This is a genomic window from Mesorhizobium sp. 131-2-1 (genome assembly GCF_016756535.1).
In the GTDB taxonomy this organism is placed as follows: domain Bacteria; phylum Pseudomonadota; class Alphaproteobacteria; order Rhizobiales; family Rhizobiaceae; genus Mesorhizobium.
In genome coordinates, this window is the sequence record NZ_AP023247.1 from 2289830 (window position 1) to 2751202 (window position 461373).

A 461373-nucleotide genomic window follows, 5' to 3' on the forward strand; every position below is an offset into this window, starting at 1 on the left:
AGCTGCAGCAGCTGCGGCGAGTTGATGGAGCCGCCCGACAGGATGACTTCGCGGCCAGCACGGACGCTCTTCGTCTCGCCGTTGTGCAGATATTCGACGCCGACGGCGCGCTTGCCTTCGAACAGGATTTTCGTCGCCAGCGCGTTGGTCTCGACGCGCACGTTCTTGCGCTTCATCGCCGGGCGCAGGAAGGCACGGGCGGTCGACATGCGCCGGCCGTTCCTTGTGGTGATCTGGTAGATGCCGACGCCTTCCTGGGAGGCGCCGTTGAAATCCGGGTTGAGCGGCAGGCCTGCCTGCTGGCCGGCCGCAAGGTAGCGTTTCGTCAGCGGGTGGACGGCGTTCGAGCAATCGGTGACGTGCAGCGGACCGCCGACGCCGCGCCATTGGTCGGCGCCGGCCTCATTGTCCTCCAGCGCCTTGAAGGCGGGGAGCAGGTCGTCGTAGCTCCAGCCTGGATTGCCGGCGTCCCGCCAGGCGTCGAAATCCTCGCGCGCGCCCCTGATGTACACCATGGCGTTGATCGAACTGGAACCGCCGAGCAGCTTGCCGCGCGGCCAGTGGTCGGCATTGCCGGCGAGGCCCGGATCGGGTTCGGCCTTGTAGTTCCAGTTGACGGCCGGGTCGAAGAAGGTCTTGCCGTAGCCGAGCGGCATCTGGACGTAGAAACGGCGGTCGGTGCCGCCGGCTTCCAGCACCAGGACCGAGAAACGGCCCGAGGCCGACAGTCTCTCCGCCAGGACCGAGCCGGCCGAGCCGGAGCCGACGATGATGAAATCATAGGTCTGCATGATGGATGTGGGCGGCTCCGGAAATCTGGCCGCAGCCTAGACGGGGTGGGTTCGCCAAGTCGCCGGGCCTTCCGGCATCGGTTGTGAAAAAAGCGACTGCGATACCTGGTCGAGTTGCGGGATAACCCGACAATCCCGCTTGAAATGCACTGGGTCGAGAGCTTATGCGATGGCATCGAGCAATCCGCGGAAGGCAGGAGATCCAATATGCGCACCCTCTCCGATGCCTTCATCCCGGAACTGCCCGGCTACTACAAGGGCAAGGTCCGCGAAAACTACGACCTGCCCGACGGCAGGCGCATCATCATCGCCACCGACCGCCTCAGTGCCTTCGACACCATCCTGGCCTCGATCCCGTTCAAGGGCGAGATCCTCACCCAGACCGCCCGCTACTGGTTCGAGGAAACGGCCGATATCTGCCCGAACCATGTTCTCGAATACCCCGACCCCAATGTCGTCGTTGGCACGCGGCTCGACATCCTGCCGGTCGAGATCGTCGTGCGCGGCTATCTGGCGGGAACCACCAGCACCTCGATCCTGACAAGGTATCGGAAGGGCGAGCGGGCCATGTATGGCATGACCCTGCCGGACGGCCTGCGCGACAACGAGAAGCTGGCCGAGCCGGTCATCACGCCGACGAGCAAGGCCATGGACGGCGGCCATGACGAGCCGCTGTCGAAAGCCGAGATCCTCGAACAGGGTCTTCTGACGCAGGCGCAGTGGGATACGGTGTCGGACTACGCCTTGCGGCTGTTCGCCCGCGGCCAGGCGCGCGCCGCCGAACGCGGCCTCATCCTCGCCGATACGAAATACGAATTCGGCACCGACAAGAGCGGAGCGATCATCCTGGCCGACGAGATCCATACGCCGGACAGCAGCCGCTACTGGATCGCGGCGAGCTATGAGCAGGCCTTCGCGAGCGGCAGCCGGCCCGATAGCTTCGACAAGGATTTCATCCGGTCGTGGGTCGCGGCGCGCTGCGATCCCTACAGGGATCCGATCCCGGCTATACCGGACGAAATCGTCGAACAAGCCTCTCGGGTCTATGCGCAGGCCTATGAGGCGATCACGGGCAAGAAATTCGTCCCCGACGTTTCAGGCGCCACCGTGCTCGATCGCATCCGCTCGAACCTCCAGCGTTATTTCTAGCGGTCAAGCGAGCCTGTTGCGTGACAGCTTTCCACTCATTGCGGCGCTGTCCGCGACGCGTTGACCTGCCGGCGCCGTGACGCTATGGGATCATGTCATCGATCTCGGGGAATTTTGGCATGGTGCACTACGCGGACGGACGGCCGATCGGCGACCTGACCTTGCGCACGCTCGCCATGCCATCCGACGCCAATGCCGCCGGCGACATTTTTGGTGGCTGGGTGATGGCGCAGATGGACCTTGCCTGCGGCATTCGCGCTGCCGAGCGCGCCAAGGGCCGTGTGGTGACGGCAGCAGTCAAGGAGATGTCCTTCGCCAAGCCGATGAAGATCGGCGACACGCTGTGCATCTACACGCATGTCGAGCGCGTCGGCCGTACCTCGATGATGCTCAAGGTCGAGGCCTGGGCGCAACGCTACCTTTCCGACCTGATGGAGAAGGTCACCCACGCCGATTTCGTCATGGTGGCGCTCGACGGCGAGGGCAAGCCGAAGGCAGTTCCAGCCGAAGGCTGACGCAACTCCGATTCTCAAAATCCGGGACTTTGTAACATCACCCACATGGGAGTTGCGTTGCGCGACATCCAACCGTTGCCTCCAAACCCAATTGTGCGGGCGTTGGAGGAAAGACAATGCGTCAACACATGCTGAACGGTTGGCTTGTGGCAGCCCTGTTCGCCCTGGTCTGTCTGCTTGGCACAACGGCGTATGTCGAAGTCAAAAAGGACCTCCCCAAAGCCACGTGTTTGCACGGCGAAAGAGCGCCCCCAGGGTTGGCGTTGGGGTGCGAAAGCTGCAACCCCGTATCATGCGATATGAACGCACCAAAGACCTGATTGGTGATCGCTCGAGCGTGATCCTCGATGCCAGAACCGATCGTCCATCGGCTCGGTGATGCAAGCTGGTCGGAGGTGCTCAGAGAAACTCGCAGAGCGACGTTCCTGCGCACTCTTGGAGCAGGCGACATGTTGCGTTGCGAAATCTGCGGCCCTTGCCGCGCAAGGGTTTCAGCCGTGCAGGCCGTCGAATTTTTCGCGCGCTGTCCTGACGCGGTCGGTGTTCCTGCGCGCCCATTCACCAAGCGCGCCGACGGGCACAAGCAGTTCGTGACCGAGTTCCGTCAGCTCGTAGTCGACACGTGGCGGGATGGTCGGAAACACCTTTCGCGTGACGAAGCCGTCGCGCTCCAGACCGCGCAAGGTGGTGGTCAGCATCTTCTGCGAGATGCCGCCGACAGCGCTGCGCAATTCGTTGAAGCGCATCGGTCCGCCGCCCAATTTTCCGACCACCAGAACGGTCCATTTGTCGCCGATCCGCTGCAGGATCTCAGACACCGCTCGGCAGTCCTCGGTGTTGTGGGGGTGCCTCAGTAACAAAAACGTGCCTCCTTGCGCGCTGGTTTGGCAGTATCACATATAGCGCCGGTATCCAAACGATACCAGAAATTCCCGTTAGGAGAGCCCCTTATGTCCAAGCCCAAAATCGCCATTGTCGTCGGTTCGACGCGCGCCGCCCGCTTCGCCGACGTGCCGACGGAGTGGATCGCCAAGATCGCCAAGCAGCATGCGGACATCGACGTCGAAGTCGTCGACCTGCGCGACTTCCCGCTGCCTTTCTTCGACGAGGTCGCGTCGTCCGCCTGGGCACCGTCGCAGAACGAAGTGGCGCAGCGCTGGCAGAAGAAGGTCGCCGGGTTCGACGGCTTCATCTTCACCGCCGCCGAGTACAACCACGGTCCGACGGCCGTGCTGAAGAACGCCATCGACTACGCTGCCAATGAATGGAACAAGAAGCCGGCCGGGTTCGTCGGCTATGGCAGCGTCGGTGGTGCGCGCGCCGTCGAACAGCTGCGCCTGCATGCCGTCGAGCTGCAGATGGCGCCGGTCAAGTCGGCCGTCCATATCGCCTGGGGCGATTTCCTGGCGGTCCGCCAGGGCGAGAAGAAGCTCGAGGATTTCGAGCATCTGAACCAGGCCGCCGCCGCGCTCGTCAACGACGTCGCCTGGTGGGCCAAGGTCCTGAAGGCGGCACGCGCGGCTGATGCCATCGCCGAGGAAGCCAAGGCGGCCTGAGCCGCATCGAGATTATCCTCCCAAGGGATATGGGGCGGCGCTTGCGCCGCCCTTTTCGTTTTCAGCCCTGCTCGTCACAGCCAACCGCCCGAAAAACCGGCGCGGCGGAGCCCTTTAGTGATGGCCGGCACGCGGCGCATCAGCCGCCACAGGAAGTCCGACCGGTAATTCTCGATCATCAGGGCGATCGGCCCCTGGTTGATGCCGACATGGTCCGGTGATACCCAGCCGCAGGAGCGGCCGTCGGCGGCGGCGATGGTCGGATTGAAGCTGGCGGTGAAGCCGTACGGGTTGCCCTGGTGCAGGTCGATCTCGTGGAAATGGCGCAGCGCCGGCAGAACGATCTCCGGCGCAAAGGGCAGTGAGGTGATCGCCGCCCATGGCGACAGCGTGCCGTCGTCCGGACCGAAAGGCGCGCCGCGCGCCAGATAACCGAAGAAGCGCCGGTCACCGATCGTCAGGTGGAGTTTCTTCAGGCCCGGGCCGTCACTGGCGGTGATGCCCCAGCAATCCTCGCCATAACCACTGAAGCCCTTTGGATTGCGGATGGCGTAGTCGCGTTGCAGGTAGGTCGCCTGGCGGCTGTTCTCGAAATAGTCGCTGCCGTGCCTGCGCATGAACGCATCGCGGATGCCCCGAAAATCGATCCAGACATGCGAGAACTGGTGGATGAAGAGCGGGCCGGCATAGACCAGTTCCCGGCCATAGATCTTCTTCCACTTGTAGGTGGAGAGCCAGGCCGCATAGCTCTCGGGCGGCAGCGAATAGGTCGGCGAGCCGAGGCCCAGTATGTATAGGATCACGGCCTCGTCGTAGCCTTGCCAGCGGTAACGCAGGAAGCCTTTTTCAGGCCGCCAGCCATGGGTGACGGTGGCGCCGCCGTTCTGTGCCCAGCGCCAGTCGGCGCGCCGGTAGAGCCCATCGGCAAGCCGGCGGATTTCCAGTTCGGATTCGTCGTCGGTGTCAAAATAGGCGCCGGCGGCCAGCACGCCGGCAAGCAGAAGCGCCGTGTCGACCGTGGACAGCTCACACTTCCAGACGCGGCGGCCGGTCTGCATGTCAAGGAAGTGATAGTAGAAGCCCTTGTAGCCGGTGGCGTCGGGTTCCGGCCCGTGCGGCGCGTTCCAGAAGAAGCGAAGTGTGGCGAGCGTCCGTTCAACGGCAGCGGCGCGCGTCATGAAACCGCGCTCGACACCAACAGGATAGGCCGACAGAGCGAGCCCGACGGCGGCTATGCTGGCGGGCGACGCTGCAGTGTTGCGGTCGGCGATCAGGCCATTTTCCGGATTAGCCTCCTTGAGAAAATACTCGAAGGACAGGCGCTGGATGTCCGAGAGAAGCTCTTCGTTCAGCTTGTGGTCGCTCGATGCATCCATGGGTTCCGATATAGAAGTTTTCGCTGCGCTTCCCAGCTTTTGGCTCCTCAATCATAAGTGAGGAAGGCGAGGGCCGATAGCGATAGCGCGTCTCGCCAAAATTCGAACCTGGACACCCAATCGGCAAAGCTTGCCGATCACTCGTCGATGTCAGCGCGCCAGCTCGCGATGGCCGCTCGACAAGCGGGTCGCGATCAGCTTGTCGATGCGGCGGCCGTCGAGGTCGACGACCTCGAAGCGCCAGCCCTGCGCGTCGACGCATTCGCCGGTCGCCGGCAAATGGTGCAGATGCGACAGCACGTAACCGGCCACGGTCTCGTAGTCGCGGTTCTCGGGCAGGTCGATGCCGAGCACTTCCGCCATCTCGTCAGCCTGCATGTAGCCTGCCAGAAGCCAGGAGCCGTCCTCGCGCTTGACGGCGTTTTCCTCCTCGCCGGCATCGAGATCCGCGCGGAAGACGCCGGTGATGGCTTCCAGAATGTCGGCCGGCGTGACGATGCCTTCGAAATGGCCGTATTCGTCATGGACGAGTGCCATCGGCACATCCGATTCCTTCAGCTTCGACAGCACGTCGAGCGCGTCGGCCTGGTCATGGACGATGGGCGCCGCGCGCACGTGCTTGCGCGGCTCGAGCACGCGGCCGCCGAGGATCGCCGCCAGCACGTCGCGGGTCTGGACGACGCCGATCATGGCGTCGACGCCACCGTCGCCAGCCGGCAGGCGCGAATGCTGGGTCTCCATCAAGAGCTTGCGGATCGCGGTCTCGTCAGACTGCAGGTTGATCCAGTCGACCTCGGTGCGCGGCGTCATCACCGCACGCACGGCGCGGTCGCCAAGCCGCATGACGCCGGCGATCATGCGCCGCTCGTCGGATTCGATGGTGCCGTGATGCTCGGCCTCGGCGACCAGCATCTTGATCTCTTCGTCAGTGACCTTCTCCTCGGCCTCGCCGCGCTGGCCGAGTAGCCAGAGGACGGCGCGGCCGGAAATGTCGAGCAGGAAGACGAGCGGCGCGGAGATCGTGGCGAGGACGGTCATCGCCGGAGCCGCCCGGGCGGCGACCCGCTCCGGATCGCGCAGCGCGATCTGCTTCGGCACCAGCTCGCCGACGATGAGCGAGGCATAGGTGATGATCGCGACGACGATGGCGACGCCGAGCGGGTCGGCGACGCTCTCGCGAATGCCATATGAGGCCAGGTACTGCGCCAGCCTCTCGCCGAGGGTGGCGCCCGAGAAGGCGCCGGACAGCACGCCCACCAGGGTGATGCCGATCTGCACCGACGACAGGAATTTGCCGGGGTTGGAGCCGAGCGCCAGCGCGCGGCCAGCGCCCTTGACGTTGCGATCGATCATCGTCTTGAGGCGGGCTGGCCGTGACGAGACGATGGCAAGCTCGGACATTGCCAGAAGGCCGTTCACGCAGATGAGGACGGCCACGATGGCGATTTCAACGTATAGCATGCGGCGTCAATAGCATTGCTGCAGTGCATTCGAAAATAGCGGGGCTATTGTTTTTCGGGACAGCGAGCCGGTGCGGGCAAACGTTTGGCGCGAATGCGCTAGGGCAAATGCTTCATCACGCCGATCACTGCCATGCCGTCGGTGAAATAGGGATCGCCGCCGCCATTCCTCCCGGCTTGCGTGGCGCCGATGCCGGTAATCTCGCTGGTCGAGATCAGCATGCCGGCGGCGCTGAGGTCAGCGATGAGGAAATTGCGCTCGGCGTCTATGTCGGGGCCGATATGATGCGTGATGGCGCCGGTGTCGTGGCTGAGGCCGACGCCGCGGTCGAAGCTGGCGGCGCCGAGCCAGAGCGGCCGGCCATCGTCGCCGATCGTGTTGGTCTGCCAGAAGCGGACGTGGTGGCGCCGGTCGGCACTGTCGCCGACTGGCTTTTCGAAAGCGAGATCCTGCGCGCGGCCTTCGAACAGCAGCCTGCTCATTGGCGCATCGGGGTAGGGGCGGGAAAACAGCACGCTTTCGCCGATGTCGATCGCCGTTCTCAGCGTCACGGCGTCGGCCGTGTCCCAACCGGCGACGGCGAAGGCGTGGACGATCTGCTTTTCGGTGCCGACGAGGCCGACATTGATGGGGTCGCCCGGAATGCCTTGCGGCGTATGCGTCACCATCTCGAAATGCTGGGTGCGGTAGCCGCGCTCCCGCCAGGTCCAGAACTCCGGCGCGGCAACGTAGGCCAAACCCAGATATCCGGCGCAAAGTGCCGCCAGCCAGATCGCCGCGCGCCGCCGAAGGCTTCGCTCACTCACGAGAGGCCACTCCCAAATGCATGCATCACTTTATGCGCCGTTGCATGGCTTGGGCAGAGGAAACCGCTCGTGGTCAGCGGCAGGCGCGATAGCCACTCTTGCGGTTCTTGATGTCGAAATGGAAATGGTTGCGGTGGTCGTAATTGTAGCCGGGGCCGAGTACCGTGGTGAAATACTGGCAGCCATCGGCGCGGACATTGTTGAGGAAGCCGCGGGTGCGGAAGGCGAACAGGCCGGGCTTGCGCACGTCGATGTCGTCGCCATTGTTGAGCTCGATGCTCATCACGTCGAGCGCATTGCCCTTGCCGTGCTCCGACAAGACACCTTCGCCGGCGATGTTGCGGCAGGAGTAGCTGGATCCCTGGTGGATGGTCTTCACGCCTGAAAAATACCGCCAGCGGGCGGCCGGCACGAGCTCGTTCCTGGTCCAGGTGGCGAAGGTGGCGGCCATGTTGCAGGTCAGCGTTGCGGCGGGCTTCATCTCGACGCTGCCGATGGCCGAGACCCTGACCGGATAGTCGATGCCGCACTGGCCCTCATGGATCGGCTGGACATCGGTGTAGACGACGCCGAGGCGTCGCAATTCGTTGCGGCAATCGACTTCGCTCTCCGGCATCTGCTCCGTCGGCGACATCGGCTCGTCCATGCGCGGATAGGCGGCGGTGATATAGGGGTTGGAGGGGACGAGGCGCTGCATGCCGGAATATTGGGGCGCCGAATACTGAGGTGCGGAATATTGGGGCGCCTCGGGCACGGCGGCGGTCTGGCTGCCGACGTCGACGGCCGGCTGCAGCGAAAATACGTCGCCGGTGTTGCAGGCCGAGAGGGCCGCGATGGCAAGCCCCGTCACCAGTCTGACAGCGGCCGAGCGCGCACGATTGTTCTGCCGCGCCATGGCAAGCATGGCGCCAAGTGTTCCGGCCATCGAAAGGCGTCCCGTCCCAGAGCTGATCCCGCAGGGATCATGCAGCCGATGGCACAAGGTTAATCGCCAAGGGTAAAGGAAAGATCAGCGCCGGCATTCACGCCTGGGGCCGAATTGCGGCGGTCACTGGCAGAAGGTGCCGCCGTGGCGGCGGGGCTCGAGGTCGAGGTGGAAATGCAGCGAATGGTCGGCGTCGCTGCCTGGACCAAGCACGGTCTTGAACGGCCCGCAGGCCGCCTTGCGCACCATGTCCAGGAATTGCGCGTCCGGGTCGGGCGGTGCCGGCCCGACCTCGATCTTCCTGCCGTCGGCCAGCGTGAAGCTGGCAATGTCGAGTGCATTGCCGAAAGCATGCTCCGACAGTTTTCCACCGGCGTGGCGCGGCCGGCAGACGAAGGCGGAGGCCTGGCCGACCGATTTCAGCTGCGTGCCGAACTTGGCCTTCACGGCAGGTTCGATGACGTCGGCGGCGAAGCGCGCCGCCGCCTCGGCCATGGCGCAGTTCATTTCGGCCTCTGGGCCGATGGCGACGGATTTGCCGAGCGTCTTCAGCGCGATCGGGTAGGGGATCGAACAGCCGATCGCCGGATCGTGCTCGGCCTTGTGTTCCTCGAAGTCGACGCCCATCGACTTCAGCCGCCGACGGCAAGCGAGTTCCTCCTCCGGCATTTTGGCCTCGGGGAGGGTAGCCGAGCGGGGATCGGGCAGTATTTTTCTCTCCGCAGCAGCCGGAGCTTTTTCGGGCGGTGTCGGCGCGCCGGCCGGGGGGGCTGCCTGTGCCGGCTTTTCGGCGGGCGTGGGAGGTGTTGCCGGTGGCTCGGATTGATCTGCCGGCAGGTCGACCGGGCGCGGCTCGGGTACCGGCACATCCGCTGGCGCGGCTTCGGATCCTGGCCCGGACCGATTGAGTTGCGGAACGGGCACGGTGTCGGGCAGTTCCGGCGCCTTGGCCAGGGCCGATCCGGCCAGCAGCGTCACCGCCGCCATGGACAGCGCCAATCCGCAAAGTCTCGTGAAGGTCAGCGCTGCCATCGCCGCCAAACGGCGGGCGCGTGCGGAAGTTGCCTTGGGAAGCGCATCCGACCGATCACAATCGGTTACCGGCACGTTACGCGCCGATCGCTTCCAGCCCTTCCTCCAGCCAATCGGCGAGCAGCGGCATGCCAAGCAGATATTTGGCCGTGCGCATGTTGGCGCGCTCGCGCGCGGCAGCTAGCGCGTCCGCCCACTCCGAGGCGTCGTAGTCGCCCCGGCCGACCCAGGCCAGCGCGACGAGTTCGGCCGCCTCGTCGACATTGAGGTCGTCGATCAGTTCGCGCAGTTCTTCCTCGGTCAGGTTTTCCGAGCTTTCTTCGACCAGCCCATCGTGATGATGGCTGTCATGCGTGTCGCCGTCGAACTCGATCTCGTGCTCGGCGCCGTCGGCATAATCCTCATTGACGGCAGCGCTGAGCGCCTTCGCCTTGAGAATGAACAGGCGCACGGTGTCGGGACCGATCGAAAGCTCCCACTCCCTTTCGAGGCGCTGCTGCACTGGCCTGCTCCGCATCCTCCGTTGGCCGTTGGCCGGATGATAGCGGATTTGTGGCGCGCGTCACGTCATGTTCGGCCTGTTTCAGGCAAAATGCCGGAAGCGCGGGTCTGAGGCGCAGGTTTTTTACGCGCTCCGCTTTTCCGGGATGAAAGAAGGTGGGCCTGGCGTTAGTATCCCATTGTCACCCTCTAGGAGGCTTCTATGCGCAGACGATTGCTGATTCAGGTCATGGCTGTTGTGGCTTTGCCGCTCTTTGTGGCGCCGGCCTTCACGGCCGGCGAAGGCGGTGGTGGAGGCGGCGGCGGTGGCGGCGGCAGCCCGACCGAGAAGTGCAAAAAGGGCGAGGTCTGGGACAAGAAGAAGCAGAAATGCGTGACGCCGAAGTACGGCATGCTGGATGACGACAACATCTACCAGGCAGGCCACGATCTCGCGATGGCCGGCCGCTATGACGAGGCGATTGCCGTGCTCAGCCTTGCCGCCAACAAGCAGGATCCGCGCATCCTCAACTATCTCGGCTATTCGCACCGCCATTCCGGCCGTATCACCGTCGGCCTCGGCTATTACGAGGAAGCGCTGCGCATCAATCCCGACTACACGCTGGTGCGTGAATATCTCGGCGAGGCGCATCTGCAGATCGGCGACCTTGCTGGCGCCCGCGAACAACTCAGCGAAATCGAAAAGCGCACCGGCAAGGGCTCGCGCGAATACGGCATGCTGGCCGAGCAGATCGATCATTTCATGAGAAGCTGATTCGACCTCGACATCCCTCCAGCCGGCTGCGAGCGATCGCAGCCGACTTTTTGTTGCCGGGTGCCGGCTAAGGATTGGCCTTGCCGCGATCGCCCTTGCAAAAGCAGCGGATGATTTTTTCGAAACGGATTTTTTGGCGTGAAAAACCCGCAAACATTGCTATATTCAGGCAAATTGCGGTGAAACGGTTCCGTTAGCCCAAGGCTGCCGGACCGTTTTCTTTTTGTACCCATCGACAAGGCCCATCCCCTAAAACGGGGGTGGTGGCAGGAAAGGTCAGGCATATGAACAAGGTCCCGATGACAGGCGAGGGGTTCGCGTCATTGAAGGAAGAACTGCGCTGGCGCCAGCAGGAAGAGCGGCCGCGCATCATCGAGGCGATCTCCGAAGCGCGCTCGCATGGCGACCTTTCCGAAAATGCCGAATATCACGCGGCCAAAGAGGCGCAGAGCCACAATGAGGGCCGCGTCAACGAGCTCGAGGACCTGATCGCGCGGGCCGAGGTGATCGACGTCACCAAGCTCAGCGGCGACAAGGTCAAGTTCGGTGCCACGGTGGTGCTGGTCGACGAGGACACCGAGGAGAAGAAGACCTACCAGATTGTCGGCGACCAGGAAGCGGACGTGAAGTCGGGCCGTATCTCGATCTCCTCGCCGATCGCGCGCGCGCTCATCGGCAAGGAAGTCGGCGATGCCATCGAAGTCAACGCGCCTGGCGGCGCGCGGGGGTATGAGATCGTCCAGGTGCAGTTCATCTAGGACCTTTTGATAATTCTACTCTGGCGGCCGACTAGAGCCTGATCCATCCCGATTGAATCGGGATGGGGCTCTATCTTCTTGTATGGCCATGATCTTTTCCGAAAACCGGTTCCCACTTTTCGGGATCATGGCCTGGCGCGGTTTTCTGCGCTTCCGGTGCTCACGTACTTTAAGTACGCTCCGCTCCGGTTCTCGAAACCCACGCTATTCGACTCGCCAGAACGAATTCTGAAAAGGTCCTACGCCGGTGCCTTTGAGCTGAGCACCAGCAGTCTCTCAGCTTCCGCCATCACCTCGGCTGGCGTGATTTTGTCGCCAGGAGCGGCGAGCAAGGTCGACGAGAACGGCCCGCGCGGGCCGGTGAGGCCGGGTTCGGTGGCCAGGAAGACGGCGACCGTCGGCAGGCCGAAGGCGCTGGCGAGGTGGGTGAGGCCGGTGTCGGCCCCGACGACCAGCGCCGAACGGCCGATGGCCGCGGCGATCACCGCCAGCGGCGATTTCGGCACCAGCGCCGCCTGCGGCACGGCCTTGGCGATCGCCTCGGCCACTGCTTTTTCAGGCCCGTTCGACCAGGTGACGACAGGCGTCATTCCCTTTTCAAGCAGCAGCCGGGCGGTCTCGATCCAGTCCTTGACCGGCCATTTCTTGTCCTCGCGGCTGGTGCCGTGCAGCAGGAAGGCGGTCTTGCCGCTTGTGCCGGCCAGACCGTCGGCCGGAGGCATGATGCCGGATTGGAGCCCGGAAAGATCGGGCTGGTAGCCGAGCGCCAGGCCGAACAGCCGCCGCGTCCGCTCGATGGCGTGCAGGTCGCGTGGCACTGCGTAGCGATGATCGTAGAACCATGTCGCCGACGGCTCGCGCGCGCTTTCCCGGTCGAAGCCGGCGATCGGCACCGCCGCCTGCTTCGCCACCAGAGCGGACTTCAGCAACCCTTGCGCATCGATGACGAGGTCGTACTTGGCGGCGCGCAGGGCGCGACGCAGGTTTTTCGCCTCACGCCATGTGTGGCTGTTGAAAAGCCGCTTGCGCCAGCGCCGGATTGCCACCATGTGGATGGCGCCGATCGCGGGGTGCAGGGCGACAATGCCGGCAAAGGCCTCTTCGACACACCAGTCGAAGGACACATCCGGCCGGTTGCGGCGCGCGTCCTCGACGGCCGGGAAGGTATGGATGACATCCCCCATCGAGGAGGTCTTGACGATCAGCACCTTCATGCGGCGGCCGGCATGTCCAGCAGCCGGTCCGCTGCCGCCGCGACCCGCGCGGCATCGAGCGTCTTCAGGCAGTTGAGATGGCCGAGCGGGCAGGTCTTCTGGTGGCAGGGCGAGCAGGACAGGCCAAGCCACACCAGCTCGGCGTGCGCGGAGAGCGGCGGCGTATTCTCAGGCGAGGTCGAGCCGTAGACGGCGACGATCGGCGTGCCGACGGCGGCGGCGACATGCATCAGCCCGCTGTCGTTCGAAACCGCGAGCTTTGCCGCTGATATCAGGTCGATGGCGTCCTCCAGCTTCGTCTTGCCGGCAAGGTCGACAGCGCCTGGCGCAAGTGCCGCGATCTCGGCCGTCACCTCGGCGTCGTTCTTGGAGCCGAGCAGCGCAACCTTGAGGCCCCTTGCCATCATCGCGCGCGCCAGTTCGGCGTAGCTTTCGCTCGGCCAGCGTTTCGCCGGACCGAATTCGGCGCCGGGCATCAGCGCCACGAAGTTTTTCGCACCGAGGCCCGACCGGTCGAGCAGCGCAGCCTGGTTGACAGCGTCGATGGTGAGCTTCGGAGCCTTGAAGGTGCCGCCGCGGGCGAGGCCGAAATAGGCGCGCGCGGTGCGCCGCTTCACCGCGCCGGGCAGCGGCACGATGTCGGTCAGCAGGCCGTAGCGCATTTCGCGCAAATTGCCGACGCGGCGCGGAATGCGGGCAAAGAACGGGATCAGCGCCGACTTCCAGCTGCCCGGCAGGACATAGGCCATGTCGTAGCGGCCGCGCAGCAGGCGGCCGAACCGTCTGCGGATGCGGAATTCGAGCGCGCCGGGCTTCAGCGGGAAATCGATTTGCTGGCGTACCTCCGGCATACGCTTGACCAGGGGGGCTGCCCAGGCCGGCGCCAGCACGTCGATCGCGGCGTTCGGATATTGCTCCTTCAGCGCCGAGAACAGGCACTGCGCCATGACCATGTCGCCCACCCAACGTGGGCCGATCACGAGGATCGCTGGGCTTTCAGCCATTCGACATAGTCTCTGACACCGGTTTCGACAGTCCGGAATTGGCCATTGTAACCGGCCGCGCGCAAGCGGGACATATCAGCTTGGGTGAAACTCTGGTAGCTGCCCTTGAGATGGTCGGGGAAGTCGATGAATTCGATCCTGCCCTTGCCAAGCGTGTCGATGACGGTGTCGGCGATGGCGCGGAACGGCTGGGCGCGGCCGGTGCCGCAGTTGAAGATGCCGCTCGAGCCACGTTTCCACAGCCATAGATTGACGTCGGCGACATCGCCGACATGGATGAAGTCTCGGCTCTGCTCGCCGGGCCCAAAGCCGTCATAGGCGCCGAACAGCTTCGGATTCTCGCCGCGCTCGACCTGGTTGAACAGATGGAAGGCGACCGAGGCCATGGCGCCCTTATGCGCCTCGCGCGGTCCGTAGACGTTGAAATAGCGCAGGCCCGCCACTTGCGAATGGTCGGTGTCGAAGACGTTGCGGCGGACATAGTCGTCGAACAGCTTCTTGGAATAGGCATAGACGTTGAGCGGCCGCTCGAACTCGGGTTCCTCGCGGAACTCGCTGCCGCCGCCATAGACCGACGCCGAGGAGGCGTAGAGGAAGGGCACGCGCAGCGCCAGGCAGGCATGCAGCAGTCGCTTCGAATACGCGTAGTTGACCTCCATCATGTATTTGCCGTTCCACTCGGTGGTGGTCGAGCAGGCGCCCTGGTGGAACACGGCCTCGATGCGGCCGAGCCCGCCGCCTTCCAGGCGCGCCAGGAAATCGTCCTTGTCGAGATAGTCGGCGATATGGAGGTCGGCGAGGTTGGCGATCTTGTGGCCGTCGGTGAGGTCGTCGACGACGAGGATGTCGCTGTGGCCCTCGGCATTGAGCGCGGCGACGATGTTGGAGCCGATCATGCCGGCGCCGCCCGTGACGATGATCATGAAGGCCTCTGGTCTTGTTTGGCGATTCCGGCCCTTATAGGGGAGGCTGGGGTGACTGTCGATAAAGCCGGCGAGAAGGCTTGGCGGGGTGTTGGCCACAGTGGCGCCGCAAAGCTTGGGCTTCAGTCGGCATGCGCCGCCCTCAAGGGCTGGCCGCGCTAGCGACCGGCCGGGATCGCGAGAGGAGCAAGGCATGCCGTCGACTGAATTGCTTATCGCCTTTTTCGCCACCACGGCGATCTTTGCCTACATTCCCGGTCCCGCTATGCTCTACGCTGCCGCGCAGACCATGGCGCGCGGGCGCTGGTCGGGGCTGACGGCGGCGCTCGGCATCCATCTCGGCGGCTATGTGCATGTCTTTGCTGCGGCAGCCGGCCTTTCGGTGCTGTTTCACGCCGTGCCGCCGCTCTACATGGCAGTCAAGCTCATCGGCGCGCTCTATCTTATCTGGCTCGGCGTCTCGCTGTTTCGCGCCAGGGCGCAAGGCGATGCGGCGCTGCCCACGATCGAGCGAAAATCGGCGCGCCGCGCCTTTTTCGAGAGCATCACCGTCGAGGTGCTCAATCCCAAGACGGCGATCTTCTTCATGGCGTTCCTGCCGCAGTTCATCGATGCCCAGGCGGCGTTCCCGGTCTGGCTGCAGTTCGTCATCCTTGGAACCATCGTCAACCTGATGTTCTCCTCGGCCGACATAGCGTGTGTCTTCCTGGCCGGCGCGATGATCGCGCGGCTGCGGCGTTCGAGCCGCGCGCAGCGGCTGATGCAGCGGGCCGGCGGCGCCGTGCTGGTTGGCCTCGGCGTCCATGTCGCCCTGCAGAAGAGCTGATCGGCCATCGCTCCTGCCCCAGGGCCGCCGTTGCGCTGGCTCGAATTGCGGTATATCGGCTTCGCCATGAACGACCGGCCCGCAAATTGAACCCTGAACCCATCCTCAAGATCGGCCTTTCCCGCGCGTTGCCAGTGACATGATCAAGCATCATCCGCCTTCTCCAGAGCCCCTGCACCGCGCCATCACGCGCTTTGGCGGCGTCACCGTGCTGGTGGTGGGCGACTTCATCCTCGACCGCTTCGTCAACGGCGTCATCGAGCGGATCTCACCCGAGGCGCCCATCCCGGTGCTGCACGGGCGCGGCGAGATGCTGGCAATGGGCGGCGCTGGAAACGTCGTCTCCAACATCGTCTCGCTGGGAGCCGCGGCAATTCCGGTTTCGGTCATCGGCGCCGACAAGGCGGGCGACGATCTGATGCGGATGCTTGGCGAGCTTGGCGTCGAGACCTTCGGCCTGTCGCAGCAGCGCGACCGCATGACCTCGTCGAAGAGCCGCTTCAGCGCGCTCAACCAGCAGGTGCTGCGCTTCGACGAGGAGGAGGTCAAGTCGCTCTCGGCCGCCGAGCGGTCGACGCTGGCCAAGCATTTCCGCGCCGCCCTCGCGCGCGCCGACATCGTCATCCTGTCCGACTACGGCAAGGGGATGCTGCTCGACGGCGTCGCCGGCGAGCTGATCGCGATCTGCCGCGAGGCGGGAAAGCCGGTGCTGGTCGACCCCAAGGGCCGCGACTATGCCCGCTACGCCGGCGCGACGGCGGTTACGCCAAACCGCAAGGAACTCGGCGAGGCCGTCGGCCGCGCGGTGTTTGCCGACGACGAGATCGTGGCGGCAGCGCGGGAACTGATCTCGGCGCATGGCTTCGACTTCGTCGTTGCGACACGCAGCGAAAAGGGCATCAGCGTCGTAGAGCCCGACGATGCCCGCCACATCGCCACCCAGGCGCGGGAAGTGTTCGACGTTTCGGGTGCCGGCGACACCGTCATCGCCACCTTCGCTCTCGCCCTGGGGGCGGGCGCCGACCCTGTCCAGGCCGCCTCCATAGCCAATGCCGCCGGCGGCGTGGTTGTGGGCAAGCGCGGCACGGCGCGGCTGACGGTCGAGGAACTGACCGGCGCGCTGTTCCGCTCGCATGGCCCGGTTGCGCACAAGGATGCCATCCTCGACGCCAGCGCGGCAGCCAGGATGGTGGCCGCCTGGAAGGAAGAGGGGCTCAGCGTCGGCTTCACCAATGGCTGTTTCGATATCCTGCATGCCGGCCATGTCAGCCTGCTGCACGCGGCGCGCAGCCAGTGCGATCGGCTGGTCCTCGGCCTCAACAGCGATGCTTCGGTGCGCCGGCTGAAGGGGCCCGGCCGCCCGGTCAACGACCAGCACGACCGGGCCTGCGTGCTGGCGGCCCTCGCCTCGGTCGACGCGGTCGTCGTCTTCGAGGAAGACACGCCGCTGGCGCTGATCGAGGCGCTGCTGCCCGACATTCTGGTCAAGGGCGCCGATTATACGATCGACACTGTGGTCGGCGCCGATGTGGTGCAGAAGGCCGGCGGACGCGTGGTGCTGGTTGACCTCGTCGCCGGCAAGAGCACGACCGGTACCATCGGCAAGCTCCGCGCTACCAATTGAGGGTTTCATGTCCGCTTTGAACGACTATCTGGCCCGCTCGGCGGCCGCGATCACGGCGACGGTCGAACGCGACCTCAGCGGCGAGATGGAACGCGCCGTGAGCACCGTCGTCGCCGCACTGTCGCAAGGCAAGGCTTTGCTGATCTGCGGCAATGGCGGCTCGGCCAGCGATGCCATCCATATCGCCGGCGAGCTGGTCGGCCGCTTCCTCAAGGAGCGCAAGGCCTACAATGTCATCGCGCTGCCGGCCAATGCGGCTGTTCTGACCGCCTGGGGCAACGACTATGGCTTCGACACGGTGTTTTCGCGCCAGGTCGAGGCGCATGGCTCGGCGGGTGCGGTGCTGCTCGCCATCTCGACCAGCGGCAATTCGCCGAGCATCCTGGCCGCCGCCGAGCAGGCACGCATGATGGGCATGACGGTGATCAGCCTGACCGGCGATACCGGCGGCAAGCTCAAGCCCCTCACCGACATCCTCCTCAACGTGCCGTCCACCTCGACGCCGATCATCCAGCAGGGGCATCTCTGCCTCTACCATTATCTGTGCGAGGCGGTCGAAGCGCGTCTCAGCAATGGCAATGGCTGACAAGGGGATCGCAACGACGCAGCCGCATCCCCTCGTGGATACGGGCCTGTGGATCGAGCGGATCGGGGCCGCTGTGTTCCCGGCCAAGACGCCAGCGCTGTTCCTCGACCGTGACGGCACCATCAATGTCGACACTGGTTATCCCGACGATCCTGCCGACATCGTGCTGCGTGACGATATCGCGCCCGCTATCGTCGCCGCCAACCGGGCCAACATCCCCGTCGTGGTGGTCACCAACCAGTCCGGCATCGCGCGCGGCTATTCCGGCTGGGATGAGTTCGCCCTGGTCAACGGCCGCGTGCTCGAGCTTTTGGCGGAGAGCGGCGCGTCCGTCGATATGGTGCTTGCCTGCGCCTATCACGATAGGGGCACCGGGCCGCTGACGGTCGCAAACCATCCGATGCGCAAGCCCAATCCGGGCATGCTGATCGAGGCGGCCGAACGGCTTGGTCTCGATCTGCGGCGTTCGCTGATCGTCGGCGACAAGCCGGCCGATATGGAGGCGGGGCAGCGCGCCGGCCTGGCGCGCGGCTGGCTGGTCGACGGCGAAGGCTCCGACCGGGCAGGCTTCAAAATCTCCCCGCTGCGCCACCGTGACGACATGGACGGACTGCTGGCCGCGATACGATCGCTCTAGGCATTTTCAGTCCGATTCAAGATCCGGCGTTATGCCGCTGTTTTCCGTTGTTTTTGGCCGGAGGCCGGGTGCGCCGCTGCTGCCGGTCAGGCCGGAAATGCGACCAGGCCTTCGTCCTTGACACGACGGATGGTGAGCGCGGTGCGGACCGTGTCGACATTCGGCGCCGAGGCCAGTTCCTCGATGACGAAAGTCTGGAAGGTGCCGAGGTCGCTGGCCACGCAATGCAGCAGGAAGTCGGACTCGCCAGAGACCATCCAGGCGTCGCGCACGATCGGCCAGCCGCGCGTGCGCTCGGCGAAGGTCTTCAATTCGGCGTCGGCCTGGTGATGCAGGCCAATCAGGCAGAAGGCGACGACGTCCATGCCGAGCGCCGGCGCGTTGAGCAGGGCGCGGTAGCCGCGAATGATGCCGGCCTCCTCCAGCCGCCGGACACGGCGCAGGCAAGGCGGCGCCGAAATGCCGACGCGGTTGGACAGCTCGACATTGGTCATGCGCCCGTCTTCCTGCAGCTCGCGCAGGATCTTCCAGTCGATGGCGTCGAGATCGGCTTTGAGCGGCATGGTCGACTTTCGTGCGCGCAAGAATCTTTCGTGATTTTGTAATTAGACTTTCCGATGCATGCCATCCCTCTGTCAGACGATTTTTGACGGAGGGCGAGAGATATTGCCGGATATGCCGCCGCAGCTTTCCGGGGACGAATGCCAAGTCGCCTTGCTGGCGCCGCGGGCAGCACTTACATTACGCGCGATATCGGGCGGGATTTCCTCAATCAAGATCCTTGGCTGCCCTCAGCAGAGAGCTTTCATGACCACCAAGCACGCGCCAGTCCTCATCATCGGCTCCGGCCCCGCCGGCTATACCGCGGCGATCTATGCTGCCCGCGCCATGCTGAAACCCATGCTGGTCGCCGGCCTGCAGCAGGGTGGCCAGCTGATGATCACCACGGATGTCGAAAACTATCCGGGCTTTGCCGATCCAATCCAGGGCCCCTGGCTGATGGAGCAGATGCTGAAGCAGGCCGAACATGTCGGCACCGACATCATCAACGACATCATCACCGAGGTCGACCTCAACGTGCGGCCGTTCCGGGCCAAGGGCGATTCCGGCACCACCTACACCGCCGACGCGCTGATTATCGCCACCGGCGCGCAGGCGAAATGGCTGGGCATTCCCTCCGAGCAGACCTTCATGGGCTTCGGCGTGTCGGCCTGCGCCACCTGTGACGGCTTCTTCTATCGCGGCAAGGACGTCGCGGTGGTCGGCGGCGGCAATTCGGCGGTGGAGGAGGCGCTGTATCTCTCGAACCTCGCCAAGAGCGTCACCGTCATTCACCGTCGCGGCGACTTCCGCGCCGAGCGCATCCTGCGTGAGCGGCTGCTCAAGAAGGAGAACGTGCGCGTCATCTGGGACACGGTGGTCGATGAGATCACCGGGCAACCCGGCAAGGCGCCGCTGCCGCCTTCGGTGGAAGGCCTGAAATTGCGCAATGTGTCGACCGGCGAGGTAACGCGGCTCAAGGTCGACGGCGTGTTCGTAGCGATCGGCCATGCGCCGGCGGTCGAGCTGTTCGTCGGCAAGCTCAAGCAGAAGCCGAACGGCTATCTGTGGACCGCGCCGGACTCGACCCGCACCGACGTGCCCGGCGTGTTCGCCGCCGGCGATGTCACCGACGACATCTACCGCCAGGCGGTGACGGCGGCCGGGCTCGGCTGCATGGCCGCGCTCGAGGCTGAAAAATATCTCGCCGGGATCGAGGTACATCGCGAGGCGGCGGAATAACGAAACGGCTGAGAAGAGCCGTTTAAAAGCCTGATTTTTCATTCAGACGCCAGAAAACGACACGAGGGGAAATCATGGCGCTGGACTGGGACAAGCTTCGCGTGTTTCACGCTGCGGCGGAGGCTGGGTCGTTCACCCATGCCGCCGAGACGCTGCATCTGTCACAGTCGGCGATCTCGCGGCAGGTCAGCGCGCTGGAGCATGATGTCGGCGTGCCGCTGTTCCATCGCCATGCGCGCGGCCTGGTGCTGACCGAGCAGGGCGAAATGCTGTTCCGCACGGCGCATGACGTGCTGATGAAGCTGGAGACGATAAAGTCGCGGCTGACCGAGACCAAGGACCGGCCCTCCGGCGTGCTGAGGGTGACGACCACGGTTGGGTTGGGTGCCGGCTGGCTGACCGAACGCGTGCAGGAATTCATCGAACTCTATCCCGAGATCAGCCTGCAGTTGATCCTCGCCAACGAAGAGCTCGACCTCACCATGCGCCAGGCCGACTGCGCCATCCGGCTGCGTCAGCCGCAGCAGCCGGACCTCATCCAGCGCCGCCTGTTCACCGTGCATTTCCACCTCTACGCGGCGCCGTCCTATATCAGCAAATACGGCAAGCCGGCCTCGATCGCCGAGCTTCGGAACCACCGGATCGTCACCTTCGGCGTGCCGGTGCCGTCGCACCTTTCTGAGCTGAACTGGCTGGAGACGGTCGGCGATTTCGAGAACGGGCAAAGGGTGCCGACGCTGCAGATCAACGACATCTTGTCGATCAAGCGCGCGGTGCAGGGCGGGGCAGGTATCGCCATGCTGCCCGACTATGTGATCTCCAAGGATTCAGGCCTGATCCAGCTCCTGCCGGAGACGGAGGTGCCGTCCTTCGACACCTACTTCGCCTATCCGGACGCGATGAAGAACCAGGCCAAGCTGCATGTCTTCCGCGACTTCATCATCGCCAAAGCGCGCAGCTGGTCTTACTGAACTCGCCCCTTCCGACAGGTTTCTGCGGTCACCCACGCCATGGTGTCAGCCGCGGCAGCCAACCCGGGACGGCGCGGCGGTAGGCCTCGTATTCGGCGCCGTAGCGGCGGGCGAGCGTCGGCTCTTCGTAGAGCCTGACGAACGAGACCATCGCGGCGCCGACGATGGCGCCGTAGGCGAGGAGCGCCCAACTCGAGAACAACAGTGCCTGGCCGAGGATGATCGACAGCACGGCCACATACATCGGGTTGCGCACGTGACGGTAGATGCCGCCGACGACCAGCCGTTCGGTCGGCGCCACCGGGGCCGGCGTGCCGAGGCCTTCGAGCGCGAAACGGGCGAAGGCATGCAGCAGCACGGCTGCGGCTCCCGCGACCAGCACCCAACCCACAGGGACGAAGCCCGGCACCATCGACAGCGGCAGGCGGTAGTGGTCCGTCAGGAGAAAGGGCGCCAGCCCCGCGACGACACCGGGCGCCGCGACGAGGAACAGTGCGCTGCCGGCGATTGCCGAAAATGTTCGCATCAAGCGCTCCTGCCGCAAAAATGGACTTAGGCTGCTCGAATCCACATCATCAGGCGTTTTCCCAGTTTTCACGAGACAATCGACACAGATTCGAAGCTTGGCAGCGACTTTGAGTTGGCGGCGCGGTCGATTCCGGTGATTTTCCTGGTCCTATCGAGCCTGCGCAGAGGTTGGACCACAGCCTCGGTCTTTTTGCATGCGTGTGTTGCAAAATAGATGCTTGTTTCTTGGGCATGATGAGCACATATATAGATCATCTCCTGGGCGCGTTCTCCTCCCATTAGCGCCCTCGAGTGTTCCCCTCTGGAGGTTAGCCTCAACAGGCACTTCCAATCAAACTCAGCCGGATCTTTATTGATCCGGCTTTTTTGTTGCCTGCAGTCCACAGACGCGGCGGAAAATCGATCGGCACTGCCACGTAACAGTGACATGTAACCTCTGGTAACATGGCGAAGACGCACTCCATCGATTAAGCAGATCATAGGACGCGGTTTGGTCGGTCCGGGAGATGGGGGCATCACTCGGACGGACCGGGCTCAGGCGGCTACCGCGTCCGAACCATTTTTCCTGCTGCGGCGGACCTGCCGTTTGCCTCCCAGGAAGACGGTCCGCAATAAGAAACGGCGTCCGGATCATCCGGGCGCCGTTTTTCGCGTCTGCCACAACAAGTCCCTTTCAGGCAGCCTTGCCGTTGGTGTTCATCGCCTCGTCGGCCAGCCGGCCGGTAAGCTCGGCCATGTGGTCGAAGGCTGCCCGGTAGCTGGCGACGCCGGCGGTTGCCGAGCGCAACTCGATGATCAGGTCGCCGATCTCGGCCTGCGGCATGGTCGCCTCGACGACATCCCATCCGGGCCAGTCGGGCCGCGCATCATAGCCGAGGATCTGGCCGCGCCGCTGCGGGATCAGCGCGATGATCCTCGACGTCGCGTCGGACGGCGTGACGATCTCGACCTTCATCACCGGTTCGAGCAGCACCGGCGAGCAGGCAGCCATGCCTTCCTTCATCGCCAGCTTCGCCGCCATCTGGAAGGCCATGTCGGAGGAGTCGACGGCATGATAGGAGCCGTCCGAAAGGTTGACGGCGACATCGACCACCGGGAAGCCGAGCGGCCCGGATTTCAGATAGTCGCGTACGCCTGTCTCCACCGACTGAATGTAGGTCTTCGGCACCACACCGCCGGTGATGGTGTCGGTGAACTGGAAGCCGGAGCCGCGCGGCAGGGGCTTGATCTCGATCACCACGTCGCCGAACTGGCCGTGGCCGCCGGACTGCTTCTTGTGGCGGCCGCGCTGCTGGGCCGGTTTGCGGATCGTCTCGCGATAAGGCACGGCCGGGGCGTGGCCCTCGACCGGGATCTGGTTCTTGCCCTCGAGCCGCTCGCGCACGACCCGCAGGTGCATTTCGCCATGTCCCGACAGCACGGTCTCGGCGGAGTCCTGGTTGTGGCGCAGGCTGAGCGAGGGATCTTCCTCGGCCAGGCGCTGGATGGCGGCCGACATCTTGACCTCGTCCTTGCGCTCCTTCGGCCGCAGCGCGAAGGCGAACACCGGCTGCGGCGGCTCCAGCGTGACCAGCGGCTTGCTGCCGCCTTTGACCGAACTCAGTGTCTGGCCGGTCTTGACGTTGTCGAGCTTGCCCAGTGCAACGGTGTCACCGGCCTTGGCGGAGGCGAGCTTCGACTGGTCCTTGCCGAGCATCTTGTAGATGCCTGAGACCTTCGCGGTTTCGCCGTTCGACAGGAAGAGCTCGGCCGCGTCGGCGACCTGCCCGGACAGCACGCGCGAGACCGACAGCTTGCCGCCGTGCGCGGTGTGGATGGTCTTCATCACCTGGACCACGGTCTGGTTGCCGTCGGGGGCGCCAAGGCGCTTGCGCGTCGCCTCGATGTCGGGCGCGTCGTGGCGGATCGCCTTCAGTAGGCGCAGCACGCCATTGCCCTTCTCGGCGGTGCCGATCAGCACCGGCGTCACCGCGCCGGCGCGCAGATCGGCGGCGAGGTCGTCGAAGATGGCATCCTTCGGCGGCTCGATCTCCTCGAGCAACTGCTCCATCAACTGGTCGTCATGGTCGGCGAGTGTCTCCAGCATGGAGAAGCGGGCTTCCAGCTCGCGCGCCTTGTCGTCGCTTGGGATGTCGGCGACCTGGCTTTCGGCATATTCGCGGTAGACATAGGCTCGCTCCAGCGCGAGATCGATCGAACCGATGACGACACCGTCCTTGCGCAGCGGAATCTGGCGCAGCAGCAGCGGCACCGAACTTGCCGGCTGCAGCATCTTCAGCGTGTCGCGCACGCCGGCGATCGCCTTGTCGACCTTGTTCAGGAACAGGATGCGCGGCACGCCGAGGTCGTCGAGCTTGCGCATGATGAGCTGCAGCGCGGGGATCTTCTTCTCGTCGGCTTCGGCAACGACCACGGCGGCATCGCAGGCGGCGAGCACCGGTTCGGCCTCGAAGGCGAACTCGATCGAGCCGGGGCAATCGACGAAGGTGAGCTGCTCGCCCATGAATTCCGTGGTGGCGAAGGTCGCCTCGACGCTCATGGCGTGGGCGCGGGCCTCGGGCGAATGATCGGAAACGGTGCTGCCCGATGAAACGGGATTCTGGCGGGGGATGGCGCCCGTTCGGGCGAGGATTGCTTCGAGAAGTGTCGTCTTACCGCTTGCGAAGGGACCGACTATGGCAATGCATTTCGGTCCCGTGCGTCGTCCTCCGGCGCGAGTACCCATGGCTGACCTCCACTCAGGCGTTTCCCTGGGAGCGGCGGCCGGCCTGTTCGGCCGTCGCGGGCGGGGCTTCTTTTCAATCGCCACCTGCCCAAAGCCATCGTCCCACGGGTTTGCGGGGAGGGCAAGGGAAATAGGAAATTCGCCGGCTTTGCACTCTCAGACGCTCAGGGCACGCGCCCTGGCGTCGGGCGGCAAAGAGGGCGTCCGCCTTGTCGCGCGGCGCCGGCCTGCCGAAGAAATAGCCTGGAAATGGTTGCGGTCGTCGATCGCGACGCCGGTGCCTCAACCGGCCCGGCGCCGGGCCGGTTGAACACGATCCGCATCCTGCGCCGCGACGTTTTCGGCGAAGCGCGACAGCATCGGATTGAACAGGTCCGGGCGCTCCCAGAAAGGCGCATGCCCGGCGCCCGGGACGACGTGGCATTGCTCCCACAGCGTGCCGCAGTCCAGCGTGTCGAAGTAGTTGAGCCGGATGAACGGGTCATCCTCGCCGTTGACGATCGCGACGGGGAAGGCGGCCGCTTCGACGACCTGCTTCTGGTCGGCGCCCTTGCCTGCCATCATGGAGCGCGCCACCACGACGCGCAGCCGGCCATCCGTGCGCAGGATGGCGTCGCGGAACGACGGGTCCGCGCTGTCGCCGAAGCACAGCTTCTCGAAGCGTTCGGCATCGCGTTCGGAATAGAGCTTCTTGGAAGCCAGCAGCATGTCCCAGTTGGCGTGGAAGCCGCGCAGCATGCCGAAGAAGCCTTTCGACACCGGCGGCGCGCCGGTCAGCATCAATCCGTGGACGGCCGGGTGGAAGCTGGCGAGCTCGATGGCGACATGGCCGCCGAGCGACCAGCCGTAGACGATGGCGCGGCCAATGCCCATGCTGTCGAGGAGCTCGGCCGCCGATCGCGCCAGGCCGGTCAGCGTATAGTCCGTCGCCGGGTCGGCGGCATCCGAGGACTCACCGTGGCCCGGGAGATCGAAAGCGATCAGCCGGTGGGCATCGGCAAGCGGGCTGTCGAACTGGCGGGCGAACACGGCGCGCGTGGCGCCGGACCCGTGGATCATCACGATGGGCATGCCGGGGCCCGCCGATTCGCTGACGCGCAAATCGGCCTGCGGGGTGCGGATCATACGCTCGGCAACGGCCATGGTGCATTGAACCTCAGGATTGTATGGCGGCCAATATCGCATTCCCGGGTCTACGCGGGCTTTAAGTTTCTGGTTAAGAAAGGATTTATCTGCGGCCACCGGTTATAGTGGCCCACGAATCTTTGGTGGCGGGCATGGAATTTTGACGATGGAACGCGGGCTCGACCTTCTTGTCTCGATCATCGGCATCGCCACGGTCGGTCAATATCTGTGGTCGATGCGCGCCCATTTCCAGTCGTCGGCCATGTCCTCGGGCGCGAAGATAATCTCGGTGGTCGTGGCCGCGACGGCACTGTTTTTCCTGGCGATCATCTGGATCCTGCCGCAGCCGCCATTAGCCAAGATCGTCGGGCTGATGATCCAGCTGGCGAGCTCAGCATTGTTCTGGTGGGCGATTTCGCGGTCGCGCAAGGCGCGGCTGCGCTTTGTTTTCGACGCCGACAATCCGCATGGCCTGGTGACCGACGGACCCTTCTCCTACATCCGCCACCCGTTCTACACGTCCTACATCATCTTCTGGGCCGGCTGGGGTATCGCGACCTGGTCGATCTGGGCTGTGGTGCCTGTCGCCGGGATCTTCGTCCTCTATCTGATCGCGGCACTGGACGAAGAGAAGAAATTCTCGCGCACGGATCTGGCCGGCGCCTATGATGCCCATCGAAATCAAGCGGGCCTGTTCTGGCCGCGGCTGCGATGGTGACGCCGCCGTCATCGATGCGTGGCTGACGCTCTTCGCGTGCGTCATCCGGCCACCCGTGAAGCGGTTGTGCCGGGAAGGGCATCGGAGGAAAGTGCTGCCACAATGGCGCACCATGGCGGTGTCGCCGCCGACGTGCCATCAGTTCGAGGGTTGAGACGATGAAGATCATTGCTTGCGGCAGCGTGCCGACAATCATCGCACCGGAAAAGTATTTCACCGGCCGGGTGCTGCAGACGCCGATCATCGAGAAGGAGGCGCCGGCGCGGCTCAGGGCCACCCTGGTCAGCTTCGAGCCGGGTGCGCGCACCAACTGGCACACGCATCCACTTGGCCAGACCCTCTATGTCACCTCGGGCGCCGGCCGCGCCCAGACATGGGGCGGACCGATCCAGGAGATCAAGGCTGGCGACGTCATCGCGTTCGCGCCCGGCGAAAAGCACTGGCACGGCGCCGGCGCGAACACGGCGATGACGCACATCGCCATGCAGGAAGCGCTCGACGGCGTTCATGCCGACTGGCTGGAGAAGGTCAGCGACGAGCAGTATGGCGGCTGAGCCCGCCCAAGAAAAACCCCGGCCTTAAGCCGGGTTTTTCGTCAATCAGGTCAGCGAGGCAGTGAAACGCTGGATGCGCGTGCAGGCCTCTTCCAGCAGCGTCTCCGACGTGGCGTAGGAGATGCGGAAGTTCGGGCCGAGGCCGAAAGCCGAGCCGAACACCACTGCCACGCCCTCGGCCTCGAGCAGTTCCGAGCAGAAGGTCTCGTCGCTGTCGATCGCTTTGCCGGCCTTGGTCTTCCTGCCGATCAGGTCGGCGCAGGACGGGTAGACGTAGAAGGCGCCCTCCGGCGAGGGGCAGGAAATGCCGCGCGCCTGGTTGAGCATCGACACGACAAGGTCGCGCCTGCCCTGAAAGATCGCCTTGTTCTTCGCGATGAAGTCCTGCGGGCCATTCAGCGCCTCGACCGAGGCCCATTGCGCGATGGTGCAGGCGCCGGAGGTCTGCTGGCCCTGGATCATGTCCATGGCCTTGATCAGCGGCACCGGGCCGGCGGCGTAACCGATGCGCCAGCCGGTCATGGCATATGCCTTCGACACGCCGTTCATGGTCAGCGTGCGTTCGTAGAGCTTGGGCTCGACCTCGGCGATGGTCCTGAAGACGAAGTCGCCATAGGTCAGGTGCTCGTACATGTCGTCGGTCAGTGTCCAGACATGCGGATGCTTGAGCAGCACGTCGGCCAGCGCCCTGAGCTCGGCCTCGGTATAGGCAGCGCCCGACGGGTTGGACGGCGAGTTCATCAAGAGCCATTTGGTGCGCGGCGTGATCGCCTTTTCCAGCACCGCCGGCGTCAGCTTGAAGCCGTTGTCGATCGAGGTGTCGGCAAACACCGAGGTGCCGCCGCAGATCGCCACCATCTCGGGATAGCTCACCCAATAGGGGCGCGGGATGATCACCTCGTCGCCTGGGTTCAGCGTCGCCATGAAGGCGTTGAACAGGATCTGCTTGCCACCGGTGCCGACGATGGTCTGCTCCGGCCGGTAGTCGAGATTGTTCTCGCGCTTGAACTTCCTGGCGATGGCCTCGCGCAGCGGCGCGATGCCGGATACCGGCGGATATTTGGTCTCGCCACGGCGGATCGCGTCGATCGCCGCGTTCTTGATGTTGTCGGGCGTGTCGAAGTCCGGCTCGCCGGCGCCGAGGCCGATAACGTCACGGCCGGCGTTTTTCAGCTCGCGCGCTTTCTGCGTCACCGCGATGGTCGCGGAAGGCTTCACGCGGGAAAGGGCGTCGGCAAGAAAGGCCATGACCTGATATCTCCAAGGGGCGGCGCGGCCAGGAGCGGCCGCGGCGCCTCTCATGTCGCATCATCCGGCCAAGCGCAAGCATTCTCGAATGAGTCAGGGGTCAAGCAGCCGTGACCGGCTTCGCCTCGGCAACAATAAATTCATCAACGGCCGCTAAAACCCCTGTTGGCAGGATCGCAAGCCAACTCCGCCAAGTCTTGCCGAGCGAGGAACCCTTGTCGCGTAGTATCGGGCTCGCCCACATCATCCGTCATGATGACGGCACCTCCAGCGGTGTCTGGGGCATCTATACGCTGCAGAGCGCCTTTCAGCCGATCTTCGCCTTCGGGCAAGGCAAGCTGTCGATCGTCGCGTTCGAGGGGCTGATCCGGCCGTTTCGCGACGGCGAGCCGCAGTCGCCGATGAGTTTCTTCAACACCTGCCCGGCGGGCGACCGCCTGCATATCGAGGCGCTGACGCGGACGCTGCACCTGCTCAACGCAGGCGCCTGCCTGCCGGAAGAGGCGTCGATCTTCATCAATTTCGACCCGTCGGTGTTCACCGACCGCGCCATCGCAGACAACGCGCTGCGCGACATGCGGCTGGTGCTGCACGAGGCCGGCATCGACCCGCGCCGGATGGTTTGCGAGGTGACCGAACAGAAATCGGCCTCGCAGGAAACGCTCTACAGCTTCGTCGAGGCGCTGAGAGCCAACGGCTTCCGCATCGCTGTCGACGACTACGGCGCCGACGAATCCGACATCAACCGGATCAAGGAACTCAAGCCCGACATCGTCAAGTTCGATGCGCACTGGATCACGCAACTGATGGAGTCCGGCGCCGGCTTTGCCCTGTTGACCACCATGGTGAAGAGCTTCGAGGAGCAAGGCATCCGCACTGTGTTCGAGGGCCTCGAGGAAGGCTGGCAGCTCGAGCTCGCCGAGAAATCGGGAGCCTCGATGGTGCAAGGCTTCGTGCTGGCGCGGCCGGAACTGGCGTCGACCAGCTTGCGCGTGTTCGGCAAGGGCGTAGAGGCGCCCTCGGCAGTGACAGGCAGTAGCGATGCGCCGGCCAGTTCGGGCGCCGCGCCGGCGCCGCGCCCGGCGCGGGTGTTCGGACGCAGGAACGCCTCGTGAGCGTTTGGCCGGACAGGCGGCGCAACGCCGCCGAGGCTATCTTTGCCGACGAGATCGGCATCGAGTACGGCGTCTATGGCGACTTCCGGCTGAAGAGCGCCTATCAGCCGATCTTCGCGCCACGCGGCCACTCGCTGGCGCCGGTCGCCGTCGAAGCGTTGATCGAGGCGCAGCGCGACGCAAGGCCGGTCGCGCCGCCGGTGTTCTTCGGCAGCCTGCCTGCGGCAGACCGCCTGTTCGTCGAGACGATGTGCCGGATGCTGCATCTGAGGAACTTCCGCAACATCGGCGTCGAGGGGCTCGACCTGTTCTTCAACTACAATCCGCTGATCAACGACCATCTCGGGCGGGCGCTTGCCGAGATCCGGCTGATGACCAGGCATCTCGCCGAACTCGACCTCTACCCAGGCATGCTGGTCTGCGAGATCACCGAGCAGGCGGCCAACGACAAGGTTCTGATCAGCCTCGTTCGCGAGATGCGGCGCGACGGCATCCGTATCGCAATCGACGATTTCGGCACCGGACATTCGACCGAGGAGCGCATCGCGCTGCTTGCGCCCGACATCGTCAAGATCGACGGCGCCTGGTTTGCCGAGTTCTGCCGGCATGCCGCCGCCGAGCGCTTCTTCCGGCCGCTGGTCTCGATGCTGCATGATCGGGGCGCGAAGGTGCTGGTCGAGGGCATCGAGCAGGCCGTGCATCTTCGCGTCGCGCTCGACGGCGGCGTCGACCTCGTGCAGGGCTACCATCTCGCCCGCCCGGCGCTGGCCGGCACGATCTTCAATGAGCAGCCACTCTCCACCGAGGCGCTGCTCGGCACGGAAAGCAAGGTCGTACCGTTGCATCAGCGGCGCTGATACTTCAGCCAAAACAAATCACTGGATGAGGCGGCTTCCGCCGCGCGATAATCGCGCGAGCCGGAAGGAGAAGCGATGATACTTTACAGCATGATCGACAGCGGCAATTGCTACAAGCCGCGCCTGTTGATGGCCAAGCTCGGCATTGCCTTCACCAATGTCGAGGTGAGTTCGCATACCGGCGACACCCGCAAGGCCGACTTCGTCGCCAAGAACCCCAACGCCATGGTGCCGCTGCTGGAACTCGACGACGGCAGGCGGATCGCGGAATCCAACGCTATCCTGCTCTATCTTGCCGAAGGCACGCGCTTCCTGCCGGCCGACAGATACGCGCGGGCGCTTGCCTACCAGTGGCTGTTTTTCGAGCAGTACAGCCACGAGCCCTATATCGCGGTGCGCAAGGCGTTGCTCACCTTCCCTGAGCGCGCCAGGGACGCGACGCCCGAGCGGCTGGCGCTGACGCTGGAGCGCGGCCACAAGGCGCTCGGCGTCATGAACAGGCATCTCGAAGCCAACGCCTTCTTCGCCGGCGATGGATACAGCGTCGCCGACATCGCGCTCTATGCCTATACGCACACCGCCGAGAAGGGTGGCTTCCAGCTCGACGCCTATCCGGCGGTGGCCGATTGGCTGAAGCGGGTGGAGGCCGATCCTGGGCATGTGCCGCTGGGTTGGTTGCCCTGAGTCAATTCCTTCGCGCGACGCTGGCGACTGGCGAAATCTTCGGCGTGGGCGTCCTTCTCCCGTTCACGGGGGAAGGAGGCGGCTTCATCGGTTTCGCCAATCGTCTGAAAGCAGGCAAATAAAAAGGCGGGATAAATCCCGCCTTCCCATTCCGGTAGCCTGATCGGGAGCGTTGGGCCGGGCTGGCAGCTATCTGCTGTTCCAGCTTGTCGGGTCTTTCCGCTCCGGCGCGCTTCTCGCGCGACCGTCAGTACATCCGTGACTTGCCGCGCGCCCCGAACCTTCGTCCGGCGCGCGCTATCGCCAAATCAGGCTGCCTTGCTCAGAGACCCAGCAGCGGACTTGCCGGTGCGGCGGTCCTGCTCGATCTCGAAGTTGATCTTCTGGCCCTCGACCAGGGTCGACAGGCCAGCGCGCTCGACAGCGGAGATGTGGACGAAAACGTCCGCGCCGCCCGCGTCAGGCTGGATGAAGCCGAAGCCCTTGGTGGCGTTGAACCACTTGACCGTACCAGTTGCCATTCGAAGTATCCTTCACATTTGCTTTAGTTTGACCGGACCAACGTCCGGCCGGTGGTATCGAAATTTTGGAGATAGACGTCAGCAAACGCGAAGATCGCGAGGCCCGATCGATCGGCCGAAATATCAATGCGATGCATATAGGCGGATTTTGCGCTGAAAACAAGACTGTGTGAGAAAGCGGGAACCGCGCCGCCGCCCAACGGCCGCCCCAATCGCGTGAAAAATTCGCAGCCGGCGCGCACCGCGAGGGAGGAACGAGTGGTTCTCGGGTGCCGGGTTTGGGAGAGGATCATGAAGACCATTCTGCTTGCCGCCCTGATGACGCTGATGGCCGCCGAGGCGCAGGCGATCTCGCGCTACGACCCGACCCGCATGAGCTGCGGCAGGGTGCAGGCGACGATCGCCAGCCAGGGCGCGGTCATCCTGCGCTACCAGTCGACGCGTGTTCCGGGACTGCCGCTTTACGACCGCTACGTCAAGGACGAACGCTTCTGCAATATGGGCGAGGTGAGGGCGCGGGCCTATGTGCCCAGCGCCGACGCGAAATCCTGCCCGGTCTTCATCTGCGAGCGGCCGGAATACAACCGGCACTTCCGCAGGCGTTTCCTGCAGAACTCAGATTAGCCATCCGTCACGTTTCGCGGGGGGTCTTCTCGCAGCCGGATTCAGTCCGCGTGCCTGGAACCAAAGCCGGGCCAGACAGTTCAGCTGTGACCTTGATGCGACGCTGGCGTGCCCGGCCGGCTGGGCAAGCGGCGATCTAGAGGAGTTCTCATCATGAAGATTTCGTCGGGATTTCGTTCAGTCGCGTTTGCCGTCATCGCCGCCGCGGGAGTCAGCCTTGCCGGCGCCGCGCATGCCGATAGCGGCACGATCCGCTTCGCCGTCTACAAGGCGGCCTTCTTCGTCGGCGGCTCCGGAGGCGAGGGCACGCTGACCTTCCATGGTCGCCGCTATCCCATCTCGGTCGGCGGCATCTCGGGCGGCCTCGCGTTCGGGGCTTCCAAGACCTACTTCCACGGCACCGTGCGCCACATTCGCCGCGCTCGCGATGTGGCTGGGGTGTATGGTGCGGCGGGCGGTGGCGGCGCGCTCGGCAAAGGCGCTCAGGTGATCGTCATGACCAATGACAAGGGCGCCCAGCTGGAGCTCTCCGGCAAGCAGGTGGGCCTGCAAATCAACGCCGATCTCAGCGGTATGAGCATCGGGTTGAAGTAAGGGCTCGGGCTCTTCAGAACCCGAACGAGGCCTGCGCCGACGGCGGCGGTCCGAGGCGCACGCCTTCCATGGCCAGCATCTTTTCCTTGGTGGCCGAGCCGCCGGGCGCCGAGAAGCCGCCGATCTTGCCGCCGGCAGCCAGGATGCGGTGGCAGGGGATGATCAGCGGCACCGGATTGGCGCCGAGTGCTGCCCCGGTCTCGCGGGCAAGCCCGTCATGGCCGGCGCGCCTGGCGAGCTCGCCATAGGTGGTGGTCTCGCCAAAGCCGAGCTTGCGCGCCGCATCGTAGATGGCGAGGCGGAAATCATCGATGCCGGCAAGATCGACCGGGACGCCGGAGAAATCGACGTCCTCGCCGGCGGCATAGGCCTTGATCGAGGCGATCAGGTCCACCACCCATTGCGGCTGGTCGGTCGAGCTTGACACGCCGCCATGGCGAAACAGCCGGCGCTCTACCGCCTCGCGGCTGCGCTCGGGCAGGCAGAGCCGGATCAGGCCCCTTTCGCTCCAGGCGATGCCCATGAATCCGATCACTGTTTCTAACACTGCGTGACCGGCTGTGATCGCGGATGTCTTTTCCATGCTGGGCTCCTTTCCGCAAACCGCGAAAAACGGCTACATGTACGGTACAGATAGGGAACAATATCGTAGCTTGCACCGGGTCCCGCCACCCGAAAACCATCGGATGGCCCAGATTGCCGGCCGAGAATCGCTGGTGTAAGGACTTCTTAACAACCGACAACCGGACCTGCAGGGCTTGGCAGCGAAAATCATACTCACCGCGATCGGCGTGCTCGTTGCAGCGGCCGGCCTGAGCGGCTGTACCTCGACTTCGCAGACGAAGCCCACGCCCGCTTTGGCGGCAGCCGCTACCCCTGTCGTCGAGGACGACACGCCGACTGTCGCGCTGCCGGAAACGGTCGCGGTGCTGCCGGAACCCTCCGGCCTTACCCCGGTGCAGGTTGCGGCGATGCCCGCCGATGCGACCGTGGCAACCGCGGGCATGGCGACGCCGGGCGAGCCCTTCCCGCCGCCCGCCCAGCCCGCCGCTTTCGCCGGATCGACGCCGCTTGCCGCGCAGCCCGCCGTGATGGCCGGCACCTCGCCGCTCAGCCCGGGATCGATCAAGCCGGCGCCTGCCTATGCGACCGCCGCGATGGCGATGCCCGTCACCGGCCAGTCGGTGAAGGCGGCGACGATGCCGGGCGTCCAGCAGGTCGCCTATGTCGTGCCGCAGAACCCGGCGCTGCTTGCCCCGCCCGGCGAGCCCGAGCCGCATGCCACCGGGCCGCGCGCCGAGATCGAGCGGCTGATCGAGAAATATTCCGTGCTCTATCAGGTGCCCATCGATCTGGTGCGCCATGTCGTCAACCGCGAGAGCACCTTCAACCCGAAGGCCTACAATCACGGCCATTGGGGGCTGATGCAGATCAAGCACGCGACGGCGCGCGGCATGGGCTATGACGGGCCGGCGAGCGGCTTGTTCGACGCCGAGACGAATCTCAAATACGCGGTCAAGTATTTGCGCGGCGCCTGGCTGGTGTCGGGGGGCGATGAAAAGCGCGCCGACCGGCTCTACCAGAGCGGCTACTACTACGACGCCAAGCGCAAGGGCCTGCTGGAGGCGACCGGCCTCGGCGTCGACCGCGCGCGCCGCCGCCTGCAGCCCGACGCCTGAGCGCGATGCCGCGTCCGCCGGCGCCTGACGACATCCGGCTGCGCAAGATCCTCGACGACGATCTGCCGCCGCCGCACTGGCCGGAAGGCTTTGTCATGCGCGGCTTCGAGCCCGCCGATGCGCGGGCCCTGCATGCGCTGCTCACCGAAGTGTTCGACGACGGCGCGGATGGTCCGTTCGAGGAATGGTGGCCGCGCATCTCCGATGACGCCGAGTTCGACCCGGCTTTGTGCTTCCTGGTCATCGACGCCAAGGGCTTGCTGGCGGGCGCGGCGCTCTGCTGGGCGACGGCGTTCGTCAAGGATCTCGCCGTGCATCCGCAAGCGCGTGGCCGCGGCATCGGCGAGGCGCTGATGCGGCAGGCCTTCATCGCCTTCCGCGATCGGGGTGCGGCCCATGTCGATCTCAAGACCAACACAGTCGAGAACGCCGCAGCCGTCCGGCTCTACGAGCGGCTGGGCATGATGCCGGTCGACTGGGAAGGCTAGGCGCCGGCTTCCGGTTTTCGCCGACGCCGTCCCGCTTTGGGTTGGGAAAGCAGGACGGCTCTGTGAAAAGCTTCACATTAGCCGCCGCTTGCAAATGCTAACCCAGCGTCATGTCACGCGGCCGATCGGGGTGTCGCACGTTGGCAAGGCGTTGGGGTGGGCTGCGCCGGCATGTGTCAGCCACTCCACGGCGGGTCCCGGGGCGGGTTCGGGGCCCGCTTCGCCGCGTCTCTCAGATGTCCGGCGCGTTGCCGATCCGGCGCTTGACCTCGAGCGCCCAGGCGCGACCCTCATCGCCGCCCCACAGCAGCCAGGCAATGTAGCCGGCCGACGGGTTCTGCTCGTTGCCGTAGTTCTTGCCGCGCTTGTCGACCTCGTGGCGGGCAAAATAGCTGACCATGCGCCTGATCGTCGATGGCGCCAGCTTCTGCCGGTTCTTCAACTCCGTCGCCCGCGCCACGCCGATCTCTGTGCCGCCGCGGCCGAACTGTTCGCGCAGCCTCAAGCCTTTGGTGGCGTTGTCGGCGACGATCTGCGGGCAGCGCAGGTCGATTTCGTCGGGTTCGTGCATGGTGTCTCCCCAAGTGTGTGTGCTTTTAGCCCGTGGATGGAATGCGGGGAAGCGGCGCGGATTCCAGCCCTTGCCTTCTCCCCTTGTGGGAGAAGGTGTCGCCGCAGGCGACGGATGAGGGGTGTTCCAGCGGAGTGAGACGCTTGTGTTCCCTGGAACACCCCTCATCCGTCTCGGCGCTGAGGCGCCGATCCACCTTCTCCCACAAGGGGAGAAGGCAAAGCCGCCGCTGGCGTTCCGCCGCTGCCGCGATAAGCTCGCTCCCAAACAAGGGAGATCGTCATGACCAAGGAAATCGTCGAAGTGCCGGTGCTGTCGGCGGCCGTGCGGGCGCTGGGCCTGCCGCTGTCGCTGGTGACCAAAGGCGCCGGGCTGGTCTTCGTGTCCGGCATGCCGCCGCTCGACATTGCAACCGGCAAGCTGGTCAAGGGTGACATCGAGGTGCAGACCGAGGCATCGCTGAAGGCGCTGAAACACTGCCTGGAAGCGGCGGGCACCTCGCTGGAGAGCGTGGTGATGGTGCGCATCTACGCCGCCAATTCCGGCTTCTACAGCGCCATCAACCGGGTCTATGCCAAGCATTTCCCCGAGAACCCGCCGTCGCGGACCTTCGTGCCGGTGGCGTCATGGCCGATGGAGTTCGATATCGAGATCGAGTGCGTGGCAGTGGGGTGAGGTTTTGCCCTAACCAATCACCGCCCATTTCTCTTCCCTCGTAAAATGATGTAAGAAATCACGGGCTTGGGAGGATGGAATGCTTCAGCGGATACGGATTCGAAATTTTCGGTCTGTCACTGACCTTACAATTGACTTGACGAAATTCAATATCTTTGTGGGAAGAAACGATACTGGAAAGAGTAACGTACTAAGAGCCTTAAATCTATTCTTCAATTCGCAAACAGATTTTCGACAGGATTTCGATTTCGCGCGTGACTTCCCAGTTAACGCCCGTGTTGGTCAAGGAAAGGCTCCTGAAACTCGTATAGATCTGACTTTAGCAATTCCTGAAGGATATTCGTATCCCGAGAGAGCTCGTGCTATCGAATGGACACGTAGATGGCGTAGAAACGAAGAAATTGAGGACGAACCTCAATTTCTTTTGACCGGCAATCAGCGCACCGAAATAAGTGGTCGTTCAAAAATTCACGCATACCTGGACAGCATCGACTATCACTACATACCTTCTTTAAAAGGCAAAGAATTTTTTACAGAACTGATGTCAGATATATATGATGTGCTTTCTGAGGTTTCAGAAGAAGACCTAAAGGTCGCTTCAAAACCTCTACAGGATGAGGTAGAAGTCATTCTGAACGAAGTGGCATCGGAACTAGAGGGTGTGCTGAAGGCTAGAAGCGACCCCAAACTCCCTACCAATCTCCGATCAGTCTTTCGTTTGATTCAATTCGAAGCCAAGGGAATCGACCTCGATCGCAGAGGTGACGGAATCAGAGTAAGGCACGTTCCTTCTCTAGTTAAATTCCTTTGTGATCTGAAGAGCCAGAGGTCGGGTCGATATAAATCCTTGCATATTTGGGGTTTGGAGGAGCCAGAGAACAGTGTTGATTTCATCTCTGCATTTGAGCTCCGAGATCAGCTATTAAGTATTACTGGAAATAGACAATTCCAGATTCTAATGGCGACGCACTCTCCGATTTTCTTTTCTCTAGAAGAAATGCCGGGTGTTTCAACCAGATTTTTTACGCAGAAAGAAGGCCAAACTGTTTTCTCCGAGTTGACAAATGACATCTCGGACGAGATGGGCGTGTTGCGCGTAGTTTATCCATACATAAGGAAGAGCAAAGACGAAATCGATATGATGAGAGCTACTCTCGATGAGATAAATAGTAAGATCGAGAGTGATATGGTTGATCCGTCTAAAAAAATCATTTTCGTCGAGGGCGATTCCGATGCGGCCGTCCTTAACTCCGTCAACGAAATTGTTGAATTGATCAAGGATGCGAAATTTGTCTCTGCAATAGGTGACAGTGGTGCGTGCGCAAACGCCGTTGCCGACAATGCAATTGCTTGGCACTTTTTGCAGAAAAATCGTCCACCGCACATGCGCGTAAAGGCAGTTGGTATCGTAGACGGGGACGAGGCAGGCCTGCAGGCCATAGAGCGGTTCCATTCGAGAATGGCTGGCGAGAGCAGCTATCACTCCAGAGTCGAAAAACTTAGACCTACGAAGGATATCGCGCAGGCCTATCGCAAATTGGGTTTTTCGCCGAACCTCGTTCTTGAGAGTCTATTTCCAATAACGTTGTGGGAGAAGGCTAAGGCTAAAGGTTGGTTGGAGCATAAAAGTAGCTCTCAAATATTTAAACTATGCAATGATGATATGAAAAATAAGATATTCCAAAACGGTTTGTCATCTGTTGAAGGTGAAGATTTGGCGATGTTGCCTATTTTATATGATATTAAGATTGAATATAAGAAGAAGTTTTCTGCATTTTTCGTAGAAAATTTGAAAGACGATTTTGATTTGGCCGAACCGTTCCGTGCGACGCTTTTGGAAATAAGAAGCGTGTTGAATAAGGGGCTTGTTTAGGACAATGTGTCAAACAGTTAAAGAAATATCTTTCCGAAATCCCCAGCGCTCAAGCGCTATATAGAGTCTAGATGGCTGGCGGCCAAAGTAATGGGATCCCTACAACGCGGGAAACGTTACCTGGTCACCCAAAATACTCCTGCAGCGGCGTGACCTCCAGGCTGCCCGCCCGCAGCGCCGCGATCGCCTCCGCCACCGCCGCCGCGCCCGACAGCGTCGTGTAATACGGCACCTTCTGCATCAGCGTGGCGCGACGCAGCGACTTCGAGTCCGATACCGCCTTCTGGCCGTCCGTGGTGTTGAAGACGATCTGGACCTGGCGGTTGCGGATGGCGTCCTCGATGTGCGGGCGGCCTTCCAGCACCTTGTTGATCTTTTCCGCCACCACGCCGTTCTCGGCGAGGAAGCGCGCTGTGCCGGAGGTGGCGAGCACCTTGAAACCCTGGCCGGCGAGGCGCTTCACGGCGGGCAATATGCCTTTCTTGTCCTCGTCGCGCACCGAGACGAACAGCGTGCCGGAGCGCGGCAGGTCGACGCCGGCGCCGAGCTGGCTCTTGGCGAAGGCGAGCGCAAAGTCGCGGTCGAGGCCCATGACCTCGCCGGTCGAGCGCATTTCCGGCCCGAGCAATATGTCGACGCCGGGGAAGCGGGCGAAGGGGAACACGGCTTCCTTGACCGCGATGTGGCCGGGATTGCGCGGGTCGGGCATCGGGCCGTAATGGGCGAAGGCATCTTCCAGCGTCTCGCCGGCCATGATGCGGGCCGCGATTTTCGCGATGGGACGGCCGATGGTCTTGGCGACGAAGGGCACGGTGCGCGACGCGCGAGGGTTGACCTCCAGCACATAGACGGTGCCGTCCTTGATCGCGTACTGCACGTTCATCAGGCCGCCGACATTGAGCGCGCGGGCCAAGGCAGCCGTCTGCCGCTCCAGCTCGTCGACGAGGTCTGAGGGCAGCGAATGCACCGGCAGCGAGCAGGCGCTGTCGCCCGAATGGATGCCGGCCTCCTCGATGTGCTCCAGGATGCCGGAGACGAAGGTCGCCTTGCCGTCGCAGAGGCAGTCGACATCGACCTCGATGGCGCCCGACAGATAGGTGTCGAACAAAAGCGGGTTCTTGCCGAGCAGCGTGTTGATCTGGCCGGTCTTGTCGTTCGGGTATTTCTGCTTGATATCCTCCGGCACCAGGCCGGGCACGGTGTCGAGCAGGTAGGTCTGCAGCATGCCCTCGTCATGGATGATCTGCATGGCGCGGCCGCCGAGTACATAGGAGGGGCGCACCACCAGCGGGAAGCCGAGCTCGCCGGCGACGAGGCGGGCCTGCTCGACCGAATAGGCGATGCCGTTCTTCGGCTGGGTGAGGTTCAGCTTGTGCAGCAGCTTCTGGAAGCGGTCGCGGTCCTCGGCGAGGTCGATCATGTCGGGCGAGGTGCCGAGGATCGGGATGCCGGCCTTCTCCAGCGCGTCGGCGAGCTTGAGCGGCGTCTGGCCGCCGAACTGGACGATGACGCCGACCAGCTCGCCGGACGCCTGCTCGGCGCGCAGGATCTCCAGCACGTCCTCCGCCGTCAGCGGGTCGAAATAGAGCCGGTCCGATGTGTCGTAGTCGGTCGACACGGTTTCCGGGTTGCAGTTGATCATGATCGCTTCGTAGCCGGCGTCGCGCAGCGCGAAGGCGGCGTGGCAGCAGCAATAGTCGAACTCGATGCCCTGGCCGATGCGGTTCGGGCCGCCGCCGAGGATGACGACCTTCTTGCGCGACGAGACCTGCGCCTCGTTGGCGAGGCTGCCTGCGAACGGCACCTCATAGGTCGAGTACATGTAGGCGGTGGGCGAGGCGAACTCGGCGGCGCAGGTGTCGATGCGCTTGTAGACCGGATGGACGTCGAGCTTTTCTCTGACCTTCTGAATCGCTTCCGCGTCGGTCTTCGTCAAGGACCCGAGGCGGGCGTCGGAGAAGCCCATCGCCTTCAGCATGCGCAGGTTCTCGGCATCCTGCGGCAGGCCGTGCTCGCGCACGCGCTCTTCCATGGCGATGATGCCGGCGATCTGCTCGAGGAACCACGGGTCGATCTTGCACATGGCGTGCACGTCTTCCAGCGAGGTGCCCATGCGGATCGCCTGCGCCACCATGCGCAGCCGGTCGGGCGTCGGCGTGCCGAGCGCGGCGCGGATGGCGTTGCGGTCGTCGACATGGCTGGCGGGCGCGGCGCCATGGCCAAGGCCGGGGATCTCGATCTCGTCCAGGCCAGTCAGGCCGGTCTCCAGTCCACGCAGCGCCTTCTGCAGCGATTCCTGGAAGGTGCGGCCGATCGCCATCACCTCGCCGACCGACTTCATGGCGGTGGTCAGCACCGGCTCGGCGCCGGGGAACTTCTCGAACGCAAAGCGCGGGATCTTCGTCACCACATAGTCGATCGATGGCTCGAAGGAGGCGGGCGTCGCGCCGCCGGTGATGTCGTTCTCCAGCTCGTCCAGCGTGTAGCCGACGGCGAGTTTGGCGGCGATCTTGGCGATCGGGAAGCCGGTCGCCTTGGAGGCGAGCGCGGACGAGCGCGAGACGCGCGGGTTCATCTCGATCACCACCAGGCGGCCGTCGGCCGGATTGACGGCGAACTGCACGTTGGAGCCGCCGGTCTCGACGCCGATCTCGCGCAGCACCGCGATCGAGGCGTTGCGCATCATCTGGTATTCCTTGTCGGTCAAGGTCAGCGCCGGCGCGACGGTAATGCTGTCGCCGGTGTGCACGCCCATCGGATCGATGTTCTCGATCGAGCAGACGATGATGCAATTGTCCGCCCGGTCGCGGACGACCTCCATCTCATATTCCTTCCAGCCGAGCACGCTCTCCTCGATCAGCACCTCTGTGGTCGGCGAGGCGTCGAGGCCGGACTGGACGATGTCGTAGAATTCGGCGCGGTTGTAGGCGATGCCGCCGCCGGTGCCGCCCATGGTGAAGGAGGGGCGGATGATGGCGGGCAGGCCGACATGGTCGAGCGCCTGCGCGGCGATCGCCATGCCATGGCTGATGTAGCGCTGCTTGCGGTCGCCTTCGCCAAGGTTCCAGCGGGTTTCCAGCGCATCGAGCGCGGCATCGAGGTTGTCGGGGTTCTCGGCCTTCAGCGCCGCGCGCTCGGCCTCATGCGTCTTGCGGTCGGCGTTCTTGACGTCTGTGGCGTTGGCCAGCATCGACTTCGGCGTTTCCAGGCCGATCTTGCTCATCGCCTCGCGAAACAGCGCCCGGTCCTCGGCCTTGTCGATGGCATGCGCATCGGCGCCGATCATCTCGACATTGTAGCGGTCGAGCACGCCCATGCGCCGCAGCGACAACGCCGTGTTGAGCGCGGTCTGGCCGCCCATGGTCGGCAGCAGGGCATCCGGGCGCTCCTTGGCGATGATCTTGGCCACAACTTCCGGCGTGATCGGCTCGATATAGGTGGCGTCGGCCAGCTCCGGGTCGGTCATGATGGTGGCCGGGTTGGAGTTGACCAGGATGACGCGGAACCCCTCTTCCTTCAGCGCCTTGCAGGCCTGGGTGCCGGAATAGTCGAACTCGCAGGCTTGGCCGATGACGATGGGGCCGGCCCCGATGATCAGGATCGACTTGATGTCGGTGCGTCTTGGCATGGTCTACGGGTTCCGTTCGGCGAGCGGCTTGCACGAAAAGCCGGGACGGGAGGACCCGGCCGGTTGTGCTTGCGATTCTGGTATCAGGCTAGGAGGGCCTTATAGGGAAGAGTTTTGCCGGATGTAACCCCGAAAATGAGGGAATAGGCAGTGTGGATTGGGCAGTAGAGTGCAGGGGGAGGTTCAGGCGCCTGCCGCCTATTCCCTACTGCCTACTGCCTAACACCTAGTCCCCAATTCCCCAGCGCTAGCTGGTCCGTGATCTCGAAGCGCTCGGAAACGCCGACACGGATCATGTTGAGGCTGCCCTCGCGGGTGAAGCGGAATTCGCCTGGCGAATCCGAGCCGGCCGGCAGGCCGCCATAGAAGGAGATGAGGCGCGTGCCGCCGTCGGGCCAGGTCACGGTGACATCGGCCTTGTCCGCGCCCTTGTGCTCGATCCTTGCCTTGCAGAGGGTCATCGGCTGGCCGACATAGCGGGCGCAGGGAATGCCGGTCCCGGCATCGTCGGGCGTTTGCGCCGGCTCGAGCCGCGCGACCGCCTGCGGCTCGGCCGGGGTCTCGCCGGGCCGTGGCGTCGGAAGCGGTATGCCCGGAGCAGGCGCCGCCCCCTCATCCGCGGCAGCGCCATTGTCGGCCGGCGCATCGGCCGCAGTCGATCCCGGGATTTCCCCGGTCGAAGCGTTTTCGCTCGCCGCGAAGGCAAGCCCATAGGCATCTTCCATCGCCGTCCACCCGATGGCGGCGGCGGATTTCGGTGCGCCCTGATCCACCTCGCCAAAGCGCGCCGTCAGGTCGGCTGGCGGCGCGGGAGCAACAGGCGCCTCCGTCGTTGCGGCGGCCTGCGACGGGTCCTCGGCCGGCACGTCGGCCACGGTGGCCGGATTGCCGGGGGTCAGATAGCGGGCCGGCGCCCATCCCTTCACCTGCGGGTTGTCGATTTGCTCGACCTTGCACCAGGGATTGCCGTTGACCTCGTTGCAACCGAAATTCTTCACGCTGGCGCCGCCGGGCAGGCGCCCTTGCACCCTGCCGATCGGCGACGCGGTGGCGCGGATGTTGAGAAGATCTTCCGGCGCGAGGCCGGTGACGATGGAGACGATGGTGGTGGACGGATCCTCGGCTCTCGCCGGCAAGGCCGTCGCCAGCAAAGCGGCGGCGGCCAGCGCGAGCAGTATCGTTCCTAGCGTATCCGTGCGGCTCATCACCTGGCCATGGCCGATAGGTTGCGTTTGGCGGACCGGCGCAATGGCACCGCCGCCTGCCGAGGCGGTCTTATAGGAGACGAGGCGGCGCCATGTCACCCTGAAAAATTCTCGGCTGGGTCAGCATGGGATGAGCAAGCTCAGCCCGCATGAGCAAGTTCAGCCTTGCATGAATCCGGTTCTGAGTGCGTGCGCCCATTCCGGCCGTCCCGCCTGTTCGGCCTGCCTTGCTGCCGCCTCGTGGTCGTAGTCGACGGCGATCGCCTCGAAGCGGTCGGGGCGGCCCTGCGCGCCGAGTTCGAGGATGCCGTAGCGCGCATGCGGGGTGCCCTGCTCGGAGACATGTGCCGGCGGCGTGTCGTCGTCATAGGCCGGGCAGCCGATGCTGCCGGGATTGAAGATCACCGGACCGCCTGGAATGCCGATCAGCTCGGTGCGGTGGCTGTGGCCGCACAGCACGATGCGGCACGCCGGGTCGAGCGGCTTCAGCCGCCGGCGGATCGCGGCCAGCGGCGCGCGCACCAGCTGGCCGTCGGTGATCGCATCGGCGAGGTATTTCTCGTCGTGGTAGGGGCGGGCGTGGAAGGCGACCACCCCGGGCGCTATCTCCAGCGTCAGCGGCAGGGCGAGCAGCGCCTCGCGCTGCGCGGCTGTCAGCCGCTCCTGGGCGTAGCGGTCGGACAGCCACATCGTGTCGTCGGCGGGGTCCTGCGCCACGCGGCGGTCATGGTTGCCGCGCACGGTCGGCAGGTTGAGCGCCTGCAGCCGTTCCATCGTCTCGCGCGGCCAGAGCGGTCCGGAGACGCAGTCGCCGAGATTGACGGTGAGATCGGCGCCGCCGCGGCGCTTCAGGTCGTCGAGCACGGCATCAAGGGCAAGTACGTTGCCATGGATATCGGCGAGGACGGCGATGCGCATGAAAGGCTCCGGGGATGAGACAGCGTTTCCTCGCCCCAGCAAAGCGCGGGAGAGGTGGCCGCGAAGCGGCCGCAGAGGGGGCTTTCGCACGCGATGCGGCGAGGGAAACGAAACTTCCTTGAACGGTAGGGAAGCGTCAAGGCCCCCCGCTCCGTCTCGGCTTCGCCGAGCCACCTCTCCCCCACTCTCGTGGGGGCGAGGAACCCGAGTTCCGGGAGGCCGCTTTACGGTTGGTGCCTAGGCGCCGATTTCGATGTCGCTGGCGCCGACCATAGGCAGCGCCTTGTCCTCGCCGGCGGCGGCAATGACGCTGTCGAGCAGGCCGGGGAAGCGGCGGTCGAGGTCGTCGCGGCGCAGCGTGATCATGCGGTTGGTGCCGACCGCTTCGGTGCGGGTGACGCCGGCCTCGCGCAGCTTGGCGAGATGGTAGCTGAGATTGGTCTTGGAGCCGAGATCGAGGAACTTGCTGCAGTTCATCGGCACGCCTTCCTTGCTGGCGAGAAAGCGCACGATGGCAAGCCTGGTCGGGTCGCCGAGCACGGCGAGCACGATCGGCAGGCTGATCTGGTCAGCATTGGGGTGGGGCAGTGTCATGCCCGAGAATTAAGCACAAACAGAGCCAACTTCAACGCGTCTCCTCCTGCGGCGGGTGCAAACGATCTGTTCATCACGGACCCTGTCCTGACACAGGGCTGTCAGCAGGGGTCAGCTATTTTCCCCTGGCTTCATTGACATCATGCCCTTCGATGTCCAATTGTTCAATAACTTTTGAACTAAAAGGACACTCCCAATGGACAAGCGGATCTTCTGGCTTGCGCTCGGATCGTTCGCGATCTCGACCGAGGGCTTCGTCATCTCCAGCCTTCTGCCCGACATCGCGGCCGATGCCGGCATCTCCGTTCCGCTCGCGGGCTCGCTGATCACCGCCTTCGCGCTCGCCTATGCGTTCGGCGCGCCGATCCTGGCGACCTTGACCGGCGAGTGGGACCGACGCCGCGTCATCCTGTGGACGCTGGTGTTCTTCGTGCTCGGCAATGTGGTGGCGGCGCTGAGCTCGTCCTTCGAACTGCTGTTGATCGCCCGCATCATCATGGCGCTGTCGTCCGGCCTGTTCGCCGCGACGGCGCAAGGCACGGCGGTGGCGCTGGTCGATGACCATCACCGGGCGCGCGCCATTGCCGTCGTCGTCGGCGGCACCACGGTGGCGGTTGCCGTCGGCGCCCCGCTCGGCGCGCTTGTGGCCGCTGTGGCCGGCTGGCGCGGCACCTTCTTCGCCATCGCCGGACTTGGCGCGCTGGCCGGCGCGATTCTCTGGTACCGGCTGCCGCGCGGCATCATCGGCACCAGGCTGCCGCTGAAGCGCAGGCTGGCGGCAGCTCTGCGCCCCGGCGTGATGCCGATCCTGGTGACGACAGCCCTGGCGCTGGTCGGCGCCTTCACCGTCTTCAGCTTCATCGCGCCGCTGGCCATCCAGAGCGGCGGCCTGAGCCCGCTGGCGCTGCCCGGAATGCTGCTCGCCTTCGGCGTCGGCGCCGTCATCGGCAACATTGCCGGCGGCCAGGCGGCTGACCGCTTCGGTGCGACGCGCACCGTCGCCTGGTCATTGGCGCTGAGCGCGGCGATGGTGGCCACCTTCTCGCTGATCCCGACCTTCCTGCCGCAGCATATCGCCGGACCGGCGATGATGGCCATGATGGTGCCCTGGGGCATCGTCGGCTGGGCGTTCCCGCCGGCGCAGGCGAGCCGCATCATCAAGCTGGCGCCGGACGCCGCCCCGATCGTGCTGTCGCTCAACGCCTCGGCGCTCTATCTCGGCGTGGCGCTGGGCGCAGTGGTTGGGGGCACGGTGCTGCGCTACGGCGTGCCGGCCGATCTCGGCCTTGTCGCGGCTATATTCCCGATCGTCGGCCTGGGCGTCGTGCTGGCCGGTCGCCTGGCGGCGCGCCCGGTGGCAATGCCGGCCGAGTAACTGCTTCAAAGCTGGATTTGGCGGCCGCTTCTTCAGAGCGAAGGAGCGGCCGCCGGCATTTCCAGATTGAGATCAGCCACCGCGTCCAGCGCCGCGCGCAGCTTCGCCGCCTGCTCGGCGCCGACCTTATCCTCAAACTGCTGCTGCGCCGCGCTCCACAGCCTGATCGCCTCGTCCAGTTTGACGTTGCCCTGCGGCGTCAGGCGCACGCGCTTGACGCGGCGGTCGTCCTTGTCGGCGAAGGTCTCGACATAGCCGTCGCGGATCAGCGGCTTCAGCGTGTGCCCGAGGGCCGAGAGGTCCATGATCAGCGCCTCGGCGATGGTGCCCATCGCTGGCTCGCTGCTGATCTGGATCTGAAAGAGCAGGCCGAACTGCGTGCCCTTCAAGCCCGACGGCGCCAGCGCGTCATCGTAGAAGCGGCCGAGGCTGCGCGCTGCGCGCCGCAGCGTCGCGTTGTTGCAGCGGCTAAATGCTGGCTTCTGGGCTCCGGTCATATTCGCTCCTTGCCGGCGAAAAGCTGCGCCGGCCTGTCAAAAAAATAGTTTTCGCCGTCGCCGTTGACAAGATGGTGGCATATACCTACTTCGACAAAAGTGGCATATGCCACTAAATTGAAATTGGATGACTTGGACCTGAGGCAAGGGCAGCCGCCCGTCTCGCTGGAGCAAAAAGGAACAGGACAATGAGCACGAAGGATAACAAGGGCACAGCCGTCATCACCGGGGCTTCCTCGGGCATCGGCGCGGTCTATGCCGACCGGCTGGCCGGGCAGGGCTACGATCTGGTGCTGGTGGCGCGGCGCGCCGACCGGCTGCAGGAGGTGGCGGGCAGGTTGCAATATGCCTACGGCCGCAAGGTCGAGACGATCGTCGCCGATCTCTCCGTTGATGCCGATCTTCGCCGTGTCGAGCAGGCGGTGTCGGCGGACGACAGCGTGACGCTGCTGATCAACAATGCCGGCATGGGCGGCCTGGAGACGATTGCCGACGCCGACGCCGATGCGGCCGAGCGTATGATCAAGGTCAATGTCGTTGCGCTGACCAGACTGACCCGCGCGGTGTTGCCGGGCCTGCTTGCGCGCAACCGCGGTGCGATCATCAACATCGCCTCGGTGGTCGCCTATGGCATCGCCGTCGGCGGCATCTACAGCGGCACCAAGGCCTATGTCGCCAACTTCACCGAAGCGCTGCAGAAGGAAGTCGCCGGCACCAATGTGAAGGTGCAGTCCGTGGTGCCCGGACCGATCCGCACCGAATTCTGGGATGCTTCCGGAATCAGCCTCGACAGGATCAACCAGGACTGGGTGATGAGCGCCGACGATCTGGTCGACGCAGCGCTTGCCGGTCTTGCCCAGGGTGAGACCGTGACTGTGCCCGGCCTTGCCGACCTCGCCGAACTGAACAACTATCTCGGCGCCAGGGATCACTTCTTCGGCAGCCTGTTCTCCGGCAAGCCAGCGGCGCGCTACGCCGTCTAGCCTCTCAGTCCCTCACGCTGGCCGCCACATCTGCAGGATCGAGGCGGCCAGCAGCAGACCGAGCACGATGTTGAGCACGCGCCATTGCCGCCTGGTTTTCAGCAAGCGGGCAAGCAGCGTGCCGGCCACGCACCACAGCGACAGCGAGAGCGCCGCGGCAAGCCCGAACACCGCGCCGAGCAGCAGCGCCAGCTGCAAGGGGCCGTCGGCGAGTGCTGCGAAGGAGGCGGCGGCGCCTAGCCCCATGGCCCAGCCCTTGGGGTTCATCCATTGAATGCCGGCGCCGCCGAAGAAGCTGTTCGGCCTGGCCATGGTGATGTCGAGATTGGGCGGGCCGCTGCGGCCGATCTTGACCGCCAGCCAGATCAGATAGAGCGAGCCTGAAATCTTCATCGCGAGCTGCAGGGAAGGCACGGCGGCGAGCAGGCCGGCAAGCCCCGCCGCGCCTGCCGCCGCCACCGAGGCCAGGCCGGCGGCGCTGCCGGCCATCAGCGGTACCGAGCGGCGAAAGCCGAACTGCGCGCCGGAGGCCGTCGACAGGGTGGTGGCGATGCCGGGCGTCGAAGTGGAGACCAGCGCGAACAGGACGAGGGGAAGAACGGTTTCGAACATGCAGGCTCCTTGCGCGGGAACCGACATGCTATGGCTTGCCGTATATCAGTAAATGCAATGTTTGATATGAGCGACATTAGCATCTATAATATGTCGATGATCCGCAATCTCGACACCGCCCTGATCCGCACCTTCGTCACCGTCGCCGAGAAGGCCAGCATGACGGCGGCGGCCAATGCGCTCAATCTGACGCAGGGCGCCGTCAGCCAGCAGGTCAAGCGGCTGGAGGATGTCCTCGGCTGCAATCTCTTCGAGCGCGACCGGCGGGGTTTGCGGCTGACCCGCTCCGGCGAGCGGCTGCTCGGCAAAGGCAAACGGCTGCTGTCGCTCAATGACGAGATCTGGGCCGAGATGGCTGGCGGCGCGGTCGCTGGGAAGGTTAGGCTCGGCGTGCCCTATGACCTTGTCGGCACATTGCTTGCGCCGGTGCTGAAGGCCTATGCCGAGGCCTATCCGCAGGTCGAGATATCGCTCCTTTGCGCCGCCTCGCCGGAGCTTGCGGCGGCGCTCGCCGCCGGCACCATCGATCTCGCCGTCATCGAGGAGCCGGTCGGTCCGTCCGCCGGCGAATGCCTGGCGGTCGACCGGCTGGTCTGGGTCGGCGCCAAGGGCGGCGTAGCGCACCGCAAACGCCCCTTGCCGGTGTCGATGGTGGCCGACACCTGCGCCTTCCGCCCGACGGTGCTTTCGGCGCTGAACGAACATGGGCTGGAATGGCGCACCGTGTTCGAGAACGGCAATATCGACGCGACGACGGCGACAGTGCGTTTCGATCTCGCCGTCACCACCTGGCTGGCGTCGACCGTGCCGGCAGACCTCGACATCCTGCCTTCCGGCCCAGACCTTCCAGCGCTGCCGAATTTCGCGATCAATTTGCATCTGCCGAAGCATGCCGTTGCGCCGGCGGCCCGGGAGTTTGCGGCGCATATCCGGGAAGGTCTGATGCGATGGTCGGTTGCGGCTTGAGGCCTGAAAGAACTTGGACACCTCTCCCCCCTCCGGAGGGAGAGGAAAGGTGCCAAGGCCGCCCCGCTACTTCCAGTTCTTGCGTCTCTCGAGCTCGGCCTGCGACGGCTCTTGCTGTGCGAAGGACCCGGTCTTGATCTCGCCGCCGCGTTCATAGGTCGCCATAATGACGCCCGTGCTCGAGGCCTGCGACTTGACAAGCTTGAAGGCGGCCGGCATCGCGCCATCGTCGAACAGCCGCTTGCCCTTGCCCAGCAACAGCGGGAAGATCATCAGCCTGATCTCATCGATCAGCCCGTTGGCGAGCAGGGTCTGGATCAGATTGCCCGATCCCTGGATGAGCAGGTCAGGTCCGTCTTCTTGCTTGAGGCGACGCAACGCCGCGACGATATCTTCCCCAAGCCATTGCGTGTTCTGCCAGGTGAGCGAATCCGGCCGATGCGTTGCCACATATTTGGTCGCAGGGTTGAAGGCATCCGCGATCGCATCTTGCTGATACGGCCAGTAGGCGGCGAAGATGTCGTAGGTTCTGCGGCCGAGCAGCAGGGCGAAGGGTTTGGAGAATAGTTCCTCCATCGCCACACCCGCCACCTCGTCGAAGTAGTGGAACGTCCAGCCGCCGAACTTGAAGCCGCCAACCGGATCCTCTTCCGGACCGCCCGGCGCCTGCATGACGCCGTCGAGGCTGACGAATGTGGCGGCGATGATCTTCCTCATTGGAACTCTCCCTTTTCGTGGTCCGCGCCATTGCGGCCGGATTTCGGCCTAAGGACGCATGGGCTTGCGACCGCCCGACAGCGGCCGCAAAATTCCTGCCGCTCCCCGCTCAGCGCGCTCATCCCCTGCCGCCGCCGACACCTCGCGACGAGAACCAGACCTCGCCGATGATGGCCGTGGCGGTGCGGTCCGGCGCCTTGTCGCTGATCGGCCAGATCGAGCGACTGCGCGCCGCCCTTTGGCGATCGGGGATTTTCGCCGAAGGGTCGGAGGCCGACGCGCCGACGCAAGGGATGAACCACGAGCCCATGAACGGATGGCAGGCAAAGCCCCGCTCGGTGCCGGTGACCAGCACGGCGAGGCCGACACGCTCGGCCGGACGCCACGGAAAGATCATGCGGCCGCCGGGTTTCAAAGCCTTCAGCCAGGCGGCGGGCGGCGCCACCACGCCGGCATTGACATAGATGATGTCGGACGCCGGCAGCGGGCTGGTGACGGCGTTGCCGTGGATGACGGTGACGTTGCCATAGGCCGCGAGGTTCCGCTCGGCCCGGGCGGCAAGTACCGCGTCCAGCTCGAAGGCGATGACCGCGCCGGGCGCGACCAGCTTCGCCAGCAGCGCGGTGTAGTAGCCGGTGCCGGCGCCGATATGGGTGACGGCCTCGCCGGGCCTCGGCGCGATCCGGCCGATCCACATGGCGTGCAGGCAGGGTTCGCCATTGTTGATGCCCTTGTCGGCGTCGAGCGCCACCAGCACGTTCTGATAGATGTGGGCGGGATCGGCGGTCGGCGTCGTAACCCTGCCTTCGCCAGCGATGATGGTCCACGGTCCGGGACCAAGGAAGGCCTCGCGCGGAACGGTGGCGAAGGCTTCCCCGAGGCGCGCATCAGCCGAGCCGGCATGAGCGGCCATCAGTCGGGCGTAGAATTCGCGGGCCTCAGCGGTTCCGGTCATGATGGTCTGAGAAGATAGCGCGGCCCGCGATTTTGTCGCGGTGCCGCGCGTCTAAGCGATATGCATGTCGTCGTCCCAAATCGCCGCGCGCTTTTGGCGACATGCATTGTTCTCAGCCGAAGCCGGCGATGGTGTCGTAGAGCAGCTTGAAATTGAGCACCAGGATGACGGCGGCAACCACCCAGGCGAGCAGGGCGACCGGGCGCGGGATGGCGAAATTGCCCATCTTCTTCTTGTCGGAGACGAACTGCACCAGCGGGATGACCGCGAAAGGCAGCTGCATCGACAGGATCACCTGGCTGAACACCAGCAACTGGCCGGTGCCCCTCTCGCCGTAGAGCGCGGTGACGAACACCACCGGAACGATGGCGATGCCGCGCGTCAGCAGGCGGCGCGCCCATTGCGGGATGCGCAGGCGCAAGAAGCCTTCCATCACGATCTGGCCGGCGAGCGTCGCGGTGACCGTGGAGTTGAGGCCGGAGGCGAGCAGCGCCACGGCGAACAGGATCGAGGCGATGCCGAGGCCGAGCAGCGGCGAGAGGAGCTCGAAGGCCTGGCCGATCTCGGCGACGTCCTGGTGGCCGGTGCCGTGGAAGGCCACCGCCGAGACGATCAGGATCGAGGCGTTGACGAACAGCGCCAGGATCAGCGCGATGGTCGAGTCCGTGGTTGCCCATTTGATGGCGTCGCGCTTGCCCCGGTCGGTGCGCTCATAGGCGCGGGTCTGCACGATCGAGGAATGCAAATAGAGATTGTGCGGCATCACGGTGGCGCCGATGATGCCGATGGCGATGTAGAGCATCGCCGGGTTGCTGACGATCTCGGTCGACGGCACGAACATCGAATGCAGGATCGAGCCGACCGGCGGCGCGGCGGCGAAGATCTGGATGGCGAAGCAGCCGAAGATGATGATCAGCAGCGCGATGACGAAGGCCTCGAGGTAGCGGAAGCCCTTGTTCATCAGGAGCAGGACCAGGAAGGCATCGAGCGCGGTGAGCATGGCGCCGCCGATCAGCGGAATGCCGAACAGCAGCTGCAGCGCGATCGCCGTGCCGATGACTTCGGCGAGATCGCAGGCGATGATGGCCAGTTCGCAAGCGATCCACAGCAGGAAATTCACCTCCCGCGGATAGTAGGCGCGGCAGGCCTGGGCGAGGTCGCGGCCGGTGGCGATGCCAAGCCGGGCGGCAAGCGCCTGCAGCAGGATCGCCATCAGGTTCGACAGCATGATGATGAACAGCAGCGTGTAGCCGAACTGGGCGCCGCCGGCGAGGTCTGTTGCCCAGTTGCCCGGGTCCATATAGCCGACGGAAACCATGTAGCCCGGGCCCATGAAGGCGAACAGGCGGCGGAACCAGATGCCGGTCTGCGGCACGGCGATCGAGGCATTGACCTCGCGCAGGCTGGGCTGCTCATCCTCGTCAGGCCGGGCAAAACGCCACGCGGATCTGGATATGGCTTCTGCGTCGGACATCGAGGATTTTCCGCTGGAAGGGGTCGAAAGGTACTCTTTATTTACGACATGGCTCAACATTATGCAATAGGCTATGTTTCATTGTTTATGCTTTTTGCGACGACGCCAATCGACAGGACGGACGGGGCGCAGACCCCGTTGCGCCCGCCGCGGAATGCAAATAAACGGCCAGATAGTCGGGGTCCGTGCTATGACTACGGACCCGATTCAACGTCGCGAGCACTTGGCTCGCGGTTAGCGTGGAGGAGCGCGCATTGGCGCTGAGGAACAGACCGGTTCGACGCGAAGAGCCGCTTCCGGACGCCGATGTCCATTCGGCGGGCTTCCGGCAGACGCGCGAAGCGCGCCGCAGCGCGCTTGTCGAGGACTATGTCGAGCTGATTGCCGACCTGATCGAGGACGGCAACGAGGCACGGCAGGTCGACATCGCCGCCAGGCTCGGCGTCGCGCAGCCGACAGTGGCGAAGATGCTGACCAGGCTGTGCGCCGACGGGCTGGTGTCACGAAAGCCCTATCGCGGCGTGTTCCTGACCGAGGCCGGCCGCAAGGTGGCGGAGGAAAGCCGCATTCGCCACCAGACGGTGGAAGCCTTCCTGCGCTCGCTCGGCGTCAGCGCCGAGACGGCGCGCATCGATGCCGAGGGCATCGAGCACCATGTCAGCGCCGAGACGCTCGAGGCCTTCCGCAAGGCGATGGTCGCGACGCGCTGAACCTCGCCAGCCGTCGACCTCCGCGGACGAAACTTCCGGAACCGTCATACGTCCAGAGCGTTGCTCTCCCGCGCGATCGCCGCGCCAAGGGAGGAAGTGATGGGCGTTGAACAGGCACCGACCGCAAAGGGCAAGCAGGCCGCAAAGGGACTGAGACAGGCGGCGGCAAAGGACGAGCGCAAGACGGAAGCGAAGACCGGCCGGCCACTGAAAAAGGGCGCCGCGCGGTTCGAAGAGCGCTCAAAAAGCTCCGACGGCAAGAGCGCCGGCACCAAGCAGAAGTCTTGATACTGTCTGCTGACAGCAAGTTCACTCTTCGGTGTCCTGCACCCAGCTGCGCGGATGGCCGTCGACGCGGAACTGGAAGATGAAATAGGGCGGAATGCAGGTGCCCTTGCCGGGCTTGGCCTCGGCCAGGTCTTCATAGCCGGCTGTGCAGATATAGTCCTCGCGGCAGGGATGCGCCTTGTCACAGGCGCGCAGGCCGGCGGTCTTGGTGAATTCCCTGGTGCAATATTTGTGATCCTTGCCGGAGCCGATGCAGTCGTTGAAGCCGGTCTTGGCGAGCCGCCCGCAACTCGCTTCCTCGGGGAGCTTGTCGCAGCTCGCCTTGCGCAGCATGCCGCCTGGGAAGCCGCCGGTCTTCTGCTCGGGATTGTCGTAGCGCTGGCGCGCCGCGCCGTAGCCGGCAAGCTTGATAGGCGGCTTCTTGTCCCTGGCCGGGTCGATGGCGCAGGCTTTGGCCGTCGCTGGTGAGAGGCTGCAATACTGGTCGCTGCCCCATGTCGACATCCGGATCTCGCCGAACTCGACGGGGTCGCCAACCGCGGTTCCGGCCTCGCTGACGCAGGTGCCGAAGCCCGGATGGATGGCGCTTTCGTGGACGCCGGCGCAGCGCAGGCCTTCGCCGCAAGTCCAGTCCTTGAAGCTTTGATCCGTGCCGCGATAGCAGATCGAGCCCCAGCCGTTGTAAAGGTCGGTGCCCTTCAGCGCGTCGGCGAATTTCGCGTCCGGGCGGGCTGCGAAACCTTTGCTGAAATCGGGATGCCGGCCGGCGGCGAACTGCTCGACAATGGCAAGGCGGCGCGGCAGGTCGGCGAAGAAGACCGCCGAGCCCGGCACGAAGACGGCGTTGCGCCGCGGCTCGCTGGCCGGGTCGGCGCCGGTATAGTGGAAGCCGGCGATGCCGTGCGTCTGGTGGCAGCCGGTGCAGCTCATCTCGTTGAGGCGCAGGTCGAAGCCGGCCACCGACTTCACGGTGCGCAGCGTGTTGCCCCTGGCGACATAGTCCCGCAACGCCTTGTCGACGGTGGCATCGTCGAGCAGGCCATAGGCGATGTTGTTCTGGGAGCGGGTCATGCCGCCAGGCGCCACGGAGATTGCGCTGGTCGCCAGGAATTTTTCGTCGATGACCAGCCGGCCGCGGTCGAGATCGTAGATGTTGCGGTCGGTGAGCAGCCATTTGGCGAAGGCCTGCCTGTCGGCGAGCACCGTCTTGCGGTCGATCTGGTTCTCCATCCGCGATTCCTGGAAGGTGGCGGTGGCCGGGTCCCATTTGAAGATCTTCAGCAGATATTCGGCATGGCCGCCGAAATCGCGGCGCGTCGAAGCCGACAGGCGCAGCACCTGCATGTTGAGCTCCAACCGCATGATCTGCGAGGAATTGAGCATCGCGCCCGACAGCGGGCCTTCGTCGGAGCGCAGCCAGGCCGCAAGCTGCTCGGGCGGAAGGTCTCTCCCGCCGGCGGCGAGCCAACGCTTGGCGACGTCAGCGCAGGAGACATCGGCGGCGCGCGGGCGATCCTTGGAGGCGCGGCCCGCTGCGACCGTCGGCTTGGCGTTGAACACCAGGCTCATCGTCAGCGGTAAGCGCGAGGAGACGCGCTCTCTGGGCTTCTCCTCGACCGAATAATGGAAGCGGTAGATCAGCCTGATCTCGCCGCATTCGGTGTGGCCGAGATAGCCGCGGTCCATGCGGTTGACGACCCCGGTGAGGTCCAGCGTCGAGCCGTTGTCGTCGATGTATTTCGGGTTGAACTTCTGGCTCGAGTCCTTCGACTTCGCCAGCGCCGCGACATAGGGGTCGGGACTTGCCGCGGGCTCGTCGGCGATCTCCTGCTTGACGGCGTTGCGCACCGGGGTCAGCGCGCGCACCGAAAACAGGCCGCGATTGTCGACATCGCGCGTCAAGCCGATCGCCGGGCCGAGCAGGCGGCTGATCGACAGACCGCCACGCTCGAGTGCCTGCAGGGTCTCGGCATCGGTGACGGCGACGCTGGAATCGAGCGTGACGGCATGCGCCGCTGCAACGCCGAAACCGGCGAACGCCAGCAAAAGCAGGAAACGGCAGATCGTCCGCAAGCGCCCCTCGCAACCCTTGTCCCGGTGGCATGCTACAGGCCTTGCCCTGTCTCGGCCAGAGCTGTGAAACCTTCATTCCAGCGCCATTCGTAAGGCGAAAAATACTGTGACTTGCCGCAACCATTGGGATAATTGTTTGTTGGGTCTGACGGGCACAAGTATGCCGTCCTGGCTGTTTGGAAATTTGCATCACGGGGAGTTGCCATGCTCTGGAGAGGCCGTCGTCAGAGTGACAATGTCGAGGACGAGCGCAGCGACACCGGCGGTGGCGGCGGGTTCGGCGGCGGCAGCCCCGGCCAGTTCCGCGTCCCGATCGGCGGCAGCGCCGGCGGCGGTACGAGCATCTTCATCGTCATCCTGGTCGTGCTCGCCGGATGGTATTTCGGCTTCGATCCGTCGCAGATACTGGGCGGCGGCGACAGCGGCGTGCCGGGCGGTGGCGGCCAGATCACCGACAACAGCGGCAGCGAAGGCGGCGGCAGCGGGGCTCCGGCTTCCGACGAGATGAAACAGTTCGTCTCGACCGTGCTTGCCGAAACCGAGGACACCTGGAAAGGCATCTTCCAGGCCAACGGCCTGACCTATGAGGATCCGAAGCTGGTGCTTTTCAGCGGCCAGATCCGCTCAGCCTGCGGCTTCGCATCCTCGGCGGCGGGACCGTTCTATTGTCCCAGCGACCACAAGGTCTACCTCGACATGACCTTCTTCCAGCAGCTCGACCAGCAGTTCGGCGCTTCGGGAGAATTTGCCCGCGCCTATGTGGTCGCCCATGAGGTCGGCCACCATGTACAGAACCTCACCGGCATCCTGCCCAAGTTCAACAAGATGCGGCAAGGCATGAGTGAGGCCGACGCCAACCATATGTCGATGCAGGTCGAGTTGCAGGCTGACTGCTTCGCCGGTGTGTGGGCGCATTTCACCGCGCAGAAGGGCATCCTCGAGCAGGGCGACATGGAATCGGCGCTCAACGCCGCCAAGCAGATCGGCGACGATACGCTGCAGAAGAAGATGCAGGGCTATGTGGTGCCGGAAAGCTTCAACCACGGCACCTCGCAGCAGCGGCAGACCTGGCTGGCGCGCGGCTACAAGAGCGGCAAGCTTTCGGACTGCGATACGTTCAACAACCCGATCTGAGCGATCCGTCCGCTTCGTTTGCTCCCACGGCGATCGGATCGGCCGTCGCGACAACTGATGTCAGGATGAGGCAGTTGCCGTCGTTCCCTTATTGTTCTTGGCGGCGGGCTCGCCTATAACGTGCACCCGCCTTCGCTCCAAGGCGGCCGAGGAGCTTGACGCCATCATGATCGACCCGAAAACCGCCAAGCGGGGCCTTGCGCTCGTTTTCACGACGCTGCTCCTCGACGTCATCGGCTTCGGCATCATCATGCCGGTGCTGCCGGCCTATCTGCAGGAACTGACTGGTGTCGGCGTCAGCGAGGCGGCGATCAAGGGCGGCTGGCTGTTCTTCGTCTATGCGGCGATGCAGTTCTTCTTCGCCCCCGTCATCGGCGGCTTGAGCGACCGGTTCGGGCGGCGGCCGATCCTGCTCGCCTCGGTGCTCACCTTCTCCATCGACAATCTGATCTGCGCCGTCGCCTGGTCCTACCCTATGCTGTTCATCGGGCGGGTGCTGGCCGGCATTTCCGGTGCCAGCTATTCGACGACGTCCGCCTTCATCGCCGACATCTCGACCGACGAGAACCGGGCGAAGAATTTCGGCCTGCTCGGCATCGCCTTCGGCGTCGGCTTCGTCATCGGGCCGGTGCTGGGCGGGCTGCTCGGCACGTTCGGGCCGCGCGTGCCGTTCTATTTCGCCGCCGGGCTGGCCTTGGTGAACTTCCTGATCGCGCTGTTCCTGCTGCCGGAGACGCTCGACGACAAGCACCGGCGCCGCTTCGAATGGAAACGCGCCAACCCGGTCGGCACGCTGATCCAGATGCGCAACTACCAGGGCATCGGCTGGATCGGCTTGGTCTTCTTCCTGATGACGCTCGGCCACATGATGTATCCGGCGGTCTGGTCGTTCGTGTCCAACTACCGCTATGGCTGGAGCGAACAGCAGATCGGCTTCTCGCTCGGCGCCTTCGGCCTGTGCGGGGCGATCGTCATGGCGACGGTCCTGCCGCGCGTCATTCCAAAGCTCGGCGAGTGGAAGACGGCGGCGATCGGCCTCACCTTCACCGCGCTAAGCGCCTTCGGCTATGCCTTCGCCACGCAGGGCTGGATGATCTATGCGGTGATTGTCGCCGGCTGCCTGGAGGCGCTGGCAGACCCGCCGCTAAGAAGCCTCGCCGCCGCCAAGGTGCCGCCTTCGGCCCAGGGCGAACTGCAGGGCGCGATGACCTCGATCTTCTCGATCACCTCGATCATCACGCCGCTGCTCTACACGGCGATCTTCTCCTGGTTCACCGGTCCGAACGCGCCGGTGGAGTTTGGTGGGGCACCTTATCTGCTTGGCGCCGTCTTCCTCACGCTGGCGGTTGTCGTCTTCGTCACGAAAGTGGCCAAGCCGACGCCGAAGGAGGTCGAGCGCATACATGCGCAGGACGCGGTGACAGAGACGGCCTGAGGAGCTTGACCTATCAGGCGCGCTCGGCCAGCAGTTCCTCGCCGCGCTTTTCGCGGATCAGATTGACGAAGCGGCGGAACAGATAGTGCGAATCCTGCGGGCCGGGCGAGGCCTCAGGATGGTGCTGGACCGAGAACACCGGCCGGCCGGTCAGCGCGATGCCGCAGTTCGAGCCGTCGAACAGCGAGACATGGGTCTCCTCGACGCCGTCGGGCAGCGAGTCGGCATCGACCGCGAAACCATGGTTCATCGAGACGATCTCGACCTTGCCCGTGGTGTGGTCCTTGACCGGGTGATTGGCGCCGTGATGGCCCTGGTGCATCTTGGCGGTCCTGCCGCCCAGCGCCAGCGCCAGCATCTGGTGGCCGAGGCAGATGCCGAACACCGGGATGTCGGTCCTGAGCAGGTCCTGGATGACGGGAACGGCGTATTCGCCGGTCGCTTCCGGATCGCCGGGACCGTTGGAGAGGAAGATGCCGTCCGGCTGCATGGCGAGGATTTCCTCGGCGCCAGTCTTGGCCGGCACGACGGTGACCTTGGCGCCGAGGCCGGCAAGCAGGCGCAATATGTTGCGCTTGACGCCATAGTCGATGGCGACGACGTGCAGCGACGGTTCATCCTGCTCGCCAAAGCCCTCGTTCCAGGCCCAGGGCGTCTCGCGCCAGACCGAAGACTGGCCCGAGGTGACATCCTTGGCGAGGTCGAGGCCGATCAGGCCCGACCAGGCGGCGGCACGCCGCTTCAGATCGTCAAGGTCGAAGACGCCGTCCGGCGCATGCGCGATAACAGCGTTCGGCATGCCCTTTTCGCGGATCAGCGCGGTGAGCGCGCGGGTGTCGATGCCCGAGAGCGCGACGATGCCCCGCTTCTTCAGCCACTGGTCGAGATGGCCGGCGGCGCGGTAGTTCGACGGATTGGTGACATCGGCCTTGAACACGGCGCCGACGGCGCCGGCGCGAGCGACCGGATTGAGGTCCTCGATATCCTCGTCATTGGTGCCGATGTTGCCGATATGAGGGAAGGTGAAGGTGACGATCTGGCCGGCATAGGATGGATCGGTGAGGATTTCCTGGTAGCCGGTGAGCGCGGTGTTGAAACAGACTTCGGCGACGGCCGATCCGGTGGCGCCGAGGCCGCGACCCTCGATGACGGTGCTGTCGGCAAGCACCAAAAGGGCGGTCGGCTTCTCGGTGGCCCAGGCGGGCGTCGTCTCGGCCATGGCGGCACTCCTGTCAGGCTGCGCGCTTCGGCCGGCCTGGCCAGCCATCTGCGCAGCATCCGGCGCGGCAGCGATTTCTCGAGCCTGCGCGCATCAATTCATTGTCTTATGCAAGGCCGAGTACATAGGGGAAGCCGCCAGAACGGTCAATGATGCCGTGCCAAAACGCTCAGGATTCGTTTCACCCAACAATATCAGTGGCTTGGCGAAATTTGCTTTGCGAGTTCGCCACGGTTATTGTCCGCGCCGTTTGAAGGAGAAGTACGATGCGCGAAAAAATCGCCGAATCCCTGAAGAGTGCGATGAAGGCGCAGGACAAGCACCGGCTGCCGACGCTGCGGCTGATCCAGGCCGCCATCCACGACCGCGACATCGCCAATCGTGGCGCCGGCAAGCCGGCCGCCAGCGAAGAAGAGATCCTGCAGATCCTGGCCAAGATGGTGAAGCAGCGCGAGGAATCGGCCAAGGCCTTCGAAGACGGCAAGCGGCCGGAACTTGCGGCACAGGAGCGTGGCGAGATGGAGATCATCCGCGGCTTCCTGCCGACGCAGCTCGACGATGCGGCGGTGACAGCGGCGGCGCGCGAGGCGATCGCGGCGACCGGCGCCGCCAGCCAGAAGGACATGGGCAAGGTGATCGGCGCGCTCAAGCAGAAATATGCCGGCCAGATGGATTTCGGCAAGGCGAGCGCGATCGTGAAGGGGCTGCTACAGTAGGGTCGGCGGCAGCCGACCCTTACGGGCCCGTGCAGATCGGCACCGGCTGCGGCGGCGGCGCCGGATGATCCTTCTTGTATTGGGCGATGATCGGCTCGAGGGTCTTCTTCGGCCAGAATTTCGGGGAACCGATCTCCTTCAGGCAGGATGCGTTCCAATAGAGGTTGATGCCGGTCAGCGAGTGGCCGCCTGCCTTGGCTTGCGCGACGGCGGCGATGTCGCGCGATTCCGGGTAGATGTAGAGCGTCGTCGGATTGTCCTTCACCATCGAGACGATCTGCTGCGCATCCGCCGGCGACCAGCTGGTGCAGCCATTGCTGCGGCCGCCGGCATAGTCCACCAGCTTGCCGAACGGCACCATGCCATCATGGTCGGCATATGAGCTGTTCGGGCTTTTGCGCATGCACATGCCGCGCAGCACCTGCGCTGCGTGCCCGCCGATTACCCGCTGTCTTGCATTCGCGGCTTCGCCTTCGCCGTCGAACTGTATGAAGGTGCGCAGGAGAGCCGCGTTCTGTCTGGCGCCGGTGCGATAATAGCCTTTGAACGACGTTTTCGCCTCGCGGGTCATATAGGCACCGCCGGCCGTCAGTTCCGAATCCATGGCATTGCCGAAGTTCTTCGAGCACCGCCTGCCATTTGAAAAATCGACGATGCCTTTCAGCTTGCGGCCGCCGCCATGACCCGATGAAATGGCGCGAAACGACTGGCTGGCCTCGCAAATGACATAGTACCGGCGGCCGAGCACCCCGTTGCCCATATCGCCGGGACGTGTCGCATCCATGGCGAAGTAGCAGGGGTTGCTGACGGCGCCGGCGGCCACCTTTTTCAGGTAAAGCGCCCGCGCCCGCTCAAGGACGACTGCTGCAATCTGGCCATCGCCTTCACCGACATGGGCCTGCAGCCAGGCCGGAACGTCGGATGGCTGCAGCGCCGCGAAGGATCGGGCCGATACCGTCAGGGCGACGGCAGCGGCCAGGAGGCCGAGGATGGCGACACCCAGCGGGACAGATCTCAACCGCACCAGCTCATTTTCCCCGTCGACGCATCGTCTCTTCTGGTGAATCACCCGACGGCGATCATAAAGGTCTCGCACCGATCGGCGAAACACTTCTAGTTTAGCTGCACACCCGAAAACCGGAATACGTCATGGTTGAGATCGTCAAACCCGCGCTTGAGCACCTGCCGTCCTACAAGGCGGCGCTGGAGCGCGGCTGGTCGCCGGATAATGTGCGGTTGCTGGAAGCGACGCGAGAGCAGCTCGGTGCGATAGAGGAGGATCCCGTTGCCTTCCTCGCCGGCCTCGACGACCCCGAGGGCAAGGGGCCGCCGATCACTTTGCCGGACGGCAGCAAGGTGCCGCGGCTGCCCGGCTTCCGGCGCTGGATCTGGGATGGCGAGGCCGCCGGTTCCATCGGCTTTCGCTGGCAACCCGGCACGGCGGCGCTGCCGCCGCATGTGCTCGGCCATATCGGCTATGCGGTGGTTCCATGGAAGCGTCGGCGCGGCTACGCGACCGAGGCGCTGCGGCTGATGCTCGGCGAGGCGAGGGCGGTCGGCCTGCCCTTCGTCGAGATCACTGCCGAGCCTGGCAATCCGGCCTCGCACAAGGTGATCCTGGCCAATGGCGGCAAGCTCGTCGGCCGCTTCTTCGAGGATGCCGCTTATGGCGGCGTCGAGAGCCTGCGCTTCCGGATCGACCTGTAGCGGCCGGACGAATTGATTCAGGACGGCGCTACAACGCGTTGTTTTGCTGGGCTTCCCGGCGCATCGTGACTTCGGGAATAGAGGCGATTGCTACTCCGCCGCCGCCGGCAGTGGCGGTGCCGCGCGGCTGCGTCCTTCCCAGACCTGCGATGCGACCGCCACGACGACAGCGACCAGCATGGCCAGCGCGCCGACCGCCGGCAGGCTGCGATAGCCGTAGCCGGCATTGAGCATGGCCGCACCGAGCGATGCTGCAAGTGCGATGCCGACATTGAAGCCGGAGGGGATGAGCGACGAGGCGAGGTTGGAAGCGTCCGCCGTCCAGGCCAGGATGCGGGTCTGGATCGGCGCGCCGATGGCGAAGTTGAGGCCGCCCCAGAGGACGATCGCGACGATCATCGGCACGGGGTAGGGGCTGACGGCATAGATGACGGCAAGCATCGCCGCTTGCAGGAACAGCATGGTGATCAGCGACGGCATCAGCTTCCAGTCGGCTAGCTTGCCGCCTAGGAAGACGCCGATGGTCGCGCCGACCCCGTTGAGCAGGAGCACCCAGGGCACCAGGCTCTCGTCGAGGCCGGTGACTTCGAGCAGGGTCGGGGTGATGTAGGTGAACAGGCCGAACTGGCCGATCATCAGCATCAGCATCAGGATGAGCGAGGTCCAGACCTGCTGGCGCCCCAGGACGCGGACCTCGTGCGACAGGCTCGTCGGGCGGTTCGACGATCCAGCCGTGCGCGGCAGCAGCGCAAGCATCGCGGCCGTCGCTGCCATGCCCAGCGCGCCCATCACCCAAAAGGTGGCGCGCCAGCCCCAGAGATTGCCGATCGCGGTGCCTGCCGGCACGCCGATGACGTTGGAGACGGTGAGGCCGGAGAGGATGACCGCCACCGCCATGCCGCGCTTGTCTTCCGGCACGAGGCCGACCGCGACCACCATGGCGACGCCGAAATAGGCCCCGTGCGCCACGGCGACGGCAATGCGCAAAAGCAGCATCGAGGTGAAATCGGGCGCCAGCGCGCAAGCCGCCTGGCCGATGGTGAAAGCGATGGCGAGGCCGATGAGCAGGATTTTGCGGGAGACGGTCTTGGTGGCGAGCGCCAGCAGCGGGCCGCCAATGGCGATGCCGCAGGCATAGCCGGAGACGAGATAGCCGGCGGTGGGAATGGAAACGCCGAGGCCATCCGCCACCTGCGGCAGCACGCCGGCAATGACGAATTCCGTGGTGCCGAAGGCAAAGGCGGCGATGAACAGGGCAATGAGGGGCAGCATGGCGCGGCGAGCGATCCCGAATGAGCTGGCCTCAAACCATGGATGGGGGCCGCCGGCAATGGAGAAAATGTCGATGCCGCTTTAGCTTTTCTTGACGGGTCCGGCCCGCGCGTCGGCACTGTTATGCGGCGGTCTTCCTGCCGTAGGGGATTTTGAGCCAGGCGCGCTCGTGAAGATAGTAGAGCAATGACTTGGTGACGACCTCGGTGGCGCCGATGGCGGCGGCCAGCTTGATGCTGCCTGTCACCACCAGCGAGATGATCATCGTATCGATGGTGCCGGTGGCACGCCAGGAAAGCGCCTTGGCGAAGCTGCGCGAATGGGTGTCCATCGACCGTTGTCCTCCCGGTTAGGCCTGACCCGATCTCTAGCCGACCGACAGCAGGATGAGCAAAGGCTAATTTTCTTGAGATGATGGGGCCGCGATTTCGTGCCAGCTCAGCCGGCCTTCAACCGCGAGCCGCCGAGCAGGCCGCGCTCCTCCAGCACCGGATAGGCCATGGAAGCGAGCAGCGAGTTGATCTGCTTCAGGTCGCGGATGGTGTCGAGATGGATCGAGCTGGTCTCGACGCTCTTGGCGGTGCCGTCGCGCAGCCGCACGAAATGGCTGGCGCTGGTTTCCTTCTCGCGGTCGCGCAGCCGGTCCTTTTCCAGCACCAGCTGGCGGGCGGCCTCGGGATCGCGCGAGACCAGGACGTTGAAGGCAAGGCGGGCATTGGCGAGCACCGAGGCATGGAAGGCGCTGAGCTCGCGCCAGCCCTCAGGGGTGAATTCCAGCCCGCGCTCGAGCTTCTTGCGGACATGCACCAGCATGTTGCGCACGATGATGTCGCCGACCTGTTCCAGCTTGACGCAGGCGCCGATCAGTTCCTGGCAGCGCAGCGCTTCATCCTCGGTGAGCGGGTTCTTGGTGACCTTGGCCAGATAGAGCTTTATCGCAACGTGCTTCTTGTCGACACGGTCGTCGAGCGCGGCCAGCGCCTTGATCTTGTCGGCGTCGGCGCTTTCGTAAAGCTCGATGATGCGTTTCAGCATGATCTCGACCATCTCGCAGACCCGCACCACCTCGCGGGTGGCGTTGGCCAGGGCCTGGCTCGGCGTATCAAGCGCGCCTTCGTTGAGTGCCGACAGTTCGACAATGTCGAGCGCCGAAGCCGGGTCCGGTTTTGTGCCGAGCGCTACGATCTTTTCCGAGGCGCGGTAGACAAGACCGGCGAGCGGCAGGCCGGCAAGCAGGATCACGACATTGAACAGGATGTGGGCGTTGACGATCTGGTCGGGGACGGTGGCGCCGAGAAAGCCGACCGGCGGCTTTACCGTCATGAATAGGATCAGCATGAGCAGCGAGCCCATGCCGCGCATCAGCAGGTTGCCGATCGGCACGACGCGCACGCCCGGATCGGCGTTGCGGGTGAGCAGCGGCGCTATGATCGAGGAGCCGAGATTGACGCCGAGCACCAGCACGATGCCGAGCTCGGGCGGGATGAAGCCGCGGCCGGCCAGCGTCACCAGTAACAGAACGGCGGCGATGGAGGAGTGGAACAGCCAGGTGACCAGCGCGGCGAGCAGGTAGGCGGTGACGAAATCGCCGGAGAAGTAGTTGACGATCAGCGGCATCAGCCTGCTTTGGCGTAGAGGCTCCGACGCCTGGCCGATCATCTCCAGCGACAACAGCAGCAGACCGATGCCGACCATGATGCGGCCGAACTGGCGCCAGTCGCGCCGCTCGGTGGCCATGAACATCACTGTGCCTGCGACCAGGCACACCGGCACGAGCAGGGACAGGTCGAAGGTGAGGAGCTTCACCACCAGCGCCGAGCCGATCTCGGCGCCGCGCACCGCCAATTGGCCGGACATGCCGGAGACGATGCCGGCGCCGGCGAAGGACCCGACCAGCAAGGTGACGGCGGTGGAGCTCTGCAGCGCGACCGACAGGCCACAACCTGCCAGAACCGCCATCAGCGGGTTGCGCATGGTGGCGCGCAGCCTGTGGCGCAGCGCATCGCCATAGGCGCGCTCGACGCCCGTCTTGACCATGCGGGTGGCAAACAGCATCAGCGCCACCGCACCGGCCAGATGCAGAAGGACGACCGAACCGCTCATGCCCGGCCTCGCGATCCGGACAAGGTGGCGACAAGTGACCAGATGAACGTGCGAATCATGGACATTGCAAGCGCCGAGAATACTCCGATTGCTTTTAGCCGGATAATAAAAATTGCCGCATCGGTGCAGGTTGGTGCGCGACAGGGCGTGTCGGAAATGGATGCAAGGCGGTGAAGCGCAGCCATTGGCCGCCGTCAGCGGCCGCCTTGCTTTTGCCCTGTGGAAACCGGGCATCGTCGGTATTTGGGGTCGTGCGGTCCGACAAGCGTGCTTATATGGACGGGAAAAGAGTTCCCCATGCGCTTTCCACCTGCCTTTCTCGACGAGATCCGCGACCGCGTGCCGATTTCCTCGGTCATCGGTCAGCGCGTCGCGTGGGACAGGAAGAAGACCAATGCGTCGCGTGGCGACTATTGGGCCTGCTGTCCGTTCCATGGCGAGAAGAGCCCGTCCTTCCATTGCGAGGACAAGAAGGGCCGCTACCATTGTTTCGGCTGCTCGGTGTCGGGTGACCACTTCAAGTTCCTGACCGAGCTCGACGGCATGAGCTTTCCCGAGGCGGTCGAGAAGATCGCCGGCATGGCCGGCGTGCCTATGCCGGTTCGCGACGAACAGGAGGAACGGCGTGAGAAGGAACGCGCCAGCCTGACGGATGTCATGGAGATGGCGACCGCCTTCTTTGAGCAACGGCTGCAGGGACCGGAGGGCGCAAAGGCCCGCGCGTATCTAAGGGACCGCGGGCTGACGCCGGCGACGCAGCAGTCCTTCCGGCTCGGCTATGCGCCGGACAGCCGCAACGCGCTGAAGGAGCATCTAGCGGCAAGAGGCGTGCCGAAGGCAGACATCGAGGCCTGCGGGCTGGTGCGGCATGGCGACGACATCCCGGTCTCCTACGACTGGTTCCGCGACCGCATCATGTTCCCGATCCCGGATTCGCGCGGCAGGATCATCGCCTTTGGCGGCCGCGCGCTAGCGCCGGACGCGCTCGCCAAATACATGAACTCGCCGGACACCGAGCTCTTCCACAAGGGCAACGTGCTCTACAATTTCGCCCGCGCCCGCAAGGCCCTGGCGAAAGGCGGCACGGTCATCGCCGTCGAAGGCTATATGGATGTGATCGCGCTGGCGCAGGCCGGCTTCGAGAATGCCGTGGCGCCGCTCGGCACCGCGCTCACCGAAAACCAGCTCGAGCTGTTGTGGCGCATGGCCGGCGAGCCGGTGCTCTGCTTCGATGGCGACAAGGCCGGGCTGAAGGCGGCCTGGCGGGCCGCGGATATGGCGCTGCCTGCGGTCCAACCCGGTCGCTCGGCGCGCTTTGCGCTACTGCCGGAAGGAAAGGATCCGGACGATCTGGTCAAGGCCGAGGGGCCGGACGCCTTCCGCGCAGTGCTCGCCGACGCGCGGCCGCTGGTCGACCTCTTGTGGATGCGCGAGACGGCGGGCGGCGTCTTCGACACGCCGGAGCGGCGCGCCGAACTTGGAAAAACGCTGCGCGAGCTAGCAAGCCGCATCCGTGACGAAAGCACGCGCTACGAATACCAACAGGAGATGCGTGAGCGAGTGCTGAGTTTCTTCGGCTCGCAGCGCGGAGCGCGCCAGGCTGGCGGACGGCCGGGTGAGCGCGGCCAGGGCAAGCCCGCGCCCGGCGGGCAGTTCGCCAAGGGTGGGGGCGGACGCACCGCGATCACCGAAAGCCTCGGCCGTTCGGCGCTGGTCAAGCGCGGCGAGGGCATGTCGGTGCGCGAGGCGACGATCATCGTGGCGCTGATCAACCATCCGGCGCTGATCGACGAGAATTTCGCGCATGTCGAATTCCTCGACCTTGCCAACAGCGATCTGAGGCGGCTGCATGCCGCCATCCTCGATGCGATGGCGCATGACATGGCCAATGACCGCGGCGCCGTGATCGCGACGATCGAGCGTGCTGGCTGCGGCGAGGTTTGGGAGCGCGCGGTGGCGCTGATCAAGCGCGCCCGGCAATGGCCGGCGCTGGAAACCGCCGCGCTCGAGGATGCCCGCGACGCCTTCAACCAGGCGCTGCACTTGCAGCGCAGCGCGCGCACCTTACATAGAGAGCTGAAACAGGCGCAGGCAGCGCTCGACGCGGATCCATCGGACGAAAATTTCCGGCATCTGGTCGAGATTCAGGCGCAATTCAACGATGTGCAGGCAACGGAAGCGCTGATCGAAGGGTTCGGCGTGTCCTCGGGCAGGGTCGGACGCGTATAGGGTCCAAACCTGCCCAAACAGCGAAATGGAAATGTCCCGCGTCGAAACGACGCCGCTAAGTCGGGTAATTGATTCGCTTTTTTCATGCGAATCATGCGAGAGGCGCTTGACCTTCTGGCAGAATGGCGGAATCAGGACGATTCGAAACGTTAACCCGTACCCGGCGTCGACGGGAAATGAGCGATGTGAGGTACTGGTCACTGGACAGGCGCAGCGCCTGCCACAGATATCAGGGTCAATCTGGACTTAACGAGAGATGCGGTTATTGGCCCGGTGAAGAGCGTTCTGGTGTGAGCGCATTCGATTTGACCGGCACGGCAGCTTACGCGGCTTCGCTAGAAAGCCGCTTGGAGACGACAAAGAATGGCGACAAAGGAAAAGGAAGAGGTCGAGACCGAACGTGAAGGCGCCACCGATGGCCCTCTGCTCGACCTTTCCGATGATGCTGTCAAGAAGATGATCAAGGCCGCCAAGAAGCGCGGCTACGTCACGATGGACGAACTGAACTCGGTGCTGCCTTCGGAGGAAGTGACCTCCGAGCAGATCGAGGACACGATGGCGATGCTGTCCGACATGGGCATCAACGTGGTCGAGGACGACGAGCAGGGCGAGGAACCGGAAGGCGGCGACTCTAGCGCCGACGCCGAGGAAGACGCCAATGAGCTCGCCGAGCAGACGGGCACCGCGGTCGCCACCACGACCACCAAGAAAGAGCCGACCGATCGCACCGACGATCCGGTCCGCATGTATCTGCGCGAGATGGGCTCGGTCGAGCTTCTGTCGCGCGAGGGCGAAATCGCCATTGCCAAGCGCATCGAGGCTGGCCGCGAGACGATGATCGCGGGCCTGTGCGAGAGCCCGCTGACCTTCCAGGCCATCATCATCTGGCGCGACGAGCTCAACGAATCGAAGATCCTGCTGCGCGAGATCATCGATCTGGAAGCCACCTATGCCGGGCCCGAGGCCAAGCAGGCGCCGGTGGTCGAGCGGATCGAGGAAGCCCCCAAGGCCGAGGAAAAGCCGCGCGGCCGCGGCGCCGCGCGCGAGGAAGAAGACGACATCACCAATGTCGGCAGCGACACGCGCGGGCTGGAAGAGGACGAGGACGACGAGGACGAGGCGAGCCTGTCGCTGGCGGCGATGGAAGCGGAACTGCGTCCGCAGGTGATGGAGACGCTCGACGTCATCGCCGACACCTACAAGAAGCTCCGCAAGCTGCAGGACCAGCAGGTCGAGAACAGGCTGGCCGCCGCCGGCACGCTGTCGCCCAGCCAGGACCGCCGGCTGAAGGAGCTGAAGGACCAGCTGATCAAGGCGGTGAAGTCGCTGTCGCTCAACACTGCGCGCATCGAGGCGCTGGTCGAGCAGCTCTACGACATCAATAAGCGCCTGGTGCAGAACGAGGGCAAGCTGCTCAGGCTCGCCGAAAGCTATGGCGTGCGCCGCGAGGAGTTCCTCAAGGAATACCAGGGTTCCGAGCTCGACCCGAACTGGACGCGCTCGATCGCCAATCTGACCTCGCGTGGCTGGAAGGAATTCACCAAGAACGAGAAGGACACGATCAAGGACCTGCGCGCCGAGATCCAGAACCTCGCCACCGAAACGGCGATCTCGATCCTGGAATTCCGCAAGATCGTCAACCAGGTGCAGAAGGGCGAGCGGGAAGCCGCGATCGCCAAGAAGGAAATGGTGGAGGCGAACCTGCGCCTCGTCATCTCCATCGCCAAGAAATACACCAACCGCGGCTTGCAGTTCCTCGACCTGATCCAGGAAGGCAATATCGGCCTGATGAAGGCGGTCGACAAATTCGAGTACCGCCGCGGCTACAAGTTCTCGACCTACGCGACATGGTGGATCCGGCAGGCGATCACCCGTTCGATCGCCGACCAGGCGCGCACCATCCGCATTCCGGTGCACATGATCGAGACGATCAACAAGATCGTGCGTACCTCGCGCCAGATGCTGCACGAGATCGGCCGCGAGCCGACGCCGGAGGAACTGGCCGAGAAGCTGGCCATGCCGCTGGAAAAGGTGCGCAAGGTGCTGAAGATCGCCAAGGAGCCGATCTCGCTCGAAACGCCTGTCGGCGATGAGGAGGATTCGCATCTTGGCGACTTCATCGAGGACAAGATGGCGATCCTGCCGATCGACGCGGCGATCCAGGCCAATCTGCGCGAGACGACGACCCGCGTGCTGGCGTCGCTGACGCCGCGCGAGGAACGTGTCCTGCGCATGCGCTTCGGCATCGGCATGAACACCGACCACACGCTGGAAGAGGTCGGTCAGCAGTTCTCGGTGACGCGCGAGCGCATCCGCCAGATCGAGGCCAAGGCGCTGCGCAAGCTCAAGCACCCGAGCCGGAGCAGGAAGCTGAGGAGCTTCCTGGACAGTTAGGCTAGGCTTCCGTGGGGGAGGCAACAGAGAGACGGTCATTGCGCCGCCTCCTCCCACCGATACTCGTTTTCTGCCTGGCCGGTCTTGCAATTCACCTATTGGCTCTACTTGGAGCCATGATTTTCGGTCATTCCTTCGTGCCGTCGCAAGCTTATGTGAGCGACCACGATATGATCGCGAAATCGATAGCCATACCGGCCGGCTGCTTAATATTCGTTCTTTGCTGCAGAAAGTTCTTAAAGGACTTCCGAGCGTTTCAGGCTTGGGACGTATCCTTCAAGACCCTCGTTCTTTCCGGGTTCGGCGTTCTTGTGTTGCCTTTCGTTTTTGGGGTTTTTGTCCGTGCAACTCTCCTGACTGCATACCCGCTTTTGTTGGCGGCACTGATGGGGGAGGATACGCAGCTCGAATTTTCTGTAGACCGCATAGGGGGTTCGTCATTCCGCTGTTCGAACAGAGTTGATCTGGCGGGCATGCCAATGATGACCGGCACTCTATGCGGTGTCCCGGACGACTTTCGTAAGACACTTCATCAGGGCACTCGCGTGATGTTGACCGGGCGCGGCACGGCGGACGGGCTTTTTGCGGCGACAATTGATGTTGTTCATTAGCTGTGTTTTCCTCAAGCAAGGCTCACGCACTTCAAAAGGGCGCCATCGGCGCCCTTTTTGTTCTCTGCACTGCTCTTGAAGATGGTGCCGGCCGGGAGGATACTTTCCATGTCGGATGCATTTTTCCGGGCGACAAACCGGATGCCCGCCCCGGTGGAGGTCAATGACCTGAGCCGTGCTCCGTGGCGCCGGAGGGAGGTATGCCATGACGACCTACATCATGCTGCTCAACTGGACGGAGCAGGGCGCCAGGAACGTGCGCGAGTCACCGAAGCGGCTCGATGCCGCCAAGAAACAGCTGGGCGAGATGGGCGGATCGTTCAAGGCGTTCTATCTGACCATGGGCGAATGCGACATGGTGGCGGTGGTCGAGGCGCCGGACGACGCGGTGCTCGCGCGCTTCGCGCTGATGCTGTCGGCGGGCGGCAGCGTCAGGACACGGACCCTGAAGGCATTCCCGGAATTCGCCTATCGCGAGATCATCACCTCGCTCGGGTAGCGCACGGCGCGGTACGGGTCCGCGTGGCGCTGCGTCATATTGCGGGGCCGTGCCGCCTCGCCGATAGTCGCGCCATGTCGAAGCCCCTGCTCACCATCTGGTACAACACGCGCTGCCCGGTCTGCGATGCTGGCATCACGAGACAGGAGCGGCGACTGGTCGAGGCGGTCAAGGCGGGCCGGATCGAGTTCCGCGACATCAATCTCGAGCCGGCGGCGCTCGCCGGATACGGCGCCTCGCTGGAGGATATCCGCCGCCGCCTGCACGCTACCGATACTGAAGGCAGGCTCCTGGTCGGTGCCGATGTCGCGATCGCTGTGTGGCGGAGAACGCCGGGCGAGGGCTGGCTGGCGGCGCTGTTCGGCAACCCCGTCCTGCTGCCGCTGACGCGTCTTGCCTATGATCGCTTCGCCGATCTTCTCTACGCCTGGAACCGGCGCAAGGGCCGCTGGTAGACGGCAGGCTCTCCGATGAGAGAAGGCCCGGATTCGCTCCGGGCCTTGTCAGCTATCTGGAAGCGGGTTCGCACAGCCAGCCGACGATGCGGCGCACCAACGGCAGCACCAGAAGCAGCGTCGGAAACGCCACCAGCCAGGAGAGGCCCCAGGCCGTCAGCCAGACGGCCGGCAGGCCGGGCTGGAGCCCGAGGCTCTTCAGCGTCGAGATGAACGAGACGATGAAGGTCATCAAGAGCGACAGAACCAGCGGATTGAGAAAAGCGGCATAGCGCGCGGGCAGCCTGCCGCGCTTTCGGGTCGTGGTCATTTGGGATTTTCCTGAAGTGTCCGGTCGATCGCATAGGCATCCTTTGGCCGCTTGCGGCGCAATTGCCCGGAAAGACCGGGGATGGATGCGTTGCTTGACGTCAGACGCTTACGGAGCGGTCGTCGACCCTCAAGCGCCTTCTAGCGGCGGGCCTCTGCGAAATCAATCCCGCTGGCGCCGGTTCTAGATACATCGTAAGATATATCTTGACTCGACGAGGTCAGGCACCTAATTGAGATATATCGTAAGACATAACTCAAGGAGCAATCCATGCACAGACATCATCCTTTCGGCGAGCGCGCCGAGCGCGCTTTCATGCACATGGCCGGCAAGTTCGGCGGCCGTGGCGGTTTCGGTCCGTTCGGCCATGGCATGCGGGGTGGCGGCCGCGGCGGCCCAGGCGACATGTTCCGCGCCGGGCGCATGCTGGCCGACGGCGACCTCAAGCTGATCACGCTGTCGCTGCTGGCCGAGGCGCCGCGCCACGGCTACGACATCATCAAGGCGCTGGAGGAACGCACCAGCGGCATCTACAGCCCGAGCCCGGGCGTGGTCTATCCGACGCTGACCTTCCTGGAAGAGGCGGGCTATGCCACCTCCTCGGCGGAGGGCAACAAGAAGGTGTTCTCGATCACCGAGGCCGGCAAGGCGCATCTCGACGAGAACCGCGAGATGATCGACCACGTGCTCGACCATCTCGAACGCTTCGGCCGCAAGATGGCCAAGGCGCGCGACTGGTTCGGCTGGAACGACGATAGCGAGGAGGGTGGCCGGCGTGGCCGCCATGAAAAGCGCGACGCCTTCCGCGCCGTTCGCCACCGGCTGCGCGCGGCGCTCAGCGAGATCGTCGATGCGCCGGAAGACAAGCAGGCCCAGGCGATGAGCATCCTGGAAGACGCCGCCGAGGCGCTCGAGGCGCTGTCGCGCCGTTGAATTCGCCATCAGCCAAGCAAAAGAGCCCGGGAGATCCGGGCTTTTTTGTTGCTGGAGCCGCGCGTATCCGGGACGCGTCTGCCGGCAGTCATTCCTGCTGGTGTGAACGCCGTTCAAAGTATTTTTGAACACTGTTCACGGGCATCGGATTATGGTAGACGTCAGCCGCTATCGCATTGCGGCGGCAGCTAGATTCACGGAGAGACAGGTTTGGCGCTGGACAGGGAAGAGATCAGCGAGCGGGTCATCGACATCGCCGAGGAGCTGATCGAAGCGGGCGGGGCGGAGAACCTGAAGGCCAGGACCGTCGCCACCGAGGCCGGCATCGCGGTCGGCTCCATCTACAACCTGTTCCGGGATATCGACGATCTGCATCGCGCCGTGAACATGCGGCTGCTCGATCGGCTGGGCGAGGCCGGTGCTGAGGCCATGGCCGAGCTTGACCGGGCGCGGGTGACCGACACACGGCAACGCCTGCTGGCGCTGGCGCGCGCCTACGTGAGGTTCGTGGAGGCGCATCCTATAAGCTGGCCGGCCCTGCTCGCCTTCAACCGCCGCCAGCCGGCCCATGCGGAGCCGGATGCCTATGAGGCGCGGCTCGGCGATCTGCTGCAGATCATCGCCCGCGTGCTCGCCGACGGTGGCTTCGGCCTCGAGGAAAGCCGGCTGCGGATCGCCGCCCGCACCTTGTGGTCAAGCGTGCATGGCATCGTCACCAGCGGCCATGCAAACTCTGTCGGGCGGCTGGCGGACGAGACATGGGAGCAGATCGAACTCCTGGTCGCCGTCTTCATCAAGGGGCTGGAACGGGGCGGAACATTGGATCATGCTGGCGCGGCATCGTCGTGAATTCCAATGCGATAGTGATAAGCGGCGCCGAAGACCGCGCGCCGAGGTGAAAGTGGAGATTTGAACCATGTCTTTTCTGAAAAGGCTTTTCGGGGGTGGCGGCGGCGACGCGGGCGAGCCGAAGAGCGCGGCGCCGGCAAAGCAGGTCGAGCACAAGGGATTCCTGATCAGCGCCACGCCCTACAAGGCCGAGGGCCAGTACCAGACCTGCGGCGTGGTCTCGAAGGAAATCGATGGCGTGCTGAAGGAGCACCGCTTCATCCGCGCCGATAGGTTCGCCGGCCTGGACGATGCCGTCGACATCTCGATCAAGAAGGGCATCCAACTGGTCGACGAGCAGGGCGAGAGGATCTTCGGCTGACACCGGCCGCTGCAGGTTTTTCCGAGGAGAAAAGGGCAAACGCTGAAAGGCGTCTGCCCTTTTCAATTCCGATGAGTAGCGACTGACGCTTACGCCGCAGCGGCGACGTTTCCAGTGCCCGCTGTCGCCGCCACCACCGCGTCGACCTTGGCCGTCGCCTTGGCCAGCGCGGCATTGACCGCATCCGGGCCCATGCCGACGCCTTCGATGCGAATGACCTCGACATCGGTCATGCCGATGAAGCCGAGCACCGAGCGCAGATACGGGATGGCGTGATCCATCTGCACGGCAGCACCCTCGGAGTAGATGCCGCCCGAAGCCAGCACGACATAGACCTTCTTGCCGGTGACGAGGCCCTTCGGGCCGCCCTCGCCATAGGAGAAGGTCTTGCCGGAGCGTGCGACGTGATCGACCCAGGACTTCAGCGTCGAGGAGATGCCGAAGTTGATGAAGCCGGTGGCCAGGATGATGGTGTCGGCGGCGAACAGTTCGTCGAGAGCAGCGTCGGAAACGCCGACGACTTCAGCCTGACGCGGGGTGCGCGATTCCGCGGGCGTATAGATGCCGGTCGAATAGTCGGCGTCGATATGCGGCAGCGGGTTGGCGACGAGGTCACGCACGACAAGCGTGTTCGACGGATCGGCGGCAAGCAACTTTTCGGCAAGCTCGGTGGCGATGCGGGTTGAGTGCGAGGCAGCGCCGCGCGGGCTCGAGGTGACAAGAAGAATGGACATGGGGCTCTCCAGTGGGTTGGAATAATCTGTCCCGCTTGATATGGGCCTTTCGATCCATTCGAAAAACTGGTATATTTTCTATACGATCCATCCATTTTGTGGATACAACGATGCAGCCGAATCCAACGCTCGACCAATTGCAGATCCTGGTGGCGGTTGCCGACACAGGCAGTTTCTCAGCCGCCGGCCGCAAGCTGAACCGTGCCCAATCCGTCATCAGTTACGGCATTGCCAATCTGGAAGCGCAGCTCGGGCTGAAACTGTTCGAGCGTGAGGGCACGCGCGAGCCGCAGCTAACCGAGATTGGCCGGGCGATGCTGGAGGATGCAAGGCGCATGATCGGCGTGCTGCAGCGCATGCGTTCGCGCGTCGATGGCCACCATCACGGGCTGGAGGCCGAAGTGGCGCTGTCGGTCGATGCGGCGCTGCCCTCGCCGGTGCTGGTGCGGGTGCTGAAGGCGTTCGAGGCGCAGTTTCCAACCGTGATGCTGCGCCTGCATATTGGCTCGCTGGGCGTCATTCCCGATCATGTCGTCAGCGGGCAGGCCGATCTTGGCATCGGCGGCCTGCTGGGCGAGGTTGACGTCCACCTCGTGCGCATCGGCTTCATGTCGATGGTGCTGGCAGCCGCGCCCAGCCACGCGCTGGCGCTGCTGCCGAAACCGTTGGCGATCGAAGATGTGCGCGAACACACGCAGCTTGTCGTCACGGACCAGTCCGAACGCACCAAGGGACGCGACTTTGGCGTCTTCGCCTACCGCACCTGGCGACTGACCGACATGCGCACCAAGCATATGCTGATGCGGGAGGGGCTGGGCTGGGGCGGACTGCCGCGCTGGCTGATCGCCGACGATCTGGCAAGCGGCCGGCTGGTGGAACTCGACCTGGAGGTGTTTAGGGAGGCGCGCTCACCGCTGTTTGCCATGCATCGCAACGACAGCAGCCCGAAGCCGGCAGCGGCCTGGCTGATCGATCGTTTCAAGCGAGGGCTCGGCTGTTTCAACGAGTTCGAGCCGGGCGAGGTGCCGGACGAAGAGCTGGAGACAACCCATCTATCAGCGCCATGAGCACGGCGCGGTAGTCCTCGGCTGAAGCGCCGGCCTCGACGGCGAGCGCGGCGCGGTCGAAGGCGGCAGCCAGCAATGCGGTCAGCGCCTCCACCGGCAATCGCGTCATCGATTGCTCACGCATCGCCGCGACGAGCCCTTCGCGCAGCGAGCGATTGCCATGCCGGTCGTCGATTTCATCCATCGCGGCACGGCCAAGCACGGCCGGTCCGTCGAGCAGCAGCAGCCGCGTGCGGCCGGGCGCGCGCATGGCGGCGAGATAAGCATCGGAACCGGCGATCAGGGCATCGCGGGCGCCAAGCGAGGGCGGCGAGGCGCGCTCGATCTCCTCGGCCACCGCGGCCGCCTCCTGCTCGACGACAGCGGCAAACAGCGCCTGCTTGTCGGCGAAGTGGTGATAGAGGGCGCCACGCGTGACACCGGCGGCGGCAACGATCTCCGGCGTGCCAGTCTCGGCATAGGATTTTTCGGTGAACAGCTTTCGCGCCGCGGCGATCAGGTCGGCGCGGGTCGCCTCGGTGCGGTCGCGGTTGGAACGACGCGTGGACTCTTGTTGCATACATGCAGCCTGTATGTTATTTCAATTTACATACAGACTGTATGTTATGTGACAGGAGAAGGAAAGATGAAGACGACGAGCTACTATCCGGTGCTCATGACAGGCGACGTTGGCGGCACGAAAGCCTTCTATATCAAGCATTTCGCCTTCAAGGCGCTGTTCGAGAGCGACTGGCACGTGCATCTGCAGTCGCCCGAGGATCGGCGCGTCAATCTCGGCATCGTCCAGGGCGACCATGAGAGCATCCCCAAGGAAGGGCGGGGCCGCACGTCAGGCCTGCTGATCAATTTCGAGGTTCGCGACCCCGATGCGATCTATGAGCGGATCGTGGCTGCCGGCTTGCCAATCCTGCGCTCGCTGCGCGACGAGGCCTTCGGCCAGCGCCATTTCATCACCAGCGACCCGAACGGCGTGCTGATCGACGTCATCAAGCCGATCCCGCCCAGCGAGGAGTTTTTGGGGCAATTCGCGGAGGGCGCGGCGGGCGTCTGAGCGATGGCAGCAAGTGTCGGCAGCGGCTCCGGCCTCTGTGGCCGTGGTCTGGCCATGCAGTCTATGCTCGATGGAGTTGAAGCTGGGCCTGTCGCATGCGCAACATCTGCCTCATCCGCGCGCCTTCCAATCTCGGTCTCCGGCCCTTGCGGCCGGGCCATGTGCCCGGCACCTGGCGCGCCCCGCAGGCGCTGAGCGAAGCCGGCCTTGTCGAGGTACTGGCGCCAGTGCGGGTGGTCGATCTCGAACGGCCCACTTACAGCACCGAACCGCAACCGGGCACAAAGCTGCGCAATGGTCCGGCGATCCGTCGCTTCAATCTCGAGCTTGCCGAGATCGTTGCCGACGCGCTTGCGCAGCGTGAGTTTCCGCTGATCATCGGCGGCGATTGTTCGATCCTGCTTGGCGCTCTGGCGGCGGCGCGACGCTCCGGTCCATTGGCGCTGGTCCATGTCGATGGCCACAGCGATTTCCGCCATCCCGGCAATTACAACGTCAATGCCGCGCTCGGCTCGGCCGCCGGCATGGACCTGGCGCTTGCCACCGGACGCGGAGAGGCCTTGTTGACGGAGTGGCCCGGCGTTGACGGTCCGCTCGTCGCCGACGAGGCAGTGGTGCAGATCGGCGAGCGCGAGAGCCGCGATGCCGATTTTGCCTGGCCCGACATCAATGCGACCGCGATCACGCGCATTGATGTCTTTGCCGCGCAGGAACTCGGCGTTGCAAAGGTGCTGGAGACAACGAGAGCGACGCTGGCGCGTGCCGACTGTCCTTACTGGCTGCATCTGGATGTCGACGTGCTCGACCAGACCGTGATGCCGGCGGTGGATTCACCCGGTAGTCCCGGCATCGATCCCGACGATCTCGTTGCGATCCTGTCGGCGCTGGCAGCGGACCGGCGCTGCATCGGCATGGACATGACGATCTACGATCCCGACCTCGACCCGAATGGCGATCTCGCCCGGCTGCTGGTGTCGTTGCTTGGGCAGGTGCTCAAGCAGCGATAGGGCTCAGCCGGCCCTTGCCACCGGCGTCACCGTCACCTGGCTGACGCCGGTGCGGCGCACCACGGTGCACAGCGTCTCGCGGCCGATGCGTTCGGCGTCCAGCATGCGCACGAGATCGTCGACGCCGGTCACCGGCCGGCCGTCGATGGCGGCTATGATGTCGCCCTCCTTCAGGCCGGCCTTCGCGGCCGGACTGTTCTTCTCGACGCCGCGCAGGCGAACGGCCGTGCTGGTCGAGACCTGCGACAGCAGGGCGGCGCGGCGGGGCAGGCTGGTGGTGTCGCCGGAGACGCCGATGAAGGCGCGGCGCACGCGGCCGAAGCGGATGATCTCGGAAATGACGAAGTTTGCGGTGTTGGAGGCAACCGCGAAGGCAATGCCCTGCGCGCCGTGGATCATGGCGGTGTTGACGCCGATCACCTCGCCCGCCGACGACACCAGCGGCCCACCGGAATTGCCGGGGTTGAGCGCCGCATCGGTCTGGATGACATCGTCGATGAGCCGCCCGGTCGAGGCGCGCATCGAGCGGCCGAGCGCGGAGACGACGCCGGCGGTGACCGTCCATTCGAAGCCGAGCGGATTGCCGATGGCGATCGCGATCTGGCCGCGCCTCAGCCGCTTGGAGTCGCCGAGTGGCGCGACGTCGGCGAAGCTGCCGTCGGCGCGCACCAGCGCGATGTCGGTGTCGGGGTCGCGGCCGAGCACGCGGCCTTCGCGCGAGGCGCCGTCCGGCATCGTGACGCGCACGGCGCGCGCATCGCCGACGACATGGAAATTGGTGACGATCAGCCCGTCCGGCGTGATGACGAAGCCGGAGCCATGACCGCCCGCGCCGCCGATGCGCTCGATGCGGCAGACGGCGGGACCGATGCGGTCGACCGCATCGGCGACGGTCGTCGAATAGGCGTCGAGCAGCGTGTCGTCGGTTTGGAGTTTGGCAGCGGCGAGGGCCATAAGCGGGCTCCGTGTTATCAGGCTTGGTCGTGACTATATGTGCGGAGCGGCCGCGACAGCCGCGACCTGACCAGATGGCCAGTCGTGCGGCCGACTGGCCATGAGGCGAGTACCGGCCGGCGTCTTGTCGAGCGATATCTGGGTAACTGCAAACCCAGGAGAACCATGATGAGCGACTTCAACCTGAGCGCCTTTTCGGATGCAATCGCCGATCTCGCGGCGGCGGCCGCGCCGGCGACGGCAAGCCTTGCCACGCATCACCATCGGACAGCGAGCGCCTTTCACTGGCGCGACGGCTATTTCGTCACCGCCGAGGAGGTGGTCGAGGCCGGCGAGGAGATCGAGCTGACCCTGGCTTCGGGTGAAACGGTCAAGGCCGAGCTTGTCGGCCGCGATCCGTCGACCGGGGTCGCCCTGCTTAAGCCGGCCGGCGCGGCAGGCGCGCCGTCGCTCGCCAGGGCGGATGCAGTGCGGCCGGGCCATGTCGCCATCGCCGTCGGCAACAGCGACGGCGCGGCGCTTGCCGTGTTCGGCTCGATCGGCGAGGTCGGTCCGGCCTGGCGCTCGATGCGCGGCGGCACGATCGACCGGCGCATCAATCTGGCCGTCAATGCGGGCTCGCGTTTCGAGGGCGGGCCGGTGATCGACGCCAAGGGCGGGCTGGTCGGCATGCTGCTGTTCGGGCCGCGCCGGCGGGCGCTGGTCATGCCCTACGAGACGATCGAGCGGGCGGTGGCGACGCTGCGCGAGAAGGGCCATGTCGCGCGCGGTTATCTCGGCGCCGGACTGCATCCGGTCCACAACAGCGATACCCACGGCGCGATGGTGATGAGCCTCGACGACAACGGTCCGGCCAAAGCCGCCGGCCTGCATCTTGGCGACATCGTCGTGGCATGGAACGGCGAGGCGGTGCAGGGTCCGCGCGACCTCATCCGCAAGCTCGGGCCGGATAGCGCCGGCGCATCCGTGACGCTCGGCGTCGTGCGCGGCGGCGAGGCGCGAGATGTCGCGGTAACCATTGGCGAGAAACCGCTGAGCTGAGGGCATCGATGGCAGTCGCGGCAATAGCAAATCACAGGATGCCGGATCGGGCCGCCGCCGAGCGGCGGCTGACCGTGCTGATCGCGCTTGGCGATGCCGCGCGGGCCGAGCAGCTGTCGGAGGCTTTGGGCGCGACCGGTGATCTGCTGCCGGTGATGGCCGGCAACAGCCTTGGCCAGGCGGTGGATGTCGCCATAGTCGACGAGGACCGTCTGGAGGGCAGGGCGATCGATCCCGCGCTTCCCAGGGTGCTGCTGTTCCGAGGCACCGGCCACGAACAGCCGCTGGGCGGCGTGCTTGCCGTGCTGCCGGCGGCGTCCGACGAGCTGCTGATCGCCGCCGCCGCGCGGCTTGCGGCCGCCGGCTACCGCATCTCAGGCGAAGGCCGGCCGGCCGGGCGGCACGAGGACCTGGCCTTCCATGACGGCGATGCGTTCGACGAGGAACGGGCCGACACGAATCTTGCCCGGCCGACGCTTTCGCCGCGCGAGGCGGAAGTGCTGGCGCTGCTCGCCGAGGGCGCGCCCAACAAGGTGATCGCCCGGCGGCTGAACATTTCCGTGCACACGGCGAAGTTCCACGTCGCGGCGATCCTGATCAAGCTTGGTGCCGCCAACCGCACGGACGCGATCGCCATAGCCATGCGCCAGGGGCTGGTTCTGGTCTAGGGGCCTATTGATTTTCAGGTGATGCCGGCCTGCGAACGGCGACTTCCCGCGCTTCCGGTGCTCACATACTTAAGTACGCTCCGCTCCGGTCCTCGGAAGCCACCATCCTCGGCTCGGCTGAATCTCAACAGACCCCGGTGCGGTTTCGCCATGGTTTCCCACCCTACGCAGCGTAACCGCCTAACACACTTTGGGCTCTTGCGCCACGCTTCCCAGCCGCGCAAAGGTTCGCGCGTGTGATGTTGCAGGGAGGCTCGAGAAAAATGTCGCTCAAGGGAAAGACGCTGTTCATCTCCGGCGGGTCGCGCGGCATCGGGCTGGCGATCGCGCTGCGCGCGGCGCGCGACGGCGCCAATGTGACGATCGCCGCCAAGACAGCAGAGCCGCATCCGAAGCTGCCAGGCACGATCTACACCGCGGCCGAGGAGATCGAGCAGGCCGGCGGCAAGGCGCTGCCGGTGCTCTGCGACATACGCGAGGAGGCTCAGGTGGCCGAGGCGGTCGCGAGAACCGTCGAGCGGTTCGGCGCCATCGACATCTGCGTCAACAATGCCAGCGCCATCCAGCTCACGGGCACGCTGGAGACCGACATGAAGCGCTACGACCTGATGCATCAGATCAACACGCGCGGCACTTTCCTGGTGTCCAAAATGTGCATTCCGCACCTGAAGTTGGCAAAGAACCCTCACATCCTGAATCTGGCGCCGCCGCTGGACATGAAAGCCAAGTGGTTCAAGAACCATGTCGCCTACACCATGGCCAAGTTCGGCATGTCGATGTGCACGCTGGGCATGAGCGCGGAATTCGCCAAGGACGGCATCGCCGTCAACTCGCTGTGGCCGATCTCGACCATCGACACCGCCGCGGTGCGCAATCTTCTGGGCGGCGCGACGGTGGCTGCGATGAGCCGCTCGCCCGACATCATGGCCGACGCCGCGCATGCGATCTTCCTGCGGCCCTCGCGCGAGGCGACCGGCAATTTCTATATCGACGAGGAGGTGCTGCGGGCCGAGGGCGTCAGCGACTTCTCCACCTATTCGCCCGGGGCGACCGGGCCGCTCGCCGGGGACTTCTTCGTGCCGGACGAAGTGTTTGCCCGCACGGAAAGCAAGATCAAAACCATCTACTGACGGGCAGCGGACAAGGGCTCAATCCTCGACCTTCTTGGCTTTGCCCAGGCCCATCAGCCGATCGATATAGGCCAGCATCAGCGCCGAGAGGACGAAGGCGAGGTGGATGATGGTCAGCCACATCAGCTGGTCGGTCGTGTAGGAGACGGAATTGAGGAAGACCTGAAGCAGGTGGATCGAGGAGATGGCGACAATGGTCGAGGCGACCTTGACCTTGAGCGAGCCGACATCGATCGTGCCCAGCCAGTGCACCTTGCCGTCATTCTCGTCGAAGCGGCTGACGAAATTTTCGTAGCCGGAGATGATCACCATCACCACCAGTGAAGCGACGAGGGCGGCGTCGATCAGGCCGAGCATCTTCAGGATGGTGTCGGTGTCGCCGAGCGACAGCGCGTTGAGGACGAACTCGTACAGCTTCTTGCCGAACGACACCGCATAGATGGCGAGCGCAAGGCCAAGCCCGATATAGAACGCGACCAGCAGCCACCGCGAAGCGAGGATGATCGATTCGATGGCGAGTTCGAGACGTTTCATGCGCTGGTTCCGCTTCCGGTTTCAGTGGCGTATTTCGGACAACCCGCGATTGTTTGCAAGACGAAAACAAAACCCCGCCGGAGAGGGGCCGGCGGGGCTCATGTGTCCCGCTGGAGTCGGGACGGGGCAGGGAACGCCCTGTCAAGAATCTGGGGACAGCAATCCGGCAATTCAATGATTTTGCTCGAACCGAAGCTCAATTCTTCTTGAGCCTCAAACCCTTGCGGGCGTTGCCCATCCCGGCAGGGCCGGGATGGGATCTGTGTTGTCGCTCCGAATCCAGAAGCCGCTCTATGCTTCTGGAACAGCGGGCTAATTCGCGCTCGCTACCGGCGCCACTAGCGAGGTGATGCGGCGGATGGCAACGCGACGGTTCTCGCGGTTCGGCCCTTGCGTGTCGACCTTGAGATACTGCTCGCCATAGCCCTGCGTCGTCAGGTTCTCCGGCGGGATGCCGAAGGCATTGGTGAGCGCCTCGGCGACCGCTTCGGCCCGCCGGTCGGACAGGGCAAGGTTTGCTTCCGGCGTACCGACCGCATCGGTATGGCCTTCGATCAGGAAGGTTTCGGCCGGGTTCTTCTTCAGCAGCTTCTCCATGGCGCTGGCGACACCGTCGAGCTTCTGCACCTCGGTGTCCGAGATCGACGCCGAGCCGAACTCGAAGTTCAGCGTGTCGAGATCGACGCGGCGGGCGATGTCGCGCACGCGGGCCGAGCGCTTGACCTCGTCGACCGAGTAGAGGCGCTGCACCCTCTCGACCGGAGGCTGTTCGAGGAAGGTGTAGTAGTCTTCCGGATCCTCGACATCCTCGGAATCCAGGATGTAATCCCGGCGCGAGATGTTGAGCCGCATCGGCGGCAGGTCGTCGCCGGGATCGCGCCAGTCGTCGACATCCCGGTAGTAGCGCTCGTCGACATAGCTCAGTACATATTCGCGCCCGTCGGGCGTGATGCGCGAACGTTGGATGACGTCGCCATAACGGTTGCGGATGGTGACGATCTGGACGCCGTTGTCGCGCTCGACGATTTCGCGAGTGCGGCCGCCGGACAGATCCTCATAGTAGACATTCCTGGCGCCGCGATGCATGCGCGGCGCATCGTTGCTTTCGACGATCGTCTGGTTGTTGAACTGGATGATGACGCGGTCGCCGAATTGCTTGAGGACGTCGGCGCCTTGCGGGCGCGGACGGCGGCGCACGTCTTCCTCTTCAGGCGCGCGCTCGACGCGCGTGCCCTTTTCCTCGGTCACCGGAATGATCTTTTCAGGCTTGATCTCCTGCTGGGCCGACTTGTCGTCGGTCGGCGGCGGTCCCTGATCGACCGGAGCCGGCTTCGGGGCTTGCGCCTGCTCGCCGTTCTGCTGGACGGGCTGGCCGGTCCCCTCGGCATTCTGGCCTTCGGTGGTCTGCCCGGCGTTCTGGCCGCCCTGATCCTTGCCGCCCCTGTGCTTGCGCCGGGCATCCTTCTGGCTGTCCAGAAGCGGCGCTTCGTCCGGGTTGGCCTTGGCTTCGCCCTGCGCCGGGGCTTCACCCTGCGCGGGCTGGGTCGCCTGTTCGCCAGCGGCAGGCTGCTCGCCGGTCGCGGGCTGTTCTCCCGTCACCGGCTGCTCGCCGATCAGTTTCTTGCCGTGCTTCTTCTTGTCCTGCTCACCCAGGGCAGGGGCTGCCTGCTGCTCGGTGGGAAGCGGCTCGGCCTGCGGGACAGGCTCGCCGGGTGCCGCCTGTTTGGCCGGCGCCTGCTCGGCGGGCGCGGCCTCGATCTGCTGATCCTGCTTGTGCTTCTTCTTCCTCAGCAGGTTGTCCTGCGGATTGTTGTCGTTCGCAGGCGCCGCCTGTTCGGCCGGCTGCTCGGCGGGCGCCGCTTCGATCTGCTGCTGGTCGCCTTTCTTCTTGCGCAGTTTGAGCGGCTGTTCGCCATTCGACGGCGCCGCCTGTTCGGCCGGCTGCTCGGCGGCAGGCGCCGCCTCGATCTGCTGCTGGTCGTGCTTCTTCTTGCGCGGCTTGAAAGTCTGCTCATCATTCGACGGCGCTGCCTGTTCGACCGGCTGCTCGGCGGGAGCGGCCTCGATCTGCTGCTGGTCGCGCTTCTTCTTGCGCGGCTTGAACGTCTGCTCGTCATTCGACGGCGCGACCTGCTCGGCCGGCTGATCAGCTGGAGCTTGCTCTGCCTGCTGCTCCCGATGCTTCTTCCTGCGCAGATTGCCCTGCTGCTCGTCATTCGACGGCGCTGCCTGTTCGACCGGCTGCTCGGCAGGCGCGGCTTCGATCTGCTGCTGTTCGACCTTGCGCTTGCGCGGCTTTTGCTCCTGCTCGACGGGAACGGCCTGCTCGGCCGGCGCTGATTCCGTTTGCTGCTGGTCGTGCTTCTTCCTCTTGGGCTGTTCCGGCTCAGCCTGCTGGTTCTGGGCGCAGGCCTCAGCCGATTCCCCCTCGGCGCAGCTCGCTTGCGCCAGAATCAATGGCGCGGCGGTGTGCTGCACGGGGCCGAAAACGGCACCGCCCTGCAGCGGGTACGCGCCCAACGGCGCGGATGCCATCAGCAGGCCGATCGCGGTGCCTGCCAGAATCCGTGGTTGGCGTTTCATCTCAAATTCTCCTTGTGGGGTCCCATCCCTGCCCAAACTTTCATTATCGGGATTTGGTTCCGACGCATGGGCATTAGCGGCAACGAAGGACGATTGGCCGGCGTTTTGAAGGCAACTTCGTGTTTTTCATATGATGCACGTCTTAATTGCGCCCATTGCGGCGCTTGACCTTGGCGGCGGCCGGGGCCACATCCCCACAATGGATGCGCCATTCTGGAAAACCAAGACGCTTGAGGCGATGACGCCGGCCGAGTGGGAATCGCTTTGCGACGGCTGTGGTAAGTGCTGCCTGTCGAAGCTCGAGGACGAGGACACCGGAGAGATCTACTGGACCAGTGTCGGCTGCAGGCTGTTCGACGCTGAAAGCTGCCGCTGCGCCGACTATGCCAACCGGTTGGCGCGGGTTCCGGACTGCGTCGGGCTGACGCCGCAGAATGTGCGCACAATCAGCTGGTTGCCAAAGACCTGCGCCTACCGGTTGATCGCGGAGGGGCATGACCTCTATTGGTGGCACAGGTTGGTCTCGGGGAGCGCGGAGACGGTGCACGAAGCCGGCATCTCGATCCGCGGGCGGGTCAAGGCCAAGGAAACCGACCTTGCCGAGCCGGACGACTATTTCGACTATATGCTCGATGACGAACCCTGACGGGTTCGCATTTTGACGACGAACGTTGTTCGCATGTTGACGACGAGCACTGAACCGATTTTCGCCGCAAACCGGTAGGAAATACCACGCGCCGGAGCGGCCTAGGCCGGAACCGGCGAGGCCGTGGGGCGTTTGGGGTCCGGCCGCCCGCAACCGATGGCTTGCCCGATGAACCGAAGATGAATGGACGGTTCGCGGAAGGTTCAGACAGGCAGGCGCATTCTCGCACCATCGGCTCACAAGGGGCGAGAGCCCTCAACAAGGAGAGAAGACGATGTTCAACACGATCAAGACCGCAGCCCTTTCGGCGCTTGTCGGCCTCGGCACGCTTACCGCCATCCCCGCCGCCCATGCCGACAGCCTCTATCTCGGTTTCGGCAACAACCAGGACCCCCGCTTCGGCGTCTACACTGGGGAAGATGACGGCTTCTACCGCCGCCGTCACCGCTCGGATGACGACGACTGGCGCGACGACCGTGGTTGGCGCCGGGGCTGCTCACCGGAGCGCGCGCTCGACAAGGCTGATCGCATGGGCTTGCACCGTGTCCGCATCGTCGACATCAACCGCCGCACGGTCAAGGTCGCAGGCCGACAGTTCGGTGACCGCGTCGTGGTGGTGTTCGCCAATGTTCGCGGCTGCCCGGTGATCTATCGCTAAGGAATACAGACCGGCCCCCCGGCCTGGACGGCTAGCAGAGCCCCTTTCCGCCAGGGTGGAAGGGTGCGGCTCAAAAAGAACCCCGGAGGACCAGTCCTCCGGGGTTTTTCATGCGCAACGATAAGGACCAGCGCGGTTCAGCGTTTCATGGAATCGCTGACCCGCCCAAGTATTTTGTTTTGACGCAATTCTGGACGAAAAACCGCTGCGCACTTTTCCTGGAATTGCTCTAGCCGGCCTGATCCAGAGCCGGCCGCCGGGGCGCATGCCGGCCGGGATGCACTCACTTCAGCTCGAAGGTCACGGTAACCTGCACGGCATAGGAATTCTCGCCGGCCTGAACCGGAACCGAGGCGCCCGCGGCATCGAAGGCCTTGGCGTTGATCGGCATCGGAGGCGGCGCGATGTTCTGGTCAGTGATCTCCAGCACCCGGCCGATGCTGACGCCCGCGGCTTCGGCAAGCGTCTTGGCCTTGGCCATGGCGTCGGCGACCGCTTTCTTGCGGGCCTCGGTGACGGCTGCGGACGGATCCTCGTTGGAGAAGGCGATGCCGCCGCCCTGGTTGACGCCGAGCGACACCGCCTTGTCGAGGATCTCACCGGTCTTGTCGATGTCGCGGATGCGCACCGAAAGCGTGTTGGTCACCTGGTAGGCGACGAGCTCGGCGTCCTGGCCGCCATCCGGCTTGTTGGTGTAGTTGTAGCGCGGGTTGATCTGGATGCCGGCCGTCTGCAGGTCGCGGTCCTTGATGCCGGCCGATTTCATCGCTGCGATCACAGCCGCCATGGCGTCGTTGTTGGCGTCGAGCGCGGCGCGCGCGGTCTTGGCCTCGCGCATGACGCTGAGCGTCAACAGCGCGAGATCGGGCGCGGCGGTCGCCTGGCCTTCGCCCGACACGACGATGCGGGGCGTGGCTTGCGAATCGGCGGCGCCGGCCACCGCCGGAAAAGCGATCGCGGCGGCGAGCGCCAAGGGCAAAAGATGTCTGGTCATGAAAAATCTCCTCAGTGTGCGATCCAGTCGCACCTGGCAACTAGAACGCGAATATGGGCTGATTTTGGCGATCGCGACCAGCCCGGCCCGAAAGCCTTGTGCCGAGGAAGGAAAAACACTAAGCCAGCCGCGTGGGGCCTGTAGCTCAATGGTTAGAGCCGGCGGCTCATAACCGCTTGGTTGGGGGTTCGAGTCCCTCCGGGCCCACCATTATCGTTGTTTATCAATAACTTAGCGCCTATTTCTTCCTTTGACAGCCAAGTCCATGGTGGCGAACCTCTGCACATCGCTTTGATTTTGTTGACTTACGATGGGCTGCTGAGAACCAAAGAGGCGGGTGAGAAAAACGTCGTGGCGCCCTGCAGACGCGACGCGCTGAAGCCAGGAGCAGTTCGAAGTATCCGGGTCAGACTACGCTCTCATGGTGGGCATCGGTCCATTGCGGCGGCAGGTCGTTGGACGCTTGGTTGCAGCAGTAGCAGGCCTCGCCAAAGGGTCTCTCGACGTCGTGTCCGGGCCGCGAATGGACTTTCAGCTTTGGGCAGCGAACCTTCAAGAGCGGACATTCAAGTTGGCGTGGGCAATCAACGCGGCCTGACCGATAGCGGACAACCAGCCAACGGGTTTTCGGTGTCGTTAAGGATTAGAGGCGGCCGTTTGCCGCCGCCCGAGTTGAGCGAAACCGGTTCATCTAGACTGAGATATGGGTGCTCCAAAGTGGAGTCCTCGCTGCGCATGAGGCCAGTATTTCATAAAGAGACGCAGAGCCGATCCATGGGATTCTCAGCTAATTTCTTCACGCGTCCGGCCGGATAAAGTGCTTTCGGGCGACAACTCGGTGCGTTGTAGGAACAGGACTCTGCGCGATGCGCTCACTCAAGCGTGCGCGGAAGCAGCTAGATTGGATTGTGGTGGAGCCACGTCTTTGGTCGCAATCATACTGTTGGTGGTGGAGTTCGTCTGCGGCGCCGCAAGCGGAATTGCGCTCGGCCGCTGGGTGCCGAGTTTCAGTCTTGGCAGGACGGCCAACGGCTTGATCGGCGGCGTCGGTGGCATGCTTTTTGTGTGGCCATCCGCGCGTATTCCGGGTGTTGGGCCCCTCGTCGGCCACCACGCCGCTGGCCTGACGTCGACGATGCTGGTCGGAGCCGGAATAGCAGGGCTACTAGGAGGTCTCATCCTGATTCTGCTGGCCGGTTTCGTCGGGGCTCTCATACGAGGCTGACAGCTCCGATGATGCGTGCGGATGCTTTCCGCCCTTCCATCCCCCCAAGATTGCTCGGTACCTGACGAGGAGAACATTATGAGGAAATTTGCTCTCGCGCTCGCAGTCGCCTCCGCTTTGGCGGGCTGCACCAACGCGGAAAAAGGCGCTGTGATAGGGGGTGTTGGCGGGGCTGCGCTCGGAACAGCAGCTGGCGGTAACGACGTGCGAAATGCGGTCGTTGGCGGTGCAATCGGGGCCGTCGCCGGTACCTTGATCGGAGCGGCGACCGACCGCCGCGGATATTGTCGATACCGGGATCGGCACGGGCGAATCTTCGAGGCGCGATGCAGGTGATCGCTTGCTCCGCCGTGGCGCTCGCTGAGCGCGAACGACTCCGCTCGCTCGGCTAGATGACAATGTCACCGCTAACAATTCCGTAGATACCGAAGAGGCATCCGATCACCGCGGCCGCCAGGACGATCCATTCAACGCCGACGAATACCGGCTTTTTCTGCTCACGCCTGACTTGAACGTAGAGCAGCGTGCCGGGGGCATACAGGATGGATGACAGCAGCAAAAATTTGAGACCGCCGGCATAGATCATGAACAGAACGTACAATGTCGCGATGCCTGCGACGACCAGATCGCGGGACCCCTGTGCCGCTTCGTCGTCATAGGTCTCCTCGCGATAGGCAAGAAGCAAACCGTAGCCGGCGACGAGCAAATAGGGAATCAACACCATGGCGCTGCTCAGCTTCACCATGAGCGCAAACGCGTCTTGCGAGAAAAGCGTGCTGACCACGAACAACTGTATGACCATATTGGTCAGCCAAAGAGCGGCGGCCGGGACGTTGTTGCTATTCTCACGTGCGAAGATCCTTGGCATGTCGCCGCTCTTGGCGGCTGCGAACAACACCTCGACACAAATCAAAGACCAGGCGAGGTAAGCGCCGAGCACCGATACGATCAATCCCACGCTGACGAAAACGGCACCCCAGTGACCAACGACGGCCTCCAGTACCGACGCCATTGAGGGTTGCCGCAATCCAGCGATTTCCGCCTGCGCAAGGACGGCATAGGGCAGGAGCGTCACCAGGACCAACAGGAACAGCACGCCGATGAAGCCAATGATCGTCGCCCTTCCGATGTCGGCGCGATCCTTCGCATAGCGTGAATAGACACTCGCGCCCTCAATTCCGATGAACACAAAGATCGTGACCAGCATGGTCGCCCGGATCTGCTCGAAGAGGCTGCTTTTAAGTGCCAGCTCTCCGCCCCAGAAGTTGGCGCGAAACAGGTCCAGCTTGAAGGCGCCAATCAGGATGACGATGAAGACAAGGATGGGAACGATCTTTGCAACCGTGACGATTGTATTCAAGACGGCCGCCTCCCTGATCCCGCGCAGGATCGTGAAGTGGAACAGCCAGAGTGCGATCGACGAGACCACTACCGCTGGGACCGTGTCGCCGTTGCCAAAGATCGGAAAGAAGGCGCCGAGCGTCGACTTGATCAAGACCCAATACGAGACATCGGCGATACAGGCGACCAGCCAATAGCCGAAAGCGGAGAGAAAACCTGCGTAGTCTCCGAAACCGGCTTTTGCATAGGCAAAGATGCCTGCGTCGAGGTCGGGCTTACGCTCAGCCAGCACCTGAAACACTCGAGCCAAGGTGTACATCCCCATCCCGGCAATACACCAGGCAATGACGGCGCCGCCCGGTCCCGTCGCGTTGCCGAAAGTGCGCGGGAGCGAAAATATCCCGGCACCGATCATCGATCCGACGACCATTGCAGTCAGTGCGGCCAGAGAAAGCTTCGGGTTAGTCCGGGATGCCATGGCCGAGCCTCAAAGCCGGTTGTCGAACTGCGAAGCGCAGAATCACCTGCAGAATGCCCGGCAGTTCGCTGCTCGTTCGCCGATGCTGCATTCAAGACTTCCACAAGTCCAGCAGATGCAATGCGTCCGCGGCACCGGATTTCCGAAATAGAGACGTAGTGCATAGCGGTGAGATTCTTAGCTAATTTCACCTGGTTCCCAAAAGCATAGGATTTGGTTCGCACAGAGGTTGCGGCCCAACTTGGACGGGTGATCTCAGATCGATCTGGAGAGGCACGTGACAAGTAAGTCCGAGCAGAAGCTGTCCTTGTTCGCGTTGATCGCAATGGTCGTCGGATCGATGATCGGGGCCGGCATCTTCAATCTGCCCGCCCGGTTCGCCACCGCTACAGGGCCGTTCGGTGCCATCATCGCCTGGGCGATAGCCGGAACCGGCATGTACATGCTGGCGCGCGTGTTCCAGGCGCTGGCCGAGAAGAAGCCCGATATCGACTCCGGCGTCTTCGCCTATGCCAAGGCGGGATTCGGCGACTATATGGGCTTCCTCTCGGCATTCGGCTATTGGCTCGGAAGCTGCCTCGGAAACGTCTTCTACTGGGTGCTGATCGGATCGACGCTCGGGCGCTTCTTCCCAGGTATTTTCGGGGATGGCAACACCGCGACCGCGATCATCGTCTCGCTGGTTGGCATCTGGGCCTTCCATTTCATGATCCTGCGCGGCGTCGAGCAGGCGACCTTCATCAATAGCGTCGTGACGGTTGCCAAGATCGTGCCGATCATCGTGGCGATCCTCGCCACGGCGTTCGCGTTCAACTACACGCAATTTTCCGAGAACTTCCTCGGCGGCTTGGACATGCCGGAAAAGACCCTGCTGGCGCAGGTGCGCGACACCATGCTGATCACCGTTTTCGTCTTCCTCGGCATCGAGGGAGCGAGCGTGTATTCGCGCTTCGCCGAAAAGCGTTCCGATGTCGGCACCGCCACCATTCTGGGTTTTGTCGGCGTCACCGGCCTAATGGTAGCCGTCACCCTTCTGCCCTACGCCACGGCTCCGCGTGCGGCCATTGCCGGAGTCCAGCAACCCTCGCTTGCCGGCGCGCTGGAACTGGTCGTCGGACATTGGGGGGCGGTGTTCATTTCCATCGGCGTGCTGGTGTCAGTGCTCGGCGCCTATCTTGCTTGGTCACTGATCTGCGCCGAGGTGCTGTTTGCCGCGGCGAAGTCGCAGGACATGCCGAAGCTTTTCGCGGCACAGAACGGCAACCGGGTTCCCGCCAACGCGCTTTGGCTGACCAATATCGTCGTCTCGCTCTTCGTCATCTCAACCTACTGGTCGCGTGACGCCTTCAACGTCATGCTCGACATGACAAGCGTGACAGCGCTGCTGCCCTACCTGCTGGTGGCGGGCTATGGCGTGCTGATCGCCCGCCGGGGCGAGGGGTACGAGACGACGCCCGGCGAGCGCGGGCGCGACCAGTTATTCGCCTGGATCGCCGTCGTCTACACGCTCATCATGTTTGTGGCCGCCGGCTTGAAATACGTACTGTTGGTGGCGGTGCTCTTCGTGCCGGGGACCATCCTCTACCTGTGGGCGCGGCGCGAACAGAACGCGCGGCTCTTCACATCGGTCGAACTTATCATCTTCGCCGTCACCCTGGTCGCCGGCCTCGCCGGTTTCGTTGGCCTACTGACCGGCGCCATCACACCTTGACGAGAAAGGCATAAGCCATGGCGATGGAAACGAAATTTGGCGTGCATTCCGAAGTCGGCCAGCTTCGCAAGGTCATGGTCTGCGCACCCGGCCGCGCCCATCAGCGCCTGACGCCCAGCAATTGCGACGCGCTTCTGTTTGATGACGTGCTCTGGGTCGACAACGCAAAACGCGATCATTTCGATTTCATGACCAAGATGCGCGACCGCGGTGTCGAGGTGGTGGAGATGCATAACCTCCTCGCCGAGACTGTCGCCGTCCACGACGCGAAGAAATGGATCCTCGACAATCAGGTGGTGCCGAACCAGATCGGCCTCGGCCTCGTCGACGAGGTGCGCTCCTATCTGGAGGGACTCTCCAACCGCGATTTGGCGGAGACGCTGATCGGTGGCCTCTCGACCCACGAGTTCCCCGAATCCATCGGCGGCGAACAGCTCGAACTGATCCGCGACGCGGCCGGGGTGAACGAGTATCTGCTGCCACCGCTTCCGAACACGCTCTACACCCGCGACACCACCTGCTGGATCTATGGCGGCGTCACGCAGAACCCACTCTACTGGCCGGCGCGGCATGAAGAGACAATCCTCACCACCTCGATCTACAAGTTCCACCCCGACTTCGCCGGCAAGGTGAATGTGTGGTGGGGCGACCGACCAGGGATTGGGGCCTCGCCACGCTGGAAGGCGGCGACGTCATGCCGATCGGCAAGGGCAATGTACTGATCGGCATGAGCGAGCGCACCTCGCGTCAGGCCATCAGCCAACTCGCGGCGACGCTGTTCGAGAAGGGCGCGGCGGAGCGCGTCATTGTCGCGGCGATGCCGAAGCTGCGCGCGGCGATGCATCTCGACACGGTGTTCACCTTCGCTGACCGCGACTGCGTGTTGCTCTACCCCGACATCGTCAACGGTATCGAGGCATTCTCCTACCGACCGGACGGCAAGGGCGGCGTCGAGTTGCACAAGGACAAGAGTAGCTTCGTCGAGACGGTGCGCGACTCGCTCGGCCTCAAGCAGATGCGCGTCGTAGAGACCGGCGGCAACGCCTATATGCGCGAGCGCACCCAGTGGGACAGCGGCGCCAATCTCGTCTGCGCCTCGCCGGGGGTCGTGTACGCCTATGACCGCAACACCTACACCAACACCCTGCTGCGCAAAGAGGGCATCGAGGTGATCACCATCATCGGTGCCGAACTGGGCCGCGGTCGTGGTGGCGGCCATTGCATGACCTGTCCGATAATCCGTGATCCGGTCGACTACTGACAAGAGAGCGTTTCCGGAGATCAGAGATGGGCGCCGCTCATGCAGGAATTCTGGTTAGGCGATCGACAATGAGCGGCGCATCCACGAGCGGAACCGATCACCAGCATCGAGCGGCTTCCCTACATTCCAAATGGGGATGGTTTTTGGCGTTGGGCATTGCCCTGGCGTCGGCTGGGGTGTTGGCCGTCGCGCTCCCCGTTGTGTCTACATTCGCGGCAAGCGTTGTCCTTGGGTTCATGCTTTCGCTCGCGGGCATCGTGAAGATGGTTCAATCCTTGCGAGTCAAGGAATGGAGTGGATTCATCTGGCAAGAGTTGACCGGCACGGTCGAACTGGTCGGCGGTATCCTGATATATTTCAACCCCTTCAAGGGCGCTCTGGCGATCACTCTGCTGATCGCCCTGGTGCTTCTGATGCAGGGCATTTTACAAGTCGCGCTCGCCTTCCAGGTGCGCGGTCAAAATGGTTGGCAGTGGTTCGGCGTTTCGGGCCTGGTCGCGCTGGCCGCTAGTGCGACGCTCGCATTGAAGTTGCCCTACACCAGCATTTACACGCCAGGCACGGTTGCCGGCATTTCTCTCCTTGTCGCCGGCGCCGCCTACATTGCTATTGCCCTCACGATGCGGAGGGCCCGGTCATGAAGACATCATGCAACACCTCTGAGCGACATCGTTCGATCGAGACGCGGCGGTGGATCAATCGTGTTTCCTGGGCATGCTTGATGATTGTCGCTTCGGTTGGCGCGATGCCCCCTTTCATCAGCTCGATTTCCTTTGCCCAGCAGCCTGGCGCAGGGCAGGCCCCGCCGCCTGCAGTTGCTGTCGAGAAGATCTTGGTGCAGCAGGTCAGCAGTCCGATGCGGTTTACTGCTCGGGTCGAGGCGATCGAAGCGGTTGATATCAGGGCACGCGTCACCGGCTTCCTGCACTCCATCGACTTCAAAGACGGGCAGACCGTGAAGATCGGGGACGCGCTGTTCGAGATCGAACCGGACCAGCTTGATGCGCTGGCCGCGTCGGCGCGGGCACAGGTTGCGCGTGCCGAGGCAACGCGGACATCTGCCGAGCGGACTTTGGCGCGCAATCGCGATCTGTTCGCTCGAAGAACGATCTCGCAGGCTGCTCTGGACGAGGTCCAGGCAGCCTTCGATGTCGCTGCCGCCGATGTACAGGTCGCGGAGGCAAGCCTGCGCACCGCCGAACTCAATCTGTCATACGCCCGCATCACGGCGCCGATTGCCGGCGACATCGGTCGGGCGACGTTCACGGCAGGCAATCTGGTCGGACCGGATTCCGGTTCGCTGGTGCGAATAGTCAGCCTGGATACGGTCCGCGTGGCTTTCGCCTTGACCGAAGGGCTGCTCGTGACGATCCGGCAGCAGCAGGCGAGCGGCAGCAACCTCGATCCGAATACGCTGAAGCTCTCGCTGCGTCTTGCCAATGGGACGGACTATGACGAGCGCGGTCGTATCGAGTTCGTCGAAACCGAGATAGACCCGCAGACAGGTACGGTCGCCGCCAGGGCGGTTTTCCCCAATCCTCGCCACATCCTTCTGCCCGGGCAATTCGTCACCCTCTATGTGCAGCAGAAAGACGCGCCTAGCTTGCCGGTGGTGCCTCAGACAGCGGTGCTGCAGGATCGCGAGGGGCGCTTCGTCTATCTGCTGGGCAAGAACAATATCGTCTCACAACAGCGTATCGACACGGGCGCGCGCGTCGGCAACGGGTGGGCGGTCACCAAGGGCCTGGAGGGCGGCGAGCAGGTCGTCGTCCAGGGCATCCAACGTCTCGCCCAAGGCATGACGGTTCAACCGAGCGAAGGCCAGCCAGTCGGCGGCGGCTCATGATTTCCGATCTCTTCATCACCCGCACCCGGCTGGCGATCGTGTTGTCGATCGTCATTTCGATTGCCGGCGCGATCGCCATCTTCTCGCTGCCGGTGCAGCAATATCCGGAGATCACGCCGCCCACCGTCAGCGTCTCGGCCACCTATCCCGGCGCGAGCGCGGAAGTCATTGCCGATGTAGTCGGCGGGCCCCTGGAGACCGCCATCAATGGCGTCCCCAACATGATGTACATGTCGTCAACGAGTTCGAATGCCGGGCAATACTCGCCAGCGATGCGCCGGTCAGGAACGGCTCCAGATAGCTGCCGATGGCAAATTGGATGGCATTCAGGCCGACGAACACGATCAGCGCCAACTGCCAGGACCCGGACTGAGCGATGGCGAACAGGGTCGGGAAGATCGTAGCGAGCAACGGTCCGACAAAAGGGATGTAGTTAAGCGCAAAGGCAATGGCTGCCCAGGCGCTGGCAAGTTCGAGCCCGGCAGCAAACGTGAACGCCCACACGACCAAGCCCGTCACAACGCATGCTATGCTGCGCACAACCATGAAGCGGCGAACCTTGGCGCCAATTTCGCGGCCGACGTTCAAGAGCAGGTCGCCTTGCGGCTGCGCCGCCGACGAATGCAAACGACGTTGCAGGCCGTCGGCTTCCAACAAGCCCAGCATCACAAAAATAAAGGTCAGCACGGTAAAGCCGGCGACGCCGTTCAGCCGCGTGACGAGACTGCGGGTCAGGCCGATCAGCCCAGATACGCTGAAAAGTTCTCTGAGCGGGCTGACGATCGCAATTCCGTGGCCTTCCAGCCAGTCCACCCAACGGGCGTAGATCGCCTGCAATCGGCTGGCATTGTAGAACAGCCATTGCGATAGTTCGCCGAGCCCCCAGACAATCGCGGAACCTACGACGACGATCACCAGAACGACAAGCAAAAGTGTAGCCAGCAAGGCTGCCAGCCGCGAGATCCGTCGTTGCAGAGCCGCCTGAATTGGCCATGCCAATGCGATCACGAACAGTGAGAATGCAAGGGGCATAAGAATTGATCTGGCGAAATACAGCGCGGCGAGAATAAGGATGCCGGTCGCAACCGGGTTGACCGCACGGCGATTGCTCGCTTCCGCTACGTTTGCCTTGTCCTTTATCGAGCGTGGCCGCCGCAATCTTTGCTCACTCACGCGTGGTGGGCTCTCGGGTTGAGGCTCATGCGCGGACTCATTGGAGGCTTCGTGACCGGAGAAAAGCGACCCTCAAATCCTATCGTAAGGCTCATCGGCAGCGGCCGGCATGAACCGGCCGAAAGCCGTCCGCACGGGCCAGACATGCATTGGAAAACGTGCGCAAGCGCCCGCTCCTGGTTGCGCAAACCGGAGCAAACTGGAGGGTGCAGGCCACTGGTTGCGTCGGTCGCGATATGCGGCATTCACCATTCCTGACGATTCGGTACCCTTGAGCACGGGCCATGCATGCGTTGCCAAATGTCCGCTGCCTTTCACCGCGTCGACCACAAACGGGTGCGTGTACCAAGCTGCAGGCTTGCGGCCGATGCGAAATCGGATGGGGCTGATCGACAGCCACGGTGCATGCCGACAACAATGCGGCGACCATCAACCACGGGCTCAGGCAGGCAAGTAGGAATTGGACCTGGTTCATCTCACTTCTCCTTCGGGTCGCCCTCGGCGCCTGACCCCGCCTAGGGTAAAGGCGATGCACGCGGTTAGGACGAAGCCACCCAACAACCCCGCAACGCCAACCCCGACAAGGATTGCCGGGGTGAGGACACCAACGCCCCGCGCCGTGGCGTCCACCGCGCTTTCGACCTTTCCGACAAAAGGGCCGACGCCTGGCACGTGCCCGGCCAGCCAGGTAAGGGCAAGTCCGCCGATCGCGCCCGTCAAAGCATCGACCTTTGCGCCAAGACCAAGAGTCGTCCAACGCCCCAGAGCGAGGCCCGCCGCTGCGCCACAGACGACCTCTATGGTGAGTGCGACAGCAGTCTCGACCACGCCCATCTGTCTTGTCCCGGTTGCCAGGCGATCGGCTCACGCGAGCAGTTGAAGGTTGATTTACGCAGCCTCGGACGCCTGACTAAGCGCATCGCGCAGGGTCTGCTCCTTCGTCTCGTCTAGTGATGTCTTGAGTACGACGCCGCCAAATCCCTTGATCGCGCTTAGCACCTTGTCGGCAGTCATTTCGTGAACGAGCACGAACAAGGCAGCATTTCCCGGCTGCAGGCTGGCCGACAGATCCTTCATGAAAGCATCGTTTATTCCGACGTCGGTCAGCGCGCCGCCGAGTGCGCCGGAAGCCGCGCCGATTGCCACACCGATGACGGGATTGAGAAAAATGACACCGATGAGCAAGCCCCAGAAACTCCCTGACACGGCACCAGTGACGGTCGTGTTCATGATCTGGCTGAGCTTCACGTTGCCGGCTTCCGTCTTGGTCGCGATCACGGCGTCACCGATGTTGATGAGGTATTCCTTCTGCAACGCAAACAGGCGCTGGCGCACCTCTTCCGCCTTGGCTTCGTTGGGGTAGACTATGACGATCAGATCGGACATGAGACCTCCACTGCGAAATTCGACGGGATCGAGACGCGCCTACAGGCTCGCAGGGTGCCATATTATGTCTCTACCGCAGCGAAGAAATTAGCCGGGAATCCCACGCCTTTGCGGTCCGTCTCTTTTTGATTGCGGCCGAATGCGACAGCAATTCTTCGGCTTGCGCTGGATCACGGCACGCAATTACTTCATCTCAACGGTACGCGGCCGTCATAGATCTGGAGGTCTGCATGAAGCGGCATTGGCTGATCGGGCTGTGGCATTCGCTGTCGGCCGGCGGCCTGTTTCTTGGAACGCTCTGCTTTGCCGCCTCGCTCACTCCGTCGCTGCTTCCTCGGACGGCACTAACTCAGGGCGTGCTATCAGGATTCTCCCTGGCTGCGGGGTATGGTATCGGCACAGTTGCGCGTTGGCTGTGGGCTTATATGGAGTTGCCGGAGCCGCAGGGCCGTGTCCTGAGCCTGACCAAGCTTGTCGCAGCCATTGTGTGCGCACTCGTCGCTAGCGTTTTTCTCTGGCGCGCAGCCCCATGGCAGAATTCGATAAGGGAGCTAATGGGCGTCGAGCCGGTCGAAAGCGCGCATCCCCTGAAGGTCGGCCTGGTCGCACTGGTAACGTTCGCCATTGTCGTACTGCTGGCTCGGCTTTTTCAGTGGGTGTTCCACAGGGCTGCGGCGGGAATCAACCGCTTTGCCCCAAGACGGCTGTCCAATGTCATTGGCATCATCGTGTCGATCGCGCTTTTTTGGTCGATCATCAGCGGCGTTCTTTTTCGCCTTGCGCTCCACGTCGCAGACTCGTCCTATCAGCAATACGATGCGCTGGTTGAGGCGCACACCGCGCGGCCGACCGATCCTATGAAGGCTGGCGGGAGCGCATCGTTGATCGATTGGGACGAACTGGGACGGGCAGGGCGAGAATTCGTCGCGACAGGACCCGCGAGCGCGGACATAGGCGCGCTCACCGGCCGGCGAGCCCTCGAACCCATTCGCGTCTACGTGGGGCTGAGATCCGCCGGGACCCCGGAGTTGCGTGCAAAGCTCGCGCTCGAGGAGTTGATACGCGTCGGTGGCTTCAGGCGCTCCGTGCTGATCATCCTGACGCCAACCGGCAGCGGCTGGATCGATCCGGCGGCCATGGACAGCGTGGAATATCTCCACAATGGTGATGTCGCCAGTGTTGCGGTTCAATACTCTTACCTTGCGAGCTGGCTGTCGCTGCTTGCTGAGCCGGACTACGGCGCCGACACGGCACGGGCGCTATTTCGCGATGTGTACGAGTATTGGACCAAGCTCCCGAAGAACAGCCGCCCGCAGCTCTATCTGCACGGTCTCAGCCTGGGCGCGATGAACTCCGAACGAGCAACCGATCTGTTCGAGGTCCTCGGCGACCCTTACCAGGGGGCCTTGTGGAGCGGACCACCGTACAGAAGTGGCTTGTGGCGGTCGATCACCGCCGACCGGGTTCCAGGCTCGCCGGCATGGTTGCCGCGATTTCGCGATGGATCGATCGTGCGCTTCATGAATCAGAACGGCGCGAATGTCGACGCAGGTTCACGTTGGGGACCGATGCGGATTGTCTATCTTCAATACGCGAGTGACCCGGTGACCTTTTTCGACTATCGCGACCTCTACCGTGAGCCGGACTGGATGAAGAGCCCGCGCGGCCCAGACGTCTCACCCGAATTGCGATGGCACCCGGTGGTGACGTTCCTGCAGCTCACGCTCGACATGGCTATGGCGACGACGACCCCAATCGGGCATGGGCACGTCTATGCGCCGGCCGATTACATCGATGCCTGGATCGAAGTGACAAATGTTCAAGGGTGGTCCTTGCAGCAGATCGCTCGGCTGAAGCAACACCTTGCGCCTCGTTGACGGTTAGCCGTTTATGATTCCAATTTAGCCGATCGCCAATCCTCGCTAAACCTGATCAGTTGCTGCAATGATTGAAGGTCTGTTCCTGGCGCAACCGCAACCTCCAGCGTTGTCGCACACGATGTCTGTTTCAGGAATGGGAAAGCTGGTCTCTACGGCCGGCGCAAAGCTGCCTGGTTCGAGGCCCGCGCAGTGAAGGCGTTCCTTCGACTGCGGTCTCGGAACCATACGGAACGATAGGGGAAGACTTCTGATTTTGGCCCACGAAAAACGCAATAAAATCAACGATCTTAAGACGCCCTCCGGGCCCACAAACTTGTTACAAATCAGTTACTTATGCTCAATTCTTCGAGATTGAATTGAGCGCTATCGGGTAAGTCTGTGACTTCTGAGTGAAATGGTTTGGGCCCGTTCGTCAACTTTCTCCGTCTTGTTGTTGGCACCCGTAACACGTGGCCCAACCCCCCGGCTTCAAAAGACCTTTCAGCGATGCGTGCGGCAATCGGCGGCAACGACGTGCAATTAGGGGGGTCTGATTTCGGTCGCAGGCTCAAAACGCTCGAATGCGCATTCGATTGATCTCTGCCGATTTGGCAGCAGAGTTCGATGGAATTCTTTTTGAACGTATCCAGCCCCGGTAAGGGCAAAGGCGCTGCGGGTGGGCGCAAAACAGGTTCCAGGGAGAACCGTTCCGGGTCCCGTGCCAGGAAAGCGTGATGCTGCTCGAAGGCAATGCCATCGCCGAGATCGATGGTGAGCGCTTCGAGTTGAAACCGCAGGACACCACGTTCATTCCAGCCAACCTTCTGCATCGGTTCATTAGTGCGTCGCAGACCGAGCGGATGAAGATCCTGCGAATCGACGCAAGCGTCGGGGCGACGCGGACACTAATCGCGACCGGCGATACTCGACCGATCGACGCCGAGCACGGCGGCGCGCTCGCAAGACAAGGGCTATAAACGCGCCGAGGTCTTCATGGTCTCCTAGAAGTCTGCTTGCCAACTTTCTGGACGATGGCCTCGGACAAGCGTTGTAGAGTAGGTGGCGAGCGCGGTACCGCCTTGCAGCGGTCCGTTTCTCACCACCCCTCGCAGAACCGGACGTGCACCTTTCGTTATGCATCCGGCTCGCCAGAAGACGTGGCGAAGTTTGGCGTTCCCATCCACGCCAGACGAAACCGGCAGACGGGAGTCCACGCGAGCATATACTGCTCGACGGACCCATCACGCCACAGTCTCACCGTCGGACGGCGACTGCTGCGTTGTCGGCCTTTTGCGATTTCGCTCGCGTTGGCGTTTGGGCGAACTTTCCGCTGCCAGCGCCAGAGCCGATCCCCGGTGTACCAGTCGAGGCTGGTGAACACGTTGCTGGCTCCGTAGCAGAAACGGAAGTAATTCGCCCATCCGCGCAGGATGGGATTAAGCTCCTGAAGCTTTGCGCCAAGGGTGCCTCTCGCGCTGGTGCGCCCGGTACACTCCTTGACTTTGTGACGGAGATCGAGGGACTTGGTCTTCGGGATTTGTACGCGTGCACAATATCCGTAGCGCCCGTCCCATTCCATGACGAAGCGGAATCCGAGGAACGCGAACCCGTCCGTCATTGCTGTGATCTTCGTCTTTTCCGGTGACAGCTCGAGGCCTGTCGTCTCCTGCAGGTATTTTGCCAGCGCGGATTTCTCCGCAATAGCCTCTTCCTGCGTACCGGAGACCAGCACCACAAAGTCGTCCGCATAGCGTACGGGGAAACACACGCAGTGCCCTGCTTTGCGATCCCACAGACGTCTACCCGATGCCGCCGAGAGTATCGATTGTCGTGAAGACCTCCCCGTCGGATCAGGATGCACCCACCGTTTATATCTCTCCTCAATCGCGCTAAGCGCAATGTTGGCGAGCAGCGGTGATATGATCCCACCCTGCGGGGTTCCGGCTTCCGTGCGGAAGAATTGCTCCTCCGTCAGCACGCCGGCTTTCAGGAACTGCCCGACCAACCGTACCACCCGCTGGTCGGCGACGCGTTTGCGTAGCCGTTCCATCAGATAGTGGTGGTTGATGTTGTCAAAGCAGCCCTTGATGTCTCCCTCGATAACCCAAGGATATGGCATCCCGTGCCTCCGGGTATCCCCGCCGCGTTTGTGCGACTGAGCAGCCCGGCGGATATGCTCCAAGGCGCCGTGCGTGCTCCGTCCGGGCCTGAACCCATAGGAAACATGCCAGAATTGCGCCTCGAAGATTGGCTCCAGAAGTGCTTTGACCGCGCTTTGTACGACGCGGTCCTTGACCGTGGGAATGCCCAAGGGCCGGAATTGCCCCGGTTTACCGGCTTTGGGAATGATCTTGCGTCTCGCCGGACTCGGCCGATATGCGCCGGAGCGCAGTTCGTCCTGAATCCCGGCAAGGAAGCGTAGCTCTCCTTTCTTCCGGATGCGTCCCACGGTCATCCCGTCTACCCCGGCGGTGCGCCCGCCTTTGTTGGTGGACACACGACGCCAAGCGTGACGAAGCATGCGCGAGTCTGTCAGCCAGCCCCACATGTCCCGCCACTGGTCGTCGGGATTCGCCTTACTCCACTGATACAGTTTGCGCTGAACGCCGAGTACCCAAGCTTTATCAGCCTGATGATCCGTGTCCACAGATCACTCCTCCGTCATGCCAACCGATCATCTTCCTGCCTCCCTTCGCCATGTGTCCGGCTTTCCCGGACCCGGACTACTACGGAGGCTCCGCCCTTGAACGCGCCCGTCTCCGGTCGTCGCGGCTAGCCCGGTTCCTGCCGGGCAGACGGTTCAAGTTCCCGTGTTCCGATTTTCAACCTTCGTGCCTGTAGGTGGTGCGCTATACCCCTGGCGATACGGAGAGTGGGCTGAAGGAACTCGCCCACTCCGAGCGCGTATTTCTCGCACCCCTCAGCAGGGAACATTGAGCCCTGCCATGTCTGATCGCGCTGTTTGTCTCCCCCGCCATCACGCTTGGGAAACTTCTCGGATATTCAGAGGCTTCTATCACGCACTTCGTTGTCTCACCGTGAGCACTGCGGTAGCCCGGCCCAGAAGTGATGGCTTCCGTCCGGTACAGTTCAGACCGATCTGCTTATGGCACCGAACCGGCGACACCCGGTCCAGCTTTTCGGTCCCCTTCCTTTCGTTGTTCCGACGAAAGGGACGGCATTACAGCCGTCGGTCGAAAATCAGCAAAGCTAGGAAAGGTTCTAACTATGTCATACTACCCTCCCGCGCCGTCACGGCGCACCAAAGTCATCTGAATATCTGTGAAAAGGCGCCCGCCGCATCGGCGGGCGCTCCTCGTAGCCGGCAACCTGATCCTATTGCGGTGGGTTGTTACTCTTCAGTGGTGCCTTCGAAATCCAGGAGCTTGCCAACCGGGACATATTTCTGGCCGTCGAACTGGTAGAGTTGCAGGGCTTCGATCGGGAAAATGTCGGAGCCGGCTTTGGTGTTGAGCTTGATCCCGTCGAGCAGCAGCGGATTGTCCCACTTCTGGATGTTGAAGACGGTTTCCAGGAGCGCAGCCCGGGTCTGTTCCTTCATTTGCCCGAGCGCCTCGACGAGGGCATCGCCAGTCGCATAACCGACTTGTCCGATCGTGTTGGCAAAGACGAAGTTGACCTTGGCCGCGGCGATATCGGCCAGATATTGGTCGATGCCGGCATCACCGGTCTTCCCCGGGCTGACGATGGGTTTCAGGAAGTTCGAGGTGATGATGCCCTTGGCGTTCTCCAATCCCACCGCCTGCAGGATCGGATAGGCCGAGGAAAGATTGGTGACGAGCGTCAGCGGCTTCCAGCCGCTTTCGGCCTGGAAGCGGATAGCCTCGCCACCCTGCTGCGGCGCGGCGATGATCACCAGAGTGTCGGCGCCTGACGCCTTGAGTGCCGTGAGCTGCGTTTCCACGGTCGGATCCTGCGAGGTCACGGGCTGCCGATCGACGACCTTCACGCCCGAGCCCTCGATGGCCTTGTCGAAGGCCTTCATGAAGGTCTCGCCGGTCTCGGTGTTAAGATAGAGGATCGCGACCTTCGCCGCGGGCTTGTTGTTCTTGAGATAAGTGGCGAACGACGTCGCTTCGGTCGAGAATGCCGGGACGAACCCGATTTCCTCGTGCGGCGCGTTCAGCTTATGGACACCCGAATACATGAAGACGTTCGGAACTTTCCGTTGCTCGATATAGCGGCCGATGGCTACATTGTTCGGGGTGGCAGCCGTGCCGACCAGGGCGAAGACCTTGTCCTGCTCGACCATCTCGCGAACGTTCGCAAGCGTTCGCTGCGGATCCAGCATGTCGTCCTTGATCACCAGCTCGATCTTGCGGGTCTTGCCATCGGACATCTTGACGCCGCCTTTGGCGTTGGCCGCCTCGACGCGTGCCCGGATGCCTTCCGCGACCGCGCCGACGACCGCAACGGGTCCGGTGAGTGGACCGGTGATACCGATCTTGACCGTGCTGTCGGTGATGCCTGGCGTCTGGTCCGCTCTCGCCGAGACGGTACCGACGGCCAGTGCGAAGACTGCCGCCGTCAAAAGCATTTTGGGCATGCGTAGACCTGGTCTCATAACTTCCTCCGTAGTTAGCTGGTTGATCCGGCTTTGCCGTTGGGGTTCGACCGCACCGTCAACGCGGCGGTGAGTCTATCCAGCAGACCAGCGACTCCACCGCGTGCCAAAAGCATGATGCCGATCAGTGCCAGCGCGTAGATGACGTTGCCGAGTGCAAGATTGATGTTGGACGTCCATGTCGGGACGAAGGTGATGAACAGCCCGCCGATGAAGGCGCCGACAATACTCGTCGAGCCTCCGACGATGCTGCCGATCACGATCGTGATTGAGAGCGGAGCGAGAAACGACTGCGGACTGATGAAGCCGTTGAGGATGGCGAAAACGCCGCCGCCAAGTCCGGCCAGCGCCGAACTGATGGCGAACGCCCAGAGCTTGGTCTTGGCCAGGTTGACGCCGAGAGCCTCTGCGATCTGGGAGCTGTCCCGCTGGGCTCGCAGCGCGCGGCCGACGTCGCCGGCCAGCACAAGACGGACGATCAGGGCCGCGACGCCTGCGCATCCCAGCGATACCAGATAGAGCCAGAGCTCGGGGTTGTCGGCCAGGAACTCGGGGGGCTCCAGGGAGTCAATCGGCAAGCCGGAGACGCCGCCCGTCCAACTGCCGAGCTTCAACAGAAGTTGGGGAAACGCTGCGGCGACACCAAACGTAATGATCGCAAGCTGTAGCCCCTGCAAACGCAAGGCCGGCAGCCCGACAACAAGGCCGGCCAGCGCGGAAACAGCAGCAGCAGCCGGCAGAGTCGCCAATGGATGGACGCCGTAGGTGGCGTTCAAAATGGCGGTGACGTAGGCGCCGATGCCGAACAGCGTTCCCTGGGCAAGGCAGATCTGCCCGGCAAAACCCATGAGCAGGTTAAGCCCCAGGATGGCGATCGCGTAGGAGATCGCGACGCTCACCTGCTGCAACTGGAAGCCCGACAGGAAGGCCGGCAGGAGGGCGGCGACCAGTACAAAACCAACGATTGTCGTGGCCGTGCGCACAACGGTGTTCCTCATAGCTTGGTGACCTTCTGCGAGCCGAACAGGCCGACGGGCTTAACCAGCAGGACGAAAAGCGTAAGGACGATCGGAACGGCGATGCGCATGTCCGCCCCGAGAAGGCCGATATAGTTGGCGCCAAGGCTCTCGCTGACACCCACCAGCAGGCCCCCGGCTATCGCGCCGAGCGGACTGTCCCAGCCCCCGACGGTTGCCGCGGCAAGACCGTAGAAGAGGATCGGGGTCATCATGGTCGGGCTCAGAAACAACCGCGGCGCGACAAGCACGGCCGCGACCATTCCGATCACCGCGGCGAAACCCCAGCCGAGCATCAGCATGCGCTCGACGTTGACGCCCACGAGAACGCTGCGCACGCGGTCAAAGGCAGCGGCCCGCATGGAGAGACCCAGCCTTGTGAAGGCGAAGAGGCAGCCGATGGCCGCGGCCAGGACAACGAGCACCAGCAATGTGCCAGCCGACGAAGCCAGGATCCGCACGTCGCCCAAGCTGAAGCTACCGTCGGGAAAAAGGCTAGGGAACGGCTTCTGTTCGGCGCCCCACAGCCAGGTCACCATCGCCTGGAAGAGCACGAACATGCCGAGCGTGACGACCACTGTCGCCTCGACCGGAGCTTCCAGGAGCGGACGGACAAAGAGCCGAAATGCTAAAATCCCCAGCACAAAGGAACAGATCAGGCCGATCGCAATGGAGAGCCACAAGGGCAAACCCCACAGGGACAACTGCCAGGTACAGTATGCGGAGAAGGTCGCCATTTCGCCCTGACCGAAATTGACGACGTTGGTGGCGCGAAAGATCAACACCAGAGCAAGGGCAAGGGCCGAATAGATGGCGCCGGTGGCGAGGCCGCTGACGACAATTTGCACAAAGAGCGTCAAGCCCGGCCCCCCAACTGCAAGGCCGGGGCCGCAGACCTGCGCGCCTTGGCATCGATAGCTTTGGCCAGAGGAGTCCTGGCGGTTGATGACGGCTCAATGGCGGGCACGACGATCAGGAATGGCAGTCCGGCCGTATCGTGAATGTCGATGAAGGAGGCTGACGCGAGATGGTCGCTCGACGCGCGTTTTGCAAAACGTGAGATCAGCACCAGGGCAATGATCAGCACGGCATAGACGCCGCCTGGGGCAATGCCGCAAACAACAATTTGGTGTAGCGCGGTCAAACTAGTCCCCAAGATAAGATTTCTGGATATGTTCGTCGGCGAGTATCGCGTTGGCCGAGCCGCCAGCCACGATATGGCCGGCCTCAATGACGTACGCGCGGTCGGCAAACTTCAGGGACAGGTCCGCGTTCTGCTCCACGACCAGGAGCGTCAATCCGTCGATGTCGCGGAGCTCCTTGAAGATCGCGAATATTTCGCGCGTGATGACGGGTGCCAGACCCAACGACGGCTCGTCGCACAGCAGCAGCTTTGGCCGGGACATAAGAGCCCGCGCCACCGCGAGCATCTGCTGTTCGCCGCCGCTCAGGTTGCCCGCCAGCTGGGAGCGTCGCTCGCGCAGTCGTGGAAAACGCTCATACCACCGTTCCTTGTCCTGCCGGACCTGGCGGCGGTCAGAGACAATCGTGGCGCCCAGCGTCAGGTTTTCGTCGACCGTGAAATCGGTGAAAGTGCCTCTGCCCTGTGGGATCTGCGCTATTCCGCGTTGCAGGCGCCGTTCCGGCGGCATGCTCTGCAGGTCGCTTCCCAGATAGGCGATCTCACCGGACGAGCGGATCGTCCCCGAAAGGGCGCGCAGCAGGGTGGTCTTTCCCGCTCCATTGGCGCCGAGCAGGACGACGAACTCGTTCTCGCCGATGCCGAGCGAGCAGTCAAAGAGCGCCCGCACCTTGCCGTATCCGGCCGAGAGGTTGCGGATATCGAGAAGCGTCACTCGCTCCTCCCGAGGTAGGCGGCAATGACGGCTTCGTTGGTCCTGATTTCCTCGGGGCGCCCGGATGCGAGGTTTCGGCCGAGGTGGAACACATGGATCCGGTCGCAAAGGCTCATGACCAGACCCATGTGATGCTCGATCAGGAGGATCGAAAGCTTGCGGCTATGCCGGATTGTATTGATGAGCTTGCCGAATTCGCTGACCTCGCCATGGGTCAGTCCGCCCGCCGGCTCGTCGAGCAGTAGCAGCCTGGGTTCGGCCGCAAGGGCACGCGCTATCTCCATCCGCTTTTGCAAGGGATAGGGCAGGGAGTCCGCGCGCGCAGCCGACAGGGCTGACATCCCCAACTCGTCGAGAATTGCTTCAGCCTGCCGGCGGACAGTCCTCTCCTCGGCCCATGCGCCGAACGGGTTGAGAAGGGCGCGCGCGACCTTACCACCCATCTTGTGGTGCGCGCCGAGCATCACGTTTTCGAGGACGCTCATCGAGCCGTACACACCGACGTTTTGAAAGGTCCGCGCGATCCCGAGCCCAATAATGTCGCGTACGGCCGCGTCGGAGATTGTCCGGCCCGACAGCTGGATGGAGCCGCGCTGGGGACGGGTCAGGCAGGTGATTGCATTCAGGAAGGTGGTCTTGCCTGCGCCATTGGGGCCGATCAAGCCGCAAATCTCCCCGTCGCCAACGTCGAGCGAGACGTTGTCGAGCGCCTGCACGCCTCCGAAGCGGACCGATACGCCGTCCGCCGCCAGTACGGGCAGATAGGCGCTGATGTTTTCCTGCACAGCCACGCACTCCTCCCAGGCGCGACGTGGACTCGGCCTTTGCGCGGCTCTTCCACTTTAAGATACCAGATGGTATTTGAAGTCGTGTACGTATGTCAACCGACTTCGTCCCCTCCCGTCGCAATTCGAAGCGCTTCCGAGTGGCTGGTTGATGGATTGACAAGATCCATCGGATACGCTTTGGTATTTGAAATCCAATCGGTATCCAGAATGAACCGATTGTGGAGAACTCAGACCGGGGAGGACGGTGTGACTTCATCCTGCCGGAAGGGGCCGCACATGACTGGCGGCGTCGGGTATTTCGTCTACAGCTCAGGTGATCTGACGTGATTGGCCTTGCCCGATCGCCGCAGGAGGCAGTGATGCTGGCGACTGCGATTTGCGGCGCTGTGCTCTTTAGCTTGACCGCCTTGATGCGCTGGTGGCGCGCCGATCGAGGCTGGTACGATCTGCTGATCCCGTTCGGCTTCTTCCTGTCTTACTGGCTGACCTACAATCGCGTTCCATCCTTCCCGCCGGTCGGCGCCGTCAACAAGGTGTTCTACCTGGCGGCGGTTGGGTCCGTTCTGGGCTTGGCCGCGGAACGGACAGGCAGCCGCGCGCTTGGGCTGTTACTGCTGGCGGCAATGCCGCTCGCGTCGGCCGCCTACATCGGCGACAAGCTTGCTCTGGCACAGCCAATCGAGCTGATCGTCGCCACTTTGGCTGGAGCAGCAGTTCTCTACACGCTCTACCGCGAAGCGCAGTTTCCAGATGAGGGATCAAATCTGCGCCCGGCCGTGATGCTCTCGGTGGCGAGCGTCGGTTTTGCTCCAATCGCCTTCATCGGGGCTTCGTCTTCCAGCCTGCAGCTATCCCTCGGCGTTGCCTTCGGGATTGCCGGTGTCGTGTTTTGGCACCTGTTCAGGCCCAACTACCGCTTCGGATGGGGATCCTTGATTGGCGGGGCCGGGGGCATGATCGCGGTGGTGCAAACCGTGGCGCTGATCACCCGCAAGATCGACCTCTTCGCTCTTGCGGTGCTCGCACTGGTTTTGCTGGTCCCAAAGGCCTGCCGCGGAATCGTCGACCATCTCGGAAAGTCCAACCAGGCCGTCGCCACGCTGGTGTTCGCGGGTCTCTGCCTGGTGCCTGCCGTCGTCGCAGTCGCAGTCGCGCTGGCGCGAAACGGTTTCAGCCTTCCGATGTGAAATGAGCTTTCAACCCGCGTATCAACAATGGAGGACGGAACATGAACCACAAGCTAAAGACAGCCCTGCTCGCTGCGGCGCTCGCATCAGCGCCGATCGGATTGCAGGCGGCCCGGGCGCAGCCAATCACCTTTGACATAGATCCGGTTCATTCCGGCATCGTGTTCTTTATCAATCACCTCGGCTTCTCCAACGTCATCGGCGTTGCCAGAGAGTTTTCCGGGGAGTTCACCTTCGACAAGGATGCGCCCGAGGACAGCAAGCTGCAGGCCAAGGTCAAGGTGTCCAGCATTTCCACCAACAATGCCCAGCGCGATGGCGACATCCAGGGCGCCGACTGGTTCAATGCCACCGAATTTCCGGAGATCACCTTCGTCGGCACCAAATTCACCAAGTCAGGCGACAAGCAGGGCTCGATCACGGGCGATCTCACCATCGCGGGTGTGACCCAGCCGGTGACCCTCGATGTGACCTTCAACGGCCAGGGCAAAAATCCTTGGGACGGCAGTCTTGAGGCAGGGTTCAGCGCGACTACGACATTGAAGCGTAGCGACTTCGGCATGACAGCCAACATTCCCATGATCGGGGACGAAGTCACGCTGCGCATTGAAACGGAGGGGCGCGGCCGCACCTGACGGGCTGAGTTTCCGGTTGGCCTGCAGTAGCCCGCGGCCATCCGGACGGATGCCCGCGGGCTACAATCGGGCAGCGCCCGGGGGCATCCTCTATCAGGCTCTCGCGCCGCGACGCTCGCCCGCGTAGCGGCACGAGGAAACCATGGCGCGCCGGCTAACCGGCGCGCCATGAAGTGGCGCTGTCCCTTGAGAGCGGCAATGAGAATCTAAGCTATCGATGAGCGATCGTCGGCATCGCAGCTCTGCCACGAGCCGCGCTCGTAGAGCCATCTGGCCGTGTTCTTGATGCCACCGAACGGAAAGACGTGGAGCTGCGCAATCGCCGAGCCGGGCTTTGCCCGCAGATGGTCTTCGATCGGGCCGACGAAGCTCTCCGGCGAGTGACTGGTGGCAAGAGCGGCGAGCGAAGCGCTGCGCTTCTTCAGGAAGTTCAGCGAGTTGCCGACGCCGCACAACGCCGCGTATTTCAGCAAGGTCATGATCTTGGCGGGACCGGCGACACCAAGATGGACGGGCAGGTCCAGTCCGCAAGCCGCGAGGCCGTCTGCCCAGGTGATGAATTTGTCGGCATCGAAGCCAAATTGGGTGACGATGCGCATCCTCGCCCCGCTGCGCTCGGCCCAGGCGCTCTTCATGCGAAGTGCAGCGATCGCCGCCTCCTCGCCAAAGTCGCGACTCCCTTCCGGGTGGCCGGCTATGCCGACCTCGGTGATGCCGTGCTTGTCGATGAACCCCGTCTCGAGCACCTCGATGGAGGAGGAAAACGAGCCAGCCGGAGCTGCTACGTCGCCGCCGACGATGAGCACGTCGCGAACGCCCGCTTCTTCCGCGAAGGCCTTCAGCCGCGTTTCCAGCGCCTCGCGCGTTGTCTGTCGGCGGGCGGCTATATGGGGAACGGCGGCATAACCAAGGTCTGTGACGCGTCGGGCGGCTTTCACCAGGGTCGGCGTGTCCGCCAGTCCGATATCGGTGATGTAGACCCGGACGTCCGGCGGCAACAGGCCAGGCAAATCAGGGGAGTCGAGCGCCTGGCTAGGCGCCATCTCGATCGAGGCGTCGATAGAGGCGGGGCGGACGTTCTGGATGCCTATGATCTTTTCCACGCGCGTGGCTCCGGTGTTAGGCGAAGACGACGGTCTTGCGTCCATTCAGCAAGACCCGGTCCTGAAGGTGGAAGGTGACGGCGCGGGCCAATACGCGGCGTTCGATATCCCGGCCCTTGCGAATGAGGTCGTCGGGAGTGTCGGCATGGGTCACATGTTCGACGTCCTGGGCGATGATCGGGCCCTCGTCCAAGTCTTCGGTGACGTAGTGCGCCGTTGCTCCGATCATCTTCACGCCGCGCACGTGCGCCTGATGATAGGGCTTGGCGCCCTTGAACCCCGGCAGGAAGGAATGGTGAATGTTGATGCAGCGGCCGGACAGGTAGGCTGAGAAGTCATCGGACAGGATCTGCATGTAGCGGGCCAGCACGATGAGTTCGGCGCCGCTATCCTCGATCACGCCCTTGATCTTCGCTTCCTGGGCGGCCTTGGTCTCATGGCTGATCGGGAAGTGGTGGAAGGGAATGGCATCGTCGGGAGCGAGGCTGAGAGCCTCTCGCGGATGGTTGGAGACGATGCCCACAACCTGCATGGGCAGCTCGCCCAGCCGCTGGCGGTAAAGCAGATCGACCAGGCAGTGGTCGAACTTCGAGACAAGCAGCAGAACCTTCCGCGGCAGGTTTTGGGGCCGCAAGGTCCATTGCAGGCCGAAGCGCTTGACCTCTTGCGAGAAACGGCCGGCGAGCTCGTCGAGCGGTGAAGGCAAATCGAACGCCACCCTCATGAAGAACCGGTCGGTCTCGGGGTCGTCGAATTGCTGGGCCGCGGTGATGTTGCCGCCATGAGCAGCCAAACGGGTGGCAACGCCGGCGACAATGCCCGGCCGGTTCTTGCATTGCAGGGTAAGCAGATAGGACTTGCTCATACCCGGTCTCCGGGTTTGACGGTCGCACTGAAATGGCAAGGCTGGTTACGTCGCAGCGCGACGCCGGCGGGGATGGCCTCGCCAGTCTTGGGTACAGACGGCCGTGAAGGGGAAGGGCGGCCATGCAGCCGCCCTCTGTTCAGACGTGCGGTTCAGGCGTTCTTGCGGTAGCTCGATCTCGCGTGGGTATCGATCGGCGCCGGGTGTACGGTGGCGCGCACCTTGAACTGCACGTGGTCCTCGACCTGGACCTTGGACGATGGCTTAGGCTCGCCCCAAACCACCACCACCTCGGTGCCTGGCTCTGCCACCGCCGCATCCACGACCGCGATCGAGAGCATCGAGCGATAGTTGGCCGAATATCCGGTGTGAAGCGAACGACCGCAGAAGCTTCCGTCCTTGGTTTCCACGCGGTCGTAGTGATAGGTCGCGTAGTGGGCGATCGGAAGATTGATGAACTTGGCGCCGACACCTGGCTGGTACATCGAGGCCCAGGCCTTGGCGACGTCCTCGCCGTTCCACTGCAGCGTCACCTTGCGGTTCGCCCTCGTCCGGCCGGAGGCTACTTCGGCTTCCAGCGCGCCGCGGCCGACAAAGTCATGGTCGAATTTGATGATTTTCCCGTAGCCCACGTCGTAGGGCGAGAAATAGTAGTCGGCGATATTTTCGGAGAAGAAGCTTCCACCGAGGGACACATTGGCATCGATCTCGTCCGCGGCAAGCCACTTGCGGAAGCCCTCAGTGCTTTTGCCCGAATAGAAGGCGGGCAGCGGACGCGGTAGCCATCCGGATTCGAGCGAGTTGGTCAGGTACGCCCGGCCGCCGACCTGAACCATGTTGTGCTTCTTGCCGGCCTCGATCAGCGCGGCGCGCACAACTTCATGATCAGCCCACGGACCGACGAATTCGAAGCCGGGCTCGCCGGCCATGCCGTGGCGCAGTGCGCGCACCATCTTGCCCCTGATCGTAAAGCGTGTGCCGTGGAAGAACTTGACCTCAGGCGGCTCCTCGCCGATGAGATCCCGGATCACATTGAACGCTCCAGGCCCCTGGACCTCATAGCGGTAGCAGAGGGGATTTCCCTTGCGGGCGTAGGACGGGTTGTCCCGCACCAACTCGACGTCGTAGCCGCCGGTCTCGGCGTGATACTGGAGCCAGTTGATCGTCGGCGGAATGCCCACCGCCTGGAATTCCTCTTCCTCGTAGCGGAACAGGATATTGTCGCCGATGAGCTGGCCTTCCTCGTTGGCCGCGACGTACTGCTTCGCGGCATTGACGGGAAAGTATTCAACGCTGTTGATCGCCGTCTCGCGGATAAGCTTCAGCGCGTCCTTGCCCCTGATGTTCAGGTCGGCGAGGTGATGCGACTGGTCGTACAGCACGGCGTTGCTGCGCCAGGCAAGTTGTTCGTCGCGCCAGTTGGTGAATTCCGGCGTCACTGGCGTGCTGACGATAGGCGGGCTCTGCGATTCCCAGAGCATGGTTTGCGGGCTTCCAGCCTCAGCGATCTTCTGTTCGAGATTAGCGGCCATTTATATCCTCCTGTGCAGCTCCCCTCGGGCTAGCCCCTTGCACGACATCTAACAACCCAATAGGTTCGATACAGGTCATCGAAATCTTGCATCTGGAATGGACGTCATGCTTTCGGAGGAGCTTGCCCAGATCGATCTGAATGCCTTGCAGGCATTGGTCATGGTTCATGACTGCCAGTCGTTTTCAGAGGCGTCGGAGCGCCTTGGCGTGAACCAGTCCACGATCAGCTATTCAATCAAGCGCCTGCGGAAGGCCTTCAACGACCCGATCTTCGTTCGGCAGGGCAACTCAATTCTGTCGACCGACAAGTGCCGTCAGCTTGCCCAGGACGCGCGCGATGTTCTGGAGCGAATGCAGGCCCTGTCATCCCTGCAAGGCTTCGATCCCCGCACATCGACAGGCAGCGTGACGATCTCCTGTAACCATCACGAGCGCATGTTCCTGATGCCGGCGTTCGTCCGTCAGGTCCAGCAGCAGGCACCCCAGATCACCGTCAACATTTTTGAATCCGCGGTGCACGGCAAGCAGCAGCTGAAGGAGAACATCTGCGATATCGTGCTCGGTCCGGTGGCGATTTTCGGCGACATTTACTACAGACGCAAACTCTTCACCGATCGCTACGCCTGCATCATGGATTCCAGCCATCCGCTCGCGGTTGGCGAACTGACGATGGATCGCTACAGGCAAACGCGGCACATCGCCGTGACGCACAATGGCCAGTGGGAAGCGTTGTATTTCGCGGCGCTTCGGGCAGCCGACATCAGGATCACGCCGAGCGTGATCGTGCCGAGTCACGACAATCTCGAAGCGCTGATCCGGGGCACGGAGCTGGTCGCGACCATCCCCCACCGCCTGGCCCGCCGACTTTCAGACAAATTGACGTTGAAGCCCTTTCCGCTCGAGGTGCTGATTCAGATCGACATGTATTGGACCGAGCGCTCTCACTACTCGGGTCTGCATGCCTGGACGCGCCAAATCCTCGCTGAGGTGGCGGCAACGATCTGAACGGCCAGCAAAACCAGCTGACGAGGGTGTGGCGTCGCCGGGATGTTGGCCGTCGCCTTAGACTGTGGCGCCGAGCAAGACCACGGAAATCGTCGCCGGTTGGTCGCCGGGATTGCGCCATGCGTGGCGGGTGCCCTGCTGGACCACCGTATCGCCGGCGTTGAGCTCGACCGTCTTGCCATCGTCGAGTTCGAGGACCAGCCTGCCCTTGACCACCGTCACGTAGTCGACGGTCGGCGTCTCGTGCATGCCTGGATTATCCGGCTCCATCCGCTCGGCAATGCCGGGGGATGCCTCGGTGAACTCGGGGCCGGCTAACGCGGGGTTCCATTCCGACGACATGAAGACGCTGTCTGGAGGAAAGGTGATGACCCAGAAAGACGACCCGCCTGCCGGCATGATCATGGTACCGGCGGTGTCCATGGGATCTCGATTGTCGACGTTGCTCAGCCCCGGCGTCCCTTCGATCTTCCATTGCGGCGACGACACGAAACCCGGCGTATGCCTAAGGACCATCTCCTGAGGCGAGGAGCCATCGCTGACGACCGCGGATTTGCCGGCTGTGTTCCTGCCAGTGACGACGCGCCGAACCTTCATATCAAACCTCCCAGGTAGAGTGGCCTCAAACTTGAAAGTCACAGGGCCGAGATGAGACAAGCGAGCGCCCAGAAAAGCGGGAACTCCGGTCCCATCTGCTGCCAACGCCACTTGACGCCGTTGATTTTCACGACTGCGTAAGATGCTCCGAGCAGCACCACGATCGCGCAACCGGTCGCCGCTCTCGGATAGATATTGAAGACCATGCCGCCGGCTGCCAGCAGCTCCAAGACAATCGTCAGGACAAGAAAGGCCTTGCCGGGCCTCAGACCGGCTTTCTCAAACGTGCCCGGAGCCTTGTCGAAGTTCCTGACCTTCCCGATCAGATGCGGAAGGAACCAGATTCCGCACAGGATCCTGAGCGTATCCTGCGGCTGCAACTCGAACGGCATTGTATGTCCTCTCCCCAAGCAGCATCGCGGCTGCAGTCCGTTGTCAGGCATGTCGCGTCCAAACGAGAAGCTGCGCGACTCTGCGCAACTCCATCGGCTAGGAGCGACACTGGTCTCGGCGCCGCAAATCGGGTCTTGCGTCACCCATTTCAGATACTGTACGGTATCCACAGTCCAATCGGAATGTCAATCCGACCCGGTTGGCGGGATTTGAGGAGGAACATCGTGACAGTGATGATGCGCGCCGCACGGCTGCATGCGGTAAATGAACCAATGCGGATCGAGGAGGTCGCCAAGCCTCGAGCGTCCGGGACCGATGTCGTGGTCGAGGTCAAGGCCTGCGGCATGGTCCCAAACCTCGCCAACGTGCTGAACAACTGGGAGAACTGGTATCCCCACCAGCCGCTGCCCCCAAAGCCCGCGACTTTCGGGCTGGATCCTGCCGGCATCGTGCATGAAGTCGGCGAGCAGGTTGTTGCCCTGAAGCCCGGGGACCGCGTCTACGTCAATCCGCTGCGTTCGTGCGGCGCCTGCCACGCCTGCGCCAGCGGCAACCAGATGAAGTGCGATTACTTCACCTTCGCCGGATATTTCGGCTTCAATCGCAACAGCTTGGAAATTTTCAAGCGCTATCCCGGGGGCGGCTTCGCTCAATTCATGAGCGCGCCCCAGAGCGCCATCGTCAAGATACCCGACAATATGACGTTTCCGCAGGCCGCCCGCATGGGCTATCTCGGCACGTCCTATTCCGCGCTCAAGAAGCTGGGCAACCTTGCGGGCAAGTCGCTGATCATCAACGGTGCGACCGGAACGCTGGGTGTCGGTGCGACCCTGTTCGCGCTAACTATGGGGATTTCCACGATATACGCGGTCGCGCGAGGCAAGCCACTACTGGAAAAGCTGAGGCGCCTCGCTCCGAACCGGATCGAGACCTTTTCCAATCTGGACGGACAGGTCGCGGAGTGGGTGCGCTCCAAGAACCACGCCGGCGCGGATTTCATGCTCGACAGCCTTGGCGCGGTGGCCGACGTCAACGCGATGAAGGACGCAATGTTGGGGGTCAAGCGCGGCGGCAGCATCGTCAATATCGGCGGCACGGGCGCCGACATGCTGTTCAACACCAAATGGTGGATGGACAACTCGATGGTGCTCACCGGTTCGGCCTGGCTCAGCACCGCGGAGGGTATGGAGATCGCGGAGCTGGTCCGGTCAGGCGCAGTCGACCTTTCAGTGCTGGAAGCCCGCACCTATCCGCTGGACCAGATCAACGAGGCGATCAACGGCGTGGCCTCGGGCGACGGCGGCTTCACCAACTACGTGCTGGAACCCTAAGCCGAGGCGGGCGCCGGTCGCTGCGCCGGCGAGAACTCATTGCCGGCACAATCGGACGCCAGCGGGTTGGAGAATGCCATGATAATCGACTGCCACGGCCACTACACGACTGAGCCCCCAGCGCATCATGCCTATCGCAAGGCACAGATGGAGTTTGCCGAGGGCACGCGGGACGCAGGTCCGACCTATCCCGACATAAGCGATGAGGTGCTTCGGGCGACGATCGAAGACAACCAGCTTCGCCTTCAGCGGGAGCGCGGCTCTGACCTGACATTCCTGTCGCCGCGGGCATCCGGCATGGGCCATCATATCGGCAGCGCGGCATTGAATGCCGAATGGTCCCGTGTCTCCAATGATCTCATTGCGCGCATCGTGGACATGTTCCCTCGGAACTTTGCCGGTGTCTGCCAACTGCCGCAGTCAATGGGCGGTGATCTTGCTCCGGTGCTCGCCGAACTCGATCGCTGTGTGGTCGAGCTCGGCTTCGTCGGCTGCAACCTCAACCCGGATCCGTCCGGCGGCTTCTGGTCGGCACCGCCAATCTACGACCGCTACTGGTATCCTCTCTTCGAGCGGATGGTCGAACTCGAAGTGCCGGCCATGATCCACGTCTCGGGAGCGTGCTCGGCCTGCCTGCACACCACCGGCGCGCACTACATCAATGCCGACACCACCGTGTTCATGCAGTTGATCCAGGGCGACCTGTTTCGCAACTTCCCTGATCTCAAGCTGATCATTCCCCATGGCGGCGGCGCGGTTCCCTATCATTGGGGCCGCTATCGCGGGCTGGCCATCATGATGGACAAGCCGGATCTCGCCACTCACCTGATGCGCAACGTCTATTTCGACACCTGCGTCTACCACCAAGCGGGAATCGACACGCTGTTTCGCGTGATCGGTCCGGACAACATCCTCTTCGGCTCGGAACTTCTTGGCGCGGTCAAGGCCGTGGACCCGCTGACCGGCTTCAACTTCGACGACACGCGCCGCTATGTCGATGCCTTGGGCCTCGACGAGGCCGGCCGCGCGGCGGTGTTCGAAGGCAATGCGCGCAAAGTCTACCCGAGGCTCGACGCGAGGCTCAAGCGACAGAGCCGATAGGCAGGATATGTCGATCGAAGCAGCCAATCCCTGGAGATATCATGGCAAAAGTCGTGACAACCGCCGAACGCACGCCGATCGAACTGTGCGATGCACTGGGTGCACTGGGCGTGGCCACTGTGCATGAGGCCCAGGGACGCAAGGGGCTGCTGGCCTCCCGGCTGCGCCCCATCTATAACGGCGCCAAGATCGGTGGCAACGCGCTTACCTGCGAGGTCGCGCCTGGCGACAACTGGACCATCCATGTGGCGTTGGAGCAGGCACGACCGGGCGACATACTCGTCGTGACACCCACCTCGCCGTGCGAGGACGGTTTTTTCGGCGACCTTCTGGCTGAATCGGCGATGGCACTCGGCATCCGGGGTCTCGTGATCGATGCCGGGGTGCGCGACGTGGCTACGTTGCGGGCAATGAAGTTTCCGGTTTGGTCGAAGGCTATCTTCGCCCAGGGAACGGTGAAGGAAACGCTTTGCGATTGCCAGGTTCCCATCATCTGCGCCGGCGTCTGCATCTGCCCGGGCGACGTGATCGTCGCCGATGACGATGGCGTCTGCGTGGTATCCCGCGCGAACGCCGAGTCGGTTGCTAGAACGGCGCGAGAGCGGGAGGCGGCCGAGGAGGACAAACGCCGTCTCTATGCCGCCGGCAAGCTCAGCCTCGATGTCAACACGATGCGCGAACGCCTTCGGTTGAAGGGGCTTGTCTACGAATAGATGACGATCAGGAGGCTGCGGTCCGCCGCCGTGCGGCTTTCTCGACCTTGTATCTGTAGAGATGGGCCTCGTGCATCGACGTCAGCGCAACCCGAACCATTTCGCCGGGCGCCTTGTCGTCCATGAAACTCGACATGCCGCCGTAGATAAGTTCGAGAACGATGCCGCCGACATAGAGGGGGCGGGGCTCGGCGACATCATGCGGAAATAGCTTGTCCGACAGGAGTCGGCCTAGCCCCTCCCACTGATCACTGAACAGACGCAGGTGCCGGTCCTCCAGGGTGTTGTCGCGACGCGCGATGCGCAGCAGGTCAATGGCCAAGGTTCCCCAGCGCTTGTCCTTGGCACGTTGATTGGCCCACTCGCAAAGGGATTCGATGACGTCCGTCGGCTCGTCGATGCTTCGAAGCCTTTCGGTCAGTTCGACCACATCCCCGCCGGCGTTGCGCTCTAGGAGCTGAAGGAAGATATCTTCCTTGTTCGTGAAGTTGGAGTAGAAGGCGCCCTTCGAGAAGCCGGCCTCCTCTGCAATCCGCTCGATCGATGCGCCGGAGTAGCCGTCTCGGGCTACCATCTCGCTAGCCGACGCCAGCAGCTTTTCGCGCGTCAAGGCTTGGCTTTGTTCACGGGTCAGTCGCGCCATTTCGAAATCCATCCAATGAACGTATCAGGATACCCAGCGTATCTGAGTATTCAAGTTAGAGGGCTCGATCGCTGGGGGCAAGCGGAAGGTGGGCAAGCAGGTGCTGGATTTCTTTGGCGCAAAGGGCAACTCGGTTCAGCAGGCAGTCACGCGGTGGCACTGAGGTAGGAAGCGTCAAAGACTTTGAGCGCTTCGCCGCGGCGGGCCTCATCGAGCAATTTCGCACTGATCATTAGGTCGACCGTCGTATGCAGCGCATTTTCAGGCACGGCGAGCTTGTCCGGCCACATGCCCATGTCGCGCATGTATTCCAGACCGCGATTGGCCAGTGTTGGGCTTTCTGGCGTGGTGATGCGTTGGAAGATTGGCAGCGTGATGTCCTGCCTCGTAGGGTCATTGGTTATCGCATGAGCCTCAATCAGGGCCTTGATGAAGCGGATCACCAGTTCTCGATTTGCTTGCAGCCACGATGATCGGCCGATGATCGCGGTGAAAACGATCTCGGGTATGAACTCGTTCACCTCGCCGATCAATTTGTACCCTTGGTCCTCGGCCAGGAAGTTCCAGGGTGCAGGCTGGGGAGCACAGTCGATTTCCCCGAGCTGCAGCGCCTCCCAGCGTTTAGTATGGATACCCGCAAGCACGAACTGATAGTCGCCCGGGTAGCGTAGTCCTTGGGAGGCCAGCACAATTTGCGTATAGATCGCCGTACCTTCGGTCAGCGAGGACGTGCCTATATTCTTTCCTTTCAGGTCGGCCAGGGATCCGATCTCAGGCCGCGCCACGATCGACATAGGCAGCCGCACCGCATTGGCCGCCACAATTCGAAGTTCTCCACCCTTTACGAAGTCCGCGACTGCCCCTTCCGGCGGCGTGATCGCAAGGTCAGCCTCGCCCTCGAGGACCGCGCTCGTTGCCTTGTCGACGCTGCCGAATCGCTTGTATTCGATCGCAATGCCGTGCTTGGCGAATAGCCCTAGCTCCTCTGCCACGAAGACCGGAAGCCAGTTAAATCCCTGTGCCCCGCCAGCAAGGCGAAGGCCGATCGGCGTGGAAGTGCTAACGGTCGTATTACGCGCCACTTTGTTTTCCTCCAGCCGGAATTCAGCAGCCGAGTTTCCCTTGAAATACCAAACGTATTTGAATTCTATAAGGTATGTCAATTGACATGTTGGCGGACGCGCTCGTCCAGGGCCGGCGACCTTCACAATCTGCGAGACATTCTTCGCTGATGTCCTTCGGCAGAAGCGCGCGGACAGCCTCGGCAACCCCGACCCAGCTTACGCTGATGCTCGGCCTTCGAAGATGATCGTCCCGCATCCAGAAGCCTGACGTGCGCGACCATCAGCCGTACAACAGTATCGACCTGAATTGGCCGGCAAGCAGCCGTTATTCAACCGGGTTATGAAGCTGCCCTAGATTCTGAATTGGACGGGTGTGGTCGTCTCAGGAACGGTACGCCACGCAAGAGCAGTGCCCGAGGCGTGCAAAATCCTTCGCGAACGAGGAGCGAAACGGAGGGACTTGCGTCCATCCGCGGTGCCTCGAGAGAACGCAAACAGAGGTCCGAAAATGGTCGCTCCCCGGATAATACTTGATCGTTTGTTCGACGACACCGAAGGCTCTATCCAGCCCCGGCCGACCAGCAGCGACGCCATCAATCCTACCCGTCGCGCCTTTTTGGCCGCCGGCTGTTTTTGCTTGGCCACCTGTTTTGCGACGCCTCTGTTGGCGGATGCGCCCATGGCGAAAAGCCAGGCGCCCGGGTTTTATCGCCTGGCGGTCGGCGATTTTGAGATAACGGCGCTATCCGATGGCAGCAATATGCTGCCAGCTGCGAAGCTGCTGCAGGGCGACCCGGCCCGGATCGAAGCAGCTCTGAAACGCAGCTACCTCGGCGACCTCATCGAGACCTCGCACAATTCCTTCCTCGTGAATACTGGAGCCAGGCTGGTCTTGATCGACGCCGGTGCAGGCTCCCTGTTGGGGCCAACCACAGGCCATCTGCTCAGCAATCTGCGCGCGTCAGGGTATCAGCCTGAGCAGATCGATGAGCTTTACCTCACACATCTGCACGCGGATCACGTTGGCGGTCTCATGGCCGAGGGCCAGAGAGTTTTTCCCAATGCAACTGTCCGTGTCGACAAGCGGGACACCGATTACTGGCTAAGCGAGGCAAACATGCTCGCTGCTCCGGCTGAAGCGAAGCGGTTCTTTGAGGCCGCGATAGCGTCGATCACGCCATACATGCGCGCTGGCAAGCTCGCCGTCTTCGACGGCAACACCGACCTCGTGCCTGGCGTGCGGGCGCAAACCGCTTATGGGCACACGCCCGGACACACCATGTATGTGGTCGAGAGCAGGGGCCAGAAGATAGTGCTGTGGGGCGACGTCGTGCATGTCGCTGCCGTGCAATTCAAGGACCCTTCCGTCACAATCCGGTACGATGGGGACGCATCCGAGGCCGAACACGTGCATGAGCTCGCATTCGCTGATGCGGCAGAGAATGGCTACATTGTGGGCGGTGCGCACATATCGTTTCCTGGGTTGGGCCGCGTGCGCCGCGACGCAGGGAACGCCTACACCTATGTGCCCCTGGATTACAGTCAGGGATAGGAGTCCATAAGCCATACTATGCTTGCGCAGCCGGGGCCGCGTCTTCGATCGGCGAGCCATCGAAGGGCGATCCGCAGACATCTCCGACCAACGAACGAAACCATTGGTGGGCAGGGTGCGTATGCAAGCGCTCGTGCCAGATCAGCTTGTAGAGCAATTTCTCTGTCTCGAATGGCAAGTCGCGCACCACCAGCCTGCGCTCATCTGCGATGGCGCGCCACGGTCCGTTGAAGTAGCCAAGCGGAACGCAGGTAAGAAGGTCGCTCTGTGCGACAATCCTCAGCGCATCGCCAAAATGATTGACGACGGCAACGATCGTCCTCGTCCGTCCCGTCAGGCTAAGCCAGCCATCCACCAATCCCAGTTCCAGACCGGATGGGGTTGCCAGCACGTGCGCCGCGGCGGTGAACTGATCGAGGGTCAGGGACTGCGTCAGTTCGTGCCCGCTGCGCATGACACAGACATAGCGATCCGTTCGCAGGCTTTGCACATGGACGTCCCTTGGCAGCGAGGCAAACATGCCTACCGCGCAGTCGAGTGTGCCGCGGTCGATCCCCTCCAGCGAGCTCCCATGGGTATGAACCGCAAAAGCAACCCGGGCCCGTGGGGATGCAGCCTGTAACTTCAACGTGATTGCGCTGACACCTTCCATGGCAAGACTGTCGGTGACGGCAATTCGAAAACTGGTCGCATCCGATACGGGATCGAAGTCCTCGGGGGTGAAAGAGGCGCGGATTGCGGTCAGCGAGCGATGAAGCTCGGGCCACATCGTGACCATGCGTGACGTCGGCTGGACACCCGTCGCTGTCTTGAGAAAGAGCTGGTCTTTCGTCAGCTTGCGGGCGCGACGCAACGCATTGCTGACGGCTGGCTGACTCATCGACAGGCTCGAGGCCGCACGCGTCACGTTCCTTTCCAGCATGATGGCCTCGAGGACTGCGATCAGGTTCAGATCGAGGCGCACGTTATTCACCCAGGAAATGACGCTTGTGTCTAATTCTAAATTGGACGCGCTGAGCGCGGCACGCAATCCTGTTTCGAACGAGCCATCGAACACATGCGAGTGAATGCGCGCACCTCGCAACCGGTGATAAAAGCTCCGTGCATGAATGAGGATACGCCATGAATGACGTCGCTTTTGCGGACGTGCTGCCGAAACTGACCGGCAAGATCAGCCCTGACCGCATTCGATTGATGCGAACACCGCGTCCGCCCAAGGGTCTGATCGACGGCTTCAAGCGGATCGGCGACGCGACAAGCGTTATTTCGGATATTATGGATGAGCTCGGCATCACCGGCGCGATCGGCGCATCAACGCTGAAGCCGACCCTGCCTTCAACGTCGATTGTCGGTCCAGCACTTACGGTGCGCAACATCCTGCAACGTGAGCATGTCTATGAAACGGCGCGCGACCACGTCAACCGAATGGCGGAGTTCGAAGCCCACAATTTGGCATTGCCGGGCGATGTGGTGGTCATCGATGGCGTCGCCGGCGTTTCGAACATGGGCGGAATTTCGGCCCAGACAGGAAAACGACAGGGGGAGGCAGGAGCGATCGTCTCCGGAGGCATTCGCGACCTCGGACATTCGCGAAGGGTCGGCTATCCGCTCTGGGCCACCGAGATCACGCCTGTCACCGGCAAGTGGCGGATCGAAACCGTGGAGATCAACGGCGATATCCAGATCGCCGGCGTCCGGGTTGCACCCGGCGATATTGTTGTCGCGGACGAAACCGGCGTCTGCTTCATCCCGATTGCCCGGGCCGCCGAAGTTCTCGCAAGAGCACTGAAGACGTCAGCCTTTGAAGAGGCGAAGTGCGAAGCGATCGATGCCGGTACATCCGTCGCGGACCTACCGGGCAATGCGTAAAGCGATAGGTCATCCGGTGAAGAAGCTCCGCGTCGCCATCATCAACGACTACCAGGACGTCGTCCGTACGCTGGACTGCTTTTCCAAGCTGGAAGGCCACGACGTTACCATCTGGACCGATATCGTCGAGGACATCGACGTCCTGGCCAATCGTCTGTTCGATGCTGATGTGCTGGTGCTGATGCGCGAGCGCACCAGGATCGATGAAAATCTGCTCAGTCGCCTGCCCAACTTGAAGCTCATCAGCCAGAACGGCCACATCCCCCACATCGATCTGGCGGCTTGCGACCGCCATGGCGTCGTCGTTTCGTCCGCTCTGACATCGCGTCCGTCCTATTCGACGGTGGAATTTACCTGGGGGTTGATCCTTGCGGCGATGCGCAACATTCCGTTCGAGAGCGCATCGCTGCGGCAAGGCGATTGGCAGACGACCATCGGGTTGGGCTTGAGAGGCCGTGTCCTGGGCATCTATGGTTTCGGCCGCCTGGGCTCGATGGTCGCACGCATCGGCATGGCCTTCGGCATGGATGTGCTGGTGTGGGGCCGCGAGGGCTCGCTGGCTCGCGCCAGGTCCGAGGGGTTCGACACCGCCGCGGATAAGGACTCACTGTTCAGGCTGTCGGATGTCCTCAGTCTGCATCTGCGACTGAATGCCGAGACCACCGGTTTGGTTACGCCCGACGACCTGGCGCTGATGAAGCCAACCGCTCTGCTTGTGAACACCAGCCGTGCCGAGTTGATTCAGCCCGGGGCCCTGGTGGCGGCACTAGAGAATGGTCGCCCCGGAAAGGCTGCCGTCGATGTGTTCGAACGCGAGCCGCTCACCAATCCGAACGACGCCTTGCTCAGGCTCCCCAATGCACTGTGCACGCCGCATCTCGGTTACGTCGAACGTGACAATTACGAGTTCGCCTACGGCAATGCATTCGACCAGATCGTGGCGTTCGCGGCGGGAAGCCCGATCAACGTCCACAACGCCAATGGCGCAAAACAGGATCACTGAGATGAACCTCGAACTCGACGGCAAAGTTGTCCTGATCACCGGGGGCAGCAAGGGAATAGGGCTCGCTTGCGCGCGAGCCTTTGGCAGGGAAGGAGCCCGCGTGGCGATTGTATCGCGCAGTCACGAGAACCTGGATAGCGCGAAGGCGACCCTGGCTGCCGAGGGCCTGTCCGTAACGACCTTCGCCGCTGACCTGTCGGACGAGCTTGCCGCAAAGGAAATGATCGCCGCGGTTGAGGGGCAGGTGGGTCCGATCGCGTCCCTGGTCAATTCGGCCGGCGGGGCCCGGAGGGTCCCTCCTTACGAACTGACGCCAGCCAAATGGCGCATTGCGATGGACGCCAAATTCTTCACCTACATGAATGTCATGGACCACGTCCTGCCCCTGATGGTGGCTCGGGGCGCCGGCACGATCGTCAACATCGTCGGCACCGGCGGCAAAATCGCGTCACCCATGCATCTGCCGGGAGGCGCCGCAAACGCGGCGCTGATGCTTGCCTCGGCGGGACTGGCAGCTGCCTGGGGGTCCGCGGGCGTAAGGGTCAACGTCATCAATCCCGCCGCCACCATGACCGAGCGTCTGCAGATGTCGCTGGAAGTCGAATCCAGGATGACCGGCAAGACGCCGGAGGAACTGCTGCGGCAAAACGAGCAACGCATTCCTCTGCGGCGCTATGCAAATCCGGAAGAGGTGGCCGACGCCGCGCTTTTCCTCGCCAGCGCAAGGTCCTCCTACGTGACAGGGGCTTCGCTGACAATGGACGGAGGTCTCACTCCACTGGTCGTCTAGCCGGCCCACAGCAAGCAACTATGGGAGGAAAGAATGTTCACTTGGTACAAGCAGTTGACGGAGCGGGAGCGGAACACCTTCTGGGGCTGCTTCGCTGGCTGGGCAGTGGATGCGATGGACGCGCAGCTTTTCAGCTTCGTGCTGCCCATTCTCATCGCGGCCTGGGGAATGACGACGGCGCAGGCCGGCTATCTGGCCACGGCAACGCTGCTCTCCGCGGCGATCGGAGGATGGGCGTGCGGATATCTCGCTGACCGTTTCGGCCGTGCCCGCATCATGCAGTTCACGATCCTGTGGTTCTGCGCCTTCACCTTCCTTGCCGGTTTTGCGCAGGACTTCCAGCAACTGATGGTCCTGCGCATCCTGCAAGGGCTGGGCTTTGGCGGCGAGTGGGCAGCGGGCGCGGTGCTCATGGGCGAGATCATTCGCGCCGAACATCGTGGCAAGGCCGTGGGCACCGTCCAGAGCGGATTCGGCGTCGGATGGAGCGCGGCCGCCATTCTGGCAGGCGGGGTTCTGGCGCACCTGCCCCAGGAGTATGGCTGGCGGGTGCTTTTGATGATCGGCGTTCTTCCCGGCCTGCTGGTGCTTTATCTGCGCCGCAGGATCGAGGAGCCTGAGGTTTTCGTCAAAACGCGCGAGCTTGTCGAGAGGAGCGGAACCCGTCCGGGATTGGGGGCGATATTCCAGCCGGAAACGCTGCGAATTACCGTACTGTCCTCCTTGCTTGCATTCGGTGTGATTGGTGTCGGTGGCGCCATCGTCAACTGGCTGCCGACGTTTCTCAAGACCGTGCGCGAACTGTCGCCAAGCACTTCGGGCTACTACGTGTTCGTGGTGACTGGCGGCTCGTTCTTCGGATTTCTGGCAAGCGCATACCTGGCCGACTATCTCGGGCGGCGGCGGACATTCCAGCTCTTTCTGGTGTGCTCCTGGATGGTTACCGTCGCCTACATGTTCTTGCCGCTCTCCGGCTGGCTACTGATCGTCCTGGGTGCGCCGTTCGGCTTCTTCACGATCGGCAACTACGCGGCGCTGGGGCCGTTCTTCACCGAGCTGTTCCCCTCTGCCATCCGCGCGAGCGGCCAGAGCTTCGCCTATAATTTCGGCAAGGCGGCAGGCGCAGCAGCAGTATCCAGCATCGGGATCCTGGCGCAATATATCGGCCTGGCGGAGGCGATCGGCCTGGTTGCACTGCTGGGCTACAGCTTCGCCTTTGCTGCGACCCTGATGCTGCCCGAGACACGCGGAATTCAACTGACGTCTGGCCCCCTTGCGCCGCGTCCTGACGCTGGCGTTTCTTCGCAACCCGCCCAAGTCTCGGTGTTGCGCGCGAGACGATAGCAGGCCCAGGAGCAGCGCGAGCTGACTCCAACCGCTCGGCACCGACAGTTCACGAATTATCGCACGGATCAGACCTCGCGGAGGATCAACACAACCATGCGCAAGAGCATTTCGGTGAAAGGATTGAGCCACAGGCACCCAGTTCCCAATGCCTGCCGGATCGGCAACATGGTGTTCTCGGGAGCGGTTCACGGCGTGAGCCCGACCACTCATGAGTTGCCCCATGAGATGGCTGATCAATCCGCAAATGTGTTTGCCAATATGCTCGCCATCATTGAAGCCGCGGGCGGCAGCGCCGAGGACATCATCAAGGTGGAAATCTATCTCCGCGATAGCCGCAACAGGGATGCCGTGAACGCGGAATGGATTCGAATGTTTCCCGATCCGGAGTCGCGCCCGGCTCGCCACGTTCGGCCATTGCCGCCGGACAGCCCGTCTCTGGTGCAATGCGAATTCATCGCAGTTCTCGAGGAAGTGCCTTGATCACGGCACAGAGCCCTGGGGCTAAATGTGGTGCTGGCGGGCGGAGCCTGGCGCCGGACCATCGTTGCCTTTCGGCCGCGTCGCGGTGAGGCCGGCTTCGATGGACCTGAGCAGTGCCAGCGCATCGTCGAGCCTGCTGGTGTCGCCGCCGGCGGCGGCAGAGACGGCCGCGCCCCACTCCTTGCGCACCAGGGCGTAGTTGTCGGCCCCGCGCCGCGTGCGGTGGACGCTGACGCCGCGGCGGTCTTCCGGATCGACATGCCGCTCGATCAGTCCCTTGCCTTCCAGGTCGCGCAGCACCGTGGAGACGTTGGTGCGCTGCAGCCCGATCGCGGCAGCGATCTGGCTCGGCGTGGCCGAGGCGTGCGCCACCAGATGGCGCATCACCATGCCTTCGGATTGCGAAAGCGACAGCGCTTTCTCATCCCTGTAGCCGCGGAACTGTATCTCGCGAGCGATGATGAGGATCAGGTCGGCCAGATCCGCCCACCGAACCGGCGGCGGTGCCTTGCGTGCGGACGATTCGCGATCGGTTTCCATCGGGGGAGTTTACAGCGCTCCTCAAGATATGTATATGTTCATAATGATTATGTACACATAACTATATATCGATAAATACCTGGAGGCTCGCATGACCCATTCAACAGGCGCCGCCAGCCGGCATTCCCCCAGCGCCATGGCCCTTGCCGGAGAACTGCACGCGGTTGGCGTTTATGTGTTGCTCGCCGGTGCCTTCCTGCCGATCGCCGATTTCTTCATCGTCAACGTGGCGCTGCCGACGATCTCTACCTCGCTCAAGCCGACACCGGCCGCACTTGAGCTAGTGGTTTCCGTCTATGGCGTGGCCTATGCCGCCATGCTCGTGCTCGGCGGCCGGCTTGGCGATCGCTTCGGCCGCCACACGCTGTTTGTGGTCGGGCTTTCCGGATTCATCCTGGCGTCGCTGGCTTGCGGCTTAGCGCCGACCATCAACGTGCTGATCGCGGCCCGGCTGGTCCAGGGCGCGACGGCGGCGATGCTGGTGCCGCAGGTACTTGCGACGTTTCAGGCGACGCTGCCCGCCGAACGCAAGACCCGGGCCATCGCACTCTACGGCGCGACCTCGGGCATCGCCGCGGTTGTTGGCCAGCTCGCCGGCGGACTGCTGGTCAGCGCCAATCTGTTCGGCACATCGTGGCGGCCGATCTTCCTCATCAACATCCCGCTCGGCATCGCCGTGTTCTTCGCCTCGCGGCTCGTCGTACCGGCCAGCCGCTCGCCGCACCCAGCCGGCATCGACCTGCCCGGCACCGTGCTTTTCGCGGCCACGCTGACGGCCCTTCTTGTGCCGCTGACCGAAGGCCATTCGCTCGGCTGGCCGGCATGGACCTGGGCGATGCTCGCGGCCGCAGTAGTGCTGGCTATTGTGACCGTGATCGTCGAAAGGGCTGCCGAGGCGCGCGGCGAGGTGCCGTTGCTGCCGCCCTCGCTGCTGAAGCTGCCCTCGATGTCGCGGGGGCTGGCCATGATCACGCCATTCAGCCTTGGTTTCGGCGCCTTCATGTTCGTCTTCGCGCTCACCGTGCAGAACGGACTTGGCGCTAGTCCCCTCCAAAGCGGCCTCGCCATCCTGCCGATGGCGGCCATGTTCTTCATCGGCTCCATGGTCAGCCCGCGCATGATCAGCCGCTTCGGTCGCGGCGCCCTGGCGGCGGGCGGCATCGTACAGGCGCTTGGATTGGCGCTTTTGATCGGCATCATCGTTTCCGGCTGGCCGAAGGTCAGCCTGGCCGAACTGGCGCTGCCGCTGGTGCTGATCGGCGCCGGACAATCGATGCTGTTTTCCGGCCTGTTCCGCGCCGTGCTTGCCGATGTTCCGAGTCACCTGGCCGGCGTCGGCAGCGGCGTCCTCATCACGCTGCAGCAATCCGGCCTAGCGCTGGGCGTCGCAACGCTGGGTACGCTCTATCTGGCACTGGAGCCCACGAGCATCGCGCAGGCCTTCGGCACCGTCATTGCCATCCAGCTCGCGATCATCCTGGTGCTGGTGTTGTTGACGGGTTTGTTGCCGCGCTTCACCAAGCACCAGCCCATCGCTCATCCCGTGGTGGAAATATGACGTCCCGACGCGCCGAGCTCAGCGGTTCATCGCCAAGAGTAAGCGCAATTGCTGTTCTGCTGATGGGCGTGCTCTTCGGTGCGGCGGATCGTTTGGCGCGCTCTGCGCCACCGCCATCACCACAAACACGAGGGCGAGGTGGTCGGCGTGATGGCGGACTGGTTCCGTGCCCGCTCACGTTGTTCGTCATGACGTTCACGATCGTACCCGGCGTACTGGTAGCCGGTTTGCTTTTTGCCAGCACGATGATGATAGGGGTTGGCGTTCACTCTTTGCGGTGTGGCGATCCTCTCCATACTGCACCGCGAAAGCCTGATGCATTTCGGTGAGAGCCGGCCGCGCCTGTTCGATGCGATCACGCGCACCATTGAAGGTTAGCTAGTGCGGCTCTCGTCGCCCTGGCAACCCATGAAATCTTGCTTCGCTGATCCGACCACCCTCGGAGTGCACTCTTATGCCGGGTCAATTCTAGGTGGCAATTAACACTCATTGGACGCGGAACTATGCGGAATGATACGGGAAGAATTCTGATTTTGGCCCACGAAAAACTCAACGAAATCAACGACTTTACCACGTCCTCCGGGCCTACCGGATTATTACGCATCAATAACATACGTCTAATTCTTCGAATTTTGTTTGAGATCTATCGGGCAAGTCTATGGGTTTCTCGCTGAAATGGTTTTGGGCCTGTTCGTGAATTTCTCCGTCTCGTTGATGGCACCCGTCACACGTAGCCATCGAGGAAATCTTCGTGCCTAGTCTAGAACGCCGCTCCCGCTTGATATCTTCACGCGAAGGCGCAGGCGAGAGTGATCATTCCGCCTTTCGCGCCCAAAGGAGCCATTGTTGCGTGGGTGCACCGCTCTCTCAGGCTGCGCGGGCGAAGCGATCGACCCTGAAATCGTCGAGCGGCGTTTCGCAGCGGTCGGTCGTGATGAGTTCGGCCATCGCGTCGCCCACGCCCGGACCGAGCTGGAAGCCGTGTCCGCTGAAGCCGAATGCGTGGAAAAGGCCCGGCGTCGTCGCCGAGCGTCCCATCACCGGCAGCATGTCGCGCACATAGCCCTCGCAGCCGGACCAGGTGCGGATGAGCGCGACCTGCGCGATTGCCGGCAAGAGCCGCGCGACCGCGCGCAATTGCAACGCAAGGCGCATGGGATCGGTGACCGCGTGGCCCGGATCCAGGTCGACCGGCACCCTTTCGGTCGCGCCGCCGAAAACGATGTTGCCCCGTTCGACCTGACGCAGATAGGCGCCATAGTCCTTATCGCGCGTCCAGATGCCCACCACCGGCAGGATCCGATGCGGCAGCGGCTCGGTCACGCCCATCTGCGGGCCGCGGGCGTCGAGCGGGACCTCTTCGCCGAACTGCGCAGCGACGCGCGCGCCCCAGGCTCCGGCGGTATTGAGCAGGCAGCCGGCGGCAAAGGCACCTTTTGAACTGGCGACAAGGAAACCGGAGCCCGAGCAGGTGATCTTGTGGACCTCGGCCCCCTCGATGATTTCCGCGCCGAGCTTGCGGGCAGCCGCTGCAAAGGCAGGAGCGATCAGACGCGGGTTGCCGCTGCCATCTTGCGGAGAGAACGACGCCGCGACCGCTCCGGGACCGAGGCCGGGAAAGCGGGCACGGATATCGCGTGGGCCGAGTTCCTCCAGCTCAAGCCCCCAAGGGCGCGCCGCCTCGGCATAGGCCCGCATGTCGGCGAGACCGCCTTCATCGAAGATCAGGCGGATATGACCAGTGGCGCGGAATTCCACGTCGCGGCCAAGCATTTTTTCAGCCTCGCCCCATAGCCTGAGCGAGCGGTGGGCCAAGGGAAGCTGCGACAGATGACGACCGGTGCGCCGGATGTTGCCGAATGACGCGACCGTCGCTCCGCTGCCGATCCGGTTGCGCTCGATCAGCGTCACCCGCGCGCCGCGCCTGGCGAGGAAATAGGCCGAAGCCGTCCCCATCAGCCCGCCGCCCAGCACGATCACATCCATAGTCGTTCCTTGGCGCCGAGCCGCTGATCTTTGGATATCTTGTCCGCGCCACCGCATTGCGTCAAAGATGGGTTTGGACAAGATCCATAAGCTTTACCTATGGAGTAGCCATGCGGGCCCGGCAGCTCGAAGTGTTCATCGCCGTCATGCGCGCGGGCACCGTGACCGCCGCGGCGCGGATGCTGAACATCTCACAGCCCGCTCTGAGTCAGATCCTGCTCCACACCGAGGACGAACTCGGCTTCACGCTGTTCGAGCGGGTGAAGGGCCGGCTGCGACCGACCCCGGAGGCGCTCGAAATATTCGCCGATGCCGAAAGGCTGTCGGCGGGGCTGGAGGGCCTGCGCCGCAAGACCACCGACCTGCGTCTCGGCCGAACCGGGCTGGTGCGGGTCGCGGCTTCGCCGCCGCCGGCCATGGCGATATTGCCGCGCGCCTTTACCGGATTCCGGGCGCAGCATCCCAATATTCTGCTGCGCTCCCATATGGCGCCGATCGCCGCGATCGTCGACATGCTGCGCGCCGGCGATGCCAGCCTTGGCGTGGCCATGGACGACCGCCTGCCTCCCGATATCGAGGCGGAAGTGATCTGCAGCGTCGGCTTCGCATGCCTGCTCCCCACCGGGCATCCGTTGGCCGGGAAAGTCGAGCTGACGCTCGCCGATCTCGCCGGCGAGGAATTGATATCCTATCGCGGAAACACCCGTCCCGCCGACGAACTGGCGCATGCTGCCCGCGCACAGGGCGTGGCGCTTTCGCCGTCGCTCGAGATCGACGTGTCCATCTCCGCGGTCGGCTTCGTCCAGGCTGGTCTCGGTATCGCGCTCGTCGATGCATTGCTGCCGTGGCACCAGTTTGCCGGGCTTGACGTCAGGCCGCTCGCGGCGGGGCCGGAATTTCCGATCGCGCTGCTGACATCACGCACACGGGCTCTTTCGCGGGCCGATGAGATGATGCGCGACCAAATCCGTGCGGCCTGTTCCGCCGTTCTGGGCGGCGACAGGGCAAAGGCATAAGCAAGCCTTATATGCTTGCCCATCATACGTCTTGGACCCGGACCATCCGGTCGTGCCAGCTTTTAGGCGGCAGACAGGAAGGGACGCGTCATGGATGGTGCCATCGAGCCGAATGAGGCGCAGAACGGAGCCGACTGGAAGGTCGGCGTCGATATCGGCGGGACATTCATCGACTTCTGCGCGCTCGAAGCCCGCTCCGGCCGCGTCGCCTCGCTGAAAGTGCTGACGACGCCGGAAGATCCGGGTGCCGAGCTGATGACGGGCCTTTCGCTTCTGGCCGAACGCGAAGGCTTCGATCCCACCCTTATGACGCGCTTCGTGCATGGCACGACCGTCGGCATCAACACCATCATCCAGCGCAAGGGCGCGCCGCTTGCGCTGTTCACCAATGCCGGCTTCGAGGACGTCATCGAACTCGCGCGGCTGCGCATGCCGGACATGTATTCGCTGTTCTGCGCGCGGCCGGACCCGCTGATTTCGCGCGACATGGTGTTCGGCATTCCGGTTCGAATGCGCGCCGACGGGAGTGAATCGCAGGCACCGGACATGGCGGCGGTGGCCAGCGCCGTGGCTGCGGCTAAGGCGAACGGGGCGCAAGGGATCATCGTGTCCTTCCTCCATGCCTGGCGCAATGGCGCGCAGGAAGCCTCCGTCAAGGCGGCGATCGCGCGTCTCGCGCCCGATCTCTTCGTCTTCTCCTCGGCCGAGGTCTGGCCGGTCATCCGAGAGTATGAGCGGAGCTCGACCGCCATTCTCAATGGCTATGTCCATCCGCGCGTCTCGTCCTATCTGACGGCGCTGGAAGAGCGGCTGAAGAACCGGGGCGTGCCGGCCCGCCCGATGCTGACGAAGTCGAACGGCGGGCTGATGAACGCCGCCGAAGGCAAGCGCGCCTGCGTGAACATGCTTCTGTCGGGAACGGCCTCAGGCGTCATCGGCGCCTCGTGGCTGGCGCGCCAGGCCGGCGAGGACAAGGTTCTTACCCTCGACATCGGCGGCACCTCGGCCGACTTCGCGCTCATCATCGGCGGCGCGGCGCAGTTCGGCACCGGCGAGCTGATCGGCGAATTCCCGCTCCATATCCCCTCGGTGTCGGTCAGTTCGATCGGCGTCGGCGGCGGCTCGATCGCCAGCGTCGACGCACAGGGCGTATTGCGCGTTGGACCGGAATCGGCCGGCTCGACGCCGGGACCTGCATGCTACGGCCGGGGCGGCGAGCGGGCGACGGTGACGGACGCCATGGTGGTGTGCGGGTGGCTCGGTCACAGCGAGATGGCCTATGGCCAGCTCCGGATCGATACCGGACTGGCGCATCGCGCGGTCGGCGATCTCGCCGCCCGGCTCGGTCGCCCGGTCGAGCAGACCGCGCAGGCGATCCTCGACATCGCGGTGTCGGAAATGTTCGTCGAGGTCGAGAAGCTCGCCTCGCGCGCCGGCGTGGACTTGCGCGATTTCACGCTGATGCCTTTCGGCGGCGGCGGCCCGATGCTCGGCGCCTTCCTTGCCCGCGAACTCGGGATGAAACGCGTCATGGCGCCCCGCCGTCCCGGCGTGGTGTCGGCGCTGGGCGGACTGGTGGCGGATCTGCGCGGGGACTTCATCCGCACCATCTTCAGCCCGCTGTCGGGCACGTCGCTTGCCGGAATTCGCGGCGCCTTCGAGGCCCTCGCGCAAGAGGGTCGCGACTGGCTTACGGCGCAGGGGCACGACGGGGCGGCGGAACTCAGTCTCTCCTGCGACATGCGCTATGTCGGGCAGAGTTATGAGATCGAGGTTGTCCTTCAGCCGGAATGGCTGTCGGACGGCAACGCTGCCGCCATCGCGCAAGCCTTCCACCTCACTCATGAGCAGCTCTACGATTTCCACGACGCGGACGGCGAGATCGAACTTGTGAATGTCCGGCTATCCGCTGTAGGCGCGGGGCCGAAACTCTCCTTCCCGGAGGTCGACGAGATTGGCGCTGCCGCCATTCCGGCGCGCCGGCTCCCGGTCTACACCGGCGTGAGCGTCGAGACCGTCGACCTTCACGACCGGCAGACCCTCGTGCCGGGCAGCACGTTCGACGGCCCTGCCGTGGTCGTTCAGGAAGACACCACCTTTGCCATTCCCGCCGGAGTGCAGGCACGGGTCGATCGTCATCTCAACCTTCTGCTGACCTTCCCGGAGTGACGCCATGTTTGACCGGACAAACCTGCAGGTTCTGGCGAACCATGCCCGCGCGGCGGCCGAGAACATGGCCCACACGCTGCACCGAACCGCGCACTCCGCCTTCGTCAAGGAGACGCAGGATTTCACGGTGATGCTGATGGACCGATCAGGCGCGACCTTCGCCGTGCCGATGGACCTCGGCGCCACCTGGTATCCGGGGCTTTCGTATCACCGCGCGATCGCGATGGTCGACGACTACCGGCCGGGCGACGTTGCGTTCACCAACGATCCCTATTCCGGCCACGTCGCCACGCACGCGCCCGACACCCATCTGTGGAAGCCGGTCTTCGTCGATGGCGAGATCGTCGCCTGGACCGGAGGGCACATCCATAACACCGACATGGGCGGGGCGGTGCCGGCGTCGCTCAGTCGGGCGCTGACCGAAATCCATCAGGAGGGCATCCGCTTTCCGCCCATGAAGCTGGTCAGGGAGGGCGTCTTCGACGAGGCCATCCTGCGGATCATGAGCACCAATGTGCGCAAGCCCGATCTCAACATCGGCGACATCAAGGCACTGGTCGGCGCGCTCAACACCGGCGAGCGCAAGATCCAGGCGATGGTGAGGAAGTTCGGCAAAGCCGGTTTCATCGAAGGTGTTTCCGCGCTTCTCGACCATGCGGAGGCGCAGGCGCGCGACGTGCTGCGCTCCATGCCCGACGGGACGTGGGAATTCGCCGACTATGCCGACGAGGATTCGGTCGAGGCCAATCCGTGCCGACTGAAGCTGACGCTGACGATCAGGGGCGACGAGGCGGTGCTCGACTTCACCGGTTCCGATCCGCAGCTCGGCTCTTCACTCAATGTGCCTTCGGGCGGCGACCCGCGCCACACCATGCTGCTGGTGGGCGTCTACTACGTGCTCTACACGCTCAACCCGAAGCTCCTGCTCAACACGGGCCTCACCCGGCCGTTCACCTGCATCGCGCCCCAGGGTTCGGTGCTCAATCCGGTCCACCCTGCCGCAGTGGGCATGCGCTCACTCACCTGCGCCAGGCTGAGGTCGGTCATTTTCGGCGCCTTCTCGCAAGCGGTGCCGGAGCGCCTGCCAGCCGCACCCGCCGGCAACAATTGCATCGTCAACGTCATGACCACGGACGAGCGGACTAGCCGGAGCGTCATCGCGGCGGTGAATCCCGTGGTGGGCGGCGGCGGCGCGATGCCGCACCGCGACGGGACCAACGGATCGGGCGCCGATGCCGCCTATCTCAAGAACACGCCGATCGAGATCACCGAGACCGAGACCCCGGTCGAATTCGTGAAATACGGGCTCGCCAGGGACAGCGGCGGTGCGGGCCGCTGGCGCGGCGGGTTGGCGACCGAGATGGCCTTCCGCGTCTTCGCCCCCGATTCCAGGATCACGGCGCGCAACCGCGACCGCAGCTTCTTTCGTCCCTGGGGCGTGCTGGGCGGCAAGGCGGCCGGCCTGTCGGACATGGTCGTCAATCCGGGGACCGAGCACGAGCGGCGGCTGGGCAACATCGACACGGCGGTGCTGCAGCCTGGCGACGTGCTCGATATCCGCTCCGCTGGAGGCGGCGGGCGCGGCGATCCGCATGAACGCGAGCCCTGGCGCGTCGCGCAGGACGTGCGGCGCGGCTATGTCTCGCCGGCCTCGGCCGAGCAAGACTATGGCGTCGTCATCCGCGATGGCGAGGTCGACGAACAAGCGACGGCGCGGCTGCGCGCGCGCCAGGGGCCGGCCGTAGGCCATTTCCATTTCGGTCGGGAGCGCGAAGGCTACGAAGCGCAGTGGACGCCCGCGGCCTATGACCGGCTCACCGCCATACTGAGAGACTTGCCGATCCATTGGCGGTTCTTCGCCAAGACGGAGATCTTCCGCCGCATGAAGGGGCGCTCGGGACCGGAAGGCGTCCAGGCGGCTTTCGATGCGGTCTGCGAACGCTTCCCCGAACTGCCGCGTCCTCGCCCGGTGCGAGAGGCCGCGGAATGATCACGGCTGGGCGCATCGTCCGGCTGGCCGAGCGCGACCGGGCAGTGGTGAATTTCTATCTCGACGGACAGATGCGCACTGCACTGGCGGGTGACACCGTGCTGACCGCCATGCTGGCTTCAGGACACGCCTTGCGAAAATGCGAATTCGGACCCGAGCCGCGCGCCGGCTTCTGCCTGATGGGCGCCTGCCAGGATTGCTGGGTGTGGCAGGACGAGGGACCGCGCATGCGGGCGTGCTCGGCACTTATCACCGAAGGCGTGCGGTTACGCACGACGCCGCCGGAGAACTGGCCGTGACCGAGACCTCATCGCCGCGGATTGTGATCGTGGGCGCCGGTCCGGCTGGCATAAGGGCCGCGGCGGCGCTGGTCGAGGCCGGGCTGCACCCGGTGGTGATCGACGAAGGGCAGCGCGCGGGCGGTCAGATCTATCGCCGCCCGCCGGCCGGGTTTACCCGCACGCCGGAGCAACTCTACGGCTCGGAAGCGGCAAAGGCGCGCGCGCTGCATGCGCTGTTCGACCGGCTGGCCGAAGAGGGTCGGCTTACCCATTGGGCGGCGAGCTCGGTCATCGCCGCGCATGAGGGTCGGCTGCACGTGCTGGGGGAGGGCGGCGTGGAGGTGATCGTCTACGACCGGCTGATCCTTGCTACCGGCGCATCCGACCGTGTCGCTCCGGTCCCGGGCTGGCAGAGCGCCGGCGTCTACAGTCTTGGCGCGGCGCAGATCGCGCTCAAAGCGCAGGGCGTGGCGCTCGGGCGGCGCATCGTGCTGATAGGGTCGGGGCCTTTGCTGACGCTGGTCGGCGCCCAGCTCGTCAAGGCTGGAGCGGATGTCGCGGCGGTGCTGGACACCTCGCCCCGGGCTCAGCAGATGCGGGGGCTCTGGCTGCTTGCCGCCCGGCCATTGGTCACGCTGCGCGGTCTGGCCCTGCGGGCAACGCTCGGTGGCCGCTACCATGCGGGCGTGACGCTCGAACGGATCGAGGTCGACGGCCGCGGCGTCACGGCGATGAGCTGGCGCGACGCCGGCGGAAGGCGGCGCCTCACCCCATGCGACATGGTCGGCATGGGCTGGCACCTGCGGGCGGAGACGCACCTGGCCGACCTTGCGGGATGCGCCTTCACCTATGACGAGCAGTGGCGGCAATGGCTGCCAAAGACCGACGAGATGGGTCGGGCCGGCAATGGTGTTTATCTCGCCGGCGACGGGGTTCGTCTTCTGGGAGCGGACGGCGCAGAGATTGCGGGGCGTCTCGCCGCGGCGGCATGCCTTGCCGATCTCGGAGTTTCGGCGTACTCAGCCGGTACCGATCTGCGCAAGCTCGCGCGGCTCGAGCGCTTCGCACGCGGTCTGGCCACCGCTTTTCCCTGGCCGGAGGCGATGGTGCGGTCACTTCCCGACGACGCGATCGTCTGCCGCTGCGAGAACGTGACTGCTGGGGCCGTGCGCGAGAGCGCGGGTTTCGGCGGCGAGGCCAATAGAGTGAAATCGCTGTCGCGCGCCGGCATGGGGCGCTGCCAGGGGCGCTACTGCCAGTTGGCTGCCGTCGAACTCGTCGCGGCGCAAGCCGACTGCACGCCCGGCGCCGTCGGCCGGTTCCGCGGCCAGGCTCCCGTTCGGCCGGCGCCTATCGGCGCTTTCCTGCGGGAAGGCTGATGCCGCGCATGGATGACGATCACATCCTAGAAATCGGCGACCTTCCCCCAGGCCGAAGCGTCGAAGCGCCGCGGATCGTAGGATGTCGGATCGACGATCGGTTCGGAGCCAGTCACCAGATCGGCGACGAGGTGCCCGGCGCCGGGTCCGATGCCAAAGCCGTGTCCCGAAAATCCGGCGGCCAGGAAGAAACCCGGCACTGTATGAATCTCGCCGATGGCAGGCACCCCGTCCGGCGTGCTGTCGATATAGCCGGCCCAGGCCGCGCTGATCTTCGTCTTTTTGAGGTCGGGCAGGAGTTCGAGCGCGCGGGCGTGGGTAAGCTGAATGGTCGCGTGATCCGGGACCGGATCGAGGATGCGCATCCGCTCCATCGGCGTCGGCTGGTCGAGCCGCCAGTGCCGGAGCGTTTCGTGGCCCGACCGCATGCCCTGCAGCCCGCCGGGCGCGAGGCTGCGCCACCGCTTGAGAAACATGGGCAAGAACTGCGACGAGAAACGCAGCTGCTGCGGCGTCACGTCAACGCGGCCGCGTCCGCTGATGGCGAGCGTGTAGCCGCCGTCGCCGCGACGCGTGGCCGAGATTTGCGCCGTGTGCAGCGCATCCGGCAGGCCCTCGGCGCCGGGCGAGACCGAAAGGATCGAGGAGCGGATCGACGCCTGAGGAAAGCGGAAACCGAACTGCCGGCAGAAGGAGGAGGCCCAGGCGCCGCCGGCCAGGACCGCCAATTTCGTCCGGATCGTTCCGCTTTCGGTGACCACGCCGCTCAAGCGGCCGCCCTCGGTCTCGATGCCGCGCGCGGCGCAATTCTGGTGCACGCTGCCGCCGAGCTTCAGAATCGCGCCGGCGACCGCGGGCGCGGCCCGCGACGGATCGGCGGTGCCGTCGGTCGGCGAGAAGACGCCGCCCTTCCAGGTCCGGCCCGTGGCGCGGCCCCGCTCGCCGGCCTCGGCGCTGTCGAGCATGTGGGTGGTAACGCCGGCCGTTCTGGCGAAGTCACGCCAGCGCGCCCAGCCGGCCAGTTCCGCATCGTCATTGCTGAGGTAGAGCAGGCCGCAGCGGCGAAAGCCGGTGTCCTCGCCGGTCTCCGTCGCAAAGCTGTCCCACAGATCGAGGCTTCGTGTTGCCATCGGCAACTCGCGGGCGTCGCGGTTCTGCTGGCGGCACCATCCCCAGTTCCTGGAGGACTGCTCGGCGCCGATGCGCCCCTTTTCGACAAGCACGACCTTCATGCCGCGCCTGGCAAGATAGTAGGCCGTGAAGACGCCGACGATGCCGCCGCCGATCACCACCGCATCCGCGGACTGCGGCAGTTCGCCAGATGTCTCGATTTGCTGCAGCGGTGCGCGCATGGTCCCTCTACCTTGAAGCGTCAATCTAGCGCGTTGCGCAGGCAGCCGCTGCTGCAGTTGAGGCCGAAGCAGAATTTTATTTCGGAAGCCCTGTCAAAAACGGGAGTGCCTGCGTTTCAACGCAGTATCCAATCCGATGGACAGGCCAGCGAGCTGTGGTAGTGTCGATGGCTGTTGGTACGGCAGCATTTTGTGCTGCGGCATGCGATCTTTGGAGACGGCCATGAAACTGGATCGGATCGACATCAAGATTCTTCACGAATTGCAGAAGAATGGCCGCATCACCAATGTGGAGCTGGCCGATCTGGTGCATCTGTCACCAAGCCCGTGCCTGATGCGGGTCAAGAAGCTGCAGTCGGAAGGCTACATCGAAGGCTATTCCGCGCAGGTCAATATCGGCAAGCTCGGCCAGACGCTGACCGTGTTCACCGAGATCACCTTGAAGAACCATCGCCAGGTGGACTTCGCCCGCTTTCTCGCCGTCGTGGAGAAGATCGATCAGGTCATCGAATGCCACCTCGTATCGGGCGGCTACGACTATTTGATGAAATTCGTCACCGCCGGCATCGGCGAGTACCAGACGATCATGGAGCGACTGACCGACATGGATATCGGCATCGACAAATATTTCAGCTTCGTGGTGCTGAAGTCGCCCATCGTCAAGGCGCATATGCCGCTGCCCAGCCTTTTTCCAATGTGAGGCCGTACGTGCGATCACTGAAAAAAGAAGATCAGCCTTTCGGACTTTCATTCTTGCCGCGCATGGCGCGCTTGTCCCTGCGCTCATAGAGCGAATAGACCAATGGGATAAACCAAGGCTTGCCGCGGTATAACGGCACTGCCTTAGGCGGCGGATCGAAGTCGAAAGCCGACTGGGCCTTCTCGGTCTGGCCAAGAAGCTTGAACGCAGCCTTCTTGCCGAGCCAGCGCGCCCAAACCACACCGGAACCGCAGAACCCAGTGGCGTAGACCGTATCGCCAACCGAAAACATTCGCGGGATCATATCCCGGTTCATCGCGACTTGGCCGAACCAGCTATGCGTTATGCCCACGCCTGCCAGTTCGGGAAATATACGCCCGAGTTCCGAGCACAGATGTGTGGTAGGCGCAAGCGGATCTCCCTCCGTCGTGCCGTCGCGTCCACCGAACAGAATGCGCGAGCCATCCGGCGACGGGCGATAGTAATAGCTGAGCTGTCTCGTGTCGCCGTACATCATCTTCCTCGGCATCAGCCGACCCATCACGCTTTCGCCCAAGGGCTCAGTCGCTATGATGCGGCTGCGCACCGGCACAAGGCGACGGCGCAGCCAAGGATCGAAGCCATCCGTGTAGGCGTCGGTGCATACCAACAGCTTTTTCGCCGACACGTCGCCGCGTGACGTTGCGACACGCACGCCACCAGCATCCTGAGTGGTCCCGAGAACCCTCGTGTTCTCGTGAATGACGGCATCGGTTGTCCTGGCAACTCGCAATATGCCCGATAGCAGCTTGGCGGGATGAAGGCTTCCGATGTCCATCCGTACGAAACCGCCAGCGTAGAAATCCGTGCCGATATACCGCGATACCTCGTTGCGGGGGACCGCGAATGCCTCAATCCCGAGGGAACGGTGCAACAACTCGGCGTGGTGGCTAAGGTCCTCGCATTCGCGATCGCTTATGGCTCCATCGAAGAGACCCGAGAGGAAGAAGTCGCACTCCACCCCCTCGGCTTCGAGAAAGGCTGCCAAATCCTGCCGCGCAGCCTTTCCTTCCGCCAGTATGCCATCGGCCCGCGCTTGACCAAACCTGCGGATCAATTGTTTGCGGCTTGGCCTTATGCTGCCGCTTGCCATGCCGCCGTTTCGACTGGACGCGGCTTGCCCGATAGGCTGCCGGTCGAAGAGCTGAACGCTGCGTCCGGCTCTCGCAAGTTCGATGGCCGCCGACAGTCCCGCATAGCCGCCACCGACGATGGCGACATCGCATCGGGGGACCAGCGGCACCACCGGCAAAGCAGAGAATGCGCAATCGTCCCACCAGTACGGAGTGGCCTTGAACGGACGCGGGGCGCTCGTATCCATGGTGTGCATCTGTGATCCGATCAACGCGCTCAATCGCGCGAGACCCAGAGCTTCCGGGTGGTTTCGATCACTCGCCAGACGCCCGTGAATCCAGGGTGCATCACGAAGGCGTCGCCTGCCGCAATGCGACGCGGCTCGCCCCCATCCTCGATGAGTTCCGAAACCCCCGAAAGGATGTAGCAGACTTCGAAGGTTCCGCCTTTTATGGAGCGATAGGCGCCCGGCGTGACCTCCCATACGCCGGCCTGCACCTGGCCGTCAGAGGTTTGCGCGATATCCCAAGTCAGGAAACGGGGATCGCCTTCCACGCGCCGTTCCGGCAGCGGTTCTCCACTCCGCGGTTCGGGAAGGTTGTCCTGATCGATAAAGGTAAGTTTGGACATGAGGTACCCTTTCAGCGTGCGGAGTGCCGCTCGAAGGACAGTCGCCTTTCGATGGCATTGAGAGCAGTCAGACAGATGACGTTGATAGTTAGATAGAAGACAGCGGTGACGACGAAGATATCCATAATGGCGAAGGTCTCGCTCATCAGCCGCTTCGCGTAGCCGGTTATTTCAAGCACCGTTATTGTGGAAGCAAGGCTCGATTCCTTGACGATGACTGCGACCTCGGTGCTGTAGGAAGGCAGGGCCTGCCGCAGCGCCAATGGAAATTTGATACGGTGGAAGATAACCCAGCGAGACATGCCGCAGGCTTCTGCCGCCTCGATCAGCCCGCGCGGCAGCGAAAGCAGGGCAGTGCGGAAAATCTCCGCGGTGTAGGCGCCGGTATTGAGGGTGACGGCAAGGATGGCAGCATGCAGACTGTCGCCGATCAGCCACCACAGAACCGGGTTCTGACGTAGGAAACTGATCTGTGCCAGGCCATAGTAGATCACGAAGATCTGCACCAGCATCGGCGTGCCCCTGAATACCGCGCAGTAGAAATCGGCACATTTCCGAATGGTGTTGACCCGGGATATCCGGGCTGTTGCGAGCAGGATGCCGAACGGCAATCCAAGGCAGACCCCGAAAGCTGCAATCTGCAGGGTCGTCTTCGCTCCGACCAGCAGGAATGGAACGGCATATGTGACGATGCTGAAATCCATCCTAGTCCCTGCTGAAGCCGCGATTGAAATGTCTTTCGGCGCGGCCGAACAGAACTTGGCTCGCCGCCGTGATGGCGAAGAACATCGCCGCCGCCAGGCAATAGAACAGAAGCGGCGAGCGGGTGATCCCGGCCGCGACCGCAGCGGCACGCATCAATTCCTGCATGCCGACGACGGATACGAGCGACGTGTCCTTGATTGTCATCTGCCATACGTTGTTGATCCCACCCAGAGCCAGCCTGAGGGCAAGAGGCAGGGTGACGCGGAGGAAGGTCACGCGTTGCGACAGCGACAGCGATCGAGCTGCCTCCAGGAGACCGACAGGAACGGCCTGCAATGCCCCCCGAATGACTTCTATCGAATAGGCGCATGAGATGGCGGCGATCGCAATGATTCCGACTATGAACGGATAGGCGTTTTCGGCACTGTTCGCGTAGCCGAACGCGGTAGCAATATTCTGCACCCAATCGACTGAGCCGAAGAACAGAAGATAGATGACGAGGAGCCCAGGGACGCCGCGGATGACGATGCTGTAGGCGTCTACGAGCTGTGATACCGCAGGGACACGGCGCCAACGAAGGATGGCAAGCGGTATTGCCGCTGCTAGCCCTACGACCACACCGACGCAGCCGATCAAAATCGTAATGCCGGCCCCGCGCAGTAGCGCAAGGAGCCAACCCTTTTCGACCATCAGAACCCAGATATCGTGCAACATTTAAACATACCATCGGACCGTCGCGGCATGGCCGCGACGGTCTCTTGCCTGTCGTTGACTATTTGTTGCACGCGACGGTGTAGTCGTCCTTGAACCAGTTTTCCGAGGCAGCCTTCACCTTGCCGCTGCTGATCATGTCGCAGAGAGCGTCGTCCAGCTTGGCCTTGAGTACGCTATTTCCTTTGCGCAGGCCGACGCCCATTCCATAGCCCAGCGCTTCGTGGTCGTCCGCTCCAGTAACCTTGATGTCGATGCGGGCAAAGTTGGCGCCGTCCGGCGAACCGAGGAAGTCGACCCATGTCGGGGAATCGCCGAAGGCAGCGTCGAGCCGACCTGCCGCGAGATCCGAATTCTGCTGGGTCGTGGCGTCGTAGGTTTTCAGGTCCGCTGTCGGAACATGTTTCTTGATGAACTGGGCGTATGTGGTGCCATTGACGACGCCTATGGTCTTGCCGGCCAGCGCCATCTCGATTTCTGTAAGGCTCTTCAGCCCCACGAGCGGAGAATCCTTGGGAACTACGAAATACTGAGGTGTGGTCGCATAGGGGATGGAGTAGTCGATCTTCTTCATTCTCTCGTTGGTGATGCCGAGACCTGAGATGATGACGTCGAAGCGATCGCTGTCCATCGACGGAACCAACGAACTGAAGGTCTGCACCACGAACTTGCATTTGACTTTGAGCTCGGCGCAAATGCCGTTGGCAATGTCGGCGTCGAAGCCGGTGACGTTGCCACTGGCGTCGGCCATGCTGAACTGAGGAGCATCGCCTTCGGTGCCCACTCGCAAGACACCATCCTCAGCTGACGCTGCCTCTATTGCCGCCATCATGAGTGCGGATGCGCAGATTGAGCGAAGTACGTTCTTTGTGAGCATGCTGATTTACCCCTCTTTGCCTTCTGTTTGATGGCCGCCATCAAGCGGCGGTTGAAATGACGCTGGATAGGAACTGCTTCACCGCTTGGGTTGCGGGATTTCGAAACGATTCTTCCGGCCCGGCATCCTGCTCAATGGCACCTTTGTGCAGGAATATCATTCGGTTCGACACCTCCCGTGCGAACCTCATCTCGTGCGTGACGAGGAGGATGGTCGCTCCCTCATCGGCAAGCGTTCTGATGACCTTCAAGACCTCGCTGACCAACTCAGGATCGAGCGCGGAGGTCGGTTCATCGAAAAGCATCAGCTTGGGCTGCATCGCCAAGGCCCGCGCGATTGCAACGCGCTGCTGCTGGCCGCCCGACAGCTGGCCTGGATACCGATGGCTAAAGTCGGCCATGCCTACCTTGGATAGAGCGGAAAGCGCGATTTCATCCGCGTCGCGCTTGCGTTTCTTCAGCACGTAGATCAGCGCCTCGGTCACGTTCTCAAGCACTGTTCGATGGGGCCAAAGGTTGAAGCTCTGAAACACCATTCCGATGCGGCGTCGGAAAGTTCTGATTTTGGCGGCGTTGATGAGTTTTGTCTCGCGACGATCGTTCGGCAATACGGAAATCGCATCGCCCATCACCGCGATTTCACCCGAACTGGGGGTATCCAGAAAGTTGATGCATCGCAGGGCCGTGCTTTTTCCCGAGCCGGAAGAACCAATGAGCGAAATGACCTCTCCCTGCCGCAGCTGGAAGCTCACTCCGTTGAGAACGCTCACTGCGCCGAATGCCTTGCGCAGTTCGTGAACTTTCAGAACGGGAGCCATGCCGAAGACCTCCTGTCTGTGCCGTTTCGATTCTGTCCACTTTGCTCGGCGCCTTCAGTGTTCGATCGTTGCGCAATGTCGTCGACGGCCGCCCTCGCGATCGAGGTCGTCTCATCAATTTCGGATTCCTTCATAACTGGGCAAAAAACCCGCCCGCTGACCTCCTGGATGTGGACGCCCTTGTCGGTTTGCATGACCGGAGGCTCGTTCACGCCAGAGACGTAATCTTTCAGGTAGGTGATGGTGTGTAGAACCGATGGACGGTTCATTTCGGCGACATCTTCGCTGGTCGTCATTCTAGGATCCCTAGGGAGCCAAATCGCAGAAACAGACGAATTTCGGCTCGACGAAATCCGACGACGGATGATGTCGAGACCCCTCCGTCAAGGCCGACTGCTTCCAGTTCCATTCCACCCTCAGGGATTACAACACGATCTCAGCGTAGCTCTGGCAGGGCGCGTAATTCCGCCTTATTCCATTGTATTTCCGCAGAATTCCTGCCAATTCTAGGCTTCTAGGAGGAAACGCTCCGAATGCGTCAGACCCTGATGCGGCGGGGCAAACCAATTCTTAGGATCGGCGCTCACCTCGCGCCCATTTTCGCTGCGCGTTCTTGCAGAGATTCAGATCACGGGCTGCCTGCACCACGCCGTTGACGAGCCCAAACGCATTATCAATCAAGAAAATGCTCGATATCGATTGGCATGGAAAACCCAACCTTCACTCGATCCATGACAACCATTGTCTTGAACCCCTTGATGTCGTGATTTTCGTAGAAAAATCTCCGAGTAAAAGCTTCATAATCTTCCATGCTTCGGGATGTGATAATGAGAACGAAGTCTGCTTCTCCTGTAACGTAGTAGCCGTTCATCACTTCCGGAGTCTGGCGGATCGATTGTTTGAAGCGGTCGACGATGTCAGCCCTTTCGCGTTCGAGAGAAACCAGCACGAGCATCGCGATTGGCCGGCCGACAGTCTTGGGTTTCACGATCGAAATGTCAGCTTCGATTGCTCCCCCTTCCCGAAGCCGTTTGAGACGACGCTGGACCGCCGTTGCCGACAGGCCGACCATTTGGCCAAGCTCTTCGGTGCCGTGGCGATTGTTGGCCTGCAGAATACTAAGCAAGCGAGAGTCTAGTCGATCAAGCTTCATTCTGCGTGCCTGCGCGTTGATCTGGTGACACAATCGTTGCTGAAAACTTGCCGCACCCTTTAGTCTTCCAGCCTGTTCCCTCACGCAGTCAGCGGTGGCCGTACTGGCTGACGAGCTCGGGATCGCGGACGAGGCCGTCGAGCCAGGTCGGGTCGAGCTTCGGCACGGAGGAGAAAAGAAGCTTGGAATAGGGGTGGGCGGGCGCCTTCAGCTTGTCTGGCGTGATCTGCTCCACCCGCTGCCCGTTGTACATGACCATGATCTCGTCGCAGATGGCCTCGACCACGGAGAGGTCATGGCTGATGAAGATGTAGGACAGACCCAGCTCGCGCTGCAGCTCCTTCAGCAGCTCGATCACCGCGGAAGCCACCACCGTGTCGAGGGCCGAGGTGATTTCGTCGCAGATGATGAGCTTGGGGTCAGCCGCCAGCGCGCGTGCGAAGTTCACCCGCTGCTTCTGGCCGCCCGAGAGCTCCGATGGGTGCCGGTAGCGCAGCGTTCTCGGCAGGCGCACCATATCGAGCAACTCGTCGACGCGCTTCGAGCGCGCCTGCCTGTCGAGCCGATGATAGAAGGCCAGCGGACGGGAGATGATGTCTTCCACCGGCTTGGCCGGGTTTAGCGCGGTATCGGCATACTGGAACACGATCTGCATCTCGCGCAGTTGATCTTGGCTGCGTTTCCTGGCGGCGCGCTGCAGCTCCTTGCCGTCGAATACGATATCACCGGCCGCCGCCGGATGGATGCCGGCGATAACGCGCGCCAGCGTCGACTTTCCGCAGCCGGATTCGCCGATGACACCGAGATTGCGCCCCTTCTCGACGACCAGGCTGACGGAATCGACGGCGCGGATGAGAGGCAGTCCGTCGGCCCGCACCGCCCCATAGCCGGCCGTCACATTGTCGATGCGCAGCAGCTGCTTCGTCCCGGCATCCGCGTCTGCATGCGCTTGCCGTGGCTTCGGCTCAAAGGCGGCAAGCAGTTCGCGCGTATAGGGATGTTTGGCAGCCGAAAGGATTGCCTCCGTAGTGCCGGTCTCCTGCACTTCGCCGCCTTTCAGCACCACGATGCGGTCGGCGATCTGGGCGACGACCGCGAGGTCGTGGGAGACATAGACGCCTGCTATTCCGCCCGCTCGCATGACCGACTTGAATGCCTTCAGCACGTCGATCTGCGTCGTCACGTCGAGTGCTGTCGTCGGCTCGTCGAAGATGACCAGCTTGGGATCGCCGATGAGCGCCATGGCCGCCGACAGACGCTGCAATTGCCCGCCCGAGACCTGGTGCGGATAACGGGCGCCGATCCCTTCCGGATCCGGCAGCGATAAGGACCTGAACAGCTCGACCGCGCGCTGGCGCGCCTGTTCCGGCGACATCAGTCTGTGGATCCGCGTGACCTCGATGACCTGCTCCATGATCGTGGAGGAGGGGTTGAACGAGGCGGCGGCGCTTTGCGGAACATAGGCAATGTCGGTGCCGCGCAACCTGGCACGTTCCTTTTCGGAAAGGGCGGCCATGTTCTTGCCGTTCACGTTGATCTCGCCGCCGGTGATCCGGCAGCCGGGGCGCGCATAGCCCATCAGCGAAAGCGCCACCGTGGTCTTGCCGGAGCCGCTTTCGCCGATCAGGGCGACGATCTCGCCGTCGGCGATGTCGAGGCTGACGCCCTTGATGATCTCGACAAGCCGTCCGGCGTCGGTCCTCGCCTCGATCCGCAGGTTCCTGACCTCGACGAGATTGCTCATGCGTCCCGGTCCCTGATCTTTTGCGGCAGGTTGTCGATCAGCAGGTTGACGCTGATGGTGAGGCTGGCGATCGCCAGTGAGGGCACGATGACGGCGGGAGCCGCGAAGGGCAGGCCGCCAATGTTCTCGCGCACCAGCGCGCCCCAGTCGGCGAGCGGCGGCTGCAGGCCGAGCCCGAGGAAGGACAGGCCGGAGAGCAGAAGGACGATGAAGACGAAGCGCAAGCCGAAGTCTGCAAGCACCGGGCGGATGATGTTGGGCAGGATCTCGGAGCCGATGAGATAGATGGTGCTCTCGCCGCGAACACGCGCGACCGTGATGAAGTCCATGGTGTTGATGTTGACGGCGAGTGCGCGCGCGAAACGGTAGGCGCCGGGAATATAGATAACGGCGAGCGTCAGGATCAGCACCGGTATCGACGAGCCGACCGCGGCGACGACCACGAGGCCGAACAGCTTGCTGGGGATGGAGTTCATGGCATCCAGGAAGCGGCTGAGGCAAGTGTCGAGCCAGCCGCCGGTGACGGCCGCGATCATCCCCAGCACGACACCCGAAAAACAGGCGATGGAGACGGCGGCGAGCGATATGCCGACGGTGTAGCGTGCGCCCATCAGAACCCGCGAGAGCATATCGCGCCCCAGATAGTCCGAGCCAAGCCACAGTCCCTGGCGCATCGGGCCGAAATAGTCGTCGTCGACGATGTCGCCGATCGGATGGGGAATGATGTAGGGCGCGAGGATCGCGACGAGCGTCCACGCCAGGATGACCAGCGCGGCCACGACGCCGACGAGGTTGTAGCTGTGGCCCAGGAAGGATCGTCGGGAGGTTGGCGCGCGCGCTATCGTCATCTGAGCCTCGGGTTGGACATGATGGCGACGACATCGGCGGCGGTGATGAGGAAGAGATAGCCGAGGCAGAAGATCATCGCGCAGCTCTGGATCAGCGGCAGGTCGCGGGTCGCGACCGCATCGACCATCAGCTTGGCGACGCCGGGATAGTTGAAGATCGTCTCGACGATGATGACGCCGCCGACCAGATAGGACAGCGACAGCGCGACCGCATTGACGATCGGCCCGAGCGCGTTGGGGAGCGCGTGCCTCAGCACCATGCGGCCGCGCGAGGCGCCTTTCAGAAGCGCCATCTCAACATAAGGCGTGGAGAGCGTTTCGATCACCGCGGCGCGCGTCATACGGATCATCTGGGCGGAGATGACGAAGGTGAGTGTGATCACCGGCATTGCATAGATGCGCACAAGGTCGGTCACCGAATGCGCCTCGTTGACCGAGGACAATGCCGGCAGCCACTTGAGATAAACGGCGAAAAGCAGGACCGCGAGGGTCGCGACCATGAATTCCGGCACCGAGATGACGCCGATCGACACGATGGTGACGGTGCGGTCGTAGATGGAGCCTCGCAGCATGGCGGCGGTGATGCCGAGCGTCAGCGCCAGCGGCACCGAGAGCAGCGTGGTGATGCCGGCGAGCTTCATGGTGTTGACCAGGCGACCGCCGATCAGCGCCGCCACCGGCATCTCGTTGGCATAGGAAGTGCCGAGGTCGCCGTGGAGCAGACCGAGAAGCCAGCGCAGGAAGCGCAGGATCGCCGGATCGTTGAGATGCATGGCCTCGCGCAGGCCGGCGACCGCTTCCGGGGTCGCCGCCTGGCCGAGCAGGATCGATGCGGTGTCGCCAGGCAGCATGCTGGTGGCGAAAAACACGGCGAACAGCACGATCAAAAGCGTGACAGCCGCGATCCCCAGCCGCTTCAGCACGAGGTTAAGAACCCCAGACTTCATGGAAGCGCTCCTGCGGTTGCGTCCGGCCAACAATCTTGTGCAAGGCAGTACCAGGGGCCGGCTAACCGGCCCCCGACAGGCTTCCCCTAGGCTTCGAGCCAGAGATATTCCGCCATTGCGTAGCCCATCATGCCACCGAGCGGGTTCGCTTCCAAACCCTTCACCTTGCTGGAGAGGGCGTCCACATTGGAAATGTAGGCCGGGATGATGGTGCCGGCCTCCTCGGAGACCATAGCCTGCATCTGGCCATAGATCTCCTTGCGCTTGGCCTGATCGAGCGAGCCGCGCGCTTCGATGAGCATCTTGTCGAACTTCTCGGACTTGTACTGGCTTTCGTTCCACGGCGCGTTGGAAGCGTAGAGGAGCGAGAACAGGATGTCCGGCGTCGGGCGCGGATTGATGTTGCCGAAATGGATCGGCGCCTTGAGCCAGTAGTTGTCCCAGTAGCCATCGGCCGGGACGCGCTGGACGTCGAGCTTCATGCCGATATCCGCGCCGGCGGCCTGGATGATCACCGCCATGTCGATCGACGAGGTGGCGGCGTCGGAGGCGATAACCGGGATGGACTGGCCGAGCAGGCCCGCCTTCTGGAAGTGGAACTTCGCCTTGTCCGGGTCGAAGGCCTTCGGCTTGATGTCGGGATTGTGGAAGATATTCGCCGGCGAGACGGGCTGGTCGTTACCGATCTCGCCAAGGCCGCGCAATGCCGATTTGACGATCTGTTCGCGGTTGACGAGATATTTCATGCCGGCCACGAAGTCGGCCTTGCTGCCCGGATCCATGTCGAGCCGGATGTTGAGGTCCGTGTAGTTGCCCGAGGTCGTCTTCGACAGTTCGAAGCCCTGCTGGCCGCCGATGAGCTTCATCGCGCGCGGATTGATCGAGGCGGCAAAATTGATGTCGCCGGAGAGCAGGGCGTTGACGCGGGCGCTGTCGTCGCTGATGGCGATGAACTCGAAGGAGTCGAGATAGGGCTTGCCCGACTTCCAGTAGTTCTTGTTCTTGGTCACCACCGACCGCACGCCCGGTTCGAACGTTTGCAGCACGAAGGCGCCGGTTCCATTGCCCTTGGAGAAGTCCGTGGTGCCGTCCTGGACGATCATGAAATGGTGCAGCGCCAGGATGGTCGGGAGGTCGGCATTCGGGTCGGCCAGCGTGATTTCGACGGTCGACTTGTCGACCGCCTTGAAGCCGGTCATCTGCGCGGCGATCTTGGCGACCTTGGAGCCGACCGCTTTGTCGAGATGGCGCTTCAGCGAGAAGACGACGTCGTCGGCGGTGAGGTCCTTGCCGTCATGGAAGGTGACACCCTTGCGCAGCTTGACGGTCCAGGTCTTGGCGTCCTTGCTGTCGAAGCTCTCGGCCAGCTCCATCTGCGTGACGCCATCCTTGTCGAGGAAAGTCAGGCGGTTGTAGAGCGAGCAGCAGCGGACATAGTCGGTGGAGAGCGACGCCTTTGCCGGATCGAGCGTGTCTGCGGTCGATGACGACCAGCCGGCCGCCTTGAAATTTCCGCCGGAAACCGGCTCGGCGGCGACGGCATTGCTGGCGCGGCCGAGCACCAGGCTGCCCGCGGCAACAGCGGCGCCGCCGGCAAGCAGCATCTTGAGGAGTTCGCGGCGGCTCGCGCCGCGCCGGATGGCGTTCTCGACCATCGCATCGTCTGCTCGCGTCCAGTTAGTGATCTTGTCGGTCATGTTATTCCCCTTTCTGTTTGTTTGGTCGGGATGCTCGTCTTGCTGCGGCTTTCCGGGCTTGGGCTCAGGTTCGTTCCTTCAGGCTTTCCCGCACGGCCGCCGCCAGGGAGGCCATTGAGGTGAAGTGGTGGTCCGGCACGGTGAAGCGCTCCGGCTCGATCGTGCCGCCATAGCCTTTCTGGGCGTGCCGGCGCTCGATCCAGCAATTGGTCAGGCCAAGCGCGCGGGATATGCCGATGTCGTGATACTGGCTTTGCGCGACGTGCAGGATGTCGTCCTTGCTGTCGCCCCTTGAGGCGACGAAATCGAAGAGCTTCTGGAAGAACGCCGGATCCGGTTTCTCCGTTCCGGTATCGTCGGCGGTGAAGGTGGCGAAGAACGGCGATCCGAGCTGCTTCTCGAAATGGTCGAGCGCCCAGCGCCGGGCATTGGTCATGGCAATCAGCTTGTGCGATTTCGCAAGCTCGGCCAGCGCCGCCCCGCTGTCGGAAAAGCCTGTCCAGAGGCTGGCGGAGTCCCGCAGGCGGATCCCGTATTTCTCCTCGGCCGGCAGGCCCAGTTGCGGGGCGATGACCATGTAGACGCGCACCAGATCGTCGGGAAACAGGCCCGCATCGGGCATGTAGCGGGCCTGCCGGTAGAGGGCCAGCGCGGCTTCGCCATCGATCGAGACGCCGGCGTCGGCGGCGATGCCGGCCAGGCAGGTCGTGATGCCGCCTTCGAAGTCGATCAGTGTGCCGACGACATCGAAGGTCATGTATTTGAATTCGCTAAAGCCCCTGGCCAAGACTGGCTCTCCTCTGCGCGCGGCCGAATTGCATGTGTTGGACAGAACAAAATTCCGTGCTGTTCGGGGCGTCGGCCCTTTTCGAAGGCCCGGAAATCCAGGCTTTCTGGCCTTGTCTTATGAACAGTCTGGCACTTCCCCCGCGCTGGATTCGCCGAAAAGGCGTGAGGGGGCGGCACAAAATTGCGAAATCGTCTGCCCGCACGATATTTCGAGACACGGAATATTTCTCGCCTGTCATGCCAGGGCCTGGCGGACATCGGGATCTTCCAGCGTCTGGTCGAGCGTGAGCCGCGTGCGCTCGACGATCGCATCGATGTCGCCGTCGGTGCAGCAGAGCGGGGGTGCATAGCCGACAACCCCTTGCGCAAAGGCACGGATGATCAGGCCATTGTCCCACGCCCTGTCGAAGACACGCCGCGCCGGCATGGCCGATGCTGGAAGCGGTGTCTTGTTCTCCTTGTCGACCACCAGTTCGATCGCGGCGAGCATTCCTCGACCGCGCACGTCGCCGACGAGCGGGTGGTCGCTCAGGCCCGCCAGTCCCGCCATCAGCCGGGCCCCGGCCTTGATGCCATTCTCCAGAAGGCCGCCTTCATAAAGTTTCAGCACCTCGAGCGCGACTGCGGCGCTGACGGGATGGGCGGAATAGGTGTAGCCGTGGCCGACCGCAGAAGTGCCCGCGCCATCGGCGATGACGTCGTAGACATGATCGGTCATGAATACGGCGCCCATCGGAACATAGCCCGAGGTCAACCCCTTCGCGGTCGTTATGAAGTCGGGGACGATGTCCTCGTCCGTGCAGGCGAACAGGGGCCCGGTGCGGCCGAAGCCGGTGATCACCTCGTCGGCGATGAACAGGACGCCGTACTCCCGGCAGAGTTCACGCATCGCTTTGATCCAGCCCTTCGGCGGGACGATGACGCCGCCCGAGCCCTGGATCGGCTCGGCATAGAAGGCGGCGACCCGCTCCGGTCCGATCTCCTCGATCTTGGCCTTCAGCGCGGCGAGCGATGCGGTGGTGATCGCGTTGCCGTCCTCACCTACCGGGTTGCGATAGGGATAGGGCGAGGGGATCTTGTGTTGCCATTCGAGGGGAATGCCGAAACCGGCGTGAAAGGCGGGCAGGGCGGTCAAGCCCGCGCCAACCACTGACGATCCGTGATAGCCCTGCTCGATGGAGATGAACTGGTCGCGCCTCGGCTCACCTCGCGCATTCCAGTAGTAACGGACGAAACGGATCGTGCTGTCGACCGCGTCAGACCCGCCCAGCGTGAAGTAGACGTGATTGAGATCCCCCGGCGCGCGCTCGGCCAGTTCCGAAGCGAGCCGGATGGCCGGCTCCGAGCCGAGGTCGAAATAGGCGGTGGCGTAGGGAAGCTCGCGCATCTGCCGGGCCGCAGCCTCGACGATGCTGTCGTGTCCGTAGCCGGCATTGACGCACCACAGCCCGGCGAAACCGTCGAGCAGCTGTCGGCCGGACGCATCGGTCACGGTCGCTCCCTTCGCCGACTTCAAGACGCGCACGCCAAGCGCCTCATGGCCGCGATAGGATGAGACCGGATGGATGAGATGGGCGCGGTCGAGTTCGATCAGGGAATTGGCGAGCATTGTTGTCCTCCGGACTAGCCGAGCGCTTGGTTGGCGAGGGCGTAAACTTTTGGCCTGGCCTGTTCCGCAGCCGGCTTGGGTGGACGGTCCATGGCCACGCCGCCACCGACATGGGCAAGACCGATTTCTTCGAGCCAGCCGGCAATGCCGGTCCTGCTGTCGGTATCCACGCGCAGGAAGGCGCGGGCACGCGGCGCGGCGAAGAAGCTGATCAGGTCTTTGGCTGCCCTGGCGCTTCCCGCGATGACCGGCCCGATCACCTCGCCGCGTCCGAACGGGCGGATCGCGGCATAGGCCTCAATGGCGCCGTTGCGGCGGATGACTGCGAATTGGCCGCGCTCGGCCAGCGCATCGATCAGGGCTTCACGGTCGGCTCCATAGGCGTCGCGGTCCAGCACCTTGATCTCTGCCAGATCGCCGGCACCTGCTGCCTCCACGCCCTCGGGCACGTCGAGCGCTGCAACCGTGCCCTGATGCTGCAGGATCGTGGCGGACGGCACGAAGCCAAGCTTCTCATAGAGAGGCATGCCGTCAGCCGTCGCGACGAGCCGCAATGGGCGGTCGCCGGCAAGGGCGATCGCCTCATCCATGAGCCGACGCCCGAGCCCTTTGCCCCGCACGTTCCTGTCGACGATCACCATGTTGATCATGGCGCAATCCGCACCGTAGGGCGTCACCAGGATGGTTCCGGTGACACGGCCCTGGTCGTCGAGCGCCACCGCGCCGCGCGAGAGCTGCAGCGCCATCTGCCAGTCCTGCGCGCGATGCGGCCAATTCTCCTGGCGAGAAAGCGCCACCGCTCCCTCGATATGGTCTTGCCCGAAGTCCTGAATTTCGATCTCGCCCTGCTGCATGAGACATCCTTCCGTCTGCCCTCAAGTCTCGATCATTGGCGCGTCGCTAATCGTCTGAAGGCTTTGGCTTCGGCGGTATCTTTCGCCGTAGCGCGAGGGGTGCGCCGCATCTTGTGCTGACGCTGTCCTTGGCGGACGCGCCTCACGCCGCGGGATGGCGCGCTTCTCGACGTGCAAGATGCTACAGCGTGCCAAACCGGATGGCGGATACGGAACTTTCTGCTTTCGGGAGGGCGATTTCGGTCAGGTGGGCCGCCGCCAGCCGTCCTATGATGAAATACATCCCAGAGCGGATGTGCTTCCACCGGAGATCGACGGACATGGCTTCCTTCAGGCCCAAATACATCACCTTCGACTGCTACGGCACGTTGACCAATTTCCAGATGGCGGAAGCGGCGCGCGACCTCTACGGCAGCCGGCTCGACGAGCCGCGCATGCAGGAGTTCATCAGGAACTTCGCGGCCTATCGGCTCGACGAAATCCTGGGCGACTGGAAGCCCTATGCCGAGGTCATCCACAACGCGCTCGAGCGCGCCTGCAAGCGCAACGGTGTCGCCTTCGGCGCCGACGATGCCAGGATGGTGTATGAACGTGTCCCGACCTGGGGACCCCACGCCGACGTTCCGGCCGGCCTGGCGAAGGTGGCCAAGGAGGTCCCGCTGGTCATCCTGTCCAACGCCATGAACGCGCAGATCATGTCCAATGTCGAGAAGCTCGGCGCGCCGTTCCATGCCGTCTACACGGCCGAGCAGGCACAGGCCTACAAGCCCCGCTTCAAGGCCTTCGAATACATGTTCGATATGCTGGGCTGCGGTCCGCAGGACATCCTTCACTGCTCGTCGTCGTTCCGCTACGACCTGATGTCGGCCCACGATCTCGGCATGAAGAACAAGGTGTGGGTCAATCGCCGCCACGAGCCGGCCAACCCGTACTACGGCTATGTCGAGATATCAGACATTTCGGGTCTACCGGGCGTGGTCGGTCTCTGAAACAGGGCGGGTCACCGATGAAGTTGGTCTCCTACTGGCACGACACGGCTCCGGTCTTTTCCGGCGGGGCGCAAGGCCCGGTCGAGGGGCACTACGATGCCGCCATCATCGGCGGCGGCTTCACCGGTCTCGCCGCTGCGCGACAACTGGCGAAGGCCGGCGCGAAGGTGGTCGTGCTGGAGGCGGAGCGGGTTGGCTGGGGCGCATCCGGTCGCAATGGCGGACACCTGAACAACGGCCTCGCCCATAGCTATCTTTCGGCCAAGGCGGAGCTCGGCAAGGAACGGGCAATCGCGCTCTATCGGGCGCTGGACGACTCCGTCGACACCATCGAGGCGCTGGTCGCCGAGGAGGGCATCGACTGCAACTTCCGCCGCGCCGGCAAACTGAAGCTTGCGTCCAAGCCGCAGCATTTCGAGGCGATCGCCCGCAACTTTGAGGCCCTCCATGCGGAGGTCGATCCGGACACGGCATTGCTGTCGGCGACCGATCTCAAGTCCGAGATCGGCTCGCCCTTCTATGGCGCGATGCTGTCGAAGAAGAGCGCCATGATGCATATGGGCCGCTATGTAGCAGGCTTGGCCACGGCCGCCGCCCGCCATGGTGCTGCCATCTACGAAAACGCGGCAGTGACCGAACGCAAGCAGGCCGGTGGCAGGCACGAACTGACCACCGCACGCGGCCGGATCAGCGCCGACAATGTGCTGGTGGCGACCGGCGCCTATACGACGCCGAATTTCAGTTACTTCCGTCGCAGGATCATCTCCGTTGGCAGCTTCATCGTCGCCACGCGGCCGTTGAGCGACGCCGAGATCGCCGCGACCATGCCCGGCAACCGGACGTGCGTGACCTCAATGAACATCGGCAACTACTTCCGGCTTTCGCCGGACAGGCGCCTGATCTTCGGCGGCCGCGCGCGCTTCTCGGCGACTTCGGACCAGCGCTCCGACGCCAGGAGCGGACAGATATTGCAGGCCGGCCTCGCGGCGATCTTCCCGCTGCTCGCCAAGGTCGAGATCGACTATTGCTGGGGTGGGCTGGTCGACATGACCAAGGACCGTTTTCCGCGAGCTGGCTACCATGACGGCGTCTGGTACGCGATGGGCTACTCGGGCCACGGCGCACAGCTTTCCACCCATCTCGGGATGATCCTGGCCGATGCCATGCTCGGCCGCGAGGACCGCAATCCGATGAAGGGGCTCGAGTGGCCCTCCATTCCCGGCTATTCCGGCAAGCCCTGGTTCCTGCCGATGGTCGGCCTCTACTACAAGGCGCTCGACCGGATTCAGTGATCTCCGATCCGGCGTGGCCGGGCCTCAGCCCAGCCCGCCCATGTGGAAGCTCTTCATCTCGAGATATTCCTCGATGCCGGCCTGCGCTCCCTCACGACCGAGGCCGGACTGCTTGACGCCGCCGAAGGGCGCCACTTCCATCGAGACCGTGCCGGTGTTGAGCCCCACCATGCCAAACTCCAGCGCCTCGCCGACGCGCCAGGCGCGTTTCAGGTTCTCGGTGTAGAAGTAGGAAGCAAGCCCGTAGGGCGTGCCGTTGGCAAGCGCGATCGCTTCCTCTTCCGTCTCGAAACGGAAAAGCGGCGCGACCGGGCCGAACGTTTCCTCGCTGGCGAGTAGCATGTCTTTCGTGGCGCCGGTCAGCACCCGCGGCGCGACATATTGAGGACCTTCCGGCAGCGCCAGCTTCTCGGTGATGATCGCAGCGCCTTTGGCGAGCGCGTCCTCGACGTGGCGGTTGATCTTCTCGACCGCCGCCATGTTGATCATCGGCCCGATGGCGACGCCGGACTGCGTGCCTGGTCCCACCGTCATGGCGTTGACGCGGGCGGTGAGTTTTGCTGCGAACGCGTCATAGACACCGGCCTGGACGAGGATGCGGTTGGCGCAGACGCAGGTCTGGCCGCCGTTGCGGAACTTCGAGACAAGCGCGCCCTCGACGGCGAGATCGAGATCGGCGTCGTCGAAGACGATAAGGGGAGCGTTGCCGCCGAGTTCGAGACTGAGTCGCTTCACGCTGTCGGCCGCGCCGCGCATCAGCAGCGAACCAACCCGTGTCGAGCCGGTGAAGGAGATCTTGCGAACGGTCTCGTTCGCCATGATCTCGTTGCCGATCTCGGCCGGCATGCCGGTGACGATGTTGATGACGCCGGCGGGGATGCCCGCGCGTTCGGCAAGCACGCCGAGCGCCAGCGCCGAATAGGGCGTGAACTCGGAGGGCTTGATCACCACCGTGCAGCCGGCGGCCAGCGCCGGCGCGACCTTGCGGGTGATCATGGCGTTGGGGAAGTTCCACGGCGTGATGATGCCGCACACCCCGACCGGTTCCTTCAGCACGATGATGCGCCGGTCGGGCGTCGGCGAGGGGATGGTGTGGCCGTTGATGCGGCGCGCCTCCTCCGCGAACCATTTGACGAAGGACGCGCCGTAGCGGATCTCGCCTTTGGCCTCGTCCAGCGGCTTGCCCTGTTCCGTCGTCAGGATCAGCGCCAGATCGTCCAGATGCGCCAGCATCAGGCCATGCCAGGCCTCCAGGAGGCCAGCGCGCTCGGCGTTGGTCTTCTTCTTCCAGTTGCCATAGGCGGAAGCCGCGGCCTCTATGGCCGCGCGGGTCTCCGGACCGGCCATGTCGGGGACCGTGCCGATCGCGCACTGGGTCGCCGGATTGACGACATCGACCGTCTTGCTGGAGCTTGCAGCGACCCATCGGCCGCCGATCATGCCGGCTTCGCGGAACAGACTTTTGTCTTTCAGATTTTTCATCGAAAACGACCTTGCAATCAGGTAAGCGCCGCGACGACGGCGGCGGTGATGGCTTCCGTCCGGTCCTTGCCGGGAACAATGCCCATGCCTTTGGCGGTCGTCGCCTCGAGCGCCTTCATGACGCGCTCAGCGGCAGCCTTTTCGCCGAGGTGATCGAGCATCATGGCGCCGGACCAGATGGTGGCGATCGGGTTGGCGATGCCGAGATGGGCGATGTCGGGCGCGGAGCCGTGCACAGGCTCGAACATGGACGGCGCCGCGCGGTCGGGGTTGATGTTGGCGGAGGCGGCATAGCCGAGCCCGCCCTGGATCGCCGCGCCGATGTCGGTCAGGATGTCGCCGAACAGGTTGGAGGCGACGACCACGTCGAGGCTTTCCGGCGCCATGATCATGCGCGCGGCGAGCGCATCGACATGATAGCTGGTCAATTCGATGTCCGGATACTCCGCGGCCAGCTTTCGCGTGATCTCGTCCCAGAACACCATCGAGTATTTCTGCGCGTTGGACTTGGTGACCGAGGCAAGCTTGCCGCGACGCGCCCGCGCCTGCTCGAAGCCGAAGCGCAGGATGCGCTCGACGCCGGCGCGGGTGAAGATCGAGGTTTCCACTGCGACCTCGTCCAGCGTGCCTTGATGTACGCGCCCGCCGGCGCCCGAATATTCGCCCTCGGTGTTCTCGCGGATGCACAGGATGTCGAAGCTCTCGGCCCGCAGCGGGCCCCTGACGCCCGGCAGCATGCGGTGCGGCCTGATGTTGGCATATTGCACGAATGCCTTGCGGATCGGCAGCAGCAGGCCGTGCAGCGAGACCGAATCCGGCACCTCCGCCGGCCAGCCGACCGCGCCGAGAAGGATGGCGTCGAAGCCGCGCAAGGTCTCGATGCCACCCTCGGGCATCATGCGGCCGGTCTCCTTGAAGAAGCGGCAGGACCAGGGGAACTCGGTGCCCGCCAGGGCAAAGCCGAAGTTCTTGGCCACGGTTTCCAGCACCGTCCAGGCGGCGACGATCACATCGCGGCCGATGCCGTCACCGGGGATCAGGGCGATCGAGTAGGACTTCATTGGCATCTCTTCACAGGCTTATCAGGACGCTCTTGGTCCTGCGGTTGGCGAGATAGGCCTCGCGGCCGAGATCCTTGCCGATGCCGGAGCGCTTGTAGCCGCCGGTCGGCAGGATGTGGTCGCGCGAGCGGCTGTAGCGGTTGACCCAGACGGTGCCCGCCTCAAGCCTGCGCGCGAAGCGGATGGTGCGAGACAGGTCGGAAGTGAACAGGCCGGACGCCAGCCCGTAGGTCGGATGGCTGGACAGCGCCAGCGCCTCGTCCTCAGTTTCGAAAGTCTGGACGGTCAGAACCGGGCCGAAGATCTCCTCTACGATCGCCGGATTGGCCTGGTCGACATTGGCGATCAGCGTCGGCTGGTAGAAATAGCCGGGATTGTCCATGGCAGCGCCGCCGGTCAGGCATTCGCCGCCGGCCGCGATGGCCGCCTGGACGATGCCGTCGACACGCCCTCGTTGCCGTTCCGAGATGATCGGCGAATAGTGTGTCGCCTCGTCCCAGGTCGGGCTGGGCCGCACCGCCTTCATCTTCTCCAGGATCGCGCCCGTCAGCCTCTCGGCCACGCGCTTCTCGACGATCAGGCGCGTGCCGGCGACGCAGGCCTGGCCCGCGTTGAAGGTGACGCTGCCGGCGATTGCTGTCGCTGCTTTGTCCAGATCGGCATCGGCAAAGACGATCTGCGGGCTCTTGCCGCCGAGTTCCAGCGTCATCGGCTTGACGCCGGTGCGGGCGACGTTCTCCATGATGGCGGAGCCGGCGCGAGTAGAGCCGGTGAAGCTGACCTTGGCGATCTCGGCATGGCCGGTCAGTGCCGTGCCGGTCGTCGGACCATCGCCGAGCACCACGTTGATCAGACCGGCCGGCAGGCCGGCCCTGACGGCGAGCTCTGCCATATAGACGGCCGAGAAGGGCGTCATTTCCGACGGCTTCAGCACCACAGCATTGCCTGCTGCCAGCGCCGGACCGAGCTTCCATCCGGCCATCGAGATGGGAAAATTCCAGGGTGTGATCGCGCCGACCACACCATAGGGCTCGCTCATGATCATGCCGAGGCTGGCATCGTCGGTCGGCACCAATTCGCTGCCTTCCTTGTCGGCGAATTCGGCAAAGAAGCGGATCTGCTCAGCGGTTATGGCAATGTCGCCCGCGACGAGCTGGCCGACGGGCCGCGTCGAGCACAACGCCTCGATTTTTGCCAGCGTTTCGGCTTCCACCTCGATCAGATCGGCCCAGGCTTGCAGTGCCCGGGTGCGCTCGCGGGGCCGAACGCCGCCCCAGTTGCTGGCCTTCAGTGCCACCTTGGCGCTTTCCACCGCACGGTCGACCATATCGACGCCGGCCACGGGGCTGGCGGCGTATGCCTTGCCGTCCGACGGTCGGCGCATCTCGATCGCACCGTCAGCCGCGATCAGTTCCCCGCCGATAAAATGGCCGACGGGAAGGGAGACGGTATCCGGGTCGAAGCTCAGGCCCATGGGCGCCCACTCTCAGCTGTTCTGGAGGAGCCTAGCGCGAGCAACAGCGCAGCATGCACCGTTCGGCGATCGGTCGCGGATGATTGTTGCGTGCTGGCGATGAGGGACGGCAAAATCTGTTGCGGGGCCAACCCTCACTCGGACACCATTACCCTACGGTCACGTAGATCTTGCGCACCGTTTCGATGGTCTTCCAGACACCAGCGAAGCCGGGCTTCATCACGAAGCTGTCGCCGGCGCGGTAGGTCACCGCTTCGCCGCCATCAGGCGTGATTTCGATCACGCCGGAGAGGATGTGGCAGAACTCGAAGGTCTCGCCCTTTATCGAGCGCGTCTCGCCGGGCGTCGCCTCCCAGACGCCGGTATGGACGAGATCGTCCTTGGCGATGTCCTGCGCCCAGGTCTTGAAGGCGGGGTCGCCGGCTATCAACCGTTCGGGCAGTGCCCTGGATTCGCGCGGCGGGAAGGCAGGGCTGGTATCGACGGTCTTGAGCAAGGACAAGGGACGGCCTTTCTGGTTGGATTTCAATAGCCGCGCGAGCGGTCGACGAGCCCGATGGGGTCGAGCCCGGCGCGGTGGCGTCGGATGTTTTCGATGACGGCCCGCGCGGCGGTGCCGGGCTGGGTGACGCTTGCGACATGCGGGGTCAGGATGATCTTCGGATGCGACCAGAAAGGATGGCCCGCCGGCAGTGGTTCGGGATCGGTCACATCGATCATCGCCGCCGAAAGGTGGCCGCTGTTCAGCGCGGCGAGAAGCGCTTCATGGTCGAGCTGTGGCCCCCGACCGGTGTGAACGAGCGCCGCGCCCTCGGGCAGTTTCGCGAACAGGTCGGCATCGAGGAAACCGCGCGTGTCTTCGGTCAGCGGCAGCAGGCAGACCAGTATGTCGCTGGCCGCGAGCATCTCCTCCAGCCCGAGCTCGCCATGATGGCAGGTCACGCCCTCGATCTGCCGTGGCGAGCGGCTCCAGCCGGCGAGCGGAAAGCCGAAGGGCTTCAGTCGGTCGAGGACGGCCTGGCCGAGCTGCCCGAGACCAAGTACGCCGAGCCGGCGCGACCCGGCCTGGAGCTGCGGTATGTCGTGCCATTCGCCGGCGCGCTGCTGCGCCAGATATCCAGGGAGGTTGCGATGTAGGGCGAGCACGGCAAGCGTCACATATTCCTGCATCATGCGCACGATGCCTTCCTCGATCGTACGCACGATCTTCACCTTCGCGGGCACCGCATCGAAACGGAACTGGTCCACGCCGGCGCCAATGGAAAACAGGATCTCCAAGTTCCTGTAGCGCGCGAGGTCTTCTGGCGCGGTCCAGGTAATGAGATAGCGCACGGCTTTGGGATCGACCGTTGAGGCATCCATGGTGAAGGGGACGTCCGGCAGTTCTCTGGCGAAGGCATCGGCGAAGATCGCCCCTCGGCGCGCATCAGAATTGAACAGGAATGTCATTCCGGTTCCCTTCAAGCCGCGCAGCGGGCGCCCAGCGCTTCAATCAATCGCTGGCAGGCGATGAGTTCGCTGGTGAGAATGTACTCATCCGGCTTGTGGGCGCGGCCGATGTCACCGGGGCCGCAAATGATCGCGTCGAAGCCGGCGGCCTGGTAGAGCCCGGCCTCGGTGCCGTAGCTCACGGCGGCAAGCGGCGCTTCACCTGTCAGTTCGCGCAACAGTCCCGCCAGTGCGGCGTCCTGCGGCAGCGACAGCGCCGGGTAGGCGCTCATAGGCGTCCACTCGACCCGAAAGCCTTCGGCCGCCAGTCCTTCGGCTCGCGCCTTGACCGCCACGAGCAGGCTGGCCGGGTCGACGCCCGGAATGGCGCGCGCCTCCAACTCCAGCGTGCAGCTGTCGGGAATGATGTTGACCGACTGTCCGCCCTTGATCACGCCAGCCTGCAGCGAGGAATAGGGCGGCTCGAAGGCCGGGTCGAACGGACCGCGTGTCAGCCGCTCGGCTTCGCTCACGACTGCAGCCAGCGTTTCGGCCATGGCGTGGATGGCGTTGAGGCCGAGATCGGGCCGCGAGGAATGGCCGGAGCGCCCATAGATGATCACGCGGGCGGCAGCCTTGCCCTTGTGGCCGCGCACGGCGCGCATGCGGCTCGGCTCCCCGACGATGACGCCGAGCGGCTTGGCGCAAAGTTCGGGAAGGCGGGCGATCATGTGCGGCACGCCGCGGCATCCCACCTCCTCGTCGTAGGAGAAGGCGAGGTGGATTGGCCGGGCAAGCCGCAGGCCTGCCAGGGTAGGCACGGCCGCGAGGGCCGCGGCCAGAAATCCCTTCATGTCTGTGGTGCCGCGTCCATAGAGCCGCTCGCCATCCCGGCGCAGCGTGAAAGGAGGCGAATTCCATTGCGGCTCGCCGGCGGGAACGACGTCCATATGGCCGGACAGGATGTAGCCTGGGACATCGGCGGGGCCGATCGTCGCGAAAAGATTGGAACGGTCGCCTTCCGGCCCCGGCAGTACGGTGACCTGCGTGGCATGCTCGGCGAGATGAGCCTCGATCCAGCCGGCGATATCGCCGTTCGGCTTGCCGGCGACCGATGGAAAGGCGACGAGACGGTCGAGGATGTCGAAGACGTCCATTCCAGCCCTCAAAGCATATTGGGTTCGCCGCGATCGATGCCGACGCCGGGATCGGTGCTGACGATTGTGTGCCACAACATTTCCGCAGAGGATGTCTGCGTTCTGACGCGATTGCGTGCCGAAAGCGGAAATGTTTCAGTTGAATCTTGCGTTGGCACGCGGCTTTCGAGCAAATCGTACGGGCCTGTTTGTTTAGCGTTGGTGGACAGAGGGCGGCTGCGGCGTGTCGCCCGTCAATTTGCGGGGATTTTTCAGAGGCATGGACTTGAAGCCGTCCGGAAACTTGAAAATCGACACCTTCTCGATGCGCATCGGCGACATCGAAGGCGTCGAGCTGGACCGGTTGCACGCGCTCTCGCTGTCCGTGGGATGGCCGCATCGCGCCGAGGACTGGCAGTTTCTGCGCGAGTCGGGACAGGGGTTCGTCGCGCTCGACGAGATCGGCCGGGTTCTCGGTTCGGCCATGTGGTTCGCGCATGGCGCCGATTTCGCCACCGTGGGGATGGTCATCACCTCGCCGCGGCTCCAGACGCTGGGGGCGGGGCAGTGGCTGATGAAGCGGGTCTTCGACAAGGTCGCCGGGCGCGATCTGCGCCTCAATGCGACGCGCGCGGCAAGACGGCTCTACCTCTCGCTCGACTTCCAGCCGGAGAAGACCGTTTATCAATGCCAGGGTATCGCCCGGATACAGACGACGGCTAGGCCGGCAAATGCGCGAGGCGATGTCCGGACTTTGGACGCGAGCGATATTCCGGCAGCGATCGCGCTCGACGCGGCGGGATTTGGCGTGAGGCGGGCCGCGCTCATCGAAAGGCTTTTCGCGCAGTCGGCCGGCTATGGTCTTTTCAAGGGTGGTACGCTGAGCGCTTTCGCACTCTGTCGGCCGTTCGGGCGGGGCCATGTCGTGGGGCCCGTCGTGGCGGAAAACGACGCCGACGCCGTGGCGATCGTGCGGCCGCATGTGGCCGCCCATTTGGGGTCTTTCCTGCGGATCGACACCCACATGGATAATGGCGAGTTCGCCGCCTTTCTGTCGCACAGCGGAATGCCGGTTTTCGACACGGTGCTCACCATGTCGATGGGCAAACGCCTCACCGAATTTGCCGTCGGCGGCGCCGCTGCACCGGTGACCTATGCCCTCGCCAGTCAAACTCTCGGGTAGATCAGTCGAGAACGCGGGCGAGAACGGCTATCCAAGCCCAACCTCGGGTCAAGGTCCGACGTCCTGGACGCTTACCGGACGCTTGCGTCGCGCCGCTCTTCATCCGATACCGACAGAGGCCTCGAACGCCAACACGTCGCCCGGCTAAATACCGACGACAAGCGCACCGCCGCTGAGACCCGCGCCCGCTGCCGAGAGAAGGATTTTGTCACCGGGCCGAAACGGCTCGCTCCGATGGGTCAGCGAGAGCGAGAGCGGAATCGTCGCCGCGGAAGAGTTGCCATATTCGGCGATCGTCTTGACGATCGCGTGGTCGGCAATGCCGAGGTTTCGCCCGACCGCATCAAAAATGCGGGCATTGGCCTGGTGGGGCACAAACCGGTCGATGTCTTGCGGCCGCATGCGGGCGGCAGCGAGCGCGTCCTGTGAGCAGGCAGTCATCATCTCGACGGCCTTGGCGAACACTTCGCGGCCATCGGTGATGGTCATCCGGGTCTGTGCCAGATCGAGGTTGGCATGGAAGGGCGTGTTGCTCCCGCCGGCCGGAATCTGGATCAGCCCGCAGCGCGAGCCGTCGGAATCCACTGATGCGCCAAGAATGCCCCGGTCCTGGTCCTCGCAGGGACCAATCACCACGGCGCCGGCGGCATCCGCAAACAGCACGGCGCTGGCGCGCTCGGCCGGGTTGATGCGGCGGCTGAGGATGTTCGCGGCGATGACAAGGCTCGTTTTGCCGTGCAGGCGGGTGAACCCGTCGGCGAACATCAGCGCATAGATGAAGCCAGCGCAGGCGCCGGTCAGGTCGACCGCGCCGGCGCGGCCGAGTCCCAGCCGATGGGCGACCAGCGGCGCGCTGGGCGGCAAGAGGTGATCGGGTGTCGAGGTGGCAAGCAGCAAAAGACCGATGTCGCCACGGTCGATGCCGGCATTCGCCAGCGCCATGTCGCCGGCTTGCACGGCCATGCCCGACAGCGTGTCTTCGTCGGTTGCCCAGAAGCGCGACCGTATCCCGGTGCGCCGCTCGATCCAGCCGGGTTCGAGCCCGAGACGGTTTTCGATTTCCGGATTCTCGACCTTGCGTGCCGGCGCATGATGGCCGAAGCCGAGAATAGTCGACGATCTGCTCAAGGCTTAGCGCCGAAGCGTTCGCCGGCCTCCTCGATGGCATCATAGAGCCCGTCCAGTTCCTCGCCGGTGACGCAGTAGGGCGGCAGGAGATACAGCACATTGCCGAGCGGACGCACGAGCAGGCCGCGCTCGAGGAAGAATGCGCGCAGCTTCGGTCCGATCTCGGCCAGATAGCCGGCGGAGCCGGTGCGCAGATCGAGAGCCGCGATCGTTCCCGTGGCGCGGCAGTCGGCAAAGTATGGATTGTCCCGAAAGCGTTGCAGCCCGGCGGTCTGCATTCCGCTCAGGGCCGCGACGCGCTCGGCCACCGGTTCGTCATGCCAGATCTCGACATTGGCGAGTGCCGCCGCGCAGGCCATCGGATTGGCCGTGTAGGAGCTCGAGTGGAAAAACGTCTTTTTGCGGTCCGTCGAATAGTGGGCCTGGAAGATGGCATCTGTCGCAAGCGTGGCGGCCAGCGGGATCACGCCGCCCGTCAGCCCTTTCGAGGTGCACAGGATGTCCGGAGAAATGGATGCCTGCTCGCAGGCGAACGTGGTCCCGGTGCGGCCCCAGCCGGTCATCACCTCGTCGGCGATCAGCAGCGTGCCGGAGGCCTCGGCGATCTTCTTCAATTCGGCCAGAACCCAGGCCGGATACATCAGCATGCCGCCGGCGCCGAGCACCAGCGGCTCGACGATCAGCGCGGCGGCGTGCCGGTCACGGGAGACTGCCTCGAACCGATCCAGCGTCTCCTGCTCGCGCCCGGCGGCCGGGAAGGGGATGGTGTCGACCTCGAACAGCAGCGGTTCGTAGGCGGCGTTGAACACGCCGCGGGCGCCGACGCTCATCGTGCCGATTGTGTCGCCATGATAGCTGTGCTCCATGACGACGATGCGCGAGCGCGGCGCGCCGATGTTGCGGAAATAGCCGAGCGCCATCTTCAGCGCGACCTCGACCGAGGTCGAGCCGCTGTCGGAAAAGAACACCCAGTCGAGGCCGGGCGGAGCGAGGCCGACGAGTGCTTTCGCGAGGCGCTCGGCCGGCTCGTGCGTGAAACCGGCGAAGATGATCTGGTCGAGGCTCGCCGCGGTCGTCCCGATGGCCTTGATGATGCGGGGATGGCGGTGGCCGTGGGTGACGACCCACCAGGAGGAAATGGCATCCAGGATGCGCGTGCCGTCTGCCCCGTGGAGGTAGGCGCCTTCCGTCCGGACGATTTCAGGGATCGCTGGCTCGAGTGCGTGCTGCGTGAATGGATGCCAGACTTGAGACTGCGACATCACTCGCCTCCCACGATCGCAGTGAGGTCGAAGCCGGCAACCATCGCTTCCTTCAGCGTCCCACTCGTCAGCGGATCGAGCAGCGGCAATCTGCCAAGCTGGCGCACGCCGCTGAATTCCACGATTGTTCTCTGCGTATCGGCCACCTCATCGCCGATGAAGGCAATGCCGATGAGCGGGATGGAGCGGGCCCTAAGCGCCTCGATCGACAAGAGGGTGTGGTTGATCGTGCCGAGCTTGGTTCGGGCGCAGAGGATGACCGGCACCCGCCACTGAGCGAATATGTCGATGAACTTGGTGCGCCGGTTGAGCGGCACCATCAGCCCCCCGGCACCTTCGATGACGAGCGGACCCGGCAGGTCCGGAAGCGAGAGCTCTGCGACGTCTATCGCGACGCCATCGAGTTCGGCTGAACGATGCGGCGACAGCGGCTCCCTCAGGCGATACACTTCGGGCAGCACGCGCCCCTTCGGCAGGCCGGCGAGCCGTTCCACGATCTGGCTGTCAGTTTCTTCGTCGAGGCCCGATTGCACTGGCTTCCAGTAAAAGCCGTCGAGCAGGCCAGCCAGTCCCGCCGAAAACACTGTCTTGCCGATGCCGGTATCGGTTCCGGTGATGACGATGCGCTTGGTCATGTCGAGGCCAACACCGCGACTAGCGCCTCGACCATGGCCGAAATGTCGGCCTCGTCGACGTTGAGCGTCAGCGAAATGCGCAGCCGCGATGTGCCCTCGGGAACGGTCGGCGGACGAATGCCGCGTATGTCGAAGCCGCGCGCCTGCAGCGCCGCCGCCACCACCATGGTGCGCCTGTTGTCGCCGATGACAAAGGGCTGGATCTGCGAGCCGCTGGGCGTGACGCCGCAGCGCTCGGCCAATTGGCGGCCCGCGAAGGCAACGCGCTCCTGCAACTGGGCACGGCGTTGCGGCTCGTCGGACAGCATGGCAATCGCTTCGCGCACTGCCACTGCCATCAGCGGCGACGGGGCGGTGGAGTAGATGAATGGGCGGCAGCGGTTGACGACATAGTCGCACAGCAGTGCCGGCCCGGTGACGAGTGCGCCGGACGCGCCGAGCGCCTTGCCGCATGTGTGGAGCGCGACGATGTTGTCGCGGCCCTCGAAAGTGGCGGCAAGGCCACGGCCCTCCGGTCCCCAGACGCCGGTGGCATGCGCCTCGTCGACGACGATGAAGGCCTCGTGCCGATCGGCAAGCGCGACCAGGCCCTCCATCGGGGCGCGGTCGCCATCCATGCTGTAGAGGCTTTCAACCACGATCCAGACGCGCCCGGTGCCGCCTTCGGCGCGCCAGCGCGTGATTGCGTCCTCGAAAGCATCGACGTCGTTGTGCGCGGCGAGCTTGAACTCGGCGCGGCCAGCGCGGGCCCCCTCATGCATGCTGGCATGAGCCAACTCGTCGAGGACCAGCAGATCGCCCTTCTGCGGCAGCGCGGTCAGCAGAGCGAAGTTGGCAATGTAGCCACTGCCAAAGAACAGCGCGCGCTCGGTTCCGAAGAACGCCGCCGCATCCGCCTCCAGGGCCTCGTGTTCCGGTGCGTTGCCGCGCAACAGCCGCGACCCAGTGGCGCCGACCGGTGTGCCCCGCGCGATCGCCGCCGCGACCGCGTCGCCAAGCCTCCTCGAGGCGGCGAGGCCGAGATAGTCGTTCGATGAGAAGTCGAGCCCGGCACGTGGCGACAGCGTCCGCAGCCGGTCCTTGCGCGCCAGTCCGCGCAAGGTCGCGTCGTAGCGGGCAAGCAGCGCCTCGTTCATTGCGCCTCGAGTTCCATCGGCTCGATGCCGAGACGGCGGAATAGAAGGCTATCCTTGTCCTCGCCGGGATTGCCCGCGGTCAGCAGCGTGTCGCCGACGAAGATCGAGTTGGCGCCGGCAAAGAAGCATAGCGCCTGCATCTCGTCGGTCATGGCGGTGCGGCCGGCGGACAGACGCACATGCGATTTCGGCATCATGATGCGCGCCAGCGCGATCACGCGCACGAATTCGATCGGCTCGATCGGCCTGGCGTCGGCAAGCGGGGTGCCCTCGATCGGGATCAGCATGTTGATCGGAACGCTTTCCGGATGCTCCGGCAGGTTGGCCAGCGTCACCAGCATGTCGATTCGGTCCACCGGCTCTTCGCCCATGCCGACAATGCCGCCGCAGCAGACCTTGATGCCGCTGTCGCGGACATTGGCCAGCGTATCCAGGCGGTCGGCAAACGTCCGGGTCGAGATGATCTCTGAGTAGTAGCGCTCAGACGTGTCGATGTTGTGGTTGTAGTAGTCGAGGCCGGCCTCTTTCAGCCGCTGCGCCTGGCCGAGGTCGAGCATGCCGAGCGTCATGCAGGTCTCCATGCCCAGCGCCTTGACGCCTTCGACCATCGCCACGACCGCGTCCATGTCGCGCGCCTTGGGATTTCGCCAGGCAGCACCCATGCAATAGCGGGTGGCGCCGGCGTCACGCGCCTTGGTCGCCTCGGCGATGACCCGTCTGACCTCCATCAGCTTCGACGCCTTCAACCCGCTCTCGTGGTGCGCCGACTGGCTGCAATAGCCGCAATCCTCCGGGCAGCCGCCCGTCCTGATGCTGAGAAGCCGGCTGAGCTGGACCTTGTTGGGGTCGAAATTCTGGCGGTGAACGGTCTGTGCCTGGAACAAGAGGTCGTTGAAGGGAGCGTCGTGGAGCGCTTGCGCCTCTTCCAAGGTCCATATCCGGCCGCCGTCGAAGGACTGAGCTTCAGGCAGGGTCTTCTCCAAGGTCGCTGCGTGCACTTCCATGCTGTTCCCCTTGCGTTATTGCGGCGTAAAGTCAGATCCGACGATCAAAGCTGACGGTAATCGAGGCCGATATCGAGGATCGGGGCGCTGTGAGTCAACCAGCCGATGGAAATCAGGTCGACACCGGTCGCGGCGACGGCCGGCGCCGTCGTGGCGGAAATCCTGCCTGACGCCTCGGTGATCGCCCGGCCGGCAACCAGTGCTACTGCCTGGCGCAATTCGTCAAGCGACATATTGTCGAGCAGCACCGCGTCAGGGGCAAGCGCCAGGGCCTCTTCCAACTGGGCCAGCGTATCGACCTCGATTTCGACCTTGACGAGATGGCCGACGCTCATCCGCGCCCGCTCCATTGCCGGGCGGATACCGCCGGCGATGGCGATGTGGTTGTCCTTGATCAGGATGGCATCATCGAGGCCGAAGCGGTGATTGGCGCCGCCGCCGGCGCGCACCGCGTATTTTTCGACTGCCCGCAAGCCCGGTGTCGTCTTGCGAGTGCAGACGATTTTCGCCTTGTGCCCGTGGACCGCATTGACGATCGATGATGTCGCCGTGGCGATGCCGCTCAGATGGCACAGGAAATTGAGCGCTGTCCGTTCCGCCGTGAGAATGGCACGGGCAGAGCCGCTCACCGAGGCGATGGTCTCGCCCTGCGCGACTTCGCTGCCGTCCGCGCGCTCCACCGTCATCTCGACACTCGGATCGATCAGCTTGAAGGCAAGCATCGCCAGATCGAGACCGGCGACGATGCCTTGCTGGCGCGCCGCAAGCACGGTCGTCGCATGGCGTTCCTTCGCCACGATGGCGTCCGTGGTCAAATCGCCGGCTCTGCCAAGGTCTTCGAGCAGAGCTGCCCGGACCAGAGGCTCGAGCATGATTGCGGGAAGGCGCGGGAGGTTCATCATGGGACGCCTTCCAGCACGGGTTCGAGTTCCCGCGCTGCCGCCAGCGCAGCTTCGAGGGTGATTTCGGAGCGCCGGGCAACAGTCGCGTGATAGGGAAAGTCCATACGGTAGTGGGCGCCACGGCTTTCCCGCCGCCGCGACGCGGCAACGGCGATCATCAACCCGACGGCCGCCGGATCCGATGCCGCGCCGTTGCGCTCGGCGAGCGGCAACAAGGCCCGGGCGGCTGCTACCAAGCCTTCACCGTCGCGCACGACGCCGAGCGCACGCGAAAGGAGCGGACGCACCGCTGCCGGATCGAGTGGCGGGCAGTCGCTTGCGATCGCCTGCTTTGTTCGGCGGGGAGGGGTTCCCGCCACACTTTCTGCCACCCATCGCGCGCAGACGACGGCCTCGGTCAGGGAGTTGCTGGCGAGCCTGTTGGCGCCGTGCAGCCCGGTCGAGGCGACTTCGCCGCAAGCCCAGAGCCCCGCAACGGACGTGCGGCCCAAGCCGTCCACGGCGACACCACCCATGTGGTAGTGCTGGGCGGGGCGAACGGGAATGAGGTCGTGCGCCGGATCGATACCGGCCTTGCTGCAGGCCGACGCGATCGTCGGGAACTGCCGCGCGAATGCCGGGCCGGGCCTTTCCCATACATCGAGAAAGACGCGGTGGCCGTTGGCAAGATGGTTCCAAACGGCGCGCGCCAACACGTCGCGCGGCGCAAGTTCCGCCCCTTGCACGCCATCGAGGAACCGGCGCCCTGTCTCGTCGACCAATGTTGCGCCTTCGCCGCGAACAGCCTCGCTGATCAGCGTCATCGGACGTTCCGACCCATCCAGCGCGGTCGGATGGAACTGGATGAATTCCAGATCGGCAAGAGTAGCACCGGCACGCGCCGCGAGTGTCAGGCCCTGGCCGCAGCTGCCCAGGGGATTGGTGCTGTCGAGGAACAGGCCGCCGATCCCGCCGGTGGCGAGGATGATCCGTCCCGTGGCAAAGAACACTGGTCCTGTCGGGCTGCTCGCCAGAACGCCGGCGATCCTGCCATCGTCCACCGCCAATCGGCGGGCTTCGTTGCCCTCGACCACCTCTATTGTCGGCGTCGAGCGTACCGCCGCGACCAGGGCGCGCATGACCTCGCGCCCGCTGCCGTCGCCATCGGCGTGGACGATGCGACGCCGGCTGTGCGCGGCCTCCAGCCCAAGGCGCAAGGTCCCGTCCGGCATGCGGTCGAAGCGGACGCCGAAACCCGCAAGCCGCTCGATCGCCCCGGGCGCGGCGTTGAGGATGAGGCTCGCCATGTCCCTGTTGCAAAGCCCGTCGCCGGCGGCGAGCGTGTCGGCAAGGTGCAGTTCCGGATCGTCGTCTCCGCCGAGGCTTGCGGCGAGGCCGCCCTGTGCCCATGTGCTGGAGGCGTCAGCACCCAGTGGCGACCTCGACAGGAGAAGCACCGGCTCGGGCGCCAGATGCAACGCGGTCATCAGCCCGGCTATGCCGCCGCCGATGATCACCGGCCGGCCGGCGAGATGGTGGACGTCCATGCTCATACGGCAAGCATCCGCTCGACGGCCAGCCGCGCGCGCCCGGCAATTTCAGGTGCGATGGTCACCGCATGGCGGTTCTGCTCGAGCGCCGCACGGATGTTGGCGAGCGTTATCCGCTTCATATGCGGGCACAAATTGCAGGGCCGGATGAACTCGACCTCGGGATGCTCGACCGCGACGTTGTCGCTCATCGAGCACTCGGTCATCAGTACGACGCGGGGCGGTTTTTGTCTTCCGACATACTCCGACATGGCGGCAGTCGAACCGGAGAAGTCAGCTTCCGCGACGACTTCCGGCGGGCATTCGGGATGCGCCAGCACCGTCACGCCAGGATGGCTTTCGCGCAGTTCGCGGATGTCGGCAGGCGTAAAACGCTCATGCACCTCGCAATGCCCTTTCCAGGCGATGATCTTCACGTCGGTCTGGGCGGCGATGTTCTGGGCCAGATACTCGTCCGGCAGCATGATCACACGGGGAACGCCGAGGGACTCGACGACGGCCTTGGCATTGCCGGAGGTGCAGCAGATGTCGGACTCGGCTTTCACTTCGGCCGATGTGTTGACGTAGGTGACGACCGGCACGCCCGGGTAGCGTTGCCGCAGCAGCCGAATGTCCTCGGCGGTAATGGAGTCCGCCAGTGAACAGCCTGCGCGCAGGTCGGGAATGAGCACGGTCTTGTCAGGGTTGAGCAGCTTCGCCGTCTCGGCCATGAAATGCACGCCGGCCAGCACAATGACGTCCGCCTCAGTCGACATCGCCTTGCGGGCAAGCGCCAGGCTGTCGCCGACGATATCGGCGACGCAATGGAAGATCTCCGGCGTCTGATAGTTGTGCGCCAGGATGACCGCGTTTCGCTGCCGCTTCAGCGTCAGGATGGCGTCGATGTCATCAGTGAAAGCTGGCCATTCGATCGGCGGGATGACCCGCCGCACGCGGTCGTAGAGGGACGCGGCGGTCGAAAGCGAAACGGGCATGAGCGCTCCAATTATTCTCTATATGAGTATAATTTGGATATATTCTTAGTATGAGAATAAGTCCTGTCAAGCGCGCGATAATGGCAATTTCGTCCCTGCGACAACCCGCTCATCGAGAACGGCGTGGCGGAAGCGGAAGAGCTTCGCCGGCCGGCCGACAGTGTCGGCTGTTGTCGCTCCCGTCTCCTCGACAAGTTCCTGCTGTTCGATGAGACGACGGAAGTTCGGCTTATGGACGAGCCTTCCGGACAGCGCCTCCACGGTACGTTGCAGTTGCAGTAGGGTGAAGACGGGCGGCAGCAGCTCGAACACGACAGGCCGGTATTTGATCTTGGAGCGCAACCGCGCGATCCCCGTCGCCAGGATCCGGCGATGGTCTGCGGTCATGGATATCCCGGGCAGGGGCGAAGCTGTTATCCGGCTCGGCCCACGCAGAGCTTCTTCGACCAAAGCCGCCTCGTAGAGAAGCTCGTAACGCTGCAGAACGAGTTCCTCGTTCCAGTCGCGGCCGTCAAAGCCAAAGGCGATCGCAGCCCGCTGCCGGCGCTCGCGCCTCACATAGTCCTGGCCAGCGCCGTCCGCCCAAGCCAGCAGCGGTGGCTGTAGAACGTCGGCGACCAGCGACGGGATTCCGGCACGGTGATCTTCCCAGGGGAAATAGTCGTACCAGCTCCGCCATGCGCGCTTGCTGGAGCCGGCTGCGTGCTCTGTGCGCGCCAGGGCAAGGTAGCTGATCGAGATCACGCGCTGTTGACGCTGCTCGCCGATCCGGTCTCTGTCAGCGAATGTGTAGAGCTGCTCGATATAGCCGAGCTGGTGGCCGGTCTGGCGTTCCACCCATGCCCTCAGGCCGAATTGGAGCGAGCGATGGCCGAGCTCGAACGGCCCTGACGGCAGGGCATTGGCTTGGCCGACGGTAAGGACGCTCGGTCCCTGGTCCGTCACCGCCACAACCACCGCGATAAGATCCACGGTAGCGCCATGGCCTCTGTCCGAAGATCGTTCTGTTCCGTCGGCCGAAGCTTGGTCCTGCATGTTCGCCTGAGCGTTTCGATATGTCCGCCGGAGAGGATGGATCGGATCGCCGCGAAATTGGACTGTACGTCGCAGGTCGTCAACGGCTGCCCGGATTGCAGAAGCGTGGGCTTGGATGGGCGTCGCCGCCGAGAGCGATATGGACCTCGAAGTCAGGCATCCCTGTGGCTTGGATATCAACGGGTTTGCACTGCAAGGTGTCGTGAATCAGCGGGATGCCCTTGCCATGACCAAAGTTGGACTCATTCACTCATATAGCGCAGCGCGTCCTGTCTAGTAGCCTGAAGCCATTCCATCCTTGCGATGATCCGAGGCTCCCGTCAGCGTACCCATTTCCCAGTCGATCCAAACGGCCTGTCCGCCTCCGAAAGGTTCCGGTGCTTCCTCCACCTTGTGTCCAAGCGCCTGCAATTCCCTTGCGGTGGCGTCGGAAAGGCCTCTTTCCGCCTTGATACTCCCCTGCGTATGGAAGAGGCGGGGACTATCGAGCGCGGCCTGCACATCCATGCCGAAATCCAGGATGTTGGTCAGAAAGTGAACATGACCCATCGGCTGGAAATCGCCGCCCATCACGCCGAAGGGCATGACGGCACGGCCATTCCTGGTGAGCATACCGGGCATGATCGTGTGCATCGGCCGCTTGCCGGGTGCCAGCGCATTGGTATGGTTCGGATCCATGCGGAAGCTCGAAGCCCGATTTTGCAGGACGATGCCGGTCGAGGGGCAGGTAATTCCGCTGCCGAAGGAATCATAGGTCGAATTGATGAAGCTGATGGCGTTGCGATCCTCGTCCACCACCGAAATATAGACAGTGTCCGACCGCCTGAGTTTGACTTCGGGAAGATCGGTCATTGCGCGGTTCATGCAGATTTTCTGGCGCAGGCGGGCGGCATGGCCCTTCGACAGAAGGGATTCGATCACCGGGCTTGAGGGATCAAGGTCGCCCAGGCGGTTGTCCCGCTCGCGATAGGCAAGCCGCGCCGCCTCCAGCTCCAAATGGAAACGCCGTGCATCGTTCGGGTCGACTGATGACAAATCGTCCTGGGCAACGATGTTCAGCATCAGGAGCGCGGTCAGGCCTTGATTGTTCGGCGGCATCTGGTGCACGCGATAGCCGCGGTAATCGACAGAAACAGAACTGACGTAGTCGCAGCTGGTCGCGGCGAAGTCAGCAAGGGAATGCAGGCCGCCCAGTTCCTGCAACCGTGCGACCATGGCCTCCGCCACCGGTCCTTCGTAAAAGCCCTTCCGGCCCCGTTCGGCCACGCGCTGCAGGGTGGCAGCCAATGCCGGCTGGACGTGTATGTCGCCTGCCTCGAGTGCCCGGCCGTTGCGCAGGAAGATTGCAGCTGAATGCTCGTCCTGCTCCAGCAGGACCTTGGCCGCCTGCCAGTCGAAGGCCACGCGGTCGTGCACCACATAGCCCTTCTCGGCATAGTGAATGGCGGGAGCGAGCACATCGGCCAGCGTCTTTCTGCCACGATCCCGGATCAGCCGGTCCCAGGCGTCGATTGCGCCCGGAATCGAGACGGAATGGGGTCCATGGGTCGGGACTTCCGCCATTCCCATGGACCGAAAGCGATCGATGGAAGCCGCGGCCGGAGCTCGCCCGGAGCCATTAAGCGCTATCACCTCGTCCAAACCACCTGGGCAATACAGCACGAAGCAATCGCCACCGATCCCGGTCGATTGGGGCTCGACGACCGCTTGCACGGCGCTTGCGCAAACGGCCGCATCCACGGCGTTGCCACCTGCGCGCAACATTTCGACAGCTGCCTGCGTGGAGAGAGGGTGGGACGTCGCGGCCATTGCGCCGGTCGTTCGAACGGGTGAACGCCCGGGTAGCTGGAAGTCACGCATGTCTGCTAGGGCCTCTGGACAATTGAGTTTCGGGGGCCCCGGCGGAGGATGGACCTCCGCCGGAGCACGCGCATCACTTCATCAGGTCGGTCCAGATGCGGGTATAGAGTTCGTCCACCTCGGCGGGGCAGACTTCCTGCCAGCCGCCGGCGGCAACATACTCCGCTGGAATGTTCAGCTCAGGCGCGGCCTTGATGTTGTCACGCATGAATTGGCTCGAGCCCTTGATGCCGTTGGCATAGGTCGCGAAGTTCGAAATCAGGGCCGCGTTTTCGGGCGCCATGATGAAGTTCAGGAACTTCTTGGCGTTTTCCGGATGCGGCGCGTCGGCGAGGATTGCTACACTGTCCATAAACAGCGAATAGCCTTCCTTGGGGAAGCCGAGCTTTACGTCTGCATTGACCTGCCGCGCCCGGAATGCCGCGCCATTGTAGTAAAGCTGGGCCAGCGTATCGCGGCTGTCCATCTTTTCGATGCCGTAATCCATCGAGACCCAGGACTTCTTGGCTTCGAGCAGCTTGTCTCGAACCTTCTTCAGGAGTGTCTTGTCTTCGGTGCACCAAGTGCCGCCCATGTACCGGATGGCGGCATAGAGAACATCGTTCTTCTCGGGCACGACATTGATCTTGCCCTTCAGTTCCTGCGGCGGATCGAGCCAGATTGCGCTGGTGTTGATGTCACCCTTGCAAAAGGAAGTGGCAACGACCGGCCCAGTCATGCCCCACTGCCACGGCACAGAGTAATGACGGCCCGGATCCCAGCTGACATTCACCCAGCGTTCGTCGACATTCTTGAAATTCGGCATCTGGTCGGGCCGGGATTCAAGGAGAAGGCCCTCCTTGATCCAGATCGGCACGAAATTGGCCGACGGAACCACCATGTCAAAACCCGAGCCGCCCGCCCTAACCTTGGACAGCGCGGTGTCGTTGGAGTCGTAGTCCGTCACTGTGACCTTGATGCCGGTTTCCTTCTTGAATTTTTCCAGAAGTTCCGGGCTGGTGTAATTGCCCCAGTTATAGAGGCTCAGTTCTTCCTCTGCGAGGGCCGCTGAACTTGCTACCGCGAGCAGCATCGCCGTTGTCAGCGTCGTCAATATGGATCGCATGCTTGTCACTCCTCTGTAAGGTTGATTATTTTTTGCGGTTGATCAGATGCACGGCCGTCACCAGAAGGATCGAGGGCACCAAGAGCATGGTGGCGGCAGCATTGACTTCGGGGGTCATGTCACGACGGATCTGACCCAGCATGTAAGTCGGCAAGGTTTCCTGTCCGCCGGACTTCACAAGGTCGGTGATGACGACATCATCCAGGGAAATAACGAAGGCCAGCATGAAACCCGCTATGATCCCGGGCGCCAGTCTCGGAAGTGTCACATGCAGGAAGGTCTTCCACGGGTCCGCATAGAGATCGGCCGCCGCAGTTTCGAGAGTCAGATCCATGCCTTCCAGCCGGGCGCGGATCGGCAGATAGGCAAACGGGATGCAGAACGCCGTGTGCGCCAAGATCAGATAGCCGGTTCCAGAGTAGCCGGTTGCCGACTTGACCGCGGCGAACACGATCAGAAGCGAAATGGCCGTTACGATTTCAGGAACAATCAGAGGCTGGTTGATCAGGGCATAGGAGATCAGGTGCCCGCGATAGGCGTCGGTTCGGGTCATGGCGATGGCAGCCATCGTGGCCATGACCGTCGCCAGGACGCCGGCCACGGTCGCAAGAAACAAAGAGAAGAGGGCTGCACTGATGATCAGGTCGTTGTGCCAAGCCTTGACGAACCAATCGAACGAGAAGCCGCCCCAGACACCGAGCGAGGAGGTCGCGTTGAAGGCGAACACGACGAGGATGACGATCGGCAAATAGAGAGCGACGATCGCCGATCGCGCAATAATGCCGAAGCCTGGCTGCGCCTTCAGATCGAAGGCGTGCTGACTAGCGGCCATGCGCATTCTCCTTACCCGAACTTCCGCGGATGTAGATGATGAGCGCTACTGTCACGATCAGCAGGAGGCAGATGGACAGTGCTGCGCCGAGGGGCCAGTTTCGACCCTGACCGAACTGCAGTTCGATCAGGTTGCCCATCATCATGTTCTTCCCCCCGCCCAAGACCCGTGGCGTCACATAGGCACCAATTGCGGGGATGAAGACGAGGATCGATCCGGCGATCAGGCCCGGCTTGCAGGAGGGGATGACGATATGCCAAAGCACCTTTGAGCGCGTCGCATAAAGATCGTATCCTGCCTCTACAAGGTTGAAATCCATCCGCTCGAGGCTCGCATAGATCGGCAGCACCATGAGTGGCAGGTAGACGTAGACGAGTCCCAGGAGAACCGCCCCGTCCGTGAACAGCATCTGCATGGGCTTGTCGATCAACCCGGCCCAAATGAGGATATTGTTGATCGGCCCCTGATTGGACAGGATGCCCATGATCGCGAAGGTGCGGATCAGAAGATTTGTCCAAAAGGGGATCGTGATCAGCAGCATCCATTGCGACCGGACCTGCTCGGCCCGGGTCGCGATGTAATAGGCGGTCGGGAAGCCGACGAGCAGCGTGGCTAGCGTCGTTACCAGCGCCAGTTTGATGGAACGCCAGAAGATGATGAGATTGGCATCGGCCAATACGAGCGTGTCGTCAAAGGGATCCCGCTCCACAAAGACGTTCATCCAGCCATCGAGACTGAACTGACCGAGCGCGACCCCGCCGAAGGCGCCCTTTGCCATCACCGAATAGACAAGCATCACTGCAAGCGGGCCTACAGAGGCGATCACGATGGTCACGAGGGCCGGTGCCTTGAGCAACCAGCGGCGCCGGCTTTCGGCGGTTCGGCGTGTGGCCGCCATCTCAGTCATGCTGGACATGTTCGCCTCCGAGCAGCCGGGCGCTATGGCCATGAATTCGCAGCCACACCTGTGTGCCAGACGTCCTGACTTTCTCTTGTTCCGGGCTGTTGGTCAGGCGCGCCGTGAACGTCGAACCGTCGTTCAGGCGCAGTTGAAGGCGTGTGTCCGTCCCAACGAAAACCTCGCCCTCGATGACCGCAGGAATGCAGTCCGGTGACGGGGAGTCGAGGACGTCGACATGTTCGGGGCGAATGAGGACCTGAACCGTCCCGTCGCCGGAAGTTCCGGCTTTGCCGTAAGCGGTGGTGACAGCGCCAGCAATCTTGACCCGGTGAGCATCCGGAGCGGCCTGCCCGACAAGCCGGCCGCTCAGAATGTTCGATTCACCGATGAAGTCGGCGACGAACCTGTCCACCGGAGCGTTGTAGATTTCCCTCGGACGGCCAACCTGGAGCACCCGCCCACGATTCATGACGGCAATGCGATCGGACATCGCCAGGGCCTCCTCCTGATCGTGCGTCACGAAAACAAACGTGATGCCGGTTTCGGTTTGGAGTCGCTTCAATTCGACCTGCATCTCCTTTCTCAGCTTGTAGTCCAGGGCCGACAGCGGCTCATCCAACAAAAGCACTTCCGGTTGCGGAGCCAGAGCGCGGGCCAGGGCGACACGCTGCTGTTGCCCGCCGGAGATCTCACTGGTCCGCCGGTCGGCAAGCGTTTCCATCCGCACAAGTTTCAGCATCGCGGCCACGCGATCCACGATCCTGGACTTCGTCCAGCCCAGCATTTTCAGTCCGAAACCGATGTTCTCGGCGACAGACATGTGGGGAAAGAGTGCGTAGTTCTGGAAAACCGTGTTGATTGGCCGCCGAAACGGCGGAAGCGCCGCAATGTCCTTGCCACGAAGCAGGATTTGTCCATTGGTCGGAAAGTTGAACCCGGCGATCAGTCTCAAAAGCGTGGTTTTTCCGCAGCCGGACGGACCCAGCAACGTAAAGAACTCGTTTTCGGCAATGTCGATCGACACATCATCAAGCGCCAGAAAGGCCGAGGCGCCGGTGCCATAACTCTTATGCAGGCCAATCGCCTGGATCGCTAGGCGACGACCCGCGGTTTGCGGTTGGGTGGGTTGGGACAATGCCAACATATCAGGCCTCGAAGGTCACGCGACCGCCGCAGACGGTCAGTGCGGGCGAGAGGGTGTTGATCTCCTCGGGTGAAACGGCCTCGATATTGCCGGATAGGAGGACAAAATCGGCGAAATGACCGGGTTTGAGTTGTCCCTTCCGGTCTTCCGCGTGTTCGGCATAGGCGCCTTCGATCGTATAGGCCGCAATCGCCTCGTGGAGGGTGAAGCTCTGGTCTGGCAGATGCGGCGCCCAGGGCTTGCGGTTGACGGCAGCGTGGATGCCAGCCAAAACATCGATCCGCGCCACCGGCCAATCCGACGCGAAGACAACATGGGCTCCCGCCTGCTCTAAAGTCCGCCAGGCATAGGCAAGCGGCCAGCGATCGGGCCCGATGCGGGTCTTGGCCGGTTCAAGCGGGAAATCCATCACGCCTGGGGGATGGGGCGGCTGCATGGACGCGATGGCGCCAAGGGCTGCAAAGCGCGGAATGTCGTTGGGCTGGATGACCTCGACATGCTCGACCCGGTGGCGTGCGTCCCGCCGGCCGTTCGTCTGCATGGCGGCTTCATAGCCGTTTAAGACCGCGCGCACCGCACCGTCGCCGATCGCGTGCACGGCGATCTGCAAACCGCGCCGGTCCGCCTCGATCGCCATTTCCGTGAATTGGGCCTGCGTGAAGAGCGGTTCCCCGGTGAACTCAGGCCTGTCAGCATAGCCATCGACGAGATAAGCGGTGTAGCCCTCGATCACGCCGTCATAAAACGCCTTAACGAGACCGGAATTCAGCCAGTCCCCGCGATAATCGTCATTCATGCGGGACGCCTTTTCCAGCATGTCCACCGTCATGAAGTTCTTGAAATGGAAGGGAACCTTGACGCGGCAGAGCAGGGCGCCCTGTTCCTGGATCTCGTTGAGCAGTTCCAGTGTGTAAAGATTTCCGTCCATGTTGTGGATCGACGTGATCCCGTGCCTGGCGCACCAGGCCAGGGCGGCTTTTATGGATGCCCGGTCTAGCGCCCTTTCCTCAGGCGTTGGCGGTTCGGGCGGCTCGCCCCCCGTGGAGAGCCCCAGCGACGAACGAAAGGTGCCAGCATAGACATTGACCGGTCCGAAGGCCTCGACTTCGCGCAGTTCGCCGGTAGCAAGGCCGTCCGGGCCCATGACCACCTCGTTGCCGGGGCCCAGGGCTTTTCCATGGAGAAGCCGGACTTCCTTGAGCAGTATGGTGTTGGCCCACATCGTGTGATGGTCAAAGGCCACGAAGGCCAGGGGCCGGTCATCGAGGATGCTGTCGAGGAAATGCCGGTCGATCGGGCTGCCATCGAGCATGTCATAATCGGCACCCTGGCAAAAAAGGACCCTTGCCTCCGGATTTGCCGCGGCGTGAGCCCGCACTTTCTCGCGGATCGCGGCTTTACCCTTCGTGCCCGTCAGCAACAGGTCATTGAGGATGGCGCCGCCGCCAAACACATGCATGTGCGCTTCGATGAAGCCTGGCAGCACGCTTCGGCCGGCAGCGTCGATTATCCGGGTCAAATTGCCGGCAAGTGGCAGGACTTCGCTTGCGTCGCCAACAGCGAGTATTCGTCCGTTTGCGACTGCCATCGCAGAGGCCGCCGGGCTCGCCGGGTCCATGGTCAGGATCCTTGCATTCGTGACCACTATGTCCGCTTGCATCTATGACGCTCCCCCAGCCTCCCAACTCCCTTCCAGTCGGGTCAGCAATTGACTACATTTTTTGAATACTTTGTTGTATACATTATGCGCTTGCGAATGCGCGAGTCAACCGGTACCTATTTCCGCGTCGACGCCAGCCGGTGTTAGGAGCCCCATGAACGACGTTGCCCGCGGCCATCTGCGTCAGTCGACGTATGAATCGATCAAGGCCATGATCGTCACCGGGCAGCTGTCACCGGGGAAACGAATTACTGAACTGGAGCTCGTCGAACAGCTTCAGGTTAGCCGGACGCCGGTGCGCGAGGCACTTAATCGATTGGAGCGTGACGGGCTTGTGGTCGAACGTCCCCGCACTGGATTTGCGGTGGTTCAATTTGACGAAACGATGCTCCGGAATGTGTTCGACATCCGGGCAGAGCTAGACGCTTATGCGACGACCTTGGCGATCGCCCGCATCACCTTCGATGAGGTGGAACTGCTTCGCGGCCTGGTCGCGGACTGCGAGCGCCTGGCGCAAACCGATCCATCTCCGCGTGCCCGGCTGGAAGAGATGCAGATCGGCATGGAAATCCATCGCGCAATCGCGCGATTTAGCGCCAACGCCATGCTCGCGGAAATGCTGAACGGACTTTTGGACAAGTGCCAAGTCTATGTCTGGATGGAATTGACCCAGTTGAACGACTGGAAGGCGGCGCGTGACGACCATCACATGATTGTTGAAGCGATCGCTGCCAGGGACGTCGACACAGCCTGCCGCGAATCCCGCCGTCATATCCGGCAATCGAGGGATGGTATCCTGGACCTCATGCTCAGACAGCGCGATCTGCGCGATCTGTATCTATCCCGAAGCGAGGAGTTGCAGGCGCGACCGGGTCTGGCTGTTTGAGTTTTCGGGCTCCCCTTGCGACAAACCCAATCAGTTGCTGCATTGATTTGAAGCACTAGCGTGAAGTCGCCGTCAGCGGCTACCCAAAGCCGGATTTAGGCACGCCGTCACATGAAATGCAGCTTTGCGCCCAAGAGCTGCCGTTCACCTCGCGCAATGCATGAGTCGGCTTCGGGTCAGAACGGCCGGCTCTGCGGAAAATTTGAGGAAGTGTTAAGGCGTCAGAAAGAGGGAACTGATCACTCTAGCGACGCCGAGGTCCGCAGATCGTGGCCGTTGCCGCGCCGCGCCGATTTTCTGGAGCGATAAGCCGCGCCCGACGCGGCGAATTCGTAACCCTACTCGGCGGCCGTCTTCGATGGCGCCTCTGCCGGCCCCGAAGGCTCGGCCTCGGCACGGGGCTTGCGCCGTGAAAACAGCGACCTGAGCGTGACGTAGAACACTGGCGTCAGGAACAGGCCGACGAAGGTGACGCCGAGCATGCCGGAGAACACCGCGGTGCCGAGCGACTGGCGCATTTCTGCACCCGGACCTGTTGCGATCATCAGCGGCACGACGCCGAGGATGAACGCGAAGGCGGTCATCAGTATCGGCCGCAGCCTGAGCCGGCAGGCTTCGACGGCAGCCTCGGCGACCGACAGGCCGCGTTCCTGCGCCTGCCGCGCGAATTCGACGATCAGGATCGCGTTCTTGGCGGCAAGCCCGATCAGCACGATGAGGCCGATCTGCACGAGGATGTTGTTGTCCAGCCCTCGCAAAGACACGCCGAGCAACGCCGCGAGCACGCCAAGCGGCACCACCAGCACAATGGCGAACGGCAGCACCCAGCTTTCATATTGCGCCGCCAGCGCCAGGAACACGAACAGCACCGACAGTCCGAAGATATAGACAGCGGCATTGCCGGTGTTGCGCTCCTGAAAGGCGAGCTCGGTCCATTCATAGGAGGTACCGGCCGGCAGCGTCTTTGCCGTGATCCCTTCCATCAATGCCAGCGCGTCGCCCGTGGAAACGCCGGGCGCGGCGTTGCCCTGCAGCGGCACCGAGACGTACATGTTGTAGTGCTGGACCAGCGCTGGGCCGGTGACGTCGCGTATCTCGATCAACGTGCCGAGGGGAACCAGCGCGCCGGTCGCCGAGCGCACCTTCAGTTTCAAGATGTCGGCGCGATCGAGGCGGAACGCCTGGTCGGCCTGCGCCCGCACCTGGTAGACGCGCCCGAAAGCGTTGAAGTCGTTGACGTAGGCGGTGCCCAAATTGATCGACAGCGTCTCGAAGATGTTGGGGATCGGCACGTTCAGGATGCGCGCCTTGTCGCGATCGATCGCCAGAAAGAATTGCGGGCTCGACGCGGAGAACGTGGTGAACACGCCCGTCAGCCCCGGCGTCTTGTTGGCCTTGCCGGCGATTTCGTAGGCAAGCGCCAGGATCTGACGCATGTCGGCGCTGTTGCGCTCCTGGATCTGCAGCTTGAAACCGCCGGCATTGCCGACGCCACGGATCGGCGGCGGAGGCAGCGCGATAATGAAGGCTTCCTTGATGCTTTGCAGGCTGCCGAACAGATTGCCGATGACCTGGCTCGCCGACTGGCCGGCTTTCAGTCGCTCGTCAAACGGCTTGAACCTGGCGAAGATCACGCCCTGGTTGCTGGCGTTGGTGAAGGTCGCGCCGGAGAAACCGGCGAAGGCGACTGCGTAGTCGACGCCTGGCGTTTTCTGGATGATCTGCGACGCCTGCTGGATGACTGCATCGGTCCTCGACAGCGCGGCGCCATCCGGCAACTGGACGACGACGATCGCATAGCCCTGGTCGAGCGACGGGATGAAACCGCGCGGCACGGCCTGCACCATGTAGACCGTGGCGTAGATGAGGGCTGCAAAAACGGCCAGCATGGCGGCGATCGCTATCCGCGAGCCGACCAGCACGCGGATGATGCTCGAATACCAATGGGCGACCCTGTCGAAGCCGCGATTGAAGCCGTCGGCGAGCGCCCGTCCGAACCGCGCCAGGAAAAAGCGCGGCGGCGCCGCCGCGGCGTGGTGCGGCTTGAACAGCAGTGCGGCCAGCGCCGGCGAAAGGGTCAGCGAATTGAATGCCGAGATCGCCGTCGACACCGCGATGGTGATCGCAAACTGCAGGTAGAACTGCCCAGAAATGCCGGGGACGAAGGCTGTCGGTACGAACACGGCTATCAGCACCAGCGAGATCGCGATGATCGCCGTTCCGACTTCGTTCATCGTCAGGTGCGACGCCGGATTGGGCGCCAGCCCACTGGCGATATTTCGCTCGACGTTCTCGACCACGACGATCGCATCGTCGACGACGATGCCGATCGCCAGCACAAGGCCGAACAGCGTCAGCATGTTGAGCGAGAAGCCGGCGGCGTAAAGCACCGCCAGCGTGCCGATCAGCGACACGGGGATCGCCACGATCGGCACGATTGCCATGCGCCACGATTGCAAGAAGACGATGATGACGATGATGACCAGCAGCATCGCCTCGAGGATCGTCTTGTAGACCTCGTAGATCGACTCGGCGACGAACTCGGTCGGATTGTAGACGATGTCGTAGCTCAACCCCTTCGGGAAGTCGCGGGAAAGCTCCTTCATCTTGTCCTGGATCTCCGCGGCTGCGGCGAGCGCATTGGTGCCCGGCCGCTGGAAGATGGCGAGCGCCACTGCCGGTTTGCCGTTGAGATAGGAGTTGGTGACGTAATCCTTGGCGCCGAGTTCGATGCGCGCCACGTCCTGCAGCGAGATCAGGCGGCCGTCGTCGGTCGATTTCACGATCACGTATCGGAAGTCGCGTGCGTCGTTGAAGCGGCCCTGCGTGGTGACCGTGTACTGGAATGCCGTGCCGGTGTTGGTCGGCGGCGCGCCGATCGAGCCGCCCGACACCTGGACGTTCTGGTCGCGCAGCGCCTGCACCACATCGCCCGAGGTCATCCCCAGGGCGGACAGTTTTTCCGGATCGAGCCAGATGCGCAGCGAATATTCGCGTTCGCCGAAGATGATGAGGTCGCCGACGCCGTCTAACCTGAGCAGTATGTCGCGCACCCGCGAGCGGGCGTAGTTCGAGACGTAGAGCTGGTCGTAGGTATTGTCGGGCGACAGCATGTGCACGACCATCATCAGGTCGGGCGAGCTCTTGGTGGTGGTGATGCCGAGGCGGCGGACTTCTTCGGGCAGGCGCGGCTCTGCGACCGACACGCGGTTCTGCACCAGCACCTGCGCCTGGTCGAGATTGGTGCCCAGCTTGAAGGTGATAGTCAGCGCCATCGCCCCGTCGCCAGACGAATAGGACGACATGTAGAGCATACCCTCGACGCCGTTGATCTCCTGCTCGATCGGCGTCGCCACCGTCGCTGCGACCGTCTCGGCGTCGGCGCCCGGATACTGCGCGCGAACGACGATGGTCGGCGGCGCTATCTCGGGATATTGCGCGACCGGCAGCTGGGTATAAGCAATCCCGCCGAGGATCAGCAGGACGATCGAAACGACCGATGCGAAGATCGGACGGTCGACGAAGAAATGTGCGAACCTCATTGCTGCAACTCGGCTGTCTCGGCCTTGGGCGGCAACGTCACCATCTCGACCTTGACCTTGGTGCCGGGCCTGGCGTGCATCAGCCCGTTGACGATGATCGTCTCGTTGCCGGTCAGGCCCTCGCGGATCACCCGATAGCCGTCGAGACGCGGGCCGGTGCGCACGGGCTTCGCCGACACCATCCCGGCCTCATCCACCAGGAACACGATGCGGCGATCCTGATCGGCGCCGATCGCCTCGTCGGGCACCAGCACGCCGCTATGCGGCAGCGACCCCGGCACGTTGATGCGCCCGAACATGCCTGGCTGGAGAACGCCGTCGGCGTTGGGAAACCTCGCACGCACCCGCATGGTGCCGGTCGCGTTGTCGATCCGGTTTTCGGCAAAATCGAGCTTGCCTTTGAATACCGCCTCCGCGCGGTCGGCGACGTGAACCACCACATCGAGCCCGCCGGCGCCTTCCTGCATGCTGCCGCCTCGCACCTTCGCGTCGCGGGCGTAACTGAAATACAGGCGCTCATCGACGTCGAAATAGAAGTCGATCGGATCGCGTGTAACGATGGTCGTCAGCAAGGTGGAATCCGGCTGCACGAGGTTGCCGACCGACACCAGCCGGCGGTCGATGCGGCCGGACAAGGGCGCCTTGATCTCCGTGAATTCCAAGTTCAGGCTGGCCGTCGTCAACGCAGCGGTTGCGCCCTGCATCTGCGCCTGCGCCGAAAGGTATTCCCGCCGCCGGTCGTCGACCGTCGCGGTTGAGATATTGCCGGTCTTGGCGAGTTCGTCGGCGCGATCCAGCTGCATCTTGGAGAATTCGAGCAAACTCTTGGCGACGTCCACTTGCGATTTGGCGGCATCATAAGCCGCCTGGTACGGACGCTGGTCGATGGTGAAGAGCAGGTCGCCCTTGTTGACCAGTGCGCCGTCCTGGAAGCTGACCTTGTCCAGATAGCCGCTGACGCGCGAACGGATGGCGACCTCGTCGACGGCTTCGAAGCGCCCGACGAACTCGTCGTCTTCGACGATTTCACGGACCACCGGCTTGGCTGCCGTCACTACGGGTAGCTGCTGGTCCTGCGCAAACGCAGTGCTGCTGAAAGCGATGCCGAGCAGGAATGCCGCCGACACGGCGGCGCGAGCATGCCAGCCGACCGATCGACGGGGTCGCCCGACTGCGCCGCGATGCAATTGCGCATCCTCTGGAGTGTCCATTTGCGTCCTCGCTCGCTGGACCCGCAGGTCGGTTGATCAGCTTCTACGCTCAGGCTTCTCGTCGAGATCAGAACACTGCAGTGTTGTGCATGGCAGCATGATCATTTTCCATATGGGCTGAAATGTCCACCCTGCGGCTGCCCCGCCACCGGGCACTGTTCTTGCGCGCTGCCTGTGACCTCCGGCCGACCCTTGAACAGACCTTGCAGGGCGGCCTCTGCTCTGATTCCCTGATGTCGCTGGGGGCTGACTGATTCGTGTGCTCGTTGCTGGGGTTCCGCATGATGGTGCGGCGGAGCGGCAGGTGCTTTCGGTAGAAAGATGAGAAATGACCGCCAAGCCGGAAATCCTGGAGATGAGGCCTAAGATCACCGTTGTCGGCGTCGGCGGTGCCGGCGGAAACGCCGTCAACAACATGATCACCGAGGGCCTGCAGGGCGTCGAGTTCGTCGTCGCCAATACTGATGCCCAGGCGCTCACCATGTCGAAGTCGTCGCGGCTGATCCAGTTGGGCGCGCATGTGACAGAGGGCTTGGGGGCCGGATCTTTGCCCCATGTCGGCAGCGCGGCCGCGGAGGAATCCATCGACGAGATCATGGATCATCTCGCGGGAACCCATATGTGTTTCATCACGGCGGGCATGGGCGGCGGCACAGGGACCGGCGCTGCGCCGGTCATTGCGCGTGCCGCACGCGATGCCGGCATTTTGACGGTGGCCGTCGTTACCAAGCCTTTCGTGTTCGAAGGCAAGCGGAGGACCCAGGCCGCGGAGGAGGGTATAGAACGCCTTCGCGAGTGCGCCGACACGGTGATCGTCATCCCGAACCAGAACCTCTTCAGGGTCGCCGACGCCAGGACCACGTTTGCCGACGCCTTTGCCATGGCGGACCGTGTTCTCTACGCGGGTGTCGGATGCATCACGGATCTCATCGTGAAAGAAGGCCTGATCAATCTCGATTTCGCCGACGTGAAGTCAGTGATGCGGGACATGGGCCGGGCGATGATGGGAACCGGCGAGGCTTCCGGCGAGGGTCGTGCAAGGACTGCGGCCGAGGCCGCGATCGCCAATCCGCTGCTCGACGAGGCTTCCATGACAGGCGCCAGAGGCCTGCTCGTATCGATCTGCGGCGGCACGGACATGACGCTGTTCGAGGTCGATGAGGCTGCAACACGCATACGGGAAGAGGTCGACGCCGACGCCGACATTATCGTGGGCGCCATCTTCGACCAGGCATTGGCCGGGAAATTCCGGGTATCGGTCGTCGCGACGGGCCTACGCAAGAGCGTGGACATTGCACAGCCAGAGCAAAGGATCGCTTGAAGCGCTCGGCCTGTCCAAAGGCGACGCACTGGCCGGACCGTCACCCAACCTTTGATCTGGTCTAGCCGCAGCCGGGCGCGCCAGGTCGGCCAGCCGATCGTTTCTGCTCCGCCATGGTCGCGTCCTGGAGGCGATGGGCGACGCTCGGATATTCGCGGCGAGGCCGCCGCTGCGGGTTGCGGACCGCAACAGCGGCAGGCCGGCTCAGATCATTGCGGAACCTCCGCCTCTGGGGTAGTTTAGAAAGTGATTGGATGAGGAATGCGCCCGCATTCGCCTTGGCGCCTCTCTCAGTTCCTGTTTCGGCAGATTGTGAACTCTTTAACAGACCCTGACACCGCAAGCTGCGTTCTTGTGGTCGACAGGTCATAGCAGTTAAGGATTTGCCATGCTGCGATGCTGCGCGTTCATTGCAGCCTTGATCCTCGTGGGCCTCACGACGTTCGATGCTCGCGCCGATCGAAGGGTTGCCCTTGTGATCGGCAATTCCGAATATCGCGAAATCCCGGCGCTCAGGAACCCGGACAAGGATGCCGCGGATGTGTCGAACACGTTTCGGCTCGCCGGCTTCGACGTGTTCGTGGCCAAGGATCTCACCAAGCTCGAATTCGAGAAGCAGTTTCGCAGCTATCTGGCCGCCGCCGACGGCGCCGACCTGGCTGTCGTCTACTATTCCGGCCACGGCTTCCAGATAGGCGGCGAGAATTTCCTGATCCCGGTCGATGCCTCGCTGAAGAGGGCGGCCGACATCGAGGTCCAGGCGATCAAGCTCAACGATGTGCTGGAGCAGATGCGGTCGAAATCGAAGATCCAGGTGATCATCCTCGACGCCTGCCGCAACAACCCGTTCCCGCGGAAGGACTACTGGCTGCGCGATCAACTGATCACCGCCGGCAATGCCGGCCTCGCGCAGGTCAAGAGTTCGCTGAACACGCTGATCGCCTTCGCGACCGAACCGGGCTCGGTCGCCTATGACGGAACCGGTGACCTCAGTCCCTTCTCATCGGCATTTTCGCGCCGCGCATTGGCGCCGAACCAGGAGATACGCACCGTGATGGCCGCCGTGCGCCGCGACGTGGTCGAGGCCACCGATGGCAAGCAGGTTCCCTGGGAGAATTCCTCGCTGATCGACGAGGTCGTGCTGATGCGCCGCGCCACCCGGCCTTCGCTGCCGCCGGTGCTGGAGAAGGTCGTGTTGTCGGGGGTCGGCCCGGTCGATCTCGGCCTGCCGCAGCCGGTCGATGTCGACGGCGGAACCGTCACCGTCAGCATCGAGAGACCGCCAGCTCTCGGCCGCCTGATGCTGGACGGCAAGCCTGTCGAGCTTGGCCAGCCGATCCAGGGTAAGGATCTGCCGCGCCTGAAGATGGATGTCCCCAAGGGCGCCGCCGCGCAGGACGAGGTGGATATGCTGGCCTACGCCACGCATGACGAGTGGGGCGGCCAAAGCCAGGGTATACTGGTGTTTCGCGTCAAGAGCGGCGAGGGCGCCGAGGGGCAACAGGTCATGGCCTCGCTGGAAGCCGAGCAGAAGCAACAGGTGCTGGAACGTGGCATTCACATCACCGGCGCGGCCGAGGCGATCGAAAACCGCGACATCGGTGTTCCGGTGGGCGTCGGCCCGGTTGCGCTGAACCTGGATCTACCGACGAAGGATCCCGCGGTCAGCCTGAAAGTCGCGAGCTATCCCGCAACGGGAACGCTATCCCTGCCTGACCGAACACTGACGCCCGACTCGAGCCTGATGGCCGACGAGGTCGAGCACTTGCGGTACGAACCCCAGATCGGCACCGTCAAACCGCTCATCGTCGGTTTTGAAATCCGGGCGGACAACAATTCGTCCAAGCCCGCCACCATGAAGCTCTCGCCAAGCGTCGATCCATGCGATACGGCGGCCGGTGAGCCCCTCGACCTGCAAGGCGTGGTCCCCGGCCTGTTGCCGAACGAGATCGGCGCCGGCGCGGTGGACGCCTGCGAGGCGGCGGTGAAGGCTTATCCAGATGTACCCCGCTTCCGATATGAACTCGGACGCGCGCTGCTTGCCGCCGGCAAGGTCGATGACGCCAGGACAGCCATCGAGGAGGCCGCGAAGAAGGGGCATGTCCGCGCCGTCTTCGAACTCGGCTACCTGCATGCGACCGGAACCGGAATGGCTGAGGACCGCACGCAGGCCAATGCCCTCTACAAGGCCGCGTCGGACAAGGGCGATCCCTACGGCATGACGTCCTGGGGCCGCGCCCTGTTCAACGGCTACGGCGTCAAGCCTGACACGGCCGGCGGGCTGGACCTGCTGCTCAAGGCGGCGGCCATGGGGCATACCTATGCCATGAACGATCTGGCCGCGATCTTCACGGAGGGCCGCAATGGCGTGACCGCCGACCCGGATCGCGCGGTTGCCTTCCTTCAGGCCGGCGTGCAGCGGCAGGACATGTATTCGATGAACCTGCTCGGCCGGAACTACCTTAGCGGCCAGGGCGTGGACAAGGATCCGAAGATGGCGCTGACGCTGTTTCAGCGGGCCATCGATCTCGGCCAGCCCTACGCTCCGGCCAGCCTCGGGCGCATGTACCGGGACGGCATTGGCGTGGAGCGGGACCTCGCCGAAGCGCAAAGACTGTTCGAGCTTGGGACCATGCGCGGCGATCAGTCCGGCGCCTACGATCGCGCGGCTCTCGAAATGCAAAAGGGCGACAAGGCCGATCAGGCCGTCGCCGCGCGTTTCCTCGCCTTCGCGGCCGCGCTCGATCTTCGCAAGGAGCTGCCGGAGGCCAGGAAGACGCTGGCAAAGTTCGGAGCGAAGCCGAAAACGGCGGCGCTGCAGCAGTTGCAACAGGAACTCAAGTCGAAGGTCGCCGCGAGCGGTTCGCTGGACACTCAGCTGGTCAACGCGGCCAGGGCAGTGTGGGAAGAAGCCAATCCGCGCAGGGACCTTTTTTGATCAACCGGGAGGCAATGGTGGGCAGGACATTGAAGCAGGCAATCACCGCAGCAACGCTGTCCGGCGTCATGGTGGCGCTCATGGGCTGCACGTCCATGATGCCCAAGGCCGAGCCGACGCCGGTGGCGGCGGAGCCGCAGCAGAAGGCGGTCAGTACGACCCCTCAGACCAAGGTCGTCAAACGGAAAAAGGTGACGGCCAAGAATGCGGTAAAGCCGGTTGAGGAAACCACGCCCGTCGTCGTTCCGCCCTTAGGCGGTGGCGGTGGCGGCAACGGTGGGGGTGGGGGTGGCTGGGGATGAGAGTGGCCAGATCAGTGTTTAGGGCCAGTCGGTTGCGATGATCGCACCTTGCTGCAGCTGAGCCGATTTCGTATCGCTTTCAAAAGCTCGCTCAACATCTGCCGGCAACACACCTTTTCCTGGAATTGCCCTAGGCATGCGCAGATTGGCGCAGCGCCTCGATCTCCGCCGTCTGGATGCCCATTTCGACAAAGGCTGAAAGCACGGAAAAGCGATCGGCGAGCGCGACACGTGCCAGCCCCGTCAGAATGCCGGCATTGACCGCATGGGCAGCGGGGAACGGCCGCATCGCAGGCATCGCCGCCTCGTCCGTGGCCAAACCGTCGTCGCGCCATATCACCGCCAGGGCAATCCAGGCGACCGGCGTCGTCGGCGGCAGCGCCACGGCACTGCCCAGCGCCGCATGATGCCTGGGATTGTCCGGCTCGCTTATCCAGTCGCCGACAAGCATGAGCAGCTCCAGGTCCTGCCCGTCGAGCAGGTCGCGCAGGTGGCTCAGGCATTCATGAGCCCACCACACCGAGGCCCGTTCGGCGAGCAGGTAGGCACAGAAGGTGATCGCTTCCTCGGGCACCGGCCCGGCGAGGAGGGTGCGGCAGAACTCGATCGAGGCCTGTTCGGTCGGGAGGGCGCTCATGTCCGCGGCAACAGCGGGACAAGCCACGAAAAGGTCCCGTGCCGTTTTGTATCGGAGCTCATTGGCCATGGCCGCCAGCCTCCCAGGGGAACAACAACCACTCAAGCGCCCGGCGAGGCGCCGGTCAAGTCTTGCTCGACCGGCAGGCGGCCATTGCCGGCGATGCCGCATATTTTCGCCGTGGCCGACAGACAGTCGCGCTGGAATTTGGTATGATCCGCGGCTGGCGAAATCGGATGCTCAAACGGGAGTAACGGTTATGCGAATGGGCAGTTCAGCCTTTGTGTTTGCGGTCGCGCTTTTGTCTGGTCAGGCTTTTGCCGATCCGCTGCAGAAATCGGAAGACATTGTGAAGTTCTTTGCCGGAGTGGGCAATCTAGGCGCTTCGCGCGGGATTTGCGTCGGCACCGAGGACGAATGCAAGAGCAAGGCCGAGACGAAGAACGCGCCGGCCCAGAAAACCGGCCTCGACATGATGATCAATTTCGGGCTTGATTCAGCCCAGCTCGACACAACCGCGCGCACGGAGCTCGACGAGTTCGCCAAGGCGTTGAAGGACCAGCGCTTGAGCTCTTTCAGCTTCGTTGTCGAAGGCCACACCGACGCCTCCGGCTCGTCCCGCTACAATCAGGAACTGTCACAGCGTCGAGCGCAATCGGTGGCCGCCTTCCTGACGGCCAATGGCGTGCAAGCTGCCCGGCTCGAAGCGATCGGCTTGGGCAAGACGCATCCGCGCAGCGCCAACCCGTACGATCCGGTCAACCGCCGGGTCGAAATGCGGATCAGAACGGAGTAGCCGGCGGCAGCGCACACGCGCCGCCCTCATTTGTGTCGGCAAGCGCCCTTTGCGGCAAGCCGGGTTCCGGCCGTCACTTGTTGAGCACGCCGCCCACCGCCACGCCGGTGCCGAAGATCAGCGCCTTGGTCAGGAAGTCGTTGTTGTCCTGAGGCGGCGGCTCCTCCTGCCGGACCACCGTCTCGCGGTTGCGCTGTCTTTTCTGGACGACCTGCTGCTGCTTGCGCTGTTTCTGAACCGTCGGCTTTGGTACGCGGGCCTTCTGCACCACCTGCTTCTTCGGCGTCGTCGCGCGGGCCTGGTCGGCGGCGTGTCTGGCGCGCACGGCCTCCATCATCGGGTCCGTCTGGACCACCAGGAAGGCCAGTTGCTCCCGCGTCAGGAAGCCGGTCGGCGGCAGGCCGTTCTTCTCTTGCCAGTCGCCGATCGCCTGGCGGGTCTTGGGCCCCATGTTCCCGTCGACGCTGCCAAGCTCGTTGCCGAGGGCCTCGATGCGCAACTGCAGATCGATGCGCCCCTCGCGATCGAGACCGATAGCGCTTTCCGTCAGTTCGCTGCCCAGCGCCTGCTTCATTTCGTCCGAAATGCCGACGGACGTGCGCACCGTGGAGCCGGAATTGGCGTTCGCCTCGTCCGTATCGAGGGCCGCAACCTGCTTGTCTTCGGCTTTCGGGTCCTGCAACTCGTCGATGTTCAGCTTCGCCACCGTGGCGAAACGGCCGTTCGGGAACTGTTCGAGATAGGCCTCGTAGAACGGAATGGAATTCTTCTTCGAGGCCTCGTCCCACAGGCGCTGCTCGACTTCCCACGACGGAGCTTCGCCAACCACCAGGGCGGGGGCCGAAGTGGCCGCGGCATCGGGTGCCTCGGCTGCGGGTTTTGCCGCGGGCGTCGCCACGACAGGTTTTCCCATGAAGACCTCGCGTCCCAGCGACGCATTGTGCCAGGGGCGCTGCCGGCCTTGCGTGGTCTCGGTCACTTCGCCGCGCACGCGCGTCAGCGCGCTCTGGATCTCGACACCCGGCTCGGTCAGGTGCCTGGCGAGCGCGGTCGAATAGGGACTGTTGACGCCGTTGCCGTCGAAAGCGATGGCGCCGGGATCGGTTGCGTAGGCAATCAGGATGCCGCCGGTGCCGACGCCGTCCGATCTGGCCTCGACCGGCGCCAGTCCGGCCCCCAGCGAACGGCTCTTCGGCAACGCGGCGGCAAGCGTCCTTGCCAGCGGATTGTCGCGGCAGGCGTCGAGGATGATGACGCCGACCGCCGGCTCGGGCGGCAGCGCCGACATGAACTCGTCGATCTGGATGGTGCGGGTCTTGAGATAGGCGGGCGACGTCAGCTCGGCATCGACCGGAATGAGGAAATTCTTGCCGTCCACCTGCATGCCATGGCCGGCATAGTAGATGACGGCGAGGTCGGCGTCGTAGGATTGCTCGGTAAACCGGCTGATGAGGCTGTGCATGCCGGCATTGTCCTGGTCCAGGCCTTCGATGACCTCGAAGCCGGCGTTGCGCAGCGTCGATGCAATGAGCTGTGCGTCATTGGCGGGATTGGGCAAGGCGACGGCATGGACGTATTTGCTGTTGCCGATCACCAGCGCGACGCGTTTGGCGTCGGGTGCGGCGCCGACGGGCGCGGCGGCCTGGGCGCCAAGCGAGGCCAGGACAAACAGGATAAATCCGCTCAGAAAGACGGCGAACGCTTTCATGGGTCAGCCCTCCGCCCCCAAGGGGCGCGCTGGTGGTGTCTGCGCATGCTAAAATTCATCGGCGACACAAGTCGCTTCTGCCAAAATGGCTTCTGGGCGTCTGTGATCCCAGCCACAGTTTTGGTTCACAAAGGGCCCAAAAAAGTTCGTCGATAGTAGCACCTGGTAGCGGCAACACCAACGAACCCACCGGTTGAGGGTGCTTCAAAGAGTGTTCTGAACCGAGCTGATGAGGGCGGTGAGGGCCTGCTTGTACTTTTCGAATTCCGGTGACGTCTGCCGGATCTCGGTCGTGGTCGTCGACTGCTGGCCCGCGTCGGTGGCGATCCGGGGGACCTTCTGCCCCATTTTCCGTTCCGCCCAGTCCATGACGTAGCTTGCCGTCTTGCCGGTCAGGAACGGGTTGGCCTGGATGACGGCCGATCCGAGCACCGCGCTCAACTGCGCCGAGCCCGGCGCCGCCAGCACCTGGGCCGCACCTTCCATGCCAAGGAAATGGCACAGATAGAGCCGCCCGGCGGTGATCTGATGTCCGCGGGCACGAAGGTAGGCCTCGCCCTCGCGCGCCAGGTTGCGCACCATCTCGCGCGACAGCGTGGCGTCGTAGCGAAGCGCGAGCAGGTCGGCGGTCGACAGCGATCGGGCGAGATCGGGCCTGTACGTGTTCATCATCCGGATCCAGGTCTTGGTGATGAACTGGCCGGCGCCGGTCGCCGAGGAAAGCGGGTTCTTGGCCCGCGCGCTGCCGCCGCTTTCGACATGGACGATGCGGTCTGTCAGCGTCTCGACGGCAGCATCGCCGGAACCGCCAGAACCGCCAGAAGCGTAGCTGGCAACCTTGGTGACCGTTCCCAACGGATCGATCGCCTCGCCACTCTGGTAGAGCTCGAAATGCAGATGCGGGCCGGTCGAAAGCCCGGTGGTGCCGATATAGCCGATGACGTCGCCGGCCTTGACCTTGGTGCCGACGCCGCTCGCGATGGCGAATTTCTGCATATGCGCGTAACGCGTCTCGCGCCCGTTGGGATGCGAGATCTTCACCAGGTTGCCATAGCTGCCGCCATCGCCCTGGAAGGTGATCTCGCCATCGAAGGCGGCCATGATCGGTGTGCCGACCGGAGCAGCCCAGTCGACGCCCTTGTGGATCCGGACCGTGCCGAGGATCGGGTGCTTGCGCGGGCCGAAGGTCGAAGTCATGACCCCGCTCACCGGGGTGACCATGCCGTTGGTCACGGCCAGCGAACGAACCTCGTCATTGCCGGTGACGCACGCAAACTGGCCGTCGCTTTGCTGGAAAACGAAACAGTCGAGGCTCTTCTGTGTGCCCTGCACGCCGACATAGAGGACCCGTCCGGAGATCTCGCTTTGGCCGCGAGGGGTTTGCGAATAGATCAGGACCAGGCGCTGGTCTTCGCTGGCGAAGGCGTCGAGATCCTGCCCCCGCGACAGATACATGATCGCCTCGCCGATCACGCTGGTCGGAACCTTGTTGCGTGCGGCCGTCGAATAGATCGCGTCGAGCAGGCGATACTGGCGCTTGGGCCCGCCCTCGTCGGATGCGCCTGAATAGTTGAACAGGTCCTCGCGGACCCACGGGTCGACGCCCGACACGAACGCTCCCCCGGCGTTGCGCGTCAGCGTGCCGACATAGACGTTCCTGGCGTAGATCGAAACCTGCATGAGCGACATTGTCGTCGCGTCGCGCGTCGGCCTGAAGCCACGCATGGCCACGACATAGCCCGGCTCCAGGCTTTCCCGGTTGAACAGCGCCTTCAGCGCCTCGCCGGCGAGCTTCGCATCGTCGGCCGAGAAATGCGCGTCGAGCACGACGCTGTCCAGGTTGCGGTCGTTGAGGATCTTCACGAACGTGTCTTCAGTCGCCTCGAAGCGCTGGTACTCGCTGGCGACGGTCGCGACGGTCGTATTGTTCTCGATCTCGGTTTTCTTGAAGGCGGGAAGGGCGGCTTCGCCCTGATCGACGGTCTCGCCCCAGCCGGCCTCGGGATCGTCGGCATCTGCCTTGGCCGGACCGTCAGGCGCTTCGCTGTCGTCGGGCGCCTGCTGGAGGTCGTTGCCCAGGTCGCCTTGCTGGTCGTCGGTTGCAGCCGGCGCGGGTGGGACGGCTTGCTGATCGGGTTCGGCCGCCGCGGGCTTCGCAGGGGTTTGCCGCTGCGCCTGGAAGAAGGCGAAATCCTCCTGCGTCGAGGGGATCGTGGTCATGAACTTTTCGCTGGCGCTGAGCATCACGTCGGACAGGACCTCGATCTGCGGCGAGATCCCGGCCTGGTCTAGCTCCGCCGGTCGCGCGACCGGATGGCCTTTCGCCGAGGTGTCGGCATCGGGGGCAAGGGTGATCCACATCGGGTCCCCGGCAAGATCGATGATGGCGGGCACATAGACCGACGCGTCGGCCGGAACATCCTCCGTGCCCTCGACGGCCTGCAATTCCTCGTCCTCATCGCCGAACGACCAATAGTCGGCGGTAAGATAGAAACCCGTGGCGGCCGCAGCCAGGACGATCGCCGCAAGACCGATACCGAACCAGCGCCAGAGCTTGCGCCTGCGCAACGCCAGGCGCGCCTCCCTTTTCCGCTTGAAGCTCGTGTCGATACTGTGCGTCACGGGCTGTTCCCGGTCAGGAAGAATGTCCAGCGCACCTGTTCGAGCGTGTCGACTTCGACAAACCGCGCGGCGATGTGTCCGCGCTGCCAGCATTCGTCGATGCCGCGTATCGAGAAGCGGCGCCGGTCAATGCACATTTCGGTCGAGCCGTTCAGGATCGCGTGGCCGAACACGTCCGTCGCATAGATGTAGATGTAGCGGTTGGTCAGCTCCTCGCGAATGACGTTAACGCACTGGTTGGCGCCGATGGTCCACCAGCCGTCGGTCTGGTCGGCATTGTCGACTTTCTGGCCGACGGCAAGATTGACGACGTCGAGCGTCTGATTGCAGACCGTGAACTCCGCGCGGGCGTGGCCGATCGACAGGATCGTCAGCAATGCCGCGACCGGGATCGCGGCAAGCTGGATCCGGCCGATCAGGCCGCGCGGCGGCAGCGCCCGATTACGCGGTTTGCGTGCCAGGGTGGCGGCCAGGATTGAGGAACGCGGGCGGCTCGACATCGGCGTCCATGCTACCCGCCGAGCCGAAAATATTTGGCGGTGGCGGAGTAGTCGGATCTGTCGGCCTCGATCTCGTTGAGGATCCTGGGCAGCAGCGCCGAGGCCTGGGTTGGCGTGGAGAAGACGGCGGCCTTGACATCCCGTGGGCCGGTGATCACCAGGATGATCTGCGGCAGCACCTTGCCGTCGGCTTTGTCGGCGGCACCGAGCCCGATCGGGATGTTGAAGGTCGCCTTGCCTGGTTGCGCGACGATGCGGTCATCGAGGTTGAAGACCATGCCTCGGTGGTCGATCAGGAGCACGTTGGAGATGAGGCCGCCACGCGTCACCAGCGTGCCGCCGATCGGCGTGCCGTTCGGCACCAATGTCCGATCGAGGACGAGCCGCGGCTCGTCGGCACCGGTGTGGCCGAGACGATGCAGAAAATTGGTGACCTCGCACTGGGCGGGCTCAATGAGGCGCACGCTGATATCCGGCTCGACCTGGAACCGCGCCTGGAAGTCGGACATCATGCGCTCGAACGGCTGGACGGCAGTGCCAAATCCCTCGATCGCGACGGCATTGTCGGTTGCCGATGTCATGGTCGCATAGAAACAGTCGCCGCCGCTGAAGTCGTTGACCCAGGAAGCGCGCTGCGCGGTCTCGTCGGCGGGAGCCGCCGGCGGAGCCTGGGGCTTGGGCACATTCAAGACGACAGTCTCATTCGGCTGCTTGGCGACGGGCGGCTCAGGCTGCGGGCTTGTCGTGGTTGTCGCTTGCGGCGGAGTGGCCGCTTCATCGGGTGCCTTGTCGGCTGCCTTCGGCTCGGCCGGTTCGTTGGCCGGTTGCTTGGGCTTCGGTATCTCCGCGACATCCGGTTTGACGGGCGCCGGCGCTTTTTCGACCGGCGGCGAGACCGGAGTTATCGCTTCCGGCGGCGAAGCAGGAGCGATTTTGGGGAGCGGCGCGGCCGTCTGCTGGCTGTCGCTTGGCTGCGGCTGACCTGCCGCCGGAGCCTTTTCGGCGGGCGCTTGCGCCTCGGCTCTCGGCGGCTTTGGTGCCTCCTCGACCGGCGGGACGGGTTCGGCCGGCTGCGCTGGCGCCGGCTTCTGCCCGGACGCGGCTTCCGGCTGTTTTTCGACCGGAGCCGCGGTGGGCTGCACCGGCTTCTCAGCCGGAGGTTGGCCTGCCTCTGTTCTTGGTGTTTGGGACGGCTCCGTTGCCGGTTCGTTGCCGGGTGACTTGGAGGCGCTCTCGGTCGGTGCCGGCTTCGGTGTTTTCGAGGGAGAAAGCGTCGTTTTGCCGGCTGGCGGCACTGGTGGCGTCAGGATGCCGCTGAAATAGATACCAGCTGCCGATACCACAGCCAGCGCCGCCACGGCGGCGATCGCGATGGTGCCGGTCCTCCCAGCTTTCCGGGAAGCGTCGGGCACGGCCGCGCGGGCAGCGGTGGCCGCCGCCCGAGGGCGCGGTTCGGCAAGGTGCGCGGGGCGCTGATGCGGAACAAAGCGTTGGCCGTCGGGAGTTGTCGAAGGCTGGGCTTGCAACTTCCCCGGAGCCGGGGGCGCGGCGGTGCGATGCAGGTCCGACCTGTCGCGCGGCATGGCGGATGCCGGCGGCCTAGTATCCTCGTCGGCGTCGCGGGTCATCCTGGCGATCTCTGCCATGCTGGTCGGCCGGTGCTGCGGGTCCGGTTGCAGCATCGCCTCGATAATCTCGCGGAAATCGGCATCGATGTCGGAAAGGTCCGGGACCGATCGGCGCTTTTCCACGATTTCGAGCTGGGAGCCGCTCATGTCGATCGGCTTGCCGCGCAAGGCGGCGGCCAGCACCAATCCCATGCTGTAGATGTCTGACTGCTCGCTGACCTCGGCTCCGTAAAGCCCCAGCTGTTCGGGGGAAACGTAGTTGTACTTTCCCGCGAACCTGCCGCCGATCAGCGTTTCCCCGCCGACGGCGGCCGAACGCGCGATGCCGAAATCGATGATCTTTGCATGGTCGACCCGGCCCCCCGGCAGGATGATGTTGTCCGGGGAAAGGTCGCGATGAATCGCTCCCGCCTGATGCACGGCGCTCAGGCCGGAGGCGAGACGATGGCAGAGCTTGCGCACGTCCGCCACGGGCATGGCGCCACGCCGCATGATATCGAACAGCGACTCGCCGTCGACGAATTCCATCGCCAGGTACGGACGCCCGATGCCGGGATCGATCGTGAAGACGTGGTAGCGCACGACCGCGTCGTGCGACAGGTGATTGAGGATCGACGCTTCCTTGCGGAACAAAGACAGGATCGTCTGGTCGCGGGCAAATTCCGGCAGCACGATCTTGATGGCGACGTGGTCGCCGGTCTGGATGTTGTGGCCGCGATAGACTTCGCCCATCCCGCCGGACGCGATCCGCTCGTCAAGCTCGTAGATGCCGCTGAGTTGCGTGCCCACGCCGGTGTTGGTAAGGCTTGGCGAGATGCGCGTCTTGTCGTCGGCGCTCATCGGTCTCGACCCTCGGCCGTGGGCGGATGCGGACGGGGCGCCTGGCCGTTGCGGCGGTCGCCGATCTTGACGAGAATGACGGTCACATTGTCGGTTCCGCCGCGCGCCAGGACCGTTTCCAGCAGCTTTTCGCACGCCGCCCGAGGCGCGGCGGACAACACCGCCGCCTCGATCTCCGCGTCGCTGACATGCGCCGTCAGCCCGTCGGTGTTCAGCACGAAAACGTCTCCCGGCATGGTCTCGCCCTGCTGGTAGTCGATCACGATCTCGTCGCTGACGCCGACCGCGTGGGTGATGACGTTGCGGCGCGGCCAGGTGAGCGCTTCGGCGGCGCTGATCACGCCTCGGTCGAGGAGCTCCTGGACTTCGGTGTGGTCTCTTGAGATCTGCGAGATCGAGGCATTGCGGACAAGATACACGCGGCTGTCGCCTGCCCACAGGCAGGCAAACCGTCCGTCCATCACCAGCAGGGCGGCGAAGGTGGAGCCGATGGTTATGCCGCGGGTTTCGGATATCCTGCGGATTTCGGCATTGGCCCGGCTCAGCCTGTCCTCGAAGCGGGCGCGAAGGTCCGGTGCGGAGCTTGCGATGCCGATCGTCGCCAGGTGATCGATGATGCTTGCTGACGCCACCTCGCCGGCATCATGCCCGCCCATGCCGTCGGCCACCACCCACAGGCCTGTTCGCGGCTCGACCAGATAGTTGTCTTCATTGTGGTCGCGCACGCAGCCTTTATGGCTGACGCCGAAGCTTTCAAAGGGAAGGGGGGCGACGGTGTTCAATTTGCCACCAAGCGCTTCTCAAGCGTCCTTCGCCGCGCGCCCTCGGGCCGCCGCTCGCGCCACTCTGCCACAGGCGCGAACATTAGAGTATCGAAATTAGGGCCGGCGCGCCGGTCGGCCTGGGTTGTCGCTGACGTGGCGGAGAGCCGAAAAATCATCTCAGAATGCCTTCGGACAACTGAACCCGGCAAGCGCCGAAAGGAACAGCGGGTTGGGATCGGAGTTGCTCTGGACCGTATAGGCAACGTCGCGTCCGCCGATCACGAAGCGGGCTTCCAGATTGCCTTCGCCGCCGCTGACGGAGGCCTTGTCCATCAGCCGTTTCAGCGCCCACGGACCGTCGAACTTGATGGCGGATTCCCGGCCGGGCATTTCCGGCGCAAGGCTGAGGCTGGCGGAGCCGGAAGCCGCGCCGCTCGGCCAGCTCAGTGTGCTGGGCGCGTTGCCAGTCTGGCTGCTTTGAACTGTCTGGCCATCGACGTCGAGCACCGCGCTGTCGGCATCGCCATGCAACGAAAAGGGCGTGAAGGTGATGCTGACCAACGGCACCGAACCGCCCGAAGGAAAGAAAGCGGCGCGGATTTCCGCTGCCGACTGGAAGGTCTTCAACGTGGCTTTCGAGAGGTCGCGACCGAAGCGCTGGTCCTGTTTCCAGCTCCAGTCCTGGCCGGTCATGTCGATCATGGATGCGAGATTTTGCGCGAAGAACCGATCCATCAATCCACCGGGGGCGAACAGCTTGGCGAAGTCCGCCATCGCGATATCCTGCGTGCTATCGCCGGCGAAAGGATAGCGGCCGTTGACCATCTCCTCGCAGGGCTGCGTCACCGTCTGGTCGAGCAACTGGTTCAAATTCGCCACCGAGGTCTCGGCGACGTTGCCCTCGAACTCGTCGGCGGCCGCGTTGACCATCCGGGCAAGCGGCTTGGGCAGGCGCGAGACGTTGGCGCGCAGCGTCGAGACCTGCAGCTGCAGGTTGGTGTTGACGCGCTCCGTCTCAGAGGGAACGTCCGCCGCCAGCTTCAGGCTCTGGTAGATGTCGCGGAAGTTCTGCGTCAGCGCGTCGATCGGACGGCGTCCGGCGGGACCGCTCACCAGGGCCTGGAATGACCTGAACTGCGCCTCGACGTTGGCGCCGGGGCCCTGCGCGCCCGTCGAGCCGGCGCGGCTCTGCGACTTGCCGGCGGCCATCTGGAGGCCGATGCGGGCCAGACCCTTGGCGATACCTGCGGCGTCCGGCCGCTCGGCCGTGCCTGCCTGGACATCGAGGGGCTGGCCTTGCCGGGTCAGGGCAGTCTCATCGGCAATCGCGTTGAACAGCTGATCGATCGGTGAGTTTGGCGAGGCGGCGGCTGAAAGCGCGATGTATTGCGGCTTGTCCTTCAGCATCGCCTTGAACCGCAGCTGGTCGAGAACGCCGTTCCACGCCGCGGCAAACTCCTTGGCATAGCGATCGAGAAGTTCGGGACCGAGCTTGGGCAGTTCCTGATCGATGCCGCCCTGCTCGCCGCCACCGGCGAGAACCCATCGGTCGTCGACAAGCATCTGTGCGATGCGTGAGAGTTGTGGGAGGTAGAAATCGTTGAAGCCGGCGTGGGTGTAGATGCCGGGAATGCGAAGTCCCAAGAGATCGCTGCCGTCGATACGCTCGAACAGCAGCGGCGCTTCAGGGCCTGCTTTGACAGAAACTGAAAAATCGCTCAAGGCGGCCGCATAGACGGCCGACTTGATAAGGGCCGTGGCGCGGTCGGCCAGGCTCATGCGTCCGAGCGAGCGTTGGGCGGCTTCGACAAGCGGCTGGTCGAGCTCGAAAACCGGGTCATAAGCGTCGTCCAGCGCCAGCATGGCGCGCAGATGTTTTTCGAGCTGAACTCGTCCTTCGCGATTGTTTTCGCCGGGATAGCGGTTCTGCTCCCAGTCCTGCCGCATCCAGGAGACGATCAGCTCGTCGTCGACCTTGGGCGCCTTGCCGCCGAGCATCAGGTAGATCTTCAGCGGTTCATAGAGCGCGGCCGGATCGGCCATCCTGGCCTGGATCGTGCGCTCGGCCTGCAGCAGCAGGCGCGAGCGGAAGCTTCGCTCCAGCGCTTGCCGGTAGGCCGTCCTGGCCGCCGAAAGAAGCCGTTCGCGCTGGCTCAGGCCGATTGTCTCCTCGATCGGCGTCGGCGCGTCGCCGGTCTCAAATCCGGCCGGCAGGTTGCGCAGCTGGTCGAGCGGGCCAATCACGTTTTCGAGGTCGACATCGGCGACCTCGGTGCTTTCGAGCAGCGGTTCCGCCGCCTGGCGGTACTGGCTCATCGCCTGCGTCGTTGCGGCGAGCAGCGATCTGTTGGCCGTGAAGCTCAGCCCCAGCGCGCCCAGGGCGATCGCTGCGGCCAGGACGATCGCGCCGATGCCGCCATATCTGGCGATCGCGGCGCGCCTCTCGGCCGTCCTGTCGTATGAAACCCAGCCGGCCTCGGCGAAGATGACGTCTGCCAGAAGATCGTGGAGGAAGAAGCTCTTGCCGGTGCCAGAAAGGTGGGCCTGGGAGCTGCTGCCGAAGCTGCGCCCGATCGCGCCCAGCACCTGGTCGATCGGCGTTCCTTCCTGGGTGCCCGAAGAGAAATAGAGGCCGCGCAGGCTGACATTCACCTCGCTGCGGGAGATGTCGAACAGGCTGGTGATAAAACCGGTAACCCGGCTCCGCAATGCGCCGAACTGGGCCGGAAAGCCGAAGATGGATATGCGCGCGACCGGATCCTGCTCTTCCTGGAGCCGGTCGGCCATCTCGTCCGCCAGGCGCCCGGCCAGCGCGTCGAATTCGGCTGGAGCCTCGCCGGCCATGTTCTTGTTGCGGTCGGTGGTCTGGAAGGTCGCGCCCCATACCTTGCGCCTGCGCGCCTCGTCGAAGCCACCGAAGTAGTCCATGAAACCGGAGACGAGGTCGGCCTTGGTGAACAGCAGGTAGACCGGAAACTGGATCTTGAGCGTTTCATAGGTTTCGCGCAGGCGACTGCGTATCTCGGCGACATGGGCGTCAAGCTGCCGATCGTCGAAGCTCATGAGATCGGCGAGGCTGACAGCCAGGATGACGCCGTTGATCGGCTGCCTGGCGCGGTATTTCTTGAGCAGCGACAGGAAGGCGAGCCAACTCTTCCTGTCGCGCGACTGATCGGAATCCTGTGTCGTGTAGCGTCCGGCGGTGTCGATCAGCACGGCTTCGTCGGTGAACCACCAGTCGCAGGATCGCGTCCCGCCAATGCCGGCCACCGGCTGCGCGGTGCCGGAACCGGCAAGCGGAAACTTCAGGCCGGAGTTGACCAGCGCGGTGGTCTTGCCCGCGCCGGGCGGGCCGATGATGACGTACCAGGGGATCTCGTAGAGGAAATTGCGCTTGCCGCTCGAGCGTTTGAGCGTGGCGATGGCCTCGCTCATGCGGGCCTCGAGCACCTGCGAATCGTCATTGTCGGCGTCGTTGCGCACGATCGCGGCTTCAAGCGCCTTTTGCGCCTTTCGCCTTTGCCAGAACCGGACCGCGTAGAAGAGCGCCGCCGCGGCCAGGACCACGCCGATGATCGCGGCGCGCAACCAGACCGGCCCCAACGGGCGCGTATCGGCATAGCGGATCAGTGGTCCGGCAAACCAGACGGCTGCCGCGAAACCGGCCAGGGCGACGGCGTTGAGTATGCGCAGCAGCCAATGCGTCATGGGCGCTTCCGGCGGGCCGCGCTCATAATGTCTCCTCCTTGGGGATCATCACATCGACGCGGCGGTTCGTGGCACGGCCTTCCGGGGTCGCGTTGTCGGCGATCGGCTCGTCTTCGCCCTTGCCGTCGGTGGTGATCCGCGACGGATCCTTGAACCCGGGCGCCATCATCGTCGCGACGGCTTTGGCGCGGGCGACGGAGAGGTCGAAATTGGACTTGAACGCGCTCGATTTGCGCGGTTTTGCGTTGTCCGTATGACCGACGATCCTGATCGGCCCCGGTTCGGCGTCGAGAGCCGCGGCGATGTCCGCGGCAACCAACTGGAACTCCGGCTTCAACTCGGCCTTGCCGGGTTCGAACGTCAGGGCATTGTTTATTTCCACCACGATGAAGCTGCCTTGCGTGCCCACCGCCAGCCCGCCGCGCGCCAGATCCTTGGCCAGCGCGGCACGGATGCGGTTGATCTGGGTGAGCTCGACGGGAGTTGGGGGAGGCGCGACTTTCGCCGGCTCGGCCGAGGGGGCCACCCCGGCGCGCGCGATTGTGACCGGCGTCGATGGATTGAGCGCCAGAAGCTCGCCGGCGACGGCGTCACCCTCATTGGTGATGAAGACGCGCAAGGCAAAGAAGGCCGCCGTCAGGAGGCCCGAGGCGATAGCCGCGACGGCCCAGAGCGGCAGCCGCGCCGACGGTCGCGCCATTGTCGCCGCCAACCCCTGCCAGCGGGGTGAAATGTCGTCGTCGGGCCGCGCCCTGAAGTAGCGCAGCGTGTCGAAGACGTCGCGTCGGACACGTTCGAGATTGCTGTCCTGGCGCGCGAGGCCGCGATACTGACCTTCAAACCCCAGCGACAGGCAGGCATGCATCAGCTCGAGCAGATCGTAATGCGCTTCCGGCTCGGCCAGCAGCTTGTTCAGCGCTTCATAGAAGCCGGCGCCGGTGGACTTAATATGAAAGAACCGCGACAGCATGCCATGCCCCGCCCAGCCGTCCCCCTCGGGCCAGGGCAGGTTGCCGACGAGATCGTCAGCGGTTTCGCAAAGGGCAAACTTGGCGATCCGCGCGTCCTCTTCGGCAATGCCCGACTTCTGCAGCGACCGATCGAAGCTTTCGATCGCCTCGGCGATATGCCCGGCCAGCGGTTCGGCACGTCTTTCGACCGGGATAAGCCTGAGCTGGCCGAGCAGCACCAGCAAGGGCGCGGCGGCCGCGACGATCGGGTTTGCCGTGGGGTAGGTGACGCTGCCGGCCGCGCCGAGCAGGACCTCCTGTTCCAGCGCGAGCGGGTGCGCCGCCTCGAAGGCGCCGGCATCGGCTGCCGCGTCTTGATAGATGACCGTTCCGGATGCCCAGCCCGGCGGCGTGTGGCGGCCGCCCTGGGGGTCGAACACCGTCGAATCCCTGACGGGCACGGATTGCCCGCCGTCCGCGGATCCCGGAGGTGACGGCGCCGACTTTTGCCCGCGCCGTGGATTGGCGCGAATGACGGTCTTGCCGGCGGAGCCGAAAGGATCGTCTTTCGAGCTCATCGCGGGTCTTCCGTCCGCGCCTGGCAGCCCTGGCGGAATGCAAAACGGGGGGCTGTCAGGGGCAAAGAATATGGGCCCTGCCGACGCTGGGGGTGTCCGGAGGAAACTTGGTTACAGAACGCGATCCCGCCGTAACATGACATTTGCCGCAGACCCCTAGGTCATTGAGCCGTACCCGCTTGGCGAACTGTCGTATGTGATCGTAATCTCAGAAGCCGCCGATTGGAACCGGATGCGCGGTGTCGAGGCGACTTTTCTTGGCCGGCTTCCCGGCTATCACACCGGATTTACAGCCTATTTCTGCTTGTCGGCCTTGGCGTAGGCTTCGCTGAAATAGGCCAGGAAGATATCCAGCATGCCGTTTTCGTGGGCTTCCTCCATGGTTCGCCAGGTCGCCACGAAGGCATCCCAGGCCTGGCTTTTCTTCGAACTGAACGAGGTGGGCGGAAGCTTCCTGCCGATCGCCTCGGGTGACAGGTCGTCAAGCAGCCGGGAGAGCGCGGCCTGCATGGCCGCATAGGTGGCGAATTCGTGTGTCTTGAGATCGCGGAAGGCGTCTTCGACACTGTGCCTGGCGTCCAAATAGCCGGCCCTGCGCCGCGCGAACATGATTTCCAGGATATCGTCTGTTCCCGGCACGAATTTGAGGGGGTTGTTGTCCGCCGCGCTGATCATCGTGCGGTGCGTGCTCTTTGCCAGGATCTTGGCGGCCGCGCGCGCCTTCAGCAGCAAGGCCAATTGCTCGACCGTCGTGCGCAAGACAGCGCCGATCTCGGCGGCAACCTCATGCGGGTCGCGCGATTGAAGCAGGTCCGGCGAGATGCCGGCCGCCCGCGCGATATCCCGGAGCAATTCGTCCGCGCCGGGGCGCTGTGCGGCCGAAGGCGGCGCGGCTGCCTGCAGCAGGGAAGACTTCGGCGCCGGCGCCTGGCGTTGCTCGCGCGAACCGAAGAACGGCTCGTTGCTGAATTTCGCGGGGCCGCCCGTCGGCGCTGGCAATTCGCGTTGCGTCGAACCGGATCTCGGTTGGGGGTGACCTGTCGCGCCGCGCTCGTCGTCGACGGTCACCGAGATGACATAGCGGCCGATCAGCAGCCGGTCGCCATGACCGAGGCGATGCGGCCCGGCCAGGCGCTGGCTGGACCCGTTGATGAAGGTGCCGTTGCGCGAAACGTCGTGCAGCCAGAACGCGCCCGCCTCATAGCGGACTTCGCAGTGCCGGCCGGAAATGAACTTGTCAGGGTCGGGCAGGGTCCAGTCGCAATTTTCGCGGCCGATTTCAAAGCTGCGGTCGCGCGAACCGTAACCGAGCGGCAGACCCGCGGGCGCGGCCTCGACATTGTTGATCTGCAGACTGATGAACATATGAAAGTGCCGCCGACCGCTGATCGATACTTCGCCATTCTAGCAGCTTGCGAGGACAACACGACAGCAGCCTCTTACAACCGCCTCCGCAGAAGGTTTCCCCGCCCTTGGTTCCTTTTGGTTGGCGGGAAAACATATGGTAGGCTGAACGAAGCCTAGTGTGGCAATCCGGGAAGTCCCCGAACGTGATGCGGTTAACATAGGGGAAACGTCAAATCCGTCACACTGGCGGCCGCGTCCTGGAGGGGCACGACCCATGCCGAACGAACGTGCCACGGTTGTGCAGACGCCGTTAGGCGCCGAGCTGTTGACATTCACCCATCTTGTCGGGCGCGATGAGATCAGCCGCTGCTTCGCCTATACGGTTGGGTTCGTCAGCACCGACCACAATGTCGATCCGTTGAAGATGCTCGGCGGCCCCGTTTCAGTCGAAGGCGAATCCGATCCGAAACGCTGGTTCAGCGGCCTGGTGTCGGAGTTCCGGCTTACCCGCATCGAGGACCGGCTGGCCTACTATGAATCGGTCATCAGGCCTTGGCTCTGGTTCCTCGGCAACACCACCGACTGCCGCATCTTCCAGAACATGACCGCCGTCGAAATCGTCGAGAAGATCTTCTCGAAATACGGTACGGCGAAATTCGAGAAGCGGCTGCAAGGGTCCTATCCCTCGCGCGAATACTGCGTGCAGTATGACGAGAGCGACCTGGATTTCGTGCAGCGGCTGCTCGAGCACGAGGGCATCTTCTATTTCTTTGAGTACGATGAGGGCAAACACACGCTCGTGCTCTGCGATGCGATGAGCAAGCTGAAGCCGGCACCTGGCTACGAAAAAGTCCTCTATCAGTTCGAGGGCCAGGGTTCGCGGCGTGATGTCGAATACATCACCGAATGGGTCCCGGGCAGCGAGGTGCGGCCCGGCGCCTATGCCCACACCGACTATGATTTCGAGAAGCCGGGCGCCGACCTGATGGCCAAGTCCGCCCAGCCGTTCGGCCACAAGGAGGCCTCGGGCGAGAACTACCGGCATCGCGGCGCGCATCTCGACACCGGGCGAGGCGACAGTCTTGCCGGGATCCGGCGCGAGGAACTCCAGGCCTTGCACCAGCGTAGCGCGGCTGCCGGAACCGTGCGCGGCCTCCATTCCGGCTGCACTTTCAAGCTGGAAAGCTTTCCGCGCGACGACCAGAACCAGGAATATCTGGTGATCAGCGCCGAATACAGGCTGTTCGATCCAGGCTACAGAACCCAGAACGAGGCCCATGCCGAGAACTTCAAAATCGTGCTCGGCGTCGCGCCGACTTCCTTGCACTACCGTCCGCCGCGGATCACGCCGCGGCCGATCATGCGCGGGCCGCAGACGGCAACGGTGGTCGGCCCTTCGGGCGAGGAGATCTTCACCGACAAATATGCACGGGTGAAGGTGCAGTTCCACTGGGACCGGCTGGGCAAGAAGAACGAAAACAGCTCCTGTTTTGTGCGTGTCTCGCAAACCTGGGCCGGCAGCGGCTGGGGCTTCATCCAGATCCCGCGCATCGGCCAGGAGGTCATCGTCGATTTTCTCGACGGCGACCCCGACCTGCCGATCATCACCGGCCGGGTCTACAACGCCTCGCAGATGCCGCCTTACGGGCTGCCGGGCAACGCGACGCAATCGGGCTGGAAATCTAACTCCTCGAAGGGCGGCGGTGGCTACAACGAGCTGATGTTCGAGGACAAGGCGGGCTCGGAGCTCGTCAATTTCCAGGCCCAGAAGGACCACAACCTGCTGATCAAGAATGATCGCAACAAGCTGGTGCAGCACGACCAGTCCGACCGCATCGACCACGACGCCAAGCACTCCGTCGGCCACAACCTCGACGAGGACGTCGGCAACAACAAGACGGTCAAGGTCGGTGTCGACCAGACGACGAACATCGGTAGCAACGATACGGAGACTGTGGGCAAGGACCGCTCGCTGACGGTGATGGCCAACGAGACCATCCATGTCGTGTCGAATTCGACGGAGAATATCGACGCCAACCATTCGCAGACGGTTGGGATCGTTCAGACGGTGACCGTGGGTGCAGCGCGCATCGATACGGTGGGGGCGGCTGAGACGAGAAGCGTCGGAGCGGTGCAGACGAACACGATCGGGGCGTCGAGGAGCATGACCGTCGGAGCGGCGCAGAGCCACGATATCGGTGCCTCGGATAGCTGGAACATTGCGGCTGCGCAGAGCGTCCAGATAGGCGCCGGCCAGACAATTAAGATCGCGAAGGATCAGGGAACAGACATCGGGGCTGGGCGCTCTGCCAAGATTGCCAAGGATGACGCGACCGAGGTTGGGGGCTCCCGGGCGCTCAAGATTGCCAAAGGCAGTGCGGTTGAGGTGGGCGAGGATGGGCTTATCAAAATCGGCAAGGATTTGCTGATCGAGGCAGGCGACTCGATCGTGATCAAATGTGGCTCGGCGGCGATCTCGATGAAGAAGGATGGCACGATTTCGATCGAGGGCAAGGACATTTCGGTGAACGCGTCGGGCAAGATCAACGCCAAGGCATCGAGTGACATCACAATGAAGGGCTCGGAAATAAAACAGAACTGAGGACGTGCGATGACGACTACAAAAGAGCGCATTGAAGGAGTTGTGATTGGCATATTCTTGGGCTTCGGCAAGGATGCCCCGCTTGTTGTCTTTCCCGGAAATCTGCAGGAGACAGCAATCCCGGCGCGTAGCCTTGCCGAACTTACGTCGGACATGATCGGTTCCGAGGTTGCTTTGCTATTTCAGGACGGCGATCCTGGTCGGCCGCTCATCGTCGGACGGATCGTCGAGCCGGCACGTCGCGGTTCGACACCGCAAACGGTTCGCGACGGAGAACAGGTACGGATCACCAGCGACGAGCGCATCGAGCTTCGTTGCGGGAAGGCGACGATTATCATGGAAAAGGACGGCCACATCACAATTCGCGGCACTTATCTCACAAGCCACGCCAGTGCCGCCAATCGCATTCGCGGTGGTTCGATCAACCTCAATTGATGCCCGCCCCCGTCATCCATGAAATAGTCCGACAGCATGCCGAAATGGCGGCTTTCCTGTGGACGGTTTACGATCACCACCTTTTGCATCCGGATGCAAACCCGGACATGGACGTGGAGCGGCTCGCTCGCCTCGTAGAACGGCTTGAGGCGCATCTTGACGGGTTGCGCATAGCTGGTGATCAAGGTCGGAAGATTGCAATGGAACGTTACGCCGAGTTCCCCGAGGCGGGAGAGTTGTTCGTTGTACGGATGCTTTCCGTGAAAGAGGCACCTCGCATTGTGGACCTCGATTTGGAAAAGACGCGGGCCTACCTAGCGTCGGAATTGCGTTGATGCCGGCGCTAAACGCCAGGATTTTGCCGATATATCACCGTGCGGCTTGGCCGATCGCTTAGAAAACCTCCATGACCCGCCAAACAGCTCCGTCATAGAGCACAACGCGCGCATCCTCAGCTGCAAGAAGGTACTTATCGTTTGCTCTTATCCGGAAAGGGGCGAAGCCTTTCTGGAACTCAGACACCGTTGTTCCATCAAGAGCGAACAAGCCATACCCGGGAGAGGCTAGGACGAAGCGTCCACGGTAGACGCAGGAGCCGTGAATATCGACTTCCTGCGCTAAGGTTCCCTCAAAACCGGCGGTTATCGATCCGACATAGATCGATCCTGCATTTCCCGCGACAACGACTTGGCCACCAGCGTTATGGGTCACCGTGTGCAGGTTTCGATTCGTGGATAGATCGATTTGTGTCCAACCGCGTCCGTTATAATGCGCAAAAACGCCGCCTGCGCCGCACACGTAGATATCGTCGTGCGAGAGCGCCGTCACGTCGTGGAGATTGTGATCCTCAGGGTATTTCAGGTCGACCCAGGCATCGCCATCTTGGCGGAAGACACGGCCGTGGGATCCTACTGTGGCTATCAGGCTATCGAGTGGTCCGCATATCTTGGTTAGAGGGTATTGTGAGAGCTTAGTCTGTGTCGTTTCTCCATTTCGAGTACTCCAAACCACCCCGTCCGCGGCGATGGATACGATCGTACCATCCGTGGCGACTGTGAAGTCTACCAACCAAGTATCAAGTGAAACGGAGATCGTCCCCTCTCGGGTCGGAAAATCTGGGTAGAAGAAGATTCGAGAGATGTAGAAAGTGCGTTCCTCATTCGTCGTTACGATGAGAACAAAAGCATCCGCCGCTCCCCTTCCCTCCACCTTCAGACAACTGATGTACTCTCCCGGATTTGTCAGCGATTGAGCCATGACAGGTTGCTCCTATGAGAAGGTTGTTACGGTACCCGGCAGCCGGACTCCGCTCGGAGGTGCCGGGAAATCGGTGCTGGGTTGAGGCATGCGGCACTCGGTATCGCGCATGTCTTTCTTGTTCTTTCCTGTTACCCACTCAAAATAGTTCTCGACAACCTGCTTTAGGCAATCTAGCGCTGCCTTGACCTTGGCATTGTGCTTCTTGTCACCGGGCTTCGGTTGGAGATTTTCATGGTTTGCCTTGATGCTCTCCATTTCGGTATCGATAACCTTGCCAAGCGTTGGCTGCGTATCTGATGCCTTCAACTCGGCCACCAGAGCAAACTGGGCCGTCGTTTTCTTGCCGTGCGTGCTATTCGGATTCGCATGACCTGGACCTTGCATGCAAATGCACGGTGCGCCCTTACTGCTATACTTTTCAAAACCTTTGATTGAAGTATCTGCTGAACGATTGTTCTGAAAAAAGGCGTTCATGCACATATGCTCAGACTGCAACTGCTGCCCGTTGTGGCTCATGGTGCCGCACGGGTTATCCTCGTGCTTGTGTAGGTGGATGTTCAGATCGTTCAGGACCTGCTCACAGTTGTATCTTCCGGATTTGAGTGTTGCCACGTGTGGCCATGTAACCGTGTTTCCCTGCGGGGAAGCATGATTGTTCGTAGCCAGATCAGTATGCCTAATAACCGGCTCGCCATCGAATTTCACGTTATTTGACCAAGAATTAAAGTATCCCTTGCCGGTATTTTTCGAAGTTATTATCCCTTTCTTTGCGGCGCACCCAGCCTCTGTTCCAGATGTTTTGGACAAATCAGACTTGTTCTTAATGTTTACGGTCTCGCCGCCAATTTTAACCGTTCCAGTTCCGTTCTCGCTGTCGGAAGCAAATCCGAAACTTGGGTAGGGGACAGGCACGCCGGGGGGGGTGGCAGGATTTTCTGGAGGGGTGAAGCAGGTATCCGGGAAAGCGGCGATCGTTCGGGCGTTCACCGACTTGCCAGAAATCTCGAGCCCGTTGGCGAATACGTTCGACATCACGCCGCCCTCGCAGCCATTACGGCTGCGCCGCATGCGCCGGCATCGTTGGATGCCTCAATCAGGACTGGATTTCCGGCAGCATAACCTTTGTTCGCTGCAGTGAATGCCATTCCAATCATCAATGGTACGACCGCAGCGCCGACATTGCCGAGTGACTCCGCCGGTGACCAGATATCTTGGAATTCGTGCCGCCCGCGCACTAGGCGCAGGCTCGCCAACGCGCTCTGTTTGAACCAGTACTGCTCACCGATCAGATCGGAAATCCGATAGCCAAGTCGATTCATTTCGATGCCAGTTTCGTCTAACGCCATTTGGTACGCGGTGGTCATGCCGTCCCCGCGCAACGGCAGATCCTCAGCGTTGTAGATTGATGACGGATCCTTCGCGAGCCCGAGCCCGAAGAGATGGAAGCCGGGTGCCGTGGCGCGGCGGCAAAGAACGGCTCCTGCCGCCTCTCCTGGGATGAATCCGTTCGGATTGTCGGGCGTCAGAAGGCGGTCGTCTCCGAGATAGTTCGCGACCGCGCCTGCTGTCAGATAACTGTCGACACCAGCGATCATCACATAGGGCACCGTGTCCGATGAAAGGAGCTTGCGAGCATGGCTGAGCGCGACATGCCCGGAAGGCCGGCCATGCGCCACGATGCGTGCGCGTCCATATGGCTCAACTTCGGCAATTTCGGCGATGCGGCGAAGCAGGCTCGACGCATCGCTGACCGGGCGGCCGGGACGATCTTCCTCAGCCAGACACAAGATCAGCGCTGTCCGGCCTCGCGCCTCGGGAACCTTCTCGAAGGCTTCGCAGATTGCACCGGCGACGAGGTGGGCGACGCGCCTTTCGCCGATCCAATTGCGCGGCAACGGGATCGGCGCGCCGATCAGCCAATCGCCGTTGGGGCCAATGAATCGGGTTTCTTGAAAGCCGTCGAGCCGGGCGCGCATCGCAGCGCAGGACGATGGAGCGTTTAGGCCGACGGCTGTGACCATGCCTACGGACTGGATGTCGATCGAAGCGGTCAAGCCTCTTCCTCCGTCGCTAGGTTAGTCGCGGCCGTGACGCGCATGTAAGCTCGGCCGGCGGCGCGCGCGCGCAGCATGGATTCGGTTGGCGGCCCTATCCAACATTCGGTAAAATCGAGGATTGTGCGCCGGACGCGTTGCCAGGCCCGCCAGACCAGCAAAAAGCGACGGTTCTCTGGATCGAACAAAACGGTGTCGGGAGATATGCTTCCGTCAAACACTCTGTCCCGCTCCTTGAACAGGGTTAGCGGTAACGCTGTCTGTGGCAGGCGAAAGCTCACTCGTCCCTCTGGCGTTAGATTGACGAGTTGCACTTCCTCACCGCCCCGAGGATGGTCAATCTGCTGGTCGGGTGGCGCCATCTGGAAATAGCGTTCATCGAAGTCGGGCGGCAGGAACGGGAATATGTTCTTCGTCCAATTTTCGTCGTAGCTGCCGCCAAACTCGATGCGGCCCGGCCAACTGCGGCCCATCGGACCAAAGCTCATCGGCTTGTAGTCGCCGAACGGCGTCCGGATTTCTTCGCCGACAGCCTGAGTATTCGGCAACCGCAGGCCGGGTATGAGCCGCTGGTTCCTGGTCCGCGACCAGCCGGTACCAACGGGATTGTATTTGTAGCTGGCAGGAAGCTTGTCCTCAGGGTCCAGCCGGTCGACGCCACCCCAGGCAACGTCATAGGAGACGGGCAGTTTCAGGAAGGGCTGCGGCGACGTGGCGGCAAAGACCGGGCCGATGGCACGCCACTCGCGGTGGCCGATGACCTCAAAGAGCTTCGACCAATTGCCCACTTTGATGCCGACCGGCACGCGCTCCGCTGGACGCCCACCTGGTGCGTAGGCAAAGCCGTTGGCAATCACGTCGCAGCGCGGCTTGCGGAAAGCGAAGTCCGTTTCCCACAGAGTAGCCGAATAGCCGGGCGCGCCGGTGTACGTGTCGGCCATGACTAGCGGCACTTGTTCCGCCGATTTCTGCACCGGGCCGCCCGGCGTCATGGGGAAATCGAACGTTCCTTTGACCACCACGACCAACCACTCATGGCCGGCCTTGTCCATGCCCATGGTGAACTGGTGCGGATAGCCCATCTGGTTCCAGATCTGCATCAGCTGGTCTCCCAGGTGGCGGCGAAGATCTGCTCCAGCGTCTTTCCCGGTTCCTTCGCATCGACATCGAAAATGTCCGTGCGCGACGTCCACATCACCATTTCGTCGATGACATCGCCGTCGTCCGCTTCGACACCCGGCGCAGGCAGGGACGCCAACACCGTATCGAGCACATCGGGTGTCAGCTCGCCCCGTTGCGCGGCGAAGGCTGCCTCTTCGATGTCGTCGAACCAGGCGTCGGCGTAAGCGAGCTTGAGCGGCGCCTCGGTCAGCTGTGCCACGATGCTCAAGGGGAACCGCCGGCCGACCCGATCGGCGCTCTGCAGCACAATTCCCGCCGAGGCGCCGAAGGAAGCCGGTCCCGCCAGAAAGCGCAGCGCCGTGCTCCGCGGCCATGTCTCAAGCCCAAACAGCGGCACGATGTGTTGCGCCAGCCAGCGGTCCCACACGCGCACGAAATCTCCCGTCAGCCGCCGCGACACGAAGTCGCCGGTGGCGGGCATCTTGCCATAGAAGCCGGGCACGTTCAGATCTGCGGCGGACATGTGAACTTCTTGAACATTTCGAGTGTGTAGGGGTTCTCGACGCTGGCGGCCTTGAGTTCGAAATCGGCATACATGCCTTTCGTGCCGAGCCGCAGGCTGTAGACGTCGGTGAGCGAGGTGCCGTTGAACTTGCCGCCGCGCAGCATTCGCAGCCACGCCCAGCTGCCTGTCTCGTTGAGCATGACCTCAGGCGAACCGTCGACCGGCTGGAAGGCGAGCGAGATCACGCCGGTGCCGTCCTTGCCGGGCCATGTCATCGGCTGCGGCCTGGTTGCGTTGTTGAAGTAGACGAGGTTCTGGCCGTCGAGATTGAGCGTCACGCGGGTCACGTTGGGTGACAGGTCCTTCGGCTCCAGCGTGAAGTTCATCACTGGGCCGGTGCCGCCGGGGAACAGGTCGTCGCGGATGTGCCTCGCCTGTTCGAACGCCGCCAGCGCCGACGGGTCGAGGCCGAAATCGGCGCGCCATTTCCATGGCTGGCTGGCGGTGTCGACATAGCTGATCAGGTGGTCGTTGATGAAGGCGTCGATCAGGCCGGACGGTCCGAACAGGCGGGCGAAGTCGCGGACATTGACGTCGACCGCGCTCTCGGGGCTGAACGGATAGCGGTTGTCGAGCGCCGCCTGGCAGAACGGCAGGATATCGGCGCGCCAGATGGCGTTGAGTTCGTTGGTGACGGCCTTTTGCGTCAGGCCGCTGGTGTCGCCGGCGATGCCGCCGAGCCAGTCGTCGATCGGGTCGGGCAGGATCTGCGCCTGCCTGGCGACAGCTCCGGTGAGTTCGGCGAGGCCGCCCTGCTTCTTGATGGCATCCTGGGGATCGGGGTTGGCGGTGACAGTCTGCAGCACATTGGAAAGCGCCGTCAGGGCCACCACCGCCGCGTCGAGCGCCGGCGGCTGGCCATCGACCTCGGCGATCGCGCCCTTCAGCCGCTTGAAGTGTTCGGCCACCAGGCTGCCGGTAAGGTCCACCTTGTCGGCGGAGCCCGCGCGCGGCAGCAGCTTTGCCCCGGTCTTGACGACCTTGCCAAGCTTGCCGAGCTTGCCGAGCAGTTTCGAGCCGCCCTTCGCCGCCGCCTTGTCGTCGGCCGGTGCTTCATCGGAGCGGGTGAGGTCCGTCTCCTGAACCACAGCCGTCAGCAGACGCTTCAGCGCGGAATCGGCGCTTGAAAGGTCCTTGAGGTTCTCGCTGGCGACATTGAGGTCGGTCAACGGCGCGAGCCTCATATCGCGCAGGAAGCTGTCCCATTGCGCGATGTAGTCGTCGTAGTAGAGCTTCAGGATGTCCTCGGACAGCGCCGAGACGGAGGTCTCGGAATTCTCCGAGCAACCGCCAGCGAACACCGCCCGATCCAGTGCCGCTTGGGCGGCGACGTCCTCGACCCGGTCGAGAATGGCATCGTGGAAGCCGGCATAGGTGAAGGCGCCGGCAACGCCGACGCGCAGCGTCTTGTCGGAGCGGCGGGCAAACACCTTGGCGCCGTTGGGGCCGGCGAAATTGGCCGGGATCCATTCCTTCACCGCGGCCACTTCCGGATCGGCCAGCAATTGCTTGTAGGCGCGCGCCGGCAACGAGATCGTGCAGACCGTTTTAAGCGCCTCGGCGACCAGCTCCTTGTCCGGAGCGATGTAGCTGTCATCGACCGCCATGCGCCGGATCGCGGCCAACTGGTGCTCTTCCGCGTCCGGGCTCGGGAAAGGCGGCGCCGGCGCGAATTCCGGCAGGCTGTTGACCCACCAGTTCTGGGCGAAGTCGGTGTCCATCTGAGACAGGCCGGTCATCATGCGATAGGTCTTCAGCGCCCCCAGCATGAAGTCAGGGTCGCGGATCTGCCGCCACATGGTCGCCTCGAGCAGCGCGACCATGTGCGGCTCGAGCACGTTGCGCAGCGCGTGGTCGTAAGCGTCCGCCTGCGCGCGCATCAGTTCCGGCGAGGCCGACGGTCCCAGGAGGTCATGCGGCGCGTCCGGCGGCGCGGTTCGCGCATTCGTGACTTCGTCCATGGCGGCCAGCGCGCCATCGATGGCCGGCTGCTCCACCGACGCCGGGGCGGCGGTGACAGCGGTCAGCGGGTCCTGCAGCGCCTCGAACTGGCCAGCCTGCGCGGCGATCGCATTGCGGTTGTCGTAGTAGGACCAGGTGAACAGGCCGGCGGCCAGCAAGGCCGCCGCCGCGCATGCGGTGGCCGCGCCACGCCAGATCCAGGCGCGGCGGCGTTGCGCCAGCGGGTCGAACGTACCGAGCCCGGCTTCCTTGAAGATGACCTCAGTCAGCAGGTTCCTCAGGAAGAAGCTGCGCTTTTCGACGCGTGGCGCCGGCATGGCGCGGCGCGGAGGCAGCCCGAACGATGAGGAAAGGGCTGCAGTCAACCGGTCGATGGGCGCCCCTTCCTGCGTCGCCGACGTCAGATAAAGGCCGCGCAGCCAGGCGGCCTCTTCGTAGCGGCTTTCGCCGAACATCGCCTCGATCAGCACCTGGATCGGCTCGGAAAGGCTTGCGAGCTGGGCGGGGAAGCGGAAGATCTCGGCGCGTGCGGCGAGCTTGTCTTCGTCCTCCAGGCGCGGCACCAGGCGCCGCTCGAGCTCGGTCGCCAGCGTGGTGATTTCGCGCTCGACGGTCTTGGCGTCGACGCGCGCATCGAGCGGGAAGGTCGTCCCCCACACCTGTTCGCGCGATGCCGTCGACAGGCCGCCGAAGAATGCCTCGAAGCCCTTGATCAGATCGGCCTTGGTCAGCATCAGGTAGACCGGAAGGCGGATTTCGAGCCGGTCGTTGAGTTCGGCCAGCCGGCGGCGGATCTTGCGGCCATGCGCCTTGATGGCTTCGTCGCCCTCCGAAAGCGTGTCGATCGAAAGCGCGACGATCACGCCGTTGAGGGCGCGGCGGCCCCGATGCTTCTTCAGAAGGTCGAGGAAGCCCAGCCATTCCGCCGCGTCGACGTCAGGCTGGCTCTCCTGCTGGACATAGCGGCCGGCGGTGTCGATCAGCACTGCGTTCTCGGAGAAGAACCAGTCGCAGTTGCGGGTGCCGCCAACGCCCTGCAGGTCGTCGGTGAGATCGATGGGAAAATTCAGCCCGGACTGCCGCAAGGCTGTGGTCTTGCCGGTGGCCGGCGGCCCGACGATCACGTACCAAGGCATCTCGCGCAGGAACTTGCGCCCGCCGAGCTTGCGGCGCTTCAACTCGGCCATCACCTCGCCGAATTTCGCGCCGACGGCGGCGACGTTCTCCTCGCCTGGGGTAAGCTGCTTCTCCGCCGCTGGCGCCGCGATCTCGGCGACGAACATGCGGTTGGCGCGGATCGCGCGGCGCTGGGCGAGGATCAGCCAGATCAGCCACAGGATGATCAGCCCCGCGATCATGGCGATGCGCACATTGTCGGAATCGAACGGTGAATAGGGGCCAACCTGGACGATCGGGCCGAAGATCCAGATGACCAGCGACAGTAGCGCGATGCCGATCAGCGTCCAGAGGAAGCGCGAGGTGAGCACGGCCCAGAGGAAGCGAAAGATGAACATCTCAGAGCCTCTTCTCGACCAGTACCTCTACGCGCCGGTTGAGCGCCCGGCCCTCGCGTGTCGAGTTGTCGGCCACCGGATCGGTCTCCGCGCGCCCTTCGGAATGGATGCGCTCCTGCGGCACGCCGGCCCGTACCAGCAAGTTGGCTATGGTCTCGGCCCGCGCTTCCGAGAGCCGCTGGTTGCTCGACAGCGGGTTCGATCTTTGCAGACGCACGTTGTCGGTGTGGCCGACGACGGTGATGTCTCCGATCAGCTCCTGGTTGGCGAGAATGACCTTGGCGATGGATTCGACCAGCGGCTCATAGCCTTCGGTCAGCGTCGGCCGTGACGACTGGAACAGTTCGGGGTTGGAGGCCTGGATGACCAGCTTGGCGAGCGACACGCTCTCGGTGCCGCTCAGTGCCCCCTTGAGGTCGTCAGGCGCTTCGGCCTTGAATTCCGGCAGCAGCGCGAAATCGACTGGTTCCGGCGCAGGCGGCTCCGGCGCGTCGACCTTTGGCGCGGCGCGCGTGATGTCGGCGCGTTCAGGCGGCGGCAGCGCGCGGACGAGCGCCGAGAGTTCCACCGCCTGGCTGCTCAGTCCCATCGAGAGCCCGATATGGACCAGGGTGGCGATCACCGCCGCGGCGAGCGCCATCACCCAGATCGGCACGATGAAGCGCTGCGGCTCGTCCGAGGCATTCACGCCTTTCCAGTTCGGCGACAGCGGCGCGCCCTCGGCGTCGGCATCGCGCAGGAAGCGCGCCGCCGCCACGCGAACGGCGTTGAGCGAACGGTCGCCGGAGCGGCCCGGCACACGGTATTTGCCGCGGAAGCCGAGTGCCAGGCACTGGTATTGCAGCTCCAGCAATTCGCGATCCCGGTTCGGGTGCCGTTCCAGTTCGTCGAGACGCGTGAAGAACTGCGTGCCGGCATCGACGTCGCCGCGCAGCATGACCACCAGCGGCTGACGCGGCCACACGCTGGCGCCGCCCCATGGCGTGTTGAGCGCGAGGTCGTCGAGCAGCGCGGCTACCGCCCAGGCCGCCTGATCCGCCCGCTCCAGCGAGGAGCCGGTCTGCATGGCGGTGTCGCGTGCCCGGACCAGTTCCTCGAGCAGGCGCGTGCGCAAGGTTTCCGGGTTCTCCGGCGCCAGGGCGCTTTCGAGCTCGGGCGCGAATTCGAGCAGCGGCGCAAAGGCGTTGATGAGCGCATTGGGATGGGCGCGCGAGCGCTTGACCGGCGCACCCGTCAGCATCGGCGTCATCGGCCGCGGCATCTGGGCGCCGGTCAGCCTGATGCGCGTGCGTTCGCGATCCTCCGACAGTCCGAAAGGATCATCCCGGCTCATGATCTCACCTGTTCACCGAATAGCAGTCGACTTGCGGCTCGCTCGGCAAGACACCGGAAACGCCGATGACGAAACCGGGGGCGTCGAGCAGCGAGGCCCAGTGCTCGCTCTTCTGATCGAGCTCGAGGCACAGCCGGTCGCCGTCGTAGGGGATTTCGCGCGGCTGCGAATGGAGCGGCTTCAGCGGGATGCCGGGCAGGCGTGATTTCCACAGGCCTTCGAACTGGTCGGCCGAGCCGACCGTCGCCTGGTTGACGAAGATCTTGCGCAGCGCATCTTCCGACAACTCGGACCCGACCCGGATGACGATGCGGCTCGCCACCAGCAGCTTCGGGTTGTCGATGCGTATCTTCCAGACGTTGGTCGAGTGTCGCATGACAGGCAGGGCGCGCGACTTGGGCTCGATGTAACGCAAGCTCAGGATGAGCGAGCGCAAGGCATCGGCCAGCGCCGTATAGGCGGGGCCGGGAGCCATGTGGTCATAGGCCGGCAACTCGCCCAGCCGTCGCGAGCTGGAGCCGTAGGTCGCCATTTCGCCGGCGAGGCCGGCAAGCTCGAGGTAGAGCTCGGCCGGGTGAAAGACGTCCTGCGCCAGCATATGCGCCAGCCGTGGGCGCGCCGCGTTGGCAAGGTGGAGCATCAAGAGGTCTTCGACGCTGCGCCCTGGTCCGCCCATCACCATCTTGCCATGCGCCTCGGCGATCTGGTCGAGGCCGGTGACGACTTCCAGAAGCAATTGCCGGTACCAGGCCACCGCACCCGTGATCAGTGTCGGCGGCAGGAACGTTTCGTCCAGCGAGACGCCGCCATCGGCCCGCACGCCTTTGACATCGGCCACGGGCAGGGCGGTGTAGCCGCCAACCGACTTGCCCGGCGCAAGCAACAGCGCCTGGGGCCGGGCGATCTCGATTTCCTCGGGGTCCGCCCCCCCTTGCACTGCGTCACGGACCGAAACGATCCGGCCGTGATAGCGCGCGCCTGTGGATGCGGCGTGCGCCGGATCGAAGCCGACGCCTCCTGGTGGTTCGAGCGGCAGCGCGACCAGCACCGGCCCGGCGCCGGTGTCGGCGGTGACCGGCAAGGGGCGCGGCGCGTCCATCATCTCGGGAATGGAGAAGGGGGTTCCATCGGGGAAGATGCCCCGCGCCGACACAATGCCGATCTGGCCGGCGTCGAGCAACGACTGGTCCAGGGTGAGCTGCTGGAAGCCGAACGTGTGGAGCTGCCCGGCCTGCAAGGCGCCGCGAACGGTCGCCTCGAAGAACCGGTCCTGCTGCTGGAAATGCTGGGTCCTGAGAAACAGGCCCTCGGACCATAGCACCCTGTTTGCATCGCTCATGCCGTTACTCTCTGCACGGAGCCACTTCCTGTCAGGCCGCTAGGCGGAGATACCACCGCTGCCGAGCGTGACGTTGATGGTCAACTTGGACCCAGGCGAGACCGACTTGGTCGTGCGCCAGTTCCTCCCGCCAGGTTCGCGGATCAGCGCGACGAAGCCGAGCGCCGTTGCGTTCGGTTCGACCGTGATGGTCTTGGCCGCGGTCTTTCCCGGCGCGACCGAGATCGTGTCGGATCCGATCAGGTCGGCCCCGAGCGCGGACCCCGCATCGCCCTGCAGCGCGAAATAGTCGGCCGAATTGAACTTGCCGGTGCTGCTCAGCCGCATCACCAGGACCGTCACCGGTCGGTCTCCGCCGCCCGGCCCCGGGTTCATGCCGGCGCCGCCGCTCACATTGACGGTGACCACCGATGGTTTCGGCGGGCCGCTCTGGCAGGCCGAAACCAGCCCCGTGGCACCAAGGGCAATGATGAATTCGCGTCGATCGATCATGTCTCACTCCTCCTCATATGCATCCCTAAAATCAGCGCCGACTTCGCCAAGGAAGGTCTTTTCCGCGCTCTCGGCGATATCACGATGACGTTTCTGGTAGAGCTCCCACAGCTTGGCGCCGCGCCCGCCCGAAAGCAGCGTGCCGATCGCGGAATTCGATTTCAGCTCTTCCTCGATCGCCGCCGGGTCGAAGCGGTCGACCATCTGGCGAAGCGCTGCCTGCACGCCGCGCCAGGCGCGCACGTGATGCTGCGCCAGATCGCGGATCGCGTCCGAGATCGCCGCCTCGCCGTCAAGAAATCCCGGGCTGCGTTCCGCGATGATGGTCACAATGGCGTCGTCGACCGTCGGCAGGAACTTGAGCGGATTGACCTCGGAGGCGCCAACCATCGTCTGGGCGACGCGCGCGTTTCCCTTTTCCTCCGAGCGCTTGCGCAGAAGCTGCATCAAACCTTCCATCATCAGCCGGTACTCGCGGCCGAACTTCTCCATTTCGGCGATCGCGTCGCGGCCGGGGAAATCGGCTTCCTCGACCCCCATGCCGCGCAGGAATGCGGTTCGAAGCGCCGAGTCCGACTGTGACGGCGTCGCTGCTGGCGCGCGGGCCGGCCTCGAGCCGGCAGTCGCACGCGGCGGGGGAGGGGGCTCGGCTGCCTGCACCGGCGAATCCCATGGATTTGTCGGCTGTGGTCTTTCGGCGGCGCGTTCGCGCTGGGCCGCCGGCCAATCGCCATTTGCCGGACCGGAGGGCGCCGCCGGTCCGAAGCCGAAATCGTCTCGGATGGGCGACGGCTTTGCCGGAACGGGTTCGGCCATGCCGTTGAGGGATGACACCGGATCGAGGCTGAACGGGTCGTCGAAGGCTTGAGAGCTGCCCTGGTTTGCGTTGGCACGTTCGAACGCCCCCGGCAGCGGCTGCTCGAACGGGTTCGGCAGCTCGGCCGGGCGCGGCCGTCGCGGCTCTTCTTCGGCCCTGGCCGAAAAGAAGTCGTCGTTGCCGATGCTCACCGGCGCGCGAGACGCCGGCGGCGACCGTTCGGCGACAGGCTGGCTGGTCGCCGGCTGCTGCATGGCCGGCGCCTGCAGGTCGACATAGAGTATGTAGTCGCCCAGCCTCAGCCGCATGCCGCTTTGCAGGCGTGCCGACCTGCCGGCGCCTAGCGGGCTGTCGGAATCGTTTATGAACAGTCCGCTGCTCGACGTGTCGGTTACGAAATAGCCATCCTGCCCGCCGGTGATCTTGCAATGGGCGCGCGAGACGAACATGTCCGGATCGTCGATCTGCCAGCCGGCGTCGGCGCTGCGGCCGATCACCAGCTCGCCCTCGTCCAGTCGGGTCTGCCTTACCGCCTGGGTGCGTGGCCCTTGCTCCAGCGTCAGCAGCAGACTCATGCCGCGACCTCCGCTATCTCCGGCCGCCATCCGACGATCGTGCGCAGCCGCAGATCGTCAGCATCCCCCCTTTCGGCGGGCCGCGCAAGCCAGGCGGTCCGGCCAAGCTGGACGGTTCCGACGCGAGGCGGCGGCACGGCCTCGCGAGCGAGCACGATGCGAAGGTCGACGTCTAGCGTTTCCCCGATCATGTCGCGAACCGCGTGCTTGAACAGCGCCAGCCGCCCGCTGCCCGGCAGGAACGACTTGAAGTCCTCAAAACCGAGGGGGCCGACGCGAAGCTCGATCCTGCTCTGGCGGTTGAAAACGCGCGGACCGATCGTCGCCCCGCGGCCGAGGGCCGCGTAGGCCTTGGCCAGGCGGCTCTGCAGCGCGGCCGGCACCGATATCCAGGCGGCGATGAACTCCTTTACCTGCACCGGCACCCTGAAGGCTTCGGCAAGATACAGGGTGAGCCGTTCCGGACCGTCGACCTGGCTGGCAAGCGAAGCGGCCTGGCGCAGCTTGACGGTGTCGAGTTCGGGGTCCTGGGTGCCGGGAAGGCCAATACCGGCCATCGCCTCGAGCATTGCGCGGACGCGGCCGCCGACCGCGCGTTCGACCTGCACTCCCGGGTGCGCATCCGCCCAGGCCCGGTAATACAGGGCAATCATGCGATGCTGGAGGATGTTGACGAAGTCCACAAAGGTCGTGTCGCTGGTCTGCCTGGCTTCGGCGCCGGTGAACCAGCGCTGCGACAGGCGATCGAGCACCCAGCGCGTCATGTGCAGCGGCAGAGGGCCTTCAGGTCCCATCAGGCCGAGATTGGCGATAGTGACCCGCGCCGGCGCGTTGTCGGTCGCTTCGCGGAACTCCGTCACATCCCTGGCCGAGAAACTCAGGCGCACATGCTGTCCGAGCCTTGCCGGCTCGCGATCCAACCGGCCGGAATGGCCGAACAGGCCGCCCCTGCGTTCGAGCCGGCGCAGCAACTCGAAGAAGTCGAACGCTTGGGACAAGCCCTCGGCCCGGTCCTGTCCGATGCTGTCTAGATCAGGTAGCGATTGCCGGGCGTCATCGGCCATGGCACATCCTCCTGCTTCTGCAGCAGCCGCGTGCGGGTCCGCACAAAGCCGTTTATTCCGGCGTGGCGGGCAAACAGCCGTGCGAGCAAGGCCGAAAGCAGCAGCGTGCTTTGTCCCGCGAGCACGGACTGGTCCACATGCAACGTCACTTCCGTGCCCCGCCCGAAGCACATCGGTCCGTCGATCTGCAGCCGTTCGATGACCGGACGCGAGTCGATGCGCACGATCGAATGCACGTTGCGGGCGAGACCCGGATCGCCGCGGTCGGCATAGAGGTCGAGCAACGCATGCAGCGGATCGACGCCGCGGCCTTCCTTGGCAAGGCTGAGGAAATTGAGCCCAAGCTGGGCAATCAGCCGCCAGGCGAGATTGTCGGCCCTCGATTCACCCTCGGCGCCTGCCGGCAGCGCCGCCGGGATCGCCGGCTGCGGTGGACGCAACGCGCCGATGAGCCTGACCGCCTCGACCGGATCGCCCGTCTCCAGCGTCAGTGTCGGAGTGTCGTCGAGGATCGGCAGGTCGCGATTGGTGCACAGCGCCATGACGTCGAGGCGCCGCAGCGGCCGGTTCGTCGGGCTTGTGACCGGACGCGAAACGGCCAGGAAGACATCGTCCCCGGTGTAGGAGGTCCGGGTCAGGCCATCGCGCCGCTCATCTTCGGTGGCCCGGCGCGGCCGGCGCTCGGTGGAATAGACCCAGCCGCTGCCGCGGTTTTGCCCCAGGCTGAAGAGCTCGGGTATTTCGGCGTCGCTGCCTTCGCTCTCGGCGTCCTCGACACGCGTGACCCGATAGATTTCGAAGTCGCGCGCCCGCGTACGGTCGGCATGCAGCACCTGCCGCGTGCGGCGGGGATCGAGCTCGACGACGTTGCACTCGCGCTCGAAGAGATTGATGATCGGGGTGACGAAGAGCTCGAAATCGGCGGGCGTGAGATCGGCAAGCTCAGGCGTGGGCCGCCGGAACAGGAAAATGATCTCGAGCCCGCCATCGCATTTGCGCACAACGGGCTTCAGGCCGGACACCCGCACATAGTGGAAGCGTTCGGGCATCATGAAATATTCGCGCAGCAGGCGGTACCCTTCGAATGTCGGACGGGTACGCGGCATCAAAGCTTCGTCGTCGCGAATGCCGACCATTTCGGGTTCCGGCAGCGGCGATATCGGATTGGTCTTGCCCTCGGCGCGTGCGCCAACCGCCGAACAGGCGCCGAAAATGGCGTCGAAAATCAGCGGCGCCTTGCTGCGGCCGGCAAGATAGAGATCAAGCCGGTCGAGCTCGAGTTCGTTGAATTTGCCTTTGCCGGTGCGGGTGAGCGCGATGCGCAGCGCCGCTTGGCCGGCCACGCCGCCGATCGGCCCGATGCCGGCCGCAGCCAATCCGCTGCGATCCTGGAAATAGCTGACCGAGCTGATCGCGATCGGCCACAGCGTGATCTCCTGCGCGGTGGTGAAGGTGCAGCGTGTCGACAGGCCAGGCTGCAGGCCGGAGACCAGCCGTGTGTCGCGCTTGACGACATGGCCCGCGATCATCGCCTGGACCTGCTGGCCGGGTTTCAGCACTGCCATGGCGGTCGCCGGCGCCGGCGTGACCAGATCGGGATAGAGGACGTCGAGCACGGCGCGTGAAAACCGCGAGCGCTCGGCATCGACTTTCAGCCGCGTGCGCGCGGCAAGAAAGGCAACCCCGTCCAGCAGACGCTCGACATAGGGGTCCGGACACGGCACCGTATCGAGCGAAAGGTTGCGTGCTATCGCCGGATGCATGTCGGCGAATTCCGCGGCGAGCCCGCGGATATGGGTCAGTTCTTCCTCGTAATATTCTACGAAGACCCGATCCATCTCAGCTTTCCCCGAATTCGGTCCGCGCCAGACCGTTGTCAAGATTGATCGTTGTGCGAAGGCGCAGCCGTTCCGGCGTCGGCGTCATGATCAGCACTGCGTCTATCTCGATCTTCAGACCCACAGTCTTGTCGCCGAGGGTTACCGTGACGGTCGTCGCGCTTTCCTTTAGGCGTGGCTCGAACGTGGCAAGCACCGAACGGATCTCGCGCGCCAAAGTATCGCGGTCGAAGTCCCGCGACGAACGGCCGGAGAAGGAAGGCACGCCGTAATTGATGACGCTTCGGCGCACTTCCGGAAAATCAGCCAGCGACGGCGGATCGTCGATCGCCTGCTCGCGCTCGAGATCGGAAAACAGCGGAACGGATTCGAAGCGCTCGGTGTTGAACAGGGCCTCGATGTCTCGCCGCACGGCCTCCCTCAGCACGCGCGCCGACACCACCACACCGCGGCTTTCGATCTCGGCACGGTGCTCGTCCTGAAAGATCAGCCGGTGCAGGCGCCGCTTCTGGTCCGGTGTCAGCTCCGCATCGGCGTCGATCGCCCGCGCGCTCCCGGCAAGAAATGTCTCCAGCCGTTCCGCGCCAAGCTCGTCCTGCAGGAGCTTGCGCAGCCCGTCTATCTCGGAGGTCAGCCCGGGCAGGTCGTTGACGAGGCGGTCCCAGAGAGAGGGCTGGACCGCCTCGCGCGTCGCTCGCGAACTGCCGGCAAGCCGCGGCTTGTTCGCGCCGGGCCGCCGGACCTCACTTGCCGACATAGACATCCATTTCGATTTCGTCGTCCTTGTCGTAGACGAACTTGATCTTCTTGTAGGCGAAGCTGACTTCCTCCTCGATCAGGTCTTCCTCGTCCTCGGCCTGCGACATGTCGTATTCCATGATCGAGGCGTCGGTGAGCGTCACGACCAGATAGTCGCTCGTCTCGCCGTCAATGGTCCGGCGCGCGGAAAACACCACTTCGTCGAGAGCCTTGTTCTCGAACAGCGCCTTCTTCAGATAGGGCGAGGACTTGTCGTAGTGCTTGGTGAACTTGATCATCCCCAAGGCCACACGACCGCGGCGCGAGAGCGAATTCGGATCGTACGGCGCGACCATCTTGTAGTCGACACCATGGATTTCGATCTCGTCCTCGTGGCCGTCTCGTACGCTCGGACCCTTGATATCCGGAACTTTCAGGAAGCCATCGATCTTCACAGGCATTGTCTTTCTCCACCGCTCTCAAACGAAACAAGATCACATTGCTGCAGTTCAACCCTTCACTGACGGGAGTTCTGACACCAGCCGGAGCGAAGCGTTGATGCCCTCCAACTGGTAGTGCGGGCGCAGATAGAAGCGGGCGTTGTAGTAGCCCGGCCGGCCCTCCACGCTGTCCACCTGCACCTCTGCCGCGGCAAGCGGGCGCTTGGCGCGCGCCTTGTCGTCGGCGAAGGCCGGGTTGGCCAGCACGTAGCGGTTGATCCACTCAGTCAGCCAGATCTGCATGTCCGAGCGCTCCTTGAACGACCCGATCTTGTCGCGCGCGATCGCCTTGAGGTAATGCGCGAAGCGCGACACCGGGAATAGGTAGGGCAGGTTGGCGCTCAGCCGTTCGTTCGACTGCGCATCGGGATCGACCAGGCGACCGGCGCGCGTCTCGTCATCCTGCAGCGAATGGGCGCCGATGAAGGCCGCGAGGTCGGTGTTCTTCCGGTGCAGGATGGGCATCAGGCCGAGCTTGGCCAGTTCCGCCTCGCGGCGGTCGTCGATGGCCACTTCCGTCGGGCACTTCATCGCGATCGACCCGTCGTCGGTCGGGAAGGCGTGCACCGGCAGGTTGAGCACCGTACCGCCATTCTCGACGCCGCGGATCTGCGTGCCCCAGCCATAGAGCTTGTGGCTGCGGTTGATGTTGACGCCCATCGGGAAGGCGGCGTTCATCCAGACATATTTGTTGTGATCGCCCTGCACCTCCTCCTCGAAGGTGAAGCCCTTCACCGGGACGGTCTCGGTGCCGTAGGGCAGGCGTGCAAGCACGCGCGGCATGGTAAGGCCGATATAGCGCGCGTCCTCGCTCTCGCGCAGCGACTGCCACGAGGCGTAGGCCGGATTGGACACGATCATCTGCAGGTCCTGCGGGTTCGGCAGTTCCTGCCAGCTGTCCATGCGGAACAGGCGCGGCGAGGCGGCGGCGATGAAGGGCGTGTGCGCGGAAGCGCAGATGCCCGAGATGTTGCGCAGCAGGCCGACGTCGCGCGGATGGTTCGAGAATTCGTAGGCGCCGACGATGCAGCCTATCGGCTCGCCGCCCAGCATCGAATACTCGTCCGTGTAGACCTTCTTGAAGATCGGGCTCTGATCCCACATCTGGCCTTCAAAATCTTCGAGCGTGTCGGCCAGCTGCTCCTTGGAGATGTTCATCACCCGGATCTTGAGGTGCTTCGCATCGGTCTCGGTGTTGTTGATGAGATACCAGAGGCCGCGCCATGTGCCTTCCATCTCGCGCACTTCCGGCGCGTGCAGGATCTCGTTGACCTGCGTGGTCAGCATCTTGTCGATGCCGGCGATCAGCGACTTGATCGACTTGATAGCGTTGGACGAAATGGTGGTGGTCTCGGAGCGGGATTGCGCCGCCAGCGCGAGATTGCGCACAAGCTGCTGCAGCTTCTCGCTGTCGTCCTTCTTGACCTTGAAATCCTTCTCGAGGAGCCCGCTGAATTCTCCGAGGTCTATGGCTTCGGCCTCGGCGGTGACGGCGGCTGTCTTTTGCTGTTCGGCCATGATCATTCCCCAACCTTGTCGTCGTCAGACATTGCCTGGCTGGCGATCTTGCTCAGAAGCGGCTCGTTGTTGAGCAACTGCGCGATGCGCTTTTCGGCGTCGACACGGCCATCCATGAAGCCGAGCAGTTCCTCGAGCTGGCGCCGCATCTTGAGGATCTCGGCCAGTTGCGGGACCTGCTCTGCGATCTTGTCCGGCGCGAAGTCGCCCATCTTTGTAAAGGTGAGGTCAAGCGCGAGCTCCTCGTCCTTCTCGGCGCCTTCAGCCTGGGGCAGCGTGTTCTTCACCCGTGCCTTCACGCGCGGCCCGAGCGCCTCCATAAATTTCGGGAAGCGGTTGGCGTCGGTCTCGACGAAGGAACGGTCCAACAGCGATTTTGAAGCTTCCCTGGTCTGCGAGGCGCCGGAAAGGTCGGCCATCACGCCCATGACGAACGGCAGTTCTATCGTCGTCGGGCTGCCGTAGGTTTCGACGTCATAGGCGATCTGCACCCGTGGCGCGCGATTTCGTTCGATGACCTTCGCTTTGCTTTCGGCTGGCATGTGTTGCTACCTTTCATCCTTCTGGGCCGTCTTCTTGGCATCGGGAACGCCGGCCAGAAGCCGGAACTCCTTCAGCCCCGACGGGGCGAGATCTTCCATCAGTTCAACAAAATCCATGTGCACCATGCGGCGCACACGGCGGGCGAGATGCGGGATCGGGCTCGACGGCTCGGTGCGGTCATAGAAGGCGACGACAAGGTCGAGGCATTTGACCACGTCATCGCGCGAGGAAATCCGGTCGGGCAGGCCGGTGCTCTGTTCCGCGTGGCTTGCGACACTTGCCATCGTATCGGCTCCATGACCGTTTCGGACGGGCGTTGCCGGTTCCGCCGGCTGCGGGGAGGGTTTCGCCGCGCCGTTCGCCACCGCGCCGGCAGCCGAATTGCGCTCCAGCGTCGTCTGCAAACGCTGCAGGAACCGTTTCAATTCCGGAACGGCGGGGCCGTTGCCCTCGATGCGGGCGTTGAGCGCGGTCTCGACGGCATCGAGGGCCGCGATCGCCGCGCGGGTGTCGTCCAGCAGCGAGGTCATCACCTCGCCGGCCTGATCGGCCTGTGCGGCGCATCCGCTTCGCACCCGGTTCAAGAGCTGGCTGTGGGCGGTTGCCAGTGCCGCCTTTTCGGCCGTGTTCAAACCCGACGCGGCCTCCTGCAGCATGACACGCTCGTCGAGCGCGCCTTGCTCCAGGTCGCGCCCGCTGATCGGCCCGATCGGGCGCGGCGCGAAAAAGATCATCTGCCGCAGGTTGGCCAGCAGGCCGTCCTGGCCGTTCTGGAGATCGAGCAGCGCGTTGATGCGACGCAAGGCGGCGTCGCGCGGCGTCGCGTTCGGCCGCAGGGCGGGATGCATCGTGTCCCAGTGCCGATCGAAGGTCTGCGCGATGAGGGTCAACCCCTGCGCGAGACCGGCAAGCCCTTCTTCATTGGCCAGAGCGCGCGTGACGATGACCAGCAGGCGCAGGTCGCGGCCACGCAAACGCAAGTCTGCGGCCTTGTCGAGCACGGATGCCCAGTCGACCGGAATGGTGGACTGGGAGGCAGGCCTGTTGCTGCCGTCATGGACCACCTTGACCTGGGGCTCGGTCAGGCGCTCCAGCTCATGGAAAGCCGGGTCGTTGCGCAAATCCTCACCTGACGGATTTTCACCGTTTAGAGGATTCAGCCAGAGTGCGAGATCAATCACACAAACCCCCAGCGAGCGGCCCTCAGACCTTGCGTGACGTAAGGTTATCACACTGCGTCACTTTATCACAATTCAGCGACCGCTCAAAAACTAACAGATGCTAAACGCGACCGTTAAGCGTTGCCGGACCGTGGCGCGGTTGTACGGCGCCGTATGTGAAATGCATCGCATAGCCGGGAGCAAATTCATGTTTGTTTGCTTGAGGATGCGGGATTTTTCCCGAAATCGGAAACGCCGGCCGAATCGGACATTTTCGCTGAATATCCATCACATGCTTTGTCAAGTTGCCGCTTATATGGCAGGGTACCGGTTGGCAGATTTCGGGAGCGGGTTCGATGGAACAGCGCCGGTCTTCGCAGAGCTTCAAGCGCAAGGAACTGGTCGGCAAGCTCAACCCCATCGGTGTGCGCGCCTTCAAGGCCGCGGCGGACGCCGCCAAGCTGCGCGGCAATCCCTATGTCGAGCTGGTCCACTTCATCCAGCAGCTGGTGCTGTCCGACCGCTCGGACGTGCAGATGATCATTGCTGAAGCCGGGGTTGATGGGAGCCGGCTGGCGGCCGACATGACCCGTGCCATTGACAAGCTGCCTTATGGCGCCACGTCGATCGAGGAATTCTCCGACCATATCTTCCACGCCATCCAGGAGGCCTGGAACCTGGCAACGCTGGAATTCGGCGTGGAGGAAGTTCGCAGCGGCCACATCATCCTTGCCTGCCTGAAGACGCCGGTGCTGGAGGGCCTGCTGTCGAAGATCAGCGGCGAGTTCGACAAGATCGATGCGGACGGCGTCGTCGCGCGCTTTGCCGACGCCACCGAAGGCTCACTCGAAGCCGGTGCCCCACCGGCCGCCGCGCCCGCCGAGACGCCGATGAAACGCGGCCCCGGCGGCGACTCGGCGCTGGCGAAATACGCCACCGACCTGACGCAGCGCGCCCACGACGGCAAGATCGATCCGGTGGTCGGTCGCGATCCGGAGATCCGGCAGATCGTCGACATACTGATGCGGCGGCGGCAGAACAACCCGATCCTGACCGGCGAGGCCGGCGTCGGCAAGACGGCGGTGGTCGAAGGCTTTGCCTTGCGCATTGCCCAGGGCGATGTGCCGCCAACGCTGCAGAATGTCAGCGTGCGCATGCTCGACGTCGGGCTGATGCAGGCGGGCGCCAGCGTCAAGGGCGAGTTCGAAAAGCGGCTGAAGGCGGTCATCGACGAGGTCCAGTCCTCCGAGACGCCGATCATCTTGTTCATCGACGAGGCGCACACGCTGATCGGCGCCGGGGGTGCCGCCGGAACCGGCGATGCCGCCAATCTCTTGAAGCCGGCGCTGGCACGGGGCGAGCTTCGCACCATCGCGGCGACGACCTGGGCCGAATACAAGCAGCATATCGAGAAGGATCCGGCGCTGACCCGCCGTTTCCAGGTGGTCAAGATCGAAGAGCCGTCGGAAGCGGTGGCCGTCCTGATGCTGCGCGGCGTCGCCGGCGTGCTGGAGCAGCACCACAAGGTGCAGATCCTGGACGAGGCGATCGAGGCGGCGGTTGCCTTGTCGCATCGCTACATTCCGGCGCGGCAATTGCCGGACAAGGCGGTCAGCCTTCTCGACACCGCCTGCGCCCGCGTCGCCGTCTCCCAGCATGCGACGCCGGCCGAGGTCGAGGACATCCTACGCCGCCGCCAGGCGCTGGAGGTCGAACGCGGCATCATCGGCCGGGAAGCGGCGATCGGCATCGAAGTGGCGGACCGGCAGGCCCGCGTCGAAGCCGGGCTGACTGAGACCGAGACAACGCTGGCCGCGGCGCAGGCGCGCTGGGACCGGGAGAGGGCTTTGGTGAGCGAAATCCTCGACCTGCGCGCAAAATTGCGCGGCGAGGGTGTGCCGCTCGACGAGGCAGCGGCTGAAGAGGCGCCCGCAGAGACGAAGAGCCAGGACGGCGCGGCAAAGGCGCCCGAGCAAAAGGCTCCCGAGAGCAAGACTGGCGACGGCAAGGCTGCCGAGACCAAGAACGCCAAGGCCCCGAAAGCCAAAGGGGCCAAGGCCGCAAAGGCCGAAACAGCTTCCGCCAAGCCGGTGGATGAAGCCGCCGCCGATCTGGCGCGGCTGCGCGAACTGATGGCGGAACTCGCGGCCGCGCAAGGCGAGACGCCGTTGATCCTGCCATCGGTCGACCGCAACGCCGTCGCCGCCGTGGTGCAGGACTGGACCGGCATCCCGACGGGGCGGATGCTGTCCAGCCAGACCGAGAAGGCGCTCAAGCTCGCCGTCACTTTGTCAGAACGCGTGGTCGGCCAGGATCATGCAATGGAAATGATTGCCAAACGCGTGCAGACAAGCCGCGCCGGGCTCGGCGCGCCGGAAAAACCGGTCGGCGTCTTCCTGCTCTGCGGTCCTTCTGGCGTCGGCAAGACCGAGACCGCGCTGGCATTGGCCGAAACGCTCTATGGCGGCGAGCAGAACCTCATCTCGATCAACATGTCCGAATTCCAGGAGGCGCATACGGTCTCGACCCTGAAGGGCGCGCCGCCCGGCTATGTCGGCTATGGCAAGGGCGGCATCCTGACCGAGGCGGTCCGCAGAAAGCCCTATTCGGTGATCCTGCTCGACGAGGTCGAGAAGGCGCATCCTGATGTGCACGAGATTTTCTTCCAGGTCTTCGACAAGGGGATGATGGACGACAGCGAGGGTCGGAGGATCGATTTCAAGAACACGCTGATCCTGCTCACCTCGAATGTTGGCTCCGAGGTCATCATGGACCGCACCAGGAACGGCACGGTGCGAGCCGGGCTCGACGATCTCGACACCGCCTTGCGCAGTCCGTTGCTCAAGGTTTTCCCCGCGGCCTTCCTCGGCCGGGTGGTGACCATTCCCTACTATCCGCTCTCGGATGCGATGATCGAGGCGATTACCCGCCACCAGTTCGCCAAGATCGCGCGCCGGCTGCGGGCCACCAATGATGCTGAGCTGGTGATCGGCGACGGCGTCATGGATCTGGTCAAGGCGCGCTGCACCGAGATCGAATCCGGCGGGCGCATGATCGACGCCATCCTCACCAACACCCTGCTGCCGGAACTGAGCCGCGGCGTCCTGAACCGTTCGCTCGAAGGCGAGAAGATGACGAAAGTGACCGTCGGCGCGTCCGCGGAAGGGTTCACCTACTCGTTCGAGTAAGCCTGTGGTGGCGGCGTGCCGGCGCGGTGGACGAGAAGCTTCGGATTTTCAAATGCCGGCGGCTCCCAACCGGATCGCGAATCTCTCCCGCCATCGCGATGGCGGGATGACCAGCGGCGTGTAGGCTACGGCGCCGCGCAGCATCATGCGTCTTCCTTCACCCGCCCGTGGCACGCTACATAGACGATGCTGGTCTGAAACGGCGGCTTTGCTTTCGGCCGGGCGGTTCAGGAACAAGGGTCTGCGGCATGACGGCATCGGCGAAAGATCTATCCTTGCGCGTTCCCATCGACGGCCGGCACCGCAAGATGCTGATCGATGGAAAGTGGCGCGACGCGGCGGGCGGCCGCAGCTTCGAGACACGCAACCCCGCCACAGGCGTGGTGATCGGCACCGTGCCGCGATCCGACGCCGGGGACATCGACCTCGCCGTCGCCGCCGCCCGCCGCGCCTTCGAGGGACCATGGAGCCGGTTCAAGCCGTACGAGCGCCAGCTTCTGCTGCTCAAGATCGCCGATCTGATGGAGCGCCATTGGGAAGAGATCGCGCTTTCCGATACGACCGACATGGGCATGCCGATCACGCGCACGCGGGCCAACAAGAACCGCGTGCTTGGCATGCTGCGCTTCTATGCCGGCATGGCCGCCTCCATTCACGGGCAGACGATCGGCAACTCGCTGCCCGGCGAGATCGTCTCCTACACCCGCAAGGAGCCGGTCGGCGTCGTCGGCGCGATCATTCCCTGGAACGCGCCCGCCGCCGCCTCGATCTGGAAAATCGGCCCGGCGCTCGCCACCGGCTGCACCATCGTGCTGAAACCCTCGGAAGAGGCGCCGCTGACGCCGCTGCTGATCGCCGAGATCATGCTGGAAGCGGGTGTGCCGGAGGGCGTCGTCAACGTCGTCACCGGCACCGGCGCCGAGGCCGGCGCGCCGCTGGCCGCCCATATGGATGTCGACAAGGTGGTCTTCACCGGCTCGACAGCGACCGGCCAAAGCATCCTGCGCGCCTCGGCCTCCAACATGAAGCGCGTTTCGCTGGAGCTTGGCGGCAAGTCGCCGGTGATCGTCTGCGCCGACGCCGATATCGAGCGCGCCGTGCCGGTGGCGGCGATGTCGGTTTTCGCCAATTCCGGCCAGATCTGCATCGCCGGCTCGCGGCTGTTCGTCGAGCGGCCGATCTACGAGGAGTTCGTCGAGCGGGTCGCCGCCCATGCGGCAACGCTCAGGATCGGCGACGGCGCCGATCCCGCGACCGAGATCGGGCCGCTGATCTCTCCCCGGCAGCTCGAGCGCGTCACCGGCTTTGTCGCGGACGGTACGCGCGAAGGCGCCAGGCTCGTCACCGGCGGCACGCGCATCACCGAAGGCGTGCTTGCTTCGGGCAACTTCATCACGCCGGGCGTGTTTGCCGGGGTGACCGATGACATGCGCATCGCCAGGGAGGAGATTTTCGGCCCGATCATCTCGGCGCTGCCGTTCGACACGCTGGACGAGGCTGTGCGGCGCGGCAACGATACGCCCTACGGGCTCGCCGCCGGCGTGTTCACGCGCGATGTCGGCAAGGCGCATCAGCTCGCCAACCGGCTCCGCGCCGGTTCTGTCTGGGTCAACACCTATCACGCTATCGACCCCGCGGTGCCGTTCGGCGGCTACAAGATGAGCGGCTACGGGCGCGAAGGCGGCACCGAGCATCTCGACGAATATCTGAACACCAAGGGCGTCTGGATCAGGACCGACTGAGCGCCGGGGCGGCTATTTCTGCCGGAAGGCGGAATGGAACGATGTCACCAGCGGGCCGAGGATGTAGTCGAGCGCGGTGCGCTCCTCGGTGACGATCATCACCGAGGCCGGCATGCCCGGATAGAGCGATATCTGAGGGGCGGCTGCCAGCTCGGCCGGATCGACCCTGATGTCGGCGACATAGTAGGGAAGGCCTGTCTTGCTGTCAGTGATGCGGTCAGCCGAAATGCGGGTGACGTGTCCGTGGATGATCGGTATCGAGCGCTGCTTGTAGGAGGTGAAGCGGACTTCGGCCGTCATGTCGGATCTGAGGCTCGATATGTCCTCGACACGGACCTGCGCCTGGACGATCAGCGAATTCTCAGTCGGCACGATATCGAGGATGGTCTGGCCCGGAGAGACGATCGCGCCGGTCGAGAAGACGCTGAGGTCCATCACCTGGCCGTCATAAGGCGCGCGCACCTCGGCGCGGTCCATGGCGGCCTGGGCCGCGAACATCTTTGGCACGAGATCGGCAAGGCTGGACTGGGTGTCGATCAGCATCGCCGAGAGCTTGGCCCGGCGTTCGTTGGTCAACTGGGCGATCTGGCTCTCGAGCTCCGCCTTGGTTTGCCGGCTGCCGGCGATGGCGCCTAGGTTCTCGTCGATCAGGCCCTGCAGGTCCGAGGCGGAGCGCTCGAGCTCGAGGATGCGCGGGCGGGTCGTCAGTCCAGCCTTTAGCAGCTTCGACAGGCTCGCCTTCTCGTCGACGGTCGATTGCAACTGGGCGCGATAGGAATCGACGCGGGCCTGCTTGCCTTCGATCTGCTCGCCGAGCTCGGCAATCCGCTTCTCGAGGATCTGCCTGGCGCCAGCCATTGACGCGCGCTGGCTTTCCAGATCGGCGACCTGATTGGCCATCGCGTCCTTGAGGTAGGTCTCGTGCTCGCCTGTGATATCCTTCGGGAAAGCGACCTCCTGGTTGCCGTTCAGCTCGGCCCGGATCCTGGCATCGGTGGCGCGCAACAGCGCGTATTGCTGGGCATAGAGATTGAACTCGGAGCGCAGCCTGGTGTCGTCGAGCAGCAGCAGGATCTGGCCCTTCTGGACGATATCGCCGTCCTTGACGCGGATCTCCTTCACCGTTCCGCCGTCGAAGTGCTGGAGGCTCTTGCGGTTGCCTTCCACCTTGACGACCGCATCGGCGAGCACGGCGCCGTTCAGCGGGGCAAAGGCGGCCCAGCCGCCGAAGACGCCGAAGAAGGCGAGGATGATCAACAGGCCGATCAGGACCGGCACCCGGATCGAATCCGGGGCCGGGATGCCGGCTTCGCCGGGCAGGCTGCGATAGATGAGGGCGCTGTCGCTCAAACGTCTCTCCCTTCACCGCTCATTGGGTTGCCACCGCTCTTGGAGCCTGGCGCTGATTGAGCAGCGCCACGATTTCGTTCCTCATGCCGAAGGCTTCGACGGCGCCATCGCGCAACAAGAGGATCTTGTCGACATTGGCGAGCGTCGAGGGGCGGTGCGAGACGATGATGACTGTGCTGCCGCGGCGCTTGAGCTCGATCGCGCAGTCGCTGAGCGCGCGGTCGCCGTCGGCGTCGAGGTTGGAGCTAGGCTCGTCGAGGATGATCAGGTTCGGCGTGCCGAACACCGCCCGGGCAAGGGCGATGCGCTGGCGATAGCCGCCCGACAGCACCGCACCGCCTTCGCCGATCTGCGTCTCGTAGCCCTGCGGCAGGCGGATGATCATGTCGTGCACGCCGGCGAGCCGCGCGGCCTCGATAACCTCCTGGTCCACATTGGTCTTGAAGCGGCCGATGTTGGCGGCGACCGTGTCGGCGAAAAGCTCGATATCCTGCGGCAGGTAGCCGATGTGGTCGCCCAGCGCGTCGCGGCCCCAGTGCGACATGTCGGCCCCATCGAGCCTCACCGTGCCGCGGCTGGGCTGCATGATGCCGGCAAGGTGCCTGGCCAGCGTCGACTTGCCGGCGCCTGAAGGGCCGACGATGCCCAGTGCCTCACCCGCCTCGAGCCGGAACGACACGTCGCGCAGCAGCACCTTCTGCTGGTTCGGAATGGCGAAACTCACCTGCTCGACCGAGATCCTGCCGGTGGGCTTCGGCAGGTTGAAAGACCGTTCGTTTTGCCCGCCGCCATCGACCAGCTTGCGAACCCTCGCAAGTGCGGCGCGCGCCAGGATCAGGCTGCGCCACAGGCCGACGATCTGCTCGACCGGCTGCAGGCCGCGGCCGAGCAGGAGGCTGGCGGCGAACATCGAGCCGGCTGTGGTCTGACGCTCGATCACCAGATAGGCGCCGAGGCCGAGGATGAGCGACTGCATGGTCAGGCGAAGGAAGCGGATCAGGCCAGACATCAGCGCGGCGCGGTCGCTGGCTTGCGCCTGGCGCAAGAGCGCAAGGTTGCGGTCGCGGCCCCAGCGGCGGATGAGGCCGTCGATCATACCCATGGCGCGAACGACTTCCGAATTCCGGAGGCTCATCTCGGTGAAATTGTAGTTGGCTGTCGCGATGTCGTTGGCCTGCTTCAGCGGCGTGCGCACCAGATATTCGTTGATCACCGCCATGGCGATGAGCAGAACCGCGGAGCCGAGCGCGAAGAAGCCCAGCCAGGGGTGCAGCAGGAAGATGATGGCGATGTAGATCGGCGACCAGGGCAGGTCGAACAGTGCGTGGATGCCGCTGCCGGTGATGACCTGGCGGAACGTGTCGAAGTCGCGGATCGGCTGGCTCTGCGAGGCGCCCTGCGACGGTGTTTCGACCGACGCTGCCAGGATCCTGGCCGAAAGCAGCCGATCGAGGCGAGCGCTGGCGCGGGTCAGGATCCAGGCGCGCACAAGGTCGAGGCCGGCCAGCGCGAGGAAGGCCGCCAGCAGCACCAGTGTCAGCATAACCAGCGTGGTCTGGCTGCCGCTGGTGACCACCCGGTCGTAGATCTGCAACATATAGAGCGGGGAGGCGAGGTAGAGCAGATTGATCGCCAGGCTGAAGGCGGCCGCGACCAGGAAATAGCGGCGGCACGCCCGAAGCGCGTCCTTCACGATCTGCGATTTGTTGTCGATGCCCAAAATGCCCCAGCGGAGAACCGCCCCCTGTCCAACTGTGTGCCCGAAACCGATACTACTCCTGATCGACCGGCCGGCCCACGCGGCCCCTTCCTATTCCTGCCGTAACCTTAATTCGTAAGCTGAATCAGATAACGGCAAGATGAGCTGAGCCGCGCATGTCCGCGCGGCTCAGCTGCTTGTTTCACACGACAAAGTCGCTCAAGTGAACCACCGTCCTGCCGGCGCCGTCGTCGGCAAGGGCGAAGCTGTTCGCATCGTAGACGCCAAGCAGATGGAGCGTGGCGTTGTGTGTGCCGTCGGTGACGGTCAGCGTCCCTCCGCTCCCGTCCTGGTCCACCTGGTAGGCGGCGGACGTTCCGGCGCCGAACGAGATATCGCCGAGGTCGATCTTGTCGTCGCTGGTCATGCCGCCGATCTTGCCGCTGAAGTCGAAGGAATCGTCCAGCCGCAAGATACCGGCGGCATCCGTGGCGAAGGTGACGTTGATGGACGAGGCCTCGCCGAACTCCAGCTGTGACAGGTTGCCGATGGTGGCGCTGCCGCTGCCGGTGACCTGGCCGTCGATGGTGACATTGCCGCCATTGGCCCAGATCAGCCCGGAATTGGCGAGCGCGCCGGTGATCATCAGGCCGCCCGAGCCCGTCGCTTCCAACGTGCCGGAGTTGACGGTGACGTTGTCGCCCGTGTCGATGACCAGCGCCTGGGTCCCGGTGGCAGCGATCGTGCCCTGGTTGTTCAGCGACAGTGAGCCGCCTCCCAACTGGCCGGCGCCGGAGATGGTGTTGTCGACATTGGTCAGGGTGACATCGGTGGCCGTGCCGGAGATCACGTTCCCGACACTGTCGGAGAGCACGATCTGTCCGCCGCCCTGCAGCGTTATGCCGTGCTGGATGAGCTGCAGGAGCGTATCGCCGCCGGTAGAGTCGAGCGAGATGAGGCCGGAGTTGTTGATCGTGCCGCTCAGCGGCAGCAAGGCGCCGTCGCTGATCGTCATGGTTCCGGCATTGTTGACCACCGGCGTCTGGTCGAAGACGAAATTGCCGTCGGTGAGCGCGCTGGAGTGGACGCCGTCAAGCATGATCGACTGGCCGTCGCCAAGCGCGATCACCGCGTTGCCGTTGGCGTCGTCAGCCATATGCGCCTGGACATCGGCGAAGCTCTGGAAGCCGGAATAGCCGATCAGGTCGATCTGGTCCGCGGCCGCGTCGAAGCTGTGCACGGTGTCGTTGCCGATCGGCTGCGAGAAGACGAAGAGATCGTTGCCGCTGGAGCCGGTCAGCACGTCGTCGCCCGACCAGGCGAAGATCGGCGAGCCGGGTGCATAGGCTTCGACATTGTCGGCGACCGAGGCGCTTCCCGTCGTGCCGTCGGCGTTGGTCCAGGTCATTGAGATGTCGAGCACCATGGCCCCTGCGAAGTCGGCTGGGGTGGTGACCGTCAGCGAATGCACATCGTTGGTCTGAATTGTCCACGTGCCGTCGCTGTTGTGCGTTGCGCCATCGACGGTCCAGCCAGCTGGAATCGCTGCGACTGTCACCGACACTGGCAAGTGGCTTCCGGTGGGATCGGCCAACGCCAGATTGATAGGCTCGCCTGCGATGCCGGCCGGCTTTGCTACACTTATGGTGATGGAATGGGAAACACTGGCGTTCGTGCCGTCACTTACTGTGACATTGACAACTCGCGGTGTCTGATCATGTGATCCAGTTTTGGTGTCTGCATATTGAAGTCCCTGGAGAATGGTTTGGTAGGTGGCGACTGTTGCCGCTCCACTGACTGACAGGACGCCCGTAGACGTATCATAGTTTACCGTCAGACCAGCGGCTGTCGCGGCAGAACTTGCGCTTAGCGTTAGGGACAAGAACTCTTTCGGGTTGCCGACTGCGTCATCCGGCCGGTTCGTCAATGTAGCCGTCAATGACGTCAACGTCGTGGAATCCGCATCCGAGATGGTCGCTGATCCTGCTATGGACGAAGGCGTGGTCTGTGAAGGGTAGCTGGCTGTCGCGTCGTTTCCGGCGCCGGGTCCATTGAGGTCCACAACCGGAGCCTGTCCTCCGCCGGTCACGCTGATCGTCGCCGTCGCCGTGGCGGTGTCGGTGCCTCCGTCTCCGTCCACCAGCGTATAGGTGACCGTCTTGGTCGTGGTGGCGCTGGTCGCGTTCGAATAGAGGATGTGGTCGGCAAGTGCCTGCGTCGCCGCCTGGGTGGCATTGGCATTGAGGGTGACGACCAGGTTCGTTCCGTTGGTGCCGCCACTGAACGTTCCAATGATGGTACCGCCATAGGTCACGTTGCTGCCGCTGACGCCGATCTGGCCAGCTGCGACGCCCTGGTTCTGGATCGTCAACTGGTCGGCTGATGTGCCGTTGGACGTAAAGGCAACGGTCAGCGAGCCACCGTTGAAGTCGGGCGAGTCCACGTCCGTCACAGTTGCCGAAGGAGCGATGGCGGCGGCGGCGGATCCGACCGTATAGTTGATGCTGGTGGATGTTCCTGCCGACGCGCTATCGAGATCTAGCACCGGCGCGTCGTTGACCGCGGTGACGTGGATGGTCGAGGTCGCCGTGTTGCTGTTGGCCGAACCGTCGTTCACCACGACCGTTATGCTGCGGTCCGTCGTGCTCGGATTGTCGCCCGAGTTGCTGAACACGATCTGATGCAGCGCCGTCTGGTAGGCGGCAAGCGTCGCCGAGCCAGTGAGCGTCAGCACGCCGGTGCCAGAGTTGTAGCTGGACGCCGTGATGCCGGCGGGCAGACCGCCATTGACGGCCAGGAGGTCGCTGGCCTGCGCATTGGTCAGCGTGATCGTGGCCGACGTGGCGTTGGTGTTGTCGAGGTCGCTGATGCTGACGTCGGTATCGGCAATCGCGACCGCAGAACCGTTCTCGGTGAAGGTCGCCTGGTAGTCGGCCCCGGTCTTCAGGCTCGAGTTGTTGGCATCAAGATCCAGCACCGGCGCGTCGTTGGTGCCGGTGATGGTGATGGCCACCGTCTGGGTGTCGGTGCCGGTGTGGCCGTCGTCGGCCTTGACCGTGTAGGTGAGCGTCAGTGTCTCGCCGGCGGCCAGGAAGTCGAAGGCCTGCGGCGTCGAGTTGAACGACCAGCCGAGGTTGCCGGCATCGCCCGGATTGGCGGCGATCGAGGGCGGCGAGACCGTCAGCATGCCGATGACGTCGGCCTGGGCCAGGCTGCCGGTGACGCCGGACAGCGCCACGGAGTCCACCGTCGGCGTCACCGTGTCGGAGAGGTCGGCGTCGTTGACCGTCAGCGTGCCGCTGGTGCTCAGCGGCAGGTTGGTCTCATTGAGGCCGGCCGCCGCGCTGTCGGCGGCGCCGACGCTGATGTCGGGGGCGTCGTTGGTGCCGGTGATGGTGATGGCCACCGTCTGGGTGTCGGTGCCGGTGTGGCCGTCGTCGGCCTTGACCGTGTAGGTCAGCGTCAGTGTCTCGCCGGCGGCCAGGAAGTCGAAGGCCTGCGGCGTCGAGTTGAACGACCAGCCGAGGTTGCCGGCATCGCCCGGATTGGCGGCGATCGAGGGCGGCGAGACCGTCAGCATGCCGATGACGTCGGCCTGGGCCAGGCTGCCGGTGACGCCGGACAGCGCCACGGAGTCCACCGTCGGCGTCACCGTGTCGGAGAGGTCGGCGTCGTTGACCGTCAGCGTGCCGCTGGTGCTCAGCGGCAGGTTGGTCTCATTGAGGCCGGCCGCCGCGCTGTCGGCGGCGCCGACGCTGATGTCGGGGGCGTCGTTGGTGCCGGTGATGGTGATGGCCACCGTCTGGGTGTCGGTGCCGGTGTGGCCGTCGTCGGCCTTGACCGTGTAGGTCAGCGTCAGTGTCTCGCCGGCGGCCAGGAAGTCGAAGGCCTGCGGCGTCGAGTTGAACGACCAGCCGAGGTTGCCGGCATCGCCCGGATTGGCGGCGATCGAGGGCGGCGAGACCGTCAGCATGCCGATGACGTCGGCCTGGGCCAGGCTGCCGGTGACGCCGGACAGCGCCACGGAGTCCACCGTCGGCGTCACCGTGTCGGAGAGGTCGGCGTCGTTGACCGTCAGCGTGCCGCTGGTGCTCAGCGGCAGGTTGGTCTCATTGAGGCCGGCCGCCGCGCTGTCGGCGGCGCCGACGCTGATGTCGGGGGCGTCGTTGGTGCCGGTGATGGTGATGGCCACCGTCTGGGTGTCGGTGCCGGTGTGGCCGTCGTCGGCCTTGACCGTGTAGGTCAGCGTCAGTGTCTCGCCGGCGGCCAGGAAGTCGAAGGCCTGCGGCGTCGAGTTGAACGACCAGCCGAGGTTGCCGGCATCGCCCGGATTGGCGGCGATCGAGGGCGGCGAGACCGTCAGCATGCCGATGACGTCGGCCTGGGCCAGGCTGCCGGTGACGCCGGACAGCGCCACGGAGTCCACCGTCGGCGTCACCGTGTCGGAGAGGTCGGCGTCGTTGACCGTCAGCGTGCCGCTGGTGCTCAGCGGCAGGTTGGTCTCATTGAGGCCGGCCGCCGCGCTGTCGGCGGCGCCGACGCTGATGTCGGGGGCGTCGTTGGTGCCGGTGATGGTGATGGCCACCGTCTGGGTGTCGGTGCCGGTGTGGCCGTCGTCGGCCTTGACCGTGTAGGTCAGCGTCAGTGTCTCGCCGGCGGCCAGGAAGTCGAAGGCCTGCGGCGTCGAGTTGAACGACCAGCCGAGGTTGCCGGCATCGCCCGGATTGGCGGCGATCGAGGGCGGCGAGACCGTCAGCATGCCGATGACGTCGGCCTGGGCCAGGCTGCCGGTGACGCCGGACAGCGCCACGGAGTCCACCGTCGGCGTCACCGTGTCGGAGAGGTCGGCGTCGTTGACCGTCAGCGTGCCGCTGGTGCTCAGCGGCAGGTTGGTCTCATTGAGGCCGGCCGCCGCGCTGTCGGCGGCGCCGACGCTGATGTCGGGGGCGTCGTTGGTGCCGGTGATGGTGATGGCCACCGTCTGGGTGTCGGTGCCGGTGTGGCCGTCGTCGGCCTTGACCGTGTAGGTCAGCGTCAGTGTCTCGCCGGCGGCCAGGAAGTCGAAGGCCTGCGGCGTCGAGTTGAACGACCAGCCGAGGTTGCCGGCATCGCCCGGATTGGCGGCGATCGAGGGCGGCGAGACCGTCAGCATGCCGATGACGTCGGCCTGGGCCAGGCTGCCGGTGACGCCGGACAGCGCCACGGAGTCCACCGTCGGCGTCACCGTGTCGGAGAGGTCGGCGTCGTTGACCGTCAGCGTGCCGCTGGTGCTCAGCGGCAGGTTGGTCTCATTGAGGCCGGCCGCCGCGCTGTCGGCGGCGCCGACGCTGATGTCGGGGGCGTCGTTGGTGCCGGTGATGGTGATGGCCACCGTCTGGGTGTCGGTGCCGGTGTGGCCGTCGTCGGCCTTGACCGTGTAGGTCAGCGTCAGTGTCTCGCCGGCGGCCAGGAAGTCGAAGGCCTGCGGCGTCGAGTTGAACGACCAGCCGAGGTTGCCGGCATCGCCCGGATTGGCGGCGATCGAGGGCGGCGAGACCGTCAGCATGCCGATGACGTCGGCCTGGGCCAGGCTGCCGGTGACGCCGGACAGCGCCACGGAGTCCACCGTCGGCGTCACCGTGTCGGAGAGGTCGGCGTCGTTGACCGTCAGCGTGCCGCTGGTGCTCAGCGGCAGGTTGGTCTCATTGAGGCCGGCCGCCGCGCTGTCGGCGGCGCCGACGCTGATGTCGGGGGCGTCGTTGGTGCCGGTGATGGTGATGGCCACCGTCTGGGTGTCGGTGCCGGTGTGGCCGTCGTCGGCCTTGACCGTGTAGGTCAGCGTCAGTGTCTCGCCGGCGGCCAGGAAGTCGAAGGCCTGCGGCGTCGAGTTGAACGACCAGCTCAGATTGTGGCTATCGGTCGGATTGGCCGCAAGTGGGCCCGGCGCGACCGTCAGCATGCCAAGCAAGGTGGCATTGCTCAGGCCCCCGGTGGGGCCGACGGGCGACACCAAGGTCACGCTCGGGGTCACCGTATCGGAGAGATCGGCATCGTTCACCGTCAAGGTGCCGTTCGCCGACAGGGGCGAATTGGTCTCGTTCAATCCAGCGGCGGCGCTGTCTGTCGTCACCAGATGGATGTCCGGCGCATCGTTGGTGCCGGTGATGGTGACCGTCACCGTCTGGGTGTCGGTGCCGCCATGGTTGTCGTCGGCCTTGATGGTGTAGGTGAGGGTCAGCGTCTCGCCGGCGGCCAGGAAGTCGAAAGCCTGCGGCGTCGAGTTGAACGACCAGCTCAGATTGTGGTTCTCGCTCGCATCGGCCGTCAGCGAGGCCGGCGAGACCGTCAGCATGTTGATGACGGCGGCGCTGTTCAGGCCGCCCGTGGTGCCGCCGAGCGACACCGAGTCCACGGTCGCGCTCACCGTGTCGGAGACATCGGCATCGTTCACCGTCAGCGTGCCGCTGGCGGTCAGGGGCGCATTGGTCTCGTTCAGCGAGGCGGCGGCGCTGTCCGTCGTGACCAGATGGATGTCCGGCTTGTCGTTGGTGCCGGTGAATTGGATGGTGGCCGTGGCCCAGCTCAGCGTGCCGTTGCCGAGCTGGATGGCGTAGGTCACCTTGTCGACAAGGATCTCCCCGGTAGCAAGCGCCTGCAACTTCGCGTCGATATTGGCCGTGCTGTAGTGGATCGTGCCATCGCTGGCTATCCAGATCTTGGCGCCCAAGTAGCTTGTGTCGGTGGTTCCGGTGGCTCCCGCGCTGTCGGTTGTATATGTGATGTCCTTGGTCAGCAGCTCCGCCGGGGCATATGTCTTTGTCGCAGTCGAGGCACTGACGGAGTCGTCGATGGAGTAGAGCGTTTTGGCCGCGCCTCCCAGATCATTGGCCAGCACATTCAGAATCAGGATGCTCGCGGCATCTTCCGAATAGAGGAAGGTGTCGTCCTTCGCCTGCGGTGTATTGGAAAAAGACGTCGTGGTGCCGCCGGCACCGGTGACCTGAGTCGCCATTTCTCACCCCTTGTGTTTAACGACAGACGCCCCCAACGCCTGTCGGCCGTATTGAAAGACCAGCCGCCTTTTTCGAAAATGCTGCATGTCCGGCGCAGAGCCCGGCAGATATCGACTATGTCAGCGCACCCGAGGGCCCTGTGACGACGCCCGGCGATGGCCAGCGCAATGCGTGGCCCGGTCACGGGCGGGCTGTGGCTCAAATGGTGATGGCTGCGGCGGTACTGACCGCCGTGCTGCGTTTCCCCTAGCCCCTTTAGCGTCGCTTAACCCGTTGTTGCCGGTCGGGGGCTATTTCATTCGACGCTTATATTAGGATATTATTAACCCTGCTGGCGATGAGGCGTCAACATCCTGCTTGCCGAAACAGTTAATATCGCGGCCGTGTCCGTTCCGGCGCCGCGGGACAGTCGTGCGGTAGCCAACGCATCCTGAATATTCTGCCAAAAGCGCTCATCTTATTCGAGCGGAGACAGTGGAATCGCTGGTTTTTCGCTGAGCGGCCAAGAAAGAATTTGGTCGGGAAGCCGTGCAGGCGGCGTTGCTTGCCGAGGTCGGTGAGCCACCGGTGCATCCGGCAGGCGATCGTAACGCCAGAATCCAGCGCTCGGCGGAGCCTTCGGCATCGGCGAGGGCGTCCGAACGGAAGGCCGACAGGCAGGTTTCCTCGAAATGTTCTAGCTTCCCGCCAGGGACAGGCCGCTGGCGCGTTCGCGCAGCAGGGCCAGCAATTCGTTTCGGCGGGCTTCCGGCGTGTCGACGGGCAGGACGAAGCACAGCGTCTTGTTGATGGCGCCATGACCGTCGCGGATCGGAGCGGCCATGCACCAGGTGAAGCGGTCGGCCAGGGCGGCGGTCTCGCTGAAGCCCTGCCGGCGCGCCAGTTCGACATCGGCGAAGAATTCGCCGGGTGCGATGATGCGGCCGTCGGGAAGCTTGTAGTCGTCGGCCGGGATGAAGGCTCCAAGCTCTTCTTGGCTCATATGGCCGACCAGTAGCCGTCCAGACGCTGTCCATGGAATCGGCACCTCGACACCGACATCACTGGAAATGCGGAAGGGGCCGGGCGAATCCCGGCAATCGAGGACGACGTATTTGTTGCCGCGCAGGCCGCACATCTGAACGGTCTCGCCGGTTTCCGCGGCCATCCTGTCCAGCGTCTCGAGGATGCGCCGGTAATGCGCGTTGTGATGCGAATAGGCCCAGCCGAACAGGTGCATCGAGCGGCCGAAATAGACGTAGCCCTCGGTGCCGACATTTTCGAGCATCTCGGCTTCGAGCAGGCTGTTGACGATCTCGTAGGTGGTCGAGCGCGGCGCGCCGATCATCTTGGCGAGATCGCCGACGCGCACCGGCGCGCGGTGCCTGAGCAGCGCCTCGAGCAGCATGATGACGCGGTCGATGCCGCGGCGGCGCTCGCCGCCTTGCGGTGCCGTGCCGCCCGCTTCGATCAGATCGGTCGCGCTATCGCTCATTCCAGCCGCCCAAAATCATTTTCAGTCCTCGTCTCAAGACGCTTGAAAGATGTCAAGGCTCAGTCTAGCATCCCGTCTGTCCGATATACAGACACCATGTCTGAAATATCGGACAGATTAACGAGCCGGACAGAGAAGTCCAGACGAAAAAACGGGCGGTTCCGCGATGCGGAAACCGGCGGGTTTTGTCGTCCCGACCCAGCACGCCCGGACACAACCACTGAAGGGGAACAGTAATGATGAAATCGTCGTTTTTCGCATCCGCCAGCGCCCTTTGCCTCGGTCTCGTCCTGGCCTTGGGCGTGGGCTCGCAGGCCAATGCCGCCGCCAAATGCATCAAGGGCGACCGCAAGGCGCCGTACACGATCGGCTGGGCCAACATCTATTCGGTGCCGACCTGGATGAAGCAGACGCAGGGCACCATCGAGGCCGAGGTCGAGGCGCTGAAGAAGCAGGGGCTGGTCGACAAGCTGGTCGTGACCGACGCCCAGGGCGACGCCAACGTGCAGATCCAGCAGATCCAGTCGATGATCGATTCCAATGTCGACGCCATCATCCTGATCGCCGGTTCCTCGACCGCGCCGGCGCGCGTGATCGCCGATGCCTGCGCCAAGGGCATCGCAATCATCAATTTCGACAGCCTCGTCGACACCGACCAGGTGACCGCCAAGGTCAACACCGATTCCTCGCAGTGGGGCGACCAGGCCGCCAAGTTCCTGATCGACGCCATCGGCGGCAAGGGCAAGATCCTGATCCTCAACGGCCCGGCCGGCGTCTCGGTCAGCGATGATCGCCGCAAGGGCGCCGATGCCGAGCTCAAGGCCCACCCCGACGTGAAGATCCTGGCCGAGACCAACACGCCCTACAATGTCGCGCCGGCGCAGGAAGCCGTTACCAGCCTGCTGTTCGCCAATCCCGAGATCGAGGGCATCCTGTCGCTCGGCGGCGCACTATCGGCGGGCGCGGTGCTGGCGCTCGACAAGCAGGGCCGCGACCAGGTGCCGATCACCGGCGAGAACGCGCGGCAGTTCCTCGAACTGTGGAAGGAAAAGGGCCTGAAGAGCTGGGCCACCATGCAGCCGAACTGGCTCGGCGCCTTCGCCACTTACACCGCCGTCCAGGCGCTTGAGGGCAAGGATGTGCCAGCCTTCGTCAAGATCCCGCTGCCGGTGATCGACAATTCCAACATCGACGAATACCTCGCCCGGGCCAAGGATTTCCCGGCTGACGGCTACATCTATTCGCCCTACGATGAGGAGCTGTTCAAGAAGCTGCTGGCGCAGAAATAAGCCAGAAGGGTTGTAGCATTGACAACCAGGGCTCCGCTCCTTGCCGCGCGGGGAGTGTCGAAGGCGTTCTTCGGCAACCCCGTCCTGCGCGACGTTTCGATCACTCTCCAGCCGGGCCGCGTGCATGCGCTGCTCGGCGAGAACGGCGCCGGAAAGTCGACGCTGATCAACCTGCTGTCCGGGGCGCTGCGCCCGGACGGCGGTACGATCGAGGTCGACGGGCGCGCGGTGGCGCGGATGACGCCGGCGCTGGCGCGGCAGGCCGGCATTGCCGTCGTGCAGCAGGAACTCAGCCTGACGGCAAGCCTGTCGATCGCCGAGAACATCGGCCTCGGCGCCTATCCGAAGCGATTTGGCCTGGTCGACTACAATGAGCTCGCCGCCCGGGCCAGCGCGGCATGCGACCTGGTCGGGCTGCATGAGCCGCTGTCGACGCCCGTCGGACATCTGCCGCTCGGGCGCCGCCAGATGGTGGAGATCGCCAAGGCGCTCTACCGCCAGCCGCGCGTGCTCATCCTCGACGAACCGACCTCGTCGCTGTCGGCGACGGAGACGAAAATACTGACCGATCTGCTGGAGCGGCTGCGCCGGGAAGGCATCGCCATCCTCTACATCTCGCACCGGCTGAACGAAGTGATGGCGCTCTGCCAGCATGTCACCGTGCTCAAGGACGGCACCTGCACGGCGGACCGCTCGCTCACGGGAACCGATGCCGCCGGCCTGGTGCGGATGATGGTCGGCCGTGATCCCGGCGATCTTTTTCCCAAGTGGCAGCCTTGCGCGTCGACGGCGACGGCCATCTCGGTCCGCAACTTCTCGGCCGGCCTGATGCGCGACGTCGATCTCGACGTCAGGCCTGGCGAGGTGCTGGGCATTGGCGGCCTGGTCGGGCAGGGGCAGGAGGATCTGTTGCTCGGCCTCTACGGCGCCATTCCGGCAAGGACGGCCTCGGCGAGCGTCAACGGCTCGTCGGGCCTGCCCGGCGGCGTGCCGAAGGCCAATGCGTTGGGCCTCGCCTATGTGCCGGCGGACCGCAAGCGCGAGGGACTGCATCTGATCCATCCGATCATCACCAATATGATGCTGCCTGCCTTCGCGCGGCTGCCGGCGCTGAAGCTGCGCAGCCGCCAGGGTGAGCGCAAGACGGCAAAGGGCCTTGCAGCGCAGCTCGCCATCAAGGGCGATCTCGAACGGCCGGCGCAGGCGCTGTCCGGCGGCAACCAGCAGAAGGTCGCGCTGGCGAAGTGGATGCCGCATGATCCGCTGGTGCTTCTGCTCAACGACCCGACGCGCGGCGTCGATGTCGAGACCAAGCGCGAGATCTATCTGATGCTGCGCGCCTTCGCCGCCGCCGGCAAGGCCGTCGTGCTGCTCAGCTCCGACACGCCGGAGCTGGTGCATCTGTGCGACCGCGTCGTGGTGGTGCGGGAAGGCCGCATCGCCGCCATGCTCGATCGCGTGGCGCTGAGCGAGGAAGCCATCGTGTCGGCGGCGATGGGCGCCGAGAAGCAGAAGGTCGCGGCATGAGCATTTCTTCCTCCGCAAGACCTGCCGCGCTCTATTGGCCCGTGCAAGCGCGCCGCAACATCGGCGTGCGCAGCCTGTTCGTCGTCGTGCTCGCATTCCTCATTGCCTATGGAGTGCTGTTTCCCGGCCTGTTCACGGCCTCCGGCTTCGCCAAGTTCACCCAGAGCTGGTTTCCGCTGGCGCTGGTGGCAATGGCGCAGGCGATCCTCATGCTTACGGGCGGCATCAGCCTGGCGATCGGCGCCGCCGTCAGCCTCGGCGCGGTCATTGCCGCGACCACCATGGCGGGACCGCTTGGCGTCGCCGGCGGCGCCGCCGCGGTGGCGCTGGCCGGGCTTGGCATCGGAGCGGTGACCGGCTTCATCGTGGTGCGGCTTCGCCTGCCAGCGATCGTGGTCACGCTCGCCGGCTCCTTCATCATCGGAGGCGCCGCGTTGCTGATCCTGCCGCGACCGGGCGGCTCCATTCCGGAGTGGCTGTCCGACCTGCTGGCCGGCGACACGCCAGCGGCCTTCGTGCTTCTGTTGGGGATCGTCCTGCTGTGGAAACTCTATCTGGCGACCCCGCTGGGATTGAGCCTCTACGCCGCCGGCGAGAACCCGGTCGGCGCTTACCGTTCCGGCGTGCCGGTCGATATGGCCCGGGTCGCCGCCTATGCGATCAGCGGCCTGCTCTCGACCAGCGCCGGCCTGTTCGTCGCCGCGCAGACGGGCTCGGGCGATCCGGTGATCGGCAACGCCTTCACGCTCAACTCCATCGCCGCGGCCGTGCTCGGCGGCATCGGTTTCCTCGGCGGGCAGGGCACGATGCGCGGCGCGCTGGCCGGCAGCCTGCTGCTCAGCCTGATGATCAGCGTCATGTTCTTCCTCGGCTTCACGCCGGTGGCGCAGTATGTCGCGCAAGGGTTGATCATCATCGGCGCCGTCGCCATCCCGCAATTCCGCAAGGTGCAGCCATGACAGCTTGGAACGACAGCGCGGGCGGCAAGCGCGCCGTGGCGATCCTGAAGAGCCGGCCCTTTCTCACCGTCGCCATCGTCGCGGCGGTCTGGATCGGGGCGAGCTTCGCGTCGCGGGGCTTCGGCGCCTATGGCCATTTGCGCTATCTGGTCGAACTCGGCGCCGTCATCGGCCTGGTCGCGGCGGGCCAGACTTTCGTCGTGATCGCCGGCGGCATCGACCTCTCGGTCGCCGCGATCGTCACCGTCAGCGCCATCAGCCTGCCGCTCTTGTCATGGCAGGCCGATCCGACCGGGCTTGCGCCTGTCCTCGCCGTGCTTGCACTAACCACGGTCATCGGCCTGGTCAACGGACTCGGCGTGGCGCTGCTGCGCGTCCACCCGATGATCATGACACTGGCCATGGCGACTTTCCTGCAGGGCCTGCTGATCATCATCGCCGGCGGCAGCGCCGTCACCGCCGAAAATCCGCTGGTCCATTGGCTCGGCAATGCGCGCCCGGCAGGTATTCCGGCGGGCATCATCCTGTGGGTGGTCGTTTCCGCGATCGTGCTGACGGTCATGCACGCGACACCCTTCGGCGCGCGCATCTTCGCCATGGGCGCCAATCCGCTTGCGGCTTCCTTGTCGGGGGTGCCGATGACGTCGACGACGCTCGCCGTCTATGGCATCAGCGGCTTCACGGCAGGCCTCGCGGGCGTGCTTGTGCTTGGCATGAACGGACAGGGCTATGTCGGGATCGGCGATCCGTACCTGCTGGCCTCGATCGCGGCGGTGGTGCTCGGCGGTACGTCCATTCTCGGCGGGCTCGGCACCTATGCCGGCACCATTCCCGGGGCGATCCTCTTGGTGACCATCACCGCGCTGATCACCGTGGTCAACGCATCGCCCGGCTGGCGCAGCATCCTGTTCGGTTCGCTGATCCTCGGCCTGCTGCTTCTCTCAGGCCGGGAGCAGGCCCGCCGATGACAATTCGTCCAGCCGGTAGATGCGCTTGGCGTTGCCGAAGAACAGCGCCGTCTGCTCGTCCGCGGAAAGGCCAGAAGCTATGGCCTTGAAGCTGTTATATACCTCATCGAACGAGGCGTGCAGGCCGGCGACGGGGAAGTCGGAGCCGAACATGGCGCGCTCGGTGCCGAAACAGTCGATGCAGTGCAGGACGACCGGCCGCAGGCTGTCGAGCGTCCAGTCATGATCGTAGGCGACAAGGTCGGATATCTTGATGGCGACGTTGTCGCGCTGCGCCAGAAGCCGCAAGGCGTCGTGCCACCCGCGCATGCCGTCCGCGTCACGGTCGATCGGGCTGCCGCAATGGTTGAGGACGAATTGCTGGTCCGGAAAGGCCGCGGCGAGGCGAGCGGCGTCAGCCAACTGGCGTGGGAACACCATCAGGTCGAAAGAGAGCCCGTGGCGCGCCAGCAGCTTCAGTCCGGAGCGCCATGCCGGATCGTCCATGATGCCATCGCGCGCGGCAAAGCGGCGCGCCGGGTCGGGATCCCAGCTCAATATGTCGCGCACACCGACGACGCGGTCGAAGGCGGCATGCGCCTCGATCAGCGCCTGGGCCTCAGGGCCGGCAAGCGGCACGTGCACGACGTAGCGGGCGGCGACGCGTCTCGACTTGTCCAGCGTCTCCAGCCAGCGCGTCTCGCCGATGCAGTCGTCGGCGGCCCAGCCGGCTTCGACATGGACACTGGCGACGACATCGTGCCTGCCGGCATCGCGCGCATAGTCGTGCGGCAGATAGTTGCGGCGCAGCGGGCCAAGCTCGCCCAGGCCGCCGCGCTCGCCGGCCGTGGGCGTCAGCCAGGGATGCCGGCCGAGGCCAAGATCCCAGAGATGATGATGGGCGTCGATGATCGGTCCGGAGTAGAGGTTTGGCATGCGCTTCTCTCAAACGGTGACCGGCACCGGCAATCGGTCTGGAACGGCGCAAGGGGTAGCATCGGATGAGTGAAAAGGCACCGGCTTCGCCGCTTGTCGCGCATGAAATTTTTCTGCTCGATGACCGCATCCGCGGCGTGCCGCCCGGCACCTCCGGCCTGGACAGCAGCCTGGTCGGACAGCAGGGCTGGCATCCGGCCGACGGCAGCATGTCGCTGCCGCTGCTGACGCTCGACGAGGCTGCTTTCGCCTCCAATCGCGAACTCTTCCTGCGCTATGTCCGCGAGCATGGCGCAGAGATCGCGCCGCACGCCAAGACGCCGATGGCGCCGGACCTCGCCCGTTCGCTGGTCGAGGCCGGCGCGTGGGGCACGACGGTCGCCGACATCAGGCAGGCCACGGTGATGCTGAAGGCCGGGTTGAGGCGGCTGATCATCGCCAACGAGGTCGGCGGCGCGGGCGGTGCGAACCGGCTCGCGGCGCTCGCCGGCGCCTGGCCGGACGCCGAGCTTCATGTTTTTGCCGACTCGGTCGCCACCGTGAACGCACTGGCGCAGGCCTGGCGCGCCAATGCGGCGCTTGCTCCGTTGCGCCTGCTGGTCGAGCTCGGCGCGGCGAGGGCGGGCGCTAGAACGACTGGCGAGGCCGAGGCGATCGCCGATGCGATCGTAGCGACCGGCGGACGGCTGCTGATTGCCGGTGTCGCGACTTATGAGGGGGCTGCCGCGCAGCCCGATCCGGTGCGTACCGACGAGGTCGTGTCGGCGCTGCTGGCGAATGTCGGCGACATGCTCCTCAGGCTCCGCGCCCGCGTCGGCGGCGCTGCGCCATTGATCGCGACGGCCGGCGGTTCGGTCTTCTTCGACAAGGTGGTCGCGGCGCTTTCGCCCATTGTCGCCAAGGACGGCAATGCGAGGCTGGTGCTACGCAGCGGCGCCATCTTCTTCCACGATCATGGCGTCTACGACCGATCATTGGGGGCGGTCGATGCCCGCAACGGTTTTACCGTCGATGGCGCCAGCGTTTCGGCGCAGCGCTCGTTCCGCCCGGCGCTGCGCATCTGGGCCGAGGTGCTGTCGCGGCCGGAACCCGGCCTCGCCATCTGCGGCATGGGGATGCGCGACGTCTCGTTCGACCAGGGTTTCCCGAAGCCCTTGACGGTCTATCGCGCCGGCGAGCCGCTTGCGGCGCCGCCGAGAGCCGAGGTCATCAAGCTCAACGACCAGCACGCCTTCCTGTCGCTTCAGCCGGGCGAGGACATCGCCGTCGGCGATGTCGTGGAGTTTGGCATCTCGCACCCTTGTACTTGCCTCGACCGCTACCGCGTCATCTTCGGCGTCGACGAAAGCGGGCATGTGGCGCACGCCTTCCCCACCTATTTCGGCTGACCTGAGCCTCAGAATAGAACTTCGAAAGGATCCGATATGATCAAGTACTTCCAGTCCGGCTCCCGCATGTCGCAGGCGGTCGTCTATGGCGGCATGGTGCACATAGCGGGACAGGTCGCCAACGACCGCAAGGCCGGCATCGAGGCGCAGACGAGCGACGTGCTGGCCAAGGTCGAGTCGCTGCTCGTCGAGGCCGGCAGCAGCAAGTCGAAGCTCGTGGCGGTCAACATCTTCCTGCCGCAGATCGGCGACTTCGATGCCATGAACAGGATCTACGATGCTTGGGTCGACCCGGCACGGCTGCCGGCCCGCGCTTGCGTCGAGGCGCGCCTGGCCGATCCGGACCTGCGCATCGAGGTTACGGCGGTCGCTGCCGTCTAAGGGGGAGCCATGCACACCGGCCTCGTCCACACGCTCGATTTCGACCGCGACGGCAAGACACCAGGGCATCTGAGCATTCCGTTCTCGATCGACCGCTCGCCCTATTTCCAGGTCAAGGTGCCGATCTGCCTGATCCGCAACGGCGAGGGCCCGTCGCTGCTTCTGATGGCCGGCAATCATGGCGACGAATATGAGGGCGAGCTGTCGCTGGCAAAGCTGGTGCGCCGGCTCGATCCCAAGCGGATCAGGGGCCGCGTCACCATCCTGCCGATGGCCAATGCGCCGGCGGTGATGGCCGCCAAGCGCTGCTCGCCGCTCGACGGCGGCAACCTCAATCGCGCCTTTCCGGGCGACCCTTCCGGCACGCCGACCAGCCGGCTCGCGAATTTCCTCGAGACGGAACTGTTTGCCCGTCACGACGTCGTCTTCGACATCCATTCCGGCGGCACCTCGATGGAACATCTGCCGACGGCGCTGGTCGAGCGCAATACCGACCCGGAGCGCCACCGGCGCGGCGTCGAGCTGATGCGCACGCTCGGCATGCCCTATGGCTTCATCGCCGACAACGGCCCGGCGTCGCCGACCTCGATGGGTGCCGCCCGGCGGGCCGGCGCGATCGGCGTCAGCGGCGAGTTCGGCGGTGGCGGCACGGCGACGGTGGATTCCATGGCGCTCACCGCCCGCGCGCTCGACAGGCTGATGGTGGCGCTGGGCTTGGTCGAGGCGCCCGTTCTGGCCCCGGAGGCCGAACCGGCGACGCCGACGCGCCTGCTTTCGCTCTCCCGCCACAGCCAGGGCATCTATGCCACGCGGCGCGGCTGGTTCGAGCCGGCGGTCAAGCTTGGCGACAATGTCAGCGCCGGACAGCTTGCCGGCTGGTATCACGACCTCGAACGGCTCGATCTCACCGAGGAAGCCCTGCATTTCGCCGAAAGCGGCATCGTGTTGTCGCGCCGGCTGCACACGATGTGCGAGGCAGGCGATTGCTTGATGCAAGTCGCCGAGCCGGTGGACAACTGAGACCAAACGCCGGGCGATGCAAGGAAGCCGAGCATGATCATGCAGCTATCAATGTGGACCTATCCCTGGGACATCCAGGACATCGGACTGGAGACGGTCGAGCGTGATCTCGCCCTGCGCGCCGGGCTCAACATGGTCAGCCTCGCCACGTCCTACCATGCCGGCCGATTCCTGCAGCCGCGCAGCCCGCGGCGAAAGGCCTATTTCCCCGAGGACGGCACCATCTACTTCCAGCCGACAGCAGCGCGCTGGGCTGGCCTCGCCATTCGGCCCAAGGTTGCGGACGTGATCAGCGACGGCGGCGATGTGCTGCGCCAGCTTGTGCGCCGCCGCGAGGCAGGCGGGCCATGGGTCTCGTGCTGGACGGTGTGCCTGCACAACACCCGCCTCGGCATGCTTCACCCCGAGGCCGTTACCCGCAACGCCTTCGGCGATGCCAATTACTATAATCTCTGTCCCTCGCATCCGGACGCGCGCGCCTATGTCCGCGCGATGGTCGCGGACATTTCGCACGGCTACAGGCCGGACAGGATCGAGCTCGAGAGCCCATCCTTCATGGGCTTTGCCCATGAGTACCATCACGAAAAGGATGGTGTCGGCCTGACGCCGGAAGACGATTTCCTGCTGTCGCTGTGCTTTTGCCCGTCCTGCCTGGATCGCGCGGCCAAGGCCGGCGTCGATGGCGAGCCGGCGCGAAAGCTGGTCAGGCAATGGATCGGCGAGACCTGCGAGCGTGCGGTGCCGAAGCGGCGCTTTCCCGACTTTCCGGCAAGCGGGCTCGATACCTTCCTGCCGTGGCCGGAACTCCATGCCTATCTCGTCTGGCGCTTCGAGCCGGTGACCAGCCTGGTCGCCGAGCTGCGCGAGGTGGCGCATCCCGCGACGCGGGTTCTGATCATCGACCTCAAGGACGGCTGGCTGGGCGGCAGCGATCTCGCGGCGCTTGGCAAGGTCTGCGACGGGGCGATCCTGTGCGCGTACGACATGCAGGCGGGCGATGTCGCCAGCCTGCTTGAGGCCGGCCGCGCGGCGCTCGGCCCGGACAAATTCCTAGGCACTGGCTACCGGCTCTTTTACCCTGAAATGGCCAGCCCGGAAGTGCTGGCCGCGAAGGTCAAGCCGGCGATGGCGCCCGGCATCGACGGCATCAACTTCTACAACTACGGGCTCGTTCCTGCCGCTCGGCTGGATTGGGTCGGCGCGGCGCTGTCCGCCTGAACGGATGCGTCAATCGTGCATGGCGAGGAAGCGGGCGACGGCGGCGAGGCAGTCGTCCTTCTCCTCGACATGCGGCATGTGGCTGGAATTGGGGAAGACCATGCCTTCGACGTCCGGAATACGGTCGAGGAAGGGCTGCACGCAGGCTTCCGTAGCTTCGTCGTAGAACCCGCGGAACGCCAGGGTCGGCGCCTCAATCAGATGCAGGCGCTCGACGATGGTCCAGTTGCGCATGGTGCCGATGACGTGGAATTCGGTCGGGCCATTCATGGTGTGATAGACCGTCGGGTCGGCGTCGATCGCGGCAAAGGTCCGGGCAACTTCCGGCGGTGTCGGAACGACGCGGCAGACGTGGCGGTCATAGAAGGCCTTGGTTGCCGCGAGATAGTCGGGGTGGTTGGTGGTTCCGGCCGCCTCGTGGCGGTCGAGCGCGTCGCGCACATCCGCCGGCAGCGCGGCGCGCAACTGCAGCGCGCCCTCGATCCAGAGCGCCATCGAGGCTAGCGAATTGGCGAGGATCAGCGCCTTGAGACCCGCGGGGCGCCGCACCGCGTGCTCGGATGACAGCATGCCGCCCCAGGACTGGCCGAGCAGGGCGTAGCGGTGGGCAATGCCGAGATGCGCGAGCAGCGCGTCGAGCTCGCCGAGGAAAAAGTCGACGGTCCAGAAGTCGCCGCCCTTGTCGGGTAGATGCGTCGACTTGCCATTGCCGATCTGGTCGTAATGGATGACGGCGCGGCCGGTCGCGGCAAGCTCCTTGAAGGAATCCACATAGTCGTGGGTGCAGCCGGGACCGCCATGCGCGACGACCAATGGCAGCTTGCCCGAGCCGAGATCGCCGGTCACGCGGTACCAGGTCTTGTAGTCCTTGTAGCCGCTAAATCCTTCGGTATGTGCCGTCACAGGTCCAACTCCGCATCACGGCACGGCAGGAACCAGCGATCGCTCCTCCCGGGCCTTGTTCGGGGTGGACGGTACTAAGCGACCCGGCGCTTTTACAGCTAGCACTATTTATAGGTTTGGCCGGCGACCTTCCGGCAAACAGTCGGGTTCAATGCTCCGGCTCGAGCAGCCGGTAGTGCGCGGCGAGCGCGATGGCGTGGAAGCGGTTTCGGGCGCCCAGCTTGCGCGTCGCCGCGTTGAGATGCAGCGTCGCCGTCGGCACGGTGCGGCCGATCTCGCGCGCCACCTGCTTTGCCGTCAGCCCGGCGGCGGCAAGCCGCAGGCACTGGCGTTCGCGTGACGTCAGATGGACATACTGGCAGGTGCGAAGCTCGGTGTCGAAACCGGCATAGACGGAATCATGCAGGAGATGGCCGAGATCGCCGATCTCGGCGATGAAGTGCTTCGCCTCCATCTCGAACCCGGCCTCGGGATCGGCGCGGATGGCGGTGAAGGTGGCAAGGTCCCCGCCGGCAAGGCGAATGGGCACGGTGACGCCGCAGGTCATCCTGGTGTCGAGCAGATAGTGGACCACGGGATCGTGCCTGGACTGCAGCACCCGCTGCATGACAGTGCTCTGAGTGCCCCGGTGCGACCACAGGAACGGTCGCGACACGGCAAGTGCTGCTTCCTGCACGGGGTCGAGCTGATAGTATCCGCCCTTGCACCAGAGATCCTGCATGTCGCGCGGCACGTTGCGCAGAGCCATCAGTGAGGGCGTGATCAAGTCACCCTCATGGCTGACCGGCACCGGCGTGTAGTCGTAGATGAAGGAGGTGAAGCCTACGGGCTCCAGCACATCGGCCGCCACCGCCATGGCGGCATCGATGCTCATCCCGGTCCGAAACCGGCTCTCCAGATCGCCTGAAAGGCCTTGCATGAGAGCGACCTTACTCGCTGACCATTGCTTGTCAAATAGCCATTCTGGCCGAATGCCCAATAAATGGGCTAGAGCGAGCTCGCTCGACCTATCTATCTTAATAGCTATCCGGTGCGGCTTGGGTGGCCGTACTGTTTTGCGGTTGGCCAAATGCCGTCCGCAGGCCAAAGACCAATTCATATCAGCCGCGCCGGGGTCGACGGACCGCGTTCAGCGCGGCAAAAGCGACACGCTTTCCAGAGGGACCCAAACCATGCGACCCCACAAGGCACTTGCAGCGCTGATACCGGGCCTCGCCCTGCTCGGCATGACAATGATGTCGCCGGCCGCCCTTGCCGCGGAAGGCAAGCCCGGCGGCACGCTTCGGTTGCTGGCCAATGCCGCGGCCGGCACCGCCGATCCGCACATCAACTACACGCTGCAGTATTTCCAGCTCAACTACATCCTCTATGATGGACTGGTGACCTACAAGAAGGCCGGCGACAAGACCGGCTTCGAGGTGGTCGCGGATCTCGCGGAAAGCCTGCCGAAGGTCGAGAACGGCGGCAAGACCTACGTCTTCAAGCTGCGCAAGGGCATCAAGTTCGCCGATGGGTCCGACGTCACCAGCAAGGACGTGGTCGCCTCATTCCAGCGCATGTTCAAGATCAGCGGCCCGACGACCGGCACTCTCTATAACGGCATCGTCGGTGCGGACGCGTGCCTGAAGACGCCGGCGACCTGCACACTCGATGGCGGCCTGTCGGTAGACGACGCGGCTGGCACGATCACCTTCAACCTCACCCAGCCGGATGCAGAGTTCCTGCAGAAGATCGCCATTCCGCACGCCTCGATCCTGCCGGCGAGCGCGCCGCTCAAGGATGCCGGCACCGATCCGATTCCCGGAACCGGACCCTACATGATCGCCAGCTATGATCCGAACAAGCTGATGAAGATTGTGCGCAATCCGTATTTCAAGGAATGGAGCAAGGAAGCGCAGCCGGCCGGCTATCCGGACGAGGTCGACTATGAATTCGGCCTCACCGACGAGGCCGCCGTCACGGCGGTCCAGAACGGGCAGGCGGACTGGATGTTCGATCCGCCGCCGGCAGATCGTCTGGCCGAGCTCGGCACCAAATACGCCAAGCAGGTGTCGGTGCATCCGCTGACGGCGATGTGGTATGCGCCGATGAACACCAATCTGGCGCCGTTCAACGACATCCGGGTCCGCCAGGCGGTGAACCTCGCTGTCGACCGCGCCGCAATCGTCAAGCTGTTCGGCGGCGGCAACCTGGCGCAGCCGGCCTGCCAGATCCTGCCGCCGGACTTCCCGTCCTACAAGCCCTACTGCCCGTTCACCGCCAACCCGGGCGAAAAATGGTCGGCGCCGGACATGGCGAAAGCCAAGCAGCTGGTCACGGAATCCGGCACCGCTGGCCAGGAAGTGACGATCATCACCGAGGACACCACCGTCTCCAAGGCGATCGGCGTCTATCTGCAGGACGTGCTCAACCAGCTCGGCTACAAGACGTCGGTCAAGCCGATCTCGCAGAACATCCAGTTTACCTATATCCAGAACACCAACAACAAGGTGCAGATCTCGATCTCGCAATGGTTCCAGGACTATCCGGCGCCATCCGACTTCCTGGACGTGCTGTTCAGCTGCGCCTCGTTCACGCCGGGCTCGGACGCCTCGGTCAACATTTCGGGCTTCTGCGACAAGTCGATCGACGCGTCGATGGCGGAGGCGGAGACCACCACCATCGCCGATCCGGCCAAGGGTGCCGAACTGTGGACCGCCGTCGACAAGGCGGTCACCGACAAGGCGCCGGTGGCGGTGCTGTTCACGCCGAAGCGCGTCGACGTCGTTTCGTCCCGGCTGAAGAACTTCACCTTCAGCCCGCAATTCTACTGGATCATCAGCCAGTCCTGGGTGGAATGATTTTCGCAACCGATGCGACGGAGCGTCCCTGGCGCTCCGTCGCATTTCCTTTTCCGCCTATTCGGCGCATCTTCTTGGCCGAGATCTTTCCTAGGCAATCCTGTCCATGGTCAATGTCATTGCGGACCAGCCCGCCGTTCCGGTCCGCCGCGTACCCGATGGTCCATGGCGCTCGGCTTGGCGCAAGCTGAAGAGCGACCGTTCGGCGCTGTCGGCCTTTGCCGTGCTGGTGGTGATCGTCATCGCCTCGCTGGCCGCGCCGCTCTACGCGCGCTACGTCGCCGGCACCGATCCGTTCGTCACCAACCTGAACGGCGAGATCGTCATCGACGGAACGTCACAGCCGGTGCTGCAACCTTCCACCGAGGGGCTAGGCCTCGGCACAACCCCGATCGGGCCGACCTGGCGTTTCGGCCCTTACATGCTCGGCGCCGACAATCAGGGCCGCGACGTTGCCGCGCGGCTGCTCTATGGCGGGCTGAACTCGCTGCTGATCTCCGGCGCCGCGGCGGTGCTGTGCCTGGTGCTGGCGACATTCCTGGGCGTCGTTTCCGGCTTCTTCGGCGGTCTGGTCGATGTCGGCCTGTCGCGTATCCTCGACGTGCTGTGGGCCTTCCCGATCTTCCTGCTGGCGATCTCGCTGTCGATCGTGCTGATCTCGCAGAGCATCCGGATCGGCCCGATCGAGATCCGCTCCGGCAGCTTGTGGCTGCCGGTCTTTATCATCGGCATTGTCTACGTGCCCTATGTGGCGCGGCCGATCCGGGGCCATGTGCTGACCCTGATGCAGGCCGAATTCGTCACCGCGGCGATCGGGCTCGGCGCATCGCCGTGGCGCATCCTGTGGCGCGACATCATGCCCAACGTGGCGACGCGCATCATCGTCTTCGTGCCGCTGATCCTCGCCCTCAACATGATGACGGAATCTTCGCTCTCGTTCCTGTCGATCGGCGTGCAGCCGCCCGACGCCAGCTGGGGCACGATCATCCAGGACGGCCAGGGCCTGCTCTATTCGAGGCCGATCGTGGCGCTGGCGCCCGGCCTGGCGATCGTCATCACGGTGCTTGCCCTCAACATACTGGGTGACGGCGTGCGCGACGCGCTCGACCCGAAATCCTCGCCGAGGGGTGTCTGATGCTGGCCGCGCTCGGCTTCCGGCTCGGCCAAATGGTGCTGGTCATGTTCGGGATCAGCGTAGTCGCCTTCCTGATCTTCTTCGGCACGCCCGGCGCCGATCCGTCGGCGCGCATTGCCGGCCGCAACGCTTCGCAGGAGACCCTGGCCCAGGTGCGCCACGATTTCGGCCTCGACCGGCCGCTGCCGGTGCAATACGGGCTGATGATGGACCGGCTGTTCGTCAGCCGCGATCTCACCTCCTTCGTCAATCGCGGCCAGCTGGTCGTTCCGACGGTGGCGAGCGCCATCCCCGTCACGCTGTCGCTGGTCGGCGGCGCCGCGGTGCTTTGGGTGCTGGGCGGCCTGGTCGTCGGGGTGATCGCCGGGGCGACGCACGGCACCTTCATCGACCGGGCGCTGATGATCCTGAGCCTGGTCGGCGTCTCCGTCCCGGTGTTCTGGCTGGGCGAGGTGGCCAATCTGCTGACGCAAAGCCGATGGCACGACACCTGGCTGTTCTCCTGGGTTCCGCCGCTTGGCTACATCGCCCTCACCGAGGATCCCTGGGGCTGGTTCAAGGCGCTGATCATTCCCTGGATCACGCTGGCGACCCTCTATGTCGGCCTCTACGGCAGGGTGCTGCGGGCAAGCCTGATCGAGATGATGCAGGAGGATTTCATCCGCACCGCGCGGGCCAAGGGGATCGGCGAGCGCAGGGTGCTGCTGCATCACGGCCTCAGGACCTCGCTGGTGGCGTTCGTCACCATGTTCGGGCTCGATTTCGGCGCCCTGGTCGGCGGCGGCGCGCTGCTGACGGAAGTGGTGTTCGGATTGCAGGGCGTTGGCAAGCTGACCTACGAGGCGTTGCAGACCCTCGACCTGCCGATGATCCTCGCCACGGTGATCTACGCCGCCTTCTTCGTGGTGCTGGCGAATTTCGTCGTCGACATCGCCTTCGCCATCATCGATCCGAGGGCGCGCGATGTCCGCTGAGGCTCCGCTTCTGGTCGTCAAGGATCTCAGCGTGTCGTTCCGCGGCGACGAAGGGCTGGTACGGGCGGTCGGCGGCGTCTCGTTCAGCGTCGAGCGGCGCGAGATTGTCGGGGTGGTGGGTGAGTCCGGCTCGGGCAAGAGCCAGACCCTGCTCGCCATCATGGGCCTGATCAACAGCCCCAATGCCATCGTCTCCGGCTCGATCCGTTTCATGGGGCAGGAGCTGGTCGGCCTCAACCGGCGTGCGCTCGACGCCATTCGCGGCCGCCGGATCGCGATGATCTTCCAGGACCCGATGTCGGCACTGACGCCGGTGCACACGATCGGCAACCAGATCGGCGAGCAGGTGCGGGCCCATGAGAAAGCTTCGGCGCGCGCGGCGCGGGCGAGGGCGGTGCAACTGCTGGACGCCGTCGGCATCGCCAATCCGGGGCGAGTGGTCGATGCCTATCCGCACCAGCTGTCCGGCGGCATGCGCCAGCGCGCGGTGATCGCCATGGCGCTGTCCTGCAATCCGGCGCTGCTGGTCGCCGACGAGCCGACCACGGCCCTCGACGTCACCGTGCAGGCGCAGATCCTCGACCTGATCGGGCGGCTGCGCGACGAGTTCGGCTCGTCGGTGATCCTGGTCACGCATGATCTCGGCGTCGTCGCCGAAGTCGCCGACCGGGTGCTGGTCATGTATGGCGGACGCTTCGTCGAGGAAGGCGGCAAGACCAGCGTGTTCCGCGCGCCGCTGCATCCCTACACATGGGGTCTGTTCGGCTCGATCCCGCCGATCGACGGCGCCCGCCCGGCCCGGCTCGCCGCCATCCCGGGGGCGCCGCCCTCGCTCTCCAACCTGCCGAAAGGCTGCGCCTTCGGTCCGCGCTGCGCCTACCGTCACGAGGCCTGCCTGACCCTGCCGCCGCCCATGGAGGGCAACGAGCATCGCGCCGCTTGCGTGTTGCCGGAGGCGCGGCGCAGGGAGATCAACATCCGCACGACCGCCGGCGTGGAGATGCGATCATGAGCGCCAGGCCGGTCGAGCGCCCGCTGCTTCGCGCCGGCGATCTTTCGAAGCGCTACAGCGTCGGCCGCTCGATCTTTCCGGCGCAGCGCCGGACGGTGCACGCGGTCGATGCGGTCTCGCTCGACATCTGGCCGGGCGAAACGCTCGGCATCGTCGGCGAATCCGGCTGCGGCAAGTCCACCCTCGGCCGGTGCCTGGTGCGGCTGACCGACATCTCGTCGGGGTCGCTGGAGTTCGAGGGCCGCGACATAGCCGACGCCTCGCAGCGGGCGCTGCGCCCGTTGCGGCGGCAGATGCAGATGGTGTTCCAGGATCCCAGCGCCTCGCTCAATCCGCGCCGGCGGGTCGGCGACCTGCTGGCTGATCCGTTCCGCATCCATGAGCGCCTCCCGGCATCCGAGATGGCCGACCGCGTCGCCGAACTCCTGCGCCGGGTCGAACTGTCGCCGGAGCACGCCGCGCGCTATCCGCACGAATTCTCCGGCGGCCAGCGGCAGCGAATCGGCATTGCCCGCGCGCTGGCGCTCAGGCCGAAGCTGATCGTCGCGGACGAGCCGGTCTCGGCGCTCGACGTGTCGATCCAGGCGCAGATCGTCAATCTGCTCGCCGACCTGCGCGAGGAATTCAATCTGACCTATGTGTTCATTGCGCACGACCTCTCGGTGGTGCGTCAGATCTCGACGCGGGTCGCCGTCATGTATCTCGGGTCGATCGTGGAGAGCGGGCCGACCGACCTTGTCTTTGCAGCGCCACGGCATCCCTACACCGCCGCGCTGCGCTCCGCCGTGCCGGAGCCGAGCGTCGAGCGGCCACGGCGCCAGCGGCTGGTGCTCAAGGGCGAGTTGCCGAGCCCGATGGACCCGCCGTCGGGCTGCCGGTTCCATACACGTTGCCCGGCGGCCACCTCGATCTGCCGCAGCGAGCGTCCGCTGCTTGCAAGTGTCGGGGAGGGGCGCCTGGTCGCCTGCCACCATCCGCTCGACGGCTAGGTTCGTCGCGACGAGCAGTCGAGACTTGCCGGGAACCCTTCGACGCACCTGATGCTCGCGGGTGCGCTGTCTAGCCGTGGCGCAAGGATCCGCCGGAACGATCTGCCGGCTGATGCATTTTGGCCCTGTGCCAATCAGCCCGGAGACATTATGCGAATTGCCCATGTCGCGCCGCTCTACGAATCCGTGCCGCCGAAACTCTATGGCGGCACCGAGCGGATCGTCTCCTACCTGACGGAAGCGCTGGTCGGGCTAGGGCACGAGGTGACGCTGTTCGCCAGCGGCGACAGCCGCACCTCCGCCAGGCTCGTACCTGGCCGCGAATGCGCGCTTCGCCTCGACCCGCGCCCGAAAAAATCCGAGATAGCCGCGCATCTGGCGATGCTGGCGGACGTCCGCGAGCGCGCGAGCGAGTTCGACCTCATCCATTTCCACCTCAGCCATTTCCTGCATTTCTCCTTCTTTGAGGATATGGCCGAACGGACGGTGACGACGCCGCATGGCAGGCTCGACTATGTCGACCTGGCGCCCGCCTACCGGCGCTTCCCACGCTTTCCGATGATCTCCATCTCGCGCAGCCAGAGGGCGGGCCTCGCAGAGGCGAACTGGCTGGCGACGATCCATCATGGATTGCCCATCGACATCTATCGGCCGACTTTCGAGACGGCAGGGGAACAGTACCTTGCCTTTCTCGGCCGGCTTTCGCGCGACAAGAGGCCGGACCGCGCCATCGAGATCGCCCGCCGCTCCGGATTGAAGCTGAAGCTGGCGGCCAAGATCGGCGACGACGACCGCGCCTATTTCCACGACGTGATCGAGCCGCTGATCGACGGTGACCGCATCGACTATGTCGGCGAGATCGCCGAGGAAGGAAAGGCCGAGTTCCTCGGCAAGGCGGCCGGCCTGCTGTTTCCGATCGACTGGCCGGAACCGTTCGGCCTTGCCCCGATCGAGGCAATGGCGTGCGGCACGCCGACGATTGCCTGGAACTGCGGCGCCTTGCCGGAGATCATCGACAAGGGCGTGACCGGTTTTGTCGTCAATTCGATGGACGATGCGGTCAGGGCCGTGCCGGCGCTGCTTCAACTCGACCGTCGAAAGGTGAGGGCGGCCTTCGAAAGGCGGTTTTCCGCCACCAGAATGGCGCGCGACTATGTGGCGGCCTATGCGCGCCTGATCGGTGGTTCGACCGACGCGAAAGCCTCGTGAGAGGTGCAGCCTGATTCGGGGGCGGAGCAAACGGGAAAAGACAGATGACAGAGCTCGACGAGCGCAAGCTTGATCCCGCCGTAGCCCTTGCCTCCCTGGACGAGACCGCGCCGCGCGAGCCGCACCGGCTGTTCGCGCTGAAGCAGGGCGACTGCTTCGCGGTGGCCGACGCCTATGGCGATATCCGGGGCGCTGGCGACGGCTTCTTCCGCGACGACACGCGCGTGCTTTCGGAATTCCGGCTGACCGTCGGCGGTCGGCAGACATCGCTGCTTGGCGCCTCGCTCAGCCAGGACAATGTTCTGTTCACCAGCAACCTCACCAACCTGCCGGTTCAAAGCGTCGGCGGCCGCGACATTCCGCAGGGCGCGATCCACATCGAGCGCGTCAGGCTGATCTGGCAGGACCGGCTGTTCGAGCGCATCACACTTTCCAACTACAGCCAGGAGACTTCGGCGATCCGGGTTTCGCTGCACTTTGCCGCCGATTTCCGCGACATGTTCGAGGTGCGCGGCTCGACAAGGGCAAAGCGCGGCACCGCGCATGCAGCCAAGATCGACGCGACGTCGGTGCTGCTTCGCTATGATGGGTTGGATGGGTTGGCGCGCCTTTCGGCGATATCGTTCTCGCAAGCGCCCGATCAGCTGGCGGAGAACTGCGCCGATTTCCTGGTCGCGGTGACAAAGCGCTCCAGCAAGGTGCTCTATGTCGAGGTCGGTTCGGAGGTCGTCGAGACGCCCGACCGCGACCGTTTTCGCGCCGCCGCGGCCCGGGCCCGTTTCGGCATGCGGGCAAAGCGCCGCCACGGCGCCACGGTGCGCAGTTCGGGCCGTGTCTTCAACGACTGGGTCGAGCGCGCCCGCGCCGATGTGGCGCTGCTCACCACCGAACTTGCGACTGGGCCCTATCCCTATGCCGGCATCCCGTGGTTTTCGACGGCGTTCGGCCGCGACGGCGTGATCTCGGCGCTGCAGATGCTCTGGCTCAACCCCGGCCTGGCGCGGGGCGTGCTTGCCTTCCTCGCCCAGCACCAGGCGACCGAGACCTCGCCGTTCAGCGATTCGCAGCCCGGCAAGATCATGCACGAGACCCGCAAGGGTGAGATGGCGGCGCTGCGCGAGCTTCCCTTCGGCCGTTACTATGGCGGCGTCGACACCACGCCGCTCTACATCCATCTCGCCTGCGCCTATGCGGAGCGCACCGGCGACATGGAATTCATCGACATGCTGTGGCCGTCGCTCAAGGCGGCCGCCGAATGGACGGAAGAGGCGAGCCGGGAGACCGGTTTCGTCACCTATCAGCGCGCCGCCGAATCCGGGCTCGCCAATCAGGGCTGGAAGGACAGTTTCGACTCGGTCTTCCACGCCGATGGCCGCATCCCCAAAGGTCCGATCGCGCTGGTGGAAGTGCAGGGTTATGTCTTTGCCGCGTTCCGGGGTCTGGCGGCACTCGCCCGCCGCCGGGGCGGATATGCTGAGGCCGAGCACTGGGAGGAGCGCGCCGAAGCCATGCGCGCGGCGGTGGAGCGCGATTTCTGGATGGACGATCTCGGCTTCTATGCGCTGGCGATCGACGGCGCCGGCGAACCCTGCAAGGTGCGGACATCGAATGCGGGCCATCTTCTGTTTGTCGGATTGCCTGAGCCGGAGCGGGCGAAGCTGGTCGCCGACCAATTGCTTTCGGCATCCTTCCATTCCGGCTGGGGATTGCGGACGCTAGCCGACGACGCTGTGTTCTTCAACCCAATGTCCTACCACAATGGCTCGATCTGGCCGCACGACACCGCCATCTGCGGCGTCGGCCTGGCGCGCTTTGGCGAGCGCGAGAGCGTGGTGCGGCTGATGAGCGGCACGTTCGAATCCGCCGTGCATTTCAACATGCGGCTGCCGGAGCTGTTCTGCGGCTTTACCCGCGCGCCGGGCGAGGCGCCGATCGCCTATCCGGTCGCCTGCCTGCCGCAGGCCTGGTCGGCCGGCTCGGCCTTCATGCTGATGCAGGCTTGTCTCGGCCTGGAAATCGATGGCTGGGAAGGCGAGATCCGCGTCACGCGGCCAAGGCTGCCTATCGGCATCGACACTCTCACGCTTCGGCACCTGACCGTCGGCGACAGAGCGGTGGACCTGACCTTCCAGCGCGTCGGCGACCGTGTCGTTGCCTTCCTTGCTGACCGGCATGAAGGTCTGGTGCCGCTCATCGTGCGCACCTGAGATGCATTGACATTCGGCCGGCCTGCAAATGGCGGCTTCCTGCGCTCTCGATCGTCCAAGGGCCGGAAAATGTCGGAACCGATGCAGCGTTTGTGCGTTGCACAACAAGACCGGCGCTCGGCATCTGGTCCGTCGACCGGCAGTGAATCCGAAAACAAGAAGACTGAGGCCTGCGGCAGGCCGGTGGCAAGTTGGCGTTTTGAATGACAAATTATGGCAGCGACTTGCTGTGGATACTCCTCCTGGTAAGTCTTGGACTCTCCGCTCTCGCGGTGTTCTTCTCCGTATCGTGGCGCCATCGCAATTCCGCGCCCGCGGCGGTGCCTGTCGCCGGCGAGGACGTGGCCTCCGAGGCGGCACGCAAGGTGCTCAGGGAATTCGAGAAGAACGGTCAATCGGTCGATGCCGCGCTGGTGACGTGGTCGCCCGAAACCTTGCGCAAGATCCTTCACGAGGACCTGCCGGAGGCGCAGGTGATCGTGGTCTCCAACCGCGAACCTTACATCCACAACGAAAAGAACGGCGAGGTCGAACTGGTCGTGCCGGCGAGCGGACTGGTTTCGGCGCTGGAGCCGATCACGCGCGCCTGCGCCGGCACCTGGATCGCCTATGGCGGCGGCACGGCGGATCGCCAGATGGTGGATGGTGACGACCGGGTGCAGGTGCCGCCCGACAACCCGTCCTACACGCTACGCAGGGTGTGGCTGAGCGAGGAAGAATATCAAGGCTACTATCTGGGTTTCGCCAACGAGGGCCTGTGGCCGCTCTGCCATATCGCCTTCACGCGGCCGATCTTCCGCGAGTCGGACTGGGAGGCCTACGAAGCCGTCAACCGCAAGTTCGCCGATACGGTGGTCGCCGAGGCGCGCAACGAGCGGCCGATCGTGCTGGTGCAGGACTACCACTTCGCGCTTCTGCCGCGCATGATCCGCGAGCGACTGCCCGAGGCCATCGTCATCACCTTCTGGCACATCCCGTGGCCGAACTCGGAAGTCTACAGCATCTGCCCCTGGCGGGAGCGTATACTGGACGGACTGCTCGGCAGTTCGATCATCGGCTTCCATACCCAGTTCCACGCCAACAACTTCACCGAAAGCGTCGATCGCTTCCTTGAGAGCCGGATCGAGCGGGCGGACGCCGCGATCTCCTATGGCGGCCAGACGACGCTGGTCCACGCCTATCCGATCTCGATCGAATGGCCGCTGCAGCTTCTGGCCAAGCTGCCCGATGTCGCCGAGTGCCGCGCGCGCGTCCGCGACCGATTTGGACTGCCGGCGGACGTGAAGCTCTGCGTCGGCGTCGAACGTCTCGACTACACCAAGGGCATTCTCGACCGCTTCCACGCGCTGGAGGAATTGTTCACGAGGCACCCCGATCTGGTCGGCAAAGTCGTCTTCCTGCAGATCGCCGCACCGAGCAGGGGCACGCTGCCTGCCTACAGGCAATTGTACGACGAATGCATGCAGTATGCCGACGACCTCAACCAGCGCTATGGCAGTGACGGCTATCGCCCTGTCGTCGTCGTGGCCGAACATCACTCGCAAAAGGCGGTCTACGAGATCTACCGCGCCGCCGACATCTGCATGGTCACCAGCCTGCATGACGGCATGAACCTTGTCGCCAAGGAATTCGTCGCCGCGCGCGACGACGAGCAGGGGGTGCTGCTGCTCAGCACCTTCGCCGGCGCCTCGCGCGAATTGCTGGAAGCGCTGATCGTCAATCCTTACGACGCGGCGATGATGAGTGGGGCCCTGCTGCAGGCGCTGACCATGTCGAGTGAGGAGCAGCGTGAGCGCATGCGGCGCATGCGCGAGATCGTGCGCGACAACAATGTCTACCGCTGGGCCGGCAGCATGCTTCTCGACGCCGCGCGCCTGCGCAAGCGCAGCGAGCTCGACCGTGTCACGGCCAGCGCAGAACGCTCGGCCGACCCCGACAATGTCGTTTCCATCTTCGAACGCAAACAGGTAGTCGGACTACGATGAACATTCAGCCAGAGTTGACGCCCCGCCTCCCTGAAGGCCGCTGGGCAATGTTCCTCGACATTGACGGCACCTTGCTGGAGCACGCAGCCCATCCGGATGCCGTGTCGGTCAGTGAAGAGCTTCGCCTTTTGCTGCAGACGATCGAGCGCCGGCTGGACGGCGCGCTTGCCTTCATCACCGGCCGCTCAGTCTCGGCCGTCGACGGGCTGTTCGATCCGCTGAAGCTGCGCATTGCCGGTCTCTACGGGCTGGAGCACAGACTTGACCCGGACGGTCCGGTAGAGGCCGCCGACGAACCGGCGGACATGGCGGCGCTCGCCGATGAGATCGAACTGGAGCTGGCCAGCCAGGCCGTCTATGTCGAGCGCAAGGGTCCGGTGCTGGCCGTCCATACCCGTGCGGCTCCTCATCTGCTTGCCCGCGCGACGAAGCTGGTCGAGGCAGCGCTTGCCCGGCTGCCCAAAGGATACCGCGTGATCGCCGGCAATGCCGGTGTCGAGCTGATGCCGCTCGAGGCGGCCAAGGGCGCGGCGATCCGGCGCTTCATGCGGCTCGATCCGTTCACCGGCCGACGGCCGGTGTTTCTCGGCGACGATACATCCGACGAAAACGGCTTCGAGACGGTCAATGCCGAGGGCGGGATATCCATCAGGATCAAGCCTCGGGGACCAACAGCGGCACGCCATGTGATTGCCGACGTCGCCGGCGCGATCGGCTGGCTGCAGGCCAATTTTGGTGATCCCGCCAGCGACGCCGGACGTAGGGATGCTCTGGCATAGTCAGGTGCATCCGTTCTCGCTGTCGCCGATCGGTCCCATCGTGGAAAAAAAGTTCGTGGCGCCCAGGCGCGAAAGCCGATTGTTCCTTTTGTCGGGTCCTGAAGTCTATGAAACTTGTAGACATTAAAGCGGGCCCACCCGCGGCGAGAAGGTGCCAGAGCATGCCCAACCCAACCGTTGTCGGCTTTTCCGGCAATTTCACCCGGCCCTCCAAGACGCGGGGCTTTGTCGACCAGGTCGTGAGGGACATCGCCCGCCAGCACGGCTTGTCGGCCAGCTCCTATGACGTCGAGGATCTCGGCCCCTCGCTCGGCCACGCCAAATGGGCGCGCGATCTTGATGAGCAAGCCAGCGCCATTCTCGACAAAGTCGTCAATGCGGACGTGCTGGTGGTCGGCTCGCCGACCTACAAGGGCAGCTATACCGGTCTGTTCAAGCACTTCTTCGACCTTCTCGATCCGGCCGCCCTGCGCGGCAAGCCGGTGGTGCTCCTGGCGACCGGCGGCGGCGAGCGGCACGCGCTGATCGTCGAGCACCAATTGCGGCCGCTGTTCGGCTTCTTCGAGGCGCTTGCCCTGTCGACGGCGGTCTATGCCACCGACAAGGATTTCACCGACGGCGTGTTGCGCTCCGAGCCGATCCTGAAGCGCGTCGCGCAGGCCGTGGGCGAGGTCGGGATGGTGCTTGCCAATCGCTCCAGCGCGAGTGTCGCGGCGGAATAGGGCTGGCTGGAGGGGCTCAGGCGGGAAACAGGAACGCGGCGGCGGGGTCGAAAAAGACTTGCCGGCGCGCCGGCCCCGCGTCGTGCGATGCCATGGCCGAGGATGTCGGCCTGATGTCGATCTCCTGCCCGGCGGCGGTCCGCGCGACGATGCGCCGCCGCTCGCCGTAGAAGGCGACGTCGACGATCTCGACCGCCAGCTCGGCGCTTTTCGGGCTGCGCTCCAGGCCGAATGCTTCCGGCCGGATCATCAGCCTGGCCTTCTGTCCGCTGCCGAAGCTGCCATTGGCATTTATGCCCGACAGGACCGAGCCGTCGGCAAGGCGGATGGTCGCGGCACCGCCGACGGTTTCCAGATGTTCGGCTGGCAGGAAATTCGAATTGCCGATGAAGCCGGCAACGAAATCGGTGGCGGGCCTGAGGTAAAGGTCCTCGCCGGTGCCGATCTGCTCGATGCGGCCGTCCCTGAACAGGGCGATGCGGTCCGACAGGTGCAGCGCCTCTTCCTGGTCGTGCGTGACGTAGAGGATGGTGACGCCGGTCTCGCGGTGGATGCGGCGGATCTCGGCCTGGATCTCCTCACGCAGCTTCTTGTCGAGTGCGGATAGCGGCTCGTCCATCAGCAGGATCGGCGGGTCGTAGGCCAGTGCGCGGGCGAGTGCGACGCGCTGTTGCTGGCCACCGGACAGCGCGCCGGGCAGCCTATCCGCGAAGCTTTCGAGCCTGACAAGACCCAGCATATCGGCGACCTTGCGCTTGACCTCGGCCTCGGGCCGGCGGCGGACGCGCAGCGGAAAGGCGACGTTTTCGGCGACGCTCAGATGCGGGAACAGCGTGTAGCGCTGGAAGACCATGCCGATGTTGCGCTTGTGCGAGGGCACGGCAAGCAACGACTTGCCCTGCAACAGGACATCGCCGGAGGTCGGGTCCTGGAAGCCGGCGATTGCGTAGAGCGTGGTCGACTTTCCCGAGCCCGACGGCCCGAGGAAAGTCAGGAATTCGCCCTTCGGTATCTCAAGCGTCACATCATGGACCGCCGTGAAGGCGCCGAAGGCCTTGCGCAATTTGCGGATCGACAGGAAAGGCTCGGTCATGTCTGCAACTTTCGGCGCAAGAGTGCCGTCGCCACCATCAGGGCAAGCGTGAGCCCGACCAGCAAGCTGGAGGCGGCGGCGATGACGGGGGTGAGGTCGGAGCGGAGGCTGCCCCAGATCTTGACCGGCAAGGTCTGCAAAGTGGGGCTCGCCATGAAGATCGCCACGACCACTTCGTCCCAGGAGGCGAGGAAGGAAAAGATCGCGGCGGAGAAGATACCGATACGGATCCACGGCAAGGTGATCCTGAGCTTGGCCTGAAGCGGGCTGGCGCCACAGACAATGGCCGCGTCCTCGATCGACTTGTCGAAGCCTTCTAGCGCCGTGGCGATCGGGATGATGGCGAAGGGCAGTGCCAGCACGGTGTGGGCGATGACGAAGCCGCCTGTGGTGCCGCCGAGGCCGAGGCGCAGGAAGAAGGCGTAGATGGCGATGGCGAAGACGACGACTGGCAGCACCATCGGCGTCAGCAGCAGGCCGCGCAGGATCTCGCGCCCGCGGAACTGGCCACGAACCAGCGCAAAGGAGGCAAGGAGGCCGATGACGACGGCGAGCACCGCCGTCATCGTGGCGATGCGGGCGCTGGTCAGCGCCGCCTCGATCCAGGACGGGTCGGCGAACAGCTCCTGGTACCATTTCAGCGTCCAGCCGGGCGGCGGAAAGGCCAGCCAGCGCGACGAGCCGAAAGAAAGCAGCACGATGAAGACGACGGGCAGCAGCAGGAAGGCAGCGACACAAGCGGTGAAGGTCAGCAGCACAACCTTCAGCCAGCCCAGGCGGTCATAGTCGAGCAACATCAGGCGCCTCCCGCGGCTCGCTTCGAGCCGACAAGGCGCAGCTGCAGCGCGTAGAGCGCCATGGTGACGACGAGCAGGATGAAGGCGGCTGCGCTGCCGAGGCCCCAGTTGAGCAGCGACTGGATCATCTGCGCGATCATTTCGGCGAGCATCATGTTCGACGTGCCGCCGAGCAGCGCCGGCGTGACGAAATAGCCGAGCGACATGACGAAGACCATCAGCCCGCCGGCGGCGATGCCGGGCAGCGAGAGCGGCAGCAGGATGCGGCGGAAGGCGGCGAGCGGGCTGGCGCCGCAGAGGGCGGCGGCGCGCAGCGTCATCGGATCGATCGCCCGCAAGGTGCCGACCAGCGGCAGGATCATGAAGGGCAGCATGATGTAGACCATGCCGATGGTGACGCCAGTCAAATTGTTGATGAGCGGCAACGGTTGGTCGATGATGCCGATGGCCATCAGCGCCCGGTTGATGACTCCGGTGCGCTGCAAGAGCACCATCCAGGCATAGGTGCGGGTCAGGAGATTGGTCCACATCGACAGGATGATGATGCCGAACAGGATCGAGGCGAGCGCCGGAGGCATGATCGCCAGCATCCAGGCGACCGGGAAGGCGACGAGCACGGTGACGACGGTGACGACGAAGGCGACGAGGAAGGTGTTGAAGAACACCCGCGCATAGGTGCCGTCGCCCAGCAGCGCCGCATAATTCTGCAGGCCGGGGGCAGGGTCGGTGACGCTGCGCAGCAGCAGCGCCAGCACCGGCACGACAAAGAAAAGCCCGATCAGGGTCAGCGCCGGAAGCAGGCCGCCGAGGCCTGCCGGGAGGCGCGTTATCGCAATGCTCTGCTCAGTTTCCACCGACATGGCGGCACCCCGGGTTGCGAAGCGGGACGGCGTCTGCCGTTCCGCTTCTGTCACGAGAGAGCGGGCGCTATTTCGCCTGCCATGCGTACCAGCGCGTGGCGATCTCGTCGCGATGCTCGGCCCAGTAGTTCATGTCGAGATTGATCTGGCCGTCGACATGGGCGTCGGGCAGGCCCTTGACCACGTCTGCGGGCATCTCGGCCTTCGCCTTGGTGTTGATCGGCGCATAGCCGCTCGCCTCGGCGAATTTCGCCTGGCCGGCGGCGCTGCTTGCGGCGGCGAGGAACTTCATCGCCGTGTCCTTGTTCTTGGCGCCCTTCGGCACGACCAGGACGTCGGCAGCGGTCAGGTTCTGGCTCCAGGATACGCCGACATCGGCGCCGTCCTTTTCCAGCGCGAAGACGCGGCCGTTCCAGAGCTGGCCGAAGGCCGCCTCGCCGGAGGCGATCAACTGTTGCGACTCGGCGCCGCCGCTCCACCAGACGATGTCGGACTTGATGGTGTCGAGTTTCTTGAAGGCGCGGTCGAGATCGAGGGGATAGAGCTTGTCGGCCGGCACGCCGTCGGCGAGCAGCGCGATCTCGATGACGCCAGGTGCCGACCATTTGTAGAAGGTGCGCTTGCCGGGGAATTTCTTGGTGTCGAACATGTCGGCCCAATTGCTCGGCTCACCGGAGACCGAGCCCTTGTTCCAGGCCAGCACGAAGGAATAGTAGAAGCTGCCGATTGCGTGCTCGTTGCTGAAGCGCGGGTCGAGATCGTCCTTCGGCACGACGGCGAAGTCGATCGGCTCGAGGAGGCCGTCCTTGGCCGCCTTGATGGCGAAATCCATCTCGACGTCGACGACGTCCCAGGTGACGTTCTTGGCGTCGACCATGGCCTTCAGCTTGCCGTAGTCGGTCGGGCCGTCCTGCAGGACCTTGACGCTGGACGCGGCCGTGAACGGCTCCGCCCAGGACTTGGTCTGGGCTTCCTGGGTCGTGCCGCCCCAGCTGGTGAACACCATGTCCTCGGCCCTGGCGGCCGTCGTGGCCATCAAACCGGCAAGGATGCCGGCGAAAATCAGTTTCATGTCGTTCTCCTCTGATTGGTGTGTTCTGTTTCTTGTTCTTCAGTGCACCGTCGCCATGTCGCCTCAGCGCATGACGAAGGGATCGGGGATCGGCTCGTCCGAGGTACGGATCCACACCGACTTGGAGCGCGTGTAGTCGCGGATGGCGTCGAGACCGCCTTCGCGGCCGAGGCCGGAGAGGCCGTAGCCGCCGAACGGAACCAGCGGCGAGACGGCGCGGTAGGTATTGACCCAGACCACGCCGGCATGGATGCCGCGAGCCATGCGGTGCGCCTTGGCGAGATTGGTGGTGAAGATGCCGGACGCGAGCCCGAAGGGCGTGTCATTGGCGATCGCCAGCGCCTCCGCCTCGCTGTCGAAGGCCAGCGCGCTCAGCACCGGGCCGAACAGTTCCTCGCGCACGCAGGCGAGGGCCTGATCCTGCGCTTCGATGATGGTCGGCGCGTAGTAGAACCCGTTCGCCTTGTCCCTGGGACGCGCGCCGCCAGTGATCAACCGGCCGCCGCCGGCCAGGCTTTCAGCGACGATCGTTTCAATCCGTTCGCGCTGACGCGCGGTCGCGAGCGGCCCCATTTCGGTGGCGGGATCCTGCGGATCGCCGATGACGATGGCCTCGGCCTTCTGTTTCAATCGGGCGAGGAACTCATCCTTGACCGAGCGCTCGATCAACAGCCGCGAGCCGGCGACGCAGCTCTGGCCGGTCGCGGCGAAGATGCCGGCGACAACGGCATTGGCGGCACTGTCCAGATCGGCGTCGGCGAAGACGACGACCGGGCTCTTGCCGCCAAGCTCGAGCGTCGTGAAGGCAAGGTTCTCCGCCGTGTTGGCGACAATCTGGCGGGCGGTCGAGGGGCCGCCGGTAAAGGCGACGCGGGCGACGAGCGGATGGCTGGTCAGGCGGCGCCCGCAATCGTGGCCGAAGCCGGTCAGGATGTTGACGGCACCCGCCGGGAAGCCGGCCTCTTGGACGAGCTCGGCGAAGGCGAGCAGCGGCGCCGGGCCATCCTCCGAAGCCTTGAGCACGACGGTGCAACCCGCGGCAAGCGCCGGGCCGAGCTTGACCGCCGACAAAAAGAGCTGCGAATTCCAGGGCACGACCGCGGCAACGACGCCGATCGGCTCCGGCCGCACCGTGACCTCCATGTCGGGCTTGTCGATCGGGATGAAGGCGCCTTCGTGCTTGTCGGCGAGCCCGCCATAGTAACGGTAATAGTCGCCGACATAGGCGATCTGGGCGCGGGTCTCGCGGATGATCTTGCCGGTGTCGCGGGTCTCCAGCTCCGCCAGCCGGCTGGCATTGGCGGCGACGAGGTCGCCGAGCCTGACCAGCAGCTTGCCGCGCGCCGTTGCCGTCAGCGATGCCCAGGGACCCGAGCGCAGCGCCCGGTGCGCGGCCTCGACAGCGCGGTCGACATCGGCGACGGTCGCGGCCGGCATCGTCGCCCAGGGCGCGCCCGTCGACGGGTCGACGCTATCGAAGGTCGCGGTGGCTTCGGCGAACTGGCCGTCTATGTAGTTCCTGAAGACGGCGCTGCTCATCGCGAACTCGCCTCCTGGAAGGCCGGCATCACCCTGTCGATGAACAGCTGCAGCGACTTCTTCTTGCGCTCGTGCGAGAGGCCACTGTCGATCCAAATCGAATACTGGTCGTAGCCCTGCGCTTCGTAGGTCTTCAGCCTGGCGATCACCTCGTTGGCCTCGCCGATGACGAGGTTCTGCCGGATCTTATCCGGCGCGTATTGCGGCATGGCCGCGATCTCTTCCCCGGTCAGCGGCTCCAGGATGCCCTGATGCACCGGCTTCTTGTTCTGGAACCAGGCGCCGAACTGGCAGTAGAACAGCGACAGGTCCTGCGCCAGGCGGTCGGCGTCGGCGGCGTCCTCGGCCACGAATGTGTGCATCAGGAGCATGATTTCCGGCCGCCTTGTCTCCGGGTGGGCCTGGCAGGCGGTGTTGAAGCGCTCCATCAGGCTCGCTACCTCGCCATCGCCGGAGGCTAGCGGCGTCACCTGCACATTGCATTTGTTGGCGACCGCGAAGTCGTGCGAGTTCGGGTCACGCGCAGCCACCCAGATCGGCGGGTAGGGTTTTTGCAGCGGCTTGGGCGAGGAGGTGGTCGGCGGGAAGGACCAGAACTCGCCGGAGAGCTCGAAATCGCCGTCCCAGAGGCCGCGCAGCGCCGGCACCATCTCGCGCATGCGCTGGCCTGCGCCCCAGGCGTCGAGCCCTGGGAAGAGCCGCTGGTACTCGTAGCTATAAGCGCCGCGCGCAATGCCGATGTCGAGCCGGCCGCCGGTGATGATGTCGGTCATCGCCGCTTCGCCGGCGAGTTTGATCGGGTGCCAGAAGGGCGCGATGATTGTGCCGGTGCCGAGACGGATGCTTGTCGTCTTGGCGGCAAGATAGGCGATGTTGACGAACGGGTTCGGCGAGATGGTGAATTCCATGCCGTGATGCTCGCCGATCCAGGCGGCCTCAAAGCCTGCCTGCTCGGCCAGCACGACGAGTTCTTCCAGCTCCGCCAGCAGTTCGGATTGAGGCTTGGCCAGGTCCGAGCGCTCCATGTGGACGAAAAGCGAAAACTTCATCGGTCTCACCCGTGGCCGGAATGGATTGCTGCTGTCGGCGCGGCCTTGGCGAGCGGCCGGACCTCGCCTTCGACCTCATTGCCGACATAGACGCCGAACTGGTCCTCGGTGCGCTCTCGCGCATAGCGGGCGAGCATCGAACGCACCGCCGGATCGGCGATCTTGAGATCGGCCATCCGGTCGATGTCGACAAGCCTGATGTGGCCGTCGCCGGACAGGGGGGCGCTCACCGTGCCGCGATAGTAGACATGGGTGCGCGAGGCATCCGTCGCATCGTCCCAGACCGCGTAGAGGAAGCCAAGATCGGCGTCGATCACCTTGGCTGCAAGCGTTCCCCTGAGGCTGCGGGGATCGCTCGCGGCACCGAGGCCGCGTCCGGCCGGCAACTGGTGGGACCCGTCTGCAGCCTCGAAGAAGAGCACGCGGCCATCGCTTTCGAGGATGGCGCCGACCTCCGTTCCGGGCGGGGCGGCCGCGAGCGCTTCCTGGCTGAGGCCGGGCGTGACATAGGTGCCCCGGCAGTAGCCCAATGGCTGGGTGCCACTGTGGGTGAAATCATGGACGCGGCCGATGAGGATCGAATGATCGCCGGCGTCCACCAGCTGCTCCATGCCGCAATCGAAGACCGCAACAGAACCGTCGATCACCGGATTCCCGGTCTGGCCCGGCTGCCAGATTACCGACGCGAACTTGTCGGCCGCCTTGGAGGCAAAAATGCCGGACGCGGCCTTCTGGTTTTCCGACAGGATGTTGATCGCGAACCCCCTGGAGGTCGAGAAGGCCTGGTGCCCCAGCGCCTTCTTGGCGATGCAGACAAGCACCAGCGGCGGCTCGAGCGAGACGGAGGTGAAGGAGTTGGCGGTGAAGCCGCGCGGATCGCCTGCCTCGTCGACCGTGGTGACGATGGTGACGCCGGTCAGGAAGGAGCCGAGCGCGCGCCGGAATTCAATGACGTCGAATGCCGAATCGGCTTCGGCACTTGCGGAGACATCGGCCCGGTCGAGAAAAGCGGTGATATGTTGAGTCACCTTTTTAGGCGAAGCAATTGTCATCATGTGCTTTTCGCCGGTCAGCACCAGGCATTGACCTGACGGCGCGAGCCGCGCCATCGCGGCCGACATTGCGGGGGTGGAATTGCGGTCTTCCGAACCGGTCATGAACAGCGCTGGCGCTGAGAGCCCGGCCAGGCGATCGGCATGCGCCGTGTCGGCGTGGGCAAATAGCCGATAGGTGCGGGCGTAGCCTTCGGCATCGACGCTTTCGAGCGCTGTACGCGCCGTGGCGGCGGCATCGGCCAGGGCAGGCGGGATCGGATCGCCGAACCAGCGGGCGATCGTCGCAGCGATGGCCTGGGGGTCGCCATGGCCGCCGAGCGCCGCCGCCCGTTCGCGCACCGCTTGCGCAAGTTCCGGGGGACGGCGGAAGACGGCGTTGAGGCAGACGACGGAGCTGACACGCGACGGAGCACGCAGCGCGATTTCCTGCGCGACCAGCGCGCCCATGGAATGGCCAACGACCGCCGCGCGGTCGAGGCCAAGATGGTCGAGCAGGCGGATCGCCTGGTCGGCGAAGTCGGCCAGCCCGGCATTCTGCGGCGGCAGCGGCGAGACGCCGTGGCCGAGCATATCGATGGCGATCAGGTCGAAGCGGTCCTGCATCAGGGCGATCTGCGGCTGCCAGATGGCAGCGCTCATGCCGACGCCGTGAATGAACAGAACCGGCGCGCCGGAACCGGCCCGGATGAAGCCGGTGCCGTCGGGAGCCTTGCTCGGGACCATTGCGGCGGCGTCAGCCATGCAGATCCCCGAGTTCCTTCAGGTCCTGGTAGCGGTCGCCGATGCGATGATGTGGGCGGCCGCCGATCGACGCACCGAGCGCCACCACCAGCTCGTCGGGCGCCGGCGCGTCGCCGATCTGGAAATGCACCGTGAGATAGTGCGAGCGGCGGCCTTCGTCGTTCTTGTCCATCAGCGGGATCATGATCGGCGTGTTCGGCCCGCCGCGCAGATTGGTGAAGGCGAGATAGGTCTTGGCGCCGACGGCGCGGCGATAGTGGTTGCCGAAATGCAGCGTGTGGATCAGCGCCGATGCATGCTCGACTTCGCCCGACGTGCCGCAGATGGCGGCCTTGCCATAGCCCTCGATCGCTTCGCCGGAACCCGCGACGCCGATGATTTCATGCGTCAGCGTTTCGCCGAGCACCGGGGCAATGGCGCGGATCTCGGGCGAGAGGTCCTCGGCGAAGCCGCGTCCGGCCCATGGGTTGGTCAGCACCGCCGCGACGCCGATCAGGCGCAGCGGCCGGGGCGCTGCCTTGCCGCCTTCGATCAGCGTGTTCTCGACATAGGTCACGATCTTGCGGATGGCCGGTTTCATGAAATTCCTCGGACGAAACGGCGTGATGCGGCTTCGTCATTTCTGTATCGTCTTATGGTATACCATGATATGGAGAGCCATGAGCCTTGTCAATCGGCCATGGAATCTGTTTTTGTGGCGAGGCGAGAGCATCTCACCGTTTCATGGAAACGGCGAACCGCTCTATCTCTTTGTTTTGAAACGCAATTCCTGACGGAAAACCGCTGCACACTTTTCCTGGAATTGCTCTAGGGGCGGAAGAAAAGATGGCTGACGACACGCTTCGGATCGACCGCTCTGCCAAGACGCTGCGGACGCTGGCGCTGGAGCGCATGCGTGAGGCGATCATGGATTTTCATTTCCAGCCCGGCGAAAGGCTGGTCGAGCGGCCGCTCTGCGACCAGCTTGGCGTCAGCCGTTCGGTGGTGCGCGAGGTGTTGCGGCAGTTGGAGGCCGAAGGCTTGGTGCAGATGGTGCCGGGCCATGGGCCCGCTGTGGCCAAGCCGGATCTCGGCCGCACCGACGAGATCTACGAATTGCGGGCGCTGCTGGAAGGCATAGCGGCGCGGGCCTGCGCGACGTCGGCCAGCAAGGAGCAGATCGCCTTGCTCGATGCGGCACTGGAAAAACTCCTCGAAGCCTGGGCGTCAGGCGCGCCGGTCGAGGTGATGCGGGCGACGGCCAGCTTCTACGAGGTGCTGTTCGAGGCCGCCGACAAGCGTATCGCCTGGGAGATCGTCACCGGACTCAACGTCCGCATCAACCAGCTGCGCTCGATGACGATCGCGTCGGAGAACCGCCGCGAGCCGGCGATCGCCGAGATGAACGCCATCATGGACGCGATCCGGGCGCGCAAGCCTGAAGAGGCGGAGGCGGCGGCAAGGCGGCATGTCGAATCCGCCTGGCGCATCGCCCGCGATGCGCTCCGGCTGGGGTCGCTGTGAGCCTGCCCGGCCAAGCCTAGTTCTTGTCGACCGGCTTGGAGCGCATCCGGGAGACCGTCTCGCGTTCGGCGCGCTTGGAACGCATCGGGGGCAGGCCGCGGTCGATCAGGTCCATGTCTTCCAGCACCATGTCGCCCATGCGCTTGAAGGCGATGTCGAGCGCGCCGGCGCGGTGCGCCGAGCGCAGGAAGCCGGGCAGGGTGCGCACCGGATGGTCCCTGGCCAGCGGCTCCTCGGGGAAGACGTCGCTGGCGGCGACGATGTGGCCGCTCCGCACCGCCTCCATCAGCTCCGGGAAATCGACGACGCCGGCGCGGCTAAGCAGGATGAAGGCGGCTCCTTTTCGCATTTTGGCGAAGGCGTCGGCGCCGAGGAAGCCCTGGTTCTCACTGGTCACCGAGGCGACGACGAAGACGAAATCGCTCTCCGACAGCACTGTGTCGAGCGACGCGGGCTCGACGCCATGCTCGACCAGCACGGAAGGCGGCAGCCAGGGATCGAACACCTTGGTGCGAGTGCGGAAGCCGGCCAGCAAGCGGTTCAGCGCGCGGCCGAGATCGCCGAAGCCGACGATGCCGACATCGGCACCGGAGAGCAACCGCGCGGTCGCATTGCCGTCGCCGCCCCACAGCTCGTTGCCCTGCCGGAAGGCAAGGTCGGCGTCGACGATGTCGCGCGCCAGGTTGAGCGCCATGGCGAGGCCGAGCTCGGCCACCGGCTCGGCGAACACCAGGCCGGTGGTGACGACATGGATGCCGCGCTGAAACAGCGTCTCGTAGGGCATGTTGTTGACGAGATTGGTCTCGACATTGAAGATGCAGCGCAGCGCCTTGAGCATCTCCAGCGTCTCGGAACCGATCGGCGGCTGACCGACGATGTAGCGCGCCTCGGCCAGCATGTCGGAAGGCAACCCTGCGACCCCCTCAGGCGTTGTTTCGACGATGCGATATTTCTTGCGAAAGCGTGCCAACTGCGGCGGTGTGAAGATCAGGTCGAGCGTGCGCGGCTCGGGCGCGCTGATGACCAGCGGCAAGGCATTGTTTGACATGATGTTTCCTCCCGGCGTGACCGGACCGTGCCATTCACAACCGTGTTTTACTCCGGATTAAACGATTTACAACCGCGAAAAATCGATTTATCGATTGGTTTAACAAGGCAGTGAGCGGCTGCCTGCCCTCGGGAGGAGGACAATGGCGAACAGGGAGGCCCAGCAGCGGCGTGCGTCGATCCACGACGTGGCAAGCCGCGCCGGCGTGTCCGCCGCCACCGTCTCCAAGGTGCTGGCCGGCGTCACCACGGTGAAGCCCGAAAACGCCCAGCGGGTCTTCGATGCCGTCGAACTGCTCGGCTACCGCGTCGATCCGCTGGCCTCCGACATGCGCCGGGCCAAGCGCCGCATCATCGGCGCCATCATGCCCGAGTTCGAAAGCGAGTTCTTCGGCCAGATGGTCAGCGAGCTCGAGGGTCTTGCCGAGCAGCGCGGTTTCACGCTGGTCGCCGCCTCCAGTCGTGAATCGGAAGCGCGCGAGAAGGAGATCCTTGCCCGCATGCACGACTGGCGTGTCGCCGGCGTGGTGCTGGCGCCGGTGCGCAACGAGCATGGACCGGCGGCCGGCTTCATGAAAGCCAACGGCATGACCGGCGTGCTGATCGACCGCGTGCTCGCCGACGACGCTTTCGACACGGTTTCGGCCGACAGCGCCGCGGCAAGCGCCGAGGTGGCGCGCGCGCTTATCGGCAAGGGCCATCGCCACATACTGGTCGTCGGCCTTGGCCAGCAGGCAGCGACGGTGCGTGCCCGCCTCGAAGGATTTCGCAATACCGCGCTGGAGCTTGCCCCGGACGTCCGCATCGACGTCGTGCTTTCGGAAAGCCAGGTGGAGCCGCTGCGCGCGCTGCTTCGCGACTATTTCAGCGAGGGCGCCAATCGGGGCGAACGCCCGACGGCGGTCTATTCGCTGTTCCTCAAGGGCACGCTCGTGGCGCTGTCAGAATTCCGCCGGCGCGCCTGGCACTGCCCGGACGACATTTCGCTGGTCGGCTTCGACGACGCCGAATGGATGCAGGTGACATGGCCGGCGATCGCCGCCGTCGTGCAGCCGGTGCGCGAGATCGCCAGCAACGCGATGGACGTGCTGTTTCGCAGGATCGAGGGAGAGGGCGGCCCGCCAACGGCGCGGCTCGAACCCTGCAAGGTGTTGATGCGGGAATCCGTTGGCTCGCCAGGCAGCGGCCCGCATTCCGGGGGAGGAAACCGACAATAGCCCCCATTGTCGAAAACCAAGTGGCGCCGCACCTGGCTTTGGCTCGTGGCACGTGACATCAACAGGGAGGAAGACATGACAGCATTTGTTCTAAAGATAAATCGATTTACGATGGCTCTGGGCATCGCTTTGGCGATGTCGGCCGTCGGCGTCGCAAAGGCTGAGGACGGCGAATACGGCGTGCTGATGAAGACGCTGGCCAACCCGTTCTGGGGCGCGATGGGCCAGGGCGTCGAGGACGGCGCCAAGGAAGCCGGCGTGAAGTACTTCCAGCAGGCGGCCGAGAGCGACCAGGCGGCCGAGCCGCAGCTCAACCTCTGCAACACCATGCTCGAGCGCAAGCCGGTGGCGATGATCACCGCCGCCATCAACTCGACCAACCTGCTTCCCTGCCTGAAGGCGGCGCAGGATGCCGGCGTCAAGGTCGTCGACCTCGACGGGAATCTCGATCCGGCGGTGCTCGACAAGGAAGGCATCAAGATCACCTTCCGCATCGGCTCCGACAATGTCGCGGCCGGCGGGCAGGGTGCCGAGTATCTGGTCTCCAAGCTCGGCAAGGACGCCAAGGGTCCGGTGCTGGTGATCGAAGGACTGTCCGGCAACATCACCGGCGCGAAGCGCGCCAAGGGGTTTGCCGACAAACTCAAGGAATTGGCGCCGGGGCTGGAAATCGTCGCTTCGCTGCCCGGTGACTGGGATCGCGGCAAGGCGGCCTCGATCGCCACCGACACGCTGACCGCGCATCCCGACCTCGTCGCCATCTTCTGCGCCAATGACGGCATGGCGCTGGGCGCGGTGGAATCGGTTTACGCGGCCGGCAAGGGCGAGCAGGTGACGATCATTGGCGTCGACGGCAATTCCGATGCGGTCAAGTCGATCAAGGAAGGCCGGCTCAACGCTTCCGTTGCGCAGCTTCCCTACCTTGTCGGCAAGCAGGCGGTCGAGAACGTCAAGAAGGCGCTCGCCGGCGAGAAGGTCGAGGAAAGCATCGCCGTGCCGACCCTGGTACTGACCAAGGACGTGCTCGACGCCGGCAAGGAGCCGATGCTGCAGTATGTGAAATAGTCCTCCCAGACGGGCTGGCGCGGGTTTAGCCTGCGCCAGCCGATCTTTTGCACAAGCGAGGCAACATGGCTTCCGAAATGGCGCAGCCCGGCTTTTGGGCTCGGGTACAGCGCGCATCCGTCGAAAGGCTCCACATCAGGCTGGAGTCGCTGCTGGTGCTTGTGGCGCTGAGCGCGGCGATGGCGCTGCTGTCGCCCTTCTTCCTGTCGCTCAGCAATTTCCTCAACATCCTGCTGGCGACGTCGACGATCGGCGTGCTGGCGATCGCCGCCACTTTCGTCATCGGCTCGGGCGGACTTGATCTTTCGCTGGGCTCGGTCATGGGGCTGGCCGGCGTGGCCGGTGCCTTCGTCGCTGTCAATCTCGGCTGGCCCTCGGTGTTTGCGGTGATCGCCTGCATTCTTGCCGGCGGGATTGCCGGCTATATCAACGGCCAGCTCGTCACCCGCGCCTTCGTGCCGGCCTTCATCGTCACGCTCGGCATGCTCGGCCTGGCGCGCGGCCTGGCGCTCGTGATCTCGCAGGGCAGGGCGATCTACGGCCTGCCGGCGGCGATCGTCTATATCGGGCAAGGGAGGCCGTTCGGCATTCCGATGCCGGTGATCATCCTGGTTCTGACGGCGATCGTCGCGCATTGCGTGCTTGCCTATACGCGCTTCGGCCGCCACACGCTGGCGCTTGGCGACAGTGAAGGCGCGGCGCGCGCCGCCGGCATCCGCGTCGAGCATCATCGCCGCATCATCTATACACTGTCCGGCGCGCTTGCCGGCCTCGCCGGCCTGCTGTTCACCGCCCGCGTCAATGCCGGCGATCCGACCGCCGGCATCAACTATGAGCTCACCGCTATCACCGCGGCGATCATCGGCGGCACCAATCTGTTCGGTGGCCGCGCCTCGATACTCGGCACGATGATCGGCGCGCTGATCATGGGCGTGCTGCAGAACGGGCTGACGCTGCTCGCCGTGCAGTCCTACTACCAGCAGATGGCGATCGGCGCGGTGCTGATCCTCGCCGTCTTCATCGACCAGTACCAGGTCCGGAAGGAGTCGCGCGTATGACGCTTCTCTCGCTTCAGGGCATCCGCAAAAGTTTCGGCGCGGTCGACGTGCTGCATGGCGTCGACCTGTCGGTCGCGGCCGGCGAAGTGGTCGGTCTGGTCGGCGACAACGGTGCCGGCAAGTCGACGCTGATGAAGACCATAACCGGCATCTACCGGGCCGATGCCGGCTCGATCGAATTCGACGGCAAGGACATCCTCGCTCTCGACCCCGGCCAGCGGCGCGAGCTCGGCATCGAGATGATCTACCAGGACCTGTCGCTCGCCAAGCAGCAGGATGTGGCGTCGAACATCTTCCTGGGACGCGAGCCGACCAGGAAGGTGTTCGGCCTGTTTCCCGGCTTCGTCGACAAGGCCGAGATGGACCGCCAGGCAGCGAAGATGATCGAGCGGCTCGGCGCGCGCCTGCCGTCGATCAACCGTTCGGTCGGCTCTTTCTCGGGCGGCCAGCAGCAGACGGTGGCGATCGCCCGCGCGCTGACCTTCAATCCGAAGCTGGTCATCATGGACGAGCCGACGGCGGCACTTGCCGTGCGCGAGGTGCAGAGCGTGCTCGACCTTATCCGGCGGCTGCGGTCGGAAGGCATCGCCGTCATCCTGATCTCGCACCGGCTGAACGACGTGCTCTCGGTCACCGACCGCATCGTCGTGCTGCGTCACGGCCGGGCCGATGCGGATCTCGTGACCAGCAAAACCAACATGAACGAAGTCGTCAGCCGTATCGTCGGCGGCGGCGATATCAGCGCCGCGGCGGCGCACGAACAACGAGGCTAAAGCTTATGAACATTTTTGGACTGCATACTTTCGCTATCGCCCCGGTCTGGGACCTTGCCCGCATCGAGCCGCAGATGGACCGGCTGAAGGAACACGGCATCGGCCTGATGGAGATTCCGCTGCTGCGCCCTGAGGAGATCGACACCAGGCGCACGCGCGGCTTTGCCACTCACTATGGCGTCGAGCTGATCCCGTCGCTCGGCCTGCCGCGTTCGCTCGACGTGGTCGAGCGGCCTGACGAAGCGCTCGACTTCCTGCAGCCGGCCTTCAAGGTCTGCAACGAGGTGGGCAGCGAGGCGCTCGGCGGCGTCACCTACGGCACGATCGGCAAGACCACCGGGCGAGCGCCGACGCGCAAGGAGATCGACGGCATGTGCCGCTTCCTCGAACGGGCGGCGAAGGCGGCGAAGTCACGCGGGCTGAAGCTCGGCATCGAGCCTTGCAACCGCTACGAAACGCATCTCATCAACCGCGGCATCGACGCGGCGCGGATCATCGAGCGGGTTGGGGCCGACAACATCTTCATTCATCTCGACACCTACCACATGCATATCGAGGAGGAGAGCTTCGCCTCGGGCTTCGAGGCGGCTGCGCCCTTCCTCGGCTATGTGCATGTGTCGGAAGCCAATCGCGGCGTGCCAGGTCGCGGCATGATCAACTGGGCGGCCTGCATGAAGGCGATCGCCGACATCGGTTATGAGGGGCCGATCACGCTTGAAAGCATGAACCATGTCGATGTCGACATCGCCGGCGGACTGGCGGTGTGGCGTCCGGTAGCGGAAGACCCGCGTGACGTCATCGAGGTCGGCCTGCCATTCCTGCGAGAAGAAGCGAGGAAGGCAGGGCTGAAGCTTGGCTAAGCAGGCCACCTTACATGGGTTGCTGACGCACTGAGGCCTGGTTCAAACAATAACTTTACAAACATCTTCGATTGTGTGAAGTGGTGTCCATCAAGGGACGCTGCATGACAACCTCTCGTTTTGCCACTCGCCTCAATTCCTTTGCCTCTCGGCCACAGGCCGAGTGGCCCGGCCTTACCGGCAAGCCGTCGCTGATGCAGATGGCGGCGCGCGCCGCCAAGGTCGAGGGGCTCACCGATCTCGATCTCAACTTCCCCGACCATATCAATGCAAACCCTCGAGAAATCGCCCGCCAGCTCGCCGATCTCGGCCTTTCCGTCAACGGCTTTGCCATGCGCTACTACTCCAGCCCGGCCTTCAAGCTCGGTGCCTTCACCAACCCCGATCCGGCGGTGCGCCGCGAGGCGATCGACCTGACCAAGGCCGGCATCGACGCCGCGCGCGAGGCGGGTGCCGGGCTGATGACGCTGTGGCTCGGCCAGGATGGTTTCGACTACGCCTTCCAGGCCGACTATGCGACCCTCTGGCAACACGAAATCGATGGAATTCGTGAAGTTGCGGCGCATGATCCCGATTGCTGGATCAGCCTTGAATATAAGCCAAACGAGCCGCGCTCCTACAGTCTGATGCCGGACGCCGCGACCACTTTGCTGGCCATCCGCGATGTCGGCCTGCCCAATCTCGGCGTCACTCTCGACTTCGCCCATGTGCTCTATGCCGACGAGCAGCCGGCCTTTGCCGCCGCGCTCGTCGCTCGTCACAGCAAGCTGCTCGGCGTTCATCTCAACGATGGTTACGCCAAGCGCGACGACGGCCTGATGGTCGGCGCCGTGCATACGCTGCAGACGATCGAGCTTTTGCGGCAGATCCGCCGCGACGGCTACTCCGGCGCCATCTATTTCGACACGTTTCCCGACATGACCGGGCTCGATCCGGTGCGCGAATGTGAAGTCAACATCGCCACGGTCAAGCGCATGCTCGGCATCGTCGAACGCATTGAGAATGACAACCGCCTGTCGTCAGCCATCGACCGCCAGGACGCGGTCGCCTCGCAGGCCATCGTCCAGGAAATCATGCTCGGCACGCCGTGATGAGGGGACGTGAATGACCTCGATGGATCTGAAAGCTGTGGGACCGCGCATCCGCATGATGATGCCGCAACTCACCCCGCTGGAGGCAAAGGTGGTGGAGACCGTCTTCGGCCGGCGTGGCTTTGACGAGACGATCCCCTTGAAGCAGATCGCCGAGGAGGCCGGCGTGTCGGAGGCGATGGTGGTCAAGATCGCCAAGAAGCTCGGCTTCTCCGGCTATCGCGACTTCCGCTCCGCCGTTTACGAATACAGCCGTCTGCCCACCGCCGAGATGCACCAGGAGCTCTCGGCCGACGACAACTCCCGCGAGATCGTTCAGAAGGTATTTCGCACCTCGATCCAGGCGCTGGAGGAGACGCTGGCCATCCTCGACATGGAGGATTTCGACCGCGCCGCCGATCTGCTCTACCGCGCAAGGGTTCGCGACTTCTATGGTGTCGGCGGCTCGGCCCAGATCGCCCGCGACGTCTCGCACAAATTCCTGCGCATAGGCATCCGCGCAGCGGTCTATGACGACTCGCACATGATGCTGATGTCGGCCTCGCTGCTCGGTGCCGACGATATCGCCGTCGGCTTCTCGCATTCGGGCAACTCCAGCGCCGTCATCGACGCCATCCAGCTTGCCAGGAAGAGCGGCGCCCGCACGCTTGCAATCACCAATTACGGCAACTCGCCGCTCGCTGCCGCGGCCGACATCGTGCTTTGCTCGACCGCGCAGGGCTCGCCGCTGATGGGCGAAAACGCGGCCGCTCGCATCGCCCAGCTCAACATCCTCGACGCGCTGTTCGTGGCGGTGGCGCAGCGCGACTACCAGGCGGCCGAGCGCAATCTCGGCCGCACCATGTCGGCGGTGATCTCGAAACGACGGGATAGGGGCACATGACGCCTGCGGTCACGGTCTTCGGCAGCTTGCATTACGACATCATGGTGGAAGCGCCTGACCGCCCGCGCAAGGGCGAGACCTTGACCGGTCATTCCTGGCACCCCAAATGCGGCGGCAAGGGCGGCAACCAGGCGGTGTCAGCCGCCCGCGCGGGCGCTCGCGCGGCGATGATCGGCGCGGTCGGCGACGACGATTTCGGCCACGCGCTGCTTGACGATCTCGATCGCTGCGGCGTCGACCGGCAAGGCGTGCGCGTGGTGCCCGGCACCGGCTCCGGCATGAGCGTCGCGATCTTCGATGCGGGCGGCGATTACGGCGCTGTGATCGTCTCCGGCAGCAATCTCGCGCTGAGCGAACAGGACGTGGCGGCGGCGCGCGAGCAGATCGCCGGAGCCTCGGTACTGCTCTTGCAGAACGAGGTGCCGGAAGCCGCAAATATCGCCGCTGCCCGCGCGGTGAAAGCAGCAACCGGCCGCGTCGTCCTCAATGCGGCCCCCGCGCGCAAACTATCGTCCGAACTGATCGAGCTCGTGGACATTGTTATCGTCAACGCCATCGAGGCCGAATTCCTGGCCGGCGGCGACGTGGTCAACACGCTCGAGGGGGCGTCGCAAGCAGCGCGGCGTCTCATCGCCGACTTCCCGGCGGCAATCGTCACTGCCGGCAGCGAAGGGGTGGCTTGGTGCAATCGCGAAGGCCGCGCCTTCGCGATTGCCGGCATTCAGGTCAAGGTTGTGAGCACCCATGGCGCCGGGGATGAATTCGTCGGTGCCTTCGCCGCTGGCCTCGCCCGCGGCGAGCCAGCTGAAATCGCGCTGGCCGCCGCCAACGCCGCCGCGGCGCGCCTGGTGGCGGCGCCGGAACAGCAGCGCCAGGCGAATGGTCCTGCGACCGGCGCATAACGCTTAGGGCGGGAGGCGTGGTCTGTGGGACTGGTTCCTCAGAACGGATAGTGCTGGCCCGGATCCTCGATCGTCACCCAGCGCAGGTCGGTGAACTCGGCGATCGAGGCCTTGCCGCCGAACCGGCCATAGCCTGAACCCTTGACGCCGCCGAAGGGCATTTGCGCCTCATCGCCGACGGTCGGGCCGTTGATGTGGCAGATGCCGGCCTGGATGCGCGCGGCGACGGCCATGGCGCGCTTGATATCGCGGCTGAAGACGGCCGACGACAGGCCGTATTCGGTGTCGTTGGCGACGCGCACGGCCTCGTCCTCGCCCTTGACGCGGATCACCGGCTTGACCGGTCCGAAGGATTCTTCTGAATAGACGCGCATGGTCGGGGTGACGTGGTCGAGCAGGGTCGCTTCCACCACGGTGCCGGTGCGCTTGCCGCCGGCGACAAGTTTCGCGCCCTTGGCGACGGCGTCGGCAACCAGCTCCTCCATCTTGTCGGCGGCCTGGCTGCTGATCAGCGAGCCGAGCACGACATGACCGCGCGGGTCGCCGGCCGGCAGTTGCGAGGCGCGGGCGGCGAGCTTCGCCACAAACTCGTCGGCGATCCTTTCATCGACGATCAGCCGTTCGGTCGACATGCAGATCTGGCCCTGATGCATGAAGGCGCCGAAGGTCGCGGCGTTGACCGCCGCGTCAATGTCGGCGTCGTCCAGCACCAGGAGCGGCGCCTTGCCGCCGAGCTCGAGCAAAGCCGGCTTGAGATGCCGTCCCGCAAGCTCGGCGATGATCCGGCCGACCTTGGTCGACCCGGTGAAGTTGACGCGCTTGACCGCCGGATGCGCGACCAGCGCCTCGACGATGCCTGCCGCGTCCTTCGGGTCGTTGGTGACGACGTTGACGACGCCCTTGGGCAGGCCGGCTTCGACCAGAACCTGGCCGATCAGACGGTGCGTGCCGGGACACATTTCGGAGGCCTTCAGCACGACGGTGTTGCCGCAGGCGAGCGGCATCGCCAGCGCGCGGGTGCCGAGGATGACAGGCGCGTTCCATGGCGCAATGCCGAGGCAGACGCCGGCCGGCTGGCGGATTGCCATGGCAAGCGTGCCGGGCTTGTCCGAGGGGATGATCTCGCCCGAGATCTGCGTCGTCATCGCCGCTGCCTCGCGCAGCATGTTGGCCGCCAGCATGACGTTGAAGCCGGCCCACGGACCGGTGGCGCCGGTCTCTTCCATCATCAGTTTCGTGAATTCGCCGACCTTGGAGGCCATGACGTCGGCGGCCTTGGAAAGCAGGGCGCGGCGCTCGCCGGGGCCGGTCTTCGACCAGGCAGGGAAGGCGGCCGCGGCGGCGTCGACGGCGGCATTGGCGTCGGCGATGCTCGCCGCCGCGGCGCGCGTCGCCAGCTTGCCGGTGAACGGGTCCAGGCGCTCGTACGAGGCCTTGCCGGTGGCCGCCCTTTCATCGCCGTCGATGAGAAGTCCGATATCCATTTGTCTCTCCCTCGCTCCTGGTGGAGCGTTGCAAGTTCAGATTAGAAGCCGAGCACCTCGGCGTTGATCGATGCTTCGAGGCCGCCATCGACAGGCACGTTGGCGCCGTTTATCCACCGGGCGCCGTCCGAGCACAGGAACAGCACCACCGGCGCGATGTCGCCGGAGGTGCCGGCGCGACCCACCCGCGCAATGTCGCTGTCGACGCGGGCGTCGCCGAGCACGCTGCGGAACTGCTTCAGGATCGGCGTCTCGACCGGGCCGGGGCTCACCGCGTTGACGCGGATGCCGCGGCTCTTGAACTGCTCCTGATGCGCTGCGCGGAACGTCCACAAGAGCAGCAGTTCTTTCGAAACCGGGTAGCCTTCCTCGTTCTTCACCGCATGGTCGGCGACGACCTTGGCGATATCGGGAAAACCTTCGATGCCGACCATCGAGGCGGCACGGTTGAGATTGGCGCGCCAGCCGAAGCCGGCGATCGAGGCGACGTTGACGATAGCGCCGCCTTCGCGAAGTTTCGGGGCCAGCGCTTCGGAAAGCGCACGCAAGCCGTAGAAGTTGACCGCGAGCGTCGACACGGCGCCGGTGTTGCCGGAGAGGCCGGCGACGTTGCAGAGCGCGTCGAGGCGCGGCGGCAGCCGCGCGACCAGATCGTCGACGCCGGCCTTCGACGAGATGTCGGCCTTGACGAAGAAGCCCTGATGTCCGGCAGGTTCACGCATGTCGACGCCGATCACGTCGGCGCCGAGCTGGCCGGCGAGTTCGGCCGTGCGGGCGCCAATGCCGGAGGCGACGCCGGTGATGAGGATCGTCTTGCCGAAAAGCATGGTCAGGCCTTCTCCCGAGATGTCGTTGTCTGTACCGGCGAGGCGATCTCGCCGGTCGTGTCGGTCGCATTGATGGGAAGCCTGACGCGATAACCGACCGGCAACAGCCGCCAGCCAAAACGCTCCTCCAGCGTGCCCCACAGGCCGCGCGGCAACAGCAGCGAGAAGACAAGCGCTGTGGCGCCGAGGCCGATCAGGTACCAGACGCCGGCGCTGCCGAACCAGGTCTCGATGAGGAAGAAAAGCAGCGCGCCGAGGATGGCGCCCTCGAAGGTGCCGATGCCGCCGACCAGCACCATGAAGATCATGTAGGCCGTCCACTGGACGTTGAAGTAGGTCTTCGGCTGGAAGGTGATCGAGGTCGCCAGCCACAGTGCGCCGGCAATGCCGATGCCGAAGGCGGCAAGCACGAAAAGCAGTCGCTTGGTGCCGGTGACGCGCACGCCGATGGAAGCGGCCGCATCCTCATTGTCGCGGATGGCGCGGATGGCAGCGCCGGTGCTGCCGCGCAGCAGGCCGAACAGGACGGCGAGCAGGGCGGTCATCGACGCCAGCGCCAGCCAGTAGATCGTCACCCGTCTGGTCGATGCGTCATAGACGTTGAGCGAAATCAGCGAGGTGCCTGTCTCGCCCTGCACTAGCCGGTCGAGATTGACGAGGAGATGGGTGAGCGCAGCGATGACCCACATGCCGATGGCGAACTCGCCGTTCTTCAGGCGAAGCATGAAAAGGGAGATCGGCCAGGAGGCGGCGCCGACGACGATCGCCGAGACAAACAGCGCGACGAACGGATTGAGGCCGGCATTGGCCAGGCGAATGGAGAAATAGGCGCCGAGACCGAAGAACACCTGCTGGCCGACCGAGACCAGCCCGCCGAAACCGGCGAGCGCGTTCCACATCGCGGCCAGGATCACATAGATGAACAGAGCGGTTATGCGGTCGACCGCGCCGGCCGAGAGGAACTGCGGGGCGATCGCCAGCAATGCGATGATGAGGGCCGCCGCGATCGCGGCAATGCGCGAAGTGGCGGTGCCGCGCTCGATGAGGGGAGCGACGGCGCTCATGATGCCTTCCTCGCGGGCAAACGCAGCAAGCCGCGCAGGCCGAGGCCGGAGGCGGACAGGCGTATGAACAGCGCGATCAGGAACGCGACATGGCCGCCGATCAGGAAGCCCTGCGGATGCACCTGCGCGCCGAGCGTCTGGGCGAGCGCCAGCACGATGCCGCCGATCAGCGTGCCCCACAGCGAGCCGGCGCCGCCGATGACCGCCGCCTCGAAGGCGAACAGGAGCTGCGGCGCGCCGGCATAGGGATCGAAGGTGGCGCGCATGCCGAGGAAGGCACCGGCGAGGCCGACCGTCACCATGGCGATGGCGGCGGCGACCGCCATGGCGCGGCGCGCATCGACGCCGACCAGGCCGGCTGTATCAGGGTCCGCCGAGGTGGCGCGGATCGAGCGGCCAAGCCCGGTGTGGGTAAGGAAGAGCTGCAGCCCGCCAAGCAGCACCACGGCAGTCATGAAGATGATGACGGCGAGCTTGCCGACATAGATATTGCCCGGCCATTCCCAGGAATCGTAGGACAGGCTGCCGATGAAGGGGGCAAGCGAGCGCGTGTCGGCGCCGAACTGCTCGAACAGCAGATTGTCGATGACGATGGCGAGGCCGAACGTCGTCAGGATCGGCAGCAGCGCGCCGCCGCGCGCGCTGCGTTCGAGCAGGAAGCGCTGCAAGGCCCAGCCGATCGCAGCCATCAGCGGCAGGACGATGAGCAGCCCAAGGAATGGCGAGATGTGGAAGCGCGAGGCAAGCAGCCACAGCGCGAAGGCCGACAGGACGGCCAGGCTGCCATGGGCGAGGTTGATGATGCGCATGACCGAGAACATGAAGGAGAGGCCGCAGGCAATCAGCGCGTAATAACCGCCGAGCAGGATGCCCTGGATGATCTGGTTGCTCATGCCGGCACGCCTCCGGCGCTTTTCCGATGCAGGCCGAAGTAGGCTTTCGTCACCTCTTCGCGCGTCACGCTCTTGCTGTCTCCCGCGAGCGCGATCCTTCCTTCCAGCATGCAGATGACCTTGTCCGAGACCGCAAGCGCCCGGTTGAGGTCCTGCTCGACAAGAATAATCGTCGTGCCCGAACTGATCAGCCCCTGCAGCGAGGCGTAGACGCGGTCGACGACCAGCGGCGACAGGCCGAGCGAGACCTCATCGAGCAAAAGCAGGTCCGGATTGCTCATCAACGCGCGGCCGATGGCAGTCGCCTGCTGCTCGCCGCCCGACAAATGGCCGGTCCTGGCATGGCGGCGCGGCTTCAGGTTCGGAAACGTCTCGAGCACCCTGTCGACCGTCCAGTCGCCGGGGCGACCCGCGGTTCGTCCGAGCAGGAGGTTCTCCTCGACCGTCATCTCGACGAACAGTTTCCTGCCTTCGGGCACCAGCGCGATGCCCATGCCAACGCGCTTGTGCGAGGGCGCCCCGGAAAGGTCGGTGCCGTCGAACAGCACTCGGCCCGATGCCTGTGGATGCGCGCCGGCGATGGCTCTCAGCAACGTCGTCTTGCCGGCGCCGTTGGCGCCGACGAGCGCCAGCGTCTCGCCGCGCTCGACGTTGAAACTCACGCCACGCACGGCTTGCAGGAGGCCGTGCCGGACAACAAAATCCTCGACCGACAGCAGGCTCATTTCGGGCCTCCGCCGAGATAGGCGCTGATCACCTGCGGGTTGGCCATCACCGCTTGCGGCTCGCCGTCGGCGATGATCTTTCCCGCATCCATACAGATCAGCCGTTCGGCCACCTGCAGCAGGATGTGGACGATATGCTCGATCCAGACGATGCCGATCTTGCGGCGGCGCAATTCCCTGATGGTCTCGACCAACTCGCCAGCCTCGCCGTCGGTCAGGCCGCCGCCAATTTCGTCGAGCAGAAGCAATGTCGGCCTTGCCGCGAGCGCGCGCGCCAGCTCAAGCCGCTTGCGATCGAGCAGGCCGAGCGTCTCGGCGCGCCGGTTGGCAACGCCCAGCATGCCGCAGAGTTTCAGCGAGGCAAGTGTCTCCTCATAGGCTTCGTCGCGCTTGAGTCGCGCGCCGTGCGAAGCGGCGACGAAGACATTCTCGAACGTCGTCATGCCGCCGAATGGTTTCGGCACTTGATGGGTGCGCACGAGGCCGAGCCTGCAGCGCTGCGTTGCCGGCAGCGACGTCACGTCGCCGCCCTTGAAGGCGACGGTGCCGGCGCTCGGCGGAAAAGCGCCCGACAGGACGCTAAGCAGGGTCGTCTTGCCGGCACCGTTCGGTCCGACAATGCCGACGGCCTCGTCGGCTTGCATGGCGAAGTCGATGTCATCCAGCACCACAAGCGCGCCGAAGCGCTTGTGGATGCCGGCGGCGCTGAGGATCGCAGCATTTGGTGAGCCGTTCACGATGCGATCCCCGTCAGCGATCCAATCAGCCGTTATAGGGCTGGAGCTTGGCTTCGACCGGCACCTTCGGGTCGGTGGCGTTCTCGGTCACGACATAGTCGAGCGGGAACTTGGCTCCTTCCTTGGCCGCCACCCACTGCGTGCCGATGATCGGGCCTGGCGAGACGTTGGCGACGGGGCCGCTGGTGAAATCGACCTTGCCGATCATGGTCTCTGTCTTGAGCGTGCTCAGGGCCTTGGCCACCGCCGCCTTATCCTTGGCGTCCGTGCTTGCCTTCAGTGCCTCGAAACCGGCGTCGAGCAGCGACATCGAAGCGCCGAGCTGCTGCGTCCACTGCTTGCCGCTCGCTGTCTCGTAGCCGTCGGCAAGCTCGGTTCCCGAAACGCCGGTGAGCGGCGACTTGTAGGGGAAGGCCTTGTGCCAGTAGGCGGCGCTGGAAATCTTCATGCCGAGGTCGCCGAGCGCCTCGATGTCGGAGGGGAACAGCCCGGTCTTGGCGACCTGGGCGATCTTGATCTGTCGGGTCAGGCCCTGCTGCGCCGCCTGGCGCCAGAAGGCGGCGAAGTCCGGCGGGATCGGGAAGGAGTTGAAGATCTCGACACCCTCCTGCTTGAACAGCGCGATCTGCGAGGAATAGTCGGTGGTGCCGGTCTCGTAGGCGCCGGGATCGACGATGGTGAAACCCTGCTTGGCGAGCAACGGCGCCAAATGGGCGCGGATGGCGTTGCCGTCGGCGTCGTTCGGGTACATGACGCCGACCTTCTTGTTGGTCTCGATCAGATTCCACTGCGAGACATAGGCCTTGAAGAACTCCTCGACGCCGAAGCCGAAATGATAGGTCCACTTGAAGGGGGAGGGCGCGCCGGGCTTGGCGCCGCGGCCGAAATACCAGGCTTCCCACGGCATGACCGTCGACAGGCATGGCACGCCGGCCGCCTCGCAGGCGTCGGCCACCGGATTGATCACTTCAGGCGTCGACACGGCAAGCATCAGGTCAATGGCCTGGTTGTTGATCAGGTCCTTGGCGAGTTGGCCGGCGCGCGAGGGGTCCGACTGCGTGTCCTGATCGAGGATCTCGACGCTGTATTTCTTGCCGCCGAGCTCGATGCCATTGGCCAGCGCCTTGCGGGCGAGGTCGAGCACATAGCCGTCGGTCTCGCCGAAGCCGGCGAGCGGCCCGGTGCGCGGGCTGACGAAGCCGACCTTGAGCGTGTCGGCGGCCTGAGCGAAGGCCTTGCCTCGGCCGAGCGCAAGGGCCGCGCCGCCGGCCACCGAGGTGGCGATGAACTGGCGCCGCGACATGCCGCGAGCGATGGATTTGCTGCCGATAGAATGGGTCATTTGCTCCTCCCTCTGAGGCCGTTCCATGCAGCGGCAACCGGTTTTCCGGTTGGGGCCAAACAGCGCGGCTTTCGATCCTCCAGGGTCACATTGCACTAGCGGTTTGGTTCGGTAAAATGATATTTTGCGGTGTTTTATTAACCTACAGGTTATGAAAAGTCGCGCCGGACGGAGTCCATCGCTCAGGCGTTGTGCCGCGCCGCCTCGCGGATCGTCTGCAGCATGATGGAAAAGGCAGGCGAGGGGGCGGTGTCGGTGCGCATCGTCAGGCCGACCGGTCCCTTGGTCTCCTCGGTGTCGACCGGCAAGGCGACGAAGGCGCCGCTGGCGATCTCGTTGGCGACGACACCGGCCGAGATGATCCACACCGCATTGCTCTGGCGCATGAAGGAACGGCCGAAGGAGTCCGAAACGGTCTCGATTTCTGTTGCCGGCGCGGTCATGCCGTTGGTGATGAACAGGCGGTCGACGAAGGGGCGGATGACGGATTCCCGTGTCGGCATCAGGACCGGGAATTCATCCAGCCGCGCGAAAATGTCTGCTCCCGGTTCCAGCAGCGGATGCCCGGCCCGCACCACGAACAGAACCTGTTCGGAATAGAGATGCTCGAAGAAGAAGCCGGTCATGTTCTCCGGCGCTGCAAGCCGGCCGACGACGAGGTCGAGCGCGCCGACGCGCAATTGTTCGAGCAGCACCGCGTTCTCGCCGGTGACGATCTTGATGGCGGCGCCAGTGTTCTCGCTCAGGAACAGGCTCATGGCGAGCGGCATAACCCGCGCAGATACCGTCGGCAGGGCGCCGATACGGATCGGATGGCGATTGACGGCGCCGTCCTGCCGGACCGAATCGACGCCGCGCTTCAGCGCGGTGATCGCCGTGCCGGCATGGCCAAGGAAGATCTCGCCGAGCCGCGTCACGCGGATGCCGCGCCCGTCGCGTTCGACGACGGCGATGCCGAGCGCCTCTTCCAGCTCGCGCAATGTCTTGGTCACGGCCGGCGCGCTGACATGCAGGAACTCGGCCGCCCTTGCCACACTGCCTTGCCGTGCCACTTCGAGAAACGCCTGCAGGTGTCGGAAGCGGATACGGCTTTCGGCCACGGTTCGATAACCCCCAAGTTAATGAAATGCCGCAAAATATCATTTTACCGAACCAAACGCCTAGTGCAAGCTAACAGCGGAGGATCGAAATCGTGCCATTCGTCAGCATCGGCGGCGTTACGCTGCACCATCGCTACAAGCCGGGGACTGGCAAAGTGCGCCCGATCATATTCATGAATTCGCTCGGCACCGACTTCCGGATCTGGGACGAGATTGTCTCGTCGCTCGGCGATGAGATGCCGACGCTCGTCTATGACAAGCGCGGCCACGGGCTCTCCGATATTGGCGGTGTCAGTTCGATCGACGACCATGTCGACGACCTCTGCGGCCTCATCGATCACTTCGGTCTGGACAAGGTCGTGCTGTGCGGACTGTCGGTCGGCGGCATGATCGCGCAAGGGTTCTATGAGCGGCGCCCCGACAGCGTCGAGGGCCTGATCCTGAGCGATACCGCGCACAAGATCGGTACGGTCGAAAGCTGGAATACCCGCATCGCGACGGTCGAAAGCAAAGGCATCCAGGAGATTGCCGACGGCGTGCTCAAAGTGTGGTTCACCCCTGCCTTCCACGCGGAGCGTTCCGCCGATCTCGACGGCTGCTGGAACATGCTGACCAGGCAGCCGCTCGCCGGCTATATCGGCACCTGTGGCGCTGTTCGCGATGCCGACTTCACCGAGGCCGCGCGCCGAATCGCGGTGCCGACGCTCTGCATCGTCGGCGACCACGACGGCTCGACGCCGCCCGCCTTGGTGCGCTCGCTGGCCGATCTCATTCCCGGCGCGCGCTTCGAGGTGATCCGCGATGCCGGGCACATTACCTGCGTCGAGCAGCCGGAGGCGTTCACCGCTCTGATCCGCGATTTCGTCGCCTCGCTTCCCAGCGGAAAGCAAACCCATGGATGATGTCTCCTCAAAGAACCCAACCCGGTACCGCACCGGACTTGACGTCCGGCGATCCGTGCTCGGCGATCCGCATGTCGACCGCGCCGAGGATGCCGCCACCGATTTCGACCGACCGTTCCAGCACCTGATCACCGAGGCTGCGTGGGGAACCGTGTGGGCCCGTCCCGGCTGGTCGAAGCGCGAGCGCTCGATCGTGACGCTGGCGCTGCTCGCGGCCCTTGGCCATGATGAGGAGGTAGCGATGCATGTGCGCGCCACCGCCAACACCGGCGCCTCGCGCGACGATATCTGCGAGGCCTTCCTGCATGTCGCGATCTATGCCGGCGTGCCGGCCGCCAACCGCGCCTTCAGGATCGCCAAGGAGGTGTTCGCGCAGATGGACGGAGCCGAGAATGCCCATGCCTGAGCCAGGCTCCAACCGGACGCCGGAGACCGGCGCCTTCTTTCAGCGCGATCGCCTTTGGCATCCGCCTGCGCTGACGCCGGCCTACAAGAGTTCGGTGCTGCGCTCGCCGCAAAAGGCGCTGCTTTCATTCGACAACACGCTGTCGGAACTCACCGGCCCGGTGTTCGGGCACGCGTTGCTGGGTGAACTCGACAACGACCTGATCCATAATTTCGCCAAGTCTGGCGAGAGCGCCATCGGCGAGCGCATCATCGTCCACGGGCGCGTGCTCGACGAACGCGGCAAGGGCGTGCCCGGCGTGCTGCTCGAGTTCTGGCAGGCCAATGCCGGCGGCCGTTATCGCCACAAGAAGGATGGATATCTGGCGCCGCTCGATCCGAATTTTGGCGGCTGCGGCCGCACCATCACCGACGAGAATGGCGGCTATGCCTTTCGCACCGTCAGGCCCGGGCCCTATCCCTGGCCGAACGGCCCGAATGACTGGCGGCCTGCCCACATCCACTTTTCCGTGTTCGGCCACGGCTTCGCGCAGCGGCTGATCACCCAGATGTATTTCGAAGGCGATCCGCTGATCTGGCGTTGCCCGATCGTCGGCGGCATTTCCAACAGGGCTGCCGTGGAGGCACTGATTGCCCTGCTCGACATGCAGTCGACCGTCCCCATGGACGCACTCGCCTACAAGTTCGATATCGTGCTGCGCGGGCGGCGCTCGACGCTGTTCGAGAACAGGCCGGAGGGCAACTGATGGCCCAGTCGCTCGACCGGCTGAAGGAAAGCCCATCGCAGACCGCCGGGCCCTACGTGCATATAGGGCTGACGCCGAATTTCTGCGGCATCGATGGCGTCTATGAGAGCGATCTTGGTTCGACCATGGTCAACGACCAGGCCAGGGGCGAGCGCATCGAGCTGCGTATCCGCGTTTTCGACGGTGGCGGGGGGCCGCTCAAGGACGCGTTGATCGAGATCTGGCAGGCCGATGCCAATGGATTCTACAATTCGCCGGCAGAGTTGCGTGGCGCGGCCGACCCAAACTTTTCGGGCTGGGGCCGGCAGCCGACCGACATGGAAACCGGCGTCTGCCTGTTCCGGACGATCAAGCCGGGCCGCGTGCCGTTCCGCGACGGGCGGTTGATGGCGCCGCACATCACGCTGTGGATCGTGGCGCGCGGCATCAATATCGGCCTGCATACGAGGCTCTATTTCTCGGACGAGGAAAAGGCCAATGGCGAGGATCCGATCCTTTCCCGCATCGAGCATCGCCTGCGCGTGCCGACGCTGATCGCCGAACGCCAGGGCGACACCTACGTCTTCGACGTCCATCTGCAGGGCGAAAAGGAGACGGTTTTCTTCGATAGTTGACCGACCGCCACATGACCGTATCACCCTTCGATCATCCGCTGCTTTCCGGCCTGCTCGGCGACGAGGAGGCGGCAAGGCATTTTTCGGTGGAAGCCGATATAGAGGCGATGCTCGGGTTCGAGCGGGCGCTGGCCGAGGCCGAGGCCGAGTGCGGCGTCATTCCCAAAGACGCCGCGACGGCAATCGGTTCGGCGCTGGCCTCGTTCCGGCCTGACACGGCCAAGCTCAGGGCCGGCGTTGCCGGGGATGGCGTCGTGGTGCCGGAGCTGGTGCGCCAGATCAAGGCCGCCGTCGGCGAGCCGCACCACGCCTTCGTTCATTTCGGCGCGACGAGCCAGGACGTCGTCGACAGCTCGCTGGTGCTCCGGCTGCGCGGCGCGGTCGACCATATCAGCCTGCTGCTCAGCGAGAACATCGTTCGCCTCACCGGGCTGGAACAGGATTTCGGGGGCCGGGCGCTGATGGCGATGACGCGCATGCAGCCGGCAGTCCCGATCACGGTGCGGGATCGGATCGTTTCGTGGCGGGTGCCGCTCGAGCGCCACCAACTCAGAATGAAGGAACAGTCCACGCGGCTGCTCGTGGTCCAGTTCGGCGGCGCGGCCGGCACGCTCGAAAAGCTGGGCGACAAGGCGCCGGCTGTGCGCTCCGCACTCGCCGCCAAACTCGGCCTCGGCGACGCGCCGCAATGGCATAGTCAACGCGATGCGCTCGCCGAGTTCGCCGGCTGGCTGTCGCTCACCACCGGCAGCCTCGGCAAATTCGGCCAGGATATCGCACTGATGGCGCAGGCCGGCACGGACATAAAACTGTCCGGCGGCGGCGGCTCGTCGGCGATGCCGCACAAGCAGAACCCGGTGAAGGCGGAGGTGCTGGTGGCGCTCGCGCGCTTCAACGCCACGCAGCTTGCCGGCATGCACCAGACGCTGGTGCATGAGCAGGAGCGCTCGGGGGCGGCGTGGACGCTGGAATGGCTCATCCTGCCGCTGATGGTGGTGGCGACGGCGGCGGCGCTGCGACTGGCCGCGGAACTTGCCAGACAGATCGAAAGCCTCGGCCACTGATGCGCACGCAAATTGTCATTGTCGGGTCGGGACCGTCGGGCCTGCTGCTCGGCCAGTTGCTCGCCACCATCGGCGTCGAGACGATCATCCTCGAGCGGTCGAGCCGGGAGCATGTGCTTGGCCGGGTGCGCGCCGGTGTGCTCGAACAGGGCACCGTCGACCTGCTCGGCGAGGCCGGCGCCGCGGGCAGGCTCAATGCCGAAGGCCTGCCGCATTCCGGCATCTCGCTCGCGTTCGACGGACGCTTGCACCGCATCGATCTTACGGGGCTCACCGGTGGCAAGCATGTCACCGTCTATGGCCAGACCGAGGTGACACATGATTTGATGGACAAGCGCGAGGCAGCCGGGCTGGTCACCGTCTACGAAGCCGCCAATGTCGCGCTGCATGATTTCGACGGTGGAGCGCCGTCCGTCACCTACGACAAGGACGGCGTCAGAAACCGCATCGACTGCGACTTCATCGCCGGCTGCGATGGCTATCACGGCGTCAGCCGCAGGTCGGTGCCGGAGCGCGCTCTGAAGACCTTCGAGCGGCAATATCCGTTCGGCTGGCTGGGCGTGTTGGCGGAGGTGCCGCCGGCCGATCACGAGCTGGTCTACGCCAATCATGAGCGAGGTTTCGCGCTGTGCTCGATGCGGTCGCCGCACCGCAGCCGCTACTATGTGCAGGTCCCCGCCGACGAACGCGTCGAGGCCTGGTCGGACGATCGCTTCTGGGACGAGTTGCGCCGCCGGCTGCCGCCACAGACCGCGGCTTCCGTCACCACCGGGCCGTCCTTCGAGAAATCGATCGCGCCGCTGCGCTCCTTCGTCGCCGAGCCGATGCGCTTCGGCCGGTTGTTCCTGGTCGGCGACGCCGCGCATATCGTGCCGCCGACCGGCGCCAAGGGGCTCAACCTCGCCGCCAGCGACGTGCGCTATCTCTTTGCCGGGCTTCGCGAATTCTATCGCGAGAGGTCGCAAGCCGGGCTCGATGCGTATTCAGCCAGGGCGCTGGCGAGAGTCTGGAAAGCGGTGCGCTTTTCCTGGTGGATGACAACGATCCTGCACCGCTTTCCCGAAACGGGCGAATTCGGCCAACGCATCCAGGAAGCCGAGCTCGATTATCTCGTCCATTCGCAAGCGGCGTCGACGGCGCTCGCCGAGAACTACGTCGGCCTTCCTTATTGATCGGCGGAAGCCGTCACACACGCTCCAGCGCGATCGCAATGCCTTGCCCGACACCGATGCACATGGTGGCGAGCGCATAGCGGCCGCCGCGTTCACGCAACTCGAGCGCCGCCGTGCCGGTGATTCGGGCGCCCGACATGCCGAGCGGGTGGCCGAGCGCGATCGCGCCGCCATTCGGATTGACGTGCGCGGCGTTCTCCGCGATGCCGAGCTGGCGCAGCACCGCGATGCCCTGCGAGGCGAAGGCTTCGTTCAATTCGACGACGTCGAACTGTTGGGGTGTCAGGCCGAGGCGGGCGCAGAGTTTCTTCGTGGCCGGGGCAGGGCCAATGCCCATGATGCGTGGCGCGACACCCGCCGTCGCGCCGCCAAGGATGCGGGCGATCGGCGTCAGGCCATGTTTCTTCGCCGCTGCTTCCGAGGCGACGATAAGCGCGGCGGCGCCGTCATTGACGCCGGAGGCATTGCCGGCGGTCACCGTGCCGCCTTGCCGGAATGGCGTCGGCAATTTGGCCAGCGCCTCGATCGTCGTGCCGGCGCGGGGATGCTCGTCCTTGCCGACCACAACCGCATCACCTTTCCTCTGCGGGATCGTCACCGGCGTGATCTCCTTCGCCAGCCGGCCATTGGCCTGCGCGGCGACGGCCTTGTCCTGGCTGCGCACGGCGAAGGCGTCCTGGTCTGCTCGGCTGACGGAAAAGTCCTCGGCGACGTTCTCGCCGGTTTCCGGCATGGAATCGACGCCGTACTGCTTCTTCATCAGCGGATTGATGAAGCGCCAGCCGATGGTGGTGTCGTGGATCTCGGCGTTGCGCGAGAAGGCGGTGTCGGCCTTGGGCATGACGAAGGGGGCGCGGCTCATCGATTCCACGCCGCCGGCGATCATCAGCTCGGCTTCTCCGGCCTTGATGGCGCGCGCGGCGATGGTGACGGCATCCATGCCGGAGCCGCAGAGGCGGTTGACGGTCGAACCCGGAATGTCCTGGGGCAGGCCGGCAAGCAGCAATGCCATGCGCGCCACGTTGCGGTTGTCTTCGCCGGCCTGGTTGGCGCAGCCATAGACGATGTCGTCAACCGCCGCCCAGTCGACACCGGCATTGCGCTCGACCAGAGCCTTTAGCGGGATGGCGCCGAGATCGTCGGCGCGTACCGAGGAGAGCGAGCCGCCAAAGCGGCCGATCGGCGTGCGGATGTAGTCGCAGATGTAGGCGTCGGCCATCTATGCAGCTTTCCCTTTGGCGGTCCCTTCATGCGCCGCCTTGGTGCGGGCCTGAAGATCGCGCAATGTCTTCAGCTCGAGCTCCGTCGGCGCCGGCGTCTCGTCAAGGGCCTCGGCGAACTTGACCGTCCAGCCACAGGTCGCCTGCACCTGCTCGCGGCTGACGCCGGGATGCAGCGATACGACGGTGAATTCCTTAGTGACGGGATCTGGCTTCCACACGGCGAGGTCGGTGATCAAAAGCGTCGGGCCGGCTGTATTTATGCCCAGGCGCTTACGATGGTCGCCGCCTTCGCCATGGCCGAAGGAGGTGAAAAAGTCGATCTTCTCGACCATACCGCGCTTCGACTGCGCCATGGTGATGTAGATTTCCTTCGACGAGGTGGCGATCTCCGGCGCGCCGCCGCCGCCGGGCAGGCGGGTCTTGGGATGCGCATAGTCGCCGATGACGGTGGTGTTGATGTTGCCGAACCTGTCGAGCTGCGCCGCGCCGAGAAAGCCGATCGAGATGCGCCCGCCCTGCAGCCAGTAGCGGAACATCTCCGGCACCGCGACGGTGGTGACCGCCGTCTCGCACAATTCGCCGTCGCCGATCGACAGCGGCAGGACATCAGGCGCGGTGCCGATGGTACCGCTCTCGTAGATCAGCGTGATGTCGGGCGCATGCGTCAGCCGCGCGACATTGCAGGCGGCGGAGGGCGCGCCGATGCCGACGAAGCAGACGTCATCGCTCTTCAGCGCACGGCTGGCGGCGATCGTCATCATCTCGTTGGGCGTGAAGCCCTGATTTTCAGCGTCGCTCATGCGGCTTTCCTCAAATGCTCGACACGGGCGGCAAAGTCGTCCGCGCTGCTCTCGATGACGTTCTTCCGCATCCAGGCCTGGAAACGGTCGCGGTCGGCGGCGATCTCGTCCCATTCGAGATAGGCGGCGTTGTCGCGCGCATAGTAGCCGTGCGTGTAGGAGGGATGCGAGCCGCCCGGCACGACCGAGATCGCCGCGATCGTCCAGCTCGGCAGCACGGTCAGGTTGGGATGGAGGTCGTCGAAATTGTCGACCACTTCCTCCACCGTCACCACGGCGCGTTTTGCCGCCAGTACCGCTTCCTTCTGGATGCCGATGATGCCTTCGACCAGAACATTGCCCTTCCGGTCGGCCTTCTGCGCGTGGATGAAGGTGACGTCGGGCCGGATGGATGGAACAGCGGCGAGCGCTTCGCCGGTGAACGGGCAGGTGATGGATTTGATGTTCGGGTTGACCGCGGCAAGACCCGCGCCGCGATAACCGCGGAAGACGGCGCAGGGCAGGCCGGCTGCGCCCGCCTCATAGGCGTTGGCCATGCCGGCGTGGCTGTGCTCCTCGACCTCGATGGCGCGCGGAAAACCATTCTCTATGGCGTCGCGGGCGCGCCTCAGCAGGCCGACGCCCGGATTGCCCAAATAGGAGAAGACGATCTTCCTCGCCATGCCCATGCCGATCATCTGATCGTAGATCAGGTCCGGCGTCATGCGGATCAATGTCAGGTCGCGAAAACCCTGGCGGATGGCCTCATGCGCGGCCGCGGTCGGGATCAGATGGGTGAAGCCCTCGAAGGCGACCGTATCGCCATCGTGCAGATTCTCCGCCACGGCCTCCTTCAGCGGCAGGAACTTCACCATTCTTCGGGCTCCGGTTTTAGAAAAGTTCGCATTGCGAACATATGTTTGCTATGACATACTTTTATGCCGGGTGGCCGTATCGAGTCAATCCCGACGCGGCAGTCGTTTGTGGGGATCAAATGGAAGACGAAGGCGCTTCGCGTGACCATGTCGGCTCGCTGGAACGCGGGCTCGCGGTCATGGAGATCCTGGCCCGCCACCCGGCCGGCATGACGCTGACCGAGATGGCGGAGGAGGCGGGCCTAACGCGCGCCGGCGCCCGCCGCTTCCTGCTGACGCTGACTGCGACCGGCTACGCCACGCAGTCGGGTCGGCTGTTTTCACTGTCGCCGCGCCTGCTGACCGTCGCGCGGACCTGGCTCGGCGGCGCGTCGCTGTGGACCTTCGCGGCGCCGATCATGCGTGAGGTGGCGGGGCAGTTCGACGAAGCCTGCAACGCGGCGGTGCTGTCGGGCGAGGACGTCGTCTACGTTGCCCGCATCCCCGGCCGCCGGATCTTGAGCGTTGCGCTCGACGTCGGCACCAGGTTGCCCGCCTACTGCACCTCCATGGGGAGGGTGCTGCTCTCCGGTTTGGATGCGATTGAACTGAAGGCCTTCCTCGCTGCGGCAAAGATCGAGCGGCGGACGCCGAAGACGATCATCAGCCGTGCCGCGCTCGGCAAGGCGATTGACGTGGCGAGGGCGGCAGGGTTCGCCATCGTCGACGAGGAATTGGAGCTTGGCCTGCGTTCGATCGCCGTGCCGATCAGCGACCGAACCGGCCATATCGTCGCCGCCATCAACGTCTCGACCCAATCGGCCCGCTTCTCCGTCGATGCGATGGAGCGCGAAATCGTGCCGTCGCTGCGCAAGGCAAAGCTGCGCATCGAGGAGTTCTTCTTCGTCTGAGCGACTCCGACGGCTTCTGCCATCAAATTCTGGAGGCAACCAGCCGGTCCACAGCTGGATAGGCTGCTGTCAGGCCTGGGCCGTTGACGTCGCCTTTCAAATGCAGTATTGAACAGGATTATACAGGTTCACTGAACAGGTATCGATATGGCCCGTCGCGTTGCGCAGCTTACTCCCGGCACGGGCAAGCCCGAGCAGATCGCGACAGTGCTGGAGCATGAGATCCGCTCCGGCGTGCTGGGCTTCGGCGACCGCCTGCAGAGCGAGAACGAGCTCGTCCAGCGCTTCTCCGTCAGCCGCAACACGGTCCGCAAGGGGCTGGAAGAACTGTCGAGCCGGGGTTTGATCACCACCAGGGTCGGCATCGGCTCCTTCGTCACCTTCGACGGCATGCCGGTCGATGACGCCATCGGCTGGTCGCGGGCGCTCGCCAATGCCGGCGCCAATGCCGAGACGCGCACGCTGCGGCTCGAAGTCATCGAGGACGCAGACCTCGCCGCCAGGCTCGGCGTCGACAATCCAGCCTTCATCGCCGTCGATCGCGTTCGCAGCAATGCCGTTGACGGCCACGCCATCTCGATCGAGCGCAGCCGCCTGCCGCTATCGCCGGAACTGGAAGACGTGCCGTTGCGCGGCCTGCGCGAAGGCTCGCTGCACCAGACTTTGCGCGGGGCGGGGCTCGTTCCCGATCATGGCGAGGAATGGGTCGACATCGAGATGCTGAGTGCCGAGGACGCCACCATCCTAGACTGCGCGCCGGGCACGCCGTTCCTGCGCACGCGGCGCCTGACGCGCGCTGCCGACGGCCGCGCCATCGAATTCGTCACCAGCCTGCTCAATCCGGCGCATTTCGCCCTTCATCTGGAGTTTTGAGATGACGGACACGGCCGGGATGATCGACCGGGCGACAAGCGCGCTCATCGGCGGCGCGCTTGGCGACGCGCTGGGCATGCCCACGCAGCTCTTGTCGCCCGACCGCATCGCCGCGCTCTACGGTCATGTCGAGGATTTCGTCGCGCCCGCCGCCGACCATCCGGTGTCAAAGGGCCTAGTTGCCGGCACCATTACCGACGATACGGAACAGGCGCTGCTGCTCGGCCGCATCTTGATCGAGTCCGGCAAGCGCTTCGATCATGCGCGCTGGGTCAACGCGCTGCTCGATTGGGAGCGCGAGGTAAAGGCGCGGGGCAGCTACGATCTACTCGGCCCGTCGACCAAGCGCGCCATCGACGCCATCAATGGCGGCGTCCCGCCCGAGGAAGCCGGCAGCGGCGGCGACACCAATGGCGCGGCGATGCGCATCGCGCCGGTCGGCATCATGATGCCGCTGGCTCCGCTCGACGTGCTGGTCGCCAAGGTGGCGGAAACCTGTCGTGCCACGCACAACACCTCGATCGCCATTGCCTCGGCTGCAGCGGTCGCGGCGGCAGTCAGCAGCGGAGTCTCAGGCGCAGACTGGCGCGCGGCTTGCGAGCGCGCCGTGATGGCAGCGCGGCTCGGAGCAACGCTCGGGCACTGGGTCACCGGCGGCGATATCGCCACGCGGATCGCCTGGGCGCAGGACCTCGTGCGCGGCAAGACGGAGAAAGAGGCGATCAGGCTGATTGTCGATCTGGTCGGTACCGGCGTCGCCAGCCAGGAATCCGTTCCGGCGGCGTTTGCCGTGCTGGAGGTTGCGCAAGGCGATCCCTGGCGGGCCGCCGTCATCAGCGCCAATCTCGGCGGCGACACCGACACGATCGGCGCCATCGCCGCCGGCATGGCTGGGGCCGCGGCCGGCCTGTCGCGCCTGCCGCAGGATCGCATCGCGAAGTTGCACGGCATCGATCTCACCGAGGTTCGCGTGCTGGCCGCCGATCTCGTCGCGGCGCGGCAGGCGAAGATCCGCTCCGGCAAGGAGGCAGCCGCATGAACGGACGGCTCGTCCATGTCGGCAGCGCGGTGGTGGACTATGTCTACCGCATCGACGCCTTGCCGGCGCCGGGCACGGAAAAGACCGCGTCGAGCTATGCACGGGTTGCCGGGGGCGGCTTCAACATGATGGTCGCGGCGCGCCGCACCGGCATGACAGTGGTGTACGGCGGGCAGCTCGGCACCGGTCCTGACGGTGACTTCCTACGCGCCGCCTTCGCTGCCGAAGGCATCAGGACGCTGACGCCGCCGTCGCCGTTGATGGACAGCGGCAATTGCGTCGCCATGATCAGTGGCGACGCCGAACGGACCTTCGTCTCCTGGCCGGGCGCCGAGAGCCGGCTCACCCTCGACATGATGGCTCCCGTCAAGGTGACGCCTGGCGACTGGGTGTTCGCGTCAGGCTATACGCTCAGCTATCCCGGCAGCCGCGATGCGCTCGCCGACTGGATCGAGGCGTTGCCTGCGGAAATTGCTTTCGTCTTCGATCCGACGCCGGTGATAGCCGAGATTCCGCGCCCGGTTCTGGACAGGGTGCTGGCGCGCACGACCTGGCTGAGCTGCAACACCAACGAGGCGGCAGAGATCGCAGGCGCCGGCGATGCGCAGACGGTGGCGATCCGGCTGCTCGCCAATCACTGTCCGAAAGCGGAAGGCGTCGTCATCCGCGCCGGCGCGCAAGGCTGCCTGGTGCGGCTGGCCGAAGGCGGCATAAGGGTCATACCCGGCTTCGAGGTCGACGCGATCGACACCAACGGTGCCGGCGATACCCATATCGGCGCCTTCGTCAGCGCCCTGTCGCGCGGCATGCTGCCTTGCGAAGCGGCCCGCTATGCCAACGCGGCGGCGGCCCTTTCCGTCACCCGCCACGGCGGCTCGTCGGCGCCGTCCGATGAAGAAATCCAGCAATTCCTTGCCCTTCGCGATCAAGCGGCGATCGCACAGGACCGGGAACAAGAGGCCACAACTTAACAAGCCCGCAAACCGGGCGAACAATGAGAGGAAGAAAACATGCGCGTGCCCAGACTGACCGCTTTTCTGACGGCGACAGCCGTCTTCGCTTCGACATTCACCCTCGCCGCCAATGCCGGCGAAGTGCACGTGCTCAACTGGAAGGGCTACGGCGCCGACGAGCCGTGGGCGATCGCCGCCTTCGAGAAGGCGACCGGCAACAAGGTGGTCAACGACTTCTTCAACTCCGAACAGGAAATGCTGACGAAGCTCAGGACCAATCCCGGCCTCTACGACGTCGTCATGATCAATGCCGCCTTCAACGACCAGGCGATGGCCGGCAAGCTGATCCAGCCGATCGACGTATCGAAGCTTCCCAACTACGCCGACATCAGCAAGGACAAAGCCGGCTCACCGATGCTCAACCATGACGGCAAGGTTTATGGCGTGCCGTGGGTCTGGGGCCTGACCGCACTGGCCATCAACGAGAAGTCGTTCGACAAGCCGCCGACGAGCATCGCCGAGATGTGGGACCCGGCGCACAAGGGCCGCGTCATCATCCGCGACGACGCCGTCGAGGCGGTGCAGTTCGGCGCCATTGCCAGCGGCCAGAACATCAACGACATCAAGGATATGGAAGCGGTCAAGACGAAGCTCACCTCGCTGATGCCGCAGATCAAGACCTTCTGGAGCTCGGAGAACGACTGGAACCAGATGGTCGCCTCCAACCAGATCGACATCGGCACCTACTGGAGCGGTTCGGCCGACCGCGCCAAGACGCATTTCAAGCTGCCGGTCTCACTGGTCATCCCGCAGGAAGGCGCTGTCGCCTGGCTCGATGCCTTCTCGATCCCGGCCGGCTCCAAGAATGTCGAGGGCGCCGAAGCCTTCATCAACTACATGATCGATCCAAAATTCTACGTCGAATGGGTCACCAAGGTCGGCGCGCCGGTTTCGGCCAACACCAAGGCGGTCGAGGCGCTGCCCGAGGATGCCTTCAACCGCAAGGTCATGGGCGATCCCGAGGTCGCCAAGCGCATCCAGTTCCAGGCGCCGGTCACCGACGAGCAGCGCGAGAAATACCTGGCGCTCTGGCAGGAGCTGAAGGTCGACGTGAAGTAGTCGGCGTCTTTCGGGGAGGAGAGGCAAAATGGCCAACCAGCTTGCGATCGGTTCGCGCCGCGGACTGAAGCCGGCCCTGCCGCTTCTCCTTCCCGCCTATCTGTGGCTGACGGTGGCGATCTTCCTGCCGCTGTCGGCCATGGTCTTCTTCTCCTTCATGACCGACCTGCCGCTGGCCGGGAAGGAATGGGCGTTCACGCTCGACAACTACGCGGCCTTCTTCTCGCAGAGCCTTTATCTGACGCTTCTGCTCGCGTCGCTGCGGCTCGGCCTCGAGGTGACGCTGTGGTGCGTCGTCATCGGCTATCCGGCGGCCTATGTGCTGGCCAAGGTGCTGAAGGGGCGCAGCCGCGAGGCGATCTTCCTGCTGGTCATCCTGCCGTTCTGGTCGAACGGGCTGGTACGCATCTTCTCCTGGGCGATGGTGCTGCGCGAGGGCGGCATCCTCGACACGGCGCTCAACGCCGTGCTGCCGTTCAAGATCAATATCGACCTTATGTATTCCTATCCGGCCGTCATCATCGGCCTGGTGCACTCCTACGTGCCCTACATGGTGCTGACCTGCTACCTGACGCTGCAGGCGATCGACGATTCGCTGATCGAGGCGGGCCGATCGCTCGGAGCCTCGCGGCTGCAGGTGCTGAGGCGCGTGATCATCCCGCTGTCAATGCCCGGACTGGTGGCAGGTGCGGCGCTGATCTTCGTGCCGGTCGTCGGCTCCTTCATGGAGCCGCGCATCCTCGGCGGCCGCACCGGCACCTTCTACGGCACGGTGATCGAGGATCAGTTCGTCGCCGTCTTCAACTGGCCGCTGGGCGCGGCGTTGTCCTTCATCCTGCTTGCCGTGGTGCTGGTGATCCTGGCGGCGGTATCGCCGGTGTTGAGGAGGGCCGCCTGATGGCGACGACACGCATTCTCGAATGGCTCGGCCGGTTCTACATCGTCCTGCTGCTCGCCTTCCTCTATCTGCCGATCATCATCATGGCGCTGATGTCGTTCAACGTCTCGCCCTTTTACCAATTGCCGCTCGAGTGGACGACGGACTGGTACGCCTCGCTCTGGCAGAACGACCAGCTGATTTCGGCGACGTGGAACAGCATCGAGATCGCGGTCATCACCACTATCATCTCGACCGTACTCGGCTCGGCCGCCTCGCTGGCGCTCTACCGCTATGAATTCCCAGGCAAGAAAGTCCTGCAGGCGCTGCTCTTCCCGCCGATCGCCATTCCGTGGCTGATCACCGGCACGGCGATGCTGATCTTCTTCTTCGGCATCGGCATCGGTCGCGGGCTCGTCGCCATCCTGCTCGGTCACGTTGCGCTGGCGCTGCCCTATGTGATCGTCGTCGTCTCGGCCCGGTTGCAGACCTTTGCGCAGGAGCTGGAGGAAGCGGCGCGCTCGCTCGGCGCCAACCAGTGGCAGGTGACGAACCGCGTCACGCTGCCCTGGATCATGCCCGGCGTGATCGCCGGCGGACTGTTCGCCTTCGCCGTGTCGTTCGACCAGTTCGTGGTCTCCTATTTCCTATCGACGCCTGGCCAGACGACGCTGCCGGTCGAAATCTATGCGGCGATCCGCAAGGGCTTCACGCCCGAGATCAACGCGGTGTCGACGATCATCATCGTGGTGTCGATGGCGCTGATGCTGCTCACGGCGCGCTTCTTCAAATTCGGCGGAGAGAAATAATGGCAGGCGTCCAGGTAGCGAACGTCTCCCGCAGTTTTGGCGCGCACCGGGCGCTGGACGATGTCTCGATCGATTTTGCCGATGGCGGTTTCTATGCGCTGCTCGGGCCGTCGGGCAGCGGCAAGACCACGCTGTTGCGGCAGATCGCGGGTTTCGATTTTCCGGACACCGGCCGCATCGCCATCGGCGGCGAGAGCGTCGAGCGCGTGCCGGTCGAGAAGCGCCGCATCGGCATGGTGTTCCAGAACTATGCGCTTTTTCCGAATATGAGCGTCGCCGACAATGTCGCCTTCGGCCTTTCGGTGCGCGGCGAGGCCAAGGCGAAAATCGCGACTGAGGTTCAGCGGGCGCTCGACCTCGTGCAGCTCGGCAAGCTCGGTGGCCGCCGGCCGCATCAGCTCTCCGGCGGCCAGCGGCAGCGCGTGGCGCTGGCGCGCGCCATCGTCACCAAGCCGCGCGTGCTCTTGCTCGATGAGCCGCTCGGCGCGCTCGACAAGGCGCTGCGCGTCGACATGCAGATCGAATTGAAGCGCATCCAGCGCGAAATCGGCATCACCACCATCTTCGTCACCCACGACCAGGAAGAGGCGCTGACGATGAGCGACCGCATCGGCATCCTGCGCGACGGCAGGCTGGTGCAGGAAGGCCCGCCTGAGGAGATCTACGACCGGCCGCAAAGCGAGTTCGCCGCGACATTCCTCGGGGATGCCAACATCTTTCGCGGCGACGCCACCGGCAACGGGATCCGGTTGCCCGACGGCACGACGATCAATGCCTCGTCAGGCCCCTCGTTGGCGGTCGGCGCCAAGGCAAGCTGCGCGGTGCGGCCGGAGCGCATCCAGATCTCTACCGGTTCCGGGAGGTCTGAGGCAGGCAATGCCAATACGCTCAAGGGACAGGTGTCCAAGCGCATCTTCGCCGGCAACAACAGCACCTATTTCGTCGAGCGGGACGGTCAGACGCTGAAGGTGATCGTGCAAAACACCGGTGCCGAAAGGCCGGCTGAAGGTCAGCCGGTGGTGCTCAGCTGGTCGCCGGACAGTACTGTGCTGATCGCGGCGGGCTAATCGACGCCGTCGGGCGGTCATCTGAAGCGTGTCGCGCTGACGCCGATTCAAGCAACGCGGCTAACTCCTTGTTTTCAGGCCTGCCATGAGCCGTCGGCGAGCGCGGCGTGGAGCGCGTTGGCGTTGGCCCCGAGCGGCCTGTCTTCCTTGAGCGCCGGCACGTGCGTGCGGACAGCCGCATGGATGACACCCGTTGCCGGCGCCAGCGCGATCCCTTCACGCAGGTCAACGGCCTGGGCCGCCGCCATCAGCTCCAGGGCGATGAGGCGTCGCCACAGCACGATCATGTCTGCGCTTTTCGAAACCGCCAGAAGCGTTTGCGTTGCGTGATCCTCAACGCCTTCGGAGACCGGAATATAGTCGAGCATCACGGGATTGGCTTTGTGGCGGATGGCGGCCAGGATCGCCGCAACAGTCTTCTGCAGAGGCACGAAGCCGGCGGAGGCGCCGCCGACCGGCGACAGGTATTTGGGCAGGCCGTTGCGGCCCGAGCCGGTGAGCTGGATGAAGCGAGCGGCAGAGGCAGCCGCGCATTGAGCGATTGCCAGGCCAAGCGTCTCGAAGGCCAGCGCCAGCGATGCGGTGTGAAAATTGCCGGTCGACATCACCAACGCATCATCAACGAGCACCAGCGGGTTGTCCGCGGCGGCGTTGAGCTCGATCTCGACCGCCAGCCTGGCATGATCGATCGCCTGGATCAGCGCTCCGTGGATGGAGGGCATGCAGCGGATCGACAGCGGATCCTGTAAGGTCGTCGGCGTCGTTTCCCGGTCGCGCGCGAGCAGGTCGCGCAGCGTCCTTGCCGCCAGCAGCTGGCAGGCCGCAGGCCGCGCGACCTGCAGGCGCGGATCGAGGATGGTGCGGTTGGCCCCAAGCGCTTCCATGGTCAGTGCGCCGGCCTGTTGCTGTTGTTCCATCGCCGACAGCGCGTCGACAAGCGCCAATGCGCCGGTGCCGGTGGAGACCGCCGAAGCATTGATCAGCGACAAGCCGTCCTTCGGCGCCAGGCTGACCGGAGGGAGGCGCGCCATCATCAGCGCCTTGGCCGACGGCATGCGCCGGCTCTGGTAATCGGCGTCGCCTTCGCCGATCAGCGTGTGGGCGATCGCCGTCATCATCACCAGGTCGCCGGCGCCGATCGAGCCGAGCGCCGGCATCACCGGATGCACGCCCGCGTTGAGCGCTTCGACCAGCGCCGTGAACACATGCGGAGACAGGCCGGAGCCGCCCGCTGAAAGCATGGCGATGCGGGCAAACATCACCGCCCGCACGAGCTGGATGGGCAATGCGTCACCCACCGCGGCGCCGCGCCCGTCGAGAAGCTGGCGCTGGAAGGCGCCGGCGTCGCCCTCGACGGCGGTGCCGAGGTTGGCGCCGAGCCCGGTGTTCAGCCCGTAGATCTGCTGGCCGGCGGCGGCAGCTTCATCGAGGACTTTGCGCGCCTTGGCCAGGTGTTCCATGACGGTGGGCGTGACCTCGACCTTGGCCGCATTGCGCGCGGCGGCCGCCACATCCTCGATGCTGACGCCGGCGCCGGTGAGGACGAGCGGGCTCATGCGAAGCGCAGCCTCTGGCCGATGCCTTGCGCGCCGGCCTTGGCCAGCATCGCCTTGCCGAGCGCGATGTCGGAGAGCGACAGGCCGCGATGCCAGAACAGGATCGTCTCGCCGTCACCCTGGCGGCCGGGCTTCAGGCCGGCGGCGATCTGGCCGAGCTCGGCATGCAGCGTCGCCTCGCTCAGCCGCCCGGTTTCGACATGGGCGCGCAGCGAGCCGAACTTGCCGCCTTTGCACTGGCCCCAGTCGTCGACGACGATCTTCCCCATGATGTCGGTCAGGGACAGCTCCACCGCGCTCATCGTGCCGTAGGGCACGACCAGCGCGCCCGGCTTGATCCATTCGGTCTTGAGCAAGGGTTGCGGCTCGTTGAGGCGGGAGGCCTCGACGACGATGTCGGCACCCGCGACGCAGCTCTTCCAGTCGGCAACCGCCGTGACTTTCTTGCCGAGGTCGGCCGACAGTTTCGCGGCGAAGCTGTTGCGGCTTTCAGGCCGGCGCGAATGGACGCGGATCTCGTCGAAGTCGAAGAGATGATCGAGCAGGCGCACATTCCAGTAGGCGGTGCCGCGCGCACCGATATGGCCGAGCACCTTCGATGTTTTCTTCGCAAGGTGCTTTGCGCCGATGGCGGTGACGGCGCCGGTGCGCATGCCGGTGATGACGGTGGCGTCGAGGATGGCGCGTGGCGTGCCGGTGCGCGGATCGAACAGATTGAGGATGCCGAACTCGGACGGCAGCCCGTGCAGGTAGTTGTCGACATAGTCGCCGACGATCTTGACGCCGGCCGCGTCGAGCGGCGCAACGTAGCCGCGCAAAACATTGAAATGGCCGTGGAAAGACGGGTCCGGCTCGAGATGGACGCGCGGCTCGATCACCGTCTGGCCATGGCCCTGGGCAACGAGGCCGGCCTCGACCGCGCCGATTATCTCGGCATCGGTCATCGCCAGCGCCTCGATGTCGAGGGCGTTGAGATAGTCGATATAGATGGGCTTCATCCCACTTTTCCCTCTCAAGCCCTACTCTCCCATAGCAGGCGGCGAGCCACCACGAAAGTTTGTTGGATAAACTCTGGACGGGACTGGCTCTATGCTGTTCAAACCGTTCCGTCATGACCAGCATCCCCGACAATCAAGCCTTGTCCCAGCCGCCGACGGCGATGCCGGCGCGTCAGGCACGACGGGTGGCGCTGATCGTCGCTGTCGCCTTCTTCATGCAGCTTCTGGATTCGACGATCATCTCGACCTCGCTGCCGCAGATGGGCCAATCCTTCGGCGTGCCGGCCGTGGCGATGAGCATCGGCATCACGGCCTATATGTTGACGATGGCGGTGTTCGTGCCGCTGTCCGGCTGGCTCGCCGACCGTTTCGGCGCGCGCAACGTCTTCCTTGCGGCCATCGCCCTGTTTACGCTGGCCTCGATCGCCTGCGGCTTCTCGCTGAGCCTTTCGCAGTTCGTCGCGGCCCGCGTGGTGCAGGGCCTGGGCAGCGCGCTGATGACGCCGGTCGGCCGCATCCTGGTGCTGCGCAACGCCTCGAAGTCGGAGCTGATCGCCGCCACCGCGCTGATCACCTGGCCGGCGCTGTTCGCGCCGGTGGTGGGCCCGGTGCTTGGCGGCTTCATCACCACCTATCTCTCCTGGCACTGGAACTTCTTCATCAACATCCCGCTCGGCCTGGCCGGCCTGCTGCTGGTCGCCCGCTTCGTTCCGGGCGAGCGTGAAGCCGAGACCAGGCCGCTCGACTGGCCGGGATTCGTGCTCACCTCGTTCGCGCTCGCCGCGGTGCTTTATGGGCTGGAGCGCATCGCCCATCCCGAGGACGGCGCCTTGCCGAGCCTGGCGCTGATCGCCGCCGGCGTGCTGATCGGCTGGCTGGCGGTGCGGCACCTGTTGCGCACCCCGCACCCTCTGCTCGACCTCACCGCATTCAGGGTCCTGACCTTCGCCATCTCGACATTGTCGGCCGGGACGATTTTCCGCGTGTCGATCAATGCGACGCCTTTCCTCCTGCCCCTGCTGTTCCAGGTCGGCTTCGGCTTGCGGCCGGTCGATGCGGGCATGCTTGTCCTAGCCTATTTCCTCGGCAATCTCGGCATGAAGGCGGTGACGACGCCGACGCTGAGGCGCTTCGGGTTCCGCCGCGTGCTGCTCGTCAACGGCCTGATCGCCTCGCTCGCGGTGATGGCCTGCGCGGCGATCTCGCCGCAGACGCCGCAAGTGCTGGTGGTGGCGCTGATGCTGGTCGCCGGCCTGTCGCGCTCGATGCAGTTCACCGCGCTCAACACGCTGGCTTTCGCCGACATCTCGGCCGCGCAGCGCAGCTCGGCGGCGACACTGTCCAGCATGCTGCAGCAAATATCGATGCTGTTCGGCGTGGCGGTCGCGGCGGCGGTCCTCAACCTGTCGCAAATCGGCAGAGGCGCAAGCGGGCTGGATCTCGTCGATTTCCGCATCGCCTTCCTCATGGTCGGTGGAATCGGCCTGGTGGCCGTCTTGCGCTTCCTGGTGCTGCCGCCGACAGCGGGCGCGGAGGTTTCAGGCCATTCGCCGGGGAATTGACATCCGGATCTTGCGCCGATCGCGGGGATAAATTCCGCCTTCGCCTTTGGTCTTGGAGGGCGCGTTTCGCCGAAGGTGACCGCAGCGGATCGAATTGGCAAAAGTGCTGTATTTTCGGGCTATTGCACCAGCTGGCGCAATCGATGCGGCCACTTCGCGAATAGAAGCGCAAAGCGGATTTCCGGACGCGGATTCATTTGACGAGCCGGTGTTGAGCCGATTAGCTTTCGTTTCGTATGGCAAGGCGCGAACACGCGTGTCCGCCGGGGCGAAAGACACCGCATAATGAGCAGGATCGGCTGGCCTGATTGGAGGCGCCTGAACCAGGAGGGCATTGTCTTTGCCATCGCGGTCGTGCTGTTCGCCGCCGCGGCCAGCGGCCTGCCCGGGTTCATCGATCCGAACAACCTCGTCGCCATCGTCCGCTCTGTGTCGGTGCTCGGCATACTGGCGCTCGGCATGGCGGTCGTCATCATCGGCCGGGGCATCGACCTGTCGGCCGTGGCGATCATGGCCATGTCGGTCGCCTGGTATCTGCAGCTCTTGAATTCCGGCACGTCCGACGGTCTGGCGCTTGTCTATGTGCTGGCGGGCGTCCTCGCCATCGGGCTGCTCAACGGATTTCTCGTCGCCTATGCCGACGTGCCGGCGATCTTCGTGACGCTCGCCACAGGCTCGTTCGTCTTCGGCTACGTACGCTCGCAGCTGATCATGCAGGATGCGGTGCCGGTGCCCGACGGGCATTGGGTGCAGCTGCTCGGCGGGCTGCGCTTCCTTGACATACCGGTCGAGGTGTTCGTCTTCGCTGGGCTCGCTTTCCTGTTCTTCCTGTTCCTGCGCTACACGAAATGGGGCCGCTTCGTCTATTTCGCCGGCGACAACCCGGTTGCCGCGCGCAACATCGGCATTCCGGTGCGCCCGATGCTGGTGCTGCGCTATGTGCTGTCGGCCTTCGTCGCGCTGGTCGCCGGCCTGCTGACGGCGGCGAGCCTGCACTCGATCAACACCCGCGTCGTCAATTCGACGCTGCTCTACGATATCGTGCTGGTGGCGGTGATCGGCGGCATCGGGCTTTCCGGCGGGCGGGGCGGGGTGCGCAACGTGCTGGTGGGGGCGGCGCTGATCGGCATCCTGCTCAATGCCATGACCATCATCGACATTCCGCTGCTCTACCAGAACCTGATCAAGGCCGCGATCCTGCTGGCCGCGATCATCGTCGACGGCATCATCAACCCGCGCGACGAGCAGACAGCGCAACAGGGCGACATCTGAACCAGCAACGGCCGGCCGGGCCGGTCGTCGACGAGGCACGACCAAAGACGACCAAACCAGAGGATGTGACATGAAACTGATCAGAACATTGATGGCCGCGGCCACGGCACTTGCCGTGACCATGTTCGCAGTCCCGAGCTTTGCCGCCGAGGATCCGGGTCCCGCCGCCTATCAGCAGGCGCTCAAGGGCAAGCGCGTGATGCTCATTCCGATGGCGATGGGCTTCGACCTTGCGCAGGGCTGGGCGCACTATCTGAAGAAGGAAGTCGAGGCTTGGGGCGGCACGTTCGAGACGCGCGATCCGAACTGGGTGGTCGATGCCGGCGCGCAGGCGATCACCGACGCGATCTCCTCCGACGCCAGGCCGGACGTGCTGATTATCCATTCGCCCGATCTCAACTCCTACGCCAAGCTGATGAAGAAGGCGCAGGCCGCCGGCACCTATGTGCTTTTGGTCGACAATCCCGCGAATTTCCCCGCCGACGCCTTCGTCGGCAGCGACTGGGACCGGCTCGGCCAGCTCGAGGCCGAAGCGGCGATCAAGGGCTGCGGCGAGAATTCTTCCAAGAAGCTCGGCCTGGTGCAGGGCGACCAGGCGAACTCCTCCAGCCTCTACCAGTATGCCGGCATCATGAAGGTGCTGGAGAAGCATCCCGACTTCCAGGTCGTCGCCAAGCCCGATTCCAACTGGGACGCGACCACCTCGCGCAACGTGACGACGACGATGCTGCAGCAGCATCCCGACATCTGCGCCATCATCGACTTCTGGGACGGCGATGCGACCGGCGCCTCGGCCGCCATCCGCGACGCCAAGCTCGAAGGCAAGGTGTTCCTGGTCACCACCGGCGGCGGCGAAAAGACGGCCGACTGCGACAAGCTGCAAGACGGCACCTATGGCGCCGTGGTGATGACCGATCTCGCCCGCCAGTCGGGCGATATGAATGCCCTCATCAAGTTCCTGCTGCAGAGCGGCCAGCCGGCCGGCACCTCGCACAGCTACATCTACACGCTGGAGAAGGCGACGACCAAGGCCGACCTCAAGCCCGACAGCTGCTGGGATTTGAAGGCGCTGCAGGCCGAAGCGGCGGCGAAGTAAGCCGCTCCGTCGACAGGCATCAACGGGATGGCCGGATCGTCCGGCCATCTCTTTCTCCTGCAACAGTGATCAGATGTCCTTCCGTGAACGCCTCCAGTCCTGGCGCTACAATCTCGTGCCCGACCATGTGGTCGGCGAGATCCTGACCAAGCGCTGGACCGACAATGCCATTCCGTTTCTGGCGCTGGTGGTGACGCTGAGCATATTCGGCTCGGTCATCCAGGGCTTCTTCAAACTCACCTCGCTGCAGGAATCGACCCGCCAGCTCGGCGAGTTCTCGCTGGTGGTCACCGGCATGACGGTGGTGATGCTGGGCGGCGGCATCGACCTCTCGGTTGGCTCGGTGTTCGCGCTGTCCTGTTTTTCCGCCGTCTACATCTTCTTCATCCTCGAGCAGTCGGTGTGGCTGGCGCTGGTGGCGGCGCTCTGCACCGGGCTCGTGTTCGGCGCCATCAACGGCTACCTGGTCGGGTATCTCAGGCTGCGCGCCTTCCTGACCACGCTGGTCACCTTCATTTTCGGGCGGGCGCTGTTCGACATCCTCGTCACCACCTACGCCGCCGACGTGCAGCTTTCCTCGGCGACCTCCGAGGTGCTCGACTTCATCGGCGACGGCACCTTCTGGAGGCTCTCGGTTTCGGTGTGGGCGGCGATCATCCTGGCGCTCATCACCCATATCGCGCTGACGCGCTCGCGCCCCGGCTGGCACGTGCTGGCGGTTGGCGGCTCGCGCCGCTCGGCTCACAATGCCGGCATCCGCGTGCGCCGCACCGTGTTCATGACCTATGTCTTCTCCGGCTTCTGCGCCTCGCTGGGCGGCTTCCTGATCGCATGCCGGCTGAGCGGAGCTGGGCCAGGCACCGGCCTCAACCTCGAGATCATGGCGCTGACGGCGGCGGTGGTGGGCGGCGTCAGCCTCGGCGGCGGACGGGGCTCGGTGGTCAAGGGGCTGATGGGCGCAATCATCGTGCTCACCATGACCAATGGCCTGATCCGGCTCGGCTACGGCACCGGCACCAACCAGATGGTGCTGGGCATCATGCTGGCGGTCGCCGTCACAATCGACATCCGCTGGCTGAAGAACCGCCACAAGGTGCTGAACGAGGTCTATGTCGCGCCGGTTTATCTCAGGATGGGTGAGACCCAGTCGGCCGCGCCCGGTTCCGGCACGCCCTACGAGCTCGACAACAGGTTGTCGGAAGCCGATCACATCGGTTTGGGTGAGCTGGAGGGGCCGGAAGACGTCATCCTCGACCGCGACGACCATCTCTACTGCGGCACGCGGCACGGCGAGATCGTCCGCTTCTTCGCGCCCGACTACAAGCGTTCCGAGGTGTTTGCCCATATTGGCGGCTTCCCGCTGGGGCTCGCCTTCGACGAGGCAGGCAATCTGATCAGCTGCGTCGGTGCGATGGGGCTTTATTCGGTGTCGCCCGAGCGTGCGGTCAAGCGCCTGTCGGCGGAGACGTCGCGCTCGTGGACCTCGATCGTCGACGATGCCCGCCTGCGCGATCCTAATGATTGCGACATCGCGCCTGACGGCCGCATCTATTTCACCGATTCCACAAAGCGCTACGACGCGCATGACTGGGCGCTGGACTCGATCGAGAACCGCGCCACCGGCCGCCTGCTGGTATACGATCCGAAGGATGGTTCGACCAGGACGCTGCTCGATGGCTACCGTTACACAAACGGCGTCTGCATGGCGCACGACGACAAATCGCTGTTCTTCGCCGAAAGCTGGGCCTGCCGCGTGCATCGCTACTGGCTGGAAGGGCCGAAGGCCGGTACCGCCGAATGCGTCATCCGCGACATGCCGGGCTATCCGGACAACATCAATCGCGCCTCCGACGGCAATTACTGGATGGCCTGGCTCGGCATGCGCACGCCGAGCTTCGACCTCTCGCTGCGCCACCCCGACATGCGCAAGCGCATGACCCGGCGCCTGCCGCAGGACGAGTGGCTGTTCCCCAATATCAACACCGGCGGCGTGGTGAAATTCAACGAAAAGGGCGGCATCGTCGAGGCGCTGGGCGACCTTTCGGGCGCCGCGCATCCGATGGTCACCTCGATGCGCGAGCACAAGGGCCATCTCTTCGTCGGCGGCATCCTCAACAACCGCGTCGGCCGCTACAAAATAGCGGGCGCCGATCCGGACTGGACCAGCCCGGCCTCCTATTGGGGGGCAAGGCCATGATCCTCGATCCGGCGCTTGATCTCTTCCGCGGCAAGGCGGTGACCATCCCGCCGCTCGACGGCGCCTTCCGCCCAAACACGCGCCTCGACGATGCGTCGGCTTTTGCCGCGCTGACCGAGCCCGACAATCTGCTGGCCACCGGTGACAGGCTGCTTGCCTCCAGCGGCAACGCGGTGTTTTCGATCGCCGAAGGCGCCGAGCCCATTCTGGTCGAAACCTTTCCGTCTCCGGTCACGGCGCTGGCGCTGTCGCCGGCCGGAGATCTCACGGTCGGGCTGGAGAACGGCCGGCTGCTGATCGCCGGCAAGAACGTCGAGCTGCCCGCGGAAATCCGCTGCATCACGGCGCTCACCTATGGAGCCGACGGCACGTTGTGGCTGACCAACGGCTCGGCCAGGCATGCGCCCTCAGAGTGGGCGGCCGATCTGATGAGGAAGGGCGCCACGGGTTCGCTGTGGAAGCGCGACGCGAACGGTTCGACGTTCCGCAAGCTCGCCGGCGACATCGCTTTCCCTTACGGGCTTTTCCCGGTCGGCGGCGACGTGCTGGCTGCCGAAAGCTGGCATCACCAGCTCGTCCGCTTCGACGGCGCCAGCGGCAGCCGTTCGGTGGTCCTGGCGCAACTGCCCGGTTATCCGGCGCGGCTTGCGCCGGCGGCCGATGGCGGGGCCTGGCTTTCGCTGTTTGCGCCGCGCAACCGGCTGATCGAATTCGTGCTGCAGGAGACCCACTACCGGCAGGACATGATCGACCAGGTGCCGCCGGCCTACTGGATCGCGCCGGCGCTCGCCTCGAACCGCAGCTTCCTCGAGCCGCTGCAGTGCGGCGGCATCCGCACCATGGGCATCCACAAGCCATGGTCGCCGAGCCGCTCCTATGGGCTTGTGGTGAAGCTCGACCGCGAGATGCAGCCACAGTTCAGCCTGCACAGCCGCGCCAATGGCAGCCGCCACGGCGTCTGCAGCGTGGCGGAGAAAGACGGCCGGCTGTTCGTGGCCTCGAAGGGCGGCGATTGCGTGCTCGCGCTCGACGTTGGTCCGGGAGGTTTCTGATGGACCCGATCGTTCGGCTCGAGAACGTCACCAAGACCTACCGCGGCGTGCCCGCGGTCAAGAACGTCAGCTTCGATCTCAGGAAGGGCGAAATTCATGCGCTACTCGGCGAGAACGGCGCCGGCAAGTCGACGCTGACCAAGATCATCGCTGGCGTCGTCGACGCCACCTCCGGCAGGATGTTCCACAAGGGCGTCGAGACGGCCTATGCCTCGCCGCATGCAGCACTCGACGCCGGCATCGCCATGGTGTTCCAGGAGACCAGCCTGGTGCCGTCGATGACGGTGGCGCAGAACCTCTATCTCGGCACCGAGAAATTCCTCAACCGGCTGCGCGGCACCTACATTTCGGCACAGCAGTTCCTGCAGTCGCTGAATTTTCCTGTCGATCCCAACGCCATGGTGGCGACGCTGGGCGCGGCCAAGCGGCAGATGGTCGAGATCGCGCGTGCCGTCCACCACAACGCCGAGATCATCATCTTCGACGAGCCGACGGCGTCGCTGACGCCGGAAGAGAAGCGCCACTTCTTCGCGCTGATCCGGCGGCTCAAGGCGAACGGCGTCTCGATCGTCTTCATCAGCCATGCGCTGGAAGAGGCGCTGATGATCGCCGACCGCATCACCATCCTGCGCGACGGCGAGCTGGTGATCACCGACGACACCGCGGCTTTCGACCGCGACAAGATCGTCGCCGCCATGGTCGGGCGAACCCTGTCGGGGCAGATCTACCGTCAGCGCGACGAGGCGAGGCTGCGCAAGGCCGGCAGGAAGGTGCTGTCGGTGCAGGACATCTCGATGAGCAATGTCGTGCGCAACAATTCCTTCTCGATCTTCGAGGGCCAGATCACCGGCGTGTTCGGCCTCATCGGCTCCGGTCGCACCGAGACGTTCAAGATCGTGTCCGGCATCTACAAGCGCGATTTCCTGCGCGGCGGCGCCATCGAGCTCGACGACCGGCCGGTGCGCTATCTGGTGCCGGCGCAAGCGGTGGCCGACGGCATCGTCTATGTCACCGAAGACCGCAAGAGCGAAGGCATCTTCGAGACGATGGGAATTGCCGAGAACCTGTTTGGCGGGCTTTTGGCGGCGGGCCGCGAGACGGCCTGGGTGATCAACCAGCAGGAGATGCGAGCGCTCTCGGCCGAATGGACGAAGACGTTGAACATCAAGGCGATCAACCACAATGCGCGCGTGGTCGAGCTCTCCGGCGGCAACCAGCAGAAAGTGGTGATAGGCAAGGGGCTGGTGCAGCGGCCGCGCATCGTCATCCTCGACGAGCCGACGCGCGGCGTCGATGTCGGCGCCATCGCCGAGATCCACCAGATCATCAACCGGCTGGCCGACGAGGGGCTCGCCGTCGTCGTCATCTCCTCCTATCTGCCCGAGATCATGAACCTTTCGGATCGCATCCTGGTCTGCCGGCAGGGCCGCATCGTGGAGGAGTTCTCGCCGGCGGAGGCGACGGAGGAGAAGATCATGTACGCGGCCGTGCACTAGAGCTTAGCGTAGAGGCCCTGACGTGTTCGATGGTCGTTGGAGCATGCTTTGGAGATTGGCCGAAACGCCCACCGCTTCGTCATCCTGGGGCGAAGCAAGGAGCGAAGCGACGCGGCGCAGACCCCAGGATCCATGCCGTGAATATTAGGCGCCGCTACGGTGCAGAATTCTGCTCCGCTACACCCCCTCGCGCGAGGTCACGGCATGGATCCCAGGGTCTCCGCGACGCCGCTTCGCGGCTGCTTCGCCCTGGGATGACGAGGCTGAGGTGCTTCGGCCAACCCTCCGCGGTCGCGTGCTTTCCAGCGCCAAAAACTGAATCAGACAAACCCATTAGCCGTCTATGCTCGACGGTTGATTCAACGACCTAGTCTATTGATTCAAACGAAAGGAAACGCGATGACCACCACGAGACTCCTGAGCGACGCCGAGGTCGAAAAAATTCCGGCGGTCAAGGCCGTGTTCGACGACATCCGCGCGACGCGTAAATCCGACTTCGTCAACAATTTCTGGCGCGGGCTGGCCAACGATCCTGTGTCGCTGAAGCGGGTGTGGGAGCAGCTCAAGGTGGTGATGGTGTCCGACGGCGCCATCGATCCGCTGACCAAGGAGATGATCTACATCGCGGTCTCGACCGCCAATGGCTGCTCCTACTGCGTTCACTCGCATACCGCCGCGGCACGCGCCAAAGGCATGACAGACGCGCAGCACAGCGAGTTGGTGTCGATCATCGGACTGGCAGGCCAGACCAACCATCTGGTCACTGCGATGCAGGTCCCGCTCGATCCGCAGTTCGAGGTGAAGTGACCTTCCCCTTCTCCCACAAGTGGAGAAGGAGAGGCTGCGCTACTCGGGCCGATAAACCCTTTCTGCCGTGTTCCAGAAGATATCCGCCTCCGCCGCCGCGCCGTGCTTGGCCACCGCCGCGCGGTGCGCCTTGATCAGCTCGGCATGGCTGGTCCAGAGCTTCTCGATCGGGAAGTTCGAGCCGAACATCAGATGGTCGCTGCCGAGGATGTCGATTGCATTGTCGACGATGTAAGCGACCAGCGCCGGATCGTTGCGGTGGACGAAGGTGCCCAGGCCCGAAAGCTTGGCGTAGAAATTGGGCGCGGCCGAGAGCGTGCGCAAGCCGGCCTTCCAGGCCTCGGTGGTTTCCGGCTCCATCCCGGTCAGCATGCCGGCGTGGGTCAGGACAAAATTGGTCTCGGGGTTTTCGCCGACCAGCGTCAGCCCGTCCTTCATCTGCGCCGGGAAAAGCTGCAGGTCGAAGCAGAGCCCATAATCCTTGAGCCGCGCCACATTGGAGCGCACCTTGGGGTCGATCACCTGGTCGGCTGAAGCAGCGAAGCGGAACGCCGGCGTCTCGTGCCAGTGCAACTGCATGCGCACGCCGCGCAGCAGTTTGTATTTTATCAGCCGGTCGATCTGCGGCCGGACATCGTCCACCGTCATATCGGCATAGCCGACGATGGCGTGCGGCCAGCTGGTTTCGTCAGCGGTCTTCTGCAGGAAGGCGACTTCCTTCTCGAAATCCTCCTTTGCCCAGTTGGTCTGGACGTAGACGGCCTTCTCGACGCCGGCGCCTTTCTGGTCATCGAGGAATTCCCCGATCGGGTAGTCGCGGCGGATCGGCTCGTACGGGCCGAAGATGCGCGGAACCATCGGTCCGACAAGCCATGGCTGGTCCTTCTGGCGCCAGATGTGGAAATGCGCGTCGATCGCCTTCTGCATCACGCTACCCTTTTCCAGATGGTCTCGGCCGCCGGGGCGGGGCGGGCAAGCGACAGGATGACATCGCTGAGGCTCTTCACCGAAGAACCGTCGACTAGGTCGTCGAGCAGCGGCAGGATAGCGCGAAGCGCAGCCGTCGCCGGGTGAAAGCGCGGATCGCCGGCAAGCGGTGTCGCCAACGAAAGCCGGAAGGCGCGGGCGCTGAGGCGGCGGATCGCGGTTTCGAGGTCGGAATGGTCGCCGCGCTCCAGTGCGTCGGACAGGATCACGACCGCCGCGCCGCGTGCGAAGGCGGAGAAGCGCGGCACTGAAAGGAAGGCGAGCAGCGTCGGACCCATGCGCGTGCCGCCGTCCCAGTCGTCGACCAGTGCCGCAGCCCGAGCCAGGGCCTGGTCGCGGTCGCGGATGCGCAGCGCCGAGGTAATGCGGGTCAGCCGCGTGCCGAAGGTGAAGACCTCCGCGCGGTTCGCGCCTTGCACGGCGGCATGGGCCAGCTTGACGTAGTTGGCGGTGTGCAGCTTCATCGAGCCGGAAACATCGATGAGCAGCAAGAGCTTGCGCGGCACGAGCTGACGGCGGCGCAGCAGCGGCGAAGGAATGTCGCCATCGGCGCTGACGATCTCGCTCAGTGAACGCCTGAGGTCGAGCGTGCCGCGCGAACGGGTGCGGATCGTACGGAAGGAGCGGCGGGCGGGCAGGGCGGAGGCGAGCTTGCGGCCGAATGCGCCGAGGCCGTCGCCATCACGCTGGAAGTCGCGATTGCTCAGCTGCTCAAGCGCCGAGGAGAGTTCGCCGCCCTTTTCCTCTCGCGCCGGTCCGTGCTCTTCCTCGCGCGCGCCGCGGTCCTCCTTGATCCGGGTTTCGTCATCCTCTTCTCCTTCGATGGAAGGATTGGCGTCGCCATAGAAGTAGCTGCGGAAATGCGTCTCGAATTCTTCGCGGTGATCGGGGGAGGGGGCAAGCGTTGCGAGCGCTGCTTCGCGAATGTCGTTCATGGAGCGGGGGCCAAGCAGGGTCACGGCCTGCATGAAGCTGGTGGCTTGCTCTGGGGCAATGGCGAAGGCGTGATGGCGTAGTAGCATAGCAAAGCCGAGGAACGGCGCAGCGGCGCGGGGCAGGTTTTCTGCACGCCTCATTCCTTCGCGCCCCCCTCTGTCCTGCCGGACATCTCCCCCACGAGGGGGGAGATTGGCAGCTTTGGCGCGCTGCTCAATTCTGCAATGCCGAGGATTGCCGAAAGCCGACGCGACATCTGATCTCCCCCCAAGTGGGGGAGATGTCCGGCAGGACAGAGGGGGGCGCTGTCCCGCCAGCACTGCGGAATGAACGGGGAGAAGGGGTCGTTGAGGTCGCGCATCACACCAAAGCCTCCTCGACGATCGCCCCCAGCTCCGGCGCGATCGAGGACAGGTCCTCCTCATCCTTGATCAGCACGCCGATGGCGCGACGGAAGGCTTCCGGCCATGGGCTGCCGCCTTTTTCGAGGATGGTCGCGGCATTCGCCCATTCGACGGCTTCGGCGATACCCGGCGGCTTCGCCAGCGGCCGGGCGCGGATCGACTGCACGGCATTCGCCACTGCGCGCGCGGTGGCTTCGGCAACACCGCCCGCCCGCAGCATGATGATCTCGGCTTCGCGCGCGGCATCGGGATAGCCGATCCAGTGATAGACGCAGCGCCGGCGCAGCGCCTCGGCCAGTTCGCGGGTGCGGTTGGAAGTCAGGATGACGATCGGCTGCGTCGCCGCGCGAATGGTGCCGCGCTCGGGGATGCTGATCTGGAAGTCGGAGAGGAATTCCAGCAGCAGCGCCTCGAACTCGTGGTCCGAGCGATCGATCTCGTCGACCAAGAGCACGCGCTGTTCCGGCGCGCGCAGCACCTGCAGCAGCGGCCGCGCGATCAGGAAGCGGTCGTCATAGATGTCGATCTCGTGTTCGCCGGCATGGCGGATGGCAAGCAGCTGGCGCTGGTAGTTCCACTCGTAGAGCGCATGCGCGGCGTCGATGCCTTCATAGCATTGCAGGCGCACCAGCTCGCGGCCGAGCAGTTCGGCCACCGCCTTCGCGGCTTCCGTCTTGCCGACACCCGGCGCACCTTCGAGCAGCAGCGGCTTGCCCAGCCGGATCGCCAGGAAGATCGCGGTCGCAAGGCTGTCGTCCGCCAGATAGCGCGAGGCGGCAAGGCGCGCCGCCACCGCCTCCGGCGAAGCCGCGATCTCGATGGCGTCGGCGCGGGTCATCTTCGGTTCAGCCTGTGGCCTGCGCCTTCAGCGCGCGCAGGATGCGCTCAGGCGTGATCGGCAGCGTGTCGATACGCACCCCGACGGCGTCGAAGACTGCGTTGGCGACGGCCGGGATCTGCGGGTTGGCGCACATCTCGCCCGGTCCCTTGGCACCGAACGGCCCGTCGGCGGATGGGCGCTCCAGCACGATGATCTCGGTCTCGGCAAGATTGCCCGGCCCCGGCATCAGATACTGGTTGAAGTCGGTGCCGCCATGGTCGCGGTTGGGATAGTAGGGCTCGGTCGTCTCGTAGAGCGCGTGGCTGATGCCCATCCAGGAGCCGCCAACCAGCTGCTGTTCGACCATCTTGGGGTTCAGCGCGCGGCCGATCTCGAAGACGTTCTTGACCGTCAGCACCGTCACCTCGCCGGTTTCGTCGTCGACCTCGACCTCGGCGACCGTGCAGGCATGGGCATAGCATGTGGAGGGCTTCATCGCGCCGGTCTCTTTCTCCGGATAGGAGCGCGGGATCAGGAACATACCGCGGCCGGAGATCGAGCGGCCGCGCTTGAAATGCGCCGACAGTGCGACGTCGAAGATCGAGATCGATTTCTGCGGCGCGCCCTTGACCAATATGTTGCCCTGGCCGTCGGTCTCAAGGTCGGAGGCGTCCACTTCCAGCTCCTCCGCCGCCACCTCCAGCATCACCTGGCGGGCTTCCTTCGCGGCCTGGATGACGGCGTTGCCGGCGCGGTGGGTGCCACGCGAGGCGAAGGTGCCCATGCAGTGCGGGCCGGTGTCGGTGTCGGCGGTGTCGATGACGATACGGTCGGTCGGCACGCCGATGGTCTCGGCGCAGATCTGCGCCATGATCTGCTTCATGCCTTGACCGAGATCGACGCTGGACAGCGTGACCATGAAATTGCCGGTCGGCGTCGAATGCACCAGCGCCTGGGTGGGGTCGCCGCCAAGGTTCATGCCCGTCGGATAGTTGATCGCGGCGACGCCGCGCCCACGCCGGATCGCCATTTCAGGCTCCCTTCCGGTAGGAGGACAGCGCCATGTACTTCTCCGCCACCGGCCAGTTGGCGGCGCGCGAGGCTTCCTGCATGCATTCGATCAGCGCCGCACCTTCGGTCGGCTGGCGATGCGCCTTCATGTCGCCGTCGCGATAGGCGTTGATGAAGCGGAATTCGAGCGGGTCCATGCCGATCAGCCGCGCCAGCTTGTCCATCTGCACTTCCAGCGCGAAGTCGCCGATGGTGACGCCGAAGCCGCGCATGGCGGAGGAAGGGGTGCGGTTGGTGTAGACGCAATAGGTGTCGATCCAGACGTTGGGGATCGTGTAGGGGCCGGGATAGTGCGCTGCGCCCTTTTGCGCGCCATAGGGCGAATGGCGCGAATAGGCGCCGGCATCGGTGTAGCCGGTGACCTTGCGGGCGACGATGCGGCCGTCGTTCATCACGCCGTCCTTGATGACAACCTTCTCGGCCGCGCGGGGTGACGAAATCTGCATCTCCTCCTCGCGGCTGTAGATGAAGGAAACCGGGCGGCCGGTCAGCTTGGCCGCCAGGATGGCGATCGGCTCGACGATGACGTCGACCTTGCCGCCGAAGCCGCCGCCGACGGTGCCGCCGACAAAATGCAGCTTGCTGCCCGGCATCTGCAGGATGATCGAAGCGTTGTCGAGGGTGAAGAACATCGCCTGCGTGTTGGTGTAGCAGGTGAAGCGGTCATTGCCTTCGGGTGCCACCACGCAGCCGGTGGTCTCGGTCGGTGCGTGCTCGATCGGCGAGGACTGGTAGCTCTGCTCAAGGATGTGGTCGGCCTCGGCAAAGCCCGCCTCGACATCTCCGAACCGCACTTTGCGGCACTCGCCGCTGTCGTAGAGGTAGTAGTTCTGGCCATGATATTCGTTGACGATCGGCGCGCCGGGCTTCAGCGCTTCCTCCATGTCGAAGACGGCCGGCAGCAACTCGTAGTCGACCTTGACCTTGGCGGCGGCCTCCTGCGCCGCGCGCTCGGTCTCGGCCAGCACCGCCACCACGGCCTCGCCCTTCCAGCGCACCTTGCCGTCGGCAAGCACCGTTTCGTCCTCGGGGCCGATCTGGATCAGGATCAGGATGGTGTAGACGTTGTGCGGAACGTCCCTGGCGGTGAGGATCTTCACCACGCCGGGATGCTTCTCCGCATCCGAGGTGTCGATCGAGCGGATGCGGGCGTGGTGGTGCGGGCTGCGCACCATCTTCAGATGCAGCATGCCGGGAAAGTTGCGGTCGGCGAAATAGGCGGTCTTGCCGGTGACATGGCCGGGGGAGTCGAGGCGCGGCCTGGGCTGGCCGATCTCGTTGAGACCGTCCTTGCGGACGTCGGCGAAATAGCTCTTGCGCAATTCCATGGCTTTCCTCAGGCGGCGTTCTGCGAGTTGGCGCGCGCGGCAGTGAGTACGGCCTGGATGATCGGCTCGTAGCCGGTGCAGCGGCAGATGTTGCCGGACAGCGCCTCGACGACCTCGTCGCGGCTCGGATTGGGCGTACGGTCGAGCAGCACCTTGGCGGCCATGATCATGCCCGGCGTGCAGAAGCCGCATTGCGTGGCGAAGGCATCGAGAAAGGCGCGCTGCAGCGGATGCAGCACCCCGCCCGCGGCGAGGCCCGATATCGTCCGGATATCGGCGCCATCGCAGGTTTCGGCCAAGGTCAGGCAGGAAAGCCTGAGCTCGCCGTCGATGATGACAGAGCAGGCGCCGCAGGTGCCTTGATGGCAGCCGCCTTTTGGCGAGGTGTCGCCGATCTTGTCCCTCAGCGCATGGAGCAGCGTCGCCCCGCTTTCGATGAATTCGGCCTTTTCGGAGCCGTTGAGCGTGAACCGGACCGGGACCTTTGCCATGTCTTTCCTCCCAGCGCGCCTGCCCGAAAGATCGGACAGACGCGCGCCCCCCGACGTATGACTATGCGAGCAGCAGCCGGCCGAGATGGACCGGCAGCACTTCAGCGCGATACCAGGCGCTGGCGACCGGATCGGTGATCGGCGCTATGCCCTGGTTTGCCGCGGCCAGCGCCGGCGCGATCTCCTCGGGCGTGAGCCGGCAGCCAAGCAACGCCTTTTCCGTGGCCCGGGCGCGCATCGGCCGGTCAGCCATGCAGCCAAAGGCGATCCGGGCGGACGTGATTGTGCCGTCTTCCGTCCGCTGCAAGAGTGCGGCGATGCTGAGCACCGAGACGCCCTTGGGCTTGACCCGCGAAACTTTGAGGAAGCGGAAGCTCTGCGGGCGGGGCAGAGCGAAGGTGACGGACGTGACGATGGAACGGCTGGTGTCGCGTCCGGCCAGGAAGGTCTCGATCGGCGCTTCACCGTCCTCGGTGATCACCGTCGCGTCCAGCGCCAGCAGCGCCACGGCAAAGTCGCCGTAGGGCGCCGGCGCGAACAGATTGCCGCCGACGCTCGCCATGTTGCGGATCGCCGGGCCGCCGACGGCGCGGGCGGCGGGCGCAAGCCAGGCGAGCTCCGGATGGCGGGCGATCGCAGCCATGGTGATGGAAGCACCGAGCCGCGCCCTGTCGCCGGCAACGGCGATCGTAGACAGCGCCGGTTCGGTGGCGCGGACGAGGCTGGAGACCGAGACATCGCCTTCATTGGCGGCGCGTACGACCAGCGTGCCGCCGCCGAGATAGCGGGTGCCAGCGGCCTGCAGCGCAGCGTTCGCGTCCTTGACGGTGGAGAATGTCTGGAGGGCAAGCGCCATGACAGGCTCCTGGCTAGTTTTGGCCAGCGAAATGGCTCTTCAGGGCGTTGAAGCCGCCCTGGAAGACGTTGGCGCCCATGCCTTCGGCGAGCTTGTCGGCTTCCTCCGGGGCGGCGTCGAAGCTGGCGCTCCATTCGGCATAGGTGCGATTGCCGTCGGTGACGCGCCGCAATTGCAGCGTCGCCTTGTGATTGGTGATCGGCTGCGGTGTTTCGAGGATGGAGTAGCTGACGAGAAAATTCTCATCGGAGAAATCGAGCAGCTTTTCACGCACGCGGGCACCGCTGACGAGCTGGAAATTGCGCACGCAGCCAATCGTGCTCGCGTCCTTGCCGTCCTCGATATGGCTTTCGACCATGCGCGGGTGCCAGGCCGGCAGGCCGTTGAAGTCGCTTATGCGCGCCCAGACCTGTTCAACCGGAGCGTCGATGACGCTGGAGATGGTGACCTTCGCCATTACCCGTTCCCTTGCGAATGCGTATGGAAGGAAGGGTAGGGCGCACCGGCCGGCGGCGCTTATCAATGCGTCTTGGGCGCCTATCAATCAGTCTGAAAATAGATCCGAAGCGGCCAAGGCCGCTCAAGCCATGGCCCGAGCCGCTTCGCGGTAGAGCGTCGGCGGCACGCCGACGTGGTCGCGGAAGAAGCGGGAGAAATTGCCCTGGGTGGTGAAGCCGAGATTGCAGGCGACCGAGATCAGCGGCTCTTCAGACCACTGCAACTGACGCACGGCTTCCTCCATGCGCAGCGTGTTCCAGTAGACGTTCGGCGTCAGATTGGTCTGTTCCTTGAACAGGGCGAAGAAATGCGGCCTGGACAGGCCGACGCTGCGGGCCACGTCGTCGAACGAGATGCGTTCGCAGACATTGGCCTTCATCAGCTGGATCGCCTTGCGGACGCGGAAATCCTGCATGGTGTTGACGCGGCCGCGCGCCACATGCAGCGCCGAGGCGTCGGCGGCGTCGAGCACGCTGTCGATGAAGCGCTCGATCTCGTAGTTGGCGACGTCGTCGATGCTCTCATTGTCGCTGAGATGGTCGAGCAGGTTTGCCGCGGCCTGGTGCAGCCAGGGCTCCAGCGTGATTGCCGCCTGCGCAAACAGCGGCGCCGACGAAGGCAGGTCGCGGCGCCGGCGAGCCCAGTCGGGATCGATGTAGAAGGCGAGGAACAGGCCCGGCCTGCCATCATGCGCCAGGGCATGGCTGTGCGGTTGGAACGAGTTTATGCCGGCGGCGGTGTCGGGTCCGAGCCGCACCGTCTCGCGGCCGATGGTCATCTCACCAGCTGTACCCTCCAGCCAGATGATGAGATGCGCTTCGACATGGGCATGGGTGACGAAGTCGTTGGCGACATTCAGGACAGAAACATGTCCGAACCGGCCCCAGTAGAGCCTGATCGCTTCCGTCATGGGTATATCCTCCAGCAGGCGACTGGCCTCCCTTCGCCTGCCCGAGGATTGTGCGGCGGGCGTCGGGCGGCCGTCAAGGCGCATGCGCCGGGCCTTGCAGTCGCCTTGCACGGCCCTGGCGGATTTTCAGACTGAGCGATAGGAGCCCAATGGTGTAACGCCCCGGGTCCTAGTCGCTGCGCCTGAAATTGCGGATGCGATCGAACAGGACCGCGAGCAGGATGGCGCCACCGATGAAGGTGCCTTGCCAGAAAGCATTGATGCCGAGCAGGCCAAGGCTGTTGCGAATGACCTCGATCAGCGCCGCACCAACGATCGCGCCGAAGGCAGTGCCGACGCCGCCGGCGAGGTTGGCGCCACCGATGACGGTGGCGGCGATCACCTGAAGCTCCATGCCGGTGCCGATATTGGTGGTGACTGCGCCCAGCCAGCCGGTCTCGATGATGCCGGCAATGCCGGCAGCCAGCGCCGAGATCATATAGACCGCGACCTTGATCTGGCGGACCGGGACGCCGGTCAGTGTCGCGGCATGCTCATTGCCGCCGATGGCGAAGATGTGCCGGCCGAACTTCGTCCAGCGCAGGGTGAATCCGGTGATCAACGCCAAAAGGATCATGTAGAGAACCGGGTTGGCGATGCCGAACACCCAGGCGCCGCCGCCCAGCGCGAGCAACTTGTCGTGGTCCGGGCCGAACTGGAAGACGACGGTGTTGTTGGAGGCGACCATGGCTAGGCTGCGCGCTATGGACAGCATGCCGAGCGTCACCACGAAGGGTGGAAAGCCGAGATATGCGATCAGAATGCCGTTGAAAGCGCCGATGATGAGCGCTGTCAGGATCGTGGCGAAGATGCCGATTTCGATGCTGTAGCCGGCATGCATGGTGACCGCCAACACCATCGAACACAGACAAAGCACCGAGCCTACCGACAGGTCGATGCCGCCGGTGATGATGACAAAGGTCATGCCGAGCGCGACGATGGCGACGAACGTGATGTTGCGGGTGATGTTGTAGAGGTTCTTCTGCGTTGCAAAGGCATCGGTGGCGAAAGACAGGAACAGGCAGGCGAGGATAACGGCGATCACCACCCAGAAAGTCTGGCTGGCAAGCACCCGCGACATGAAGGTGTGCTGCTTCTGCGCGATCGTCTGGTCAAGGGTGACTGCCATTATCGACCTTTCCTGCCGGGCCGCGCCAGCGTGATGAATTCCAGGTTTGCCATGCTCATGCGACCTGCTCGATGGCGCCGGTGATCAGCCCGGTGACCTCTTCGGGTGAACTCGACGCGATTGTCTTGTCGGCCACTTTCCGGCCGCGCCGCATGACGATGACGCGGTCAGCGACGTCGAAGACGTCGGGCATGCGGTGGCTGATCAGCACCACCGCGATGCCCTGGTCGCGCAGATGGCGGATCAGGTTCAGCACCTCGGCGACCTGCCTGACCGAGATCGCTGCCGTCGGTTCGTCCATGAGCACGATCTTGGCCTGCGACAGCATGGTGCGGGCGATCGCCACCGCCTGCCGCTGGCCGCCCGACATCTGCTTGACGAGGTCGCGCGGGCGGGTCTCGGACTTCAACTCGGCGAAGATCTGGCCGGCGCGCTTGTACATCGCGGCATAGTCGAGGATGCGGAACGGCCCGACACCGCGCCGCAATTCGCGGCCAAGATAGACATTGGCGGCGGCGGTCAGATTGTTGCACAGCGCCAGGTCCTGGTGGACGATCTCGATGCCGTGCTGGCGGGCCTCCACCGGCTTGTGCAGGACAAGATCCTTGCCGTCCATGTGCATGCTGCCGTGGCTCGGGCGGAAATTGCCGGCGATCATCTTGACCAGCGTCGACTTGCCGGCGCCGTTGTCGCCCATCAGGCCGACAACCTGGCCAGGCTCGATCGACAACGACACGTCGTTGACCGCCTGGATTGCGCCGAAATGCTTCGAGATGTTGGTGAGTTCGAGAACCGCCACCAGCCTTCATGCCTCCCTGTTTTTGGCCAGCGGCTCTGCCGCGGCCTCGCTCTCCCAGCTCCTCCCGGGAGCGGCGATTTCGCGCATTTACGCAAATGCTCATGCAGGCGTCAATCAATTGTCGGACGAATTGAAGACATGTTTTTCCAAAAATCCGTTTTGTAGGACAAATAGCAATTGACGTTGGCCGCAAGCCGATATTAGCTAAGCATCGGAGGAAGATTAGGCCGGTCCCTCAATCTTGGGTTGCGGGTGGAATCGGCGGAGGTTCATCGGTCGAGGCCCTGATGGCGGCAAAGGTCCGCCGAAGGTCCGGGACTGTATCTGGAAATGCTTATCGGCCTGGCCTGGCGGCACGAGCGCTCGTGAAACGATCCTCTGTCATCGCGCACCGGGTTGATCTGCGTGGCGGGCACGTCGTGCCCGTCTGTTTCAAGGGAGGACTGATATGAGGAAATCACTTTTGCTCGCCGCTGCCGCCGTTATGGCGTTGGGCGCCGGGCCGGCTTTGGCCAAGAAACAGCTCGTCATTGTGGTGAAGGGACTCGACAATCCGTTCTTCGAAGCCATCCATCAGGGCTGCGAGAAATGGAACAAGGAAAACGCCAGCTCGGAATATGAATGCTTCTACACCGGCCCTGCATCGACCTCGGACGAGGCCGGCGAGGCTCAGATCGTGCAGGACATGCTGAGCAAGCCCGACACGGTGGCGATGGCGATTTCGCCTTCGAACGCGCCGCTGATCGCGCAGACGATCAAGACCGCCAATCCCTCGATCCCGATCATGACGGTCGATGCCGACCTTGCCAAGGAAGATGCGGCCCTTCGCAAGACCTATCTCGGCACCGACAATTATCTGATGGGCAAGAAGATCGGCGAATACATCAAGAAGGCCAAGCCGAATGGCGGCAAGATCTGCACCATCGAGGGCAATCCGGCGGCCGACAACATCCTGCGCCGCGCGCAAGGCATGCGTGACGCGCTGTCGGGCAAGGACGGCCTCGCGGCCCTCGCCGGCGAAGGTGGCTGGACGGAAGTCGCCGGCTGCCCGGTGTTCACCAATGACGATGGCGCCAAGGGCGTGCAGGCGATGACCGACATCCTCGCCGCCAATCCCGACCTCGACGCCTTCGGCATCATGGGTGGCTGGCCGCTTTTCGGCGCGCCGCAGCCCTATCGCGACCTGTTCAAGCCGATGGCCGACAAGATCGCCAGCAACGCCTTCGTCGTCGGCGCCGCCGACACGATCGGCGACGAAGTGGCGATCGCCAGGGATGGTCTGGTGACCGCGCTGGTCGGCCAGCGGCCGTTCGAAATGGGCTACAAGGCGCCGTCGGTGATGATCGACCTGATCGAAGGCAAGAAGGTCGACGATCCGGTCTTCACGGGTCTCGATGAATGCACCAAGGACACGGTCGACACCTGCATCCAGAAGTAGGCCTCGATCTCGGGGCGCCCTTCGAAGGGCGCCCCGTCACTTCCCTCAGGGACAAGGACAGGCAGCGTTGTCGGGGCGACAGGCTCCGGATTTGGCGCGCCCATAAGTCGGCGAAAATATCCGCGGGCGCGGACAATTCCGGACAGTTTCCACGCGACAGACTGCCCGATGCCGGAACACCGATGCCGGACGACAAATCAAGAAAACGCTTTGCCGGGACGACGGCCGCCCATCCACTTGTCGCTGTTCGCCGGCCGGAGATGGCCTGGAACCCGGGCTCGAGCGTGCATGCCTCGCTCGCCAGCGAAATAGGTCTTCGGATCGTGCGCGGCGACTATCCGCCAGGCACCATCCTGCCCAACGAAGCAAAGTGGTCGGAGACGTTCAACGTCAGCCGCTCGGCGGTGCGCGAGGCGATCAAGATGCTGATGGCCAAGAGCCTTCTGGCATCACGGCCGAAGATCGGCAGCTGGGTGGAGCCGAAGGAGCGGTGGAACCTGCTCGACCGCGACGTGCTTGCCTGGTACGCGACCGCGCCGGACCGAGAGCTGTTCCTGAAGACGGTGCAGGAGTTCCGCCACATCATCGAACCGGAAGCCAGCGCCTTCGCTGCCATGCGCAGGAGCGAGGAGCAGATGGCCGAGATCAGCCAGGCCTGCCGCGAGATGGGGGCTGCGTTGAGCCTGCAGGAGCGCACGCGCGCCGACACGCGCTTCCACCTCGCCATACTGAGGGCATCGGGCAACGAGCTGCTGGTGCCGCTCGGCGTGCTGATCGAATCGGCGCTCGACCATCTGTTCGTCTTCGTCACGCGCGAGCACGGCGACCAGAGGCGGGCGCAGTCGCTGCATGAAGCCATAGAGAAGAACATCCGCCTCAGGCGCCCGGCTGCCGCCAGAAGCGCCGTGCACCGGCTGCTGGCCAACACCGACGAGGTGATCGAGCGGTCGCGCCGCTGACGCGAGGCCTCCCGGCTTCAGATCTTCTGCTTCACGCCATCCTTCGACGGCATCAGGTCGACGCCGTTGACCTTGCCGATATGGGTCGCCAGCATCGGCACGAACTGCTCGGCCGGCCCTGTGGCGAAGGCGCCGGCGAAGGCGTTCTTGGTGGCGTTGCCGAGCGGGTTGGCGATGCCGGCGGCGCCCGCCATGGATTCCAGATAGGTGAGGTCCTTGAAAGCATTGGCGACGGTGAATTTGTGCGCGTCGCGGTCGCCTTCCAGCGTCCAGCGCATGAAGGTCTGGTAGAAGGGGCAGTCCATGCGTCCGTTGCGGATGACGCTGTCGAAACGCGGCGGCGAGATGCCGACCTTCTCAGCCAGCGCCAGCGCCTCGGAATAGATCGCGGCGTAGCCCAACGAGATGAAATTGTTGAGCAATTTCATGCGGTGGCCGTCGCCGGTGTCGCCGATATGGACGATGCGGCCGGCCCAGGTCTCGATCACCGGCTTCACCCGGGCAAACACCGCGTCAGGGGCGCCGACCATGGCGTCAAGCGTGCCTTCCCAGGCTTCCTTGGGCGTGCGGCTGAGCGGCGCGTCGACATAGTCGATACCGATCTCCTTGAGTTCGGCGGCGAGCGCCACCGTCGAGACCGGATCGGAGGTCGAGCAATCGACGACCACCGCGCCCTTCTTCAGGCCCTCCTTCAGCCCACCGGGGCCGCGAATGATGGCTTCGACCTCGCGCGAGCCGGTGACGCAGATGAAGACAATGTCGGATGCCGCGGCCACTTCGCGCGAGGTGGCCGCCTCCGTAGCGCCGCGGCCAGCCAGGTCCTCCGCCGGCTTGCGGTTCTTGCGGCCGAGGAAGGTCAGCGCATAGCCCTTGTCGACGATGTTCTTGGCGATGCCGTGTCCCATCAGGCCCAAACCGATGAAGCCGATCTTCTCGCGCGCGGCGGTCGTGTTCATGTGCGTCTCATCCTGTCCGAAAATTATCGATAATTGCGCTGCCGTTCTTGCCGCATGCGCTTGCGGAATGCAATATTGTCCGACAATACACATAATCCCCAAGTGATGTGGAGAGCGAAATGACGAAGCGGATCATGTTCACCGGCGGCAGCGGCAAGGCGGGGCGTCATGTCGTGCAATATCTGGTCGAGCATGGCTGCCAGGTGCTCAACATCGACACCAAGCCGCTCGACAATCCCAAGGTGCGCACTTTGATCACCGACATCACCGACAGCGGCCAGGTGTTCAACGCGCTGTCGAGCTATATGGGCCTGCACGAGTTCGATCCGTCGCTGCGCCCGCAGCCCGTCGATGCGGTTGTGCATTTCGCCGCCATCCCGCGCATCATGATCACGCCCGACAACGAGGTGTTCCGCATCAATGCGATGGGCACCTACAACGTCATCGAGGCAGCGGTGAAGCTCGGCATCCGCAAGGTGGTGGTCGCCTCCAGCGAGACGACCTACGGCCTGGTCTTCGCCAACGAGCCGCGCGATCCGAAATATTTTCCGCTCGACGAGGAGTATGACGTCGACCCGATGGACAGCTATGCGCTGTCCAAGATCGTCAACGAGAAGACGGCGCGCGCCTTCGCGCAGCGCAACGGCACCGACATCTACGCGCTGCGCATCGGCAACGTCATCGAGCCGCATGAATATTCGCTGTTCCCGAAGTGGTTCGCCGATCCCGGCTTCCGCAAGCGGATCGCCTGGAGCTATGTCGATGCCCGCGACCTTGGCCAGATCACCTTGCGCGCCGTCGAGAAGGACGGGCTGGGCTACCAGGTGTTCAACGCCGCCAATGACGACACCTCGTCCGACCTGCCGACGGCGGAACTGCTGAAGCGGTTCTACCCGAACGTCCCGGTCAAGGCGGAGCTCGGCGAATACGAGACGCTGCTTTCCAACCGCAAGGCGCGCGACCTGCTCGGCTTCCGCCCGGAGCACAGCTGGCGCAAATACGTCAAAACGGCCTGACGGAGCGCCAAGCGGTGGCTGATCTGTGCACAGTCGCCGGCTTTGCGGTCGGGCGGCCTTACCGTGCTTGACAGCTTTCGAAATACGGACTTTCTGGGGCAGATGCGGAACGGGAAGCCGAGCAAGGAAAAATCACCGGAGAAGGCGGCGTCCGCCGAGCGCCACGCAGGTGTTCGTCGGGCTGATACGCAGCGCATTCCGGGATCGAGCGTGCATGCCTCGTTGGCCAGCGAGATCGGTCTTCGGATCGTGCGCGGCGACTATCCGCCGGGCACCATCCTGCCCAACGAGGCAAAATGGTCGGAGACTTTCGACGTCAGCCGCTCGGCGGTGCGCGAGGCGATCAAGATGCTGATGGCGAAGAGCCTGCTCGCATCACGCCCGAAAATCGGCAGTTGGGTGGAGCCCAAGGAGCGCTGGAACCTGCTCGACCGCGACGTGCTTGCCTGGTACGCAACCTCGCCGGACCGGGAGGTGTTCCTGAAAACTGTCCAGGAATTCCGCCACATCATCGAGCCGGAAGCCACCGCCTTCGCCGCCATGCGGCGCACGGACGAGCAGATGGCCGAGATCAGCCAGGCCTGCCGGGAGATGGGGGAGGCGCCGACGCTGCAGGAGCGGACGCGCGCCGACACGCGCTTCCACCTAGCCATTCTCAGGGCCTCGGGCAACGACTTGCTGGTGCCGCTCGGCGTGCTGATCGAATCCGCGTTCGACCACCTGTTCAGCTACACGACGCGGGAAGTCGACGACCTGCAGCATGCCCAGAAGCTGCATGAGGCGATCGAGAAGAACATCCGCCTGCAACGGCCTGACGCGGCGCGCGCCGCGGTGCGCAAGCTGCTCGCCAACACCGACGAGGTCATAAGGTCGCGGTAGGTCGCGATCGACCTAGTCCTGTCTCGGACGGCCGAAATCGGCAAGCAGCTCGCCCTTGGCTTTCTCCAGCACTCTTGTGCGTTATTCAGCGCGTCGCTGTGCCCGGTTACCTCGGCCGTCTTGCGGTCATGGCACCACTCCTTTCATGGCGGAAACTCCGCGTGGGACTGCCGGTTCCCACGGTGTCGCGGATTTCTGGAGCGACGGATTTGCCCGTCGTGGCGCTGCTCGTTGCCCGCCAATGGGCCGAATAGTGGCCCGAACCGCTCGACTTGGAACCGCGGACAGGAAACGCCTTGACGACATTGTCTCGCAGTGTGGCCAACAGCCCGGGCATCGACAGCGGTTACGCCTGGATGCGGCTCACCGTCTCGGTGCTTCTGGCGACGATCGGCGGTGTCGGCATGTGGGCCGTGGTCGTGGTGCTGCCGGCGGTGCAGGCGGAGTTCGGCATCGACCGGGCCGCGGCCTCGATGCCCTATACCGCGACCATGGTCGGCTTCGCCGCCGGCAATGTGCTGGTTGGCCGCGCCATCGACCGCATGGGCTACTGGATCCCGGCGCTTGTCTCCGCTGCGGCGCTCGGCGCCGGTTTCCTGCTCGCCTCGCTCACCAGTTCGATCCTCACCTTCACCCTGGTCCAGGGGCTTCTGATCGGCGTGGGGACGTCGGCGATCTTCGGTCCGCTGATCGCCGACATTTCGCACTGGTTCAACCGGCGCCGCGGCGTCGCGGTGACGGTGGCGGCATCGGGCAATTACCTCGCCGGGGCGGTCTGGCCTTTCGTCATGCCGATGATCATGAGGGCAGAAGGCTGGCGTTTCACCTATGCGGCGATCGGTATCGTCTGCCTGCTCACCATGGTGCCGTTGGTGCTGATGCTGAGGCGCGGCGCTCCCCATGAAGCTGTGGCTGGCACCGCCGGCAGCCGGCCGGTGCGGCCGATCTCGCTGTCGCCGTCGGCCCTGCAGGTTTTGCTGGTCGTCGCGGGCTTCGGCTGCTGCATGGCGATGTCGATGCCGCAGGTGCACATCGTCGCCTATTGCATGGACCTCGGCTATGGCATGGCGCACGGCGCCGACATGCTGTCGATCATGCTGGCGGCGGGCGTTGCCAGCCGCATCGCGTCGGGTTTCCTGGCCGATCGCATCGGCGCGGTGAAGACGCTGCTGATCGGCTCTGTGCTGCAATGCCTGTCGCTGTTGTTCTACATCCCCTTCGACGGGCTTGCCTCACTCTACATCGTGTCGCTGGTCTTCGGCCTGTCGCAGGGTGGCATCGTGCCCTGCTACGCGATCATCATCCGTGACTACATGCCGGCAAGGGAGGCCGGCCAGCGCGTCGGCATCGTCATGATGGCGACCATCTTCGGCATGGCGGTCGGCGGCTGGATGTCGGGCTGGATCTATGACCTTACCGGCTCCTATGCCGCGGCCTTCCTCAACGGCATCGCCTGGAACCTGGTCAATCTGTCAGCCATTCTCGTTCTGATATGGAAGGCCCGGCGCAGCGCCCTGGCGATGGCCTGACGGCTGGCCGCACGGTGCCGGTCGCTTGACAAGGGCGACAGGCTGCGCGACGCCAGATTGCGCGGCGAGGGACTGGCATGGCGATACCGGCAAAAATCATCGTTTCGCGGCCCGGCCCGGCTGATGGCGCGGCACCGGGAGCGTGGCGGTGATCAAGCCGCGCTCGCGCCGCGGCGGCGGCCGCCCGACCATTGCCGATGTGGCGCGCAAGGCCGGCGTCGGCGCCATCACCGTATCGCGGGCACTGCGCGAGCCGGAGCGCGTTTCGGAGGATTTGCGCCGCCAGATCCAGGCCGCCGTCGACGAACTCGGCTATGTCCCCGACCCGAATGCGAGAGCACTCGCCTCGGCCCGCGCCGAGGTGTTCGGCGTTCTGGTGCCGTCGCTCACCAACAACGTCTTCGCCGAAGTGGTGCGCGGCATATACGACAGCCTGTCGGACGGCCCGTTCCGCGTCCAGCTCGGCAACACCCATTATTCCGGCCTCGAGGAGGAGCGCCTGCTGCAGGTGTTCGCACCGCAGCGTCCGGCGGCGCTGATCGTAGCCGGGATCGACCAGACGCCGACCTCGCGAAAACTGCTGGAGAGCGCGGGCTGCCCGGTGGTGCAGGTGATGGAGACCGGGCCCGACCCGGTCGACATGCTGGTCGGCTTCTCGCATTTCGACGGCGGCAGGATAGCGACCGAGCACCTGATCGAGGCAGGCTACCGGCGGATCGGCTTCATCGGCGCCCGTATGGATCCGCGCTCACAGCGGCGCCTGGCCGGCTATCGCGCGGCAATGGAGAAGGCCGGCCTGTTCGACCCGCGGCTGATCACCACCACGCCGCTATTATCCAGTGTGACGCTCGGCCGCGAGCTGCTCCGCGATGCGCTGGCCAAGATGCCGGCGCTCGACGGCGTCTTCTGCAACAATGATGACATCGCGCTCGGCGTTCTGTTCCAGTGCCATAGCGCGGCACTCGACGTGCCGAAGACCATCGGCATTGTCGGTTTCAACGACCTCGAGATGATGCAGGCAGCGTTTCCACCGCTCACCAGCGTCCGCACCCCTCGCTATGAAATCGGCCGCCAGGCGGTCGCCATGGCGCTGGCGGCGATCGCAGGGCGGAGGCCGGAGCAGCGGGTCGTCGATCTCGGTTTCGAGCTGATGCGCCGCGAGAGCACCGCACGTTGAAACACGCAGAAGCGACTGTGCAAATGCCGGTTTACACTGCTCCATGGTAGCGCTACCAACAGTTTCGCCGGGGAATTCAAAGCAAGATGAGGGACTGTTTATTATATATAAGTGACAGCTCATGCTTGTTTATTATATATAATATGCTAGCTTTGTTTTCCCCTTGAAGGGGACGGAGGAGGGGGCATCGGGTCGGCAAACGGCCACCTGAAAGGCGCCATGGCAAGGCTGGAGGGCCTCGCCGGATGTGGATAGGCGCCTGATCACGCAGCATCAGACAGAACTGCAACCGGGAGGAATATCGATGATCAAGTCACTTGTTGGTGGCATCGTTGCCGCCACTGCATTCGTTATGCTGAGCTCATCGGCGATCGCCGATCCAGAGATCGTCAAGGGGCCGGCAGCCGAGCCCGACTGCTTCGCGCCCTGGGCGGCCGATACGCAGTTCTTCAAATTTCCAAAGAAGGATGGCCCGTACCGCATAGCGCTCGCCAATGGCTACATCGCCAACACCTGGCGCATCCAGATGATCCAGACGGCCAAGGCCTATGCCGCGCAAAAAGACGTCGCGGCAAAGCTGAAGGAATTCAAGGTCGTATCGACGGGGGAAGATGTCCCGGCGCAGATCTCGGCGATCAACAACTTCATCGATTCCGGCTTTGACGCGATCGTCGTCAACGCGCAGAACCCGACCGCCTTCGGACCGGTGATCAAGCGCGCCAAGGAAGCAGGCGTCGTGCTTGTCGCCTTCGACAACATCCTCGACACCAAGGACGCCATCAACGTCAATGTCGACCAGAAGGGTCTGGGCGAATTGTGGGGCAAATGGCTCGTCAGCCATATTCCGGATGGCGGCAAGATCCTCGAGGTGCGCGGTGTTGCCGGCACGTCGGTCGACACCGATCGCCACAATGGCATCCATGAGGTCTTCGACGCTTCGGGCAAGAAATGGGACATCACCGAAGTCGCCGGCAAGTGGGACGATCCGACAGCGCAGAAAGTCACCGCTGACGCCATCGCCACCAACGGCCCGTTCGTCGGCATCACCGGCCAGGGCGGCGACACCGGCATCGTGCAGGCGATGATCGATGCCAAGCATCCGTTCGTGCCATTCGGCGGCGAGACGGAGAACGGCTTCCGCAAATTCTGCGCCGCGCACGCCGCGGACGGTCTGAAATGTTCGTCGGCCGGCACCGGCCCCGCCCAGGTGGCGGTCGCCATCAAGACGGCGATCTCGGCACTTGAAGGCAATGTCGTGCCGCAGTCGGTGAAGCTGCCGCTGGCGATCGTCGAGGATCCCAACTTCAAGGCGGGTCAGGATTTCTTCCCTGACCAGTCCGACAATTTCTTCGTCGGCAATTCCTTCCCCACCTGCGGCATCAATTTCACCGCGCAGGAAATCATGGGACAGACCAAGGCGGACCAGTGACCTGATCGACCGGCGCCGCGGAGACGCTTCGCGGCGCCGGCCTTCCGCCATCTTGAAGTGAAAGCTGCCCTGGAGGGTCGATGGACGGCGCGGTTCCGCTCTTCCGCATGGAAGGCATATCCAAACGCTACGGCGGCGTGCGGGCGCTGGAAAAGGCCGAGCTTTCGGTCACGGCTGGCAGCATCCACGCCATCCTCGGCGAGAACGGCGCCGGCAAGTCGACCTTGATCAAGGTCATGGCGGGGGTCGTGGCGCCCGACGAGGGCCGCATGATGCTCGACGGAAGCGAGGTAAGCTTCGCTTCGCCGGCCGCCGCCAACCAGGCCGGCATCGTCTGTATCTTCCAGGAACTGTCGCTGGTTCCCGAGCTCAGCGTCGCCGACAACATCGTCATTTCCGATCCACCGACGCGCTTCGGCATGATTGACCGCAAGGCGCAGCGCCGCATCGCCGAAGAGGCGCTGGCGCGCGCCGGTGCGACCGACATCCACCCGCTGGCGCTGGTCAAGGATCTGCCGCTGTCGCGGCGGCAGATGGTCGAGATCGCCAAGGCACTGGCACGCAAGCCGCGCATCCTGATCCTCGACGAAGCAACCTCGGCGCTGGCCGCGGCCGACGTCGCCAAGATATTCGGCGTGCTGAAGCGGCTGCGCTCGGAAGGGCTGGCGCTGCTCTACATCTCGCATCGCATGAACGAGATCGCCGAGCTTGCCGACCAGTGCACCGTCTTCCGCAACGGCCGCAACGTCGCGAGCTACGCGGCCGGCTCGAAGAGCGATAGTGAAGTCGTCGAACTGATGATCGGACGCGAATACAGCCATATATTTCCCTCGAAGCCGGCGCGGCACGCTGCCGCCGTTCCGGTGCTGGAGGCGCGCAAGCTGTCCTGGACCGACAGGCTGGACAATGTTTCGCTGACGGTCAGGGCCGGCGAGATCGTCGGCCTCGGCGGTCTCGATGGCCAGGGCCAGCGGGAATTGCTGCTTGCCTTCTTCGGCGTGCTGCGTGGCCTTACCGGCGAGATCCTGATCGACGGCAAGCCGGTCGCGATCGCCAGCCCGTCAGACGCGCGCGACGATCGGATCGGCATGGCGCTGATCCCGGAGGACCGCAAGACCGAAGGACTGATGCTGCCGATGACGGTGCGCGAGAACCTCTCCTTCGCGGCGCTTGACAGGCTGTCCAAGGCTGGTGTCATCGATCGCGCCGCCGAGCAGAGGCTGATCGACGGCATGGTGGAGCTGCTGGCGATCAAGACGGCGGGCCTCGACATTCCGGTCGGCGCGCTGTCGGGCGGCAACCAGCAGAAGGTGGTCATCGCCAAATGGCTGATGCGCCAGCCGCGCATCATCCTGCTCAACGATCCGACGCGCGGCATCGATGTCGGCACCAAGCAGGAGCTCTACCAGCTGATGCGCAAGCTCGCCGACGCGGGCGCCGCGATCCTGTTCTACTCGACCGATTATGACGAATTGATCGGCTGCTGCGACCGGGTGCTGGTGCTCTACGACGGCGCGGTCAAGCGCGAGCTGGTCGGCCCTGAGATCACCGAGCATGCGCTGATCGCCAGCGCGCTCAACATCCATGGCGAGGCCGCCGGTCCGGCGCACGGAGGGGGAGCATGAAGGGGATCATAGCGTGAGGGACTGGCGCTACTGGCTGGCTGAACAGCGCGGAACGCTGCTCGCATTCGGCATCTTCGTCGCCATGTTCGCGATCTACAGCGCGAACCATCCGGCCGGCTTCACGGCCAACGTCGTGCAGACGGCCGCCAACAAGGGCGTGTTGCTCGCCTTCGTCGCCATGGCGCAGACCCTGGTGGTGATCACCGCCGGCATCGATCTATCCGTCGGCATGATCTTCACGCTGACCAATTGCCTGGCTTCCTGGCTGGTCATCGGCACCGGCCTCGAGACCGCATTCGGCGTCGTCGCGGTGCTCGGCACAGGTTTGCTGTGCGGGGCGATCAATGGCGCCATCGTCATCTACGGACGGCTGCAGCCGATCGTCGCCACCATCGCCACCGGTGCCGTCTATTTCGGCCTGGCGCTGCTGCTGCGGCCGTTTCCGGGCGGTTCGGTCAACGAGGATCTGGCCGACTTCCTGACCGGGCGCTTCTTCGGCGTTGTGCCGGCGAGCCTGGTCGCGCTGGCCGCCGTGGTGCTGATCGTGTGGGTGCCGTTCAGCCGCTCGGTGCCCGGCCGCGCCGCCTACGCTGCCGGCTCCTCGGAAACGGCCGCCTATATGTCGGGCGTACCGATCCGGCGTGGAAAATTCGTCGCCTACGCGCTTGCTGGGCTGCTGGCGGCCATCGGCGGGCTGTTCCTGACCTTCTTTACCTATACGGGCGACGCCGCCTACGCCAGCGGCAACGCCTACACGCTGTTTTCGATCGCGGCCGTCGTGCTCGGCGGCGTCTCGCTGTTCGGCGGCAAGGGCAGCGCCATCGGCGCGATCTTCGGCGCGCTCGCCTTCCGCACCATAGGCGACCTCTTGTTCGTCTTCGATTTCGACCCGCTCTGGCAACCGCTGTTCCAGGGCGTCATCCTTCTGATCGCGGTCAGCCTCGGCGCCTTCGCCCTGTTCAGGGTCCGCAACCGGCTGGAGTGGTTCCTGTGAGCGAAACGACCATTGGCGGCATCGCCGGGCGCATGCCGAAATTCATCCGCCGCGCCGATCCGGCTGTAATCACAGCGTTTGCCTGCATCGTGCTGCTGCTGTTTCTCGGCAGTCTCTATTCGCGCAGCTTCCTGTCGCCGGAATATCTCCTGCAGCAGCTCAAGGTGGCGTCGTTCCTCGGCGTCATCGCCACCGGCATGATGCTGGTCATCCTGCTCGGCCAGATCGATCTATCGGTGCCGTGGTCGGTGGCCGTCGGCGCCATGATGGCAGCCGCGGCCGCGGCCTACGGTCCGATCGGCGTGGCGCTTGCCATCCCGTTCGGCATCTCCTGCGGCATCATGATCGGCATCGTCAACGGCATCGGCGTCGCCTATCTGCGCATCCCATCGATGATCGTGACGCTTGCCACCAACGCAGTCGCGCAGGGGCTGATGGTGGTTTACACCGGCGGCTTCTCGCCGCAGGATTCGGCGACCGGCGCGATGCGCTACCTGGCGACCGGCTTTGCCATTCCGGCCGTGCCCAACGCCGTCGTCATCTGGGCGCTGGTCGGCGCGGCGATGGTCTTCGTGCTGACCCGCACCGGCTTCGGCCGCGCTGTCTACGGCATCGGCAACCGGGAGCGCGCCGCCTATCTATCCGGCATCGACACAAGGCGCGTGGTGATGATCGCGTTTGCCGTCTCGGGCGGGCTCTCGGCCTTCGGCGGCGTGCTGCTTGCCGGCTATGCCTCCAAGGCGGCGCAGTCGATGGGCGATGCCTATCTGCTGCCGTCGATCGCCGCCGTGGTGCTCGGCGGCACCTCGATCCTTGGCGGACGCGGCTCCTATCTGGGCACCGTCGCCGGGGTGATCCTGATCACGCTGCTTCAGTCCATCCTCTCGGTCATGCAGATGCCGGAGGCCGGACGGCAGATCATCTATGGCGTGGTCATCGTCGTCATGCTTCTGCTCTACGGCCGGGCACCGCCGAGCCGTTGACCGTGATCGAAAAGGCAGGACCGCCGGCGACCGGGGCACGGACACACGACGCCCGACCGGCGCCCGCCATCGTGGTGATGGGGGTTGCCGGCTGCGGCAAGTCGGCGGTCGGCGAGGCGCTGGCGGCAACGCTGGGAGCGGTGTTCGTCGAGGGCGACCGGCTGCATCCGCCCGAGAATGTAGCGCGCATGGCAAGCGGTGAGCCGCTCACCGACGAATTGCGCGCCGGCTGGCTCGATGCCATCGGCCGGCGCATCGCGGCCTCGATCGCCGATGGGCAACGCGTCGTCGCCGCCTGCTCGGCGCTGAAGCGCGGCTACCGGGAGCGATTGCGCGGCTTTTGTCCGGATCTGCGCTTCGTCTATCTGGAAATCGATCCGGAAACCGCCAGGCGCCGTGTCGGCAGCCGCAAGGGACATTTCATGCCGGCAAGCCTGGTCGACAGCCAGTTCGCCACGCTCGAAGCGCCAACGGCGGATGAGCATGCCTGGACCGTGGACGGCACCGGCGGGATCGCCGACATCGTCGCCACGATCCTTGGAGAGCTCAGGACCTCATGAGGATGCGTCGGCGCCGGCGTCCGTCGTGTCGCCCGACCGCTCGGTGAACCTCTCGGCGCCTGCCCACACCATCATCTGCTCCGGGTGCGATTTCATCGCCTCCAGGAGGCGATCGCGCTTGAGCAGGATGTAGCGGGCCTGCACCTCCAGGTTCTTCGCCGCCATGTCCCTTGTCGCGCCGGTTGCCGGCTTTGCCGCCGACACCAGTTCGGGACTGATAACCGCGTGGTATTCGCGAAAGGGCACGGTCTCGAAGGTCGACATGGCAAACAGCGCCGTTCCGCCTCGCGCGGCGAAGTTTGCCGGAGCCGAGGCCAGCTGGGTCCAGCCGCTTTCCCCCATGTCGACTTCGGTGAATGTCGTGCCGGCGTGGGTGGTGTTGGTCATCAGGACGATGCCGTTTTCCCTCAGCATGCGCTGCATGCGCACTGTCACCTGGTAGGCGTCGCCGCGCTCGAAGATGACCCGGCTTTTCAGGAAACGGTTCTCCACCGCGATCAGCGGCCGGTTCAGGAAGCGCAGGCCGAACTCCGTGTCCGAAAAGCCGTGAAAGTTGACGCTGACCTGATGCGTATCGAGGCCGGCCTCATGCAAGGCTCGCTTGCCGACGATGGTCTGGGCGGTGAACTGATCGCACCAGATGATGGCGCCGCGGCCGCGCCGCAGCGCCGCGCGCAGGCCTTCGAGCCCCTCCAGCCGGATTTCCGGCGACCAGCCATGGCCGGTAATGTGCGCGGCAAGCAGCAATTGCCGGCGATGGACCGCGGCAAGCAACCCCTTGAACAGCGTTTCCGCGTCGACGCGATCGCCAAAGACGGCACGGACCGACGCGGCATAGCGTGGAAAATCCTTGCGGAGATGGCGTTTCAGCCGAAGCTTCGAGCTCCAGGCGCAGATTGGCGCCCAACTGGCGAGCGGCAACGTCGCGGCGACCACCAGAAGGAAGGCGAGCAGCAGGCTTTCGCGAAGATCGCGGTTCGAGAAGCGGCGCAGCTTGGCGGGCCTGACCAGCCTGCGACTGAAGAAGCGGACCGCTTCGCCGCGCTCCGGCACCGGCACGTCGGCGATGATCTCGGTGTGGTAAATGGCGGACGATGTCGCGCGGTCGGCCCTGCGGGATTTTCCGAACCACGGCAGCCTCATCGGATCGGTGTCCCGCCTGTTCCTGGTTGCGTCCGAAAGGCCGCTCTACTGCGTCCATTGCCGCGGCGCAATCGGATAGAGGCACTGACCACCCCGACGGGCGGCACAGGTCCAGATGCGGAACGTCAGGTCCGAGCTTAGATCTGCGAGGTCAGCTCGACGGGGAAATCGTCATTGTCGGCGTCGCGCATGGCGGCGAGGCTGCGGTTGTCCAGCACCTCGGCAATCGCCTGGCGCACTTCCAGCATCATGTGCCGGACCTGGCAGGTCGCCTCGTCGCAATCCTCACAGCGCTGGTATTGCGAACGGCTGGCGCAAGGGATCGGCGCCAGAGGCCCGTCGAGGACGCGCACGACGTGGCCGATCTTGATCTCTGAGGCTGGACGGGCAAGGCGATAGCCCCCTTCCTTGCCCTTGCGACTCTGGACAAAACCGGCATTGCGCAACTCGCCCAGGATGGCGTCGAGGAATTTCTTCGGGATGTTGTTGGCGACGGCGATGTCGTTGACGAATGCAAGCTGGCCGGCCGGCAGGCCGGAAAGATGCACGAGGGCCTTGAGGCCGTATTTGCCTTTTTTGGTGAGCATGCCCGATTCAGTTCATGAAAACCCCAACCGCCCGCATCTGGCGGTTGTTTGTGTGCAAATCATGACGTCTCGGGTCGCGCATTGCAGTTTCGCGCAAAACAAGTCGCCCCTAAGCAGGTTAGGCACAAACACGTTGATTCTTTGTAACGTTTCTCACAGATGACGCCGGGATTTGTTGGGAACGGGCGGTGCGAAACGAAAAAAGCCGGCACAAAGCCGGCTTTCGTTCAAGCACAAGAACAGTACTTTGAAGCACAACCGTCAGCGGTTGCCATAGGCCTGGTCGAGCAGGCCGCCGGCGGCGAAATGCTCGGCCTGCACCTTGGCCCAGCCGCCGAAGACCTCGTCCACCGTCAGCAGGCGGACCTGCGGGAACTGGTCCTTGTACTTTGCCGCGACCGCCGCGTCGCGGACACGGTTGCCGTTGCGGGCGAGGATGTCCTGGCCTTCGGGCGTGTAGAGGAAATCGAGATAGGTCTTGGCGAGATCGCGCGTGCCATGCTCGTCGGCGACCTTGTCGACGATGGCGACGGGAAACTCAGCCAGCAGGCTGACCGAGGGGGTGACCTGCTCGAACTTGTCGTCGCCATACTCCTTGCGGATGCCGCGCGTCTCGGACTCGAAGGTGATCAGCACGTCGCCGATCTCGCGCTGCACGAAGGTGGTGGTGGCGGCGCGGCCGCCGGTGTCGAAGATCGGCACGTTGTTGAACAGTTTGGTGATGAACTCCTTCACCTTGGCGTCGTCGCCCTTGAAGGCCTCCTTGGCGTAAGCGGTGGCGGCTAGATAGGTGTAGCGCGCATTGCCCGATGTCTTCGGGTTGGGGAAGATCACCTGCACGTCATCGCGCACCAGGTCGCTCCAGTCCTTGATGTGCTTGGGGTTGCCGGCGCGCACCAGGAAGGACGGCAGCGAATAGAAGGGCGAGGCGTTGTCGGGAAAGTCCTTCTGCCAGTCGGCGGAGACGAGACCCTTCTTGACCAGGAAATCGACATCGGTGACCTGGTTGAAGGTGACGACATCGGCGGCGAGACCTTCGGCGATGGCGCGCGCCTGGGCGGAAGTTCCGGCATGCGACTGGTCGATCGTCACGCCCGGGTGTTCGGCGATGAAGGTCTTGTTGACCTCGGCGAACAGCTCGCGGCCGACGTCGTAGGACGCGTTCAGCAATCTGTCGGCCGACCAGGCCTCGGTGGATGCAAGGAAGAGTGTGGCCAGCACCGCCGCGCCGAGCAAAAATCGCTTCATGAAACTGGCTCCTTGAGAATTGCAACGAGGGCGCACGATAGTCGGGCGGGCCCGATCGTGACGAGACATGCGGGCCGGGGCAAGTAGGCCGTCCTCAGAAAATCAATCGCTGCAACAAACGCTTGTTAGGATTTTCTTCTAGGCTGATTCAGCTGGCCTTTGCGGGCTCAGATGCCGGGAAAAGCTTCCAGCGTCGCGGCCTGAACGCCACCCGGCTCTTCTGCGCCGCCGGATGGTCGACGGGCAGCTCGACCTCAACCCGCTGGCGCTCGCCGCCGACTTCGAGCTCGACCCGCCTGGTGCCGGCGACGCGGCGGCTGGCCGCGACCGTGCCGGCGATGCAGCCGCTGCAGCCGTCAAGGAGCTCGACGTCATGTGGGCGGAAATAGAGCAGCGCGTCGCCCGAGGCCACGTTCGGGGCGGACAGGCCGATCGGCCGGTCGGCGATCCAGACTTCGCCGCTCTCGACCTTGACCGGCAGCGAACTCGATTCACCGATGAAACTGTAGACAAAGGGCGAGTTCGGCGTGTCGTAGATCTCATCGGCGGAACCGACCTGCTCGATGCGGCCCTGGCTCATCACCACGACGCGATCGGCAAGCTCGAGCGCCTCTTCCTGGTCGTGGGTGACGAAGACGGTGGTGTGGCCGGTGCGATCGTGGATCTCGCGCAGCCAGCGGCGAAGCTCCCGCCGCACCTGAGCGTCGAGCGCGCCGAACGGCTCGTCGAGCAACAGCACCTTCGGCTCGATCGCCATGGCGCGGGCCAGCGCCACGCGCTGGCGCTGGCCGCCGGAAAGCTGCGCCGGGTAGCGCTTCTCCAGGCCCGATAGCTGGACGAGGTCGAGAAGCTCGGAGGCGCGGCGGCGGATCTCCTGCGCCGGCGGCCGTGCCGGGCCGTGCCGGACCTTGAGGCCGAAGCCGATATTGTCGGCGACCGTCATGTGGCGGAACAGCGCGTAATGCTGGAAGACGAAGCCGACATTGCGCTCCTGGATCGACTTCTGCGAGGCGTCCTCGTCCCCGAAGAAGATCGTGCCCTTGGTCGGCCGTTCCAGCCCGGCAATCAGCCGCAGAAGCGTCGTCTTGCCGGAGCCGGACGGCCCGAGCAGCGCGATCAGCTCGCCCGACTTGATGTCGAGCGAGACGTCGTGGAGGGCCGGAAACCGCTCAAACTCCTTGCGCACGTTGGCAACGCGAACTTCCATGAACCAGCCCTTTTCAGTGTCCGCGCGTCGCGGCGATCTCGGCGCCGTAGCGCATCTCGAGAAGTGTTTTCAAGACCAACGTAACCAGCGCGAGACCGGCAAGCAGCGAAGCGACGGCGAAGGCGCCGACCGCATTGTACTCATTGTAGAGGATTTCGACATGCAGCGGCATGGTGTTGGTAAGGCCGCGTATGTGCCCCGACACCACCGACACCGCGCCGAACTCGCCCATGGCGCGGGCGTTGCAGAGCAGAACGCCGTAGAGCAGCCCCCATTTGATGTTGGGCAGCGTCACATACCAGAAGGTCTGCCAGCCATTGGCGCCGAGCGAAAGTGCTGCCTCCTCGTCGCCATTGCCCTGTTCCTGCATCAGCGGGATCAGCTCGCGGGCGACGAAGGGGAAGGTGACGAAGACGGTGGCGAGCACGATGCCCGGCACTGCGAAGAGGATGACGACGCCATGCGCCTTCAGCCATTCGCCGAGCACGCCTTGAGCGCCGAACAGCAGCACGTAGACCAGGCCTGAAATCACCGGCGAGACCGAGAAGGGCAGGTCGATGAGCGTGGTCAGGAAAGCCTTGCCCTTGAACTCGAACTTGGCGATGGCCCAGGCGGCGGAAATGCCGAAGACGAGATTGAGCGGCACCGAGATCGCGGCCACCAGCAGCGTCAGGCGGATCGCCGAGCGCGTGTCGGAACTGGCCAGCGCCTCCGTGTAGGCACCGAGGCCCTTCGCCAGCGCCTCGTGGAAGACGACGATCAGCGGCAGGAGCAGGAAGACGGCGAGGAAAGCGAAGGCCACAGCCATCGCCACGATGCGCACCGGGCGGCTTTCGGTGACCGCGGCCGACTGGCTTTCGTGGTGCGGCTCATAGGATTTGATTTCGGGGTCAGCCATAGCGTTTGCGGCTCCATGACTGCGCCAGGTTGACGACCAGCAACATCAGGAAGGACAGCCCCAGCATGATCGCCGCAATCGCGGTGGCGGCGGGATAGTTGTACTCCTCCAGCCGGATGATGATCAGAAGCGGCGCGATCTCCGACTTGAACGGCAGGTTGCCGGCGATGAAGATGACCGAGCCGTATTCGCCGACGCCGCGCGCGAAGGCGAGCGAGAAGCCGGTGATGATCGCCGGCGCGAGTCCCGGGAAGAGGATGCGGGTGATGATCTGGAAGCGGCTGGCGCCAAGCGTGGCGGCCGCCTCCTCGACCTCCTTGTCGAGCTCTTCCATGATTGGCTGAACGGTACGCACGACGAAGGGCAGGCCGATGAACACCAGCGCGATGACGATGCCGAGTGGCGTGTAGGCGACCTTGATGCCGAGCGGCATCAGCAGTTTGCCGATCCAGCCGTTCGGGGCGTAGAGCGTGGTCAACGCTATGCCGGCAACGGCGGTCGGCAGCGCGAAGGGCAGGTCGACCATGGCATCGACGATGCGACGGCCGGGAAAGCGGTAGCGCACCAGCACCCAGGCGACGATCGTGCCGAAGACGACGTTGACGCAGGCGGCGAGAAAGGCGGTGCCAAAGCTGATCCTGAGCGCATTGAGCGTGCGGCGGTCGGCGGCGATCGCCCAGAAATCGGTCCAGCCGAGCGCGGCCGAGCGCCAGACCAGCCCGGAAAGCGGGATGAGGATGATGAGCGTGAGGTAGGCAAGCGAGAAGCCGAGCGTCAGTCCGAAACCCGGAATGACACTCGGCTGCTTGAATCGCCACCCCGCCTGCGCGGGTGCAGTGGTCATGGAATTCTGGTTCGTCCCTTCTTATTCAGACCAGATTGCCGTCGGTGATGTCCCGGCCCGAGGCCGTCGCGCCTCACTGGGCCGGCTTATAGATCTGGTCGAATATACCACCGTCGCCGAAATGATAAGGCTGTGCCTTCTTCCAGCCGCCGAAAAGCGGATCGTCGATGGTGATCAGCTTGATCGTCGGCAGCTTGGCGAGGTCCTCCGCGGGCACCAGATCGGGCTTCGCCGGCCGATAGTGGTTCTTGGCGATCAGCGTCTGACCCTCCTTGGAGTAGAGGTAGCCGAGATAGGCCTCGGCGACCTTGCGCGTGCCCTTGGCATCGACATTGGCGTCGACCACCGCGACCGGCGGCTCGGCCAGGATCGAGGTCGGCGGATAGACGATGTCGAAATTGTCGGCACCGAATTCGTCGAGCGCCAGATAGGCCTCGTTTTCCCAGGCCAGCAGCACGTCGCCCAGGCCCTTTTGCGCGAAGGTCACGGTCGAGCCGCGCGCGCCGGTGTCGAGGACCGGAACGTGCGAATAGAGCTTGCCGATGAAGTCCTTGGTCTTGGCCTCGTCGCCGCCGTCGTTGGCGCTGGCATAGGCCCAGGCGGCGAGATAGTTCCACCGCGCGCCGCCGGAGGTCTTGGGGTTCGGCGTGATCACCTGGACATCTTCCTTGATCAGGTCGTTCCAGTCGTGGATGCCCTTCGGGTTGCCCTTTCGCACCAGGAAGATGATGGTCGAGGTGTAGGGGGCCGAATTGTTCTCGAACTTGGTGCGCCAGTCCGGATTGATCTTCTTGGTCTTCGAGGCGATGGCGTTGATGTCGCCCTCGAGCGCCAGCGTCACCACATCGGCGTCGAGGCCGTCGATCACGGCGCGGGCCTGGGCGCCCGATCCACCATGCGATTGCTGGATGGTCACGGTCTCGCCGGTCTCGGCCTTCCAGTGCGCGGCGAAGGCCTCGTCATAGGCCTTGTAGAGCTCGCGGGTCGGGTCGTAGGACACGTTGAGAAGGGTGGTGTCGGCGAACGCGAAACCGAGCGTGCCGAACTGGACAGATGTGGCGACCAGCGCGCCGAGCAGTTTCTTGAAATGAGGATTGGTCATTTCCGCCTCCGTTGATGACGGCCGAACTCTACCGAATTGATAGAATTTAGATGCATTCAATGTTGCCTTTTTTGCCTTGCCGGAGAAATTTTTCGCCGATGATCGGCATATTCAGGAAACGTCTTCCTCATATAGCCAATGCGGACCCCACGCCTGTCCGACGCCATCTAGAGACGGAGGGCGTCGTGGCAAGGTCCGGAGCGGCGGCTGATTTGCGTTGCGGGCGAGCCGCCCTCTATGGCGCGGTGACGGGGAAGTCGAAGCGCTGCTTCGGGAACGGCTCGTCCTTCAGCGTGAAATGCCACCATTCGCGGGCGTAGTTGCGGAAGCCGCCGGCGCGCATGGTCTCGACCAGTCGCTTGCGGTTCGCCGCGGCTTCGGCTGCGAGCGGGCGGTGGGCGGTTTCGCTGGCCGGGTCGAAGCAGTCGAAGCCGGTGCCGAAATCGAGCGTGTCGGTGCCGGCCGCGCCGCAGGCAGGGCGAGGGTCGGTCCCGCCGCCAGCGCGGCCAATGGCAAGATCGACGGTCGAGCCGCGTGAATGTGTGGAGAGTTCGCCGACATAGCCCTTGGCGATCAGATCGCCGCGCGCGACATTCGGATACCATTGCGGGTCTGGTGGTCCGCCCTTTCTCGTCCATTCGCCCATGTCGGTAACGGCCCGCGCCGGGCGGTAGCAGTCGAAGACGACCAGGGTCAGCCCTTCGGTGGCAAGTGTCTTCTCGACGCCGGCCAGGGCTTGTGCCGCTTGCCGGGTGAGGATGCAGATCGGCGCGTCATAGCCTTCGGCCTTGCGGTGCAGGAAATTCTCGACACCGGCATAGCGAATGTCCTGGCGGATCGAGGGGGCGACATCGGCAAGACGGACGAAGCCGGCGGGAAGGGGATCGGCGGAAGCAGGCTGAGCGGAAGCGAGAGCCTGCGCAAGGCAAAGTCCAATGCCCTGAATCGCTTGGCGCATTCTATTCAATGGATGCTTTCACTCGACAAAGACCTTGACGCTGGCCGCGCGGCCGGCGGCGTCGATCACGGTAAGCGTCGAGTAGCCGGCGCCGTCGGGCAGCCAGGTCGCGGTGCGGCGCCGGTCGATGCCGGTCAGCGGCTTGCCGTTGGCAAGCCAGCGGAACGGCGCGCGGCCGCCCTGCAGCTTCAGCACCAGCGGCGAGGCCTCGGCGGAATTCGCGCCAAGGTCGACGCGGGCGCCGTCGGGCGGAAAGACGATCGTCGGCGCGGGCTCGGTCGGCGTCGCCTGCACCAGCCCGTCCGATCCGGCGCCAAAGCGCGCCAGGGTCACCGGCAACTCCTCGCGTTTCGGGCGGTGCACGCCGGCCGGCTGCCCAGGCAGTGGAACAGCGGCGAGGCCGGAGCGGACGAAGCCCTCGAACAGGATCGGGGCGGCCGAAACATATCCGGACAGGCCGGGCACGGCGCCGGCATCGGCGCGGCCGACCCAGACACCCAACACGTAGCGGCCGTCGAAAGCGACGGACCAAGCGTCGCGGTAGCCATAGGAGGTGCCGGTCTTGTAGGCGATGCCGCGCTGGGCTGCGCCCTCCGGCGATTTCACGCCTGACAATATATCGGTGATCTGCCAGTTCGCCTGGTCGTCGAGGATGGTGGCGGTTGTGCGTTCGGCATTGGCCGGCTCGGTGCCGTCGTGCAGCGTGTGCGCCTTGCCGCCATTGGCGAGGCCCGTATAGAGCTGGACGAGATCGCGCAGCGTCACGCCGACGCCGCCGAGGCCGATCGCCAGGCCCGGCGCCTCGTTGACCGGCAGCACCGGGCTGACGCCCGCCTGGCGGAAGCGCGCCGTCAGTCTTGCCGGACCGACCGCGTCGAGCACCCGGATCGCCGGCACGTTGAGCGATAGCTGCAGCGCCTGGCGGATGCTGACATCGCCCTGGTAGCCCATGTCGAAATTCTTCGGCCGGTATCCGGCGAAATCGGCCGGGCTGTCTTCGATGATGGTCTCCTGCGCCACCAGGCCCTGCTCGAAGGCGAGCCCATAGATGAACGGCTTCAGCGTCGAGCCCGGCGAGCGGACGATCTTGGTCATGTCGATCCAGCCGGAGCGGCTGGCGTCGAAGAAATCGGCCGAGCCGACCTCGCCGAGGATTTCGCCGGTGCGGGCATCGGCCAGCACCATGGCGACGGAAAGCCGAGGCCCGAGCCTGGCGGCGGCTTCCCTCGCCACCTGCTCCAGGCCTTGCTGGACGCTTCTGCGGATGGTGAGTTGCAGCGGCTTGCCGGGCACGGCCTTCGGCAGCATGGCATAGGCGGCATGGGCGGCAAGCGCCGGCAGTTTGCGGCGCAGGCTGGAAACATCGTCGAGTGCGGCGCGCGCCGCCTCGCGCTCGCCGAGCAGGCCGATCGAAACCATGCGGGTGAGCACGCGGTCGCGGGCTGCATGGGCGATGTCGAGGTTGCGGTCCGGCCGCCGCTTCTCCGGCAGTTGCGGCAGGGCGACGAGCAGTGCCGCCTCCGAAACAGTCAGCCGCTTCGGCTCCTTGCCGAAATAGGCGAGCGAGGCGGCGCGAACGCCTTCGAGATTGCCGCCATAGGGCGCCAGCGTCAGATAGCGTTCGAGGATCTCGCGCTTGGAAAGCCGGCGCTCGATCTGGATGGCGCGCAGCATCTGCTTGATCTTGGAGCCGAGGCTGCGGCTGTCGCGCGGCTCGATCAGCCGGGCAAGCTGCATCGACAGAGTCGAGCCGCCGGAGACGATGTGGCCGTTGCTGACGAACTGGCCGGCGGCCCGGCAAAGCGCCAGCACATCGACGCCGTCATGGTCCCAAAAGCGCTTGTCCTCATAGGCGACCAGCATGTCGACGAATTGCTTGTCGACTTGGTCGAGCCGAGTCTCCAGCCGCCAGTAGCCGTCGGGCGTGGCGAAAGCGCGCAGCAGCTGGCCGTCGCGGTCCTGCACCTCGGTCGAGACCGCGAGCGCCGCCGGCAGCGGCGGCGGGTAGGCGCGGTCGAGTTCCCACAGGCCGGCGACGGCGAGAGCCAGCGCGCCAGTTGCCGAGGCGGCGGCGATGGCGGTTCGGCGCAGGAATTTTCTGGAGAGCATGGCGCCTTTCATCCGCGTGCTGGCGCCTTCTCCCCGCGTGGTGACGGGGAGAAGGGGGCTTTCCGCAAGGCTGGCGACGTCTTCATCGTTACGGCGCCTTGACCTCCATCATGCCGGTGGCGGTGCGGGCCGAGTATTGCGGTCGGTACATGTCCTCCACCGTTGCCGCCGGATGGGCGTAGGTGCCGGGCGTCACCGCGCGCACGACATAGGCCAGCGTGATGTTGCGGTCACCGTCGCCGTCGTTCGGGTTGAAGGCCGCGACGAAGCGGTCGTCGCGGAACTCGAGATGGGCGGCATCAGTCTGCGCCAGCCAAGAGAAGTTCGACAGCTGGGCGCTGGACACCAGGCCCGGATTGTCGATCTCGAAGCCGGCCGGCAACAGGTCGGTGATCAACAGGCGCGAAGGCCAGCTGTTCTGCTCGTAGACCTTAAGCACGACGACATAGCGTTCGTTCTGCTTGACCTCCGTCACGTTGGCTTCAGTTCCATCGAGCCTGTAGTAGGTGCGATCGATGGTGAAGCCTTCGCCACCGGCCGGCAGCGACTCCACCGGCGAGGCCACGGTGGTGACCACCGCCTGCAGCGGCGTCTTGCCGGTGTTGGCGATGGTAAGCGGGCTGTCGACGATGTCGCTGCCGCTGAACCGGTCGGAATAGCCGCCGGCATGCGGCGCGCCGTTGACGGAGAGCGTGATGGAATCATTGCCCTCCTTCAGCGCCCGCGCCGCGAGCAGCATCCAGGATTCGTCCTGCGTGCTTGTCCAGCGGGCATCGGCACGCTCCCTGGCGACCAGCTTGATCAGCGCCGGCACGATGGTCGGCACCGGCTTCGATTCGGCGGCCAGCGCCAGGATCGCCGCGCCGTCGCGGAGCGGCGAGCCGTAGTCCGAGCGGTAGTAGTCGTATTCGGTGGCCTCCTGCGCCAGACGCAGTGCCGTCTGGAAGGTGGCCTCCGAGCGCTGCGCGTCGCCATAGAGCGCGAGGCTCGCCGCCAGCTGCGCGACGGCCATCGGGCTGGTGAAGGCTTCGAGCTGCGTGTCGGCATAGTAGCGCAGGTCGCCGACCGAGGCCTTCTTGTTGCGGGCCAGCACATAAAGCGCATAGGCGATCTCGCTGCCGCGATCCTGGACGTCCTGGTCGTAGCCGAGCGAGTTCTGCAGGTTGCTCAGCGCCTGGTTCATCGCCAGCGCCGGGACGTCGTATTTCTGCTCGCGCGCCCGGGTCAGGAAGTCGCTGACATAGGCGTCGAGCCAGAGATCGCCGGAGCCGGGACCCCACAGGCCGAAGCTGCCCGCCGAGGCCTGATAGCTCAGCACCTTGTAGATGGCGTCCTGGATGCGGCCGTGCAGGTCCGGATCGCTGGCCATGCCGATGCCTGCGGCCAACTCGTTGACATAGAGCAGCGGCATGGCGCGGCTGGTCGTCTGCTCGGCGCAGCCATAGGGGTAGCGGTCGAGCGTCATCAGCAGTGATGGCACGTCGAAGGCGGCCGCCTGAGAGACGCCGACGCTAACCGAAGCGCCGTCGAGCAGGCTTGCCGCCAGCAGCTCCTTGTCGACGCGCAGGGCGCCGACATTGGGCTTGAGGTCGACCACCAGGCGGGTGGTGACCGGCAGTTGTGCCGGCCGCACCGGCACATAAAGCGTCTGCTCGACCTCGGTGCCGTCGGCATGGGCGAGCTTGATGGTGATCGAGCCGTCGCCCGCGGTCCTGGCGAGCAAGGGCACGGTCAGCGTCTGGCGCTTGCCCTGGGCGAGCGTCAGCTTCCCGGGCAGCGGCTTGTCGCCGGTCGACAGGTCGCCTGTCGTGTCGATCGACAGGGCATAGTCGCCGGCCGGGCCGTCGGTGTCGGCGACATCGAGCCGCATCGTAGCGGCATCGCCAGGCGCCAGGAAGCGCGGCAGGCCGGCGGTGATCACCACCGGATCGCGAACGATGACATCGGCCTGTGCGTGGCCGACCGCTTCCTTGGTCCAGGCTACCGCCATGACACGCACGGTTCCATTGAACTGCGGGATGTCGAAGTCGACCCTGGCCTTGCCATCGGCATCGAGCTGAACCGGACCGGAGAAGAAGGCGACCAGCTTCTCGGTCGGCGGGCTGCCTTGCGCCTGCAAGGCGGCGCCGTCGCCGCCGGTGCGCAGCTTGCCGGTGGTGCCCAGCGAGCCATCGATCAGACGGCCATAGAGGTCGCGAATCTCAAGCCCCAGCATGCGCTGGCCGAAGAACCAGTTTTCGGGATCCGGCGCCTTGTAGTTGGTGAGGTTGAGGATGCCGACATCGACGGCGGCAACCGTCACATAAGCATTGCTGCCGGGCTGCACGCCGGCAACCGCGACCGGGATCGACAGCTGTCGGCGAGGCATCGTCTTTTCCGGCGGCGTCAAGGTGACTGCGAGCTTCTTCGAGCCCGGGTCGACCGCCAGCCATTTGACGCCGATGGCGCGTGCCGGCATGCGTGTTTCCTGCGCGTCGCCCGGCCTGAAGAGTGTTGCCGTGACATAGGCGCCGGCGCCCCAGTCGTCGCCGACCGGGATATCGACAGTGCCGCCGCCGGCCGGCACGCTTGCGGTGACGGTCTTCAAGAGCTTGTCGGCGCCGATGGTGACCAGCAATTCGCCGGCAAAGTGCGGCGAGACCTTGAGCTTGGCCACTTCGCCCGCTGCATATGTGTCCTTGTCGAGAGCGACCTCGAGGCCGTCGGGCGTCTCGGTGGTGGTGGAACTGACATACCACCCGCCATCGAATTCGTAGCTGGTCGCCGGACCTTCGGGATCCGCCGTCTCGACCTCCAACCGGTAGCGGCCCCAGTCGACCGGGAGCGACACCGTCGCCTCGCCGTCGGCGGCAAGATCGATCTGGCCATTGGCCACCGATTTGGTGAAGGTGACGGGCTCGTAGTTCCACGAGTTGTTGGAGCGGTACCACTGGTAATTGCGCTCGACCTTGACCAGTGACCAAAGCGCGCCCTTCAGCGCCTCGCGCTTGCCGTCGGGATCGACGGCGATCAGGCTGAATTTCGCCGTGCCGCCCTGCGGCACCTCGTCATCCTCGAAATCCGGACGGATGCCAATCATGTGGCCTTGCGGACGGATGCCGATGTTGAGCGAGCGCTCGACGGCGCGGCCGCCGGTTTCGCGCATGCGGACGGTGACCTTGGCGTCGACCAGCTTGGTGGTCGAGGGCAACTGGTCGACGGCGACCGGGAAGGTCGCCTTGCCGTCGTCGCCGACCACGGGCAGGCCGGTGAGGGGCGTCACCGAGGGCTCGGCCGACTGCTCGTCGGCGAGACCGAAGGAATAGCCCTTGAAGCGGTCCCAATCGCGGGCGGTCGACAGCGTCAACTCGCCTTCCAGCGCAAGTCCGGCGGCCGGCGCGCCATAAAGGAAGCGGCCGTCGACGGTGACATTGGCGGTTTCGCCCTGCGCGATCTCCTGCTTGTCGGCGGAGAGATCGAATTCGATGCGATCCGGCACGAAGTCCTCGACCAGGAACATCTGGCTGGCGACGGCCGCCTGCTTGGGATCGGTATGGATCGACACCGTCCAGGTGCCGCGCATGGCGTTGGGCTCGAGCGGCAGGTCGACGGCATGGCCGCCGGCCGAAGCGCCGTCGCTGACGATGCGGCGGTCCTCGACGCCGTCGGGGCGCGTGAAGATGAAGGTCAGCGGCAGGTTCTCGACCGCCTTGGCGGCGCCGTCGCGGGCAAGGGCCGCGACATGCACATCCTCGCCGACGCGGTAGATACCGCGCTCGGTCCAGGCATAGACGTCAAGCGCGCCCGGCGCTGGGCGCCCGGTGACGCCACGGTCGGACAGGTCGAAGCCGGCCCGGCCCATGTCGAGGAAGACGAAGTCGTTGTCGCCCTGCTTGGCCATCAGCACGGCCGGCACCATGCCGCCTTCGCCGCGGGTCAGGCCAGGGTTGAAGACGGCACGGCCTTCGGCATCAGAGGTCGCAGTGCCGAGAATTTCATTGTTCCTGGCGAGCAGCGTCAGCTCGGCGCCGGCGATCGGCTTGGCGCTGCCAAGCGAGCGGGCAAAGACGTTGAGCCCGTCCTGTCCGGTATAGGTCGAGAGCCCAATGTCGGAGACGACGAACCACTGTGTGGCGATCGAATTGTAGTCGTCTTCGCCATGATCGTTGACGGCTTGCGCGGTCAGCACATAGACCCCGGGCTTGCGCTGCGGGATGGCCTCGTCGACCGGGAAGGAGGTGGTGACGTCCTGGTTGAGGTCGTTGGCGATATCGAGCTGGCCTTCCCAGACCGGCGAGCCCATCTGGTCGGAAATGTTGGAAATATCATAGCCGTCGAGCTGCTTCAGGAACTGGTAGCCGGACAGAAGCTGCGCAAGTGAGCGGTCGCCGATGCGATAGAGCTTCATCTTGGCGGCGGTCATGTTGACGGTGACGACCGGGATACCGCGGCGCGCGCCCGCCGGCAGCACGAAGCTGTCGCCGGTGAAGCGGGCGGAAGGCGCGCGATCCTGGACATAGATCGACAGCACCACCGGCGCGCTGGTCACCTCGCCGATAGCCGCCGGTAGGCCGGCGCGGAAGGTCACCTCATAGTGCTGGCCGTGCTCCAGCCCTTCGACGCAGATCTGCTTGTCCTTGGCTTCGACGCCCTTGGGAGCGGCGTTGTCGACGGTGACGAACTGCGCGTAGTCGACGCCGGTCTTGACCAGATCCTCGGAGAATTGCGCGCAGATGCGCGGCGCGCTGGTGTCGGCATCGATCGTGTGATCGATGACGCGGAAACCCTTGCGAGCCTTCAAGTCCGCATAGTCGGCCTGGACCGCCGGTGAGTTGACCAGCGCCAGGCTCGCTTCATAAGCCTGCAGCGAGGGCCGGTAAAGGTCGCGGCGGTCGAGACCGGCGCCGAGCAGCGCGAGCGCTTCGGCGCGCGTCTTGGTGGTGCGGAGCAGCTTGTAGGCGTTGAAGGCGGCGGAGGTGGAATTTGCCGGCAAGGTCGACGATTCTGAGGTGTTGGAGGCCGGCTGCACGGCAAGCGTCTCGCGCGCCAGCTCGAGCCAGAGATGGCCGTCGTCGGGCAGCACCGAAACCGCGGCCTCGTATTTCTGCATGGCCAGGCGGTGGTCGCCGGTAAGCCTCGCCTGCTCGGCCGCATCCTGGAGCGCCGCCAGACCCTCGGTCGGCTTGTCATAGACCGGATCGGTCAGCTTGTTGCGGTACTGCTGCGCCTGGTCGGCCATCCAGTTGGGAAAAAAGGCCAGTTCCGGCGGCGCGCCGATATCGGGATCGCCGTCGACATTGGCGACCTTGCCGGCGACGGCGCCGTTGAAGGGTTTTAGCTGGTTATAGTCGGATTTGAGAAAGCACCATTTGGCCTTGGTGTTGTAGGTGAAGGCCCGGCAGGCGGGATCGCCGAGGCATGTCGTCTTGCATTGGTCGAGGGTGACATTCTGGTCGGACCTGAGGTCGAACCCGAAATAGTCGGAATTGTCCGTCGTCACGATCCGCCGAGCCTCGGCCGCTTGCGCGACACTGCTCAAGGCGAAAAAGAGAAGGACCAGGAACGAGAGACCACGAGCCGCGCGCATTGCCACATCACCCTCCAGACATCGCCAGCGTTCCAGCATGATCAAGCTTCAGTCGGGCTTGTCAACGCCGGAGCTCGGCAGGTTTGCACCCGCCAACGGTTTCCATGCCGGCCAAAGGCCGGTATTTCGACAGAACCTCCATAGGACAAGGGATCACGCAATCTTGCGAAGACGCAAAAGGTGTGAATTCCAAGCCCTGTCTATTTCAGACAATTGGATTGTGGCCCCTTTACGAGCGTTTCAGAACTTCATTCCAATTTTAGTTTTGTCGACTAGGTTATCTTAATGCCGGCGCGTGAAACGCAGATGTCAGGAGTGTTCGCGCCAGGGCGCGGGCTTCCGCGCGCCCTGCTTCTGGCTGCGCTTTGCGCGGCTGGGTTGATGGCCGAATCGCGGCCGGCGACGGCCTTCGAGATCTTTGGCATCAAACTTTGGGGTTCTTCGAACGACGAGGACGCCGATATCGTCGATCCGCTGCGCTATTCCGTCACCATCGAAGCGCCCGATGCGGACAAGGATCTGGTCAAGAAGCTGGAAAACGCCTCGACGCTGAAAGCGGACGAGGAGCGCCCGGTCTCCGGCTCGCTCGGCCTGCTCGCCAAGGCGCGGGCCGACCGCGAGCAGCTGGTCGCCGCCCTTTATGCCGACGCCCGCTATGAAGGCGTCGTCACCGTCACGATTGACGGCAAGCCGCTCGACGACCTGCCGCCCGACGCCGAGTTCAAGGGGCCGCAGCCGATCCCGGTGGTCATTGCCATCGCCGCCGGCGCGAAGTTCACGCTGGGCGACATCAGGCTGGAAGGCGATGCCGCAGGGCTCGCCAGCGCCGATTTCGGCCTGATCGCCGGCGGCGATGCCGGCTCGGGCGCCGTGCTCAAGGCAGAAGCGCTGATCGTTCGCGCGCTGAAACAGGAAGGCCGGCCGCTGGCCAGGATCACGGACCGCCAGATCATCGCCGACCATGCAACCTCGACGCTCGATGTGACGCTGACGGTCGCGGCCGGGCCGGTCGCCGGCTATGGTGACACCACGGTCGACGGCACCGAGAAGGTCGACCGCGACTTCACCGAATACATGACCGGGCTGAAGCGCGGCCGGCAATATTCGCCCGACGAGATCGACGACGCGCGCGACCGGCTGTTGGGCCTCGAAGTGTTCAACAGCGTGACGATGAAGGAAGGCGAAAGCCTCGACGCTCAAGGGAACGTCCCGATCAACGTCCAGGTCAGCGAGCGCAAGCCGCGCTATTTCGGGCTTGGCGCCACCGTCTCCAACACGGAAGGATTGGGTCTGGAAGGCTATTGGGGCCACCGCAACCTGTTCGGGCGCGCCGAAAAGCTGCGTATCGAGGGTGCCATCAGCGGCATCGGCAGCAACGATCTGGGCGAACTCAACTACAATGCCGGCATCATGTTCGAGAAGCCGGGCGTGCTTGGGCCGTCGTCGAAATTCTTCACCGGCATTAAGACGGTGTTCGAGCACCCCGACGCCTATGACCATTTCTCGGTCAAGGGCAACATGGGCGTCTCCTATGACCTGGACAAGAAGCAGAGGGTTTCGGCGGAATTCGCCCTCGACTATTCGAGGATCACCGACGCTTTCGGCAAGCACACCTACCTGATCGCCAGCGTTCCCTTGCAATATGTCTATGACGCCAGGGACAACCGGCTTAACCCGACGAGGGGTTTCAGGGTTCTGGCCTATGCCGAGCCCAGCTACGACATCCTGAACGGCGCGACGTTCCTGAAGCTGAAGGGCGAAGGGTCGGCCTATCAGTCGCTCGACACGGCGAGCAAATTCGTCCTGGCCGAGCGCGCCAGCATCGGCTCGATCGTCGGCACCGGCCTGCAGAACGTTCCGGCCGATCGGCGCTTCTATTCGGGCGGCGGCGGCTCGGTGCGCGGCTATGCTTATCAGGGCATCGGTCCAAAGGACATCGACGGACAGCCGATCGGCGGGCTTTCCTTCTTCGAGACTTCGGTCGAGATGCGCATCGCCGTCACCGACACGATCGGCATCGTGCCGTTCGTGGATGCCGGCACCGTCTCGACCAAATCCTTCCCGGACTTTTCCGATGTGAAGGTCGGCGCCGGCGTCGGCGTGCGCTATCTGACACCGTTCGGGCCGCTGCGCGTCGACGCTGCGGTGCCGCTCAACCGCGGTCCGGGCGATCCGCGCTTCGGCATCTATGCCGGCATCGGCCAGGCGTTCTGAATGATGAAGACATTGCGGCGCATCCTTCGCATCACCCTCTACACGCTGCTGATCGCGGTGGCGGCGGTGATCGGCGCGCTTGTCGTGCTGACCAAGACCGAGCGCGGGCGCGACAATCTCGCCGGCATCATCTCGAATCTGGCGTCGAGCGACGAGCGCAAGGTCACCGTCAGCGGCATAGACGGCATCTGGTCCGGTGCGCTCAGGCTCGACCATGTCGTGCTGGAAGACCGCGGCGGGCCCTGGCTGGTGGCGCGCAAGGTGGCGATCGACTGGTCGCCATGGGCGCTGCTGTCGAAGAACTTCAGCGCCGACCGCATCGGCGCCGAACGGCTGGAGCTGGCGCGGCTGCCGGTTGCGAGCACCAAGCCGGCGCAGAGCGGTACGACATCGCTGCCGGTTTCGCTCGACATAAGGCAGATCGACCTGCCGGAGATTGCGCTGGGCGAGGCGCTGGCCGGCAGCGGCATCGCCGAACTTGCCGCCAAGGGATCGGTCAAGGCCGACGCCGCGCCGCTCGCGATCGATACGGTGCTCAACGTCACCCGCCATGACGGCAAGCAAGGCAATGTCGACGCCAAGCTGCATTTCGCGCCGGCCGACAACAAGCTCGATCTCGATCTCAAGGCGTCGGAGCCGGCGGGCGGCATCATCGCCAATCTGCTCAAGCTGCCGGGTCAGCCGCCGGTCGAGATCGTGGTCTCGGGGACGGGGCCGCTGGCCAACTGGAGCGGCATCGGCACCTTCGTCGTCGACGGCCAGATCGTCACCCAGCTCACCGGCCGCCACCAACTGACCGACAAGGGCAACAGGATAGAGGCCAATGGCGACGGCGATTTCGAGCGCTTCCTGCCCGAAAAGCTGAAGCCGCTGTTTGTCGGCAAGACCAGTTTCGACGTCGCGGGAACCGCAACGACGGCCGGCGGCGTCGAGATCGAGCGCGCGAGCATCGAAAGCGACGCCGTGCATGGCGCAGCCGCCGGCATGGTCGATCCCAAGGGCGCCAGCGATCTCTCGGTCGAGCTCGCCGCCAAGGCCGAGCCCGTGGTGCTCGACGTCGGCACCAAGGCGCAGCCGGTGACGGTGGCGGTAAGGAACGCGACCGCGCGCGCCTTCGGCGACGGCAAGGCGCCGATGGTCGACATCGGCGCGTCGCTGGTTTCGGTGGCGGCGGGCGGCACGCAGCTCAACGATCTCACGGCCCAGATCCATTCCGACGGATTCGACATCCAGGACCGCAGCGGTCCGCTTGCCATCAAGCTGGCGGCCGGCGGCCTCAAGACCGACGTGGCGACGCTCGAGCCTCTGGTCACCGGCAAGCTCGTCGCCGATCTCGCCGGCAAGATCAGCAAAGAGGAGATTTCCCTCGACCAGGGTACGCTGCGCAGCGATGCGTTGAATGCGTCGCTTACGGCCACGGTTTCCCTCACCGATCTGGCGATGAAGCTTAAGATGAATGCCGATGCGGTGTCGAGCGCGCTGCCGCCGCAGGTCCGCTCGGTGCTCGGCGAGCGCGTGACGTTCTCGGCGACCGCCACCCGCGATCCGCAAGGCTCGTTCGCCGCCAATTCGTTGTCGCTGACTTCCGGTTCGCTCAGCGCCAGCGGCACCGCCAGTGCGCAAGGCTCGGACATCCAGGCCGACGTCAAGGGAACGCTGGGCGACGTCTCGGCGCTGTCGTCGCTGGCCGGCACGCCGCTTGCCGGGGGGATCAATTTCACGCTGACCGCAAGCGGCCCGCGCTTTGCGCCGGATTTTACGGTCGCGGCCGACAGCGCCAGCCTGACGGCGGCCGGCCGCACGGTGAAGGACATCAAGCTCTCGGCGAAGGGCAAGGCCGATATTGCCAGCCCCCAGGCCGACATCGCGCTGACCGGCAGCGTCGAGGAGCAGCCGCTGGACATCCGCGCGTCGCTGGTGACCAGCAACGGCAAACGCTCGATCAAGGGCCTCAGCCTGTCGCTTGGCGACAACAAGGTTTCAGGCGACCTAGCGCTCGAGGACGACTTCCTGCCGCTTGGAACGCTGACGCTGGCGGTGCCCGACATAGCGCAGCTGGCGGCGCTCGGCGGGCAGACGGCGACCGGCGACATCAACGGCACTATCGCCTTCGCCAAGGAAGGCGAGGCGCCGACCGTCAGCATCAATGCCGCCAGTGGATCGATCGCGCGCGGCGAGGTGGCGGCGAAGGCGATCACCGTCAACGCGCTGATCGCCAACTATATTGAGAGCCCGGCGATATCAGGCACGATCAAGGCCGATACGGTGACGTCGGGAACCACTGTCGTCAGCGGCATCGGCTTCGACCTGAAGCGCGACGGCGACTGGACCAACTTCACCGGCGGCGCCACCATCGCCGGCATTCCGGCCACCGCCGCCGGCCGGGTCAAGATCGCGAACGGCACGACCAGTGTCGAGATCGCCTCGGGCGAGGCCACCGTTCGCGGCATCAAGGCGGCGATCGCCGGACCGTCTAGCCTCAGCATCGCCAATGGCGTGACCAGCATCGACAGGCTGGTGCTCGATCTCGGCGGCGGTTCGGTGACGCTCTCCGGCAAGGCTGGTCAGATGCTCGACCTCGCGGCTACCTTCTCGGCGCTGCCGGCCGCCCTTGCCAATGATTTCTCGCCCGGGCTGGACGCCGCGGGTTTGCTCGACGGCACGGCGCAGGTCACGGGGTCGGCGGCAAGCCCGGACGTCCGCTTCAATGCGAAATTGACCGGTGCCGAGACCAGCCAGACCCGCCAGGCCGGACTCGGCCCGCTCAGCCTCAATGCTGCCGGAAGCTTCACCACCGCCGGCGGCATCGTCCTCGACCAGGCGACGCTTGCCGGCGAGAAGATCTCCGGCAGGGCTTCCGGCACCATCAATCCGAACGGCGCCAGCGATTTCGCCCTCGACCTTGCCTCCACGGGTCCCAGCCTGCCGCTAGCGTTTGGCAGCGCGGAAAGCCCGATCAAGCTGGAACTGCAGGCGTTGTCAGTGAAGGCGGCGGGGCAGGGCACGCAGCCGAGGCTCGATATCTCCGCCGTCCTGCCCTCGGCGACCACGAATGTCACCAAATCCGAGGGCATCACCCTTGCCCTGCATTCCGATACCTTCGACCTGAAGAGCCGTACGGGGCCGATTTCGGGCACGGTGACCGTGGAAACTATCGGGTTGGAGAATCCGACCATCGCGCCGCTGATCGCCGGCAAGATCATCGCCAAGGTCGCCGGCAGCCTCGCGCCGGATGTCATCACCATCGACAGCGGTTCGGTGCAGGGTGCCGCGCTGGACAGCGCCTTCAGCGGCCGCGTCTCGCTTGCCGACGGCGCCATCGACCTCAACCTCAAGGCCGACGCGCTTTCCGCGGCGTTGCCGGCGGCGGCGCGCGGCGTGCTGGCCGAGCGGACGCAACTCAGCGCCACGCTGAAGCGCGATGCCCATGGCGGTGTCACCATCAGTCCGGTCAAACTGGCCTCCGGCGCGCTGACCGCCGAGGGGCAGGCCAGCCTCGCGGACAACAAGCTCAGCGCCGACATCAAGGGCGCCCTGGCCGATATCTCGCTGCTGTCGAAGGACGCCAAGGGCGCAATTGCCTTCGCGCTCACAGCGCAAGGGCCAAGCCTCGCGCCTGACCTGTCGCTGACGGTGAACAGCGACCGGCTTTCGGTGGCGGCGCGCGAGATCACCGGGCTGAACCTGACGGCCACCGGCAAGGCCGATGCCGCCAATCCGGCGGCCAACGTGCAACTGACCGGCAATGTCGCCGGGCAGGCGCTGCAAGGCAGCGCCGTGCTGGCGACCACAAATGGCAAGAGTGCGATCAACGGGCTGCTTTTGTCGCTCGGCAAGAACAGGATTTCGGGCGACCTCGCACTCGACGAGGCCTTCGTGCCTGAAGGCACCGTGGCGCTCGACCTGCCCGATATCGGCCCGCTGGCGGCGCTGGCGCTGGAAAGGGCCGAAGGCGACGTGCGCGGCACCATCGCGTTCACGAAGACGGCCAATAGGCCCAACGTCACCGTCAAAGCGACCACCGCCGCCATTTCGCGAGGCGATCTTTCTGCCCGCAACGTCGCCATCGACGCGCTGGTCGCCAACTACCTGGCCGCCCCAGTGATCTCGGGCAAGGTTCGCGCCGCCAGCATCACCTCGGGCGGCACCGTGGTCAGCGGCATCGATGTCGACCTGAAGCGCGACGGCGACTGGACCGGATTTTCCGGCGGCGCCACCGTCAAGGACATTCCGGCCCGGGCCACTGGGCGGGTGAAGGTGGCGAACGGCACCACCACCATCGAGCTGGCCTCCGGCCAGGCGACCGTGCAGGGCATCAAGGCGGCGATCGCCCAGGCCTCGACGGTTAGCATCGCCAACGGCACGACGAGCCTGGACAGGCTGGTGCTCAATCTCGGTGGCGGCACCGCGACGGTGACCGGCAAGGTCGGGCAGGCGCTCGACATCAACGCCACGCTGGCCAAGGTGCCTGCCTCGCTCGCCAACAGCTTCTCTCGCGGCCTCGATGCCGCTGGCTCGATCTCGGGCACGGTGAAGGTGACCGGCGCGCCGGCCAATCCGTCCGTTGCCTTCAACATCAATGCCGGTGGCGTGCAGACCGCGCAGACGCGGAGCGCCGGCCTTGGCGGCATGACCATCTCCTCTTCCGGAACCTTCGCCGGCAGGAAGCTCGCCTTCGACGCCAACATCAGCGATGGAGCGGGCCTTGGTCTCAAGGGCGGCGGCACGGTGACGACCGCGGGCACGCCGGCGCTTGTGCTCGATTTTTCAGGCAAGGTGCCTTTCTCCTTCCTTGCCGCAAAGCTCGCCGCGCAAGGCCTGTCACTGACCGGCACCGCCAACGTCAACGTGCAGGTGCGCGGACCGGCGACGTCGCCGGTCATCGGCGGCACGGTCAGCACATCGGGCGCCCGACTGGTCGACGCGCGTTCGGGCCTTGCCGTCAACGACATCGCCGCCGACGTCTCGATCGGCGCCGGCGTCGCCAGGATCAACCGGCTGACCGGCACGCTGTCGACGCGCGGCAGCCTGTCGGCCAGCGGCACGGTCGGGATCAATCCGGCGCAAGGCTTCCCGGCCGACCTGTCGGTCAAGCTCACTGATGGCCGCTATACGGACGGCCGGGTGGTCACCGCCAATCTCGGCGGCGACCTGACCATCAAGGGGCCGCTAGCCTCGGCGCCGGTGATCGCGGGCACCATCAACCTGGCCAAGACCGTTATCACCGTTCCGGAGAAATTGCCGGGGTCGCTGGCGGCGCTCAACGTCAAGCACAAGAACGCGCCCGCCGCGGTGCGCGCGCAGGACAACGCGCTTCGCCCGGCGACGACGAGCGGCGGCGGTGGCGGCAGCGGCCTCACGCTGGACGTCACCGTCAACGCGCCGAACCAGATATTCATCCAGGGCCGGGGCGTCGACGCCGAGCTTGGCGGCTCACTCAAGTTGACCGGTCCGGCCTCCTCGCCGCATGCCGTCGGCACCTTCACCTTGCAGCGCGGGCGGCTGTCGATCCTCGCCAAGCGGCTGACCTTCACCGAGGGAACGGTCGGCTTCTCCGGTTCGCTCGTGCCCTACCTCAACCTGACGGCGACCACGACGACCAGCAGCGCCACCGTCACCATCGTGGTGTCGGGCGAGGCGACCAATCCGAAATTCACCTTCTCCTCGACGCCGGCGCTGCCGGAGGACGAGGTCTTGGCGCAGCTTATCTTTGGCCGCTCGATGTCGAACCTGTCGCCGCTGCAGATCGCGCAGCTGGCGGAGGCCGCCGCGCAACTGGCCGGCGTCGGCGGCTCGACCTCGCTGCTCGAGAACCTGCGCAGCGCGATCGGTGTCGACGACCTCGATGTGACTACCGACGAGAAGGGCGGCACTGCCGTCTCGGCGGGCAAATACCTCAACGACCGCACCTATGTGACGATCCAGAAGGGCGACAAGCCGGGTTCGGGCAAGGCGGCGATCGACCTCAATGTCGGGCGCGGCGTCAAGCTGCGCGGCGAGGCCACCGACGCCGGCGAGGCCAAGGGCGGCATCTTCTATGAGAAGGAATATTGAACCCTGTCGCCGGCGAGGCAGCCTTTGGCGCTATCGCAACAGGCGGGCTGGCGCTGTCCTATGGCGCTTGAATGCCGCAGTTTAGTCGTTTGCGCATAATCGAATGAAATCTGCGGCGCAGTAGCAAATTTGCGTCAAGACTGTCGCTATCGCGCGAACCGCCCTCTTTCCAAAGTTGCACATTCGCCAACATGTTCCCAGTCCAGACCGTCTTTGACATCACGGTCCGGATGCGGAATGTTACAAGGCGGAAAGCCAACAATGGGAGTTAATCATGGCAATCTACAAATCTAACGGTGACCGCGTTCCGGATCACATCCTGGCCATGGCCGAAGAAGCCAAGGCAGGCAAGGTGGACCGCCGCGAGTTCCTGGCGCTCGCCAGCGTTTTCGGTGCGTCCACCGCGATGGCCTACGGCATGCTCGGTCTTGCGGTGCCGACCGAGGCGCGAGCCGAGGATGCGCCCAAGAAAGGTGGCATCCTGAAGGTCGCCCAGTGGATCAAGGATCCCAAGGACCCGCGCAAATCCGACTGGTCGGAGATCGCCAATGCCGAGCGCCAGGCGCTCGAGCCGCTGGTCAAGTACACCACCGAATACACGTTCCGTCCCTATCTGCTTGAGAGCTGGGACGTGAATGACGATGCCACCGAATACGTGCTGCATGTGCGCAAGGGCGTCACCTGGCACAATGGCGATGCGTTCACGGCCGACGACGTGGTGCACAACTTCAACCGTTGGGGCGAGAAGGCCGCCGAAGGCAATTCCATGCCTGGCCGTCTTGGCACGCTGTTTGACGACAAGGCCGGCAAGCTGCGCGAAGGCGCGGTCACCAAGGTCGACGACATGACGGTCAAGCTGTCGCTGACCAAGCCCGACATCTCGATCATTCCCGGCATTTGCGACTATGTTGCCCTGGTCGTCCACAAGTCATTCGACGAAAAGGGCGGCGACTTCAAAGCCTGCCCGATCGGCACCGGTCCGTTCGAGCTCGTCTCGTACGACGTTGGTCAGAAGGTGGTCTACAAGCGCCGCGCAGACAACAAGTGGTGGGACGGTGAGGTCTATCTCGACGGCATCGAGTTCGTCGACTACGGCACCGATCCGGCAGCCATGGTCAGCGCCTTCGAGGCGGGTGAAGTCCACACCAATTTCGAGACTTCGGCTGACTATGTGTCGATCCTCGACGGCATGGACCTGGTGAAGTCGGAAGTGGTAACGGCCTCGACCATCGTCTGCCGCACCAACGTGACGAACAAGCCTTACGACAACGAGAAGGTTCGCAAGGCGCTGCAGCTCGCGGTCGACAACAATGTCGTCCTTCAGCTTGGTTACGGCAACGCCGGTTCGGTCGCCGAAAACCACCATGTCTGCCAGATCCACCCGGAGTACTACGAACTGCCGAAGATCGCCCGCGATCCGGCCAAGGCGAAGGCTATGATGGCCGAAGCCGGCCAGGCCGACTTCGAGCACGAGCTGATCACGGTGGACGAGGACTGGCACAAGAACACCGGCGATGCCATCGCCGCCCAGCTGCGCGACGCCGGCATCAAGGTGAAGCGCACGGTGCTGCCGGGTTCGACCTTCTGGAACGACTGGCTGAAGTACCCGCTGTCGATGACCAACTGGAACATGCGGCCGCTCGGCGTCCAGGTTCTGGCTCTGGCCTACCGTACCGGCGAGGCCTGGAACGAGACGGCTTGGGCCAACGCCGACTGGGACGCCAAGCTCAACGCCGCGCTTTCGGTCGCCGACGCGGCCAAGCGCAAGGATATGATGAAGGATATCGAGCAGATCCTGCAGGATTCCGGCATCATCATCCAGCCTTACTGGCGCAAGCTCTACAGCCACTCGGTTGCTGCCGTCAAAAACTACAAGATGCACCCGACCTTCGAGCGCGACTACGGCAAGATCTGGCTTGACCAGGCCTGATCAGGGCGATCGGGGAAAGGGGCGGCTCGCCCCTTTCCCCTCGCTCTTGCATGGTTTCAAAACCCGAAAGTCGGCGCAGCAAAAAGTTGCGGACTCTTCGGACATGGTCATGCAATAAAACAGAGTTGATCGCATCCGAGGGCCTGTCTAGCAGCCAGCTTGCCGTTACGGCGGAGGTGGTTGTCCAGCAGGCTCCAACCCCAACCAGACCGGCAGGGGGGCCGCCATGCTTTCTTTCATCCTCAGGCGTCTTGGCACGATGGCATTGACGATGCTGTGCCTGACGTTGGTCGTCTTCTTTCTGATCAACCTCGATCCGAATCTGAAGAAGCTGGCGATCAGCCAGACTGAAATGCATACCTCCGCCGAGCAGCTCGAAAACTGGCTGGCCGAACATGGCTACCGCCAAAACTTCTTCGTCCGCTATGGTCAGTGGCTAGGCCTTCTGCCCAAGCAGCCGGTGGCCGACCCGGCGACGGGCAAGCCCGCGCAACGCTTCTCCTTCTGCAACGATCCGGTCGTGCCGACCTATTCCGGCATTCTTCAAGGCGACTTCGGCTGCTCGACCAAGTTCAAGACGACGGTGGCCTCGAAGCTGTTCCCGGCACTCAGCGCGACCGGCATCCTGATGCTCTGCGTCCTGCTGGTGATGGTCCCGATCTCGCTTCTGGTCGGCATCCTTGCCGGCATGCGCGAGGGCTCGCGTACCGACCGCACTCTGTCGGTGGCCTCGATCGCGTCGACAGCGACGCCCGAATATGTCTCGGGCGTCATCTTCACCGTCATCTTCGCATCCTGGCTCGGCTGGCTGAACGGCTCGGCCGCCTCGGCGAGCCAAGGCATCACCTTCTACAATTTCACATTGCCGGTGATGACGCTGGCGATCTACGGCATCGGCTATATTGCGCGCATGACCCGCGCCTCGATGGTCGAGGTGATGACGCAGCAATATATCCGCACCGCTCGGCTGAAGGGCCTCTCTTTCGGCAGCGTCGTGGTCAAGCACGCGCTACGCAACGCGCTGATCGCGCCGTTCACCGTCATCATGCTGCAATTCCCCTGGCTGCTCACCGGCGTCGTCATCGTCGAGGTGATGTTCCGCTACCAGGGCTTCGGCTACACGCTGGTCGAGGCGGCCGGCAACAACGACATCGACCTTCTGCTCGGCTGCTCGCTGGTTTCGGTGTTCATCGTCCTGATCACGCAGCTCATCTCCGATGTCGGTTACGCGTTTCTCAATCCGCGCATCAGAGTTCAGTAGGGGGCGAAGCGGATGCAGCTCGAATATATCAACGCCTTCAATGTCGTGCTCGGCGTCATCTCCCGGTTTTGGCCGGTCTGGGTCGCGCTCGCCATCGTCATGGGGGCCAGCTTCGCTTACAAGAAGAGGCTCGGCCTCTACGGCCAGCTGTTCGACAGCGGCGTCGGTATCGTCGGGGTCGGTATCTGCCTGTTCTGGCTGTTCACGGCGATCTTCGCCTCGACCATCTCGCCCTTCGATCCGCTGGCACAGGTGCCGGTGATGAAGGACGCGCTGCCCGGAGCGATCGAACCGACGTCGAAACTCATCTACTATTTCGGCGGCGACAAGCTTGCCCGCGACGTGTTCTCGCGCATGGTCTACGGCAGCCAGATCGTGCTGATCATCGCTCCGGCGGCAACCGGTTTCGCGCTGATGGTCGGCATCACGCTCGGCCTGCCGGCTGGCTACTATGGTGGCAAGATCGACACCCTCCTGTCCTTCCTCGCCAATCTGGTGCTGGCCTTCCCGGTCATCCTGCTGTTTTACCTGCTGGTGACGCCGGGCATCATGGACACGCCGATCCCTTACGCGATGGCCGGGCTGTTCTTCCTATTTCCGATCATTTTCTTCAGCGTCTTGTTCTGGACGCGCTTCAAGAACCGGCCGGACCGCCTCTATATCCTGCTTGGCATCACACTCGTCGTCGGCGGCTGGATCTATGCCGGCCTGGTCTTCGACAAGGATCCGCTGCACATCGTGCATATCGATCCCAACCAGCTCAACATCTTCGTGGCGGTGGTGTTCGCCTCCAGTCCCGGCGTGTTCCGCATCGTGCGCGGGCTGACCATGGACATCAAGACGCGCGACTATGTGGCGGCGGCGCAGACGCGCGGTGAATCGCCCTGGTACATCATGCTGTGGGAGATCCTGCCCAATGCGCGCGGGCCGCTGATCGTCGATGCGTGCCTGCGCATCGGCTACACCACGATCCTGCTCGGTACGCTTGGCTATTTCGGCCTCGGGCTGGCGCCCGAGAGCCCGGACTGGGGCACGGCGATCAAGGATGCCAGCCGCCTGCTGCGCTCCTTCATCCACCCGGCGCTGCCACCGACGATCGCGCTGATGTCGTTCGTGCTGGGCCTGAACCTGCTGGCCGATTCCCTGCGCGAACAGTCGATGAAGGATTGATGGCGGGGTTTTTGGCCCCATCTTCCAAGAACCAAGGATTGGAGCGACCCATGAACGAGGCAGTTCGAAATCCCGGCAAGCCAACCCCTGGGCCGATCATCGAGATCGAGAACCTGTCGATCTCCTTCTTCACCCGCAAGGGCGAGATACCGGCCGTGATGGATTTTTCCTGCACGGTCATGCCCGGCGAGGCGATGGGCATCGTCGGCGAATCCGGCTGCGGCAAGTCGACAGTGTCGCTCGGCATCATGCGCGACCTCTCCAACATCGGAAAGATCGTCGGCGGCAAGATCAAGTTCCAGGGCAAGGACATGGGCGAATTGTCCGAGGAGGAGCTGCGCGCCATCCGCGGCAACAAGATCGCCATGATCTACCAGGAGCCGATGGCGAGCCTGAACCCGGCGATGAAGGTCGGCCAGCAGCTGATGGAAGTGCCGATGATCCACGACAAGGTGTCGAAGGAGGAGGCCTACAGCAGGGCGCTCGAAATGGTGCGCTCGGTCAGGCTGCCTGATCCCGAGCGCATGATGCGCTCCTATCCGCACCAGCTTTCCGGCGGCCAGCAGCAGCGCATCGTGATTGCCATGGCGCTGTTGTCGAAGCCGGCGCTGCTCCTGCTCGACGAGCCGACGACGGCGCTCGACGTGACGGTGGAGGCCGGCATCGTCGACCTGGTCAAAGGGCTCGGCGAGAAGTTCGGCACCTCGATGATCTTCGTGTCGCACAATCTGGGCCTCATCCTGGAGACCTGCGACAAGATCACGGTGATGTATTCCGGCGAGGCGGTCGAGACCGGCAAGATCAAGGACGTGTTCGACCGGATGCGCCATCCCTATACGCAAGGGCTGTTCCGCTCGATCCCGCTGCCCGGCGCAGACAAGAATTCGCGGCCACTGATCGCGATCCCCGGCCAGTTGCCGCTACCGCACGAGCGGCCGAAGGGCTGCAATTTCGGACCGCGCTGCCACCATTTCGTCGAGGGCGTCTGCAACGCCGCCGAAATCCCGATGATCGCGGTCGAGGGCCATGAAGGTCATTTCTCGCGCTGCGTGCGCTTCAACGAGATCGATTGGGAAGCGCTGCCGCCGGGCGCCAAGAAGGTCAATGAGAAGGTCGTGCCCGGCGCGCCGGTGCTCAAGATCGAGGACCTCAGGAAATACTACAAGGTCGGCGGCAGTGAAGTGTTCGGCTCCAGCGAGGGTCGCGTCGTCAAGGCCAACGAGACGATCTCGTTCATGGCGCGCGAATCCGAGACGGTGGCGATCGTCGGCGAATCCGGCTGCGGAAAGTCGACGCTGGCCAAGGTGCTGCTCGGGCTGGAGACGGCGAGTTCCGGCAGAGTGACGCTTGGTAACAAGGAAATCCAGTCGACCGGCATCGAGAGTCGAAGCGTCGAGACGGTGTCGTCGATCCAGATGGTGTTCCAGAACCCGTTCGACACGCTGAACCCCAGCCACTCAGTCGGCTCGCAGATCATCCGCACGCTGGAAAAATTCAATGTCGGCAAGACCGTGGCCGATCGGCGCAAGCGGATGCTGGAGTTGCTCGACCTGGTGAAGCTGCCGCGTGCCTTCGAGACGCGCAAGCCGCGCCAGCTGTCGGGCGGGCAGAAGCAGCGCATCGGCGTGGCGCGCGCCTTTGCCGGCGATGCCAAGGTGGTGGTGGCCGACGAGCCGGTCTCGGCGCTCGACGTCTCGGTTCAGGCGGCGGTGACCGAACTGCTGATGGACATCCAGCGCAAGAACAAGACGACGATGCTGTTCATCAGCCACGACCTGTCGGTGGTGCGCTACATCGCCGACCGCGTCGTCGTCATGTATCTCGGCTACATCGTCGAGCAGGGCACGACCGACCAGATATTCTCGCCGCCCTATCATCCCTATACGGAGGCGCTGCTGTCGGCGATCCCGATCGCCGACACCAGCGTGGTGAAGAAGCACATCGTGCTTGAGGGCGATATCCCGTCGGCGATGAACCCGCCGACCGGCTGTCCGTTCCAGACGCGCTGCGGCTACAAGAAGCTGGTGCCCGACAATCTGTGCGAGACCAAGGTGCCGCCGGTGAAGAACCTCGGCAACGGCCATATGAGCCTGTGTTGGCTTGCCGACGACGTGCTGGCGAAGATGGACGAGGTGATCAAGTTCGACAAGGAGCACGCCGCGCATGAGGGCGTGCCGGAAGACGCGCCGCACGTCACGGATACGAGCCCGGCCGCCGCGGCGCCCAAGCGTCCGCGCGGCAAGAAACCGAACTGACGGTTGGGGTTCGCGCGGCGTTCAGTTGCCGCACTGGCGCAGTTGCGTGGCGTAATCCCGGGCCATCTTCTCGGTGGCCCGCGCGTAGCTTTGCACGCCGGCGTCGCCGCGGTTGCCGCGGCCATACGCCGCCCAGCCGAGATAATAGGCGAGATAGAGATTGTAGGTGTCGTTGCGGGCGACGCCGAGCGTATCGGCGGTCTTGGAATGATACCAGCCGACGAAGTCGACGGCATCGGCAAACCGCGTCCGGCGCGCCGCCCAGTTGCCGGTCTCGCTCTGGTATTGCGACCAGGTGCCGTCGAGCGCTTGCGAGTAGCCCGTGGCGCTGGACACGTGCGTCCAGGGAATGAAGCCGAGAAGCTTGGTGCGCGGCGGCCTGGCATTGCTCTTGAAGCCAGACTCCTTGCGCACCGTCGCCATCAGCACGGGCACAGGCACGCCATACTTCTCCTCGGTCCGCTCGGCGGCCGCCTGCCAATTGTCGAACCAGCCGTCATTCTGGTCGAAGACGGCACAGACGTCGTTGATGTGGCTCGGCGGCGTCGCGCAGGCCGAAAGCGCCAACGCCAGCAGCACGGTGACGGCTACAATTTTACTAAAACTCGACCTACGCATTGGGAAACGAATAGGCCGAAAACATAAAGGGATTCTTGCAGCGTTTCTTAACGGGCCGCGGTGCGCCTTTGCTCGCTCAAGTCGATGTCAGTATTTCGACGCCATATGTCGCTTTTATCTCAACCAAGCTGCAGAAATGCCGCCGTGACTAAAATCACGCCTGCAACTGGCGGATTTCTGACAGCCGCGCTTTCGCTCCGGCGCTCTGATGCGCGACATGACCGAACCAAGACGCAAGCGCGGCGCCGAGCGAACCAGCAACAGGGGGCCGTCAGCGATCCCGCAATTGCCGGCTAGGCGGGTGACCAACCCCTATCCGCCGATGGCGCTGCTCTCGGCCGACCAGATCGAGGCGATCCATGAAGCCTCGATGCATATCCTTGAAAATTTCGGCATCGAGGTGATGAGCCCGCGGGCGCTGGCGCTGTTCGAGAAGGCGGGCGCTGCCGTCGATCATGCCTCGATGAACGTCCGCCTTGACCGGGGCATGGTCGCCGAAGCGCTGAAGACGACGCGATCCGCCTACACGCTCGCCCCGCGCAACCCTGCCCACGTCATCCATCTCGGCGGCAACACGATCAATTTCACCCTTGTCGCCGGGCCGCCCAATGTGCACGACATGGAGCGCGGCCGCCGGGCCGGCAATTTACGCGACTATCAGGACCTTGTGCGGCTGGCGCAGCATTTCAACTGCGTCCACATGCTCGGCAACCAGGTGTGCGCGCCGATCGAACTGCCGGCCAATTCGCGCCATCTCGACACCTATTTCGCCAATCTGACGCTGACCGACAAATGCTTCCATGTCTCGGCGATCGGCCGGGGCAGGGCGCTCGACGGCATCGAGATGATGGCGATCGCGCGGGGCCTGAGCCTCGATGAGATGCGCGAGGATCCCGGCATCGCCACTATCATATCGGTCAACTCGCCACGCCGCTTCGACGAGATGATGGCCGAGGGACTGATGACCATGGCCGAGTTCGGCCAGTCGGTCGCGGTGACGCCGTTCACGCTGATGGGGGCGATGAGCCCGGTGACGCTGGCCGGCGCGCTGGCACAGCAGAACGCCGAGGCGCTGTTCGGCGTCGTGCTGACGCAGCTCGTTCGGCCGGGAGCGCCGGTCATGTACGGCGCCTTCACCTCCAATGTCGACATGAAGTCGGGCGCGCCGGCTTTCGGCACGCCCGAGAATACCAAGGCCAACATCGCTTCCGGGCAACTCGCAAGGCGCTATGATTTGCCTTACCGCACGACGCCCGGCTCGGCCTCCAATGCCGCCGACGCGCAAGGCGCCTATGAGACGCTGATGGCGCTGTGGGGCGCGGTGCTCGGCCACGGCAACCTCGTCTACCACGCCGCTGGCTGGCAGGAGGGCGGGCTGACGGCGTCGTTCGAAAAATTCATCATCGACGTCGAGATGATCCAGCACATGATGGAGTTCCTGCGCCCGATCGTGGTCGACGAAGGGGAACTGGCGGTCGAGGCGCTGGGCGCGGTGCCGACCGGCGGCCATTTCTTCGGCGAGCCGCACACGCTAGAGCGCTACGCCACCGCCTTCTACCAGCCGATGCTCTCCAACTGGCAGAATTACGAGGCCTGGCAGGAAGCCGGCGGACTCGACGCCACGGCGCGCGCGACGCGGCTGTGGAAGAAGGCGCTGGAGGAGTATGTCCAGCCGGCAATGGACCCTGCCGTGCGCGAGGCGCTCGAAGCCTATATGGCGCGCCGCAAGGAAGCGATCGGGCAGGGGGAGCCGTGAGAGAACACCTTCCCATCCTGATTCACTTCAATCTCCCAAATCACTGAATTGACGAGAAAAACTATGAAATCGCATGCAAAGGTCGTGGTCATTGGCGGCGGTGTCGTCGGGTGTTCCGTGCTGTTCCATCTGGCGCGGCACGGCTGGACCGACATCGTGCTTCTGGAGCGCGACGAGCTGACCTCAGGCTCGACCTGGCACGCGGCCGGCGGCATGCACACGATCAATGGCGATCCCAACGTCGCCAAGCTGCAGAAATACACGATCTCGCTCTACAAGGAGATCGAGGAGCTTTCCGGCCAGGCGACCGGCGTCCACTTGACCGGCGGCGTGCTCCTGGCGGCAACCGAGGCGCGGCTCGACTGGCTGCGCGGTGTCGTCGCGAAGGGGCGCTATCTCGGCATCGACCTTGAGGAGATCTCGTCCAACGAGGCGGCCGAGCTGATGCCGCTGCTCGACCCAAAGCAGTTTGTCGGCGCGGTGCGCAACAAGGAGGACGGCCATCTCGATCCGTCCGGCGTGACGCACGCCTATGCCAAGGCGGCGCGGAAACTTGGCGCCGAGGTCGAGCGCTTCACCAAGGTCGAGGATATCGTGCGCCGTCCCGACGGCTTGTGGCGCGTCATCACCAACAAGGGCGAGGTGGTGGCCCAGCACGTCGTCAATGCCGGCGGGCTGTGGGCGCGCGAGGTCGGCCGCATGGTCGGGCTCGAACTGCCGGTGCTGGCGATGGAGCACATGTACCTGATCACCGAGGACATGCCGGAGGTCGCCGCCTGGAACCAGAAGACCGGCACCGAGATCATCCATGCGGTGGATTTCGACGGCGAATTGTATCTGCGCCAGGAGCGCGGCGGCATGCTGATGGGCACCTACGAGAAGGCCAACAAGCCATGGTCCGAATTCTCCACGCCGTGGAATTTCGGCCATGAACTGCTGGAGCCGGACATCGACCGCATCGCTCCGTCGCTGGAGGTCGGCTTCCGGCATTTCCCGGCCTTCCAGAACACCGGCATCAAGCAGATCATCAACGGGCCCTTCACTTTCGCGCCGGACGGCAATCCGCTGGTCGGTCCGGTGCGCGGCCTGCCCGGCTTCTGGGTCGCCTGCGGCGTCATGGCCGGCTTTTCGCAAGGCGGCGGCGTCGGGCTGGCGCTGTCAAACTGGATGATTGAGGGCGATCCCGGTGCCGACATCTGGGCGATGGACGTGGCCCGCTACGGCGACTGGGCAACGATGGCCTACACCAACGCTAAGGTGCGCGAGAACTATTCGCGGCGCTTTTCGATCCGTTTCCCCAATGAGGAACTGCCGGCCGGGCGGCCGCTGAAGACGACGCCGGTCTACGATCTGCTCTCGGCGAAAGGCGCGCAATGGGGCGTCGCCTATGGGCTGGAGGTGCCGCTCTGGTACGCGCCGGAGGGCGTCAGGGACGAGTTCTCCTGGCGGCGTTCCAGCGACTTCGTCCATGTCGCCAGGGAGGTGGCGGCGGTGCGCGGCAGCGTCGGACTGGCGGAGATTTCGAGCTTCGCCAAATACAGGGTGACGGGCGAGGGGGCCGCCGCGTGGCTCGACCGACTGCTTGCCTGCAAATTGCCGAAGCCCGGTCGCATGACGCTGGCGCCGATGCTGAAGGAGGACGGCAAGCTGATTGGCGATTTCACCCTCGCCAATCTAGGCGACGGCGAGTGGTTCATCGCCGGCTCCGGCGTTGCCGAGCAATACCATATGCGCTGGTTCGAGGCGCATCTGCCGGCCGATGGCTCGGTCCGCATCGAAGCGCTTGGGGCGAAGCTGACCGGGCTGGCGATCGCCGGACCGAAGGCGCGGGATGTGCTGGCAAAGGTGACGCGTGCTGACGTCTCCAATACGGCATTGCCCTTCATGGCCGTGGCGAAAATGGATATCGGCATGGCGCCCTGCCTGGTCGGCCGTGTCAGCTATACAGGTGATCTCGGCTACGAGATCTGGGTGGCGCCGGAATATCAGCGCGCCGCGTTCCAGGCGCTGATGGCGGCGGGCGAGGAGTTCGGTGTCGGCCCGTTCGGCTCGCGCGCGCTCAATTCGCTAAGACTTGAGAAGAACTACGGCTCCTGGGCACGCGAATACCGGCCGATCTATGGGCCGCTGGAGGCAGGGCTCGACCGTTTCGTCGCCTACGGCAAGGAGGCGGACTTCATCGGCAAGGCCGCGGCGCTCGCGGAACGCAGGCAGGGCGGCAAGCTCAGGCTGCGTGCCTTCATAGTCGACGCTGGCGACGCCGACGTCATCGGCGACGAGCCGATCTGGTTCGACGGCGCCGTGCGCGGCTGGGTCACCTCGGGCGGCTACGCGCACCACGTGAAAAAGTCTCTCGCCATGGGCTATGTGCCGAAGGAGATCGCCGACGAGGCCGACGGCTTCGAGATCGAGATTCTCGGCAAGCGCCATGCGGCGCGGACACAAGCCTCGCCATTGTTCGACGCGAATTTTGAAAGGATGCGCGCCTGAAACCGGGCGCGCGAACTTTCTACCGGGGTCAGGCGCTGCGACGATTGTCCAGGGCGAAGGCGCCGGCGCCGGCGAACACCAGATAGAGGAAGATGAAGCAGAAGGAGATCGCCGCGTCGCCGCTGTTGTTGACGGGGAAGAAGTCGCGCGGATAGTGCGCCATGAAATAGGCGATGGCCATCTCGCCGGCCAGAAGGAACGCCACTGGGCGCGTGAGGAGGCCGAGGCCCAACAGGATGCCGCCGGCGAATTCGAGGATGGCGGCCGTCAGCGTCAATCCAGTCAAGGTGCCGGCGTGTTCGCCGACCGGGAAATTGAACAGCTTCTGGGAACCGTGCTCGATGAACTGCAGCGCCGTCATGATGCGCAGCACGCCCAGGGCCTGTGGCCGGTATTGGGCTAGACCTTCAAAAAGCTTCATCTAAAACTCCATTTTGCCTCCCTGGACCGGCCATAAATTATCGCCCGGCAATGGACCATTCACTTCCCCTGGCCGGCCTTCAACAATCGGTGATTGGGAGGATCCGATCCCCCATATTTTCTCTCTCCATGGTTGCATATTGATCTCAATGGTTGTATTGATATGTGAAATGCTCCAAACCAAATGGGTTCGCTTTGCCATGAGAAAAGTCGTCATCAGCCTCTTCGCAATGCTTGCAGGCACCAGCTTCGCCGTGGCTGAGGATGCCGGCTGCGATGCCTTCAAATGGCCGGTGACACGCGAACAGGCACTGTTCTCGGAAGCGCCCGCCGCGGAGCCTGGCGCTGCCCTGACGGTCGGGCAGGCGATGGATTTCACGCTCGCAGCAGTCGACACGATCAGTTTTGCCGTGCCGCCGCAACGTGCGCCGGCAGCGGGCACGTTCGGCGCGACGGCAAGCATCGTCGTACCGCCGGAAGGCGAGCTCCAGATCAGCCTGTCGGATGAGGCCTGGATCGATGTCGTCCAAGACGGCCATGCCGTGAAATCGGCGGGTTTCAGCGGCGTGAAGACCTGCCCGGGCATTCGCAAGAGCGTGCGTTTCAAGCTGTCAGCCGGACCGGCCACCGTTCAGCTCAGCGGCAGCAAGAAGGCCGACCTCAAGGTGGCAGTGCTGACGCCGGAGTGAGCCGGCGCCAGTTTGATGAGGTAGCGCCGCTATCCGCCTAACGCGCCGGCGCGATAAGCGCGAAATGCGCACCTTGCGGATCCGTGCACTGGACGATCCAATCTCCGCCGGGCACCTCCATCGGCCCCATGATGACCTTGCCGCCATTGTCGGTGACGCGCTTGGCCGCCGCGTCGATGGCGGCGACGTTGAAGTAGAACTGCCAGGCCGGCACCGGGATCTGCTCAGGCTTGTTCATCATGCCGCCGACAGGCTCGCCGCCAGAAGCAAAGACCTGATAGGTGCCCATGGCCGGGCCCATGTCGAAGTCGCCAGCCTTGGTCCAGCCGAACTGGCCGGCATAGAAGTCGAGAGCCGCCTTCCAGTCCGTCGTGTAGAGCTCGTGCCAGCCGATATGGCCAGGCGTTCTCGCCGGCACAGGCGGCTGGTCGGGCTGGTTCGGCTGCAGGAACATGAAGGTCGCGCCCTGCGGGTCGGCAACAACGGCAAAGCGGCCGACGCCGGGAATGTCATCGGGCGCGCGGTGCACCGCGCCGCCTGCGTCCTTCAGCGAGTTCGTGGCGGCTTCGATGTCCGGGGTGTGGATATAGCCGAGCCAGGCCGGCGGCATGCCCATCCTGGCGGCGTCCTCAGGCAAGGTCATCAAGCCGCCGACGCCATGCTCGCCGGAATTCATGACGATATAGCGCGGCATGCCGGGAGCCTTGTCGAAGGGTTGGCCCTTCCAGCCGACAACGGCCGTGTAGAATATCTCGGCGGCGTCCAGGTCAGTGGTCATCAACTCGTACCAGAAGAACGGCATCGGGGACTTCGGCATCGTCATGCTCCTTGGTTTCCTCGGTTGATCATCCCGTGATCCATCTTAGGACGGTCCCGGCGACAGGAAACCGACATGGGCCGCAAATCGATGGCGGCAAGGTATCGTCCTCGCAATCTTGCGCGCCTCGCGGTTTTCGCCTTTGCTTGTCCATCAATGAGGGGGGCGATTCATGCGCCTGATGTCGCTTACGCCGGAGCTTGTGGCGCTCTGCCACCGGGAGGAAACCGATCCAGGTCCGGACGGCAGCTGGACGCAGTTGAACGATGACGATTTCCGCGCCCTTGCCCAGCGCCTTGCCAGTGAAGCCGACGAGGGGCCGCTGTGGGTTTTCGCTTATGGCTCGCTGATCTGGAAACCGGCCTTCGAATCGGTCGAGCAGCAACGCGCCTCGGCCCATGGCTGGCATCGCTCGTTCTGCCTCGACATTATGCGCTGGCGCGGCAGCGCCGCGCAGCCGGGGCTGATGATGGCGCTGGAACGGGGCGGGCGATGCGATGGCGTGATCTACCGTCTGCCGGACGGCGAGAAGCCGGCCCAGATCGAGAGGCTGCTGCGGCGTGAGATCGATGACCACGAGAGCATCGAGTCTGTCAGATGGGTTCCGGTGCGCACCGCGCAAGGTCCGCTTAGGGCGCTGGGCTTCTGGGTCGGGGTGACCGGCAGGGGCACATCGCTTGGGCAGCCGCTGGAAAAGGTGGCGCGGGTGCTGGCCCGCGCCTGCGGTCATGTCGGCTCAGGCGCCGAATACCTCTACAACACCGTCAGCCATCTCGAGACGTTCGGCATCCATGACCGCAATCTGTGGCGGCTGCAGGAACTGGTCGCGGACGAGATCAGGTCGATCCATCGACACAGGATCGGAAGCGAGGAGCCGTCCGCGGCCGTCGTTGTATAACATGAGTATGATTATCATGTTTTATCGAGGCTTTTCAGCGGCTTGCGCCGAAAATTGACCAATTGATAAAAAAATAAAACGTGCTAGCCTTCCCCAAAACAAAACAAGGGGAACCGGAATGGCGACTGGTCATTTCAAGGAAGGCATAGCCGGCGGCCGGCTGTCATCCGAGCAATATGCCGACAATTTTTCCGACCTGCATCCGCCGCTCGACCATCACGAGGCGCTGGTCGAGAGCGATCGCTGCTACTTCTGCTACGACGCGCCGTGCATGAACGCATGCCCGACCTCGATCGACATTCCTCTGTTCATCCGCCAGATCTCGACCGGCAATCCGCTCGGCTCGGCGAAGACCATTTTCGACCAGAACATCCTTGGCGGCATGTGCGCCCGCGTCTGCCCGACCGAGACGCTCTGCGAGGAGGTCTGCGTGCGCGAGGTGGCGGAGGGCAAGCCGGTGCAGATCGGCCGCCTGCAGCGCTACGCCACCGATGTCGCGATGAGTGAGGACAAGCAGTTCTACACGCGCGCCGAGCCGACCGGAAAGTCGGTCGCGGTGGTCGGCGCCGGTCCGGCCGGGCTTGCCGCCGCGCATCGGCTCGCCCGCCATGGCCATGAGGTGACCATATTGGAGGCGCGCGCGAAGGCCGGCGGCCTCAACGAATACGGCATCGCGGCCTACAAGAGCGTCGACAATTTCGCCCAGGCCGAGGTCGACTATGTCACCTCCATCGGCGGCATCGACATCCAGAACGGCAAAGCGCTCGGCCGCGACTACCAGCTCTCCGACCTGATCCGGAATTACGACGCGGTGTTCCTCGGCATGGGGCTTGGCGGCGTCAACGCGCTGCGTGCCGAAGGCGAGGACGCCGATGGTGTCAACAATGCCGTGGAATTCATCGCCGAGCTTCGCCAGGCGAGCGATCTTTCGGGCCTGCCGGTCGGCCGGCGCGTCGTCGTCATCGGCGGCGGCATGACGGCGATCGATGCCGCGGTGCAGTCGAAGCTGCTCGGCGCCGAGGAGGTGACGATCTGCTACCGGCGCGGCCAGGAGCACATGAATGCCTCCGGCTTCGAGCAGGATCTAGCCGCCGCCAACGGCGTCATCATCCGCCACTGGCTGCAGCCGAAGCGGGTCATTGCCGAGAACGGCAAGGTGTCGGCGATCGAACTCGAATACACGGCGATGAGCGGCGACAAGCTGGCCGGCACCGGCGAGCGGCTTACGCTTGCCGCCGACCAGGTGTTCAAGGCGATCGGCCAGAGCTTTGTGCCGGCCGCGCTGAACGGCAGCGGCGCTGCGATCGAGCTGGAAGGCGGCCGCATCAAGGTCGATGCCGAGGGCCGCACGTCGCTGGCCAAGGTCTGGGCCGGCGGCGACTGCATCTTTGGTGGCGACGACCTCACCGTCTCGGCCGTGGCGCAGGGCCGCGACGCGGCGGAATCCATCCACCGGGCACTGACCTCTAACGGGAGGGCATGAGCATGGCAGACATCCGCAACAATTTCGTCGGCATCAAGTCGCCCAATCCGTTCTGGCTGGCCTCGGCACCGCCGACCGACAAGGCCTACAACGTCATCCGCGCCTTCAAGGCGGGCTGGGGCGGCGTGGTCTGGAAGACGCTGGGCGAAGAGGGGCCGCCGGTGGTCAACGTCAACGGCCCGCGCTACGGCGCGATCTGGGGCGCCGACCGCCGCTTGCTCGGCCTGAACAACATCGAGCTGATCACCGACCGCGAGCTGCAGACCAATCTGCGCGAGATCAAGCAGGTCAAGCAGGATTGGCCCGATCGCGCCGTCGTCGTCTCGCTGATGGTGCCCTGCGTCGAGGAAAGCTGGAAGGCGATCCTGCCGGTGGTCGAGGAAACCGGCGCCGACGGCATCGAGCTCAATTTCGGCTGCCCGCATGGCATGTCGGAGCGCGGCATGGGCTCGGCGGTCGGCCAGGTGCCGGAATATATCGAAATGGTGGTGCGCTGGTGCAAAGCGAACACCCGCATGCCGGTCATCACCAAGCTGACGCCCAACATCACCGACATCCGCAAGCCGGCGCGGGCGGCGCACGCCGGCGGCACGGACGCTGTGTCGCTGATCAACACCATCAACTCGATCACCGGCGTCGATCTCGACAGTTTCGCACCGCAGCCGACGATCGACGGCAAGGGCTCGCATGGCGGCTATTGCGGCCCGGCGGTGAAGCCGATCGCCATGAACATGGTGGCCGAAATCGCGCGTGATTCTGAAACCCGCGGTCTGCCGATCTCCGGCATCGGCGGCATCACCACCTGGCGCGACGCGGCCGAATTCATGGCGCTGGGCGCCGGCAACGTGCAGGTCTGCACGGCGGCGATGACCTACGGCTTCAAGATCGTGCAGGAGATGATCGCCGGCCTCGAGAACTGGATGGACGAGAAAGGCCATGCCTCGCTCGACGAAATCGTCGGCCGCGCCACGCCCAACGTCACCGACTGGCAGTATCTCAACCTCAACTATGTCGCCAAGGCGCATATCAACCAGGACGCCTGCATCCAGTGCGGCCGCTGCCACATTGCCTGCGAGGACACTTCGCACCAGGCGATCACCAGCATGGTCGATGGCAAGAGACACTTCGAGGTGATCGACGCCGAGTGCGTTGGCTGCAATCTGTGCGTCAATGTCTGCCCGGTCGAGGGCTGCATCACCATGGAGCCGCTGGCCGCAGGCGCGATGGACGAGCGCACCGGCAAGCCGGTGTCGCCGATCTATGCCAACTGGACGACGCACCCGAACAATCCGATGGCCAAGGTGGCGGCGGAGTAGGCATTCGACAAAAAAGCGGCGCCTTCGGGCGCCGTTTTTCATTTTCCTATTGCAGATAAAAAATATCCACGATAAAAGATATCCATGAAATGGAGCGAGGCATCATGAAGCTGGGCGAGGGCGTCGAAGCGGCCATCCATTGCGCGGCCACGCTTGCCGGTGTGGACGGCAACAGCACCATGCCGGCTGCGGCCCTTGCGGAGTGCTTTGGCCTGTCACCTAGCTATCTCCTGAAGCACCTCAACATGCTGACGGCTTCCGGCATCCTGGAGTCGGTGCCGGGGCCGGCCGGCGGCTACCGGCTGGCGCGGCCGGCCGAGCGCATCACGCTGCTCGACATCGTGCTTGCCGTCGAGGGTAGAGAGCCGGCCTTCCGCTGCGGCGAGATCCGCCAGCGCGGCCCGGCCAAGCTCGACGCCTCGGCCTATGTGAAGCCGTGCGGCATCAATGCGGCGATGCTCAAGGCCGAGCGCGCCTATCGGGCAGCGCTCGACGAGGTCAGGCTGTCGGCGATCGTGGCCGACTATGTCAGCGAGGCCGATCCGCGCTCGGTCGCGGCGGGCTGCGCTTTCGTCGAACGTCACCAGCGGCCGCAGCGATCAGTTCAAAAAGTTCAACCAAGCAAAGCGTGAAAGGTAAGAGGTATGAAACAGAGGCTGCAATTCTTCGCCAAGGCGCCTGAAGTCATGAAAGCGGTGTCGGCGCTCAACAAGGCGGTCGACGAGTGCGGGCTGGAGAAAGGCCTTTTGCATTTGATCAAGCTGCGGGCCTCCCAGATCAACGGCTGCTCCTTCTGCGTCGACATGCACAGCCGCGAGGCGCGGCAGGACGGCGAGACCGAGCAGCGGCTCTATCTCGTCGCTGCCTGGAAGGAATCGCCGCTGTTTTCCGAGCGCGAGCGTGCCGCGCTGGCCTGGACCGAAGCGGTGACGAAGATTTCCGACAACGGCGTCCCGGACGAACTCTATGCGCGCACGCTGGCGCATTTCTCGGAAGAGGAACTGGTCAAGCTGTCCGTCGCGGTCGGCATGATCAACACCTGGAACCGGCTTTGCGTCCCGTTCCAGGCCATCCATCCGGTGCCGGCAGCGAAAGCTGCCTGACCAGTCCAACGACGGCGCGCGGGTCCAAGGGTGGACCCGCGCTTTTTGTTTTGGGATCAATGTCATGTTTGCGAATTTTCAGAACGAGATTCTGCTTGCCGCCCGCCTGCTGCTTGGCGGCGCCTTTGTCTTTGCCGGCCTGCGCAACATCCAGAACAGGGCTTTCCTCGCCCAGTTGATGGCAGGGCGCGGCGTGCCGCGGGCGGAACTGGCGCTATGGCTCGGCATCGTCGTGCAGATCGTCGCCGGCGCCCTGGTGATATCGGGCATCTTGACCGCGCTTGCGGCTGCTTGCCTGATCCTGTTCCTCATCGTTGCGACGCCGATGTTCCACAATTTCTGGGATCATCAAGGCCCGGAGCGTGCGGCCCGCATCAACGGCTTTGTCGGCAATGTCGCGCTGACTGGAGGGTTCCTAGCGCTGATGGCGCAGCCGCTCTGAGAGCGGCGACAGGCCGCTCAGGCGGCGTATCGCAGGCCGCCATCGCAGGTCAGCACCTGGCCGGTCATGAAGCCGTTGGAGACAAGGAAAGCGATCGCGTCGGCGACGTCCTCGGCGCGGCCGATGCGGCCGACCGGCGTCTTGCCGGCATATTCGGCAAAGACCGCTTGCCGCTGGTCGTCCGGCAGGAAATCCCACCACGGCGTGTCGATGACACCGGGCGCGACGACGTTGACGCGCAGCGGCTTGAGCTCGACGGCGAGGATCGGCGCCACTGTCAGAAGCATGCCGTTGATGGCGCCGATGCCAGCGATGCCGGGCGCCGCGAGCTGCGCCGATACGGCCGAAATGAAGGTCACCGATCCGGCTTTGCTCAGCGTCGGCAGGGCCGCCTGCAGGCAGGACAATTGCGGGCGGATCTTCTCGTCGACGCCGTTGCCGATGTCGGCGAGATCGAGGGTCACGAACGGCCCAAGCCCCTTGCCGCCGCTTGCGGCCAGGACGAGGTGATCGAACGGTCCGAGGTCGCCGAAGAACTGGTTGACCTCGTCCGGCTTCGAGGCATCGAAGGCAGCTTTCGCGGCAGCACCGCCAAGGCTCTTCCACGCGCTGTTGAGCTTATCCTCGTTGCGGCCGGTGATTGTCACTTTCATGCCCGGACCAACCAACTTGCGTGCAGTGGCAAGGCCTATGCCGGACGAGCCGCCGATAATGACGGTGTGCTGGATGTTCTCGCTCATGACTGCTGTTTCCTGCTTGTGGCTGAGGCACCCTCGATCAATTCGAGGCTCAAGGCCCGCAACTGGCGGCGTGCCCCTTCATTATAGGCTTGGGCGTCAGCGCGGGATTCGCGCTGGCCGTCGAAGTAAAGGCCGCTGCGTCCCTCGAGCGCCGGTGAGGCGGCGAGGTTGAAGATGGCGTCGGCGCCGGTCTCGACCGAGCTCCAGGGTGTGACGCCCGCCTGCCGGACCATGGTGGTATTCATGTAGCTTGCCGGATGCAGGGCGTTGACGGTGATGCCGCTGCCTTTCAGATGCTCCGCGAAGTCGATGGTGAACAGGATCTGCGCCAGCTTGCTCTGGCAGTAGGCGCGCACGCCGCTGTAGCCGTGGGTCAGCATGACATTGCCGAAGTCGATCGCCTGCTGGCCGGCCGAGGCGACATTGACGATGCGTGCCGGCGCGCTCGCCTTGAGCAGCGGCAGCAGTTCCGAGGTCAGCAGAAAGCCGGCGAGGTAGTTGACGGCGAAGCGCAGTTCGTAGCCGTCGGCGCTCACCTGTCGTTTCGAGTCCTGGCCGCCAGTTCCGACGCCTGCATTGCTGATCAATATGTCGAGCCGGTTTGTTTTGGCGCGCACGGCTTCGGCGAAGCGGCGAACCTCAGCCAGCGACGAGAGATCGGCAACAAGAAGCTCGGCCTTGCCGCCCGAAGCCTCGATGACCGAAACGACTGCCTTGCCTCGGCCTTCGTCGCGGCCGTGCACCAGCACGCGGGCGCCGCTTGCGCCGAGCCTCTCCGCGACAACGCGGCCAACGCCGTCGGTCGATCCGGTGATGAGGACGGTCTTGTCTTTCAGGTCCATGTTCAGAGCCTCCATGTTTCGCTCTGAACGCAAGATGGGGCGCCTGGCGTAGCGCAAACAGTTCAAACTTTATCCTGGTATCGATACTGCTATAATAGCGCGATGGACGCGATCACCCATTCGCCTGAGGACAGCCGCCGGCGCGAGCTTGGCGCCTTCCTGCGCTCGCGCCGGGAGAGGCTCTCGCCCGAGACCGCCGGCATCGCTTGCGGTGCGCGGCGGCGCACGCCCGGACTGAGACGCGAGGAAGTGGCGATGATCGCCGGCGTCGGCACGACCTGGTACACCTGGCTGGAACAGGGCAGGGATGTTCGCCCTTCAGTCGAAGTGCTGACGGCGCTCTCGGAGGCGTTGCGCCTGGACGCCGTCGAGAGACGGCACCTGTTCATCCTTGCCGGCCGCCAGCAGCCGGAGCGTCGCGCGGCGACGCCGGAAAAGGTCGAGGGTCCGCTGCTGCACATGCTGCAAAGCCTCGTCCTGCAGCCGGCCTATGTCGTCGGCCGGCGCTGGGACGTGCTCGCCTGGAACCCGGCGGCGGTGGCCGTGTTCGGGGATTATGGCCTGCTCGAGGGCGATGCCCGCAACATTGTCCACATGGTGTTCGCCAGCCCGCACCACCGCCGCCTGCTGGTCGACTGGGAAGAGCTTGCGCGCGTGGTGCTCGCTTCGTTTCGCGCGGAAAGCGCCAAATATGTCGGCGACCCGGATTTCGACCGGCTGATTGCGCTGATGATGCGCTCGAGCCCCGAGTTCCGTGCATGGTGGCCGCAGCGTGATGTGGCGCGGAGATTGTCAGGGGTGAAGCATGTCAGGCACCCGAGCGCCGGCGCCATGACATTCGAGCACATGAGCCTTTCGATCGACGACGGCTGCGACATGCGGCTGATCGTCTACACGCCGCTTGCCGAGCAGAACTCGATCGCAAAATTGCAGAAACTGCTCGACGCTCTGCCCGCCGAACGGCGCAGCGCCTGACGCTGTCCACAGGTTCAGCCTTTTGGCTTCAGCCCTTCGATAAACAACTGCTCGAGGAAGCGCGCTGCATCCTCGAAGCGGCCGTCGCCGCCGCGGTCGGCGCCGAGCACGGCGCGGACCTGGACATCGAAATCGGCATAGTGCTGGGTCGTTGCCCAGATCGAGAAGATCAGGTGCCAGGGGTCGGTGCGGGCGATCTTGCCTGCGCGCATCCAGCCCTTGATGACGGTGGCCTTCTCGTCCACCAGCGTCTTCAATTCGCCCTCCAGCATCGGCATGATGCGCGGCGCACCCTGCAGGATCTCATTGGCGAAGAGCCGGCTCTCGCGTGGAAAATCGCGCGCCATTTCGAGCTTGCGCCGGATATAGCTCCTGAGCTCGGTCAGCGGATCGCCGATGTCGTCGAGCTCCTTGAGCGGCGCCAGCCAGGTGTCGAGCAGGCGCTGCATCAGCGTTTCGTGAATGTCTTCCTTGCGCCGGAAGTAGTAGAGGAGGTTCGGCTTCGACATGCCGGCGGCTTCGGCGATCTGGTCGATGGTCGAGCCGCGAAAACCGTTGGTCGAGAAGACTTCGAGCGCTGCCTCCAGGATCAGCTCGCGCTTTTCCTGCTGGATGCGGGTGCGGCGAGGGGCTGAGCCTTCCATGGCGGCCGTCACCCCCGCAAACCTTCGCCGCGAGCGTCATCTGGACCAATTCTCTGGACCAGTTTTTCCTTGGCCTGTGGAGCGCGCTTCCGATGCCGCATTTCCGTTAGTAATCCCTTGACCGCCGACAGGGCGGTGCTAACGTTTGTCCAATCGGTCAAAATTTGCGTAGCACGAAAACGCAGCTGAGACCAAGTGCTGGGAAGACCAAGCGTTAGCCGCACCGAAACAGGTTACAAGGGGAAGTCTTGGTCATGTCCAACCGGCTGAAAGTCACGCCGAACGATCTCAGCGCATTCTGGATGCCGTTCACGGCGAACCGGCAATTCAAGCAGGCGCCGCGCATGTTCGTGTCCGCCAAGGACATGCATTACACGACCAGCGATGGCCGCAAGGTGCTCGACGGCACCGCCGGCCTCTGGTGCGTCAATGCCGGCCACTGCCGGCCGAAGATCACCGAAGCGATCCAGCACCAGGCGGCCGAGCTCGATTATGCGCCGGCCTTCCAGATGGGCCATCCGATCGTGTTCGAGCTGGCGAACCGGCTGGTCGACATCGCGCCGAAGGGCATGGACCATGTCTTCTTCACCAATTCCGGCTCGGAATCGGTGGACACCGCGCTGAAGATGGCGATCGCCTACCACCGCGCCCGCGGCGAGGGCGCGCGCACCCGGCTGATCGGCCGCGAGCGCGGCTATCACGGCGTCAATTTCGGCGGCATCTCGGTCGGCGGCATCGTCAACAACCGCAAGATGTTCGGCACGCTGCTTGGCGGCGTCGATCATATGCCGCATACGCATCTGCCGGAGAAGAACGCGTTCTCGAAGGGTGTGCCGGAGCACGGCGCCGAACTGGCGAACGAATTGGAGCGCATCGTCGCGCTGCATGACGCCTCGACCATCGCCGCCGTCATCGTCGAGCCGGTGGCCGGCTCGACCGGCGTCATCCTGCCGCCGAAGGGTTATCTGCAGAAGCTGCGTGAGATCTGCACCAAGCACGGCATCCTGTTGATCTTCGACGAGGTCATCACCGGTTTCGGCCGCCTCGGCACGCCGTTCGCGGCCGACTATTTCGGCGTCACGCCCGACATCATGACCACCGCCAAGGGCGTCTCCAACGGCGTCATCCCGATGGGCGCGGTGTTCGTCAAGAAGGAGATTCACGACGCCTTCATGACCGGCCCCGATCACATGATCGAGTTCTTCCACGGCTACACCTATTCGGGCAACCCGATCGCCTGCGCCGCCGCACTCGGCACGCTCGACACCTACAAGGACGAGGGCCTGCTGACCCGTGGCGAGGAGCTGGCGCCCTATTGGGAAGACGCGCTGCATTCGCTGAAGGGCGAGCCGAACGTCATCGATGTCAGAAACATCGGCCTGATCGGCGCGATCGAGCTGGCGCCGATCGCCGGGCAGCCGACGAAGCGTGCGTTCTCGGCCTTTATCAAGGCGTTCGAACGCGGTGCGCTGATCCGCACCACCGGCGACATCATCGCGCTGTCGCCGCCGCTGATCATCACCAAGGGCCAGATCAACGAATTGATCGACCACCTGCGGGATGTCCTGCGCTCGATAGACTAGACTTGCTTTGTCCAGTGGGGCGGCGTCGGGAACCGCCGCCCCACCGGATAGTGAAATGAGAGGACTTTGAATGGCCGCCCCCGGCGAGAATCTGCGAATCAATTCAGACCGTTTGTGGGATTCCATCATGGAGATGGCGAAGATCGGCCCCGGCATTGCCGGCGGCAACAATCGCCAGACCGTGACCGACGAGGACGGCGAAGGCCGGCATCTGTTCAAGCGCTGGTGCGAGGCCGCCGGCCTTGAAATGGGCCTCGACGAGATGGGCACGATGTTTGCCCGCCGCGAGGGCACCGATCCCAGCCTGCCGCCGGTCTATGTCGGCAGCCATCTCGACACCCAGCCGACCGGCGGCAAGTATGACGGCGTGCTCGGCGTGCTCGGCGGTCTGGAAGTCGTGCGCTCGCTCAACGATCTCGGCATCAAGACCAAACATCCGATCGTCGTCACCAACTGGACGAACGAGGAGGGCGCGCGCTTTGCGCCGGCCATGATGGCGTCCGGCGTCTTCGCCGGCGTCCTCGACCAGGCCGATGTCTACGAACATGTCGACAAGGACGGCAAGAAGTTCGGCGCGGAGCTCGATCGCATCGGCTGGAAGGGCACCGAGAAGGTCGGTGACCGCAAGATCCATGCCTTCTTCGAACTGCATATCGAGCAGGGGCCGATCCTTGAGGACGAGGGCATCGATATCGGTGTCGTCACGCACGGCCAGGGCCTCAAATGGCTGCAGGTGACGCTGACCGGCAAGGAGGCGCATACCGGTTCGACGCCGATGCCGAAGCGCCGCAATGCCGGGCTCGGCATGGCGCGGGTGATCGAGCTGGTGCACGAGATCGCAATGGACTACCAGCCGGACGCCGTTGGCGCCGTCGGCCACATGCAGGCCTATCCGAACTCGCGCAACATCATTGCCGGGCGCACCGTCTTCACCATCGACATCCGCTCGCCGGAAAAGGAAGTGCTCGACGCCATGGATGCCCGCGTGCGCGAAGGCATCGACACGATTTGCGACGCGCTCGACATCAAGTACCAGATTGAGCAGGTCGGCCATTTCGACCCGGTCACCTTCGACAAGAACTGCGTCAAGGCGATCCGTGATGCCGCCGAACGGCTGGGCTACACGCATCGCAACATCGTCTCCGGCGCCGGCCACGATGCCTGCTGGATCAATCGCGTCGCCCCGACGGCGATGGTGATGTGCCCCTGCGTCGACGGACTCAGCCATAACGAGGCCGAGGAGATCACCAAGGAATGGGCCGGCGCCGGCGCCGACGTGCTGTTCCATGCGGTGGTGGAGACGGCGGTGATCGTCGAATGACCGAATAGACCCACCACCGCACGAACGCCGCTCGCAAAGAAGCGCGACAGAACAGGGGAACAGAAATGACCAAAGTCATCCGAAACGGCACGATCGTCACCGCCGATCGCACGTGGAAGGCCGATCTGCTGATGCAGCACGGCAAGATTGTCGCCATTGGTTCGAACCTGCACGGCGACCATGAGTTCGACGCCACCGGCTGCTATGTCATGCCGGGCGGCATCGATCCGCACACCCATCTCGAAATGCCGTTCATGGGCACCTATTCGGCCGATGACTTCGAGTCCGGCACCCGCGCCGCGCTCTCCGGCGGCACGACGATGGTGGTCGATTTCTGCCTGCCGGCGCCGAAGCAGTCGCTCCTCGAAGCCCTGCAGATGTGGGACAACAAGACCTCTAGGGCAGCCTGCGACTATTCCTTCCACATGGCGGTCACCTGGTGGGGCAAGCAGGTGTTCGACGAGATGGCGACCGTCGTCGACAGGGGCATCACCTCGTTCAAGCACTTTATGGCCTACAAAGGCGCGCTGATGGTCGACGACGACGAGATGTACGCGTCGTTCCAGCGCTGCGCCGATCTCGGCGCGCTGCCGCTGGTGCATGCCGAGAATGGCGACGTGGTCGCGGCACTCTCGCAGAAGCTGCTCGCCGCCGGCAACAACGGTCCCGAGGGCCATGCCTATTCGCGACCGCCGGAAGTGGAAGGCGAGGCGACCAACCGCGCCATCATGATCGCCGATATGGCGGGCGTGCCGCTCTATGTCGTGCACGTCTCCTGCGAGCAGGCGCATGAAGCCATCCGTCGGGCGCGCCAGAAGGGCATGCGCGTGTTTGGCGAGCCGCTTATCCAGCACCTGACGCTCGACGAGAGCGAGTATTTCAACAAGGACTGGGACCACGCCGCGCGCCGCGTGATGAGCCCGCCCTTCCGCAACAAGCTGCACCAGGATTCGCTGTGGGCTGGCCTGCAGGCCGGGTCGCTGCAGGTGGTGGCGACCGACCACTGCTCGTTCACCACCAAGCAGAAGCGCAACGGCGTCGGCGACTTCACCAAGATCCCGAACGGCACGGGCGGCCTCGAGGACCGCCTGCCGGTACTGTGGACGACGGGCGTCAACACCGGCCGGCTGACGATGAACGAGTTCGTCGCGGTGACCTCGACCAACATCGCCAAGATCCTCAACATGTATCCGAAGAAGGGTGCCATCGTCGAAGGCGCGGACGCCGACATCCTGGTCTGGGATCCGAGGCGCAAGAAGACGATCACCTCGAAGAAGCAGCAGTCGGTGATCGATTACAACGTCTTCGAAGGTTTTGAGGTGACCGGCCTGCCGCGCTTCGTCTTTTCGCGCGGCGAACTGTCGATCGAGGAGGCGGAGGTCAAGGCCAAGGTCGGCCATGGCGAGTTCGTGGCGCGCGAGCCGAATGCGGCGGTCAACCGGGCGCTGTCGACCTGGAAGGAGATCAGCGCGCCGCGCAAGGTGGAGCGCACGGGCATTCCGGCGACCGGGGTCTGAGCGTGCGCGCTGTTCAACTTGCCATCACGGCCGCATGGCTGCTGGCCGCCGGCCAGGCTTCGGCCGCCACGATCGACCTCTCCAAGCCCTACGGCAACAAGTCCGGCTGCATCAACAAGAACGGCCAGGAAGTCTATGCCGAGGACATGCTGCTGTTGACCGACGAGGCATTCGTCACGGTGGCGAGCGCCTGCACCTTCACCGAAAAGAAGGCTCAAGCCGACGGCTCGCTGCTGGTGAAAGCACAATGCGAGGCGGAGGGCGAGGAAGGGCAGACGCCCGCCCAGTTCACCATCAAGCGTAGCGCCAAGAACGCCAAGAAGCTGGTCATCGCCGACGAGGACGGCAACGTCATGGGAGAAGTCTCCCGGTGCAAATGACGCTTGGAGTTTTTCCCTCGATTCCGAAGCGAGACAGCATTTGTGCGACGCCAAGCGATTCCGCTTGGCTGCAAAATGCCCTATCTCTTTGTTTTTGCGCAATTCCGGACGGAAAACCGTTACACACTTTTCCTGGAATTGCTTCAGGCAACCAGCGCATCCAGTTCCGGCAGCAGGACGACGCTTTCCTGCTCGTTGGGATCGGTGCGCGCGATGACCGCCGAGGCCGGGTTGCCGCTCAGATTGGCGGGCAGATGCGGCACGCCGGCCGGGATGTAGAAGAGGTCGCCGGCCTTGACGAGGATGTGCTGTTCGAGCCGGTCGCCATACCAGGTGTGCACCTCGCCGGAGAGCACGTAGATCGCCGTCTCGTGGCTTTCATGCATATGCGCTTTGGCGCGGGCGCCCGGCGGCATGGTGAGCAGATGCATGCAGATGCCGGAAGAGCCCACGGTTTCGGCGGCGATGCCGGCGAAATAGCTCAGCCCCTGCTTGCCTTCATAAGAGCTTTCGGGGCGGATAAGATGACAAGTGGGTTTGGGCGACATCGGCAAGGCTCCGGGCGTCGATCAGATGGGACAAGGGCGAGTAGGACAGGGCGAGTGGAAAACAACGCAATCGCAAAATCAACCGGATTTCGGCCGGCGCGGCAGCGGCTGCGAAAGGCAGGCGCCAGCCAATGACCGGACAGTCGCCAGCCGTCGTTTCGGCAAGCAAGCTTGGCCTGACGTTCCAGACCAATGATGGTCCGGTGCAGGCACTGTCCAATGTCGATCTGACCATCGGCAAAGGCGAATTCGTCTCCTTCATCGGCCCATCCGGCTGCGGCAAGACGACCTTGCTCAGGGTCATCGCCGATCTGGAGAAGCCGACCTCGGGAACGATCTCGGTCAACGGCATGACGCCGGAGCAAGCGCGCGAGAAACGCGCCTATGGCTATGTCTTCCAGGCAGCCGCCCTTTTCCCGTGGCGCACGATCGAGCGCAACGTGGCGCTGCCGCTGGAGATCATCGGCCTCTCCAAGGTGGAGCAGGCGGAGCGCATCAAGCGCACGCTGGAACTGGTCAACCTGTCCGGCTTCGAGAAGAAATATCCCTGGCAGCTTTCCGGCGGCATGCAGCAGCGCGCCTCGATCGCGCGCGCCTTGGCCTTTGATGCCGATCTCCTGCTGATGGACGAGCCGTTCGGCGCGCTGGACGAGATCGTGCGCGACCACCTCAACGAACAGCTTCTGGAATTGTGGGAGCGGACTAACAAGACGATCTGTTTCGTCACGCACTCCATCCCGGAGGCGGTGTATCTCTCGACGCGCATCGTCGTCATGTCGCCGCGTCCGGGCCGCGTCAGCGACATCATCGAATCGACGCTGCCAAGAAAGCGGCCGCTGGACATCCGCGAGACCCCGGAATTCCTGGCGATCGCGGCGCGCGTGCGCGACGGCCTGAGGGCAGGGCACAGCTATGACGATTGAGCGGGGGTCAGCGATCCTGAGGGGTTTTGTTCCCTGGGTGTTCGTTTTCAGTTGCTTTTGGGCAATTGAGGCGTTCGCTCAAGCCGATGCTCCGCCGTATGTTTTCTCGCGGGACGGCGAGTTCAGCTCGGTGGTTCTGATTACGGCTGATGCGGACTGGCAAGAAAAATGGAACACGGCTGTATCGGATATTCCACGTATCGGCACGGTGAAGGAACTTGGCCTCGGTGATGCAGCGACCGTTCTTGTTTTATTTTCTGGAGCCCAGCCGGCAAATGGCCGTCTTGAAGTCCTGTGCAAAATCGAGATCGCCAAGCCGAACGGCGTGATTCAAACCATGCCCGAGGCACCCTGCTATGATGAGGTTTCGAGGGGGCAACGCAAAAACGTCCTGCTTGCGAACGCGCGCGTCGAGTTCAAAGTCGAAGCAGGCGACCCCGTCGGTTTGTGGCGGTTTCGGATAGCGGTTCGCGATCAGAATAGCTCGGCGCGGACAGCGGCCGAAATAGGTGTGCGGGTTCTGGATCACGGCATAGGCCCTGAAGGGCCCACGCGCGGGGCGAAGCCATGATGGTTGAGTACCTTCACGCGCGAGCTGGGCGCACCATGGCGGGGGCGATGTTCCGCACCGCCGCGGAGGAGATAGGTAAAGGCATGGATCCTAGGGTCTGCGCCGCGTCGCTTCGCTCCTTGCACCGCCCTAGGATGACGAAGTTCAGGCGCGGCCATCAATTCACCTCAAGTGGGCAAACAGCGTCCGTTCCAGGAGCGTTGCTCCATGGATAGCTTTCGCGACAAGATCGTTCCAGTGACCTCGATCCTCGTGGGCGTGGTGGTCGTCTGGTATGTCTTCGCCGTCATCCTCAACGCGCCATTCCAGCGCGATCTCGACACGCGCGCCAACGAGACGCCCGGCACCGTCGAATTCATCGGCAAGACGCTGTCGCAGCCAAAGCCGACGCTGCCGGCGCCGCATCAGGTGGCGGTGAACTTCTTCGAGAACACTTTTCTGCGCAGCGTCACGTCGAACCGGAGCCTGGTCTACAACGCCTGGGTGACGCTATCCTCGACGCTGCTCGGCTTTGCCTTCGGCACCGCGCTCGGCATCGTCATCGCCGTCGGCATCGTGCATGTCGCGACGCTCGACCGCAGCCTGATGCCGTGGATCATCGCCTCGCAGACCATTCCCATCCTGGCGGTGGCGCCGATGATCATCGTCGTGCTGGCGGCGATCGGCATCACCGGCCTGATCCCGAAGGCGTTGATCTCGACCTATCTGTCCTTTTTCCCCGTCGCCGTCGGCATGGTGAAGGGCCTCCGCTCGCCCGAGATCATGCATCTCGACCTGATGCACACCTACAACGCCAGCCGCACGCAGACCTTCTGGAAGCTCAGGGTGCCGGCCTCGGTGCCGTTCCTGTTCACCTCGATGAAGGTCGCGGTGGCAGCAAGCCTCGTCGGCGCCATCGTCGGCGAACTGCCGACGGGTGCGGTCGCCGGCATCGGCGCCAAACTGCTTGCCGGCGCCTACTACAGCCAGTCGATCGACATCTGGTCTGCCTTGGTCGCCGGCTCCATCGTGGCGGCGCTGCTGGTCATGGTGGTCGGCATTGCCGGCTGCCTCGTCGACCGCGCCATGGGCGGGAGGCCGGCATGAACTGGCTGAAGCCATCCTGGCAAGCGGTGCTGGCGATCCTGCTCTGCCTGGTCGCGCTGGCGCTCGGTGCCATGTCGAAGCCGGAGGCGGCGGCACTGGCGCAACCCGAGGCGTCTTTCGACTATCCCTACCTTGCGACAAAGGGGCTGATGTTCGGCCTGCTGGTGATCGCTGCGCTTGGCTCGATGACCAGGCTGCCGCCCATCGTCGAGGCACTGGTGCTGTTCGTCGGCGCGCATCTCACCGCCTGGCTGTTGATCTCGGGCATAAACGGGTTCGAAGGCACCGCACTGGCGCCGTATTTCCTGGTGCTCGCCGCTGCCTGGCTGCTGGGATGGCGCTGCGTGGCGGTGCTGTCTTCCCTGCGCCCAATTGCGAACTGGGCTCGGACAGCGTTGCGCCTGATCATCCCCGCCATCTTCGGCGCCTGGATCCTGATCATCTGGGAGGCGGTGACACGCGGCGCCGGCATCCCCTTCATCCTGTTGCCGCCGCCGAGCGCCATCGGCGCGCGCATCGCCGGTTCGCTGCCGGTGCTGGGGGCGGACGTGCGGCAGACCATCTTCAAGGCGGTCATCTTCGGCTATGTCGTCGGCAGCGGCGCGGGCTTCCTCGCTGCAATCGCGGCCGACCGCGTGCCGTTCCTCAGGCGCGGGCTTCTGCCGATCGGCAACATGGTCTCGGCGCTGCCGATCATCGGCGTGGCGCCAATCATGGTCATGTGGTTCGGCTTCGACTGGCCGTCCAAGGCGGCGGTCGTCATCATCATGACCTTCTTCCCGATGCTGGTGAACACGGTCGCCGGTCTCGCCGCGTCCGGCCATATGGAGCGCGACCTGATGCGCACCTATGCGTCGGGCTATTGGCCGACGCTCATCAAGCTCAGGTTGCCGGCCGCCGCTCCCTTCATCTTCAACGCGCTGAAGATCAATTCGACGCTGGCGCTGATCGGCGCCATCGTCGCGGAGTTCTTCGGCACGCCCGTCGTCGGCATGGGATTCCGCATTTCGACCGAGGTCGGGCGGATGAACATCGACATGGTCTGGGCCGAAATCGCAGTTGCAGCACTGGCGGGTTCGGTCTTTTATGGCGTGGTCGCTCTTGTCGAAAGAGCCGTCACGTTTTGGCATCCCTCTGTCCGTGGTGGATAGGGGCGGTGGGTTTAAGGGTGCTAACTTCAGAGGGTAAAAACATGAAAAGACTTATTATTCCTGTCCTGGCCGGCGCGATGTCGCTGGCTGCATTCCAGGCAATGGCGGCCGACAAGGTGACGCTGCAGCTGAAGTGGGTCACGCAGGCCCAGTTCGCCGGTTACTATGTCGCCAAGGCCAAAGGCTTCTATGAGGCCGAGGGCCTCGACGTCGACATCAAGCCGGGCGGCCCCGACATAGCGCCCGAGCAGGTGATCGCCGGCGGCGGCGCCGACGTCATCGTCGACTGGATGGGCGGCGCTCTTGCCGCGCGCGAGAAGGGCGTGCCGCTGGTCAACATCGCCCAGCCGTTCAAGAAGGCCGGCATGGAGCTGGTTTGCCCGAAGGACGGCCCGATCAAGACCGAAGCCGACTTCAAGGGCCACACGCTCGGCGTCTGGTTCTTCGGCAACGAGTATCCGTTCTACGCCTGGATGAACAAGCTCGGCCTCAAGACCGAGGGCGGCCCGGACGGCGTCACCGTGCTCAAGCAGAGCTTCGACGTGCAGCCGCTGATCCAGAAGCAGGCCGACTGCATCTCGGTCATGACCTATAACGAGTACTGGCAGCTGATCGACGCCGGCTACAAGCCGGAGCAGCTGACCGTGTTCAACTACTCGGCCATGGGCAACGACCTGCTCGAGGACGGTCTCTATGCGCTCGAGGACAAGCTCAAGGATCCGGCCTTCGAGGACAAGATGGTGCGTTTCGTGCGCGCTTCGATGAAGGGCTGGAAATACGCCGTCGACAATTCGGATGAGGCGGCCGGCATCGTCATGGACAATGGCGGCCAGGACGAGAACCACCAGAAGCGGATGATGGGCGAGGTTGCCAAGCTGATCGACAATGCCGACGGCAAGCTCGATCCGGCGACTTACGAGCGCACCGCCAAGGCGCTGCTCGACCAGAAGATCATCGCCAAGGAGCCTGCTGGCGCCTACACGACGGCGATCACCGACAAGGCGGTCAAATAGGCCCGACTAGACGACAACATCGTCATCTTGAGAACGGCGCCTCAGAGGCGCCGTTCCTTTATGGTGTTCATGACGAAGCTGGTCTCGATCGAGGCGACGCATTTCAGCCGCGCGATCTTTTCCTTGATGAAGCGCTCGTACTGTTCGAGGCTTCCTGCCACCACCTTCAGCACATAGTCGCGCGAACCGGTGACGAGGTGACATTCCAGCACTTCTTCCCAGCCGCGGATCGCTTCCTCGAACATGACGATCTCGTCCTCGTTCTGTCGGCTGAGCCGGATGGTGGCGATGGCGACCATGCCCCAGCCGAAGGCGGCCGGATCGACCAAAGCTGTGTAGCCTCTGATGACGCCGGCTTCCTCCAGCCGCCGCACGCGCCGCAGGCAGGGCGACGGCGACAGACCGATCCGCTCGGCAAGCTCGTTGTTGGTGATGCGGGCGTCGGCCTGCAATTCGCGCAGGATCTTGCGGTCGAAATCGTCGGCTATCTTCTGCTGCACTTTCGGTCTCTCCGGGCAATTTATTGCGAGAACGCAGCCATGAGAGCCCAAAAATAGCAAGGACTGCATGATGAGGATCGCATAAATTGCGGGCGACAGTCCTCGAAAAGCAGGAAAGAGCCATGACCGCGCCGCGCCCTTCGAAAACCCATATCGGCAACCACAAGCTCCATCCGGAGACGCTCATGCTGAGCTATGGCTTCGATCCGCAGCTTTCGGAGGGCGCGGTCAAGCCACCGGTGTTCCTCACCTCGACCTTCGTCTTCAAATCGGCGGAAGAGGGGCGCGACTTCTTCGACTACACCTCCGGCCGCAAGGAGCCTCCGAGCGGCACGGCTTCGGGTCTCGTCTATTCGCGCTTCAACCATCCCAACAGCGAGATCGTCGAGGACCGGCTGGCGGTCTATGAGGGGACGGACGCCTGCATCCTGTTCTCGTCCGGCATGTCGGCGATCGCCACGACACTGCTCGCCTATGCCCGCCCGGGCGACGTCATCCTGCATTCGCAGCCGCTCTATGGCGGCACCGAGACGCTTTTGACGCGCACGCTTGCCGGCTTCGGCATCGGCGCTGTCGGCTTCGCGGACGGCGTCGACGAGACGGCGGTTCGCGCGGCTGCCGACGCTGCCGTCAGCAAGGGCCGCGTCTCGGTCATCCTGATCGAGACGCCGTCAAATCCGACCAACAGCCTTGTCGACATCGCGCTGATGCGGAAGATTGCCGACGAGATCGGCGTCAAGCAAGGGACGAAGCCGATCATCGTCTGCGACAACACGCTGCTCGGCCCGGTGTTCCAGCGGCCTATCGAACATGGCGCCGATGTCTCCGTCTATTCGCTGACCAAATATGTCGGCGGCCATTCCGACCTGATCGCGGGCGCCGCCATGGGCAGCAAGGCGGTCACCAAGCCGATCAAGGCGTTGCGCGGCGCCATCGGCACGCAGCTCGACCCGCATTCCTGCTGGATGCTCGGCCGTTCGCTGGAGACGCTGTCGATCCGCATGGAGCGGGCGAACGACAATGCGCGCCTGGTCGCCGAATTCCTGCGCGATCATGCCAAGGTTGAGAAAGTGCACTATCTTCCGTTCCTGGGCGAGGATACGCCTTCTGGCCGCACCTATAGGGCGCAGTGCAGTGGCGCCGGCTCGACCTTCTCCTTCGACATTCGCGGTGGCCAGCAGGCGGCCTTCGCCTTTCTCAACGCCCTGCAGATCTTCAAGCTTGCGGTAAGCCTAGGCGGAACGGAATCGCTGGCCAGCCATCCGGCGGCGATGACCCATTCAGGTATTCCCTTCGATGTGCGCCAGCGCATCGGAGTGCTCGAGACCACGGTCAGGCTGTCCATCGGCGTCGAGCACCCGGACGACCTGATCGCCGACCTGACGCAGGCGCTGGCCGCCGTCTGATCCTCATGGAATCCAAAAGGGGCGGGCAACCGCCCCTTTTTGTCATGCGACCGGTAACATCTGCGTGTGCGGGGATACATCGCGTCGTTCAGCCGTTGCAGTGAAGCATCCGCGCGCCGGGGAGCCGTGAGGGATGCTGCAATCAACGGAGGTTCTTCATGCGCATCCAATCCTGGCCGGTGCTTTCGGCATTCGCTGTTTCGACAGCCCTGCTGTTCGCATCGCCGGCTATGGCCGATATTGTGAAGTACACGGCGACGCTCGATGGCAGCCAGCAGAGCCCGCCTGTCACCACCAAGGGCAAGGGAACGGCCACATTCACCTTCGACACCGCCAAGAAGAAACTTAGCTGGAACGTCAAATATTCCGGCCTTAGCGGGCCGGCGACGGCCGCTCATATCCACGGTCCGGCGGCAAAGGGTGAGAACGCGGATCCCGTAATCCCGTTCAAGAAGGTCAAAAGCCCGATCAAGGGGGCGGCGACGTTGACCGATGCGCAGGCGGCCGATCTGGAGGCCGGCAAGTATTATGTCAACGTCCACACCAAGGCGAATGCGGGTGGCGAGATCCGCGGGCAGATCGAGAAGGCGATGTAAGACGCAAAAAGGGGCGGTTCATCGCCCCTTTGTCGTGCAGCCGACGAAAGGGGCGGTTTGCCGCCCTTTCGCGTCTACCCGGCAGAAAGGCAGGAGGCTGCCTTTCTGCCCTAGCTCTTGTCGCGGATTTGCGTCAGCGTGCGGGTCGGCGTGATTGCTTCCGGATCGAGCCTGATCTCGACGATCGCCGGCTTGCCGCTGGCGCGTGCGCGTTCGAAGGCTGGCGCGAAGTCGGCGGTCTTCGCAACCGTCTCGCCGTGGCCGCCATAGGCACGGGCAAGGGCCGCGAAGTCAGGGTTCTTGAGGTCGGTGGCGACGACGCGGCTCGGATATTCCCGCTCCTGATGCATGCGGATCGTGCCGTAGATGCCGTTGTTGACGACGATGACGATGATCGGCAGGTCGTACTGGACGGCGGTGGCGAACTCCTGCCCGTTCATCAGGAAGCAGCCGTCGCCTGCAAAGGCGATGACCTCGCGGTCCGGGTGCAGCGCCTTGGCGGCGACCGCGGCCGGCGTACCGTAGCCCATCGAGCCGGAGGTCGGCGCTGCTTGCGTCGCGAAGCGGCGTGAGCGATGGAAGCGATGCACCCAGGTGGCGTAGTTGCCGGCGCCGTTGGTGAGGATGGCGTCGTCGGGCAGCACCTTTTCCAGATAGTTCATGATCGGCCCCATATGGACGGCGCCAGGACCGGTTTCCGGCGGCGTCGACCAGTCGAGATAGGCGGCATGCAGCCTGGCCGTCTCGTCCGCCCAGGCAGGTGCTTCAGCGGGCTTGCGCTTGGCGAAGGCCTCGACGAAGGCGGAAGGCGAGGCGTTGATCGCCAACGCCGGCCGGTAGACGCGGCCAAGCTCGCCGGCGTCGGCATGGACATGGACCAGCGTCTGGTCGGGGTAGGGGCTTTTCAGCAGCGTATAGTCGGAGGAGGGCATCTCCCCCATGCGTCCGCCGATGAGCAGCACCAGATCGGCCTGCTTGACGGCGGTGGCCAACTTCGGGTTGATGCCGATTCCGACATCGCCGGCATAGTTCGGATGCAGGTGATCGAACAGCATCTGGCGGCGGAAGGAGCAGCCGACCGGCAGCGACCATGCTTCGGCGATGCCTTGCATATGTGCCACGGCGTCAGCATCCCAGCGGGTGCCGCCGAGGATGACGAAGGGGCGCTTGGCCTTGGTCAGAAGCTTTTCCAGTGCGTCGAGTTCGGCCTCGCCGGGACGCGTCTCGACAGGGGTGTGGGGAAGTGCCGCCGGCGCCTCGACGACGCTGGTCAGCATGTCCTCGGGCAGCGAGATGACGACAGGGCCCGGGCGGCCGGAGGTCGCCACCGCGAAGGCGCGGGTGACGAATTCGGGGATGCGCGAGGCATCGTCGATCTCGACCACCCATTTGGCGATGTCGCCGAAGAACCGCTTGTAGTCGACCTCCTGGAAGGCCTCGCGTTCCTTGGCGTGACTGGCGACCTGGCCGATGAACAGGATCACCGGCACCGAATCCTGCATGGCGATATGGATGCCGGCCGAGGCGTTGGTGGCGCCTGGGCCGCGAGTGACGAAGCAGATGCCGGGCTTGCCGGTCAGGCGGCCCTGGCAATCGGCCATCATCGCGGCGCCGCCTTCCTGGCGGCAGACGAAGGTGCGGATGGGCGAGTCATGTAGCGCGTCGAGCACCGCCAGATAGGATTCACCCGGCACGCAGAAGATGCGGTCGGTGCCATTCGCTTCCAGCGCCTCGACGATCAGTTGTCCACCGGTCTTCATTTCGCGGATCTCTCCAGTTCGGCAAGGATTTCTTCAGTGTGCTCGCCAAGACGCGGCGAGGGGCGCTCATAGACGAGCGGCGTGCCGGACATCACCATCGGCGCGCGCACCGAGGGCAGGCGATTGCCGTGGCCGTCGTCGAGATCGAGCCGCATGCCGCGCGCGATCGTCTGCGGATCGTCGAACATCTGGCCGATCGTGTTGATCGGGCTCGCCGGCACGCTGGCCGCTTCGAGCTTCGCCAGCAGCGGATCGCGCTCGATGCCTTTCAGCGCTTCGATGATGCGCTCGCGCAGCCTGGCGCGGTTGGCGACGCGGGTGGGATTGGTGGCGAAATCCGGGTTCGACGGCAGATCTTCCAGGCCGACCGCCGCACAGAACTTGCCGAACTGGCCATCATTGCCGACCGCCAGGATGATGTGGCCGTCCTTCACCGGCAGCACCTCATAGGGCGCAATGTTCATGTGCGCGTTGCCCATCTGCACCGGCGATTTGCCGGAGACGAGATAGTTGAGGTTCTGGTTGCCGAGCGCCGAGATCTGGCTGTCGAAAAGCGCCATGTCGATGTGTTGGCCCTCGCCGGTCTTCTCGACGTGGCGAAGAGCGGCCTGGATGGCGATCACCGAATATAGGCCGGTGAACAGGTCTGAGATGGCGACACCTGCCTTTTGCGGCTCGCGGCCGGCCTCGCCAGTAATCGACATCATGCCGGCCATGGCCTGGATGATGAAATCGTAGCCTGCGCGCGGCGCATAGGGTCCGTCCTGACCAAATCCGGTGATCGAGCAATAGACGAGGCGTGGGTTGATCTTCTTCAGGCTCTCATAGTCGAGGCCATATTTCTTCAGCCCGCCGAGCTTGAAATTCTCGATCAGCACGTCGGCCGTGGCGACCAGGCGGCGCAGCGTATCGGCGCCCTCGGTCTTGGAGAAGTCGATGGCGATCGAGCGCTTGCCGCGGTTGCAGGAATGGTAGTAGGCGGCCGACAGGTTCTCGCCGTCATGGCTCATGACGAAGGGCGGGCCCCATTTGCGGGTGTCATCGCCGCCGTCCGGGCTCTCCACCTTGATGACGTCGGCGCCGAGATCGGCAAGCAACTGCCCCGCCCAGGGTCCGGCAAGGATGCGGGCGAGTTCGATAACGCGGATGCCTTTCAGCGGGGGTTCGGCCATGGTTCACCGTGATGGGTCGGAAGCGCAGCCTCTACCAATCCCGGCCGCCACTGTCACGGCCCTTGCACTGGGCCACGCCGGATCAGGATTTCACCACGCTGTCCGCCCATGCGGCGAAATCGGCCATGACGATGTCCCGGTTCACCTCGTTCAGGCTTTCGTGGCGGGTCTCCGGGTAAACTTTTGAAACCAGATTCGAAAAGCCCATTGCGCGCATGCGCCCGGCGAGGTGGTCGACGGCCTTGCCGTAGTCCGATGCCGGGTCCTTGTCGCCGCCGATCAGATTGATGGAAAGGGTGCGGCGCACGCCGGAAAAATTGCCGTCGCTGCCGCCGTAGAGCGCCATCGTGACGACATCCCGCCACATCGACACCGAGGCATCCCAGCCGCAGAACGGATCGGCGATGTACTTCGCCACCTCGGCCTCGTCGCGCGACAGCCAGTCGAACAAGGTCCTGTGGTTGGGCACCGCCTTGCCCCAGGCCTGGAAGGTCAGCTTCGGCAGCAGCCGCGACGGCACGTCGGAACCCAGCCGCATCCTCTCCCAGCCGAGGATCGCCAGCGCCAGCTGGCCAAGCAGGCCTTGCGAGAAATTGCCGTTCCAGATCGCGGCGGCCTGCACGCGGGCCGAATGACGCAGAAGGAAGTTCAGCGCCACCGACGCGCCCATGGAATGGCCGAAGACGACGACCGGCACGCCTGGCTGTTCGCTGGCGATAAGATCGTGGATGGCTGCGACATCGGCGATGACCTTGGCGCCGCCATCGACATCGGCGAATTTGCCGAGCGGCGCATCGGGCGCCCTGGTCTCGCCGTGGCCGCGGTGGTCATGCACGTAGACATGACAGCCGCGCTCGGCGAGGAAATCGGCGAAACGGGCGTAGCGCGCCGCGTGCTCGGCCAGTCCGTGATTGATCTGGATGACGGCGCGCGGGCTGCCGGTCGCCTGCTTCACATAGAGGTTGAGGTCCGCGCCGGTCGGCGACTTGACCACGCGCTGCTGGCTGAATGGCATTTTGCTTTGTCCCCCCAACGCCTTGTCGCGCTCACGAGAGTTTTGTTTGCGCTGGCGCCGGTTTTAGGTCAATCCGGCCCGGCTGATTTTGCGCTGTGGGTTTCTTGTCCTGCAGTGAGGACTATCGCAATTCTGACACGGAGACAGCGGCAGTGTGTGCCGCGATGTTTTTCAGCCGAGGGGCGGGTATGCGGACTGGTTTTGCTTTTTTGTTGGCCATCGCCGTCTCGGCGCTCGCCGGAACAGCGCGCGCCGATGTGAAGATGAGCGGCACCTTTGTCGCCGATGCCGCCTGCCCGGCGACGCAAGCGATCAAGAGCGGCAAGAACCCGGGCAATGTCTCGACCGCGGCCGGGCAGAGCTACCAGCTGCTGGCGGCCAACAAGGATGCGCCCACGCATTACCTCATCCTGGTGCCTGGCACCGATCCGGACCGCCGCTGGGTCAAGATCAGCTGCGGCCACGTCACTGGCGGCAGCGCCGCCCCCACACCGGCGCCCGCCGATCAGAACAAGCCGGCGCAGCCTGCTTCCGGCAAGCCGGAATATGTGTTCGCGCTGAGCTGGCAGCCGGCCTTCTGCGAAACCAAGTCCAGCAAGCCCGAATGCCAGGCGCAGTCGAAGGCCGGCTTCGACGCCACGCATTTCACCTTGCACGGGCTGTGGCCGCAGCCGAACGGCAATTTCTATTGCCGGGTATCGGCGGGCGACAAGGCCAATGACAATCCCGCCCATTGGCAGGACCTGCCGAAGGTCGATCTCGATGCGAACACCCGCGCCGAGCTCGACCAGGTGATGCCGGGCACGGCCTCCAAGCTGGAGCGGCATGAATGGATCAAGCACGGCACCTGCTACGGCAAGAGCCAGCAGGAGTATTTCTCGGAAGCGCTCGCTCTGATGCGGGCGGTGAACGCCTCGCCGGTGCGCGATCTCTTCACCAAGAACATTGGCAAGCAGCTGACGTCGGACCAGATCCGCAACGCCTTCGACAGCGCCTTTGGCGCCGGCGCCGGCGATCGGGTTCGCGTCTCCTGCCTGGTCGACCCGTCGAGCGGCAGGCGCATGATTGGCGAGCTGACGCTCGGCCTCTCCGGCCCGATCGGCCCAGACAGTACGTTGGGCAGCCTGATGCTGGCTGCCGCGCCGACCACCAAGGCGGGTTGCCCAAAGGGCACGGTCGACCCGATCGGCTTCCAGTAGGTTGGCGAGCGGTCTTTCGCCGCTCAGCCGACGGTGCCCTACGCCGACCTTGTCCAGCCTATGCGGCCTTCGGCCTCGTCGGCGCCAAGCTCGCCGATGACGCGGTCGCGGCCGGCTGATTTCGCCTGGTAGAGACGCTGGTCCGCCAGCGCGAAGATATCGGCAAGGCCATTGCTGGTCTCGCTGAGGGTGGAGATGCCGACGCTGACGGTAAGCTCGAACCTGCTGGTGCTGGCGGATGCCTTGACCGAATGCCTGATGCTTTCGCCAAGCAGCCTCGCGACAGCGTGCGGCTGCTGGCACAGGATGGCGAATTCCTCGCCGCCGATGCGGAACACCTGGTGTTCGACGCCGGCGGCTTCGGTGAGCACGGCGGCGATCGACTTCAGCACGTTGTCGCCTTCGGCATGGCCGAAGCGATCGTTGATCGATTTGAAATGGTCGACGTCGACGATCAGCAGGCTGAGCGGCCTCGACGTCCGCTGGCTGGCGGCGACTGCCGCCTGGCCGTCGGTTTCGAAGCTGCCGCGATGCAGGAGACCGGTCAGGCCGTCGCGTCCGACATGCTTGACCAGCGCTTCGTAGCGCTCGCGATAGGTCAGTGTGTCGAAAATGTCGGAAAGCCCGCGCGGCGCGGCGATCTGCCGGGCCTCGAACCAGCGCAGATAGGCAACCAGCATCAGGCTGTAGGCAAGGGCGGCGCTCATCTTGGCGTACCAGCCGCCGAAGAAGACGGCGATCGGCGCCCCGGCGACGAAATGCAGGGCGGTGAAGAAACCCGCCTGGTCGAAGCTCAGCACGCAGGCGACGGAGACGAGGATGCGGGCAAACAGGTGATCGCGAAGGTAGCGGCCGAGCTTTTCGTAGAGAAGGATGATCAATATGGCGTCGACGAAGAGCAGCGACGTGCCCCACACCATCAGCCAGCCCATCTGGTCGATGAAGCCGATATCGGGAGCCTTGCCGTCCGGAAGCGGCGAGATCGCGTGCAGGCGCAGGATCAGCACCAGACCGATCATCAGGGCATTGCCGAGCAGCAGGCCGTAGATCGGCTGCCGCACCGTCGCCGCGTCTTCCTTGATGTAGAGCAACAGCAGCATCACCAGCTTGCCCGAGAACAGCACCGCCGAGCCCGGCGACACCATGCCGAAGGGCAGGGCGACGTAGAAGACGCTGGCGAGATAGGTCTCGAGGAAGTGCATGACGCCGAGCGCGCAGACGAAGACGCCGAGGCCGATGCGCGCCCTGAAGCGGAACAGCGTGACCATGACGCCGAAATAGAGAACCGCTTCGGCAAGGAGCAGAAAACTGTTCAACAACGCCGTCGATCCGTCCTTTTCGCTGAAATCGCCATCAACCGGCGATTGCCATCCACCTCCGTTTTGCCGGGAAATGATTAATCGGTGCTTGCGCATCGACACTTGGCGCGCCGAAAAAGGACGACGACAACCGAATGCTTGCAGGCTGATGAGCGTTTGGTGATCGGGCCGCGGCACCGAAAGCGATTGCCGTTCGGCGCTGCATCGCCTACATAGCGCGCAACCTCCGTCCAGTTTGACACTTCAGTTCCAGGGAAAGCGCGCGTGGCACGCCAGTTCATCTATCACATGTCCGGCCTGTCGAAGGCCTATGGCACCAAGAAGGTGCTCGATAACGTTCATCTGTCGTTCTATCCGGATGCCAAGATCGGCATTCTGGGCCCCAACGGCTCGGGCAAGTCGACGATCCTGCGCATCATGGCCGGGCTCGACAAGGAGTTTCAGGGCGAGGCGTGGCTGGCCGAGGGTGCCACCGTCGGCTACCTGGCGCAGGAGCCGCAGCTCGACAACAGCAAGACCGTTCGCGAAAACGTCATGGACGGCGTCGGCAGGAAGACCGCCATCATCGAGCGCTACAACGAGCTGATGATGAACTATTCCGACGAGACGGCCGACGAGTCCGCCAAGCTTCAGGACGAGATGGACCGGCTCAACCTGTGGGACCTCGAGCAGCAGGTCGAGATGGCGATGGACGCGCTGCAGTGTCCGCCGGCCGATTCCGAGGTGACCAACCTGTCGGGCGGCGAGCGCCGCCGCGTGGCGCTCTGCCGGCTGCTTCTGGAACAGCCCGATCTGCTGCTGCTTGACGAACCGACCAACCATCTCGACGCCGAAACCACGCAATGGCTGGAAAAGCACCTGCGCGACTATCCGGGCTCGGTGCTGATCATCACCCACGACCGCTACTTCCTCGACAACGTCACCGGCTGGATCCTCGAACTCGATCGCGGCCGCGGCATCCCCTACGAGGGCAATTACACCAAATATCTCGACGCCAAGGCCAAGCGCCTGATCCAGGAAGGCCGCGAGGACGACTCCCGGCAGAAGGCGATTTGGCGCGAGCGCGAGTGGATCCAGTCCTCGCCGAAGGCGCGCCAGACCAAGTCCAAGGCGCGCATCAAGGCCTATGAGGAACTGGTCGAGCAGTCGCAGAACCGCAAGCCGACCGATACGCAGATCGTCATCCCGGCCAGTGAGCGCCTCGGCAACGTCGTCATCGAGGTCGAGGGCCTCAACAAGGGCTTCGCCGACGAGCTCCTGATCGAGGATCTGTCGTTCAAGCTGCCGCCCGGCGGCATCGTCGGTGTCATCGGCCCGAACGGCGCCGGCAAGACGACGCTGTTCAAGATGTTCACCGGCCAGGAAAAGCCGGATGCCGGCTCGGTCCGCATCGGCGAGACGGCGAGGCTCGGCTATGTCGACCAGAGCCGCGACGCGCTCGATCCGAACAAGACGGTGTGGGAAGAGATCTCCGGCGGCGCCGAAGTCATCAAGCTCGGCAAGCACGAGGTCAACAGCCGTGCCTATTGCTCGTCGTTCAACTTCCGTGGCGGCGACCAGCAGCAGAAGGTCGGCAACCTCTCCGGCGGCCAGCGCAACCGCGTCCATCTGGCCAAGATGCTGAAGGGTGGCGGCAATGTGCTGCTGCTCGACGAACCGACCAACGACCTCGACACCGAAACGCTGAGCGCGCTGGAAGACGCGCTGGAAGCCTATGCCGGCTGCGCGGTCATCATCAGCCACGACCGCATGTTCCTCGACCGCATGGCCACGCATATGCTCGCCTTCGAGGGTGATGCGCATGTCGAATGGTTCGAGGGCAACTTCGAGGAATACGAGAAGGACAAGCTTCGCCGCCTCGGCGCGGAAGCGGCGGCCCCGCACCGCATGACGCACAAGCGGCTGACGCGGTAGGAGCAGTCCAGGGGCGGCGAACAAGCGAGGTTCGGAAATGGCTGACTGGTCCGCCGCCCAATATCTGAAGTTCGAGGACGAGCGCACGCGGCCCGCGCGGGACCTGGCGGCACAAGTTCCCGTCGACTTCCCGCGCCGGGTCGTCGACATCGGGTGTGGGCCGGGCAATTCGACCGAGCTGCTGGTCCAACGCTGGCCGGATGCCGAAGTCAGCGGCTTCGACACCTCTCCGGACATGATCGAGAAGGCGAGGGCGCGGCTGCCGAATGTGACCTTCGGTCTCGCCGATGCCTCCGTCTGGCAGCCGGACAAGCCGGTCGACGTCATCTTCGCCAACGCGGTGTTCCAGTGGCTGCCGGAGCATCCGGCGATATTCCAGCGGCTGATGGGGTTCTTGAGCCCGCACGGCACGCTCGCCGTGCAGATGCCCGACAATCTCGGCGAGCCCTCGCACCGGGAAATGCGCGAGACGGCGGCCGAAATGCCGTTTGCCGAAAAGCTGAAAAGCGCCGCGCGCGAGCCGCTGCCGCAGGTGTCGTTCTACTACGATCTGCTGTCGCCCTACTGCGACCGGCTCGACATCTGGCACACGATCTACAACCACCCGCTTGCCGATGCCGAGGCGATCGTCGAATGGGTGAAGTCGACGGGGCTGAAGCCGTTTCTCGATCCGCTCGACGCGGACGAGCGCAAGCTGTTCCTCGACCGCTACACGGCAAGGATCGCGAAGGCCTATCCAAGGACCGCGAACGGCAAGGTGCTGCTGCGCTTTCCGAGGATTTTCATCGTCGCGCGCCGTCCTGTTTAGGAAGCGTCAGGCATGCCGTGCCGCACTCATCACGAGCGCTTGACCGTATTTCGCGACCGTGCGCAGTCTTCCAGCCTGGATCGGGGTCGGTTGCCGGGCTGGCGGGGCTGGATGATGGCGCTGAGCAAGGTGGTTCTGGGCGGCTGCATATGCGCGGTCGCGAGCGCCCGGCTATCCGACCTATGTGCTTGAAATCGACACTCCGGGCTTTGCCTACGGCTATGTCAATCTCGGCCGCCGCAACGTGTCGCTGCCGGGCCAGTTCGTACGCAGCCGCGATGACGGCGCCTGCTGGGACAACCCGCAGACCAACACCAAGCTCTGCGCCTGGTAATCCCACGCATTCGATTTAAGCTGGCATAAACCGGCCAAATGCGACAAGTGTTGCAACGGGCCGTATCCGCGCCCACATCAAGCCCTCAACGCCTGCGCATGGGACGGGTTGGAAATGCATCGCGTCATCATCAGCGGCATCGGCGCTGAAATCCCCGAACCCGTCATCACAAATCAAGAGCTGGTCGCCAGCTTCAATGCCTGGGTCGACACGGAAAATGCGCGGCGTGAGGTCACCGGCGAGGCGTTGCTGCAGAAGTCGGACAGCGACTTCATCGTCCATGCCTCGGGTGTCCAGACCCGCCATGTCGTCGAACGCGAAGGCATTTTGGACCCCATCCGCATGGCGCCGCGCATTCCGGCGCGTCCGGACGATGCAATTTCGATTGAGGCCGAGTTCGGCATCGCCTCCGCCAGGAAGGCGCTCGACCATGCCGGTCTGCAGCCGTCCGACATCGACCTCGTCATCTGCTCGGCCTCGCACCACCAGAGGCCCTATCCGGCGATCGCCATCGAGATGCAGCAGGCGCTGGGCACGAAGGGCGCCGGCTTCGACATGGGGCTCGGCTGTTCCTCGGCGGCGGCCGCGCTGCACATAGCCGCAAACCTCGTGCGGGCGGGTGCGCACAAGCGGGTGCTAGTCTCGACGCCGGAGATCATCACCGGCCATCTCAACTTCCGCGACCGGCAGACGCATTTCATCTTCGGCGATGCTTCGGTCGCCATGATCGTCGAGGGGCTCGACCAGGGCGAGAAGCGGCCAGGGCGCTTCGAGGTGCTGGACACGCGCACCTGGACGCAGATGTCGAACAACATCCGCACCAATCTCGGCTACCACACCCGCACCGCCCAGGACGATCCCTACAGGATCGATCTGGAGGGGAACCTGATCAAGCAGGTCGGCAACAAGGTGTTCAAGGAAGTCACCGTCGCCGGCCACAAATTCATCGTCGAGTTCCTGGCCGAGCATGGGCTGACGCCACAGGCGATAAGGCGCTTCTGGCTGCACCAGGCCAATGCGCGCATGAATGCGATGATCCTGAAGCTCGCCTTCGGCCATGAGGTCGATCACGACCGCGCGCCGATGGTGCTGGAACGGCTCGGCAACACCGCCGGTGCCGGCGCCATCGTCGCGCTGTCGGAAAACCACGCCGACATGAAGGCCGGGGATTTCGGCCTGATCTGCGCTTTCGGCGCCGGCTATTCGATCGGCGGCGCCCTACTCAAGATGCTCTGAGGGGAATGTCGATATTCAGGTGATGGCGGCCTGCAAACGGCGGCTTCCTGCGCTTCCGGCACTCACGTACCTAAAGTACGCTCCGCTTCGGTTCTCGGAACCCACCGTTTTCGGCTCGGCCTGACCTGAATCTCAACATACCCAGGTGCCTCAATTGGGCGCAAAGGGCACTAGCATCGGCACGCGCCTGGCATAATCCTCATAGGCCGTACCCAGCTCGCCGCGCAGAAAGCTCTCCTCCAGCCTGGCCTTCACGACGATGCCTACGATGAGGAAGGCGGCGCCAGCCACACCCCAGACCGTGCCCTTCGCCGCCATGGTGGCGAGTAGCGCCAGAAGCAGGCCGGTGTAGATCGGATGCCGGACCAGCCGATAGGGGCCGGTGTCGACCACGCGGTGACCAGCCTTGGTGGTGACCGTGCCCGACCACAGCCGGCCGAGATGCAGCCTGGCCCACCAGGAGAAGGCGAGGCCGATTGCTATCAGCGCGACGCAGATCCAGGCCTCCGTGAGGGTCGGCATCCAAAGCCGGAACCGGCCGACATAGCCGTGCGTCGGCACGAACAGCATGATCGCGCCGATCGTCCACAGGGCGCGATAACGAACTTCCTCCCGGAAGCCGGCGCGCTTTGCCGCTGGGTCGGCCCAAAATGCCGCCGCGAGCCATGATACGACCCAAATCAGCCACAGCGCGGCGATTGCAGGAGCGGGATGCATGATGCCTCCTCCGAGAGCATGACTATCGGATCGTGCCCGCGCGGCGGCAATGCGGCGCAAGACGAAATCAGGGTAAGAAGATCGTGATCCGGCGATACGCCATCAAGGCGCTTGATTGGATCATCAGTGCTTTCGACTGGACCCTGTCCGGCGACTTCGGCTAAGCCAAGGCATGCAAGAGATGGCGAGCACAATGGATCTTTTCCCCGGGGCGGAGACCCCTGCCGAGATCGTCCCCGCGCGCAAACTCGCGGCGAAGGTTACGGCACTTTATGTCGCGCCGTTCGACCATTTCGAGACGCGAGCGGTTGACGAGCTGCGGCTCGGCTTCGACGGCATAGACGGCGACTTCCACGCCGGCGCCACGCGCCGTTCCGGCGGTCGTGAACCCTGGTATCCGCGCGGCACCGAGATGCGCAACGAGCGGCAGTTGTCGATCGTGGCGGCGGACGAGCTGGCCATCGTCGCGGAGCGGATGGGGCTGGCCGAAATCAAGCCGGAATGGATCGGCGCCAATCTCCTGATCGAAGGGCTGCCGCACCTCTCCATGCTGCCGTCCGGCACGCTGCTGTTCTTCAAGGGCGGCGTCACCATCAAGATCGACGCGCAGAACGGACCGTGCCGCATCGCCGGACGCTCGATCGCCGAGAATGCCGGCATGGCCGACCACGAAGCCGGCGCGCTGCTGTTCCCGAAAGCGGCGAAACGCCTGCGCGGCCTCGTCGCCTGGGTCGAGAAGCCGGGCACGATCAGGGCCGGCGACGAGATCTCGGTTCGGGTGCCAGAGCAGTGGATTTATCGAGCCTAGCTCGGCAATAGAGCGAAGGCAGGGCTGCGCCGCGAGGCGACGCAGCCTGCATTCAAAGGCGCGTTAGGCCGCCTTGCGGTTCTTGTTTGCGCCTTGCGCCAAGACCGAGACGTGATCCCACTTTTCCCAAGTGGCGATGCGGTTGGCGTATTCCTGCTTGATCATCGGCAGGCCGCCATCACCGAAGAAGACCCGAAGCGGCGGCTCGGCCGCATCGACGATGGCGAGCATCGCAGGCCCGGTGGCCTCGGGATCGCCGGCGACGGCGCGGCTGCGGCGTTCAGCCATGGCCGCGCGGGCGGGCGCGTAAGCCTCCATCGCTTTCGACACCTTGGCTGACGGTCCCGCCCAGTCGGTTGAGAAACCGCCCGGCTCGACCAGCGTGACATGGATGCCGAACTGCGCGACCTCCAGGCTGAGCGTCTGGCTGAAGGCCTCCAGCGCCCATTTCGAGGCATGATAGAGGCCGAGCGAGGCAAAGGCGTTGACGCCGCCGATCGACGAGATCTGGATGATATGGCCGGAACGCTGCGCGCGCATGATCGGCAAGGCGGCCTGGGTCACCCAAAGCGCGCCGAACACATTGGTCTCGATCTGGTCGCGAGCTTCCTGTTCGCTGACTTCTTCGATGGCGCCGAAATGGCCATAGCCGGCATTGTTGATGACGACGTCCAAGCGGCCGAAACGTTTGTGCGCCTCGGCGACCGCGGCGTCGACGGCCTGCTTGTCTGTGACGTCGAGTTGGATGGCGGCGACGTTGTCGCCATATCTAGCGACGAGATCGGCGAGGGTGCCGGCATCGCGGGCAGTCGCGGCGACACGGTCGCCTCGGGCGAGTGCCGCCTCGGCCCAGACGCGGCCAAAACCCTTCGACGATCCGGTGATGAACCAAACCTTGTTTGCCATGATCTAAGATCCTTGCCCGTACGGGCCGTGATTTTGGGATAAACGGAGGCTTCTCCGTTTTTGCCATATACGGCGCCTTCGGCGATTTTCCAGAGGCGAGTCAGAATCTTTTTGGAGCGAGGCGTCCAATCGATCAGGGATAGCGCACTGCGCTCGACCAGGCCGGGTCCTGGTGCTTCTGCCAGTAGAGCGCCATCAGGCGGTCGGTGATCGGCCCGACCTTGCCGTCGGCGACCGGAGCGCCGTCGATCGTCGTCACCGGCATGATGCCGCCCGCGGTCGAGGTGATGAAGACCTCGTCGGCGGCCTTCAGGGCGGCCACGCCGACATCGGCCTGGACTGCGGAAAGCCCGGCTTCCGCGCAGAGGTCGAAGACGGTGCGCCGGGTTACGCCGGGCAGGACGCCGACGGCCGGCGTCGACAACCTGCCGTCCTTGACGCAAAACACGTTGAAGCCTGGGCCTTCGGCGACATTGCCGTTGAAGTCGAGGATCAGCGCGGTCTCGGCGCCGCGGTCATAGGCATCGTAGAGACCGCGAACGAGGTCGAGCCAGTGGTAGTTCTTGATCGACGGGTCGATCGAGGCGGGCGGGATGCGCACTTTGTCGCTGATCGCGACATGCAGGCCGCGGCGCAACTGCTCAGCATTGGCGACCGAGCCGAACGGCACCGCGAAAGCCATGAAACGGTTCACTGCCTGGCGTGGATCGCGGCTGAAGGTCGATGAAGTGCCACGCGTGCACAGCATCTCGACATAGGCCGCGCGATGGCCGGACAGCGCCACGCAATCGTGCAGGATCTCGGCCACAGCTTGCCGGTCGAACGGGATTGTCATGCGCAGCTTCTCCAGCCCGCCGAAGAAGCGGTCGAGATGCAGGTCCAGCCGGAAGAAACTGCCGTCCCAGACATGGACGGTGTCGTAGGTGGCGTCGGAATGCAGGAAACCCCAGTCCAGCACCGAGATCTTGGCCTGCGACATCGGCAGATACTGGCCGTCGAGGAAGGCGACGCCATCCGGATAGGCGTGCGGATCGATGTGGCGGTCCGAGAGAGCGGGGAGCGCTCCGGTGGCCCTCCAGGCAGTGGTCTGGCTCATGGCATTCGTCCTTGCTCGATATGGCGGGAGCAGGCTAGCGCGTTGCCTCAAATGAAATAGAGCCAGCCCACGGTGCTGTTTGGCCTCGCCAGAGGCGCGGGCGGCGCGGACAGCGTGCCACCCGGCATCGCCTCATTCCTCCTCGTCGTCGGATTCCAGCAGGCGTGTGGCGCGCCAGCGGGTCAGCACGATGTTGGTCTGCTCGATGACGAAGAAGCGCGCGGAGTCGCGGTCATAGCCCTCGGCCAGCAGCTTCTCGTAGTCGGTATGGACGTGGCGGATATGGGCGATCGTCGCCAGCCAGACCGAGATCGACGCCGGCAGATTGTGCAGACGTGCCGAGCCGGCGTCGGCGCGGATCTTTTCTATGTCGGCGTACGGCGCCAGCGGCAAGAGCGTGGTCAGCGCCTTGGCGATGGCGCGGCGGCGGTTGGTCGGTGCCTTCATCGCTCGTCGCGTCCAGCAATGACGGCCTCGGCAAACGCATCGGTCGAGGCGAAATAAGGTTTGACGTCGATGACCGGCGTGCCGTCGAGCACGTCGATGGCGTCGAGTTCGAGGCGTCCGGCCTCGATGTCGAGGGCGACGAGCCTCGCCACATGCAGCCCGACCGGATTCGGCCGGGCAGGGGAACGCAGCGAAAAAACGCCCTTCGGCTCAACGGCATGGCGGGGTTTCTGCACAATCAGATTCCGCGGCGCCCGATCAAGCCAGGACAGGATGACGACATGGCTGGCGCGGTCGAGGCCTGCCAGGCCCTCGCGATAAAGCGGGTCGATCGTCAGCACCGCCGCCTGTCCCGTCTCGCGGGCGGCCCGCATGTTCTTCGGGCAGGTCTCGCGGCTCGTCCATGGCGAGGCGATGCGGCCGATGAAGACGACATGGCCATCCGCCGGCATGGCGGCCGGATCAGATTCCAAAAGTCTTTCGCCCTCGCGCGCCTCGAACATGGTTCTCGCCTCGTTCATCCGAAAACCGGTTTCCGCCTGTGGATCATGCATGCGTCATTTTCTTGTCCGGAAGCGACATTGGTCTTGCATGGTCGCCAAAATCGACATAAACATATGTTTATATCTTTTTCAAAGAGAAACACTCATGCATGTTTCGCTCGACACGATGGTGGACACCCTCAAGGCGGCGGCCGAATCCAGCCGGCTGCGCATCCTGGCGCTGCTGTCGCGCGGGGACCTTACCGTTTCCGATCTTACCGAAATTCTCGGCCAGTCGCAGCCGCGCGTTTCGCGCCACCTGAAGCTGCTGCTGGAGGCGGGACTGATCGGGCGCTACCAGGAGGGGTCGTGGGCCTTCTTCCGCCTGTCGGATACCGATGCCGCGCGCGATTTCGTGCTGCGGCTGGTTTCCGGCATCCGCGGCGCCGACCCTCAGGTCGAGCGCGACCTCGAGCGGTTGGCCGCGGTCAAGCGCAAGCGGCAGGACCGCGCCGCCGAATATTTCTCCGAGAATGCCGCGAGCTGGGATCACATCCGCTCGCTGCATGTGCCGGACCGCGCCGTCGAGGCAGCGCTGCTCAAGCTCGTCGGCAAGCGGCCATTCCAGTCGATGCTCGACCTCGGCACCGGCACCGGGAGGCTGCTCGAGATCTTTTCGCCGCTCTACCGGCGCGGCGTCGGCATCGACATGTCGCGTGAGATGCTGACGGTAGCGCGCGCCAATCTCGACAAGGCGGGCATCGCCAATGCGCAGGTGCGGCAGGGCGACATCTTCGCGCCGCCGGTCGAGCGCGACGCCTTCGATCTGGTCACCATCCACCAGGTGCTGCACTATCTCGATGACCCCGCCCGCGCCATCCGCGAGGCGGCCAGGCTGCTGAGGCCGGCGGGCCGGCTGGTGATCGTCGATTTCGCGCCGCATACGCTGGAGTTCCTGCGCGACCAGCATGCGCATATGCGGCTCGGCTTTTCCGACCGGCAGATCGCCGAGTGGTTCGCCGAGGCGGGTCTCGCGCTCGAGGAGAGCCAGGAATTCGAGCCGCGCGGCCAGGCCGAGGCCAGGCTCACCGTCAAGCTGTGGCTCGGCCGCGACCGCCGCATGCTGATCGCCGATCCTTCCAATGACAGCCAGCAGCTGAGGGAAACCGCCTGATGAACCAGTTCCGTTTTTCCCGTCGGCCCGACATTGGCGACAAGGTCCGGGTTTCGTTCGAGTTCTTCCCGCCGAAGACGGACGAGATGGAAGCAAGGCTGTGGGACACCGTCACCCGGCTGGAGCCGCTCAAGCCGAAATTCGTGTCGGTGACCTATGGCGCCGGCGGCTCGACGCGCGAGCGCACCGCCCGCACGGTCAAGCGCATCCTCAACGAGACGACGCTGACGCCGGCCGCGCACATGACCTGCGTCGACGCCGCCCGCGATCAGGTCGACGCCGTGGTGCGCGAATTCGCCGACATGGGCGTCACCCGCTTCGTTGCGCTGCGCGGCGATCCGGCCGCAGGCGTCGGCACCGCCTACAAGCCGCATCCCGAAGGCTATGCCAATGGCGCCGAGCTGGTCGGCGCGATGAAGAGCGCCGGCGATTTCGACATCTCTGTCTCTGCCTACCCGGAAAAGCATCCGGAAAGCCCCGACTTCGCCACCGACTTCGACATGCTGAAGCGCAAGGCCGACAATGGCGCGACGCGGGCGATCACCCAGTTCTTCTTCGACAACGATCTCTACGAGCGCTATGTCGAGCGGGCGCGGCGGGCCGGCATCTACATTCCGATCGTGCCGGGCATCCTGCCGGTGCACAATTTCACCCAGGTCGCCAATTTCTCGGCGCGCTGCGGCGCGCTGGTGCCGGCCTGGCTGGCCGAGCGTTTCGAGGGATTGCAAAACGACCCGCAGACGCATGCGCTGGTGGCCTCCGCCGTGGCCGCCGAGCAGGTGCTCGACCTCGTCGAACGTGGCGTGAGCGACTTCCATTTCTATACGATGAACCGCGCCGACCTGGTCTTTGCCATCTGCCATATGATCGGCATCCGCTCGCATGAAGCGGAAGCGGCGGGCTCGGCGGCGGCCTGATTTCTTCGCATCGACGTGAAATGCAAAAGGCCGGGTGAAAACCCGGCCTTTCGAAATTGGTTTGACTGTCAGCTGGTGCTTTCTTCCGCTCTGGCGGTTACGGAAGAACGCCTATGATAAGGGCGCCGATGAATGCGAACGCTGCACAAATCATCAATGCGTTGATTGGCCTCGTCAGTCCCATGTCATAGCCTCCTCTTAAGAGCTATGGCAGGAGTCTAGGGTCATTTGTGCCACAGGCAAGCGGAAAATATGCTGCAATGCGACGTGATTGTGGAATTTGCGACCTGGGTGTTACCGTTAGGCATTGAAACTCTTCGGCAAAAGCCGGCTCAAGGCTTGTGAATAAATTGTGGCGGACCTGCGGCGGAAGCGGGGCATGGCAGCGCTACCAAGGTCGACTCGGAATGCCCAACTGCGTCGACACTCGGTTCGGAATGCGCGGTGCGGGAGCCAACCAAACTACCTGGATCGCCCATGCGTCCAACCGAACAACCAGCGTCAGCGTTGGCCGAACAGGCGTCCGTCGATGGTGACGAGGCCCAGACCGATCAATGCCATGCCGCCCATTTCGAACAGTTCGAGCCGCTCGCCAAGGAACAGGAAACCGAGCAGCATGGCGCTGACCGGCACGATCAGCGTGACCAGCGAGGCATTGGTCGCGCCGGCCGAGGCGACAAGGTTGAAATAGAGGATGTAGGCGAAGGCGGTGGAGAGCAGCGCCAGCCCCAGCACCGCCGCCCAGACCGGAGCAGAGGCCGAGAACAGGCCGGCCGGGCCGTAGGTGGCGAGAACGACCGGGATCATGATGATGGTCGAAGCGGTCAATTGTCCGGTGGCGATGACCGGCGAGGGCACGCCCTTGAAGCGGCGGGCAATCATCAGCGCGATGGCGTAGGACAGCGAGGCGCCTATCAGCGCGAATTTCGCCCAGACCGGACCGCCGAGCCCGGCAAGCAGGCCGGGACCGATCATCACCGCCGTCCCGGCGATGCCGAGCGCGATGCCGGCAAGCTTGTTCCAGGATAGTTTTTCGTCTGATGTCAGCGCATTGGCGAGGACCAGGGTCCAGAACGGCGTGGTGGCGTTGAGCACCGAGGCGACACCTGCGCCAAGCTCTGTCTGGCCGGCGAAGATCAGCGAGAAGGGAACAACGTTGTTGGCAAGCGCCAGCAGCAAAAACAGGCCGGCATGCGGGAAGGCGAGGCGGAAGGAAGGGCCGCGCACCGCCAGATAGAGCTGGAGCGCCGCCGCTGCGATGGCGACCCGGAACAGCACCAGCACCAGGGGCGACAGCTCCGAGACGGCGATGCGGGCGAAGAAGAACGAGCCGCCCCAGATCGCACCGAGCAAAAGCAGTTGTCCCCAGTCAGAAAGCGTCATCGGTCCGCGTGTCGCGGCGGCCGTGGCTGTTGTCGCCATGTCGTCATCCTCCGGACCGGCCGACATGAGCGGCCTGCCAAACTCCGTTCAAGTCATATCCGCCTGCACCGCAAGGGCCACCCGAAACCTGACCGATGGCCAAGCGCCTCCGGCAACCGGCGTAACTCAGCAGCGGTAATGGATGGAGACACAGAATTGTTTTCTTTAGCCGCTAGCTTGGATTAATTGTGCACAGCCTAGTTCGAGGGATTCGTCCATGCAGCGATTCGAGAATGCCCGCGAGGCGGCGCTGGCGCTTCGTCCGGACGATCCTGTCTATTGCTTTCGCCCGCAGGTGTTGAAAGCCGACGCCGTGCAGTTCATGGGCATGTTTCCCGGCAAGACCGCCTATGCGGTCAAGACAAATGGCGAGCAGATCGTGCTGAAGGCGCTGGTCGAGGCCGGCGTCACCGCCTTCGACGTGGCTTCGCCCGGCGAGTTCGCAGCCGTGCGCGCCGTCTCGTCCGATGCCGAGATGCTCTACATGCACCCGGTCAAGGCGCAGTCCGATATCAAGCTGGCGCTGGAGAAATATGGCATCCGCGTCATCTCGCTCGACCATGAGGACGAGATCACCAAGCTGACCAGGGTGGTGCGGGCGCTGGACATCGATCCCGGCGCCATCACCGTCTTCGTGCGCATCCAGACGAAAGGGTCGGCGGCCTACGAATTGTCGAAGAAATTCGGCGCCGGTCCGGCCTATGCGGTGGAGTTGGCCGAGCGGCTCAACCGTACCGGCTACAAGGTGGGGCTCTGCTTCCATGTCGGCAGCCAGATCGAGGACCCCGACACCTACGAGCGGGCTCTGGCTTCGGCCGACTGGGTGCGCAACCGGGTGACCTTCGACATTGCCGGGCTCGACGTCGGTGGCGGCTTTCCGGCCGAGTATGGCCATGATCCCAACCGAAAGCTGGTCGAGATGCCGTCGCTCGGCCAGATCATGTCGCGGCTGGCGGGCGACCTGAAGGAATATCAGTTCGATCAGATGCCGCTGGTGGCGGAGCCGGGGCGCGTGATCGTGGCGCGCTGCCTGTCGCTGATCGTGCGCGTGCTGTTGCGCAAGGGCAAGCGGCTCTACATCAATGACGGTATCTGGGCGTCGTTGTCGGATTCATGGACCGGCAAGATCACGCTGCCGGCGCGCTTCATTCCGGATCCGGCGATCCGCTCGCGCAACGGCGAAGAGAAGAACATCGTGCCGTTCAAGGTCTGCGGCGCGACCTGCGATTCGGTCGACATCCTGTCGAGACCGTTCTGGCTGCCGGAAACGGTCGACACCGGCGACTGGATCGAGATCGGCCATATCGGCGCCTACTCACTGTCGCTGCGAACCCGCTTCAACGGCTTCTTCCCCGACACTTTCGTCGAGGTGACGACACCCTTCGACGAGGGCGATGTGCCGCAGGGCTTCGCCAGCCTTGAGACGATGGCGGATTGAAATCCGTTGGAGATGTGGCCTACCAGCCGATCATCCTTACGAAATTGTCGAATTTCTCGATGCCCAGTGGCGCAGGATAGCGTCTGCTGAATTCGGCCGCCTTGAAGGGCTTTGAAAAGTAGGTGAATTCCCACTCACGATCGTCGGGGAGGTAGTCAACGCGCAGGTTCTCGCGATTGAATTCAATGGGATTGTTCACGCTGATGACCAGCGTGTGCATCGAAGTGAAAGCGTAGAACCTGCCCTCTGCATATGCGGAGCGGATGTGGCGAATGAGATCGACCAAAGGCTGTTGATCGAACGATTCTTGGGTGAGTGAGGCGTAGAACACCTCGATGTCACCCCACGGTTTCGGAGGCGCGGTAATCGGCGTGTAGCTGTTCTTTGGGTCGAAGCCGCTCATGCACTGCTTTCACGTGCTCGCGCCAGCGATTACAGTCTCGCCAGAAGCTCCGGCGTCGGCCAGCCGTCTACTGGCAGGCCAAGACGCATCTGCTCCTTGCGGATCGCCTCGCGGGTGTTGGTGCCGAGGATGCCGTCCACCGTGCCGACGTCATAGCCCTTGGCCTCGAGCTTGGTCTGCAGCGCCTTCATCTGGTCGCCGTTGAGGCCGGGCTCGGGGTTGCGCGGATCGAGCTGCGGGGCGCCAGCCAGCCGGGCGGCGAGATTGGCCGCGGTCAGCGCATAGGTGAAGGACTGGTTCCATTCGAGATAAACGTCGAAATTGTCGTAGGTGAGGAAGGCCGGTCCCTTGCGCCCCATGGGCAGCGCCAGCCCGGCCTTGAGGCCGTTGTCGACGATCGGCGTGCCATCCGGGTTGGTGACACCCCAGCCGGCCCATTGCGACAGCGGCAGCTTGTTGGTGCGGCCGGTCTGGTCCCAGGGCATGTCGTCAGGCACGCGGACTTCCTCTATCCAGGGCTGGTCACGCTTCCAGCCGCGCGACAGCACCTTGTTGGCCGTGGTCATGATCACGTCCGGCACGCTGCGGCGCAGGTCGACGATGCCGTCGCCGTCGCCGTCGACGCCGCGTGCAAGGTAGTCGGTCGGCAGGATCTGCGTCTGGCCGATCTCGCCGGCCCAGGCGCCGGTCACGTCGGCCGGCAGCACGCCGCGGTCGATCAGCGTCAGCAGCGGCACGAGCTGAGGCCGGAAGAGCTCGGGGCGGCGGCAGTCGTGGGAGAGCGTCACCAGCGCGCTCAACGTGTGGAAATCGCCCTGGACGGCGCCGAAATCGGTCTCGAGCGCCCAGAAGGCAGCGATGACGGGCGCCTGCACGCCGAATTCCTGGTCGGCGCGGGCGAAGACGTCGGCGTATTTCTTCAGATTGGCCGCGCCTTGTTTCAGCCGGTAGGCCGAGATCATGCGGTTGGAGAATTCGGTGAAGGTCTGGGTGAAGACACCCTGGGCGCGATCGCGCGCCAGAACCTTGTCGTCGAGGCTAGCCTGTTCCAGCGCCTCCAGGCCGACGGCGCCAACGCCGGCCGCCTTGGCTTCCGCTGCCACGCCCTGCTTCCAGGTGTTGAAATCGTCACCGCATTCCTGCGCCGCCGCCGGCCAGGCAAGAACGCCGACAACCAGCGCTGCCAAGATTTCAACACGCAATCGCATCGCTTCCCTTTCGAAACCGGCGCATACCCCGCCGAACCCGAACCGGTTCTGGCCAGGACCATGCGTGATTCAAAACTCAGGAGCGTCCTCGGGCACCCGCCTGGTACGCCGCTCCGGACTGCCAGCAGCTCAATACATCGCCGCTGGTCGTGTCGAAAAGCAGGCAGGAAGGCTTATGTCAACGGGTGTTCTGCCGCAGCCACTTGTTCCAGGCGGCTTCAGAGCCGTTGAAGACGTTGATGTCGGATTTGCCGGTCATGCCCGGAACGATGCCGGTTCCGGTATATTGCCAGAAGGTGAAAGGATGGCTGCCATACTTCTGGCGCGGGTGGCCGGCGACCGAGCGCAGCCAGTAAGGATAGCCGCGGAAGTTGGCCAGACCATTGTCGTCGAAGAAGTCGATCGAAGTGTAGATGATCGGCTTCCGGCCGTAGTGCCTCTCGACCATTTCGAGGAAGGTGGTCATCTCCGCGCGCACGGTGGCCGCGTCGGGCCGCGGCCGGCAGGTCGGCGATTTCGGGTTCCATTCCATGTCGAGCACCGGCGGCATCGCCGAACGGTCTTTCGGGACGTTGGCGATGAACCAGCGCGCCTGCGTGGCGGCGGGCGTGCAGAAATAGAAGAAATGATAGGCCGCGCGCGGGATTCCAGCGGCTCTCGTGCGCGCCCAATGCTCGTTGAAATACTCGTCGAAGCGGTCGCCGCCCTCGGTCGCCTTGATGAAGGCGAAGGAGATGCCGCTCGCCTTGGCCGCCGGCCAGTCCACCGATGTCTGGTATTTCGACACGTCGGTGCCGTGGATGGCGTAGTTCCATGGCGCGCCGCTGTCCCACTCATGCGGCTTGGAATCCTCGAAGCGCGGCGCGCGCACCGCAACCATCGGACTGCTGGAGGACATCACCGGCGTGAGGTCGTCAACGGTCGAGCAGGCGCCAAGCAGCGTCAGCATGATGAGGGCCGCAAGACGGCGCATCGCTACTCCTGAGCCGGGTTCAGCCGGCCGCTGATGGGTCGTTTCGGGTGGCCCCCTGGCCGTCCCCGCCGGACGATCACCCCACAGGACCGTCCGCTCTCTCCGTGATCGCCGATCATGGTTGATATTCGGTTGACGGCGCTCGACAACAGCCGCGATTTTGAGGCAGCAATGGCGGCAAATCGATGGCATAAAGCGGGCGCCACACGCAGGGGGAGAAATGCGGATCCTTGTCAAGACCGTCAAATGGCTGCTCGGCCTGGTCGTGCTGGCGATCGCCGCGCTGGTCGCCTGGCTCTATGTCTCGCCGCCGGAACTGATCCGTGTCGGTTCCGGCTATTCGGCCAAGATCGTCTGCTCGAACGTCTTCATCGCCGGGCGCGACGCCAACGAGGTGCTGGCCGTCGATGTCCAGGCGCCGGGCCATCCGTTGCTCGGGCTGATGAGAGTGTCGGTGGACAGGGAACGCGGCATGGTCTCGGCGGGCCTGTTCGGCGTGCTCGGCAGAAGCGTCGCCGTCGCGCGCGACGGGCTGGGCTGCGCTTCGGTACCGGACGGCAACACCGGCAAGGCGCGGCAGACGGCGATCTATGCCGAGCCGGCCGCGGCCAGACAGGATGCGTTGTGGCCGGAGGGCGAACGCGTTGACGCCTCGCAAAACCCCGAGATCGCGAAGATCGTCGATGACGCGGCCATGGCCGGCACCGGCATGCGGGCGGTGGTGGTGGTGAAGAATGGCCATATCGTCGCCGAGCGCTATGGCGACGGCTTTTCCGCAAGGACGCCGCTGCTCGGCTGGTCGATGACCAAGACGGTCAATGCCGCGATCGTGGGCACGCTGGTCAGGGACGGCAAGATGGCGATCGACAACAAGGGCCTGTTCACGCCCTGGAAGGCGGACGGCCGCGCCGCCATCAGCCTTGCCGACCTGATGGCGATGTCGAGCGGGCTGGAGTTCAACGAGGATTATGGCGACGTCGCCGACGTGACGCGCTTGCTCTATCTCGAGCCCGACATGGCGGGTTTCGCCGAAGCCAAGCCGCTGACTGGCGAGGTCGGCAAGGTTTTCTCCTATTCGAGCGGCACGGCGGTGATGCTGTCGCGGTTGTGGCAGGACGCGATCGGCGACAAGGCCAAGGCGCTGACCTGGCCGCGGACGGCACTGTTCGAGCCGCTCGGCATGCACAGCGCCGTGCTCGAAACCGACGAGCAGGGCACCTTTGTCGGCTCGTCCTATCTCTATGCCACGGCGCATGACTGGGCGCGCTTCGGTCAGTTCCTGCTGCAGGGCGGGGTCTGGAACGGCAATCAGGTCCTGCCCGCCGGCTTCGTCGACTGGATGCGGCAGCCGGCGGCGGCCTCGAAGGTCTATGGCAAGGGCCAGCTATGGATCGAAGGGCCGGGCGATGAGGAAAACCCCGGCGCCGGCGTAGCGGCGGGACTGCCCAAGGACACCTACTGGATGGAAGGCCATGACGGACAGACGGTCGCCATCATTTCCTCCGAGCAGCTGGTGGTGGTGCGGCTGGGGCTCACGCCAGCCAAGCTCGGCTATCGCCCGCAGACCATGGTGGGTGCGCTGGTGAAGGCGCTCAAATAGCTTGCCGAGGAGAGACCAAGGTTGGGCGTTTTAAGTGTCGGCGATGATCTGCCTGTATGGGGTGGCGGTAGGCGAATAATCTATTCGATCATCGAGTACGCGATCGGTACGATCGGTGAGAGACCTTACCTAACCACACTCAAGGAGAGCTTCGACCACGGTTACAATCATGCCGACCTGGGCGCATTGACCCGATATGAGTTAAGCGAATTTCGGAACGCTGCGGCAAGCTACGCGCGAAACATTCAATGGAAGCGTGAAGGATTCAAAGACTGCGAAGAGCTGATGCAGGAACTTCTAGACCTCGTCGATGCACGGCTGACACAACTCACGACGCATTGACGGACTTTCCGATGACGCCGAGCCACGCATAGCCGCGATAAAGCGTGCGGAAACGGAAGGTTGCGCCGGTTCGTCGAGATTCTGATTCCAGAACCTCGCGCAGCGATTGGCGCGGCTTGACGTGGAACTTCCTCAGCCAGCCGCGCAGCAGCGCCCGGAACCAGCGCGGCAGGCCTTCCTGCTGGCCGAAATCGACGACATGCAACGAGCCGCCTGGCGCAAGCGCGGCGAGCGCCGCCGAAACCGTCTTTTCCCAGCCCGGGATCATCGACAGCGAATAGGACACGAACACGCGGTCGAAACGCGCGACACCAAACAGTGCGCCGGCGTCGAAATCGGTGGCGTCGCCACGCGCCAGCGTGACGCGGCCGGACAGGTTTTCACGGGTGATGGCGGCTGCCGCCGTCTCCAGCATTTCCGCCGAAATATCGAGGCCGAAGAAGCGCGCGTCGGGATAGCGGCGGGCGGCGAGGATGATGTTGCGGCCGGTGCCGCAGCCGAGTTCCAGAACAGTGCCGCCTAGCGGCACGTCCAGCCCCAATATCAGCCGGTCGCGGCCGAGCAGATAATATTTGCGGGTGAGGTCATAGATGTGACGCTGCCAGCGATAGACACCGTCCATCAGCTCGGCATGGCTGGCCGGCAGCTCGGTGGTGCTCATCAGCGCTTCACATAGAGGTGGAAGCCGCCATAGATGGCCGAACGGTCGCGCGCCGAGAAGTCGCGCGAGGCCTCGTCCTCGTAGCTCCACTGGTCAAGCAGCGAATTGGAGACGCGGCCCGGCAGCAGGCTGGGCTCGGCCGCGGTGCGGAAAATGACGCGGGCGCCGACAGATGCGGTGCGGGTGATTTCCGCCCAGAGCGCGTTGAGCTGGTCGTCGGTCATCCAGTCCTGCGCGTCGAGCAGGATGAAGCGGTCGACGGAGCCCGCATCCTTTGCGGCGAGGAAATCGATCAGGTTGGTGTGGTTGATGGCGACGCGGTCGATATTGTCGCGGATCACCTTGTAGTTGCGCTTTTCGAGATAGGCGGGGAGCGCGGCTTCGCCGGGCTCGGGATAGCGGCGGGCAAAGGCCTGCCAGGCGAAATAGTTGGTATTCAGCGGAAAATCGCAGGCGAGCTTTTCCAGACGAGCCTTCAGCACGCTGGCCATCGTGCCGTCGCCCGACGTGATCAGCGAATCGTACTGCGCCGGCGGAATGCCAAGGCCGAACAGCGAAGCCTTGCGCGACGTCGCCCATTTCAGCAGCGGCTTTTCGAAAACCGGCGACAGCTCCTCGTTGAAGAAGCGGCGCTGCTCGCCGATGTTGCTGGCCTGCATGATGCCGGCAGGGTCGACGCCGAAGAATTTGCCGACGCGGTGGCCCATGGCGATGAACAGGCCGAGCAGGCCGGTCTGGTAGAAATTGCGGTCGAAGACCTCGATGCGCCGGCGGCCGCGCCAGTTCCGGCGCTCCCAGTAGTGGCGGCTGACCGGATCGAGATGCGGCGCGATGAAGCGGTCGTAGGCTTCCGAATTGTGGCTGGTGTCGGCGGCGCCGAAGAAGCGGAACAGGTCGCCCTGCGAGGGCAGGCGGCGCACCGCCTCGAGCTTCATGCGGTTCAGCGCGATATGGGCTGCGTTGAGGTCGACGGCGTCGATCCGTTCCGGCGAGCGCGTCAGGTAGGCGAGGATGTTGCAGCCGCCCGATGCGATGGTGACGATGCGGTGGCCGGCGCCAAGCTGCATGGCCTCCATGTCGACATCGGGGTCTTCCCAGATCTGCGGATAGACGAGGCCGGAAAACAGGAAGGCGAAGAGCCGCTCCGACATGCCGGCCTTCGACAGCGGGCGGTTCTGGTAGACAGCTTTTCCAACTTCCTTGCCGCGGCGAAAAACCAGATCTCCGGAAACGTCCGTCATGGCAAGGTGATTCCCCGTTTGTGTTGGCGCAAGCGGGTAGCGCAGGGTCATGACAGGCTGGTGACAGCCTGTTGACGCCAGATCAGGCCTTGCCAAACCCTCCCGGCGTCGGCGTCGTCAGGATGACGGCTTCGCCGGCGTCGAGCACGGTCTGGTCGCAGGCCTTCAGCAACTCGACGGCGCCATTGTTGCGGCGGACCTTGGTGGAGCCCGCCTCGCCATCGCCGCCGCCGTCCAGACCCTGCGGCGGCCGGTTGCGATGCGAGGACAGGATCGCGCATTCCATCTTTTCGAGGAAACGGATGGTGCGCCTTGTGCCGTCGCCGGCGCTCCATTTGCCCTTGCCGCCCGAGCCTTCGCGGATGTGGAAGTCCTCGAGCAGCACGGGGAAGCGCAGTTCCAGCACTTCCGGGTCGGTGAGGCGGGAATTGGTCATGTGGGTGTGGACGCCGGAGGTGCCGGCAAAGCCGCGGCCGGAATTCATCCGGCCGGCCGGCGAGCCCGAGCAGATCGTCTCGTAATACTGGTATTGCTTGTTGCCGAAGGTGAGATTGTTCATCGTTCCCTGCGCATTGGCCATCGCGCCCATGGCGCCGAACAAAGCGTTGGTGACATGCTGCGAGGTCTCGACATTGCCGGCGACGACGGCGGCCGGATAGGACGGTTTCAGCATGCAGCCGTCGGGGATGACGATGTTGATCGGCCTGAGACAGCCGGCATTCATCGGGATCATGTCCTCGACCATGACGCGGAAGGCATAGAGCACGGCGGCGCGGGCGACGGGTTCCGGCGCGTTGAAATTGTTCTTCTCGACCTTCGAGGTTCCGGTGAAGTCGACCGTTGCCTCGCGCTTTTGCCGATCGACGGAAATCCTGACCCTGATCACCTGGCCGGTGTCGGTGGGATATTCATAGTCGGAGGTGTCGGGCAGCCGTTCCAGCACGCGCCGCACGCTTTCGGCGGCATTGTCCTGGACATGGCCCATATAGGCCTCGACGACATCGAGGCCGAAATGCGCGACCATCTTGCGCAATTCGGCAACGCCCTTCTCGTTGGCGGCAATCTGCGCCTTGAGGTCGGCGACGTTCTGGTGCGGATTGCGGGCCGGGTAGGGGTGGTCGGTCAGCAGCGTCTCCAGTTCCTTCTCGCGGAAGCGGCCGCGATCGACGATGCGGAAATTGTCGAACAGAACGCCTTCCTCGTCGACCGTGGTGGCGAGCGGCGTCATGGAGCCGGGCGCGGTGCCGCCGACATCGGCGTGGTGGCCGCGCGAAGCCGCCCAGAACAGGATTTCCTTGCGCGCATCGTCGAACACCGGCGTCACCACGGTGATGTCGGGCAGGTGCGTGCCGCCATTGTAGGGCGCGTTCAAGGCGAAGACGTCGCCCGGATGGATGTCGCCTGAGTTCAGGCGGATGATGGTCTCGACCGAGCGGTCCATCGAGCCGAGATGCACCGGCATGTGCGGCGCATTGGCGACCAGCGCGCCATGGCGGTCGAAGACGGCACAGGAGAAATCCAGCCGTTCCTTGATGTTGACCGAATAGGCGGTGTTCTGCAGCGTCACGCCCATCTGCTCGGCGATCGACATGAAGAGGTTGTTGAAGACCTCCAGCATGACCGGATCGGCTTCGGTGCCGAGCGCTGCCTGGCGGCGCTTCTTCTCGGTGCGCCGCAACAGCACATGGTTCCTGGCGGTGATCTCGGCCTGCCAGCCCGGCTCGACGACGATGGTCTGGTTCGGCTCGATGACCAAAGCGGGGCCAGCGACCCTGTTGCCGGGCTTGAGCGCTTCGCGCCGGAAGATGCCGGCTTCGCGCCATTCGCCTTCGGTGAAGATTTTGCGCGTCCTGGAAGGGCCTGCGGCAAGATCTTCGGTTTCCGATTCACTTTCGTCGCGGCCGCCGCCGCCGGTGTCGGTGCCTTCGACACCGACGGTCTCGACGATCATCGGCTTGTCGTCATAGACGAAGCCGAACTGCGCCTTGTGAGCGGCTTCGAAATCGCGCCTGGCCTGGAAGATCGAGCCGTCGGCGAAATTCACCGGCAGCGCGGTATCGGTGCCGTCATAGCGGATCTGCAGGAGAGGCCTGGAGGCGACGGCGCCCTCGGCGATGCCTTGTACAGCGAGTTCGGCGATGACGGCTTTCTTCAACGTCGCGATGAGCGCGTCGATCGCCGTCCTGGACTCTTCGGCGAGCGGCTTGAGCAGCGCCTGCTGGCGCGAGGCGAACACCGACGACAGGCCGATGCCATAGGCCGAAAGCAGGCCGGAGAAGGGATGGATCAGCACAGCTTCCATACCGAGCGCATCGGCGACCAGGCAGGCATGCTGGCCACCGGCGCCACCGAAGCAGTTCAGGAGATATTCGGTGACGTCATAGCCGCGCTGCACCGAGATCTTCTTGATGGCGTTGGCCATGTTCTCGACGGCGATGGTGACGAAGCCTTCGGCGACCGCCTCAGGCGAGCGGCCATCGCCGATCTCGGCGGCCAGCGCGGTGAATTTCTCGCGCACAGTCGTTATGTCGAGCGGTTCGTTCTGGCCCGGTCCAAAAATCGCCGGGAAGAAGTCGGGCTGCAGCTTGCCGAGCATGACATTGGCGTCGGTGACGGCGAGCGGGCCGCCGCGCCGGTAAGCCGCCGGGCCGGGATTGGCGCCGGCGGAATCGGGACCGGCGCGGAAGCGGCCGGCCTCATAGTGCAGGATCGAGCCGCCACCGGCGGCAACGGTGTGGATGCGCATCATCGGCGCGCGGATGCGCACGCCGGCGACCTCGGTGTCGAAGGCGCGCTCGTATTCGCCGTCATAGTGAGCGACATCGGTTGAGGTGCCGCCCATGTCGAAGCCGATGACCTTGCCGAAGCCGGCGAGCTTCGCCGTCTCGACCATGCCGACGACGCCGCCGGCGGGGCCGGACAAAAGCGCGTCCTTGCCCTGGAACATGTCGGCGGCGGTCAGCCCGCCCGACGACATCATGAACATAAGGCGGGGGCCGGCGCCCAGTTCTCCTGCCACCCTTTGCACATAGCGCGACAGGATCGGCGACAGATAGGCATCGACCACGGTGGTGTCGCCACGGCCGACCAGCTTGATCAGCGGCGAGACCTCGTGGCTGACCGAGACCTGGCCGAAGCCGAGCTTGCGGCAGACTTTCGCCACAGCCTTCTCGTGGTCGGGATATTTCCAGGCATGCATGAAGACGATGGCGACCGCATCGATGCCATCGGCTTTGGCCTGTTCGATCGCAGGGCGGCAGGCGGCGATATCGAGCAGGCGTTCGACGCGACCATCGGCGCGCACGCGCTCGTTGATCTCGATGACTCGCTCGTAGAGCTGTTCCGGAAGAATGATCTCCTTGGCGAAAATGTCCGGGCGCGCCTGATAGGCGATGCGAAGCGCGTCGCGGAAACCCTTGCTGATGAGGAGGAGCACACGGTCGCCCTTGCGCTCGAGCAGCGCATTGGTGGCGACGGTGGTACCCATCTTGATGTCGCCGATCAGCCCGGGCGGAATGGCGGCGCCGGATTTCAGGTCAAGCAGCTCGCGAATGCCCTGGATGGCTGCATCCGCATAGGCTTCGGGATTTTCTGACAGCAGCTTGCGGGGATGCAGCCGGCCTTGCGGGTCGCGGCCGATGACGTCGGTGAAAGTGCCGCCGCGGTCGATCCAGAAGTCCCATTTTTCGGTCATCGCGGCTCCCGGCATTTTTCCTGCGTAATCTGGTGCTTGGCTTATCCTGTTAGTGCGCCATTCGGCGGCCGGCAATCGCCTGGATGATGTTACATGCGGAAATGCAACGTTACGAAACTCAAGGCCGGCTGATGCATTCCTGCTTCGGCTGCTCACCAGAATGTGAGCGCTTGTTGAAGGAGAGATATCATGAAGAAGCTCATTCTGGCGTCCCTTTCGGCGCTGGCGCTGCTAGGCGTTGCGGCGTGCAGCGACAGCGGCACCGACAACACCACCACCCAGAGCACCAATCCGCCGGCCGCCGAGGAGCCGATGAAGCCGGTCGCCCCGGCTCCTGACGCAACGAAACCGGCCGAACCGGCTCCGGCAGCACCTGCTGCGCCCGCGCAGTAATTCTTACGATCAAGCAGGCCGGCCTCGTGCCGGCCTGCTTCCTTTTCGAAGACTGGCGCCAAAGCTCCATGACCGAGGCGGGCGCCAGCGGCATAAGATGACCCAGACTGAATGGGCCTGCGGCACTGTCTGCGCTTGATAGCGGTGGCCGGTTCGCACTAAGAAGCCCTCATGTCGATTTGGGACCGCCTCGGCGACTTCATCGTTCGTGTCACCTCTTCAGCGTCGTCAGGCGTCGCCGATGTCGTCGAAGCCGTGCGGACGGTCTTCTCCGGCGATGCCGATCTGCGCCGCCGCGTCGCCTTTTCGGTGGCGATGATCGCGCTCTCGGCAAAGATGGCCAAGGCCGACGGTGTCGTGACCCAGGATGAGGTGCGCGCCTTCCAGGAAATATTCGAGGTGCCGCCGAAAGAGACGCGCAACGTGGCGCGGCTCTACGATTTGGCCAAGCGCGACGTGGCGGGCTTCGAGATCTACGCCCAGCGCATGGCGCAACTTTGCGGTTCCGGCCATGCGAACTGCATGATGCTGGAAGACATACTCGACGGCTTGTTCCATATCGCCAAGGCCGACGGACTGATTCATGAGCACGAAGGCCAGTTCCTGCACCGCATCGCCGAGATCTTCCGCATCGACGAGGCGCACTATCAGAGCATCCTCGCCCGGCACGTCAATCTCGGCGCCGGCGATCCCTATGTCGTGCTCGGCATCGAACGGGGAAAGCCGTTCGAGGAGGTCAGGAAGCGCTACCGAAAGCTGGTTTCGGACAATCATCCCGACCGGCTGATCGCGCGCGGCCTGCCGCAGGAATTCATCAAGATCGCCACCACCAGGCTCGCGGCGATCAACGCCGCCTATGAGATGATCGAACGGGGCCTCAGGCACGTATGAGCGGTTTCCTGCCCGACCAGCCGGGCGCCGAGGTCAGGGTATCGCCGAATTTCGGCCCGCGGCGCGAGACGCTGAAACCAGATATGATCGTGCTGCACTATACCGGCATGGCGACCGGTGCCGGCGCCGAGGCGTGGCTGTGCGATCCGGCTAGCGAGGTGTCCGCTCACTATCTGGTCCACGAAGACGGCCGCGTCGTGCAGATGGTGCGCGAAAGCGACCGCGCCTGGCATGCCGGCAAGAGTTCGTGGTTCGGACGAACGGATATCAACTCCAACTCGGTGGGCATCGAGATCGTCAATCCCGGCCATTCGCTGGGCTATCCCGGTTTTCCCAGGCGGCAGATCGATGCGGTGATCGGCCTGTGCGCCGGCATCGTGCAACGCCATTCCATTGCGGCGCAGCGCGTGCTCGCCCATTCCGACGTGGCGCCGGGTCGCAAAGTCGATCCGGGCGAGAAATTCCCCTGGAAGACCCTGTTTGCGGCCGGCATCGGCCATCTTGTGCCGGCGGCGCCGGTCAGGCGGGGCGCGGCGCTCAGAATAGGCGACACGGGGAGCGACGTCGAGGCGCTGCAGTCGATGCTGGCGCTCTATGGCTACGGTGCGGAGATATCCGGTGTGTTCGACCGCCAGACCGAAATCGTCGTCGAGGCCTTTCAACGGCATTTCCGGCCGCGGCTGGTCGATGGCGCGGCCGACGGCTCGACACTGCGCACGCTGCAAAGGCTGCTTGCTTCGGTAAAGGCAATCCCCGCCAAATAGTCCTTTTCGCGCCGCTAAATTACAATCTGTCACTTAAAGTGACTTGCGCCGCCTTCTTTGCCGCCAAATCGGCCGTCAAAGGCGATCCGTGCAATTTATCGGACGTCTAGCCTCCCGGATGTTTCGATATTGATTTGGTGTCGCCGTGTGAAGTTCTTCGCGCGGTTCTAACAGAACAGGACCACATGCAAAATTTGACCGTCTTGACGGCAGCCGTTGCTGCCGGTGTAGTGACTCTTGCCATCGGTGCCGCGAATGCCGCGCCCCAGAGCCTGCGGGCCGACAGCGGCTTCATCGCCGTAGCCAGCAAAACCACGCCGAAAGCCGCGGAGAGCCCGAAAGCAAAAAAGACGGCCACCGCAAAGGTGCAAAAGGTCGCCGCGGTGAAAACCAGGAAAGCGACTGCCAAGCGGCGTGTGCAGCGCAACAGGAAGACGATCGACCTCACGACCACCGCATCCATCCGCCCGAGCACCGCGGCAGAGTCGACGGCGGCGGCAGCAGTGGCAGACGGCGGACAGTACTCAGCGATCATCGCCCGCTATGCGGCGGCGGAAGGCGTGCCGGTGTCGCTGGCCAAGGCGGTCATCAAGATCGAGAGCAACTACCGGCCGAACATTGTCGGCAGCGCCGGCGAGATCGGCCTGATGCAGATCAAGCCGGCAACGGCACGGATGATGGGCTACAGCGGCTCGGTCAAGGGCCTGTTCAATCCCGACACCAACATCAAGTACGGTATGAAATACCTGGCCATGGCGCGGGGCCTCGGTGGCGGCACCACCTGCGGCACGATCCTGAAGTACAATGCCGGCCACGCCGCGACGCGGATGAACCCGGTGTCGGCCGCCTATTGCAGCAAGGTCAAGGTGCAGATGGCCGCGCTCGGCTCGCCAGTGTGACGAAGCGGGCATAACCCTGCTTTTTCGTTTGCGTTTTCAGGCGCGAACCCCTTTATACGCCTTGCCAGCTGGCCGGGCGGCCGCACCCGCGAAGCCGAAAGGCTGCGGGTGAGGAAAGTCCGGGCTCCATGGAGACACGGTGCCGGTTAATGGCCGGCGGGGGCGACCCCAGGGAAAGTGCCACAGAAAGCAAACCGCCGCGGCGTTCGCCGCGGCAAGGGTGAAAGGGTGGGGTAAGAGCCCACCGCGCGACTGGCAACAGGAGCGGCACGGTAAACCCCACCGGGAGCAAGACCGAATAGGGGCGGTGCGAGGGGAAACCCTCGAGGGCTGTTTCCGGCCTACCGCCCGGGTAGGTTGCGTGAGGCGCATGGCAACATGCGCCCAAGATGAATGGCCGCCACGTTCCCGCGCTGCAAGGCGCGGGGGCCATACAGAACCCGGCTTACAGGCCAGCTGGCAATTCTCTCCGCGGTATCGTCTTGAAATCCGTTGAGATCAGGGGGTTGCGCCGTTCGGCGCGCCTGTTTGCTCAGGCGCCAAGCCTGTCGAGCGATGACTCTATCGCTTGCCAGAGCTCTTCCACCGGTTCGCAGCCGATGGACAGCCGAATGAAGCCAGGCGGCACGGCGTCGCCTCTTTTGGAACGCCGTTCGGCCGAGGTGTGGACGCCGCCGAAAGACGTTGCCGCCTGCATCAGCGCGCAATTGTTGATGAAGTCCTCGGCCTTCTCCTCCGAGGCGAGTTCGAACGAGATCAGGAAGCCGAAGCGATCCATCTGCGCGCGCGCCAGATTGTGCGAGGGGTCGCCGTCCAGGCCGGGAAAGCGCAGGCCGCCGACCGACGTATGCTGCCGCAGCCGCTTGGCTATCACCTCCGCCGAGGCGCACATGCGGTCGAAGCGCACCTCCAGCGTTTCCAGGCCGCGATGCACCAGCCAGGCCTCGAATGGTCCGGGAATGCCGCCGGCCATCTCCCGCCAGGCCCTCACCTTGGCGACGATGTCCGGATTGCGGCTCGCGACATGGCCGAACAGCACATCGGAATGGCCGTTCACCGCCTTGGTGTCGGCGGACACGACGATATCGGCGCCGAGGTCGAGCGGACGCTGGCCAAAGGGCGTCATCGTCGTGTTGTCGACGACGAGGAGCGCGCCTTGCGCGTGGACGGCGTTGGCGACGGCAGCGATGTCACAGATATCCAGCCGCGGATTCGACGGGCTTTCGACAAAGACCAGCCGGTAACCGTCGAACCCTCCATCGAGGAAGGTTGGTGTAGGCCTCGTGTCGTAGGAGACGCCGAACGGCGTCAGGAAGCGATCCGCCAGCGCGCGCGTGGCGTGATAGCCGTCGGACGGCAGAAGGACGCGGTCGCCGGATTTCAGCAGCGCGAAAAACACAGCCGAGATCGCACCCATCCCCGATGGGAAGGCGAGGCACTGCGCATCTTCCAGATGACCGAGCGCGTGTTCGACGGCGCGCCAGGTCGGATTGTCGTAACGGCCATACTGATCGAAGCCCGCTTCCTCGCCTGGCGTGTGGAAGATCGAGGCCATGGTCAGCGGCAAGGGGATTGGGTCGCCCTTGGCGAAATCGCTGCTGCGCAAGTGGGCAAGTGTCGCAGCGCGGGACCTCGCGATTTCGGGCATGAGTTCGATCCTTTTGCTGAACGGCAATGGCAGCCGACGCTATGCGTGCCGGCGTTGCGCGGCAAGCTGGGTCCCTTGGGCCAGGCGGCTCTAAACGCTTCGTTAGGCTTAATAGACGATAAAGACCAGACGTGCCGTCAGCATGCTCTTCCTGGTTGTGGCGAGCGCGTTTGTGAAGCTCGTTCCCGTTGACGCCCATAGTACCCCATGATATCCCATTCCGATACCAAAGCCTTCGTTCCGTGTCAGGGTGAAGCGTACGCCAATCGGGCAGCCGCTGGGGCTGCGCGTTTGCGGGCCTTTGCCCTGTCGAACGGAGCGGAATTTCGGCAAGGGACGCGCTGCGACGGCGCGGACGGAATGATGGAAAGGGGTGCGGCGGCGGAAGCGGCTGTAACGCGTGATGGACCGGTTTCTGTCGAACACGGTGAGCAGGATCGACGCGAAGGGACGGGTATCCGTTCCGGCGCATTTCCGCGCTGTCGTGCAGAAACGCGGCTATTCGGAGCTCTATGCGCTGCGCTGCCTCGATCTTCCGGCCATGGATGTCGGCGGTCTCGATCTGCTCGACCGCTACGAGCAGCGCATCGCGCAGGAGGATCCCTTCCTGCAGACGGCGGACGACATGTCGTTCTTCTGCCATGGCGATGGGACCTTCCTGAAGCTCGATCAGGACGGGCGCATCACGATGACCGATTTCATCCGCGAGCACTCCGGCATTTCGGCGGAAGTGGCCTTTGTCGGCCGGGGCAATTTCTTCCAGATCTGGGAGCCGGGACGGCTTGCCGCCTACGGGGCGCAGGCGCGCGCCCGGCTGTTGCAGCTTCGGCAGGGGACGAAGCCTGGGGAGCGACCGGAATGATGGCGGGCCACGGCGATGATATCAACGCCGTTGGCGGACTGGTCCGTCACATTCCGGTCCTCCTTGCCGAAGTGCTGGAGGCGCTGTCGCCCAAAGCCGGCGATCTGATCGTCGACGGCACGTTCGGTGCCGGCGGCTACACCAAACGCATCCTGGCAAGCGGCGCCTCGGTGGTGGCCATCGACCGCGATCCCGATGCCATCGCCGCAGGGCGCTCGCTGGAGCAGCAATCCGGCGGCAGGCTGAGGCTCGTCCAGGCGCCGTTCTCGACGCTCGACGAGCACGTCGAAAGCGCCGATGGCGTGGTGCTCGACATTGGCGTCTCTTCCATGCAGCTCGACCAGGCAGAACGTGGCTTCTCGTTCCGTGCCGATGGGCCGCTCGACATGCGCATGGCGCAGGCGGGCCTGAGCGCCGCCGATGTCGTCAACAACTTCAAGGCGGGCGACCTTGCCCGCATCTTCGGCTTTCTTGGCGAGGAACGTCATGCCGGCCGCATTGCCCGCATGATCGAGAGCCGGCGCGAGAAGCGGCCGTTCGAGCGCACGCTCGATCTGGCGGACGCTATTGAAACGCATATCGGCCGCGCGCCGAAGGACAAGATCCACCCGGCGACCCGCGTCTTCCAGGCGCTGCGCATCTTCATCAACGACGAGCTCGGCGAACTGGCAAAGGCGCTGTTCGCGGCAGAGCGGGTCCTGAAACCCGGCGGGCGGCTCGTCGTGGTGACCTTCCATTCGCTGGAGGACCGCATCGTCAAGCGCTTCATCGCCGACCGGGCCGAGGCCGCGAGCGGCTCGCGCCATATGCCTGCGGCACAGGCCCGCCTGGAGACCTTCCGCAAGGCCGGCGGCGGTGTGACTGCGGGCGATGCGGAGATATCGGCCAATCCGCGAGCCCGCTCGGCCAGGCTGCGCGCTGCAGTCCGCACCGAGGCGCCGGCGCGCGCGGGCGACTTTTCGATTTTCGGCCTTCCAAAGCTTCCCGCCGTCGAACGGCCGGGGGAGAGGTGAGCACGTGTTTCGTACCAGCGACATAGTCCTGATCGCCGTCATGGTCTCGGCGGCGGCCCTGACCTACAAGACCAAGCGCGAGGCCGAGGAACAAATGGCTTCAGTGCAGAAGATCGAGGCGCAGATCCGCTACGAGGAGGACACGATCGATCTTTTGAAGGCCGACTGGAGCCTGCTCACCCAGCCCTCGCGCCTGCAGAAGCTCGCCGAAATCTACAAGTCGCAGCTCGGACTGGAGCCGGTCAATGCGCGCCAGATCGTCAACCTCGACGATCTGCCGGCAAAGCCGGTCACCATCGAGGACCTCTCGTCGCAGCGGCTGGGCGGCATGGCCGACAATTCCGACAAGGGGCCCAAGGGGGCCAAGGACCCGATCGTGACCGGAGGCATCGTGCAATGATCGCCCGGTTCTCGATGCTCGCAGGACTGCTGAGGCGCCGAAAGCGGCAGGGCGACGACGGCTCGATCGTGGTCGACGGCGCGCGCAAGGCAACCGGCGGCAGGGCCAAGACCCGCATCGTGATGACGATGGCGGTGTTCTTCGGCATCTATTCGGCCATCGCCGGCAGGCTGGTCTATCTCGGATTCCAGAGTCCCGACATGTCGGGCGGCCCGCAGAACCGCGTGACGGCCTCCCGGCCGGACATCGTCGACCGCAATGGCGAGGTGCTGGCGACCGATATCAAGACGGCCTCGCTGTTTGCCGAGCCGCGCCGCATCGTCGACGCCGACGAGGCGATCGAGAAGCTTGCGACCGTGCTGCCCGAGATCGACTACGAGCAGACCTACCACAAGCTGAAGAGCGGTGCCGGCTTCGTCTGGCTGCAGCGGCAGCTGACGCCAAAGCAGCAGGCCGATATCATGCAGCTTGGCATTCCCGGTTTCGGCTTCCGTACGGAAAAGCGCCGCTTCTATCCGAGCGGCGAGACCTCCTCCTACATTGTCGGTCTCACCAACATCGACAATCAGGGCATCTCCGGCATGGAGAAATATATCGACGACCAGGGTCTGACCGACCTGCAGGCATCGGGTCTGGCGGTGGCGAGGGACCTGAAGCCGGTGCAACTGTCGATCGACCTGCGCGTCCAGAACGTCGTGCGCGACGAGGTGGCCAACGGCATGGAGCGGTTCCATGCGATCGCGGCGGGCGCCGTCGTCCTCAACGTCAAGACCGGCGAAGTGATGGCGATGGCCTCGGTGCCGGATTTCGACCCGAACAATCCCTACAACGCCCAGGACAAGGACCGGCTGAACCGCATGTCGGCCGGCCTCTATGAAATGGGCTCGACCTTCAAGAGCTTCACCACTGCCATGGCGCTCGATTCCGGTAAAGTGACGCTCGAGAGCCGGTTCGACGCCTCACGGCCGATCAGGATCGGACGCCAGACGATTCACGACTTCCACAGCAAGGGGCGTGTGCTGTCGGTGCCGGAGGTGTTCATCTACTCCTCCAACATCGGTTCGGCCAAGGAGGCGGAGGCCGTCGGCATCGAGGGCCACCGCGAATTCCTGCATCGCCTCGGCGTGCTCGAGAAGATGCAGACCGAGCTGCCGGAGGTGGCGCGGCCGACCGAGCCAAAGGTGTGGAAGCAGGTCAATTCGATCACCATCGCCTTCGGCCATGGCGTGTCGACCACCCCGCTGCAGACGGCGGTGGGTTGCGCCGCGCTGATGAATGGCGGCTTTCTGATCGAACCGACTTTCCTGCCGCGCACGGCGGAGCAGGCGATGGAAGTGGCCAAGAAGGTGGTTAGCGAAAAGACCGTCGAAGGCATGCGCTATCTTTACGCGCTCAACGCCGAAAAGGGGTCGGGCAAGAGCGCCAGGGTTCCGGGCTATCGCGTCGGCGGCAAGACCGGCACAGCGGAGAAGGTCGTCAATGGCCGCTACTCCAAGGAGAAGAATTTCAATGCCTTCGTCGCCGCTTTCCCGATGGACGATCCGCAATATATCGTGCTGACGATCGCCGACGAGCCGAAGCCGGAAAAGCCGGGCATGGGGGCGACCGCCGCCTCGAATGCGGGCGTCATGGCGGGGAACATTATCCGCCGTTCGGCCGCCATGCTTGGCGTGAAGCCAGATTTCAGCCATGAAAATGGTGCAACGCTGGTTTCCTATCAGTGATTCTTGGGGCGCGCCGGCAACTGCGCGCTATTTTGTTGCGATGAACGGGACTCGATGCAGCTAAAAGAACTAGCCGGTATCCTGCCTGTCGAGGGAACAGCTTCCCCCGACCTGGAGGTCACCGGGATTTCCTCGGATTCCCGCGCGGTCAAGACCGGCGTTGTCTTTTTCGCGCTCGCCGGCAGCAAGGCCGATGGCGCTGCCTATGCGGCGGATGCCGCCAAGCGCGGTGCCGCGGCGGTCGTGGCGGGCAAGGGGAGCCCGATTGCCGGACTGCCGGTCCCGGTCTTATCCGTCGACGATCCGCGGCTGGCATTGGCGCTGAGCGCCGCCCGCTTCTTCGGCCGGCAGCCCGAAACGATGGTGGCGGTGACCGGAACCAGCGGCAAGACCTCGGTCGCCGCCTTTACCCGCCAGATCTGGGAGCAGGCGGGCCTTGCCGCCGCCTCGATCGGCACCACCGGCGTCGTGGCCCCCGGCCGCAACGACTACGGCTCGCTGACGACACCGGATCCGGTGGCGCTGCACCTTCTGCTCAAGGAACTGGCTGATGCCGGTGTCACCCATGCGTCGATGGAAGCTTCCAGCCACGGCCTCGACCAGCGCCGGCTCGACGGCGTCAGGCTTGCCGCCGGCGGCTTCACCAATCTCGGCCGCGACCACATGGACTACCATCCGACGGTTGAGGACTATCATCGCGCCAAACTTCGCCTGTTCGACACGCTGCTGCCCAAAGGCGCGCCGGCCGTCATCTTCGCCGACGATCCGTGGTCGGAGCCGACGGTTGGTGCGGCGAAGGCTGCAGGGCTCGACGTGCTGACCGTTGGCCGCCATGGCGACTTCCTCAGGCTGAAGCGGGTGGAGCACGAGCGCCACCGCCAGCGGGCCGAGGTCGAGGTCGATGGCGTGCTCCACGAAATCGACCTGCCGCTGGCCGGCGATTTCCAGATCGCCAACGCGCTGGTTTCGGCGGGACTTGCCATTTCCACTGGAACGCCAGTCGCCAAAGCCTTGATGGCATTGGAAAAACTGAAGGGCGCTCCGGGCCGGCTCGATCTCGTCGGTACCACGGCAAATGGCGCGCCGGTCTATGTCGACTACGCCCACAAGCCGGATGCGCTGGAAAACGTGCTGGCCTCGGTACGGCCGTTCACGACCGGTCGGGTCATCGTCGTCTTCGGCTGCGGCGGCGATCGCGATCGCGGCAAGCGGCCGATCATGGGCGAGATTGCGACACGGCTCGCCGATGTCGTCATCGTCACCGACGACAATCCGCGTTCGGAAGTGCCGGAAACGATCCGCGCCGCGATCCTTGCGGCCGCACCCGGCGCCATCGAGATCGGCGACCGGCGCAAGGCTATCCACGAGGCGGTGGCCATGCTGCACGCCGGCGACACGCTGATCGTGGCCGGCAAGGGGCATGAGGAAGGCCAGACGATCGGCAGCGAAACGTTCCATTTCTCCGACCATGAGCAAGTCCGCGCGGCGCTCAGGGAGCGCGCCGCATGAGCTTGCTCTGGACCTCCGAGGCACTGGTCGACGCCATGGGCGGACGGCCCATCGGTGTCATGCCGCAAGGCATATCGGGCATTTCGATCGACAGCCGCAGCCTGCAGCCCGGGGATGCCTTCTTCGCCATCAAGGGCGAGACGATGGACGGCCATGACTTCGCCACCGCCGCCGTCAAGGCCGGGGCCGGCGTGCTGGTGGTCGCCGAAGGCAAGCTGCCGTCGCTGGGGCGGCTGACTGCGCCGATGATCGTCGTGCAGGACGTGCTGGCGGCGCTGGAAAAGCTCGGCGTCGCGGCGCGCGCCCGCTCCGGGGCCAGGATTATCGCGGTGACCGGCTCGGCCGGCAAGACGACCACCAAGGAGGCGCTGCGCCACGTGCTTTCGGCGGTCGGCACCGTGCACGCCTCGGCGCAATCGTTCAACAATCACTGGGGCGTGCCGCTGACACTGGCGCGGATGCCCGAGGATTGCGACTATGCCGTGTTCGAGATCGGCATGAACCATCCGGGCGAGATCCGGCCGCTGGTCAAGATGGTACGGCCGCATGTCGCCATCGTCACGCTGATTGCGGCCGCGCATCTCGGCTTCTTCCGCAACCTCGACGAGATCGCCCAGGCCAAGGCCGAGATATTCGATGGGCTGGAGCCGGATGGCGCGGCCCTGCTCAACCGCGACGATTCCCGCTGGAAGCTGCTCGACAAGATGGCGAAGACGGCCGGCGTCGAGCATGTCTACAGTTTTGGCGAAAATGCCCGCTCGACCTTCCGGCTGCTGAAATGCGAGCTCAATGCCGCCCATTCCGTCATCACCGCCAAGATCGACGGGCGGGAGATCGTTGCCCGCGTCGGCGCGCCCGGCCGCCACATGGTGCAGAATGTGCTGGCCGTGCTCGGCGCCGCGCAGCTGGTCGGCGCCGATCTCGACAAGGTGGCCTCGGCGCTTTCCGACCTCTCGGCCGAGCGCGGCCGCGGCAAACGCCACATGCTGCGCCATCCGAAGGGACCGATTACGCTCATCGACGAGAGCTACAACGCCAATCCGGCGTCGATGGCGGCCGCCATGGCGCTGCTCAACGCCACGCCGGTGTCGGGCGAGGGCAGGCGTGTCGCCGTGCTCGGCGACATGCTGGAACTCGGCAGCCATTCGGCGAAGCTGCATGCCGCCCTTGCCGAGCTGATCGTCGGCACCGGCACGCAAACCGTCTTTCTCGGCGGCCCCGAGATGCGGGCGCTCGCCGAGATACTGCCCAGCGACGTCAAGACCGAGTACCGCGCCGGCGCCGAGGAGTTGAAGCCGCTCTTGCTGTCGGCACTGCGGGCTGGCGACGTGGTGATGGTCAAATCGTCGAAAGGCATTGGATTTTCAAAACTGGTCGAGGCCTTGCTCGGCAAATTTCCGGCGCAAGCCACAACCATTGAACAGACCTAGGGGTCAGGTCCGGGGGACGGAATTTCATGTTCACATTGCTCGTCGATTTTGCGGACAAGATCTCTGTCTTCAACGTCTTCCGCTACATCACCTTCCGCACCGGCGGGGCGCTGATCACCTCGGCGCTGATCGTCTTCATCTTCGGGCCGACCATCATCAATTCGCTGAGGATCCGGCAAGGCAAGGGCCAGCCGATCCGCGCCGATGGTCCGCAGACGCATTTCAAGAAGGCCGGAACGCCGACCATGGGCGGGCTGATGATCCTGTGCGGCATCATCGGCTCGTCGCTGCTGTGGGCGAACCTGTCCAGCATCTATGTCTGGGTGGTGCTGCTGGTGACGCTCGGCTTCGGTTCGATCGGCTTCTACGACGACTATCTCAAGGTGACCAAGCAGTCGCATCTCGGCTTTTCCGGCAAGGCGCGGCTCGGGCTCGAATTCATTATCGCCGGCATCGCCGCCTGGGTGATCATGCATAACGGCCAGGCGCCGTTCTCGTCGTCGCTGACCTTTCCCTTCGCCAAGGAATTCATCGTAAATCTCGGCTGGTTCTTCGTGCCGTTCTCCTGCTTCGTCATCGTCGGCGCCGGCAACGCGGTGAACCTGACCGACGGGCTCGACGGCCTGGCGATCGTGCCGATCATGATCGCGGCCGCCTCCTTCGGGGTCATCGCCTATCTCTCCGGCAACGCGGTGTTCGCCGAATATCTGCAGATCCATTTTGTTCCCGGCACCGGCGAACTGGCGGTGGTGCTTGGCGCGGTGATCGGCGCCGGCCTCGGCTTCCTGTGGTTCAACGCGCCGCCTGCGGCGATCTTCATGGGCGACACCGGCTCGCTGGCGATGGGCGGCCTGATCGGCACAGTTGCGGTGGCGACCAAGCACGAGATCGTGCTGGTCATCGTCGGCGGCCTGTTCGTGGTCGAGATCCTGTCGGTCATCATCCAGGTCGGCTACTTCAAGATGACCGGCAAGCGCGTGTTCCTGATGGCGCCGATCCATCATCATTTCGAAAAACTCGGCTGGACCGAAAGCCAGGTGGTGATCCGCTTCTGGATCATCGCGGTGATCCTGGCGCTGGTCGGCCTGTCGACCCTCAAGCTCAGATAGGCAGCCGCTTGATCCCCGCCTCATCCTTCTCAGGCAAGCGCGTTTCGCTCTTCGGGCTCGGCGGTTCGGGGATCGCGACCGCGCATGCGCTGATCGCCGGCGGGGCCGACATCCTTGCCTGGGACGACAATCCGGACAGCGTCGCCAAGGCCGCGGCCGCCGGGATAGCGACGGGCGACCTGCGCGGCGCCGACTGGTCGCGCTTCTCGGCCTTCGTGCTGTCGCCCGGCGTGCCGCTGACGCATCCGAAGCCGCACTGGACGGTGGAACTCGCGCGCGGCGCCGGCGTCGAGGTCATCGGTGATATCGAGCTGTTCTGCCGCGAACGGATCCTGCGGGCGCCGACGGCACCCTTCATCGCGATCACCGGCACCAACGGCAAGTCGACGACCACGGCCCTGACCGCGCATATCCTGAAATCGGCCGGCCGCGACACGCAGATGGGTGGCAATATCGGCCGCGCCATCATGACGCTCGATCCGCCGGAAGAGCGACGGCACTATGTCGTGGAATGCTCCTCCTACCAGATCGACCTCGCGCCTTCGATCAATCCGACGGCCGGCATCCTGCTCAACCTGACGCCCGATCATCTCGACCGCCACGGCACCATGGCGCACTACGCCTCGATCAAGGAGCGGCTGGTCGCCGGCAGCGAGACGGCAATCGTTGGCATCGACGATTCCTGGTGCGCCCAGATCGCCGACCGGCTGGAGCGCGCGGGCAGGCCGGTCATCCGCATTTCCAAGCGCCTGCCGCTGACCGACGGCTATTTCGCCGATGGCGGCAACCTGATGGAAGCGGTGCATGGCCGCTATAGCCGCGTCGCCTTCCTGGAAGGCATAGGCTCGCTGCGCGGCCAGCACAATGCGCAGAACGCGCTGGCCGCCGTCGCCGCCTGCCTTAAGGTTGGGCTGGACCTCGGCGAGATCCAGGCCGGGCTCGAGAGCTTTCCGGGACTGGCGCATCGCATGGAGCAGGTCGGCCGCAAGGATCATGTGCTGTTCATCAACGATTCCAAGGCGACCAACGCCGATGCGGCGGCTCCGGCCCTGTCGAGCTTCAACCGGATCTACTGGATCGCCGGCGGCCTGCCCAAGGAAGGCGGCATCGAGCCGCTGCGCGGCTTCTTCCCGCGCATCGCCAAGGCCTATCTGATCGGCGAGGCGGCGCCCGCCTTCTCGGCGACGCTTGGCGAGGCGGTGCCCTACGAGATTTCCGGCACGCTGGCGGCGGCTGTCGAGCATGCCGCGCGCGATGCAGCCAATGACGATGGCGGCGAGGCGGTGGTGCTGCTGTCGCCCGCCTGCGCCAGTTTCGACCAGTTCAAGAATTTCGAAGTGCGCGGCGAAGCCTTCAGGCAAGCTGCGAGCGCTATAGATGGCGTGAAACCCATCGGAGGGGCACGTTGATGCAAAGCCGTCTCGACAAAAGTCCGGTAGCCACCTGGTGGTGGACGATCGATCGCTGGTTCCTGGCCGCGTTCCTGTCGCTGATGGGGCTGGGCATTGTGCTCTCCTTCGCGGCGAGCCCAGCGGTGGCCGAACGCATCGGCCTCGACAGCTTCCACTTCGCCACCAGGCAGATCATCTTCACCGTGCCGGCGCTCGGCGTAATGCTGGCCGTCTCCTTCCTGGAGGCGCGGCAGATCCGGCGCATGGCGCTGGTGATCCTGTGCATCATGCTGGTGCTGATGGTGGCGGTGCTCTATGTCGGCGTCGAGGTCAAAGGCGCGCGGCGCTGGGTGTCGCTCGCCGGCCTCTCCATCCAGCCGTCGGAATTCCTCAAGCCGGCCTTTGTCATCGTCTGCGCCTGGCTGTTCGCCGAGCACAAGCGCCAGCCCGACATTCCCGGCAATCTGTTTGCCCTGCTGCTGCTGGTCCTGGTCGTCTCGCTTCTCGTAGCCCAGCCCGATCTTGGCCAGACCATGCTGGTGACCGGCACCTGGGGCGTCATGTTCTTCATGGCGGGCCTGCCATGGCTGTGGATCATCGCGCTCGGCGTCACCGGCGTCAGCGGCCTGTTCGCCGCCTATACCGTGTTCCCGCACGTCGCCGCCCGCATCGACAAGTTCCTGACCGGCGAGGGCGACACCTTCCAGGTCGACATGGGGCGCGAGGCGCTGATCAACGGCCACTGGTTCGGCGTCGGCCCGGGCGAGGGCACGGTCAAGCGGGTCATTCCCGACAGTCATGCCGACTTCGTCTTCTCGGTCGCCGGCGAGGAGTTCGGACTGGTGATGTGCTTCTTCATCATGTCGATCTTCGCCTTCATCGTGCTGCGCGGCCTCAACACCGCGCTCAAGGAACATGACGACTTCACGCGCTATGCCGTTGGCGGGCTGGTCACTGTGTTCGGCCTGCAGTCAGCCATCAACATGTGCGTCAACCTGCAGCTGATGCCGGCCAAGGGCATGACGCTGCCGTTCATCTCCTATGGCGGCTCCTCGCAGATCGCCATCGCCATATCGATGGGCATGGTGCTGGCCTTGACGCGCAGGCGGCCCGAGAAGCGCAAGCAGATGGGCTTTTCCTTCCCGCATCGCGCCATGCCGGCGGAGTGAGATGTCGCGGGGTGTGATCCTTCTGGCGGCGGGCGGCACGGGCGGACATCTCTTCCCGGCCGAGGCGCTGGCACATGAGCTCAACGACCGCGGCTGGAAGGTGCACCTGGCCACCGATCATCGCGCCGAGCGCTATTCCGGCCAGTTTCCGGCCGTCAACATCCATCCGATCCAGTCGGCGACGCTTGGCTCGAAGAATCCGCTGGCGGTGCTGTCGGCCTTCTGGACGATCTGGCGCGGTGTGCGGCAGGCCTCGAAGATCATCGCCAGGATCAAGCCGGAGGCCGTCGTCGGCTTTGGCGGCTATCCGACACTGCCGCCGCTCTATGCGGCGACACGGCGCAAGGTGCCGTCGCTGATCCATGAGCAGAACGCGGTGATGGGCCGTGCCAACAGGGCGCTGGCCGGCCGCGTCGACGCCATCGCCGGCGGATTCCTGCCGGAGGACGAAAGCGCTGCCGGCGCCAAGACGGTGACCACCGGCAATCCGGTCAGGCCGCAGATCCTGGAGGCGGCAAAGACGCCTTATGTGGCTTCGGCCGGTGAGGAGCCGTTCCGCTTCCTGGTGTTTGGTGGCAGCCAGGGCGCGCAGTTCTTCTCCGACGCCGTGCCCGCGGCAATCGGGCTTCTGCCTGAGGCCCAGCGCAAGCGGCTGATGATCACGCAGCAGGCGCGCGCCGAGGACGTGGCCCGCGTCAAGGCGGCCTATGCCGCGCTCGGGGTCGAGGCCCAGGTGTCGCCTTTCTTCACCGACATGGCGGCGCGGATAGCGGCGGCGCATCTGGTAATGTCGCGCTCCGGCGCCTCGACCGTGTCGGAGATCGCCGTCATCGGCCGGCCGGCGCTGCTGGTACCCTATCCGCACGCGCTCGACCACGACCAGGCGGCGAATGCCGCCGCCCTTGCCGCGGCCGGCGGGGCCGAGGTGCATCCGCAATCCACGCTTTCCCCCGAGCGTGTCGCCACGCTGATCGGCGGGCTGATGCAGGACCCGGATCGGCTGTCGGCCATGGCCGCGGCGGCCCGATCGGCCGGAAAACCGAACGCGGCGCGGTTGCTCGCCGATCTGACAGAGGCTATTGCGTCGAAAAAAACCGTTTCGGATTTCAGGAAGGGGACGCAAGCATGAAGATGCCGCAGACGATCGGCCTCGTGCATTTCATCGGCATTGGGGGCATCGGCATGAGCGGCATCGCCGAGGTGCTGCACAATCTCGGCTACAAGGTTCAGGGCTCCGACCAGGCCGACGGCGCCAATGTGCAGCGGCTGCGCGACAAGGGCATCGAATGTTTCGTCGGCCACAGGGCGGAAAACCTTGGTGATGCCGAAGTGGTGGTCGTTTCGACCGCGATCAAGAAATCCAACCCCGAACTCAAGGCTGCGCGCGAGAAGCTGCTGCCTGTCGTGCGCCGCGCCGAGATGCTGGCCGAACTGATGCGCTTCCGGCAAGCGGTCGCCATTGGCGGCACGCACGGCAAGACGACGACGACCTCGATGGTGGCGACGCTGCTTGACGCCGGCGGGCTCGACCCGACCGTCATCAATGGCGGCATCATCAACGCCTATGGCACCAACGCCCGCATGGGCGATGGCGAATGGATGGTGGTCGAGGCAGACGAGAGCGACGGCACCTTCCTGAAGTTGCCGGCCGAAATCGCCGTCGTCACCAACATCGATCCCGAGCATCTCGACCATTACGGCAGCTTCGACAAGGTGCGTGAGGCGTTCCGCCAGTTCGTCGAGAATGTGCCGTTCTACGGCTTTGGCGTGATGTGCACCGATCATCCCGAGGTGCAGGCGCTGGTTGGCAGCATCGAGGACCGGCGCGTCATCACCTATGGCGAGAACGCGCAGGCCGACGTGCGCTTCACCAACCACCGCATGGATGGCGCCGCCTCCCAATTCGACGTGGTCATCCGCGATCGCAAGGGCCGCGGCCAGACGACGATCGCCGATCTGCGGCTGCCGATGCCCGGCCGCCACAACGTCTCCAACGCGACCGCCGCGATCGCCGTCGCGCATGAGCTTGGCCTTTCCGCCGAGGCAATCAAGAAAGGCCTGTCATCCTTCGCCGGCGTCAAGCGCCGCTTCACCCACACCGGCTCGTGGAACGGCGTCGAGATCTTCGACGATTACGGCCACCACCCGGTCGAGATCACGGCGGTGCTGAAGGCAGCGCGCAGCGCCACCAAGGGCCGCGTCATCGCGATCGCGCAGCCGCACCGCTTCACCCGGCTGCACGATCTGTTCAACGAGTTCTCGGTCTGCTTCAACGACGCCGACACTGTGATGGTGGCGCCGGTCTATGCGGCGGGCGAAGAGCCGATCGAAGGCGTGACGTCGGAGGCACTGGTGTCGCGCATCCGCGCCGGCGGCCATCGCGACGCGCGCTACATAGAGGGCCCGGCGGCGATCGCGCCGATCATCCGCGATCTGGCAAAGCCCGGCGACTTCGTCATCTTCCTCGGCGCCGGCAACATCACGCAATGGGCCTATGCCTTGCCCAAGGAACTCGGCGGGACGGCCTCATGATGCGCGGCCAGCCCCTGATCGACAAGCTTGGCGACCGGCTCGCCGGCCTGCGCGGCCGCCTCACGCCCAACGCCGAGATGGACAAGATCACCTGGTTCCGCGCCGGCGGGCTGGCGGATGCGCTGTTCCAGCCGGCCGACGAGGAAGACCTCGCCGCCTTCCTGCGCGCCGTGCCGGAAGAAATCCCGCTCACCATCGTCGGTGTCGGCTCGAACCTGCTGGTGCGCGACGGTGGCATCCCCGGTTTCGTCATCCGGCTTTCGGCCAAGGGCTTTGGCGAGGCGGAGGTGGTTTCGCCGACGACGATCAGGGCGGGCGCCGCCACGCCCGACAAGCGCGTCGCGGCTGTCGCCTATGAGGCAGGCATTGGCGGCTTCCACTTCTACCACGGCATTCCCGGTGCCGTCGGCGGCGCGCTTAGGATGAACGCCGGCGCCAACGGCGTCGAGACGCGCGAACGCGTCGTCGAGGTGCGGGCGCTCGACCGCAAGGGCAACCTTCACACGCTCAGCAATGCCGACATGGGCTATGCCTATCGGCATTCGGCGGCACCTTCGGGCCTGATCTTCACATCGGCGCTGTTCGAGGGGCATGCGGAAGACCAGGCAACGATCAAGGCGGCGATGGACGCGGTGCAGAACCACCGCGAGACGGTCCAGCCGATCCGCGAAAAGACCGGCGGTTCGACCTTCAAGAATCCGGAAGGCACCTCGGCCTGGAAGGAGATCGACAAGGCCGGCTGCCGCGGCCTGATGATTGGCGGCGCGCAGATGTCGCCGATGCATTGCAACTTCATGATCAACACCGGAACCGCGACCGGCTACGACCTCGAATATCTCGGCGAGACGGTGCGCGCGCGGGTGCTCGTAAACTCGGGCATCCGGCTGCATTGGGAGATCAAGCGCCTCGGCGATTTCCGACCGGGCCATGCGGTGCAGGAATTCCTGGGGCAACTCCTCTAGAGCCGTTCAGCGTTTCATGGAAACGCTGAACGGCTCTATCTCTGTGTTTTGACGCAATTCCGGACTGAAAACCGTTTCACACTTTTCCTGGAATTGCTCCGGGGCGTGCCGGCATTCAGGCGGCCGGCCCGACCTGGATTTCAGCGCACTTCAAGCGTGTGGCGAAGTTCATGTAATACATGAACTTCGGCGACCCATAGCGGCCCCCGGACCGTTGCTCCAAAGACTCAACAACACACTTTTCGCAACCGTTTTCGCGGAAAGTGAATCTCTCGGAATCATAAGGACTTGCCAGCGAATCAACTCTCTGATTCTCTGGCCTCAAGCGTTTCCTGATTTGAGTCGTTCGACGCGTCGGTCGCGTTTTCCGTCTGGGGGGGGCAACCTGCCGGAAGACTCGGACTCACTGTGCGGGAATGCTGGTGTGGAAATGTCAGTCGCGGCCCGCCGTGAGAGGGGATGACGGGAGATGAAGAGCAAGCATGTGGCCGTCCTGCTCGGTGGTTTTTCGTCGGAGCGGCCCGTGTCCCTGTCTTCGGGGAAGGCATGTGCGGATGCACTCGAGAATGAGGGCTACAAGGTCACCCGCGTCGACGTTTCGCGCGATGTCGGCACCGTGCTTGCCGCGCTCAAGCCGGACGTCGCCTTCAATGCGCTGCATGGCCCGTTCGGCGAGGATGGCACCATTCAGGGCATCCTCGAATATCTCGAAATTCCCTACACCCATTCGGGTGTGCTCGCTTCGGCTCTGGCCATGAACAAGGAGCTTGCCAAGAAGATCGCCAAGGCGGCCGGCGTTCCGGTGGCGGAATCCAAGGTGGCCAACCGCTTCGCCATTCAGAACAAGCATCCTATGAAGCCGCCCTATGTGGTCAAGCCGGTCAACGAAGGGTCGAGTTTTGGCGTCGTCATCGTGCACGAAGGGCAGTCGCATCCGCCGCAGGTCATCGGTTCGTCCGAGTGGAAATACGGCGAGACCGTCATGGTCGAGCGCTACATCCACGGGCGTGAGTTGACCTGCGCGGTGATGGGCGATGTGGCGCTTGGTGTCTGCGAGATCATCCCGACCGGCCATTCCTTCTACGATTACGATTCGAAATACGTGGCGGGCGGGTCAAAACACGAAACCCCTGCAAAAATTTCACCGAATATTTACCAAAAAATACAGACACTGGCGCTTAAGGCTCACCAAGCTATCGGTTGCCGGGGCGTCTCCCGGTCGGACTTCCGTTACGATGACCGTCACTCCGAAAACGGCGAGGTTGTCTGGCTCGAGGTCAACACCCAGCCGGGCATGACGCCGACGTCTCTGGTGCCTGAAATCGCCGCTCATGCGGGGCATTCGTTCGGCGAACTGTTGAGTTGGATGGTGGAGGACGCTTCGTGTCTGCGTTGAGGTGGGGACAGGGCAAGGGGGCTGGCGCCGGGCCGGCGCTGTTCGGTCTGCCATTGTCGTTCGACCATTTCGTGCTGCCGCGCATGCTTCGCCGGCCGGTGCGCGTCCTGGCGCGCCTTGGTGGCGGTGAGTTCGCGGCCCCGCCTTTCTCCGCGGCGATCCTTTCGGCTGTGCTGATCGGGTCCGGCAGCGCCTATGGCGCCTATCTTGGCGGGCAGATCGACGGCGTCGTCCAGGGCGTCACAGCGCGCACCGGTTTCGCGGTCGATCAGATCAAGGTCGTCGGCAACCGCGAAACCTCCGAGATCGACATACTGGATCGGCTCGAGCTCGACGGCTGGACCTCGCTGATCGGTTTCGATGCCGAGGCCGCGCGCGAGCGGATCAGGACGCTGCCCTGGGTCGAGGTCGCCGCGGTCCGCAAGGTCTATCCGCATACACTCGAAGTGCGCGTCGAGGAGCGTGAGCCTTTCGCGCTCTGGCAGCAGGGCAACTCGCTTTCGGTCATCGAGCGCGACGGCCAGATCATCGCCCCGTTCTCTGGTGGCAAGCAGGCGTTGCTGCCGCTGATCATCGGCACCGGCGCGCCGGCCAGGGCGCCGGACTTCCTTGCCAAGGTGAAGCGCTATCCCGAGCTTGCGGCGAGGGTCAAAGGCTATATCCGCGTCGGCGAGCGGCGCTGGGACCTTAAGCTGGAGAACGGCATCACGGTCAAGCTGCCGGAAGACGGCGAAGACCAGGCGATCGCCGCCCTGGTCAGGATGGACCGCGACAACGGGCTTCTGACGCGCGATATCGCGGCCGTCGACATGCGCCTGTCCGACCGCCTGGTCGTGCAGCTGACGCCGGAGGCGGCGACGCAGCGCGAAGCCGCGCTCAATGAAAAGCCGAAGAGCCTGACGAAGCGCAAGCCGGAGACGAAGATATGAGCTGGCTTGGCGGCAACAGCGATGCCTCCTCGCGCCGGTCCGGCACCTTGACGGTGCTCGATGTCGGCTCGAGCAAGGTTTGCTGCGTGGTGGCGAAGCTGAAGCCGCGTGAGGATGGCAAGCTGCTGCGCGGGCGCTCGCATCGCATCCAGGTGATCGGTATCGGCCACCAGAAATCGCAAGGCGTGAAGTCGGGTGTTGTCGTCGACCTCGACCGGGCCGAGCACGCCATCCGCCTTGCCGTCGACGCCGCCGAGCGGATGGCTGGGCTGACGGTGGATTCGCTGATCGTCAACATGACCGCCGGGCGGTTGAAGAGCGAGACCTTCTCGGCCACGATCAATCTCGGCGGCCATCAGGCCGACGAGGCCGACATCAAGCGCGTGCTTGCCGCCGGCGCCAAGCAGGCGCTGAAGGCCGAGCGCGAGGTGATCCATTCGCTTCCCGTCGGCTTCTCGCTCGACGCCGAACGCGGCGTGCGCGACCCGCGCGGCATGGTTGGCGACGCACTGGGCGTCGACATGCATGTGCTGACGGGCGATTCGGCGCCGCTGCGCAACCTGGAGCTCTGCATCAACCGCTCGCATCTCTCGGTCGAGCGCATGGTGGCAACCCCGTATGCCAGCGGACTTGCCGCACTTGTCGACGATGAGCTCGAAATGGGCGCCGCCTGCATCGACATGGGTGGCGGTACGACGACGATCTCGGTGTTCTCGGAAGGCAAGTTCGTTCACGGCGACGCCATCGCCATTGGCGGCAACCATGTCACGCTCGACATGGCCAAGGGCCTGTCGACCTCGCTCGATGCCGCAGAGCGGCTGAAGGTGATGCACGGTTCGGCACTGCCTGGCAGCGCCGACGATCGCGACCTCGTCTCGATCCAGCCGATCGGCGAGGAAGGCGAGGTGCCGCTGCAGATTCCGCGCTCGATGATGACGCGCATCATCCGCGCCCGCATCGACGAGACGCTGGAGCTTTTGCGCGACCGGCTGAACAAGTCCGGCTACGGCAATGCCGTCGGCAAGCGCGTCGTGCTCACCGGCGGCGCCAGCCAGCTTTCCGGCCTGCCGGAAGCGGCGCGCCGCATCCTCGGCCGCAATGTGCGCATCGGTCGCCCGCTCGGCGTGGCGGGCCTGCCCGAGGCGGCCAAGGGGCCGGCGTTCTCGACCCCGGTCGGGCTTTTGATCTATCCGCAGATGGCAAGCTTCGAGAGCCATTCGGCGAAGGGAATTTCCGGTCTCAAGATGACCGGAACAGGTGGAAAACTGCATCGCATGAGTCAGTGGTTGAGAGACAGTTTCTAAAATTGACGGGGACAGCCCCATAGGCGGCCGCAGCGGCGAAGCGGCGGGAAAGGCAAAGGACGGAGACAATGACCATCAATCTGCAAAAGCCGGACATCACCGAGCTGAAGCCACGCATCACCGTGTTTGGTGTCGGCGGTGGCGGCGGCAATGCGGTCAACAACATGATCACCGCCGGCTTGCGCGGTGTCGAGTTCGTGGTGGCGAACACCGATGCGCAGGCGCTGACCATGTCGAAGGCGGAGCGGCTGATCCAGCTCGGCGCGCATGTGACCGAGGGTCTCGGCGCCGGCTCGCAGCCGGAGGTCGGCCGCGCAGCAGCGGAAGAATGCATCGATGAGATCATCGATCACCTCTCCAACACCCATATGTGCTTCGTCACCGCCGGCATGGGCGGCGGCACCGGCACAGGTGCTGCTCCGGTTGTCGCCCGCGCCGCGCGCGAGAAGGGCATCCTCACCGTCGGCGTCGTCACCAAGCCGTTCCATTTCGAGGGCCAGCGCCGCATGAAGACGGCCGACTTGGGCATCGAGGAACTGCAGAAATGCGTCGACACGCTCATCGTCATCCCCAACCAGAACCTGTTCCGGCTGGCCAATGACAAGACCACCTTCGCCGACGCGTTCGCCATGGCCGACCAGGTGCTTTACTCGGGTGTTGCCTGCATCACCGACCTGATGGTCAAGGAAGGCCTGATCAACCTCGACTTCGCCGACGTCCGCTCGGTGATGCGCGAGATGGGCAAGGCGATGATGGGTACGGGCGAGGCTTCGGGCGAGGGCCGCGCCATGGCCGCCGCCGAAGCCGCGATCGCCAACCCGCTGCTCGACGAGACCTCGATGAAGGGCGCCAAGGGCCTGCTGATCTCGATCACCGGCGGCCGCGACCTGACCCTGTTCGAGGTCGACGAAGCCGCGACCCGCATTCGCGAAGAGGTCGACCAGGACGCCAACATCATCCTCGGCGCCACCTTCGACGAGGAACTGGAAGGCGTGATCCGCGTCTCGGTGGTCGCCACCGGCATCGACAAGTCGGCGGCGGAAATCGCCGCGGCGCCGATCTCGATCCGCGCGGCGCCGCAGAAGCCGATCACCCGCCCGGCCGCTCCGGTCGCGGAAAGCCGGCCGGCTCCGGTCCTGCAGCAGACCTATGAGCCGCGCGCTGCCGATCCGGTCGCCGAGGCGATCCAGCTTGCCGAAGCCAATGCCGCCGCAATGGCACAGGCCCGCCCGGCGCCGACGGCGCATGCGGAAGAGTTCCGTCCGCAGAGCAAGATCTTCCAGGCGCCGCCCGCCCAGCCGCAGCCCATCGTTCAGCAGCAGGTGGTGCAACCCGCGCCGCTCAGGGAAATGTCGCAGCCGGTTGCCGC

407 protein-coding genes, 1 tRNA gene, 1 other RNA gene and 2 pseudogenes (2 of these 411 only partly in view) are annotated in these 461373 nt (G+C 64.3%); 207 read left to right on the forward strand and 204 right to left on the reverse strand.

All coding sequences use genetic code 11. From position 1 onward, the window contains the following. A protein-coding gene (locus JG743_RS11155) for a GMC family oxidoreductase (protein WP_202300243.1) crosses the window boundary here: on the reverse strand, positions 1-791 show its beginning. The gene continues 826 nt to the left of window position 1, outside the view; the window shows 791 of its 1617 coding nt (coding positions 1-791); it begins with the start codon at positions 789-791; its stop codon lies beyond the left edge, outside the window. Positions 792-998: 207 nt separating this feature from the next. Here JG743_RS11155 and JG743_RS11160 point away from each other — a divergent pair, with 207 nt between their 5' ends. Next, the gene (locus JG743_RS11160) at positions 999-1940 is read left to right on the forward strand and encodes a phosphoribosylaminoimidazolesuccinocarboxamide synthase (RefSeq protein ID WP_202300244.1); all 942 of its coding nucleotides are present in this window, start codon (positions 999-1001) and stop codon (positions 1938-1940) included. A 119-nt stretch (positions 1941-2059) separates the two neighbouring features. After that, positions 2060-2455 carry an acyl-CoA thioesterase gene (locus tag JG743_RS11165; RefSeq protein WP_202300245.1) on the forward strand — a complete coding sequence of 132 codons (396 nt, stop codon included), beginning with the start codon at positions 2060-2062 and terminating at the stop codon, positions 2453-2455. A gap of 491 nt (positions 2456-2946) precedes the next feature. On the opposite strand, the gene JG743_RS11170 is transcribed toward JG743_RS11165, so the two are convergent. After that, positions 2947-3315 (reverse strand): winged helix-turn-helix transcriptional regulator, encoded by a 369-nt coding sequence (locus tag JG743_RS11170; protein ID WP_202300246.1) that lies wholly within the window; start codon positions 3313-3315, stop codon positions 2947-2949. 90 nt (positions 3316-3405) lie between these two features. Between JG743_RS11170 and JG743_RS11175 the strand changes: the two genes are divergently transcribed. Further along, on the forward strand, positions 3406-4011 hold the full coding sequence (locus JG743_RS11175) for an NADPH-dependent FMN reductase (protein WP_202300247.1): 606 nt from the start codon (positions 3406-3408) through the stop codon (positions 4009-4011). A gap of 74 nt (positions 4012-4085) precedes the next feature. On the opposite strand, the gene JG743_RS11180 is transcribed toward JG743_RS11175, so the two are convergent. From JG743_RS11180 to JG743_RS11205, 6 genes are all read right to left on the reverse strand, one after another. Further along, on the reverse strand, positions 4086-5387 hold the full coding sequence (locus tag JG743_RS11180; protein ID WP_202300248.1) for a glucoamylase family protein: 1302 nt from the start codon (positions 5385-5387) through the stop codon (positions 4086-4088). A 150-nt stretch (positions 5388-5537) separates the two neighbouring features. Beyond that, positions 5538-6848 (reverse strand): hemolysin family protein, encoded by a 1311-nt coding sequence (locus tag JG743_RS11185; RefSeq protein ID WP_202300249.1) that lies wholly within the window; start codon positions 6846-6848, stop codon positions 5538-5540. A gap of 98 nt (positions 6849-6946) precedes the next feature. Next, on the reverse strand, positions 6947-7654 hold the full coding sequence (locus tag JG743_RS11190) for an LssY C-terminal domain-containing protein (protein WP_202300250.1): 708 nt from the start codon (positions 7652-7654) through the stop codon (positions 6947-6949). A 73-nt stretch (positions 7655-7727) separates the two neighbouring features. After that, complete coding sequence (locus JG743_RS11195) at positions 7728-8579, reverse strand: extensin-like domain-containing protein (RefSeq protein WP_202300251.1); 852 nt, start codon at positions 8577-8579, stop codon at positions 7728-7730. 123 nt (positions 8580-8702) lie between these two features. Then, a complete protein-coding gene (locus JG743_RS11200) occupies positions 8703-9611 on the reverse strand; it encodes an extensin-like domain-containing protein (protein WP_202300252.1) in 909 nt (302 codons plus the stop codon). A 76-nt stretch (positions 9612-9687) separates the two neighbouring features. Beyond that, positions 9688-10113, reverse strand: a complete 426-nt coding sequence (locus JG743_RS11205; protein WP_202300253.1) for a DUF3775 domain-containing protein — start codon at positions 10111-10113, stop codon at positions 9688-9690. Between the two features lie 201 nt (positions 10114-10314). Here JG743_RS11205 and JG743_RS11210 point away from each other — a divergent pair, with 201 nt between their 5' ends. Together JG743_RS11210 and greA are read left to right on the forward strand one after the other, a co-directional pair. Next, a complete protein-coding gene (locus JG743_RS11210; RefSeq protein ID WP_202300254.1) occupies positions 10315-10866 on the forward strand; it encodes a tetratricopeptide repeat protein in 552 nt (183 codons plus the stop codon). A 284-nt stretch (positions 10867-11150) separates the two neighbouring features. Beyond that, positions 11151-11624 carry a transcription elongation factor GreA gene (greA, locus tag JG743_RS11215; RefSeq protein WP_126058735.1) on the forward strand — a complete coding sequence of 158 codons (474 nt, stop codon included), beginning with the start codon at positions 11151-11153 and terminating at the stop codon, positions 11622-11624. A gap of 239 nt (positions 11625-11863) precedes the next feature. On the opposite strand, the gene waaC is transcribed toward greA, so the two are convergent. From waaC to rfaD, 3 genes are read right to left on the reverse strand one after another with little or no spacing between them, the layout of a single operon-like run. After that, positions 11864-12838 (reverse strand): lipopolysaccharide heptosyltransferase I, encoded by a 975-nt coding sequence (gene waaC / locus JG743_RS11220; RefSeq protein WP_202300255.1) that lies wholly within the window; start codon positions 12836-12838, stop codon positions 11864-11866. Continuing rightward, positions 12835-13842, reverse strand: coding sequence for a lipopolysaccharide heptosyltransferase II (gene waaF, locus JG743_RS11225; RefSeq protein WP_202300256.1), 1008 nt, complete (start codon positions 13840-13842; stop codon positions 12835-12837). The genes waaC and waaF overlap by 4 nt, the downstream gene beginning before the upstream one ends. Further along, on the reverse strand, positions 13815-14765 hold the full coding sequence (gene rfaD / locus JG743_RS11230) for an ADP-glyceromanno-heptose 6-epimerase (protein WP_202300257.1): 951 nt from the start codon (positions 14763-14765) through the stop codon (positions 13815-13817). Before rfaD ends, waaF begins: the two co-directional genes overlap by 28 nt. Before the next feature lie 193 nt (positions 14766-14958). Between rfaD and JG743_RS11235 the strand changes: the two genes are divergently transcribed. The 4 genes from JG743_RS11235 (at position 14959) to JG743_RS11250 (ending at position 18438) form a co-directional block, all read left to right on the forward strand. Continuing rightward, positions 14959-15591 carry a LysE family translocator gene (locus JG743_RS11235; RefSeq protein WP_202300258.1) on the forward strand — a complete coding sequence of 211 codons (633 nt, stop codon included), beginning with the start codon at positions 14959-14961 and terminating at the stop codon, positions 15589-15591. 139 nt (positions 15592-15730) lie between these two features. Beyond that, the gene (gene rfaE1, locus JG743_RS11240) at positions 15731-17215 is read left to right on the forward strand and encodes a D-glycero-beta-D-manno-heptose-7-phosphate kinase (protein ID WP_202300259.1); all 1485 of its coding nucleotides are present in this window, start codon (positions 15731-15733) and stop codon (positions 17213-17215) included. Between the two features lie 7 nt (positions 17216-17222). Next, complete coding sequence (locus tag JG743_RS11245) at positions 17223-17801, forward strand: D-sedoheptulose-7-phosphate isomerase (protein ID WP_202300260.1); 579 nt, start codon at positions 17223-17225, stop codon at positions 17799-17801. Further along, entirely contained in the window at positions 17794-18438 is a 645-nt protein-coding gene (locus tag JG743_RS11250; protein ID WP_202300261.1) for a D-glycero-alpha-D-manno-heptose-1,7-bisphosphate 7-phosphatase, read from the forward strand. The genes JG743_RS11245 and JG743_RS11250 overlap by 8 nt, the downstream gene beginning before the upstream one ends. 86 nt (positions 18439-18524) lie before the next feature. Here the strand turns inward: JG743_RS11250 and JG743_RS11255 are convergent, their stop codons facing one another. After that, on the reverse strand, positions 18525-19001 hold the full coding sequence (locus JG743_RS11255; protein WP_202300262.1) for an Lrp/AsnC family transcriptional regulator: 477 nt from the start codon (positions 18999-19001) through the stop codon (positions 18525-18527). A gap of 244 nt (positions 19002-19245) precedes the next feature. Here JG743_RS11255 and trxB point away from each other — a divergent pair, with 244 nt between their 5' ends. Together trxB and JG743_RS11265 are read left to right on the forward strand one after the other, a co-directional pair. Continuing rightward, positions 19246-20220 (forward strand): thioredoxin-disulfide reductase, encoded by a 975-nt coding sequence (gene trxB / locus JG743_RS11260; protein ID WP_202300263.1) that lies wholly within the window; start codon positions 19246-19248, stop codon positions 20218-20220. Positions 20221-20294: 74 nt separating this feature from the next. Beyond that, positions 20295-21191, forward strand: coding sequence for a LysR family transcriptional regulator (locus JG743_RS11265; RefSeq protein WP_202300264.1), 897 nt, complete (start codon positions 20295-20297; stop codon positions 21189-21191). 28 nt (positions 21192-21219) lie between these two features. Here the strand turns inward: JG743_RS11265 and JG743_RS11270 are convergent, their stop codons facing one another. The 3 genes from JG743_RS11270 to JG743_RS11280 all read right to left on the reverse strand — a co-directional run bounded on the left by JG743_RS11270 (position 21220) and on the right by JG743_RS11280 (position 25587). Continuing rightward, entirely contained in the window at positions 21220-21717 is a 498-nt protein-coding gene (locus JG743_RS11270) for a methyltransferase family protein (RefSeq protein WP_202300265.1), read from the reverse strand. A gap of 675 nt (positions 21718-22392) precedes the next feature. Further along, on the reverse strand, positions 22393-24444 hold the full coding sequence (locus JG743_RS11275; protein ID WP_202300266.1) for an elongation factor G: 2052 nt from the start codon (positions 24442-24444) through the stop codon (positions 22393-22395). 282 nt (positions 24445-24726) lie between these two features. Next, positions 24727-25587, reverse strand: coding sequence for an alpha/beta fold hydrolase (locus tag JG743_RS11280; RefSeq protein ID WP_202300267.1), 861 nt, complete (start codon positions 25585-25587; stop codon positions 24727-24729). A gap of 148 nt (positions 25588-25735) precedes the next feature. On the opposite strand from JG743_RS11280, the gene JG743_RS11285 reads away from it, so the two are divergent. Together JG743_RS11285 and JG743_RS11290 are read left to right on the forward strand one after the other, a co-directional pair. Further along, positions 25736-26287, forward strand: coding sequence for a methyltransferase family protein (locus JG743_RS11285; RefSeq protein WP_202300268.1), 552 nt, complete (start codon positions 25736-25738; stop codon positions 26285-26287). 158 nt (positions 26288-26445) lie between these two features. Then, complete coding sequence (locus JG743_RS11290; protein ID WP_202300269.1) at positions 26446-26841, forward strand: (R)-mandelonitrile lyase; 396 nt, start codon at positions 26446-26448, stop codon at positions 26839-26841. 45 nt (positions 26842-26886) lie between these two features. On the opposite strand, the gene JG743_RS11295 is transcribed toward JG743_RS11290, so the two are convergent. Continuing rightward, the gene (locus tag JG743_RS11295; protein ID WP_202300270.1) at positions 26887-28089 is read right to left on the reverse strand and encodes a pyridoxal phosphate-dependent aminotransferase; all 1203 of its coding nucleotides are present in this window, start codon (positions 28087-28089) and stop codon (positions 26887-26889) included. Between the two features lie 215 nt (positions 28090-28304). On the opposite strand from JG743_RS11295, the gene JG743_RS11300 reads away from it, so the two are divergent. The 3 genes from JG743_RS11300 to JG743_RS11310 all read left to right on the forward strand — a co-directional run bounded on the left by JG743_RS11300 (position 28305) and on the right by JG743_RS11310 (position 30745). After that, positions 28305-29204, forward strand: coding sequence for an EAL domain-containing protein (locus JG743_RS11300; RefSeq protein WP_202300271.1), 900 nt, complete (start codon positions 28305-28307; stop codon positions 29202-29204). Beyond that, positions 29201-30061: an EAL domain-containing protein gene (locus tag JG743_RS11305; RefSeq protein WP_202300272.1), complete on the forward strand. Its 861-nt coding sequence runs from the start codon at positions 29201-29203 to the stop codon at positions 30059-30061. Before JG743_RS11300 ends, JG743_RS11305 begins: the two co-directional genes overlap by 4 nt. A gap of 75 nt (positions 30062-30136) precedes the next feature. After that, complete coding sequence (locus JG743_RS11310; RefSeq protein WP_202300273.1) at positions 30137-30745, forward strand: glutathione S-transferase family protein; 609 nt, start codon at positions 30137-30139, stop codon at positions 30743-30745. 308 nt (positions 30746-31053) lie between these two features. Here JG743_RS11310 and JG743_RS11315 read toward each other — a convergent pair whose 3' ends face one another. Beyond that, positions 31054-31266, reverse strand: coding sequence for a cold-shock protein (locus JG743_RS11315; protein WP_006202464.1), 213 nt, complete (start codon positions 31264-31266; stop codon positions 31054-31056). 23 nt (positions 31267-31289) lie between these two features. Continuing rightward, positions 31290-31568: a hypothetical protein gene (locus JG743_RS11320; RefSeq protein ID WP_202300274.1), complete on the reverse strand. Its 279-nt coding sequence runs from the start codon at positions 31566-31568 to the stop codon at positions 31290-31292. On the opposite strand from JG743_RS11320, the gene JG743_RS11325 reads away from it, so the two are divergent. Both JG743_RS11325 and JG743_RS11330 read left to right on the forward strand, forming a co-directional pair. Continuing rightward, positions 31558-31890: a hypothetical protein gene (locus JG743_RS11325; RefSeq protein ID WP_202300275.1), complete on the forward strand. Its 333-nt coding sequence runs from the start codon at positions 31558-31560 to the stop codon at positions 31888-31890. The genes JG743_RS11320 and JG743_RS11325 overlap by 11 nt on opposite strands. 153 nt (positions 31891-32043) lie before the next feature. Then, complete coding sequence (locus tag JG743_RS11330; protein WP_202300276.1) at positions 32044-32484, forward strand: hypothetical protein; 441 nt, start codon at positions 32044-32046, stop codon at positions 32482-32484. Between the two features lie 13 nt (positions 32485-32497). On the opposite strand, the gene JG743_RS11335 is transcribed toward JG743_RS11330, so the two are convergent. Then, a complete protein-coding gene (locus JG743_RS11335) occupies positions 32498-33067 on the reverse strand; it encodes a methylated-DNA--[protein]-cysteine S-methyltransferase (RefSeq protein ID WP_202300277.1) in 570 nt (189 codons plus the stop codon). Positions 33068-33242: 175 nt separating this feature from the next. Here JG743_RS11335 and JG743_RS11340 point away from each other — a divergent pair, with 175 nt between their 5' ends. Next, positions 33243-34163, forward strand: a complete 921-nt coding sequence (locus tag JG743_RS11340; protein ID WP_202300278.1) for a lytic transglycosylase domain-containing protein — start codon at positions 33243-33245, stop codon at positions 34161-34163. A gap of 5 nt (positions 34164-34168) precedes the next feature. Continuing rightward, complete coding sequence (locus JG743_RS11345) at positions 34169-34651, forward strand: GNAT family N-acetyltransferase (RefSeq protein ID WP_202300279.1); 483 nt, start codon at positions 34169-34171, stop codon at positions 34649-34651. A gap of 232 nt (positions 34652-34883) precedes the next feature. Here the strand turns inward: JG743_RS11345 and JG743_RS11350 are convergent, their stop codons facing one another. Continuing rightward, a complete protein-coding gene (locus tag JG743_RS11350; protein ID WP_202300280.1) occupies positions 34884-35222 on the reverse strand; it encodes a hypothetical protein in 339 nt (112 codons plus the stop codon). Positions 35223-35504: 282 nt separating this feature from the next. Here JG743_RS11350 and JG743_RS11355 point away from each other — a divergent pair, with 282 nt between their 5' ends. Further along, positions 35505-35897, forward strand: a complete 393-nt coding sequence (locus JG743_RS11355) for a RidA family protein (protein ID WP_202300281.1) — start codon at positions 35505-35507, stop codon at positions 35895-35897. Between the two features lie 79 nt (positions 35898-35976). Then, positions 35977-37770, forward strand: a complete 1794-nt coding sequence (locus JG743_RS11360; RefSeq protein WP_202300282.1) for an ATP-dependent nuclease — start codon at positions 35977-35979, stop codon at positions 37768-37770. 124 nt (positions 37771-37894) lie between these two features. Here JG743_RS11360 and carB read toward each other — a convergent pair whose 3' ends face one another. The 4 genes from carB to JG743_RS11380 all read right to left on the reverse strand — a co-directional run bounded on the left by carB (position 37895) and on the right by JG743_RS11380 (position 44115). After that, positions 37895-41398: a carbamoyl-phosphate synthase large subunit gene (gene carB, locus JG743_RS11365; RefSeq protein WP_202300283.1), complete on the reverse strand. Its 3504-nt coding sequence runs from the start codon at positions 41396-41398 to the stop codon at positions 37895-37897. Positions 41399-41610: 212 nt separating this feature from the next. Further along, positions 41611-42603: an SH3 domain-containing protein gene (locus JG743_RS11370; RefSeq protein ID WP_202300284.1), complete on the reverse strand. Its 993-nt coding sequence runs from the start codon at positions 42601-42603 to the stop codon at positions 41611-41613. A 159-nt stretch (positions 42604-42762) separates the two neighbouring features. Then, positions 42763-43521, reverse strand: a complete 759-nt coding sequence (locus JG743_RS11375) for a metallophosphoesterase family protein (RefSeq protein WP_202300285.1) — start codon at positions 43519-43521, stop codon at positions 42763-42765. 237 nt (positions 43522-43758) lie between these two features. Then, entirely contained in the window at positions 43759-44115 is a 357-nt protein-coding gene (locus JG743_RS11380) for an ArsR/SmtB family transcription factor (RefSeq protein ID WP_202300286.1), read from the reverse strand. Positions 44116-44311: 196 nt separating this feature from the next. On the opposite strand from JG743_RS11380, the gene JG743_RS11385 reads away from it, so the two are divergent. Beyond that, positions 44312-45490, forward strand: a complete 1179-nt coding sequence (locus JG743_RS11385; protein WP_202300287.1) for an MFS transporter — start codon at positions 44312-44314, stop codon at positions 45488-45490. Positions 45491-45522: 32 nt separating this feature from the next. Here the strand turns inward: JG743_RS11385 and JG743_RS11390 are convergent, their stop codons facing one another. After that, positions 45523-45987 (reverse strand): MarR family winged helix-turn-helix transcriptional regulator, encoded by a 465-nt coding sequence (locus tag JG743_RS11390; protein ID WP_202300288.1) that lies wholly within the window; start codon positions 45985-45987, stop codon positions 45523-45525. 188 nt (positions 45988-46175) lie between these two features. Between JG743_RS11390 and JG743_RS11395 the strand changes: the two genes are divergently transcribed. Continuing rightward, positions 46176-46970: an SDR family NAD(P)-dependent oxidoreductase gene (locus JG743_RS11395; protein ID WP_202300289.1), complete on the forward strand. Its 795-nt coding sequence runs from the start codon at positions 46176-46178 to the stop codon at positions 46968-46970. Between the two features lie 12 nt (positions 46971-46982). On the opposite strand, the gene JG743_RS11400 is transcribed toward JG743_RS11395, so the two are convergent. Then, positions 46983-47582: a LysE family translocator gene (locus tag JG743_RS11400; protein WP_202300290.1), complete on the reverse strand. Its 600-nt coding sequence runs from the start codon at positions 47580-47582 to the stop codon at positions 46983-46985. Between the two features lie 57 nt (positions 47583-47639). On the opposite strand from JG743_RS11400, the gene JG743_RS11405 reads away from it, so the two are divergent. After that, positions 47640-48548, forward strand: a complete 909-nt coding sequence (locus JG743_RS11405) for a LysR family transcriptional regulator (RefSeq protein WP_446720891.1) — start codon at positions 47640-47642, stop codon at positions 48546-48548. Positions 48549-48614: 66 nt separating this feature from the next. Here the strand turns inward: JG743_RS11405 and JG743_RS11410 are convergent, their stop codons facing one another. The 3 genes from JG743_RS11410 to JG743_RS11420 all read right to left on the reverse strand — a co-directional run bounded on the left by JG743_RS11410 (position 48615) and on the right by JG743_RS11420 (position 51694). Then, a complete protein-coding gene (locus JG743_RS11410) occupies positions 48615-49265 on the reverse strand; it encodes a dihydrofolate reductase family protein (RefSeq protein WP_202300291.1) in 651 nt (216 codons plus the stop codon). A 118-nt stretch (positions 49266-49383) separates the two neighbouring features. Next, positions 49384-50220, reverse strand: coding sequence for a protein-L-isoaspartate O-methyltransferase family protein (locus tag JG743_RS11415; protein ID WP_202300292.1), 837 nt, complete (start codon positions 50218-50220; stop codon positions 49384-49386). 112 nt (positions 50221-50332) lie between these two features. Continuing rightward, a complete protein-coding gene (locus tag JG743_RS11420; RefSeq protein ID WP_202300293.1) occupies positions 50333-51694 on the reverse strand; it encodes an Nramp family divalent metal transporter in 1362 nt (453 codons plus the stop codon). Between the two features lie 254 nt (positions 51695-51948). On the opposite strand from JG743_RS11420, the gene mntR reads away from it, so the two are divergent. Beyond that, positions 51949-52404 (forward strand): manganese-binding transcriptional regulator MntR, encoded by a 456-nt coding sequence (gene mntR / locus JG743_RS11425; RefSeq protein WP_202300294.1) that lies wholly within the window; start codon positions 51949-51951, stop codon positions 52402-52404. A 99-nt stretch (positions 52405-52503) separates the two neighbouring features. Then, positions 52504-52692: a hypothetical protein gene (locus JG743_RS11430; RefSeq protein WP_202300295.1), complete on the forward strand. Its 189-nt coding sequence runs from the start codon at positions 52504-52506 to the stop codon at positions 52690-52692. Between the two features lie 21 nt (positions 52693-52713). Here the strand turns inward: JG743_RS11430 and JG743_RS11435 are convergent, their stop codons facing one another. After that, positions 52714-54765: a hypothetical protein gene (locus JG743_RS11435; protein ID WP_202300296.1), complete on the reverse strand. Its 2052-nt coding sequence runs from the start codon at positions 54763-54765 to the stop codon at positions 52714-52716. Between the two features lie 204 nt (positions 54766-54969). On the opposite strand from JG743_RS11435, the gene ypfJ reads away from it, so the two are divergent. Together ypfJ and JG743_RS11445 are read left to right on the forward strand one after the other, a co-directional pair. After that, entirely contained in the window at positions 54970-55899 is a 930-nt protein-coding gene (ypfJ, locus tag JG743_RS11440) for a KPN_02809 family neutral zinc metallopeptidase (RefSeq protein ID WP_202300297.1), read from the forward strand. Between the two features lie 166 nt (positions 55900-56065). Further along, positions 56066-57334, forward strand: coding sequence for a TCR/Tet family MFS transporter (locus JG743_RS11445; RefSeq protein ID WP_202300298.1), 1269 nt, complete (start codon positions 56066-56068; stop codon positions 57332-57334). A 13-nt stretch (positions 57335-57347) separates the two neighbouring features. Here the strand turns inward: JG743_RS11445 and carA are convergent, their stop codons facing one another. Beyond that, positions 57348-58553 carry a glutamine-hydrolyzing carbamoyl-phosphate synthase small subunit gene (gene carA / locus JG743_RS11450; RefSeq protein ID WP_202300299.1) on the reverse strand — a complete coding sequence of 402 codons (1206 nt, stop codon included), beginning with the start codon at positions 58551-58553 and terminating at the stop codon, positions 57348-57350. A gap of 266 nt (positions 58554-58819) precedes the next feature. Between carA and JG743_RS11455 the strand changes: the two genes are divergently transcribed. Beyond that, positions 58820-59269 (forward strand): GatB/YqeY domain-containing protein, encoded by a 450-nt coding sequence (locus tag JG743_RS11455; RefSeq protein ID WP_202300300.1) that lies wholly within the window; start codon positions 58820-58822, stop codon positions 59267-59269. 19 nt (positions 59270-59288) lie between these two features. On the opposite strand, the gene JG743_RS11460 is transcribed toward JG743_RS11455, so the two are convergent. Next, positions 59289-60293, reverse strand: coding sequence for a hypothetical protein (locus tag JG743_RS11460; RefSeq protein WP_202300301.1), 1005 nt, complete (start codon positions 60291-60293; stop codon positions 59289-59291). A gap of 125 nt (positions 60294-60418) precedes the next feature. Between JG743_RS11460 and JG743_RS11465 the strand changes: the two genes are divergently transcribed. Continuing rightward, positions 60419-60976, forward strand: coding sequence for a GNAT family N-acetyltransferase (locus JG743_RS11465; protein ID WP_202300302.1), 558 nt, complete (start codon positions 60419-60421; stop codon positions 60974-60976). A gap of 90 nt (positions 60977-61066) precedes the next feature. On the opposite strand, the gene JG743_RS11470 is transcribed toward JG743_RS11465, so the two are convergent. The 3 genes from JG743_RS11470 to JG743_RS11480 all read right to left on the reverse strand — a co-directional run bounded on the left by JG743_RS11470 (position 61067) and on the right by JG743_RS11480 (position 64351). Further along, positions 61067-62248: an MFS transporter gene (locus JG743_RS11470; protein ID WP_202300303.1), complete on the reverse strand. Its 1182-nt coding sequence runs from the start codon at positions 62246-62248 to the stop codon at positions 61067-61069. Between the two features lie 121 nt (positions 62249-62369). Beyond that, on the reverse strand, positions 62370-62579 hold the full coding sequence (locus tag JG743_RS11475) for a DUF2061 domain-containing protein (protein WP_202300304.1): 210 nt from the start codon (positions 62577-62579) through the stop codon (positions 62370-62372). A 107-nt stretch (positions 62580-62686) separates the two neighbouring features. Continuing rightward, positions 62687-64351 (reverse strand): Na/Pi cotransporter family protein, encoded by a 1665-nt coding sequence (locus JG743_RS11480; protein WP_202300305.1) that lies wholly within the window; start codon positions 64349-64351, stop codon positions 62687-62689. 297 nt (positions 64352-64648) lie between these two features. On the opposite strand from JG743_RS11480, the gene dnaG reads away from it, so the two are divergent. The 5 genes from dnaG to JG743_RS11505 all read left to right on the forward strand — a co-directional run bounded on the left by dnaG (position 64649) and on the right by JG743_RS11505 (position 70539). Continuing rightward, positions 64649-66580, forward strand: coding sequence for a DNA primase (gene dnaG, locus JG743_RS11485; protein WP_202300306.1), 1932 nt, complete (start codon positions 64649-64651; stop codon positions 66578-66580). A gap of 363 nt (positions 66581-66943) precedes the next feature. Then, positions 66944-68974 (forward strand): RNA polymerase sigma factor RpoD, encoded by a 2031-nt coding sequence (rpoD, locus tag JG743_RS11490; protein ID WP_202300307.1) that lies wholly within the window; start codon positions 66944-66946, stop codon positions 68972-68974. Positions 68975-69012: 38 nt separating this feature from the next. Then, positions 69013-69585, forward strand: a complete 573-nt coding sequence (locus JG743_RS11495) for a hypothetical protein (RefSeq protein ID WP_210388522.1) — start codon at positions 69013-69015, stop codon at positions 69583-69585. Between the two features lie 205 nt (positions 69586-69790). Next, a complete protein-coding gene (locus tag JG743_RS11500) occupies positions 69791-70084 on the forward strand; it encodes a GYD domain-containing protein (protein WP_202300309.1) in 294 nt (97 codons plus the stop codon). Between the two features lie 74 nt (positions 70085-70158). Further along, a complete protein-coding gene (locus JG743_RS11505) occupies positions 70159-70539 on the forward strand; it encodes a thiol-disulfide oxidoreductase DCC family protein (RefSeq protein WP_202300310.1) in 381 nt (126 codons plus the stop codon). 52 nt (positions 70540-70591) lie between these two features. Here JG743_RS11505 and JG743_RS11510 read toward each other — a convergent pair whose 3' ends face one another. Next, positions 70592-70849, reverse strand: coding sequence for a DUF2798 domain-containing protein (locus tag JG743_RS11510; RefSeq protein WP_202300311.1), 258 nt, complete (start codon positions 70847-70849; stop codon positions 70592-70594). A gap of 270 nt (positions 70850-71119) precedes the next feature. Here JG743_RS11510 and JG743_RS11515 point away from each other — a divergent pair, with 270 nt between their 5' ends. From JG743_RS11515 to JG743_RS11525, 3 genes are all read left to right on the forward strand, one after another. Further along, entirely contained in the window at positions 71120-71782 is a 663-nt protein-coding gene (locus JG743_RS11515) for a PadR family transcriptional regulator (RefSeq protein WP_202300312.1), read from the forward strand. 210 nt (positions 71783-71992) lie between these two features. Further along, complete coding sequence (locus JG743_RS11520) at positions 71993-72631, forward strand: TetR/AcrR family transcriptional regulator (protein ID WP_202300313.1); 639 nt, start codon at positions 71993-71995, stop codon at positions 72629-72631. Positions 72632-72698: 67 nt separating this feature from the next. Beyond that, positions 72699-72992: an HlyU family transcriptional regulator gene (locus JG743_RS11525; protein WP_202300314.1), complete on the forward strand. Its 294-nt coding sequence runs from the start codon at positions 72699-72701 to the stop codon at positions 72990-72992. Between the two features lie 89 nt (positions 72993-73081). Here the strand turns inward: JG743_RS11525 and JG743_RS11530 are convergent, their stop codons facing one another. Continuing rightward, positions 73082-73726: an FMN-dependent NADH-azoreductase gene (locus JG743_RS11530; RefSeq protein WP_202300315.1), complete on the reverse strand. Its 645-nt coding sequence runs from the start codon at positions 73724-73726 to the stop codon at positions 73082-73084. Positions 73727-73836: 110 nt separating this feature from the next. Between JG743_RS11530 and JG743_RS11535 the strand changes: the two genes are divergently transcribed. Continuing rightward, on the forward strand, positions 73837-74793 hold the full coding sequence (locus tag JG743_RS11535; RefSeq protein ID WP_202300316.1) for a LysR family transcriptional regulator: 957 nt from the start codon (positions 73837-73839) through the stop codon (positions 74791-74793). On the opposite strand, the gene JG743_RS11540 is transcribed toward JG743_RS11535, so the two are convergent. Next, positions 74726-75352 (reverse strand): TetR/AcrR family transcriptional regulator, encoded by a 627-nt coding sequence (locus JG743_RS11540; protein ID WP_202300317.1) that lies wholly within the window; start codon positions 75350-75352, stop codon positions 74726-74728. The two genes, JG743_RS11535 and JG743_RS11540, sit on opposite strands and share 68 nt — an antisense overlap. Positions 75353-75418: 66 nt before the next feature. On the opposite strand from JG743_RS11540, the gene JG743_RS11545 reads away from it, so the two are divergent. Both JG743_RS11545 and JG743_RS11550 read left to right on the forward strand, forming a co-directional pair. Further along, positions 75419-75844, forward strand: a complete 426-nt coding sequence (locus JG743_RS11545) for a VOC family protein (protein WP_202300318.1) — start codon at positions 75419-75421, stop codon at positions 75842-75844. Between the two features lie 95 nt (positions 75845-75939). Next, the gene (locus tag JG743_RS11550) at positions 75940-76851 is read left to right on the forward strand and encodes an arginase family protein (RefSeq protein ID WP_202300319.1); all 912 of its coding nucleotides are present in this window, start codon (positions 75940-75942) and stop codon (positions 76849-76851) included. 3 nt (positions 76852-76854) lie between these two features. Here the strand turns inward: JG743_RS11550 and JG743_RS11555 are convergent, their stop codons facing one another. Continuing rightward, entirely contained in the window at positions 76855-77805 is a 951-nt protein-coding gene (locus JG743_RS11555; protein ID WP_202300320.1) for a S1C family serine protease, read from the reverse strand. A gap of 168 nt (positions 77806-77973) precedes the next feature. Between JG743_RS11555 and JG743_RS11560 the strand changes: the two genes are divergently transcribed. From JG743_RS11560 to JG743_RS11570, 3 genes are all read left to right on the forward strand, one after another. Beyond that, positions 77974-78846: a S1C family serine protease gene (locus tag JG743_RS11560; RefSeq protein ID WP_202300321.1), complete on the forward strand. Its 873-nt coding sequence runs from the start codon at positions 77974-77976 to the stop codon at positions 78844-78846. A 38-nt stretch (positions 78847-78884) separates the two neighbouring features. Further along, positions 78885-79514 carry a helix-turn-helix transcriptional regulator gene (locus tag JG743_RS11565; RefSeq protein ID WP_244673108.1) on the forward strand — a complete coding sequence of 210 codons (630 nt, stop codon included), beginning with the start codon at positions 78885-78887 and terminating at the stop codon, positions 79512-79514. Between the two features lie 263 nt (positions 79515-79777). Continuing rightward, positions 79778-80644 carry an SDR family oxidoreductase gene (locus tag JG743_RS11570; protein WP_202300323.1) on the forward strand — a complete coding sequence of 289 codons (867 nt, stop codon included), beginning with the start codon at positions 79778-79780 and terminating at the stop codon, positions 80642-80644. 18 nt (positions 80645-80662) lie between these two features. Here the strand turns inward: JG743_RS11570 and JG743_RS11575 are convergent, their stop codons facing one another. Continuing rightward, positions 80663-81178: a TIGR00645 family protein gene (locus JG743_RS11575; RefSeq protein ID WP_202300324.1), complete on the reverse strand. Its 516-nt coding sequence runs from the start codon at positions 81176-81178 to the stop codon at positions 80663-80665. Between the two features lie 312 nt (positions 81179-81490). After that, positions 81491-83761, reverse strand: coding sequence for an OmpA family protein (locus JG743_RS11580; protein ID WP_202300325.1), 2271 nt, complete (start codon positions 83759-83761; stop codon positions 81491-81493). A gap of 199 nt (positions 83762-83960) precedes the next feature. On the opposite strand from JG743_RS11580, the gene JG743_RS11585 reads away from it, so the two are divergent. Together JG743_RS11585 and JG743_RS11590 are read left to right on the forward strand one after the other, a co-directional pair. Further along, entirely contained in the window at positions 83961-84407 is a 447-nt protein-coding gene (locus JG743_RS11585) for a YcgN family cysteine cluster protein (protein WP_202300326.1), read from the forward strand. 274 nt (positions 84408-84681) lie between these two features. Continuing rightward, positions 84682-85065, forward strand: coding sequence for a hypothetical protein (locus tag JG743_RS11590; RefSeq protein ID WP_202300327.1), 384 nt, complete (start codon positions 84682-84684; stop codon positions 85063-85065). Between the two features lie 283 nt (positions 85066-85348). Here the strand turns inward: JG743_RS11590 and JG743_RS11595 are convergent, their stop codons facing one another. After that, on the reverse strand, positions 85349-86059 hold the full coding sequence (locus JG743_RS11595; RefSeq protein ID WP_202300328.1) for an SIMPL domain-containing protein: 711 nt from the start codon (positions 86057-86059) through the stop codon (positions 85349-85351). Positions 86060-86193: 134 nt separating this feature from the next. Here JG743_RS11595 and JG743_RS11600 point away from each other — a divergent pair. The 3 genes from JG743_RS11600 to JG743_RS11610 all read left to right on the forward strand — a co-directional run bounded on the left by JG743_RS11600 (position 86194) and on the right by JG743_RS11610 (position 87620). Next, positions 86194-86269 (forward strand) — tRNA-Ile (locus JG743_RS11600). Positions 86270-86984: 715 nt separating this feature from the next. Beyond that, a complete protein-coding gene (locus JG743_RS11605; RefSeq protein WP_202300329.1) occupies positions 86985-87284 on the forward strand; it encodes a hypothetical protein in 300 nt (99 codons plus the stop codon). Positions 87285-87362: 78 nt separating this feature from the next. Continuing rightward, positions 87363-87620: a glycine zipper domain-containing protein gene (locus tag JG743_RS11610; RefSeq protein WP_202300330.1), complete on the forward strand. Its 258-nt coding sequence runs from the start codon at positions 87363-87365 to the stop codon at positions 87618-87620. A gap of 52 nt (positions 87621-87672) precedes the next feature. Here JG743_RS11610 and JG743_RS11615 read toward each other — a convergent pair whose 3' ends face one another. After that, entirely contained in the window at positions 87673-89103 is a 1431-nt protein-coding gene (locus JG743_RS11615; protein WP_202300331.1) for a basic amino acid/polyamine antiporter, read from the reverse strand. Positions 89104-89380: 277 nt separating this feature from the next. Here JG743_RS11615 and JG743_RS11620 point away from each other — a divergent pair, with 277 nt between their 5' ends. From JG743_RS11620 to JG743_RS11640, 5 genes and pseudogenes are all read left to right on the forward strand, one after another. Next, entirely contained in the window at positions 89381-90814 is a 1434-nt protein-coding gene (locus tag JG743_RS11620) for a basic amino acid/polyamine antiporter (protein ID WP_202300332.1), read from the forward strand. A 23-nt stretch (positions 90815-90837) separates the two neighbouring features. Beyond that, a pseudogene (locus JG743_RS11625) lies at positions 90838-92075 on the forward strand (arginine deiminase). A gap of 68 nt (positions 92076-92143) precedes the next feature. Then, a complete protein-coding gene (locus tag JG743_RS11630) occupies positions 92144-92716 on the forward strand; it encodes an HdeD family acid-resistance protein (protein WP_244673109.1) in 573 nt (190 codons plus the stop codon). Then, a complete protein-coding gene (locus JG743_RS11635) occupies positions 92713-93921 on the forward strand; it encodes an efflux RND transporter periplasmic adaptor subunit (RefSeq protein WP_202300334.1) in 1209 nt (402 codons plus the stop codon). Before JG743_RS11630 ends, JG743_RS11635 begins: the two co-directional genes overlap by 4 nt. Continuing rightward, a pseudogene (locus tag JG743_RS11640) lies at positions 93918-94121 on the forward strand (efflux RND transporter permease subunit); the annotation flags it as partial. The gene JG743_RS11635 and the pseudogene JG743_RS11640, both read left to right, overlap by 4 nt. A 4-nt stretch (positions 94122-94125) precedes the next feature. Here JG743_RS11640 and JG743_RS11645 read toward each other — a convergent pair. Continuing rightward, on the reverse strand, positions 94126-95094 hold the full coding sequence (locus tag JG743_RS11645; RefSeq protein ID WP_342215714.1) for an AI-2E family transporter: 969 nt from the start codon (positions 95092-95094) through the stop codon (positions 94126-94128). An 888-nt stretch (positions 95095-95982) separates the two neighbouring features. Next, the gene (locus JG743_RS11650; RefSeq protein ID WP_202300335.1) at positions 95983-96480 is read right to left on the reverse strand and encodes a DUF1269 domain-containing protein; all 498 of its coding nucleotides are present in this window, start codon (positions 96478-96480) and stop codon (positions 95983-95985) included. Between the two features lie 230 nt (positions 96481-96710). Here JG743_RS11650 and JG743_RS11655 point away from each other — a divergent pair, with 230 nt between their 5' ends. Both JG743_RS11655 and JG743_RS11660 read left to right on the forward strand, forming a co-directional pair. Beyond that, complete coding sequence (locus tag JG743_RS11655; RefSeq protein ID WP_202300336.1) at positions 96711-98357, forward strand: alpha/beta hydrolase; 1647 nt, start codon at positions 96711-96713, stop codon at positions 98355-98357. A 716-nt stretch (positions 98358-99073) separates the two neighbouring features. Beyond that, positions 99074-99316, forward strand: coding sequence for a cupin domain-containing protein (locus JG743_RS11660; protein ID WP_202300337.1), 243 nt, complete (start codon positions 99074-99076; stop codon positions 99314-99316). 155 nt (positions 99317-99471) lie between these two features. Here the strand turns inward: JG743_RS11660 and ltrA are convergent, their stop codons facing one another. From ltrA to JG743_RS11695, 7 genes are all read right to left on the reverse strand, one after another. Continuing rightward, on the reverse strand, positions 99472-100986 hold the full coding sequence (ltrA, locus tag JG743_RS11665) for a group II intron reverse transcriptase/maturase (RefSeq protein ID WP_202295506.1): 1515 nt from the start codon (positions 100984-100986) through the stop codon (positions 99472-99474). A 705-nt stretch (positions 100987-101691) separates the two neighbouring features. Continuing rightward, positions 101692-102906: an ABC transporter substrate-binding protein gene (locus tag JG743_RS11670; RefSeq protein ID WP_244673110.1), complete on the reverse strand. Its 1215-nt coding sequence runs from the start codon at positions 102904-102906 to the stop codon at positions 101692-101694. A 32-nt stretch (positions 102907-102938) separates the two neighbouring features. Then, entirely contained in the window at positions 102939-103907 is a 969-nt protein-coding gene (locus tag JG743_RS11675; RefSeq protein ID WP_244673111.1) for a branched-chain amino acid ABC transporter permease, read from the reverse strand. Between the two features lie 11 nt (positions 103908-103918). After that, positions 103919-104800, reverse strand: a complete 882-nt coding sequence (locus tag JG743_RS11680; protein WP_202300340.1) for a branched-chain amino acid ABC transporter permease — start codon at positions 104798-104800, stop codon at positions 103919-103921. Then, a complete protein-coding gene (locus tag JG743_RS11685; protein WP_202300341.1) occupies positions 104797-105084 on the reverse strand; it encodes a hypothetical protein in 288 nt (95 codons plus the stop codon). Before JG743_RS11685 ends, JG743_RS11680 begins: the two co-directional genes overlap by 4 nt. A gap of 1 nt (position 105085) precedes the next feature. Continuing rightward, complete coding sequence (locus tag JG743_RS11690) at positions 105086-105796, reverse strand: ABC transporter ATP-binding protein (protein WP_202300342.1); 711 nt, start codon at positions 105794-105796, stop codon at positions 105086-105088. Further along, positions 105793-106587, reverse strand: coding sequence for an ABC transporter ATP-binding protein (locus JG743_RS11695; RefSeq protein WP_244673112.1), 795 nt, complete (start codon positions 106585-106587; stop codon positions 105793-105795). Before JG743_RS11695 ends, JG743_RS11690 begins: the two co-directional genes overlap by 4 nt. A gap of 356 nt (positions 106588-106943) precedes the next feature. Between JG743_RS11695 and JG743_RS11700 the strand changes: the two genes are divergently transcribed. Then, positions 106944-107771 (forward strand): hypothetical protein, encoded by an 828-nt coding sequence (locus JG743_RS11700; RefSeq protein ID WP_202300343.1) that lies wholly within the window; start codon positions 106944-106946, stop codon positions 107769-107771. A 41-nt stretch (positions 107772-107812) separates the two neighbouring features. Then, a complete protein-coding gene (locus JG743_RS11705; RefSeq protein WP_202300344.1) occupies positions 107813-108406 on the forward strand; it encodes a YceI family protein in 594 nt (197 codons plus the stop codon). 206 nt (positions 108407-108612) lie between these two features. Here JG743_RS11705 and JG743_RS11710 read toward each other — a convergent pair whose 3' ends face one another. The 3 genes from JG743_RS11710 to JG743_RS11720 form a co-directional block, all read right to left on the reverse strand. After that, positions 108613-109449: a methylenetetrahydrofolate reductase gene (locus JG743_RS11710; RefSeq protein WP_244673187.1), complete on the reverse strand. Its 837-nt coding sequence runs from the start codon at positions 109447-109449 to the stop codon at positions 108613-108615. A gap of 76 nt (positions 109450-109525) precedes the next feature. After that, a complete protein-coding gene (gene purU, locus JG743_RS11715) occupies positions 109526-110374 on the reverse strand; it encodes a formyltetrahydrofolate deformylase (RefSeq protein WP_202300346.1) in 849 nt (282 codons plus the stop codon). Positions 110375-110526: 152 nt separating this feature from the next. Then, positions 110527-111906, reverse strand: a complete 1380-nt coding sequence (locus JG743_RS11720; RefSeq protein WP_202300347.1) for an aminomethyl transferase family protein — start codon at positions 111904-111906, stop codon at positions 110527-110529. A 106-nt stretch (positions 111907-112012) separates the two neighbouring features. Between JG743_RS11720 and JG743_RS11725 the strand changes: the two genes are divergently transcribed. After that, positions 112013-112912, forward strand: a complete 900-nt coding sequence (locus JG743_RS11725) for a LysR family transcriptional regulator (RefSeq protein WP_244673113.1) — start codon at positions 112013-112015, stop codon at positions 112910-112912. A gap of 57 nt (positions 112913-112969) precedes the next feature. Here JG743_RS11725 and JG743_RS11730 read toward each other — a convergent pair whose 3' ends face one another. Both JG743_RS11730 and JG743_RS11735 read right to left on the reverse strand, forming a co-directional pair. Continuing rightward, a complete protein-coding gene (locus JG743_RS11730) occupies positions 112970-113509 on the reverse strand; it encodes a cupin domain-containing protein (protein WP_202300349.1) in 540 nt (179 codons plus the stop codon). A gap of 38 nt (positions 113510-113547) precedes the next feature. After that, the gene (locus JG743_RS11735; protein WP_202300350.1) at positions 113548-113901 is read right to left on the reverse strand and encodes a DoxX family protein; all 354 of its coding nucleotides are present in this window, start codon (positions 113899-113901) and stop codon (positions 113548-113550) included. 237 nt (positions 113902-114138) lie between these two features. On the opposite strand from JG743_RS11735, the gene JG743_RS11740 reads away from it, so the two are divergent. The 3 genes from JG743_RS11740 to JG743_RS11750 all read left to right on the forward strand — a co-directional run bounded on the left by JG743_RS11740 (position 114139) and on the right by JG743_RS11750 (position 117047). Then, entirely contained in the window at positions 114139-115233 is a 1095-nt protein-coding gene (locus JG743_RS11740; protein WP_202302574.1) for an alcohol dehydrogenase catalytic domain-containing protein, read from the forward strand. Between the two features lie 78 nt (positions 115234-115311). Next, positions 115312-116334, forward strand: coding sequence for an amidohydrolase family protein (locus tag JG743_RS11745; RefSeq protein WP_202300351.1), 1023 nt, complete (start codon positions 115312-115314; stop codon positions 116332-116334). A gap of 41 nt (positions 116335-116375) precedes the next feature. Beyond that, positions 116376-117047 carry a 4-carboxy-4-hydroxy-2-oxoadipate aldolase/oxaloacetate decarboxylase gene (locus tag JG743_RS11750; protein WP_202300352.1) on the forward strand — a complete coding sequence of 224 codons (672 nt, stop codon included), beginning with the start codon at positions 116376-116378 and terminating at the stop codon, positions 117045-117047. Between the two features lie 7 nt (positions 117048-117054). On the opposite strand, the gene JG743_RS11755 is transcribed toward JG743_RS11750, so the two are convergent. Together JG743_RS11755 and JG743_RS11760 are read right to left on the reverse strand one after the other, a co-directional pair. Continuing rightward, positions 117055-117690 (reverse strand): TetR/AcrR family transcriptional regulator, encoded by a 636-nt coding sequence (locus JG743_RS11755; RefSeq protein ID WP_202300353.1) that lies wholly within the window; start codon positions 117688-117690, stop codon positions 117055-117057. Positions 117691-117836: 146 nt separating this feature from the next. After that, positions 117837-118772, reverse strand: a complete 936-nt coding sequence (locus tag JG743_RS11760) for an ABC transporter substrate-binding protein (protein ID WP_244673114.1) — start codon at positions 118770-118772, stop codon at positions 117837-117839. A 520-nt stretch (positions 118773-119292) separates the two neighbouring features. Here JG743_RS11760 and JG743_RS11765 point away from each other — a divergent pair. Further along, a complete protein-coding gene (locus JG743_RS11765; RefSeq protein WP_244673115.1) occupies positions 119293-120306 on the forward strand; it encodes an MBL fold metallo-hydrolase in 1014 nt (337 codons plus the stop codon). A gap of 16 nt (positions 120307-120322) precedes the next feature. Here the strand turns inward: JG743_RS11765 and JG743_RS11770 are convergent, their stop codons facing one another. Next, complete coding sequence (locus JG743_RS11770) at positions 120323-121336, reverse strand: LysR family transcriptional regulator (protein WP_244673116.1); 1014 nt, start codon at positions 121334-121336, stop codon at positions 120323-120325. A 92-nt stretch (positions 121337-121428) separates the two neighbouring features. Here JG743_RS11770 and JG743_RS11775 point away from each other — a divergent pair, with 92 nt between their 5' ends. The 5 genes from JG743_RS11775 (at position 121429) to JG743_RS11795 (ending at position 125795) form a co-directional block, all read left to right on the forward strand. Continuing rightward, positions 121429-122175: an RraA family protein gene (locus JG743_RS11775; protein WP_202300355.1), complete on the forward strand. Its 747-nt coding sequence runs from the start codon at positions 121429-121431 to the stop codon at positions 122173-122175. Beyond that, positions 122135-123178, forward strand: coding sequence for a D-2-hydroxyacid dehydrogenase family protein (locus JG743_RS11780; RefSeq protein WP_244673117.1), 1044 nt, complete (start codon positions 122135-122137; stop codon positions 123176-123178). The genes JG743_RS11775 and JG743_RS11780 overlap by 41 nt, the downstream gene beginning before the upstream one ends. Before the next feature lies 1 nt (position 123179). Continuing rightward, the gene (locus tag JG743_RS11785) at positions 123180-123968 is read left to right on the forward strand and encodes an SDR family NAD(P)-dependent oxidoreductase (RefSeq protein ID WP_202300356.1); all 789 of its coding nucleotides are present in this window, start codon (positions 123180-123182) and stop codon (positions 123966-123968) included. Between the two features lie 33 nt (positions 123969-124001). Beyond that, positions 124002-125312 carry an MFS transporter gene (locus JG743_RS11790; protein WP_202300357.1) on the forward strand — a complete coding sequence of 437 codons (1311 nt, stop codon included), beginning with the start codon at positions 124002-124004 and terminating at the stop codon, positions 125310-125312. Between the two features lie 96 nt (positions 125313-125408). Beyond that, a complete protein-coding gene (locus JG743_RS11795) occupies positions 125409-125795 on the forward strand; it encodes a RidA family protein (protein ID WP_202300358.1) in 387 nt (128 codons plus the stop codon). Positions 125796-125816: 21 nt separating this feature from the next. Here JG743_RS11795 and JG743_RS11800 read toward each other — a convergent pair whose 3' ends face one another. After that, entirely contained in the window at positions 125817-126335 is a 519-nt protein-coding gene (locus JG743_RS11800) for a MarR family winged helix-turn-helix transcriptional regulator (protein ID WP_202300359.1), read from the reverse strand. Between the two features lie 91 nt (positions 126336-126426). On the opposite strand from JG743_RS11800, the gene JG743_RS11805 reads away from it, so the two are divergent. Continuing rightward, the gene (locus JG743_RS11805; RefSeq protein WP_244673118.1) at positions 126427-127893 is read left to right on the forward strand and encodes an MFS transporter; all 1467 of its coding nucleotides are present in this window, start codon (positions 126427-126429) and stop codon (positions 127891-127893) included. An 867-nt stretch (positions 127894-128760) separates the two neighbouring features. Here JG743_RS11805 and JG743_RS11810 read toward each other — a convergent pair. Continuing rightward, positions 128761-129879 carry an NAD(P)/FAD-dependent oxidoreductase gene (locus JG743_RS11810; protein WP_202300360.1) on the reverse strand — a complete coding sequence of 373 codons (1119 nt, stop codon included), beginning with the start codon at positions 129877-129879 and terminating at the stop codon, positions 128761-128763. 110 nt (positions 129880-129989) lie between these two features. Here JG743_RS11810 and JG743_RS11815 point away from each other — a divergent pair, with 110 nt between their 5' ends. The 5 genes from JG743_RS11815 to JG743_RS11835 all read left to right on the forward strand — a co-directional run bounded on the left by JG743_RS11815 (position 129990) and on the right by JG743_RS11835 (position 136714). Next, on the forward strand, positions 129990-130895 hold the full coding sequence (locus JG743_RS11815) for a LysR family transcriptional regulator (protein ID WP_202300361.1): 906 nt from the start codon (positions 129990-129992) through the stop codon (positions 130893-130895). 90 nt (positions 130896-130985) lie between these two features. Beyond that, complete coding sequence (locus JG743_RS11820) at positions 130986-133064, forward strand: hydantoinase/oxoprolinase family protein (protein WP_202300362.1); 2079 nt, start codon at positions 130986-130988, stop codon at positions 133062-133064. 4 nt (positions 133065-133068) lie between these two features. Then, entirely contained in the window at positions 133069-135054 is a 1986-nt protein-coding gene (locus JG743_RS11825; RefSeq protein ID WP_202300363.1) for a hydantoinase B/oxoprolinase family protein, read from the forward strand. Continuing rightward, entirely contained in the window at positions 135051-135353 is a 303-nt protein-coding gene (locus tag JG743_RS11830) for a (2Fe-2S)-binding protein (RefSeq protein ID WP_202300364.1), read from the forward strand. The genes JG743_RS11825 and JG743_RS11830 overlap by 4 nt, the downstream gene beginning before the upstream one ends. Then, positions 135350-136714, forward strand: a complete 1365-nt coding sequence (locus JG743_RS11835; RefSeq protein WP_202300365.1) for an FAD/NAD(P)-dependent oxidoreductase — start codon at positions 135350-135352, stop codon at positions 136712-136714. The genes JG743_RS11830 and JG743_RS11835 overlap by 4 nt, the downstream gene beginning before the upstream one ends. 26 nt (positions 136715-136740) lie before the next feature. Here JG743_RS11835 and JG743_RS11840 read toward each other — a convergent pair whose 3' ends face one another. Next, positions 136741-138066 (reverse strand): NAD(P)/FAD-dependent oxidoreductase, encoded by a 1326-nt coding sequence (locus JG743_RS11840; RefSeq protein WP_202300366.1) that lies wholly within the window; start codon positions 138064-138066, stop codon positions 136741-136743. 223 nt (positions 138067-138289) lie between these two features. On the opposite strand from JG743_RS11840, the gene JG743_RS11845 reads away from it, so the two are divergent. Next, complete coding sequence (locus tag JG743_RS11845) at positions 138290-138766, forward strand: Lrp/AsnC family transcriptional regulator (protein WP_127407051.1); 477 nt, start codon at positions 138290-138292, stop codon at positions 138764-138766. Positions 138767-138797: 31 nt separating this feature from the next. Here the strand turns inward: JG743_RS11845 and JG743_RS11850 are convergent, their stop codons facing one another. The 16 genes from JG743_RS11850 to JG743_RS11925 all read right to left on the reverse strand — a co-directional run bounded on the left by JG743_RS11850 (position 138798) and on the right by JG743_RS11925 (position 153582). After that, positions 138798-140135, reverse strand: coding sequence for an NAD(P)/FAD-dependent oxidoreductase (locus tag JG743_RS11850; protein ID WP_244673119.1), 1338 nt, complete (start codon positions 140133-140135; stop codon positions 138798-138800). Between the two features lie 20 nt (positions 140136-140155). Beyond that, positions 140156-140509, reverse strand: a complete 354-nt coding sequence (locus tag JG743_RS11855; RefSeq protein ID WP_202300367.1) for a cupin domain-containing protein — start codon at positions 140507-140509, stop codon at positions 140156-140158. Positions 140510-140520: 11 nt separating this feature from the next. After that, entirely contained in the window at positions 140521-141213 is a 693-nt protein-coding gene (locus JG743_RS11860; protein ID WP_202300368.1) for an ABC transporter permease, read from the reverse strand. 1 nt (position 141214) lies between these two features. Next, complete coding sequence (locus JG743_RS11865) at positions 141215-141928, reverse strand: ABC transporter permease subunit (RefSeq protein WP_202300369.1); 714 nt, start codon at positions 141926-141928, stop codon at positions 141215-141217. Between the two features lie 58 nt (positions 141929-141986). Further along, entirely contained in the window at positions 141987-142709 is a 723-nt protein-coding gene (locus JG743_RS11870) for a transporter substrate-binding domain-containing protein (protein WP_244673120.1), read from the reverse strand. Positions 142710-142842: 133 nt separating this feature from the next. Next, positions 142843-143619, reverse strand: a complete 777-nt coding sequence (locus tag JG743_RS11875) for an amino acid ABC transporter ATP-binding protein (protein WP_202300371.1) — start codon at positions 143617-143619, stop codon at positions 142843-142845. Further along, complete coding sequence (locus JG743_RS11880; protein WP_202300372.1) at positions 143604-143915, reverse strand: hypothetical protein; 312 nt, start codon at positions 143913-143915, stop codon at positions 143604-143606. Before JG743_RS11880 ends, JG743_RS11875 begins: the two co-directional genes overlap by 16 nt. Positions 143916-144292: 377 nt before the next feature. Continuing rightward, entirely contained in the window at positions 144293-144772 is a 480-nt protein-coding gene (locus tag JG743_RS11885) for an Lrp/AsnC family transcriptional regulator (RefSeq protein WP_202300373.1), read from the reverse strand. A gap of 88 nt (positions 144773-144860) precedes the next feature. Continuing rightward, the gene (locus tag JG743_RS11890) at positions 144861-146516 is read right to left on the reverse strand and encodes an ABC transporter ATP-binding protein (RefSeq protein ID WP_202300374.1); all 1656 of its coding nucleotides are present in this window, start codon (positions 146514-146516) and stop codon (positions 144861-144863) included. After that, positions 146513-147364 carry an ABC transporter permease gene (locus tag JG743_RS11895; RefSeq protein ID WP_202300375.1) on the reverse strand — a complete coding sequence of 284 codons (852 nt, stop codon included), beginning with the start codon at positions 147362-147364 and terminating at the stop codon, positions 146513-146515. Before JG743_RS11895 ends, JG743_RS11890 begins: the two co-directional genes overlap by 4 nt. Further along, positions 147361-148311, reverse strand: coding sequence for an ABC transporter permease (locus JG743_RS11900; RefSeq protein WP_202300376.1), 951 nt, complete (start codon positions 148309-148311; stop codon positions 147361-147363). Before JG743_RS11900 ends, JG743_RS11895 begins: the two co-directional genes overlap by 4 nt. A gap of 86 nt (positions 148312-148397) precedes the next feature. Then, positions 148398-150008 carry an ABC transporter substrate-binding protein gene (locus JG743_RS11905; protein WP_202300377.1) on the reverse strand — a complete coding sequence of 537 codons (1611 nt, stop codon included), beginning with the start codon at positions 150006-150008 and terminating at the stop codon, positions 148398-148400. Between the two features lie 64 nt (positions 150009-150072). Then, the gene (locus JG743_RS11910) at positions 150073-150765 is read right to left on the reverse strand and encodes an HAD-IA family hydrolase (protein WP_446720907.1); all 693 of its coding nucleotides are present in this window, start codon (positions 150763-150765) and stop codon (positions 150073-150075) included. Between the two features lie 267 nt (positions 150766-151032). Beyond that, positions 151033-152406 carry an aspartate aminotransferase family protein gene (locus JG743_RS11915; RefSeq protein ID WP_202300379.1) on the reverse strand — a complete coding sequence of 458 codons (1374 nt, stop codon included), beginning with the start codon at positions 152404-152406 and terminating at the stop codon, positions 151033-151035. A 14-nt stretch (positions 152407-152420) separates the two neighbouring features. After that, positions 152421-153260 carry a GNAT family N-acetyltransferase gene (locus JG743_RS11920; protein WP_202300380.1) on the reverse strand — a complete coding sequence of 280 codons (840 nt, stop codon included), beginning with the start codon at positions 153258-153260 and terminating at the stop codon, positions 152421-152423. A 181-nt stretch (positions 153261-153441) separates the two neighbouring features. Continuing rightward, positions 153442-153582: a hypothetical protein gene (locus tag JG743_RS11925; protein ID WP_202303196.1), complete on the reverse strand. Its 141-nt coding sequence runs from the start codon at positions 153580-153582 to the stop codon at positions 153442-153444. On the opposite strand from JG743_RS11925, the gene JG743_RS11930 reads away from it, so the two are divergent. Both JG743_RS11930 and JG743_RS11935 read left to right on the forward strand, forming a co-directional pair. Then, entirely contained in the window at positions 153581-154249 is a 669-nt protein-coding gene (locus JG743_RS11930; protein WP_202300381.1) for a haloacid dehalogenase type II, read from the forward strand. The two genes, JG743_RS11925 and JG743_RS11930, sit on opposite strands and share 2 nt — an antisense overlap. A 17-nt stretch (positions 154250-154266) precedes the next feature. Next, the gene (locus JG743_RS11935; protein ID WP_202300382.1) at positions 154267-155541 is read left to right on the forward strand and encodes an NAD(P)/FAD-dependent oxidoreductase; all 1275 of its coding nucleotides are present in this window, start codon (positions 154267-154269) and stop codon (positions 155539-155541) included. Positions 155542-155565: 24 nt separating this feature from the next. Here JG743_RS11935 and JG743_RS11940 read toward each other — a convergent pair whose 3' ends face one another. From JG743_RS11940 to argE, 6 genes are all read right to left on the reverse strand, one after another. Next, a complete protein-coding gene (locus tag JG743_RS11940) occupies positions 155566-157023 on the reverse strand; it encodes an NAD-dependent succinate-semialdehyde dehydrogenase (RefSeq protein WP_202300383.1) in 1458 nt (485 codons plus the stop codon). A gap of 17 nt (positions 157024-157040) precedes the next feature. Further along, positions 157041-158084 (reverse strand): tartrate dehydrogenase, encoded by a 1044-nt coding sequence (locus tag JG743_RS11945; RefSeq protein ID WP_202300384.1) that lies wholly within the window; start codon positions 158082-158084, stop codon positions 157041-157043. A gap of 10 nt (positions 158085-158094) precedes the next feature. Continuing rightward, a complete protein-coding gene (locus tag JG743_RS11950) occupies positions 158095-159558 on the reverse strand; it encodes an aldehyde dehydrogenase family protein (protein ID WP_202300385.1) in 1464 nt (487 codons plus the stop codon). Positions 159559-159706: 148 nt separating this feature from the next. Continuing rightward, complete coding sequence (locus tag JG743_RS11955) at positions 159707-160060, reverse strand: cupin domain-containing protein (RefSeq protein WP_202300386.1); 354 nt, start codon at positions 160058-160060, stop codon at positions 159707-159709. A gap of 23 nt (positions 160061-160083) precedes the next feature. Continuing rightward, positions 160084-161007 (reverse strand): 2-hydroxyacid dehydrogenase, encoded by a 924-nt coding sequence (locus JG743_RS11960; protein WP_202300387.1) that lies wholly within the window; start codon positions 161005-161007, stop codon positions 160084-160086. 11 nt (positions 161008-161018) lie between these two features. After that, a complete protein-coding gene (gene argE / locus JG743_RS11965) occupies positions 161019-162143 on the reverse strand; it encodes an acetylornithine deacetylase (protein WP_202300388.1) in 1125 nt (374 codons plus the stop codon). A gap of 259 nt (positions 162144-162402) precedes the next feature. Between argE and JG743_RS11970 the strand changes: the two genes are divergently transcribed. Further along, entirely contained in the window at positions 162403-163305 is a 903-nt protein-coding gene (locus tag JG743_RS11970) for a GNAT family N-acetyltransferase (protein ID WP_202300389.1), read from the forward strand. Between the two features lie 144 nt (positions 163306-163449). On the opposite strand, the gene JG743_RS11975 is transcribed toward JG743_RS11970, so the two are convergent. The 15 genes from JG743_RS11975 to JG743_RS12045 all read right to left on the reverse strand — a co-directional run bounded on the left by JG743_RS11975 (position 163450) and on the right by JG743_RS12045 (position 180412). Then, a complete protein-coding gene (locus tag JG743_RS11975) occupies positions 163450-164433 on the reverse strand; it encodes a beta-ketoacyl-ACP synthase III (protein ID WP_202300390.1) in 984 nt (327 codons plus the stop codon). Further along, positions 164430-165695: an adenosylmethionine--8-amino-7-oxononanoate transaminase gene (locus JG743_RS11980; protein WP_202300391.1), complete on the reverse strand. Its 1266-nt coding sequence runs from the start codon at positions 165693-165695 to the stop codon at positions 164430-164432. The genes JG743_RS11975 and JG743_RS11980 overlap by 4 nt, the downstream gene beginning before the upstream one ends. After that, complete coding sequence (gene bioD / locus JG743_RS11985; RefSeq protein ID WP_202300392.1) at positions 165695-166330, reverse strand: dethiobiotin synthase; 636 nt, start codon at positions 166328-166330, stop codon at positions 165695-165697. Before bioD ends, JG743_RS11980 begins: the two co-directional genes overlap by 1 nt. Then, positions 166327-167466, reverse strand: a complete 1140-nt coding sequence (locus JG743_RS11990) for an 8-amino-7-oxononanoate synthase (RefSeq protein ID WP_202300393.1) — start codon at positions 167464-167466, stop codon at positions 166327-166329. Before JG743_RS11990 ends, bioD begins: the two co-directional genes overlap by 4 nt. Beyond that, on the reverse strand, positions 167463-168470 hold the full coding sequence (gene bioB / locus JG743_RS11995) for a biotin synthase BioB (protein WP_244673121.1): 1008 nt from the start codon (positions 168468-168470) through the stop codon (positions 167463-167465). Before bioB ends, JG743_RS11990 begins: the two co-directional genes overlap by 4 nt. Positions 168471-168514: 44 nt before the next feature. Next, the gene (nadC, locus tag JG743_RS12000; RefSeq protein ID WP_202302588.1) at positions 168515-169369 is read right to left on the reverse strand and encodes a carboxylating nicotinate-nucleotide diphosphorylase; all 855 of its coding nucleotides are present in this window, start codon (positions 169367-169369) and stop codon (positions 168515-168517) included. Continuing rightward, positions 169369-170904 (reverse strand): L-aspartate oxidase, encoded by a 1536-nt coding sequence (locus JG743_RS12005; RefSeq protein WP_202300394.1) that lies wholly within the window; start codon positions 170902-170904, stop codon positions 169369-169371. Before JG743_RS12005 ends, nadC begins: the two co-directional genes overlap by 1 nt. Continuing rightward, complete coding sequence (gene nadA, locus JG743_RS12010) at positions 170901-171875, reverse strand: quinolinate synthase NadA (protein ID WP_202300395.1); 975 nt, start codon at positions 171873-171875, stop codon at positions 170901-170903. Before nadA ends, JG743_RS12005 begins: the two co-directional genes overlap by 4 nt. Positions 171876-171941: 66 nt before the next feature. Next, a complete protein-coding gene (locus JG743_RS12015; RefSeq protein WP_202300396.1) occupies positions 171942-172910 on the reverse strand; it encodes an NUDIX hydrolase in 969 nt (322 codons plus the stop codon). Positions 172911-173183: 273 nt separating this feature from the next. Next, positions 173184-174770, reverse strand: coding sequence for a gamma-glutamyltransferase (ggt, locus tag JG743_RS12020; protein WP_202300397.1), 1587 nt, complete (start codon positions 174768-174770; stop codon positions 173184-173186). A 73-nt stretch (positions 174771-174843) separates the two neighbouring features. Next, on the reverse strand, positions 174844-175875 hold the full coding sequence (locus tag JG743_RS12025; protein ID WP_202300398.1) for an extracellular solute-binding protein: 1032 nt from the start codon (positions 175873-175875) through the stop codon (positions 174844-174846). Between the two features lie 25 nt (positions 175876-175900). Beyond that, a complete protein-coding gene (locus JG743_RS12030; protein WP_202300399.1) occupies positions 175901-176707 on the reverse strand; it encodes an ABC transporter permease in 807 nt (268 codons plus the stop codon). Continuing rightward, positions 176697-177623, reverse strand: coding sequence for an ABC transporter permease (locus JG743_RS12035; RefSeq protein WP_202300400.1), 927 nt, complete (start codon positions 177621-177623; stop codon positions 176697-176699). The genes JG743_RS12030 and JG743_RS12035 overlap by 11 nt, the downstream gene beginning before the upstream one ends. Beyond that, positions 177607-178752 (reverse strand): ABC transporter ATP-binding protein, encoded by a 1146-nt coding sequence (locus tag JG743_RS12040; protein ID WP_202300401.1) that lies wholly within the window; start codon positions 178750-178752, stop codon positions 177607-177609. Before JG743_RS12040 ends, JG743_RS12035 begins: the two co-directional genes overlap by 17 nt. Position 178753: 1 nt before the next feature. Further along, positions 178754-180412: an amidohydrolase gene (locus JG743_RS12045; RefSeq protein ID WP_202300402.1), complete on the reverse strand. Its 1659-nt coding sequence runs from the start codon at positions 180410-180412 to the stop codon at positions 178754-178756. Positions 180413-180566: 154 nt separating this feature from the next. Here JG743_RS12045 and JG743_RS12050 point away from each other — a divergent pair, with 154 nt between their 5' ends. Next, complete coding sequence (locus tag JG743_RS12050) at positions 180567-181298, forward strand: GntR family transcriptional regulator (protein WP_202300403.1); 732 nt, start codon at positions 180567-180569, stop codon at positions 181296-181298. 338 nt (positions 181299-181636) lie between these two features. Here the strand turns inward: JG743_RS12050 and JG743_RS12055 are convergent, their stop codons facing one another. Both JG743_RS12055 and JG743_RS12060 read right to left on the reverse strand, forming a co-directional pair. Then, positions 181637-184840, reverse strand: a complete 3204-nt coding sequence (locus JG743_RS12055) for an efflux RND transporter permease subunit (protein WP_202300404.1) — start codon at positions 184838-184840, stop codon at positions 181637-181639. After that, positions 184837-186051 (reverse strand): efflux RND transporter periplasmic adaptor subunit, encoded by a 1215-nt coding sequence (locus JG743_RS12060; protein ID WP_244673122.1) that lies wholly within the window; start codon positions 186049-186051, stop codon positions 184837-184839. The genes JG743_RS12055 and JG743_RS12060 overlap by 4 nt, the downstream gene beginning before the upstream one ends. Before the next feature lie 328 nt (positions 186052-186379). Here JG743_RS12060 and ftsZ (JG743_RS12065) point away from each other — a divergent pair, with 328 nt between their 5' ends. The 3 genes from ftsZ (JG743_RS12065) (at position 186380) to JG743_RS12075 (ending at position 190612) form a co-directional block, all read left to right on the forward strand. Then, positions 186380-187372, forward strand: coding sequence for a cell division protein FtsZ (gene ftsZ, locus JG743_RS12065; protein WP_202300405.1), 993 nt, complete (start codon positions 186380-186382; stop codon positions 187370-187372). Between the two features lie 388 nt (positions 187373-187760). Beyond that, complete coding sequence (locus JG743_RS12070; protein ID WP_202300406.1) at positions 187761-190310, forward strand: caspase family protein; 2550 nt, start codon at positions 187761-187763, stop codon at positions 190308-190310. Between the two features lie 14 nt (positions 190311-190324). Further along, positions 190325-190612: a hypothetical protein gene (locus JG743_RS12075; protein ID WP_202302592.1), complete on the forward strand. Its 288-nt coding sequence runs from the start codon at positions 190325-190327 to the stop codon at positions 190610-190612. Positions 190613-190742: 130 nt separating this feature from the next. Here the strand turns inward: JG743_RS12075 and JG743_RS12080 are convergent, their stop codons facing one another. After that, on the reverse strand, positions 190743-191249 hold the full coding sequence (locus JG743_RS12080) for a DUF6931 family protein (protein WP_244673124.1): 507 nt from the start codon (positions 191247-191249) through the stop codon (positions 190743-190745). 259 nt (positions 191250-191508) lie between these two features. Here JG743_RS12080 and JG743_RS12085 point away from each other — a divergent pair, with 259 nt between their 5' ends. Then, entirely contained in the window at positions 191509-192045 is a 537-nt protein-coding gene (locus JG743_RS12085) for an OmpA family protein (protein WP_202302593.1), read from the forward strand. Positions 192046-192118: 73 nt separating this feature from the next. Here JG743_RS12085 and JG743_RS12090 read toward each other — a convergent pair whose 3' ends face one another. From JG743_RS12090 to tagH (JG743_RS12125), 8 genes are all read right to left on the reverse strand, one after another. Next, complete coding sequence (locus tag JG743_RS12090; RefSeq protein WP_202300408.1) at positions 192119-193753, reverse strand: caspase family protein; 1635 nt, start codon at positions 193751-193753, stop codon at positions 192119-192121. Between the two features lie 204 nt (positions 193754-193957). Further along, complete coding sequence (locus JG743_RS12095; RefSeq protein WP_202300409.1) at positions 193958-196375, reverse strand: M23 family metallopeptidase; 2418 nt, start codon at positions 196373-196375, stop codon at positions 193958-193960. Continuing rightward, positions 196372-196875 (reverse strand): DUF1036 domain-containing protein, encoded by a 504-nt coding sequence (locus tag JG743_RS12100; protein WP_202300410.1) that lies wholly within the window; start codon positions 196873-196875, stop codon positions 196372-196374. Before JG743_RS12100 ends, JG743_RS12095 begins: the two co-directional genes overlap by 4 nt. A gap of 11 nt (positions 196876-196886) precedes the next feature. After that, a complete protein-coding gene (locus JG743_RS12105) occupies positions 196887-199343 on the reverse strand; it encodes a serine/threonine-protein kinase (protein ID WP_202300411.1) in 2457 nt (818 codons plus the stop codon). Continuing rightward, positions 199340-200125 (reverse strand): PP2C family protein-serine/threonine phosphatase, encoded by a 786-nt coding sequence (locus JG743_RS12110; RefSeq protein WP_202300412.1) that lies wholly within the window; start codon positions 200123-200125, stop codon positions 199340-199342. The genes JG743_RS12105 and JG743_RS12110 overlap by 4 nt, the downstream gene beginning before the upstream one ends. A gap of 159 nt (positions 200126-200284) precedes the next feature. Beyond that, a complete protein-coding gene (tssM, locus tag JG743_RS12115; protein WP_202300413.1) occupies positions 200285-203815 on the reverse strand; it encodes a type VI secretion system membrane subunit TssM in 3531 nt (1176 codons plus the stop codon). 22 nt (positions 203816-203837) lie between these two features. Continuing rightward, positions 203838-205343, reverse strand: a complete 1506-nt coding sequence (gene tssL / locus JG743_RS12120) for a type VI secretion system protein TssL, long form (protein WP_202300414.1) — start codon at positions 205341-205343, stop codon at positions 203838-203840. Positions 205344-205637: 294 nt separating this feature from the next. Then, the gene (tagH, locus tag JG743_RS12125; protein WP_202300415.1) at positions 205638-206708 is read right to left on the reverse strand and encodes a type VI secretion system-associated FHA domain protein TagH; all 1071 of its coding nucleotides are present in this window, start codon (positions 206706-206708) and stop codon (positions 205638-205640) included. A gap of 256 nt (positions 206709-206964) precedes the next feature. Here tagH (JG743_RS12125) and JG743_RS12130 point away from each other — a divergent pair, with 256 nt between their 5' ends. The 3 genes from JG743_RS12130 to JG743_RS12140 are packed head-to-tail and all read left to right on the forward strand — an operon-like array spanning position 206965 to position 210062. Then, entirely contained in the window at positions 206965-209292 is a 2328-nt protein-coding gene (locus tag JG743_RS12130) for a type VI secretion system Vgr family protein (protein WP_202300416.1), read from the forward strand. 9 nt (positions 209293-209301) lie between these two features. Continuing rightward, positions 209302-209727 carry a DUF6484 domain-containing protein gene (locus JG743_RS12135; protein WP_202300417.1) on the forward strand — a complete coding sequence of 142 codons (426 nt, stop codon included), beginning with the start codon at positions 209302-209304 and terminating at the stop codon, positions 209725-209727. Next, complete coding sequence (locus tag JG743_RS12140; RefSeq protein WP_202300418.1) at positions 209727-210062, forward strand: hypothetical protein; 336 nt, start codon at positions 209727-209729, stop codon at positions 210060-210062. The genes JG743_RS12135 and JG743_RS12140 overlap by 1 nt, the downstream gene beginning before the upstream one ends. Before the next feature lie 58 nt (positions 210063-210120). Here the strand turns inward: JG743_RS12140 and JG743_RS12145 are convergent, their stop codons facing one another. The 17 genes from JG743_RS12145 to tssA are packed head-to-tail and all read right to left on the reverse strand — an operon-like array spanning position 210121 to position 230142. Next, entirely contained in the window at positions 210121-210984 is an 864-nt protein-coding gene (locus tag JG743_RS12145; protein WP_202300419.1) for a WD40/YVTN/BNR-like repeat-containing protein, read from the reverse strand. Between the two features lie 12 nt (positions 210985-210996). Beyond that, positions 210997-212055 carry a PAAR-like domain-containing protein gene (locus JG743_RS12150; RefSeq protein ID WP_244673125.1) on the reverse strand — a complete coding sequence of 353 codons (1059 nt, stop codon included), beginning with the start codon at positions 212053-212055 and terminating at the stop codon, positions 210997-210999. Beyond that, positions 212019-213041, reverse strand: coding sequence for a 3-oxoacyl-ACP synthase (locus JG743_RS12155; RefSeq protein WP_202300420.1), 1023 nt, complete (start codon positions 213039-213041; stop codon positions 212019-212021). The genes JG743_RS12150 and JG743_RS12155 overlap by 37 nt, the downstream gene beginning before the upstream one ends. After that, positions 213038-214141: a DUF2169 family type VI secretion system accessory protein gene (locus JG743_RS12160; RefSeq protein ID WP_202300421.1), complete on the reverse strand. Its 1104-nt coding sequence runs from the start codon at positions 214139-214141 to the stop codon at positions 213038-213040. The genes JG743_RS12155 and JG743_RS12160 overlap by 4 nt, the downstream gene beginning before the upstream one ends. Then, positions 214141-214686: a type VI secretion system-associated protein TagF gene (gene tagF / locus JG743_RS12165; RefSeq protein WP_202300422.1), complete on the reverse strand. Its 546-nt coding sequence runs from the start codon at positions 214684-214686 to the stop codon at positions 214141-214143. The genes JG743_RS12160 and tagF overlap by 1 nt, the downstream gene beginning before the upstream one ends. After that, the gene (gene tssM, locus JG743_RS12170) at positions 214668-218204 is read right to left on the reverse strand and encodes a type VI secretion system membrane subunit TssM (protein WP_202300423.1); all 3537 of its coding nucleotides are present in this window, start codon (positions 218202-218204) and stop codon (positions 214668-214670) included. The genes tagF and tssM (JG743_RS12170) overlap by 19 nt, the downstream gene beginning before the upstream one ends. Before the next feature lies 1 nt (position 218205). Beyond that, on the reverse strand, positions 218206-219537 hold the full coding sequence (gene tssL / locus JG743_RS12175; RefSeq protein ID WP_202300424.1) for a type VI secretion system protein TssL, long form: 1332 nt from the start codon (positions 219535-219537) through the stop codon (positions 218206-218208). Positions 219538-219541: 4 nt separating this feature from the next. Beyond that, entirely contained in the window at positions 219542-220876 is a 1335-nt protein-coding gene (gene tssK / locus JG743_RS12180; protein ID WP_202300425.1) for a type VI secretion system baseplate subunit TssK, read from the reverse strand. A 39-nt stretch (positions 220877-220915) separates the two neighbouring features. Continuing rightward, positions 220916-221368, reverse strand: coding sequence for a type VI secretion system lipoprotein TssJ (tssJ, locus tag JG743_RS12185; protein WP_202300426.1), 453 nt, complete (start codon positions 221366-221368; stop codon positions 220916-220918). A gap of 3 nt (positions 221369-221371) precedes the next feature. Then, entirely contained in the window at positions 221372-222760 is a 1389-nt protein-coding gene (gene tagH, locus JG743_RS12190) for a type VI secretion system-associated FHA domain protein TagH (protein WP_202300427.1), read from the reverse strand. After that, on the reverse strand, positions 222757-223824 hold the full coding sequence (gene tssG, locus JG743_RS12195) for a type VI secretion system baseplate subunit TssG (RefSeq protein ID WP_202300428.1): 1068 nt from the start codon (positions 223822-223824) through the stop codon (positions 222757-222759). The genes tagH (JG743_RS12190) and tssG overlap by 4 nt, the downstream gene beginning before the upstream one ends. Next, positions 223788-225662 (reverse strand): type VI secretion system baseplate subunit TssF, encoded by a 1875-nt coding sequence (tssF, locus tag JG743_RS12200; protein WP_202300429.1) that lies wholly within the window; start codon positions 225660-225662, stop codon positions 223788-223790. Before tssF ends, tssG begins: the two co-directional genes overlap by 37 nt. Position 225663: 1 nt before the next feature. Beyond that, positions 225664-226419, reverse strand: a complete 756-nt coding sequence (gene tssE, locus JG743_RS12205) for a type VI secretion system baseplate subunit TssE (protein WP_202300430.1) — start codon at positions 226417-226419, stop codon at positions 225664-225666. Then, positions 226406-226861, reverse strand: a complete 456-nt coding sequence (locus tag JG743_RS12210) for a type VI secretion system tube protein Hcp (protein WP_126058946.1) — start codon at positions 226859-226861, stop codon at positions 226406-226408. Before JG743_RS12210 ends, tssE begins: the two co-directional genes overlap by 14 nt. 48 nt (positions 226862-226909) lie before the next feature. After that, positions 226910-228418 carry a type VI secretion system contractile sheath large subunit gene (tssC, locus tag JG743_RS12215; RefSeq protein ID WP_202300431.1) on the reverse strand — a complete coding sequence of 503 codons (1509 nt, stop codon included), beginning with the start codon at positions 228416-228418 and terminating at the stop codon, positions 226910-226912. A 2-nt stretch (positions 228419-228420) separates the two neighbouring features. Beyond that, complete coding sequence (tssB, locus tag JG743_RS12220; protein ID WP_202300432.1) at positions 228421-228960, reverse strand: type VI secretion system contractile sheath small subunit; 540 nt, start codon at positions 228958-228960, stop codon at positions 228421-228423. A 6-nt stretch (positions 228961-228966) separates the two neighbouring features. Beyond that, entirely contained in the window at positions 228967-230142 is a 1176-nt protein-coding gene (gene tssA, locus JG743_RS12225) for a type VI secretion system protein TssA (RefSeq protein WP_202300433.1), read from the reverse strand. A gap of 335 nt (positions 230143-230477) precedes the next feature. Here tssA and tssH point away from each other — a divergent pair, with 335 nt between their 5' ends. Continuing rightward, the gene (gene tssH, locus JG743_RS12230; RefSeq protein WP_202300434.1) at positions 230478-233309 is read left to right on the forward strand and encodes a type VI secretion system ATPase TssH; all 2832 of its coding nucleotides are present in this window, start codon (positions 230478-230480) and stop codon (positions 233307-233309) included. A gap of 248 nt (positions 233310-233557) precedes the next feature. After that, positions 233558-235051 carry an aldehyde dehydrogenase family protein gene (locus JG743_RS12235; RefSeq protein ID WP_202300435.1) on the forward strand — a complete coding sequence of 498 codons (1494 nt, stop codon included), beginning with the start codon at positions 233558-233560 and terminating at the stop codon, positions 235049-235051. A 12-nt stretch (positions 235052-235063) separates the two neighbouring features. Here the strand turns inward: JG743_RS12235 and JG743_RS12240 are convergent, their stop codons facing one another. The 4 genes from JG743_RS12240 to JG743_RS12255 form a co-directional block, all read right to left on the reverse strand. Further along, positions 235064-236401 carry an HlyD family type I secretion periplasmic adaptor subunit gene (locus JG743_RS12240; protein WP_202300436.1) on the reverse strand — a complete coding sequence of 446 codons (1338 nt, stop codon included), beginning with the start codon at positions 236399-236401 and terminating at the stop codon, positions 235064-235066. A gap of 19 nt (positions 236402-236420) precedes the next feature. Beyond that, a complete protein-coding gene (locus JG743_RS12245) occupies positions 236421-238115 on the reverse strand; it encodes a type I secretion system permease/ATPase (RefSeq protein ID WP_202302597.1) in 1695 nt (564 codons plus the stop codon). Between the two features lie 187 nt (positions 238116-238302). Then, positions 238303-245091: a beta strand repeat-containing protein gene (locus JG743_RS12250; protein ID WP_202300437.1), complete on the reverse strand. Its 6789-nt coding sequence runs from the start codon at positions 245089-245091 to the stop codon at positions 238303-238305. Between the two features lie 677 nt (positions 245092-245768). Further along, complete coding sequence (locus tag JG743_RS12255) at positions 245769-246566, reverse strand: IclR family transcriptional regulator (RefSeq protein WP_244673126.1); 798 nt, start codon at positions 246564-246566, stop codon at positions 245769-245771. A 236-nt stretch (positions 246567-246802) separates the two neighbouring features. Here JG743_RS12255 and JG743_RS12260 point away from each other — a divergent pair, with 236 nt between their 5' ends. Genes JG743_RS12260 through JG743_RS12275 form a run of 4 tightly spaced genes read left to right on the forward strand, consistent with a single transcriptional unit; the run spans position 246803 to position 251309 of the window. Next, on the forward strand, positions 246803-247855 hold the full coding sequence (locus JG743_RS12260) for an ABC transporter substrate-binding protein (protein WP_202300438.1): 1053 nt from the start codon (positions 246803-246805) through the stop codon (positions 247853-247855). Positions 247856-247873: 18 nt separating this feature from the next. Next, the gene (locus JG743_RS12265) at positions 247874-249382 is read left to right on the forward strand and encodes a sugar ABC transporter ATP-binding protein (protein WP_202300439.1); all 1509 of its coding nucleotides are present in this window, start codon (positions 247874-247876) and stop codon (positions 249380-249382) included. Beyond that, a complete protein-coding gene (locus JG743_RS12270; RefSeq protein ID WP_202300440.1) occupies positions 249379-250341 on the forward strand; it encodes an ABC transporter permease in 963 nt (320 codons plus the stop codon). Before JG743_RS12265 ends, JG743_RS12270 begins: the two co-directional genes overlap by 4 nt. Continuing rightward, the gene (locus tag JG743_RS12275) at positions 250338-251309 is read left to right on the forward strand and encodes an ABC transporter permease (protein ID WP_202300441.1); all 972 of its coding nucleotides are present in this window, start codon (positions 250338-250340) and stop codon (positions 251307-251309) included. Before JG743_RS12270 ends, JG743_RS12275 begins: the two co-directional genes overlap by 4 nt. Here the strand turns inward: JG743_RS12275 and JG743_RS12280 are convergent. Next, on the reverse strand, positions 251283-252224 hold the full coding sequence (locus JG743_RS12280) for an amidohydrolase family protein (protein WP_202300442.1): 942 nt from the start codon (positions 252222-252224) through the stop codon (positions 251283-251285). The two genes, JG743_RS12275 and JG743_RS12280, sit on opposite strands and share 27 nt — an antisense overlap. Positions 252225-252289: 65 nt before the next feature. Here JG743_RS12280 and JG743_RS12285 point away from each other — a divergent pair, with 65 nt between their 5' ends. Genes JG743_RS12285 through JG743_RS12300 form a run of 4 tightly spaced genes read left to right on the forward strand, consistent with a single transcriptional unit; the run spans position 252290 to position 256231 of the window. Beyond that, positions 252290-253612, forward strand: coding sequence for an alanine racemase (locus tag JG743_RS12285; protein WP_202300443.1), 1323 nt, complete (start codon positions 252290-252292; stop codon positions 253610-253612). 36 nt (positions 253613-253648) lie between these two features. Next, positions 253649-253993, forward strand: coding sequence for a RidA family protein (locus JG743_RS12290; protein WP_202300444.1), 345 nt, complete (start codon positions 253649-253651; stop codon positions 253991-253993). A gap of 9 nt (positions 253994-254002) precedes the next feature. Further along, on the forward strand, positions 254003-255013 hold the full coding sequence (locus tag JG743_RS12295) for a succinylglutamate desuccinylase/aspartoacylase family protein (RefSeq protein ID WP_202300445.1): 1011 nt from the start codon (positions 254003-254005) through the stop codon (positions 255011-255013). Between the two features lie 39 nt (positions 255014-255052). Continuing rightward, positions 255053-256231 carry a hypothetical protein gene (locus JG743_RS12300; RefSeq protein ID WP_202302601.1) on the forward strand — a complete coding sequence of 393 codons (1179 nt, stop codon included), beginning with the start codon at positions 255053-255055 and terminating at the stop codon, positions 256229-256231. Between the two features lie 9 nt (positions 256232-256240). Here the strand turns inward: JG743_RS12300 and JG743_RS12305 are convergent, their stop codons facing one another. Together JG743_RS12305 and JG743_RS12310 are read right to left on the reverse strand one after the other, a co-directional pair. Then, complete coding sequence (locus JG743_RS12305) at positions 256241-257134, reverse strand: proline iminopeptidase-family hydrolase (RefSeq protein ID WP_202300446.1); 894 nt, start codon at positions 257132-257134, stop codon at positions 256241-256243. A 148-nt stretch (positions 257135-257282) separates the two neighbouring features. Continuing rightward, a complete protein-coding gene (locus JG743_RS12310) occupies positions 257283-258008 on the reverse strand; it encodes a helix-turn-helix transcriptional regulator (protein WP_244673127.1) in 726 nt (241 codons plus the stop codon). A 298-nt stretch (positions 258009-258306) separates the two neighbouring features. Between JG743_RS12310 and JG743_RS12315 the strand changes: the two genes are divergently transcribed. From JG743_RS12315 to msuE, 10 genes are all read left to right on the forward strand, one after another. Next, the gene (locus JG743_RS12315; RefSeq protein ID WP_202300448.1) at positions 258307-259974 is read left to right on the forward strand and encodes an ABC transporter substrate-binding protein; all 1668 of its coding nucleotides are present in this window, start codon (positions 258307-258309) and stop codon (positions 259972-259974) included. Positions 259975-260080: 106 nt separating this feature from the next. Continuing rightward, positions 260081-261109, forward strand: a complete 1029-nt coding sequence (locus tag JG743_RS12320; protein ID WP_202300449.1) for an ABC transporter permease — start codon at positions 260081-260083, stop codon at positions 261107-261109. Next, positions 261109-262083, forward strand: coding sequence for an ABC transporter permease (locus JG743_RS12325; protein WP_202300450.1), 975 nt, complete (start codon positions 261109-261111; stop codon positions 262081-262083). Before JG743_RS12320 ends, JG743_RS12325 begins: the two co-directional genes overlap by 1 nt. Next, the gene (locus tag JG743_RS12330) at positions 262073-263095 is read left to right on the forward strand and encodes an ABC transporter ATP-binding protein (RefSeq protein ID WP_202300451.1); all 1023 of its coding nucleotides are present in this window, start codon (positions 262073-262075) and stop codon (positions 263093-263095) included. Before JG743_RS12325 ends, JG743_RS12330 begins: the two co-directional genes overlap by 11 nt. Then, positions 263092-264084 (forward strand): ABC transporter ATP-binding protein, encoded by a 993-nt coding sequence (locus JG743_RS12335; RefSeq protein ID WP_202300452.1) that lies wholly within the window; start codon positions 263092-263094, stop codon positions 264082-264084. The genes JG743_RS12330 and JG743_RS12335 overlap by 4 nt, the downstream gene beginning before the upstream one ends. A gap of 150 nt (positions 264085-264234) precedes the next feature. Beyond that, positions 264235-265293, forward strand: coding sequence for a glycosyltransferase family 4 protein (locus JG743_RS12340; RefSeq protein WP_202300453.1), 1059 nt, complete (start codon positions 264235-264237; stop codon positions 265291-265293). 44 nt (positions 265294-265337) lie between these two features. Further along, positions 265338-267500: an amylo-alpha-1,6-glucosidase gene (locus JG743_RS12345; RefSeq protein ID WP_202300454.1), complete on the forward strand. Its 2163-nt coding sequence runs from the start codon at positions 265338-265340 to the stop codon at positions 267498-267500. A 203-nt stretch (positions 267501-267703) separates the two neighbouring features. Continuing rightward, positions 267704-269485 carry an alpha,alpha-trehalose-phosphate synthase (UDP-forming) gene (locus JG743_RS12350; RefSeq protein WP_202300455.1) on the forward strand — a complete coding sequence of 594 codons (1782 nt, stop codon included), beginning with the start codon at positions 267704-267706 and terminating at the stop codon, positions 269483-269485. Positions 269486-269532: 47 nt separating this feature from the next. Next, complete coding sequence (otsB, locus tag JG743_RS12355) at positions 269533-270264, forward strand: trehalose-phosphatase (protein WP_244673128.1); 732 nt, start codon at positions 269533-269535, stop codon at positions 270262-270264. 161 nt (positions 270265-270425) lie between these two features. Continuing rightward, positions 270426-270986 (forward strand): FMN reductase, encoded by a 561-nt coding sequence (gene msuE / locus JG743_RS12360; RefSeq protein ID WP_202300457.1) that lies wholly within the window; start codon positions 270426-270428, stop codon positions 270984-270986. Positions 270987-271002: 16 nt separating this feature from the next. On the opposite strand, the gene JG743_RS12365 is transcribed toward msuE, so the two are convergent. The 8 genes from JG743_RS12365 to JG743_RS12400 form a co-directional block, all read right to left on the reverse strand. Continuing rightward, positions 271003-272079 carry an ABC transporter ATP-binding protein gene (locus JG743_RS12365; protein WP_202300458.1) on the reverse strand — a complete coding sequence of 359 codons (1077 nt, stop codon included), beginning with the start codon at positions 272077-272079 and terminating at the stop codon, positions 271003-271005. Next, a complete protein-coding gene (locus tag JG743_RS12370) occupies positions 272076-272876 on the reverse strand; it encodes an ABC transporter permease (RefSeq protein WP_202300459.1) in 801 nt (266 codons plus the stop codon). The genes JG743_RS12365 and JG743_RS12370 overlap by 4 nt, the downstream gene beginning before the upstream one ends. Beyond that, the gene (locus JG743_RS12375; RefSeq protein ID WP_202300460.1) at positions 272876-273736 is read right to left on the reverse strand and encodes an ABC transporter permease; all 861 of its coding nucleotides are present in this window, start codon (positions 273734-273736) and stop codon (positions 272876-272878) included. The genes JG743_RS12370 and JG743_RS12375 overlap by 1 nt, the downstream gene beginning before the upstream one ends. A 67-nt stretch (positions 273737-273803) precedes the next feature. Then, positions 273804-274808, reverse strand: a complete 1005-nt coding sequence (locus JG743_RS12380) for an ABC transporter substrate-binding protein (protein ID WP_202300461.1) — start codon at positions 274806-274808, stop codon at positions 273804-273806. Positions 274809-274871: 63 nt separating this feature from the next. After that, positions 274872-276347 (reverse strand): aldehyde dehydrogenase, encoded by a 1476-nt coding sequence (locus tag JG743_RS12385; RefSeq protein ID WP_202300462.1) that lies wholly within the window; start codon positions 276345-276347, stop codon positions 274872-274874. Continuing rightward, a complete protein-coding gene (locus tag JG743_RS12390) occupies positions 276344-277396 on the reverse strand; it encodes an LLM class flavin-dependent oxidoreductase (RefSeq protein WP_202300463.1) in 1053 nt (350 codons plus the stop codon). The genes JG743_RS12385 and JG743_RS12390 overlap by 4 nt, the downstream gene beginning before the upstream one ends. A gap of 5 nt (positions 277397-277401) precedes the next feature. Next, positions 277402-279192 (reverse strand): alpha/beta fold hydrolase, encoded by a 1791-nt coding sequence (locus JG743_RS12395; protein WP_202300464.1) that lies wholly within the window; start codon positions 279190-279192, stop codon positions 277402-277404. Continuing rightward, positions 279185-279772 carry an amino acid synthesis family protein gene (locus JG743_RS12400; protein WP_202300465.1) on the reverse strand — a complete coding sequence of 196 codons (588 nt, stop codon included), beginning with the start codon at positions 279770-279772 and terminating at the stop codon, positions 279185-279187. Before JG743_RS12400 ends, JG743_RS12395 begins: the two co-directional genes overlap by 8 nt. Before the next feature lie 245 nt (positions 279773-280017). Here JG743_RS12400 and JG743_RS12405 point away from each other — a divergent pair, with 245 nt between their 5' ends. Further along, entirely contained in the window at positions 280018-280695 is a 678-nt protein-coding gene (locus tag JG743_RS12405; protein ID WP_202300466.1) for a GntR family transcriptional regulator, read from the forward strand. Positions 280696-280711: 16 nt separating this feature from the next. Here JG743_RS12405 and JG743_RS12410 read toward each other — a convergent pair whose 3' ends face one another. Further along, a complete protein-coding gene (locus JG743_RS12410) occupies positions 280712-281743 on the reverse strand; it encodes a hydroxyacid dehydrogenase (protein WP_202300467.1) in 1032 nt (343 codons plus the stop codon). Between the two features lie 142 nt (positions 281744-281885). On the opposite strand from JG743_RS12410, the gene JG743_RS12415 reads away from it, so the two are divergent. The 8 genes from JG743_RS12415 to JG743_RS12450 all read left to right on the forward strand — a co-directional run bounded on the left by JG743_RS12415 (position 281886) and on the right by JG743_RS12450 (position 289591). Beyond that, the gene (locus JG743_RS12415) at positions 281886-282959 is read left to right on the forward strand and encodes a LacI family DNA-binding transcriptional regulator (RefSeq protein ID WP_202300468.1); all 1074 of its coding nucleotides are present in this window, start codon (positions 281886-281888) and stop codon (positions 282957-282959) included. A gap of 75 nt (positions 282960-283034) precedes the next feature. Next, complete coding sequence (locus JG743_RS12420; RefSeq protein ID WP_244673129.1) at positions 283035-284024, forward strand: sugar ABC transporter substrate-binding protein; 990 nt, start codon at positions 283035-283037, stop codon at positions 284022-284024. Positions 284025-284089: 65 nt separating this feature from the next. Continuing rightward, positions 284090-285082, forward strand: a complete 993-nt coding sequence (locus tag JG743_RS12425; protein ID WP_202300470.1) for an ABC transporter permease — start codon at positions 284090-284092, stop codon at positions 285080-285082. Next, positions 285079-285855, forward strand: a complete 777-nt coding sequence (locus JG743_RS12430) for an ATP-binding cassette domain-containing protein (protein ID WP_202300471.1) — start codon at positions 285079-285081, stop codon at positions 285853-285855. The genes JG743_RS12425 and JG743_RS12430 overlap by 4 nt, the downstream gene beginning before the upstream one ends. 5 nt (positions 285856-285860) lie before the next feature. Continuing rightward, the gene (locus JG743_RS12435) at positions 285861-286715 is read left to right on the forward strand and encodes a sugar phosphate isomerase/epimerase family protein (RefSeq protein ID WP_202300472.1); all 855 of its coding nucleotides are present in this window, start codon (positions 285861-285863) and stop codon (positions 286713-286715) included. Positions 286716-286819: 104 nt separating this feature from the next. Continuing rightward, the gene (locus JG743_RS12440) at positions 286820-287806 is read left to right on the forward strand and encodes a sugar phosphate isomerase/epimerase family protein (protein ID WP_202300473.1); all 987 of its coding nucleotides are present in this window, start codon (positions 286820-286822) and stop codon (positions 287804-287806) included. Positions 287807-287819: 13 nt separating this feature from the next. Next, positions 287820-288689, forward strand: a complete 870-nt coding sequence (locus tag JG743_RS12445) for a MurR/RpiR family transcriptional regulator (RefSeq protein WP_202300474.1) — start codon at positions 287820-287822, stop codon at positions 288687-288689. Beyond that, on the forward strand, positions 288686-289591 hold the full coding sequence (locus JG743_RS12450) for a ribokinase (RefSeq protein ID WP_202300475.1): 906 nt from the start codon (positions 288686-288688) through the stop codon (positions 289589-289591). The genes JG743_RS12445 and JG743_RS12450 overlap by 4 nt, the downstream gene beginning before the upstream one ends. A gap of 38 nt (positions 289592-289629) precedes the next feature. Here the strand turns inward: JG743_RS12450 and JG743_RS12455 are convergent, their stop codons facing one another. The 8 genes from JG743_RS12455 to pcaQ form a co-directional block, all read right to left on the reverse strand. Continuing rightward, complete coding sequence (locus tag JG743_RS12455; protein ID WP_202300476.1) at positions 289630-291075, reverse strand: aldehyde dehydrogenase; 1446 nt, start codon at positions 291073-291075, stop codon at positions 289630-289632. Positions 291076-291116: 41 nt separating this feature from the next. Beyond that, complete coding sequence (locus tag JG743_RS12460; protein WP_202300477.1) at positions 291117-291902, reverse strand: coniferyl-alcohol dehydrogenase; 786 nt, start codon at positions 291900-291902, stop codon at positions 291117-291119. Between the two features lie 2 nt (positions 291903-291904). Beyond that, a complete protein-coding gene (locus tag JG743_RS12465; protein WP_202300478.1) occupies positions 291905-292966 on the reverse strand; it encodes a branched-chain amino acid ABC transporter permease in 1062 nt (353 codons plus the stop codon). Further along, positions 292963-293859, reverse strand: coding sequence for a branched-chain amino acid ABC transporter permease (locus JG743_RS12470; RefSeq protein WP_202300484.1), 897 nt, complete (start codon positions 293857-293859; stop codon positions 292963-292965). Before JG743_RS12470 ends, JG743_RS12465 begins: the two co-directional genes overlap by 4 nt. Beyond that, positions 293856-294584: an ABC transporter ATP-binding protein gene (locus JG743_RS12475; RefSeq protein WP_202300486.1), complete on the reverse strand. Its 729-nt coding sequence runs from the start codon at positions 294582-294584 to the stop codon at positions 293856-293858. Before JG743_RS12475 ends, JG743_RS12470 begins: the two co-directional genes overlap by 4 nt. Further along, positions 294581-295255 (reverse strand): ABC transporter ATP-binding protein, encoded by a 675-nt coding sequence (locus JG743_RS12480; protein WP_274608543.1) that lies wholly within the window; start codon positions 295253-295255, stop codon positions 294581-294583. Before JG743_RS12480 ends, JG743_RS12475 begins: the two co-directional genes overlap by 4 nt. Positions 295256-295346: 91 nt before the next feature. Continuing rightward, positions 295347-296663, reverse strand: coding sequence for an ABC transporter substrate-binding protein (locus JG743_RS12485; RefSeq protein ID WP_244673130.1), 1317 nt, complete (start codon positions 296661-296663; stop codon positions 295347-295349). A gap of 182 nt (positions 296664-296845) precedes the next feature. Continuing rightward, entirely contained in the window at positions 296846-297763 is a 918-nt protein-coding gene (gene pcaQ, locus JG743_RS12490; protein WP_202300488.1) for a pca operon transcription factor PcaQ, read from the reverse strand. Positions 297764-297855: 92 nt separating this feature from the next. Between pcaQ and pcaD the strand changes: the two genes are divergently transcribed. From pcaD to pobA, 6 genes are read left to right on the forward strand one after another with little or no spacing between them, the layout of a single operon-like run. Then, complete coding sequence (pcaD, locus tag JG743_RS12495; protein ID WP_202300490.1) at positions 297856-298665, forward strand: 3-oxoadipate enol-lactonase; 810 nt, start codon at positions 297856-297858, stop codon at positions 298663-298665. After that, the gene (gene pcaC / locus JG743_RS12500; RefSeq protein ID WP_202300492.1) at positions 298658-299071 is read left to right on the forward strand and encodes a 4-carboxymuconolactone decarboxylase; all 414 of its coding nucleotides are present in this window, start codon (positions 298658-298660) and stop codon (positions 299069-299071) included. The genes pcaD and pcaC overlap by 8 nt, the downstream gene beginning before the upstream one ends. Then, positions 299064-299816, forward strand: a complete 753-nt coding sequence (gene pcaH, locus JG743_RS12505; RefSeq protein WP_202300494.1) for a protocatechuate 3,4-dioxygenase subunit beta — start codon at positions 299064-299066, stop codon at positions 299814-299816. Before pcaC ends, pcaH begins: the two co-directional genes overlap by 8 nt. Beyond that, positions 299816-300430, forward strand: a complete 615-nt coding sequence (gene pcaG / locus JG743_RS12510; protein ID WP_202300496.1) for a protocatechuate 3,4-dioxygenase subunit alpha — start codon at positions 299816-299818, stop codon at positions 300428-300430. Before pcaH ends, pcaG begins: the two co-directional genes overlap by 1 nt. Before the next feature lie 11 nt (positions 300431-300441). Continuing rightward, positions 300442-301494, forward strand: a complete 1053-nt coding sequence (locus tag JG743_RS12515; protein WP_202300499.1) for a 3-carboxy-cis,cis-muconate cycloisomerase — start codon at positions 300442-300444, stop codon at positions 301492-301494. Further along, entirely contained in the window at positions 301494-302666 is a 1173-nt protein-coding gene (pobA, locus tag JG743_RS12520; protein WP_202300501.1) for a 4-hydroxybenzoate 3-monooxygenase, read from the forward strand. Before JG743_RS12515 ends, pobA begins: the two co-directional genes overlap by 1 nt. Before the next feature lie 13 nt (positions 302667-302679). On the opposite strand, the gene pcaF is transcribed toward pobA, so the two are convergent. The 3 genes from pcaF to JG743_RS12535 are packed head-to-tail and all read right to left on the reverse strand — an operon-like array spanning position 302680 to position 305543. Continuing rightward, a complete protein-coding gene (gene pcaF, locus JG743_RS12525; protein ID WP_202300503.1) occupies positions 302680-303885 on the reverse strand; it encodes a 3-oxoadipyl-CoA thiolase in 1206 nt (401 codons plus the stop codon). Next, positions 303886-304689 carry a CoA-transferase subunit beta gene (locus JG743_RS12530; protein WP_202300505.1) on the reverse strand — a complete coding sequence of 268 codons (804 nt, stop codon included), beginning with the start codon at positions 304687-304689 and terminating at the stop codon, positions 303886-303888. Beyond that, the gene (locus tag JG743_RS12535) at positions 304686-305543 is read right to left on the reverse strand and encodes a CoA transferase subunit A (RefSeq protein ID WP_202300507.1); all 858 of its coding nucleotides are present in this window, start codon (positions 305541-305543) and stop codon (positions 304686-304688) included. Before JG743_RS12535 ends, JG743_RS12530 begins: the two co-directional genes overlap by 4 nt. 119 nt (positions 305544-305662) lie before the next feature. On the opposite strand from JG743_RS12535, the gene JG743_RS12540 reads away from it, so the two are divergent. The 8 genes from JG743_RS12540 (at position 305663) to JG743_RS12575 (ending at position 313170) form a co-directional block, all read left to right on the forward strand. Continuing rightward, the gene (locus tag JG743_RS12540) at positions 305663-306433 is read left to right on the forward strand and encodes an IclR family transcriptional regulator domain-containing protein (protein WP_202300509.1); all 771 of its coding nucleotides are present in this window, start codon (positions 305663-305665) and stop codon (positions 306431-306433) included. Between the two features lie 147 nt (positions 306434-306580). Continuing rightward, positions 306581-307306, forward strand: a complete 726-nt coding sequence (locus tag JG743_RS12545) for a GntR family transcriptional regulator (RefSeq protein WP_202300511.1) — start codon at positions 306581-306583, stop codon at positions 307304-307306. 1 nt (position 307307) lies between these two features. Next, the gene (locus JG743_RS12550; protein ID WP_202300513.1) at positions 307308-308345 is read left to right on the forward strand and encodes an ADP-ribosylglycohydrolase family protein; all 1038 of its coding nucleotides are present in this window, start codon (positions 307308-307310) and stop codon (positions 308343-308345) included. Continuing rightward, positions 308342-309316 carry a PfkB family carbohydrate kinase gene (locus JG743_RS12555; protein ID WP_202300515.1) on the forward strand — a complete coding sequence of 325 codons (975 nt, stop codon included), beginning with the start codon at positions 308342-308344 and terminating at the stop codon, positions 309314-309316. The genes JG743_RS12550 and JG743_RS12555 overlap by 4 nt, the downstream gene beginning before the upstream one ends. Positions 309317-309355: 39 nt before the next feature. Next, the gene (locus tag JG743_RS12560) at positions 309356-310417 is read left to right on the forward strand and encodes an ABC transporter substrate-binding protein (RefSeq protein ID WP_202300517.1); all 1062 of its coding nucleotides are present in this window, start codon (positions 309356-309358) and stop codon (positions 310415-310417) included. 28 nt (positions 310418-310445) lie between these two features. Beyond that, positions 310446-311315, forward strand: coding sequence for an ABC transporter permease (locus JG743_RS12565; RefSeq protein ID WP_202300519.1), 870 nt, complete (start codon positions 310446-310448; stop codon positions 311313-311315). Beyond that, on the forward strand, positions 311315-312103 hold the full coding sequence (locus tag JG743_RS12570) for an ABC transporter permease (protein WP_202300521.1): 789 nt from the start codon (positions 311315-311317) through the stop codon (positions 312101-312103). The genes JG743_RS12565 and JG743_RS12570 overlap by 1 nt, the downstream gene beginning before the upstream one ends. Then, positions 312103-313170: an ABC transporter ATP-binding protein gene (locus JG743_RS12575; protein WP_202300523.1), complete on the forward strand. Its 1068-nt coding sequence runs from the start codon at positions 312103-312105 to the stop codon at positions 313168-313170. Before JG743_RS12570 ends, JG743_RS12575 begins: the two co-directional genes overlap by 1 nt. 74 nt (positions 313171-313244) lie before the next feature. On the opposite strand, the gene JG743_RS12580 is transcribed toward JG743_RS12575, so the two are convergent. Both JG743_RS12580 and JG743_RS12585 read right to left on the reverse strand, forming a co-directional pair. After that, a complete protein-coding gene (locus JG743_RS12580; protein WP_202300525.1) occupies positions 313245-314726 on the reverse strand; it encodes an HAL/PAL/TAL family ammonia-lyase in 1482 nt (493 codons plus the stop codon). Beyond that, positions 314723-315724 (reverse strand): ornithine cyclodeaminase family protein, encoded by a 1002-nt coding sequence (locus JG743_RS12585; RefSeq protein WP_202300527.1) that lies wholly within the window; start codon positions 315722-315724, stop codon positions 314723-314725. Before JG743_RS12585 ends, JG743_RS12580 begins: the two co-directional genes overlap by 4 nt. Positions 315725-315837: 113 nt before the next feature. Here JG743_RS12585 and JG743_RS12590 point away from each other — a divergent pair, with 113 nt between their 5' ends. From JG743_RS12590 to JG743_RS12620, 7 genes are all read left to right on the forward strand, one after another. Then, positions 315838-317286, forward strand: coding sequence for a DHA2 family efflux MFS transporter permease subunit (locus JG743_RS12590; RefSeq protein WP_202300529.1), 1449 nt, complete (start codon positions 315838-315840; stop codon positions 317284-317286). A 285-nt stretch (positions 317287-317571) separates the two neighbouring features. Beyond that, the gene (locus JG743_RS12595) at positions 317572-318558 is read left to right on the forward strand and encodes an ABC transporter permease (protein ID WP_202300531.1); all 987 of its coding nucleotides are present in this window, start codon (positions 317572-317574) and stop codon (positions 318556-318558) included. A gap of 70 nt (positions 318559-318628) precedes the next feature. After that, complete coding sequence (locus JG743_RS12600) at positions 318629-319654, forward strand: sugar ABC transporter substrate-binding protein (protein ID WP_202300534.1); 1026 nt, start codon at positions 318629-318631, stop codon at positions 319652-319654. A gap of 73 nt (positions 319655-319727) precedes the next feature. Next, positions 319728-321851, forward strand: coding sequence for an ABC transporter permease (locus JG743_RS12605; RefSeq protein WP_202300536.1), 2124 nt, complete (start codon positions 319728-319730; stop codon positions 321849-321851). Then, positions 321848-322903, forward strand: a complete 1056-nt coding sequence (locus JG743_RS12610; RefSeq protein ID WP_202300538.1) for a hypothetical protein — start codon at positions 321848-321850, stop codon at positions 322901-322903. The genes JG743_RS12605 and JG743_RS12610 overlap by 4 nt, the downstream gene beginning before the upstream one ends. After that, complete coding sequence (locus JG743_RS12615; RefSeq protein ID WP_202300540.1) at positions 322903-324399, forward strand: sugar ABC transporter ATP-binding protein; 1497 nt, start codon at positions 322903-322905, stop codon at positions 324397-324399. Before JG743_RS12610 ends, JG743_RS12615 begins: the two co-directional genes overlap by 1 nt. 399 nt (positions 324400-324798) lie before the next feature. Further along, positions 324799-325206: a carboxymuconolactone decarboxylase family protein gene (locus JG743_RS12620; RefSeq protein WP_202300542.1), complete on the forward strand. Its 408-nt coding sequence runs from the start codon at positions 324799-324801 to the stop codon at positions 325204-325206. A 39-nt stretch (positions 325207-325245) separates the two neighbouring features. Here the strand turns inward: JG743_RS12620 and JG743_RS12625 are convergent, their stop codons facing one another. The 11 genes from JG743_RS12625 to JG743_RS12675 all read right to left on the reverse strand — a co-directional run bounded on the left by JG743_RS12625 (position 325246) and on the right by JG743_RS12675 (position 335474). Next, the gene (locus tag JG743_RS12625; RefSeq protein WP_202300544.1) at positions 325246-326133 is read right to left on the reverse strand and encodes an amidohydrolase family protein; all 888 of its coding nucleotides are present in this window, start codon (positions 326131-326133) and stop codon (positions 325246-325248) included. Continuing rightward, positions 326133-327269 carry a vWA domain-containing protein gene (locus JG743_RS12630; RefSeq protein ID WP_202300546.1) on the reverse strand — a complete coding sequence of 379 codons (1137 nt, stop codon included), beginning with the start codon at positions 327267-327269 and terminating at the stop codon, positions 326133-326135. The genes JG743_RS12625 and JG743_RS12630 overlap by 1 nt, the downstream gene beginning before the upstream one ends. Positions 327270-327489: 220 nt before the next feature. After that, on the reverse strand, positions 327490-328371 hold the full coding sequence (locus JG743_RS12635; protein WP_202300548.1) for an AAA family ATPase: 882 nt from the start codon (positions 328369-328371) through the stop codon (positions 327490-327492). Between the two features lie 7 nt (positions 328372-328378). Next, a complete protein-coding gene (locus tag JG743_RS34575; RefSeq protein WP_202300550.1) occupies positions 328379-329383 on the reverse strand; it encodes a xanthine dehydrogenase family protein molybdopterin-binding subunit in 1005 nt (334 codons plus the stop codon). Position 329384: 1 nt separating this feature from the next. Next, entirely contained in the window at positions 329385-330752 is a 1368-nt protein-coding gene (locus JG743_RS34580; RefSeq protein WP_202300552.1) for a xanthine dehydrogenase family protein molybdopterin-binding subunit, read from the reverse strand. Between the two features lie 8 nt (positions 330753-330760). Next, positions 330761-331243, reverse strand: a complete 483-nt coding sequence (locus tag JG743_RS12650; RefSeq protein ID WP_202300554.1) for a (2Fe-2S)-binding protein — start codon at positions 331241-331243, stop codon at positions 330761-330763. 61 nt (positions 331244-331304) lie between these two features. Further along, positions 331305-332099 (reverse strand): FAD binding domain-containing protein, encoded by a 795-nt coding sequence (locus JG743_RS12655; protein ID WP_202300556.1) that lies wholly within the window; start codon positions 332097-332099, stop codon positions 331305-331307. Between the two features lie 13 nt (positions 332100-332112). Further along, complete coding sequence (locus JG743_RS12660; RefSeq protein ID WP_202300558.1) at positions 332113-332556, reverse strand: SRPBCC family protein; 444 nt, start codon at positions 332554-332556, stop codon at positions 332113-332115. 123 nt (positions 332557-332679) lie between these two features. Next, a complete protein-coding gene (locus JG743_RS12665) occupies positions 332680-333507 on the reverse strand; it encodes an AraC family transcriptional regulator (RefSeq protein ID WP_202300560.1) in 828 nt (275 codons plus the stop codon). 169 nt (positions 333508-333676) lie between these two features. Then, complete coding sequence (locus tag JG743_RS12670; protein ID WP_202300562.1) at positions 333677-334675, reverse strand: ABC transporter permease; 999 nt, start codon at positions 334673-334675, stop codon at positions 333677-333679. A 55-nt stretch (positions 334676-334730) separates the two neighbouring features. After that, the gene (locus tag JG743_RS12675) at positions 334731-335474 is read right to left on the reverse strand and encodes an ATP-binding cassette domain-containing protein (RefSeq protein WP_202300564.1); all 744 of its coding nucleotides are present in this window, start codon (positions 335472-335474) and stop codon (positions 334731-334733) included. Between the two features lie 448 nt (positions 335475-335922). On the opposite strand from JG743_RS12675, the gene JG743_RS12680 reads away from it, so the two are divergent. Further along, positions 335923-336912 (forward strand): sugar-binding protein, encoded by a 990-nt coding sequence (locus tag JG743_RS12680; protein ID WP_202300566.1) that lies wholly within the window; start codon positions 335923-335925, stop codon positions 336910-336912. Between the two features lie 182 nt (positions 336913-337094). Beyond that, entirely contained in the window at positions 337095-337871 is a 777-nt protein-coding gene (locus JG743_RS12685) for a FadR/GntR family transcriptional regulator (protein ID WP_202300568.1), read from the forward strand. A 17-nt stretch (positions 337872-337888) separates the two neighbouring features. On the opposite strand, the gene JG743_RS12690 is transcribed toward JG743_RS12685, so the two are convergent. Continuing rightward, positions 337889-338920: an NAD(P)-dependent oxidoreductase gene (locus tag JG743_RS12690; RefSeq protein WP_274608534.1), complete on the reverse strand. Its 1032-nt coding sequence runs from the start codon at positions 338918-338920 to the stop codon at positions 337889-337891. A gap of 26 nt (positions 338921-338946) precedes the next feature. Here JG743_RS12690 and JG743_RS12695 point away from each other — a divergent pair, with 26 nt between their 5' ends. From JG743_RS12695 to JG743_RS12735, 9 genes are all read left to right on the forward strand, one after another. Beyond that, on the forward strand, positions 338947-339843 hold the full coding sequence (locus tag JG743_RS12695; RefSeq protein WP_202300572.1) for an NAD-dependent epimerase/dehydratase family protein: 897 nt from the start codon (positions 338947-338949) through the stop codon (positions 339841-339843). A gap of 102 nt (positions 339844-339945) precedes the next feature. Then, a complete protein-coding gene (locus tag JG743_RS12700) occupies positions 339946-340722 on the forward strand; it encodes a FadR/GntR family transcriptional regulator (protein WP_202300574.1) in 777 nt (258 codons plus the stop codon). Between the two features lie 356 nt (positions 340723-341078). Next, positions 341079-342251: an MFS transporter gene (locus JG743_RS12705; RefSeq protein ID WP_202302604.1), complete on the forward strand. Its 1173-nt coding sequence runs from the start codon at positions 341079-341081 to the stop codon at positions 342249-342251. Between the two features lie 148 nt (positions 342252-342399). After that, entirely contained in the window at positions 342400-343428 is a 1029-nt protein-coding gene (locus JG743_RS12710) for a LacI family DNA-binding transcriptional regulator (RefSeq protein WP_202300576.1), read from the forward strand. 304 nt (positions 343429-343732) lie between these two features. Further along, positions 343733-344857, forward strand: coding sequence for a sugar ABC transporter substrate-binding protein (locus JG743_RS12715; RefSeq protein ID WP_202300578.1), 1125 nt, complete (start codon positions 343733-343735; stop codon positions 344855-344857). Positions 344858-344937: 80 nt separating this feature from the next. Beyond that, positions 344938-346482: a sugar ABC transporter ATP-binding protein gene (locus JG743_RS12720; protein WP_202300580.1), complete on the forward strand. Its 1545-nt coding sequence runs from the start codon at positions 344938-344940 to the stop codon at positions 346480-346482. A gap of 13 nt (positions 346483-346495) precedes the next feature. Then, a complete protein-coding gene (locus tag JG743_RS12725; protein WP_202300582.1) occupies positions 346496-347476 on the forward strand; it encodes an ABC transporter permease in 981 nt (326 codons plus the stop codon). Beyond that, positions 347473-348459 (forward strand): ABC transporter permease, encoded by a 987-nt coding sequence (locus JG743_RS12730; protein WP_202300584.1) that lies wholly within the window; start codon positions 347473-347475, stop codon positions 348457-348459. The genes JG743_RS12725 and JG743_RS12730 overlap by 4 nt, the downstream gene beginning before the upstream one ends. 77 nt (positions 348460-348536) lie before the next feature. Then, on the forward strand, positions 348537-349019 hold the full coding sequence (locus JG743_RS12735) for a gluconokinase (protein WP_202302605.1): 483 nt from the start codon (positions 348537-348539) through the stop codon (positions 349017-349019). Here the strand turns inward: JG743_RS12735 and JG743_RS12740 are convergent. The 10 genes from JG743_RS12740 to JG743_RS12785 form a co-directional block, all read right to left on the reverse strand. Continuing rightward, positions 349014-350162, reverse strand: a complete 1149-nt coding sequence (locus tag JG743_RS12740; RefSeq protein ID WP_202300586.1) for a hypothetical protein — start codon at positions 350160-350162, stop codon at positions 349014-349016. The two genes, JG743_RS12735 and JG743_RS12740, sit on opposite strands and share 6 nt — an antisense overlap. Before the next feature lie 137 nt (positions 350163-350299). Then, positions 350300-350749, reverse strand: coding sequence for an RrF2 family transcriptional regulator (locus tag JG743_RS12745; protein ID WP_202300588.1), 450 nt, complete (start codon positions 350747-350749; stop codon positions 350300-350302). Between the two features lie 261 nt (positions 350750-351010). Next, the gene (locus tag JG743_RS12750) at positions 351011-351997 is read right to left on the reverse strand and encodes a sulfate ABC transporter substrate-binding protein (RefSeq protein WP_202300590.1); all 987 of its coding nucleotides are present in this window, start codon (positions 351995-351997) and stop codon (positions 351011-351013) included. A 148-nt stretch (positions 351998-352145) separates the two neighbouring features. Next, the gene (locus JG743_RS12755) at positions 352146-353204 is read right to left on the reverse strand and encodes a sulfate/molybdate ABC transporter ATP-binding protein (protein ID WP_202300592.1); all 1059 of its coding nucleotides are present in this window, start codon (positions 353202-353204) and stop codon (positions 352146-352148) included. 13 nt (positions 353205-353217) lie between these two features. Continuing rightward, positions 353218-354102, reverse strand: a complete 885-nt coding sequence (gene cysW / locus JG743_RS12760) for a sulfate ABC transporter permease subunit CysW (RefSeq protein WP_202300594.1) — start codon at positions 354100-354102, stop codon at positions 353218-353220. Continuing rightward, a complete protein-coding gene (cysT, locus tag JG743_RS12765; protein ID WP_202300596.1) occupies positions 354095-354946 on the reverse strand; it encodes a sulfate ABC transporter permease subunit CysT in 852 nt (283 codons plus the stop codon). The genes cysW and cysT overlap by 8 nt, the downstream gene beginning before the upstream one ends. 73 nt (positions 354947-355019) lie before the next feature. Next, positions 355020-356048, reverse strand: a complete 1029-nt coding sequence (locus JG743_RS12770) for a sulfate ABC transporter substrate-binding protein (protein WP_202300598.1) — start codon at positions 356046-356048, stop codon at positions 355020-355022. A gap of 235 nt (positions 356049-356283) precedes the next feature. Continuing rightward, on the reverse strand, positions 356284-357006 hold the full coding sequence (locus tag JG743_RS12775) for a M15 family metallopeptidase (protein ID WP_202300600.1): 723 nt from the start codon (positions 357004-357006) through the stop codon (positions 356284-356286). Positions 357007-357024: 18 nt separating this feature from the next. Beyond that, on the reverse strand, positions 357025-359115 hold the full coding sequence (gene pbpC, locus JG743_RS12780) for a penicillin-binding protein 1C (RefSeq protein WP_202300602.1): 2091 nt from the start codon (positions 359113-359115) through the stop codon (positions 357025-357027). Between the two features lie 88 nt (positions 359116-359203). After that, complete coding sequence (locus JG743_RS12785; protein ID WP_202300604.1) at positions 359204-364687, reverse strand: alpha-2-macroglobulin family protein; 5484 nt, start codon at positions 364685-364687, stop codon at positions 359204-359206. A 279-nt stretch (positions 364688-364966) separates the two neighbouring features. Between JG743_RS12785 and JG743_RS12790 the strand changes: the two genes are divergently transcribed. The 6 genes from JG743_RS12790 to JG743_RS12815 all read left to right on the forward strand — a co-directional run bounded on the left by JG743_RS12790 (position 364967) and on the right by JG743_RS12815 (position 379565). Further along, positions 364967-366895, forward strand: a complete 1929-nt coding sequence (locus tag JG743_RS12790; protein WP_202300606.1) for an autotransporter assembly complex protein TamA — start codon at positions 364967-364969, stop codon at positions 366893-366895. Positions 366896-366898: 3 nt separating this feature from the next. After that, complete coding sequence (locus JG743_RS12795; protein ID WP_202302606.1) at positions 366899-372949, forward strand: translocation/assembly module TamB domain-containing protein; 6051 nt, start codon at positions 366899-366901, stop codon at positions 372947-372949. 274 nt (positions 372950-373223) lie between these two features. After that, positions 373224-374879, forward strand: coding sequence for an ABC transporter substrate-binding protein (locus tag JG743_RS12800; protein WP_202300608.1), 1656 nt, complete (start codon positions 373224-373226; stop codon positions 374877-374879). 226 nt (positions 374880-375105) lie between these two features. After that, entirely contained in the window at positions 375106-376140 is a 1035-nt protein-coding gene (locus JG743_RS12805; RefSeq protein WP_202300610.1) for an ABC transporter permease, read from the forward strand. Positions 376141-376152: 12 nt separating this feature from the next. Continuing rightward, positions 376153-377310 carry an ABC transporter permease gene (locus tag JG743_RS12810; protein ID WP_202300612.1) on the forward strand — a complete coding sequence of 386 codons (1158 nt, stop codon included), beginning with the start codon at positions 376153-376155 and terminating at the stop codon, positions 377308-377310. A 50-nt stretch (positions 377311-377360) separates the two neighbouring features. Continuing rightward, positions 377361-379565: a dipeptide ABC transporter ATP-binding protein gene (locus JG743_RS12815; RefSeq protein ID WP_202300614.1), complete on the forward strand. Its 2205-nt coding sequence runs from the start codon at positions 377361-377363 to the stop codon at positions 379563-379565. A gap of 21 nt (positions 379566-379586) precedes the next feature. On the opposite strand, the gene JG743_RS12820 is transcribed toward JG743_RS12815, so the two are convergent. Beyond that, a complete protein-coding gene (locus tag JG743_RS12820) occupies positions 379587-380183 on the reverse strand; it encodes a transglycosylase SLT domain-containing protein (protein WP_202300616.1) in 597 nt (198 codons plus the stop codon). A 217-nt stretch (positions 380184-380400) separates the two neighbouring features. Here JG743_RS12820 and JG743_RS12825 point away from each other — a divergent pair, with 217 nt between their 5' ends. Further along, a complete protein-coding gene (locus JG743_RS12825) occupies positions 380401-381939 on the forward strand; it encodes a trimethylamine methyltransferase family protein (protein WP_202300618.1) in 1539 nt (512 codons plus the stop codon). Positions 381940-382002: 63 nt separating this feature from the next. Further along, the gene (locus tag JG743_RS12830; RefSeq protein WP_202300620.1) at positions 382003-384429 is read left to right on the forward strand and encodes a GcvT family protein; all 2427 of its coding nucleotides are present in this window, start codon (positions 382003-382005) and stop codon (positions 384427-384429) included. A 28-nt stretch (positions 384430-384457) separates the two neighbouring features. Here the strand turns inward: JG743_RS12830 and JG743_RS12835 are convergent, their stop codons facing one another. Further along, positions 384458-384850, reverse strand: coding sequence for a DoxX family protein (locus JG743_RS12835; protein ID WP_202300622.1), 393 nt, complete (start codon positions 384848-384850; stop codon positions 384458-384460). A gap of 199 nt (positions 384851-385049) precedes the next feature. Between JG743_RS12835 and JG743_RS12840 the strand changes: the two genes are divergently transcribed. Continuing rightward, on the forward strand, positions 385050-385538 hold the full coding sequence (locus JG743_RS12840) for a hypothetical protein (protein WP_202300624.1): 489 nt from the start codon (positions 385050-385052) through the stop codon (positions 385536-385538). 37 nt (positions 385539-385575) lie between these two features. On the opposite strand, the gene JG743_RS12845 is transcribed toward JG743_RS12840, so the two are convergent. After that, a complete protein-coding gene (locus JG743_RS12845) occupies positions 385576-386355 on the reverse strand; it encodes a VOC family protein (RefSeq protein WP_202300633.1) in 780 nt (259 codons plus the stop codon). A 172-nt stretch (positions 386356-386527) separates the two neighbouring features. On the opposite strand from JG743_RS12845, the gene JG743_RS12850 reads away from it, so the two are divergent. The 6 genes from JG743_RS12850 (at position 386528) to JG743_RS12875 (ending at position 391597) form a co-directional block, all read left to right on the forward strand. Then, positions 386528-387253 (forward strand): gamma-glutamylcyclotransferase, encoded by a 726-nt coding sequence (locus JG743_RS12850; protein WP_202300635.1) that lies wholly within the window; start codon positions 386528-386530, stop codon positions 387251-387253. A gap of 118 nt (positions 387254-387371) precedes the next feature. Beyond that, positions 387372-388736, forward strand: coding sequence for an NAD(P)-dependent oxidoreductase (locus tag JG743_RS12855; protein ID WP_202300637.1), 1365 nt, complete (start codon positions 387372-387374; stop codon positions 388734-388736). Between the two features lie 2 nt (positions 388737-388738). Further along, positions 388739-390052 carry an NAD-dependent dihydropyrimidine dehydrogenase subunit PreA gene (gene preA / locus JG743_RS12860; protein WP_202300639.1) on the forward strand — a complete coding sequence of 438 codons (1314 nt, stop codon included), beginning with the start codon at positions 388739-388741 and terminating at the stop codon, positions 390050-390052. Between the two features lie 104 nt (positions 390053-390156). Continuing rightward, positions 390157-390684: an RrF2 family transcriptional regulator gene (locus JG743_RS12865; RefSeq protein WP_202300641.1), complete on the forward strand. Its 528-nt coding sequence runs from the start codon at positions 390157-390159 to the stop codon at positions 390682-390684. A gap of 12 nt (positions 390685-390696) precedes the next feature. Further along, positions 390697-391155: a carboxymuconolactone decarboxylase family protein gene (locus JG743_RS12870; protein ID WP_202300643.1), complete on the forward strand. Its 459-nt coding sequence runs from the start codon at positions 390697-390699 to the stop codon at positions 391153-391155. Positions 391156-391219: 64 nt separating this feature from the next. Further along, complete coding sequence (locus JG743_RS12875; protein WP_202300645.1) at positions 391220-391597, forward strand: DoxX family protein; 378 nt, start codon at positions 391220-391222, stop codon at positions 391595-391597. Positions 391598-391614: 17 nt separating this feature from the next. Here JG743_RS12875 and JG743_RS12880 read toward each other — a convergent pair whose 3' ends face one another. Both JG743_RS12880 and JG743_RS12885 read right to left on the reverse strand, forming a co-directional pair. Next, complete coding sequence (locus JG743_RS12880; RefSeq protein WP_202300647.1) at positions 391615-392337, reverse strand: SDR family oxidoreductase; 723 nt, start codon at positions 392335-392337, stop codon at positions 391615-391617. After that, the gene (locus tag JG743_RS12885; protein WP_202300660.1) at positions 392334-393179 is read right to left on the reverse strand and encodes an SDR family NAD(P)-dependent oxidoreductase; all 846 of its coding nucleotides are present in this window, start codon (positions 393177-393179) and stop codon (positions 392334-392336) included. Before JG743_RS12885 ends, JG743_RS12880 begins: the two co-directional genes overlap by 4 nt. Before the next feature lie 102 nt (positions 393180-393281). Between JG743_RS12885 and JG743_RS12890 the strand changes: the two genes are divergently transcribed. Further along, a complete protein-coding gene (locus JG743_RS12890; protein ID WP_202300662.1) occupies positions 393282-394154 on the forward strand; it encodes a helix-turn-helix transcriptional regulator in 873 nt (290 codons plus the stop codon). Between the two features lie 14 nt (positions 394155-394168). Here the strand turns inward: JG743_RS12890 and JG743_RS12895 are convergent, their stop codons facing one another. Then, positions 394169-394798, reverse strand: coding sequence for a TetR family transcriptional regulator C-terminal domain-containing protein (locus JG743_RS12895; RefSeq protein ID WP_202300671.1), 630 nt, complete (start codon positions 394796-394798; stop codon positions 394169-394171). Positions 394799-395052: 254 nt separating this feature from the next. Here JG743_RS12895 and JG743_RS12900 point away from each other — a divergent pair, with 254 nt between their 5' ends. The 4 genes from JG743_RS12900 to JG743_RS12915 all read left to right on the forward strand — a co-directional run bounded on the left by JG743_RS12900 (position 395053) and on the right by JG743_RS12915 (position 399599). Then, a complete protein-coding gene (locus JG743_RS12900; protein WP_202300673.1) occupies positions 395053-396381 on the forward strand; it encodes an aspartate aminotransferase family protein in 1329 nt (442 codons plus the stop codon). Positions 396382-396451: 70 nt separating this feature from the next. Continuing rightward, positions 396452-397702 (forward strand): Zn-dependent hydrolase, encoded by a 1251-nt coding sequence (locus JG743_RS12905; protein ID WP_202300675.1) that lies wholly within the window; start codon positions 396452-396454, stop codon positions 397700-397702. A 65-nt stretch (positions 397703-397767) separates the two neighbouring features. Beyond that, entirely contained in the window at positions 397768-399219 is a 1452-nt protein-coding gene (gene hydA / locus JG743_RS12910; protein ID WP_202300677.1) for a dihydropyrimidinase, read from the forward strand. A 2-nt stretch (positions 399220-399221) separates the two neighbouring features. Further along, complete coding sequence (locus JG743_RS12915) at positions 399222-399599, forward strand: hypothetical protein (RefSeq protein WP_202300679.1); 378 nt, start codon at positions 399222-399224, stop codon at positions 399597-399599. A 143-nt stretch (positions 399600-399742) separates the two neighbouring features. Here JG743_RS12915 and JG743_RS12920 read toward each other — a convergent pair whose 3' ends face one another. After that, a complete protein-coding gene (locus JG743_RS12920; RefSeq protein ID WP_446720892.1) occupies positions 399743-400147 on the reverse strand; it encodes a cupin domain-containing protein in 405 nt (134 codons plus the stop codon). A 131-nt stretch (positions 400148-400278) separates the two neighbouring features. On the opposite strand from JG743_RS12920, the gene JG743_RS12925 reads away from it, so the two are divergent. The 5 genes from JG743_RS12925 (at position 400279) to JG743_RS12945 (ending at position 404891) form a co-directional block, all read left to right on the forward strand. Further along, positions 400279-401070 carry an ABC transporter ATP-binding protein gene (locus JG743_RS12925; protein ID WP_202300683.1) on the forward strand — a complete coding sequence of 264 codons (792 nt, stop codon included), beginning with the start codon at positions 400279-400281 and terminating at the stop codon, positions 401068-401070. Beyond that, the gene (locus JG743_RS12930; RefSeq protein WP_202300684.1) at positions 401060-401641 is read left to right on the forward strand and encodes a hypothetical protein; all 582 of its coding nucleotides are present in this window, start codon (positions 401060-401062) and stop codon (positions 401639-401641) included. Before JG743_RS12925 ends, JG743_RS12930 begins: the two co-directional genes overlap by 11 nt. A 207-nt stretch (positions 401642-401848) precedes the next feature. Beyond that, positions 401849-402727, forward strand: a complete 879-nt coding sequence (locus JG743_RS12935; protein ID WP_202300686.1) for an ABC transporter permease — start codon at positions 401849-401851, stop codon at positions 402725-402727. Next, positions 402724-403878, forward strand: coding sequence for an ABC transporter permease (locus JG743_RS12940; RefSeq protein WP_202300689.1), 1155 nt, complete (start codon positions 402724-402726; stop codon positions 403876-403878). The genes JG743_RS12935 and JG743_RS12940 overlap by 4 nt, the downstream gene beginning before the upstream one ends. 41 nt (positions 403879-403919) lie before the next feature. Further along, the gene (locus JG743_RS12945; RefSeq protein WP_202300692.1) at positions 403920-404891 is read left to right on the forward strand and encodes an ABC transporter substrate-binding protein; all 972 of its coding nucleotides are present in this window, start codon (positions 403920-403922) and stop codon (positions 404889-404891) included. 41 nt (positions 404892-404932) lie between these two features. On the opposite strand, the gene JG743_RS12950 is transcribed toward JG743_RS12945, so the two are convergent. Beyond that, entirely contained in the window at positions 404933-405391 is a 459-nt protein-coding gene (locus tag JG743_RS12950; protein WP_126093047.1) for an Lrp/AsnC family transcriptional regulator, read from the reverse strand. 122 nt (positions 405392-405513) lie between these two features. On the opposite strand from JG743_RS12950, the gene JG743_RS12955 reads away from it, so the two are divergent. Then, entirely contained in the window at positions 405514-406797 is a 1284-nt protein-coding gene (locus JG743_RS12955) for a cystathionine gamma-synthase family protein (RefSeq protein WP_202300694.1), read from the forward strand. A 158-nt stretch (positions 406798-406955) separates the two neighbouring features. Next, positions 406956-407393, forward strand: coding sequence for a CHRD domain-containing protein (locus JG743_RS12960; protein WP_202300696.1), 438 nt, complete (start codon positions 406956-406958; stop codon positions 407391-407393). A 110-nt stretch (positions 407394-407503) separates the two neighbouring features. Here JG743_RS12960 and JG743_RS12965 read toward each other — a convergent pair whose 3' ends face one another. The 3 genes from JG743_RS12965 to JG743_RS12975 all read right to left on the reverse strand — a co-directional run bounded on the left by JG743_RS12965 (position 407504) and on the right by JG743_RS12975 (position 411340). Beyond that, entirely contained in the window at positions 407504-409153 is a 1650-nt protein-coding gene (locus tag JG743_RS12965; protein ID WP_202300698.1) for a thiamine pyrophosphate-binding protein, read from the reverse strand. Then, positions 409150-410325 carry a CaiB/BaiF CoA transferase family protein gene (locus JG743_RS12970; RefSeq protein WP_202300700.1) on the reverse strand — a complete coding sequence of 392 codons (1176 nt, stop codon included), beginning with the start codon at positions 410323-410325 and terminating at the stop codon, positions 409150-409152. The genes JG743_RS12965 and JG743_RS12970 overlap by 4 nt, the downstream gene beginning before the upstream one ends. A gap of 82 nt (positions 410326-410407) precedes the next feature. After that, positions 410408-411340, reverse strand: coding sequence for an alpha/beta fold hydrolase (locus tag JG743_RS12975; protein ID WP_202300702.1), 933 nt, complete (start codon positions 411338-411340; stop codon positions 410408-410410). A 188-nt stretch (positions 411341-411528) separates the two neighbouring features. Between JG743_RS12975 and JG743_RS12980 the strand changes: the two genes are divergently transcribed. Next, positions 411529-412539, forward strand: a complete 1011-nt coding sequence (locus tag JG743_RS12980) for a ribonuclease T2 family protein (RefSeq protein WP_202300704.1) — start codon at positions 411529-411531, stop codon at positions 412537-412539. 38 nt (positions 412540-412577) lie between these two features. On the opposite strand, the gene JG743_RS12985 is transcribed toward JG743_RS12980, so the two are convergent. Continuing rightward, a complete protein-coding gene (locus tag JG743_RS12985; protein ID WP_202300706.1) occupies positions 412578-413858 on the reverse strand; it encodes a GGDEF domain-containing protein in 1281 nt (426 codons plus the stop codon). A 264-nt stretch (positions 413859-414122) separates the two neighbouring features. On the opposite strand from JG743_RS12985, the gene ettA reads away from it, so the two are divergent. The 4 genes from ettA to JG743_RS13005 all read left to right on the forward strand — a co-directional run bounded on the left by ettA (position 414123) and on the right by JG743_RS13005 (position 418150). Then, entirely contained in the window at positions 414123-415772 is a 1650-nt protein-coding gene (gene ettA / locus JG743_RS12990) for an energy-dependent translational throttle protein EttA (protein WP_202300708.1), read from the forward strand. 37 nt (positions 415773-415809) lie between these two features. Further along, entirely contained in the window at positions 415810-416580 is a 771-nt protein-coding gene (gene tam / locus JG743_RS12995) for a trans-aconitate 2-methyltransferase (RefSeq protein ID WP_202300710.1), read from the forward strand. A gap of 184 nt (positions 416581-416764) precedes the next feature. Beyond that, positions 416765-416914, forward strand: a complete 150-nt coding sequence (locus tag JG743_RS13000; protein WP_244673131.1) for a hypothetical protein — start codon at positions 416765-416767, stop codon at positions 416912-416914. A gap of 114 nt (positions 416915-417028) precedes the next feature. Beyond that, positions 417029-418150, forward strand: a complete 1122-nt coding sequence (locus JG743_RS13005; RefSeq protein ID WP_202300712.1) for a beta-ketoacyl-ACP synthase III — start codon at positions 417029-417031, stop codon at positions 418148-418150. Between the two features lie 150 nt (positions 418151-418300). Here the strand turns inward: JG743_RS13005 and JG743_RS13010 are convergent, their stop codons facing one another. After that, positions 418301-418867, reverse strand: coding sequence for a methyltransferase family protein (locus JG743_RS13010; RefSeq protein ID WP_202300714.1), 567 nt, complete (start codon positions 418865-418867; stop codon positions 418301-418303). A gap of 193 nt (positions 418868-419060) precedes the next feature. Here JG743_RS13010 and JG743_RS13015 point away from each other — a divergent pair, with 193 nt between their 5' ends. Continuing rightward, positions 419061-419675 (forward strand): MOSC domain-containing protein, encoded by a 615-nt coding sequence (locus JG743_RS13015; RefSeq protein WP_244673132.1) that lies wholly within the window; start codon positions 419061-419063, stop codon positions 419673-419675. Between the two features lie 63 nt (positions 419676-419738). Here JG743_RS13015 and JG743_RS13020 read toward each other — a convergent pair whose 3' ends face one another. The 4 genes from JG743_RS13020 to tsaA form a co-directional block, all read right to left on the reverse strand. Beyond that, positions 419739-420581 (reverse strand): SDR family oxidoreductase, encoded by an 843-nt coding sequence (locus tag JG743_RS13020; RefSeq protein ID WP_202300724.1) that lies wholly within the window; start codon positions 420579-420581, stop codon positions 419739-419741. A gap of 133 nt (positions 420582-420714) precedes the next feature. Next, positions 420715-421677, reverse strand: a complete 963-nt coding sequence (locus JG743_RS13025; RefSeq protein ID WP_202300726.1) for a D-amino acid aminotransferase — start codon at positions 421675-421677, stop codon at positions 420715-420717. Positions 421678-421809: 132 nt separating this feature from the next. Then, a complete protein-coding gene (locus JG743_RS13030; protein ID WP_126053873.1) occupies positions 421810-422124 on the reverse strand; it encodes a DUF2293 domain-containing protein in 315 nt (104 codons plus the stop codon). Continuing rightward, complete coding sequence (gene tsaA / locus JG743_RS13035) at positions 422121-422645, reverse strand: tRNA (N6-threonylcarbamoyladenosine(37)-N6)-methyltransferase TrmO (protein ID WP_244673133.1); 525 nt, start codon at positions 422643-422645, stop codon at positions 422121-422123. Before tsaA ends, JG743_RS13030 begins: the two co-directional genes overlap by 4 nt. 127 nt (positions 422646-422772) lie before the next feature. Between tsaA and JG743_RS13040 the strand changes: the two genes are divergently transcribed. Together JG743_RS13040 and metF are read left to right on the forward strand one after the other, a co-directional pair. After that, complete coding sequence (locus JG743_RS13040; RefSeq protein ID WP_202300737.1) at positions 422773-423780, forward strand: ArsR/SmtB family transcription factor; 1008 nt, start codon at positions 422773-422775, stop codon at positions 423778-423780. Then, entirely contained in the window at positions 423780-424697 is a 918-nt protein-coding gene (gene metF, locus JG743_RS13045; RefSeq protein ID WP_202300739.1) for a methylenetetrahydrofolate reductase [NAD(P)H], read from the forward strand. Before JG743_RS13040 ends, metF begins: the two co-directional genes overlap by 1 nt. A 501-nt stretch (positions 424698-425198) precedes the next feature. On the opposite strand, the gene JG743_RS13050 is transcribed toward metF, so the two are convergent. After that, entirely contained in the window at positions 425199-426119 is a 921-nt protein-coding gene (locus JG743_RS13050; protein ID WP_202300741.1) for a DMT family transporter, read from the reverse strand. A 217-nt stretch (positions 426120-426336) separates the two neighbouring features. On the opposite strand from JG743_RS13050, the gene JG743_RS13055 reads away from it, so the two are divergent. Continuing rightward, positions 426337-427557, forward strand: coding sequence for an alanine racemase (locus JG743_RS13055; RefSeq protein ID WP_202300743.1), 1221 nt, complete (start codon positions 426337-426339; stop codon positions 427555-427557). Between the two features lie 19 nt (positions 427558-427576). Here the strand turns inward: JG743_RS13055 and JG743_RS13060 are convergent, their stop codons facing one another. The 3 genes from JG743_RS13060 to JG743_RS13070 form a co-directional block, all read right to left on the reverse strand. Then, positions 427577-427960 (reverse strand): hypothetical protein, encoded by a 384-nt coding sequence (locus JG743_RS13060; RefSeq protein WP_202300745.1) that lies wholly within the window; start codon positions 427958-427960, stop codon positions 427577-427579. 29 nt (positions 427961-427989) lie between these two features. Continuing rightward, entirely contained in the window at positions 427990-429168 is a 1179-nt protein-coding gene (locus tag JG743_RS13065; RefSeq protein ID WP_202300747.1) for a lytic murein transglycosylase, read from the reverse strand. Positions 429169-429346: 178 nt separating this feature from the next. Then, positions 429347-430141 (reverse strand): glycoside hydrolase family 25 protein, encoded by a 795-nt coding sequence (locus JG743_RS13070; protein WP_202300749.1) that lies wholly within the window; start codon positions 430139-430141, stop codon positions 429347-429349. 220 nt (positions 430142-430361) lie between these two features. Here JG743_RS13070 and JG743_RS13075 point away from each other — a divergent pair, with 220 nt between their 5' ends. Further along, on the forward strand, positions 430362-431741 hold the full coding sequence (locus JG743_RS13075) for a serine hydrolase domain-containing protein (protein WP_202300752.1): 1380 nt from the start codon (positions 430362-430364) through the stop codon (positions 431739-431741). A gap of 21 nt (positions 431742-431762) precedes the next feature. Beyond that, positions 431763-432083: a hypothetical protein gene (locus JG743_RS13080; RefSeq protein ID WP_202300754.1), complete on the forward strand. Its 321-nt coding sequence runs from the start codon at positions 431763-431765 to the stop codon at positions 432081-432083. Here JG743_RS13080 and JG743_RS13085 read toward each other — a convergent pair. The 3 genes from JG743_RS13085 to JG743_RS13095 are packed head-to-tail and all read right to left on the reverse strand — an operon-like array spanning position 432070 to position 437679. After that, positions 432070-432744 carry a class I SAM-dependent methyltransferase gene (locus JG743_RS13085; protein WP_202300755.1) on the reverse strand — a complete coding sequence of 225 codons (675 nt, stop codon included), beginning with the start codon at positions 432742-432744 and terminating at the stop codon, positions 432070-432072. The two genes, JG743_RS13080 and JG743_RS13085, sit on opposite strands and share 14 nt — an antisense overlap. Continuing rightward, positions 432744-434036: a DUF3419 family protein gene (locus JG743_RS13090; RefSeq protein ID WP_202300756.1), complete on the reverse strand. Its 1293-nt coding sequence runs from the start codon at positions 434034-434036 to the stop codon at positions 432744-432746. The genes JG743_RS13085 and JG743_RS13090 overlap by 1 nt, the downstream gene beginning before the upstream one ends. A 31-nt stretch (positions 434037-434067) precedes the next feature. Beyond that, positions 434068-437679 carry a hydantoinase B/oxoprolinase family protein gene (locus JG743_RS13095; protein ID WP_202300757.1) on the reverse strand — a complete coding sequence of 1204 codons (3612 nt, stop codon included), beginning with the start codon at positions 437677-437679 and terminating at the stop codon, positions 434068-434070. 189 nt (positions 437680-437868) lie between these two features. Here JG743_RS13095 and JG743_RS13100 point away from each other — a divergent pair, with 189 nt between their 5' ends. The 5 genes from JG743_RS13100 (at position 437869) to rnpB (ending at position 441090) form a co-directional block, all read left to right on the forward strand. Then, positions 437869-438072 (forward strand): hypothetical protein, encoded by a 204-nt coding sequence (locus tag JG743_RS13100; RefSeq protein WP_202300758.1) that lies wholly within the window; start codon positions 437869-437871, stop codon positions 438070-438072. A 171-nt stretch (positions 438073-438243) separates the two neighbouring features. After that, positions 438244-438963, forward strand: a complete 720-nt coding sequence (locus tag JG743_RS13105; RefSeq protein WP_202300759.1) for a J domain-containing protein — start codon at positions 438244-438246, stop codon at positions 438961-438963. Beyond that, positions 438960-439727: a peptidoglycan recognition protein family protein gene (locus tag JG743_RS13110; protein ID WP_202300760.1), complete on the forward strand. Its 768-nt coding sequence runs from the start codon at positions 438960-438962 to the stop codon at positions 439725-439727. Before JG743_RS13105 ends, JG743_RS13110 begins: the two co-directional genes overlap by 4 nt. Before the next feature lie 185 nt (positions 439728-439912). Then, the gene (locus JG743_RS13115) at positions 439913-440626 is read left to right on the forward strand and encodes a lytic transglycosylase domain-containing protein (protein WP_202300761.1); all 714 of its coding nucleotides are present in this window, start codon (positions 439913-439915) and stop codon (positions 440624-440626) included. 64 nt (positions 440627-440690) lie between these two features. Then, positions 440691-441090, forward strand: an RNA gene (gene rnpB / locus JG743_RS13120) — RNase P RNA component class A. Positions 441091-441158: 68 nt separating this feature from the next. Here the strand turns inward: rnpB and JG743_RS13125 are convergent. Beyond that, positions 441159-442274 carry a cystathionine gamma-lyase gene (locus JG743_RS13125; RefSeq protein ID WP_202300762.1) on the reverse strand — a complete coding sequence of 372 codons (1116 nt, stop codon included), beginning with the start codon at positions 442272-442274 and terminating at the stop codon, positions 441159-441161. Between the two features lie 403 nt (positions 442275-442677). On the opposite strand from JG743_RS13125, the gene mraZ reads away from it, so the two are divergent. The 16 genes from mraZ to ftsZ (JG743_RS13205) all read left to right on the forward strand — a co-directional run. Then, positions 442678-443136, forward strand: coding sequence for a division/cell wall cluster transcriptional repressor MraZ (mraZ, locus tag JG743_RS13130; RefSeq protein ID WP_202302608.1), 459 nt, complete (start codon positions 442678-442680; stop codon positions 443134-443136). Continuing rightward, entirely contained in the window at positions 443133-444149 is a 1017-nt protein-coding gene (gene rsmH / locus JG743_RS13135; RefSeq protein ID WP_202300764.1) for a 16S rRNA (cytosine(1402)-N(4))-methyltransferase RsmH, read from the forward strand. The genes mraZ and rsmH overlap by 4 nt, the downstream gene beginning before the upstream one ends. A gap of 4 nt (positions 444150-444153) precedes the next feature. Continuing rightward, on the forward strand, positions 444154-444549 hold the full coding sequence (gene ftsL / locus JG743_RS13140) for a cell division protein FtsL (protein ID WP_202300766.1): 396 nt from the start codon (positions 444154-444156) through the stop codon (positions 444547-444549). 14 nt (positions 444550-444563) lie between these two features. Beyond that, positions 444564-446273 (forward strand): peptidoglycan D,D-transpeptidase FtsI family protein, encoded by a 1710-nt coding sequence (locus JG743_RS13145; protein WP_202302609.1) that lies wholly within the window; start codon positions 444564-444566, stop codon positions 446271-446273. A 54-nt stretch (positions 446274-446327) separates the two neighbouring features. After that, the gene (locus tag JG743_RS13150; RefSeq protein ID WP_202300768.1) at positions 446328-447782 is read left to right on the forward strand and encodes a UDP-N-acetylmuramoyl-L-alanyl-D-glutamate--2,6-diaminopimelate ligase; all 1455 of its coding nucleotides are present in this window, start codon (positions 446328-446330) and stop codon (positions 447780-447782) included. After that, positions 447779-449212, forward strand: a complete 1434-nt coding sequence (locus tag JG743_RS13155) for a UDP-N-acetylmuramoylalanyl-D-glutamyl-2,6-diaminopimelate--D-alanyl-D-alanine ligase (protein ID WP_202300770.1) — start codon at positions 447779-447781, stop codon at positions 449210-449212. Before JG743_RS13150 ends, JG743_RS13155 begins: the two co-directional genes overlap by 4 nt. A 26-nt stretch (positions 449213-449238) precedes the next feature. Beyond that, positions 449239-450321, forward strand: coding sequence for a phospho-N-acetylmuramoyl-pentapeptide-transferase (mraY, locus tag JG743_RS13160; RefSeq protein ID WP_202300772.1), 1083 nt, complete (start codon positions 449239-449241; stop codon positions 450319-450321). Positions 450322-450329: 8 nt separating this feature from the next. After that, complete coding sequence (gene murD / locus JG743_RS13165; protein WP_202300774.1) at positions 450330-451730, forward strand: UDP-N-acetylmuramoyl-L-alanine--D-glutamate ligase; 1401 nt, start codon at positions 450330-450332, stop codon at positions 451728-451730. After that, the gene (gene ftsW, locus JG743_RS13170; RefSeq protein WP_202300776.1) at positions 451730-452881 is read left to right on the forward strand and encodes a putative lipid II flippase FtsW; all 1152 of its coding nucleotides are present in this window, start codon (positions 451730-451732) and stop codon (positions 452879-452881) included. Before murD ends, ftsW begins: the two co-directional genes overlap by 1 nt. A 1-nt stretch (position 452882) precedes the next feature. After that, a complete protein-coding gene (gene murG / locus JG743_RS13175; RefSeq protein ID WP_202300778.1) occupies positions 452883-454010 on the forward strand; it encodes an undecaprenyldiphospho-muramoylpentapeptide beta-N-acetylglucosaminyltransferase in 1128 nt (375 codons plus the stop codon). Then, entirely contained in the window at positions 454007-455413 is a 1407-nt protein-coding gene (gene murC, locus JG743_RS13180; RefSeq protein ID WP_202300780.1) for a UDP-N-acetylmuramate--L-alanine ligase, read from the forward strand. The genes murG and murC overlap by 4 nt, the downstream gene beginning before the upstream one ends. Next, positions 455410-456375, forward strand: coding sequence for a UDP-N-acetylmuramate dehydrogenase (gene murB, locus JG743_RS13185; RefSeq protein WP_202300782.1), 966 nt, complete (start codon positions 455410-455412; stop codon positions 456373-456375). Before murC ends, murB begins: the two co-directional genes overlap by 4 nt. Before the next feature lie 469 nt (positions 456376-456844). After that, positions 456845-457771 (forward strand): D-alanine--D-alanine ligase, encoded by a 927-nt coding sequence (locus tag JG743_RS13190; RefSeq protein ID WP_202300784.1) that lies wholly within the window; start codon positions 456845-456847, stop codon positions 457769-457771. After that, a complete protein-coding gene (locus JG743_RS13195) occupies positions 457759-458700 on the forward strand; it encodes a cell division protein FtsQ/DivIB (protein WP_202300786.1) in 942 nt (313 codons plus the stop codon). Before JG743_RS13190 ends, JG743_RS13195 begins: the two co-directional genes overlap by 13 nt. Beyond that, positions 458697-460004 (forward strand): cell division protein FtsA, encoded by a 1308-nt coding sequence (ftsA, locus tag JG743_RS13200; protein ID WP_202300788.1) that lies wholly within the window; start codon positions 458697-458699, stop codon positions 460002-460004. Before JG743_RS13195 ends, ftsA begins: the two co-directional genes overlap by 4 nt. Positions 460005-460072: 68 nt before the next feature. Next, positions 460073-461373, forward strand: the 5' portion of a protein-coding gene (gene ftsZ / locus JG743_RS13205; RefSeq protein ID WP_202300791.1) for a cell division protein FtsZ. It continues 361 nt past the right edge of the window; 1301 of the gene's 1662 nt are visible here — the first part of the coding sequence; its start codon is at positions 460073-460075; the stop codon falls past the right edge of the window.

Excerpts from the sequence above, each read along its gene's own strand:
- JG743_RS11160 (WP_202300244.1), top strand. The coding sequence starts at position 999 with ATGCGCACCCTCTCCGATGCCTTCATCCCGGAACTGCCCGGCTACTAC.
- JG743_RS11165 (WP_202300245.1), top strand. The coding sequence starts at position 2,060 with ATGGTGCACTACGCGGACGGACGGCCGATCGGCGACCTGACCTTGCGC.
- JG743_RS11175 (WP_202300247.1), top strand. The coding sequence starts at position 3,406 with ATGTCCAAGCCCAAAATCGCCATTGTCGTCGGTTCGACGCGCGCCGCC.
- JG743_RS11180 (WP_202300248.1), bottom strand. The coding sequence starts at position 5,387 with ATGGATGCATCGAGCGACCACAAGCTGAACGAAGAGCTTCTCTCGGAC.
- JG743_RS11185 (WP_202300249.1), bottom strand. The coding sequence starts at position 6,848 with ATGCTATACGTTGAAATCGCCATCGTGGCCGTCCTCATCTGCGTGAAC.
- JG743_RS11195 (WP_202300251.1), bottom strand. The coding sequence starts at position 8,579 with ATGGCCGGAACACTTGGCGCCATGCTTGCCATGGCGCGGCAGAACAAT.
- JG743_RS11200 (WP_202300252.1), bottom strand. The coding sequence starts at position 9,611 with ATGGCAGCGCTGACCTTCACGAGACTTTGCGGATTGGCGCTGTCCATG.
- JG743_RS11210 (WP_202300254.1), top strand. The coding sequence starts at position 10,315 with ATGCGCAGACGATTGCTGATTCAGGTCATGGCTGTTGTGGCTTTGCCG.
- greA (WP_126058735.1), top strand. The coding sequence starts at position 11,151 with ATGAACAAGGTCCCGATGACAGGCGAGGGGTTCGCGTCATTGAAGGAA.
- waaC (WP_202300255.1), bottom strand. The coding sequence starts at position 12,838 with ATGAAGGTGCTGATCGTCAAGACCTCCTCGATGGGGGATGTCATCCAT.
- waaF (WP_202300256.1), bottom strand. The coding sequence starts at position 13,842 with ATGGCTGAAAGCCCAGCGATCCTCGTGATCGGCCCACGTTGGGTGGGC.
- rfaD (WP_202300257.1), bottom strand. The coding sequence starts at position 14,765 with ATGATCATCGTCACGGGCGGCGCCGGCATGATCGGCTCCAACATCGTC.
- JG743_RS11235 (WP_202300258.1), top strand. The coding sequence starts at position 14,959 with ATGCCGTCGACTGAATTGCTTATCGCCTTTTTCGCCACCACGGCGATC.
- rfaE1 (WP_202300259.1), top strand. The coding sequence starts at position 15,731 with ATGATCAAGCATCATCCGCCTTCTCCAGAGCCCCTGCACCGCGCCATC.
- JG743_RS11245 (WP_202300260.1), top strand. The coding sequence starts at position 17,223 with ATGTCCGCTTTGAACGACTATCTGGCCCGCTCGGCGGCCGCGATCACG.
- JG743_RS11250 (WP_202300261.1), top strand. The coding sequence starts at position 17,794 with ATGGCTGACAAGGGGATCGCAACGACGCAGCCGCATCCCCTCGTGGAT.
- JG743_RS11255 (WP_202300262.1), bottom strand. The coding sequence starts at position 19,001 with ATGCCGCTCAAAGCCGATCTCGACGCCATCGACTGGAAGATCCTGCGC.
- trxB (WP_202300263.1), top strand. The coding sequence starts at position 19,246 with ATGACCACCAAGCACGCGCCAGTCCTCATCATCGGCTCCGGCCCCGCC.
- JG743_RS11265 (WP_202300264.1), top strand. The coding sequence starts at position 20,295 with ATGGCGCTGGACTGGGACAAGCTTCGCGTGTTTCACGCTGCGGCGGAG.
- JG743_RS11270 (WP_202300265.1), bottom strand. The coding sequence starts at position 21,717 with ATGCGAACATTTTCGGCAATCGCCGGCAGCGCACTGTTCCTCGTCGCG.
- JG743_RS11275 (WP_202300266.1), bottom strand. The coding sequence starts at position 24,444 with ATGGGTACTCGCGCCGGAGGACGACGCACGGGACCGAAATGCATTGCC.
- JG743_RS11280 (WP_202300267.1), bottom strand. The coding sequence starts at position 25,587 with ATGGCCGTTGCCGAGCGTATGATCCGCACCCCGCAGGCCGATTTGCGC.
- JG743_RS11285 (WP_202300268.1), top strand. The coding sequence starts at position 25,736 with ATGGAACGCGGGCTCGACCTTCTTGTCTCGATCATCGGCATCGCCACG.
- JG743_RS11290 (WP_202300269.1), top strand. The coding sequence starts at position 26,446 with ATGAAGATCATTGCTTGCGGCAGCGTGCCGACAATCATCGCACCGGAA.
- JG743_RS11295 (WP_202300270.1), bottom strand. The coding sequence starts at position 28,089 with ATGGCCTTTCTTGCCGACGCCCTTTCCCGCGTGAAGCCTTCCGCGACC.
- JG743_RS11310 (WP_202300273.1), top strand. The coding sequence starts at position 30,137 with ATGATACTTTACAGCATGATCGACAGCGGCAATTGCTACAAGCCGCGC.
- JG743_RS11315 (WP_006202464.1), bottom strand. The coding sequence starts at position 31,266 with ATGGCAACTGGTACGGTCAAGTGGTTCAACGCCACCAAGGGCTTCGGC.
- JG743_RS11325 (WP_202300275.1), top strand. The coding sequence starts at position 31,558 with ATGAAGACCATTCTGCTTGCCGCCCTGATGACGCTGATGGCCGCCGAG.
- JG743_RS11320 (WP_202300274.1), bottom strand. The coding sequence starts at position 31,568 with ATGGTCTTCATGATCCTCTCCCAAACCCGGCACCCGAGAACCACTCGT.
- JG743_RS11330 (WP_202300276.1), top strand. The coding sequence starts at position 32,044 with ATGAAGATTTCGTCGGGATTTCGTTCAGTCGCGTTTGCCGTCATCGCC.
- JG743_RS11335 (WP_202300277.1), bottom strand. The coding sequence starts at position 33,067 with ATGGAAAAGACATCCGCGATCACAGCCGGTCACGCAGTGTTAGAAACA.
- JG743_RS11345 (WP_202300279.1), top strand. The coding sequence starts at position 34,169 with ATGCCGCGTCCGCCGGCGCCTGACGACATCCGGCTGCGCAAGATCCTC.
- JG743_RS11350 (WP_202300280.1), bottom strand. The coding sequence starts at position 35,222 with ATGCACGAACCCGACGAAATCGACCTGCGCTGCCCGCAGATCGTCGCC.
- JG743_RS11355 (WP_202300281.1), top strand. The coding sequence starts at position 35,505 with ATGACCAAGGAAATCGTCGAAGTGCCGGTGCTGTCGGCGGCCGTGCGG.
- JG743_RS11360 (WP_202300282.1), top strand. The coding sequence starts at position 35,977 with ATGCTTCAGCGGATACGGATTCGAAATTTTCGGTCTGTCACTGACCTT.
- carB (WP_202300283.1), bottom strand. The coding sequence starts at position 41,398 with ATGCCAAGACGCACCGACATCAAGTCGATCCTGATCATCGGGGCCGGC.
- JG743_RS11370 (WP_202300284.1), bottom strand. The coding sequence starts at position 42,603 with ATGAGCCGCACGGATACGCTAGGAACGATACTGCTCGCGCTGGCCGCC.
- JG743_RS11375 (WP_202300285.1), bottom strand. The coding sequence starts at position 43,521 with ATGCGCATCGCCGTCCTCGCCGATATCCATGGCAACGTACTTGCCCTT.
- JG743_RS11380 (WP_202300286.1), bottom strand. The coding sequence starts at position 44,115 with ATGACACTGCCCCACCCCAATGCTGACCAGATCAGCCTGCCGATCGTG.
- JG743_RS11385 (WP_202300287.1), top strand. The coding sequence starts at position 44,312 with ATGGACAAGCGGATCTTCTGGCTTGCGCTCGGATCGTTCGCGATCTCG.
- JG743_RS11390 (WP_202300288.1), bottom strand. The coding sequence starts at position 45,987 with ATGACCGGAGCCCAGAAGCCAGCATTTAGCCGCTGCAACAACGCGACG.
- JG743_RS11395 (WP_202300289.1), top strand. The coding sequence starts at position 46,176 with ATGAGCACGAAGGATAACAAGGGCACAGCCGTCATCACCGGGGCTTCC.
- JG743_RS11400 (WP_202300290.1), bottom strand. The coding sequence starts at position 47,582 with ATGTTCGAAACCGTTCTTCCCCTCGTCCTGTTCGCGCTGGTCTCCACT.
- JG743_RS11405 (WP_446720891.1), top strand. The coding sequence starts at position 47,640 with ATGTTTGATATGAGCGACATTAGCATCTATAATATGTCGATGATCCGC.
- JG743_RS11410 (WP_202300291.1), bottom strand. The coding sequence starts at position 49,265 with ATGAGGAAGATCATCGCCGCCACATTCGTCAGCCTCGACGGCGTCATG.
- JG743_RS11415 (WP_202300292.1), bottom strand. The coding sequence starts at position 50,220 with ATGACCGGAACCGCTGAGGCCCGCGAATTCTACGCCCGACTGATGGCC.
- JG743_RS11420 (WP_202300293.1), bottom strand. The coding sequence starts at position 51,694 with ATGTCCGACGCAGAAGCCATATCCAGATCCGCGTGGCGTTTTGCCCGG.
- JG743_RS11430 (WP_202300295.1), top strand. The coding sequence starts at position 52,504 with ATGGGCGTTGAACAGGCACCGACCGCAAAGGGCAAGCAGGCCGCAAAG.
- ypfJ (WP_202300297.1), top strand. The coding sequence starts at position 54,970 with ATGCTCTGGAGAGGCCGTCGTCAGAGTGACAATGTCGAGGACGAGCGC.
- JG743_RS11445 (WP_202300298.1), top strand. The coding sequence starts at position 56,066 with ATGATCGACCCGAAAACCGCCAAGCGGGGCCTTGCGCTCGTTTTCACG.
- carA (WP_202300299.1), bottom strand. The coding sequence starts at position 58,553 with ATGGCCGAGACGACGCCCGCCTGGGCCACCGAGAAGCCGACCGCCCTT.
- JG743_RS11455 (WP_202300300.1), top strand. The coding sequence starts at position 58,820 with ATGCGCGAAAAAATCGCCGAATCCCTGAAGAGTGCGATGAAGGCGCAG.
- JG743_RS11465 (WP_202300302.1), top strand. The coding sequence starts at position 60,419 with ATGGTTGAGATCGTCAAACCCGCGCTTGAGCACCTGCCGTCCTACAAG.
- JG743_RS11470 (WP_202300303.1), bottom strand. The coding sequence starts at position 62,248 with ATGCTGCCCCTCATTGCCCTGTTCATCGCCGCCTTTGCCTTCGGCACC.
- JG743_RS11475 (WP_202300304.1), bottom strand. The coding sequence starts at position 62,579 with ATGGACACCCATTCGCGCAGCTTCGCCAAGGCGCTTTCCTGGCGTGCC.
- JG743_RS11480 (WP_202300305.1), bottom strand. The coding sequence starts at position 64,351 with ATGAGCGGTTCGGTCGTCCTTCTGCATCTGGCCGGTGCGGTGGCGCTG.
- dnaG (WP_202300306.1), top strand. The coding sequence starts at position 64,649 with ATGCGCTTTCCACCTGCCTTTCTCGACGAGATCCGCGACCGCGTGCCG.
- rpoD (WP_202300307.1), top strand. The coding sequence starts at position 66,944 with ATGGCGACAAAGGAAAAGGAAGAGGTCGAGACCGAACGTGAAGGCGCC.
- JG743_RS11500 (WP_202300309.1), top strand. The coding sequence starts at position 69,791 with ATGACGACCTACATCATGCTGCTCAACTGGACGGAGCAGGGCGCCAGG.
- JG743_RS11505 (WP_202300310.1), top strand. The coding sequence starts at position 70,159 with ATGTCGAAGCCCCTGCTCACCATCTGGTACAACACGCGCTGCCCGGTC.
- JG743_RS11510 (WP_202300311.1), bottom strand. The coding sequence starts at position 70,849 with ATGACCACGACCCGAAAGCGCGGCAGGCTGCCCGCGCGCTATGCCGCT.
- JG743_RS11515 (WP_202300312.1), top strand. The coding sequence starts at position 71,120 with ATGCACAGACATCATCCTTTCGGCGAGCGCGCCGAGCGCGCTTTCATG.
- JG743_RS11525 (WP_202300314.1), top strand. The coding sequence starts at position 72,699 with ATGTCTTTTCTGAAAAGGCTTTTCGGGGGTGGCGGCGGCGACGCGGGC.
- JG743_RS11530 (WP_202300315.1), bottom strand. The coding sequence starts at position 73,726 with ATGTCCATTCTTCTTGTCACCTCGAGCCCGCGCGGCGCTGCCTCGCAC.
- JG743_RS11535 (WP_202300316.1), top strand. The coding sequence starts at position 73,837 with ATGCAGCCGAATCCAACGCTCGACCAATTGCAGATCCTGGTGGCGGTT.
- JG743_RS11540 (WP_202300317.1), bottom strand. The coding sequence starts at position 75,352 with ATGCAACAAGAGTCCACGCGTCGTTCCAACCGCGACCGCACCGAGGCG.
- JG743_RS11545 (WP_202300318.1), top strand. The coding sequence starts at position 75,419 with ATGAAGACGACGAGCTACTATCCGGTGCTCATGACAGGCGACGTTGGC.
- JG743_RS11550 (WP_202300319.1), top strand. The coding sequence starts at position 75,940 with ATGCGCAACATCTGCCTCATCCGCGCGCCTTCCAATCTCGGTCTCCGG.
- JG743_RS11555 (WP_202300320.1), bottom strand. The coding sequence starts at position 77,805 with ATGGCCCTCGCCGCTGCCAAACTCCAAACCGACGACACGCTGCTCGAC.
- JG743_RS11560 (WP_202300321.1), top strand. The coding sequence starts at position 77,974 with ATGAGCGACTTCAACCTGAGCGCCTTTTCGGATGCAATCGCCGATCTC.
- JG743_RS11565 (WP_244673108.1), top strand. The coding sequence starts at position 78,885 with ATGCCGGATCGGGCCGCCGCCGAGCGGCGGCTGACCGTGCTGATCGCG.
- JG743_RS11570 (WP_202300323.1), top strand. The coding sequence starts at position 79,778 with ATGTCGCTCAAGGGAAAGACGCTGTTCATCTCCGGCGGGTCGCGCGGC.
- JG743_RS11575 (WP_202300324.1), bottom strand. The coding sequence starts at position 81,178 with ATGAAACGTCTCGAACTCGCCATCGAATCGATCATCCTCGCTTCGCGG.
- JG743_RS11580 (WP_202300325.1), bottom strand. The coding sequence starts at position 83,761 with ATGAAACGCCAACCACGGATTCTGGCAGGCACCGCGATCGGCCTGCTG.
- JG743_RS11585 (WP_202300326.1), top strand. The coding sequence starts at position 83,961 with ATGGATGCGCCATTCTGGAAAACCAAGACGCTTGAGGCGATGACGCCG.
- JG743_RS11590 (WP_202300327.1), top strand. The coding sequence starts at position 84,682 with ATGTTCAACACGATCAAGACCGCAGCCCTTTCGGCGCTTGTCGGCCTC.
- JG743_RS11595 (WP_202300328.1), bottom strand. The coding sequence starts at position 86,059 with ATGACCAGACATCTTTTGCCCTTGGCGCTCGCCGCCGCGATCGCTTTT.
- JG743_RS11610 (WP_202300330.1), top strand. The coding sequence starts at position 87,363 with ATGAGGAAATTTGCTCTCGCGCTCGCAGTCGCCTCCGCTTTGGCGGGC.
- JG743_RS11615 (WP_202300331.1), bottom strand. The coding sequence starts at position 89,103 with ATGGCATCCCGGACTAACCCGAAGCTTTCTCTGGCCGCACTGACTGCA.
- JG743_RS11630 (WP_244673109.1), top strand. The coding sequence starts at position 92,144 with ATGAGCGGCGCATCCACGAGCGGAACCGATCACCAGCATCGAGCGGCT.
- JG743_RS11635 (WP_202300334.1), top strand. The coding sequence starts at position 92,713 with ATGAAGACATCATGCAACACCTCTGAGCGACATCGTTCGATCGAGACG.
- JG743_RS11650 (WP_202300335.1), bottom strand. The coding sequence starts at position 96,480 with ATGTCCGATCTGATCGTCATAGTCTACCCCAACGAAGCCAAGGCGGAA.
- JG743_RS11655 (WP_202300336.1), top strand. The coding sequence starts at position 96,711 with ATGAAGCGGCATTGGCTGATCGGGCTGTGGCATTCGCTGTCGGCCGGC.
- JG743_RS11660 (WP_202300337.1), top strand. The coding sequence starts at position 99,074 with ATGCTGCTCGAAGGCAATGCCATCGCCGAGATCGATGGTGAGCGCTTC.
- JG743_RS11670 (WP_244673110.1), bottom strand. The coding sequence starts at position 102,906 with ATGCCCAAAATGCTTTTGACGGCGGCAGTCTTCGCACTGGCCGTCGGT.
- JG743_RS11700 (WP_202300343.1), top strand. The coding sequence starts at position 106,944 with ATGCTGGCGACTGCGATTTGCGGCGCTGTGCTCTTTAGCTTGACCGCC.
- JG743_RS11705 (WP_202300344.1), top strand. The coding sequence starts at position 107,813 with ATGAACCACAAGCTAAAGACAGCCCTGCTCGCTGCGGCGCTCGCATCA.
- JG743_RS11710 (WP_244673187.1), bottom strand. The coding sequence starts at position 109,449 with ATGGCGCCTAGCCAGGCGCTCGACTCCCCTGATTTGCCTGGCCTGTTG.
- purU (WP_202300346.1), bottom strand. The coding sequence starts at position 110,374 with ATGAGCAAGTCCTATCTGCTTACCCTGCAATGCAAGAACCGGCCGGGC.
- JG743_RS11720 (WP_202300347.1), bottom strand. The coding sequence starts at position 111,906 with ATGGCCGCTAATCTCGAACAGAAGATCGCTGAGGCTGGAAGCCCGCAA.
- JG743_RS11725 (WP_244673113.1), top strand. The coding sequence starts at position 112,013 with ATGCTTTCGGAGGAGCTTGCCCAGATCGATCTGAATGCCTTGCAGGCA.
- JG743_RS11730 (WP_202300349.1), bottom strand. The coding sequence starts at position 113,509 with ATGAAGGTTCGGCGCGTCGTCACTGGCAGGAACACAGCCGGCAAATCC.
- JG743_RS11735 (WP_202300350.1), bottom strand. The coding sequence starts at position 113,901 with ATGCCGTTCGAGTTGCAGCCGCAGGATACGCTCAGGATCCTGTGCGGA.
- JG743_RS11740 (WP_202302574.1), top strand. The coding sequence starts at position 114,139 with ATGCGCGCCGCACGGCTGCATGCGGTAAATGAACCAATGCGGATCGAG.
- JG743_RS11745 (WP_202300351.1), top strand. The coding sequence starts at position 115,312 with ATGATAATCGACTGCCACGGCCACTACACGACTGAGCCCCCAGCGCAT.
- JG743_RS11750 (WP_202300352.1), top strand. The coding sequence starts at position 116,376 with ATGGCAAAAGTCGTGACAACCGCCGAACGCACGCCGATCGAACTGTGC.
- JG743_RS11755 (WP_202300353.1), bottom strand. The coding sequence starts at position 117,690 with ATGGCGCGACTGACCCGTGAACAAAGCCAAGCCTTGACGCGCGAAAAG.
- JG743_RS11775 (WP_202300355.1), top strand. The coding sequence starts at position 121,429 with ATGAATGACGTCGCTTTTGCGGACGTGCTGCCGAAACTGACCGGCAAG.
- JG743_RS11780 (WP_244673117.1), top strand. The coding sequence starts at position 122,135 with ATGCCGGTACATCCGTCGCGGACCTACCGGGCAATGCGTAAAGCGATA.
- JG743_RS11785 (WP_202300356.1), top strand. The coding sequence starts at position 123,180 with ATGAACCTCGAACTCGACGGCAAAGTTGTCCTGATCACCGGGGGCAGC.
- JG743_RS11790 (WP_202300357.1), top strand. The coding sequence starts at position 124,002 with ATGTTCACTTGGTACAAGCAGTTGACGGAGCGGGAGCGGAACACCTTC.
- JG743_RS11795 (WP_202300358.1), top strand. The coding sequence starts at position 125,409 with ATGCGCAAGAGCATTTCGGTGAAAGGATTGAGCCACAGGCACCCAGTT.
- JG743_RS11800 (WP_202300359.1), bottom strand. The coding sequence starts at position 126,335 with ATGGAAACCGATCGCGAATCGTCCGCACGCAAGGCACCGCCGCCGGTT.
- JG743_RS11805 (WP_244673118.1), top strand. The coding sequence starts at position 126,427 with ATGACCCATTCAACAGGCGCCGCCAGCCGGCATTCCCCCAGCGCCATG.
- JG743_RS11810 (WP_202300360.1), bottom strand. The coding sequence starts at position 129,879 with ATGGATGTGATCGTGCTGGGCGGCGGGCTGATGGGGACGGCTTCGGCC.
- JG743_RS11815 (WP_202300361.1), top strand. The coding sequence starts at position 129,990 with ATGCGGGCCCGGCAGCTCGAAGTGTTCATCGCCGTCATGCGCGCGGGC.
- JG743_RS11820 (WP_202300362.1), top strand. The coding sequence starts at position 130,986 with ATGGATGGTGCCATCGAGCCGAATGAGGCGCAGAACGGAGCCGACTGG.
- JG743_RS11825 (WP_202300363.1), top strand. The coding sequence starts at position 133,069 with ATGTTTGACCGGACAAACCTGCAGGTTCTGGCGAACCATGCCCGCGCG.
- JG743_RS11830 (WP_202300364.1), top strand. The coding sequence starts at position 135,051 with ATGATCACGGCTGGGCGCATCGTCCGGCTGGCCGAGCGCGACCGGGCA.
- JG743_RS11840 (WP_202300366.1), bottom strand. The coding sequence starts at position 138,066 with ATGCGCGCACCGCTGCAGCAAATCGAGACATCTGGCGAACTGCCGCAG.
- JG743_RS11845 (WP_127407051.1), top strand. The coding sequence starts at position 138,290 with ATGAAACTGGATCGGATCGACATCAAGATTCTTCACGAATTGCAGAAG.
- JG743_RS11850 (WP_244673119.1), bottom strand. The coding sequence starts at position 140,135 with ATGCACACCATGGATACGAGCGCCCCGCGTCCGTTCAAGGCCACTCCG.
- JG743_RS11855 (WP_202300367.1), bottom strand. The coding sequence starts at position 140,509 with ATGTCCAAACTTACCTTTATCGATCAGGACAACCTTCCCGAACCGCGG.
- JG743_RS11860 (WP_202300368.1), bottom strand. The coding sequence starts at position 141,213 with ATGGATTTCAGCATCGTCACATATGCCGTTCCATTCCTGCTGGTCGGA.
- JG743_RS11865 (WP_202300369.1), bottom strand. The coding sequence starts at position 141,928 with ATGTTGCACGATATCTGGGTTCTGATGGTCGAAAAGGGTTGGCTCCTT.
- JG743_RS11875 (WP_202300371.1), bottom strand. The coding sequence starts at position 143,619 with ATGGCTCCCGTTCTGAAAGTTCACGAACTGCGCAAGGCATTCGGCGCA.
- JG743_RS11880 (WP_202300372.1), bottom strand. The coding sequence starts at position 143,915 with ATGACGACCAGCGAAGATGTCGCCGAAATGAACCGTCCATCGGTTCTA.
- JG743_RS11885 (WP_202300373.1), bottom strand. The coding sequence starts at position 144,772 with ATGAAGCTTGATCGACTAGACTCTCGCTTGCTTAGTATTCTGCAGGCC.
- JG743_RS11890 (WP_202300374.1), bottom strand. The coding sequence starts at position 146,516 with ATGAGCAATCTCGTCGAGGTCAGGAACCTGCGGATCGAGGCGAGGACC.
- JG743_RS11895 (WP_202300375.1), bottom strand. The coding sequence starts at position 147,364 with ATGACGATAGCGCGCGCGCCAACCTCCCGACGATCCTTCCTGGGCCAC.
- JG743_RS11900 (WP_202300376.1), bottom strand. The coding sequence starts at position 148,311 with ATGAAGTCTGGGGTTCTTAACCTCGTGCTGAAGCGGCTGGGGATCGCG.
- JG743_RS11905 (WP_202300377.1), bottom strand. The coding sequence starts at position 150,008 with ATGACCGACAAGATCACTAACTGGACGCGAGCAGACGATGCGATGGTC.
- JG743_RS11910 (WP_446720907.1), bottom strand. The coding sequence starts at position 150,765 with ATGACCTTCGATGTCGTCGGCACACTGATCGACTTCGAAGGCGGCATC.
- JG743_RS11915 (WP_202300379.1), bottom strand. The coding sequence starts at position 152,406 with ATGCTCGCCAATTCCCTGATCGAACTCGACCGCGCCCATCTCATCCAT.
- JG743_RS11920 (WP_202300380.1), bottom strand. The coding sequence starts at position 153,260 with ATGCAGCAGGGCGAGATCGAAATTCAGGACTTCGGGCAAGACCATATC.
- JG743_RS11930 (WP_202300381.1), top strand. The coding sequence starts at position 153,581 with ATGGCTTCCTTCAGGCCCAAATACATCACCTTCGACTGCTACGGCACG.
- JG743_RS11925 (WP_202303196.1), bottom strand. The coding sequence starts at position 153,582 with ATGTCCGTCGATCTCCGGTGGAAGCACATCCGCTCTGGGATGTATTTC.
- JG743_RS11935 (WP_202300382.1), top strand. The coding sequence starts at position 154,267 with ATGAAGTTGGTCTCCTACTGGCACGACACGGCTCCGGTCTTTTCCGGC.
- JG743_RS11940 (WP_202300383.1), bottom strand. The coding sequence starts at position 157,023 with ATGAAAAATCTGAAAGACAAAAGTCTGTTCCGCGAAGCCGGCATGATC.
- JG743_RS11945 (WP_202300384.1), bottom strand. The coding sequence starts at position 158,084 with ATGAAGTCCTACTCGATCGCCCTGATCCCCGGTGACGGCATCGGCCGC.
- JG743_RS11950 (WP_202300385.1), bottom strand. The coding sequence starts at position 159,558 with ATGGGCCTGAGCTTCGACCCGGATACCGTCTCCCTTCCCGTCGGCCAT.
- JG743_RS11960 (WP_202300387.1), bottom strand. The coding sequence starts at position 161,007 with ATGACATTCCTGTTCAATTCTGATGCGCGCCGAGGGGCGATCTTCGCC.
- argE (WP_202300388.1), bottom strand. The coding sequence starts at position 162,143 with ATGGACGTCTTCGACATCCTCGACCGTCTCGTCGCCTTTCCATCGGTC.
- JG743_RS11970 (WP_202300389.1), top strand. The coding sequence starts at position 162,403 with ATGGACTTGAAGCCGTCCGGAAACTTGAAAATCGACACCTTCTCGATG.
- JG743_RS11980 (WP_202300391.1), bottom strand. The coding sequence starts at position 165,695 with ATGTCGCAGTCTCAAGTCTGGCATCCATTCACGCAGCACGCACTCGAG.
- bioD (WP_202300392.1), bottom strand. The coding sequence starts at position 166,330 with ATGACCAAGCGCATCGTCATCACCGGAACCGATACCGGCATCGGCAAG.
- JG743_RS11990 (WP_202300393.1), bottom strand. The coding sequence starts at position 167,466 with ATGAACGAGGCGCTGCTTGCCCGCTACGACGCGACCTTGCGCGGACTG.
- bioB (WP_244673121.1), bottom strand. The coding sequence starts at position 168,470 with ATGGAAGTGCACGCAGCGACCTTGGAGAAGACCCTGCCTGAAGCTCAG.
- nadC (WP_202302588.1), bottom strand. The coding sequence starts at position 169,369 with ATGAACCTCCCGCGCCTTCCCGCAATCATGCTCGAGCCTCTGGTCCGG.
- JG743_RS12005 (WP_202300394.1), bottom strand. The coding sequence starts at position 170,904 with ATGAGCATGGACGTCCACCATCTCGCCGGCCGGCCGGTGATCATCGGC.
- nadA (WP_202300395.1), bottom strand. The coding sequence starts at position 171,875 with ATGCCCGTTTCGCTTTCGACCGCCGCGTCCCTCTACGACCGCGTGCGG.
- JG743_RS12015 (WP_202300396.1), bottom strand. The coding sequence starts at position 172,910 with ATGCAGGACCAAGCTTCGGCCGACGGAACAGAACGATCTTCGGACAGA.
- ggt (WP_202300397.1), bottom strand. The coding sequence starts at position 174,770 with ATGCGTGACTTCCAGCTACCCGGGCGTTCACCCGTTCGAACGACCGGC.
- JG743_RS12025 (WP_202300398.1), bottom strand. The coding sequence starts at position 175,875 with ATGCGATCCATATTGACGACGCTGACAACGGCGATGCTGCTCGCGGTA.
- JG743_RS12030 (WP_202300399.1), bottom strand. The coding sequence starts at position 176,707 with ATGGCCGCTAGTCAGCACGCCTTCGATCTGAAGGCGCAGCCAGGCTTC.
- JG743_RS12035 (WP_202300400.1), bottom strand. The coding sequence starts at position 177,623 with ATGTCCAGCATGACTGAGATGGCGGCCACACGCCGAACCGCCGAAAGC.
- JG743_RS12040 (WP_202300401.1), bottom strand. The coding sequence starts at position 178,752 with ATGTTGGCATTGTCCCAACCCACCCAACCGCAAACCGCGGGTCGTCGC.
- JG743_RS12045 (WP_202300402.1), bottom strand. The coding sequence starts at position 180,412 with ATGCAAGCGGACATAGTGGTCACGAATGCAAGGATCCTGACCATGGAC.
- JG743_RS12050 (WP_202300403.1), top strand. The coding sequence starts at position 180,567 with ATGAACGACGTTGCCCGCGGCCATCTGCGTCAGTCGACGTATGAATCG.
- JG743_RS12055 (WP_202300404.1), bottom strand. The coding sequence starts at position 184,840 with ATGAGGTTCGCACATTTCTTCGTCGACCGTCCGATCTTCGCATCGGTC.
- JG743_RS12060 (WP_244673122.1), bottom strand. The coding sequence starts at position 186,051 with ATGGACACTCCAGAGGATGCGCAATTGCATCGCGGCGCAGTCGGGCGA.
- ftsZ (WP_202300405.1), top strand. The coding sequence starts at position 186,380 with ATGACCGCCAAGCCGGAAATCCTGGAGATGAGGCCTAAGATCACCGTT.
- JG743_RS12070 (WP_202300406.1), top strand. The coding sequence starts at position 187,761 with ATGCTGCGATGCTGCGCGTTCATTGCAGCCTTGATCCTCGTGGGCCTC.
- JG743_RS12075 (WP_202302592.1), top strand. The coding sequence starts at position 190,325 with ATGGTGGGCAGGACATTGAAGCAGGCAATCACCGCAGCAACGCTGTCC.
- JG743_RS12080 (WP_244673124.1), bottom strand. The coding sequence starts at position 191,249 with ATGAGCGCCCTCCCGACCGAACAGGCCTCGATCGAGTTCTGCCGCACC.
- JG743_RS12085 (WP_202302593.1), top strand. The coding sequence starts at position 191,509 with ATGCGAATGGGCAGTTCAGCCTTTGTGTTTGCGGTCGCGCTTTTGTCT.
- JG743_RS12090 (WP_202300408.1), bottom strand. The coding sequence starts at position 193,753 with ATGAAAGCGTTCGCCGTCTTTCTGAGCGGATTTATCCTGTTTGTCCTG.
- JG743_RS12100 (WP_202300410.1), bottom strand. The coding sequence starts at position 196,875 with ATGTCGAGCCGCCCGCGTTCCTCAATCCTGGCCGCCACCCTGGCACGC.
- JG743_RS12105 (WP_202300411.1), bottom strand. The coding sequence starts at position 199,343 with ATGAGCGCCGACGACAAGACGCGCATCTCGCCAAGCCTTACCAACACC.
- tssM (WP_202300413.1), bottom strand. The coding sequence starts at position 203,815 with ATGACGCATTGGCTGCTGCGCATACTCAACGCCGTCGCCCTGGCCGGT.
- tssL (WP_202300414.1), bottom strand. The coding sequence starts at position 205,343 with ATGAGCTCGAAAGACGATCCTTTCGGCTCCGCCGGCAAGACCGTCATT.
- tagH (WP_202300415.1), bottom strand. The coding sequence starts at position 206,708 with ATGTTCATCAGTCTGCAGATCAACAATGTCGAGGCCGCGCCCGCGGGT.
- JG743_RS12130 (WP_202300416.1), top strand. The coding sequence starts at position 206,965 with ATGCCGAACGAACGTGCCACGGTTGTGCAGACGCCGTTAGGCGCCGAG.
- JG743_RS12135 (WP_202300417.1), top strand. The coding sequence starts at position 209,302 with ATGACGACTACAAAAGAGCGCATTGAAGGAGTTGTGATTGGCATATTC.
- JG743_RS12140 (WP_202300418.1), top strand. The coding sequence starts at position 209,727 with ATGCCCGCCCCCGTCATCCATGAAATAGTCCGACAGCATGCCGAAATG.
- JG743_RS12145 (WP_202300419.1), bottom strand. The coding sequence starts at position 210,984 with ATGGCTCAATCGCTGACAAATCCGGGAGAGTACATCAGTTGTCTGAAG.
- JG743_RS12150 (WP_244673125.1), bottom strand. The coding sequence starts at position 212,055 with ATGCGGCGCAGCCGTAATGGCTGCGAGGGCGGCGTGATGTCGAACGTA.
- JG743_RS12160 (WP_202300421.1), bottom strand. The coding sequence starts at position 214,141 with ATGCAGATCTGGAACCAGATGGGCTATCCGCACCAGTTCACCATGGGC.
- tagF (WP_202300422.1), bottom strand. The coding sequence starts at position 214,686 with ATGTCCGCCGCAGATCTGAACGTGCCCGGCTTCTATGGCAAGATGCCC.
- tssM (WP_202300423.1), bottom strand. The coding sequence starts at position 218,204 with ATGTTCATCTTTCGCTTCCTCTGGGCCGTGCTCACCTCGCGCTTCCTC.
- tssL (WP_202300424.1), bottom strand. The coding sequence starts at position 219,537 with ATGAGCCGGGATGATCCTTTCGGACTGTCGGAGGATCGCGAACGCACG.
- tssK (WP_202300425.1), bottom strand. The coding sequence starts at position 220,876 with ATGAGCGATGCAAACAGGGTGCTATGGTCCGAGGGCCTGTTTCTCAGG.
- tssJ (WP_202300426.1), bottom strand. The coding sequence starts at position 221,368 with ATGATCGATCGACGCGAATTCATCATTGCCCTTGGTGCCACGGGGCTG.
- tagH (WP_202300427.1), bottom strand. The coding sequence starts at position 222,760 with ATGAGTCTGCTGCTGACGCTGGAGCAAGGGCCACGCACCCAGGCGGTA.
- tssG (WP_202300428.1), bottom strand. The coding sequence starts at position 223,824 with ATGGCCGATGACGCCCGGCAATCGCTACCTGATCTAGACAGCATCGGA.
- tssF (WP_202300429.1), bottom strand. The coding sequence starts at position 225,662 with ATGGATCGGGTCTTCGTAGAATATTACGAGGAAGAACTGACCCATATC.
- tssE (WP_202300430.1), bottom strand. The coding sequence starts at position 226,419 with ATGTCGGCAAGTGAGGTCCGGCGGCCCGGCGCGAACAAGCCGCGGCTT.
- JG743_RS12210 (WP_126058946.1), bottom strand. The coding sequence starts at position 226,861 with ATGCCTGTGAAGATCGATGGCTTCCTGAAAGTTCCGGATATCAAGGGT.
- tssC (WP_202300431.1), bottom strand. The coding sequence starts at position 228,418 with ATGGCCGAACAGCAAAAGACAGCCGCCGTCACCGCCGAGGCCGAAGCC.
- tssB (WP_202300432.1), bottom strand. The coding sequence starts at position 228,960 with ATGCCAGCCGAAAGCAAAGCGAAGGTCATCGAACGAAATCGCGCGCCA.
- tssH (WP_202300434.1), top strand. The coding sequence starts at position 230,478 with ATGGAACAGCGCCGGTCTTCGCAGAGCTTCAAGCGCAAGGAACTGGTC.
- JG743_RS12235 (WP_202300435.1), top strand. The coding sequence starts at position 233,558 with ATGACGGCATCGGCGAAAGATCTATCCTTGCGCGTTCCCATCGACGGC.
- JG743_RS12250 (WP_202300437.1), bottom strand. The coding sequence starts at position 245,091 with ATGGCGACTCAGGTCACCGGTGCCGGCGGCACCACGACGTCTTTTTCC.
- JG743_RS12255 (WP_244673126.1), bottom strand. The coding sequence starts at position 246,566 with ATGAGCGATAGCGCGACCGATCTGATCGAAGCGGGCGGCACGGCACCG.
- JG743_RS12260 (WP_202300438.1), top strand. The coding sequence starts at position 246,803 with ATGATGAAATCGTCGTTTTTCGCATCCGCCAGCGCCCTTTGCCTCGGT.
- JG743_RS12270 (WP_202300440.1), top strand. The coding sequence starts at position 249,379 with ATGAGCATTTCTTCCTCCGCAAGACCTGCCGCGCTCTATTGGCCCGTG.
- JG743_RS12275 (WP_202300441.1), top strand. The coding sequence starts at position 250,338 with ATGACAGCTTGGAACGACAGCGCGGGCGGCAAGCGCGCCGTGGCGATC.
- JG743_RS12280 (WP_202300442.1), bottom strand. The coding sequence starts at position 252,224 with ATGCCAAACCTCTACTCCGGACCGATCATCGACGCCCATCATCATCTC.
- JG743_RS12285 (WP_202300443.1), top strand. The coding sequence starts at position 252,290 with ATGAGTGAAAAGGCACCGGCTTCGCCGCTTGTCGCGCATGAAATTTTT.
- JG743_RS12290 (WP_202300444.1), top strand. The coding sequence starts at position 253,649 with ATGATCAAGTACTTCCAGTCCGGCTCCCGCATGTCGCAGGCGGTCGTC.
- JG743_RS12295 (WP_202300445.1), top strand. The coding sequence starts at position 254,003 with ATGCACACCGGCCTCGTCCACACGCTCGATTTCGACCGCGACGGCAAG.
- JG743_RS12300 (WP_202302601.1), top strand. The coding sequence starts at position 255,053 with ATGCAGCTATCAATGTGGACCTATCCCTGGGACATCCAGGACATCGGA.
- JG743_RS12310 (WP_244673127.1), bottom strand. The coding sequence starts at position 258,008 with ATGAGCATCGATGCCGCCATGGCGGTGGCGGCCGATGTGCTGGAGCCC.
- JG743_RS12315 (WP_202300448.1), top strand. The coding sequence starts at position 258,307 with ATGCGACCCCACAAGGCACTTGCAGCGCTGATACCGGGCCTCGCCCTG.
- JG743_RS12320 (WP_202300449.1), top strand. The coding sequence starts at position 260,081 with ATGGTCAATGTCATTGCGGACCAGCCCGCCGTTCCGGTCCGCCGCGTA.
- JG743_RS12325 (WP_202300450.1), top strand. The coding sequence starts at position 261,109 with ATGCTGGCCGCGCTCGGCTTCCGGCTCGGCCAAATGGTGCTGGTCATG.
- JG743_RS12330 (WP_202300451.1), top strand. The coding sequence starts at position 262,073 with ATGTCCGCTGAGGCTCCGCTTCTGGTCGTCAAGGATCTCAGCGTGTCG.
- JG743_RS12335 (WP_202300452.1), top strand. The coding sequence starts at position 263,092 with ATGAGCGCCAGGCCGGTCGAGCGCCCGCTGCTTCGCGCCGGCGATCTT.
- JG743_RS12340 (WP_202300453.1), top strand. The coding sequence starts at position 264,235 with ATGCGAATTGCCCATGTCGCGCCGCTCTACGAATCCGTGCCGCCGAAA.
- JG743_RS12345 (WP_202300454.1), top strand. The coding sequence starts at position 265,338 with ATGACAGAGCTCGACGAGCGCAAGCTTGATCCCGCCGTAGCCCTTGCC.
- JG743_RS12350 (WP_202300455.1), top strand. The coding sequence starts at position 267,704 with ATGACAAATTATGGCAGCGACTTGCTGTGGATACTCCTCCTGGTAAGT.
- otsB (WP_244673128.1), top strand. The coding sequence starts at position 269,533 with ATGTTCCTCGACATTGACGGCACCTTGCTGGAGCACGCAGCCCATCCG.
- msuE (WP_202300457.1), top strand. The coding sequence starts at position 270,426 with ATGCCCAACCCAACCGTTGTCGGCTTTTCCGGCAATTTCACCCGGCCC.
- JG743_RS12365 (WP_202300458.1), bottom strand. The coding sequence starts at position 272,079 with ATGACCGAGCCTTTCCTGTCGATCCGCAAATTGCGCAAGGCCTTCGGC.
- JG743_RS12370 (WP_202300459.1), bottom strand. The coding sequence starts at position 272,876 with ATGTTGCTCGACTATGACCGCCTGGGCTGGCTGAAGGTTGTGCTGCTG.
- JG743_RS12375 (WP_202300460.1), bottom strand. The coding sequence starts at position 273,736 with ATGTCGGTGGAAACTGAGCAGAGCATTGCGATAACGCGCCTCCCGGCA.
- JG743_RS12380 (WP_202300461.1), bottom strand. The coding sequence starts at position 274,808 with ATGAAACTGATTTTCGCCGGCATCCTTGCCGGTTTGATGGCCACGACG.
- JG743_RS12385 (WP_202300462.1), bottom strand. The coding sequence starts at position 276,347 with ATGAGCAGCGCCGTCTTCAGGAACTACATAGACGGCCAGTTCGCCGAA.
- JG743_RS12390 (WP_202300463.1), bottom strand. The coding sequence starts at position 277,396 with ATGAAGTTTTCGCTTTTCGTCCACATGGAGCGCTCGGACCTGGCCAAG.
- JG743_RS12395 (WP_202300464.1), bottom strand. The coding sequence starts at position 279,192 with ATGGCTGACGCCGCCGCAATGGTCCCGAGCAAGGCTCCCGACGGCACC.
- JG743_RS12400 (WP_202300465.1), bottom strand. The coding sequence starts at position 279,772 with ATGAAACCGGCCATCCGCAAGATCGTGACCTATGTCGAGAACACGCTG.
- JG743_RS12405 (WP_202300466.1), top strand. The coding sequence starts at position 280,018 with ATGGCTGACGACACGCTTCGGATCGACCGCTCTGCCAAGACGCTGCGG.
- JG743_RS12410 (WP_202300467.1), bottom strand. The coding sequence starts at position 281,743 with ATGTCAAACAATGCCTTGCCGCTGGTCATCAGCGCGCCCGAGCCGCGC.
- JG743_RS12415 (WP_202300468.1), top strand. The coding sequence starts at position 281,886 with ATGGCGAACAGGGAGGCCCAGCAGCGGCGTGCGTCGATCCACGACGTG.
- JG743_RS12420 (WP_244673129.1), top strand. The coding sequence starts at position 283,035 with ATGACAGCATTTGTTCTAAAGATAAATCGATTTACGATGGCTCTGGGC.
- JG743_RS12425 (WP_202300470.1), top strand. The coding sequence starts at position 284,090 with ATGGCTTCCGAAATGGCGCAGCCCGGCTTTTGGGCTCGGGTACAGCGC.
- JG743_RS12430 (WP_202300471.1), top strand. The coding sequence starts at position 285,079 with ATGACGCTTCTCTCGCTTCAGGGCATCCGCAAAAGTTTCGGCGCGGTC.
- JG743_RS12435 (WP_202300472.1), top strand. The coding sequence starts at position 285,861 with ATGAACATTTTTGGACTGCATACTTTCGCTATCGCCCCGGTCTGGGAC.
- JG743_RS12440 (WP_202300473.1), top strand. The coding sequence starts at position 286,820 with ATGACAACCTCTCGTTTTGCCACTCGCCTCAATTCCTTTGCCTCTCGG.
- JG743_RS12445 (WP_202300474.1), top strand. The coding sequence starts at position 287,820 with ATGACCTCGATGGATCTGAAAGCTGTGGGACCGCGCATCCGCATGATG.
- JG743_RS12450 (WP_202300475.1), top strand. The coding sequence starts at position 288,686 with ATGACGCCTGCGGTCACGGTCTTCGGCAGCTTGCATTACGACATCATG.
- JG743_RS12455 (WP_202300476.1), bottom strand. The coding sequence starts at position 291,075 with ATGGATATCGGACTTCTCATCGACGGCGATGAAAGGGCGGCCACCGGC.
- JG743_RS12460 (WP_202300477.1), bottom strand. The coding sequence starts at position 291,902 with ATGCTTTTCGGCAAGACGATCCTCATCACCGGCGTCGCCTCCGGCATT.
- JG743_RS12465 (WP_202300478.1), bottom strand. The coding sequence starts at position 292,966 with ATGAGCGCCGTCGCTCCCCTCATCGAGCGCGGCACCGCCACTTCGCGC.
- JG743_RS12470 (WP_202300484.1), bottom strand. The coding sequence starts at position 293,859 with ATGAGCAACCAGATCATCCAGGGCATCCTGCTCGGCGGTTATTACGCG.
- JG743_RS12475 (WP_202300486.1), bottom strand. The coding sequence starts at position 294,584 with ATGAGCCTGCTGTCGGTCGAGGATTTTGTTGTCCGGCACGGCCTCCTG.
- JG743_RS12485 (WP_244673130.1), bottom strand. The coding sequence starts at position 296,663 with ATGACCCATTCTATCGGCAGCAAATCCATCGCTCGCGGCATGTCGCGG.
- pcaC (WP_202300492.1), top strand. The coding sequence starts at position 298,658 with ATGGATGATGTCTCCTCAAAGAACCCAACCCGGTACCGCACCGGACTT.
- pcaH (WP_202300494.1), top strand. The coding sequence starts at position 299,064 with ATGCCTGAGCCAGGCTCCAACCGGACGCCGGAGACCGGCGCCTTCTTT.
- pcaG (WP_202300496.1), top strand. The coding sequence starts at position 299,816 with ATGGCCCAGTCGCTCGACCGGCTGAAGGAAAGCCCATCGCAGACCGCC.
- JG743_RS12515 (WP_202300499.1), top strand. The coding sequence starts at position 300,442 with ATGACCGTATCACCCTTCGATCATCCGCTGCTTTCCGGCCTGCTCGGC.
- pobA (WP_202300501.1), top strand. The coding sequence starts at position 301,494 with ATGCGCACGCAAATTGTCATTGTCGGGTCGGGACCGTCGGGCCTGCTG.
- pcaF (WP_202300503.1), bottom strand. The coding sequence starts at position 303,885 with ATGGCCGACGCCTACATCTGCGACTACATCCGCACGCCGATCGGCCGC.
- JG743_RS12530 (WP_202300505.1), bottom strand. The coding sequence starts at position 304,689 with ATGAGCGACGCTGAAAATCAGGGCTTCACGCCCAACGAGATGATGACG.
- JG743_RS12535 (WP_202300507.1), bottom strand. The coding sequence starts at position 305,543 with ATGGTGAAGTTCCTGCCGCTGAAGGAGGCCGTGGCGGAGAATCTGCAC.
- JG743_RS12540 (WP_202300509.1), top strand. The coding sequence starts at position 305,663 with ATGGAAGACGAAGGCGCTTCGCGTGACCATGTCGGCTCGCTGGAACGC.
- JG743_RS12545 (WP_202300511.1), top strand. The coding sequence starts at position 306,581 with ATGGCCCGTCGCGTTGCGCAGCTTACTCCCGGCACGGGCAAGCCCGAG.
- JG743_RS12550 (WP_202300513.1), top strand. The coding sequence starts at position 307,308 with ATGACGGACACGGCCGGGATGATCGACCGGGCGACAAGCGCGCTCATC.
- JG743_RS12555 (WP_202300515.1), top strand. The coding sequence starts at position 308,342 with ATGAACGGACGGCTCGTCCATGTCGGCAGCGCGGTGGTGGACTATGTC.
- JG743_RS12560 (WP_202300517.1), top strand. The coding sequence starts at position 309,356 with ATGCGCGTGCCCAGACTGACCGCTTTTCTGACGGCGACAGCCGTCTTC.
- JG743_RS12565 (WP_202300519.1), top strand. The coding sequence starts at position 310,446 with ATGGCCAACCAGCTTGCGATCGGTTCGCGCCGCGGACTGAAGCCGGCC.
- JG743_RS12570 (WP_202300521.1), top strand. The coding sequence starts at position 311,315 with ATGGCGACGACACGCATTCTCGAATGGCTCGGCCGGTTCTACATCGTC.
- JG743_RS12575 (WP_202300523.1), top strand. The coding sequence starts at position 312,103 with ATGGCAGGCGTCCAGGTAGCGAACGTCTCCCGCAGTTTTGGCGCGCAC.
- JG743_RS12580 (WP_202300525.1), bottom strand. The coding sequence starts at position 314,726 with ATGAGCCCGCTCGTCCTCACCGGCGCCGGCGTCAGCATCGAGGATGTG.
- JG743_RS12585 (WP_202300527.1), bottom strand. The coding sequence starts at position 315,724 with ATGAAGCCCATCTATATCGACTATCTCAACGCCCTCGACATCGAGGCG.
- JG743_RS12590 (WP_202300529.1), top strand. The coding sequence starts at position 315,838 with ATGACCAGCATCCCCGACAATCAAGCCTTGTCCCAGCCGCCGACGGCG.
- JG743_RS12595 (WP_202300531.1), top strand. The coding sequence starts at position 317,572 with ATGAGCAGGATCGGCTGGCCTGATTGGAGGCGCCTGAACCAGGAGGGC.
- JG743_RS12600 (WP_202300534.1), top strand. The coding sequence starts at position 318,629 with ATGAAACTGATCAGAACATTGATGGCCGCGGCCACGGCACTTGCCGTG.
- JG743_RS12605 (WP_202300536.1), top strand. The coding sequence starts at position 319,728 with ATGTCCTTCCGTGAACGCCTCCAGTCCTGGCGCTACAATCTCGTGCCC.
- JG743_RS12610 (WP_202300538.1), top strand. The coding sequence starts at position 321,848 with ATGATCCTCGATCCGGCGCTTGATCTCTTCCGCGGCAAGGCGGTGACC.
- JG743_RS12615 (WP_202300540.1), top strand. The coding sequence starts at position 322,903 with ATGGACCCGATCGTTCGGCTCGAGAACGTCACCAAGACCTACCGCGGC.
- JG743_RS12620 (WP_202300542.1), top strand. The coding sequence starts at position 324,799 with ATGACCACCACGAGACTCCTGAGCGACGCCGAGGTCGAAAAAATTCCG.
- JG743_RS12625 (WP_202300544.1), bottom strand. The coding sequence starts at position 326,133 with ATGCAGAAGGCGATCGACGCGCATTTCCACATCTGGCGCCAGAAGGAC.
- JG743_RS12630 (WP_202300546.1), bottom strand. The coding sequence starts at position 327,269 with ATGAGGCGTGCAGAAAACCTGCCCCGCGCCGCTGCGCCGTTCCTCGGC.
- JG743_RS12635 (WP_202300548.1), bottom strand. The coding sequence starts at position 328,371 with ATGACCCGCGCCGACGCCATCGAGATCGCGGCTTCGCCGGAGGCGGTG.
- JG743_RS34575 (WP_202300550.1), bottom strand. The coding sequence starts at position 329,383 with ATGGCGATCCGGCGTGGGCGCGGCGTCGCCGCGATCAACTATCCGACG.
- JG743_RS34580 (WP_202300552.1), bottom strand. The coding sequence starts at position 330,752 with ATGGAATTGCGCAAGAGCTATTTCGCCGACGTCCGCAAGGACGGTCTC.
- JG743_RS12650 (WP_202300554.1), bottom strand. The coding sequence starts at position 331,243 with ATGGCAAAGGTCCCGGTCCGGTTCACGCTCAACGGCTCCGAAAAGGCC.
- JG743_RS12655 (WP_202300556.1), bottom strand. The coding sequence starts at position 332,099 with ATGGCGCTTGCCCTCCAGACATTCTCCACCGTCAAGGACGCGAACGCT.
- JG743_RS12660 (WP_202300558.1), bottom strand. The coding sequence starts at position 332,556 with ATGGCGAAGGTCACCATCTCCAGCGTCATCGACGCTCCGGTTGAACAG.
- JG743_RS12665 (WP_202300560.1), bottom strand. The coding sequence starts at position 333,507 with ATGACGGAAGCGATCAGGCTCTACTGGGGCCGGTTCGGACATGTTTCT.
- JG743_RS12670 (WP_202300562.1), bottom strand. The coding sequence starts at position 334,675 with ATGGCAGTCACCCTTGACCAGACGATCGCGCAGAAGCAGCACACCTTC.
- JG743_RS12680 (WP_202300566.1), top strand. The coding sequence starts at position 335,923 with ATGAGGAAATCACTTTTGCTCGCCGCTGCCGCCGTTATGGCGTTGGGC.
- JG743_RS12685 (WP_202300568.1), top strand. The coding sequence starts at position 337,095 with ATGCCGGACGACAAATCAAGAAAACGCTTTGCCGGGACGACGGCCGCC.
- JG743_RS12690 (WP_274608534.1), bottom strand. The coding sequence starts at position 338,920 with ATGTGTATTGTCGGACAATATTGCATTCCGCAAGCGCATGCGGCAAGA.
- JG743_RS12695 (WP_202300572.1), top strand. The coding sequence starts at position 338,947 with ATGACGAAGCGGATCATGTTCACCGGCGGCAGCGGCAAGGCGGGGCGT.
- JG743_RS12700 (WP_202300574.1), top strand. The coding sequence starts at position 339,946 with ATGCGGAACGGGAAGCCGAGCAAGGAAAAATCACCGGAGAAGGCGGCG.
- JG743_RS12705 (WP_202302604.1), top strand. The coding sequence starts at position 341,079 with ATGCGGCTCACCGTCTCGGTGCTTCTGGCGACGATCGGCGGTGTCGGC.
- JG743_RS12715 (WP_202300578.1), top strand. The coding sequence starts at position 343,733 with ATGATCAAGTCACTTGTTGGTGGCATCGTTGCCGCCACTGCATTCGTT.
- JG743_RS12720 (WP_202300580.1), top strand. The coding sequence starts at position 344,938 with ATGGACGGCGCGGTTCCGCTCTTCCGCATGGAAGGCATATCCAAACGC.
- JG743_RS12735 (WP_202302605.1), top strand. The coding sequence starts at position 348,537 with ATGGGGGTTGCCGGCTGCGGCAAGTCGGCGGTCGGCGAGGCGCTGGCG.
- JG743_RS12740 (WP_202300586.1), bottom strand. The coding sequence starts at position 350,162 with ATGAGGCTGCCGTGGTTCGGAAAATCCCGCAGGGCCGACCGCGCGACA.
- JG743_RS12745 (WP_202300588.1), bottom strand. The coding sequence starts at position 350,749 with ATGCTCACCAAAAAAGGCAAATACGGCCTCAAGGCCCTCGTGCATCTT.
- JG743_RS12750 (WP_202300590.1), bottom strand. The coding sequence starts at position 351,997 with ATGAAGCGATTTTTGCTCGGCGCGGCGGTGCTGGCCACACTCTTCCTT.
- JG743_RS12755 (WP_202300592.1), bottom strand. The coding sequence starts at position 353,204 with ATGGAAGTTCGCGTTGCCAACGTGCGCAAGGAGTTTGAGCGGTTTCCG.
- cysW (WP_202300594.1), bottom strand. The coding sequence starts at position 354,102 with ATGGCTGACCCCGAAATCAAATCCTATGAGCCGCACCACGAAAGCCAG.
- cysT (WP_202300596.1), bottom strand. The coding sequence starts at position 354,946 with ATGACCACTGCACCCGCGCAGGCGGGGTGGCGATTCAAGCAGCCGAGT.
- JG743_RS12770 (WP_202300598.1), bottom strand. The coding sequence starts at position 356,048 with ATGACCAATCCTCATTTCAAGAAACTGCTCGGCGCGCTGGTCGCCACA.
- JG743_RS12775 (WP_202300600.1), bottom strand. The coding sequence starts at position 357,006 with ATGCGCCAAGCGATTCAGGGCATTGGACTTTGCCTTGCGCAGGCTCTC.
- pbpC (WP_202300602.1), bottom strand. The coding sequence starts at position 359,115 with ATGCTCTCCAGAAAATTCCTGCGCCGAACCGCCATCGCCGCCGCCTCG.
- JG743_RS12790 (WP_202300606.1), top strand. The coding sequence starts at position 364,967 with ATGCCGGCGCGTGAAACGCAGATGTCAGGAGTGTTCGCGCCAGGGCGC.
- JG743_RS12795 (WP_202302606.1), top strand. The coding sequence starts at position 366,899 with ATGAAGACATTGCGGCGCATCCTTCGCATCACCCTCTACACGCTGCTG.
- JG743_RS12800 (WP_202300608.1), top strand. The coding sequence starts at position 373,224 with ATGGCAATCTACAAATCTAACGGTGACCGCGTTCCGGATCACATCCTG.
- JG743_RS12805 (WP_202300610.1), top strand. The coding sequence starts at position 375,106 with ATGCTTTCTTTCATCCTCAGGCGTCTTGGCACGATGGCATTGACGATG.
- JG743_RS12810 (WP_202300612.1), top strand. The coding sequence starts at position 376,153 with ATGCAGCTCGAATATATCAACGCCTTCAATGTCGTGCTCGGCGTCATC.
- JG743_RS12815 (WP_202300614.1), top strand. The coding sequence starts at position 377,361 with ATGAACGAGGCAGTTCGAAATCCCGGCAAGCCAACCCCTGGGCCGATC.
- JG743_RS12820 (WP_202300616.1), bottom strand. The coding sequence starts at position 380,183 with ATGCGTAGGTCGAGTTTTAGTAAAATTGTAGCCGTCACCGTGCTGCTG.
- JG743_RS12825 (WP_202300618.1), top strand. The coding sequence starts at position 380,401 with ATGACCGAACCAAGACGCAAGCGCGGCGCCGAGCGAACCAGCAACAGG.
- JG743_RS12830 (WP_202300620.1), top strand. The coding sequence starts at position 382,003 with ATGAAATCGCATGCAAAGGTCGTGGTCATTGGCGGCGGTGTCGTCGGG.
- JG743_RS12835 (WP_202300622.1), bottom strand. The coding sequence starts at position 384,850 with ATGAAGCTTTTTGAAGGTCTAGCCCAATACCGGCCACAGGCCCTGGGC.
- JG743_RS12840 (WP_202300624.1), top strand. The coding sequence starts at position 385,050 with ATGAGAAAAGTCGTCATCAGCCTCTTCGCAATGCTTGCAGGCACCAGC.
- JG743_RS12845 (WP_202300633.1), bottom strand. The coding sequence starts at position 386,355 with ATGCCGAAGTCCCCGATGCCGTTCTTCTGGTACGAGTTGATGACCACT.
- JG743_RS12850 (WP_202300635.1), top strand. The coding sequence starts at position 386,528 with ATGCGCCTGATGTCGCTTACGCCGGAGCTTGTGGCGCTCTGCCACCGG.
- JG743_RS12855 (WP_202300637.1), top strand. The coding sequence starts at position 387,372 with ATGGCGACTGGTCATTTCAAGGAAGGCATAGCCGGCGGCCGGCTGTCA.
- preA (WP_202300639.1), top strand. The coding sequence starts at position 388,739 with ATGGCAGACATCCGCAACAATTTCGTCGGCATCAAGTCGCCCAATCCG.
- JG743_RS12865 (WP_202300641.1), top strand. The coding sequence starts at position 390,157 with ATGAAGCTGGGCGAGGGCGTCGAAGCGGCCATCCATTGCGCGGCCACG.
- JG743_RS12870 (WP_202300643.1), top strand. The coding sequence starts at position 390,697 with ATGAAACAGAGGCTGCAATTCTTCGCCAAGGCGCCTGAAGTCATGAAA.
- JG743_RS12875 (WP_202300645.1), top strand. The coding sequence starts at position 391,220 with ATGTTTGCGAATTTTCAGAACGAGATTCTGCTTGCCGCCCGCCTGCTG.
- JG743_RS12880 (WP_202300647.1), bottom strand. The coding sequence starts at position 392,337 with ATGAGCGAGAACATCCAGCACACCGTCATTATCGGCGGCTCGTCCGGC.
- JG743_RS12885 (WP_202300660.1), bottom strand. The coding sequence starts at position 393,179 with ATGGACCTGAAAGACAAGACCGTCCTCATCACCGGATCGACCGACGGC.
- JG743_RS12890 (WP_202300662.1), top strand. The coding sequence starts at position 393,282 with ATGGACGCGATCACCCATTCGCCTGAGGACAGCCGCCGGCGCGAGCTT.
- JG743_RS12895 (WP_202300671.1), bottom strand. The coding sequence starts at position 394,798 with ATGGAAGGCTCAGCCCCTCGCCGCACCCGCATCCAGCAGGAAAAGCGC.
- JG743_RS12900 (WP_202300673.1), top strand. The coding sequence starts at position 395,053 with ATGTCCAACCGGCTGAAAGTCACGCCGAACGATCTCAGCGCATTCTGG.
- JG743_RS12905 (WP_202300675.1), top strand. The coding sequence starts at position 396,452 with ATGGCCGCCCCCGGCGAGAATCTGCGAATCAATTCAGACCGTTTGTGG.
- hydA (WP_202300677.1), top strand. The coding sequence starts at position 397,768 with ATGACCAAAGTCATCCGAAACGGCACGATCGTCACCGCCGATCGCACG.
- JG743_RS12920 (WP_446720892.1), bottom strand. The coding sequence starts at position 400,147 with ATGTCGCCCAAACCCACTTGTCATCTTATCCGCCCCGAAAGCTCTTAT.
- JG743_RS12925 (WP_202300683.1), top strand. The coding sequence starts at position 400,279 with ATGACCGGACAGTCGCCAGCCGTCGTTTCGGCAAGCAAGCTTGGCCTG.
- JG743_RS12930 (WP_202300684.1), top strand. The coding sequence starts at position 401,060 with ATGACGATTGAGCGGGGGTCAGCGATCCTGAGGGGTTTTGTTCCCTGG.
- JG743_RS12935 (WP_202300686.1), top strand. The coding sequence starts at position 401,849 with ATGGATAGCTTTCGCGACAAGATCGTTCCAGTGACCTCGATCCTCGTG.
- JG743_RS12940 (WP_202300689.1), top strand. The coding sequence starts at position 402,724 with ATGAACTGGCTGAAGCCATCCTGGCAAGCGGTGCTGGCGATCCTGCTC.
- JG743_RS12945 (WP_202300692.1), top strand. The coding sequence starts at position 403,920 with ATGAAAAGACTTATTATTCCTGTCCTGGCCGGCGCGATGTCGCTGGCT.
- JG743_RS12955 (WP_202300694.1), top strand. The coding sequence starts at position 405,514 with ATGACCGCGCCGCGCCCTTCGAAAACCCATATCGGCAACCACAAGCTC.
- JG743_RS12960 (WP_202300696.1), top strand. The coding sequence starts at position 406,956 with ATGCGCATCCAATCCTGGCCGGTGCTTTCGGCATTCGCTGTTTCGACA.
- JG743_RS12965 (WP_202300698.1), bottom strand. The coding sequence starts at position 409,153 with ATGAAGACCGGTGGACAACTGATCGTCGAGGCGCTGGAAGCGAATGGC.
- JG743_RS12970 (WP_202300700.1), bottom strand. The coding sequence starts at position 410,325 with ATGGCCGAACCCCCGCTGAAAGGCATCCGCGTTATCGAACTCGCCCGC.
- JG743_RS12975 (WP_202300702.1), bottom strand. The coding sequence starts at position 411,340 with ATGCCATTCAGCCAGCAGCGCGTGGTCAAGTCGCCGACCGGCGCGGAC.
- JG743_RS12980 (WP_202300704.1), top strand. The coding sequence starts at position 411,529 with ATGCGGACTGGTTTTGCTTTTTTGTTGGCCATCGCCGTCTCGGCGCTC.
- tam (WP_202300710.1), top strand. The coding sequence starts at position 415,810 with ATGGCTGACTGGTCCGCCGCCCAATATCTGAAGTTCGAGGACGAGCGC.
- JG743_RS13005 (WP_202300712.1), top strand. The coding sequence starts at position 417,029 with ATGCATCGCGTCATCATCAGCGGCATCGGCGCTGAAATCCCCGAACCC.
- JG743_RS13010 (WP_202300714.1), bottom strand. The coding sequence starts at position 418,867 with ATGCATCCCGCTCCTGCAATCGCCGCGCTGTGGCTGATTTGGGTCGTA.
- JG743_RS13015 (WP_244673132.1), top strand. The coding sequence starts at position 419,061 with ATGGATCTTTTCCCCGGGGCGGAGACCCCTGCCGAGATCGTCCCCGCG.
- JG743_RS13020 (WP_202300724.1), bottom strand. The coding sequence starts at position 420,581 with ATGGCAAACAAGGTTTGGTTCATCACCGGATCGTCGAAGGGTTTTGGC.
- JG743_RS13025 (WP_202300726.1), bottom strand. The coding sequence starts at position 421,677 with ATGAGCCAGACCACTGCCTGGAGGGCCACCGGAGCGCTCCCCGCTCTC.
- JG743_RS13030 (WP_126053873.1), bottom strand. The coding sequence starts at position 422,124 with ATGAAGGCACCGACCAACCGCCGCCGCGCCATCGCCAAGGCGCTGACC.
- tsaA (WP_244673133.1), bottom strand. The coding sequence starts at position 422,645 with ATGAACGAGGCGAGAACCATGTTCGAGGCGCGCGAGGGCGAAAGACTT.
- JG743_RS13040 (WP_202300737.1), top strand. The coding sequence starts at position 422,773 with ATGCATGTTTCGCTCGACACGATGGTGGACACCCTCAAGGCGGCGGCC.
- metF (WP_202300739.1), top strand. The coding sequence starts at position 423,780 with ATGAACCAGTTCCGTTTTTCCCGTCGGCCCGACATTGGCGACAAGGTC.
- JG743_RS13050 (WP_202300741.1), bottom strand. The coding sequence starts at position 426,119 with ATGGCGACAACAGCCACGGCCGCCGCGACACGCGGACCGATGACGCTT.
- JG743_RS13055 (WP_202300743.1), top strand. The coding sequence starts at position 426,337 with ATGCAGCGATTCGAGAATGCCCGCGAGGCGGCGCTGGCGCTTCGTCCG.
- JG743_RS13060 (WP_202300745.1), bottom strand. The coding sequence starts at position 427,960 with ATGAGCGGCTTCGACCCAAAGAACAGCTACACGCCGATTACCGCGCCT.
- JG743_RS13065 (WP_202300747.1), bottom strand. The coding sequence starts at position 429,168 with ATGCGATTGCGTGTTGAAATCTTGGCAGCGCTGGTTGTCGGCGTTCTT.
- JG743_RS13070 (WP_202300749.1), bottom strand. The coding sequence starts at position 430,141 with ATGCGCCGTCTTGCGGCCCTCATCATGCTGACGCTGCTTGGCGCCTGC.
- JG743_RS13075 (WP_202300752.1), top strand. The coding sequence starts at position 430,362 with ATGCGGATCCTTGTCAAGACCGTCAAATGGCTGCTCGGCCTGGTCGTG.
- JG743_RS13085 (WP_202300755.1), bottom strand. The coding sequence starts at position 432,744 with ATGAGCACCACCGAGCTGCCGGCCAGCCATGCCGAGCTGATGGACGGT.
- JG743_RS13090 (WP_202300756.1), bottom strand. The coding sequence starts at position 434,036 with ATGACCCTGCGCTACCCGCTTGCGCCAACACAAACGGGGAATCACCTT.
- JG743_RS13095 (WP_202300757.1), bottom strand. The coding sequence starts at position 437,679 with ATGACCGAAAAATGGGACTTCTGGATCGACCGCGGCGGCACTTTCACC.
- JG743_RS13100 (WP_202300758.1), top strand. The coding sequence starts at position 437,869 with ATGAAGAAGCTCATTCTGGCGTCCCTTTCGGCGCTGGCGCTGCTAGGC.
- JG743_RS13105 (WP_202300759.1), top strand. The coding sequence starts at position 438,244 with ATGTCGATTTGGGACCGCCTCGGCGACTTCATCGTTCGTGTCACCTCT.
- JG743_RS13110 (WP_202300760.1), top strand. The coding sequence starts at position 438,960 with ATGAGCGGTTTCCTGCCCGACCAGCCGGGCGCCGAGGTCAGGGTATCG.
- JG743_RS13115 (WP_202300761.1), top strand. The coding sequence starts at position 439,913 with ATGCAAAATTTGACCGTCTTGACGGCAGCCGTTGCTGCCGGTGTAGTG.
- JG743_RS13125 (WP_202300762.1), bottom strand. The coding sequence starts at position 442,274 with ATGCCCGAAATCGCGAGGTCCCGCGCTGCGACACTTGCCCACTTGCGC.
- mraZ (WP_202302608.1), top strand. The coding sequence starts at position 442,678 with ATGGACCGGTTTCTGTCGAACACGGTGAGCAGGATCGACGCGAAGGGA.
- rsmH (WP_202300764.1), top strand. The coding sequence starts at position 443,133 with ATGATGGCGGGCCACGGCGATGATATCAACGCCGTTGGCGGACTGGTC.
- JG743_RS13145 (WP_202302609.1), top strand. The coding sequence starts at position 444,564 with ATGCTCGCAGGACTGCTGAGGCGCCGAAAGCGGCAGGGCGACGACGGC.
- JG743_RS13150 (WP_202300768.1), top strand. The coding sequence starts at position 446,328 with ATGCAGCTAAAAGAACTAGCCGGTATCCTGCCTGTCGAGGGAACAGCT.
- JG743_RS13155 (WP_202300770.1), top strand. The coding sequence starts at position 447,779 with ATGAGCTTGCTCTGGACCTCCGAGGCACTGGTCGACGCCATGGGCGGA.
- mraY (WP_202300772.1), top strand. The coding sequence starts at position 449,239 with ATGTTCACATTGCTCGTCGATTTTGCGGACAAGATCTCTGTCTTCAAC.
- ftsW (WP_202300776.1), top strand. The coding sequence starts at position 451,730 with ATGCAAAGCCGTCTCGACAAAAGTCCGGTAGCCACCTGGTGGTGGACG.
- murG (WP_202300778.1), top strand. The coding sequence starts at position 452,883 with ATGTCGCGGGGTGTGATCCTTCTGGCGGCGGGCGGCACGGGCGGACAT.
- murC (WP_202300780.1), top strand. The coding sequence starts at position 454,007 with ATGAAGATGCCGCAGACGATCGGCCTCGTGCATTTCATCGGCATTGGG.
- murB (WP_202300782.1), top strand. The coding sequence starts at position 455,410 with ATGATGCGCGGCCAGCCCCTGATCGACAAGCTTGGCGACCGGCTCGCC.
- JG743_RS13190 (WP_202300784.1), top strand. The coding sequence starts at position 456,845 with ATGAAGAGCAAGCATGTGGCCGTCCTGCTCGGTGGTTTTTCGTCGGAG.
- ftsA (WP_202300788.1), top strand. The coding sequence starts at position 458,697 with ATGAGCTGGCTTGGCGGCAACAGCGATGCCTCCTCGCGCCGGTCCGGC.